411 protein-coding genes, 1 tRNA gene and 1 pseudogene (2 of these 413 only partly in view) are annotated in these 461,373 nt (G+C 70.4%); 205 read left to right on the top strand and 208 right to left on the bottom strand.

Annotated features, from left to right (window positions below; genetic code table 11):
- Positions 1-1,440: the 5' portion of an AMP-binding protein gene (locus MZC64_RS18655; RefSeq protein ID WP_247758001.1), read on the bottom strand. It extends 195 nt beyond the left edge of the window; only the first 1,440 of its 1,635 coding nucleotides appear in the window; it begins with the start codon at positions 1,438-1,440; its stop codon lies off the left edge, out of view.
- Positions 1,433-2,194, bottom strand: coding sequence for an enoyl-CoA hydratase/isomerase family protein (locus MZC64_RS18650; RefSeq protein WP_247758000.1), 762 nt, complete (start codon positions 2,192-2,194; stop codon positions 1,433-1,435). The genes MZC64_RS18655 and MZC64_RS18650 overlap by 8 nt, the downstream gene beginning before the upstream one ends.
- Before the next feature lie 95 nt (positions 2,195-2,289).
- Here MZC64_RS18650 and MZC64_RS18645 point away from each other — a divergent pair, with 95 nt between their 5' ends.
- On the top strand, positions 2,290-3,903 hold the full coding sequence (locus MZC64_RS18645; protein WP_247757999.1) for an amidohydrolase: 1,614 nt from the start codon (positions 2,290-2,292) through the stop codon (positions 3,901-3,903).
- Positions 3,903-4,352: a GNAT family N-acetyltransferase gene (locus MZC64_RS18640; RefSeq protein WP_247757998.1), complete on the top strand. Its 450-nt coding sequence runs from the start codon at positions 3,903-3,905 to the stop codon at positions 4,350-4,352. The genes MZC64_RS18645 and MZC64_RS18640 overlap by 1 nt, the downstream gene beginning before the upstream one ends.
- 360 nt (positions 4,353-4,712) lie before the next feature.
- Here the strand turns inward: MZC64_RS18640 and MZC64_RS18635 are convergent, their stop codons facing one another.
- On the bottom strand, positions 4,713-7,787 hold the full coding sequence (locus MZC64_RS18635) for a hypothetical protein (protein ID WP_247757997.1): 3,075 nt from the start codon (positions 7,785-7,787) through the stop codon (positions 4,713-4,715).
- A 298-nt stretch (positions 7,788-8,085) separates the two neighbouring features.
- On the opposite strand from MZC64_RS18635, the gene MZC64_RS18630 reads away from it, so the two are divergent.
- The 4 genes from MZC64_RS18630 to MZC64_RS18615 are packed head-to-tail and all read left to right on the top strand — an operon-like array spanning position 8,086 to position 13,716.
- Positions 8,086-9,459, top strand: coding sequence for a diaminobutyrate--2-oxoglutarate transaminase family protein (locus MZC64_RS18630; protein WP_247757996.1), 1,374 nt, complete (start codon positions 8,086-8,088; stop codon positions 9,457-9,459).
- Positions 9,456-11,084, top strand: coding sequence for a pyridoxal-dependent decarboxylase (locus tag MZC64_RS18625; protein ID WP_247757995.1), 1,629 nt, complete (start codon positions 9,456-9,458; stop codon positions 11,082-11,084). Before MZC64_RS18630 ends, MZC64_RS18625 begins: the two co-directional genes overlap by 4 nt.
- Positions 11,081-12,358, top strand: coding sequence for a lysine N(6)-hydroxylase/L-ornithine N(5)-oxygenase family protein (locus MZC64_RS18620; RefSeq protein ID WP_247757994.1), 1,278 nt, complete (start codon positions 11,081-11,083; stop codon positions 12,356-12,358). Before MZC64_RS18625 ends, MZC64_RS18620 begins: the two co-directional genes overlap by 4 nt.
- A complete protein-coding gene (locus tag MZC64_RS18615) occupies positions 12,355-13,716 on the top strand; it encodes a glutamine synthetase family protein (RefSeq protein ID WP_247757993.1) in 1,362 nt (453 codons plus the stop codon). The genes MZC64_RS18620 and MZC64_RS18615 overlap by 4 nt, the downstream gene beginning before the upstream one ends.
- Positions 13,717-13,720: 4 nt before the next feature.
- Here MZC64_RS18615 and MZC64_RS18610 read toward each other — a convergent pair whose 3' ends face one another.
- Complete coding sequence (locus MZC64_RS18610) at positions 13,721-14,158, bottom strand: GNAT family N-acetyltransferase (protein ID WP_247757992.1); 438 nt, start codon at positions 14,156-14,158, stop codon at positions 13,721-13,723.
- A 112-nt stretch (positions 14,159-14,270) separates the two neighbouring features.
- Between MZC64_RS18610 and MZC64_RS18605 the strand changes: the two genes are divergently transcribed.
- Entirely contained in the window at positions 14,271-14,999 is a 729-nt protein-coding gene (locus MZC64_RS18605; RefSeq protein ID WP_247757991.1) for a hypothetical protein, read from the top strand.
- On the opposite strand, the gene MZC64_RS18600 is transcribed toward MZC64_RS18605, so the two are convergent.
- Both MZC64_RS18600 and MZC64_RS18595 read right to left on the bottom strand, forming a co-directional pair.
- Positions 14,977-15,756 (bottom strand): isocitrate lyase/phosphoenolpyruvate mutase family protein, encoded by a 780-nt coding sequence (locus MZC64_RS18600; protein WP_247757990.1) that lies wholly within the window; start codon positions 15,754-15,756, stop codon positions 14,977-14,979. The two genes, MZC64_RS18605 and MZC64_RS18600, sit on opposite strands and share 23 nt — an antisense overlap.
- The gene (locus MZC64_RS18595) at positions 15,753-16,235 is read right to left on the bottom strand and encodes a hypothetical protein (RefSeq protein ID WP_247757989.1); all 483 of its coding nucleotides are present in this window, start codon (positions 16,233-16,235) and stop codon (positions 15,753-15,755) included. The genes MZC64_RS18600 and MZC64_RS18595 overlap by 4 nt, the downstream gene beginning before the upstream one ends.
- A 298-nt stretch (positions 16,236-16,533) precedes the next feature.
- Here MZC64_RS18595 and MZC64_RS18590 point away from each other — a divergent pair, with 298 nt between their 5' ends.
- Complete coding sequence (locus tag MZC64_RS18590) at positions 16,534-17,229, top strand: helix-turn-helix transcriptional regulator (RefSeq protein WP_247757988.1); 696 nt, start codon at positions 16,534-16,536, stop codon at positions 17,227-17,229.
- Here MZC64_RS18590 and MZC64_RS18585 read toward each other — a convergent pair.
- Positions 17,217-18,470, bottom strand: a complete 1,254-nt coding sequence (locus MZC64_RS18585) for an alanine racemase (RefSeq protein ID WP_247757987.1) — start codon at positions 18,468-18,470, stop codon at positions 17,217-17,219. The two genes, MZC64_RS18590 and MZC64_RS18585, sit on opposite strands and share 13 nt — an antisense overlap.
- 118 nt (positions 18,471-18,588) lie before the next feature.
- Between MZC64_RS18585 and MZC64_RS18580 the strand changes: the two genes are divergently transcribed.
- Entirely contained in the window at positions 18,589-19,095 is a 507-nt protein-coding gene (locus tag MZC64_RS18580; protein WP_247757986.1) for a VOC family protein, read from the top strand.
- Here the strand turns inward: MZC64_RS18580 and MZC64_RS18575 are convergent.
- From MZC64_RS18575 to pdhA, 7 genes are all read right to left on the bottom strand, one after another.
- A complete protein-coding gene (locus MZC64_RS18575) occupies positions 19,076-20,938 on the bottom strand; it encodes an IucA/IucC family siderophore biosynthesis protein (RefSeq protein WP_247757985.1) in 1,863 nt (620 codons plus the stop codon). The genes MZC64_RS18580 and MZC64_RS18575 overlap by 20 nt on opposite strands.
- Positions 20,935-22,701 (bottom strand): IucA/IucC family siderophore biosynthesis protein, encoded by a 1,767-nt coding sequence (locus MZC64_RS18570; protein ID WP_247757984.1) that lies wholly within the window; start codon positions 22,699-22,701, stop codon positions 20,935-20,937. The genes MZC64_RS18575 and MZC64_RS18570 overlap by 4 nt, the downstream gene beginning before the upstream one ends.
- Positions 22,702-22,756: 55 nt before the next feature.
- Positions 22,757-23,302, bottom strand: a complete 546-nt coding sequence (locus MZC64_RS18565; protein ID WP_247757983.1) for a GNAT family N-acetyltransferase — start codon at positions 23,300-23,302, stop codon at positions 22,757-22,759.
- Positions 23,303-23,304: 2 nt separating this feature from the next.
- The gene (locus MZC64_RS18560) at positions 23,305-23,682 is read right to left on the bottom strand and encodes a PLD nuclease N-terminal domain-containing protein (protein ID WP_247757982.1); all 378 of its coding nucleotides are present in this window, start codon (positions 23,680-23,682) and stop codon (positions 23,305-23,307) included.
- A 99-nt stretch (positions 23,683-23,781) separates the two neighbouring features.
- Positions 23,782-25,275: a dihydrolipoamide acetyltransferase family protein gene (locus MZC64_RS18555; RefSeq protein WP_247757981.1), complete on the bottom strand. Its 1,494-nt coding sequence runs from the start codon at positions 25,273-25,275 to the stop codon at positions 23,782-23,784.
- Between the two features lie 29 nt (positions 25,276-25,304).
- Positions 25,305-26,294 carry an alpha-ketoacid dehydrogenase subunit beta gene (locus tag MZC64_RS18550; protein ID WP_247757980.1) on the bottom strand — a complete coding sequence of 330 codons (990 nt, stop codon included), beginning with the start codon at positions 26,292-26,294 and terminating at the stop codon, positions 25,305-25,307.
- Between the two features lie 3 nt (positions 26,295-26,297).
- Positions 26,298-27,383, bottom strand: a complete 1,086-nt coding sequence (gene pdhA / locus MZC64_RS18545; protein ID WP_247757979.1) for a pyruvate dehydrogenase (acetyl-transferring) E1 component subunit alpha — start codon at positions 27,381-27,383, stop codon at positions 26,298-26,300.
- A 163-nt stretch (positions 27,384-27,546) separates the two neighbouring features.
- Here pdhA and MZC64_RS18540 point away from each other — a divergent pair, with 163 nt between their 5' ends.
- The 4 genes from MZC64_RS18540 (at position 27,547) to yidC (ending at position 30,239) form a co-directional block, all read left to right on the top strand.
- On the top strand, positions 27,547-28,053 hold the full coding sequence (locus MZC64_RS18540; RefSeq protein WP_308301033.1) for an Lrp/AsnC family transcriptional regulator: 507 nt from the start codon (positions 27,547-27,549) through the stop codon (positions 28,051-28,053).
- A 479-nt stretch (positions 28,054-28,532) separates the two neighbouring features.
- Complete coding sequence (locus MZC64_RS18535) at positions 28,533-29,213, top strand: NIPSNAP family protein (RefSeq protein WP_247757977.1); 681 nt, start codon at positions 28,533-28,535, stop codon at positions 29,211-29,213.
- A 56-nt stretch (positions 29,214-29,269) separates the two neighbouring features.
- The gene (locus MZC64_RS18530; RefSeq protein ID WP_247757976.1) at positions 29,270-29,530 is read left to right on the top strand and encodes a DUF6412 domain-containing protein; all 261 of its coding nucleotides are present in this window, start codon (positions 29,270-29,272) and stop codon (positions 29,528-29,530) included.
- Positions 29,531-29,564: 34 nt separating this feature from the next.
- Positions 29,565-30,239, top strand: coding sequence for a membrane protein insertase YidC (gene yidC / locus MZC64_RS18525; RefSeq protein WP_247757975.1), 675 nt, complete (start codon positions 29,565-29,567; stop codon positions 30,237-30,239).
- Here the strand turns inward: yidC and MZC64_RS18520 are convergent.
- Both MZC64_RS18520 and MZC64_RS18515 read right to left on the bottom strand, forming a co-directional pair.
- Entirely contained in the window at positions 30,191-31,855 is a 1,665-nt protein-coding gene (locus MZC64_RS18520; protein WP_247757974.1) for a cytosine permease, read from the bottom strand. The two genes, yidC and MZC64_RS18520, sit on opposite strands and share 49 nt — an antisense overlap.
- A gap of 122 nt (positions 31,856-31,977) precedes the next feature.
- Positions 31,978-32,772: an alpha/beta fold hydrolase gene (locus MZC64_RS18515; RefSeq protein ID WP_247757973.1), complete on the bottom strand. Its 795-nt coding sequence runs from the start codon at positions 32,770-32,772 to the stop codon at positions 31,978-31,980.
- Between the two features lie 329 nt (positions 32,773-33,101).
- Here MZC64_RS18515 and MZC64_RS18510 point away from each other — a divergent pair, with 329 nt between their 5' ends.
- From MZC64_RS18510 to MZC64_RS48715, 3 genes are all read left to right on the top strand, one after another.
- Positions 33,102-35,078: a S8 family serine peptidase gene (locus MZC64_RS18510; protein WP_247757972.1), complete on the top strand. Its 1,977-nt coding sequence runs from the start codon at positions 33,102-33,104 to the stop codon at positions 35,076-35,078.
- A 121-nt stretch (positions 35,079-35,199) separates the two neighbouring features.
- Positions 35,200-35,550, top strand: a complete 351-nt coding sequence (locus tag MZC64_RS48720) for a maleylpyruvate isomerase N-terminal domain-containing protein (RefSeq protein ID WP_308301032.1) — start codon at positions 35,200-35,202, stop codon at positions 35,548-35,550.
- Positions 35,551-35,561: 11 nt separating this feature from the next.
- Positions 35,562-35,777 carry a hypothetical protein gene (locus tag MZC64_RS48715; RefSeq protein WP_308301031.1) on the top strand — a complete coding sequence of 72 codons (216 nt, stop codon included), beginning with the start codon at positions 35,562-35,564 and terminating at the stop codon, positions 35,775-35,777.
- Between the two features lie 376 nt (positions 35,778-36,153).
- Here MZC64_RS48715 and MZC64_RS18500 read toward each other — a convergent pair whose 3' ends face one another.
- Positions 36,154-36,924: a pirin-like bicupin family protein gene (locus MZC64_RS18500; RefSeq protein WP_247757970.1), complete on the bottom strand. Its 771-nt coding sequence runs from the start codon at positions 36,922-36,924 to the stop codon at positions 36,154-36,156.
- 52 nt (positions 36,925-36,976) lie between these two features.
- Entirely contained in the window at positions 36,977-37,531 is a 555-nt protein-coding gene (locus MZC64_RS18495; RefSeq protein WP_247757969.1) for a YceI family protein, read from the bottom strand.
- A gap of 105 nt (positions 37,532-37,636) precedes the next feature.
- On the opposite strand from MZC64_RS18495, the gene MZC64_RS18490 reads away from it, so the two are divergent.
- Positions 37,637-38,110, top strand: a complete 474-nt coding sequence (locus tag MZC64_RS18490; protein WP_247757968.1) for a MarR family transcriptional regulator — start codon at positions 37,637-37,639, stop codon at positions 38,108-38,110.
- Positions 38,111-38,286: 176 nt separating this feature from the next.
- On the opposite strand, the gene MZC64_RS18485 is transcribed toward MZC64_RS18490, so the two are convergent.
- Together MZC64_RS18485 and MZC64_RS18480 are read right to left on the bottom strand one after the other, a co-directional pair.
- Complete coding sequence (locus tag MZC64_RS18485; RefSeq protein WP_247757967.1) at positions 38,287-41,199, bottom strand: BTAD domain-containing putative transcriptional regulator; 2,913 nt, start codon at positions 41,197-41,199, stop codon at positions 38,287-38,289.
- A gap of 2 nt (positions 41,200-41,201) precedes the next feature.
- On the bottom strand, positions 41,202-41,537 hold the full coding sequence (locus MZC64_RS18480) for a helix-turn-helix domain-containing protein (RefSeq protein ID WP_247757966.1): 336 nt from the start codon (positions 41,535-41,537) through the stop codon (positions 41,202-41,204).
- A 372-nt stretch (positions 41,538-41,909) separates the two neighbouring features.
- Between MZC64_RS18480 and MZC64_RS18475 the strand changes: the two genes are divergently transcribed.
- Positions 41,910-42,746, top strand: coding sequence for a LysR substrate-binding domain-containing protein (locus MZC64_RS18475; RefSeq protein ID WP_247757965.1), 837 nt, complete (start codon positions 41,910-41,912; stop codon positions 42,744-42,746).
- Between the two features lie 152 nt (positions 42,747-42,898).
- Here MZC64_RS18475 and MZC64_RS18470 read toward each other — a convergent pair whose 3' ends face one another.
- The 3 genes from MZC64_RS18470 to MZC64_RS18460 form a co-directional block, all read right to left on the bottom strand.
- Complete coding sequence (locus MZC64_RS18470) at positions 42,899-43,405, bottom strand: phosphoribosyltransferase (RefSeq protein ID WP_247757964.1); 507 nt, start codon at positions 43,403-43,405, stop codon at positions 42,899-42,901.
- Entirely contained in the window at positions 43,402-44,043 is a 642-nt protein-coding gene (locus tag MZC64_RS18465; protein WP_247757963.1) for a GGDEF domain-containing protein, read from the bottom strand. Before MZC64_RS18465 ends, MZC64_RS18470 begins: the two co-directional genes overlap by 4 nt.
- Positions 44,044-44,161: 118 nt before the next feature.
- On the bottom strand, positions 44,162-44,848 hold the full coding sequence (locus MZC64_RS18460) for a TetR/AcrR family transcriptional regulator (RefSeq protein WP_247757962.1): 687 nt from the start codon (positions 44,846-44,848) through the stop codon (positions 44,162-44,164).
- Between the two features lie 157 nt (positions 44,849-45,005).
- On the opposite strand from MZC64_RS18460, the gene MZC64_RS18455 reads away from it, so the two are divergent.
- The 14 genes from MZC64_RS18455 (at position 45,006) to MZC64_RS47870 (ending at position 61,093) form a co-directional block, all read left to right on the top strand.
- Positions 45,006-46,352, top strand: coding sequence for an NAD(P)/FAD-dependent oxidoreductase (locus MZC64_RS18455; RefSeq protein WP_247757961.1), 1,347 nt, complete (start codon positions 45,006-45,008; stop codon positions 46,350-46,352).
- Positions 46,349-47,710 (top strand): FAD-binding oxidoreductase, encoded by a 1,362-nt coding sequence (locus MZC64_RS18450; protein ID WP_247757960.1) that lies wholly within the window; start codon positions 46,349-46,351, stop codon positions 47,708-47,710. Before MZC64_RS18455 ends, MZC64_RS18450 begins: the two co-directional genes overlap by 4 nt.
- A 9-nt stretch (positions 47,711-47,719) precedes the next feature.
- A complete protein-coding gene (locus MZC64_RS18445) occupies positions 47,720-48,934 on the top strand; it encodes a cytochrome P450 (protein WP_247757959.1) in 1,215 nt (404 codons plus the stop codon).
- A 3-nt stretch (positions 48,935-48,937) separates the two neighbouring features.
- Positions 48,938-49,387, top strand: coding sequence for a hypothetical protein (locus MZC64_RS18440; RefSeq protein ID WP_247757958.1), 450 nt, complete (start codon positions 48,938-48,940; stop codon positions 49,385-49,387).
- A complete protein-coding gene (locus tag MZC64_RS18435) occupies positions 49,384-50,370 on the top strand; it encodes a DUF2156 domain-containing protein (protein ID WP_247757957.1) in 987 nt (328 codons plus the stop codon). The genes MZC64_RS18440 and MZC64_RS18435 overlap by 4 nt, the downstream gene beginning before the upstream one ends.
- Before the next feature lie 74 nt (positions 50,371-50,444).
- The gene (locus MZC64_RS18430) at positions 50,445-52,073 is read left to right on the top strand and encodes an aldehyde dehydrogenase (protein WP_247757956.1); all 1,629 of its coding nucleotides are present in this window, start codon (positions 50,445-50,447) and stop codon (positions 52,071-52,073) included.
- Positions 52,074-53,216 (top strand): acyl-CoA dehydrogenase family protein, encoded by a 1,143-nt coding sequence (locus tag MZC64_RS18425; RefSeq protein WP_247757955.1) that lies wholly within the window; start codon positions 52,074-52,076, stop codon positions 53,214-53,216.
- Positions 53,213-54,466 carry an aspartate aminotransferase family protein gene (locus MZC64_RS18420; protein WP_247757954.1) on the top strand — a complete coding sequence of 418 codons (1,254 nt, stop codon included), beginning with the start codon at positions 53,213-53,215 and terminating at the stop codon, positions 54,464-54,466. Before MZC64_RS18425 ends, MZC64_RS18420 begins: the two co-directional genes overlap by 4 nt.
- Complete coding sequence (locus MZC64_RS18415; protein WP_247757953.1) at positions 54,463-54,936, top strand: type II toxin-antitoxin system RatA family toxin; 474 nt, start codon at positions 54,463-54,465, stop codon at positions 54,934-54,936. The genes MZC64_RS18420 and MZC64_RS18415 overlap by 4 nt, the downstream gene beginning before the upstream one ends.
- Complete coding sequence (locus MZC64_RS18410) at positions 54,933-55,172, top strand: acyl carrier protein (protein ID WP_247757952.1); 240 nt, start codon at positions 54,933-54,935, stop codon at positions 55,170-55,172. Before MZC64_RS18415 ends, MZC64_RS18410 begins: the two co-directional genes overlap by 4 nt.
- Positions 55,172-56,389, top strand: a complete 1,218-nt coding sequence (locus MZC64_RS18405; protein ID WP_247757951.1) for a beta-ketoacyl synthase — start codon at positions 55,172-55,174, stop codon at positions 56,387-56,389. The genes MZC64_RS18410 and MZC64_RS18405 overlap by 1 nt, the downstream gene beginning before the upstream one ends.
- Positions 56,382-57,176 (top strand): enoyl-ACP reductase FabI, encoded by a 795-nt coding sequence (gene fabI, locus MZC64_RS18400; protein ID WP_247757950.1) that lies wholly within the window; start codon positions 56,382-56,384, stop codon positions 57,174-57,176. Before MZC64_RS18405 ends, fabI begins: the two co-directional genes overlap by 8 nt.
- A gap of 4 nt (positions 57,177-57,180) precedes the next feature.
- Positions 57,181-57,657, top strand: coding sequence for a MaoC family dehydratase (locus MZC64_RS18395; RefSeq protein WP_247757949.1), 477 nt, complete (start codon positions 57,181-57,183; stop codon positions 57,655-57,657).
- Positions 57,658-57,841: 184 nt separating this feature from the next.
- Positions 57,842-61,093 (top strand): tetratricopeptide repeat protein, encoded by a 3,252-nt coding sequence (locus MZC64_RS47870; protein ID WP_308301028.1) that lies wholly within the window; start codon positions 57,842-57,844, stop codon positions 61,091-61,093.
- Here MZC64_RS47870 and MZC64_RS18380 read toward each other — a convergent pair.
- Entirely contained in the window at positions 61,053-61,625 is a 573-nt protein-coding gene (locus tag MZC64_RS18380; protein WP_247757934.1) for an RNA polymerase sigma factor, read from the bottom strand. The genes MZC64_RS47870 and MZC64_RS18380 overlap by 41 nt on opposite strands.
- 250 nt (positions 61,626-61,875) lie before the next feature.
- Between MZC64_RS18380 and MZC64_RS18375 the strand changes: the two genes are divergently transcribed.
- The gene (locus MZC64_RS18375; RefSeq protein WP_247757933.1) at positions 61,876-62,049 is read left to right on the top strand and encodes a hypothetical protein; all 174 of its coding nucleotides are present in this window, start codon (positions 61,876-61,878) and stop codon (positions 62,047-62,049) included.
- Between the two features lie 278 nt (positions 62,050-62,327).
- On the top strand, positions 62,328-63,920 hold the full coding sequence (locus tag MZC64_RS18370; RefSeq protein ID WP_247757932.1) for a tannase/feruloyl esterase family alpha/beta hydrolase: 1,593 nt from the start codon (positions 62,328-62,330) through the stop codon (positions 63,918-63,920).
- A 76-nt stretch (positions 63,921-63,996) separates the two neighbouring features.
- On the opposite strand, the gene MZC64_RS18365 is transcribed toward MZC64_RS18370, so the two are convergent.
- The 5 genes from MZC64_RS18365 to MZC64_RS18345 form a co-directional block, all read right to left on the bottom strand.
- Complete coding sequence (locus MZC64_RS18365) at positions 63,997-65,049, bottom strand: class I SAM-dependent methyltransferase (protein ID WP_247757931.1); 1,053 nt, start codon at positions 65,047-65,049, stop codon at positions 63,997-63,999.
- 136 nt (positions 65,050-65,185) lie between these two features.
- Positions 65,186-65,404 (bottom strand): formate dehydrogenase subunit delta, encoded by a 219-nt coding sequence (locus MZC64_RS18360; protein ID WP_247757930.1) that lies wholly within the window; start codon positions 65,402-65,404, stop codon positions 65,186-65,188.
- A 3-nt stretch (positions 65,405-65,407) separates the two neighbouring features.
- A complete protein-coding gene (gene fdhF, locus MZC64_RS18355; RefSeq protein ID WP_247757929.1) occupies positions 65,408-68,215 on the bottom strand; it encodes a formate dehydrogenase subunit alpha in 2,808 nt (935 codons plus the stop codon).
- Positions 68,212-69,765 (bottom strand): NADH-quinone oxidoreductase subunit NuoF, encoded by a 1,554-nt coding sequence (locus MZC64_RS18350; RefSeq protein WP_247757928.1) that lies wholly within the window; start codon positions 69,763-69,765, stop codon positions 68,212-68,214. Before MZC64_RS18350 ends, fdhF begins: the two co-directional genes overlap by 4 nt.
- The gene (locus tag MZC64_RS18345) at positions 69,762-70,247 is read right to left on the bottom strand and encodes a formate dehydrogenase subunit gamma (protein WP_247757927.1); all 486 of its coding nucleotides are present in this window, start codon (positions 70,245-70,247) and stop codon (positions 69,762-69,764) included. Before MZC64_RS18345 ends, MZC64_RS18350 begins: the two co-directional genes overlap by 4 nt.
- 161 nt (positions 70,248-70,408) lie before the next feature.
- On the opposite strand from MZC64_RS18345, the gene MZC64_RS18340 reads away from it, so the two are divergent.
- Complete coding sequence (locus MZC64_RS18340) at positions 70,409-70,783, top strand: YciI family protein (RefSeq protein ID WP_247757926.1); 375 nt, start codon at positions 70,409-70,411, stop codon at positions 70,781-70,783.
- Positions 70,780-71,994 (top strand): sigma-70 family RNA polymerase sigma factor, encoded by a 1,215-nt coding sequence (locus MZC64_RS18335; RefSeq protein WP_247757925.1) that lies wholly within the window; start codon positions 70,780-70,782, stop codon positions 71,992-71,994. Before MZC64_RS18340 ends, MZC64_RS18335 begins: the two co-directional genes overlap by 4 nt.
- Here the strand turns inward: MZC64_RS18335 and MZC64_RS18330 are convergent.
- A complete protein-coding gene (locus MZC64_RS18330) occupies positions 71,991-72,365 on the bottom strand; it encodes a PH domain-containing protein (protein ID WP_247757924.1) in 375 nt (124 codons plus the stop codon). The genes MZC64_RS18335 and MZC64_RS18330 overlap by 4 nt on opposite strands.
- 227 nt (positions 72,366-72,592) lie before the next feature.
- On the opposite strand from MZC64_RS18330, the gene MZC64_RS18325 reads away from it, so the two are divergent.
- From MZC64_RS18325 to MZC64_RS18315, 3 genes are all read left to right on the top strand, one after another.
- Entirely contained in the window at positions 72,593-74,407 is a 1,815-nt protein-coding gene (locus MZC64_RS18325) for a DEAD/DEAH box helicase (RefSeq protein WP_247757923.1), read from the top strand.
- Entirely contained in the window at positions 74,404-74,934 is a 531-nt protein-coding gene (locus MZC64_RS18320) for a hypothetical protein (RefSeq protein ID WP_247757922.1), read from the top strand. Before MZC64_RS18325 ends, MZC64_RS18320 begins: the two co-directional genes overlap by 4 nt.
- Positions 74,935-75,009: 75 nt before the next feature.
- Complete coding sequence (locus MZC64_RS18315) at positions 75,010-76,638, top strand: carboxylesterase/lipase family protein (RefSeq protein WP_247757921.1); 1,629 nt, start codon at positions 75,010-75,012, stop codon at positions 76,636-76,638.
- A 4-nt stretch (positions 76,639-76,642) separates the two neighbouring features.
- Here the strand turns inward: MZC64_RS18315 and MZC64_RS18310 are convergent, their stop codons facing one another.
- From MZC64_RS18310 to MZC64_RS18300, 3 genes are all read right to left on the bottom strand, one after another.
- A complete protein-coding gene (locus MZC64_RS18310) occupies positions 76,643-77,053 on the bottom strand; it encodes a hypothetical protein (protein WP_247757920.1) in 411 nt (136 codons plus the stop codon).
- Between the two features lie 79 nt (positions 77,054-77,132).
- On the bottom strand, positions 77,133-78,752 hold the full coding sequence (locus tag MZC64_RS18305) for an alpha/beta hydrolase (protein ID WP_247757919.1): 1,620 nt from the start codon (positions 78,750-78,752) through the stop codon (positions 77,133-77,135).
- A complete protein-coding gene (locus tag MZC64_RS18300; RefSeq protein ID WP_247757918.1) occupies positions 78,749-79,051 on the bottom strand; it encodes a hypothetical protein in 303 nt (100 codons plus the stop codon). Before MZC64_RS18300 ends, MZC64_RS18305 begins: the two co-directional genes overlap by 4 nt.
- Before the next feature lie 163 nt (positions 79,052-79,214).
- Here MZC64_RS18300 and MZC64_RS18295 point away from each other — a divergent pair, with 163 nt between their 5' ends.
- The 3 genes from MZC64_RS18295 to MZC64_RS18285 are packed head-to-tail and all read left to right on the top strand — an operon-like array spanning position 79,215 to position 82,059.
- Entirely contained in the window at positions 79,215-81,428 is a 2,214-nt protein-coding gene (locus tag MZC64_RS18295; protein ID WP_247757917.1) for an MMPL family transporter, read from the top strand.
- A 28-nt stretch (positions 81,429-81,456) separates the two neighbouring features.
- The gene (locus MZC64_RS18290) at positions 81,457-81,786 is read left to right on the top strand and encodes a winged helix-turn-helix domain-containing protein (RefSeq protein WP_247757916.1); all 330 of its coding nucleotides are present in this window, start codon (positions 81,457-81,459) and stop codon (positions 81,784-81,786) included.
- Between the two features lie 3 nt (positions 81,787-81,789).
- Positions 81,790-82,059 (top strand): hypothetical protein, encoded by a 270-nt coding sequence (locus MZC64_RS18285; protein ID WP_247757915.1) that lies wholly within the window; start codon positions 81,790-81,792, stop codon positions 82,057-82,059.
- Positions 82,060-82,270: 211 nt separating this feature from the next.
- On the opposite strand, the gene MZC64_RS18280 is transcribed toward MZC64_RS18285, so the two are convergent.
- Positions 82,271-82,918: a response regulator transcription factor gene (locus MZC64_RS18280; RefSeq protein WP_247757914.1), complete on the bottom strand. Its 648-nt coding sequence runs from the start codon at positions 82,916-82,918 to the stop codon at positions 82,271-82,273.
- Positions 82,915-84,063: a histidine kinase gene (locus MZC64_RS18275; RefSeq protein ID WP_247757913.1), complete on the bottom strand. Its 1,149-nt coding sequence runs from the start codon at positions 84,061-84,063 to the stop codon at positions 82,915-82,917. Before MZC64_RS18275 ends, MZC64_RS18280 begins: the two co-directional genes overlap by 4 nt.
- A 119-nt stretch (positions 84,064-84,182) precedes the next feature.
- Here MZC64_RS18275 and MZC64_RS18270 point away from each other — a divergent pair, with 119 nt between their 5' ends.
- Together MZC64_RS18270 and MZC64_RS48710 are read left to right on the top strand one after the other, a co-directional pair.
- A complete protein-coding gene (locus tag MZC64_RS18270; protein WP_247757912.1) occupies positions 84,183-84,932 on the top strand; it encodes an ABC transporter ATP-binding protein in 750 nt (249 codons plus the stop codon).
- Positions 84,929-87,364: an ABC transporter permease gene (locus MZC64_RS48710; protein WP_247757911.1), complete on the top strand. Its 2,436-nt coding sequence runs from the start codon at positions 84,929-84,931 to the stop codon at positions 87,362-87,364. Before MZC64_RS18270 ends, MZC64_RS48710 begins: the two co-directional genes overlap by 4 nt.
- Positions 87,365-87,520: 156 nt before the next feature.
- Here MZC64_RS48710 and MZC64_RS18260 read toward each other — a convergent pair whose 3' ends face one another.
- Positions 87,521-87,994: a carboxymuconolactone decarboxylase family protein gene (locus MZC64_RS18260; RefSeq protein WP_247757910.1), complete on the bottom strand. Its 474-nt coding sequence runs from the start codon at positions 87,992-87,994 to the stop codon at positions 87,521-87,523.
- Between the two features lie 88 nt (positions 87,995-88,082).
- Positions 88,083-88,241: a hypothetical protein gene (locus MZC64_RS18255; RefSeq protein ID WP_247757909.1), complete on the bottom strand. Its 159-nt coding sequence runs from the start codon at positions 88,239-88,241 to the stop codon at positions 88,083-88,085.
- Between the two features lie 6 nt (positions 88,242-88,247).
- Here MZC64_RS18255 and MZC64_RS18250 point away from each other — a divergent pair, with 6 nt between their 5' ends.
- The 11 genes from MZC64_RS18250 to MZC64_RS47860 all read left to right on the top strand — a co-directional run bounded on the left by MZC64_RS18250 (position 88,248) and on the right by MZC64_RS47860 (position 96,673).
- A complete protein-coding gene (locus tag MZC64_RS18250; protein WP_247757908.1) occupies positions 88,248-88,493 on the top strand; it encodes a hypothetical protein in 246 nt (81 codons plus the stop codon).
- Positions 88,494-88,540: 47 nt separating this feature from the next.
- Entirely contained in the window at positions 88,541-89,542 is a 1,002-nt protein-coding gene (locus MZC64_RS18245; protein WP_247757907.1) for an ADP-ribosylglycohydrolase family protein, read from the top strand.
- Positions 89,539-90,471 (top strand): PfkB family carbohydrate kinase, encoded by a 933-nt coding sequence (locus MZC64_RS18240; RefSeq protein WP_247757906.1) that lies wholly within the window; start codon positions 89,539-89,541, stop codon positions 90,469-90,471. Before MZC64_RS18245 ends, MZC64_RS18240 begins: the two co-directional genes overlap by 4 nt.
- On the top strand, positions 90,468-91,880 hold the full coding sequence (locus MZC64_RS18235) for a cytosine permease (RefSeq protein WP_247757905.1): 1,413 nt from the start codon (positions 90,468-90,470) through the stop codon (positions 91,878-91,880). Before MZC64_RS18240 ends, MZC64_RS18235 begins: the two co-directional genes overlap by 4 nt.
- Positions 91,881-91,968: 88 nt before the next feature.
- The gene (locus MZC64_RS18230; RefSeq protein ID WP_247757904.1) at positions 91,969-93,192 is read left to right on the top strand and encodes an FAD-dependent monooxygenase; all 1,224 of its coding nucleotides are present in this window, start codon (positions 91,969-91,971) and stop codon (positions 93,190-93,192) included.
- 50 nt (positions 93,193-93,242) lie between these two features.
- The gene (locus MZC64_RS18225; protein WP_247757903.1) at positions 93,243-93,953 is read left to right on the top strand and encodes a TetR/AcrR family transcriptional regulator; all 711 of its coding nucleotides are present in this window, start codon (positions 93,243-93,245) and stop codon (positions 93,951-93,953) included.
- An 11-nt stretch (positions 93,954-93,964) separates the two neighbouring features.
- On the top strand, positions 93,965-94,915 hold the full coding sequence (locus MZC64_RS18220; RefSeq protein ID WP_247757902.1) for an alpha/beta fold hydrolase: 951 nt from the start codon (positions 93,965-93,967) through the stop codon (positions 94,913-94,915).
- Positions 94,916-95,021: 106 nt separating this feature from the next.
- Positions 95,022-95,951: a DMT family transporter gene (locus MZC64_RS18215; protein WP_247758291.1), complete on the top strand. Its 930-nt coding sequence runs from the start codon at positions 95,022-95,024 to the stop codon at positions 95,949-95,951.
- Positions 95,952-96,006: 55 nt separating this feature from the next.
- Positions 96,007-96,080: transfer RNA gene (locus MZC64_RS18210), tRNA-Leu, on the top strand.
- 59 nt (positions 96,081-96,139) lie between these two features.
- Positions 96,140-96,538: a hypothetical protein gene (locus MZC64_RS18205; RefSeq protein ID WP_247757901.1), complete on the top strand. Its 399-nt coding sequence runs from the start codon at positions 96,140-96,142 to the stop codon at positions 96,536-96,538.
- Positions 96,539-96,547: 9 nt separating this feature from the next.
- Positions 96,548-96,673, top strand: coding sequence for a hypothetical protein (locus MZC64_RS47860; RefSeq protein ID WP_282105459.1), 126 nt, complete (start codon positions 96,548-96,550; stop codon positions 96,671-96,673).
- A 30-nt stretch (positions 96,674-96,703) separates the two neighbouring features.
- Here the strand turns inward: MZC64_RS47860 and MZC64_RS49125 are convergent.
- The 6 genes and pseudogenes from MZC64_RS49125 to MZC64_RS18180 form a co-directional block, all read right to left on the bottom strand.
- A pseudogene (locus MZC64_RS49125) lies at positions 96,704-97,273 on the bottom strand (recombinase family protein); the annotation flags it as partial.
- A gap of 1,149 nt (positions 97,274-98,422) precedes the next feature.
- Positions 98,423-99,547 carry a site-specific DNA-methyltransferase gene (locus MZC64_RS18200; RefSeq protein WP_247757900.1) on the bottom strand — a complete coding sequence of 375 codons (1,125 nt, stop codon included), beginning with the start codon at positions 99,545-99,547 and terminating at the stop codon, positions 98,423-98,425.
- Positions 99,544-100,794: a site-specific DNA-methyltransferase gene (locus MZC64_RS18195; protein ID WP_247757899.1), complete on the bottom strand. Its 1,251-nt coding sequence runs from the start codon at positions 100,792-100,794 to the stop codon at positions 99,544-99,546. Before MZC64_RS18195 ends, MZC64_RS18200 begins: the two co-directional genes overlap by 4 nt.
- The gene (locus MZC64_RS18190) at positions 100,794-101,612 is read right to left on the bottom strand and encodes a recombinase family protein (RefSeq protein WP_247757898.1); all 819 of its coding nucleotides are present in this window, start codon (positions 101,610-101,612) and stop codon (positions 100,794-100,796) included. Before MZC64_RS18190 ends, MZC64_RS18195 begins: the two co-directional genes overlap by 1 nt.
- Positions 101,613-101,800: 188 nt before the next feature.
- Positions 101,801-102,760 (bottom strand): site-specific DNA-methyltransferase, encoded by a 960-nt coding sequence (locus MZC64_RS18185; RefSeq protein WP_247757897.1) that lies wholly within the window; start codon positions 102,758-102,760, stop codon positions 101,801-101,803.
- Complete coding sequence (locus MZC64_RS18180) at positions 102,753-103,520, bottom strand: hypothetical protein (protein ID WP_247797716.1); 768 nt, start codon at positions 103,518-103,520, stop codon at positions 102,753-102,755. Before MZC64_RS18180 ends, MZC64_RS18185 begins: the two co-directional genes overlap by 8 nt.
- A 735-nt stretch (positions 103,521-104,255) precedes the next feature.
- On the opposite strand from MZC64_RS18180, the gene MZC64_RS18175 reads away from it, so the two are divergent.
- The 8 genes from MZC64_RS18175 to MZC64_RS18140 all read left to right on the top strand — a co-directional run bounded on the left by MZC64_RS18175 (position 104,256) and on the right by MZC64_RS18140 (position 115,063).
- Positions 104,256-105,245 carry a hypothetical protein gene (locus MZC64_RS18175; RefSeq protein ID WP_247757895.1) on the top strand — a complete coding sequence of 330 codons (990 nt, stop codon included), beginning with the start codon at positions 104,256-104,258 and terminating at the stop codon, positions 105,243-105,245.
- Between the two features lie 161 nt (positions 105,246-105,406).
- Positions 105,407-105,736 (top strand): pilin, encoded by a 330-nt coding sequence (locus MZC64_RS18170; RefSeq protein WP_247757894.1) that lies wholly within the window; start codon positions 105,407-105,409, stop codon positions 105,734-105,736.
- Positions 105,737-106,029: 293 nt separating this feature from the next.
- The gene (locus MZC64_RS18165; protein ID WP_247757893.1) at positions 106,030-107,631 is read left to right on the top strand and encodes a hypothetical protein; all 1,602 of its coding nucleotides are present in this window, start codon (positions 106,030-106,032) and stop codon (positions 107,629-107,631) included.
- Entirely contained in the window at positions 107,628-108,704 is a 1,077-nt protein-coding gene (locus tag MZC64_RS18160; protein WP_247757892.1) for a PrgI family protein, read from the top strand. Before MZC64_RS18165 ends, MZC64_RS18160 begins: the two co-directional genes overlap by 4 nt.
- Positions 108,701-110,533, top strand: coding sequence for a VirB4 family type IV secretion system protein (locus MZC64_RS18155; RefSeq protein WP_247757891.1), 1,833 nt, complete (start codon positions 108,701-108,703; stop codon positions 110,531-110,533). Before MZC64_RS18160 ends, MZC64_RS18155 begins: the two co-directional genes overlap by 4 nt.
- The gene (locus MZC64_RS18150) at positions 110,523-113,036 is read left to right on the top strand and encodes a type IV secretory system conjugative DNA transfer family protein (RefSeq protein ID WP_247757890.1); all 2,514 of its coding nucleotides are present in this window, start codon (positions 110,523-110,525) and stop codon (positions 113,034-113,036) included. Before MZC64_RS18155 ends, MZC64_RS18150 begins: the two co-directional genes overlap by 11 nt.
- Before the next feature lie 22 nt (positions 113,037-113,058).
- Complete coding sequence (locus tag MZC64_RS18145) at positions 113,059-114,090, top strand: replication-relaxation family protein (protein WP_247757889.1); 1,032 nt, start codon at positions 113,059-113,061, stop codon at positions 114,088-114,090.
- Positions 114,091-114,097: 7 nt separating this feature from the next.
- A complete protein-coding gene (locus MZC64_RS18140) occupies positions 114,098-115,063 on the top strand; it encodes a C40 family peptidase (protein WP_247757888.1) in 966 nt (321 codons plus the stop codon).
- A 59-nt stretch (positions 115,064-115,122) separates the two neighbouring features.
- On the opposite strand, the gene MZC64_RS18135 is transcribed toward MZC64_RS18140, so the two are convergent.
- The 18 genes from MZC64_RS18135 to MZC64_RS18050 form a co-directional block, all read right to left on the bottom strand.
- Positions 115,123-115,776, bottom strand: a complete 654-nt coding sequence (locus MZC64_RS18135) for an N-6 DNA methylase (RefSeq protein ID WP_247757887.1) — start codon at positions 115,774-115,776, stop codon at positions 115,123-115,125.
- 893 nt (positions 115,777-116,669) lie between these two features.
- Positions 116,670-117,968, bottom strand: coding sequence for a DNA polymerase III subunit beta (locus MZC64_RS18130; RefSeq protein WP_247757886.1), 1,299 nt, complete (start codon positions 117,966-117,968; stop codon positions 116,670-116,672).
- A gap of 59 nt (positions 117,969-118,027) precedes the next feature.
- On the bottom strand, positions 118,028-118,555 hold the full coding sequence (locus tag MZC64_RS18125; protein ID WP_247757885.1) for a hypothetical protein: 528 nt from the start codon (positions 118,553-118,555) through the stop codon (positions 118,028-118,030).
- Positions 118,556-118,648: 93 nt separating this feature from the next.
- A complete protein-coding gene (locus MZC64_RS18120; RefSeq protein WP_247757884.1) occupies positions 118,649-119,449 on the bottom strand; it encodes a hypothetical protein in 801 nt (266 codons plus the stop codon).
- A gap of 767 nt (positions 119,450-120,216) precedes the next feature.
- Positions 120,217-120,855 (bottom strand): NUDIX domain-containing protein, encoded by a 639-nt coding sequence (locus MZC64_RS18115; RefSeq protein WP_308301037.1) that lies wholly within the window; start codon positions 120,853-120,855, stop codon positions 120,217-120,219.
- Between the two features lie 98 nt (positions 120,856-120,953).
- Entirely contained in the window at positions 120,954-123,848 is a 2,895-nt protein-coding gene (locus tag MZC64_RS18110) for a BTAD domain-containing putative transcriptional regulator (RefSeq protein WP_247757883.1), read from the bottom strand.
- 68 nt (positions 123,849-123,916) lie between these two features.
- Positions 123,917-124,384, bottom strand: a complete 468-nt coding sequence (locus MZC64_RS18105) for a hypothetical protein (RefSeq protein ID WP_247757882.1) — start codon at positions 124,382-124,384, stop codon at positions 123,917-123,919.
- A 57-nt stretch (positions 124,385-124,441) separates the two neighbouring features.
- Positions 124,442-124,825: a pilus assembly protein TadG-related protein gene (locus MZC64_RS18100; RefSeq protein ID WP_247757881.1), complete on the bottom strand. Its 384-nt coding sequence runs from the start codon at positions 124,823-124,825 to the stop codon at positions 124,442-124,444.
- Positions 124,826-124,884: 59 nt separating this feature from the next.
- Entirely contained in the window at positions 124,885-125,343 is a 459-nt protein-coding gene (locus MZC64_RS18095) for a TadE/TadG family type IV pilus assembly protein (RefSeq protein ID WP_247757880.1), read from the bottom strand.
- 35 nt (positions 125,344-125,378) lie between these two features.
- Positions 125,379-125,795, bottom strand: a complete 417-nt coding sequence (locus tag MZC64_RS18090; protein ID WP_247757879.1) for a TadE/TadG family type IV pilus assembly protein — start codon at positions 125,793-125,795, stop codon at positions 125,379-125,381.
- 76 nt (positions 125,796-125,871) lie between these two features.
- On the bottom strand, positions 125,872-126,057 hold the full coding sequence (locus MZC64_RS18085) for a hypothetical protein (RefSeq protein ID WP_247757878.1): 186 nt from the start codon (positions 126,055-126,057) through the stop codon (positions 125,872-125,874).
- Positions 126,058-126,106: 49 nt separating this feature from the next.
- Positions 126,107-127,000 carry a secretion system protein gene (locus MZC64_RS18080; RefSeq protein ID WP_247757877.1) on the bottom strand — a complete coding sequence of 298 codons (894 nt, stop codon included), beginning with the start codon at positions 126,998-127,000 and terminating at the stop codon, positions 126,107-126,109.
- A complete protein-coding gene (locus MZC64_RS18075; RefSeq protein WP_374205767.1) occupies positions 126,997-127,929 on the bottom strand; it encodes a type II secretion system F family protein in 933 nt (310 codons plus the stop codon). Before MZC64_RS18075 ends, MZC64_RS18080 begins: the two co-directional genes overlap by 4 nt.
- Positions 127,917-129,368: a CpaF family protein gene (locus MZC64_RS18070; protein ID WP_247757875.1), complete on the bottom strand. Its 1,452-nt coding sequence runs from the start codon at positions 129,366-129,368 to the stop codon at positions 127,917-127,919. The genes MZC64_RS18075 and MZC64_RS18070 overlap by 13 nt, the downstream gene beginning before the upstream one ends.
- Entirely contained in the window at positions 129,365-130,201 is an 837-nt protein-coding gene (locus MZC64_RS18065) for a chromosome partitioning protein (RefSeq protein WP_247757874.1), read from the bottom strand. Before MZC64_RS18065 ends, MZC64_RS18070 begins: the two co-directional genes overlap by 4 nt.
- A complete protein-coding gene (locus tag MZC64_RS18060; RefSeq protein ID WP_247757873.1) occupies positions 130,201-130,908 on the bottom strand; it encodes an SAF domain-containing protein in 708 nt (235 codons plus the stop codon). Before MZC64_RS18060 ends, MZC64_RS18065 begins: the two co-directional genes overlap by 1 nt.
- A gap of 133 nt (positions 130,909-131,041) precedes the next feature.
- Positions 131,042-131,905 (bottom strand): hypothetical protein, encoded by an 864-nt coding sequence (locus MZC64_RS18055; protein WP_247757872.1) that lies wholly within the window; start codon positions 131,903-131,905, stop codon positions 131,042-131,044.
- The gene (locus MZC64_RS18050; RefSeq protein WP_247757871.1) at positions 131,899-132,333 is read right to left on the bottom strand and encodes a hypothetical protein; all 435 of its coding nucleotides are present in this window, start codon (positions 132,331-132,333) and stop codon (positions 131,899-131,901) included. The genes MZC64_RS18055 and MZC64_RS18050 overlap by 7 nt, the downstream gene beginning before the upstream one ends.
- A gap of 401 nt (positions 132,334-132,734) precedes the next feature.
- Here MZC64_RS18050 and MZC64_RS18045 point away from each other — a divergent pair, with 401 nt between their 5' ends.
- Positions 132,735-133,373, top strand: coding sequence for a prepilin peptidase (locus MZC64_RS18045; protein WP_247757870.1), 639 nt, complete (start codon positions 132,735-132,737; stop codon positions 133,371-133,373).
- A gap of 76 nt (positions 133,374-133,449) precedes the next feature.
- Here MZC64_RS18045 and MZC64_RS18040 read toward each other — a convergent pair whose 3' ends face one another.
- Positions 133,450-133,812, bottom strand: coding sequence for a hypothetical protein (locus tag MZC64_RS18040; RefSeq protein ID WP_247757869.1), 363 nt, complete (start codon positions 133,810-133,812; stop codon positions 133,450-133,452).
- 217 nt (positions 133,813-134,029) lie between these two features.
- Here MZC64_RS18040 and MZC64_RS18035 point away from each other — a divergent pair, with 217 nt between their 5' ends.
- Complete coding sequence (locus tag MZC64_RS18035) at positions 134,030-134,635, top strand: hypothetical protein (RefSeq protein ID WP_247757868.1); 606 nt, start codon at positions 134,030-134,032, stop codon at positions 134,633-134,635.
- Between the two features lie 4 nt (positions 134,636-134,639).
- On the opposite strand, the gene MZC64_RS18030 is transcribed toward MZC64_RS18035, so the two are convergent.
- A complete protein-coding gene (locus MZC64_RS18030; RefSeq protein WP_247757867.1) occupies positions 134,640-134,972 on the bottom strand; it encodes a helix-turn-helix domain-containing protein in 333 nt (110 codons plus the stop codon).
- A 201-nt stretch (positions 134,973-135,173) separates the two neighbouring features.
- Positions 135,174-135,707, bottom strand: coding sequence for a GGDEF domain-containing protein (locus MZC64_RS18025; RefSeq protein ID WP_247757866.1), 534 nt, complete (start codon positions 135,705-135,707; stop codon positions 135,174-135,176).
- Between the two features lie 303 nt (positions 135,708-136,010).
- On the opposite strand from MZC64_RS18025, the gene MZC64_RS18020 reads away from it, so the two are divergent.
- Positions 136,011-138,305, top strand: a complete 2,295-nt coding sequence (locus MZC64_RS18020) for a tetratricopeptide repeat protein (RefSeq protein WP_247757865.1) — start codon at positions 136,011-136,013, stop codon at positions 138,303-138,305.
- Positions 138,302-139,573 carry an FAD-binding protein gene (locus tag MZC64_RS18015; protein WP_247757864.1) on the top strand — a complete coding sequence of 424 codons (1,272 nt, stop codon included), beginning with the start codon at positions 138,302-138,304 and terminating at the stop codon, positions 139,571-139,573. Before MZC64_RS18020 ends, MZC64_RS18015 begins: the two co-directional genes overlap by 4 nt.
- Before the next feature lie 204 nt (positions 139,574-139,777).
- Here the strand turns inward: MZC64_RS18015 and MZC64_RS18010 are convergent, their stop codons facing one another.
- The 15 genes from MZC64_RS18010 to MZC64_RS17940 form a co-directional block, all read right to left on the bottom strand.
- A complete protein-coding gene (locus MZC64_RS18010) occupies positions 139,778-140,392 on the bottom strand; it encodes a DUF3558 domain-containing protein (protein ID WP_247757863.1) in 615 nt (204 codons plus the stop codon).
- A gap of 20 nt (positions 140,393-140,412) precedes the next feature.
- The gene (locus MZC64_RS18005) at positions 140,413-140,682 is read right to left on the bottom strand and encodes a hypothetical protein (RefSeq protein WP_247757862.1); all 270 of its coding nucleotides are present in this window, start codon (positions 140,680-140,682) and stop codon (positions 140,413-140,415) included.
- A 23-nt stretch (positions 140,683-140,705) separates the two neighbouring features.
- Positions 140,706-141,719 (bottom strand): hypothetical protein, encoded by a 1,014-nt coding sequence (locus MZC64_RS18000; protein ID WP_247757861.1) that lies wholly within the window; start codon positions 141,717-141,719, stop codon positions 140,706-140,708.
- A 1-nt stretch (position 141,720) separates the two neighbouring features.
- Complete coding sequence (locus MZC64_RS17995) at positions 141,721-142,032, bottom strand: hypothetical protein (protein WP_247757860.1); 312 nt, start codon at positions 142,030-142,032, stop codon at positions 141,721-141,723.
- Between the two features lie 112 nt (positions 142,033-142,144).
- Positions 142,145-142,909 (bottom strand): ESX secretion-associated protein EspG, encoded by a 765-nt coding sequence (locus MZC64_RS17990; RefSeq protein ID WP_247757859.1) that lies wholly within the window; start codon positions 142,907-142,909, stop codon positions 142,145-142,147.
- Positions 142,906-144,012, bottom strand: a complete 1,107-nt coding sequence (locus MZC64_RS17985; RefSeq protein ID WP_247757858.1) for a hypothetical protein — start codon at positions 144,010-144,012, stop codon at positions 142,906-142,908. Before MZC64_RS17985 ends, MZC64_RS17990 begins: the two co-directional genes overlap by 4 nt.
- A 121-nt stretch (positions 144,013-144,133) precedes the next feature.
- The gene (locus MZC64_RS17980) at positions 144,134-144,700 is read right to left on the bottom strand and encodes a DUF3558 domain-containing protein (RefSeq protein ID WP_247757857.1); all 567 of its coding nucleotides are present in this window, start codon (positions 144,698-144,700) and stop codon (positions 144,134-144,136) included.
- Between the two features lie 22 nt (positions 144,701-144,722).
- Complete coding sequence (locus MZC64_RS17975) at positions 144,723-145,112, bottom strand: hypothetical protein (protein WP_247757856.1); 390 nt, start codon at positions 145,110-145,112, stop codon at positions 144,723-144,725.
- A gap of 101 nt (positions 145,113-145,213) precedes the next feature.
- Positions 145,214-145,501: a hypothetical protein gene (locus tag MZC64_RS17970; RefSeq protein ID WP_247757855.1), complete on the bottom strand. Its 288-nt coding sequence runs from the start codon at positions 145,499-145,501 to the stop codon at positions 145,214-145,216.
- Positions 145,502-145,547: 46 nt separating this feature from the next.
- On the bottom strand, positions 145,548-146,594 hold the full coding sequence (locus tag MZC64_RS17965) for a DegT/DnrJ/EryC1/StrS aminotransferase family protein (protein WP_247757854.1): 1,047 nt from the start codon (positions 146,592-146,594) through the stop codon (positions 145,548-145,550).
- A 41-nt stretch (positions 146,595-146,635) separates the two neighbouring features.
- Positions 146,636-147,175: a hypothetical protein gene (locus MZC64_RS17960; protein ID WP_247757853.1), complete on the bottom strand. Its 540-nt coding sequence runs from the start codon at positions 147,173-147,175 to the stop codon at positions 146,636-146,638.
- Positions 147,172-147,612, bottom strand: a complete 441-nt coding sequence (locus MZC64_RS48705) for an RNA polymerase-binding protein RbpA (protein ID WP_308301027.1) — start codon at positions 147,610-147,612, stop codon at positions 147,172-147,174. Before MZC64_RS48705 ends, MZC64_RS17960 begins: the two co-directional genes overlap by 4 nt.
- Positions 147,609-147,881: a hypothetical protein gene (locus MZC64_RS17950; RefSeq protein ID WP_247757852.1), complete on the bottom strand. Its 273-nt coding sequence runs from the start codon at positions 147,879-147,881 to the stop codon at positions 147,609-147,611. The genes MZC64_RS48705 and MZC64_RS17950 overlap by 4 nt, the downstream gene beginning before the upstream one ends.
- Complete coding sequence (locus tag MZC64_RS17945; protein ID WP_282105566.1) at positions 147,878-148,801, bottom strand: helix-turn-helix transcriptional regulator; 924 nt, start codon at positions 148,799-148,801, stop codon at positions 147,878-147,880. Before MZC64_RS17945 ends, MZC64_RS17950 begins: the two co-directional genes overlap by 4 nt.
- Before the next feature lie 400 nt (positions 148,802-149,201).
- Entirely contained in the window at positions 149,202-149,477 is a 276-nt protein-coding gene (locus MZC64_RS17940; RefSeq protein WP_247757850.1) for a hypothetical protein, read from the bottom strand.
- 2,212 nt (positions 149,478-151,689) lie between these two features.
- On the opposite strand from MZC64_RS17940, the gene MZC64_RS17935 reads away from it, so the two are divergent.
- Together MZC64_RS17935 and MZC64_RS17930 are read left to right on the top strand one after the other, a co-directional pair.
- Positions 151,690-152,598, top strand: coding sequence for a DUF5753 domain-containing protein (locus MZC64_RS17935; RefSeq protein ID WP_247757849.1), 909 nt, complete (start codon positions 151,690-151,692; stop codon positions 152,596-152,598).
- A gap of 19 nt (positions 152,599-152,617) precedes the next feature.
- Complete coding sequence (locus MZC64_RS17930) at positions 152,618-153,013, top strand: DUF397 domain-containing protein (RefSeq protein WP_247757848.1); 396 nt, start codon at positions 152,618-152,620, stop codon at positions 153,011-153,013.
- 617 nt (positions 153,014-153,630) lie between these two features.
- On the opposite strand, the gene MZC64_RS17925 is transcribed toward MZC64_RS17930, so the two are convergent.
- From MZC64_RS17925 to MZC64_RS17900, 6 genes are read right to left on the bottom strand one after another with little or no spacing between them, the layout of a single operon-like run.
- A complete protein-coding gene (locus MZC64_RS17925) occupies positions 153,631-156,633 on the bottom strand; it encodes an SMC family ATPase (protein ID WP_282105456.1) in 3,003 nt (1,000 codons plus the stop codon).
- On the bottom strand, positions 156,621-157,862 hold the full coding sequence (locus MZC64_RS17920; protein ID WP_247757846.1) for an exonuclease SbcCD subunit D: 1,242 nt from the start codon (positions 157,860-157,862) through the stop codon (positions 156,621-156,623). Before MZC64_RS17920 ends, MZC64_RS17925 begins: the two co-directional genes overlap by 13 nt.
- 16 nt (positions 157,863-157,878) lie before the next feature.
- Positions 157,879-159,198, bottom strand: a complete 1,320-nt coding sequence (locus MZC64_RS17915; RefSeq protein ID WP_247757845.1) for an AAA domain-containing protein — start codon at positions 159,196-159,198, stop codon at positions 157,879-157,881.
- Entirely contained in the window at positions 159,195-160,664 is a 1,470-nt protein-coding gene (locus MZC64_RS17910) for a hypothetical protein (protein ID WP_247757844.1), read from the bottom strand. Before MZC64_RS17910 ends, MZC64_RS17915 begins: the two co-directional genes overlap by 4 nt.
- On the bottom strand, positions 160,661-161,788 hold the full coding sequence (locus MZC64_RS17905) for a hypothetical protein (protein WP_247757843.1): 1,128 nt from the start codon (positions 161,786-161,788) through the stop codon (positions 160,661-160,663). Before MZC64_RS17905 ends, MZC64_RS17910 begins: the two co-directional genes overlap by 4 nt.
- A gap of 37 nt (positions 161,789-161,825) precedes the next feature.
- A complete protein-coding gene (locus tag MZC64_RS17900) occupies positions 161,826-162,623 on the bottom strand; it encodes a hypothetical protein (protein WP_247757842.1) in 798 nt (265 codons plus the stop codon).
- Positions 162,624-162,894: 271 nt separating this feature from the next.
- Between MZC64_RS17900 and MZC64_RS17895 the strand changes: the two genes are divergently transcribed.
- The 3 genes from MZC64_RS17895 to MZC64_RS17885 all read left to right on the top strand — a co-directional run bounded on the left by MZC64_RS17895 (position 162,895) and on the right by MZC64_RS17885 (position 168,896).
- Complete coding sequence (locus tag MZC64_RS17895; protein WP_247757841.1) at positions 162,895-163,485, top strand: hypothetical protein; 591 nt, start codon at positions 162,895-162,897, stop codon at positions 163,483-163,485.
- A 234-nt stretch (positions 163,486-163,719) separates the two neighbouring features.
- Complete coding sequence (locus MZC64_RS17890) at positions 163,720-166,653, top strand: tetratricopeptide repeat protein (RefSeq protein ID WP_247757840.1); 2,934 nt, start codon at positions 163,720-163,722, stop codon at positions 166,651-166,653.
- An 83-nt stretch (positions 166,654-166,736) separates the two neighbouring features.
- Positions 166,737-168,896 carry a tetratricopeptide repeat protein gene (locus MZC64_RS17885; protein WP_247757839.1) on the top strand — a complete coding sequence of 720 codons (2,160 nt, stop codon included), beginning with the start codon at positions 166,737-166,739 and terminating at the stop codon, positions 168,894-168,896.
- Positions 168,897-168,899: 3 nt separating this feature from the next.
- Here the strand turns inward: MZC64_RS17885 and MZC64_RS17880 are convergent, their stop codons facing one another.
- The 4 genes from MZC64_RS17880 to MZC64_RS17860 form a co-directional block, all read right to left on the bottom strand.
- The gene (locus MZC64_RS17880; protein WP_247757838.1) at positions 168,900-170,006 is read right to left on the bottom strand and encodes a ThiF family adenylyltransferase; all 1,107 of its coding nucleotides are present in this window, start codon (positions 170,004-170,006) and stop codon (positions 168,900-168,902) included.
- Between the two features lie 1,338 nt (positions 170,007-171,344).
- Positions 171,345-172,379 carry a hypothetical protein gene (locus MZC64_RS48700; protein WP_308301026.1) on the bottom strand — a complete coding sequence of 345 codons (1,035 nt, stop codon included), beginning with the start codon at positions 172,377-172,379 and terminating at the stop codon, positions 171,345-171,347.
- Between the two features lie 333 nt (positions 172,380-172,712).
- On the bottom strand, positions 172,713-173,594 hold the full coding sequence (locus tag MZC64_RS17865; protein ID WP_247757836.1) for a twin-arginine translocation pathway signal protein: 882 nt from the start codon (positions 173,592-173,594) through the stop codon (positions 172,713-172,715).
- Positions 173,595-173,619: 25 nt separating this feature from the next.
- Positions 173,620-174,270: an HD domain-containing protein gene (locus tag MZC64_RS17860; RefSeq protein WP_247757835.1), complete on the bottom strand. Its 651-nt coding sequence runs from the start codon at positions 174,268-174,270 to the stop codon at positions 173,620-173,622.
- Between the two features lie 63 nt (positions 174,271-174,333).
- On the opposite strand from MZC64_RS17860, the gene MZC64_RS17855 reads away from it, so the two are divergent.
- From MZC64_RS17855 to MZC64_RS17820, 8 genes are all read left to right on the top strand, one after another.
- Positions 174,334-174,795 (top strand): MarR family winged helix-turn-helix transcriptional regulator, encoded by a 462-nt coding sequence (locus tag MZC64_RS17855; protein ID WP_247757834.1) that lies wholly within the window; start codon positions 174,334-174,336, stop codon positions 174,793-174,795.
- A 69-nt stretch (positions 174,796-174,864) separates the two neighbouring features.
- Positions 174,865-175,746: a bile acid:sodium symporter family protein gene (locus MZC64_RS17850; protein ID WP_247757833.1), complete on the top strand. Its 882-nt coding sequence runs from the start codon at positions 174,865-174,867 to the stop codon at positions 175,744-175,746.
- Positions 175,747-175,922: 176 nt separating this feature from the next.
- Positions 175,923-176,534 carry an ANTAR domain-containing response regulator gene (locus tag MZC64_RS17845; RefSeq protein ID WP_185007690.1) on the top strand — a complete coding sequence of 204 codons (612 nt, stop codon included), beginning with the start codon at positions 175,923-175,925 and terminating at the stop codon, positions 176,532-176,534.
- Positions 176,535-176,804: 270 nt separating this feature from the next.
- Complete coding sequence (locus tag MZC64_RS17840; RefSeq protein WP_247757832.1) at positions 176,805-178,013, top strand: branched-chain amino acid ABC transporter substrate-binding protein; 1,209 nt, start codon at positions 176,805-176,807, stop codon at positions 178,011-178,013.
- A gap of 99 nt (positions 178,014-178,112) precedes the next feature.
- Positions 178,113-179,123, top strand: coding sequence for a branched-chain amino acid ABC transporter permease (locus tag MZC64_RS17835; RefSeq protein ID WP_247757831.1), 1,011 nt, complete (start codon positions 178,113-178,115; stop codon positions 179,121-179,123).
- Entirely contained in the window at positions 179,120-180,262 is a 1,143-nt protein-coding gene (locus MZC64_RS17830; RefSeq protein WP_247757830.1) for a branched-chain amino acid ABC transporter permease, read from the top strand. The genes MZC64_RS17835 and MZC64_RS17830 overlap by 4 nt, the downstream gene beginning before the upstream one ends.
- A 62-nt stretch (positions 180,263-180,324) precedes the next feature.
- Entirely contained in the window at positions 180,325-181,182 is an 858-nt protein-coding gene (locus MZC64_RS17825) for an ABC transporter ATP-binding protein (RefSeq protein ID WP_247758290.1), read from the top strand.
- On the top strand, positions 181,175-181,882 hold the full coding sequence (locus MZC64_RS17820; protein ID WP_374205774.1) for an ABC transporter ATP-binding protein: 708 nt from the start codon (positions 181,175-181,177) through the stop codon (positions 181,880-181,882). Before MZC64_RS17825 ends, MZC64_RS17820 begins: the two co-directional genes overlap by 8 nt.
- 153 nt (positions 181,883-182,035) lie before the next feature.
- Here MZC64_RS17820 and MZC64_RS17815 read toward each other — a convergent pair whose 3' ends face one another.
- Entirely contained in the window at positions 182,036-182,461 is a 426-nt protein-coding gene (locus MZC64_RS17815) for a PaaI family thioesterase (RefSeq protein ID WP_374205765.1), read from the bottom strand.
- Between the two features lie 124 nt (positions 182,462-182,585).
- Between MZC64_RS17815 and polA the strand changes: the two genes are divergently transcribed.
- Positions 182,586-185,228 carry a DNA polymerase I gene (gene polA / locus MZC64_RS17810; protein WP_247758289.1) on the top strand — a complete coding sequence of 881 codons (2,643 nt, stop codon included), beginning with the start codon at positions 182,586-182,588 and terminating at the stop codon, positions 185,226-185,228.
- A gap of 46 nt (positions 185,229-185,274) precedes the next feature.
- Here the strand turns inward: polA and MZC64_RS17805 are convergent, their stop codons facing one another.
- Complete coding sequence (locus tag MZC64_RS17805; protein WP_247757827.1) at positions 185,275-185,565, bottom strand: hypothetical protein; 291 nt, start codon at positions 185,563-185,565, stop codon at positions 185,275-185,277.
- A 65-nt stretch (positions 185,566-185,630) separates the two neighbouring features.
- On the opposite strand from MZC64_RS17805, the gene MZC64_RS17800 reads away from it, so the two are divergent.
- The 5 genes from MZC64_RS17800 to MZC64_RS17780 all read left to right on the top strand — a co-directional run bounded on the left by MZC64_RS17800 (position 185,631) and on the right by MZC64_RS17780 (position 189,696).
- The gene (locus tag MZC64_RS17800; protein WP_247757826.1) at positions 185,631-186,179 is read left to right on the top strand and encodes an AAA family ATPase; all 549 of its coding nucleotides are present in this window, start codon (positions 185,631-185,633) and stop codon (positions 186,177-186,179) included.
- Between the two features lie 78 nt (positions 186,180-186,257).
- Positions 186,258-187,151: a carbohydrate ABC transporter permease gene (locus tag MZC64_RS17795; protein WP_247757825.1), complete on the top strand. Its 894-nt coding sequence runs from the start codon at positions 186,258-186,260 to the stop codon at positions 187,149-187,151.
- Positions 187,148-187,990 carry a carbohydrate ABC transporter permease gene (locus tag MZC64_RS17790; RefSeq protein WP_247757824.1) on the top strand — a complete coding sequence of 281 codons (843 nt, stop codon included), beginning with the start codon at positions 187,148-187,150 and terminating at the stop codon, positions 187,988-187,990. Before MZC64_RS17795 ends, MZC64_RS17790 begins: the two co-directional genes overlap by 4 nt.
- A gap of 6 nt (positions 187,991-187,996) precedes the next feature.
- Positions 187,997-188,599, top strand: a complete 603-nt coding sequence (locus tag MZC64_RS17785) for a hypothetical protein (protein ID WP_247757823.1) — start codon at positions 187,997-187,999, stop codon at positions 188,597-188,599.
- Complete coding sequence (locus MZC64_RS17780; RefSeq protein ID WP_247757822.1) at positions 188,596-189,696, top strand: Gfo/Idh/MocA family oxidoreductase; 1,101 nt, start codon at positions 188,596-188,598, stop codon at positions 189,694-189,696. Before MZC64_RS17785 ends, MZC64_RS17780 begins: the two co-directional genes overlap by 4 nt.
- 7 nt (positions 189,697-189,703) lie before the next feature.
- Here the strand turns inward: MZC64_RS17780 and MZC64_RS17775 are convergent, their stop codons facing one another.
- Genes MZC64_RS17775 through MZC64_RS17745 form a run of 7 tightly spaced genes read right to left on the bottom strand, consistent with a single transcriptional unit; the run spans position 189,704 to position 196,884 of the window.
- Positions 189,704-190,798 carry a hypothetical protein gene (locus MZC64_RS17775; RefSeq protein WP_247757821.1) on the bottom strand — a complete coding sequence of 365 codons (1,095 nt, stop codon included), beginning with the start codon at positions 190,796-190,798 and terminating at the stop codon, positions 189,704-189,706.
- Between the two features lie 5 nt (positions 190,799-190,803).
- Positions 190,804-191,862 carry a hypothetical protein gene (locus MZC64_RS17770; protein ID WP_247757820.1) on the bottom strand — a complete coding sequence of 353 codons (1,059 nt, stop codon included), beginning with the start codon at positions 191,860-191,862 and terminating at the stop codon, positions 190,804-190,806.
- Between the two features lie 5 nt (positions 191,863-191,867).
- On the bottom strand, positions 191,868-192,953 hold the full coding sequence (locus MZC64_RS17765) for a sialidase family protein (protein ID WP_247757819.1): 1,086 nt from the start codon (positions 192,951-192,953) through the stop codon (positions 191,868-191,870).
- Positions 192,954-192,957: 4 nt separating this feature from the next.
- Positions 192,958-194,067 (bottom strand): hypothetical protein, encoded by a 1,110-nt coding sequence (locus MZC64_RS17760; protein WP_247757818.1) that lies wholly within the window; start codon positions 194,065-194,067, stop codon positions 192,958-192,960.
- Positions 194,068-194,112: 45 nt separating this feature from the next.
- The gene (locus MZC64_RS17755; RefSeq protein ID WP_247757817.1) at positions 194,113-195,174 is read right to left on the bottom strand and encodes a hypothetical protein; all 1,062 of its coding nucleotides are present in this window, start codon (positions 195,172-195,174) and stop codon (positions 194,113-194,115) included.
- Positions 195,174-196,400 carry a hypothetical protein gene (locus MZC64_RS17750; RefSeq protein WP_247757816.1) on the bottom strand — a complete coding sequence of 409 codons (1,227 nt, stop codon included), beginning with the start codon at positions 196,398-196,400 and terminating at the stop codon, positions 195,174-195,176. The genes MZC64_RS17755 and MZC64_RS17750 overlap by 1 nt, the downstream gene beginning before the upstream one ends.
- Complete coding sequence (locus tag MZC64_RS17745) at positions 196,393-196,884, bottom strand: SigE family RNA polymerase sigma factor (RefSeq protein ID WP_247757815.1); 492 nt, start codon at positions 196,882-196,884, stop codon at positions 196,393-196,395. Before MZC64_RS17745 ends, MZC64_RS17750 begins: the two co-directional genes overlap by 8 nt.
- Positions 196,885-196,952: 68 nt before the next feature.
- On the opposite strand from MZC64_RS17745, the gene MZC64_RS17740 reads away from it, so the two are divergent.
- Positions 196,953-199,181 (top strand): tetratricopeptide repeat protein, encoded by a 2,229-nt coding sequence (locus MZC64_RS17740; protein ID WP_247757814.1) that lies wholly within the window; start codon positions 196,953-196,955, stop codon positions 199,179-199,181.
- A 116-nt stretch (positions 199,182-199,297) separates the two neighbouring features.
- On the opposite strand, the gene MZC64_RS17735 is transcribed toward MZC64_RS17740, so the two are convergent.
- The 6 genes from MZC64_RS17735 to MZC64_RS17710 all read right to left on the bottom strand — a co-directional run bounded on the left by MZC64_RS17735 (position 199,298) and on the right by MZC64_RS17710 (position 206,254).
- Positions 199,298-200,953, bottom strand: a complete 1,656-nt coding sequence (locus MZC64_RS17735; protein WP_247757813.1) for a serine/threonine-protein kinase — start codon at positions 200,951-200,953, stop codon at positions 199,298-199,300.
- A gap of 102 nt (positions 200,954-201,055) precedes the next feature.
- Complete coding sequence (locus tag MZC64_RS17730; protein ID WP_247757812.1) at positions 201,056-201,658, bottom strand: TetR/AcrR family transcriptional regulator; 603 nt, start codon at positions 201,656-201,658, stop codon at positions 201,056-201,058.
- Positions 201,658-203,622: a YhgE/Pip domain-containing protein gene (locus MZC64_RS17725; protein ID WP_247757811.1), complete on the bottom strand. Its 1,965-nt coding sequence runs from the start codon at positions 203,620-203,622 to the stop codon at positions 201,658-201,660. Before MZC64_RS17725 ends, MZC64_RS17730 begins: the two co-directional genes overlap by 1 nt.
- Positions 203,619-204,281 carry an ATP-binding cassette domain-containing protein gene (locus tag MZC64_RS17720; RefSeq protein ID WP_247757810.1) on the bottom strand — a complete coding sequence of 221 codons (663 nt, stop codon included), beginning with the start codon at positions 204,279-204,281 and terminating at the stop codon, positions 203,619-203,621. Before MZC64_RS17720 ends, MZC64_RS17725 begins: the two co-directional genes overlap by 4 nt.
- Positions 204,282-204,479: 198 nt before the next feature.
- Complete coding sequence (locus MZC64_RS17715) at positions 204,480-205,409, bottom strand: GNAT family N-acetyltransferase (RefSeq protein WP_247757809.1); 930 nt, start codon at positions 205,407-205,409, stop codon at positions 204,480-204,482.
- The gene (locus tag MZC64_RS17710) at positions 205,406-206,254 is read right to left on the bottom strand and encodes a class I SAM-dependent methyltransferase (RefSeq protein ID WP_247757808.1); all 849 of its coding nucleotides are present in this window, start codon (positions 206,252-206,254) and stop codon (positions 205,406-205,408) included. The genes MZC64_RS17715 and MZC64_RS17710 overlap by 4 nt, the downstream gene beginning before the upstream one ends.
- A 218-nt stretch (positions 206,255-206,472) precedes the next feature.
- Between MZC64_RS17710 and rpsA the strand changes: the two genes are divergently transcribed.
- The 3 genes from rpsA to coaE all read left to right on the top strand — a co-directional run bounded on the left by rpsA (position 206,473) and on the right by coaE (position 210,012).
- Positions 206,473-207,957 (top strand): 30S ribosomal protein S1, encoded by a 1,485-nt coding sequence (rpsA, locus tag MZC64_RS17705; protein ID WP_247757807.1) that lies wholly within the window; start codon positions 206,473-206,475, stop codon positions 207,955-207,957.
- Between the two features lie 188 nt (positions 207,958-208,145).
- Positions 208,146-208,796 (top strand): hypothetical protein, encoded by a 651-nt coding sequence (locus MZC64_RS17700; protein WP_247757806.1) that lies wholly within the window; start codon positions 208,146-208,148, stop codon positions 208,794-208,796.
- Between the two features lie 19 nt (positions 208,797-208,815).
- On the top strand, positions 208,816-210,012 hold the full coding sequence (gene coaE / locus MZC64_RS17695; RefSeq protein ID WP_247757805.1) for a dephospho-CoA kinase: 1,197 nt from the start codon (positions 208,816-208,818) through the stop codon (positions 210,010-210,012).
- Position 210,013: 1 nt separating this feature from the next.
- On the opposite strand, the gene MZC64_RS17690 is transcribed toward coaE, so the two are convergent.
- Together MZC64_RS17690 and MZC64_RS17685 are read right to left on the bottom strand one after the other, a co-directional pair.
- Positions 210,014-210,274 (bottom strand): hypothetical protein, encoded by a 261-nt coding sequence (locus tag MZC64_RS17690; protein ID WP_246492678.1) that lies wholly within the window; start codon positions 210,272-210,274, stop codon positions 210,014-210,016.
- 410 nt (positions 210,275-210,684) lie between these two features.
- The gene (locus tag MZC64_RS17685; protein WP_308301024.1) at positions 210,685-211,176 is read right to left on the bottom strand and encodes a DUF402 domain-containing protein; all 492 of its coding nucleotides are present in this window, start codon (positions 211,174-211,176) and stop codon (positions 210,685-210,687) included.
- 161 nt (positions 211,177-211,337) lie between these two features.
- Here MZC64_RS17685 and MZC64_RS17680 point away from each other — a divergent pair, with 161 nt between their 5' ends.
- From MZC64_RS17680 to MZC64_RS17665, 4 genes are all read left to right on the top strand, one after another.
- Positions 211,338-212,591 (top strand): DUF5685 family protein, encoded by a 1,254-nt coding sequence (locus tag MZC64_RS17680; protein WP_374205764.1) that lies wholly within the window; start codon positions 211,338-211,340, stop codon positions 212,589-212,591.
- Positions 212,592-212,609: 18 nt separating this feature from the next.
- A complete protein-coding gene (locus MZC64_RS17675) occupies positions 212,610-213,740 on the top strand; it encodes a DUF5685 family protein (RefSeq protein ID WP_247757802.1) in 1,131 nt (376 codons plus the stop codon).
- Positions 213,741-213,837: 97 nt separating this feature from the next.
- Positions 213,838-215,979 carry an excinuclease ABC subunit UvrB gene (gene uvrB, locus MZC64_RS17670; RefSeq protein ID WP_308301023.1) on the top strand — a complete coding sequence of 714 codons (2,142 nt, stop codon included), beginning with the start codon at positions 213,838-213,840 and terminating at the stop codon, positions 215,977-215,979.
- Complete coding sequence (locus MZC64_RS17665) at positions 215,976-216,524, top strand: hypothetical protein (RefSeq protein ID WP_247757801.1); 549 nt, start codon at positions 215,976-215,978, stop codon at positions 216,522-216,524. The genes uvrB and MZC64_RS17665 overlap by 4 nt, the downstream gene beginning before the upstream one ends.
- Before the next feature lie 647 nt (positions 216,525-217,171).
- On the opposite strand, the gene MZC64_RS17660 is transcribed toward MZC64_RS17665, so the two are convergent.
- The 5 genes from MZC64_RS17660 to MZC64_RS17640 form a co-directional block, all read right to left on the bottom strand.
- On the bottom strand, positions 217,172-220,318 hold the full coding sequence (locus MZC64_RS17660; RefSeq protein WP_247757800.1) for a BTAD domain-containing putative transcriptional regulator: 3,147 nt from the start codon (positions 220,316-220,318) through the stop codon (positions 217,172-217,174).
- A 215-nt stretch (positions 220,319-220,533) separates the two neighbouring features.
- Positions 220,534-221,430, bottom strand: a complete 897-nt coding sequence (locus MZC64_RS17655; protein WP_247757799.1) for an ABC transporter permease — start codon at positions 221,428-221,430, stop codon at positions 220,534-220,536.
- A complete protein-coding gene (locus MZC64_RS17650; RefSeq protein WP_247757798.1) occupies positions 221,427-224,339 on the bottom strand; it encodes an alpha/beta fold hydrolase in 2,913 nt (970 codons plus the stop codon). Before MZC64_RS17650 ends, MZC64_RS17655 begins: the two co-directional genes overlap by 4 nt.
- Positions 224,340-224,455: 116 nt before the next feature.
- A complete protein-coding gene (locus MZC64_RS17645; protein WP_247757797.1) occupies positions 224,456-224,761 on the bottom strand; it encodes an antibiotic biosynthesis monooxygenase family protein in 306 nt (101 codons plus the stop codon).
- Positions 224,758-225,036, bottom strand: a complete 279-nt coding sequence (locus MZC64_RS17640; protein ID WP_185007617.1) for a putative quinol monooxygenase — start codon at positions 225,034-225,036, stop codon at positions 224,758-224,760. The genes MZC64_RS17645 and MZC64_RS17640 overlap by 4 nt, the downstream gene beginning before the upstream one ends.
- A 244-nt stretch (positions 225,037-225,280) precedes the next feature.
- On the opposite strand from MZC64_RS17640, the gene MZC64_RS17635 reads away from it, so the two are divergent.
- The 3 genes from MZC64_RS17635 to MZC64_RS17625 all read left to right on the top strand — a co-directional run bounded on the left by MZC64_RS17635 (position 225,281) and on the right by MZC64_RS17625 (position 228,872).
- Positions 225,281-226,279: a TerC family protein gene (locus MZC64_RS17635; protein ID WP_247757796.1), complete on the top strand. Its 999-nt coding sequence runs from the start codon at positions 225,281-225,283 to the stop codon at positions 226,277-226,279.
- Positions 226,280-226,328: 49 nt separating this feature from the next.
- Positions 226,329-228,275: a S9 family peptidase gene (locus MZC64_RS17630; RefSeq protein ID WP_247757795.1), complete on the top strand. Its 1,947-nt coding sequence runs from the start codon at positions 226,329-226,331 to the stop codon at positions 228,273-228,275.
- Positions 228,276-228,347: 72 nt separating this feature from the next.
- A complete protein-coding gene (locus MZC64_RS17625; RefSeq protein WP_247757794.1) occupies positions 228,348-228,872 on the top strand; it encodes a GNAT family N-acetyltransferase in 525 nt (174 codons plus the stop codon).
- A 687-nt stretch (positions 228,873-229,559) separates the two neighbouring features.
- Here MZC64_RS17625 and MZC64_RS17620 read toward each other — a convergent pair.
- Both MZC64_RS17620 and MZC64_RS17615 read right to left on the bottom strand, forming a co-directional pair.
- On the bottom strand, positions 229,560-230,216 hold the full coding sequence (locus MZC64_RS17620) for an RES family NAD+ phosphorylase (protein WP_185007609.1): 657 nt from the start codon (positions 230,214-230,216) through the stop codon (positions 229,560-229,562).
- A 62-nt stretch (positions 230,217-230,278) separates the two neighbouring features.
- Positions 230,279-230,863: a DNA-binding protein gene (locus tag MZC64_RS17615; protein ID WP_185007607.1), complete on the bottom strand. Its 585-nt coding sequence runs from the start codon at positions 230,861-230,863 to the stop codon at positions 230,279-230,281.
- Between the two features lie 285 nt (positions 230,864-231,148).
- On the opposite strand from MZC64_RS17615, the gene MZC64_RS17610 reads away from it, so the two are divergent.
- On the top strand, positions 231,149-232,381 hold the full coding sequence (locus MZC64_RS17610; protein ID WP_247757793.1) for a glycosyltransferase 87 family protein: 1,233 nt from the start codon (positions 231,149-231,151) through the stop codon (positions 232,379-232,381).
- 63 nt (positions 232,382-232,444) lie between these two features.
- On the opposite strand, the gene MZC64_RS17605 is transcribed toward MZC64_RS17610, so the two are convergent.
- The 5 genes from MZC64_RS17605 to MZC64_RS17585 form a co-directional block, all read right to left on the bottom strand.
- Positions 232,445-234,742: a glycosyl hydrolase family 18 protein gene (locus tag MZC64_RS17605; protein ID WP_374205762.1), complete on the bottom strand. Its 2,298-nt coding sequence runs from the start codon at positions 234,740-234,742 to the stop codon at positions 232,445-232,447.
- 152 nt (positions 234,743-234,894) lie between these two features.
- Positions 234,895-236,652 (bottom strand): sigma-70 family RNA polymerase sigma factor, encoded by a 1,758-nt coding sequence (locus MZC64_RS17600; protein ID WP_247757792.1) that lies wholly within the window; start codon positions 236,650-236,652, stop codon positions 234,895-234,897.
- Between the two features lie 136 nt (positions 236,653-236,788).
- Entirely contained in the window at positions 236,789-237,454 is a 666-nt protein-coding gene (locus tag MZC64_RS17595) for an NAD(P)H-binding protein (protein ID WP_247757791.1), read from the bottom strand.
- A gap of 283 nt (positions 237,455-237,737) precedes the next feature.
- Positions 237,738-239,006: an aminotransferase class I/II-fold pyridoxal phosphate-dependent enzyme gene (locus MZC64_RS17590; RefSeq protein ID WP_247757790.1), complete on the bottom strand. Its 1,269-nt coding sequence runs from the start codon at positions 239,004-239,006 to the stop codon at positions 237,738-237,740.
- Positions 239,007-239,023: 17 nt separating this feature from the next.
- The gene (locus MZC64_RS17585) at positions 239,024-239,521 is read right to left on the bottom strand and encodes an OsmC family protein (RefSeq protein ID WP_247757789.1); all 498 of its coding nucleotides are present in this window, start codon (positions 239,519-239,521) and stop codon (positions 239,024-239,026) included.
- Positions 239,522-239,915: 394 nt separating this feature from the next.
- On the opposite strand from MZC64_RS17585, the gene MZC64_RS17580 reads away from it, so the two are divergent.
- Together MZC64_RS17580 and MZC64_RS17575 are read left to right on the top strand one after the other, a co-directional pair.
- Entirely contained in the window at positions 239,916-241,232 is a 1,317-nt protein-coding gene (locus MZC64_RS17580; RefSeq protein ID WP_247757788.1) for a bifunctional o-acetylhomoserine/o-acetylserine sulfhydrylase, read from the top strand.
- Positions 241,233-241,246: 14 nt separating this feature from the next.
- A complete protein-coding gene (locus tag MZC64_RS17575) occupies positions 241,247-242,374 on the top strand; it encodes a homoserine O-acetyltransferase (protein ID WP_247757787.1) in 1,128 nt (375 codons plus the stop codon).
- Here MZC64_RS17575 and MZC64_RS17570 read toward each other — a convergent pair.
- The 4 genes from MZC64_RS17570 to MZC64_RS17555 are packed head-to-tail and all read right to left on the bottom strand — an operon-like array spanning position 242,364 to position 245,812.
- On the bottom strand, positions 242,364-242,750 hold the full coding sequence (locus tag MZC64_RS17570) for a VOC family protein (RefSeq protein ID WP_247757786.1): 387 nt from the start codon (positions 242,748-242,750) through the stop codon (positions 242,364-242,366). The two genes, MZC64_RS17575 and MZC64_RS17570, sit on opposite strands and share 11 nt — an antisense overlap.
- Before the next feature lie 11 nt (positions 242,751-242,761).
- A complete protein-coding gene (locus tag MZC64_RS17565; RefSeq protein ID WP_247757785.1) occupies positions 242,762-243,598 on the bottom strand; it encodes a carbohydrate ABC transporter permease in 837 nt (278 codons plus the stop codon).
- Positions 243,595-244,479 (bottom strand): carbohydrate ABC transporter permease, encoded by an 885-nt coding sequence (locus MZC64_RS17560; RefSeq protein ID WP_247757784.1) that lies wholly within the window; start codon positions 244,477-244,479, stop codon positions 243,595-243,597. Before MZC64_RS17560 ends, MZC64_RS17565 begins: the two co-directional genes overlap by 4 nt.
- Positions 244,480-244,513: 34 nt before the next feature.
- Positions 244,514-245,812, bottom strand: coding sequence for an extracellular solute-binding protein (locus MZC64_RS17555; protein WP_247757783.1), 1,299 nt, complete (start codon positions 245,810-245,812; stop codon positions 244,514-244,516).
- Positions 245,813-246,037: 225 nt separating this feature from the next.
- Here MZC64_RS17555 and MZC64_RS17550 point away from each other — a divergent pair, with 225 nt between their 5' ends.
- Positions 246,038-247,054, top strand: a complete 1,017-nt coding sequence (locus MZC64_RS17550) for a LacI family DNA-binding transcriptional regulator (RefSeq protein ID WP_247757782.1) — start codon at positions 246,038-246,040, stop codon at positions 247,052-247,054.
- 6 nt (positions 247,055-247,060) lie between these two features.
- Here MZC64_RS17550 and MZC64_RS17545 read toward each other — a convergent pair whose 3' ends face one another.
- Entirely contained in the window at positions 247,061-247,522 is a 462-nt protein-coding gene (locus MZC64_RS17545) for a PPOX class F420-dependent oxidoreductase (RefSeq protein WP_247757781.1), read from the bottom strand.
- Positions 247,523-247,568: 46 nt separating this feature from the next.
- Here MZC64_RS17545 and MZC64_RS17540 point away from each other — a divergent pair, with 46 nt between their 5' ends.
- From MZC64_RS17540 to MZC64_RS17525, 4 genes are all read left to right on the top strand, one after another.
- Positions 247,569-248,972, top strand: coding sequence for a cytosine permease (locus MZC64_RS17540; RefSeq protein WP_247757780.1), 1,404 nt, complete (start codon positions 247,569-247,571; stop codon positions 248,970-248,972).
- A 29-nt stretch (positions 248,973-249,001) separates the two neighbouring features.
- Positions 249,002-250,939, top strand: coding sequence for a beta-propeller domain-containing protein (locus MZC64_RS17535; RefSeq protein ID WP_247757779.1), 1,938 nt, complete (start codon positions 249,002-249,004; stop codon positions 250,937-250,939).
- 120 nt (positions 250,940-251,059) lie between these two features.
- Positions 251,060-251,404, top strand: a complete 345-nt coding sequence (locus tag MZC64_RS17530; protein ID WP_247757778.1) for a PadR family transcriptional regulator — start codon at positions 251,060-251,062, stop codon at positions 251,402-251,404.
- A complete protein-coding gene (locus MZC64_RS17525; protein ID WP_247757777.1) occupies positions 251,401-252,351 on the top strand; it encodes a hypothetical protein in 951 nt (316 codons plus the stop codon). The genes MZC64_RS17530 and MZC64_RS17525 overlap by 4 nt, the downstream gene beginning before the upstream one ends.
- On the opposite strand, the gene MZC64_RS17520 is transcribed toward MZC64_RS17525, so the two are convergent.
- On the bottom strand, positions 252,311-257,107 hold the full coding sequence (locus MZC64_RS17520; RefSeq protein ID WP_308301022.1) for a tetratricopeptide repeat protein: 4,797 nt from the start codon (positions 257,105-257,107) through the stop codon (positions 252,311-252,313). The genes MZC64_RS17525 and MZC64_RS17520 overlap by 41 nt on opposite strands.
- 107 nt (positions 257,108-257,214) lie before the next feature.
- On the opposite strand from MZC64_RS17520, the gene MZC64_RS17515 reads away from it, so the two are divergent.
- A complete protein-coding gene (locus MZC64_RS17515) occupies positions 257,215-258,162 on the top strand; it encodes an aminoglycoside phosphotransferase family protein (protein WP_247757776.1) in 948 nt (315 codons plus the stop codon).
- Positions 258,163-258,173: 11 nt separating this feature from the next.
- Here the strand turns inward: MZC64_RS17515 and MZC64_RS17510 are convergent, their stop codons facing one another.
- Positions 258,174-258,653 (bottom strand): hypothetical protein, encoded by a 480-nt coding sequence (locus MZC64_RS17510; RefSeq protein ID WP_247757775.1) that lies wholly within the window; start codon positions 258,651-258,653, stop codon positions 258,174-258,176.
- On the opposite strand from MZC64_RS17510, the gene MZC64_RS17505 reads away from it, so the two are divergent.
- Entirely contained in the window at positions 258,652-259,038 is a 387-nt protein-coding gene (locus MZC64_RS17505; protein WP_247757774.1) for a VOC family protein, read from the top strand. The genes MZC64_RS17510 and MZC64_RS17505 overlap by 2 nt on opposite strands.
- Here the strand turns inward: MZC64_RS17505 and MZC64_RS17500 are convergent.
- Genes MZC64_RS17500 through MZC64_RS17485 form a run of 4 tightly spaced genes read right to left on the bottom strand, consistent with a single transcriptional unit; the run spans position 259,035 to position 262,570 of the window.
- On the bottom strand, positions 259,035-260,237 hold the full coding sequence (locus tag MZC64_RS17500) for an ABC transporter permease (protein WP_247757773.1): 1,203 nt from the start codon (positions 260,235-260,237) through the stop codon (positions 259,035-259,037). The genes MZC64_RS17505 and MZC64_RS17500 overlap by 4 nt on opposite strands.
- Positions 260,234-260,917, bottom strand: coding sequence for an ABC transporter ATP-binding protein (locus tag MZC64_RS17495; RefSeq protein WP_247757772.1), 684 nt, complete (start codon positions 260,915-260,917; stop codon positions 260,234-260,236). Before MZC64_RS17495 ends, MZC64_RS17500 begins: the two co-directional genes overlap by 4 nt.
- Positions 260,914-262,020, bottom strand: coding sequence for a peptidoglycan-binding domain-containing protein (locus tag MZC64_RS17490; protein WP_247757771.1), 1,107 nt, complete (start codon positions 262,018-262,020; stop codon positions 260,914-260,916). The genes MZC64_RS17495 and MZC64_RS17490 overlap by 4 nt, the downstream gene beginning before the upstream one ends.
- Complete coding sequence (locus MZC64_RS17485) at positions 262,007-262,570, bottom strand: hypothetical protein (protein WP_247757770.1); 564 nt, start codon at positions 262,568-262,570, stop codon at positions 262,007-262,009. Before MZC64_RS17485 ends, MZC64_RS17490 begins: the two co-directional genes overlap by 14 nt.
- A gap of 124 nt (positions 262,571-262,694) precedes the next feature.
- On the opposite strand from MZC64_RS17485, the gene MZC64_RS17480 reads away from it, so the two are divergent.
- From MZC64_RS17480 to MZC64_RS17445, 8 genes are all read left to right on the top strand, one after another.
- The gene (locus MZC64_RS17480) at positions 262,695-263,402 is read left to right on the top strand and encodes a response regulator transcription factor (protein ID WP_247757769.1); all 708 of its coding nucleotides are present in this window, start codon (positions 262,695-262,697) and stop codon (positions 263,400-263,402) included.
- Positions 263,392-265,143 (top strand): ATP-binding protein, encoded by a 1,752-nt coding sequence (locus tag MZC64_RS17475; RefSeq protein ID WP_247757768.1) that lies wholly within the window; start codon positions 263,392-263,394, stop codon positions 265,141-265,143. The genes MZC64_RS17480 and MZC64_RS17475 overlap by 11 nt, the downstream gene beginning before the upstream one ends.
- Before the next feature lie 60 nt (positions 265,144-265,203).
- Positions 265,204-267,378: a M28 family peptidase gene (locus tag MZC64_RS17470; protein ID WP_247757767.1), complete on the top strand. Its 2,175-nt coding sequence runs from the start codon at positions 265,204-265,206 to the stop codon at positions 267,376-267,378.
- Positions 267,379-267,558: 180 nt separating this feature from the next.
- Positions 267,559-267,903, top strand: coding sequence for a YciI family protein (locus tag MZC64_RS17465; RefSeq protein ID WP_247757766.1), 345 nt, complete (start codon positions 267,559-267,561; stop codon positions 267,901-267,903).
- A gap of 71 nt (positions 267,904-267,974) precedes the next feature.
- Positions 267,975-269,324: an MFS transporter gene (locus MZC64_RS17460; RefSeq protein WP_247757765.1), complete on the top strand. Its 1,350-nt coding sequence runs from the start codon at positions 267,975-267,977 to the stop codon at positions 269,322-269,324.
- Between the two features lie 103 nt (positions 269,325-269,427).
- Positions 269,428-271,479, top strand: a complete 2,052-nt coding sequence (locus tag MZC64_RS17455) for a DNA topoisomerase IV subunit B (protein WP_247757764.1) — start codon at positions 269,428-269,430, stop codon at positions 271,477-271,479.
- A gap of 32 nt (positions 271,480-271,511) precedes the next feature.
- A complete protein-coding gene (locus MZC64_RS17450) occupies positions 271,512-275,306 on the top strand; it encodes a DNA topoisomerase (ATP-hydrolyzing) (protein WP_247757763.1) in 3,795 nt (1,264 codons plus the stop codon).
- 8 nt (positions 275,307-275,314) lie between these two features.
- A complete protein-coding gene (locus MZC64_RS17445; protein ID WP_247757762.1) occupies positions 275,315-275,962 on the top strand; it encodes a DUF6518 family protein in 648 nt (215 codons plus the stop codon).
- Here the strand turns inward: MZC64_RS17445 and MZC64_RS17440 are convergent.
- Entirely contained in the window at positions 275,935-276,762 is an 828-nt protein-coding gene (locus MZC64_RS17440) for an arylamine N-acetyltransferase (protein ID WP_247757761.1), read from the bottom strand. The two genes, MZC64_RS17445 and MZC64_RS17440, sit on opposite strands and share 28 nt — an antisense overlap.
- Before the next feature lie 40 nt (positions 276,763-276,802).
- Positions 276,803-277,105, bottom strand: a complete 303-nt coding sequence (locus MZC64_RS17435; RefSeq protein WP_247757760.1) for a cupin domain-containing protein — start codon at positions 277,103-277,105, stop codon at positions 276,803-276,805.
- A gap of 74 nt (positions 277,106-277,179) precedes the next feature.
- Here MZC64_RS17435 and MZC64_RS17430 point away from each other — a divergent pair, with 74 nt between their 5' ends.
- Positions 277,180-277,710 carry a MarR family winged helix-turn-helix transcriptional regulator gene (locus tag MZC64_RS17430; protein ID WP_247757759.1) on the top strand — a complete coding sequence of 177 codons (531 nt, stop codon included), beginning with the start codon at positions 277,180-277,182 and terminating at the stop codon, positions 277,708-277,710.
- A 4-nt stretch (positions 277,711-277,714) separates the two neighbouring features.
- Entirely contained in the window at positions 277,715-278,962 is a 1,248-nt protein-coding gene (locus MZC64_RS17425) for an RNA polymerase sigma factor (RefSeq protein ID WP_247757758.1), read from the top strand.
- Here MZC64_RS17425 and MZC64_RS17420 read toward each other — a convergent pair.
- Positions 278,920-279,870, bottom strand: coding sequence for an RluA family pseudouridine synthase (locus MZC64_RS17420; protein ID WP_247757757.1), 951 nt, complete (start codon positions 279,868-279,870; stop codon positions 278,920-278,922). The genes MZC64_RS17425 and MZC64_RS17420 overlap by 43 nt on opposite strands.
- Before the next feature lie 246 nt (positions 279,871-280,116).
- On the opposite strand from MZC64_RS17420, the gene MZC64_RS17415 reads away from it, so the two are divergent.
- Together MZC64_RS17415 and MZC64_RS17410 are read left to right on the top strand one after the other, a co-directional pair.
- On the top strand, positions 280,117-281,265 hold the full coding sequence (locus MZC64_RS17415) for a sensor histidine kinase (RefSeq protein ID WP_247757756.1): 1,149 nt from the start codon (positions 280,117-280,119) through the stop codon (positions 281,263-281,265).
- Positions 281,262-281,873 (top strand): response regulator transcription factor, encoded by a 612-nt coding sequence (locus MZC64_RS17410; protein ID WP_247757755.1) that lies wholly within the window; start codon positions 281,262-281,264, stop codon positions 281,871-281,873. Before MZC64_RS17415 ends, MZC64_RS17410 begins: the two co-directional genes overlap by 4 nt.
- A 25-nt stretch (positions 281,874-281,898) precedes the next feature.
- On the opposite strand, the gene MZC64_RS17405 is transcribed toward MZC64_RS17410, so the two are convergent.
- Genes MZC64_RS17405 through MZC64_RS17390 form a run of 4 tightly spaced genes read right to left on the bottom strand, consistent with a single transcriptional unit; the run spans position 281,899 to position 286,608 of the window.
- Positions 281,899-284,070, bottom strand: a complete 2,172-nt coding sequence (locus tag MZC64_RS17405) for a xanthine dehydrogenase family protein molybdopterin-binding subunit (protein WP_247757754.1) — start codon at positions 284,068-284,070, stop codon at positions 281,899-281,901.
- Complete coding sequence (locus MZC64_RS17400) at positions 284,067-285,047, bottom strand: xanthine dehydrogenase family protein subunit M (protein WP_247757753.1); 981 nt, start codon at positions 285,045-285,047, stop codon at positions 284,067-284,069. The genes MZC64_RS17405 and MZC64_RS17400 overlap by 4 nt, the downstream gene beginning before the upstream one ends.
- Complete coding sequence (locus tag MZC64_RS17395; protein ID WP_247757752.1) at positions 285,044-285,670, bottom strand: (2Fe-2S)-binding protein; 627 nt, start codon at positions 285,668-285,670, stop codon at positions 285,044-285,046. The genes MZC64_RS17400 and MZC64_RS17395 overlap by 4 nt, the downstream gene beginning before the upstream one ends.
- Before the next feature lie 47 nt (positions 285,671-285,717).
- Positions 285,718-286,608, bottom strand: coding sequence for an SDR family oxidoreductase (locus MZC64_RS17390; RefSeq protein WP_247757751.1), 891 nt, complete (start codon positions 286,606-286,608; stop codon positions 285,718-285,720).
- A gap of 438 nt (positions 286,609-287,046) precedes the next feature.
- Here MZC64_RS17390 and MZC64_RS17385 point away from each other — a divergent pair, with 438 nt between their 5' ends.
- On the top strand, positions 287,047-289,221 hold the full coding sequence (locus MZC64_RS17385; RefSeq protein WP_247758285.1) for an RICIN domain-containing protein: 2,175 nt from the start codon (positions 287,047-287,049) through the stop codon (positions 289,219-289,221).
- 166 nt (positions 289,222-289,387) lie between these two features.
- Positions 289,388-289,972: a hypothetical protein gene (locus MZC64_RS17380; RefSeq protein WP_247757750.1), complete on the top strand. Its 585-nt coding sequence runs from the start codon at positions 289,388-289,390 to the stop codon at positions 289,970-289,972.
- Between the two features lie 58 nt (positions 289,973-290,030).
- Here the strand turns inward: MZC64_RS17380 and MZC64_RS17375 are convergent, their stop codons facing one another.
- Positions 290,031-290,537 carry an ATP-binding protein gene (locus MZC64_RS17375; protein WP_247757749.1) on the bottom strand — a complete coding sequence of 169 codons (507 nt, stop codon included), beginning with the start codon at positions 290,535-290,537 and terminating at the stop codon, positions 290,031-290,033.
- A gap of 144 nt (positions 290,538-290,681) precedes the next feature.
- Here MZC64_RS17375 and MZC64_RS17370 point away from each other — a divergent pair, with 144 nt between their 5' ends.
- The gene (locus MZC64_RS17370) at positions 290,682-290,903 is read left to right on the top strand and encodes a hypothetical protein (RefSeq protein WP_247757748.1); all 222 of its coding nucleotides are present in this window, start codon (positions 290,682-290,684) and stop codon (positions 290,901-290,903) included.
- Between the two features lie 26 nt (positions 290,904-290,929).
- Here MZC64_RS17370 and MZC64_RS17365 read toward each other — a convergent pair whose 3' ends face one another.
- Positions 290,930-291,295, bottom strand: coding sequence for a DUF2203 domain-containing protein (locus tag MZC64_RS17365; protein ID WP_247757747.1), 366 nt, complete (start codon positions 291,293-291,295; stop codon positions 290,930-290,932).
- 184 nt (positions 291,296-291,479) lie between these two features.
- Between MZC64_RS17365 and MZC64_RS17360 the strand changes: the two genes are divergently transcribed.
- From MZC64_RS17360 to MZC64_RS17350, 3 genes are all read left to right on the top strand, one after another.
- Positions 291,480-293,360: an ABC transporter ATP-binding protein gene (locus tag MZC64_RS17360; RefSeq protein ID WP_247757746.1), complete on the top strand. Its 1,881-nt coding sequence runs from the start codon at positions 291,480-291,482 to the stop codon at positions 293,358-293,360.
- Positions 293,361-293,429: 69 nt separating this feature from the next.
- Entirely contained in the window at positions 293,430-294,263 is an 834-nt protein-coding gene (locus MZC64_RS17355) for an HAD-IB family hydrolase (protein WP_247757745.1), read from the top strand.
- A 355-nt stretch (positions 294,264-294,618) separates the two neighbouring features.
- Positions 294,619-294,924: a DUF3040 domain-containing protein gene (locus MZC64_RS17350; RefSeq protein WP_247757744.1), complete on the top strand. Its 306-nt coding sequence runs from the start codon at positions 294,619-294,621 to the stop codon at positions 294,922-294,924.
- A 72-nt stretch (positions 294,925-294,996) separates the two neighbouring features.
- Here the strand turns inward: MZC64_RS17350 and MZC64_RS17345 are convergent, their stop codons facing one another.
- Entirely contained in the window at positions 294,997-295,980 is a 984-nt protein-coding gene (locus MZC64_RS17345) for a YafY family protein (protein ID WP_247757743.1), read from the bottom strand.
- A 93-nt stretch (positions 295,981-296,073) separates the two neighbouring features.
- Here MZC64_RS17345 and MZC64_RS17340 point away from each other — a divergent pair, with 93 nt between their 5' ends.
- Both MZC64_RS17340 and MZC64_RS17335 read left to right on the top strand, forming a co-directional pair.
- Positions 296,074-297,141 carry an epoxyqueuosine reductase gene (locus MZC64_RS17340; protein ID WP_247757742.1) on the top strand — a complete coding sequence of 356 codons (1,068 nt, stop codon included), beginning with the start codon at positions 296,074-296,076 and terminating at the stop codon, positions 297,139-297,141.
- On the top strand, positions 297,141-298,361 hold the full coding sequence (locus MZC64_RS17335) for a beta-ketoacyl synthase (protein ID WP_247757741.1): 1,221 nt from the start codon (positions 297,141-297,143) through the stop codon (positions 298,359-298,361). The genes MZC64_RS17340 and MZC64_RS17335 overlap by 1 nt, the downstream gene beginning before the upstream one ends.
- Positions 298,362-298,538: 177 nt before the next feature.
- Here the strand turns inward: MZC64_RS17335 and MZC64_RS17330 are convergent, their stop codons facing one another.
- The 3 genes from MZC64_RS17330 to MZC64_RS17320 form a co-directional block, all read right to left on the bottom strand.
- Positions 298,539-298,994, bottom strand: coding sequence for a helix-turn-helix domain-containing protein (locus MZC64_RS17330; protein WP_247757740.1), 456 nt, complete (start codon positions 298,992-298,994; stop codon positions 298,539-298,541).
- Between the two features lie 230 nt (positions 298,995-299,224).
- Positions 299,225-299,620, bottom strand: coding sequence for an HNH endonuclease signature motif containing protein (locus tag MZC64_RS17325; RefSeq protein WP_247757739.1), 396 nt, complete (start codon positions 299,618-299,620; stop codon positions 299,225-299,227).
- 7 nt (positions 299,621-299,627) lie between these two features.
- A complete protein-coding gene (locus tag MZC64_RS17320) occupies positions 299,628-300,269 on the bottom strand; it encodes a DUF222 domain-containing protein (protein ID WP_247757738.1) in 642 nt (213 codons plus the stop codon).
- A 364-nt stretch (positions 300,270-300,633) separates the two neighbouring features.
- Here MZC64_RS17320 and MZC64_RS17315 point away from each other — a divergent pair, with 364 nt between their 5' ends.
- Positions 300,634-301,557: a PAC2 family protein gene (locus MZC64_RS17315; RefSeq protein WP_247758283.1), complete on the top strand. Its 924-nt coding sequence runs from the start codon at positions 300,634-300,636 to the stop codon at positions 301,555-301,557.
- 449 nt (positions 301,558-302,006) lie between these two features.
- On the opposite strand, the gene MZC64_RS17310 is transcribed toward MZC64_RS17315, so the two are convergent.
- The 3 genes from MZC64_RS17310 to MZC64_RS17300 form a co-directional block, all read right to left on the bottom strand.
- On the bottom strand, positions 302,007-303,113 hold the full coding sequence (locus tag MZC64_RS17310) for a phosphatidylinositol-specific phospholipase C domain-containing protein (RefSeq protein ID WP_247757737.1): 1,107 nt from the start codon (positions 303,111-303,113) through the stop codon (positions 302,007-302,009).
- A gap of 223 nt (positions 303,114-303,336) precedes the next feature.
- Positions 303,337-303,531 carry a ferredoxin gene (locus MZC64_RS17305; RefSeq protein ID WP_247757736.1) on the bottom strand — a complete coding sequence of 65 codons (195 nt, stop codon included), beginning with the start codon at positions 303,529-303,531 and terminating at the stop codon, positions 303,337-303,339.
- 44 nt (positions 303,532-303,575) lie between these two features.
- Entirely contained in the window at positions 303,576-304,808 is a 1,233-nt protein-coding gene (locus tag MZC64_RS17300) for a cytochrome P450 (RefSeq protein ID WP_247757735.1), read from the bottom strand.
- Positions 304,809-305,155: 347 nt separating this feature from the next.
- Between MZC64_RS17300 and MZC64_RS17295 the strand changes: the two genes are divergently transcribed.
- The 4 genes from MZC64_RS17295 (at position 305,156) to MZC64_RS17280 (ending at position 308,038) form a co-directional block, all read left to right on the top strand.
- Positions 305,156-305,755: a TetR/AcrR family transcriptional regulator gene (locus tag MZC64_RS17295; protein ID WP_247757734.1), complete on the top strand. Its 600-nt coding sequence runs from the start codon at positions 305,156-305,158 to the stop codon at positions 305,753-305,755.
- A 4-nt stretch (positions 305,756-305,759) separates the two neighbouring features.
- A complete protein-coding gene (locus tag MZC64_RS17290; RefSeq protein WP_247757733.1) occupies positions 305,760-306,434 on the top strand; it encodes a TetR/AcrR family transcriptional regulator in 675 nt (224 codons plus the stop codon).
- 192 nt (positions 306,435-306,626) lie between these two features.
- A complete protein-coding gene (locus MZC64_RS17285) occupies positions 306,627-307,229 on the top strand; it encodes a hypothetical protein (protein ID WP_247757732.1) in 603 nt (200 codons plus the stop codon).
- A gap of 92 nt (positions 307,230-307,321) precedes the next feature.
- Positions 307,322-308,038: a fibronectin type III domain-containing protein gene (locus MZC64_RS17280; RefSeq protein ID WP_247757731.1), complete on the top strand. Its 717-nt coding sequence runs from the start codon at positions 307,322-307,324 to the stop codon at positions 308,036-308,038.
- Here MZC64_RS17280 and MZC64_RS17275 read toward each other — a convergent pair.
- Positions 308,035-308,703, bottom strand: coding sequence for an endonuclease V (locus MZC64_RS17275; protein ID WP_247757730.1), 669 nt, complete (start codon positions 308,701-308,703; stop codon positions 308,035-308,037). The two genes, MZC64_RS17280 and MZC64_RS17275, sit on opposite strands and share 4 nt — an antisense overlap.
- Positions 308,691-309,227: a hypothetical protein gene (locus MZC64_RS17270; protein ID WP_247757729.1), complete on the bottom strand. Its 537-nt coding sequence runs from the start codon at positions 309,225-309,227 to the stop codon at positions 308,691-308,693. Before MZC64_RS17270 ends, MZC64_RS17275 begins: the two co-directional genes overlap by 13 nt.
- Before the next feature lie 110 nt (positions 309,228-309,337).
- Between MZC64_RS17270 and MZC64_RS17265 the strand changes: the two genes are divergently transcribed.
- The 6 genes from MZC64_RS17265 to MZC64_RS17240 all read left to right on the top strand — a co-directional run bounded on the left by MZC64_RS17265 (position 309,338) and on the right by MZC64_RS17240 (position 317,191).
- The gene (locus tag MZC64_RS17265) at positions 309,338-310,348 is read left to right on the top strand and encodes a LacI family DNA-binding transcriptional regulator (RefSeq protein WP_247757728.1); all 1,011 of its coding nucleotides are present in this window, start codon (positions 309,338-309,340) and stop codon (positions 310,346-310,348) included.
- A 144-nt stretch (positions 310,349-310,492) separates the two neighbouring features.
- A complete protein-coding gene (locus MZC64_RS17260) occupies positions 310,493-311,854 on the top strand; it encodes an ABC transporter substrate-binding protein (protein ID WP_247757727.1) in 1,362 nt (453 codons plus the stop codon).
- The gene (locus tag MZC64_RS17255; protein WP_247757726.1) at positions 311,832-312,755 is read left to right on the top strand and encodes a carbohydrate ABC transporter permease; all 924 of its coding nucleotides are present in this window, start codon (positions 311,832-311,834) and stop codon (positions 312,753-312,755) included. Before MZC64_RS17260 ends, MZC64_RS17255 begins: the two co-directional genes overlap by 23 nt.
- 2 nt (positions 312,756-312,757) lie before the next feature.
- The gene (locus MZC64_RS17250) at positions 312,758-313,633 is read left to right on the top strand and encodes a carbohydrate ABC transporter permease (RefSeq protein WP_247757725.1); all 876 of its coding nucleotides are present in this window, start codon (positions 312,758-312,760) and stop codon (positions 313,631-313,633) included.
- 25 nt (positions 313,634-313,658) lie between these two features.
- Entirely contained in the window at positions 313,659-315,317 is a 1,659-nt protein-coding gene (locus tag MZC64_RS17245) for a glycoside hydrolase family 13 protein (protein ID WP_247757724.1), read from the top strand.
- A gap of 131 nt (positions 315,318-315,448) precedes the next feature.
- Positions 315,449-317,191: a helix-turn-helix transcriptional regulator gene (locus tag MZC64_RS17240; RefSeq protein WP_247757723.1), complete on the top strand. Its 1,743-nt coding sequence runs from the start codon at positions 315,449-315,451 to the stop codon at positions 317,189-317,191.
- On the opposite strand, the gene MZC64_RS17235 is transcribed toward MZC64_RS17240, so the two are convergent.
- A complete protein-coding gene (locus MZC64_RS17235; protein WP_247757722.1) occupies positions 317,185-317,673 on the bottom strand; it encodes a hypothetical protein in 489 nt (162 codons plus the stop codon). The genes MZC64_RS17240 and MZC64_RS17235 overlap by 7 nt on opposite strands.
- A 303-nt stretch (positions 317,674-317,976) precedes the next feature.
- Between MZC64_RS17235 and MZC64_RS17230 the strand changes: the two genes are divergently transcribed.
- From MZC64_RS17230 to MZC64_RS17220, 3 genes are all read left to right on the top strand, one after another.
- Positions 317,977-320,214 (top strand): discoidin domain-containing protein, encoded by a 2,238-nt coding sequence (locus MZC64_RS17230; protein WP_247757721.1) that lies wholly within the window; start codon positions 317,977-317,979, stop codon positions 320,212-320,214.
- A 203-nt stretch (positions 320,215-320,417) separates the two neighbouring features.
- Entirely contained in the window at positions 320,418-321,554 is a 1,137-nt protein-coding gene (locus MZC64_RS17225; protein WP_247757720.1) for a S1 family peptidase, read from the top strand.
- A gap of 186 nt (positions 321,555-321,740) precedes the next feature.
- Positions 321,741-322,931 carry a glycoside hydrolase family 64 protein gene (locus tag MZC64_RS17220; protein WP_247757719.1) on the top strand — a complete coding sequence of 397 codons (1,191 nt, stop codon included), beginning with the start codon at positions 321,741-321,743 and terminating at the stop codon, positions 322,929-322,931.
- Positions 322,932-323,002: 71 nt separating this feature from the next.
- Here MZC64_RS17220 and MZC64_RS17215 read toward each other — a convergent pair whose 3' ends face one another.
- Positions 323,003-323,713, bottom strand: a complete 711-nt coding sequence (locus MZC64_RS17215) for a GntR family transcriptional regulator (protein ID WP_247757718.1) — start codon at positions 323,711-323,713, stop codon at positions 323,003-323,005.
- A gap of 196 nt (positions 323,714-323,909) precedes the next feature.
- Here MZC64_RS17215 and MZC64_RS17205 point away from each other — a divergent pair, with 196 nt between their 5' ends.
- Positions 323,910-325,298, top strand: coding sequence for a cellulose binding domain-containing protein (locus MZC64_RS17205; protein WP_308301021.1), 1,389 nt, complete (start codon positions 323,910-323,912; stop codon positions 325,296-325,298).
- Positions 325,299-325,864: 566 nt separating this feature from the next.
- Positions 325,865-326,005 (top strand): hypothetical protein, encoded by a 141-nt coding sequence (locus MZC64_RS17200; RefSeq protein WP_247757717.1) that lies wholly within the window; start codon positions 325,865-325,867, stop codon positions 326,003-326,005.
- 99 nt (positions 326,006-326,104) lie between these two features.
- On the opposite strand, the gene MZC64_RS17195 is transcribed toward MZC64_RS17200, so the two are convergent.
- Positions 326,105-326,494 (bottom strand): VOC family protein, encoded by a 390-nt coding sequence (locus MZC64_RS17195; RefSeq protein ID WP_247757716.1) that lies wholly within the window; start codon positions 326,492-326,494, stop codon positions 326,105-326,107.
- A 572-nt stretch (positions 326,495-327,066) separates the two neighbouring features.
- Here MZC64_RS17195 and MZC64_RS17190 point away from each other — a divergent pair.
- The 6 genes from MZC64_RS17190 (at position 327,067) to MZC64_RS17165 (ending at position 333,809) form a co-directional block, all read left to right on the top strand.
- Entirely contained in the window at positions 327,067-329,673 is a 2,607-nt protein-coding gene (locus MZC64_RS17190; RefSeq protein ID WP_247757715.1) for a nitrate- and nitrite sensing domain-containing protein, read from the top strand.
- A 52-nt stretch (positions 329,674-329,725) separates the two neighbouring features.
- A complete protein-coding gene (locus tag MZC64_RS17185) occupies positions 329,726-330,151 on the top strand; it encodes a roadblock/LC7 domain-containing protein (protein WP_185007446.1) in 426 nt (141 codons plus the stop codon).
- Between the two features lie 4 nt (positions 330,152-330,155).
- Positions 330,156-330,527 carry a DUF742 domain-containing protein gene (locus tag MZC64_RS17180; RefSeq protein WP_185007444.1) on the top strand — a complete coding sequence of 124 codons (372 nt, stop codon included), beginning with the start codon at positions 330,156-330,158 and terminating at the stop codon, positions 330,525-330,527.
- Positions 330,508-331,137 carry an ATP/GTP-binding protein gene (locus tag MZC64_RS17175; protein WP_247757714.1) on the top strand — a complete coding sequence of 210 codons (630 nt, stop codon included), beginning with the start codon at positions 330,508-330,510 and terminating at the stop codon, positions 331,135-331,137. Before MZC64_RS17180 ends, MZC64_RS17175 begins: the two co-directional genes overlap by 20 nt.
- Positions 331,138-331,324: 187 nt before the next feature.
- Complete coding sequence (locus MZC64_RS17170) at positions 331,325-332,422, top strand: tryptophan dimethylallyltransferase family protein (protein ID WP_308301020.1); 1,098 nt, start codon at positions 331,325-331,327, stop codon at positions 332,420-332,422.
- A 19-nt stretch (positions 332,423-332,441) separates the two neighbouring features.
- A complete protein-coding gene (locus MZC64_RS17165; protein ID WP_247757713.1) occupies positions 332,442-333,809 on the top strand; it encodes a tryptophanase in 1,368 nt (455 codons plus the stop codon).
- Here the strand turns inward: MZC64_RS17165 and MZC64_RS17160 are convergent.
- Positions 333,781-334,098 carry a hypothetical protein gene (locus MZC64_RS17160; RefSeq protein WP_247757712.1) on the bottom strand — a complete coding sequence of 106 codons (318 nt, stop codon included), beginning with the start codon at positions 334,096-334,098 and terminating at the stop codon, positions 333,781-333,783. The two genes, MZC64_RS17165 and MZC64_RS17160, sit on opposite strands and share 29 nt — an antisense overlap.
- 652 nt (positions 334,099-334,750) lie before the next feature.
- On the opposite strand from MZC64_RS17160, the gene MZC64_RS17155 reads away from it, so the two are divergent.
- Both MZC64_RS17155 and MZC64_RS17150 read left to right on the top strand, forming a co-directional pair.
- A complete protein-coding gene (locus MZC64_RS17155; RefSeq protein ID WP_247757711.1) occupies positions 334,751-335,119 on the top strand; it encodes a hypothetical protein in 369 nt (122 codons plus the stop codon).
- A 113-nt stretch (positions 335,120-335,232) separates the two neighbouring features.
- On the top strand, positions 335,233-336,147 hold the full coding sequence (locus MZC64_RS17150; RefSeq protein WP_247757710.1) for a hypothetical protein: 915 nt from the start codon (positions 335,233-335,235) through the stop codon (positions 336,145-336,147).
- Between the two features lie 13 nt (positions 336,148-336,160).
- Here MZC64_RS17150 and MZC64_RS17145 read toward each other — a convergent pair whose 3' ends face one another.
- Together MZC64_RS17145 and MZC64_RS47850 are read right to left on the bottom strand one after the other, a co-directional pair.
- A complete protein-coding gene (locus tag MZC64_RS17145) occupies positions 336,161-337,642 on the bottom strand; it encodes an SDR family NAD(P)-dependent oxidoreductase (RefSeq protein ID WP_247757709.1) in 1,482 nt (493 codons plus the stop codon).
- Positions 337,643-337,707: 65 nt separating this feature from the next.
- A complete protein-coding gene (locus MZC64_RS47850) occupies positions 337,708-338,670 on the bottom strand; it encodes a M28 family metallopeptidase (protein WP_282105440.1) in 963 nt (320 codons plus the stop codon).
- Between the two features lie 148 nt (positions 338,671-338,818).
- Between MZC64_RS47850 and MZC64_RS17130 the strand changes: the two genes are divergently transcribed.
- From MZC64_RS17130 to MZC64_RS17120, 3 genes are all read left to right on the top strand, one after another.
- Complete coding sequence (locus MZC64_RS17130; protein WP_247757708.1) at positions 338,819-339,775, top strand: M28 family peptidase; 957 nt, start codon at positions 338,819-338,821, stop codon at positions 339,773-339,775.
- An 84-nt stretch (positions 339,776-339,859) separates the two neighbouring features.
- A complete protein-coding gene (locus MZC64_RS17125) occupies positions 339,860-340,879 on the top strand; it encodes a helix-turn-helix transcriptional regulator (RefSeq protein ID WP_247757707.1) in 1,020 nt (339 codons plus the stop codon).
- Positions 340,876-341,709 (top strand): hypothetical protein, encoded by an 834-nt coding sequence (locus MZC64_RS17120; RefSeq protein WP_247757706.1) that lies wholly within the window; start codon positions 340,876-340,878, stop codon positions 341,707-341,709. The genes MZC64_RS17125 and MZC64_RS17120 overlap by 4 nt, the downstream gene beginning before the upstream one ends.
- On the opposite strand, the gene MZC64_RS17115 is transcribed toward MZC64_RS17120, so the two are convergent.
- Together MZC64_RS17115 and MZC64_RS48695 are read right to left on the bottom strand one after the other, a co-directional pair.
- Positions 341,706-342,029: a hypothetical protein gene (locus MZC64_RS17115; protein WP_247757705.1), complete on the bottom strand. Its 324-nt coding sequence runs from the start codon at positions 342,027-342,029 to the stop codon at positions 341,706-341,708. The two genes, MZC64_RS17120 and MZC64_RS17115, sit on opposite strands and share 4 nt — an antisense overlap.
- Before the next feature lie 33 nt (positions 342,030-342,062).
- The gene (locus MZC64_RS48695; RefSeq protein ID WP_247757704.1) at positions 342,063-342,896 is read right to left on the bottom strand and encodes a GNAT family N-acetyltransferase; all 834 of its coding nucleotides are present in this window, start codon (positions 342,894-342,896) and stop codon (positions 342,063-342,065) included.
- 42 nt (positions 342,897-342,938) lie between these two features.
- Between MZC64_RS48695 and MZC64_RS17105 the strand changes: the two genes are divergently transcribed.
- Complete coding sequence (locus MZC64_RS17105) at positions 342,939-344,711, top strand: HSP90 family protein (RefSeq protein ID WP_247757703.1); 1,773 nt, start codon at positions 342,939-342,941, stop codon at positions 344,709-344,711.
- Positions 344,708-347,503 (top strand): hypothetical protein, encoded by a 2,796-nt coding sequence (locus tag MZC64_RS17100; RefSeq protein WP_247757702.1) that lies wholly within the window; start codon positions 344,708-344,710, stop codon positions 347,501-347,503. Before MZC64_RS17105 ends, MZC64_RS17100 begins: the two co-directional genes overlap by 4 nt.
- 12 nt (positions 347,504-347,515) lie before the next feature.
- Here the strand turns inward: MZC64_RS17100 and MZC64_RS17095 are convergent, their stop codons facing one another.
- Positions 347,516-348,361, bottom strand: coding sequence for a helix-turn-helix domain-containing protein (locus MZC64_RS17095; protein ID WP_247757701.1), 846 nt, complete (start codon positions 348,359-348,361; stop codon positions 347,516-347,518).
- Positions 348,362-348,380: 19 nt separating this feature from the next.
- Here MZC64_RS17095 and MZC64_RS17090 point away from each other — a divergent pair, with 19 nt between their 5' ends.
- A complete protein-coding gene (locus tag MZC64_RS17090; RefSeq protein ID WP_247757700.1) occupies positions 348,381-348,854 on the top strand; it encodes a glyoxalase/bleomycin resistance/extradiol dioxygenase family protein in 474 nt (157 codons plus the stop codon).
- A gap of 45 nt (positions 348,855-348,899) precedes the next feature.
- On the opposite strand, the gene MZC64_RS17085 is transcribed toward MZC64_RS17090, so the two are convergent.
- Genes MZC64_RS17085 through MZC64_RS17070 form a run of 4 tightly spaced genes read right to left on the bottom strand, consistent with a single transcriptional unit; the run spans position 348,900 to position 355,840 of the window.
- Complete coding sequence (locus tag MZC64_RS17085) at positions 348,900-350,111, bottom strand: hypothetical protein (protein ID WP_247757699.1); 1,212 nt, start codon at positions 350,109-350,111, stop codon at positions 348,900-348,902.
- Positions 350,101-353,061: a DEAD/DEAH box helicase gene (locus MZC64_RS17080; RefSeq protein WP_247757698.1), complete on the bottom strand. Its 2,961-nt coding sequence runs from the start codon at positions 353,059-353,061 to the stop codon at positions 350,101-350,103. The genes MZC64_RS17085 and MZC64_RS17080 overlap by 11 nt, the downstream gene beginning before the upstream one ends.
- Positions 353,058-354,407, bottom strand: a complete 1,350-nt coding sequence (locus MZC64_RS17075) for a TIR domain-containing protein (protein WP_247757697.1) — start codon at positions 354,405-354,407, stop codon at positions 353,058-353,060. Before MZC64_RS17075 ends, MZC64_RS17080 begins: the two co-directional genes overlap by 4 nt.
- Positions 354,408-354,451: 44 nt before the next feature.
- Positions 354,452-355,840: a helix-turn-helix domain-containing protein gene (locus tag MZC64_RS17070; RefSeq protein WP_282105438.1), complete on the bottom strand. Its 1,389-nt coding sequence runs from the start codon at positions 355,838-355,840 to the stop codon at positions 354,452-354,454.
- A 49-nt stretch (positions 355,841-355,889) separates the two neighbouring features.
- Between MZC64_RS17070 and MZC64_RS17065 the strand changes: the two genes are divergently transcribed.
- From MZC64_RS17065 to MZC64_RS17050, 4 genes are all read left to right on the top strand, one after another.
- A complete protein-coding gene (locus tag MZC64_RS17065) occupies positions 355,890-356,120 on the top strand; it encodes a hypothetical protein (RefSeq protein ID WP_247757695.1) in 231 nt (76 codons plus the stop codon).
- Between the two features lie 817 nt (positions 356,121-356,937).
- A complete protein-coding gene (locus MZC64_RS17060; protein ID WP_374205757.1) occupies positions 356,938-360,531 on the top strand; it encodes a hypothetical protein in 3,594 nt (1,197 codons plus the stop codon).
- 302 nt (positions 360,532-360,833) lie between these two features.
- On the top strand, positions 360,834-362,921 hold the full coding sequence (locus tag MZC64_RS17055) for a glycoside hydrolase family 2 TIM barrel-domain containing protein (protein WP_247757693.1): 2,088 nt from the start codon (positions 360,834-360,836) through the stop codon (positions 362,919-362,921).
- Between the two features lie 207 nt (positions 362,922-363,128).
- A complete protein-coding gene (locus tag MZC64_RS17050; protein ID WP_247757692.1) occupies positions 363,129-366,971 on the top strand; it encodes a hypothetical protein in 3,843 nt (1,280 codons plus the stop codon).
- A gap of 111 nt (positions 366,972-367,082) precedes the next feature.
- On the opposite strand, the gene MZC64_RS17045 is transcribed toward MZC64_RS17050, so the two are convergent.
- From MZC64_RS17045 to MZC64_RS17035, 3 genes are all read right to left on the bottom strand, one after another.
- On the bottom strand, positions 367,083-367,910 hold the full coding sequence (locus MZC64_RS17045; RefSeq protein WP_247757691.1) for an aldo/keto reductase: 828 nt from the start codon (positions 367,908-367,910) through the stop codon (positions 367,083-367,085).
- 40 nt (positions 367,911-367,950) lie between these two features.
- On the bottom strand, positions 367,951-368,736 hold the full coding sequence (locus MZC64_RS17040) for an SDR family NAD(P)-dependent oxidoreductase (RefSeq protein WP_247757690.1): 786 nt from the start codon (positions 368,734-368,736) through the stop codon (positions 367,951-367,953).
- Positions 368,737-368,801: 65 nt separating this feature from the next.
- Positions 368,802-369,998 (bottom strand): MFS transporter, encoded by a 1,197-nt coding sequence (locus MZC64_RS17035; RefSeq protein WP_247757689.1) that lies wholly within the window; start codon positions 369,996-369,998, stop codon positions 368,802-368,804.
- A gap of 151 nt (positions 369,999-370,149) precedes the next feature.
- On the opposite strand from MZC64_RS17035, the gene MZC64_RS17030 reads away from it, so the two are divergent.
- A complete protein-coding gene (locus tag MZC64_RS17030) occupies positions 370,150-370,596 on the top strand; it encodes a MarR family winged helix-turn-helix transcriptional regulator (RefSeq protein WP_247757688.1) in 447 nt (148 codons plus the stop codon).
- A gap of 240 nt (positions 370,597-370,836) precedes the next feature.
- Positions 370,837-372,495, top strand: coding sequence for an FAD-binding dehydrogenase (locus MZC64_RS17025; RefSeq protein ID WP_247757687.1), 1,659 nt, complete (start codon positions 370,837-370,839; stop codon positions 372,493-372,495).
- Between the two features lies 1 nt (position 372,496).
- Here the strand turns inward: MZC64_RS17025 and MZC64_RS17020 are convergent, their stop codons facing one another.
- On the bottom strand, positions 372,497-372,928 hold the full coding sequence (locus MZC64_RS17020) for a glycine cleavage system protein H (protein WP_247757686.1): 432 nt from the start codon (positions 372,926-372,928) through the stop codon (positions 372,497-372,499).
- Between the two features lie 338 nt (positions 372,929-373,266).
- Here MZC64_RS17020 and MZC64_RS17015 point away from each other — a divergent pair, with 338 nt between their 5' ends.
- The 4 genes from MZC64_RS17015 (at position 373,267) to MZC64_RS17000 (ending at position 376,221) form a co-directional block, all read left to right on the top strand.
- Positions 373,267-373,992, top strand: coding sequence for a DUF998 domain-containing protein (locus tag MZC64_RS17015; RefSeq protein ID WP_247757685.1), 726 nt, complete (start codon positions 373,267-373,269; stop codon positions 373,990-373,992).
- A 108-nt stretch (positions 373,993-374,100) separates the two neighbouring features.
- On the top strand, positions 374,101-374,430 hold the full coding sequence (locus MZC64_RS17010) for a hypothetical protein (protein WP_247757684.1): 330 nt from the start codon (positions 374,101-374,103) through the stop codon (positions 374,428-374,430).
- Positions 374,427-375,023 carry a DUF3558 domain-containing protein gene (locus MZC64_RS17005; protein ID WP_247757683.1) on the top strand — a complete coding sequence of 199 codons (597 nt, stop codon included), beginning with the start codon at positions 374,427-374,429 and terminating at the stop codon, positions 375,021-375,023. The genes MZC64_RS17010 and MZC64_RS17005 overlap by 4 nt, the downstream gene beginning before the upstream one ends.
- A 16-nt stretch (positions 375,024-375,039) precedes the next feature.
- Positions 375,040-376,221 (top strand): hypothetical protein, encoded by a 1,182-nt coding sequence (locus MZC64_RS17000; protein WP_247757682.1) that lies wholly within the window; start codon positions 375,040-375,042, stop codon positions 376,219-376,221.
- On the opposite strand, the gene MZC64_RS16995 is transcribed toward MZC64_RS17000, so the two are convergent.
- The 7 genes from MZC64_RS16995 to MZC64_RS16965 form a co-directional block, all read right to left on the bottom strand.
- On the bottom strand, positions 376,155-376,937 hold the full coding sequence (locus MZC64_RS16995; protein ID WP_247757681.1) for a hypothetical protein: 783 nt from the start codon (positions 376,935-376,937) through the stop codon (positions 376,155-376,157). The genes MZC64_RS17000 and MZC64_RS16995 overlap by 67 nt on opposite strands.
- A 120-nt stretch (positions 376,938-377,057) precedes the next feature.
- A complete protein-coding gene (locus MZC64_RS16990; RefSeq protein WP_247757680.1) occupies positions 377,058-377,675 on the bottom strand; it encodes a hypothetical protein in 618 nt (205 codons plus the stop codon).
- 147 nt (positions 377,676-377,822) lie between these two features.
- Positions 377,823-379,010, bottom strand: coding sequence for a cytochrome P450 (locus MZC64_RS48690; RefSeq protein WP_247757679.1), 1,188 nt, complete (start codon positions 379,008-379,010; stop codon positions 377,823-377,825).
- The gene (locus MZC64_RS16980; RefSeq protein ID WP_247757678.1) at positions 379,007-380,230 is read right to left on the bottom strand and encodes an MAB_1171c family putative transporter; all 1,224 of its coding nucleotides are present in this window, start codon (positions 380,228-380,230) and stop codon (positions 379,007-379,009) included. The genes MZC64_RS48690 and MZC64_RS16980 overlap by 4 nt, the downstream gene beginning before the upstream one ends.
- Positions 380,211-380,693, bottom strand: coding sequence for an ImmA/IrrE family metallo-endopeptidase (locus MZC64_RS16975; RefSeq protein ID WP_247757677.1), 483 nt, complete (start codon positions 380,691-380,693; stop codon positions 380,211-380,213). The genes MZC64_RS16980 and MZC64_RS16975 overlap by 20 nt, the downstream gene beginning before the upstream one ends.
- Positions 380,694-380,776: 83 nt before the next feature.
- Positions 380,777-381,244: a helix-turn-helix transcriptional regulator gene (locus MZC64_RS16970; RefSeq protein WP_247757676.1), complete on the bottom strand. Its 468-nt coding sequence runs from the start codon at positions 381,242-381,244 to the stop codon at positions 380,777-380,779.
- A 701-nt stretch (positions 381,245-381,945) separates the two neighbouring features.
- Positions 381,946-382,980, bottom strand: a complete 1,035-nt coding sequence (locus MZC64_RS16965; RefSeq protein WP_247757675.1) for an LLM class F420-dependent oxidoreductase — start codon at positions 382,978-382,980, stop codon at positions 381,946-381,948.
- Positions 382,981-383,016: 36 nt separating this feature from the next.
- Here MZC64_RS16965 and MZC64_RS16960 point away from each other — a divergent pair, with 36 nt between their 5' ends.
- The 5 genes from MZC64_RS16960 to MZC64_RS16940 all read left to right on the top strand — a co-directional run bounded on the left by MZC64_RS16960 (position 383,017) and on the right by MZC64_RS16940 (position 387,627).
- Positions 383,017-383,841, top strand: a complete 825-nt coding sequence (locus tag MZC64_RS16960) for a helix-turn-helix domain-containing protein (protein WP_247757674.1) — start codon at positions 383,017-383,019, stop codon at positions 383,839-383,841.
- 4 nt (positions 383,842-383,845) lie between these two features.
- On the top strand, positions 383,846-384,232 hold the full coding sequence (locus tag MZC64_RS16955) for a VOC family protein (RefSeq protein ID WP_247757673.1): 387 nt from the start codon (positions 383,846-383,848) through the stop codon (positions 384,230-384,232).
- Between the two features lie 16 nt (positions 384,233-384,248).
- A complete protein-coding gene (locus tag MZC64_RS16950; RefSeq protein WP_247757672.1) occupies positions 384,249-385,589 on the top strand; it encodes an MFS transporter in 1,341 nt (446 codons plus the stop codon).
- Between the two features lie 120 nt (positions 385,590-385,709).
- Positions 385,710-386,504 carry an ion transporter gene (locus MZC64_RS16945; RefSeq protein ID WP_247757671.1) on the top strand — a complete coding sequence of 265 codons (795 nt, stop codon included), beginning with the start codon at positions 385,710-385,712 and terminating at the stop codon, positions 386,502-386,504.
- Positions 386,497-387,627, top strand: a complete 1,131-nt coding sequence (locus MZC64_RS16940) for an ABC transporter substrate-binding protein (RefSeq protein WP_247757670.1) — start codon at positions 386,497-386,499, stop codon at positions 387,625-387,627. The genes MZC64_RS16945 and MZC64_RS16940 overlap by 8 nt, the downstream gene beginning before the upstream one ends.
- Here the strand turns inward: MZC64_RS16940 and MZC64_RS16935 are convergent.
- The 5 genes from MZC64_RS16935 to MZC64_RS16915 form a co-directional block, all read right to left on the bottom strand.
- Positions 387,617-388,123 carry a hypothetical protein gene (locus MZC64_RS16935; RefSeq protein WP_247757669.1) on the bottom strand — a complete coding sequence of 169 codons (507 nt, stop codon included), beginning with the start codon at positions 388,121-388,123 and terminating at the stop codon, positions 387,617-387,619. The two genes, MZC64_RS16940 and MZC64_RS16935, sit on opposite strands and share 11 nt — an antisense overlap.
- A gap of 20 nt (positions 388,124-388,143) precedes the next feature.
- On the bottom strand, positions 388,144-388,905 hold the full coding sequence (locus MZC64_RS16930) for a DUF4239 domain-containing protein (RefSeq protein WP_247757668.1): 762 nt from the start codon (positions 388,903-388,905) through the stop codon (positions 388,144-388,146).
- Positions 388,906-389,028: 123 nt separating this feature from the next.
- A complete protein-coding gene (locus MZC64_RS16925; protein ID WP_247757667.1) occupies positions 389,029-389,442 on the bottom strand; it encodes an SsgA family sporulation/cell division regulator in 414 nt (137 codons plus the stop codon).
- Positions 389,443-389,562: 120 nt separating this feature from the next.
- Positions 389,563-391,008 (bottom strand): glycoside hydrolase family 28 protein, encoded by a 1,446-nt coding sequence (locus MZC64_RS16920; protein WP_247757666.1) that lies wholly within the window; start codon positions 391,006-391,008, stop codon positions 389,563-389,565.
- Between the two features lie 124 nt (positions 391,009-391,132).
- Positions 391,133-391,789 (bottom strand): TetR/AcrR family transcriptional regulator, encoded by a 657-nt coding sequence (locus MZC64_RS16915; protein ID WP_247757665.1) that lies wholly within the window; start codon positions 391,787-391,789, stop codon positions 391,133-391,135.
- Between the two features lie 82 nt (positions 391,790-391,871).
- On the opposite strand from MZC64_RS16915, the gene MZC64_RS16910 reads away from it, so the two are divergent.
- Both MZC64_RS16910 and MZC64_RS16905 read left to right on the top strand, forming a co-directional pair.
- Positions 391,872-393,197 (top strand): NAD(P)/FAD-dependent oxidoreductase, encoded by a 1,326-nt coding sequence (locus MZC64_RS16910; protein ID WP_247757664.1) that lies wholly within the window; start codon positions 391,872-391,874, stop codon positions 393,195-393,197.
- A 920-nt stretch (positions 393,198-394,117) separates the two neighbouring features.
- The gene (locus MZC64_RS16905; RefSeq protein ID WP_308301019.1) at positions 394,118-394,756 is read left to right on the top strand and encodes a dihydrofolate reductase family protein; all 639 of its coding nucleotides are present in this window, start codon (positions 394,118-394,120) and stop codon (positions 394,754-394,756) included.
- Positions 394,757-394,801: 45 nt separating this feature from the next.
- Here MZC64_RS16905 and MZC64_RS16900 read toward each other — a convergent pair whose 3' ends face one another.
- Both MZC64_RS16900 and kstR read right to left on the bottom strand, forming a co-directional pair.
- Positions 394,802-396,451 carry a discoidin domain-containing protein gene (locus MZC64_RS16900; RefSeq protein ID WP_247757662.1) on the bottom strand — a complete coding sequence of 550 codons (1,650 nt, stop codon included), beginning with the start codon at positions 396,449-396,451 and terminating at the stop codon, positions 394,802-394,804.
- 233 nt (positions 396,452-396,684) lie between these two features.
- A complete protein-coding gene (gene kstR / locus MZC64_RS16895) occupies positions 396,685-397,311 on the bottom strand; it encodes a cholesterol catabolism transcriptional regulator KstR (RefSeq protein ID WP_185007335.1) in 627 nt (208 codons plus the stop codon).
- Between the two features lie 200 nt (positions 397,312-397,511).
- On the opposite strand from kstR, the gene MZC64_RS16890 reads away from it, so the two are divergent.
- The 6 genes from MZC64_RS16890 (at position 397,512) to MZC64_RS16870 (ending at position 404,755) form a co-directional block, all read left to right on the top strand.
- On the top strand, positions 397,512-400,019 hold the full coding sequence (locus tag MZC64_RS16890; protein ID WP_247757661.1) for an acyl-CoA dehydrogenase: 2,508 nt from the start codon (positions 397,512-397,514) through the stop codon (positions 400,017-400,019).
- Between the two features lie 176 nt (positions 400,020-400,195).
- Positions 400,196-401,161, top strand: coding sequence for an acyl-CoA dehydrogenase family protein (locus tag MZC64_RS49120; RefSeq protein WP_374205773.1), 966 nt, complete (start codon positions 400,196-400,198; stop codon positions 401,159-401,161).
- Entirely contained in the window at positions 401,151-402,293 is a 1,143-nt protein-coding gene (locus MZC64_RS16885; RefSeq protein ID WP_247757660.1) for an acyl-CoA dehydrogenase family protein, read from the top strand. The genes MZC64_RS49120 and MZC64_RS16885 overlap by 11 nt, the downstream gene beginning before the upstream one ends.
- Before the next feature lie 10 nt (positions 402,294-402,303).
- Positions 402,304-403,197 carry a bifunctional MaoC family dehydratase N-terminal/OB-fold nucleic acid binding domain-containing protein gene (locus MZC64_RS16880; protein ID WP_247757659.1) on the top strand — a complete coding sequence of 298 codons (894 nt, stop codon included), beginning with the start codon at positions 402,304-402,306 and terminating at the stop codon, positions 403,195-403,197.
- Positions 403,194-403,589, top strand: a complete 396-nt coding sequence (locus MZC64_RS16875; protein WP_247757658.1) for a MaoC family dehydratase — start codon at positions 403,194-403,196, stop codon at positions 403,587-403,589. The genes MZC64_RS16880 and MZC64_RS16875 overlap by 4 nt, the downstream gene beginning before the upstream one ends.
- On the top strand, positions 403,586-404,755 hold the full coding sequence (locus MZC64_RS16870; RefSeq protein WP_247757657.1) for a lipid-transfer protein: 1,170 nt from the start codon (positions 403,586-403,588) through the stop codon (positions 404,753-404,755). The genes MZC64_RS16875 and MZC64_RS16870 overlap by 4 nt, the downstream gene beginning before the upstream one ends.
- On the opposite strand, the gene MZC64_RS16865 is transcribed toward MZC64_RS16870, so the two are convergent.
- The 6 genes from MZC64_RS16865 to kstD all read right to left on the bottom strand — a co-directional run bounded on the left by MZC64_RS16865 (position 404,745) and on the right by kstD (position 410,572).
- Positions 404,745-405,545: a nucleoside-diphosphate sugar epimerase gene (locus MZC64_RS16865; RefSeq protein ID WP_247757656.1), complete on the bottom strand. Its 801-nt coding sequence runs from the start codon at positions 405,543-405,545 to the stop codon at positions 404,745-404,747. The genes MZC64_RS16870 and MZC64_RS16865 overlap by 11 nt on opposite strands.
- A 141-nt stretch (positions 405,546-405,686) precedes the next feature.
- Positions 405,687-406,520: a MaoC/PaaZ C-terminal domain-containing protein gene (locus MZC64_RS16860; protein ID WP_247757655.1), complete on the bottom strand. Its 834-nt coding sequence runs from the start codon at positions 406,518-406,520 to the stop codon at positions 405,687-405,689.
- Between the two features lie 10 nt (positions 406,521-406,530).
- Positions 406,531-407,541 (bottom strand): ferredoxin--NADP reductase, encoded by a 1,011-nt coding sequence (locus MZC64_RS16855; protein ID WP_247757654.1) that lies wholly within the window; start codon positions 407,539-407,541, stop codon positions 406,531-406,533.
- Positions 407,534-407,785 (bottom strand): hypothetical protein, encoded by a 252-nt coding sequence (locus MZC64_RS16850; protein WP_247757653.1) that lies wholly within the window; start codon positions 407,783-407,785, stop codon positions 407,534-407,536. The genes MZC64_RS16855 and MZC64_RS16850 overlap by 8 nt, the downstream gene beginning before the upstream one ends.
- Positions 407,775-408,911, bottom strand: a complete 1,137-nt coding sequence (locus MZC64_RS16845; protein WP_247757652.1) for a Rieske 2Fe-2S domain-containing protein — start codon at positions 408,909-408,911, stop codon at positions 407,775-407,777. The genes MZC64_RS16850 and MZC64_RS16845 overlap by 11 nt, the downstream gene beginning before the upstream one ends.
- Positions 408,911-410,572: a 3-oxosteroid 1-dehydrogenase gene (gene kstD, locus MZC64_RS16840; RefSeq protein WP_247757651.1), complete on the bottom strand. Its 1,662-nt coding sequence runs from the start codon at positions 410,570-410,572 to the stop codon at positions 408,911-408,913. The genes MZC64_RS16845 and kstD overlap by 1 nt, the downstream gene beginning before the upstream one ends.
- A 125-nt stretch (positions 410,573-410,697) precedes the next feature.
- On the opposite strand from kstD, the gene MZC64_RS16835 reads away from it, so the two are divergent.
- The 8 genes from MZC64_RS16835 to hsaB are packed head-to-tail and all read left to right on the top strand — an operon-like array spanning position 410,698 to position 418,560.
- The gene (locus MZC64_RS16835; protein ID WP_247757650.1) at positions 410,698-412,332 is read left to right on the top strand and encodes an FAD-binding protein; all 1,635 of its coding nucleotides are present in this window, start codon (positions 410,698-410,700) and stop codon (positions 412,330-412,332) included.
- The gene (locus MZC64_RS16830) at positions 412,319-413,146 is read left to right on the top strand and encodes a 2-keto-4-pentenoate hydratase (protein WP_247757649.1); all 828 of its coding nucleotides are present in this window, start codon (positions 412,319-412,321) and stop codon (positions 413,144-413,146) included. The genes MZC64_RS16835 and MZC64_RS16830 overlap by 14 nt, the downstream gene beginning before the upstream one ends.
- Positions 413,143-414,033, top strand: coding sequence for an acetaldehyde dehydrogenase (acetylating) (locus tag MZC64_RS16825; protein WP_247757648.1), 891 nt, complete (start codon positions 413,143-413,145; stop codon positions 414,031-414,033). Before MZC64_RS16830 ends, MZC64_RS16825 begins: the two co-directional genes overlap by 4 nt.
- Complete coding sequence (dmpG, locus tag MZC64_RS16820) at positions 414,030-415,082, top strand: 4-hydroxy-2-oxovalerate aldolase (RefSeq protein WP_247757647.1); 1,053 nt, start codon at positions 414,030-414,032, stop codon at positions 415,080-415,082. Before MZC64_RS16825 ends, dmpG begins: the two co-directional genes overlap by 4 nt.
- Entirely contained in the window at positions 415,079-416,245 is a 1,167-nt protein-coding gene (hsaA, locus tag MZC64_RS16815; RefSeq protein ID WP_247757646.1) for a 3-hydroxy-9,10-secoandrosta-1,3,5(10)-triene-9,17-dione monooxygenase oxygenase subunit, read from the top strand. The genes dmpG and hsaA overlap by 4 nt, the downstream gene beginning before the upstream one ends.
- Positions 416,245-417,114, top strand: a complete 870-nt coding sequence (gene hsaD, locus MZC64_RS16810) for a 4,5:9,10-diseco-3-hydroxy-5,9,17-trioxoandrosta-1(10),2-diene-4-oate hydrolase (protein ID WP_247757645.1) — start codon at positions 416,245-416,247, stop codon at positions 417,112-417,114. Before hsaA ends, hsaD begins: the two co-directional genes overlap by 1 nt.
- Before the next feature lies 1 nt (position 417,115).
- Positions 417,116-418,021, top strand: a complete 906-nt coding sequence (gene hsaC, locus MZC64_RS16805; protein ID WP_247757644.1) for an iron-dependent extradiol dioxygenase HsaC — start codon at positions 417,116-417,118, stop codon at positions 418,019-418,021.
- Complete coding sequence (gene hsaB, locus MZC64_RS16800) at positions 418,018-418,560, top strand: 3-hydroxy-9,10-secoandrosta-1,3,5(10)-triene-9,17-dione monooxygenase reductase subunit (RefSeq protein ID WP_247757643.1); 543 nt, start codon at positions 418,018-418,020, stop codon at positions 418,558-418,560. Before hsaC ends, hsaB begins: the two co-directional genes overlap by 4 nt.
- Here hsaB and MZC64_RS16795 read toward each other — a convergent pair.
- Genes MZC64_RS16795 through MZC64_RS16775 form a run of 5 tightly spaced genes read right to left on the bottom strand, consistent with a single transcriptional unit; the run spans position 418,529 to position 423,920 of the window.
- Positions 418,529-419,524: an acyl-CoA dehydrogenase family protein gene (locus tag MZC64_RS16795; RefSeq protein ID WP_247757642.1), complete on the bottom strand. Its 996-nt coding sequence runs from the start codon at positions 419,522-419,524 to the stop codon at positions 418,529-418,531. The two genes, hsaB and MZC64_RS16795, sit on opposite strands and share 32 nt — an antisense overlap.
- Entirely contained in the window at positions 419,509-420,462 is a 954-nt protein-coding gene (locus tag MZC64_RS16790; RefSeq protein WP_247757641.1) for an acyl-CoA dehydrogenase, read from the bottom strand. Before MZC64_RS16790 ends, MZC64_RS16795 begins: the two co-directional genes overlap by 16 nt.
- A complete protein-coding gene (locus MZC64_RS16785; RefSeq protein ID WP_247757640.1) occupies positions 420,459-421,586 on the bottom strand; it encodes an acyl-CoA dehydrogenase family protein in 1,128 nt (375 codons plus the stop codon). Before MZC64_RS16785 ends, MZC64_RS16790 begins: the two co-directional genes overlap by 4 nt.
- Position 421,587: 1 nt before the next feature.
- A complete protein-coding gene (locus MZC64_RS16780; protein ID WP_247757639.1) occupies positions 421,588-422,415 on the bottom strand; it encodes an enoyl-CoA hydratase in 828 nt (275 codons plus the stop codon).
- Positions 422,415-423,920, bottom strand: a complete 1,506-nt coding sequence (locus MZC64_RS16775; protein ID WP_247757638.1) for a FadD3 family acyl-CoA ligase — start codon at positions 423,918-423,920, stop codon at positions 422,415-422,417. Before MZC64_RS16775 ends, MZC64_RS16780 begins: the two co-directional genes overlap by 1 nt.
- 74 nt (positions 423,921-423,994) lie before the next feature.
- On the opposite strand from MZC64_RS16775, the gene MZC64_RS16770 reads away from it, so the two are divergent.
- Genes MZC64_RS16770 through MZC64_RS16755 form a run of 4 tightly spaced genes read left to right on the top strand, consistent with a single transcriptional unit; the run spans position 423,995 to position 427,720 of the window.
- Positions 423,995-425,134 carry an acyl-CoA dehydrogenase family protein gene (locus tag MZC64_RS16770; protein WP_247757637.1) on the top strand — a complete coding sequence of 380 codons (1,140 nt, stop codon included), beginning with the start codon at positions 423,995-423,997 and terminating at the stop codon, positions 425,132-425,134.
- Positions 425,131-425,901, top strand: coding sequence for an SDR family oxidoreductase (locus tag MZC64_RS16765; protein WP_247757636.1), 771 nt, complete (start codon positions 425,131-425,133; stop codon positions 425,899-425,901). Before MZC64_RS16770 ends, MZC64_RS16765 begins: the two co-directional genes overlap by 4 nt.
- 14 nt (positions 425,902-425,915) lie before the next feature.
- Positions 425,916-426,542 (top strand): TetR/AcrR family transcriptional regulator, encoded by a 627-nt coding sequence (locus MZC64_RS16760; protein WP_247757635.1) that lies wholly within the window; start codon positions 425,916-425,918, stop codon positions 426,540-426,542.
- 23 nt (positions 426,543-426,565) lie between these two features.
- Positions 426,566-427,720: an acetyl-CoA C-acetyltransferase gene (locus MZC64_RS16755; RefSeq protein WP_247757634.1), complete on the top strand. Its 1,155-nt coding sequence runs from the start codon at positions 426,566-426,568 to the stop codon at positions 427,718-427,720.
- Positions 427,721-427,861: 141 nt separating this feature from the next.
- On the opposite strand, the gene MZC64_RS16750 is transcribed toward MZC64_RS16755, so the two are convergent.
- The 3 genes from MZC64_RS16750 to MZC64_RS16740 form a co-directional block, all read right to left on the bottom strand.
- Positions 427,862-429,145: a tetratricopeptide repeat protein gene (locus tag MZC64_RS16750; protein WP_247757633.1), complete on the bottom strand. Its 1,284-nt coding sequence runs from the start codon at positions 429,143-429,145 to the stop codon at positions 427,862-427,864.
- Entirely contained in the window at positions 429,142-429,762 is a 621-nt protein-coding gene (locus tag MZC64_RS16745) for a M15 family metallopeptidase (protein ID WP_247757632.1), read from the bottom strand. Before MZC64_RS16745 ends, MZC64_RS16750 begins: the two co-directional genes overlap by 4 nt.
- A 68-nt stretch (positions 429,763-429,830) precedes the next feature.
- Positions 429,831-430,799 (bottom strand): phosphotriesterase, encoded by a 969-nt coding sequence (locus tag MZC64_RS16740; RefSeq protein WP_247757631.1) that lies wholly within the window; start codon positions 430,797-430,799, stop codon positions 429,831-429,833.
- Between the two features lie 61 nt (positions 430,800-430,860).
- Here MZC64_RS16740 and MZC64_RS16735 point away from each other — a divergent pair, with 61 nt between their 5' ends.
- The 8 genes from MZC64_RS16735 (at position 430,861) to MZC64_RS16700 (ending at position 439,072) form a co-directional block, all read left to right on the top strand.
- Positions 430,861-431,415, top strand: a complete 555-nt coding sequence (locus tag MZC64_RS16735; protein WP_247757630.1) for a helix-turn-helix transcriptional regulator — start codon at positions 430,861-430,863, stop codon at positions 431,413-431,415.
- 72 nt (positions 431,416-431,487) lie between these two features.
- The gene (locus MZC64_RS16730; protein ID WP_247757629.1) at positions 431,488-432,753 is read left to right on the top strand and encodes an FAD-dependent oxidoreductase; all 1,266 of its coding nucleotides are present in this window, start codon (positions 431,488-431,490) and stop codon (positions 432,751-432,753) included.
- Positions 432,754-432,758: 5 nt separating this feature from the next.
- Positions 432,759-433,022, top strand: a complete 264-nt coding sequence (locus MZC64_RS16725; RefSeq protein WP_247758276.1) for a (2Fe-2S)-binding protein — start codon at positions 432,759-432,761, stop codon at positions 433,020-433,022.
- A complete protein-coding gene (locus tag MZC64_RS16720; protein WP_247757628.1) occupies positions 433,022-434,338 on the top strand; it encodes an FAD-dependent oxidoreductase in 1,317 nt (438 codons plus the stop codon). The genes MZC64_RS16725 and MZC64_RS16720 overlap by 1 nt, the downstream gene beginning before the upstream one ends.
- Before the next feature lies 1 nt (position 434,339).
- The gene (locus MZC64_RS16715; protein ID WP_247757627.1) at positions 434,340-435,251 is read left to right on the top strand and encodes a dihydrodipicolinate synthase family protein; all 912 of its coding nucleotides are present in this window, start codon (positions 434,340-434,342) and stop codon (positions 435,249-435,251) included.
- A gap of 1 nt (position 435,252) precedes the next feature.
- Positions 435,253-436,254 (top strand): proline racemase family protein, encoded by a 1,002-nt coding sequence (locus MZC64_RS16710; RefSeq protein WP_247757626.1) that lies wholly within the window; start codon positions 435,253-435,255, stop codon positions 436,252-436,254.
- Positions 436,251-437,612: an aldehyde dehydrogenase family protein gene (locus tag MZC64_RS16705; RefSeq protein WP_247757625.1), complete on the top strand. Its 1,362-nt coding sequence runs from the start codon at positions 436,251-436,253 to the stop codon at positions 437,610-437,612. Before MZC64_RS16710 ends, MZC64_RS16705 begins: the two co-directional genes overlap by 4 nt.
- A gap of 17 nt (positions 437,613-437,629) precedes the next feature.
- Positions 437,630-439,072: an aminopeptidase P family protein gene (locus MZC64_RS16700; RefSeq protein WP_247757624.1), complete on the top strand. Its 1,443-nt coding sequence runs from the start codon at positions 437,630-437,632 to the stop codon at positions 439,070-439,072.
- 43 nt (positions 439,073-439,115) lie between these two features.
- On the opposite strand, the gene MZC64_RS16695 is transcribed toward MZC64_RS16700, so the two are convergent.
- Positions 439,116-440,753, bottom strand: coding sequence for an ABC-F family ATP-binding cassette domain-containing protein (locus MZC64_RS16695; RefSeq protein WP_247757623.1), 1,638 nt, complete (start codon positions 440,751-440,753; stop codon positions 439,116-439,118).
- A gap of 86 nt (positions 440,754-440,839) precedes the next feature.
- Between MZC64_RS16695 and MZC64_RS16690 the strand changes: the two genes are divergently transcribed.
- Positions 440,840-441,673, top strand: a complete 834-nt coding sequence (locus MZC64_RS16690) for an NmrA family NAD(P)-binding protein (RefSeq protein WP_247757622.1) — start codon at positions 440,840-440,842, stop codon at positions 441,671-441,673.
- 2 nt (positions 441,674-441,675) lie between these two features.
- Here MZC64_RS16690 and MZC64_RS16685 read toward each other — a convergent pair whose 3' ends face one another.
- Complete coding sequence (locus tag MZC64_RS16685; protein WP_247757621.1) at positions 441,676-442,572, bottom strand: oxidoreductase; 897 nt, start codon at positions 442,570-442,572, stop codon at positions 441,676-441,678.
- Between the two features lie 45 nt (positions 442,573-442,617).
- Between MZC64_RS16685 and MZC64_RS16680 the strand changes: the two genes are divergently transcribed.
- Positions 442,618-443,040 carry a MerR family transcriptional regulator gene (locus MZC64_RS16680; protein WP_247757620.1) on the top strand — a complete coding sequence of 141 codons (423 nt, stop codon included), beginning with the start codon at positions 442,618-442,620 and terminating at the stop codon, positions 443,038-443,040.
- Here the strand turns inward: MZC64_RS16680 and MZC64_RS16675 are convergent.
- The 7 genes from MZC64_RS16675 to MZC64_RS16645 all read right to left on the bottom strand — a co-directional run bounded on the left by MZC64_RS16675 (position 443,022) and on the right by MZC64_RS16645 (position 452,517).
- Positions 443,022-444,731, bottom strand: coding sequence for an acyl-CoA dehydrogenase family protein (locus MZC64_RS16675; protein WP_247758274.1), 1,710 nt, complete (start codon positions 444,729-444,731; stop codon positions 443,022-443,024). The genes MZC64_RS16680 and MZC64_RS16675 overlap by 19 nt on opposite strands.
- Positions 444,732-444,797: 66 nt before the next feature.
- A complete protein-coding gene (locus MZC64_RS16670; protein WP_247758272.1) occupies positions 444,798-447,038 on the bottom strand; it encodes an AAA family ATPase in 2,241 nt (746 codons plus the stop codon).
- Between the two features lie 185 nt (positions 447,039-447,223).
- Positions 447,224-449,110 carry a M48 family metallopeptidase gene (locus MZC64_RS16665; RefSeq protein WP_247757619.1) on the bottom strand — a complete coding sequence of 629 codons (1,887 nt, stop codon included), beginning with the start codon at positions 449,108-449,110 and terminating at the stop codon, positions 447,224-447,226.
- Positions 449,107-449,751 (bottom strand): sigma-70 family RNA polymerase sigma factor, encoded by a 645-nt coding sequence (locus tag MZC64_RS16660; protein ID WP_247757618.1) that lies wholly within the window; start codon positions 449,749-449,751, stop codon positions 449,107-449,109. The genes MZC64_RS16665 and MZC64_RS16660 overlap by 4 nt, the downstream gene beginning before the upstream one ends.
- 67 nt (positions 449,752-449,818) lie before the next feature.
- Positions 449,819-450,112: a DUF1330 domain-containing protein gene (locus tag MZC64_RS16655; protein WP_247757617.1), complete on the bottom strand. Its 294-nt coding sequence runs from the start codon at positions 450,110-450,112 to the stop codon at positions 449,819-449,821.
- A 628-nt stretch (positions 450,113-450,740) separates the two neighbouring features.
- Entirely contained in the window at positions 450,741-451,481 is a 741-nt protein-coding gene (locus MZC64_RS16650; RefSeq protein WP_247757616.1) for an SDR family NAD(P)-dependent oxidoreductase, read from the bottom strand.
- A gap of 55 nt (positions 451,482-451,536) precedes the next feature.
- Positions 451,537-452,517, bottom strand: a complete 981-nt coding sequence (locus MZC64_RS16645; RefSeq protein ID WP_247757615.1) for a sigma-70 family RNA polymerase sigma factor — start codon at positions 452,515-452,517, stop codon at positions 451,537-451,539.
- Between the two features lie 181 nt (positions 452,518-452,698).
- On the opposite strand from MZC64_RS16645, the gene MZC64_RS16640 reads away from it, so the two are divergent.
- Both MZC64_RS16640 and MZC64_RS16635 read left to right on the top strand, forming a co-directional pair.
- Positions 452,699-453,097, top strand: a complete 399-nt coding sequence (locus tag MZC64_RS16640) for a DoxX family protein (RefSeq protein WP_247757614.1) — start codon at positions 452,699-452,701, stop codon at positions 453,095-453,097.
- A gap of 53 nt (positions 453,098-453,150) precedes the next feature.
- Positions 453,151-453,552, top strand: coding sequence for a VOC family protein (locus MZC64_RS16635; RefSeq protein WP_308301018.1), 402 nt, complete (start codon positions 453,151-453,153; stop codon positions 453,550-453,552).
- Between the two features lie 79 nt (positions 453,553-453,631).
- On the opposite strand, the gene MZC64_RS16630 is transcribed toward MZC64_RS16635, so the two are convergent.
- Together MZC64_RS16630 and MZC64_RS16625 are read right to left on the bottom strand one after the other, a co-directional pair.
- Complete coding sequence (locus tag MZC64_RS16630; RefSeq protein WP_247757613.1) at positions 453,632-454,105, bottom strand: hypothetical protein; 474 nt, start codon at positions 454,103-454,105, stop codon at positions 453,632-453,634.
- 186 nt (positions 454,106-454,291) lie between these two features.
- Positions 454,292-455,575 carry a nitric oxide synthase oxygenase gene (locus tag MZC64_RS16625; protein WP_247757612.1) on the bottom strand — a complete coding sequence of 428 codons (1,284 nt, stop codon included), beginning with the start codon at positions 455,573-455,575 and terminating at the stop codon, positions 454,292-454,294.
- A gap of 154 nt (positions 455,576-455,729) precedes the next feature.
- On the opposite strand from MZC64_RS16625, the gene MZC64_RS16620 reads away from it, so the two are divergent.
- The gene (locus MZC64_RS16620; protein ID WP_247757611.1) at positions 455,730-457,418 is read left to right on the top strand and encodes a hypothetical protein; all 1,689 of its coding nucleotides are present in this window, start codon (positions 455,730-455,732) and stop codon (positions 457,416-457,418) included.
- Here the strand turns inward: MZC64_RS16620 and MZC64_RS16615 are convergent.
- The 5 genes from MZC64_RS16615 to MZC64_RS16595 all read right to left on the bottom strand — a co-directional run.
- Positions 457,393-458,097, bottom strand: coding sequence for a hypothetical protein (locus tag MZC64_RS16615; RefSeq protein ID WP_247757610.1), 705 nt, complete (start codon positions 458,095-458,097; stop codon positions 457,393-457,395). The genes MZC64_RS16620 and MZC64_RS16615 overlap by 26 nt on opposite strands.
- A 180-nt stretch (positions 458,098-458,277) precedes the next feature.
- A complete protein-coding gene (locus MZC64_RS16610) occupies positions 458,278-459,591 on the bottom strand; it encodes an MFS transporter (RefSeq protein WP_247757609.1) in 1,314 nt (437 codons plus the stop codon).
- 42 nt (positions 459,592-459,633) lie between these two features.
- Positions 459,634-460,839, bottom strand: coding sequence for an alpha/beta fold hydrolase (locus MZC64_RS16605; protein ID WP_247757608.1), 1,206 nt, complete (start codon positions 460,837-460,839; stop codon positions 459,634-459,636).
- 44 nt (positions 460,840-460,883) lie between these two features.
- A complete protein-coding gene (locus tag MZC64_RS16600) occupies positions 460,884-461,273 on the bottom strand; it encodes a septal ring lytic transglycosylase RlpA family protein (RefSeq protein WP_247757607.1) in 390 nt (129 codons plus the stop codon).
- A 61-nt stretch (positions 461,274-461,334) separates the two neighbouring features.
- Positions 461,335-461,373, bottom strand: partial view of a LysR family transcriptional regulator gene (locus MZC64_RS16595; RefSeq protein WP_247757606.1) — the 3' end only. The gene runs 870 nt beyond the window's last position; the window shows 39 of its 909 coding nt (coding positions 871-909); the start codon falls outside the window, past its right edge; its stop codon occupies positions 461,335-461,337.

The raw sequence follows: 461,373 nt of genomic DNA, 5'->3' as shown, positions 1-461,373 counted from the left end.
GACCACGTAGGCGAGCACCTCTTCCCCGCGCAGTTCATCCGGCACCGCCACCACCGCAGCCAGCCGCACGTCCGGGTGCAGCAGCAACGCCTGCTCCACCTCGGCCGCCGCGATGTTCTCGCCACTGCGCCGGATCATGTCCTTGGTGCGCCCCACGTAGTAGATCCGGCCCTGCTCATCCATCCGGGCCAGATCACCGGTGTGGAACCAGCCACCGCGGAAGACCAGCGCGGTCGCCGCCGGATCCCGGTAGTACCCCTGCATCATCCCGCTGCCCCGCAACACCAGCTCGCCGGTGTGCCCGCGCGGCAACGGCTCGCCGGACTCATCGGCGATCATGGCTTCCCGCTCCGGCGTGGGCAGCCCGAGACACCCGGTGCCCACCCGGGTCTCGTGCCCCGCCACCGAGTCCCGGATGTCCCCACCCGTCTCGGTCATCCCGAACGCCTCGAACCAGGGTACTCCCCAGCGCCGCTCCAGTTCGGCGTGCAGCTCCAACGGAATCGCGGAGGCGTACACCGCCCGCACCCGGTGCGCGGTGTCCAGCGCCGAGGCAGGTTGCCGTAGTAGCAACGTCGGCATCAACCCGAGGCAGTAGAACCAGGTCACCTCATGGTGCCGGACCCGCTCGGCGAAGGAGGCCGGGTGGAACCGGTCCAGCACCACCAGCCGGGCCCCCGCGAGCAGCCCCAGCACTACGTTCCACTGCGGATCGATGTAGTGAAAAGGTTGCGCGGTAAGCAGAACATCCCGCTCGTCAATGGCGGGGAAGTCCCGCACCAGCCCCCCGGCCAGGGTCAGCCAATACCGATGCGGCAACACACAACCCTTGGGCCGCCCGGTGGTGCCCGAGGTGTACTGGATGTTGACCGCCTGCTCCGCCACCGGAGCCACCAGCGGTACGACGGGCGCGTCCCCCAGTTCCGCCGGGGTCAGCACCACTTCCAGCTCGGTCCGTTCCCGGATGGCATCGAGCAGCCGGACGAACTCCGCCGCCGCCACCACGATCCGCGCCCCGGAATGCGCGAGCACATGGGTCGCGTCCAGCTCCCGGTACTGCACGTTGACCGGCACCATGATCGCGCCAAGCTTGGCGATCGCCAACCAGCACAACGGAAACTCCGGCTGATTGCGCAACATCAGCGCCACCCGGTCACCTGGCCGCACCCCACGAGCGGCCAGCGCGAACGCGAGTTCATCGGACCGCCGATGCACCTCGGCGAAACTCAACTCAACCCCGGTCTGGTCGAAGGTCCAGGCAACCCGCTCCGGCCACCGTCGCGCCGCAACGGCAACCAGGGTCGCCAGCTCCTCAACCCGGAATTCCGCACCGGCCCCCGGTTCCCCGCCCTGCGCAGGCTCCCCAGCCCGGCCCGCAACCGTCGTCCGCCCGGCCTCGCCGACCCCTGCCCGCCCCTGCTCCCCGCCCCGCCTAGCCATCGGCCCGCCGCCGGAACCCGTCCGTCGCCGCGGTCACATCCGCCGACCCGTCGGTGATGAGCGCGTGCGCCACCTCCAACTCCAACGCCCCCTCCACGCTCGAGTCGATCCCGCGATCCAGCGCCCGCTTGGCCAAGGTCATCGCCTGCGCCGGCTGCGCGGCCAGCCGCCGCGCCCACTCCATCGCCGTGGGCAGCAACTCCCCGGCCCCGGTCACCGCGTTCACCAGCCCCAGTTCCAGGGCCGTGCGCGCGTCCACCCGTTCCCCGAGCAGCAGCAACTCCTTGGCCTTCAACGGCCCCACCAGCAACGGCAGCAACCGCGACGCCGCCCCCGTCACACTCAGTCCCAGGCTCACCTCGGGAAACCCGAAGATCGCGTCCGGCGCGGCCAGCACCAGGTCACAGCCCAGCGCGAACTCCGCCCCAGCGCCCAGCGCGTACCCGTGCACCGCCGCGATCACCGGCTGCGGCAGGCCCCTGATCAGCCGGGTGACCTCCTGGATCTGCTCCAGTCGCAGCCTGCTCGCCTGCCCGTCCCCGGACTCCACCGGCTCCTTGAGGTCGTGGCCCGCGCAGAAGGCGCGGCCGTTGCCGGTGAGCAGCACCGCGCGGGCGGGGGAGTCGGCGACCGCGCGCAGGGCCGCCACCAGGTCAGTGACCAGCGCTGGGGCCACCGCGTTGAGCCGGTGCGGCCGGTTGAGCGCGAGCACCGCCACCCCGTCGGCCTCGGTGTGCTGCACGGTGCGCTCCAACGGCCCGCCCTCTCCTCGGCGATCAGGGTCTCGACTCCCGATCGATCGATCGATAGAGTCCCGGACGCACGGCGGAAGGTCAAGGGAGGCAGCGAATGCGGGTGGACACGGTCTTCCACAACGCGCGGGTGCGCACCGGTGGCGCGGCAGGGGTCACCGACGCCCTCGCGGTGCTCGACGGCCGGATCGTGGCCCTGGGCCAGGACTGCGCGGACCTGTCCGCCCGGCAACGGATCGACCTGGGCGGCTCGACCGTGACCCCCGGTTTCCACGACGCGCACAACCATCTGTCCTGGTACGGCATGAGCCTGGACGAGGTCCCGCTCAACGACTGCCGCAGCACCCAGGAGGTCTACGCCGCCATCGCCCGCCGCGCGGCCGGGCAGCCCGCGGGCAGCTGGGTGATCGGCAGCGGCTACGACCAGACCAAACTCGCCGGCGGCCACCCGACCCGCACCGGCCTGGACCGTGCAGCCCCGGACCACCACGTGTGGCTCAAGCACACCTCCGGCCACATGTGCGTGGTCAACTCTCTGGTCCTGCGCAAGCTCGATCTGGCCACCGTGCCCGAAGGCGGTGACCTGGGCCGGGACGAACACGGCGAACCCACCGGCCTGCTCCGCGAACAGGCCCAGCTGCTGCTGCGACCGCTGGTCTACCCGACCCCCCTGGATGTGGTCGAGCGCTCGATCGACCGCGCCACCAGGCAGTACCTCACCGAGGGCATCACCAGCGTGCAGGAGGCCGGGGTCGGCGGCGGCTGGATCGGCCGCACCCCGCTGGAGATCGCCGCCTACCAGCGCGCCCGCGCCGCCGGGAAGCTGCACGTCCGCACCACCCTGATGGTCATCTCCGACGCCTTGCACGAGCTGGACCGGCACCCGTCCGACCAGGTCAGCCTCGGCCTGGACCTCGGGCTGCACAGCGGCTTCGGCGACGACCACCTGCGCATCGGCCCGGTGAAGATCTTCGCCGACGGTTCGCTGGTCGGCCGTACCGCCGCCATGCACGAGCCGTTCGCTGGCGACCCGGACAACCGCGGCTACTTCCAGCTGCCCGAGGCCGACCTGCGCGAGCTGATCGACCGCCTGCACGCCGCGGGCTGGCAGATCGCCACCCACGCCATCGGCGATCGCGCCATCGCCGAGGTCCTGGACGCCTATGCCGCCGCGCTGCAACGCAATCCGCGCCCCGACCACCGCCACCGGATCGAGCACTGCGCCATCGCGGGCCCGGCCGAGATCGCCCGGATCGCCGAACTCGGCGTCATCCCGGTCCCGCAGGGCAGGTTTCTCAGCGAACTCGGCGACGGCATGGCCTCGGCCCTGGGCGACCATCGGATCGACTGGTGCTATCGCCAGCGCAGTTTCCTGGACGCGGGCATTCCGCTGCCGGGCAGCTCGGACCGTCCGGTGGTGAACGGGAACCCGTTGCTGGGCATGGCCGACATGGTCCACCGGCACACCGCCACCGGCGTCCCCTTCGGCCCGGAATCCGAACGCCTCACCCCGGAACAGGCCCTGCGCGCCTACACCTGGGGCTCGGCCTACGCCGCCTTCCGCGAACACCGGGTGGGCACCCTGACCCCTGGCAAACTCGCCGACTTCGCCGTGCTGTCGGCCGACCCGGTGACCGAGGGTTTCGACGCGGCACAGGTCCGCGCCACCGCCCTGGACGGCACCCTGGCGCACAACCCCGAGGGCTTCTGATGCCGGTACGCGAGGCCACCCCCGCAGACCTGGACGACATCTGCGACCTGATCCAGGAACACGCCACCTACGAGGGCAACCAAACCCTCACCCTCAACCGCGCCGACATGGCCGAACACCTCTTCGGCCCCCAGCCCTGGGCCGCGGTCCTGATCGCCGAACCACCGGACCGCCCCGGCACCACAGCCGGCTTCGCCCTGTGGCACAACACCTTCTCCACCTGGGCCGCCCAACCCGGCATCTGGCTCGACGACCTGTTCGTCCGCGCCGGCTACCGCGGCTACGGCCTGGGCCGCGAACTGCTCGCCGAACTCCGCTGTCGCACCGACGGCCGAGTCGAATGGGAAGTCCGCTGGGGCAACACCTCCGCCGAAGGCTTCTACCGCAGTCTGGGCGCCCACCCGGTGGACGGCTGGACCCGGTACCGCTGGAACGTCCCGGCCGGCTGAGCCAAAGCAGGGCAGCCAGGGCCAAGGCGAGAGCGAGACCAGCCGCGCCCACGCCGCCTGTCGCGTCCACGACCGCCAGCCGCGCCCACACTGCCTGTCTCGCCCACGACCACCAGCCGCGCCCACGCCGCGCGCGCCCACGGCCGCCAGCCGCAATAGCACCGCAGCCGTACCTGCGATCGCCAGCCGCGCCCGCGGCCCGCGCCCAGCGCCAGCCGCCATCGGGCGCACCTCGGCCCGGTGCCCGCCGACTCGCGCGCGACCCGAGAGACAGCCCGCAGCCCGCCGGGGCTTGACCCCGACCCGGGCAACCAGCCCATGCCCGACACCCGTCACCGCAACGCGGTCACCGCGACACCCTCACCGCACGCCACGCAGCGACCGCGCCGCCGCCCGCACGTCCGGATCCGCATGCCCCAGCAACCGCGCCCGCCGCAGCACCCACGGCTCCGACCACCGCGCCAGCTTCCCGCCACGCCCGAGCAACCGCGCGGCCAGCAACCCCGGCACCACCCCGGGCAGCCCGCCCAGGTGATCCACCACGGCCAGCACCGTCTCGGCCGCCACGGCTCGGTCGTACGCGCCGCCGTACCCGAACTCCCGGGGCAGCCGGTGCGCCCGGTCGTCGACCACCTCGACCAGCTCGTCCCACAGCTCGGTCCGTACCCCGTCCACCAGGGAGGCCCGTGCCATCAGGTCAAGCAGTCCCGCTGCCTCGCGATGCAGCCCGGCTGCCCGGAATCCATCGACCAGCACCCGGTCCAGCCCGGCCTGTCCCGCCGGGTCGCTGTGCCGCAGCGACCGCCCGCCGTACAACCACTCCAGCCGCAGCCAGGCCGAGTCGTCGCCACCCCGGGCCACCGGCACCAGGTCGGCCAGCAGGGACCGCAACACCGGCAGTGCCTCGGCCACCGGCACCGAGCCCAGCAGGCAGTCGGCCACCCGCCGGTACATCCGCTCCGGCAGATCCTGGCGCAGCAACCCGGCCAGCGTGGCACCGCGGTCCGGCAGGTGGCGCCACCAGGTCCAGAACGCGAGGTCCGTCTCGGTCAGGTTGTCCTTGCCCACCGTGGACACCGCGCGGGCGACCAGGCTCGCGAACATCGGCTGCCGGGACGGCAACACCCGGTCCACCTCGGTCGCCAGCACCGCGCCACGCACCGCGGCCGTACCAGCCAGGGCCTCGGTCAACGCCTCGTGCACCCCGGGTTCGCCCAGGAACCCGGCCAGCGCGCCGGCCACCGCCGCTCGAACATCCTGGTGCAGTGCGGGTTTCGCCCACAACCGCAACAGCACCCGTGCCGACTCGCCGCCAGCGAGCCTACCAAGAATCCGGGCCGCCTCCTTCGCAGTGCCGACCGAGGGTGCCGCATCGAGCAGATTCCCCAGTGCCGCAACGGATTCGGCGTCCGGCAGGGTGTCCAGCGCCCGGTGCAGCGCCCGCACCGCGGCCCGCGCTCCCGGACCATTCGGACCCCCGGCCACCTGCAACAACACCGGCAAAACCACCGCGGTCGGCGCGGTCGCGCCCAGGGCTTCCACCGCTGCTGCCACGATCGGATGACTTTCGTTCGCGGTGAACGACATCAGCGTGGGGACCTCGCGCACACCGGCGATCGCGGCCACCCGTTGCCACAGCTCGGTCCGCTCGTCCACCGCGATCGCCCGTGCCCGCTCCGCGTACCGCGCGCGCTGCGCCGCGGTCCACCGGTGCAGCACCGAACGCGGCACCCGCGGCAGCGGATCCAGCACCGGCAGCACCAGATCCAGCAGATCCGTGCGCTGGGTGCTGATCTCCCGCCACACCGCGGGCTGCCCACCCCACTCCGGCCTGCTGTGCACCACCTGCGCCACCCGCTCCCCGCGTGACCCGGATCTGTTCAGCCACAACCGAATCGCGGTCTCGGCCTGGCGAGGATCGCTGGTGTGTCTGGCAACTGACCACAGCAGCCGGTCGAGTTCCGGCACCGCGTCAAGATCGGCCCCGAACATCTCCGCGGCCCGCAGCGCCGGTCCGTACCGCCCGGCCTCCGCCTCGCGCAGCACCGGTTCCCGCAGCTCCGCCCACAGCCGCGCCCACACCTCGGGCGCGAGCCGGACGGCGAGCCGCCGTGCGGGCGCCCGCCGATCCCGCTGCAACCGGGCGAACAACGGCACCAGCGCGAGCTGCCGGGCCGGATCCCTGGTGGCCGCGATGGTGCGGCGCAACCACTCCGCGAGCGGCTTGAACGTCCACTGCGAACTGTCCTTGGCCTGCACCGCGGTGCAGACCGCCTCGGCCAGCACCGCCACCGGCACCGCGGCCAGCAACCGGGCCGGCGCGTCCCGGAGGGCGCCGAGCACGTACGCGCGCACGCGGTCCTGATCGTGCAGCGCCCTGGTCGCGTCCTGGACCACGGCGGCGAACAACGCCGGATCACCGAGCCGGACAGCCCGCTGCAGGGTCACCCGCCAGCTATTCTCCCTGGTCAGCACCCGATGACTGCCGGTCATCTCGGCCAGTGCGGCCTCGGCCTCCGGCGCGGGCAGCAGCGCCTGGAACCTCAGCCGCCAGGACCGGCCCAGTTCCAGCGCGGTCCTGGCCAGTTCCACCCGGTCCGCTGCGGGCAATTCGGCCAGCAGGTCCGGGTCGGCCTGTTGCGCCACCTGCCCCGGGTACACCTGTTCGAGCAGCTCCCGCCGCCGGTCGAGTGGCAGTTCGCGCAGCAGCAACGGACCCATCCCGGCGTCGCCGAGCCTGCTGAAGACCGCTGGCAAGTCCGCTCCGGCCGCGCGCACGATCGCCGCGGCCAGCCTCGGCGTCCGGTCCGCGGCGTCGAGGGACACCCCCGAGTCCGGGGAGATCAGCAACCGGGCCACCGCGCCGGGGATCCGCCGGACCAGCAGCGACAGCAGCCCGCGATGGCGCCGCCGCCAGCGCCACTGGTTCGACTCGTCCAGACCGGGCAGTTCCGCGGCGAGCCGGTCCAGCACGACCTCCGGCACCAGCCGGGCAAGGCTGCGCAGCAGGCCGGGCGGGGCTCCGAGTTGCGGCAGCCACACCCCGATCACGGTGGGCGAACAGGCCGTCAGCAGGGTCCGCGCCTCGGTCAGGTCGAACCGCGCCGCCACTTCGGGCAGGAACTCATCGGCCAGGCCGTGCCGCCGGGACTGCCGCAGCATTCGGTACAGCAGTATCCGGTCCCGCCGAGGCGCGGTCCGCAACACCTCGGTCAGCGCCTCGGCCGGTATCGGCAACCGGGCCGAGGCGGCCAGCGCTCGTGCGCGCAACCGTGGGTCGGACAGTGCGCTGACCAGGGTTTCCAGGTCTCGGCGGACCACAGCGAGAAACAGGCCCAGCTCGCGCTGGTACTCATCGCCGATGTCCAGTTCTGCCTGTATCGCCCGGTATTCGGGCGCGCTCAAGTCCCGGGCAAGCGCCGCGATCGCGGGCATTCGTCCGGCATGGGGCTGGTCGAGAAGTACGGACAGCTGGTCGGCTCCGGAGCGCGGCTCACGGTCACCGTCACGGCCGCTCACCACACGCGGTGGGCGAGGCCCTTTCCGTTGATCATGTGCCGATCATCGCAAAACCGCGCAGTCCGGCGCAAGCCCCGCCCGCCGAGATTAGGATTTGGCTGATGCGGACGAAGGCCCTGCACACCGACCGGCGCCAGCTCCCCCACCACTTCAGTCGCGTGGCCGCCGACACCGAACGGCCTTCGCGCGAACACTCGACCCTGGGGGATGCCTGATGACAGCCTGGACCGACGCCGCGCACGCGCAGGTCGACCTCGCGGCGGTGCTGGGCAGGCAACGGGATCGCGAGTCCGCCGCGCGCACCTACGCCCGGAGTGTCCCGGTGGTGCCGGTGCACGCCGAGGGGTTGCGGGTCACCGGCGCCGACGGCCGCGAGTACCTGGACTGCCTCGCCGGGGCGGGCACCCTGGCCCTCGGCCACAACCACCCGGTGGTGCTCGGCGCGATCCGCCGGGTGCTCGACTCCGGCGCGCCACTGCACGCGCTGGACATCAGCACCCCGGAGAAGGACGACTTCACCACCGCGCTGCTGGACACCCTGCCGCCGGAACTGGCCGCGGACTGCCGGATCCACTTCTGCGGCCCGGCGGGCACCGACGCGGTGGAGGCCGGGCTCAAGCTGACCCGCACGGCCACCGGACGGCAGAACGTGCTCGCCTTCACCGGCGCCTACCACGGCATGACCGCGGGCGCGCTCGCCGCCAGCGGCAATATCGCGGTGCGAGAACCGTTGGCGGACAACGGGTTCAACGTGACCCGACTGCCGTACCCGTACGACTACCGGTGTCCGTTCGGGGTTGGCGGCCCGCGGGCGCACGAGATCGGCGCACGCCTGGTCGAGTCGCTGCTCACCGACAGCCACTCCGGCGTCCTGCCACCCGCGGCCATGATACTGGAAGCGGTGCAGGGTGAGGGTGGAGTTATCCCCAGCCCCGACAACTGGTTGCGGGAGATCCGCCGGATCACCACGGCGCAGGGCATTCCGCTGATCGTGGACGAGGTGCAGACCGGCGTCGGCCGCACCGGTGAGTTCTGGGCGGTGCAGCACAGCGGGATCACCCCGGATGTGCTGGTGCTGTCCAAGGCCATCGGCGGCAGCCTGCCGCTGGCGGTGATCGTCTATCGGTCCACTTTGGACAGTTGGCGGCCCGGTGCGCACACCGGCACCTTCCGCGGCAACCAACTGGCCATGGCCGCGGGCGCCGCCACCCTGCGTTTCGTCGCCGCCGAGCAGTTGTCCGCCCGCGCAGCGGCCCTCGGCGAGCGTCTGCTCACCGAACTCCGCGTACTGCAGGCACGCACCCGCTGCATTGGCGAGGTCCGAGGCCGCGGTCTCATGCTGGGCCTGGAAATCGTCGACCCGACGGCCGAACCGGACGCGCTGGGCACCCGCCCGGCCGCACCGGAACTGGCCGCCGCGATCCGCGCGGAATGCCTGCGCCGCGGCCTGATCCTGGAACTCGGCGGCCGGGCCGACGCGGTGATCCGGCTGCTGCCGCCCTTGACCATCACCGACGCGGAGGCCGACAGCGTGCTCAACCGACTGGGCGAGGCCGTCGCCGCAGCCGAACGGGGAGCGAACCGATGACCGCCAAGTGGAGCGCCCGAACCGGTGGCGTGCCCAGGACTTCCGACCGCCCGGAGCACACCGGCGAGCCCGTTCGCCGCCCGGCCGACACCGCCGGGCAGGCCAGCCCCGCCAGGGCGACCGGCGCCGAAGCAGCTGTCGCCACTGACCAGCCCGCAGCCCCACCCACCCGCCGCACGCCTGGCCCGCTCGACCCAGCCGCGCTCGCCGGTGGCGTCGCCGGCGCCACCGCGCTCGCCCCGCTCCTCGACCTCGTGCTGGAGTCCCTGGCCAAGGGCACCGTCGAGCGCGGCGGCCCGACCCCGGCCGGTTCCCCGGCCGCCATCGCCGCCGCCGCGGCCACCGCCGTCGAGCACAACCCGTTGCCGGACAAGGGCATCGGCGCCGAACCCGCGCTGGCCGAACTGAGCCGCCTGATCGCCGTCGGTTCCGCCGATCCGGCCGATCCGCGCTGTGCCGGGCACCTGCACTGCCCGCCGCTGGCCATCGCGGTCGCCGCCGAGGTCGCGGCCGGTGCGATGAACCAGTCCCTGGACTCCTGGGACCAGGCCCCGGTCGCCACCGAACTGGAACCCTGGGTGGTCCGGGCGCTGGCCGAACTCGTCGGCTTCCAGCCGGATCAGGCCGGGGGAGTGCTGACCTCCGGCGGCACCGAGTCGAACCTGATGGGTCTGCTGCTGGCCCGCGAGTTCGCGCCGACCCAGCGGCCCCGGGTCTACTGCAGTGCCGCCGCGCACTTCTCCGTGCAGCGCAACGCGGGCATCCTCGGCCTCGGCGAGGACGCCGTGGTCGCGGTGCCGGTCACCGCCGACCAGCGGATGGATCCGATCGCCCTGGTGGCCACCCTCATGGCCGACCGGGCGGGCGGCCACCGGCCGATCGCGGTGATCGCCACCGCGGGCACCACCGACTTCGGCGTGATCGACCCGCTGCCCGAACTCGCCGCCATCGCCAACGCGCACGACGCCTGGTTCCACGTGGACGCGGCCTACGGCGGCGGCGCGCTGTTCTCCGACCGGCTCGCCCCGCTGCTGCGCGGCCTCGACCTGGCCGACTCGATCGCGATCGACCTGCACAAGTTCGGCTGGCAACCCGTTGCGGCAGGCGGCTTCCTGACCCGCCGCGCGAGCGCGTTCGACCCGCTCACCCGCCGGGTCGCCTACCTCAACCCGACCGATGACGAGGACCTCGGCTACCGCAGCCTGCTCGGCTACTCGCTGCGCACCACCCGCCGCCTGGACGCGCTCAAGCTCGCGGTGACCTTCCGCGCCCTGGGCCGCACCGGACTCGGCGTGCTGGTGGACGCCTGCCACGACCTGGCCCGGCACGCCGCCACGGCCATCGACGCGCACCCGCGACTCGTGCTCGCCGCCCGGCCAGTGCTGAGCACCGTGGTGTTCCATTTCCAGGCTCGGCACGGCGATCCGGACCAGGTCAACGCCGCACTGCGGCGCAGGCTGCTGGCCGAGGGCAGCGCGGTGGTCGGCCGCACCGAGGTGGACGGCCGGATCCGGCTCAAGCTCACCCTGCTCAACCCGCACGCCACCACCGCCGACCTGGACGCCCTGCTGGCGCTCGTGGTCGAGGCGGGCGAGGCCGAGGACACGGCGGAGGCCACCGGATGAGCCCGGACGTGCACGACCTGGCCGGGATCGGGCTCGGCCCGTTCAACCTGGGCCTGGCCGCGCTCACCGACGCGGTGCCCGGTCTGGACGCGGTGTTCCTGGACCGGCGGGCCGAATTCAGCTGGCATCCCGGCCTGCTGCTCGACGGCGCCCGGCTGCAGGTCCCGTTCCTGGCCGACCTGGTCACCATGGTCGACCCGACCAGCCGCTGGTCCTTCCTGAACTACCTGCGCGAACACGACCGGATGTTCCCGTTCTTCTTCGCCGAGCGTTTCCACGTGCCGCGCCGGGAGTACGACCACTACTGCGCCTGGGTCGCCCGCTCGCTGCCCTCCTGCCGGTTTGGCGCCGAGGTCACCGCGGTGTCCTGGGACGCGGGCCGGGCCGCCTTCCGGGTCACCCACGACGGCGGGGAACTGCTGGCCCGCAACGTGGTGCTCGGCGTCGGCACCCAGCCACGGGTGCCCGCGGCGTTCCAGCCCTTGCTGGGCAAGGAGATCTGCCACGCCGCCGACTACCTGCCGAACCTGCCCGCGCTCACCGATGCCGCCGACATCACCGTGATCGGCTCCGGCCAGTCCGGCGCGGAGGTCTTCCTCGACCTGCTGCGCCGCCAGCCGGATACCGGCAGCCGGGTGCGCTGGCTGACCCGCGGCCAGTTCGCGCCCATGGAGTACTCCAAGATCGGCCTGGAGCACTTCACCCCGGACTACACCAGCTACTTCCGTGGCCTTGATCCGTCCACAAAGGACAGACTGGTGCCCGCGCAGTGGCAGCTCTACAAGGCGGTCAGCGCCGACACCCTCGCCGAGATCCAGGACCTGCTCTACGAACGCACCGTAGGGGGTGACCGGGTCGCCGCCGAACTGACCCCGCACACCGAGATCCGTGCGGTGGAACGGATCGATGGCCGCTATCGCCTGGGCTGCCACGAGATCCAGCAGGACCGGTCGTACACAGTGGACACCGACCGAGTAGTCCTCGCCACCGGCTACGCCGCGAGCGTACCACCGTTCCTGGACCCCCTGGGCCACCTCACGCACTGGGATGAGCACCGCCGCCAGCGCATCAACGCCGACCACCGGGTCGAGCTGGACCCGGCGGTCACCGGCGGTCTCTACGTGCAGAACGGCGAGCTGCACACGCACGGCGTCGGCGCGCCCGACCTCACCCTGGGCGCCTGGCGGGCGGCCACCATCCTCAACGCGGTCACCGGCCGCACCGTGCACCGCCTGCCCGAACGCACCGCCTTCACCAGCTTCGGAGCCCCGTGACCACCCGCCCGGCCGTCCCGCTATCCTCGGAGCAGTTGCGGGCCGCGGTGGCGGATGGCCTGGTGGACAACGTGATCGTGGCGCTGCCCGATCTCACCGGCAGGCTCCTTGGCAGCAGAGTGGACGCCGAGCACTACCTTGACACGGTAGGGGTCGGCGGTGCGGCCGCGTGCGCCTACCTGCTCGCCGTGGACGTCGACATGACCACCGGCCCTGGCTACGCCATCGACGCCGCCGCAACGGGTTTCGGCGATTTCACGCTGCTCCCCGATCCGGCCACGCTGCGCCTGCTGCCCTGGGACGAAGGCACCGCGCTGGTGCTCGCCGACGCGCACTGGCCCGGCGGCGACCCGGTCGGCGTGGCGCCCCGGCAGATCCTGCGCACCCAGCTGGACCGGCTGGCCGCCCGCGGCCTGACCGCGCGGGTCGGCGCGGAGCTGGAGTTCCTGGTGTTCCGGGAGGACTACCAGAGCGCCTGGGAACGCGGCTACCGCGACCTGCGCCCGGCCACCCGGCACAACGCGGACTACGCGGTGGCCGGACTGTCCGAAGTGGACCCACTGGTCAACCGCATCCGCCGGGACATGGTGCGGGCCGGGCTGCGCCTGGAATCCGCGCGCGGCGAATGCCACCCCGGCCAGTACGAGATCGTCTTCCGGCACCAGGACGCGCTCACCACCTGCGACAACACCGTGCTGTACAAGACCGGTGCCAAGCAGATCGCCGCCGCGCACGGCCGGGCGCTGACCTTCATGGCCAAGTTCGACGCCGGCGAGGGCAACTCCTGCCACCTGCACCTGTCCCTGCGCGACACCGAGGCGCGGCCGGTGTTCGCCGAGGGCGAGGGGATGTCGGAGCTGATGCGGCACTTCATCGCCGGCCAGCTCGCCTGCGCCCGCGAGCTGGTGCTGTTCCAGGCGCCGAACATCAACTCCTACAAGCGGTTCGCCCCCGGCGCGTTCGCGCCCACCACGCTGGGCTGGGGGCGGGACAACCGGACCTGCCCGATCCGGGTGGTCGGCCGGGGTGAGTCACTGCGCCTGGAACACCGGGTGCCCGGCGGCGACGCCAACCCCTACCTCGCGGTCGCCGCGGTCATCGCGGCCGGCCTGCACGGCATCGACCACCGGCTGGAACTCGAGGAACCCTTCCAGGGCAACGCCTTCGCCACCGACCGGTGCACCCTGCCGCCGGACCTCGCCACCGCCGTGGACCTGTGGCGGGTCAGCCCGGTCGCCGAGGCGGCCTTCGGCGTGGAGGTGGTCGGGCACTACGCCCGCGCCGCCCAGGCCGAGTTGGACGCCTTCGCCGCGACGGTCACCGACTGGGAGCTGCGCCGCGGCTTCGAGCGCCTCTGACCGGTCAGTCCAGCGGCACCTGGTACTGGATGAACCCCTTGTTCAGCGCCACCTGGTCGTAGAGTCGCCGCGCGGTCGCGTTCGTCTCCTGGGTGTGCCAGTAGACCCGCCCGCAGTCCTGCTGGCGGGCCCACGCCACCACAGCCTCGATCAGTGCCCTGGCCACGCCCCGGCCGCGAGCGGCGGGGGCGGTGAACAGGTCCTGGAGGTAGCAGACATCGGCTGACGAGGTGCTCGGGTGCACCAGGAAGTGCGTGATGCCCACCAGTTCGCCGTCCAGGCGGGCACCCAGCGCGTGCAGCCTGGTCCCGGCGCGGAACTCCCGCCAGGCCCGGTCGTAGCTCTCCTGCGGCATGACCCGATGGTAGAAGTCGGTGTAGCCGCGGAACAACGCCTCCCAGGTCGGCCGTTCGTGCTCGGCCAGTGGCCCGATCTCAACCATCCCCAGCTCCTTCGTTCGCGATCACCGCAGCCGATCACGCGAACAAGAACTTGAGCAATCGCTTAAAGCCTGCTTCCATATTGAGCGAACGCTCAAACTGAGGGGGAACACGATGAGACGAACGCTGCTGGCCTTGCTCCTGTGCTTGACCCTGACCGGCTGCGCCCAGCCCGCTGAGCCGTTACCCGCGGCGGCGCCCACGCCCACCACCACTCAGCCCACCACTCCGGCACCAGCCACGACCGCGAGGTCGGGGGCCGAGACGGTGAGCCTGTTCCGGGACTTGGCCGCCCAGGCGGTGCTGCCTGTCAACACGGTGCGGAGCAAGGACGTCCAGGTCGAGGACGGGCCGATGGAAACTGGGCCGATGATCAGCTGCTGGGCTTCGCTGCGCACCCTGCACCTGGTCGGCCACGGGCGGATCTGGCAAGCGCCGGGCAGCAGAACGGCCAGCACCGCACACCTCTACCCGAGCCGCCGGGCCGAAGAGCTGATCACCGAGCTGCGTGAGCAGACCATCCAGCACTGCCCGAAGTGGCAGGACGAGGAGCAGGGTTCCTACCGGGTGATCGGCGAAGAGCGGATCACGGTGACCGGGAAGATCGACGGTGTGTTCGCGTTCTGCGCGGACTACACGGTGCCGAAGGAACCGGACCTCGTGTTCTGCTCTGCTTACCTGGCCCGCAATGGCCCCGGCACGACCATGCTCAGCACGGTCGAGATCACCGCGCCGAAGCTGGCCGTACGGGGGAACAAGGACAACACCCGGCTCGCCAAGATCATGCTGCAGGGGTTGGCGCACAGCGCGGACACGCTGCTCACCCGGCTGCCGCTGCCGTGAGCCGGTCGATCTCGGCGTAGCCGGGCACGCCCGCGGCGGTCGCGCGACCATCCCGCACCGCGGCCGCCGTCTGCACCACCGCGTGCAACGCCGCCCGGAACAACAGCGATCCGGTGCTCACCCGGCGCACCCCGAGTTCACCCAGCTCAGCCACGCTGTGCCGCCCTGGCACAAACAACAGGTTCACCGGTGCGCCCGCCTCGCCGACCACCCGCCGGATGCCCTCGGTGTCGACGAGCCCTGGCACGAACACACCGTCCGCACCCGCCTCGACATACCGGCGCACCCGCCGCAGTGTCTCGCCGATATCGCCCTGGCCCAGCCAGAAGGTGTCGGTGCGGGCGTTGATGAACAACTCCGGGGCCGCCACCCGGATCGCGCTGATCAACTCGGCCTGCTGTCCGGGATCAGCGAGCCCAGCATAGCGCCCATCCTCGATGTTGACGCCCGCGACGCCGGCCGCGGCCAGTTCGGCGGCCAGCGCGCCGACCTCGGCCGGATCCGTGCTGAAGCCGCCCTCGATGTCCACCGTCACCGGGCAGGGCAGCCGGGTCAGCAGGCGGGCCAGGGCCAGGGTTTCGCCGCGGGCGGCGCCCTGGGCGTCCGGGAGTCCGGCGGCGACCGCGACGCCCAGGCTGGTGGTGCCGATGGCGGCGAACCCGGCGCGGGCCAGCATCGCGCCGGAGCCGAAGTCCCAGGCATTGGGCAGCAACAGCGGTTCCGGACCGGTGTGCAGGGCGTGGAAGGCGGTGGTCATGGGCTGTCCTCTCCGAGCTGGCCCGCCACCAGGGCGAGCGCGTGGGTGCGACCGGGGCAGGCGTGCGCCCCGGCGCCGAAGGCCAGGTCGCCGCCGAGTTCGAGCAGCAACTCGGCGCCGTCCGGGCTGATCCGCCGGGTGTGCCGGACCGGCGGGGCGAGCCGGAGCGCGGCCTCGACGGAGCCGTGTGCGCGGACCGCCGCGCGCAGGGCGGCGGTGGCGTCGGCGGACTGGACCAGCAGGCAGATCCGGGCCGCGGTGCGCTCGTCCGCGCGCCCGCCACAGCAGGTCACCAGCTCGGCCACCGCGCGATCGGCTTCCGCCTGATCAGTCCCCGGGCCGGTCGCGGTGTGCGGGTGGTAGGCCCTTGCCACGCTGGCAACGGTTTCGGCCCGGACTCCGGTCAGCCCCATCGCCTCAGCGAGCAGCAACACCGGCTCTACCTGCGGATTTGCCGCTGCCAGGCGGAACAACCCCATCGGGTGTACGTGTGCCAGCTCCGCACATGCTAAAGAGCGCCTCCGCTGATGCGCCGGTCCGCTGCTGAACCGGGCCACGGAAGCCCGCAACCAGGCCATATCCGCGGTCACCCCGGTTTCACCTGCTCGTGAGTGGCAGTGCCAAGTCGGCACCGCATAGCTTGATTTCACCAGCACAGCCCGCACCTGAGCGGGCTCACTGACCACAACGGACGCACGCTGACCAGGAGGCATGACACGAACGCTAGGCACGGGTCGTTTCGGTCGCGGCCGAAACATCCGGCCGCACAATGAGGCCATGACCTCGACCGAGCTGGCCGCCTTCGCCGGGCTGCTCGCCGACCCCACCCGGGCCGCGATCTGCCTCGCCCTGCTCGACGGCCGCGCCTGGACCGCCGGCGAACTGGCTGCGCACGCCAGGGTCGCCGCCTCCACCGCCACCGAACACCTCAACCGCCTCCTGTCCGGCGGCCTGCTGACCGAACGCCGACAGGGCCGCCACCGATACGTGCAACTCGCCGACGCGCGCACCGCCGAACTCCTGGAAGGTCTCGTTGCCCACCTCAACCCCGCTCCGCAGCGCCCATCCGGCCTGCGTGCCAGCACCGCCGCGGCCGCCCTGGCCCGTGGCCGCACCTGCTACGACCACCTGGCCGGACGGCTCGGCGTGGCGATTACCGACGCCATGACCACCGTCGGCCTGCTGACCCAGGCCGACGGCCTCGGCGTCACCCCGGCCGGCCGGACCTGGCTGACCGGGGAACTGGGCGCCGACCTGTCCTGCCCCACCGGGCGACCCCTGGTCCGGGCCTGTCTGGACTGGACCGAGCGCCGTACCCACCTGGCCGGCGCGGCCGGAGCCCAGCTCTGCCAACGGTTCCGCGACCACGGCTGGCTCAAGCCGGTTGGCAGCGGCCGCGCGGTCCGCCTCACCCCGGCAGGCGAACGCGCCGTGGCCGACCTGCTCGGCCTGGACCCGGCTCAGCTCGCCTGACCGGTCCCGTCCGCGGACACGGTCCGCCGGTCGGCGGGCGGATGACCGAGGAAGTTCGGCATCGCGAACTCGTAGCCGTACGACCCGGCCATCGGGAACACCACCAGATCACCCGCGCGCACCCGCGACACCTGGAAGTCCCGCGCCAGCGTGTCCTCCGGCGTGCACAACTCGCCCACCACCGTCACCGGCACGTCCACCGCTTCCGGCCGCGGCCAGTCCACCGGCCAGGTGTCCACCGGGAGCACGGCGAACGGATGCCGGATGTCCCAGGAGGTGGGTAGCTGGAAGTGGTTGATGCCACCGCGCAGCACGGCGAACCAGGTGCCGTAGGCGTGTTTGACGTCGACCACCTCGGCCGCGTACCACCCGGCGTCGGTGACGCACCACCGGCCGGGCTCGAAGACCACGTCCACGCCCGAAGGAGGTTCTATTTGGCCCAGTAGCTCACAAAACTTCATAGTGTCGAACTCGGGACCGCCCTCGAAGGGCACCCCGATCCCGCCACCCACCCCGACGGCGCGCAGCTGGACTCCGTGCTCGGCCGCCGTGGCCGCGCTCCACTCCAGGCACCACCGGACATAGGCGGCGTGGGCGACCGCGTCCATGTTCTGACAGACGGCATGCACGTGGAAACCCACGACGTCCAGGTTCGGCAGCGCGGCGGCCGTGACCAGGGCCGCGGGGACCTCATCCTCCGGGAGGCCGAAGACCGTGGCGGCGCCGCCCATGGTCAATGAACCGGCCACCTCGACCCACTTCGGGTTGACCCGGATGGTCACCGCGACCCGTCGCCCGGCCAGCCCGGCTGCCTGGTTCAGCCGGGCCAGCTCCAACCGGCTCTCCACGTTGACTACGCCGATGTTGTTGTGCAGCAGTCTGTTCAGCGTCGGCAAGGTCTTCCCGGGGCCGGCGGAGACCAGCAGCGCCGTCGGGGACACCGCCCGCGCCAGGTCGGCTTCGGCGGCCGAGGACACCTCGAAGCCGTCCAGGTGCGGGGCCATCGCCGCCAGCAGTGGGCGGTAGGTGTTGGCCTTGACCGCGTAACACACCTTGGCCCAACCGGGCAGCGCGGCGCGTAACCCGCGCACCCGCTCGGCGGCCACCGCCGGGTCGTAGACGTAGCCGCTCACCGGCGCCAGTGGATTCCCGGCGCGGGCGAGCAGCTCGGCCCGGATGTGCGGTGGCACGTCCGTCGCGGCGAGCGCGGGGCGGCCTTCGGCGGAGATCGGCAGGTCCACGGAAGAAAATCCTAGCCGCCCGGAAACTAGGACCGGATCATTCCTACTTGGCCGCTAACTTGGTTCTCAGTGGCGCGGACGAGCGCCCGGACCAGCAGCGCAGACCGAGGAGAGCACGATGACGGTTCCGTTCCCCGCCAAGAGCTTCATGCCCGAGGGCTACCACACGGTGACGCCGTGGATCATCGGCCCGCACACCGCGGAGCTGATCGACTGGCTGGGCGCGGTGTTCGGCGCGACCGAGCTGGGCCGGGTGCAGGACGAGCAGACCGGCGCGATCGGGCACGCCGAGGTGCGCATCGGCGATTCGGTCGTCATGCTCTTCGACTCCCGGCCGCACTGGCCGGCCACCCCTGCGCACCTGCGGCTCTACCTGGAGGACGCGGATGCCGTGCACGCCAAGGCGGTGGCCGCAGGCGCGGAGTCGGTCACCGAGATGACCTACCTGTTCTTCGGTGACCGGGTCGGCCGGGTGCGGGACCCGTTCGGCAACCTGTGGTGGCTGCACACCCGGATCGAGGACCTGCCCGAGGACGAGGTGTACCGGCGCATGCAGCTGCCGGAGTTCGTCGAGGCGATGCGGTACGTGTCCGGCTCGGACCTGGTCACGCCGACGGCGGGGTGACCACGGGCGCAGACGTGGTGGCGCACAGCGGGTTGCGCACCGTGCGGTGGATGACGTCGAAGTTCTCGTCCTTCTCCGCCCGGTCGTGGAAACCGCCGCCGGTGAGCTGCTCGCGGTTGAGGCTGACCCGGTCGAACTCCGGCGCGGTGAACCCGTACTCCTCGTGCTGGGCCGCCAGTTCGGGGAACCGGGCGCGGTAGGCGAGCAGTTCCGCGCGCACCAGGCCCCAGAACTCCTCCTCGCCGACGCCCAGGTGTTGTTCCAGGATCGGGGTGAGGAAACGGAAGTGGCCGGTGAACATGGCGGACAGGATGGAGTGCGCGAGCTGGTCCGGCCGCCACCGGAGCAGCACGGCCTTGGCGGGCTCGGCGAGGTCGGCGTAGCCGGGCAGCTCCTCGGTGCGCAGCTTCACGTCCTCGGCGAAGTCCTTCAGCATGATCCGCCGGGGCAGTTCGTCCGGACCGTAGACCACCAGGGTGTTCTCGCCGTGCGGGCAGAAGGCGATCCCGTTGCCGTGCAAGGCGTGCAGCAGGCCGGGCAGCACCGCGCGCAGGAACGCGGCCAGCCAGGTCCGAGCGTCCACAGTGGAGCGATCGACGAGTTCCACGATCAGGGCCCGGCCGTCGGAACCGGTCAGCAGCAGGGTGGCCAGGGAGCGGGCGCGTTCGCCCTCGGCCAGGTAGCCGGTCGCGGGTTCGCGCCAGATCGCGCCGAGCAGTTCGTGGTAGCGGTAGGGCGCGTCCGGGACCGCGGCGAAACCCGGGTGGTGCACGGCGACCGAGGCGACCTCGCCGAGCAGATCCATCCGCCCGGCCAGGTACGGGTCGCGGTGCGGCAGCAGGTGCAGCCAGCGGGTGACCTCGGGCGCCTGGGCCGCGGACCCGGCGGGCAGGCCGCGCCAGACCAGGGTGTTGCGGATCAGCAGGGCCAGCTTGACGTTGCGCTTGTGCGGGTGGTCGACGTTGACCAGGGTGCGCACCGAGGCGAGCGCGCGGTAGTGGTCCGGGGCCTCGCCCAGTTCGACGATCCGGCCCTCGGCGAGTTGCTGGGCGAACAGCGGGCGGACCGCGTTCTCCAGGTGGAACGGGTGCACCGGCAGCCAGACGTAGTCCGCCGGATTGTCCAGGCGGGCGGCGAAGCGTTGGCGGGTAGCGGGATCCAGCTCCTCGGCGAGCAGGGTGCCCACGCTCAGGCCGGGCACGGCGGCGAAGGCGGCCAGCTCCCGGTGCACGGCGAGCCAGGGCAGGCGGAAGCTCTGGCGGTGCTCGGGCGCGTAGCGGCGGGTGTCGGCGGCGGAGAAGCCCAGGCGGCCCTTGTTGAGCAGGATGCAGGGGTGGCCCTGTTGCCAGGACTCCAGTTCGGCGTAGGACAACTCGGCCAGGCCGGCGGCGGTGGGCCGGGTGGCCAGCAGGTGGGCGTCGGAGGTCCAGGTGGCGGTGAGGTCGCGCAGGGCCTCGGCCAGGGTCGGGCCGTCCAGGCCGAGGGCGGTGCGGGCTTCGGTGAGGAAGAGCAGCGGGTCCTCGGCCGGCAGGCTCGGCGGGTCACGGTGTGCGGTGGCCGCGACGCCGCGGGCCTGGCGACGGATCGAGTCCTCGGCCACCCGCCAGGCGCCAAACGCGCCGCGGGTGGCGGTGAAGGTGTAGGTGGCGGCGGGGAAAACGAGGCGGTGGTGGTCTGCCTCGGTGGCTGGGGTGAGCAGCTCCTCGTAGCAGAACTCGGCGATCGCCTTGGCCACCAACGTCTTCCCTGCGGCGCGCCAGGCGGCCCGGCCGAGGGCGGCCACGTCGCGGTCGGCACTGGCCCCGGCTGTCGTGCCATGCCCTGTCGTGCCAGGATCCGTCATGCCACGGCTCCCGGCACCGCCAGTGGATTGGGCACCGGCACGTACACCGACTGCGACTCCAGCGGGCCGACCAGTTCGTCCATACCGTGCGCCTGGGTGAGCAGGTTTCCCTTGCAGGGCAAGGTCGGGGCGTCCAGCAGCAGGGCGGCCAGCAGCAGGTCGTCGCCGTGTTCGGCGTAGAGGCGGCCGAGGGTGCGGCGGGCGGTGGCGAGCAGGTCGCGTTCGTCGGCCAGGCCGGCCGAACCCAGCGCGCCGATCATGCCCAGGACGTTGTTGATGCCGACGTAGTAACCCAGGCGTTCGTCGATTAGCTCGTCCGGGCAGTAGGTGCCCAGGTCCTTGCCGACGTCCGGGAACCACCGGTACAGCCGTTGGCTGCGGGTCTGCGAGTAGTAGTAGCCCTGGTTGTCCCGGTAGCGGCCGCCGACCGGCCAGCCGTGTTCGTCCAGCACCAGCAGGGTGTTCTGCTGGTGGGCCTCCAGGCCGAGGCCGTGCGTGGCGTAGAGCCAGAGCACCGGGACGATCAGGGCTTCCAGGTACCGGTCGAACCATTCGCCGGCGATCTCCTCGACCGGGCGGCCGGAGCGGGTGGCCAGGTCGTGGACGATGGTGGCGAGCTGGGAGCGGCCGGTGGGCTGGTCCGGGCGGTCGGCGATGAGGCCGGCGACCACGCCGACCCGGTCCGCGGTGCCGAACGGGCTGTCCCGGACCACCACCTCCAGGCCGGTTTCCGCGGTCGAACCGGGGGTGCTGACCGCCTGCCAGGCCGGGTCACCGACGATGCCGAAGCCGGGGTGCGCGGCGGCGATGGCCTCGGCCAGGCCGGCGTCGAGCAACCGGTGCACCTGGAGGCCGCGGGCCAGTTCCGGGCGCAGGTTCTCCCGTTTGGAGTTGGTGATCCGGATGCCCAGGGAGAACTTGAGCATCACCGGGGCGTCGTGGCGGAACAGGGTGCGCACCGAGGAGGTCGGCGTCCAGTGCGGACCGAGCGAGCCCAGGTCGTGCAGCAGGCCCTGGCCCAGCAGCGCGCGGATGCTCGGGCGGCTGCGGATTTCCCTTGCCTGCCAAGGGTGTGCGGGCACCGCGACGGTGCCGGGCGGCAAGCGCAGGTCCGGGCCGGCCAGTTCGGCGAACAGCTCGTGCGCCGGGCGGCCCAGCGCGGAGTCCTCGGCCACGATCGACGGATCGGCGGCGAAATAGTGCAGCGGGAAACCGCCGCGCAGCTCGGGGGAGTAGGCATCGGCCTCGGCCGGGCTCAGGCCCTCCCGGCTCTTCGGCGTCGGGTGCAGCGGGTGGCCGAGCACGGCGGCCTGTTCGGCGCGCAGGAACGGGTTCGGCTCGGCGTCCTCGGGCACTCCGGCGCGGACGGCGAGGTGGTGGGCGACCCGGTTGCGGGAGTCGACGACCCGGCCGACGAAGCCCGCGGTGTCCACCGCGGTGCCCTGGCGGCGGGCGGCCGCCTCGAAGGCGAGCAGGGCGGCCAGGGTGGTGGCGTCCAGTTCGGCGCCGGTGTGCAGGCTGACCGGGCCGAAGCGGTGCCAGCCGACCGCGGAGGTGTAGGCCAGCGGGACCCGCACGCTGACGCCGAGGCTGGGCAGTGCCAGCGTCAGCACGTCCCCGGCCGGGCATTCGGCCGGGAACTCCCGCAGCCAGCAGCGCACCAGGTTCTGCACCGCGGCCGCGTCGGCATCGCGTTCAGGCACCGCTGCGCGCTCCGGCGCAGCCACCCGCTCCGGCTCCAGCCTGCGCTCCGGCTCCGCCATGCGCGCCTCCTCCGTCGTGATCACCGATTCGGAGCTTAGACGGGGAAAGTCGCGTTCAGGTGGTGGCGCGGATCATGAAAGCGGCACGTTTGCCGGGCAGGTCCAGCTCGCCGTGACAGGCGAAACCGGCGCGCTCGAACACCCGGATCGAGGCCAGGTTGCGCACATCGGGCTCGGCCACGATCCGCCGGACCCGCTGGTCCTGGGCGAACTGCCAGTCGGTGACCGCGCGCAGCAGCGGGGCGCCCAGTCCACGTCCCCTGGCCGAGCCGGGGCCGATGAGCAGGTGCAGGCCGATGTCGCCTGGCTCGGCCGGGTAGTGCCCGGCCAGGCCCTCGAGCCACGGGTCGTACAGCTCCCAGTAGCTCATCGGGACCCCGTCCAGCAGGCCGAGGCTGGGCGCGCAATAGCCGTTGCCGGACTGGAAACGCAGGTAGTCGGCGATCTCCGGCCGGGGTCTGGCCAGTTCCCAGAACTCGGCCACGGCGGGATCGTTCATCCAGGCGTGCAGCAGGTCCAGGTCGAGGACCGGGTCCAGGCGGCGCAGGGTGAACCGGCCGCAGTCCAGCTCCCGGGCGCAGTCGGCCGGGTCCAGCAGCACGTCTACTTGTCGTCTTCCTTCTTGTCCTGCTGACGGGCGGCGCGGCGCTGCTCTTCGACCCGCTCGCGCAGGCTGCGCAGGAACGCCTCGTCGTCATCCGGGCTCTGCGCGACGTGCCTGCCCGGCCGGTCGTACTCCGGGAACCGGTTGGCCACCCTCGGGTTCGCGCCCCGGGCGCCGGGATCGTTGCTGAGCAGGCCCTGCGGACGGCCGAGCACCAGCCACACGATCGAACCGATGGTGGGGATGATGATCACGATCATCAGCCACAGCATCTTCGGCAGGTGGTTGGTCTCGCCGTCGGGCGTGCGGATCACGTCGATGATGCAGAAGATCCACAGGGCCAGTACCAACAGCCCGAACACGCCTACGAACGGCATTCCGCTCGTCCCTTCCCCTAGGACACCCGGTTGGAGCAGCGCCCAGTATCGCACGATCGGGGGCGGCGGTGATCCCGTTCCGCCACCCCCGATCGCGACTCAGCCGTAAGCGACGAAGTTGCGGGTGTCGGACAGGATCGCGGCCAGGTCGGCCAGGAACCGGGACCCCTGCTCCCCGTCGACCAGCCGGTGGTCGAAGGACAGCGCGAGCGTGGTGACCTGCCGGATCGCCAGCTCGTCGTTGTGCACCCAGGGCTGCTTGCGGATCGCGCCCAGGCACAGGATCGCGGCCTCGCCCGGGTTGATGATCGGCGTGCCGGTGTCCACTCCGAACACCCCGACGTTGGTGATGGTGATCGTGCCACCGCTCAGGTCGGCCGGCGGGGTCTTGCCGTCCTTGGCGGTCAGGGTCAGCTCGCCGAGGGCCTTGGCCAGATCGATCAGGCTGAGCCGGTCGGCGTCCTTGATGTTGGGCACCATCAGCCCGCGCGGGGTGGCCGCGGCGATGCCCAGGTTGACGTAGCGGGGGAGCACGATCTCCTGGTTCGCCTCGTCCCAGCGGGAGTTGACCGTCGGGTTGCGGCGCACCGCGAGCAGCAGCGCCTTGGCGATCAGCGCGAGCGGGGTGAGCTTGATCCCGGCGAAGGCGGGGCTCTCCCGCAGCTCGGCCAGCAACTCCATGGTCGGGGTCACGTCGATGGTGATGAACTCGGTGACGTGCGGCGCGGTGAACGCGCTGGCGACCATGGCCTCCGCGGTCAGCTTGCGCACCCCGCGCACCGGGATGCGGTCCTCCCTGGCGGCCGGGTCGAACGCGGGCGCGGCGGGCGCGACCGGCTCGGCGACCGGGGCCACAGCGGGGGCGGGAGTGCCGTTGCCGTTGGCGGACAACAGATCCTGGCGGGTGATCGTGCCCTGCGGGCCGGTGCCGACCACGGTGGCCAGATCGATGTCGAGGTCCTTGGCCAGCTTGCGCACCGGCGGCTTGGCCGCGGGCCGGGAGCTGCGCGCGGCGAGTGAGCCGGGCGCAGCCGAGGCCGCGGGGCCGACGGGTGCCGCCGGGGCGGTCCGGGTGGCGGGCTGGGTGGACGCCGCCGGGGCAGTCCGGGCGGGTGCCGCCTGGACGGCGACCGGAGGAGCAGCGGGCTGGGTCGCGACCTGTGCGGCGGGCTGGGTCGCGGGGGTGCTCGCCGGGCGGGCCGGGGTGTCCTTGCGCGGACGCCGCCGGTTACTCGTCGAGGTCTTCGCCCCGTAGCCGACCAGCACGCTCTCCCGCTCCGCGGGCGCCTCGGCGGCGGGCTCCGGAGCCGAGGGCGGGGCAGCGGCGGGTACGGGGGCCGAGCCCTCGCCACCGCAGTCGATGGTGATGAACGGCGAGCCCACCTCCATCGTGCTGCCCGGCTCGTGGTGCAGCGCCACCACGGTGCCCGCGTACGGCGAGGGCATCTCCACCGCGGCCTTGGCGGTCTCCACCTCGGCGATGATCTGGTTGAGCGCCACCGTCTCGCCGGGGCCCACGTGCCAGGTGATCAGCTCGGCCTCGGTGAGGCCCTCCCCCAGGTCGGGGAGGTTGAACTGCTTGAGGTCGGCCACTTCCGCTCCAGGAAACTCAGGTGAGGGGATCAGTACGCGAGCACGCGGTCGGTGGCGTGCAGCAGGCGGTCGAGGTCGGGCAGGTGGTGCTCCTCGAGCTTGCTGGCCGGGTAGGGCAGGTGGAACCCGCCGACCCGCAGCACCGGGGCCTCCAGGTGGTAGAAGCAGCGCTCGGTGATCCGCGCCGCGATCTCCGCGCCCATGCCCATGAACACCGCGGCCTCGTGCGTGACCACGAGCCTGCCGGTGCGCAGCACGGACTGCTCCAGCGTGTCGAAGTCCACCGGGGACAGCGTGCGCAGGTCGACGACCTCGATCGAGACGCCCTCCTCCGCCGCGGCCTCGGCGGCGGCCAGCGCGGTGCCGACCACCGGGCCGTAGGCGGCCACGGTGAGGTCGGTGCCGCTGCGCGCGATCCGGGCCTGGTGCAGCGGTTCCCGGCTGGTCAGCGCGCGGTCCAGGTCGACATCGCCCTTGTGCTGGTAGAGCCGCTTGGGCTCGAAGAACAGCACCGGGTCGTCACTGGCGATGGCCTGCTGCAGCATCCCGTAGGCGTCATCGGAGTCCGCGCAGGCCACCACGCGCAGACCGGCGGTGTGCGCGAAGTAGGCCTCCGGCGACTCGGAGTGGTGCTCGACCGCGCCGATCCCGCCGCCGAAGGGCACCCGGATGGTCAGCGGCATCTTCACGTTGCCCTGGGACCGGTAGTGCAGCTTGGCCACCTGGGAGACGATCTGGTCGAAGGCCGGGTAGATGAAGCCGTCGAACTGGATCTCGCAGACCGGCCGGTAGCCGCGGAAGGCCAGGCCGACCGCGGTGCCGATGATCCCGGACTCGGCCAGCGGGGTGTCCATCACCCGGTCCTCGCCGAAGTCCTTCTGCAGGCCGTCGGTGACCCGGAAGACACCGCCCAGCTTGCCGATGTCCTCACCCATCAGCACGACCCTGGGGTCCTGCTCCATCGCCTTGCGCAGCCCCGCGTTGAGGGCCTTGGCCATGGACATCCTGGTGGTCGCCATCGGTCAGTTGCTCCCTTCGAACCCGTCGAGGTAGGCCGCGTACTGGGCGCGCTCCTCCGCGACGAGGGGGTGCGCTTCGGCGTAGACGTTGTCGAACATGCTCAGCGGCGCCGGGTCGGGCAGGGCCAGGCAGCCCGCGCGCAGCTCGGCGGCGACCGCGTCGGCCTTGGCCTGCACGCCCTCCAGGTAGGCCTCATCGGCCAGGCCCTCGCGCTGCAGCAGGGCCAGCATCCGGGCCAGCGGGTCGCGTTCGCGCCACTCCTCCAGCTCGCCGGTGGGGCGGTAGCGGGTGGGGTCGTCGGCGGTGGTGTGCGGGCCCATCCGGTAGGTGACCGCCTCGATCAGCGCCGGTCCGCTGCCCTCGCGGGCGCGCTGCAGCGCCCAGCGGGTCACCGCGAGCACGGCGAGCACGTCGTTGCCGTCCACCTGGATGCCGGGCATGCCGTAGCCCGCCGCGCGCTGGTAGATCGGCACCTGGGCCTGCAGGCCGACCGGCTCGGAGATGGCCCAGTGGTTGTTCTGGCAGAAGAAGACCACCGGCGCCTGGTAGGTGGCGGAGAAGCCGAGCGCCTCGGCGATGTCGCCCTGGCTGGTGGCGCCGTCGCCGAAGTAGGCGACCGCGGCGGCCTCGACCCCGTCCCGCTTGAGCCCCAGCGCGTAGCCGGTGGCGTGCAGGCCCTGGGCGCCGATGATGATCGCCGGGATGGCCATGTTGATGTCGTAGGGGTCCCAGCAGCTCAGGCTGGTGCCGCGCCACATGCCGAACACGTCGGCCGGGTCGACGCCGCGGCAGTAGGCCACGCCGTGCTCGCGGTAGCTGGGGAAGACGAAGTCCTCGGTCTGCAGCGCGCGGCCGGAGCCGATCTGCGCGGCCTCCTGGCCGAGCATGGGCGCCCACAGCCCGAGCTGGCCCTGCCGCTGCAGGGCGGTGCCCTCGGCGTCGATCCGCCGCACGACCACCAGGTCCTCGTACAACCCGCGCAGGGCCGCGCCGTCCAGATCGGCGATCAGCCCCTCGTACACGGGGTGCGGCCGCCGCTCACCCGTCGGGGTGATCAGCTGGACCATCTGGTCCGTGGTGACGGTCACCGCGTGCTCCTCTCCTCGGCTCCGCTGCCAAGTAGTGTGGCCCATCTCAGCGAAACCTGGCCGTTGGCTCAATAGCTGGCGCAAATTCTTTACCAATGGCACAGTCGGGTGGCGCCGGTCACCCTTCCTGAACCGGTACTGAACCGTCCTCCGGAGGGGCCCAGTGACCACTTCGTCGTCTTCGACGTCCTTCGACAAACTCGACCTCGCGGTGCTCAGGCTGGTTATGGAGCAGCCTAGGGCGGGCGTGCGCGAGTATGCCCGCCTGCTCGGTGTGGCGCGGGCGACGGTGCAGTCGCGGCTGGACCGGCTGGTCAAGGACGGGGTGATCGACGGCTTCGCGCCGCGGCTGTCCCCGGCCGCGATGGGCTACCCGGTGCTGGCCTTCGTACACGTGGACGTCTCGCAGGAGCGCTTCGCCGAGGTCCCGCGCAGCCTGGCGGCCATTCCCGAGCTGATCGAGGCGCACTCGATCGCGGGGGAGGGCGACATCCTGTGCCGGGTGGTGGCCAGGGACAACCGGCACCTGGAAGCGGTGATCGAGCGGATGATCAACACACCGGGCGTGGTCCGGACCCGGACCGAGGTCGCGCTCAACGCCAGGGTCCCGCACCGGGTGCTGCCGCTGGTCGGCGTGCTGGAACGGGAGACGGGTGTGTTCTCTGGGTAACACGGGAGCCCGCCGCGTTCGGACGGGCCGATGCGACGGGCTCAGGTGGTGACGCGGGTGCTTGGTTCAGGTGTTGCCGGTGTGCCGCTCAGTCCAGATCGAGCGTGAACTCGGCGGCGCAGGCCGCGGTGCACGGCCAGACCTGGTTGCAGGCGCTGCACCGGTTGTCGGCGCAGAAATGGCAGCTCAGGGTCTGAACCGCCGCCTGTCGATAGGTGTCCAACAACGTTGACCAGGCATCTGCTTCGGTCGCCATTGACGATCACAGCCTTCCCCACTGTGGTGATCCCTGCGTCACAGGATCGCACGTTGTGACTTGGGTCTCAACGGAATGAGGCCAACAAACGGGTGATGCTCCATCAAGTTTCTTAACAGTATGTGACTGTGTGTGGGCGTGTGAGCGGTCACAGGCGCCAAACACTGTCAGAAGATGGCAGTGAAAGGGCCATACCGTGCGGCTCCCTGGACAGAGGAGCCCCATGTCGTACCCCTCCGTGATCGAACTGCGTCAATACACCCTCCATCCGGGTCGCCGGGACGACCTGATCGAGCTGTTCGACCGGGAGTTCGTGGCCACCCAGGAGGCGGTCGGCATCCGCCTGCTCGGCCAGTTCCGCACCCCGGTGGACCCGGACCGGTTCGTCTGGCTGCGCGGTTTCCCGGACATGGCCACCCGCCAGGCCGCGCTGACCGCCTTCTACGACGGCCCGGTATGGGCGGAGCACCGGGCCGCGGCCAACGCCACGATGATCGACTCGGACGACGTGCTGCTGCTCCGCCCCGAGTCCGGCGAGCTGTCCGCCGGCCTGCGCGCCTGGCCCGGGGTCTACCTGGCCACGCTGTGCTTCCTGGACCGCCCGGTGGACGCGGAGTTCCGCGCGCTCTTCCGGGACGAGGTCGAGCCGATGCTCGCCGAGACCGGCGCGCCCGCGCGGGCCGCGTTCAGCACCGAGTACGCGGCGAACACCTTCCCCCGGCTGCCGGTGCGCACCGGCGAGCATGCCTTCCTCTGGCTGACCCGGTTCAGCTCGACGGTGGCACTGGCCGCTCACGAGTCGGCCCGGGTGCGCACCGCGGCCTGGGTGCGGCTGCGCGACCGGTTGCGTGCCGAGCCGACCGGGCTGCCGCTGCTGCCCACCACGGGGTCGGCGCTGCAGTAGCGGAGCCGGGCGGGCGGCGGCGGGAACTCCGCCCGCCCGTCGCGCGTTGACCTGGCGTGCAGGGGCTTTGGCTGGCGCTGGTCGGGTCGCCCGACACACTGCTGCTGACCACGATCGCGGTCGTGGCGCTGCTGGCTGTCCTGCTCACCACCCAGCTCGCCGCCCAGGTCCGGCGCAGCCTGCCCGCCGCCGGGCAGCCCTGGACCCCGGACCTGCTCGGCCGCATCGCACACAACCGCTATCTCCGCCTCGGTGATCCGGACGCCCCCGGCCGTCCCCGTCCCCGAGCCCCCGGCGTGACCCGCGCCTTCGCCTGATCTCCTTACCTCACAAGCGAAAACTGGGTCACACATGTCCATCTTCGACGCGCCGGTGCACGGCGCGTACCTCGTGGTGTCCGCCCTCGGCGGCCCCCTGCACACCGTCGGCGCGATCATCGTCTTCACCCTGCTCGTGCGCACCCTGCTGCTGCCGCTGAGCCTGGCCGCCCTGCGCGGCGAACGGAAGCGCTCGGCCTGGCTGAGCACACTCCGCGACCTCCAGGAAACCCACAAGAACAGCCCGAAGCGGCTGGAACGCGAACTGGCCAAGGCGCAGGCCGGCAGCGGTTCCCTGTTCGCCGGGATGCTGCCCACCCTGGCCCAGGCGCCGTTCTTCTTCGTGATGTACCGGCTGTTCCTCTCCGACACAGTGGCCGGGCAGCCCAACGGCTTGCTCGCACACGACCTGTTCGGCGCGCCACTGGGCGAGCGGGTCTTCACCCTGCTCGGCACGCACCCACTGGTCGCAGCCGGCCTGCTCCTGCTGCTGGCCGGCACCGCCTACTGGTCAGGACAACTCGCCGCGCGGACGGGCACGACGAGCGTCCTGGTGCGCCTGCTGCCCTTCGTCCTGGTGGTGTTCAGCCTGTTCCTGCCGCTGGCCACCGCGATCTACCTGCTCACCACGACCACCTGGACCATCGCCCAGCGCGCGATCTACGACGCCGTGGTGCCCAAGGAGATCCCGGCGCCCGTGCGAGCCTGAGCGGGCAGGACGTGCACGCCGGTGCGGTCGGTGCTCAGACACAGCGAGCAGATCACGCCACCGGCCGCGCTGGCGAGCACGTCCGGCCGCTCGTATTCCTGGTGGCACACCACGCATTCGTACCGGGTGCCGCTCGGGTTGCCGTCGGCGTCCAGCAGTGGCTCGTCGATCCCGTCGTCGGTGCGCCGCAGGTAGAACCGGCCCTTGGTGAGCACCGCCAGCAGCGGCGTCAGCACCAGCGCGATCAGCACCGCGGCCGGCGGTGAGTAGGGCTGCAGGGCGTCGCCGAACAGGCCGAAGTAGATCGCGATCGAGATGCCCGAGGAGGCCAGGAAGGACACCACGCCAACGGGATTGACCGCGTACAGCATGCCGCGGCGGAACTCCGGGACGGTCGGTGAGAGTCCCAGCAGCCGCTTGTTGACCATGATGTCGGTGGCCACCGTGACCACCCAGGCGATGGCGCAGTTGGAGTAGAAGCTCAGCAGGCCGTTGAGGAAGCTGAACATGTCCGCCTCCATCAGGGCCAGCGCGATGCCCAGGTTGACCACCACGAACACCAGCCGCCCCGGGTACCGCCGGGTGACCCTGGTGCAGGAGTTGGTCCAGGCCAGCGAACCCGAGTACGCGTTGGTCACGTTGATCTTCACCTGGCTCAGCACCACCAGCAGCAAGGCCAGCGGCACCACCAGCCAGCCCGGCATGAGCTGCCGGAAGGCCGCGGTGAACTGCTCGATCGGCTCCACCGCCCGGGTCAGCCCCACGCTGTCGGCGATGTAGACGGCCAGGAACACCCCGATCGCCTGCTTCAGCGCGCCGAAAACCACCCAGCCCGGCCCGGCCAGCACCACCGCGGTCCACCAGGACCGCCGGTTCGCCGCCGTCCGCGGCGGCATGAACCGCAGGTAGTCGATCTGCTCACCGATCTGCGCCATCAACGACAGGCACACCCCGGCCCCGAGCATCACCGCAGCCGCCGTCACCTGCCCCGACCCCTTGCCAGGGTGGTCCAGGAACCGTTGCACCGAACCGGGATCGGCCAGCACCAGGTAGGCCAGCGGCAACACGATCAGCACCAGCCACAACGGGTTCGTCCAGGTCTGCAACCGGGCCAGCGTGCGCATCCCGTAGACCACCAGCGGAATGATCACCAACGTGGACACCAGATAACCCAGCCACAACGGCAACCCGAGCCCAAAACGCAGTCCCTGGGCCATGATCGAGCCCTCAAGGGCGAAGAAGATGAACGTGAAACTCGCGAAGATCACACTCGTGAGCACTGACCCGTAGTATCCGAAACCAGAGCCCCGGGTGATCAGGTCGAGGTCCAGGTTGTACCGCGCCGCGTAGTAGGCCAGCGGAAAACCCGTCACGAAGATGACCCCGGCCGCCACCAGGATCGACAACAACGCGTTGAGCGTACCGTGATTCAGCCCGATCCCGGCGCCGATCGAGAAGTCCGCCATGTACGCCATGCCACCCAGCGCCGACCCGCCCACCACCGCGGGCGTCCAGCGCCGGTAGCTCCGCGGCGCGAACCGCAGTGTGTAGTCCTCCAGCGTCTCCCGGGTACCCGCGTCCACCCGGCGAGCTGCCACCTGCTCGTCCACCGTCATGCCTGCGGACGCTAAGAACACCGTGTTTCGGCTGTGCGGCGCGGGCGTGACGAACACGTTCCGGCAACGCCGAGCGCCCGCTCTCCCTTGCGGGACAACGGGCGCCTCGGTCAGCGGAGAAGTCAGCGGGTGCCGCGCACCGCGCCCAGGATCGCCGCGTAGGTCGCGTCCGGCCGGGAGACCGAGACCGCGTGCGAGGCGTTGACCTCGGTGGTGTGCGACTTGGCGCGGGTGGCCATGGCGCGCTGGGAGTCGGCCGGGATGGCGTTGTCCTGCTTGGCGACCAGGTACCAGCTGGGGATGTCCTGCCAGGCGGCGGCGGTGGCCTGGAAGCCCAGGGCGCCGGCGTCGATCGGGCGCTGGCCGGCGGCCATCAGGGCGGTGGTGCGGCGGGGCAGGTCGGCGGCGAAGACCTCGTGGAAGTTCTCCGACTTGATGTAGAGGTCGTTGCCGACCAGGCGGGTGGTGTCCGGGCCGAGTTTGCCGCCCGCGGAGAGCTGGCCGGCGGACTCGCCGACGGCGGGGGCGAAGGCGGCGATGTAGACCAGGGCCTTGACGTCCTTGTCGCCCGCGGCGGCGTGGCTGATCACGGTGCCGCCGTAGGAGTGGCCGACCAGGATGACCGGGCCCTTGACGCTGTCCACGACCTGGCGGACGGCGGCGGAGTCGGTGGCCACGCCGCGCAGCGGGTTGGCCACCGCGAGCACCGGGAAGCCGTTGCGCTGCAGGCGCTGGGTGACCTCGTTCCAGCTGCCCGCGTCGGCGAAGGCGCCGTGCACCAGCACGATGGTGGGCTTGGGGCCGGCGAAGCCGCTGTCCTCGGCGCCGGCCGCGGCCGGGGCGAGCGTGGTGAACAACGCGGCGACGCCCAGGGCGGCGGCGAAGAGCTTGGTGCGCAGGGAGAAACGGCGGGACATGGCTTCCTCCGGTACTGGCGGGACTTCGAGAAAGAACGTTCGTTCTGTCTGGTGAGGACAGTAGGCACCCGCGGTCTGGCTGTCAACACCCCGGGTGCGGCCGATCGGGTGGGCGGGGTTGCGGCCAGGCGGGGCGGGTTTTTCCGTTTGTTGCCACAGAATGCTGCTATCGCCGCAGCTCAGGGCGTTGATGTCGATAAGGGTGGGTGGCGGGATCCGGCCAGTGTCGCCAAAGCGCCCTACCGGGTCCGGTGTGTTCCGGATTACGTTCCGAGCCGATCGCGTGCCCCGCGCCGTGGCGGCGGACACCCCTGCGAAAGGACCCTGACGTGAAACGGTTTCCCCTGCGGCGGACGGCATTAGCCCTCGCCCTTGGCGTCGGCGCCGCCGTCATCACCCCGGCGCTGGCCATCGGCGCCCCCGGACCCACGCCGGGCCCCGCCCCGGTGGAGATCGCCGGCAAGAAGCCGGCCCAGCCGGTGCCGGTGGACAAGCAGGCCGGGCTGCGCGCCTACTTCGTGATCACCGAACCGAGCCAGGTCGCGGCCGGTAAGACCGCCGTTACCAGCAACGGCGGCACCGTCTACGCCTCCTACGACGCCATCGGCGTCATCGTGGCGCACTCCACCGACGCCGAGTTCGCGGCCAAGGTCCGCCCGGCCCAGGGTGTGCAGAAGGTCGGCGCCACCCGCACCTCCGACGTGCCCGCGGCCGCCGCCAACCCGGCGATCCCGCCCTCGCCCAGCCAGACCACGCCCACCGCGGCCGAGACCAACCGCTCCGACATGACCCAGATCGGCGCGGACAAGGCCTGGGACATCAACCCCGGCTCCGCCTCGGTCACCGTCGGCGTCCTGGACACCGGCGTCGACGACCAGCACTACGACCTCAAGCCGAACTTCGACGCGGGCAAGTCGGCCTCCTGCGCCTACGGCAAGCTGGACACCCGCGAGGGTTCCTGGCGCCCGGTCGGCGACCACGGCACGCACGTGGCCGGCACCATCGCCGCGGCCCGCAACGGCAAGGGCATGGTCGGCGTCGCGCCGGGGGTGAAGATCTCCTCGGTGCGGGTGGCCGAGGCGGGCACCCAGCTGTTCTTCCCGGAGAACACCGTGTGCGCCTTCGTCTTCGCCGGTGACAAGGGCCTGCAGGTCACCAACAACAGCTACTACACCGACCCGTGGCTGTTCGCCTGCCCCACCGACAACGACCAGGCCGCGATCCTGGAAGGCGTCAAGCGCGCGGTCGGCTACGCCGAGGGCAAGAACGTGCTGAACGTGGCCGCGGCCGGCAACGAGAACTACAACCTGGCCAAGAAGACCACCGACAGCACCAGCCCCAACGACTCCACCCCGGTCAACCGGACCGTCACCGACGACTGCCAGAGCCTGCCCACCGAACTGCCCGGTGTGGTCGTGGTGTCCTCGGTCAACGGCAGCAACGTCAAGTCGTCCTTCTCCAACTACGGCACCGACAAGGTGCACGTGGCCGCGCCGGGCGACAACGTCTACTCCACCGTGCTCGGCGGCCAGTACGGCGCCAAGTCCGGCACCTCGATGGCCTCCCCGCACGTCGCGGGTGTGGCCGCGCTGCTGGCCAGCGTCAACCCCGGCATCACCACCACCGACCTGCGGGCCAAGCTGGCCGCCCAGGCCAACGACATCGCCTGCCCCGCCGGCGAGACCCGCTGCACCGGCAGCACCGCGAAGAACTCCTTCTACGGTGAGGGCCTGGTCGACGCCAAGGAGTCCGTGGAGGGCCCGGCCAGCCCGGTCTCGGTGACCGGCCCCGGTGACCAGAGCGGCAAGGTCGGCCAGGCCGCCTCGCTGCAGATCAAGGCCACCGACGCGGGCGGCAAGGCCCTGACCTACGCGGCCAGTGGCCTGCCGGCCGGGCTGACCATCAACTCTGCCAGCGGTCTGATCTCCGGCACGCCGACCGCCGCGGGCAGCAGCAGCGTCACGGTGACGGTGACCAACGCCGACGGCAAGACCGGCACCGCCAAGTTCGGCTGGACCGTCACCTCCGACGGTGGTGGCGGCACGGTCACCGTGACCAAGCCGAGCGACCAGTGGGGCTTCGTGAACTGGGCGGTCACCCCGCTGCAGCTCAGCGGCTCCAGCACCGCGGGCGGTGCGCTGACCTACACCGCGGCCGGCCTGCCGACCGGTCTGACCATCAGCCCGGCCGGTCGGGTCTCCGGCACGCCGACCAAGGCGGGCACCTACACGGTGACCGTCACCGGCACGGACGCGGGCGGGGCCAAGGGCACCACCAGCTTCGGCTGGCGGATCTACGGCTTCTGACCAGCCTGGATTGACTGACCCGGCCTGCCGCCCGCTCTCCGGAGCGGGCGGCAGGCCGCTGACAGCCCGGTGTCAGAGGGGTGTGGTTGAGTGGCCCGCACCACACCCTGGGGAGGACAAGATGACCATGATCGACCACGGTGCCGCCGCCGCCCGGATGACGGAGCTGCTCGCCCGCGTCACCGATGAGCAACTGACCGGGCCGACGCCGTGCGCGAACTACCGGCTGGGTGACCTGATCGAGCACATCGGCACGCTCGCGCTCGCCTTCACCCAGGCCGCGGGCAAAGCACCCAGCGACGACCTGGTGCCCGACGGCGATGCCGCCCGGCTCGAGCCCGACTGGCGCGGCACCATCGCGGCGCAACTCGGCGAACTGGCCGTGGCCTGGCGGGATCCGGCCGCCTGGACCGGCATGACCAAGGCCGGGGGCCTGGACATGCCCGGCGAGATGGCCGGGCAGGTCACCTGAACGAGCTGGTCGTGCACGGCTGGGACGTGGCCCGCGCCACCGGTCAGGACTACCTGGCCACGGACGCGGAGGTGGCCGCGGCGCTGGTCTTCGTGGAGCCGTTCTCCGGGCCGGAAGGCACCGAGGGGTTGTTCGGGCCCGCGGTGGAGGTGGCCGGGGAGGCGTCCCCGCTGGACCGGCTGCTCGGACTCAGCGGCCGGGATCCGCGGTGGGCGCCTGCGGGCTGAGTGCCAGGGGAGTGATGTCGCGCCCGGCGAAACCGGGCGCGGTGCGCACTGCCATCGAATCGTCCACTGTGGACGTCGTGGCCACCGGGCACGGCAGTGGGTTCCCGCTGGTGGTGACCTGGGGCGCGCGTTCGGCCAGGGTGGTCGCGGCAGGTGGTCGGCGCCCGGTGCGGCGCGGCGGACCGAACGTAGCCCGATCCCGGCTGGGCAACGGATTTCTTACGAGAATCTGTCCATTGTGTGCGGGCAATCCTTTGCATGGATTGTTGGGGTCGAAACGAGGCGCGCGGTTAATGTAAGGTGTGAAATAAGTCCGACGGACCAGAATGCAGCCGGTGAAACCGCCGTCTTCACCGGCTGCATTCGTATATGTGAACTATTGGCTCGCGAGTGTCGCGTGCATCTCCCAGAGGAGAATCTCGGCGTCCTCGGTGGCGGTGATTCGCTGGCCGCCGGTGGCGGTGAATCGCACCGCGTCACCGGTCGCCAGCGCACCGGAGTCTTCAAGTGTGGCTGCCCCACGCGGCACGAAGAGGTGCAGGAACGGGGCTTCCGGCAGGGTCACGGACTGCCCGGGACCGAGCCGGGCGGCATGCAGTGCGGCGTACTTGTTCTTGATCCGGATCGCCGACTCGCCCTGGTGCCGATCCATTCCGGAGGCAACCGGAACGAGGCCGCCGGCGAGCAACTGGTCGTCGATCTCCAGTTGCTCGTAGCCCGGCGTGATCCCCGATTCGTCCGGCACTACCCACATCTGCACGAAATGCACCGGATCGACATGTTCGACCCCGCCCCGCAGGCGCCAGGAGTCGTTCTTCTCCGAGTGCAGGATGCCGCTGCCCGCGCTCATCCGCTGGGCCAGGCCGGGGTAGATCACCCCGGAATGACCGGTGGAGTCCTGGTGCACGAGTGAGCCCCGCAGCACCCAGGTGACGATCTCCATGTCCTGGTGCGGGTGGGTGTCGAACCCGGTGCCCGGACTGACCACGTCGTCGTTGTTGACCAGCAGCAGCCCGTGGTGGGTGTTGGCCGGGTCGTAACCGCGCCCGAAGGAGAAGGAATGCTTCGAGTCCAGCCAGTCGATCTTCGTGGCCGACCGGTCGCGAGCGCGCCGGATATCGGTCCGGGGACTCAGCGTCCTCGTCATCCTTCTTTCCTTTCGGGTCAGTCGTCCGATGTGGACTGTCCGAAGCGGACGGTCAGGCGGCGCGGACCGCGGAGACCTCGAACTCGAGCACGATCTTGTCGCTGACCAGCACGCCGCCGGTCTCCAGCGCCGCGTTCCAGGTGATGCCGAAGTCCTTGCGGGAGATCGTGGTGGTGCCCTCGAAGCCGGCCCGGACGTTGCCGAACGGGTCCTTGGCGGTGCCCTCGAAGGTGAAGTCGATGGTCACCGGGCGGGTGACGTCCTTGATGGTCAGGTCGCCGGTGAGCGCGAAGTCGTTGCCGTCCTGGGCCACCGAGGTGGATACGAACTGGATCTGCGGGAACTTCTCCAGCTCCAGGAAGTCGCTGCCGCGCAGGTGCTCGTCGCGCTGGGCGTTGCGGGTGTCGATGCTGTCGGCCTTGATGGTCACCACGACCGAGGAGTTGGCCGGGTTGTCGCCGTCGATCTTGATCCGGCCGTCGAACTCGTTGAAGGCGCCGCGGACCTTGGTCACCATCGCGTGCCTGGCCACGAAACCGACCCGGCTGTGCGCGGCGTCGATCGCGTAGTCGCCGGTCAGCTCGCTGAGGGAGAGGGTGGAGGTCATGGTGTGCTCCTTGGTTCAGGTCTGGCCACGTCGGCTGGTTGACGTGTCATCTACATCCTGCACAACCGATGTTGATGTGTCAACTATTCCGCTAGACTGGGTGCCGTGACCGACACCCGATGGCTCGATGACTCCCAGCAGCAGGCCTGGCGCGCCTTCATCCGCGTGCACGCCGAGCTGACCGTGCGCATCGCCCGCCAGCTCCAGGCCGAATCGGACCTGTCCCTGGCCGAGTTCGAGGTGCTGGTGAACCTGAGCGAGCTGCCCGAGCCGCGGATCCGGGTGCTGGAGCTGGCCAAGCAGCTGAACTGGGAGAAGAGCCGGGTCTCGCACCAGCTGGGCCGGATGCAGAAACGCGGGCTGATCGCCAGGGCGGGCTGCGAGGAGGACCGGCGGGGCTCGTTCATCGAGCTGACCGAGCAGGGCAGGGCGGCGATCGAGGGCGCGGCGCCGGGTCACGTGGCGGTGGTGCGACGGCTGATGTTCGACGCCCTGGACGACGGCCAGGTGCGCGAGCTGACCGCGCTGTGCGAGCAGGTCCTGACCAACATCGAGACCGCGAACTGCCCCAAGGAGTAACCCCGCCCGCCCACACCTGCCGCCCCACAACGGCCAACACGCCGTCCACAACGGCAAACGCACCGTCCATAACGGCCAACACACCGTCCACAACGGCCAACACTCGGAGGGGGTGGGCGGTGTTGTCGCGAGTGTTTGCCGGAATGGGAGGGGGTGTTTGCCGTTGTGGGAGGGGGTCAGGCGAGGTGGTGGGTGGCGAGGGCCAAGGCGGTTGTGGCGGCCTCGGGGGTTGGGGCGGGGGTGTTGAGGGCGGTGGTGGCCTGGTGGAGTTCCGGGTCGCCGGTGAGGTCGGCCAGGATGGCCAGGACGGTGGCCAGCAGGGGGAGGTTGCCGCGTGCCGACGCTACCGCGAAGGCCTCTGTGAGCAGGCGTTTTGCAGTTTCGGGGTGACCTGTGGTTAGTTCGATGCGGGCCAGGGTGGTCTGGGATCGGCAGCGCAGTTCCTCGGTGGCGAACGCGCCGGGTGGGCTGGCGGCGAGGGCTTGTGCGCAGAGCGTGCGGGCCGTGTCGAGGTCGCCGGTCCGGCGGGCCAGTTCCGCCTGACCGAGTTGCGCGGTGGCCACCCAGTCCGGTGCGCCGGCCTGACGTCCCAGGATGGCGACCTGGGTGAGGTCGGTGTGGGCGGCGGTCAGGTCACCGTGGTCGAGGTGACCGGCGGCGCGGCGGTTGAGCAGGTCCGCGGCTTCCTCGGTGGCGCCCAGTTCCTGGGCCAGGGTGATGGCTTCGGCGTACAGCTCGTGCGCGTGCACCCGGTCGCCGCGGCGTTCGGCGAGCGGGGCGAGGTCGGCGAGGGCCTGGATGGTGGCCCAGCGTTCGCCCAGGGCGCGGAAGCTGGTCAGCGCGGTGCGCAGGTGGGTTTCGCCGGTGACGGTGTCGCCCCGGTAGACCGCGACCACGCCGTGGCTGAGGTCCCGCAGGGCCCGGCTCCACGGGTCGGCGGTGAACATCGCGTCGTACTGGCGGGCGGTGGCCTCCAGATCCGCGGGCGGGCCGGCGACCACGCCCCACAGCACCCAGAGCAGGGGCTGCCGGGGCGCGCTGGTGCGGGTCTCCAGGACTCGGCGGACCTCGTCCACCTGTGCGCGCAGGTGCGTCTGGTCCGGGGTGCCGAAGGCGGTGGTCAGCACGCAGATCGCGTACTCCTCGGCCAGCTCCGGCGGGGCGGTGGCACCCAACTGGCTGGTCAGCGGGCCGGTGAGGTGGGCGCCCTCGGCGCGGCGGCCGCGCAGCCACCAGTACGGGGCCAGCGCCGCGGTCAGGCGCAGCGCGGTGGGCTGGTCGGTGTCGATGCTCCAGCGCAGGGCGGCGACCAGGTTGTCGTGCTCGGCGTCCAGGCGGGCCAGCCAGTCGACCTGTTCGGCGCGCAGCAGGCTGGGCGATGCCTGCTGGGCCAGGGCCAGGAAGTGCTGGGCGTGGGCGTGCCGGAGGCGGGTGGTCTCGCCCGCGTCGGCGAGGCGTTCGGCGCAGAACGCGCGGATCGTCTCGGGCATCCGGTAGCGCTCGCCGTGCCTGGTGACCAGGGATTTGTCCACCAGGCCGGTCAGTGCGCCGAGCAGGTCGGGCACGGCGCAGACCTCGGTCAGCGCGGGCAGGGTGGCGCCATCGGCGAACACGGTGAGCCGTCCGGCGAGCACCCGCTCGGGGCCGTCGAGGAGGTCCCAGCTCCACTCGACCACGCCGCGCAGGCTGCGATGCCGGGCGGCGGCGGTGCGGTCACCCCTGGCCAGCAGGCCGAAGCGGTCGTCCAGGCGGGCGGCGATGTCGGCCATCGGCAGGGTGCGCACGCGGGCGGCGGCGAGTTCGATGGCCAGCGGCAGGCCGTCCAGGGCCTGGCAGATGCCCTCGACCAGGTCCGGGTGCGCGGCCGGGTCGTGGCCGGGGTCGGCGGTGCGGGCGCGGTCGGCGAACAGGGCGGCCGCGGCCCGCGGGTCGAGGCTGGGCACCGGGTGGCGGGCCTCGCCGGTGATGCCGAGTCCCTCCCGGCTGGTGGCCAGCACGCGCAGGGCCGGGTTGGCGCGCAGCAGGTCGGCGGTCAGTTCGGCGACGGGCTGGATGAGGTGTTCGCAGTTGTCCAGCACCAGCAGGGGTGGCCGATCGGCCAGCGCGGCGCGCAACCGGTCGAGTGGCTCCCGCGCGCCCTCGCGCGCGCCGAGCGCGGCGAGCAGGGCACGGGGCAGGTCGGCGCCCTCGGTGAGCGGGGCCAGGGCGAGGAAGCAGGCCGGGGTGTCCGCGGTGGCCTCGATGGCCAGCCGGGTCTTGCCGGCGCCGCCGGGGCCGGTGAGGGTGACCAGCCGGTGTTCGCGCAGCAGCGTGCGGACCCGGGTGAGTTCGTCCGCGCGGCCGATGAAGCTGGTGAGCTGGGCGGGCAGCGGGGTGACGCGCCGGTCGTCGCCGTGTAGCGCGAGCCGGTGCGCCTCGGCGAGTTCGGCGCAGGGGTCGGCGCCGAGGTCCTCGGCCAGCCGGGTGCGGGCCTGCTCGAAGGCCGCTAGGGCTTCGGCGGGGCGGCCGTCGGCGAGCTGGGCGCGGATCAGCAGCGCCCACAGGCGTTCCCGCAGCGGGTGCGCGCCCAGGTGTTCGCGCAGGGCCGGGACCAGGCCGGGGCGGCCGAGGGTGAGCGCGGCCCTGGCGTGGTCCTCGATCGCGGTCAGGTGCAGTTCGGGCCAGCGGCTGGGGCCGAGTTCGGCCGGTGGCTCGCCGCGCCAGAGGGTCAGCGCCGCGGTGAGGTGTTCCTCGGCGGCCAGGTGTTCGCCGCGGTCCAGTGCGGCGCGGCCCTCGGCGGCCAGTGCGGCGAACCGGTGGGCGTCCACTGTGGACGGATCGACGGCCAGCCGGTAGCCGGTCGGGTGGAACTCGACCAGGCCGGGGCCGAGCACCCGGCGCAGGCGGGAGACCTGGGACTGCAACGCGTTGGCCGCGCCCTCGGGCGGGGTGTCGGCGTAGAGGCCGTCGACGAGTGCCTCGGCCGGCACGATCCGTCCGGCCTCGGCGGCCAGCAGCGCGAGCAGGGTGCGGACCTTGGGGCCGCCCAGATCGACCGGGGTGCCGTCATCCTGGTGGGCCTGGACCGGGCCGAGGAAACCGAAGCGCATGCTCAGCAGTCGGCCGGCAGGTGTTCGGCGGCCCACTTGGCCAGCGCGTCCAGCGCGGGCAGCAGCGCGGCGCCCCGGGGGCTGAGCTGGTAGGAGACCGACAGCGGCGGGCCGTCCTTGACCTCGCGGCGCACCAGTCCGGTGGCGGCCAGTTCGGTGAGCCGGTCGGACAGCATCGAATCGCTGATCCCGCCGATGGCCCGGCGCAGTTCGGCGAATCCGGCCGAGCCGGTGGCCAGGGTGCCGATGATCACCCCGTTCCAGCGCTTCCCGAGCAGCCCGAACACCCGGACCAGCGCGCCATCGCAGCTCCGGTGGTCGGGACAGTCCTCGGCCATGCCCTCCAGGGTAGTGGGCCGCCCTCTTATCGGGCTTCGCGATAACAGTGATCATGATCGACTTGTTTCCGCCGGGCCGGTGCGGCGGCAGGATGACCCGTGCAGGTGAACCGCAGGGGTTGGCGCGAAGGGGGTCAGGAGTGATGTCTCAGTGCGGACGGTGTGACGCCCCGTGACGACCTCGGAGTCACCGGTGCGCTGAGCAGCATGCCCGCGCGTTCAGCCACCAGGAACCGGTGCTCTCCGTCATCCCGGAGGCCATCCAGCCGACGGCCCCCAGCCGCCGGCGGATGTGCGTGCCGGCGCACCGGCCTGCCACGTACCGCCCGTCGTGGTAGGCCGGTGTTGTGCGGAACGTGACAGGACCAGCCCGTGCTTGACCCGGTGTGGTTGCGGAGTTTCCTCACCGTCGCCGAGACCGGCGGGTTCACCGAGGCGGCCCGGCGGCTGTGCATCGGCCAGTCCACGGTGAGCCAGCACGTGCGCAGGCTGGAGCAGGTCACCGGCAGGCAGCTGTTCGTGCGGGACACCCATTCGGTGACCCTGACCGGTGACGGCGAGGCGCTGATCGGCTTCGCCCGCAACATCCTGGACCAGGAACGCCTGGCCATGTCCTATTTCGCCCGCCCGGAACTGCGCGGCAAGGTGCGCCTTGGCGTCTGCGAGGACCTGGTGCTGGGCCACCTCCCGGCCACCCTGCAGCGTTTCCGGGAGACCTATCCGCTGGTGGACCTGGAACTGACCGTCGAGTTGAGCAGTGTGCTGCACGACCGGCTGGCCGCGGGCGGTCTGGACCTGGTGCTGGCCAAACGCCGCACCGAGGCCGACGGCCACCTGCTGTGGCGGGAACCCCTGCTGTGGGTGGGCAGGCCGGGGCTGCGGCTGACCAAGGACGAGCCGATCCCGCTGGTGCTGTACCCGGAACCCAGCCTGACCAGGGCACGGGCCTTGGAGGCGTTGCGGGCCTGGGGGTTGCAGTGGCGGATCGGGTGCTGGAGCGACCGGTTGAACGGGTTGCGGGCGGCGGCGCTGGCCGGACTGGGGGTGGCGGTGTTCGCGCGGTCGGTGGTGCCGGAGGGGCTGGTGCCGGTGGAGGCGGAGCTGCCGCCGCTGGCGGAGGTGGATTTCGCGGTGCTGGGTGGGCGGCGGGCCGGGTACGGGCCGGCGGCGGCGTTGACGCAGCTGATCACGACGGCGCGCTGGCCGTAGAGCGGGGCGCTGGTCGCGGGGCGAGGCGAGGCAGTGCTGGGCGGGGCTGGGATCGCGGTGGCGGCGGGTCGCGGCCACCGCGACCGCTGGTGCCGGGGCGGAGACGGGTGCGGGGCTAAGACTGGTGCGGGACTGGAGCCGCGCTGATCGGCTCAGGCGTCCAGGACCTGGCCTGCCCGGCTGACCACCGGGGGCAGCACCGACCACGGGAAGTTGATCCACTTGTCCGTGTGCCGCCACACGTACTCGCATTTCACCAGCGAGTGCGGCTTCTCGTAGATCACCGCGCAGCGCACGTCGGCCACGTGGTCGGCGCAGAAGTCGTGCACCAGTTTGAGCGTTTTGCCGGTGTCCGCGACGTCGTCGGTGACCAGCACCTTCGCCCCGGACAGGTCGATGACGTTGGGTACCGGCGGCAGCATGACCGGCATGTCCAGGGTGGTGCCGACGCCGGTGTAGAACTCGACGTTCATCACATGGAGGTTCTTCACCGCCAGCGCGTAGCCCAGGCCGCCTGCCACGAACAGGCCGCCGCGGGCCACGGACAGGATGATGTCCGGGGCGTAGCCGTCGTCGGCGATGGTCTGCGCGAGGTCGCGGATCGAGTCCCCGAACAGGCTGTAGGTCAGGTTCTCCCGGTCCTCCGGTGCTGCCGTCATGCCGGCAATCCTCGCTCATCCCAGGCGAGTCGGCGCAGGGTGGGCTCCGCGCCGCGCACCCGGTCCCGGCCCGCGCGTTTGGCGGCCAGCAGGCCCGCGTCGGCGGCCAGCACCAGGTCGGCCAGCCGGGTGCGGGTGCCGGGGCGGTGTTCGGCCAGGCCGATGGACACGGTCAGGTCGGTGATGGTGCGCGGGCCGCGCACGGTGCGGGCCGGGACCTGGAGTGCGCGCACCTCGGTGCGCAGCGCGCCGGCCAGGCCGGCCGCGGCGGCCAGGTCGCCAGCGGGCAGGAAGGCCAGGAACTCGTCGCCGCCGTGGCCGCCGTAGCGGCCGAGCACCGCGCCCGCGCCGACCGGGTCGGCCTCGGTGACCTGGCGCAGCACCGAGGCCACCGCGCGCAGCACCCGGTCCCCTGCCGGGTGGCCCAGGGTGTCGTTGACCCGTTTGAAGTGGTCCAGGTCCAGCAGCACCAGTGCGGCGGGTTCGTCCCGGCGGCGGGCCGCGGCCAGTGCGCGACCGGCCTCGGCGTCCCAGCCCCAGCGGTCCAGCAGTCCGGTGAGCTTGTCGGTGGCCCAGGCTCGTGGCTCGTGTCCACAGGAGCGGCAGCGGGCCGAGGGCCTGCTCTGTCGGTGGTTCATCCCGGTGGCACCCATGTTCGTTGGGACCAGGCGGCGAGGGACCTCGCGGGTCGGTGGGATTTCACGGTCCCTCGCCGCCTGGGGTGGACAGACGTCGGTCTGGGGGACTGCCGGACGTCTATCCGGTCTGCGGGCTGGGCAGGTCGACGGGGACCGACTCCAGCGGGGCTGACTCCACTGTGGCCAGCGCGGACATGCCTGCCACGGTGTGCTCGATCATCCGGCTGAGCTGGGCCAGCAGCTGGGCCCGGCCCGGTCGCCGGTGCTCCAGCCACCAGTGGCAGACCGCCTGCACCATCCCGGCCAGCGCGTAGCGCACCGGGTCTGGTGGCGGGGACGGGCGCAGGCCGGGGATCTCGCCGAGCACGTCGGCCAGCGCGGCGATGATCGGATCCGGCGCGGCGTGCTTGCCGATGGCCGCGTTGCTCACGGTGAAGCGGTACAGCCACTGGTGTTCGGTGATCACCGCCAGGTAGGCCTCCACCGCACCGTGGATCCAGCGTTCCCGGACGCCGACCCCGCGCAGCTCGGCCAGCGCGGGCCGTAACCGGGCCAGCATCAGCTCGGTTGCCCGTTCGCCCGCGGCCTTGAGCAGGCCGGCCTTGTCGTAGAAGTAGTGGTACAGCAGGGGTTTGCTCACCCCGGCCGCGGCGGCGAGCTGATCCATGCTGATCCCGGCCCCGTGCGTGGTGATCACCCTGATAGCGGTTTCCACCAGCTCCGCCCGCCGTGCGGCCGGGGCCATCCGCCTGCGCCGTGGCCCGCACGGGCGGCGGACCGTGCTGTGCTCCAGGGGAGTGTCCATCGTTCCTCCGCGCTCGGCTGCCTGTCTGCCCCAACAGAGCTGGTCGGCGGCCCGGTGGATACCGGGTAGCGCCAACTTTTTCGCGCTGTGCGATCACGTGTATCCGCTCCGCCACTGACCGGTCTCTGTTCCGGTGAGACGAAGGGGTGTGATCGCGATGGCTGGATCCGGGAGAACAACGTCCACTGTGGACGTCGCGGTGGTCGGTGGCCGGGTCGCGGGCGCCGCGCTGGCGGCCAGACTGGCCAGGGCCGGGCTGCGGGTGGCGGTGTACGAGCGGGCCGTGGAGATCGGGCCGACGCTGTCCACGCACATCCTGCACGGCACCGCGGACCTGCGGGCCGAGGGCGTCTACGACGACCTGGTCGCCGCCGGGGTGCCGCCGCTGCCCGAGGTCCAGGTGCGCCTGGACGAGCTGCGGCTGACCTTCCGGCATCCGCACGATCCCGGGCTGTGCCCGCCGCGGGAACTGCTGGACAACCTGCTGCTGGAGCGCGCGCGGGCGGCGGGCGCACTGGTGCATCTGGGACAACCGGTGGTCGGACTGCTGCGGGTGGCCGGCCGGGTGGCCGGGGTGGAGGTCGCGGACCGGGACGGCCGGGTGCGGCCGGTGCACGCCCGCCTGGTCGTCGGCGCGGACGGGCGCAGCTCGCCGGTGGCCCGCTGGGTGCACGCCGCGCAGTACCTGACCTTCCGCAGCGGACGCGGCCAGGTGTGGCGGTACTACCGCGGTAAACGGCTGCCGAGAGTGCTGCTGTGGCACCGGGTCGGCGCCCGGCTGGCGCACATCCTGCCCACCGGCGCGGAGGAGTACTACCTGTGCGCGCAACCGCCGGTGGGCGATCCGGTGGACTTCCGGCGCAGCGGACCGGACGCGTTGCTGCCCTGGGTGGCGCAGGTCAGCCCGGAGATCGCCGAGCTGGCGGGCGGCGGCGAGCCGGTGGGCGGACTGCGCCGGATGAGCGGCTATCCGTGCTTCTTCCGCCAGCCCTACGGACCGGGCTGGGCCCTGGCCGGGGACGCCGGGCACGCCAAGGACGCCACCATCGGCCACGGCATCACCGACGCGCTGCGCAACTCCGCTGCCCTGGCCGAGGCACTGCTGTCCACTTGGGACGATCAGCGGGCCCAGCCGGATCGGTTGCGACACTGGGCACAGCAGCGGGACGCGGCCGAGCTGGCCAACTTCTGGTACAGCCAGGAACTCGGCGATGCGGCCCCGGTGGGCCCGTTGCGCAAGGCGGTCTTCCGCGGTCTGGGCGCCACGGGCGTCCGCAGGCTGGACGAGGTGATGGCGGACAAACGGGCCGCGGATACCCTGCTCACCGCGACCCGGCTGGCCCGCGGTGCGCTCAGTCAGGTCCTCGCCGGCGCCCCGGTGCCCTCGGTGGCACGGGAGGCCGGCGATCTGGTGCGGCTGTCCTTGTTGCGGCGCAAGGCGTTCCGGGAACGCGCGACCGAGGCGCCCAGCCTGTCCAGGGAACTCGCCGGGGCGCTCCGATGAGCCTCGCGCACACCTCGCCCTGGGGCGCCGGACTGCCGGCGGCGCCCGCGTTGCCGCCGTTGACCGGTAAGCACCGCGCGGACATCGTGGTGGTGGGCGGTGGGATCGCCGGACTGTCCCTGGCGCACCGGCTGCGCGCGGAACTGCCCTCGGCGCGGATCGTGCTGCTGGAGGCCGTGGTGGCCGGCGGCGGCGCGACCGGGCACAGCACCGGACTGGCCCGGCCCGGCGTGTGGGGCTCGATGCGGTTGCTGCGCAAGCGGGTCGGACCCGCCGCGGCCGATTCGCTCACCCGCGCCTCCCTGGAGGGCATGGCAGCCTTGCGGGAACTGGTCACCAGCGAGGGCATCGACTGCGATCTGGTGCGGGGCCGGATGTATCAGCTGCCGGTCACCGCCCAGCACGTCCAGCGGTACACCGGCGACCTCCCGGACATGAACCGCCTGGGTATGCGGGCCGACTGGCTTTCGCCGGGCGAAGCTGCGGAAACCCTTGGCCTGCAAGGGGGATTCGGGGCGCTGCGAGTCGCGCCGCTGTACCAGCTCGACCCGCTGCGGCTGTGCCGGGGACTGCGCGAGGTGCTGCTGGCCCGCGGGGTCGAGGTGTACGAGGGCTCGCCGGTGCGCTCGGTCGAACCGGGGGAGCGGGTGCGGGTGCGCACCGACCGGGGCGAGGTGGACGCGGCCCAGGTGGTGCTCGCCATCGACGGCTACACCCGCGTGGCCGGACTGGTGCGGTTGCCCATCGTCCCGTTCCGTTCCCAGGCGCTGTGCACCGAACCGCTCTCCGCCACCCAGCTCGCCGGACTCGCGTTGCGGCCGGGTGATCTGGTGCTGGACTCGCGGGCCTTCTTCAACTACGTGCGGCTCAGTCCGGATGGCCGCCTCATCCTCGGCGGCGGCCGCGCCGCCAACCCGCGCACCACCCCCGGCGCGCAACCCCGGGTCGACGGCGGCACCTGGCGACGGCTGGAACGTGAGTTGCGCCAACTGTTCCCGAGTCTGGACGGGGTGCGGATCGCCCGGTCCTGGGCCGGGGTCAGCGGCGCCACCCCGGACTGGATGCCGATCGTCGGGCAGGTCGGGCCGGGGGTGTGGTTCGCCGGTGGCTGGAACGGCCGCGGCATCGCGCCCGCCCTGCATTCCGCGGGCTGGCTCAGCGGCCAGCTCGCCGCCGCCCTGCACGGCAAACCCCTGCCCCCGCCCACCGTGCCCTGGCATCGCGGTGGGGCCACCCCCGCGCCGGTGTTCGACCGGTTGCGCTACCCGCTGCGCCAGACCTTCCTCCAGCTGACCGACCGACGTTCGCTGCACACCGGACGTTGCGCGCCGCTTCGCTTCGGCCGCAACGGGAAATGAGTGTCCACAATGGAGAGATGTCCCGTCCGGCCGGATCCGGCCGACGCCGCGTTGTTCGACGCGGACTACCAGCGCGACCCCTACCCGTCCTACGCGCGGCTGCGCGCGGTGTCCCCGGTGCGCTACGTGACGCTGCCGACCGGGCTGACCGCCTGGCTGGTCACCGGGTACGAGGAGGTCCGGCAGGCGCTGACCGATCCGTTGCTGAGCAAGGAAAGCCGCTACGACGCCGAGTCCACCGACGGGCTCTCGCCGAGCATGGGCGCCAGCATGCTCAACCTGGATCCGCCCGACCACGACCGGTTGCGCAGACTGGTGGGCAGCGCGTTCACCCGCCGCCGCATCGACGCCCTGCACGACAAGCTGTCCGACAGCGCGGACCGGCTGATCGACGAGTTCGCCGCGCGCGGACAGGCCGATCTGATGCGGGACTTCGCGTTGCGGCTGCCGGTGGGCATGATCGGCGAACTGCTCGGCGTGCCCGAGGAAGATCGGGACGCCTTCTTCGAGCTGGCGCACGACTACGTCGGCTTCACCCCGGAGACCAGGGACCGGGCCGCCGCCGCGCTGGCCGGGCTGAACGAGTACATGGCCAAGCTGATCGCGGCCAAGAAGAACGAACCCGGCGACGACCTGATCAGCGCCATGGTCGCGGCCAGGGACCAGGAGCAGCGGCTCACCGATGAGGAGCTGCTGGCCAACGCGCTGCTGCTGTTCTTGGCCGGGCACGTCACCACCGCCGGGCTGATCGCCAACGCCACCCTCGCCCTGCTGCGGCACCCCGACCAGCTCGCCGCCTTCCGGGCGAACCCGGAACTGGTCAGCAACCTGGTCGAGGAGGCACTGCGGTTCGAGGGGCCCGCCGAGCTGTCCACCATGCGCTGGGCCAAGCAGGACACCGTGATCGGCGGAGTCGCGGTGGGCAAGGGCGAGCGGGTGCTGGTGTCGCTGGGCGCGGCCAACCGGGATCCGCGCCGGTTCACCGACCCGGACGCCTTCGACCTGTCCCGCGCCGACGCCAACCAGCACCTCGGGCTGGGGCACGGCAGTCACTACTGCCTGGGCGCGCAACTGGCCAGGGCCGAGGTGCGCACCGCGCTGGGCCGGCTGTTCGCCCGGCTGCCCGATCTGCGGCTGGCCGCGCGTTATGCGGACCTGGAGTGGATGCCCGGCATCGGCCGCGCCCCGCTGTCCCTGCCCATCGTGTTCACCCCGGAAGGCTGAGGCGTGGATCCGCGCAACCTGTTCGAGACCCGCACCACCTACCGACTGCTCCGGCTGGAATACCTGGCCGCGCTTGGCTTGTGCAGCGCGCTGTTCATCACGCACTGGGCCGAGGTGCGGCTGATTCCGGCGCTGATCCTGTTCGCCTACATCGACGTCATCGGCTACCTGCCTGGCCTGATCGCCTTCCGCCGCAGCAAATCCGGCAAGATCCACCGCGGTTTCTACGTGGCCTACAACCTGGCGCACAGCTTCGTCACCGCCGGACTCGTCGCGTTCCTGTGGGCCTGGCTGGTCCGCCCGGAGTGGGCGCTGCTGGCCATCCCGATCCACCTGTGCGGGGACCGCGGCCTGCTCGGCAACTTCCTCAAGCCGTTCGCCGTGTCCTTCGAACCCGTCCCGCACCCGGCCTACATCCGGCTCGCCGCCGCGGTGTCCGGGCGGGCCACGTGACCACCAGGGCTCTCGACCTGCTGCGCGCGCACGGCCGCAGCTCCAGCGCGTTCCTGGCCTACAACCAGGACACCGAACACTTCCAGCCCCCGGACCTGCACGGCCTGGTCGCCTACCGGCCCGCCGGCCGCAAACATCTGGTGCAGCTCACCGGACCGTGCGCGGCCGAGGCCGACCACCCCAAGTTGACCGCGGCCTTCCGCGAGTTCGCCGCCCGGCAAGGCCGCCGGATCACCGCGGTGCAACTGCTGCGCGAGGAAGCCGCGGCCTGTGCCGAACTCGGCTACGCGGTCAACCAGCTCGGCGCCTCCTTCAGCATCGACCTGGCCCAGTTCACCCTGCGCGGCGGCAAACTCGCCGAAACCCGCAACCGGCTGTCCCAGGCTCGCCGCGCCGGAGTTGCGGTCACCGAGGAGTCCACAATGGACTCTGAGTTGGCCGTGCTGCTGGCCGCGATCGACCAGGTGTGGTTGCGGGCCAAGGGCCGCGTGGTCAAACAACTCGGTTTCATGGTCGGCGAACGCGGCGGCCGGGGTGCGGAGCATCGCAGACTGTTCGTGGCCAGGGCGGCCGGGCGGATCGTCGCCTACATCTCCTTCTCCCCGGTGTACGGCCCGCGACCCGGCTGGCTCTACGACCTGACCCGCCGCCATCCGGAAGCACCCACCGGCGCGATCGAGTCGATCATCGCGGCGGCGGCCGAGGTGTTCCGGGAGGAGGGCGCGGGCTGGCTGCACCTGGGTTTCACGCCGTTCGTGCAGTTGCACCCGGAACACCAGATTCCGGGCGCTGGCAACGGAATCCTGCGTCGGCTCATGCGACAGGTGGCCGGGCGGGAACGATGGCTGTACTCCGCGCGCACCCAGGAACGCTTCAAGACCAAGTGGGCCCCGCACCACATCGAACCGGAGTACCTGGCCTTCGAGCACGGGTTGAGCCTGGGCGCGACCTGGCAGCTGCTCCGGCTGATCGGTGCGCTGTGATCGGCACCGGCGGTATCCAGACGGCTCCGCAGCGCCACTGTGAAGGTGACAACGCCAGTGGAGAGGGATATCCGATGAGGCCTGCGGTTCCGGTGCCCACTTATCTGTCCTATGTGGCCGGAGAGGAGGTCGACTCCGACCGCTACGTCTACACCGTGGGCGCGCGGCCGATCCTCACCGACCTGTTCGGCAGCCTCACCCTCAAGCGGCGCCTCGAACAAGGACAGCTCGACCCGGCCACCGTCGCGGACCGGGTGGTCGGGCGGTGTGCGCTCGCCGATGAGGACACCATGGCCGCCGCCGTGGCCGCCGCGGCGGCGGCCGCACCCGCCTGGGGTGCGACGCCGTTGGCCATCAGGGTGGAGTTGGCGCTCGCGTTGCGGGAGCGGATTCTGGTGGGGCACAAGGAACTGGTGGATGTGCTCATCGCCGAGGGCAATCCGCGGCCGCTGGCCGAGTGGCAGGTGGCCGGGATGTTGTCGGTGGCCAGCGAGGAGACCGTGGGCTGGCTGGCCGGGCAGCTGGAACAGGAGTTCCGGCACGGGGACCGGCGATTGTTGTTGCGGCGCAGGCCCGATGGCGTGGTGTGCGTGAACCCGCCGCAGAACGCGCCGGCCACCAGCGCGTTGTTCGGGGCGACCGCGTTGATGGCCGGCAACACCGTGGTGGTGCGGGCGCCGCGCAGTGCGCCGTTCGGGGTCATGTACGTGCTGCGCGAGTACGTGGTGCCCGCGCTGGCCGATGTCGGGGCCCCGCCCGGGGTGCTCAACGTGTTCTGCGGCCGGCCGGGACCCGCGTTGCGCGGCTGGCTGGCCGATCCCCTGGTAGACGACATCTTCTACACCGGTGGGGTGGAACGCGGTCTGGAACTGGAACGGGACTGCATCGCGGCGGGGAAGAAGCCGATCCTGGAGCTGGCCGGCAACGACTGTGTGGTCATCTGGAAGGACGCCGACCTGGACCTGGCGGTGGAAGCCCTCACCGAATGCTTCTACGGCTCCGGGCAGATCTGCATGGTGCCCAACCAGGCCGTGGTGCACCCCGACATCGCGGACGAGCTGATCGCCAAGCTGCACACCGCGGTCACCGCGCTGCGCCCCGGCTACCCCGACGAACCCGATGTGCTGCTCTCCCCGGTACTGCGGGCCGAACGCTTCGGCACCGTGGTCGAGGACGCCCTCGCCCGGGGCGCCCAACTGATCTGCGGTGGCGGGCGGCTGGAAGTCGACGGCGAACTCTCCGAGACCGGGCCGTTCCTCGCGCCCACCGTGCTGCGGGTGGACGGACTGGACACCTCCCGGGAACTGACCGCGGTGCGGGAGGAGACGTTCTTCCCGCTGCTACCCGTGGTCGTGCCCGCACCGGCGCCTGACGAGGACCTGCTGGACCAGATCCTCACCTTCGTCGACAGCAACCGGTATGGCCTGCGCAACTCGTTGTGGGCCAAGGACAAGGACGTCATCGAGCAGTTCCTGGCCCGGGTCGGCAACGGCGGGCTGCTCAAGGTCAACGACTCGCACATCGGGTTCCTGCCCTACCTGCCCACCCACGGCGGCACCGGACTCACCGGCGGCGCCTTCGGCGAGGCCAACTACCTGGTGCTGCGCACCACCCACCTGCAGGGCGTGTCCGTCGCGGAGAACGTGCGGCCCAGTGCCGCGGTGTTCGAGGCGTACACCCGCATCACCCAACCAGGAGCGTGAATGGATCTACAGTTCATGGCCGCCGACCGGGACGTCTGCGACGAACTGGCCCCCGGCCTGCGCGCGGAACTGGCCGGGCTCAGCCTGGCCGAACGGGAGGCCGACGACGGCAAGGCCATCCAGCTCTTCCGCGCCTGCAACGGCTCCAACCTCGTGGTACCCAAGGAATACGGCGGCAGCGGCGGCACCGCGGTGCAGGCCATGCACGTCATGCGGGCCCTGGGCGCGCTGGCCCCGTCCATGGCGGTGGCCACCATGATGCACCACTTCTCCGTCGGCACCCTGTACTCGATGACCGCCGCCATCGGCGATCAGGTCAACCTCGATTCCGCGCTGCTGCACCGGATCGCGGCCGATCGGCTGCTGCTGGCCTCCGGGTTCGCCGAGGGCAACACCGACCAAGACATCCTGCGCCCCACCCTGCGCGCCGAACGCGTGGACGGCGGCTACCTGGTCAACGGCGTCAAAAAGCCGTGCAGCCTGTCCCGGTCGATGGACCTGCTCTCGGCCAGCGTGGCCGTGCCCACCGGTGACGGCGAGTCCGACTTCGGGCTGATCCTGATGCCCGCCTTGACCACCGGCCTGTCCGTGCACCCGTTCTGGTCCACCTTCGCGCTGGCCGGCGCGGAAAGCCACGAGGTGCGGCTCACCGACGTCTTCCTCACCGAGGAACAGCTCGTGCGCACCACCCCGGAACTGGCCGGGCGGATGCTGGAACTCCAGATCCTCGGCCTGATCTGGTTCCAGCTCAGCGTCTGCTCCGTCTACAGTGGACTCGCCGGGGCACTCGTGCACCGGGTGCTGCACCGGAGCCGGGGCAGTGCCGCGGACCGGGCCGCACTGCTCATCCGGCACCAGTCCGCCGCCCTGCTCACCGAGGGCCTGGCCCGGCGGATCGACGCCGGCGACACCGGGGTGGACACCCTGGGCGCGGCCCTGGTCACCCGGCACACCGTGCAGCACCTGGTCACCAGCACCGCCTCCCTGGCCGCGGAACTGCTGGGCGGCATGGCCTTCATCTCCGCCAGCGAGGTGGCCTACCTGGTCGCCGCCGCGCACGCGGTCGCCTTCCACCCGCCCTCGCGGGCCAGCACCCTGGACACCATCCTCGGCCACCTCACCTCGGCCAGGGACGCGGCATGACCCTGGACACCGCCGACTGCGACGCCGAATTCGAACGCACCGTGGCCGTCTACCGCAGTCACCTCAGCCGCGGCCGCGCCGCCCTGGGCGAAATGTTCGGCCGCGAACTGGAACAGTCCGCCACCGGGGCCTGGGTGCGCACCAGCCGCGGCCGGGAACTGCTCAACTGCGGCGGCTACGGCGTGCTGCTCATGGGCGCCCGGCACCCCAGGGTGGTGGCCGCGGTGCGCACCCAGCTGCACACCCTGCCGGTCTCCGCCAAACTCCTGCTCGAACCCAGTGCCGCCAAGGCCGCCGCCGCGCTCACCGCGGTCGCACCGTCCACAATGGACAAGGTGCACTTCGCCTGCTCCGGGGCGGAGGCGGTGGAGACCGCGATCAAACTCGCCCGCACGCACGGCCGCACCCACCTCATCTCGGCCACCAACGGCTACCACGGCAAAACCCTCGGCGCGCTCAGCGTCACCGCCCGCGGCGTGTTCCAGGACCCGTTCCGGCCACTGCTGTCCGGGGTCTGCCACGTGCCCTACGGCGATCCGGCCGCCCTGCGCAAGGAACTCGCCGCGCACGAGGGCCGGGCCGCGCTGATCCTGGAACCCGTGCAGGGCGAGGCGGGCGTGATCCTGCCGCCGGCCGGCTACCTCACCGAGGCGCAACGGCTGTGCCGGGAGTTCGGCGCCTTCCTCATCCTGGACGAGGTGCAGACCGGCCTCGGCCGGCTCGGCCACTGGTGGGGCGCGGACCGCGAACAGATCGTGCCCGATGTGCTGGTGGTCGGCAAAGCCCTGGGCGGCGGCGTGATGCCGGTCTCGGCGGTGCTGGCCACCGAATCCGCCTTCCGCGCCTTCGACCGCGACCCCTACCTGCACACCTCCACCTTCTCCGCCAGCCCACTGGGCATGGCCGCGGTCTGCGGCGCGCTCACCGCCATCCAGGAGGGCGGCCTGGTCGAGGCCGCGCGCAAGCTCGGCGAACGCATCCGCGGTGAACTCTCCTTGATCTGCAAGGACATTCTCGGCACCCGGGTGCGCGAGGTACGCGGCGCCGGACTGCTCATCGGGGTCGAGTTCAGCGAACCCGGACTGGCCGCCGACCTGCTCGCCGAACTGATGGCCGCCGGGGTCATCGCCAACCACTCGCTCAACTCCGGCCACGTGCTGCGCCTCACCCCGCCCGCCATCCTGGACGAGGCCGAGGTCGACTTCCTGCGCGGCGCCTTCGCCACCGCGGCCAAGGCGGTGGCGGCATGAGACGTGTGCACCTGCTGGCCGAGGTCCCCGGCGCCACCCCGGCCGAAGCCTTCGCCCTGCTCACCGACTTCGGCCGGTTCCCGGCCATCGCCGAGGAGGTCCGCTCGGTCGAGGTCTTTCCAGGCGACCCCCGGCACTCCGCCTGGGAGGTCACCTTCCGCCGCGGCCGATTGCGCTGGCGGGAATGGGAAAAACTCGACCCGGCCACCACCAGCGTCGAATTCGGCCAGACCGACGGCGACTTCGAGCACTTCCGCGGCGCCTGGCGGATCACCGAGCTGGACGCCGGCTGCGCGGTGGACTTCCAGGTGGACTTCGACTTCGGCATCGACAGCCTCGCCGAGGCCATGGACCCGGTGGCCGAACGGCTGCTCCGCCGGGTCATGCGCTCCGTCCTGAGTGGACTCTTCGGCGCCGGCGCCCAACTGCACGACCTGCCCGCACACCCTGGTGAAAGGAACCACCCATGACCGCCCTGCTCGACCAGCTCACCGCGCTGCTCACCACCCGCTTCGGCGTGCCGCCCGAGGAGGTCCGGGCCGAGGCCACCTTCGCCGACCTCGACCTGGACTCGCTCGCCCTGGTCGAGCTGGGACTGGTGACCGAGAAGGAGTTCGGCGTCCGGGTCAAGGACGACGAAGTGTCCACTTCGGACACCCTGGCCACCATCGCCAAGCTGATCGAGTCCAAGCGCGAGGCCGCCTGATGAGCGGCATCGCCATCACCGGCCTCGGGCTGGTCACCTCCGCCGGGATCGGCGTCGAGGCCAGCTGGGCGCGCATCCTGCGCGGCGAGTCCACCGCCAGTCCGGATGCCAACCTGGCCGGCCAGGTCACCGATTTCAGTTGCCGGGTGCCGGATTTCGACGCCGACGCGCAGCTGGGCCGCCGCACCGCGTGGCGGCAGGAACGCTGCGCGCACCTGGCCAGGGTCGCCGCCCGCGAGGCCATCGCGGACAGCGGCCTGGACCCGGCGAGCTGGAACGGGGCCAGGGTCGGCGTGGTGGTCGGCAATTCCCTCGGCGGCACCATGACCTTCGAGCAGCAGTACGAGATCCTGCGCCTGCAAGGGGAATCCCAGGTCACCCCGATGCTGATCCCGATGGCCGGGGTCGGCTCGCCCACCGCCTGGCTCACCCTGGACCTGGGCGCCCGCGGCCCCAACCTCGCGCCGGCCACCGCGTGCGCCTCCGGGGCCACCGCGCTCGGCGTGGCCAGGGACTGGCTGCGCTCGGGCATCTGCGACGTGGTCATCGCCGGCGGTGCCGAGTCCGCGCTGTCCCCGCTGATCATGGCCGGGTTCGGGCAACTCGGCGCGCTGTCCACCCGCAGTGACGACCCTGCCACCGCCTCCCGGCCCTTCGACGCCGACCGGGACGGCTTCGTCGCCGCCGAGGGCGCGGGCATCCTGGTCCTCGAACGCGCCGAGGACGCCCAGGCCCGCGGCGCGCGGGTGCACGCCCGGCTGGCCGGGTACGGCGGATCCTCTGACGCACACCACATCACCGCCCCGCACCCGCAGGGCGACGGCGTGGAACGGGCCACCCTGGCCGCACTCGCCGAGGCCGGACTCACCCCCGGCGACATCGACCACGTCAACGCGCACGGCACCTCCACCCCGATGAACGACGTCATCGAGGGTGGTCTGATCAACCGGCTCTACGGCGACCAGACCCCGGTCACCTCGGTCAAGGGCACCCTCGGGCACGCCCTCGGCGCGGCCGGCGCGATCGAGGCGGTGTGCACGGTGCTGTCCGTACGCGACGGCATCATCCCGCCCACCGCCAACCTGGACCGGCAGGACCCGCGGATCGAACTGGACATCGTGCACAAGGTGCCCCGGCAGCTGGACCTGCGGGCCGCGGTCAGCAACTCCTTCGGTTTCGGCGGCGCCAACGGCGTGATCGTGGTGACCCGTGTCTGAGAAACTCCTGTCTGGCAAGAAGATCCTCGTCACCGGTGTGCTCACGGAAAGCTCCATCGCCTACGGGGTGGCGAAACTGGCCCAGGAACACGGGGCCGAGGTGGTGCTCACCGGCTTCGGCCGCGGCTTCGGCATCACCGCCGCCATGGCCGCCAAACTCCCGGTCGCCTGCGATGTGCTGGAACTGGACGTCACCAAACCCGAGCACCTCGACGCGGTGGCCGACGCCCTGGACCAGCGCTGGGGCCGCCTGGACGGCGTGCTGCACTCGGTCGCCTTCGCCCCGCCCAGCGCGCTCGGCGGCGGTTTCCTCACCGCGGACTGGGCCGAGGTGGCCACCGCACTGCACATCTCCACCTACTCCTTCGCCGCCTTCGGCCGGGTCTTCGGCCCGCTGCTGGCCAAAGCCGAACACGGCAGTCTGGTCGGCCTGGACTTCGACGCCAGCCTGGCCTGGCCCGGCTACGACTGGATGGGCGTGGCCAAGGCCGGCCTGGAAAGCTGCTGCCGCTACCTCGCTCAGGCGCTGGGGCAGCAGGGAACCCGGGTCAACCTGGTCGCCTGCGGTCCACTTCGGACACTCGCCGCCCGGGGCATCGGCGGATTCGACCAGCTCGACCAGGTGTGGTCCAACCGGGCCCCGCTGGGCTGGGACCACACCGACACCGAACCGGTGGCCAGGGTCGTCTGCGCGCTGCTCTCGGCCTGGATGCCCGCGGTCACCGGGGAGATCCTGCACGTCGACGGCGGGGCGCACGCGGTCGGCGCCGCCCCCGAGAGGAGCTGAGCGGATGCGCATCTTCAGCAGTGCCACCGAGTTACGCGAGGCGGTCGGCCAGCGGCTCGGCGTGAGCGCCTGGCACACGGTGTCCGCGCAACGCATCGCCGACTTCGCCGAGGTCACCGAGGACCGGCAGTGGATCCACCTGCATCCCGAACGGGCCAGCGCCGGCATGTTCGGCGGACCCATCGCACACGGCTTCCTCACCGTGTCCCTGCTGCCCGCCCAGCTCATGGAGACCATCCACGTCGACGGCGTCGACCTGGTGATCAACAAGGGCATGGACCGGCTGCGCTTCCACCAGCCGGTGCCGGTCGGCGCCCGGGTGCGCGCGGTGTTCGAGCTGCTGGTGGCCACCGAACGCCCGCTCGGGTTCACCGATCTGCAGCTCGGCGTCACCGGGGAGATCGACGGCAAACCAGAGGCCGCCTTCACCGCCCGGATGCGGATGCTGCTGCACGTGCCCGAGCCGGCCCTGGCCGGGTGACCGCGGCGCCGATTCCGGTCCGGAATGTCCGCTTGACCGGTCCAGCGAATCACCAATTCCTGAACGAGGCATTTCAGCAATGATGTCTGGGGTAATTCGGTGTTTCGCACTTTCGGAGTAACCATTCACTGAGCCTCCGCGACAGGGAGGACATAGCCGCTGGTGAAGTGTGTGGGGACGGGCAGTGGAGTTTCGGGTACTCGGGCCGCTGGAAGCCGTGCTCGACGGGCAGGCGCTGCCGCTGGGGACGCCGAGGGCGCGGACCGTGCTCGGCATCCTGCTCGCCAACGCGGGCGCCATCGTCAGCATCGACCGGATCGCCGAGGAGCTGTGGCCGCACGGCACCACGGTGGACACCAAGGCGGAGATCTACGCCTACATCTCCCGGCTGCGCTGCGCGCTGGGCCAACGCAAGGGCGGTCCCGCCTGGCTACTACGCCGCTCACCGGGCTACCAGCTGAGTCTGCAGCCCGGTGAGCTGGACCTGCACCGATTCGAGGCCCTGGTCGAACAGGCCAGGGTGGCCCGCCGCCTCGGCGACCTGGAGACCTGCGCCGGCCGCTACCGGGAGGCGCTCGCGCTGTGGCGGGGCAACCCGTTCGCCGGGGTGGCGGCCACCCCGATCCTGGACGCGGAGATCGCCCGGCTGACCGAGTACCGGCTGGCCACCCAGGAGGAACTCGCCGACTGCGTGCTGGCCTGCGGCGCGGCCTGCGGCGGCGACCTGGTCGCCGAGCTGAGCGCGCTGGTGGCGGCCAATCCGCTGCGCGAGCGGCTGCACGCCCTGCTCATGCGCGCGCTCTGCCAGTCCGGCCGCCCGGCCGAGGCGCTGCGGGTGCACCAGGAGCTGCGCACCGCCCTGGCCGAGGAACTCGGGGTCAGCCCCGGCCCGGAGATCGGGGAGCTGTACGAGCGGATCCTGCACGGCGAGGCCGACAGCGCCGCCCGCCCGGCCGAGCGGCCGCGTACCAGCACCCGCCGCAACGACCTCCAAGCCGACATCGTCGACTTCACCGGCCGCCAGGAGGAGATGCGCCGCCTGCTGGCCACCCTGCCCGATACCGACCGGCCCGGCGGCACCGCGCTGGTGATCACCGCCATCGACGGGATGGCCGGGGTCGGCAAGACCACCCTGGCCGTGCACGCCGCGCACCAGCTCGCCGCGCACTTCCCGGACGGCTCGCTGTTCATCGACCTGCACGCGCACACCGCGGGCCACGAGCCCACCGACCCGGCCGCCGCGCTGGACACCCTGCTGCGCGCGATCGGCGTGGCCGGGGAGAAGATCCCGGAACGCCTGGACGCCCGCTCCGCGCTGTGGCGGGCCGAACTCGCCGACAAACGCGCGCTGCTGGTGCTGGACAACGCCGCCAGCGCCGCCCAGGTCCGGCCGCTGCTGCCCGGCACCGCGGGGTGCCTGACCCTGGTCACCAGCAGGAGGCGGCTGACCGATCTGGACACGGCGCAAACGCTGTCCCTGGACGTGCTGCCGCACACCGCCGCCGCCGACCTGTTCACCCGCACCGTGGACCACCCGCCCGCCACCACCGAGGCCACCGCCGTGGCCGAGGTGGTCGAACTCTGCGGCCGCCAGCCCCTGGCGCTGCGTATCGCCGCGGCCCGGCTGCGCGCCCGGCCGGCCTGGACCGCCGCGCACCTGGCCACCCGGCTGCGCGACCAGCGGCGCAGGCTGACCGAACTGGCGGCGGGGGATCGGTGTGTGGGCACCGCGTTCACCCTGTCCTACCGGCAACTCGCCCCCGCCCAGGCCCGGCTGTTCCGGCTGCTGGGCCTCATTCCCGGCCCCGACTTCGACGTGCACGTGGCCGCCGCCCTGGCCGAGCTGCCGGTGGCCGAGACCGAGGACCTCCTGGAGGAACTCGTCGACGTGCACCTGGTCCAGCAACCCACCCCGGGGCGCTACCAGTTCCACGACCTGCTCCGGCACTACGCCCGCCGCGCCGCACACGACGAGGAGGCCGAACCCGGCCGCCGCACCGCGCTGCAACGGATGTTCGAGCACTACGTCGCCACCAGCGGCGCGGCCGCGATCATGCTGGACCCCAACCTGGTCTGGCTGCCCGAGGCGCCGGCGCCCCGGACCTGGCTGAGCACCCCGGAACAGGCCCTGGCCTGGCAGGACGCCGAATATCCCAACCTGGCCGCGGCCGCCACCCAGGCCCAGGAGGACGGCTGGCACGAGCCCGCCTGGCAGCTGCCGCACACCCTGGACGCCTACTTCGACATGCGCGGGCACTCCCCGCTGCGCCTGATGCACGGCGCGGTCGAGGCCAGCCGGGAACTCGGCGACCGGCACGCCCAAGCCTGCAGCCGGCTCGGCCTGGCCTCGGCCTGCCTGCGGCTGGGCCGCTACCGGGAGGCCGTGGACAACCTCAAACAGGCCCTGGACCTGTTCCGCGCGGCCGGTTTCCGCCGCGGCGAGGCCACCGCGCTGCGCCGCTTCGGCGGCATCTACGAACCCACCGGCCGCTACCCGGAGGCCATCGCCAGCCTCACCCAGGCCCTGGAGATCTACCGCGAGATCGAGGACCTGATCGGCCAGGGCGAGGCCGAGAACGACCTGGCCAACGTGTTTCTGCACACCAGCCGCTACGACAAGGCCGAACGGCGCCTGGAATCCGCGCTGCGGCTCTACCGGCGCGGCGGCTACCGGGTCGGCGAGGGCATCTCGCTGATCAACCTCGGCTACCTGTTCCTGCGCACCAGCCGCTACCCGCAGGCCATCGAGCACTTCTCCGCCGCGCTGGATGTCAACCGCGCCACCGGATCCCGCCTCGGCATCGGCGGCGCGCTGAACAACCTCGGACACACCTACCTGCGCGTCGGCCGCTACCCCGAGGCCCTGGACCACCTGCGCCGGGCACTGGCCGTGCACCGGGAAACCGGGTACCGGCGGCACCAGGCCAACGCGCTGAGCAACCTCGGCCAGGCCCTGCTCCGGGTCGGCCAGCCCGGCGAGGCCACCGAACTCCTGGAACAGGCGCTCGGCGTGTACCGGGAAATCGGCTGCCCCTCCGGCGAGGGCGCCGCGCTGGGCTATCTCGGCGAGGTGCTGCTGTGGACCGGCCAGCTGCCCGAGGCCGCGCAGAACCTGTTGCAGGGCCTGGAATTGCAGCGCGACACCGGCAACCTGTTCAGCGAGTGCATGACCCTCAACCACCTCGGCGACCTGCACTGGCTGCTCGGCGACGCGCCCAACGCGCGGATCTGGTTCGAGCAGGCCCTGCACCGCAGCGGCGAGGCCCGCAACCGGCACGAACTCGCGCACGCCCACCACGGGCTCGGCGCGGTGCACGAGATCCCGGACACCGCCGCCGAACACCGGCGGCGGGCCGAGGAGACCTATCAGGAACTGGGCTTGCCGGCCCCCGAACTCATGACCGCCAGCCGTCGAGGGCGTACTGGAGCTGCCTGAGCAGCCGCGCTCTGGTCGGCCCGATCGACCCGCGCGGAATGCCCAGCCGGGCGCTGATCTCGTCGTAGCTGACTGCCTGCGCGCCGAAGAGCAGGATCAGCAGCCTGCGCTGGGCCTCCGGCAGTTTCGCCACCACCGCCAGCGCCGCGTCCAGCTCCGCCCCCAGCAGCACGTGCCGCTCCGGGCTGGCCTGCTCGTCGGCCACGTCGAAGTACTGCTGGTCGCCGATCGGCAGCTCGCCGTTGGTCCGCCGGTTGAGGTGCCGCAACGCCTCCCGCCGGGTCACCGTGACGATCCAGGCGCGCACCCGGTCCGGCTCGCGCACCGAACGGATGCCCTCATAGACCCGGATCCAGGTCTGCTGGGCGATGTCCTCCACATCAGCCCGGCGCAGGCCGAAGGAGGAGGCGATCATGCGGACCAACGGGCCGTACCGCTGAACCAGTTCGGTCCAGGCGTCCTCCTCGCGGTTCTGGCAACGGCTGACCAGGGTGTCGGATTGCGCGGGTGGTGCGTGCAGGGTGTGCGACATGGTTTCGACCGATCGGTTCGCGCGACGTGGGTGCGGCGGGAGAATCCTGCGCGGCCGGGATTGGCGAAACCTGGATGGAAACCTGACGCGACTAGTTAACTGTTCAACTTGGCTGACGTCCGGTAAACATCCCTACCGGTTTGCCGGAACCCTTTTCTTTCCGCGTTTCGTGGTTTAGGTTCAGCGTCCGTCACGTCAGGATGGAACGCTTGCGAGGGCGGGCGTTCCCTGATTGATCAGGGGCTGATTCATGAAACGACTGATGATGGCCGTCGTCGCTCTTGCCGCGCTGGGTGGGCTCGGCACTGGGCTTGCCTCGGCACTGAGTGCGCAGGTGAGCATGAGTGTGGACGGTGGCTCGACGTCCGATGGCTGCGAGGGCGGCTGCGGGGCGACGGTGCTCGCGGAGTGCGGCGCCTGCTGAATTGCGGACCCTGCGGTAAATAACGGATTCATGTTTCGGAGAGTGATTTTCATGAAGCGCGTGCTACTAGTTTCGCTGGCGTTGTCGGGTGCGTTGGCGGCCGGTCTGGTCACCACTGTGTCCGCATCGCCGGCTGAGCCGGTGACCGTCGTGGCCGGTGCTTGCGGCCACTGCGGATCCTGATTGATCGGAGCCGCCGGACGGCGCCCTGCGGGCCGTCCGGCGGCTCCGGCCCCAACTCGGTCGTGATTGTCGGGGCCTGCCGCTAGGTTCGGCCCATGTCCACCCGTCCAGTCCGTCGCGGACTCCGGCGACTCGCCGTGCCGCTGCTCGCCTCCGTCGCACTACTCCTGCCCACCGTCCCCGCCTCCGCCGCGCCCGCCGCCACCTCGGCGGAGTGCGCCCCACCCGCTGCCCCGCACGTGCCTGGCGCCCGAGTGCTGTCGGTGACCGCCCAGGCCAAACCGGCCGGCGTGATCGAAAGTCCGTGGTTCCCGCCGATCGCCTACCCGGCGCTGTGCGAGATCAAGGTGACGCTCACCCATCCCGGGGTGAACGACAAGGTGCTCGTGGCGGCCTGGCTGCCGCGCGCGGGCTGGAACGGCCGCTTCCAGGGTGTCGGCGGCGGTGGCTACTCGATGGGCAACTTCGACTTCGGGCTGGCCATGGCGCTGCGGGACGGCTACGCCGCGGCCACCACCGACGGTGGCGTCGGCGCGGACGGCCTGGACCCGGCCTCCTGGGCGCTCGGCCCGGACGGCAAGGTCAACGAGGAGCTGCTGACCAACTTCTCCTCCCGCTCGCTGCACGATATGGCCGTGGTCGGCAAGGCGGTCACCGCCGCGCACTACGGCCGTCCGGCCGATTACGCCTACTGGAACGGCTGCTCCACCGGTGGCCGCCAGGGGCTGATGAACGCGCAGCGTTATCCGGGGGACTACGACGGCATCCTGGCCGCGGCGCCCGCGATCAGCATGCCCCGGTTCCTGGTCGCCGACCTGTGGGGGCAGGTGGTGATGCGGCAGGAGAAGGTGCTGCCGACCAACTGCGAGTTCGAGGCGTTCCAGCAGGCCGCGATCAAGGCCTGCGACACCCTGGACGGCGTGGCCGACGGGGTGCTGGAGCAGCCGCTGCGCTGTCGGTACGACCCGGCTTCGCTGATCGGGCAGAAGATCCTGTGCGAGGGCAAGGAGATCACCATCAGCCGGGCCGTCGCCGAGGTGGTGCGCAAGATCTGGGCCGGGCACCCGTCCTGGTCCGCGCTGCCCAAGAGCGCCCCGTTCAGCGTGGTGGCCGACACCCAGCCCGGCCCGGACGGCAAGCTGGTCGGCGTGCCGAACCCGATCGCGGACAACTGGGTGCGCTACTTCGTCGAGGAGAACCCCAAGTTCACCCTGGACTCGGTGTCCTACCGCGACTTCAACCGGATCGCGGCCAAGTCCCCGGCCAAGCTGGACCGCTTCATCGGCAGTGACAACCCGGACCTGTCCGGCTTCCGCCGGGCCGGCGGCAAGATGATCACCTGGCACGGCTGGACCGACCCGATCATCTTCGCCCAGGGCACCACCGACTATCGCGACCGGGTGGAGCGCCGGATGGGTGGTGCGGCCAAGGTCGACGAGTTCTACCGGGTCTTCCTGGCTCCCGGTGTCGACCACTGCGGCGGCGGCGCCGGCCCGGCCCCGGTGGACCCGCTGGGCGCCGTGGTCAAATGGGTCGAACAGGGCAAGGCCCCCGACACCCTGCCCGCCGCCACCAAGGACGCCACCGGCGCCCAGGTCACCCGCAACCTGTGCCGCTACCCCCAGATCTCGCACTACGACGGCAAGAACGACCCCAAGCAGGCCGCCAGCTACCACTGCGCCCGCTGACGCCGAGTTTGCCCAAGTGGTACGCCCGCTTGGCCCAACTGGTACGCCTGGTTGGGCCAAGTGGGCGGGGGTGGGGCTAGCGCACGCCCAGCCGCCACAAGGTGATCACCTCGGTCGCGCGGGCCGCGCGTAGTGGGTCCGCCGTGGCCCGTGTTGCCCGTGGGTGCCGGGGGCGGGTGGAGGTGGCGCCCAGCACTCGGAGTCCGTTGGCCTCGATTGCCGCTGCCAGGGCTCCGGGTTCCCGCAATCCCAGTGTTTCCGCCAGGTCCGACAGCACCAGCCAGCCCTGGCCGCCTGGGGTCAGGTGGCGGGCCAGCCGGTCCAGGAACGCGCTGAGCATCCGCCCGCCCGGATCGAACACGCCCCGATCCAGCCCGCCGCGGACCCGGCCCGGCAGCCAGGGCGGATTGCACACGACCAGGTCCGCTCGCCCGGCCGGGAACAGATCCGCCTGGGTCACCTCGACCTGCCCGCCTAGGCCGAGCCGCTGCATGTTGTCCCGCGCACAGGCCACCGCCCGCGGGTCGATATCCGTGGCCAGCACTCGCAGTCCCCGCCGCGCGAGCACCGCCGCCAGCACGCCGGTCCCGGTGCCCACGTCGAAGGCCGGCCCGTCCGGCGGCTCCGCCTCGGCCACCAGGTCCACGTACTCATGCCGGGTCGGCGGGAAGACCCCGTAGTGCGGGTGGATTCGCGCGCCCAACCCAGGTACGAAGATCCCCTGCCGTCGCCACTCGTACGCGCCGAGCACACCGAGCAGTTCACGCGCGGACACCAGCGCGGGCCCGGTGATCTCGCCGTACACCTGCGCGCACGCCTCCCGGACCGCCGGCGCCAGCCTGTCGTCCAGGGTCACCAGCACCCGCCCGAGCACGGCCGAGCGCCACGCCTGGTGCTGCCGCCAGCGGGCAAAATCCCCGCCGCGCCAGGGCATCCGCCGGTCCATCGCGCGCAGCAGTTGCCGCAGTCCTGGCCAGTCTCCTTGCCAGTGCGGGGAAATCCCGTCCCGGCACAGGCGTAGCGCCTCGGCGGCGGAGATCCGGTTGTCGATGTCGCGAATATTCTGTGGTCGCGGTTGATCCCGCGTGGACAGCCAGTTCCGGCCGTCGCTGAAGAAACCCGTGTTCATGGTCCTGTTCCGCTGGTTCGACTGAGGGCTCCGGGAACGGAGCGGAGTCAGCGAACGACGGCGGCGAACACAGGACAGGTCACGCGGCCAGCCTAACCCATCGCGCCCGCCCGGTTCATGGAGCGGGCGCGATGGTTCAGTGGCGCAACAGCTTGGCCGCCGACAGCGCCAGCGGGGACAGTGCCCCGGGGTTGTCGAGGAGCTGCCGGTTCAGGTCCGCGCGCATGCGCGGGTCCCAGAAGGAGCGGATGTGTTCGGCGATCGCGGTCGCGGCCCGGCTGACCGGCTGGCCCTCGAACTGCAGCGCGATCTCGTTGATCAGTCGCACCTGGGGTGACTGGGACGTGGTCGACATGCGTTACTCCACCAGTGCTTCGGCCGGTTCCGCGGCCTGGGACGGGGCAGCCGTGCGGCGCAGTCCGACCTGGACCGCGGTGACCTTGTACTCGGGGCAGTTGGTGGCCCAGTCGGAGTTCTCCGTGGTGACCACGTTCGCCCCGGTGACCGGGTGGTGGAAGGTGGTGTAGACGACGCCGACCGGCATCCGGTCCGACAGCACCGCGCGCAGCTCGGTCTCGCCGACCCGGCTGGACAGCGACACCAGATCGCCGTCGGAGATACCGCGCACCTCGGCGTCGTGCGGGTGGATTTCCAGGAGGTCCTCCGGGTGCCAGACCACGTTCTTGGTGCGCCGGGTCTGCGCGCCCACGTTGTACTGGCTCAGGATCCGGCCGGTGGTGAGGATCAGCGGGAACTTGCGGGTGCTGCGTTCCTCGGTGGGCACGAACGTGGTCGGCACGAAGTGGCCCTTGCCGCGGACGAACCCGTCCACGTGCATGATCGGCGTGCCTTCGGGCGCGTTGTCGTTGCAGGGCCACTGGATGCTGCCCAGCTTGTCCAGCCGCTCGAAGGAGACCCCGGCGAAGGTGGGCGTGACCGAGGCGATCTCGTCCATGATCTCGCTGGTGTTGTGCCAGGACATCGGATATCCCATGGCCTGGGCGATCTCGGCGACGATCTGCCATTCGTGCTTGCCGGTCTTGGGCGCCATCACCGGGCGGACCCGGTTGATCCGGCGTTCGGCGTTGGTGAACGTGCCGTCCTTCTCCAGGAAGGAGGTGCCGGGCAGGAACACGTGCGCGAACTTGGCGGTCTCGTTGAGGAACAGGTCCTGCACCACCACCAGGTCCATCGCCCGCAACGCGCTGAAGACGTGGTTGGTGTTGGGGTCGGACTGGGCGATGTCCTCGCCGTGCACGAACAGCGCGCGGAAGGTGCCGTCGATGGCGGCGTCGAACATGTTGGGGATGCGCAGGCCCGGTTCGGCCAGGATCGGCCGCTGCCACAGGGTTTCGAACACCTCGCGCACCGCGTCGTCGGAGACGTGCCGGTAGCCGGGCAGTTCGTGCGGGAAGGAGCCCATATCGCAGGAGCCCTGCACGTTGTTCTGCCCGCGCAACGGGTTCACGCCCACGCCGTCGCGGCCGATGTTGCCGGTGGCCATGGCCAGGTTCGCCATGCCCATCACCATGGTGGAGCCCTGGCTGTGCTCGGTGACGCCGAGGCCGTAGTAGATCGCGGCGTTGCCGCCGGTGGCGTACAACCGGGCCGCGGCGCGGAGATCGGCCGCCGGGACCCCGCTGACCGCCTCGGCCGCTTCGGGGCTGTTCTCCGGGCGCTGGATGAAGGTCGCCCACTCGTCGAAGCCCTCACAGCGTTCGTCCACAAAGGACTGATCAACCAGGCCCTCGGTGACGATCACGTGCGCCATCGCGTTCACCACGGCCACGTTCGCGCCGGGCTTGAGCTGAAGGTGGTGCTGGGCCTCGATGTGCGGGGAGCGGACCAGGTCGATCCGGCGCGGGTCGATCACCACCAGCTTGGCGCCCTCGCGCAGCCGCTTCTTCATCCGGGAGGCGAACACCGGGTGACCGTCGGTCGGGTTGGCCCCGATCACCACGATCACATCGGCCTGCGCCACCGACTTGAAGTCCTGGGTGCCCGCGCTGGTGCCGAAGGTCTGCTTGAGCCCGTAGCCGGTGGGGGAGTGGCAGACCCGGGCGCAGGTGTCCACGTTGTTGTTGCCGAAGGCGGCGCGGACCATCTTCTGGACCGCGTAGACCTCCTCGTTGGTGCACCGGGAGGAGGTGATGCCGCCGATGGCGCCCGGCCCGTGCACGGCCTGGATCTCCCGCATCCGGGTGGCCACGGTGGTGATCGCGGTTTCCCAGTCGACCACCCGCCACGGCTCGTCGATGCTGTCCCGCACCATCGGACTCATTTGCCGGTCAGGGTGGGTGGCGTAGCCGAAGGCGAAGCGCCCCTTGACACAGGAGTGGCCCTCGTTCGCGCCGCCGTCCTTGTACGGCACCATCCGCACCAGTTCGGTGCCGCGCAGCTCGGCCTTGAACGAGCAGCCGACCCCGCAGTAGGCGCAGGTGGTGAGCACGCTGCGGGTGGGCATGCCCAGTTCGATGACCGACTTCTCCTGCAGCGTGGCGGTCGGGCAGGCCTGCACGCAGGCGCCGCAGGAGACGCATTCGGAGTCCATGAACAACTCGCCCGCGCCCGCGGAGACCTTGGAGTCGAAACCGCGGCCCTCGATGGTCAGCGCGAAGGTGCCCTGCACCTCGCCGCAGGCCCGCACGCAACGGGAGCAGGCAATGCATTTGGACGGGGTGAAGTCGAAGTACGGGTTGGAATCGTCCTTGAGCAGGCCGAGGTGGTTCTCGCCCTCGTAGCCGTACCGCACCTGGCGCAGGCCGACCACACCGGACATGTCCTGCAGCTCGCAGTCGCCGTTGGCCGAACAGGTCAGGCAGTCCAGGGGATGGTCGGAGATGTACAGCTCCATCACGCCCTGGCGCAGCTTCTCCAGTTTCGGCGACTGGGTGCTGACCTTCATGCCCTCGGCGACCGGGGTGGTGCAGGAGGCCGGGGTGCCGCGGCGGCCGTCGATCTCGACCAGGCACAGCCGGCAGGAACCGAATGCCTCCACGGAGTCGGTGGCGCACAGCTTGGGGATGTCGATGCCGGTCTCGGCCGCGGCGCGCATCACCGAGGTGCCTTCGGGCACCCGCACCGGCATGCCGTCCACCTCGATGGACACGGTGGCCTCGCCGGGCTTGGCCGGAGTGCCGAGATCGTGTTCCTTGAACAGGGTCATGGTGCCGTCCCCTCGTGACGGGCGGTGAAGTCGTCCGGGAAGTGCCGCAGTGCGGACAGGACCGGGTTCGGCGTCAACCCGCCCATCGCGCACAACGAGCCGTCGGTCATCAGCTCGCACAGATCGCCCAGCAATACGAGGTTGGCCTCGGGTTCGACCCCGGCGACGATGCGGTCGATCGTCTCCACCCCGCGTACCGAGCCCACCCGGCACGGGGTGCATTTACCGCAGGACTCCTCGGCGCAGAACTCCATGGCGAAGCGCGCCATGGCCGCCATGTCCACGGTGTCGTCGAAGACCACGATGCCGCCGTGACCGAGCATCGCCTGTGCCGCGGCGAACGCCTCGTAGTCCAACGGAATGTCCATTGTGGACGCCGGCAGGTAGGCGCCGAGCGGTCCGCCGACCTGGACCGCGCGCACCGGCCGCCCGGACCGGGTGCCGCCGCCGTAGTCGTTGACCAGGGTGGCCAGGGACATGCCGAAGGCGGTCTCGAACACCCCGCCGTGCTTGATGTTCCCGGCCAGCTGGAAGACCTGGGTACCGAGGGACCGGCCCACGCCCAGCGCCGCGTAGGCCGCCGCGCCCCCGGCCAGGATGCTGGGCACCGAGGCCAGGGTGAGCACGTTGTTCACCACGGTCGGTTTGCCGAACAGCCCAGTGATCGCCGGGATGGGCGGTTTCGCCCGCACCATCCCGCGTTTGCCCTCCAGACTCTCCAGCATCGAAGTCTCTTCGCCGCAGATGTAGGCGCCCGCGCCGACCCGGACGAACAGGTCGAAGCGCTGCCCGGAGCCGAGGTAGTCCTGGCCCAGCCAGCCGCGCGCGTAGGCCACCTCGATGGCCTGGCGCAGGGTGGCCACCGCGTCCGGGTACTCCGAACGCAGATACACGTATCCCTCGCTGGCGCCGGTGGCGTAGGCCGCGATGGACATGCCCTCGATCAGGCAGAACGGGTCGCCCTCGATCAGCATCCGGTCCGCGAAGGTGCCGGAGTCGCCCTCATCGGCGTTGCAGCACACGAACTTCAGCTCGCCGTCGGCCTTGAGCACGGTGTTCCACTTGATGCCCGCAGGGAAACCCGCGCCGCCACGGCCGCGCAGGCCGGAGTCGGTGACCTCCTTGACCACCTCGGCCGGATCCATGGTCAGCGCCCGGCGCAGTCCGGCCATACCGCCGTGCGCCAGGTAGTCATCGGCCGAGACCGGGTCGGTGACGCCGACCCTGGCGAAGCAGAGCCGCTGCTGATCGGCCATCCAGGGCAGTTCCTCGACCAGGCCGAGACGTTTCTCGTGCGCGCCACCGGCGAACAGGCCCGCCTCGATCAGCGCGGGGATCTCGCTCGCGGACACCGGGCCGTAGCCGATCCGGCCCGCCTCGGTGGCCACCTCGACCAGGGGCTCCAGCCACAGCATGCCGCGGGATCCGTTGCGCACCACGCGCACATCGGCGCCACTGGCCGCGGCTTCGCGCATGATCGCGCTCGCTACCGCGTCCGCGCCCACCGAACAGGCGGCGGAGTCACGAGGCACATAGATGGTGGTCGTCATGCGCGTTCCGCCTCCGCATCGAGGATGCCATCGAGTCTCGCCGCGTCCAGCCGTCCGTACAAGCGGCCATTGACCTGACCCGCCGGCCCCAGCGCGCAGTTGCCGAGGCAGAACACCTGCTCCAGGGTCACCTGGCCGTCCGCGGTGGTGGAGCCGATCTTGCTGCCCAGCCTGGCTTCGGCGTGCGCGACCAGGTCCTCCGCGCCGACGGACTGGCAGGCCTCGGCCCGGCACAGTTTCAGCACGGTGCGACCGGCCGGTTCGGCGCGGAAGTCGTGGTAGAAGGTCACCACCCCGTGCACCTCGGCCCTGGACAGGTTCAGTTCGGCGGCCAGCACCGGGATCATCGCCTGATCCACGTACCCGAACTCGGCCTGCAGGCTGTGCAGGATCGGCAGCAGCGCGCCGCGATCACCGCGATGCCGGTCCACCACTGAGCGCACCCGGTCGGCCATCGAAGGCTCGCTCGTGTCTATCGGCATGCCCCGTCTCCCATCGTGCATACGGTATACACAACGTTAGTCCGATCCTAACCCGAAAAAAAGAGTGACTTGGTTTCGGGGGCGTGTCGAGACCGTCCTGCCCGTTCCGACCAGGGTGTGTACGGTGCCGACGAGGCGCCGCGGACATCGAGGAGCAGGCCGTGAAGTTCTTGCTGATCATGAACGTCAACCCGGCGATCCTGGACGCGCTGACCGAAGAGGAGCGCACCGCGATCGGGGCCGGCCATGGCGAGTTCATCCGCACCATCCAGGCCTCCGGTGAGCTGATCCTGACCCAGGCCCTGGCCGAACCGGCCGCCAGCGCGGTGGTGCGGGCCAAGGACGGTCAGCAGGTGGTCACCGACGGGCCGTTCCTGGAGGCCAAGGAGTTCATGGGTGGCTTCTACCTGGTCGAATGCGAGAACCGGGAGCGCGCCCTGGAGCTGGCGAAGCTGATCCCGGACACCCGGGTCGAGGGCCTGGGCGTGGAGGTCCGCACGGTGATGTTCTCCGGGGGCATGGAGTTGGAGATGTGAGCGGCTCGGCCGTCGAGGACCTGATCCGCGAACTCGCGCCGCAGGTCCTCGGCGTGCTCGTCCGGCGTCACGGGCAGTTCGACGCCTGCGAGGACGCCGTGCAGGAAGCGTTGCTGGAGGCCAGTCAGCAGTGGCGGAGCGGGCTGCCGGAGCAGCCGCGCGGCTGGCTGCTGACCGTGGCCACCCGGCGGCTCACCGACGCCTGGCGCAGCGAGTCGGCCCGCCGCCGTCGTGAACAGGCCTTCGCCCTGGACCCGGAGGAGGTCGCGCCGGACCTGCCGCCCGCGCGGGACGATTCGCTGACCCTGCTGTTCCTGTGCTGCCATCCGGAGTTGAGCCCGCCGTCCCAGCTCGCGCTGACCCTGCGCGCGGTCGGCGGCCTCACCACCGCGCAGATCGCCAGCGCCTTCCTGGTGCCGGAGGCGACCATGGCGCAGCGGATCAGCCGGGCCAAGGCGAAAATCAAGGCCGCCGGGTCGAGCTTCGGTCCGCCGCCGGCCCAGGAACGGGACGAGCGGCTGCAGGTGGTGCTGCAGGTGCTGTACCTGATCTTCAACGAGGGCTACACCGCCTCCAGCGGAGAGGAGTTGCAGCGGGCCGAACTGGCCGGGGAGGCGATCCGGCTGACCCGCCTGGTGCACCGGCTGGCCCCGGCCGACAGCGAGGTCACCGCACTGCTCGCGCTGATGCTGCTCACCGACGCCCGCCGGGAGACCCGCACCGGCCCGGACGGCGCGCTCGTCCCGCTCACCGAACAGGACCGCACCCGCTGGGACCGGGCCGCGCTCACCGAGGGCGTCGACCTGGTCCGGCGGACCCTGCACACCGGCGAACTGGGCCCGTACCTGATCCAGGCCACCATCGCGGCCACCCACGCCGAGGCCGCGGGCGCCGCGGACACCGACTGGCCGCAGATCCTGGTGCTGTACCGGATCCTGGACCGGATCGCGCCGAACCCGGTGGTCACGCTGAACCGGGCGATCGCGCTGGCCATGGTCGAAGGCCCCAAGGCGGGCCTGGATCTGCTGGACGAGCTGGCCGCCGACGAGCGGATGCGGGCCAACCACCGCCTGGACGCGGTGCGCGCGCACCTGCTGGAGCTGAACGAGGAGCCCGCGGCGGCGGCACAGGCGTATCACCTGGCCGCCCGCCGCACGAACAGCCTGCCCGAACAGCGTTATCTGCTCGCTCGGGCGGCCCGGCTCGGTTAGAGGGTGTGCTGCGCGATCAGCTGGCCGATCTTGCGCACATCGGAGTCACCGCGGAACTCCAGCCGCACCTTGCCGAGTCCGCTGAACCACAGCTCCAGTTCGGCGTCCAGGTCGAAGGTGCCCGCGGTCTCGATGGAGAACGCCTGCACCTTGTTGTAGGGCAGCGAGGTGAAGTCCTTCTTCTTGCCCAGCATGCCCTGCACGTTCACCGCGATGAGCCGCTTGTTGGTGAACACCACGTAGTCCCGCACGGTCTTGAACGCGGCGACGAGCTGTTCACCAGGGATGATGATCGGCGCGACGGATCCGGCGATGTCCTCGGGGCGACACGGGGAGAGCTTGAATACTGATGCCTTCTCGAAGTCGATCACGTTTTCCACCGTACCAACGCGCGCTCGCCGGTGCCGTCAGCTTCAAGAACCTGACCAGGTCAGACCTGCGGATGACAACCCTGGGATTTGTCAAGCATTGATTCCGGGGACACCCTGATTCGGATTTGTCAAACGCTGAATCCATTAGCGCGCGACGAATCCGCGCGGTAGTCTCGATTGCCCCGGAGATTCCGCACCCGGCTACCCCCATGCCCGAAAGGGAGGTCATGCCGACCACGCACGTCCCGTTGCAGGCCACCTTCATCCCCGCCGAGGGCGCGCTGGCCTGGTGGGGTCCGCCCGACCCGGCCGCCGCGCTGCTCGCGGCCGGTTTGCCGGTGGGCCGATCGGCGCAGTGCCGCCTGGCCCGGCCGGTGGACGGCAGGCTCACCGTGTCGCCGACCCCGGTTCAGCTGGTTGACCTGGATGTGGCGTTGCCCGCACTGCTGGGCGCGAAGGCCAGGCTGAGCCCGTCCGCACGGGCCTGGCAGCGGGCGGCCAAGGACCTCGGCGACACCGAGTTGCCGCTGCCGCCGGCCGCGCACGCGGTGCCCAACGCCGAGGGCACCGCGATCAGTTCGGCCGCCGCGCTGCTGCGCCAGTTCCGGCAGGCCGCCCGGACCCGCGGCGAGCTGCGCGCGGCGGCGGTGCGGGCCGAGTTGCGCCCGTACCAGGTCGCCGGGGTGGCCTGGCTGCGCTCGGTGCCCGGCGGCGGCATCCTGGCCGACGAGATGGGCCTGGGCAAAACCTTGCAAGCCATCAGCCTGCTGGCCACCCGCCCCGGTCCGCACCTGGTGGTCTGCCCCACCTCCCTGGTCGGCAACTGGCGCCGCGAACTGGCCAGATTCGCCCCCGACCTGCCGGTGCGGCCCTACCACGGCCCGCAGCGCACCCTCGGTGATCTCGTGACGGGCCCGGTCGTGGTAACCAGCTACGGCGCGTTGCGCGCGGACGTCGAGCAGCTGGCCGGGATCGGCTGGGACACGGTGATCTTCGACGAGGCCCAGCAGGTGAAGAACCCGGACGCGCTGGCCAGCAAGGCCGCCGCCCGGCTCACCGCGGACCTGCGGATCGCGCTGACCGGCACCCCGGTGGAGAACCGCCTGGATGAGCTGTGGTCGATCCTCAACCTCACCCGGCCGGGCCTGCTGGGCACCAGGGGCCGGTTCCGGCAGCGGTTCACCGTGCCCATCCAGCAGCGCCGCTCGGCCGCCGCCGCGGACCGGTTGCAGACGCTGATCGGCCCGCATATGTTGCGCCGCACCAAGTCCGAGGTCGCCACCGACCTGCCGCCCAAGCTGTACGCCACGGTGGCCTGCACGCTCACCGCGGAACAGATCCGGCTCTACCGCGACGCGCTGGACCGGGCGTTCAGCGACGGCCTCGGGTCCGGCATCGAACGCCGCGGCCGGATCCTGGCCCTGCTCACCGCGCTCAAACAGATCTGCAACCACCCGGCCCAGCTGCTCGGCCAGGACGGCCCGCTGCCCGGCCGCTCCGGCAAGTTCGACCGCGCCACCGAAATGCTCGCCGAGATCGTCGAGGACCAGGACCGGGCCCTGGTGTTCACCCAGTACCGCGCCATGGGCGAACTGCTCTCCCACCACCTCACCGAAACCCTGGGCGGCCCACGGATCCCGTTCCTGCACGGCGGCCTCAGCGCCGACAAGCGGGACCGGCTCGTGCACGCCTTCCAAAACGAGGACAACGCCCCGCCGATCCTGCTGCTGAGCCTGCGCGCCGCCGGCTTCGGCCTCAACCTGACCCGCGCCGGTCACGTGCTGCACTACGACCGCTGGTGGAACCCCGCGGTGGAGGAACAGGCCACCGACCGGGCGCACCGCATCGGCCAGCACCGGGTGCTCACCGTGCACACCCTGGTCACCGGCGGCACGGTGGAGGAACACATCGCGCGTATGCACGACCGCAAGCGCGCCCTGGCCGACGTGGTCTCCGGCGACACCGAGACCGCCCTGGCCAACCTGCCCGACGACGACCTGCACGCCGTGCTGGCCCTGAACCTGGAAGGAACCGGCCCATGATCGCCGAATTCGGCGCCACCGCCTGGGGCCACGCCTGGCTGCGCACGGCCGAACCCACCCGGGTGACCCGGCCGAACCCGTTGCTGCCCAGGGCCCGCAAGCTCTCCCGCGACTACAGCATCACCGGCCTGACCATCGTCCCCGGCCAACTCACCGCCACCATGGGCGCACACCAGGTCCAGATCACCGTCCCCCAATGGCCCGCCGAAACCCTGACCCTGGTCACCACCCTGCTCGCCGACCACCCACCCGCGGCCCCCGGCGACCTCCCGGACACCCTGGCCACCACCCTGCACCGAGCGGGCGTCGAGATCGCGCCACCGTCGGATTCCCTGCTGGCACAGTGCGATTGCCGGGACCGCCGCGCACACTGCGTGCACGTGCTGGTCACGCTGTACCTGCTGGTGCAAGCGGTGGACGAACGCCCGGCGCTGGCGGTGGAACTGCGCGGCGCGGTGATCACCGGTCCGGCGGACCCGGACTGGGTGCCGCTCGGGGAGGTCTCGGTGGCGGGGTTCTACGGCTGAGTACGCCGATCCACGTAGCCCGGATACGGTCCCGCGGTGACGCCCTGGCAGCCCGCGCGCTGCCAGGGTCGCCCCATGCGACAAGCAACCCTCCTGACCACCCTGGTTTTCTCCCTGCTGGCCGCACCAGCACCAGGCATCGCGAATCCCAGCGGCCCTGCCGCCGCCGCCAATCCGGCCGCCGCAGCCCTCAGCAGCCCAGCTGTCCTCCTCGATCCGCCCGCCGCCGCGGCGTCCAACGGCCCAGCCGCCGCCACCGATCCGGCCCCGGCCACCGCGGCTCCCGGCAACCTAGTCCTCGCCTCCGCCGCCCCCGCCGGTGATCTGGACCGCACCACCAGCGGCTGGGTCCGCGGCCGAAGCACTCCCGATCTCCGCGTCTACCAAGGCATCCCCTACGCCCAGGCCACCCGCTGGTCACCCCCGACCCCGCCCACCCCCTGGCCCGGCATCCGCGAGGCCACCCAGCCCGGCCCCGTCTGCGCCCAACCCGGCCCCGGCGGCACGGTCCAGGGCGCCGAAGACTGCCTCTCCCTAGACGTCCACCGTCCACAAGGGACAGACAAGCTCCCGGTCCTGGTCTTCGTCCCCGGCGGCGGGTTCACCACCGGCGCGGGCAGCCAGTACAACCCGGCCCGCCTGGCCACTCGCGGCAACCTCCTGGTGGTCACCCTCAACTATCGCCTGGGCGCCCTGGGCTTCCTGGCCCACCCCGGTCTGGGCCCCGACACCGGAAACCTCGGCCTCCAGGACCAGCAGGCCGCGCTGCGCTGGGTCCGCGCCAACATCGGCGCCTTCGGTGGCGACCCGGCCCGGGTGACCCTGTGGGGCCAGTCCGCCGGCGGCTACAGCGTGTGCGCCCACCTGTCCGCCCCCGCCTCCCAGGGCCTGTTCCACCAGGCCGCCATCCACAGCGCCCCCTGCGCCAACCCCATGATCACCCGCCCCGAAGCCCAGCGCCGCGCCCAGGCCACCGCGACCACCCTCGGCTGCCCCGACGCCACCTGCCTGCGCGACCTCCCGCTGTCCGCCCTGGTCGGCCTGCACCAGGACCAGCTCTCCTTACTGCGCCGCGATTTCAACGGCCGCCCCTGGCTCCCGGTCACCGGAACCCCAACCCTGCCAACCCCATCCCACACCGCCAGGGTCCCGCTCCTGCTCGGCGGCACCGCGGACGAGATGGCCCCGTTCGTCGCCGCCCAGCACCGCACCCTCGCCGCGGCCGACTACCCCACCGTCGTCACCGGCCTCTTCGGCGAGGACGCCCCCGCCGTCCTCCGCCGCTACCCACCCCAGTCCCAGCCCACCCCGGCCCTGACCCTGTCCCGGCTGCTGACCGACCACGGCGGCGTGCTGGGCGCCTGCACCCAGCTCCCGGTGGCCGAGGCCGCCCGCAAACCGGTGTACACCTTCGAGTTCGCCGAACCCACCGGCCACGTGGTCGGCGATTTCCCTTACGGCGCAGCCCATGGCGCCGAACTCCGCTACCTGCTGGACCTGTCCTGGCCGCAGCCGCCACTCACCCCGGCCCAGCAGGAGCTGGCCAACCGCATGATCGACCATTGGTCGGCCTTCGTGCGCACCGGCGATCCCGGCTGGCCGCAACACGGTCCGGGTCGCACGATGTCCTTCAGCGCCGCTCACACCGGGCCGATCGACCTGGCTGCCCGGCATGACTGCGGGTTCTGGTCGTGGCTCGGCTGATCCGCTACTTCGGTTGTCCATCCGGCCAGATGCACGGCGACGTCGCACCGAGATACAACTCGCCAAGGTGATTGCCCTGGAGGGTGATCCGGAAGGCGTCGCCGTTGTGCTGCACCCAGAGGAACCAGTCCTTGGGCCGGTCGTCGTTGAGCACGGTGTGGTTGTTGCCGGTCCAGTAGTTCTTGAGGGTGTCGAAGTAGCGGGTGAACTGCGCGGGGTCGAGCCCGTGCAGCTGGTAGCTGTTGGACACCTGCACCCGGCCCGGCGGCCCGTTGTCCGAAGGCACATCGCAGGGGCTGTTCGACTTCAGCGAGATCCGCTCCGTCCGCGTCTCCGGCGGGAGCTGGGTGAGGGCCTGGCGGACGTGCTCCTCGACCCGCTCGGCCGCCTGCTGCGCGGTGATGGTGGGCTGCATCCCTCTCCCCGTCCGTAGGTAGCCGAACACACCCACCGCGATCAACACGGCGACCGCGCTGAGGATGACGACCAGTCGCCTAGTCGGTCGGCCGACCCGCAATGATCTTCCCCATGTTCTTCAGCGACCTGCTGTTCTCGGCCCAGTACTCGTTGTGCGCGGCCTCGCTGAGCCCGCCGGGCAGCCAGCCCTCAGTGCCGGGATCGGAGGTGAAGGTGTTGCCGCCGAACCGTTTGTCCGTGGGATCGGGGCCGAGCGGGTCCAGCGGCAGGACGTCGCGGTCCAGGCCCAGGTTGATGTTCGTGTACTTGATGACGTCGTGCTGGGCGGTGCTGGAATGCACCCGCTCAGGCGGGAGGTTCAGCTCGCTAGCCTGATGGACGCCGACCCCGGGACTGCCGATGAACACCACCTCGTCGGCCTGGATCGTCAGGTCGCGCGCGGTGTGCCCCACCACGGTGGAGCCGTAACTGTGTCCGACGACGGTGTTGTGCGAAGGCTGACCCTCGTGGGTGGCGCGCAGGCCCTCCTGGAACCTGGCCAGGTCCTGCTTGGCGTTGGTCGCGTAGTCCTCGTTGGCGGCCGCGGCCACGCTTTGCGGCGCGTCATAACCCACCCAGCTGATCACCGCGGTCGAGGGCGAGCCTTGCTTCCGGGCGGCCTCGGCCATGGCGTCGGCGTGCTCCAGGTAGCTGGTGCCACCGCTCAGGCTGGACTTGGTGCCGGGCACCAGGGTGGCCACGTTGGTGGCGGTGTCGGGGTTGCCCATTGCCACGATGGCGCGGCCATTGCCATCGGCGTTGAGGCCCAGCAGGAACGCCTGTTGCCGTTCCCGGCTGGGCGGGAGGTTCAGTCGCTCCGCGATCGCGTGCACACCCTTCAGCTTGCCGTCCAGGTCGGTCAGGCGCTGGTCGTCCTCCGGGGTGCGGCCGGATTTCGCCTGCAGCCGGGTGTGTTCCTCGGCCAGGGCGGCCTGGACTCCGGCCAGGACCACGCGGTTCGCCCGGTCCCGGACCGCCGCGGGAATGCCGTCCAGGGCGCCGATGCGGGCGCCGTCGGTGGCCAGCAGGGTTTCCCGGTCGGCGATGGACAGGCTGTCCCACCACTGTTTCACCTGGGCGGGGGCGGTGCCGTGGGCCGGGACGGCGGCGGTGAGCGTGGTGCAGACCGCGAAGTCCTGGCCCGGGGTGACGCCGGTGGCGTCCTGAGTGAGGCGGCGCAGGGCCGCGGCGGCTTCGGCGTCGACCGAGCCCGCGGTGCGCAGGGTGTCGCGCAGGGCGGTGGTCAGGGTCGCGCAGAGCTGGGCCTTGGTGGCGGCGCCGGGTGGTGGGGGTTTGGCGATGGCCACCGCGTCGTCGGTCACCTGGCCGTCGCTGGCCACCCGGAGGTTGTGCTGGTGGGCGGTGCCCAGGGCCGTGCGCAGGCTGGTTTGCAGGCGGGTCAGGTGCTCGCCCGCCTCGCGGAGCACCGGCGGGATGCGGGTCAGGGCTTCGGACAGGGTGCTGAGCCTGGCGTGGTGGCCGGTGATCTGGGTCCGGGCGGCTTCGGCCGCGGCGCCGCGCCAGGCAGACAGCGCGCGCAGGTGCCGGGTCACCTCGGTGGCCCGGGTGGTCAGGTCGGCGGCCAGGTCCTGCCAGCGCTGGGCGGCCCTGGTGAAGACCGTGGGTTCGGCGTCGCGCAGTTCCTCCACCGTGGTCATCTCGGGGTCACCGCGCTCCGGGCGGCCTCCTCGGCCTCGGCGTAGGTCTTGGCGTTCAACTCCAGGGTGTCGCCGGCCACGGCGAGCTTGGTGGCCAGGCCGGTGAGCGTGCGGGTCCAGGTGTTCTCGCACTGGGACAGCGCCTGGGCCAGTGCGAAGGAGGTGTTGGCCGCCTCGTCGCCGTCCTGGGCGCCGCTGTGACCGCGGATCCGGCGATGCGCGGCGTCGGCGGTGTCGACCAGTGCCCGGCCCGTCCTGGCCAGGGTGTCCGCGCTCGCGGCGATGCGATTGTCCGTCACTGCCAAGGCCCCCCTCGGATGTGCTCGCTGCCACCACGGTAGGTCTGGCCAGCCGGAAACCGGTCCGGAGGTCGCCCAATGAGATGACCGGGTTCTCTGGGTGACAACCCGACATGGCACCTGCTAACTTTTGCTTGCAGGTATCGAACTGGGGAGTTGTGGCATGACGCTGACCGATCGGATCGCGGCCTGGTCCGCACGGCATCGCCGGACGGCGATCCTGGGCTGGCTGGGGCTGGTGCTGCTCGCGTTTCTGGCGAGTGTGCTGGTCACCGGACCGGACGCGCGTAATGAGGATCCGGGGGACACCGGCCGGGCGCAGTCCATTCTGGACAATCAGCGCGAGTACCTGCCGGTGGAGGAGAAGGTCCTGGTGCAGGCCCGCGCACCGGGCAGGCACTTCGGGAACAGCCCGGAGCTGCTCGCCGCCGCCGAGGACCTGATCGCCGAGCTGAAACGGCGGCCGGACGCGGTCACCGGCATCGGCTCGCCGCTGGAACCCGGTTCGCGGCCGGAACTCGGTTCGCCGCACGTCTCCGCCGACGGTCGGTCCGGTCTGGTGACCTTCCGGCTGGCCTGGCCGGTGGAAAAACTCAATGAGCACTTCAGTTTTGCCACCAACGCGGTCGCCACCGTCGCGGCCCGGCATCCCGAGGTGCGGCTGGCCCAGGCCGGGGACCGCAGCCTGTCCGGCGCGGTGGACGAGGCGATCAAGGCCGACCTGGCCCGGTCGCACCTGTTGTCGTTGCCGCTGGTGCTGATCATCCTGCTGATCGTGTTCGGCGCGGTGGTCGCTGCCGGCATCCCGGTGCTGCTCACCGCGACCACGCTGATCGCCACCTTCACCCTGCTGTCGGTGATCGGCAAGGTGGTCGCCATCAACAGCGCGGGCTCGGCGCTGATCCTGCTGATCGGGGTGGCCGTCGGTATCGACTACTCGCTGTTCTACCTGCGCCGCTACCGCGAGGAACGACAGTCCGGAGTGGACGATGAGACCGCGTTGCGCACCACCGCCCGCACCTCCGGGCACGTGGTGCTGTTCTCCGGCCTCACCGTGATGCTGTCCCTGGTCGGGCTGGTGCTGACCGGACTCGGCGTGTTCACCGGCGGCGCGATCGGCATGACCGTGGTGGTCGGCCTGGCCATGATCGCCTCGGTGACCGTGCTGCCCGCGATCCTGGCCGTCCTGCGGCACCGGGTGGACAAGGGCCGGATCCCCTGGCTGGGCAAGGGCCGGACCGCGGCGCGAGAGTCTCGGATCTGGTCCGGGGTCGCCCGCCGGGTGGCCCGGCGGCCACTGGTGTGGGGCGGGGCGGCGGTGCTGGCGTTGCTGGCACTGGCGGTGCCCGCGCTGGACATGAAACTCCAGGACGCCGCGGCGGTGAACAGCCTGCCGCGCAGCGTCGCCCAGGTGGACGCGGCGATCCGCATGCAGGAGGCGTTTCCCGGTGCGCCCACCCCGGCCAGGGTGGTGATCTGGCAGCGCGATCAGTCCAGAGTGGACGGAATGCTGAGCAGCGCGGTGGTGGACCGGCTGCGTACGCAGGTCAGGGAGAGCGGCGGGCTGCTGGCCGAACCGGTCACCAGCGACCGGGTGGGCACCGCGCTGGTGGTCCGGATGCCACTGGCCGGCTCCGGCACCGACGACACCTCGGTGCGCGCGCTGGAACACCTGCGGCACAAGGCGATCCCCGCGGCCTTTGGCGGTTTCGCCCAGCTGGACGCGGCCGTGTCCGGCAAGACCGCGCAGACCTACGACTTCACCAACCAGCTGCGGGACCGCACGCCATTGGTGTTCGCCTTCGTGCTGCTGTTGTCCTTCGTGGTGCTGATCTTCGTGTTCCGCTCGATCACCGTGCCACTGGTGTCGATCGCGCTGAACCTGCTCTCCATCGGCGCGGCCTACGGCGTGATCACCTGGATCTTCCAGTACGGCAACCTCAGCGGCCTGCTGGGTTTCACCCCCTACGGCGGGGTGATGGGCTGGTTGCCGTTGTTCATGTTCGTGGTCCTGTTCGGACTGAGCATGGACTACCACATCTTCATCCTCAGCCGGATCCGCGAACGCTGGACCGACGGCCTGCCCGCCCGCGAAGCCGTGGTCAGCGGCCTCGGCGCGAGCGCGGGCGTGGTCACCAGCGCCGCGGTCATCATGACCCTGGTGTTCGCCGTGTTCGTCACTCTCACCTCCATTGAGAACAAGATGCTCGGGGTGGGCCTCGCCGTGGCGGTGCTGCTGGACGCGACCCTGGTCCGTGGTGTGCTGGTGCCCGCCGCGCTGTCGTTGCTCGGCGAACGTGCCTGGCGGCTGCCGGGTTTCCGTGCCAGCCGGGCCGGGACCGACCGTCGCGTGCGGGGCCCGCGGGTCACCGCCTAACCTTGCTGACCATGTGCCGGGTGCCGCGATGACCAGGAAGACGCCCACGGGGGACGACCTCGTGCGGGTGCTGGCGACGCTGGCCAATCCGCACCGGCTGCGGGTGGTCGCGGCGCTGTCCGGACAGCGCCAGTACGTCAGCGCGCTGGCCCGTGAACTCGGCCTCAGCCGGGCGTTGCTCCAGGTGCACCTGCGCAAGCTGGAGGCGGCCGGCCTGGTGACCGCTCAGTTGGAGTTGTCGGAGGACGGCAAGGCGATGAAGTTCTACGAGGTGACCCCGTTCGCCTACGAGCTGACCCCGGCCACGGTCGTGGCGGCCGCGCGCACCCTCAGCACACCGGAAGAACAGGAAGACTGACCCATGGGCGTCCGTGCCTGGCAGGAACTCGTCGGCGTGTTCGGTGTCTTCACGCTGATCACCGTGGTACTGACCGTGATCATCTGGCAGAGCTTCATCTCGGTGCGGGCCAAGGCCAGCGCCGCCCGCGAACAGGCGTACCAGGAACTGGCCGCCCGCGCGGTGGCCGCGCAGGAGGACACCGCCCGCGAACTGACCGAGGCCAGGGCCCAGCTCGCCGAGCTGCAGACCCGGCTCGCCTCGGTGGAGCGGATCCTGCGCGAGGTGGAGTGAGCACTGCCTTCGTACGACTTGGGCCAACTGGTACGTCCGCTTGGGCAAAACTGGCGTACCAGTTGGCCCAACTCGCCGGACAAGGAGTGGATACCAGGGCGGGGCAGCGGGACACGGGGAGCCTCCACAGTGGACGGTTGGGGTGTGTCCACTTCAGGCTGCCGGGTGGGTGGGGGTGGGGAATCCGACTTTGGGTCGGTTCGGGGTACGACTAATGGCCGACTAGGTGTGACGACCAGGCCCAGGCGGCGATTTCCACCCGGTTCCGGGCGGGCAGTTTGTGCTGGATGCTGGTGAGGTGGGTTTTCACCGTGCCTACCGCGATGTGCAGGGCGGCCGCGATTTCCGCGTTGGTCGCGCCCCTGGCCACCTCGCGCACCACGTCCAGTTCCCGTTCGGACAGCTCGCCGCCGGAGACCGGACGCGGGCCCGGTCCGGTCAGCTTGCGCAGTAGTTTCACCGTGATCGACGGGCTGACCAGCGCCTCACCCGAGGCCGCCGCCCGGATCGCCTCCACCAGCAACGCGGAACTGGCCGTCTTCACCAGGAATCCGCACGCGCCGTCCTGAAGTGCCTGGCGCACATAGGCATCCTCCTCGAACGTGGTCACCACCACGACCTTCGGCGGATCCGCCACCCCGGGCGCGGTCACCCGCCGCAACGCCTCCAGGCCGTCCAGCCGGGGCATCCGGATGTCCATCAGCACCACGTCCGGGCGCAGCTCGCGGCACAGTTCCACCGCGCGCACGCCGTCCTCGGCCTCGCCGACCACCTCGATGTCGTCCTCGGCGGCCAGGATCATGCCGAACCCGGTGCGCACCATCGCCTGGTCGTCGGCCAGCAGCACCCGGATCGTCATCGGCCCGTCCCCACCGGCAGTCTCGCCTCCACCACCCAGCCGCCCGCGGCGCCCGGCCCGGAGCGCAGTGTGCCACCGATCGACTCGGCTCGTTCGCCCAGGCCGCGCAGCCCAAATCCGTTGCGGCCACTGGAACGTGGCGGCCGGCCGTCGTCGGCGATCCGCACCACCACCCAGTTTCCGTTGCGCTGCACCAGCACGTCCACCGCGCCGACCTCCTGGCCGTGCTTGCGCACGTTGGTCAGCGCCTCCAGCACCACCCGGTGCGCGGTGGAGGCGACCTCGGCGGGCAGTTCGTCCAGTGCGCCGGACTCGCTCAGCGTGGCCCGAACCCCGTCCGCCGCGCCGAACCGCGCCACCAGCGCCCGCAGCTCGCCCATGCCGATCGGGGTGGTGCGCGCCGGATCGTCCTCGCCACGCAGCAGTCCGACCATGCGGTGCAAGGATTCCATCGCCTCCGTCCCGGTGTCCGCGATCCGCTCCAGTGCGGGCGCGACCAGCTCGGGCTTCTTGTCCGCGATCGCCAGCGCGCCCCTGGCCTGCACCACCATCGCGGTCACGTGGTGGGCGACGAAATCGTGCAGGTCCCTGGCGAACTCGGTGCGCTGGGTCAGCCGGGCGTGGTCGAGTTGCCGCGCCTTGGCCTGGGCCGTCAGTCGTGCGGTCACCCCGGCGCCGAGCGCGATCGCGGCGGCCAGCACCAGCACGATCGCGCCGACCACGGCGGCCAGTCCGCGATCGGCGACCAGGGGCTGGGTCAGCAGGGCGGCGAGCAGTAGCAGCGAGGCGGTCGCCGACCACCACACCGCACCCCGCCAGGCCAGCACGCCCAGCAGCACCAGCACGGCCGCGCTGTAGGCGAAGCTGAACGGCGCGTCCGGCAGCCGCAGCCGCTCCCCGGTGTAGCGCAGCACGACCGAGCCGACCGCCAGCACGCCCGCGGCGATCGCCAGGGTGCGCGGGCCGAGCCAGCAGCACACCAGCGCGAGCGCGCAGGCCGTCATCGCGGTGCCCAGGTCCAGGCCGAAGCCCGCGCCGGAGCGGAAGGCGCGCCCGGCCAGGTCGATCAGGCCCAGCGCACCCAGCGCCGCCGCTCCCGCCAGCCACAGCAGCACCTGCAGCGGCAGCCAGCGGTTCCCGATCACGCCCGGCAGCCTATCCGCCGGTCGGAGCGGGCAGATCGGCCAAAAGTCAGAGCCACCCGACCGGGAACCGGCCCCGGGACAGATCCGCGCCCGCCCGGCCCGGGGAGATCGTGACCGGCATGACGAACTCCGCTCTCGCGACGGCCGCGGTCGCCGCCGTGGACCTGGTCAAGGTCTACGGCAGCGGCCCCGGCGCGGTGCGCGCGCTGGACGGGGTGACGGTCGGCTTCGACCGCGCCGCGTTCACCGCCATCATGGGGCCCTCCGGCTCCGGCAAGTCCACGCTCATGCACTGCCTGGCCGGCCTGGACACCGCGACCGCCGGGGCCGCCCTGCTCGGCGGCACCGACCTGACCCGGCTCCCGGACAAGGCGCTCACCAAGACCCGGCTGGACCGGATCGGCTTCGTCTTCCAGTCCTTCAACCTGCTGCCCCAGCTCACCGCGCGGGAGAACATCCTGCTGCCACTGAGCCTCGCCGGTCGGGTATATGATCGTGCACTGTATATGCGTCTTGCCGAGATATTGGGTATCGCGGACCGTCTCCAGCACCGGCCAGCCGAACTCTCCGGCGGCCAGCAACAGCGGGTCGCGCTGGCCAGGGCCCTGCTGACCCGGCCGGAGGTGGTCTTCGCCGACGAGCCCACCGGCAACCTGGACTCCCGCTCCGGCGCCGAGGTGCTGCGTTTCCTGCGCCACTGCGTGCGTGAGTTCGGCCAGACCGTCGTCATGGTCACCCACGACCCCGTGGCCGCCGCGCACGCCGACCGGGTGGTGCTGCTGGCCGACGGCCGCCTCGCCGGCGAACTGCGCGACCCGGACCTGCCTGCCGTGATCGAGGCCCTGCGCACCGCCGGAGCGGGCCGGTGAACTTCACCCGCACCTACCTGCGCGGCGTGCTGCGCTCCCCGCTGCGCCTGCTGCTGACCGGCCTGGCCATCGCCGTCGCCGCGCTGTTCGCCACCGGCGCGATCATGGCCAGGGACATCGCGCTGCGCACCGCGATCGAGAACCTCACCGCCATCCCGGCCAGCGCGGACGCCGTGGTCGCCAGCCCGGCGGGCGACGGCGTCACCGCCCTGGACCGGCTCGCCCGCACCCCGGGCGCGACCAGCGCGGTCGGCCGCGCCCACGGCCGGATCCTGGTGGGGGACAACACCGTCCAGCTGCACGCCGACCCTGGCGCCGGACCGCTCAGCCGGGTCCGCCTGACCACCGGCGCCTACCCGGCCGCGGCCGGGGAGATCGCGCTGTCCGAGCGGGCAGCGCACCGGCTCGGCGTCACCACCGGCGGCACGATCGAGGCCAGGATCGGCGCGAAACCCGTGCGGCTCAAGGTGACCGGCCTGGTCTCCGGCCCACCCGCGGACGGCATCGCCGCCTACGCCCCGGATCGCCAGGTGCTCACCCTGACCGGCGCCCCCCTCGCCCGGGTCGAGCTGACCGGCGATCAGACCCGGATCGTCGAATCTCTGCGCACCAGCGCCGAAACCGCCGTGCCCGCGGCCCAGGCCCGCGCCGCCGAACTCGGCCGGGCCCAGGACTCGGTCGACCAGCTCACCGCAGCGCTCACCGCGTTCGTGCTGGTCGCGCTGCTGGCCGGGGTCATGGTGGCCACCTCGGCGTTCCGGATCGTCTTCGCCCACCGCGGCCGCCAGCTCGCCCTGCTGCGCGCGGTCGGCGGCTCCCGGACCAGGCTCGCCATGGCGCTGATCGCCGAGGGCGCGCTCACCGGCCTGGTCTGCGGCGCACTCGGCGCGGCCCTGGGCTACGGCCTCGGCTGGCTGGCCCCGCTGGTCGCCCCGGTGAGTCAGCCGAGCCTGTCACCCTTGCTGCTACTGGTGATCGCCGCCGGCGCCATGCTCGTCACGATCGGCGCGGTGCTCGCCCCGGCACTCGGCGCGGCCGGAGTCTCCCCGCTGGAAGCCTTGCGCCGCACCAGCAAACCCGCGGAGAGCAAGCGCACCGGACGGCTGCGGATCGCGATCGGCGTGCTGGCCGCGGCCGGTGCGGGCGGACTGGTGTACCTGATGATCCAGGAAGGTCTGCTGGAAACCGCCCGGCCCGGCGGCCGCACCGCGGACCTGCTGCTGCTCACCGTGGCCGGCGGGGCCCTGGCCCTGGGCGCGGTGGTCGCGCTCGGCCCGCTCTACGTCGGCCCGCTGCTGCGCCTGCTGGAACGCCCGGCCAAGCTGTTCGGCCCCACCGCCGTGCTCGCCGTGCGCGGCGTCGGCGGTGCGCCAAGACGGGCGGCGGCGGTGGCCGCCGTGGTCACCCTGGGCTCGGCGCTGCTGACCGGAGCCCTGGTCGGCGGCACCACCCTGCGCGAGTACACCGCCGCCGAATCCGCCGCCAGCTACCCCAGCGACCTCCTGGTCAGCGTGCCCGAGGGTGAGTCGCTGCCCGCCGGACTGGTGGACAAACTCCGTGCCCGCCCCGAATTCCGCCAGGTGCTGGCCTACCGCGAGGTGCGCCTGGACGTGCGGAGCGTGCGGGAGCAGGTGAGCGTGCAGGTGTCCGATGTGGACATTCGGGCCACCCCGGGCTTCGCCGGACTCCGGCTGTCCGAGGGCAGCTGGGAGCCCGGCGGGTTGTTCCTCAGCGACAACTTCGCCCGCAGACTGCGGGTGGGAGCCGGGGACCTGATCCAGGTCGGCGGCCGGGAGCTGATGGTGCAAGGAGTGGTGCTGGGTGAACGGATCGCCGTGTCCGCCGTGGTGCTGGACCGGGCCGACCTGGACCGGCTGAACGTGCCGCCGACCCCGAGCGGGGCGCTGCTCGCCGCCGCCGGTCCGGGCAACGCCGAGCAGTTGACTGCCCAGTCCGCGGCCAGGAATGTGGTGGGACAGCAGGCCGAACTGTCCTCGCTGACCGACCGGCGCGCCGACCAGTCCGGGCTGCTGGACCTGCTGACCCTGCTCGCGCTGTGCCTGATCGGACTCACCGTGCTGATCGCGATCGTCGGCGTCGGCACCACCGCGGCACTGTCCGTTGTGGAGCGTGGCCCGGAGGCGGGACTGTTGCGGGCACTGGGACTCGGCCGGGGCGCCCTGGCCGGGGCCACCCTCGGCGAGTCGGTGGTGCAGGGCCTGCTCGGCGGATTGCTGGGGGTGCTGCTCGGCGTGCCCTACGGCTGGCTGGGCGTGCAGAGCCTGGGCACCTCGGCGCCATTCGTGTTGCCGGTACTGGCTTTGTCGCTCGCGGTGCTGGCACTGGTCGGGCTCACCGCGGTGGCCGGGCTGATCCCGGCGGTGCGGACCGCGCGGGTCAGCCCGGTCACCGCGATGCGCGCCAACGACTAGGAATCCGGTCCCTACCTCGCGGCGTGTTGGCCGTTCTCGTACCCGGTGTTGGCCGAACTGGTACGCCATTCGGCCAACTCACCGCCCACAACGGCCAACACGCCGTCCGTAACGGCCAACTCGCCGTACGACAACGGCCAACACGGCGGCGGGGGGTCAGCCGAACTGGCCGGGCTGGTAGTCGCCTGCGGGCTGCTGGACGATCACGTTCAGCCGGTTGTACGCGTTGATGATCGCGATCAGCGACATCAGCGCGATCAGCTGCTCCTCGTCGTAGTGCTTGGCGGCGTTGGCCCACACCTCATCCGGCACCCCGCCCGCCGCGTCCGCGATCCGGGTGCCCTGCTCGGTCAGCTCCAGCGCCGCGCGCTCGGCCTCGGTGAACAGGGTGGCCTCGCGCCAGCCCGCGATCATGTGCAGCCGCTGCGCGGTCTCGCCGGCGAGCGCGGCCTCCTTGGTGTGCATGTCCAGGCAGAACCCACAGCCGTTGATCTGGCTGGCCCGGATCTTCACCAGCTCCTGGGTCGCGGCGGGCAGTGTCGAGTCCGACACCACCTTGCCCGCCGAGTTGAAGTGCTTGATCAGCTTGGCGGCCATCGGGCTGGCGAACATGTTCAAACGGGCGTTCACGGTGAACTCCTCTGCCGTTGTCGTTGCCTACACAGCTATGACGACCCGGCCCGGCAGAGTGTGACCGGTCTGGATGTGACCTGCGTCGCTAGTCCTCCGCGCTGCTCCGGTGCAGCCGGGCGATCCGGGTCAGGCACCGCTTGAACGCCGCGTACGCCGCCTCGCCCACCTCCGCCGCGTGCCGGGCCTCGATCCCGGCCATGATCAGATCCCCGCGGCGCAGCTCGTCGACCAGGGTGCCGATCACCTGCTTGTGCTGCCCGGACTGGCGGGCACCGTCTACCGCGAGTTCTTCACCGCCGACGGCGATCGCATCCGGCGCGCGGTCGACCGGTGGATCCGGGAGTCCCCGCTGTTCACCGGGGTGGTCGACTTCGACGCGGCGGTGCGCGACCCCGAGCATGACGTGGCGTACCGGGTGGAGCTGGACAGCGGCGACCACCTGCACCCCAACGACGCGGGCGCGGCCGCGGTGCCGCTGGTGGCGTTCGAGCGCTGACCAGCGGGGAATTGCCGGGGGCGGTGGCCGGGTGTACAGGTATGCACATGCACTCACGGGCCGGCCGGGCGCGCGGGGCCCTGCTGGGGCTCGCCCTCGGTGACGCGCTCGGCATGCCCACCCAGGCGATGTCCCCGGCGGAGGTCGCCACGCACTACGGCGAGATCACCGGACTGGTCGATGCCGTTGCCGCCCAACCGATCGCGCCCGGCCTGCCCGCCGGAACGGTCACCGATGACACCGAACAGGCACTGCTGCTGGCCCGGTTGCTGATCGAGGGCGACGGTCGGGTGGACCCCGGGGAGTACGGCCAGGCGCTGCTCGGCTGGGAGGCCGGGATGATCAGCCGCGGCTCGGCGGATCTGCTTGGCCCGTCGACAAAACTGGCCCTGACCCGGCTCGCGGCCGGGGTGTCACCGGCGGAGACCGGGCGGGACGGGGTCACCAACGGGGCGGCCATGCGGGTCGCCCCGGTCGGCATCGCCACCCCGCCGGACGATCTTGACCGGCTCGCCGACGCGGTCGCCGAGACCGCCAGGGTCACCCACAACACCAGCCTCGGACTCGGCGCGGCGGTCGCGGTCGCCACCGCGGTGTCCGCCGGGATCGCCGGAGCCGGGCCGGTCGAGGCCCTTGACCTGGGCGAACAAGCCGCCGTGGTGGGGGCCCGGCGTGGGCGCTGGGTGGCCGGCGCCGAGATCGGGCCGCGGATCCGGTGGGCGCGGCAGTGGGTGCGCGGGATCCCGCCGGAGCGGCTGGGCCCCGCGATCGGGCAGGTGATCGGCACCTCGGTGGCGGCGCAGGAATCCGTGGTGGCCGCCTTCGCGCTGGCCGAGGCCCTCGGCGAGCGGCCACTGGACGCGTTGCTGCTGGCCGCGAACCTGGGCGGGGACACCGACACCATCGCCGCGATCTGCGGGGCGATGCTCGGCGCCTGTCACGGAAGTGCCGCGCTGCCAACGGATCTGACCACTAGGGTGCTCCGTGTGAACGCTCTCACGCTGGATCCGCTGGTGGCCGGGCTGCTCGCGCTCCGAGGCCGGGCGTGAGCGGGCAGCTCGTGCACACCGGCCAGGTCGTGGTCGACCTGGTGCTGAGTGTGTCCGGGCTGCCACCCCTGGGCGGTGATGTGCTTGCCTCCGCGGTGAAACTGACCCCAGGCGGCGGATTCAACGTGATGGCCGCGGCCTGCCGCTCCGGCGCCGAGGTGCTCTACGCGGGCAGTCACGGCACCGGCAGCTTCGGCGACCTGGCCAGGGCCGCGATGGCCGCCGAGGGCGTGCTCGTGGCCAACCCGCCCACGCCCGGCGCGGACACCGGCATCGTGGTCGCCCTGGTCGACGAGGAGACCGGCGAGCGGACCTTCGTCACCGGCGTCGGCGCCGAGGGCCGGCTGGAACCGGGGCAGCTGGACCGGGTGCACCCCAGTGCCGCGGACATGGTCTACATCAGCGGGTACAGCCTGCTGCAGCGGGCCAATCGGGAGGCGCTGCTCGGCTGGCTGGCCCGGCTGCCCGGCCCCACCGTGCTGTTCGACCCCGGCCCGCTGGTCGAGCAGATCGTCTGGTCCGACCTCACCGCGGTGCTGTCCAGAGTGGACATTCTCAGCTGCAATGCCCGTGAGGCCAAACAGCTCTCCCGTACCAACACCACCCGCGCCGCCGCGGCCGCGCTGGCCACCCTGGTGCCCAGCTTCGCCACCGTGATCGTGCGCGACGGGCCTGCGGGCTGCCTGCTGCAACGGGACGGTCGGATCACCACGGTCGCCGGGTTCAACGTGGACGCGGTGGACACCAACGGGGCCGGGGACGCGCACTGCGGCGCGCTGCTCGCGGAGTTGTTGCGCGGCAGCGGAATGCTGGAGGCGACCCGGTACGCCAACGCCGCGGCCGCGATCGCGGTCACCCGGCACGGACCGGCCACCGCGCCGGTGCGCGCGGACATCGAAGAGCTTGTCGGAACGGGGTTCCCGCCATGAACGAAGCGCTCAAGGTCGAAACGCACGGCATCAACGTGATCGGTGACGCCGACCGGCACGGCAGGCCCCGGCAACTGTTCTGGCCCTGGTTCGGCGCGAACGTCTCCGTGCTGGGCCTCAGCTACGGCTCCTTCGTGCTCGGCTTCGGCCTCTCCTTCGGCCAGGCCGTGTTCGCCGCGGTCATCGGCATCGTGTTCTCCTTCCTGCTCTGCGGCTTCATCGCGGTGGCCGGCAAACGCGGGTCCGCGCCGACGATGGTGTTGAGCCGCGTGGCCTTCGGCGTCCGCGGCAACCGGCTGCCCTCGGCTATCTCCTGGCTGCTCACCGTCGGCTGGGAAACCGTGCTGGCCACCCTGGCGACGCTGGCCACCGCGACCGTGTTCGAGCGCCTGGGCTGGGGTGGCGGCGCGACCACGAAGGTGCTGGCGCTGCTGGTGGTCACGGTGCTGGTGGTCGGCGCGGGCGTGCTCGGCTTCGCCACCATCATGCGGCTGCAGACCGTGATCACCGTGATCACCGGCCTGCTCACCCTGGTGTACCTGGGCCTGGTCGCCGGGCACATCCACCTGGACGCGGTGACCGCCATCCCGGCCGGGTCGGCCCAGCAGCTCGTCGGCGCGCTGGTGTTCCTGATGACCGGTTTCGGCCTGGGCTGGGTCAACGCCGCCGCCGACTACTCCCGTTACCTGCCAAGGGAAACCCCCAGCCGCGCGGTGATCGGCTGGACCACCTTCGGCGCCAGCCTCGCCCCGGTGGTGCTGCTGCTGGCCGGCCTGCTGCTCGCCGGCTCCTCCCCGCAACTCAACACCGCCATCGCCGCCGACCCGATCGGCGCCCTGACCACCCTGCTCCCGGTCTGGTTCCTGGTGCCCTTCGCCCTGGTCGCGGTGCTCGGCCTGGTCGGCGGCGCGGTACTGGACATCTACTCCTCCGGCCTGGCCCTGCTCGCCGCCGGCGTCCGGGTCTCCCGCCCGGTGGCCGCGCTCATCGACGGCGTGCTGATGGTGCTCGGCACGGTGTACCTGGTGTTCCTCGGCGGCGAGTTCCTCGGCCAGTTCCAGGGTTTCCTGACCACGCTGGGCGTGCCGGTGGCGGCCTGGTGCGGGATCATGCTCGCCGATCTGGCCCGGCGGCGGGAGTACGTCGAGGCGGACCTGTCCGACCCGGCCGGGCGGTACGGCGACATCCGGTGGGGACCGGTCGCGTTGATCGTGCTGGCCACCGGGCTGGGCTGGGGGCTGGTGACCAACTCGGCGGCCGGCTGGCTGGGCTGGCAGGGGTACCTGCTGGGGCCGCTGGGGCTGGCGGCGAACTGGTCCGGCGCCAACCTCGGCGTGCTGCTCGCCCTGGTCCTGGGCTTCGCGGTCACCCTGCTGACCGGCCGCCGCGCCCGCGCCGCGCGGGCCTGATCTTCCTGTTCACCCACCCTTCCGGAGGTGACGCAGGCCACGAACTGACCAAATGACGAATCTGGTCAGTTGGGTCTAACCTGGGTTCATGGACACCACGAACACCCGCGACCGCCGCGCTCTGGTGGTCGGACTGGGCATCAGCGGAATTGCCACGGCACTGCGGTTGCGGCGGGCGGGCTGGGAACCGGTGCTGATCGAGAAAGCCCCGGCCAGGCGCTCCGGCGGGTACTTCGTCGGCCTGTTCGGCACCGGTAGGGCGGCGGCGCAACGGCTGGGCATCCTGGACGGGATGGCCGACCGGACCGCCTCCGACGGGGTCAACTTCGACATCGACCGCGCGGGCAACCGGCGGCGCGGGCTGGGCTTCAAGGACCTGCCAGGGCTGCCCAGGCTGATGCTGCGCGGCGACGTCGAACGGGCCGCCTTCGCCGCGCTGCCCGGGGACGTGGAGATCCGCTACTCGACCGTGCCCACCGCCATCGCCCAGGACGCCGACGGCGTGGACGTGACGTTGCGGAACACCGTGCACGGGCACACCAGCACCGAGCGGTTCGACCTGGTCGTCGGCGCGGACGGGCTGCGGTCCACGGTGCGCTCGCTGGTCTTCGGGCCGCACGAGCGGTACCTGAAACGGCTCAACTTCATGATCGCCGCCTTCTCGCTGCCCGACCGGCTCACCGACGTGGCCCAGGAGGACGGCGTCACCCTGCTCGAACCCGGCCGGTCAATGTGGATCTTCCCCTTCGCCGACCACCCGCCCACCGTGCTGCTGTCCTATCGCACCGAGGACGTGGACGCCGAGTTCACCGAACCGCCCGTCCAGCGGGTGCGCACGGTCTTCGGCGACAAGCCGACCGGGCGGGCCCTCGGCGAGGCGCTGCGGGCCATGGAGGAGGCGGACGAGCTGCTGTTCGACTCGGTCGAGCAGGTCAAGATGGATCGCTGGCACGACGGCCGGGTGGTGCTGCTCGGCGACTCGGCCTGGTGCGTGACGCTGTACGCGGGCATGGGTGTCTCGGCCGGGCTGGCCGGCGCGGACCTGCTCGGCACGATGCTGGAGCGCCACCCCGGCGACCTGGACCGGGCGCTGACCGAGTGGGAGGCGAAACTGCGGCCCAGCATCGAGTACTACCAGCAGAACGGGCTGGACCAGCAGGCGTTCTTCACCCCGACCAGCCGGTTCCAGATCGGGCTGCGCAAGGTGCTCATGCGCGGGCAGAAGTGGCCGCTGATCGGCCGGCTGCTGCAGGCCATGCGGGAGGGCGGGAAGGCCAGTCGCATGAAGGAGCTGGACATCGCGCGGGCATGATGGAGTGGACCCGCGACCGCGGGTGGTCTGGTTGGGGAAAGGGATCGGTGATGGCTCAACTGGTCGAACACGACTCGGTGAAGGCCGCCCGCATTCTCAGCGTGGCCAGGGAGTTGTTGCTGCGGCGCGGGGTCAAGGGCGTCACCATCGCCGAGATCGCGGAGAAGGCGCACGTCGGCAAGGGCACGGTGTACCTGTACTGGGGCACCAAGGAGGACCTGTTCGTCGGGCTGTTCGCCAGGGATTTCCTGGAGGTCGTCGACGACTTCATCCAGCGCTTCACCGACGATCCGGACACCGCCCGCCCGCACCGGCTGGTCCCGCTGCTGGTCCGGGTCGCCCTGGAACGCCCGATCGTGCGCGCGCTGCAGACCGGCGACGTGGAGATGCTCGGCATCCTGGCCGAACACCCGCGCAGCACCGAACTGGTCGGCGCGCTCGGGCCTGGCGCGCTGATGTACGCGGTACTGCCGGTGTGGCGGGAACACCACCTTGCCCGCGCCGACTGGCCGCTGGACGAGCAGGCATACGCGCTGCGGTCGATGACCGCCGGCTTCTTCCAGGTGGCCGCGCACCCGCACATGCTGACCGAGGTCGAGGTCGCCGATCCCGAGGCGGTCATGGCTGGCGCGGTGACCGCGTTGCTGGGCCCGGAGACCGCCACCGCCGCGGAGGTCCGGGCCACCGCCGAGGCCGGCCTGACCCTGCTGCACGAACGACGAGCGGCCGTGCTGGCCACCATCGTCACGACCACGGAATGAGGGGAATCTCGTTGCCACAGCACCGTGAAGTGTCCGTCAACGGCATCACCATGCACATCGCCGAGCAGGGCGAGGGCCCGCTCGTGCTGCTGCTGCACGGCTTCCCGGAGAGCTGGTACTCCTGGCGGCACCAGTTCGAACCGCTGGCCGCGGCCGGCTACCACGTGGTCGCGCCGGACCAGCGCGGCTACGGCGGCACCGACCAGCCCTCCGAGGTGGACGCTTACTCGATCTTCCACCTGGTCGGCGACGTGGTTGGCCTGATCGAGGCACTGGGCCACCAGCAGGCCGTGGTGGTCGGCCACGACTGGGGCGCCCCGGTCGCCTGGCACACCGCGATGCTGCGGCCGGACCTGGTCCGCGGCGTGGCCGGACTCAGCGTGGCGCCCGGCCCGCGCGGCCCGGTGCCGCCGCTGGTCGCCGCCCGCGAGCGCTTCGGCGACGGCTTCTACCAGATCTACTTCCAGGAACCGGGTGTCGCCGACGCCGAGCTGAACGCCGATGTCCGCGGCGCCTTCCGCAAGACCCTGGCCGCCACCTCCGGCGAGGGCGCGAACCCGGCCGCGGCCCCGCTCGCCCAGGGCGGCGGGTTCCTGGCCGCGATGCCCGACCCGGAGACGCTGCCGGGCTGGGTCACCGAGGCCGATATCGACGCCTACACCGAGCAGTACCAGCGCAACGGCTTCACCGGCGGCCTGAACTGGTACCGCAACATCGACCGCAACTGGGAACTGACCGCGCCCTGGCAGAACGCCCGGATCACCGCGCCCGCCCTGTACATCAGCGGCGACCGGGACCTGGTGCGCGCCTTCTACCCGCCGGAGTTCATGGACCACGTGCTGCCGAAGATCCTGCCGGACCTGCGCGGCGTCGTCGATCTGCCGGGCTGCGGGCACTGGACCCAGCAGGAACGCCCGGACGAGGTCAACAAGGCGCTGCTGGAGTTCCTGGGCGGGCTGTGAGCCCCCAGCTCGCGGTCTGATTCCCGCCGGACAGGCCGCCGCACGGCGAGTTGACTCCCTCCCGGCCCCGGTGTGCGCCGGTCGCCGCGGAGGGAGCAGCGTGCCGATGATCCGAGCCCGGCTGGGCACCCCGGTCCAGTTCGGCCTGCTGGCCCTGGCCTGGGGCGCCAGTTTCCTGTTCATCAAGGTCGCGCTCACCGAGCTGAGCCCGGCGCAGATCGTCTGCGGGCGGCTGCTGCTGGGCGCGCTCACCCTCGGCGTGCTGATGCTGGCCACCCGCCAGACGATCCCGCGCGAGCTGCGGCTGTGGGCGCACCTGGCGGTGGTCTCGGTGCTGCTCTGCGTGCTGCCGTTCCTGCTCTTCGCCTGGGCCGAGACCCGGCTGTCCTCCGGCCTGGCCAGCATCTACAACGCCACCACCCCACTCGCCACCACCGCTTTCGCCGCCGCCCTGCTGCGCACCGAACGCCTCACCCGGGACCGCCTCACCGGCCTGCTGCTGGGTTTCACCGGGGTGCTGGTGATCATCGGCCCGTTCACCGCCGACCTGACCGGCGACCTGCCCGCCCAGCTCGCCTGCCTGGGTGCCACCACCAGCTACGGCCTGGCCTTCGTCTACCTGCGCCGCTTCCTCGGCGACCGGGACGTGCCCGCGGTGACGATGGCCTTCATCCAGGTCACCATCGGCGCCGTGCTCATGCTGCTGACCACGCCTTTCCTTGACACACCGGGAGATCTGTCCGCACCCGTGCTGCTGAGCATGATCGCGCTGGGCGCCTTCGGCACCGGCCTGGCCTACGTGTGGAACACCGCGGTGGTCCGGGACTGGGGCGCCACCAACGCGGCCGCGGTGACCTACGTGACGCCCGTGGTCGGCGTGCTGCTGGGCGTGCTGGTCCTGGCCGAACCCGTTGCCTGGCACCAGCCCGTGGGCGCCGCCCTGGTGCTGCTGGGCATCCTGGCCGCACACGGGCGGCTCAGCGGGCGGGGCGCGCAGGCCAGTCCGCCGAACACCTCGCCAACCCGATCCGGGTGACCCCGTCAGCGGCGTGGGGCGGTGATCGCGTATGGTGCTTGTGCCCAGAAAGAAGGCCCCGGTAGCCCAACCGGCAGAGGCAGCGGACTCAAAATCCGTCCAGTGTGGGTTCGACTCCCACCCGGGGCACGTACAGCATCCTCACGGGTGCCTGCTCGATGAGCAGGCACCCGTGAGGATGGCATGGTGTGGCCGGTCCGTTCTGCCTGGTTGGAGACCTGTGGTATGTCGTCCGCAGGGAGCCTGATTTCGACCTTCACCTCATCGGTATCCTCGATCAGCCGCACGGCGAGCCGGATGGTCTCGAACAGGCGCCTGAGGTGCTCTTCGGGTGCATCGGTGAGGTTGAGCTTGAGATAGGGCAGAGCGTCAAGGAGAGCGATGTCGTCCACACTGGGTGTGTCGGCTTCGCGCTCATCGGCAGCGTCGAGGTCGGCCACCGCCGTCAGCGCTGTCTTCTTCTGGGCTGCCAGTTCGTTGTAGGTGGTGCGCAGGCCCTGAGCGAAGGGGTCGTCGGGGTCGCCTTCCTGCGCCTGACGCAGGACGGTGGTCTGGCGGCGGGTGAGATCGGAGAGGATCCGCTGTAGCCGTTCGCGTTGGGCCTGGCGTTGTTGAGCGGCACGGTCGTCGAGCCCGTCCAGATCCGCAGCGAGGATCTCGCGGCGTCGAGGCCCGAAGACCCGGTCGGCGAGAAATTGGAAGACCGCGTCGAGGATGGATGACTCGCGAAGGTAGGCCGCCTTGGGGTGGTCTGTATACGTATCGGGGCGGCCACGATTGTTGCTTTTGGGCCAGCACAAATAGTACGCATTGTTGTGCCGGTGGCTACCGTACATCCGCCGTCCGCAGCCGCAGAAGACCATGCCGCGCAATACGTAGGTGCGGCGAGTCTGAGGATGCACGTTGGGTTTGTTGTCGGCGCGTGAGCCTCGGCGTTCTTGGCGCCGGGCGTTGAGTTCGTCGTACATCCACTTCGGAATCAACGGCTCATGTACTGGTTTGGGCGACCACACCCACTTGATCGGGTCGTTGACCTTGCCTCGCTTCGAGCGGGACGCGCGTCGATTGAACACCTGGTATCCGGTGTACTTCGGGTTGCGCAGGATCTCGTAGACGCTGGTCTTGCCCCAGGCCCCTCGTGCCCGTTTGCCGCCGGCTGGCTCGGGTGGCGGGTATCGCGCCGGGTCGGAGTTGAGCCGGTCCGCGATGGTGCCGTAGCCATGCCCTTCGTGGTAACGCCAGTTGGCGATCTGTGTGACCGTTTCGGCGTGGACACCGTCAGGTTCAAGCCGGCTCTTGGTGTGCCCCTTGTCCGCTTTCATCGGGTTGGGATGTGGGATGACCTTCGCCTTGTATCCGTACGGAGGCTTACCGATGTTGTAGCCCTCGCGCACGTGGGTGCACAAACCGCCCCAGGACTGTTCGAGAGTATTCAAGACTTCGTACTCGGCGATGGACTGGTTGATCCGGCGTTGCAGCACGCGTTGCGCGCGACTGCCAGTGAGGGTGATGGGCTCGTTGGAGGCGAACAGGGGCACGTCGGCGTGCTCCAACGCCCGCTCAACCGATAGACCCTCGTATAGGCGACGCGCGACACGGGCGATGCTTTCGCAGATCACCACGTCGAACCGTCGGCCGGGGTGCGTGGCTTCGGCCAGCAGGTCCGCGATTCCACCGTCACGGGCGATCGGGATGTCGAACCGCTCATAGTCCTTCCGCTGGCCACGCTGATCCAGCTCCATGCGGCCTGACTCGACGTCGTAGAAGTGGGCGACGATCACCCACGATGCCGGAAGCGCGGTCTTGCAGTTGCCGACCTGCCGCAGCATTGACTGCCGAGGGTCTTGTTGGTCCTCGGTCGAAGTCCGACCGAGCACTGCGACACGGATTTCATCGCGCATCAGGGCCGCGGTTGACGTGCCCAGCGGCGACACCGCGTAGTCGGAGAGGCCGGATGGCCCCGACTCGGGGACTTCGGCTGTGCTGCGTTGTTCGATCGTCCGCAAGAGCGGATTGACCACGAGGTCGTCTTCGATACTCATGATCTACGGTCACCTTCTCCTTCTTCTTGCGAACCGAGTCGCGGCTGTCGTGTTCTCGCGGGCGTATGTCACGTCACGCGGCGCGGTCGTCTTCTTCTAGTCCGCGCTGCTCTGGCAGGGATTGCTGTTGCCCTGCCCAGCGCAGGAGAACCGCGATGACCGCGGCAAGCTCGCCACGTAGCCGCTGGCCTTCGGCCCCCCTGACGTAGGCCACTTCGCCAACGAAGTGGCGGCTTCCACCGCGGACCGGTTGCTCGTAGCGCCAAGTCGTAGCGGCGTCGGCGCTGCCCGTGTCCGCGGATCGGTCCGGGAATGGAAACGCCGCCGCGACATCTGTTCGATTCCTATGGGCCCGAAAGCCTAACGCTGGAGACGGCGATACGGAGGCCCCGAACGAGTGGGCCTGCTCGTCACGGATTCCACCCACTGTCACCACCTTCCGTCGACTTGCTCGGCGTCGCCGTGCTGCCGGGTCTTGGCCACCGCCCGGTCGTCAGGGCGCAGGCGGCCGAGGGCGATGTCGTGGAAGGCAGGATTGAGATCGATGCCGATGTAGCGGCGGTGAAGGTGGCGGGCAGCCAGGCCGGTGGTGCCGGTACCGCTGAACGGATCGAGCACCATGCCGGCAGGCGGGCAGCTGGCCGCGATGCAGCGCAGGGGCAGCTCGATCGGGAACGCGGCGGGGTGGGCGTGCCGCTGTGGCCGGGTCGGGATCGACCAGACATCTCCGGGGTTCTTACCCCGTGCCAGGGCAGCCTGCGCGATGTCGCACGGCGGCCCACCGCTGACGACCGGTTGGCGGATGGGGTCGAGGTCGAGGTGGTACCGGGCTTGCCGGGTCAGCAGGAACAGCAGTTCGTGGCGGCAGGCCAGGCGGTCACGGACCGGAGTGGGGGTGGAGTTGGGCTTGTGCCAGATGATCGCGTTGCGCAGGATCCAACCGTCATCCTGCAACGCGAACGCGACCCGCCAGGGCATCCCGACCAGGTTCTTCACCGGCACGTCCGCCGCGGGCCGGAACCGGGGTTGCCGGTCCTGACCGGGCTGGGCGCACCAGTAGCCGTCGGAGTTCGCGGAGTAGCTGTCGCCGAGGTTGAGCCACAGCGTCCCCGCGGGTGTGAGGACACGTCGCACTTCGGCGAAGACCTGGCGCAGGGTGTCGATGTAGGCGGCGGGGGTGGCCTCCAGCCCGTACTGGCCGTCTACGCTCGTGGCGCCGCATCGCCGGCAGCGGCGGGACTGACTCGCCGAGGTGAGCAGATGCTCGTCATCGCTGGGGTGTGGGCAGTCCGGGGTGCCGCCGGTCCAGATGGCGGTGGCGTAGTCGCGCAGGCGCCAGTACGGCGGGGAGGTCACCGCACAGTCAGCGGTGCTGTCATCCAACCCGCGCAGGATTCGCAGGGCGTCTCCGGCGTAGAGGGTGAAGTCGCGGTCATGGTGGTAGGCGGCCGGGGTATGCCGGGCATGGTCGCCGGATGCGGTGGGCGCGATGGTGGTGGAGGGGAATGGTCGCCGCGTCGGCTCTGCGGCGTCGCGGACCCCGGGGGTGTTCATGACGCCCTCCGGTCCAGGGGGGCGGGGTGGTCGCTGCGCACGATCCCGAGCCGGTCCAGGCCGATGTCGTGGAATGCCGGGTTGAGGTCGATGCCGAGGTAGGTGCGGTCCAGGCTGCGGGCGGCCAGTCCGGTGGTGGCCGCGCCGCTGAACGGATCGAGCACGACGCCGCCCGGTGGGCAGCCCGCCGCGATGCAGCGTTGCGGCAGGTCGAGGGGAAAGGCCGCGAAGTGCGCGGCCCGCAGTGGCCGGGTGGTGATGGACCACACGTCACCGGGGTTCTTGCCACGGGGATGACCGGCGGTGTGCTGCCTGCCGGTAGGGCGCATCGCGTGGCCGGGCGGGTTGCCGGTGAACGCGGCCGTGTCGTGGTACTTGCCGGACGTGCCGTAGACGGCGTGGCCGCGTCGCCGCGCGGTGGCGTCGATTCCGGCGTGCTGGCCTTTCCCGCCGCCAATGACGATTCCTTCGGTGAGCGCCTCCGGACGGCTCAGGGGCTCACGGACCGGGTCGAGGTCGAACCAGTAGGTGGGTTGTCTGACGAGCAGGAACAGCAACTCGTAGCGATTGGACAGCCGGTCGCGAACGGACTCGGGCATGGCGTTGGGCTTGTGCCAGACGATCGCGTTGCGCAGGATCCAGCCGTCGCGTTGGAGAGCGAACGCGACCCGCCACGGCATGCCGATGAGGTTCTTGCGGGGAACACCGCGCGTGCGGTGCACGTCAGCGTGACGGACCGATTCCCGCAAGTGCGCCGCCGCCGACCGGCCCGACAGCGTGCTGTTGCGCATCGGGTCGCGGGTCCGGCCGGGTGGCTCGGCGCTGTAGGAATCGCCGAGGTTGAGCCACACAGTGCCGGTGTCGACCAGCACCCGTGACAGCTGGGCGAACACCGCGCGCAGCGTGTCCACGTACGCCTCGGGTGTGGGCTCCAATCCGTATTGCCGGTCCTGGCGGACCGCCCCGCACCGCGGGCACGCCGGCGGATTCCCTCCGCGGTTCGCTGGCGAGGCGGGAGCGCCAACTTCCGTACCGCGAGCCGGGAGTGAGTTGGCGCAGGGGCCGGTGGAGTGCGCACAGTCGGCTCGCCCGCCGATCCAGGTGCCGGTGCCGTAGTCGCGCAGGCCCCAGTAGGGCGGCGAGGTGACCACGCAGTGCACCGAGGAGTCGGCTAGCTCGGACAAGACCTCGATCGCATCGCCGGTGTAGAGGGTGACCTGCGAATCGGTGAAGTACGGAGCGCGCATCACACGGCCCTCCCCGGCCCGATGCCATCCCGCTCCGCGGTGTCCTGGCCGACGGCCTTACGGCGGGGCGCGCGGTGTTGCGCGCGGGCGAAGGTGGCCTCCTCTACCAGCGGCTCGTGCGCGTCGGGCGCTGAGCGCACCCACGCCTGGGGCGGGACAGCTCTGCCCGCGACGCGGCGTCCGTGGACCTGGCATCCGGTGTAGCGCGGATTGGCCAGGATGTGCCGGATTGTGGAGGCGGCCCAGGTTCCGGGCTGTCCAGTGGCAGGGGAGGTGGGGGCCGGGTACCGATGGGGGTCGGCGGTCAGCCGGGCCAGGATGGCCGTGTGGCCGAGCCGCTCGTGGACTCGCCAGCGGAAGATCGCACTCACCACCCGACCCGTGACGGGGTCCGCGACGAGTCGGACCCGACGGCCTGCCCGACTGGACCGAGCCGGGCCGCGCACCGGGACAGCGCGGTAGCCGTAGGGCGTCGGCCCGAGGTGGAAGCCGGCGCGGATCAACTCGGCTACGGCGTCACGTGCGCGCCGGATGTTCTCGGCGTGGTAGTCGGCCAGCACCGCGTCGCGTACCCGCTGCGGCAGTGCGTCGGCGGTGCGGGACGTGGCGGTCCCAGCGGTGCCGATGGGCTCGGGCGTGGCCGGTGGGACGGACGGTTCCCCGCACCGGTCGTCGGAGGCCGAGCGTCGCCGGAAGGGGCACCGGGTGATCATGGCAAGGAGCCAGGCCGACCTCCGCCGGACTCCCCGGGCGGTGACCGTGGCATCCGGTGCCGTGCCGGTCACCGAGACCGGTGTGGGCTGGGTGTGCTCGATCATGTGAGGGTCCTGTTCGTCGCGTGGCGGCAGGGCACCGGAGACGGACTCCGTGCCAGGGCGGTGGGTGATCTGGCTGCGGGGGTGCGGTGTGCCGGGTGGGCACCGGTGTCGGCGCGCGGCGCGCACGGCGGCCCGCTGGCGGCGGTAGTGGGGGTGCCAGCCGCATTCACGGCAATACGGGCGCCGGCTCATGCGGCTCGCCCCCGGCAGCCGTGGTGGGCTTCGGCTGCGGGCCTCCGCACCGGCGTGGAGAGCATCGGCGGCAGGTGGCCTCTGGCGGCGGCGAGGGCAACAGGTTCGGCCAGGGCGGGGACGCGGAACACCAAGACGTCGTGATGGACCGGCAGCAGCGTCGGCGCACCGGCGGCGCGGTCGCGGGCGGCGGCCCGGCGTTGCGCGAGCGACGCGCACGTGACCAAGCGGCTGTCGCGCAGTTCCGCCAGCAGGGCCACGCAGCGCGCGGCCGGGATGAGCCCCGCTGTTTGTCCGGCAGCCAGCACCGGGCTCGGCAGGTCCAGCAGCGCCCCGGCGTGCCGCCTCGGCCGGAGGATAACGATGACGTGCCCGCCGGGGCGCACCAGCGGCCGACAGTGCCGCAGGGTCCGGGTCAGCCTCGTCAGGGCGTTGTCCGGATCGCCGCCACCAAGGTCACAGCCGCCGTGGAGGCGCAGGGTGGTGAGCACCAGTCCTACGCGACCGGCCAGTCCGGCCGCTCGCACAGTGGCCAGCAGTTGCGGCTTACCGTCCAGGACGGAGCCGTCTCGCCAGGCGCCGTGGCGTTTGGCGGCCGTGACGTTGGCGCGCGCGGTGTTCCACCAGCGGGCGTTCGGAGTGAGTCCGACGGCGTGCCGACCCGCGCGCAGCGCTTCCACCAGAACGGTGCCCGCCCCACAGTCCGGGTCCAGCACTACCTCACCTGGCTGGCTGTAGGTCGTGATGGCGTAGACGGCGATTGCGGGCACGACCCCCTCAGCGTCAGCCGCGGTGTCAGCCACGTAGCCGCCGTCCCGCAGCTGGCCGATCTCATCGTGCTGCCCGGTCGGCCACACCGACAGCGCCGCCGACCGCACCGCCGCCGAAGCTGCTTTGTTGAACTTCTCCGCCGCCGCGAGGGGGCGGGGGCCAGGACTGACCACCCCATCAGACATCAGAGGTCTCCCTGTCGCCGGTGGCCGTGGCAGGGCTCGGGAGCCTGGTGAAGATGAGCAGATCGGAGTGGACCTGTGCGGGTGCCTGCGGTGCGCCGACCACGCTCGCCGGGACGAGGTGATGGTCGGTCGCGGAGTCCGCGCCGGTGTCCAGCGCACCGCGCCGGACGGGAACCCACAGCAGCGCCGCGTGATCGCGAAAGGTCAGCCCGGCAGCCCGGACAATGCGCACGAGCATTCCCGTGGGATCGGTTAGCCGCCCCGCGTGACGGTCACTGTGTGTGATGACTGCAAGGGTGCCGTGAACGGTCAGCAGGCGATCCCAGTCCCGTGTGCGCACCCAACGCGGAGCCTGGGGGTTGACAGTGGTGATGATCAGGTCGAAGCGGTCCGGAGGATTGGCCGCCCGCCGTCCGGTCGGCTCGACCGGAGTGCGTGAGTCGGATCGGCCGGTGTCGCCGGGATCCGGACTGGTGTCGCCAAGGTGTCGGTCCGAGTCCGATGCCCGGACCGGCGGCTCGGACCGCTCGGCGATGCCAGCATCGGTCGGACTGTCGGTCGGACCGGCCGTGTAGGTCTGGATGCCGCGACCGAGCCGGACCACGGTCCAGGCCGCCTCGTGCAGTCCGGCGTACGGACCGTGACCCCGGCCGCCGCCGACCGCCGACGAACCGGAGGCGGTCCGTCGGGAGCCGCTCGGTGGGGCCAGCAGGAGGACCCGGTGGCCCGGTTCGGTGTAGGTGGTGACGATCCTGACCACGGCGGTCAGCAACCAGTCGGCGAGCAGTCCGGTGTCTTCGCGTTGCTCGCCCTGGGCGCAGGGCCAGACTGTGGACGGGAGCCGGTGCGACAACGGCAGCCGGGGTGTTCGTCGCCGTGGCGGAGAGGCCGAGGCACGAGTCCGTTCGAGACGTCGTGTGTGGCGGGAACCGGAGTTGCCGCTGTCATGGTCGCTGCCGTTGCCGTGGATCATGGGTGGCTCCCGGACGGGTCTGGGGCGTTTTTGCTGTCACTCCTTAAAGCCCCTTTTTGGTCCCGTTTTGGACACGCCATGAGAATTTTCTTCCGTGCCCGCGGATGACACTCAACAGTCCGAGCAGTTGCCGGGGTGTCGACCGCCTTTCAGTAGTGACGACGCGCCGACTGCATCGTCAAGCATGTCCGTCGCGGATGTGAGAACAAAACGACTTTCAAGATTTTTCCGCGACCGGAGATGATCGCTTAAGTGATCTTGAGAAGCTTTGGGTGCAGTCCCCGCAGGGCGGCAGGATGGTTACTAGGTCAAAACTAAAGGCCAGTTCAGGGTCGCTTACGTGGATAGCTTGAGATCGTCGCCGACTCTTCGAAGGCGATCTCCGCAAGTCGGTGTTCGATAGTGAATTAGTAAAACAATAGTAGTCGCATAGATCATTTATTCATGATCTTTAGTATTTAAGTAGTAGTGGCCATGGCTTCCTGGTGGCGTTGTTGACCTCGATGCCGCAGGAGTCACGTCATGGCAGCAAAGTTGTGGGCTCGCGATCCCGAAGTCGCGACCGCGGTGAACTCCCTGGATGTCGCACGCGACGCCTTTACCTGGTTGGTGACGGGGCCGGAACCGATTTCCGTGGACGGCCGGTTGTTTCCACGCCTGCCGCCTCGCCGACTGCCGCTGGACGAGGTGCGTGACCACCTGCTGGCCCGACGGTGCACGCAGGCCACCCGGGACGCGGTGTGGGCGCACCTGGTACTGCGCTCGCGGATCTCGGGGTCGCGCTGGACAGTCGCCGCGGTCGGCGTGGCGCTGCCGGCGCTGACCTCGGTCGCCGCGTCGCTGTCCGCCCGGTTCCCCGGTGACCCGGCGGACCTGGCTGCCGAGGTGTTGCGCGGTTTCCTGGCCGCGTTGTCGACCGTCGATGTGCGCCGACCGCGGATCATGCTCCGGTTGCGGTGGGACGCCTACCGGTCCGGCCACGACGCGCTTACCGAAGCGTTGGCGGGTCCGATTCCGGTTGCTCCGGGCTTCCGTTCGACCCCGCCGCACCCGCCGTGGGGGCATCCGGATCTGGTGCTGGCGCGCGCGGTCGCGGAGGAAGTCCTGACCCCGGCCGAAGCCGAGCTGATCGGTACGACCCGGCTGGAGAACGTGGTCCTGTCGGACTGGGCGGCCCGCCACCAGACACCGCTGTGGGCGGCGTACAAGACCCGCAAACGCGCCGAGAACCGACTGCTCGCCTACCTGCGTGACGACGCTGTCGACGACGAGCCGACCGACTCTCTGACCAACCGCGTGGCCGTCGCGATCGCCCTGTCGCGACCAGTCACCACCTGCCAGTGCACCGGCCACGACACCGACGAGCCATCACTGTCCGTGTCGGCTCGGCTGGGAACTCGTCCGCGCAAAGTTTGCCGCCACATGTCCAAAACGGACCCGAAATCCGGTGTTCAGGGGTGCGGGACCACTCCGGCCTCGCCGCGCTGTTCGGAGGTGCCCCCATGTGCCTGACCCCGCCCTCGCGCACCGTCGCGCCGCCCGCGACCCCGGACTCGGACGGTCGACGGTGCACTCGTCCCTGGCTCGGCAACACCGCCATCGGCCCGGTTGACCCGGCTGCCCCTGCCCAGGGTCCTCGGATGACTACGCCTCGGACGCCACGAAGTCGGACCGTGCGCACCTGGCTGCTGGTCCTTTCGGCGATTGCCCTGGGTTTGCTGGGGATGGCCTCGTCGGCGCAGGCCGACCCGGTCGGCGTGCTGGCGCTGGCCAAGTCGCTGGAGGAGGTGCTGAGCAGAATTCAGCTCTGGCTGCTGGGCATCTTCGCCGCGGTCGCGACTCTGTTCCTCAGCATCGGCGGCGCCCGCTACAGCATGTCCGGCGGGGACCCGGGCGAGGCCGCCAAAGGCAAGTTGGCGATGAAGTGCGCCGGCCTGGGCTACCTGGTGGCGCTGCTGGCGCCACTGGTGGTGGAGATCCTCAAGAAGATCGTCGGGGCCTGACCGTGAACACCGGCAGGCTCCCCCACACGCAGGGCCGGCACCGCCGCGGTGTGCTGCGAGGGTGGGCCAGGTGGGCGCTGGCGGGGAGTCTGGGCCTGCTACTGGCCGCCGCCGTGGCGGTCACCGCCGCCGCCCAGCCCACCACACCGCCGCCCACCCCGGCGCCGAGCACCACCACCACTACGAACAGCCCGAGGCCGGTCCCGTCCACGCCGCCGTGCACGGGACCAGGCTGTCTGCCCCAGCCCACCACACCGGGGCGACCTCCTGGCCAGCCTGGTGGATCGGGAAAGGTGGTCTGCTCCCTGTGGGACTCCGAGACCTGGTCGGTCTGCCTGGACACGATGCTGACCGAGCTGTTCCGGGACATGGCTTTCGCAGTGCTCAACCCGCTGCTGGAACTGCTCGGCAACACCCTGCTCACCACCCCGACCCCGGAGACGCTGCCCCGCCTCGGTGAGCTGTGGCAGACCTCCTGGGAGATCGTACTGGCCTGCTACGGGCTGCTCATCGTCTTCGCCGGGATGCAGCTGATGGCCTATCAGAGCGTGCAGACCCGCTCCTCAGCCCAGGAGATCCTGCCCAGGCTCATCACCGGGTTCCTGGCCAGTGCGCTGTCACTGTTCGTCTCGGTCAAGGCCATCGAGCTCGCCAATGCCCTGTCCGCCGCGTTGATGGGCCAGGGGGTCAACCCCACGGCGGCCGCGGACGCGCTGAAGAGCTTGTTGCTGGGTCCCTCGTTCGTGATGACCCTCGTGCAGGCCCTGTTGACGGTCGCGGTGGCCATCGGGGTCATCGCGGTGCTGCTGACCTACATCGTTCGGGTCACGGTGACCGTGCTGCTCATCGCGGCCGCCCCGCTGCTGTTGATGGGCCACGCCCTGTCGATCTCCGACGGGATTGCCCGCTGGTGGTGGAAAGCCTTCGGCGGGTGCCTGGCGGTGCAACTGGCCCAGTCCCTGACCTTGATCACCGCGCTGCGGGTGATCCTGGCCCCGGGGTTCACCCCGCTAGGCCCGACTGGCGGGGGACTGGTCAACCTGCTGGTCGGGCTCGCACTGCTCTACATCCTGGTCAAGATCCCGTTCTGGATCCTCGCGCCGCTGCGCCTGAGCCAGGGCCGCTCGCTCATCGGCGGGCTGGCGCGCGCCTATGTCATGGGCAAGGCGTTCGGCCTGCTCGGCACCCGCCGACCCAGCGCTGCGGCATCTGGTGCCCGCTCAGCCACCCCACACCCACTCGCGAACGCGGGGCAGGCGGCCAACACCGGGCCGCCGTGGCCGATGGCGATCCGGGAATGGGGCGGACTGGCCGGCGTCGGAGGCCCGGAGGCCGTCGCCCGCCGCCTCCGCGACCACCACGCCACCACCCTCACGCGCCCCCAGACGCCCAGCCGGGTCGCGGCGGTGCGGTTCCAGCAACACACCCCGCAGACCCCCACCCACGACCTGGCAACCCGCCACGCCTCGGAGGCCCCGGCCATGACCACCTTCCACAGCCCCATCCCGGACCGCCCAACGCCCAAGGTGCCCTTCCCGCGCCCGACGGTCACGCCCAGCGCGCCCAGGTTCCAGGCCCCGGCCAGCGCGGCGAGCCCACCGACTCGGGTGCCGCTCGCGCAGGTGCCCACACACCTTCAGTTCCGGCCCGCCAGCACCGAACCGCCACAGCCACCCCGCACCGCCAGCTCCGCGCCCGCGGCCCCGGTGTTCGGGCATCCGGCAGCCTCACCCGTCGGACGCCGCGCCCGCTCCCACACCCCTGCCCCCACACAGTTCCAGTCCCCACCAGCCCCCAGTGCCACGTCGGCGAGCGGTCCGGACTTCACCGTGACGACGTTGATGTTCCAGCCGCCGCAGCCTGCCCCACCGACTCGATCTGGAGGTGCGAAGTGACCGCGCCGATCCGCATCTCGGCCGATGTCGATCGGCCGGACCGCATCCTCGGCCCGTTCACCGGTCGGCAGGTGCTCATCCTGGCCACCGTCGGCGCTCTGCTCTATGCCGGCTACCTGCTGACCCGGGCTTTCCTGCCGCTGCTGGTCTTCGCGCTGGCCGCCCTGCCGATCGCCGCGCTGGCGGTGGCGTTGGCGCTGGGGCAGCGGGACGGGATCAGCCTGGACCGCCTCGCCCTCGCCGCACTGCGGCAGGCATTGCGCCCGCGGCACCGGGTCGCCGCTCCGGAGGGCATCCCGGCCGTCCCAGCGTGGCTGGCCCAGCACGCCACCCACTCCACCAGCACCCAGGGCGTGTCACCAGCACCCCTGGAGCTGCCGGTGCAGGCGGTCACCGACACCGGTGTCATCGACCTGGGCGCCGACGGCCTGGCCGTGCTGGCGGTGTGCTCCACGGTCAACTTCGCCTTGCGCACCGCCGCCGAACAACAAGCCCTCGTCGCCGTCTTCGCCCGCTTCCTCAACAGCCTCACCGCCCCGGTACAACTGCTGGTGCGCGCCCAACGCCTGGACCTGTCCACCCAGATCGCCGAACTCCAGACCGCCGCGCCGCGGCTACCGCATCCCGCGCTGGAACAGGCCGCCTGCGAACACGCCGACTACCTCACCCAACTCGCCCGAACCACAGACCTGCTGCGGCGTCAGGTCCTGCTCGTCCTGCGCGAGCCCCTCCACCGCGGCACCACCCCCGGTAGGTCTCTGCTGGCCAGGTTCGGCCGCGCACAGGGTGGGCAGGACGAGGGGGCACGCAGGGCCGCGGAAATGCGGCTGGTGCAGCGGATACAGGAAGCCGCCGCGCTGCTGGCCCCAGCCGGGATCACTGTGGCGCCCCTGGAGCCCGGAGCCACGGCCAGCGTGCTCGCCGGGGTCTGCGACCCCGACTCGCTCATCCCGCCGGGCACCGTGCTGGCCGCCGCGGACGAGGTGATCATCACCGCACCGGCCGACGGCTGGAACCCCGCCGCCTTCGGCACCCCACCCCACACCGAGGACACCGGAGGTGATCGGCGATGAGCCGCACCAACCTCACCGGCAGTGGGGCGTTCACCCCGGATGCGATCACCATCGGCGCCCGCCACCTGGAAGTCGGCGGCGAACAGGTGGCCTCCTTCGCCATCACCGGCTACCCGCGCGAGGTCCACCCCGGCTGGCTCCAACCGCTGCTGACCTACCCCGGGCGCCTGGACGTCAGCCTGCACATCGAGCCCATCGACCCGGTCACCGCCGCAGACCGGCTGAAGAAGCAAGTCGGCCGGCTCGGCTCCACTCCCGCGCAGAGTTCTGACCGGTACGCCGCGATCGCCCTGGCCGATGCCGAAGACCTCGCCGACCGGCTGGCCCGCGGCCAGGACAAGCTGTTCCGCTTCGGCCTCTACCTCACCGTGCACGCCCACACCGCGCCAGAGCTGGCCACCGAGGTCGCCGCGGTGCGCTCGCTGGCCGCCTCGCTGCTACTGGATGCCAAACCGGCCAGCTACCGCAGCCTGCAAGGCTGGGTCACCACCCTGCCCCTCGGCTTGGACCAGCTCAGGTTGCGCCGCACCTTCGACACCACCGCCCTCGCAGCCAGCTTTCCGTTCACCAGCCCCGACCTGCCCGCCCCCGACCCGGCCTCCGCGGCCGTGCCGACCGGGGTGCTCTACGGGTTCAACCTCGGCTCCCAAGGACTGGTCCACCACGACCGCTTCGCCTGCGCCAACCACAACTCGGTGATCCTGGGCTGCTCCGGCGCCGGCAAGTCCTATCTGGTCAAGCTCGAAGCCTTGCGCTCGCTCTACCGCGGCGTGCAGGTGCTCATCGTCGACCCCGAAGACGAATACGCCCGCCTGGCCGCAGCCATCGGCGGCACCCACCTACGGCTGGGCGCCGACGGCATCCACCTCAACCCCCTCGACCTGCCGGTGCACACCCGCCCCGACGGACGGCGCACCGCACCGCGGGACGCCCTGGTACGGCGGTCACTGTTCCTGCACACCGTCATCGCGGTTCTGCTCGCCGCCGAACTCGACGCCACCGAGCGGGTCTGCCTGGACCGGGCGATCACCGCGACCTACACCGCGGCCGGGATCACCGGCGACCCCCGCACCTGGCTACGCCCCGCACCCCTGCTGAGCGACCTGGCAACCACCCTCACCCACTCCACAGACCCAGCCGGGCAAGCCCTGGCAGCGCGGTTGCAGCCCTACACCACCGGCGCGTTCTCGGGGCTGTTCGCCGGGCCGACCACGCTGCGTCCGGAAGGCCACTTCGTGGTCTTTTCTCTGCGAGAGCTGGCCGAGGAACTCAAACCCCTCGGCACACTGCTCGCGCTGGATGCGGTCTGGCGACAGGTCTCCAATACCGCGATCCGCCGCCCCCGGCTGGTCGTGGTCGACGAAGCCTGGATGCTGATGCGCCAACCGGCCGGCGCGGAATTCCTCTTCCGCATGGCCAAAGCCGGCCGCAAACACTGGGCCGGACTCACCGTGGCCACCCAGGACGCCGCCGACGTGCTCGGCTCGGAGATCGGCAAAGCCGTCATCGCCAACGCCAACACCCAGATCCTGCTGCGCCAGGCCCCGCAGGCCATTGAGGAGATCGGCCACGCCTTCACCCTCTCCGCAGGGGAACGCCAGTTCCTGCTTGCCGCCGCCCAAGGCCAAGGGCTGCTGGCCACCGACACTCACCGGGTCGCCTTCCAAGCTCTGGCCTCTCCGACCGAACACACCCTGATCACAACATCCCCGGAGTTCCTGGCTTCTCTACCGGATTCGGAAAAGAACTCCGGGTGGCTGGACATGGAGTCCGTGGCCGTCGACGCGGCAGGCAAGCCGCCGGAGGAGGTCGAACTCGATGCGGCCTGACCACATCCCGTCCAACCCAACCGCCGGAATCCCCTTGGCGGACAGCGGAACCGTGCAGGCATCACCGTTGACCGACTACCTGCGCGACCCGTGGAGTGCCCTGGCCACCGCCGCAAACACGATCTGGGAGTGGCTATTGGCTTGGGGCCCGCTCGGTGGCGGCGTGCTCGCTCCGCTCATCGGCGTGATGGTCGTGACCCGGGTCCTATGGCGGCGTCGTAACCAGGCCCGGCTCTCCGACCGGGCGCGGCTGGTCACAGTGCTGGCCCCGCCCACCGCCGAGCCCGCCGGGGCGATCGCCTTGTGGTCCAACCTCATCGGCTTGCTCCGTCCCGCCTGGAAACGTCTGCTGCACGGCCAGCCGCACCTGAGTTTCGAGTACGACTTCACCATCGAGGGCCTGCAGATCCGACTGTGGGTACCCGGCGTCGTGCCGCCGGGACTGATCGAACGCGCGGTCGAAGCCGCCTGGCCCGGCGCCCACACCCACCCCGCTCCCACCCCGCTCCCACAAGACCAACCGGGCGAAACGCTGGGCGGCGAACTGCGTTTGGCCCGCACCGAAGCCCTGCCCATCCGCACCGACTTCGCCGCAGATCCACTTCGAGCCCTGCTCGGTGTCGCCGTCGGCCTCGGCCCATACGAACGTGTCCAGGTGCAGATCCTGGCCCGCCCGGTCACCGGACGCCGACTGGCCAAAGCCCGCCGCGCCGCGAGACGCCTGCACACCGGCCGCTCGACCAACCTGACCGGCCGCCTGCTCGACCTCATCACCCCAGGCGGCAACACCCAGCGGCCGAGGCGCACTTCCTCATCGGTGCCACGGGTGGATCGGCAGACCAGCCTGGACTACAACGCCCAGGACCGGGCAATCGTGGCCAAGCAACGGGAACCGCAGTATGAAACCCGCATCCGCTACCTGGTGTCCACCACCTTGGACAACGAGCCCACCCGGGACGAGCGCGCCGCCATCCTCGCCGTTCTCCGCGGCCGGGGCCACGCCCTGGCCGCAGCGTTCGCCCTCTTCGCCGAACACAACCACTACCGCCGCGCCCGCCTGCGCCAGCCCAGGGACAAGGTGGCATCCCGGCGCCTGGACAGCGGCGATCTGCTGTCAGTGCCCGAACTCGCCGCCCTGGCCCACCTGCCCCTGGACGAAGCCGCCCCCGGCCTGCGCCGCGCCGGCGCCCGCGCACTCCCGCCGCCGCCGGGTGTCGTCGCCACCGGTCCGCAGGTCAAACCGATTGGTGTCAGCGACACCAGCCACGTCCGCCCGATCGGTCTGCACACAGCGGATGCCCGCCAGCATCTGCACATCCTCGGCAAGACCGGCTCCGGCAAGTCCGAGCTGATCGCCAACATGGTCCTGGCCGACGCGCACGCCGGCCGCGGCGTGGTAGTCATCGACCCCAAAGGTGACCTGGTCAACGACCTGCTCATGCGGTTGCCGGAGGAACTGGGGGAGAAGGTGGTGCTCTTCGACGCTGACAGCGCAACGCGGCCACCGGTGCTGAACCCGTTGGAGGGCAAGGACGTCGCCCGCACAGTCGACAACCTGGTGTCGATTTTCGCCCGGATCTACGCCAACTCCTGGGGACCGCGCACCGAGGACATCCTGCGCGCCAGCCTGCTCACCCTCACAACCCAGCCCGGCACCCCGACCCTGCTGGAGTTGCCGAAGCTGTTGACCGTTCCCGCCTTCCGGGATCGCGCCACCGAGCACATCCGCGACGAAGTCCTACTCGGCTTCTGGGCGGGGTTCAACAGCTTGTCCGACCCGGCACGCGCCCAGGTGATCGCGCCCCTGATGAACAAGCTCCGCGGCCTGTTACTGCGCCCGTTCGTCCGCAACGCCTTCGCCGGTGGAGCATCCACAGTGGACATGACCAAGGTCCTCGACGGCGGGATCTGCCTGGTGCGTATCGCCGAGGACGCACTCGGCGAGGACACCACCAGCATGGTTGGCTCCCTCATCGTCGCGGCCACCTGGCACGCGGCCACCAGCCGAGGCCGCCTTCCCCAACACCAGCGCCGGGATGCCGCGGTCTACATCGACGAGTGCCACAACTTCCTCAACCTGCCCTACTCCCTGGAATCCCTGCTTGCCAAAGCGCGTGCATACCGCCTGTCGATGGTGCTGGCCCACCAGAATCTGGATCAGCTCCCCAACGACCTGCACGCCGGAATCTCAGCCAACGCCCGATCCAAGCTGTTCTTCGCCGCCAGCCCCGAAGACGCCCGGCAACTGGCCCGCCACACCACCCCACGCCTGACCGAACACGACCTCGCCCACCTGGGCGCCTTCCACCTCGCCGCCCGTCTGGTCCTCGACGGTGAAGACACCCACCCCTTCACCGCCCGCACCCGCAAACTCCCACCCGCCATCCCCGGCCGCGCCCATGCCATCCGCACGGCAGCCTTGATCAACACCCGCCCGCAGGGAGAGAACCTCCCGATCCGGCCCGCCACCCGGCGACCGGCCGACCCACGCCGCGCCGCCTGAACTACTGGAGGTGTTTGACGCCATGATCTCCAATCCCACACCACAACGCGCCCTGCGTGGCCACAACCCCGACCGCGGGGTGGCACGGGTACGCAAGACGGCCGAGCACCTGGCCTGGCTTGCCGGACACCTCACGGCGCGAGACCGGTGGCTCGCGCGAATGCTCTTCGAGCACAAGGTGTTCACCACCCACCAGTTCGTCGACCTTGCCTTTCCCACCCGGCGCGCGGCCAACCTCCGGCTGCTCAACCTGCGCAAGTGGGGAGTGCTGCACCGATTCCAACCGCACCGCGACAGCGGCTCACACCCCATGCACTACGTCCTGGACACCGTCGGCGCCACACTGCTCGCCCACGAGGACGGGATCAAACCGGCGGAGCTGAACTACAACCGAGACGAGGAAGCCGGCCGCGCATACTCCCTCCAACTCGCCCACACCGTGGGCTGCAACAGCCTGTTCACCACGCTGATCCGCCGCGGCCGCCAGCCTGGTGCCGCCGGAAGGCTTACCGCGTGGTGGTCGGCGGCCCGCTGCGGCCGGCACTGGGGTGACATCATCACCCCCGACGGCTACGGCCGGTGGCATCAGGCTGGTCGTGAGATCGAGTGGTTCATCGAGTTCGACTTCGGCACCGAGCCCCTGTCTCGCCTGGCCGCCAAGCTCGCCCGTTACGAACGGCTGGCCACCATCACCGGCATCATCACCCCGGTCCTGATCTGGCTGCCCACCCCCGAACGAGAAGCGGCAGTTCGCCGTGCGCTGGCCGAGGCCCTGCGTGCGTTTGACTACCCGAACCGGGCACTGGTCGCGACCACCAGTGCACTGGCGGGCGCTGATCCCCTGGACATGACCGAGCCGCGGTGGCGGCGCGTCGGGGACACCGCGGCCAGCGGGCGGGTCCAGCTGGCTGATCTGCCTGCGTTGTGGCCGGGCCTTGCCGCCGCAATGCCTCACGCCGCAGGAACCAACCGAGGCGGTCAGCCTGTCGGGGAGCGGCTTGAGCTGGCCCCGCCTCCTCCGATGCCCCCACAACCCGCCTGCCGCCGAAGGTAGGTGCCTCATGGGCAAGCTCGCCGCCCTCGGCGTGGCGTTCGTCCTCGTGCCCGTCCTGCTTCTCGGAGCTGGCGCTATCACGGTCCTGCACGCGGTCTTCGGCACCGGAACCGGCGGCGGCCTCAACTGCTCCGCACCCGGTGTCACCGCAAGCGGGGCGGCCGGCTATGGATCCGAGCAGATGGCCAATGCCGCCACGATCGTCGCGGTCGGCAAGCAGATGCAGATCCCCCAACACGGCTGGGTCGTGGCCATCGCCACCGCGATGACCGAATCCGGGCTCCGCAACCTCAACTACGGCGACCGGGACAGCCTCGGCCTATTCCAGCAACGCCCCTCCCAAGGATGGGGCAGCCCCGCCCAGATCATGGATCCCATCTACAGCGCCACGAAGTTCTACCAACACCTGATCGCCGTCGACGGCTGGCAGCGGATGAGCGTCACCACCGCCGCACAAACCGTGCAGCGTTCCGGATTCCCCGACCGCTACGCGAACTTCGAGCAGGCGGCGCGCGAGGTAGTCGGAGCGGTTCACGGCATCCCCTGCACCACCACCGGAACCGGTGAGTGCGCCACGATCCAGGCACCCAGTGCCGCAGCTGTCGCCGCCCTCAATTTTGTCTGTAGCCAAAGGGGATTGCCCTACCTTTGGGGCGGTGACGGAGCCGCTGCAGGTGGGTTCGACTGCTCAGGGCTGACGAAGGCGGCCTACGCCGCGGCTGGGATTCGGCTACCGCGCACCGCGCAGACGCAGTATCAAGCAGGGCCGAGGGTGCCTACGGGGCAGGCGATATTGCCCGGTGATCTGGTGTTCTTCGGTTCCGGGCCGAGCGCGGTCACGCACGTGGGGATCGCACTCTCCGCCGACTCCATGGTCAACGCGCCGCACCGGGGCGCGGTGGTGCGCATCGAACGGATCTGGCGCTCGACCTTCCTCGGCGTGACGCGTCCCGCCGCACTGGGAGCCGCGTGACGCGTCCCGCCGCACTGGGAGCCGCGTGATGCGCGCTCCGCATCGACGGCAGGCTGGGTTCACATCGAGGTGAGCGCAGCGATCAGGCGTTGGTCGCGTTCAATACCGCTTGCCAGGCGCCGTAGTTCGTCTCGTTGCGCCCGTGCGTGAGTCTCCCAGTCCGGGGTCAGCGCGTCGCCGGCATGGAAGACGATGTCGCGTCCGAGTCCCCAGATCATGCTGTTCACCGTGGCGCAGGCTACGGCGGTCTCGTCGATGTCGCAGCCAACCCAGGACACGGTGTGCGGGTCGCGGCCCTGTTCGCGCATGACCGCCGCGGCGGCGCGGAACATACCGCCGGTGCCCATCATCGGATCCAGCACCGTGCAGTGTTCCTCCACAGTGGACATTCCTGCGAGCAGCGCCGCTATATCGGAGGGGGTGTAGAACTGCCCGCGGGCTTGCAGCGCGGACTTCGGTCGTAGCAGCACCAGCACCTGGCCGAGTAGGTCGGTGTCGAACCGCCGATCGGTGCCGGTCAGGTCCGGTTGACCGGCGTCCAGTGCAGCGCGGGCAACGGCATGGGCGTGGGGATGCACGGATGCCTGGCTGTCGTCGAAGATCCACGATATCACCGGGTACACCAGGTGCGTGACCTCCGGACGTGAACGGATGACCGAACGCCACGTATGCCGGAAATAGGCTACGAGTTCAGGCACGGTCCATTCGCTCACCAACTCGACGACGTCGTTTCCCCGCGAGTCGGCCTGCGGAAGCGCGGCCAGTGTGGCTACGACGGAAATAGGGACGTCGAGTCGCCCACTGTCGTCCGCGCCGTGCCAGGCGGATACGACTACCTCGGCTATCTTGCGTGCATGAAGTTCCGCATTAGCCGGTGGCATCGGCCGTGTGCGTGGACGTGTCGTGGCGTGGCGCGAACTCGTCTTCCTGGATGGCGTGGACATGGCGTTGCGCTCCGAGAGTTCTGTACGTCTGGCTCCAGACGGGTAGCTGGCCTTCTCCGGGCTCGCGCTGTCGATGGCGGTCCTGCTGGGTGCTGGTGGTGCGCTAGACTGGCCGTCCGCGCGCGGTTTCGTTGGTGCGCGGTGCTGGATGCCTGGCGGGTGGGTGTGCCGCACCTCTTCGGAGGTGCTCCCGCTCGCCGGGTCCTGACAACGGGTCAGTGCCTGGACACTCGCGTCAGGTCCGTAGCCGCGGTGACCAAGCAGTCAATGACGAGCAGAGATTCGTCTGGCAGCAGGTCACTGTGTTGTTGATGGAGTTTTCCTAGTCGCATGACACAATCGAGTCGTTCCGCGTCGGAGACGAGCGGGATTTTCTTCACTCCAAAATAGTGGAGCGCGACGGCGGCGGTGTGGAACCACAGGAACGATAGGGTCGTTTCATCAACGAGTCGGTATCCATCGGGTATCTTATGATCGTTGCCGTGGTTGTCAGACATAGTGCCCTCTCTTGCGTGGTGCGTGGCTGAGCCGACCGAAGTTGGTCGCCGCGACGGTGCGCGCGGACGGTTGACGAAGGCGCGGGCCGCGCGGGTCGACTGCGACGTGTCGAGATGCCTCGCCCCGGCCCGCACGCCGTCTGTCCTTTATGGCCGGAGGTCGGGTCAGGCCCCGACGGGTACCCGGTTGCCGGCTTCTCGCGTGTGGATGTGGTTCTCTCCCTGTGGGATACGCACCCCCATGACCAGGTGCAGGAACGCGGCAGGGTCGGTCAGTCCGTCAGCGGCATTGGTGAACACCACGGGGCGAGAAGCAGTGGATTGGGTGTGCACGGTGATCGTGTCGCCAGTGAAGGTGTTCAGCGCATCGAGCAGGTAGGCGGGGTTGAACCGCAACCGGTGACCGTCACTGATCCCCTCGATGGTGGCCGGTTGCGTCGGCGCGGTCACGGCATCGGTGTTCTCAGCGAGTACCGGTGTTACCGAAACCGACGCGCCGGACATGATCACATCGACCTGCCCGTTCTTGTGCCGTTTGGCATCGAGCACGGCGGCGGCCCGACGTGTCGCGGTCAGCAACGCGTCACGCCCGGTCCGTACGATGCCGGCCGCACCGTCGGGGAGAAGTTGCTTGTACGGCGGAGCCTGGGCATCCACGGTGTGTACCGACACCGTGACGGGACCACAGGTCAACGACACCATCGACGGGGCGGTGACGTCGTCGAGTCCGATGCGTACGCGGTCGCCGGTGAACCGCTTGACCACCCGTGCCACCACATGTCCCAACACCAAGGCACGCGCGTTCTGCGCGTCGCGGACGGCGGTGACGGCCGGAAGCGGCGCGACGGCCAGCCGGTACCGGTCGGTTGCCGCCATCGTGACGGCACCAGGGGTGATCTCCAGACCGAGCGCGGTCAGCACGGGTAGCGTGTCATCCTTGCCCGCCGTGACCATCACTCGCGCCATGTCCCGGGCGAAGGCATCCCGGTCGACTTCGGCCAGTGTCGGCACGGCCTCTGGGATAGGCGGATAGTCCTCAAGGGGGTAGGCCGTGACGGGCATCGTGTACCCGGCAAGATCCACTATGGGGGTGCCGTCATCGAGGGTGCGCACGGTGGCCGGCAGTGCGTCGGCTTCCCGTTTGCCGGTGCCCTTGACCAGCGCGCCCAACAGCTTGCTGATCTCGCCATGATCAACCAGCAGGATGCCCGCAACCTGCACGGTACCCGGTATGCGCACGGTCACGGTGGTCTCGTAGTCGGTGGCGCTGATCGTGAGGTGACCCTCGCTGGCCTCCAGGCGCGCCCCGCCCAGAGTGGGTAGGACGGGCCGCGTGGGCACGCCCAGACCTACCGTGGTCAAGGCATCGGCGAGGGTGGCGCGGTCTGTGGTGAAGCTCAGCCGGGCAGCCAACGCGGGACGCGGAAGGCTTGCGGCGGTGGGGGTTTCGGCGGTGGCGGTCATCGTGAGTACCTCCGTGGATCAGTCATGGCCAGTGGGCGGTGGCGGGTCTGCGACGCGGGTTAGGCCGCGGGTGGAACGGAGTGCGTGCGCTGCGTCGGGGTGTAGGGGCCGACGACGTAGGTTCCGTCATGCAACGGCGTGAGTTCCATATGCGGCAACGGTTGCCCCGCGTAGGGGGTGTGCATGATCAGGTGGCCGGCAAGGCCACAGTCGACGTCATCGGGCATCCGGCGAATGGTGAGGGTGAACGCGCCGCGGGGGTCACCGACCGAAATGGACACCGTGACCGAGTCCTGCGACTCGTCGGTGTGCACCGCGGCACTGTTGCACCAGGACACTGGGATGTGTTCCGGATCGTGCGGCCCTTCGCCGGACTCGGGGCCGGTGTCGGTGTGCGGCTCGAAGTCGGGACACCCGGTCTCGCCCAAGTCGGTTTCGTAGCCGGACACGGTTTTGTGCAGCTCTTCACCGCATGCGCGGCACCGATGGGTGGCGGCCGTGTCGGTGGCGAACTCCAGAGTCACGGCGCCAGGGGTGTCCTCGCAGGGTTCGGCGGGGGTGCCGTCGACCAAGAGCGCAGCAAACATCACAAACCTCACAAGGGCGCGAGACGAACAGGATTCGATGACCAGAGGCCCGTGGGCGCGTCGGTATGAGCCGGCCGCGGACGCGGGGACCGTTCAGGAGATGGCGAAGCCGACTCGACCGGCTCGGCATGCCGGGCACGCGATTGTGCCTGTGGTGTCGTCGATACCGGCAGCGTCGTCGAAGTACCACGCGTCGGTGGGGCAGTCCTCAGCCCGGAAGTGCCAGGAGCCGCACTCAGCTCGCCACTGGGCGCCGCAGGCGTCGCAGTCCGCGTCGCAGGTGCTGGCCCCAAATCCCTCAAGGTCGAACAAGTGCGACACCAGGTCGGTGCGGTTCGCCTCGACACCGGCGACGCCGGTCAACCTCGGCACGTGGTCGCCGGTTTCGCCGATCAGGTACAAGCCGGCGGGCACGATGTGGGAACGGTGGCTGATCTCCCACCGACGGGCGTAGGCGTAGCCGTACTGGCTTGTAGGACGGTTGGCATCCCGGCGCAACCAGTAGTCGACCTCGACCAGCGCGAACGGCCGGTGCACTGCCACGCTCGTCACGGTGCGCCCGTCGGAGAGATAACTTTCCGATGAGGACTCGCGGAGTTCGGTGCGTGCGGTGAGGTATCTTGCGGCCGCAAGTTTGCCGAGCACCCCGGAGACGTGACAGTCGGCCACGTCGGGCCGGTCCGGCCGTTGCGGGGCATCGGGTCGGAAGTCGTCCAGGCCGACGCTCACATACGGGGTGACCGCGTAGGCGGTGTCGGCGGAGGTCGCCAACGCCAACGCCTCGTGCAGCCGTCGGCCCCACGGGGTGTCTGCGTTATCGATCATGACGGCGACTGTGTCGGATACATCCACCGTGAGCGAAAAGCGCGACACGGACGTTTCAAGAATAGTCATGGCAGACTACCTTTTCGTTGATCTATGCCGGATTGCCGAATCGGATTTCGAGGTGTGCCGCCCCGTTGTCCGACAACTCTGATTCTACTCTCTTGTGGTCCTGAATCAAGAGGTCTTGTCGAATTTATGGCCCATTTCTGTATTGATCGACAGATGCGCCGGCTGGTGAAATCGATCTTCAGTAGGTCTCGTTTTCGGTGATGAATCAAGATCAAGATAGGGAATAGTTCGCAATGGGGGATCAAGGGTGAAATGGAAAGAATTCAATGAGCATGGGTCTTCGTGTGGCGATTGTTTGCGAAAAGTGGAGAGCGATAGTGGTGAGTGGCCCAGATCTCCTGGCGCGCCCGGCCCGTCTGTTCATTTGCCTGCCGGCATCCAAGTCGGGGGGTGCATGGGTAGGGCGTGGAAGCTCTTGGCCTGCGCGAATAGGCTCGATCGCTCCTGCTGCTCTAGTGGGTAGGCGGATCGGTAATCGGATGGGAAGGGGCATTGGTAGGCAGGCTGAGTTGTAGGTTCTCGCGGCTGGTGTTGATATTGTGCCGTTCGTGTGGTGTTGGCGACATGTCAGCTCTGCCTGGCGCTTGAACCCGTTCGAAGATGGGACTGCAGCTTCCTGCTGGGCGCTGCCGGACTGACCGTGGCGGAGAATGCTCATGGTGATTGGACCAAACGTGATTCAGTGCCCGTCGGTTTCCGTTTTTCGGATAGCGCCGAGGGTTGTCGGGTCATGGTACACGGTTGATGAAAATGTCTTGGCGACGGCATCACCGTGGCGAGTTTCGTTGACACAAAGGGGCTCTTCGAACTTGGCCGGGGTTTTCTGCTCGTGATGTTGCGGGGCAGACGGTGTGAGGGCCAGGCTCTACCCGGACTCGGTTTCCGCCCTGGCGGCAGACGTCAGCGGGCACTGAACGGGTACTCCGTCGCCAGTCGGCGCACGTACGCGCTGATGCGGTGGCGGTCCTCGGGGAAGGCACTGCTCCAGTCCTCCTCCAGGTTGAACCACTTCGGAGGCTGGCCGCTTTCCCCACCGAGCGGCACCTCGCGGCTGATGATGGCGACGTAGGACAGGCCCAGCGTCGGCGACCAGTGGCGCGGTAGGAGCAGACGGTGACGGCGGCCGGGACGGGCAGCAGTTCACCTGGCACGCCGGTCTCCTCCGCGAGTTCACGGGCCGCGGCTGCCCGCGGCGTCTCGCCCGGCTCGACCGTGCCTCCAGGCGGTACCCATCCGCGCACGCGGTGCCGCACGAGCAGGATGTGGCGGTATGACGGTTCGGTGACCCAGACCTCGGCCGCGAGCGGCTCCAGCGGCTTCTGCCGGGCACGTTCCAGCCATGCCCGAGCGTCGTCGAACTCCAAGACGGCAAGGCGAGCGTCGGCGACCGCCGCTTCCACGGTCATCTGGTCAATCACCAGGCTCACCCTATGCCGACACGTGACCGACCGTGATCTGTGTCGGTCGAGGTCATGCACGACGTCCCGCCCGAGAGCATGGATGGTCAGCTGGCGGCGGTGCCGCGCCGTCGCAGGAACTCGGCCAGGTTGACCGTGTCCTGGCCCGGTTGCTGGCCGAGTTCGTCGAAGGTGGTGACCAGCAGCGTCAGCGTTCGCCCGATCGCTTCGTGCCGGCCCAGCCGAGCTTGAGTGCGGATGATGTCGCGATAGACACCTTCGTTGTACGGGTCGAGGGTGCGCAGCTTCTCCAACAGGTCGAGCATCGTGTCCGGCTTGGTCTCGGCGTGGGCGCGAATGAGGATGCCGAGGGCGTCGAGCACATCGCGGCGGGCGGCTTCGCGGTAGGGCTCGATCCAGCATGAGGAGACGTCCTCGGCCAGATGACCGTGGTAGAGGGCGACAGCCTGGTGGAGTGCGTCGATGCAGTCGCTGTCCCTCGGGCTGCCACGGGCGCTGAGCGCCGCCTGGAATCGTCCGCAGTCGGTCGTCACGATGCTCGTGTCGAGCCGGTACCGGCCATCGTCATGGACGATGATCTCGCTTGTGCCGCCGCGGGTTGCCTGGTGCAGGGCTCGCCGCAACATCGACAGTGCGTTGTGGAAGCTGTTGAAGGGGCGAGAAATCGGGCTGTCGGGCCAGACGGCGTCGCTGACCGCATCCCGGCGCGCACCATCGGGGTGCAACGCGAGGTAGACGAGCACCTCGCGTTGCTTGCGGGTCAGTGCCGCGGTGAGGTCCCGGCCAACTCCGTCTTCAAGCAGGACCAGCTGGACGCATCCGAGCACGCGCAGAGCCAGAGGTGGCGTCACAGCGGGCTCGGACACCAGCTCGTCATCCTGGGGCGTCCCGCGGTGAACGCCGTTCCGGTCGGTGTCGACTGCACCAGGCGGGACTACTGAGTCGGGCGGTGTCCCGACCGGCGGGGGCTGTGCGCGGAGTGCCCTCAGCCGCGGTGTCGGGTTCGCATCGGTGAGCCCGGTGGTGTTGGGCGGTTCGGTCAGTTCGAGCCGCGTGCGTTTCTCGAACGTGTCGTCCTGGCCAGGGAGGTGAGGCTCGTTGACATCGACTCGGGTGGGCGCGGCACTGGCGGTCGGCGATGGCTCACCGTGACGGTCAACCGGTTTCCCCGTGGGGTCGGCGGGTCCTTCGGCCTCGCCAAGGACCGTGAGCAGCTCGGTGGCGTCGGTGGCTGGCAGGGTGAAAAGACGAGTTTCGGCCAGGCTGGCGTCGAGGCCGGTGCTGGCCGCGCTGACGGTGCCGTCCGGACGGACGCGGACGGTCGCGCCGGGAGGCCATTGGCCGAGGAGGACGCCCGCCATGCCCAGGGAGGAGCCGTTGTCGAGGACGGCTTGCAGCCGGCGCTCGGCATGTGCGGCCGGGCTGCCGAGCAGGACGAGCGTGCCCGGCGGGCGCGGCGGAGTGGTCCCGTCGATCACGGTTCGGGTCCGGGTGAGGAGTTCGGTCTCCAGCTCGTCCAGGGCGGTGTCGAGGGAATCGACCACGCTGACTGTGGATGGCAGGTGTGCGGGGTCGGCGCTGTCGAAGATGGTGAGCAGGTCGGAGGCGGGCAGCAGGACTCGGACATGCTCGCCGTCCTGGATGTGCTGGGCCAGCAGGTGCAGCAGGAGTGCGCGGGCAGCGGCGGGCGCTCCCGGCCCGAGCAGGCCGAGCCCACGGGTGCTCGCGAGGTTGAGCGCGAGTTCGCATCCGGCGCGCACGCCGACCCGTGCTGGCACGGCAGCGGGCTCGTCGTCCAGTTCGGCAGCGCCCGTCCCGGTGATAGAGATTCGTGCCGGCGGCGGTGGCGCCGCCTCGATGACCTCGACCTCGTCCAGGCCGGTTGGGCCACGGTGATCGTGGGCGGTGCGCAGGGCACGGACCACGGGCGCGATCGGACGGTACAGGTCGGAGCGGTCGCCGCTGCCGATGCGGTAGCGGCGGCGGCGCCACATCCGTACGGACACCGCGGCGGCGCTGGTCACTCCGGCCAGCAGGATGCTGACGAAGGCGCCGGTCAGCAGGTCCAGGCCGGGCTGCCGGGCGGTGTCCTGCTCGTCCGTGTGATCGGCGGAGTCGGCATCGCCGACTGGCGCCTGTGTGCTGGCCGGTGGGGGCGTGGTCTTCGGCGGCTCGGTAGGCGGGGCCGCTGGCTGCCGCCCGTCGGGTGGCCGCGCGACGGGCGGTGCGGGCGAGGGGATGTAGCCGGTGATCTTCCAACCAGGGCGGACGAGGTGGGGCTTGGTCAGGACTCGCTCATCGGGTTGGAGCACCCCGTGGTTCAGTTTGTAGAGTTCGGGCCAGCGGTTCCCGTTGCCGAACATCCGATCGGCGATCCGCCAGAGGCTGTCGTAGACCACGGTCGCGCCCTGGATGTGCGGGAGGCGGACCTCCTCGGTGGCCTTCACCGTCCCCGGCGGCGCGGGCGCCGACCAGTCGAGGGTCATCGTGTCCCGCTGCTGGACGGTGGCCGAAGGCTGGGGCGGGCCGGGATGAAGCGGGGCCGTGACCGCGACCGGTGTCAGGTCGCCGGTGAGCACGGCCGCGGTGGCCGGCGGCGCGGCCGAGGTTCGGTTGCTGAGCAAGGTGAGCACGATGGTCCCGACCAGCGCGGCGGCGAGCCCGCGCAGGGGTCCGGTCGGCCGGACTGCCGGCCAGGTGATGCCGCGGGCCGCGTCGACGGCGCAGCGGGTGATGTCGATGGTGAAGAGGAACCACACGATCCAGCACAGGCATGCCAGGGTGTTGAGCAGGAACCGCGCGCTCATCGGGCCGAGCAGGGTGGCCTCGGCTTCGTCCCAGGTTGGGACGTGGTCAGGCAGTGGCCAGCCCACGAGGTGCACCAGTGCCCAGGGGAGGCCGGCTAGAAGAGCCAACAACACGGCGGCGGCGAGTAGTCCACGCAGCATCCGGCCGACGAACCGGAGCGCGACGACCAGCACCCACCCAGCGTGGTGACGCCTTGTCCCCCGTTCGGCATCGGAGGCTCGCGGGCCGGAGGCGGCCGGACTCACTGCCGCAGCCCAGGCAGAACGACCGAGTCGGATCGCGCCGCCGCCATCCGCACCGGCGTGTGCACGGTGTCTGCGCGAGGTTCAGCGGACGCGGGCAGTGTGGATGCCTGACCTGCCGCCGAGGTCCCTGCCGCGGCAGGGCCTCGGCTCGGGTCCTTCTTCGTGGCGGGTGCGCCAGCGTTGGACCGCTTGCGTTTGACGCGGCCCGTCTTGCGGCAGTCCAGCCATCGTGTGAGATCCGCGACCGGTACCTCGGTGAACCGGGCCAGTTCGTCGATCTCGATGATGTCACTGGACTCAGCGAGCACCTCGCCGAGGTCCCGCTCGATGTCGGCCAGTCGCTCGGCGACGGCGGCGCGCTGGTGGGCTAGCTCGCCGACCCGTTTCGCTGCGGCGGTTCTCCTCGCGCTACGAGCGGCGTCGGCTTCCTCGATGCGCCGTTCGATCTCCTCAATCGTCCCCATCATGCTCTCCTTCTCCACTGCCGCGCCTGGTTCGAGCGGTGGCGCGGGGTCAAGGGATTACGGTCCGGATCTTCCGCGTAGTGGCTCGGCTTGGCCTGTGCCGGTGACGGTTATCGAGTCGATGCCGACCAGGCCGAGTAGCTGCGTGGCTTGACTGACGAGGACGGTCACGTTGACCGTGTTGCCTGCGACGGACACAGTGCCGCTGTGGCCAGCGGCGGCGAGGTAGGCATGCGCGGCAGCGCTCGCCTGGCGGGGTGCCAGTCGCAGGGTGCCGTTGGCGCGGTAGGCGGCCAGATCGATCTCCTGGGCACCGGCCCGTGCGGCTTCCTGTGCTTCGCCCAACGCGCGGACCTTGGCTGCCAGGGCAAGGCCGCCGTCAAGAGTGAGGCCGGCGAACAGCAGGACCGCGGTGACCATGACGATGACGAACGCGGTCACCCGGCCGTCCTCGTCGTGGCGCAGCCATCGCGCTCGGTGGCGCGTCGATACTGTCACCGTCATTCCGCACCTCCTGCTTGGGCCCGCGAGGACGTGCCGCGCCACACGTCGACCGGTGAGGAGAAACTCGACTGGAAGGTGCGCGAGCCGGGAACACCGAGCATGATCAGGTCGCCGAGTCCGACGCTGCACGAGACGGTCACGGTTACCGTGGAACCGGGCTTGAGTCCCTGGGTGTCGGTGGAGACCGACAGCGATTGGCAGGTGATCCCGGCCGATGCCAAGGCCGCGCTGGCGGTGGCCTGGGCGTCGGCGGTGGCTTGCGACGGGGTGCGAGCCAGGGTGGCGGCGCGAGCGGCTTGGTGGGCAACGTCGTTGATCCGCAGTTTGGTGCTCGCCACGCGTCCACACAGGACAACGAACAACAACAGCAGGACCAGCAGTGGAGTGAGCAGAGTGAGTTCGGCCGCGGCCGAACCCCGTTCCTCGCGACGCAGCGCACGAAACCGGGTTCGCACCGATACCGCCCGGGGGCGGGGTTCGCAGGCTGCGGTCATGGCCCCGCTCCGGTGCTGGTCGGTGAGGTGAGTTTCTCAACGGGCCCAACGGCTTCGGTATGAATCGTGAAGGCAACGAACGGGATGAGGTTGATCACGGACCCAGTGATCGTCACCGAGGCTTGGGCGCTGCTCCGCTGGACATCGATCGAGGTCGCGCGCAGCGGGCCGCTTCCCAGCCGCGCGAGGACACGTCGCCCCGCTGAACTGCCCGCGGCTGCGCTGCCACCGGATACCCGTGCCGCGGACAGGGCTTCTGCTGCGGCGGCCTGGGCGATGTGGGTGGCGTGCAGGTAGAGCGCGAACTGCGCGATCATCAGGATCAGCAGTAACAGCAGTGGCGTGGCGATGACGAGTTCGACCGTTCCGGCGCCACGTTGATCCGTCCGCAGTCGGCGCAGTGCGGTCCGCACACGTGTCCGGTGTGGACGATCGCGCGTGTTCGGCGTGACTGGTTGGCTAGGGCGTCGAGGCATCGTGGTCACCGGCCTACAGGTTGATTCCTTTGGCCTTCTGGGTGACCTTGATGACGATGATCGCGATGACCGCGATGGCCAGGGCCGCGAGCAAAGCGGTGACCACGACCGCCTCGGTCGAGTAACCCGCCTCGTCGCGGCGCAGCCGCTCCAGCTCGGCCCGGATGCGGGCGCTGAGGATGTGAACTTCGGTGAACATCGACTTCTCCCTGCGGTTCGCAGTCCGGTGTGGACTGTTCTGGTGGAACTCACAACCCTCCCAGCACGCTCATGAGTGCGGGAAATCCAATGAATACAAGGAATCCGCCGAACAGCATCACCACGGGAAGGCTCATGCGTTCGGTAGCTGACAGAGCTTCGGCTTCGGCGTTGGTGAGTTCGCGGGTGCGCAACGCGGCGGCCTTCGCGGCGAGACTGGCCCGCACCCGGGAGCCTTCAGCGCTGGCAAGGCTGACTGAGGCCGCGAGTTCGGACAGCTGGTGCACATCGAGTTCGGCTCCGAGCCGCCCCAGGGTGACCCAGGGGGTGACGCGGGTGATGCGGGCAGTGATCAGAGCTTGGCGCAGTTGCTGGAATGCCCAGCCGCGACCGACGACGACCGCGTCGGACAGGGCGCCGTCGACCCCGGCGCCGCCGGCCAGCAGGACCCGGATCAGGTTGAGGTAGGCCGACAGGGCAAGCCGGAACGTTGCGCGCCGTCGCTCGGCTTCCTGCCGGACCGTGATATCCGGCAGGAGGAATCCGCCCAGGGCGAGGAGGAGACTCGCGACCGCCGGGATTGTCCAGCCCGGACTGACCTCGGCGAGGATGAGCGTCAGTTGTGTCAACAGTGGCAGCAACAACCCGGTCAACGCCAAGACTGCCTTCTCCGCCAAGTGGCGCTCGACACTCCTTCCGGTGACCGCGAGGTCATTGCGCAGCTTGCGGTTCGGCAGCCCAAGAGCAGCCAGTGACTTGATGAACGGTTTGCCGACCCGCAGTGCCCAGCTGTTGGAGTCCGCGGTGAGGATCGGTGGCGGCGTGGACGTCGCGTGGAGACTCGCGACCAGGGTGCGCAGGGGTGGCCGCGGTGGGAACAGATAGACCACCAGTGCCCACAGCCCAACCCCAAGCCCAGCGCCCCACAGCAACGCGGAGATCACGACCACACCCCCTTCCCCGCGAGCAGCCCGCCGACGTCAGCGTCATGGGTGCGGATCGTGGACAGTTCAGTCAGGAACCGCTCAGGATCACGTGGCCGGGCGATCCTTGCCAGCCAAGCGAACGCGGCAGCGAAGAGGACGCCGACGAGCGCGAGCATGATCTGGCCGAACGCCGAGTCGTAGGGGGCGAGGTAGCCGCGGTTGAACAGCACCAGGCCGACGGCGAAGCTCAGCGTGGTGATCACGATGACCCGCGCGCTGGTCCGGGTGCGGGCCCGACCGGCTTCGACTCGCATCCGCATGGATGCCTGCTCGCGGGCTTCTCCAGCCAGCTCGCCGAGCAGGTCCGCCAACTGGCGGGCCTGGTGTTCGGCGGCCAGCACGAGCGCGGCGATCACCAGATCGGCGGTCGGATCGTGGAGTTGGTCGGCGAGGTGGCGCAACGACGGGGCGAGGCGTTCACCGCGTTCCAGGCGGAGGGCCAGCTCGGTGATCTCCTCGCGGATCGCTGCCGGGCAGGCCGGGGCGGTGGCGAGGATGGCCTGTTCCAGGCCGGCGGCTGCGACCAGGGTGTCGCGCAGCATCTCAGTCCAGGACGCGATCGCTTCGATGCGTGCGAGGTCGCGTTTGTGGTCGGTGTTGGAGCCGAGGATCCTTGGCAGGCTGGCGACCGCGAGCGCGGCGAGAACGGCGCCAACCACCCAGCCGGTCACCGCGCCGACAGCCAGGCCGGCGATCGCCACTGCCACCAGCCAGCCCACCAGTTTGCGGTCTTGGTGCGCGACCCACCACGTGCGCCACCACGGCGATGCCCCACGGTCGCGGGCGGGTCGGCCGCGGTGCAGGCCGGTCCGGATGAACAGGATGCCAACGGCCAGGCCGGCGCCGAGTAGCCCGAACAACGCCACGGTTGGGGTCACAGCCGCCACCACCCGTCGCGGCGAGCGGCCAGCTCAGGGTCGTAACCGGCGGCGACGAGCAGGTCGAGGGTCTCAGTCCGCAACGGGGCGCCCGGCACGGCACGCAGGTCCGGACCCGGCCGCCACACCTCGTTGCTGATGATCTGGCGGTCGTCGGCGTCGACGACCTCGCGAATCGAGGAGACCACCCGCTTGCCCGGATCATCGCGTGGTTTGTCCAGGTGCACCACGAAGTTCAGGGCGCTGGCCACCAGGAGATTGGTCGCCTCCACCGGCAGCCGCTCCGGTCCCTGCACCGCATAGGCGGCCAACTTGGTGAACGCCCCTCGGCTGCTGGAGGAGTGCAGGGTGCCCATGGAGCCGTCGTTACCCATCGACATCGCGTTGCACATCGGGATCACTTCAGGGCCTCGCACCTCGCCGACGATGACCCGATCCGGCGACATGCGCAGCGACTGCCACACCAGATACGACAGCGAGACCTCGCCGACCCCTTCCAGGTTCGGTTCGCGGGCCTGCATCGCGACCACATCCGGATGTGCCTCGGTGTCCTCGCCCAAACCGAGTTCGAATACATCCTCGATGGTGACCAAACGTTCCCACCTCGGGATCGCCGAGGCCAAGGCGCGCAACAGTGTGGTCTTGCCGACCGCGGTACCGCCGGTGGCCAACACGTTCAGCCTCGCCCGGACCAACGCGGCCAGGAACGACTCCAACGCCAGGTCGATCGTGCCAGTCTCCCGCAACCGCGCCAGGGTGATTTTCTGGAAGCGGTGCCGCCGGATGGACACTGACGGACGCGGGGTCACGGCCATGACCGCCGAAACGCGCTCTCCCGTGGGAAGCTGGAAGTGAACCAAGGGCGACCCGCGATCGAAGCGCCGCTCCTCCACTCCGCTGCGGGTGGCCAGGTCGCGGATAAGCTCGACCAGTGCGGTGTCCGAGCTGGCCACCGGTGCCCGGCGAGCCCGGTGGCCATCGGCGTAGCGGACGAAAACGCGGTCGCAGCCGTTGATGTTGATGTTCTCGATCTCCGGGTCGGCCAGCAGAGGTTCCAGACCAGCAAGGCCGAACACCTCGTCGAGCACCGCCTGGATCACGCGCTGCTCGACCTCTGGCGCCACCAGCATCCCGCCGCCCGCTGAGTTCGTCAGCTCCGCTTGGGCGTGGGCCTCGACGGAACTCTCCAGGATCAACTGGGCGAGTTGGCGTCGCTGCTGAGCGCCCATTGGGGCGCGTCCCGCACTCTCGTCGGCGTGGATGCGTTCGCTCAGCCGCTCCGAGAGGTCCTGGCGCAGCCGCCGCCGCAATCGTTCCATCGCCTCGGTTTCCCTGTTGGGCCGGTGCGGCAGCTCTGCCGGGCCGGGCAGGTGCGGCCGGGCCGAATTCGGATCGGCCCCGTTCGACGTGTGCGACCTCTGTGGGTCGTCGAAGGCGTGTGTGCTCATGTGTCCGCGCCGTTTCGTGTCCGGGAACAAAGGGGCTGCAGCGTCGCACCGGAGACTGGGGTGCCGGGAACCGTCTTCCGCCGCGCCGACGGCGGCCCGGTGCCGTCGCGGTTGCCGGCATGCCGGTGCGCCAAGGCCAATATCGCGATTCGGGCCGCGGCCTCGCCGAGCCTGGACTTCACTGGGCTGTGCCGGCTGTTGCTGTGTCCACACAGCACGGCGGCGCCCTTGTCGTCGCGAGGCACGCGCCCCAGCACCGGGATCCTCAGCGCCTGGGACACCGCACGAGTCGGGTAGCCGTCGCCGATCAGCACGAAACAGGGCCTCCGGGACCAGCGCTGGACCTCGCGTAGTTTGAGGGCGACGTGTGCGAGTTCGTCATCGTGTGGACGGGCTACCAGCAACATGGCGTCGGAATTGCGGATGATCGGCAACGCGGGCGAGTCCGGGTCGACCCGGCCGCAGTCAGCGATGACGGTCGTGTCCGGCTGGTCGGCGGCACGCCGCAGTGTCGAGAGCCCGCCGAAGGCCAGCACGGACAACGCTGAGCGGGACTGCTCGGCGCCGACCGGTCCGATCACCGCTCGCAGACCTCCGGGAAGCCGCTGCGTGTGCCGGGCGAGCAGCCCCAGATCGGTGCTGCGGCGGGCTGCGACGGCGAGGGTGACCAGGCTCGGCGCGTCGGCCAGGCGGAACCGGGCCATCAGATCGCCCCCTGCCGGGTCGGCCTCGACCAGGATCGGATTCTGCCCGGCGGGCCATCGGGCGCCCAGAGCGGCGGCCAACGTGGTGGCTCCGGGGGACCCCTTGAGCGAACAGATCGCGAGAAGCATCAGCGAGCACCTCCCGATGTCGCCACCAGGCTGAGCTGCCCGGCCGGTGCCGAGGCCAACGACCGAGCGTCCAATTCGGACAGTTGCAGGGACACGACCGTGGTCTGCTCGGTCTCGCGGGAGGCGATCCCGGTCACCACGGCGGTCCAGCCCGAGGTCTGTGCGTTCTGTGTTCCGGTCGTGGCGCCCTGCGGTGATGTCGTGAGAACCAGCACCGTCGTTCCGGGTGTCAAGTCGGGCGGAAACTGTCCGGACTTTAGACCCAACGCGGCAATCACTTTGCCCTGCAAGGGAATCTGCGGCGAACCTAACGCCGAACGCGTCAGCAACGACCCGGCTGGCAGGCTGAACGCGACTGGCTGTCCCGCCACCGTGGACGCGGCGGATGCCGGGATGGCATCCATTCCGGAGTCCGCCGCCAGGTTCACCTGCTTGAGATCCTGCGCCGCCAGGACCTGTCCCACCGCGACCGGACGGGCCAGGGCAAGCACGCTCTCTCGGTCGCCCAACCGCATCCCGGCCAGCACTCCGCCGACCGAACACGCCACCACCAGCAGCACACCCAGCAGGAGGTGGGGGATGCTCCGGCGCCGGTTCGCGCCGCTCATGCGAGACGACGCTTTGCCGGTGCCGTCACGGCCACCCCACGTACTCGCCAACGCGTCCGGCGTCGGCACGCCCTGCATGGTCGAAACCGAAGTAGCCATCACCAACCTCCTCCAGGCAAAAAGCCATCGCGACGCGTCGACATGTGTTCTTCGACGAGCCTTTCGTGACAAGGTGTTTCGTTGTGACTGCCTGCTTCTTGCTGCGTGATCCGGTGAGCGCGGGTCGGCTCAGTCAACGGACGGACAGGGAGTGGGCCTCCTCAACCCGCACGGTCACGGTCGCGGTGGTGGTCAGATCAGAAAGGCCGCCGCTTTCCCCGCTGCCAGCCCAGGTGATCCGCCATCGGATGGTCGCGGTCACCGGGAACTCGCCGCGGGCGCTGTTACCAGTGACCACGCGGTAGGTGTGGCCACAATCCGGTGAAGCGGCAGCCGGATTGTCCTTGCCGGAGAACGGGGTGCCCGGTCCGCCACAGTGGACGGTGGCACCGTCGCCCATGGTGAAGGAGAGCGTGACTGGAGTGGCGATCGCGGTCACTGACAACGCCGGAACCCCCGCGGTCGCCGAAACCGGTCGCCAGCGCACCGGGTCGATCCACAGCCAGGTCGGCAGGTTGACCAGTTGGGCTTTGCTCGGGCTGAACGAGATGACCGGGATTGGTGGGCGTAGCCGCGATCTCGCCTGCACGGCGAGTTCACGCGGCGACGGTGGGGGCGGGACCGCTCCCGGGGACAGTACGACCCAGCCTGGGGCCTCGCCCTCGCACTGCTTGAGGTAGTAGCGCGACCCGGGAGCCAAGGGCGGGCCGGACGGCTCGTTAGGGCGGAAGGCCAAGGAGTTCAGGGTCGCCGGATCGTCCACCGGCGTGTAGACGCAGACCGGCTTCGCGTTGCCCGCCGGGGCCGCCGGGCCGGGGCGTGATCCGGCACCCGCGACCGAGTTCTGCCCGGCGAACACCTCGCACTCGGGGCTGTCGCCCTGGCCGCAGCCGATGTGCGACCAGACTCCGCCTCGGGGTGGGCCCGCCTGCGCGGTCGCGGGCAGCAGCGCCGCCAAGCAAACCACCGTCGCGGAGAGGAACATCGCGGTCAGCATGACCCCACCTCCAGCATCGCGAAGTCGGTGACCACCCACCGGCCGGCAACGACTTTGAGCCGGGCCTGGATCTTGCGACGCCCTCCGCTGGAATCCGGCACCCGCACACCGGCACGCGTGTACTTCGCGGTCTCCCCGTCGTCCCCGCAGTCGGCGACCCGGGCCTCCCGGGGATCCCGCGGCGGGGTCAACTCGGTGACTGTGGGGGCGGTCTTGACCCGGCCCTTGGTCACCACGCCGTTGTCGCTGTCGATGCGTAAGCTTCGGATGATCTTGTCCAGGGCGAAATCCGCGGCGTGCTGGGACAGCTCCGGCGCGGTGGGGTCGGAGCGTTCCGCGGCCGTGCTCATCGCGGCCCACATGCCGTCGTAGGCCGCCAGTACCTGGTCCTGGACCGACCGCGTCGGTGGTTCTGTGCTAGTGGCCACGTTCGCCGCCGGACCGCTGGTCGAGGGGCGCGCGACCGTCTGCTGTTCGCACCCGCTTGTGGCGATGCCCATCACGACAACGAGCAGGGGTATCGCGTACCTCCTGGCGAGATGACAGTGGTGGATATGCACGACAACCTCCGGGGTGAACTTCGAGATTCATTTCAAACTGGTTGTACAGGGCCGGGTCCAGGCTCGCGCAAACGCGAGTGTGGACCCGCGACACCTTGTTCACACTATTGGGCTAATCATTGCGTCCAAGGTAATGATCCAGATCGATTGTGCGAGTAGCGTGGTTTTCGGGCGCGGTCCCGCGCTCTGGCGTTGCGGCGGAATTCGAGCGTTGCGGCACAGAAACGAAGTCCGGCACCGGTCGATGGCGCTTGCCTCTCGGAGGAGCTGTGGACAGTGCGCTGGTCGCGGGCTGGACCGCGTTGGGCGGTGCGGCAGGTGTAGCGCTCGCCTGGCGGTTACCGGTGCCGGTCAGGGCAATGGTCGGGATATGCGCCGCCCTGGCGTGGCTGGCCCTGGCCGGGCGATTCGGTGGGCGCCCCGTACTGCTCGCGTTCGGCTGGTTCGCGGTGGTCGGGGTTGTGCTGGCAGCGACCGACCTGGTCGAGAGGCGCCTGCCGAACCGCCTGACCCTGCCGAGCTACCCGGCCCTGCTGGCGCTGTTCACGCTGGCCGCAGCCGCGGAGAAGGATCATCGGGCGCTCGTCCGAGCCGTGCTCGTCACCGCGGTCGCGCTGGTCGTGCATCTGGTGATCTACCTCGGCGCCCCTGGCCAACTCGGGGCCGGCGACGTCAAGGCGTCCGGATTGTGCGGGCTGGTTGTCGGTTGGCTGGGCTGGTCAGCGGCTGGCTCGGCGCTCCTGCTCTGCTACCTGACCGCCGCGATCACGCTGGCTGTGGCGCGGGTGGCCGCGCGGCTTCGACGGCGTGGCCGGGTCGGCGAAGTCCCTCTCGGTCCGTTTCTGATCGGTGCCAGCCTGTTGGTGTTGCTCCTCGGCCACACTTGGCCTTGGCCGCCCACACTCTGATCAGCTACTTCACCCACCATCGGGCGGGCCGACCACCCACCTGGGGGGAGGGAGGGTGGCCGGCCCGATGCACGAGCTACTGCTCGTGCGGCGAGGGTGCCTGAGGCAGATCGCAGTGTTTCGTGGTGCGTTTGAGGAAGTCCGCGATCACCCAGCCACCACCCACGAGTTCACGAACGAAGATGTGCTGTTCGCTTGGATGCGGGTAGGAATTCTGCTCGGCCCACACGATGTCGTCCCGGCGCAGTATCTTGAAGCTGGGCTTGGAGTAAATTTCCGACGGTGTACGGTGCACCCCTGCCGTGTTGAGTACCCGGTACTCGCAGGTGACGCCCGGTCGGCTGGAGTCGATCTCGCTGAGGGTGGCGGGGTCTCCAGCTGTCCCGCCAATAAAGCCTGCTATCGCAATTGCGGCAACATTTTTCGCACCTGCGTGCATAGTCACTCCCGGTCAGGTCGATGAACGTGCTCAACTCGTGCGCACTCTGCCTACCGGACGCTTCCCGACTTGCGTCAACGCGAGCATGGACTCGCATTGGTGCAAGCATGGGCACTTCTCTTCTCTGAGTGCAACCAGAAGTGTGAAGGTTTCTGAACTTGCGTCAGTGCGAGTCGCACTTGCGGTTCCGCGAGCAAGGGAACAGCGAGTAGACCTGATGAAGAACCTGCTTTGGGAGAACTCGATGTCGATGCGATCTTGTATGTACACGCCAATTCTGCTGTGCTCGGCCGCGATGCTCACAGGCTGCGGGACACACGAGCTGCACCAGGCCACGCCGTTGCCGTCCGCAACCTCGACCAGCGCCGTGTCGCCCGCATCGTCGGGTTCAGCAGTCGCGGACGTGCCCGGGGTCGGCAGCAACGCCGCGCGGCTGGCGATTGATGCCTACCGGGGCATGTGGCACGAGTTTACCGTTGCCGCGGCCACGTCGAACCATTATTCGAACGGGCTCGCGCTGTATACCTCAGCTCCGGCCCTTACCGATATCCGCGGACTTCTCTACGCCGACTCCATCGCCGGACTGATCACGCTGGGTTTGCCGGTCACCGCGCCGCGAGTGAAGGCTGTGCGGGTTCCAGAGTTTCCTGTCGAGGTAGACATTGTCGACTGTGTCGATGTCTCACGCTGGCGAAAATATAAGGCACGTGGAGGAGTTGCGGATTCTTCGCCTGATCGTCGGATTGTCGATGTCACTGTCCGCAACAACGATGACAGGTGGAAGGTCACGGCGATCTTGATACGTGAGGCCCGGTCGTGCTGAGCCCTTAATTGGGCTGCCGGCAGCGACTGGCCTCGCGCAACACCCGGACGACATCCTCCCCGAACGGAGTCAGTCGATATTCCGCGCCGGGCTGAAACCCTCCAGGCAGTTCTCGCCGGCTGAGCACTTCCTGCTGAACGAGATTGTGCAGGTTCCGGGCAAGTGTGCTGTCGTGCAGCACATATCCTGGCATGAGCTGCTCGCGTTCTATGACCATCTTCAGTTCGGAGAACAGCAATGGCCGCTCCCGCAATGCTCGAACTATTGCGAGAGCCCAGTCTCCACGAATGACGTGGGTGACCCGTTGGACCGCTGTCCAGTCGATATCGTTGGTCATGACTGCTTCTCCCCTTGTTCGGCCGCGGCAACTCCCCGCCGACTGCCTGCCGTATCCCTGCGTTCCGGTCAATCGCTCGACAATCTCCTCACCGCTGGGTTGCGGATAAAGGCTCCGTCGAGCGGGAAAGTCGCACCGCGTACCCAAACACTTCCCGAACATCAGTTCTCGGCCGGCTCGTCGCGGCGAAGTTCATCAATCTCATCTGTGGCCACCTCCTACACCCGCACCGAGGTACACGAAGCACTCGCGCACCGCGGTCATCGTCTTCGCCTCCAGCAGTGCCGCGTCGGCATGCTTCAGCGCTTCCTCTATCCCTATGGCGCGCCCGTAGCTCGCCGACAGGAACGCCGCCCCGACCGCAGCGGTTACCGCAATCGGCACCGTGCCGCTCCCGTGCACGGATGGGGCCAGGACTTCCAACTCCCGCACGACCCGGGTGATCCGGCGGGCCATGGTGATCACCTCACCGGCCTCTGCCACCGAGCACAGCGCAACGAACTCGTCGCCGCCATACCGGGCGAGCACATCCTGCTGCCGGACAGCGGTTCGCAGGGCCGCGGCGACCGCGCGGAGCACCGCGTCGCCGGCAAGGTGACCGTGCCTGTCGTTGACAGTCTTGAACTCGTCGATGTCGAGGATGAGCAAGGCAACGGCGGCATCACGGGCCGCGGCATGTTCGATCGCGCGTGGAGCCTCGATATCCCAGTCCCATCGGTCCAGGAGCCCAGTCACACGATCGAACCTCGGCGAGTCGACAGCGTGCCCGCACGCGGGGCAGGACCGCGCCTGCGCCTCGGCCCGGCCAGCACTAGACGTGGTGGTAGCTGCCAGCTGGTCGGGTTCCGCCGCGCGGGTGCCGCGCTGTCCATCGTCCGGGTGAGATTGGGCGGGTGGCGGCCCGGAACCTGGGGCAGGGCACCTGGTGGCGGACATATCCTCGTCTCCTCTGACCGGCTCGCTCGCTGTTCGTAGCGGACTGTCACGTTCAGTGTCGGCGAGGGCGGCTAGAGAAGACCAGGGGAGAGGGGTCTTCAGATGAACGGAAGACGCGAGACGACGCCGGAAGCCACCGAACTTGCTGACTTCGGCGCCCGTATGCGCGAGTTCCGGGAAGAGCGTGGACTGTCCCTCGCTGATCTACACCTGTGCACTCATATCAGCAAGGGCCACCTGGGCAACCTGGAGCAAGGCAAGCGCCAGCCGAGCCCCGAGATCGCGTTGACCATCGACCGAGCGCTGTATGCCCAAGGCGAGTTGGCCGCCCTGGCCGGAGCGGCGCGGCGAACCAGAGCCCACCACCGCGCCCGGCCTGCTGAACTGCCCGCGGCCCGTCACTTCGTCGGCCGGGTCCGCCAGCTCGACCTGTTGCAGCAGGCACGGCAACGCGCCAGCCTGATCACCATCGACGGCCCAGCTGGGGTAGGTAAGACCGCGCTGGCCGTCCGGTGGGCGCACGACATCGCGAAGCACTACCCAGACGGGATCCTCTACACCGACCTACGCGGGTACGCCATCGACCAGCCAATCGAGCCAGTGGTCGCTCTTGGCCGGATGCTCAACTCCGTCGGCATCGGCCCCTCGGCCATGCCCAACACCCTCGATGAGCGGACCGCCCTGCTCCGGACCCAGTTGGAAGGCACCCGGACCTTGATGGTCCTGGACAACGCTGCGACCGCTGAGCAAGTCCGCCCATTGCTGCCCGGCTCATCCACCTGTCTGGTTGTGGTGACCAGCCGCAGTCGTCTGTCCGGGCTGTCCGTCCGTGACGGTGCCGTCCGCGTGACGCTACGGCCGATGTCCCTGGACGACGCCCTGGTGCTATTGCGGGGCATGGTCGGCGCCCGGGTCGACGACGAGCCCGACGCCGCGAGCACGCTTGCCCGCCAGTGCGGCCTGCTGCCTCTGACGCTGCGCATCGCAGCCGAACGGGTGGCGCTCCTGGAGAACATGACTCTGGCCGAGTTGTCCGAACAGTTGTCCCCGGCGCGCCGCCGCCTTGACCTGCTCGCCACGGAGGACGAGTCCTCCGCCGCACGGGACGTCTTGTCCTGGTCCTACAAGGCGCTCGCGCCCAAGACCGCGCGGCTGTTCAGGCTCATCGGCCTGCATCCGACCGACGGCGTCACCACCGAAGCCGCCGCTGCCCTGGTCGGCACGAGCCGGGACGAAGCACAGCAGCAGATGGACGCGCTGGCCGCGATCCACCTGATCGAACCGGTCACGACCAACCGCTATTCGGTTCACGATCTTGTCCGCGATTACGCCACCGACCTTGCCCTCGCACACGAGCCTGAGCCAGAACGCCACGCGGCCATACACCGTGCTGTCAGTTTCTACTTGCACAGCGCGCACGCCGCGGCTCACTTGCTCTGGCCCCATCGCGCGTTGCCGGCTGTGCATGCGGCCGAGGACGCGGCCGAGCCGCTTGCCTTCACCACCAAGCACGAAGCCATGCAGTGGTGCGAGACCGAACTGCTCACGTTGGCCGCGGCGACCGCCGCGGGCACGAAGCGGAAACTCGACGAGGCGGTGTTCCTGCCCGTGGCCCTCAACGACTTTCTGTACCACCGGCACCCCTGGCAGTTGTGGAAGCCGGTGGTGCAGGACGCGAAGGACCTCGCCCAGCAGCTAGGACACGGGCATGCTCACGCCACCCTGACCCACATCCTCGGCAACGCCTACCTCGATCTACAGCAGAACGAGGAGGCCCTGGCCAGCTACCAGCAGGCGCTCTCCACCCGGGAGGACCTCGGCGACCATGCTGGACAGGCGTGGAGCCATCTGGGGCTCGGCAGGACTCACGACGTACTCGGCGACCATCCATCGGCCCGTCTGCACCTGGAAGAGGCCAGACGGTTGTTCTCCAGCGTCGGCGACCAGTGGGGTTATGCGATCACCACCTCGTACTTCTCTGAAGCTTGCCGGGACAGGGGCCAGATCGAGGAGGCGCTGGAACACGTAACCGCGGCACTGGAAGTGTTCGAGCAGATCGGCGAGCGCCAGTCGGCGGGATGCGCACTGAAAAAGATCGCTTCCTACCAACGCGACCAAGGCAACGTCGATCAGGCGATGCAGGCCCTGAACCGTGCCCTTGCCGCGTTCGCTGACTCCGACGACCTGTGGGGACAGGCCGACACCCTGCGCACGCTCGGACAGCTCCACCTTGACCGCGGTGACCTGGAGGATGCGCACGCGTCGTGGAACGCCGCGGCGGATTTGCTCAGCGACGTGAACGAGCCCAGCGCGGCCGAGATGCGTCACCGGTTGCTGGACACCCTGCGGGCCAACGAAACCGTCCCGCCCCGCCCAACGCCGAGGGAGACCCCGTGACCTACCTCGCCTTCGACCCGGCCGCCCGAGCCTGGACGAGCGCGTCCAGGCTCGGCGCTGTGCCCGTGCCGGAACTCCTCGGACGACTCGACATCGACGAGGACAGCCTCGACTGGGCAGCACGCGACTACGGCGGGCTGGTGCACCACCAGCCTCTCGCAGTCGCGCGCCCGACCCGTGCCAGCGACATCAGTGCGATCCTGCGCTTCGCCGCGGACCATTCCCTGCCGGTCGTCCCCCGTGGACAGGGCCACTCGCTGGCCGGCCAGGCCCAGGCATCCGGCGGGATCGTCGTGGACATGCGGGGCCTCCACCAGGTTCACGAGGTCACGCCCGAGCACATCGTGGTCGACGCCGGTGCGCAGTGGAGCCGGGTGCTCCAGGCAACCCTGCCTCTCGGGCTCACCCCACCAGTGCTCACCGACTACATCGGACTGTCCGTTGGCGGCACACTGTCAGTCGGCGGCCTCGGCGGAACCAGCCATCAACACGGCGCCCAGACCGACAACGTCCTCGCGCTGCAGGTGATGACCGCTGACGGCACACTGCTGCACTGCTCGCCCCAGGAACAGCGCGACCTTTTCGACTCCGTCCGAGCCAACTACGGTCGCAGCGGCATCATCACCCGCGCGACCCTGCGCCTCGTGCCGGCACCGGACATCGTGCGCTGCCGCAAGCTGAAATGCCCATCCCTCACCAGCTTCCTCAACGCACAACGCCATCTGGTCCGCGACGGCCGCATCGACCACATCGAGGGCCACATCAAGCTCGGAGACACCGGGGCGCTTTCCTTCGAGGTTGAAACAGCCGCGTTCACCGACGCCGCAGACGAGGCCACGGCGCTGGAAGGCTTCGAACGCGAGGCCCCGACTCGACTTCCGTACTGGAACTTCGCCAACCGCCTGGAAGAGGGCGAACTCGTCATCGGTGAGGCAGGCATCGACCAGTCCCCGCACCCTTGGTGCAACGTGCTCCTGCCCGATGAAGCCGCGGAGAGCTTCCTCACCTCGGCCGGCGCCGACCTCCAGGACCAGCTGTACGGGGCGGTCGGGTTGCTGCTGGCCTACCCGCTGCTGACCTCCAGGATCACTACTCCTCACCTGAAATTGCCAGCGGGCGAACTGATCCACCTTGCCGCGGCACTCCGCCACGCCGACAGCGACTTCCCCGAGGCGATCATCTCGATGACCGCGTCGAACAACCGGTGGTTCCACGACGTCACTGCTGCGAACGGCACCCTCTACGCGCACCCGTTCGTCCGCGGGTGAGCTGACGAGCGATTCGCACGAGGCGCCGCTAATGACGGGTGCTGGCCCGCCAGGGGGGAGGGGCAGACCAGCACCCAACTCGTGGAGCCGCCAAAGGGGGGAGGTAGGCGACCCCACGTCATCACAGCGTAACCATGCTCGATCCCCGGTGGGGCGGATGCCCGCAGCATCGCTCACCCGGGTGACACCGTCGCGCGCTGCTTCTCAACGAGCTTCCGGGATGTTGCGCAGCACGGCCCTTGCGATCGCCTCCGCATACTCGCATGCGTTGGGATACAACGGCTTGGTCAGGTCGGCCGCGAGTAGGTTCACCTCGAAGCTCTGCTCGTCACCGACCCCGACATGCAGATTGCACGACTTCTTGTCATCCTCGGTCCGCACCGCCGGATAGCCGTCCACAGTGGCCGATGTGAAGGCGGGGAACTCCGACCTGCGCCGGTATAGCTGTTCCAGACCGGCGTCCTTGTACCTCTTGGTCACTCGGAGGTTGGCGATCGCGGACTTCCCTTTGTCGAAGTCAAGCCACGAGCACCGCCCGTAATTCTCCAGCGAGTAGTTCGACTCGAACTCATCGGTGTCGATGCCCAACTCGGTCTGCTGTGCCTTGGTCAGCAGACTGCACGGTGGCACTTCCCGCAGCTGTTTGGGCTGGCTTACCGGCGGTGGGGTGGCGGGCGCCGGCGGCGCGGAAGTGGTGCTGGAGACGGAGGTGGTGGTCGGGGTCGGGTACCAGACGGTGATGCCGCACCCGGACAGGGCCACAGCCATGCCGACCGCGATCCCGCTGCGCAGCAATGCCATCCCTGCACGGCCGCGCATCGCCCCGAACGTAGTGCCGCTCATCCGTTCATCCAGCTGATGTCGGCGAAGTCCACGTCGTCATCACCCGCGGGCCGCCGGGGTTTCACCGGGGCAGGCTGGGGCTGGTCGCCTTCCTGTTTCTGCTCGACCTCGTGCAACAGATCGAACACCGCGGTGGCACTAGCCTGGGCCAGCGCTCGGTAGTGGGCCTCTTCCTCGCGGGACTCGGCGGCCACCCGCTCGGCGCGCGCGTCCATCTCGGCGCTGAGGTGCTCCAGCCGGTACAGGTAGGCCGTCAGCTGATCCATGTGCTTCGGTCTCCTTTCCTGTCTCAGTTGCCGGTAGGACGGGGCACGATGAGGGGGACACCGGCGAAGGCGTCCCGCGGGACTTCCTTGGCCACTTCGGCAAAGTCGGTCCACATCTTGTTGAGGGGGTCCTCCGATGCCGTGCAGATGTCCTTGACGAACCTGTCGTACTTGTTCTTGAACGCGGGCTGGAACTGATCTGTCAGGCACTTCCGGAAATGGGTGATCAGCCCCAGCCCCAGATCGATGGCCGAGCCGGCCGCAGCCCCGGCATTCGGGATCGCCCCGGTGGCCGACTTGAGTCCGCCGCCGGTGACATCCAGTCCGGTCGCGAGGAAGTTGAGCAACGGGCTGTCCGACTTGCCCCGCACCACTTTGATCATCTTCTCGACCGTGCCAGGAGAATGACCGCCACAGTCGACGCTGTACAACCCCGCGGTCATCTCGGCCACCTTCCGCGCGGCCTTCTCCATGAGGCCGGTGTTCTTGCCGATAGCCCGGCCGAACTCCACGGTCCGCATGGTCACCATGTCGGAGGCCCGGACGAACTTGTCGACGTGCTCACCTGCGGCCCGGGAGGCATCCCCGCTCCAGTGCGTGATCAGCCCGGTGAAGGACTGTTTCATCCGCCCATGACTGTCCGCCAGGGCCGTCCCGGCCTTCGCGAGGTGGTCCGTGTCGGCACGGAACGCGGCGAAGTTCATGCCGCGGAACTTGTTGTAGCGCTGGAGAATGTCAGTCTCAAAGCTGTACTGCTCGTACGTCCACTCGTTGTAGAGCGGGAGGTATCGCTGGAAGAACCGCAACCCCGGCTCGCCCGCGACCAGGATCTCATCGGAGGTGGCGAAGCTGCCTTCAGGTCGCGCGAGCAGGTCCCGGCCCGCGGCGAGATCCTTCGCGTCCTGCGCAACCTGCGGTATCAGCGTCTGAACTTCACGCCCGAAACGGTTGATCTCGTCTTGGGCATCACTGCGGCCAAAGGTGAAAAGACTCTCGCAGAACTTGCTGATGTCGCTCCACGTACCGGCAGAGGCCATCTCAGCGCCCCCGGAACGACTGGGTGTTGCCACCTTCGGTCCGCCCGTAGTCCCCGGCGGACTCCAGCAACACCGAACCGATGGTCTCCGACTGCAGGCCGAAGGCATCCACCGAAGCGGCCAGCCGCTCCATGAGCTGCCGGTAGCCCTCGCCATGCCTGGTGAATCCCTGCCCCATGGACTGGGCGGAGACATCGCTAGTCCGCACCAGCGCATGCTGTTCCCTGATCAGCCGAGCCTCCCCGGCGAAGACCTCAGCCACCTGCTTCACATGCGAGGTGGCCACACCCACGTGACCCCTGTTGCTGTTCATCCCGAACTACTCCCTCCCTGTTCCGGCCGGGTCGTCCCACCCGACCGTCCTTGTCCACCCGCCACCACCTCCGGGCCACCCCTGTCCCCGGTGTGACACGCGGCGGTGTACTTCACCCGCGCTGCTCGTCCACCAACGCCCGCACCTGCGCCAGGAGCTGGCGGCTCCCACCCGGAGTGATCGTGGCCCAACCGTCCCGGCGCACGTGCACATACCGACCCTGGTCGGTGTCGTGAAAGGCCACCACCCTCGGTGCGCGACGCAGACCAAGTCCTCGATCCCGGACCGTCACGCCGAACTGCCCGCCCCGCCGCACCGTCCCGAGCATGTGCGCCACCTTGCGCGCCACCACCGCGGGCTCTCCGCTCTCGGTGAGCGCGTCGGCGAAACCCGGCGCCGTCGTGGTCTGCCTGGCCGCATCCAGCGCCGTGGCACGGACGCTGACCGACTCGCCTGGTCCGGCATCGCTCTCGCCGACCAACTCGACCAAGGTGGCCGCGACGGCGTAGTCGGGCAGAACGCCCAGCCGCACCTCCTCGCCGTAGCGCACCGCCACCGTCCCTTGCGGACCTGCCACCGCTCCCACCGCACGCACCAGCCCATCGGTGGCCCACAGCCGCGCGTCCACCGCCCAGTCGAACCTCGCCAGTCCCACCAAAGCCTCACGCAGCGCAGGATCCAGTCCACTGTGGACGATCAGACCTCGGGTGGCGAGGCCGGTCAGCAGAGCATGCCGATGGTGAGCGCGTTCCTCCCAATCGGCGCCGCTGCTGATGATCTCCAGGTTCAACGGGGTCTCGCCGAGTTCGGCGAGTTCCCAGAGCAGATCGAACTCGGCGACCGTCAACGCGGTCACCGGCACGGGGTGGACGGTCATAGGTTGTGGTGTTCTCCGATCACCGGCGGCGGGATCCGCGGCAGATCGTCCAGACCGTAGATGTCATCGGAGAGGGTCTTGAACTTGTTCTCATGCTCGGCGTCCTCCTCCTGCTGACCTGCCGCACCGGTCGGGGACTGCAGGAAGGACTGCCCGCCCACGCCAGCACGCCCAGCACCTGCCACCGGCGTAGCGGCGCGAGCGCCCGGCTGGCCGGGAGCGACTCCCGCCTGACCGCCTGGCCCGCGCGGCCCCGCACCGTGACCGCCGGCACCGCTTCCCACACCACCACCGGCGGACCCACCGCCGTAGAAGCCGCCCATGAACCCACCGCCAGCGCCGCCCGGTTGGCCTGGACCGCCGACCGGTGACGGTTCGACCCGGGGCAGCACAGGGTTGTTGCTGCCTCCGGTGCCGCTGGGGACCACGCCCTGCAACGTCGGATCCGGGGTGTTCTCCACCGGCCGCACCGGATCGGTCCCGGTGACCGGCTGGCCACGGCCCGGATCCTGGCCTTGCCGACCGGGATCGGCACCGGTGCCACCCGGGCGCGGGAGATCCCGCTGCCGCGGGTCACGCGGGTTCCGCCCACCCGGCGGGACCGGCGGCGGCTGCGGCGGAGGCGGGGTGCCCCCGCTGTCCAGGGCGATCTTCGGCGCCTCCGGCAACACCGGCAACGCGCCAACCCGGTCCCGCGCGGTGGACTCGTAGCCATAGAGCGCCCGGTTGGCCGCATCATCCCGGGCCCGGTTGGCCGCCAACTGCTGCTGCATGTCGTGCTGCATCGCCACCACCACGGCCGGACTGAACGCACCCAGGACCAGCGCGCCGACTCCGGGCTCCTGAACCGGTTGGCTCGCCTCGACTTTCGGCTTGGTCTCAGCGAAGTTCATCCCATGCGAGGACGCCGAGGTCCCGCCCGACACCGCGGCATCCTGCGCCCCCTGAGCCCAGGCCACCGCCGGCCGCGCGGCCGCGGTCATGGCCTCCGCGGCCTGTCCAGCCCAGCCGACTCCGATGGCCTCCAAGCCCTTGCGGACCGCGTGCTCGGCGTCGGCGGCGATGCGCTGCATCCCCCGCATGGCATCGATCGCGTCGTTCACCGCGCTCGTGCCTTGGCCCTGCTGCATCCAGGCGTGTTTCTGGTCCAGCGCAACGCCTTCGAACCGGTTCCGCCGAATCTGCGGTCCCTCACCCATGACAGCCCCCCCGTTCCCGTTCTGTCTAACCGTGTAGCTTGATCAAGCCCTGCGTCGCAAGCTCAGCCATCTCCAACGCCTTGGCACACAACTGCTCCGGCGTCTGCGTGACAGGCTGGCTGTTGTAGGAATACTGGATCCCAAGCCGCTGACCCTCGGCCACGCTGACATCGACGAAACAACCCCGGTCGTCACCCGGTCGCCGGTTCTCCACCGCCGGGTAGCCAGCCACGGTCAGGATCCTGGCTGACACGGTGCTCCCCGGCTTCAGCCACACATCCGCGCCTTCTTGGGTCGTCGGTACGATCTGGTAGCCGTAGAAGGGCTTGGTTACGGAATTTAGAAATCCGCACCCCTTGTCCTTGAACCTGCCGACATCGCCAATAGGGCGAATAGTGTTGACGCCAAGCTTCTTTCCCTGCTCTTCGGTCAACAAAGAGCAGATCTGTTCCGAAGCGAGATCGTCAAGGCGGATGTCCTTGGGCCTTCCGGGCAAGGTCGGAGCCTGCGTGGACGAACTCTCGGTGGCGTTCGACGTAGTCGGGGTACCCGGGGCCGGGGTGCACCCCGAGACGAGCACTACCAAGGCCATGACTGACAGCGTGCGGGCAGCTCTAGTCAACGCGCTTGTACCCCTTCAAAGCATTAGCGACATCGTCATCGGTGAAGCCGTAGTCCCTCGCTGATGCGCGCAGTTGCGAGGCAGTCTCCAAGAAGCTCTCGGCCAGCCCTAGATACCTCTTGTAGTAGGAATCTGGCGCGTCAACGAACTTCCAGGTCATAGCCTTGGCGGTGTCTTCGCTGACCGGGTCGCCCCCACAAGGCGGAAGCCGGAGCTTGTGCTCGATCTTCATCAGCTCTTGCTGAAGGTCCTCGCCCTCGCGTTGAAAGATCGCAAGCGCTCGAAGAACCTGGTCACGCTCGACCTTGATCTTCAGACTGCCGCCGCTCGGCGGCGGCGTTGCGTCTTCCCACCGGCCGTAGTAGCCAGCCAGCTCACTCATCCCCACCCCCTGCTCGCACTGCACTCCCCGCGGGCCACAGTAACGCAGACCGTCGACTGTGGCTGAACGGTTCCCGTTCGAGCACGAATGAGGGGTTGCTCTCACCCGATTGGCGGCATCGGTCCCGGATCTGGCAGTTCGCCCCGTGCGGATAGATAGCGGAACCCTCGGTCGTAGAGAACCTGCATGGCGCGACGAAGTTCCTCGACGGCAAGCAGATCAGCAGGAGTGAATCGAGCAGGGTTCGCAGGGTAAATGATCACCCGTCGCATTGTGGTGACCACCGTTGTCCATGGCACCTGACCTGTTTGTTCTCCTGGTTCGGCGTGAACGAAGTCGCCGAGAGAAAGGAGAATGGTCTCTGCTGGCAGACCGGCTGACTCGTTCATGATGACTCCCGAATTGTCCGTGGACCGGAACAGGCTTCTGGTTGAGCTACCGATTCCAGTGGAGTGCCGCGCGGTGGACTGTGGCGGCGAGTTCATGCAACTCCTCCTCGGTGGAGCGCATTGAGAGGCTGAGGGCCAGCGTGGTGTCCACGACCGCCCGTGCCCGCAGGCACGGTTGCCGGACGTACTCGGCGAAGGCCGGGGCTTGGTCGGCCGCGGTCAGCCGGTGGCTGCCGACGCTGGTGGCCACACCGTGCATCGTGGACAGGTAGGCACTGAATTCCCGAGGCTGTCCCAGATCGATCCGCAGCAGCGGGCTGTGCTGATTCCACAGCTCCGGCCCCTCCTCATGGATAATCGTCAGTCCAGGAACGTCCCGCAGCAAGCCGGACAGCAACTGGCTGGCGCGCCGGTGTTCACGGAGCGCCGGGGTCAGGCGAGCCAGGTTGGTGCGGGCGATCGCGGCCAGTGGTTCCGCCAGCCGATAGCTATAACCCACCGCGGTCAGCGACTGGCCCTGCGCCGTCGCACCGAGGCCATGCTCCCGCAACATGCGGCACTGCTCGGCGAACTCCTCGTTGTGGGTGAGCAGGAAGCCGCCCTCGCCGGACCACAACAGGTTCCCGTCCCGGGTGGAGAAGCAGCCAAGGTCACCGAGGGCACCTGCGTATAGGTCGTCGATCCGGGTGCCCACCGCGTGGGTGGCGTCCTCGATCACCCGAAGCCCGTGGCTGCCAGCGAGTTCGACGGCGCGGTAGAGATCACCGGTGCGACCCCAGTGGTGGACCAGCAGCACAGCACGGGTCTTCACAGTGATCTTGGCGCGGAGGTCTTCCAAGTCCAGGCCCGCACCGCTGGGGCCGCAGTCGACGAAGACCGGCACCGCACCGACGTAGCAGACTGGCGCGATCGAACTCACCGGAGCGAGGGCAGGCACCAGTACCTCATCGCCGGGGCCAATGCCCAGGGCGAGCAGTCCGCAGTGCAGAGCGGCGGTTCCGCTGGCCACCGCCACCGCGTGTGGCATGCCGAAGAAGCCGGCCAGTTCGGCCTCGTACCAAGCAGTCTGTTGCGCGGGTGCGCTGCGAGGCATCGCCTCCACGGCGTGGCGGAGATACTCCCATGGCGTCGAGTTCACGACGGCCCCGCCTGCCACAGCGTTACTCGCGGCTGGTCGGCCACGGGAAGTTCAGCCACCACAACGAAACTCCTGACGGTCCGGCCGTGCCGTCCGAGAGGCAGGTCGTCGGCAAGGTTGGCCAGTAGCAGATCCTTGAACTCCCAACGGCTGTGGGCTGCGCTCGGCGGTGTGGCCAGCTTCCAGGCCAGATCAACGTACTCGGCGATCCGCCGGTAGACAGAACGTTGCGCCTCGCCATCCAGCTGGATGATGGTCTTGACAGGCATCCCCAGTGCGAACAAGCCGACCGACCGCAAGGTGAGTGACACCCGCAGCGGGGCCTCGAAGGGCCGCGTGGATTCCAACCGTTCCGTAGTGACCGCCTGCCAGAGTGGATGCTGCCGTAGGGTCTCGACGATCTTCGGTCGGTGAAACAGGTGCGCGAGTAGTTCCCACTGGCACAACGGCTTCAGGTCGACCAGTGACGGGTACAGGTCAAGGACTCGCCCGGTCTCCCTGCTCAGCGGAAGGTCAGGGGTGTGTGTGCTTGTCATCGTCGATCTCCATGGTTTCCGGTAGGTCTTTGTCCTCCCGTGGGCAGGATTCCCAGTGTTTGCAAGAACTTCTCGGTCTCGTTGGCCTGGTCGAGAAGCAGGCTGCCGCGGTGGTTGTCAAGCCAGTCAAGCCGTTCGGTCAGCAATTGCTCCAGCTCGGCGCTACTGCGGCGTTCGCACAACACGTCCCAGTGTGTCCGTGGTGGTTTCCTTCGCGGTTCTTCGCTCGGCGAGGTTCCTGCCCGAGTCGATGTTGTGCTGTGCGAACGGCATCCCCATGTGGACGGTGCATCCGCTTCGTGGGCGAAGGGCATCTCAAACTGATGGCCACGCGGACAGTCGTACAGGACGACGCGCCGAGGATGGACTTCGTCATGCCGGGGGACAGTCGCCGGCCTTTTTCTAGCACCGATACGGCGGAGTGACTTGCCTGTCACGATGATTCACCCCTCGGCGGCTTCGGGGCCAGCAACTGGGTGATCTCGATGAAGGCTGTGTGCGCCAGGTTGATGCCGTGCGCAGCGCGGCCGAGCCGGATCTGGATCTCCTCGGGCAGGTCGGGCAAGCCCGCCATCAGGAGCAGCTGCGTCTGCTCGTGCAGACCCTCGGAGTCGAACAGCTCGCCGACCTGCTCAGTCCGGCCCTGCTGCCGATGAAGCGCGAACACTGCCGCGAGGTGTGGCTGTTGCGTGTGATCGTCGCTCATGAATCTGGTTCCCGTCGCTGCTGCGTATCGAGCGCCTGATCCCTTCGTACGCCAGCACGGGGCCGCTTCTTGTACCTGCTGGCTGTGGTGGTGCTCAGCAGTACGCGTGCTCGGCGGTTGAGCATGTTCACGGTGGCGTTCTCCGAACTGGCCTGCTCCTTGATCGCCTCCCATGCATTCTGGGCCTTGCCCACGACCGGCTTGGTATCGCGGAAGACCACCGACTCGGGTGTTCTGGCCATCAGCGGCGCGCTGTCAAACTCCAGCAGCGTCAAGGAACCCTCCACGCCTGGATGGGTGCCAGCGCTAAACGGCACCAGCTGCACCGTCACGTTCGGCAGCCCAACTGCTGCGGCCACAGCCTGGAGTTGCTGGCCCTGGATTTCTGGGCTACCTACTGGGCGCCGCAGGACGCTTTCATCGAGCAGGCAGTGAATCCGTGGCTGGGGAGTGCGGGCGAGGATGAGCTGGCGGGTTGCTTGGACGCCGACCAGGCGATCCAGGACCGGGCCGGTCAGATCCGGGTGCAGGATGGGAAGCAGCGCTCGGGTATAGGCGGCGATCTGGAGCAGTGGGGGAATGAACCCGAGGTTGTACATGCGGATGACGGTGGCCTCGTCCTCCAACGGGATCTCCTCACGCCAGGCTCCCGGTAGCCAGGCGTTGAACGCCTGCCACCAAGGCTGAACATCGGCTTGGGCTGTCAGCTTGACCAGGTACTCACGCCTGCCCTTGGGCGCCTGGTAGAGGGTGAGCAAGGTGTCCACGTCATCCGGGATCAGGCCGCGTCCGCCGGTCTCCATGCGCTGGAGCTTTGTCACGGAGTAGCCGGTCTTGGCAGCGACCGCGGTCAAGGTCATGTTCTCGGCTCTGCGTCGGGCGCGTAGTTCCGCCCGTACCCGGTGCCCCGCAGGCAACATTGATCCCATGACGTGTGCTCCACTCGTTTCGGTCGCCACTCGGACGTGCCCTGACCGCTAGAATCATCCGGGCTCGAACAGTAGGAAATTGGAAGTTTCCTTTGCACATAAGGATTCAATAATGTCCATAGTGGACGAACGACACCCGTGCGATAGTTCCTGGGCCTGACCGGGGTAGGTGTTCTCATACCGCTTGCCCCGCCTCGGGTAGCGGTCCCCAAGGGGCTACGGCTATGCCGACAGCACCGTCACCCGGGCCCGTCGTGAGGCGATCGCGGTCGGCGAGACAGTGGCGGCGGCAGCTGGTAACGGCTGGGCCAATCGAACTGCCAGTGGCAACCCGGGAGTTCGCAGGAGGCAACGCAATCCCGGTGCGAGTAGGTGGAAGAATCACCACCGGTCACCCCGCCTTCCGGCTGTGCTGCCCGTCTATAGGTTTCCCTCGGGGCAGGATGTCGTCTTGGGTCGCGAACTTGGGCACCGGGCGCGCGAGCCCCACGGTGGACAGATAGGCCACCTGCCGCTGGCGTCTGGTCCGATGCGGACAGCTTTCGTCCGGGCACACGATGCGGTCGTAGGTAGCCCGGCCGTCCTTGGCGCGGCCGATGAGCGTCTTGCTCCCGGTGTTCTGGCAGTGTTCGCAGGCAGCGAAGTGCGGTTCAGCCACCACGTCCACCCCGCTTCCACAGAATCGGGAGAACAGCCAACACGATCCTGCTGGCGAGAATCACGAGCCCGCCGATCGCGCGGGCGAGTAGCGCTTCGTGCGCGAGTGTGGTCAGTGCCCGGGTGCCAATCTGTTGACGGGCAAAGGCTTCCGGGGTTGGGGACTGGTGACACCTACGTCGGAGAGTCGATTGATCCGATGTTGGGGAAGTCGAGCAGCTGGAGCAATCTCCAGGGCAAGACCCACGTGACGATGAGCACGAGGCCGATCGAGAACCACGATCCGACGACGAATGGGATGGCGACTCCCTAGAGCCACCGTGTGCTGCCGATTCGAAACGGGTTGGAGCGCCACGGCCCGGCTCCGATGGGACGTCGGAGCCGGGCCGGGCCGGGGGCGCTGGCCGGTTGTGGTAATGGCCTGTCCGGCCAGCGGCCGCACCCGCTTGGGGGTTGGTCATGCTGAGTGCTGAAGGAAAGTGCCCCGGACGCACGGGCGGTAGGCTGAGGAGCTGTTCCGCGACGATGGTGAATCCGCCGATAGCACGCCACCGCTGTAGTTCGGCAGGCACGGTGAAGGGCTTGGTGTCGTCGTACGGCGATGCCGCGATGACGCGGTAGGCCAGCGCGCCGTCAGCGGAGGCGATGACGACCTCAGAGTGCCCAGCCCACCAGCGCGCCCACCGCATTGCCGGGCGGCCGGTGCTGGGGTCAGTGACCTTGTCCTGCAGAAAACCCTTGCGCCGCAATCGCTCGGACATTTCGCGGATGGCGCGAGCCTCGTCATCGATTGGGAGAGGGCCAGCAGGGAAGGCGGGCGGTGTCATGCGTCCTTCCCCTCGTTGCTGTGGGGAGGCAGTTCGTACCCGGGGCCACGTGCCCATTGGAGTGCGTTGTCCAGGGACACAGCGAGACGGACCACAGTGGTGCCCGGGTCGCGGGGAAAGTCCGCAGTGGGTCCGCCTTGAAGCCGGATGACCTGGGCGTCGCCGAGTTCTGGGAGCGTGATGACATCGGTGGCGTCGGCGCCGTGCCGGACGAGCGCGTTCTCGGCGACTCCGACGCCGGCCTGCGGTATGAGAGACCATCCGGCCTGGAGTGCTTGGGCGATTGGTACGGCGTAGGGGTCAGAGTCCTCGGTACGTAGGTGGCGGTCCATTGGTTCACCCCGCTACGGGGAGGGCCGGGCCTGCTGATGCTGCCTGCATAAGTCGGACCGGACGGGCTGAGGAGATGTCGATCGCGGTTGCGATCGTGCCGCGAAGGCGCCCAACTTCCAGGGGATGTAGGAGCGCGTGCTCGCCTGGTGGCGATACGAGCTTGATGGGTTCGCCCAACTGGGAGGTGACCGTGATCGTGCGCTCGCGCCCAACGGTGTCAGCGCACTTCACGGTGGAGTGGACCACAACGTTGGAGCCGGTGATGGCGTAGCTGGCCGGGCACGGGAGTTCGTCAATGGGCTGGCCGAGACTCCGGAGGACAGCCCGACGGAGCCGGGTGCGGAGCTGGTGTGCTTGAAGGACGTTGAGAAGGGCGATCTCGCCGGGCGGAACAACGAGGAGGGTGTCGCCGTTGACGAGCGGCGTGACTGCGATCGATCGGCCGCGCCCGCACACGTCGCGGCAGGGAACCTTGATGGTCTCGGGCGTGGCCGGGACAGTAGCCCAGGTCATGGTCAGCTCCTCTCGAACGGGGCGGATGCGGACTCGCACGCACGACGGAGAGGGAGCTTCGGCGGCGGGGACGTGGGTGTGCTCATCGCCTGCTCCAGTGCCGTCCACGGTGTGGAACCCCAGCGGCACGAAGGTCGGGGGACTCCGTGCCGCTGGGGAGCTGAATATCAAGTGGGGCGTTGGCCAGCCGGTACAGGACGCGGGTAGCCGCGTCCGCGTGGCGACGTTCAGCGCGCCGGTCCGAAGCAGCGAAGAACTTTGCGGCTACGGCGCCGATGAGGACCAGCACAGCAAGCAAGATCAGGAGTGCAACAGCAAGACCTCCTGCGATCTGCGTCATGGCACACCTCCTTGATCTTGCTCCCACCCCGGTCGGGTAACCTTCCGACGAACATCGCGGCTCGATAATTTGAGTGTGATACCACTTTGCTTGATAATCAAGCTAACTCGAGGCATCCAAACGGGTACAGTCGAGCGGCACGCTGAGTGACTGAGGGATGATGATCCGGATGCTCAACGCTCGGAGCCGATAGAGGAAGTGAGTCTGCGGTGAGTGGTGGACGCCCTGCTATCCGCACGGGCAAGAAGCTTGTGCTGGGCGCTGAAATCGCCCACATGATCCAGGCCGCCGACGTCACTCAGGCGGTCGCGGCCAGCTACATTGACACCGGGCAAGGCCGGATTGCTGGTTTGCTCAAGGGAGCTGGCTCCATCACAGTCGGTGACCTGGAGCGACTGGCGAACAAACTCGGCTTCACCGATCCCGAGTACCACGCTGTGCTCAGGGATCTTCGACGCGACAACCACAAGCGTGGTCACTGGGACAGTGGCTATCGTCGCGCCTATCACGAAGACATGCGCCTACTCGTCGACGTGGAGTCGATGGCCGAAGAGATCCGGGCTGCGGTAGTCGAAGTACTGCCCGGACTGGCGCAGACCCGCGCCTACATCGAGGCGCAACTGGAAGGCGCTGGCGAAGACGGCGGGGCAGAGGCTACTGAAGGCCCTACCTTCGAGGACTACGTAACGGCACGATTGGCACGTCAGGAGATCCTGGACGGGCCCAACCCTCCCATGGTGCGCTGGGTGATGTCGGAGAGCTGTTTGCGTCGCGTGTGGGGCAGCCGTGCCGTCATGGCGGAAGCGATTCGGCACGTGGTGAAGCTTTCGCGGCGGCGCAACGTCTTCGCACAGGTCCTCCCGTTCGATGCCCCGGCAGAGCGGCGCTCATCGATCGGCAACCGATTCACGCTGATGCGCGTGCCGAGTCCTGGCGTGGCCGGCCCCGTTGACCTGGCGTACGTCGAAGGTGAAGGCCGGATCAGCTACCTCGACGACAAGAAGGCGTTGAAGGCACACGACGCCGCGTGGTCACGGCTGACTGCGGCCGCGCTGAGCTACTCGGAGTCACGAGAGTTCATGGAGCACGTCGCCGAGGAGTTCGAGCGGAGTGCTTGAGCACGAAAGGAGTTGGCGCATGACCACAGGTCCTGCGGCGTTCGCCGAGGACGAGTTCATGAAGGCGAAGCGGAGTGATCCGAAGAAAGAGTGCGTAGAGGTGGCCCGGCGGGACGGCTGGGTTGAGGTACGAAACTCTCGGATGACATGGCGTGCGAAGGACGACCATCGGTTGAGGTTCACGGCGACGGAGTTCGACGCGTTCCTCGAAGGTGTCCGATGTGGACAGTTTGATGGTCACTGCATCGAGATCGTGCTGACAGGTCATGGTCTGTACCTGTTCCGCAGCACGGTCGGTGAGCAGGGCACGCCAGAACTGGAGTTCACCGCGGGTGAGATCGAGGCGTTCCTCGGTGACGTGCGGGACGGCGAGTTCACCGAGAGCGCGATGCTCGCGCGACGGATGGCTGCCTGATCCACTCGCGTGGGACTGAAGGGCTGTGACCGCCTGGCGGTCACAGCCCTTCGTCATGTAACCAGCATGAGTGCTTATCCGAGAAGTCGGAGTGACTCTTGGTGAGTTCGGGTGCGATAGCGCTTGACCTGACGAGGCCCCGCGCCAGGTCGGTCTGTTGTTCGTGGGCCGTACCAGCAACTTCGCTGCGGCCCATTTCCGGCAACTTAATCTGCTTCGCTGCGCCTCCCACTCTCCTCCTCACTCATCTGGGACACCTCATCTGGTCTGGACGCGCCGTCCAGACCCCACACGACCACCAGCCGCATCTCGCCGAGCAGAAACCGACTTGGAGTCGCCTCCCGCGTGGCCTTCTGCTGTCGCGCGTCGAGCCTGGATCACCGGTGCAGCATGGCCGACATGATCTCCGCAGCGCTGCTGCCCAACTGGGCGGCCGTAGCTGGTGCGGCCTGCTGGCCGTCTCGGGCGCGGGCCGGTCCAGGTCGGGCTACTGCGCGGTCAGGTCCAGCAGCGTCTGCACCGACAGTGTCACCAACGTGGGCAGTTCTTCGCCCCAGGACTATCGGGCGATCAACTTGGTCAGGCGGTCGGACAGCTGCACCATCAGGGTGGCGAGACTACTCAAGTAGGCCGGTCACCAACTCGTCCGTGATGGCCTGGTTTCGCTCGGCGGATGTTAGCCAGCGGGCCTGACTGCCGCCAAGGGCCTTCGTCACCAACAGCACGTCGTCCACGTTCTCAGCGACCGCGCGCATGTGGCTGATCACGGCCACCAGACGCCCGCCGCTGGCCTGGTGAGCGAGCGCGTCCAGCGCCTCGGAGAGGACGTTGGTGTCCAGGGAACCAAAGCCCTCGTCGAGGAACAGAGCCTCGACCCGGCCACCGCCGCGTGCGGTGAGTTCTACGAGCGCCAGAGCAAGGGCCAAGCTGGCCAGGAAGGTCTCGCCGCCGGAGAGCGTCTTGACCTCACGGGGTTGACCTGTCTGGTTGTCGACGACGCGGAAGTCGTCGAAGAACGCGAAGCGGGACCGCGTCATCGACTGGAACAACTCCGAGGCGATGCCCAGCAGCGCGCGCTGACGGCGTTTAACCACGGTGGCGACGAACTTGCCGTCCGCCAGCAGTGCGGCGAGTTCGTGGAGGCTGTCGACTGCGGGCGCGGCGCTGGAGATTCGGTGGTCGAGTTCAACGCAGAGCGGTTGCTCGGTCACTGCCTTGCTGCGATCCCGTTCGGCAATGCGCACGTCGGTGGCTGCCTCCACCATGAGACCGCGCAGCGTCTCCTGATTCGCAACGTCGGCGTCCTCGAGTTTCCGGGTCGCGTCAGCTGCGGCGGACTCAGCGAGTCCGTCCTGCGCCCCCGCGGCATCCGCACACCAGTTGACGATGGCCTTGGCCGAGGCCAGCACGCTCGTGGCCCATCGTGCATCGCCGGCAAGGGTGCTCGGGACTGGGCGCTCGGGTGCTGGCGGGAACTCGGCCAGCATGACCGTGTCGAGGATGTGCTCCGCCACGATCTCGAAGCGCCGACCCAGCTGATCGGCAGGCTCGTCGATGGTGCTCCGATGATCGTCGTCAAGCCGCTGTTTCTCGATACCTGCCTGCTTGAGCTGCTCCTGGACAGTATCCAGTTCCTGTGCGAGGGCCCGCAGTTCGTCCCTGCGCAGGCGGGCACGCTGGAGGCTCTGGTCAAGCTCAGGAAAGTGCAGGTCTCCGTCAATCCGATAGGCAGCCGGGACGGTGCGCTGTGTGTCGGCAACCTTCTCCCGTCGCTGGTCCAGGTCCTGCTGCGCCACGACCAAGCCGGTCTCGCGGTCGGTGAGCGCGCGTTGCAAGTGGACCGACTCGATGTCGTGTTCGTCCAAGGCGCGCTGGGCTACCGTGGCTGCTTGGACGGCCTTCTGTAGTTCGTCGTCGGCCCGATTCACCGCTGTCTGAACCGCGGTGAGGACCGTCGCGTCATTCTGGTCAAGGTCAAGCTCTGGCAGCACTTCTCTTGCCGCGGCGTACTTCTCTCGATGGGCGGTGCGTGCCGTCTCCAGCGCCATTGCCGCTGTCTCTACCGTTGCCTGGCCGGTCTTGAGCGCCGCAGCCGCCACGGCATGTTTGGCGTCCATTGCCTTGGCACGCCTCTGTGCGGTGGTTCGAGCGCTACTCGCTTGCTTCGTCTCGGTCGTGCTCGGCGCAACGAAGTCGGTGGGCAGCGGCCGGATGCAGATCGGGCAGGGATCCCCGGGGCCGCTCGCGGATGCGGCATGAGCCGCGGCGTCCGCGCGCTGCACCGTGGCGAGATGCTGTTCTGCGGTCTCGAACTCGATTCTGGCCTGTTCTGCGGTCTGTTCTGCCTCGCCCGCTTCCAGCGTGCGCCGACGTAGCTCCGCACGCGCTGACACGCCCTTCTGTTCCGCGGCGGATACTGCATCGAGTGTCAGTCGGGCGTTGTTGAGCAGCGTGGCGCACCGGCCGTGTTCCTGCTCCGCGGAGTCACGTGTCTCCTGTGCGCTGGCGGTTCGATTCTGTGCCAGTTGAGCTTGCTCGGCGAGTTGCTCACGGTCGTGAGCACGGCGATCGAACTTGGCGCGGTCTTCGGCAATGGCCGCGCGTTGTCCACTGAGATGGTGCTCGGCGCCCGCGATGCCGGGCAGTTGACCAAGCACCGAGGCCAGTGTCGCGGCTGCCTCAGTGGCTTGCGTCATTCCGGTGCCTTCGGCGTCGGCGCGAGCCAGGATTCGCTTGAGGTCACCCTCCTTGTCCTCAAGCAGATCGAGTTCTGTCTCGACTTCAGCAAGGTCGCTTGCCAAGCCGGTAGCGAGATCGATCAGACGGTCGTACTTCTGTGCGGTGTCAGCCGGGATCCGCGTGCTCAGGTTGCGCGCCGCGGCGCGGTACTCCGCAGCCTTGTCCGTCGCTGCTTGCACCGCCTGGGTGGCGTTTTCGACCGCACGTTGGACCTGTTCGAGTTGTCTGCCGCGTTTCGTCGCGGCGTCCAGGCGCTGGGTGGCGTCGTTGATGGTCCCTGCCGGGTCTGGCAGCAGGCGGGCGCGGTGCAGTCGTGTCTTCTCCAGCAGCGGTTGCAGCCGCTCGTGCAGTCGGGTGGCCTCCTTGCGTACCTCGGTGATCTGGTCGAGTCCGAGGATGTCCTTGAGGATGGCGGTGCGGTCGGCTTCGCGGGTGTGGAGCAGCTCTTGGAAGCGACCCTGTGGAAGCACGACTGCCTTCAGGAAGGCGGAGTGTTTCAGGCCGACGAGGTTCTCGATGGCTTTGTTGACCGGGGCCGCGTTGTCGAATCGGGAGTTGTCGTCGAGTCCCTCGAGCTGGTGGATCGCCGGGGGATAGGTGCCGACAGAGTTGGTTCGAGTGACGCGCCAGGTCTTGCCCTTCGCCTGGAAGGTCAGTTCAACCCGGAGGGTGCCATCGCCACCGTCAGCAACCAGCGCCTTGCCGCTCCCGGCGTTCCAGGTGCATGCGCCGTAGAGGGCGAAGCACAGCGCTTCCAGTAGCGACGACTTGCCCGCGCCGGTGTCGCCGACGATCGCCATCAGGTTCACGTCGGTGAAGTCGATCTCCACCTCAGAGAGGTAGGAACGAAGCCCTGCGAGTTTGAGTTTCAGTGGCCGCATGGCGACTCCAGCGGTTGGGTGAGCAGGGATTCCTCTGGCAACGGTGTTTGCTGTTCTTCCTCGATGCGTGTCAGCACGGTCGTGAACGCAGCCATGAGCCGGTCCGCGGCAACGGTGTTGCTGCCCTGGTCGGCGAGGAAGTCGCGGAAGTACTCGTTGAGGTCCGGTTCGGCGTCCGCGGAAACGCTCTGCTTGTTGAGCACTTCCAGCTTCTGGTCCGCACAGATCCCTTTGACGTCGAGCACGACCGCGTCGGGGAGCAACCCGAGGACTTGCTCGGTCAGGTTCGGCAGGTGGGTCGGCGTGTGGACGGTGACCAGGCACAGTTCACGGCCGACCGCCGGCGCAAGTGCGCGCAACTCGTCGAGGGTGCCGTCCAACCGTCGCAGTGGACGCCCGCCGCCCAGCTCGGCGAGTTCGATGTCGGCTTGCTGACCGGGTCGCAGATCGACGAGGACGACGCTTTTCTGTTCACCGGCCTCACCGAAGTCGAGCTGGATCGGCGACCCCGCGTATCGGCCAGGCACTCGGGTACTCGGCAACCGCTGGGGTTTGTGGATGTGGCCGAATGCGGCGTAACCGACTGCAGGCACATGCTTTGGGTTGGTGGCATAGAAGTCGGCTACGTGTGCCGACCGCTCGCTTCCGTTGATGTGTGCGCCGCTGACGTACTGATGCGCGGCGAACATCGCGATGTCGCGGCGCGGGTCGAAGTCGCGCAGCAGTTCGGCGGCCAGTTCCTGCTCCATCCGGCCGATCCGCTCGGCATACGCGGCGCGCCAGTGGTTGACGTCGTCGAAGGCATCGACAACGCGGTTGGCGTGTACGAACGGGAGCACCGCCAGTCGCAACCCGGTGCCATCGCCGCAGGGGAACCTCAGCACACCGCCTGCGTCGGGGTTCCGCGGCTCGTCAACGAAATGGATTCCGTGGTCGATACCGAAGGCGTGGCTGAAGAACTGGAACATGGCCGCCGAGTCGTGGTTCCCTCGAACGACGACAACCGGGGCGATCGCGGCCACTTCCTTGAGCACGGTCACGACCTTGCCCATGTCCTCAATGGACGGTCGGGCGTGGTCGAACAGATCGCCGGAGTGCACGATCAGGTCCGGTCGTTCGCTCCGGGCCAGGGTTATGATCTCCTGTAGTACGGAGTCGTGGTCAACGGACCGGGACTGCCCGTAGGTCGTCCGACCGACATGCCAGTCGGAAGTATGCAGAATTTTCACTGTCCCACTCCTGGGGTCAGGGCGCGGCTACTCGGTGAGCGCGCAGATGCGCGAGCATGGCCTGGTTCGCTTCCCAGCCGTCCGGAAACTTCGCCGGCACGTCAATGTGCATTGGTTCAGAGGAAGGGTGGGCATCAAGCAGCTCCTGGATTCCGGCCCGTGCCACCACGATGCAGGCGTGCCGGTGCCGGGAGGTGAGCACACAGAGCCGCCCGGACTCCAGGTGGAACGCCGTGGCGTCCCTGCGTCCGGACAACGGATGCAGCACGAGCGTCAGGTCGTATTCGCTGCCTTGCAAGCGATTCGCAGTGTCGACTGTGATCGCGGGAATACCGCGGTCCCGCAGCGCCAACCGGATCGCAGCGGCCTGGTCCCGGTGCGCGGCACCGATCGCGATCCGGTCAAGGGTAACCGGGGATCCAGCCGGATCCAGCTCCGACCGCGCGACAGCCCCACGTTGGAGCACCCGTTCGGCCAGATCGACAACGGCGTGTACCGCCTCGGTGTCCGTACGCAGCGTGTGCCGCGCGGGCAGTTCGTACAGCGCCCAGCCGGTGCGGGCGGCGGTATCCAGCGTTTCGTCGTCCGGGCGACCGAACCCTCGGGTCTGGTAACTGAGCTGCCGCACCCCCGCGGCCGTGGCCGCGCGGAATCCGGTGAACGGGTAGAACGCTTTGGATACAGGTGCCGCTGCCGAGGTGTCCAGCCGCCAGGACAGTGGTAGCTGATGGACGGGCAGTCCGGGGTTGTTGCGGAGCACTGCCGCGACCGCACTTTGCATCGGATCCCAGCGCAGGCCGGTCCACCGGTCGATGTCCACGGTCGAGAATGGGTCCAGCTGGCCGGGGTCGCCGACGAACAATGCCCGGTCGAAGCGGGGGGCGATGCGCAGCAGCATGTCCGAGCGCATCTGGTACGCCTCGTCGAGGATCGCCCACGGCCATCGGTGGTCGGTGATGTGCACCCATTTCGCCGCCGTGCCAACGGTTATCTGAGGTTGGCCGAGGTCAGTAACGTTGGTGGCGACAGTGACGTTGCTGTGATTGACCCGGGGTGTGGGCACGTAGTCCTGGGCGGACAATCGGCCGATCAGCACCGCGGGGGCCGCACGCGCCATCCGGTCGACGAGGTCGTCGACCTGTTCGTTGGTTTGGGCGACGACCATTACTGGCTCGTGGTTTTCCGCGAGCCGGGTGGCGGCTTCGACCACAAGGGTGGACTTGCCCGCACCCGGCGGGGAATCCACCACGACACCAGGAGATCCGCCCGTGGTGAATTCGGTCAGCACCGCGGTGATGGCGGTCCGCGCCTCGGTGGCAGCGTCCTCCCCGATCATGACCACTCCTCCGCCGCGTCAGTGTCATTGACCGGACCCGGCTGGACCGGTGGTCCGCCGTGTGTCCACGGCGTGTCCTCTCTGGCCGGGAAAGTTCCGCGGGGCTGGAAACTGTCGGTGAGGTTGCTGAAGCAGACCCGGTCGCCCACGGCGGGCACGCTGCGCGGTGCGGGCGTTCTACCGCGGCCCATGCCGCCGGCGAGCTGCACCGTGATCTCCAGCTCGTCAGCCGTCGTGGCGGTCATGGAAATGATCTCGGCGCGCTGCTTCGGGCGCGCCTGGTCGTGCAAGTTCGCTTCACCCGGTTGAAGCCGGACGCGATCGCTGGTGGCGACCGTGATCAATGGCCGCAAGACAGCACCTCGTCCCGCACCAATTCGTCGTTCCGAGAGCACGGTGGTGACCGTGCCGACGAACGCGTCACCGCTGAGGCGGTGCTCAGCCATGACCAGCGGATCGTCGAAGGCGCGCTGTGCGTCGTAGGCGGCCTGACGTCGTTCGAGATCATTGAGCCCGATCGCGGCGGCAACGGCGCTGTCCCGTTTCGGCTGCGGGAGGCCGCCGGTAGCGACACGGTCGTGGAACCTCAGATAGTCCTCCCTGTCTCTCGTCCAACGAGCCGCCACGTGCTCTCCCGCCGGCAGCTGTCGAAGCCGGTCGATGACACGCCACAGCAGGTGCCAGGTGGGGTCAAGCTGGCCAAGCAGCACGCCCTCCAAGCGGGTGATGGCTCGCGCCTGTCCGGACCTATTGGCCGCGGCGTCGTACTCGGCAATGGCTGGCGCCAGGACCTCGCGATCGAAAGTGGGGTCAGTGGCGGGGCCGGCCGGAGGACAGCGGATCGGATCCTCGGCCACGCGCGCGGCTTGCGGACCGGTCATCCCCGGCGGCGGTTCAACCCAGCCGAACTGGGCGGCCAGTTGACTGTCCTCGTAGGCGCTCTGCCCAGTCGCCCAGTGCTGCGCCAGCACGTCAGTAGCGGCCAGCAACATCGATGATCCTGGGTATCCCGCGCGTTCGGCGAGGAAGCTCAGCCAGGTGCCGAGTCTGGGCACGGAAACAGACACGGCGTAGGGACCGGTGGTGCGACGAAGCCGGGTGGACCTCCCGAACAACCGGAGGAAGTCGATGCCTGCGCGGCTGGGCACCCACACCTGTGGGGCCTCCACCACGTGCCCGGTGGAGGTGAGGAAGGTGGAAAGGTAGTTCAGGACAACGAGGGCGAGCGAGTCGGCGAACTCGAAACGCCGTGTCCGGTTCCGTGGCTGCGGAACAACTATGAGTTTCGGGTTTGTCCGGTCCTGGCCCACCAGGATGGCCAGCGGTGCGTTGGCCTCGCCGGCCATTGCCAGTGGCACGCAGACCAGCGGGCGGTCGGCGATGTGGACGTGCCGCACGGTGGTTATCGGCTGGGCGCGGCCGAGGTGAGCCGCGTGGGCGCGAGCCAGCGCGGTGAGCGTGCTCATGCGACCCCGCCAAGGCATTCCTGGCGTAGCGCGTCAGCGAGCCGCAGCAGTTGCGCCGCCTCGAGTTGGTGAGCACCCGGCATCAGCGTGCCGTCGGCCAGCCCGAGGGCGACGGAGAACGTGTCGATCCCAGCCAGATCCTCCTGGACGGACCGGCCGAGCGCGGCAGACTGTCCCTGTGCGCCTGCTCGGCAGAAGCGACCCATCTCGCAGGTGGCGAGGCATTCCGGTGCGTAGCGGGCTTCGAGCTGTCCAAGCGCGTCGACCAGTTCGGCGACCGGCCGCGTCGCCTTGCCCGTCTCATCGGGCCGCAGGTCGAGGGTCAGGCCGACTGGCAAGGTGGACATGATCGTATCGATGCTGGTGAGCCGGGCAAGCTGGCGTCGCACGACCGTCAGTTGCTTGCGCACGTCGAGCAGGGCGGCGGTCGGCCAGTTCGAGAAGTCCTCGGGGCACACCAGGATCACCTGGTGCGAGACGAGTTCCGGGTCGGCGCCCCACTGTGTGAGGAGGTCGCGTAGTGCCAGGACGTAGACGGAGGACTGGATCGCCGCCGCGGCGACCTTGCTTCCGTCCGCCTGCCGGTCGATGATCGGGAAGGACTTGATCTCCACAACGTGGAAGCGATCCCGGAGCTGGAACGCGATGAGGTCCGGCTCGAGGTACACGTTGCGGCCGCCGATGCCGATCCTCAACAGCGGGTGGTCAAACAGGGTCCCGGCGTCGTGGTTGGAGTCCGCCGCATGCGCCAGCAGCTGGCGCGAACGGAGGTGCCGCGCCTCCAACGTCTCGTGCCCGGCAACGCTGTTGAGGTCGTCGTAGGACACCTCCGGCAGCGGTAGCCCAAGCTGTTCACGCAGAAGGCGCAACAATTGAGCACAGCCGTTCGCCTTGACGTGCGCCTCAAACGCGTTGCCGCGCGCGAGGGCGAAGTTCGACATGCCGAACGGAATGGCGAATCCGAGGTGTTCGGCGAGCGCCTGCTTGTCAACGGCCGCCCCGTCCAGGACGGCCCTGCGTGCGCAGCCTGGGTTGCTGGTCAGCGCGGCGATGGTCCGCGCGTTGTGTTTGAGTGGCTCGGCCGATCCGCGGATGCGGTCGAGCCGGGCGTTGATGTCCTTCACTGTCTTCCTTCGCGGGGGAGCGCGGGAGAGAGTTCGTTCAAGCGTCGTTCTTGGTGCGGTGCACGAGCTTGAGTGCCGAGCCGAACAGCTGATGGATCTCATCGAGCTGCGTCCGGCCTCGGGATGCCGCCGCCGCACGGTGTGCGTGGTCGGCTTCGTGGTGGATGGTCAGTTCTGATTTCGCCGCGTCGGCAACATTGGCCGGCACCATGGCCTCGAAGGTTGTGGTGGCGCCGGGGATGTTCGCGGCGAACTGCCACAGCAGCCGCTGCGCGGGCAGAGTCGGTTCCGCGATCCGGCTGACCTGATCGGCCAGCCGGATGGCCGCGGTGAGGAAGTCCACGCGTGGACTGAGCGGTCCTATGACGCGCTGCGTCAGCGGCCAGGTGGAGACCGCCAGTAGGCCGCGGGCAGGCACGAGCCGGTCCGCAGTCAGAGCACTGCACAGGTAGTACGGGCGGGCGTGAGGCGAGGACCGAAAGGAACGTTCCTCGTCGCGGCGCAGACTGGTCAGCTGGGTCCCGACCAGTTCGCCCGCGAAGAAGGCGCCATGTACGGCGACGATCAACTTGGGTGAGGCCGGAATGCCGAGAACAGTGAGGGCCTGGTGAACCTGGTCCCGGATCGACACCATCGGCCCTGAGGTGCTGGACGGTGCCGGCTCCTTCGCCGGCTCGGTCAGCGCCGTGATGGCCTCGCCCCAGGCGTCCTCCGCCTTGCGTAGATCAGCGCGCAATTCGCCTGCTCGGACTCGGTCGCCGGACATGGCCGCCCGTCGCACCGCGTTCCGGAGATCGCCGATGCGGCGCTCCAGGTCCTCCAGTGACTCCGCCATGGCCGGAACCGTAGCAGAGTTCCAAGGTATTCCAGTAATTGCCACTCTTTTGAGTATTTGTGCAGGTAGATGCTCTCTTGATCAAGAGTGTCTGATGTGCAGGAGCGTCACGACTACTCGGCAGATCACGACCTAGACCAGGATCAGTCGTCCGAGGAGGACTACGGCGCACGCGAGGGGCAGGTCCCGACGAGATGTTCGTCAAGAAGGTCCGGACCGAGGCAGCCGGATGACCTTCAGTCAGCTACTCGGGAACGGCAGACTGATCACCATGAGCGTTCCCGACCACTCCCGTAACCACACCGCCAGGCCTGGCTATCAACTGCACGATGCCGTCGACCTGCCTGGCTGGGAACAGCAAAGCATCTGGGGCTGGGACGAGGGCAGCAGCAGCTTCTACGCCCAGCTCTGGCGCAACGACTCGACCTCCGACGCGCCGGAGATCTGGCTGACCGGCGCACGCAAGCCCTACCCCTGGCCCGGCTGCATCGCCCTGGAGATCGTCGAGCGCACCCAAGCGGACGCACTGGCCGTCGTTCAGGCGATGGGCATCGCGCACCCAGAGCCGACGTTGCGCACCGAGAATGAGATCATGCAGCGGGCTGGCGAGCTGAACCCGCTTCGCGATCGAGGCGACTTCGTCAAAGGTCAGATCCACGCTCTGGCATGGACGCAAGGACTGGCCGAGTTCACTTCCGGCACTCGCACCGAATGGGGCAAGGATCGCCGCCCGACCCCGGCGCAGGCCGACGCCGAACACCACATGATCACCGGCCGCGTCTATCTCGGCGGCACCGAGTTCGACGGCCAAGACTTCTTCAACGGTGCCGACGAAGCGCTCTGGTGGGCGCTGGGCCGGTAACCAGCCACGAACCTGGAGCAGCCCCGATTGCTCATGGCGGCCGTCCACGAACTCGTTCCCGGGGCGAGGACTGTCACCGCGGACGGCCAGGCCCTCGGTGTCAACGCCGAGGGCCTGCCGCTCCGGCGTCCCACGGGGACATTCGCCCGAAAGCGGTAGATCCTGGCGACATCAGCCCAACCGCCAGGCAGTGCGGCTACCCTGGCCGGATCTATCGCGGGTGAGGGGACGCTGATGGATTTTCTGCTGTTGGGACCGGTGGAGATCCTCGACGACCACGGCAAGGGTGTTCCGCTCCGCGCCCAGCAGGACCGGGCGCTCCTGGCCTTGCTGCTGTTGGCGGAGACGAGGCAGATTCCCAGAAGACGGCTGTGTGCCCAGATGTGGGGCGACAAGCCGAGCAAGACCGGCCTGACCGATCTTGCCAAGCGGCTGCGTCACCTCTTGCAGCGCACCTTCGGGGACAGGGCCGACCTGCCGCAGCTGCCGGACGCCTACAAGCTCACCGTGGACCGGCGGCACGTGGACTACTGCCGTTTCCTCGACCAGCTCAGCGCCGCCCGCGCGCACACCGACCCCGCCAAGATCGCCGAAGCAGCCCAGACGGCGCTCAATGAGTGGCAGCCGGGTGCGGGTACAGCGTTGCAGAACCTCAGCGAGGACCAATCCTGGTTGAGCACCGAACGCCAGCGCCTCCAACTCCGACGCGGGGAAGCATGGCATCTGCTGCTGGCCGCCCGGCTGTCCCTGGGACAGCACCGCCAGGTGTTGTCCGAGATCGACGAACCACGATCCCTGTTCCCAGATGATCAGGATCTGGTCGGCTACCAGCTCCTGGCCCTGTATCGGGCTGGGCGACCGACCGAGGCCGAGCAGGTCTACGACACCTTCCGGACCTACCTGGCGCGCGAGCACGACACCGAGCCGAGGAGGGAGTTGCGCAACCGGATCGAGCAGATCCGGCGTGCCGCTCCGGAGCTGGATGCGCCCGAGCCGGCGCCTGCCACCACGGACTTCACGACGGGTCCGCCGATGGCCCTGGGCCCCCGGCCACGGTTGGTTGGGCGGGAGGTGCAGGTCGACTGGCTGCTTGAGCGCCTCCAGTCCTCGCCCGAGCAGCGAGTGTTGCTGATCGGCACGAGGGTCAGCGGTCGGGCCGGGGTCGGCAAGACCACCCTGGCCGTCTACGCCGCGCACGAGGCGCTGGATCGGGGGTGGTTCGGCGGTGGGGTGTTGTTTGTCGACCTGCGTGGCCACTCGCTCCAGCCAGAGCTACGCCCAGAGGATGCGCTGTTCACGCTGTTGATGCAGCTGGGTGTGACCGCGGACCGGAGTCAGGAGGGTGACCGCGCAGCGTTGTACCGTTCGGTGCTGGCCGCCCGTGCCCGCGCGGGCCAGCGGGTGCTGATCATCGCCGACAACGCCGCGAGCAGCGATCAGGTGCGCCCGCTGTTGCCGGGCAGTGCGGCCCATCGCGTGATCGTCACCTCCCGCTGGACCCTGTCCGGCCTCGACTGCTTGGAGCAGCTGGACCTGCAGATCCTTACCCCAGACAAGGCGGTGCAGCTACTGGACGATCACCTGCGCGGCTCCCGGCGCGGGGATCAGCGGATTGTCACCGAGTCGGGCGCCGCGGCTGAGGCGGCCCGCTGGTGCGGATATCTGCCGCTGGCGTTGAAGATCGTCGCGTCGTTGCTGGCCGATGCGCCGGAACGGCCGGTGGCCGAGTTGGCTGAACTGCTGGCAGACAGTGCCCGCCGGTTGCAAGAACTTCAGCACGACGACCACCTGGGGGTCCGGGTTGCCTTCTCCCTGTCCTACCAAGTTCTCAAACCCGAGCAAGCGCGACTGTTCCGGTTGCTGGCGCTCAACCCCGGCGCGCAGACCAGTGTGGAGGCGGCTGCCGCGTTGATCGACCGGCCGCTGCGCACCACCAGCCGGTTGCTGGCTGAGCTTCGCCGGGCCAACCTGCTGGAGCCGGGTATCCCGCCAGGAGGGTGGTGGCGGTTCTATGACCTCATTGGTCTGTATGCCTACGAGCGGGTTCGGGAGGAGGAATCCGCCGAGGTTCAAGACCAGGCCATCACCCGGTTGATGGAGCACTATCTGGAAACCACCGGGGCTGCTGACGCCTGGCTGAACCCGACTGCCGGTACGGATGCGCGATCGGGGCGATTCGGCGGGCGTGACTCCGCACTGGCGTGGTTGGACATCGAATACCCCACCCTGGTCGCGGCCACGACTCGGGCCGCTCACTCCGGAGACGGTCGCCATGCCCATCAGCTTGCGGCCCGGCTCCAGCGCTTCTTTGTGCTCCGAAAGCACGCAGCGGACTGGATCGCGGTACAACGGGATGCACGCGCTGCAGCCGAGCACACCCATAATCCCCAGGCACTGGGCCAAGCGCTGAATGACTTGGGGGAGGCACTTGAGTTTGCGCGATGTTTCGACGAGGCGATGGGCTGCTATCAGCAAGCGTTGGCGATACGCCGTGAGGTGCACGATCGTCACGGCGAAGGCCGGACCCTGAACAACCTCGGCAACCTCTGCGAGGACCTGCGGCGTTTCGACGAAGCGCTCGACCACTACCAGCAAGCGCTGGCGATTCGTCGTGAGGTGCGCGATCGTCACGGCGAAGGCGCGACCCTGAACAACCTCGGCGTCGCCTGCTGGCAACTGCGGCGTTTCGACGAAGCGCTCGACCACTACCAGCAAGCGCTGGCGATACATCGTGAGGTGCGCGATCGTCACAGCGAAGGCCAGACCCTGAACAACCTCGGCGTCGCCTACCGGCAACTGCGGCGTTTCGACGAAGCGCTCGACCACTACCAGCAGGACTTGCTCATTTGCCGTGAGGTGCGCGATCGTCACGGCGAAGGCAAGATCCTGAACAACCTCGGCATCGTCTACCGGCAACTGCGGCGTTTCGACGAAGCGCTCGACCACTACCAGCAAGCCCTCCCGTTGCTGCATGACGCAGCCGATCGGGTACTGGAAGGCGAGGTGTGTCTGGGGTTGGCGCGGGTATTGCAAGACCAGGGTGATCATGTGGAGGCGCGATGGTGGTATCGGCAGGCCATCTCCGTTGTGGCGGAGTTCTCCGACCCCAGAGCCCAGCAGCTTGCTCAGCAGGCCCAGGAGTTGCTTGACCAGCTCCACGAGTCCTGACTCCGGCCTAGGGTGCTGGTCCGACCGGGTGGCCTCCGCCAGATCCCGCATAGCGTGCTCAGTGACCAGGCGAGACTGGACAGGTGACCGAGCGGATCGACGTGCACAACCAGATCAGTGGCAGCGTCACCGGACATGTAGTGCAGGCCGGCACCATCAACCAGCTCGTCCTGTCCCCGCCCGCCCCGCTGCCCGCCGCGTCAGCGCCCCGACAGCTTCCCCCGGCGCTGCGGGACTTCGCCGGGCGCGCCGACCAGCTCGCCGCCCTGGACACCCTGCTGAGCACCCACCCCCGCACCAGCCCCGCAACCATGGCGCTGGCGGTGCTGGACGGGACCGCCGGAGTCGGCAAGACCACACTGGCCGTGCACTGGGCGCACCGCGCGCAGCACCACTTCCCCGACGGCACGTTGTACGCCGATCTACGCGGCTACGGTCCCAGCGCCCCGGTAGCCCCGGCACTGGTGCTGGCCGCGTTCCTCCGCGATCTCGGGGTCGCCGAGGACCGCGTCCCCGCCGAGCTGGATGCCCAGACCGCGCTGTACCGGTCGCTGCTGGCCGAGCGGCAGACGCTGATCCTGCTGGACAACGCGGGCAGCGCCGACCAGGTCCGGCCGCTACTGCCCGGCGCCCCGGAATGTCTGGTGCTGGTCACCAGCCGGGCAAACCTGACCGGGCTGGCCGTGGCCGAGGCGGCGACCCCGCTGACCGTGGACCTGTTCACCTCCGCCGAAGCCGAGGATCTGGTGCGCGGGATCATCGGCCCGGAGCGAGCCGACACCGAAGCCGCCGCGGTGGCCGAACTCATCCGCCTCTGTGCGCGATTGCCGCTGGCCTTGCGGGTCGCTGCCACCCGCATCGCGGTGCGCCCGCACACCACCGTCGCCGATGTGGTGGAGGACATCACCAGCGAGGAGAGCCACCTGGACACCCTCAGCAGCAGCGGCGACGACCGCAGCGCCGTACGCACCGTCTTCGACTGGTCCTACACCCAGCTGCCCGCCGACCAGGCCCTGCTGTTCCGGCGACTGGGCTTGCATCCCGGCCCGGAGTTCGGCGTCGAGGCCGCCGCCGTGCTCGCCGGCATCGAGCCTGCCCGTGCCTACCGGCTGCTGGAGGCTCTCACCGCGACCCATCTCGTGGAGCCAGTCGGGCGCAGGCGCTACCGCTGCCACGACCTGCTGCACGCCTACGCCGCCCACCGAGCCGACAACGACGACACCGCCGAGGATCGACGGTCGGCAACGGTCTCCGTGATCACCTGGTATGCCCGCATTGCCCAGTTCGCCGACCGGCTCGTCTTCCCCGGCCTGTGGTTCCTCGACAGCACGCTGGCGCAAGTGGGTGCCGACGTGCCGTTGGCTGATCGGGCGCAGGCGCTGGCCTGGTTGGATGCCGAACTGGACAACCTGGGCACCGCCCTACGCGCTGCGGTCCGTCACCAGCTCCACGAGCCCGCTCTCTGTCTCGCTGAAGCCGCGCGGTTTCTCACCTTCCGTCAACGCGCGCTGTGGGCGGTGCGGGTGGACATGCACACCCACGGTGTCGACCTCGCCCAGCGGATCGGAAACCGGGCCGCGGCGGCATGGTTGTTCACCCTGCGGGCCAACACCTACTCGGATCTGGGGCGGCTTGCCGAGGCGGAGGCCGACTACCGCAGTGAACTCGCCCTGGCCGAGGAGCTGGATAACCCCAGGCGGCACTACGGCGCGCTCGTTGGTCTCGGGCAGGTGCGGCAGAGCCAGCACCGCTTCGAGGAGGCGCTGGCCTACTTCCGGCGAGCGCTGCCGACGGCCCGGCGGGTCGGTGGTGGGCGTCCGGAGGCGATCGTGGAGGCCAACCTCGGCGAGATCAGCCTGGAACTGGGCCAGTTCCGGCAAGCCTTGACCCATGCCGAACGGGAACTCCAGCTACGCCGTCAGGCCGGAGACCAGGTCGGGGAAGCCGATGTGATGCACCGCACCGCGGTGGCCCGGCAGGCGCTGGGCGAGCACGAGCGGTCGATCGACATCGCCGGTCGCGCCGCCGCGCTGTTCCGGCAGTTGGCCGGGGCCGAGCAGTACCTCGCGACCGCGCTGGTGACGGCGGCGACCTCCTGGGAGCACCTCGGTGATCTGGCGCGAGCACACCAGCTTCTCCAGGAGGCCGCCGCGCTGCTTGACGGCTTCGACGAGGCCCAAGCCGAGGCCCTGGCCACCCGGGCCGCCGACATCCAGCACAGGGTCGGCGGCGGGCAGCGATGAAGGTCAGGCGCCGGCCGGGCCACAGGTCGGGCAATCCCACCGTGGTTCCGCTGGACCGACCGTGGAACTTTCGCGCAGCGTGGCCAGATTGACGCCGATCTCGCAGTTGGTTGGCAACGCTGGAGCGCCGGTGATCAGGCTCATCACCGCGTGCGCGGCCATCAAGCCTGCCGTCCCCGCCGACGAGATGTTCGCGGCCTGCACCGGGGTGGCCAGATCCGCGCCGGGCCACAAGGTCACTGGCGGCTGCTCCGCTCGCCGTTGCCGTTGCGCGGCCAGAGCGCAGTCATAACAGGGTCCGGGGCCCGGACGGTACAGGCCGATGTTGACCTGCGGTCCGTGGTAGCCCGCGTGCACCCAGGCGGTGCCGGTCTCCTGGCAGGCCCGGTTGGCCCAGGACCGGATTTCTGGCGGGTCGTCAGCCGTGACCAGCAGGACATGACAGCCGATGGCCAGCCGGCGCAGTACGTCGGGGCCGTCGATGGTGGTGCGTTCCCCGGTGATCTCGATGGTGGAGTTGTGCGCCCGCAGGCGTTCTACAGCCACCTCGACCTTGGGACGTCCCAGGTCGGCTTCAGTGAACAGAATCTGGCGGTTGAGGTTGGACAGTTCCACCATGTCGGGATCCAGGCAGTGCACGTGGCCGACCCCGGAGACGGCCAGGGCCAGCGCGGCTATGCCACCCGCGCCGCCGGTCCCGGCGACCGTCACGTGCGCCTGCCGCAACAACTTCTGGGCTGCCCAGCTCGTCGATCGCGGGAGGCGGTCGACCCACCGGAAGTACGCCTGGCCGCGGCCATACCGTTCCCGCTCTGCCGCGGACAGCTCGACGGGGTCTGGTTCGGCGGCGTCTTCGAGACGCCCGTCCTGACGAAGGCAGTCGAGGTCCTCCAGCACGTCACCTCGGGTCTTGCCGGGGAAACGGTGGACCAGGTCGGCGACCACCTGGTCCACCGTGCGTGTCCCGTCGAGGGTGCCGGCCAGCGCCCACACCCAGCCATCCGGATCCCGGACATCGCCGGCGATGCTCGGGATGTTGCCGCCGAAGCGGACGCGATCAACGCCGTACCGCACGGGCTGGTGCTCGAACTTGATTCGTGGCCGCTGCATGGAAACTCCTCAACCTGGTTAGCCCTCTTGCGTGGCGCCGCTGAAGCTCAGCTCCCGCTCAATCTCGATGAACTCGATCAATGTCATGCACCCCCTTCCCAGCGATCGCACAGCGGAGGAAGGCGGCCATGGCCAGACAACCCCGGTGGGGCGGGCCGGCCTCGGCTGACGGTGTGTGGAACTCCGGCGGATTCATGGCGTTTCCTCCACCTCCGGTACTGGACGTCCATGAGCATCGCCGGTCGCGCCGGGCGGAATCGGGGACGAAGACCGGGGCGAGAACAGGGACACCGCCATGCCCGAAGCGACAGCGAGAAGGGAGGAGACCTCCATGCTCGGCCCCGGTCGCTTCCCCGTGTTTTTGGTGTGCCGGTGGTGCCGCAGAACAGGATCGGCCCACGTCAGAGCCGTCGACTCACCCGCTCGCACCTGACGAATGCTCAGGACCAGTTGCTCATCGCCCTCTTCCCGTCAGAGCGGTCAGTTGGTAGATGTCACTACGTGCAAAGTCAGGGCGACATAGGCGCACGTTCCCTCCGCGGCCGCCTGGAACTGCGCCAGCGCACCCTGCGAGCGCTGGTCGACACCGGCCTCGACGCCGCTGTGCGAAGCGCCAGGCAGCGGATGTGGCGCCACGGATCGCACCGGGTCCGCCTGCGTCACGGCTTGCTCGCTCGCGCAGGTCCTGGCGAGCCGCTGCCGCCGCTGCGTCGGATCAGCGCGCCCCGCAGCCTGGCGGTGCAACTGCAGCTAATGGCGCTGTTCGAGGCCCAATGCCCCGGGGCGCGTGCCGGGGAGCCGAGTAGGCGGCCGCTGGTGGACCCCCGGACAATGGGTGAGCCGTCCTGGGTCGAGTTGGTGTGCTCGCTCGCCAGCAACTCCTCCGGCCTGGTGCGCGGGGCGACGGCAAAGCAGAACCGGGTCCGCCAGCTCAAGCACGCCCTCGCCCGGCTGGCCGACCACGGCATGATCGAAGCGGGCGTCGGCTACCACCGCTTCGCCGGGTTCCGCCTGCTCGACGAGACCAGCGCCGAGGTGCCCTACTCGGTGCCGGAGATCAATCGCTCGGTCACGGTGCCTGCCGAGTTCTTCCTCAACGGCTGGGTCCACGCGCTGACCGACAACGAGATCAGCCTCTACCTCGCCCTACGGCTCCTCGCCCGCTCCCCGGGGCCCGTAGAACCCGGCTCCAACCTGTTCCTGGCCCAGCGGATGAGAACGGAGACCTTCGGGTTCGACCGTGCCACCTATGAGGCCCACCGCATGCTCATGCGCTGCGGGCTGGTCACGGTCACGATGGACCCACTCCGCAACCCTGGTGACGGCACACTCTCCGGATCACGTAAAGGCACCACCAGCCAATACCACCGATTCACCCTCAACGACGACACTCTCCGGCAGCAGGGAGCGAGCACCGTCATCGACGCGCTGACCCGCCAACTCGCCGGCCAGACCCTCTGGGACGTCCTGCCCGCCTGACGCCGAATCGTCGTTCGTAACGCGACCACCATCGGGCGGCGCACAGTCGCGGTCACTCTCCGGCCTGGTCGCAGAACTCGAAGACGCCGAGCGCGCCAGCCTCGCCAAGCGACGAACCCGCGTCGCTCCGATCGGGATGCCGTCTTGCCGCAGGAGGTGCCGCAATGTTTCGGATGCGATCTCACGGCCGTACTCTCGAATGTGCTCAGCGTTAGCCTTCACGGCACGGTCTACCAACTCCGGCGTGAACTCAGCTATTAGGTGATTTCTGTTTCTGTCGGCTTGCTTCTGCGGACCTCGCGCGGAATCCTCAACTGCGGATTCCTGCCTGTTGGACTCCCGTCGATCGCCACGCTTTGAACTCCGGCTCGTCGGCGGGAAGTGGGGCGCTTCTCTGCCCAACTCCGCCACCGCGGCGGTTCCGCGTACGTCTATATCATTCGTATGCTCGCGCTCTCGGCACGCATGGATCGCCTGCAGGAACCCGGGGCCGACCTCGGCCCAGCCGATCAAGAGAAGCGGTCCAACGGCGTCAAACGCCGCCTTTCCGTAGGCGCCGGCAACGAGGGGGTCCGCCACGTTCAACGCCAACGTGACCACGCTCGCGAAGATCAGTAGTCGGCGGGCCGGACGTAGCACGTCCGCGGACGCGCCGGTGAGCGCGAGGTGCCGCGTACCCAGTAGGAGCCCCAGGATCGAAAGATCGATCGCGGGCGCGACGAGCGGCGCCACCCAAACCGGCACTCCCAGCCGAAGGGCCAGGTTGAGGACGTTGCCGAAGCCGAACAGGAACGTGAGCCCAACAACCGTCCCCATGATCACAGTGACTGCCCGGACAATGACTGCTGACTCCGTCGAGGATTGGCTTGACGAGTCGTGCCCCAAGGTGGCCATCAGGCATCGCCTCCAGGGCTGTCGACCTGGGAACTGCCCTTGATCACCAGCATCCCACCGGAGAACCGCTGGTCAGAAGCGGGTCCGTCTGCGTGTGGCCCCGTACAGGGCAAGGGCCTGCGCCACCACGAGGTCGTCATGGGGCACCAACGCCCTGACCCCGACGGGGCCGATCAATCCTGACGGTGGCGGAAAGCCGCAGCTCACGGCGGGTGCGGTTTCGTGTGGATGCTGTACGAGCCTCGCCCGGGGCACCTAGTGAAGTGCAGCGCAGCCCCTGACCAGGCAGAACCCGGTCAGGGGCTGATCTTGTCGCAAGGCGTTCTGCCGCCCCTAGTCGGGCCGGCCGACCTGGGTGTTGGACAGGTCGAGGCCGATCGCGAAGTCCGCGGTGTAGGCGGTGCCGGCCTGCTGTGGCCGCAGCAGCATCTGGGCGCCGCCGTTGCGGTAGATCGAGTCCCGGCTGTTGGTGGTGTTCGCGGGTCCCCGCCGCCGGTACGGTTCGGTCCGCAGATAGGCCGCGCCGAACTCGGGCGTGAAGTACAGCTGCGAGGTGAATTCGTACGGCCGGCCGTTGGTTCCGACGGTGCGAATTTTGATATGGATGTGCAGCGTGCGACCCGTGTACCAGCCCGGCAGAATGGTGATGAACCGCGCCGCACCCGCCTGGTCGGTGTTCTGGTAACCGCGCAGGAATCGGCGGCCGGAGCTGCCTTGGGACGGGATATCGGAGTACAGCCCGAACGCGTCGCACTGCCAGAGGTCGACCATCGCGCCCGGCAGCGGAGTGCACTGCTGCTGACGAATCTGCTGGACGGTGAAGTTGATCGTCAGCGCGGTGCCGGGCACCAGCTGGCCGGTGGCCGGCTCGCTGCGGATATCGGAGCGGTTGAGCCGCTCGTCAACGAAGTAGGGGCCCTCCATCTGCTCTGGCTTGACCACACAGTCCAGCGTGCAGACCTCGGGCGCACTCGGGGCGGAGGTGGTGGCACTGGCCATGGCGGATCCCGCGACCGTGAGTGTGGCACCCGCGGCACCGAGCAGAATCAACGCCTGCCGTCTGCCGAGTACCCGGCCAACTGGCTCATCGTCGTCATGCATAGGATTTCCTCTTGGGTGGGAGCAGGGAAAATGGGCGCGACAGGGGTCTGGCTGCAGGGATGTCGCGCTCATCCAATTTTCCGGCATGACCCGCATGCTGTCGAGAAATGTCACCCCCATGCATCATACGACGACGTCATCATATCGGTGGTGGGCTGGGAGAATTATCCACCACAATTCGGAAGGGAACCCGCGCGATGGCCTCGCCGATGACGGGGCGCGCCTTCAGCCAATACTCGTGCACCGGGTCGCCTGGTGCGTACCGGGTAAGGATCTCGTCGATCCGATCGTCGTATGAGATGTGCTGGCCGTCTGGGCTTGTCGTCAGATCTGCGGCCGTCAGTGCGTCGGAGAACTCGTCATCCTCGAACGGATAGGGCTCCATCAGGTTGCCGAGCCCGCGTTCGACAGCTTCGAACCGCGCGCCTGAGTGGTGAGCCACCAGGTTCACCAGCTTCAGTGGAAAGCCCCGCCTTGCCAGGTATTCCGCGCCGTCTACGGCGTGCAGGCGGGAGGTGACCAGGCTCGGCGAATACCCAACGTCATGAAGCCAGGCGGAAGCAACGAGCAGCCTCTCCGCCGCCTGATTGTGCGCGTCGGAGTCCGCATCCCGATGAACCGCGCCACCGATTTCTGTTGCTCGGGCAGCTACCCCTCGCACGTGCTGCCAGCGACGCTCAAGTGAGGTCAGGAGTTGGGCTGCCGTCTCGCGAGCGACTTCGACCAGGTCCGCGGCGTTGGTCTTCTCCCATTCGGTGACCGTGTCCAGTGCGACTGCTCGACTGGTCATCGCACCTCCCGTGGATTCCCGGTGTTGACCTCCAGCGTGCTGGAACTCCTAGCGTCTCCCACCATGGACTACAGCGACGCGGAACTCGCGCGGCAGCCGGTCGGCTATTGGACCGGTCTCGCGCACGAAACGGTCATCCGCCACATCCACCAGACCCACGGCACCCTGGGCGTGACCCAGCGGCACTGGATGACGCTCAATGCCCTGGTCAGGCACGAGGGTGGGCTGACCAGGGCCGAGGTCACCGACTACCTGCGGCAGTACCTGACGCCGCAGATCGGCGAGGTCGCCACCTACCCGGCGGTCCTGGACGATCTGCTCGACAAGGGGTGGATCGCGGTGGGGGCGGGCGGGCGGCTCACCCTCACCGAGGCGGGGGTGGACGGGCGGGCGCGGCTGGCCGATCTCACGGCGGGGATCCGGGGCCGGTTGCACGACGGGGTCAGCGAGGCGGACTACGCCACCGCGGTGCGGGTGTTGCGCCGGATCATCGGCAACGCGGGTGGTCCGGTGACCCTGCCGTGAGCGGGGCGGGGCTGACGTACGGTCTGGGCGGGTGATCTTGGCTTTTCTGGGGTTGGGCGAGGAGTTTCCGTGTCGTTCTCGATGTTCCTGCCGGTGGCGCTGGCCCTGGTGATGTTCGGGCTGGGCCTGACCCTGACCGGGGTGGATCTGCGGCGGGTAGCGCGGTCGCCGCGGGCCGCGGTGATCACGCTGGCCTGCCAGATGCTGGTGTTGCCGGTGGTGGGGTTCGGGTTGGTGCTGGGGTTTGGGTTGCCCGCTGAACTGGCGGTGGGGGCGATGTTGCTGGCGGCTTCGCCGGGTGGGAGTTCGGCGAGTTTGTTCAGCCATCTCGCGGGTGGGGATGTGGCGTTGAACATCGCGGTGACGGCGTTGAACTCGGTGCTGGCGCTGGCCACGCTGCCGATCGTGGTCGATCTGTCGATGACCTACTTCCTGGGTGCGGGCAAGGAGATCGGGTTCCAGGCGGACAAGCTGGTGCAGGTGTTCGCGACCGTGCTGGTGCCGGTCGCGCTGGGGATGTGGGTGCGGCACCGGTTCAGCGCGTTCGCGGTGCGGATGGCGGGGCGGGTGAAGATCGCGGCGGTGCTGGTGCTGGCGATCGTGGTCACGACCGCGGTGGTGACGCAGTGGACGGTGTTCCTGACCCGTCTCGGCGGGGTTGGGTTGTGGGCGCTGGCTTTCTGCGTGTGCTGCCTGGTGATCGGGTACCTGGTGCCGAGGGTGTTCCGGGTGCCGAGGGAGCAGGCGATCGCCTCCGCGATGGAGATCGGGATCCACAACGGGGTGCTGGCCATCGCGGTGGCCACGGTGGTGCTGGGCAGTCCGGTGCTGGCGATTCCGGCCGCGGTCTACGGGATCGTGATGAACTTCCCGACCGCGGTGGCCGCGTTCGGGTTCGCGCGAGGCAAGGGGCGGCGGGTCGGGCAGGTGGAGCCGGCCGGGCAGGGATGAGCGGGGGCGCCGGGGGTGTCCGGGGGCGGACGGTCCGGAAGTGGCCAGTGCCGCGGCGGGGCTCGCGGCGGGGAATGTCACACCGATCACCTGCCGCGTTCACAAAGTCGTCTCGGGGGCACAGGTAAGCTGCGGTTTCGCGTTCAGTGCAGTGCCGAGACCGCAGGAGGACCCCGGTGACCCAGCCGGCTGCCGAGGCCCAGGAACAGGCCGCCCCCGTCCAGCGCCGCGTGCTCGTCGCCGAGGACGAGGCGCTCATCCGCCTCGACCTGGTGGAGATGCTCCGCGAGGAGGGCTACGAGGTCGTCGGCGAGGCCGGGGACGGCGAACGGGCCGTCGAGCTGGCCGGTGAGCTGCGGCCGGACCTGGTCATCATGGACGTCAAGATGCCCAAGAAGGACGGCATCGAGGCCGCGGGCGAGATCGCCAGGGAGCGGATCGCGCCGGTGGTCATCCTGACCGCCTTCAGCCAGCGTGAGCTGGTCGAACGGGCGCGGGACGCCGGGGCGATGGCGTACCTGGTCAAGCCGTTCGCCAAGCGCGATCTGGTGCCGGCCATCGAGCTGGCCGTCTCCCGCTTCGCCGAGCTGAGCGCGCTGGAGAACGAGGTCGCCGGGCTCACCGAGCGCCTGGAGACGCGCAAGGCCATCGAGCGGGCCAAGGGGCTGCTGATGACCAAACAGGGGCTCTCCGAGCCGGAGGCGTTCCGCTGGATCCAGCGCACCGCCATGGACCGCCGGACCACCATGAAGGCGGTCGCGGACGCCGTGCTGGACAACCTGAACTGACGACGCGGTGAGCCCGCTGGGTCACCCTCTGTTGGCCTGCAACGGAGTGTGATGTAAACGGTGGGTTACCACCCGTTTGGATCTTGTTTCTTCTTGGCTGGGTCTGCTTCGTGTTCGGTGCGTCACCACCGTCACGATGTGGACACGCTCCTGTAGCGACCCTGGGCTTAGACGAAACGGACAGCTACTTTCCGGTCCAACCACGTCCCGGAGTGGTACGGGACACCGCCGCCGTTCAGCCGGTGGCGGATTGGGCAAGTGGAGGTACGGGTGTCTGGAGCACGACTCGTGCGGACCCTGGCGGTTGCGAGCGTTATCGCGCTCACCGTCGCAGGGTGCGGAGGCGGTAGCGGTTCATCGGGTAACGGGGGGCAGACCTCGGGCGGTCAGGCGGCGCCGGGCAAGCCGGGCGACGCGGCCGACCCGCGCGGTGACGGCAACGCCAAGTGCAGCAATGTCTCGCTCGCCTACATCGGCACCATCAACGGCGGCAACGCCGCGCTGGGCCAAGCCATCCTCAACGGCGCGCAGCTGGCGATCAACCAGCACAACAGCGCGAACGCCGGCTGCCAGGTGAATCTGAAGAAGTACGACTCCGAGGGCAGCCCGGACAAGGCCCCGGGTGTGGTCACCCAGGCGATCACCGACACCACCATCGTCGGGGTGATCGGCATGCCGTTCTCGGGTGAGTCCAAGGCCGTCGGCGGCACCTTCAACGAAGCCGGTCTGGTCACCATCACGCCGTCGGCGACCAACCCCGGCCTGACCAAGAACGGCTGGAAGACCTTCTTCCGCGGACTGGGCAACGACGCGGTGCAGGGTCCGGCCGCGGCCAAGTTCCTCACCGAGGAGCTGAAGGCGCAGAAGGTCTGCGTGATCAGGGACGACTCGGAGTACGGCACCGGCCTGGCCGACGCGATCAAGGGCGCGCTGGGGTCGAAGGTCACCTGCGAGGACCAGATCAAGACCAACCAGCGCGAGTTCTCCGCCACCGCGAGCAAGCTGAAGTCCGCCAACGTGGACGCCATCTTCTTCGCCGGCTACTACGCCGAGGGCGGCCCGCTGGCCTCCAAGCTGTTCGACGAGGGCATCAAGGCGAAGTTCGTGGCGCCGGACGGCACCAAGGACGATGAGTTCATCAAGGGCGGCGCGGACGGCGCCGAGGGCGCCTACCTGACCTGCCCGTGTGTGCCGGCGGACGCCTTCACCGAGTTCTCCACCGCCTACAAGCAGCTCTCCGGCAAGGAGCCGTCGACCTACTCGGCCGAGGGCTACGACGCCGCGACGATCCTGCTCAAGGGCATCGACAAGGGCCTCAAGGACCGGGCCGGTCTGCTGGACTTCGTGAAGAACTACGAGGGCCAGGGCCTGACCAAGAAGTTCAAGTGGGACGCCACCGGCGAACTCACCGACACGCCCGTCTGGTCGTACAAGGTCGAGGGCGGCAAGATCGTCAAGTTCAAGCCGATCACCAAGTAATCCCGACCTGAGACATCACCGCACTGGGGCACGGATGCACGCATTCGCCTGCGTACGTCCGTGCCCCAGGCGTGTGCACCGCAAGAAACGGGCGGATCTGTGATTCAGCAACTAGGCACAGTTCTCGCGCAGGACTCGGGAAGCGGAATCGGCTTCAACGTTGACCTGCTGCTGGAGAACTTCTGGGCCAACACCGTGGACGGTTTGTCCTACGGCAGCATCTACGCGCTGATGGCGTTGGGCTACACCCTCGTCTACGGCGTGCTGCGGCTCATCAACTTCGCGCACTCCGAGGTGTTCATCGCGGGCGCCTTCGGTATCTGGTTCACCTTCGACGCACTCGGCTTCAAGCCGGGGCCGACTCCCACGCTGGACACGGGGGAGATCATCGCCACCCTGGTGCTGGCCATCGGGGTCGGCATGATCGTCTCCGGTGCGGTGGCGGTGATCGTGGAACGCGTCGCGTATCGCCCGCTGCGTAAACGGAACGCGCCCTCGCTGGTCTTCCTGATCACCGCGATCGGCGCGTCCTTCGTGCTGCAGCAGATCTTCTTCGTCTGGCGGGGCGGCAACGCCGAGGGTGCGATCCGCATCATCCGGCCGACCACCCAGTTCGAGATCTTCGGCGCGCGGGTCACCAACGTGCAGATCATCGTCTTCCTCGCCGCGCTGGTGCTGATGTTCGCCGCGGACACCTTCATCAAACGCAGCAGGCTCGGCCGCGGTATCCGCGCGGTGGCCCAGGACCCGACCACCGCGACGCTGATGGGCGTCAACCGGGAGCGGGTCATCATGGTGACCTTCCTCATCGGTGGTCTGCTGGCCGGCGCCGCCGCGTTGTTCTACGTCATGCAGATCCCCTCCGGTGTCATCTACACCGGCGGCTTCCTGCTGGGGCTCAAGGCGTTCACCGCCGCGGTGCTCGGCGGGATCGGTAACCTGCGGGGGGCGGTGCTCGGCGGATTGCTGCTGGGTGTGGTGGAGAACTACGGACAGTCCCTCTTCGGCGGGCAGTGGCGCGATGTGGTCGCCTTCGTCCTGCTGATCGTCGTCCTGATGTTCCGGCCCACCGGCATCCTCGGCGAGTCCCTCGGGAAGGCACGGGTATGAACGCACAACACGAGAAGACCGCGGCCGTGCCCTTCGGCCAGCGGGTGCGTGACTGGTGGAATGGCCTGAACCGGTTCCAGCAGTGGGGTGTGCTCATCCCGCTGGTGGCCCTGCTCTACCTGCTGCCGCTGATCAACCCGCCGCTGCTGACCACCGAGCCGGGCACCGACTTCCAGATCGCGCTGTTCAACGCGGCCCGCTTCGCGCTGATCGCGATCGGGCTCAACGTGGTGGTCGGCCAGGCCGGTCTGCTCGACCTGGGCTACGTCGGCTTCTTCGCCGTCGGCGCCTACGTCGCGGCGCTGCTGACCTCGCCGGAATCCCCGCTGCGCTGGGACTACCCGTGGATCGCGGTGATCCCGGTGGCGATGCTGGTGACCATGGTCTCCGGCGTGCTGCTGGGGACACCGACCCTGCGATTGCGCGGGGACTACCTGGCGATCGTGACCCTGGGCTTCGGCGAGATCGTGCGCCTGCTGGCCGACAACGTCCCGGCGCTGCGCGGCAACCGCGGTTTCCAGGACGTCGGCCGCCCGGAGCTGGAGAACGCCGCGGGCGCGCCGATCTTCAACTCCACCAACGGAACCCCGTGGTACTGGCTGACCATCACGATCATCATCATCGTGCTGGTCCTGGTCGGGAACCTGGAGCGCAGCCGGGTCGGCCGGGCCTGGATCGCCATCCGGGAGGACGAGGACGCGGCCGAGATCATGGGCGTGCCCACGTTCAAGTTCAAGCTGTGGGCCTTCGCCATCGGCGCCGCGATCGGCGGTCTGTCCGGGGTGTTGTACGCGGGCCAGATCGGGTTCGTGAACAACCAGAAGTTCGACGTGGTCACCTCGGTGCTGTTCCTGGCCGCGGTGGTGCTCGGCGGCTCGGGGAACAAGGTCGGGGTGATCCTGGGCGCGTTCGTGATCTCCTATCTGCCAGACCGGTTCCAGGAGATCGCCGAGTACAAGTACCTGATCTTCGGTATCGCGCTGATCGTGCTGATGCTGTTCCGCCCGCAGGGTCTGCTGGGCGCGCGGCAGCGGCTGCTCGCCAGGGGCAGGCAGGCTTATCAGAAGCTGCTGGGCAAACCGGAGCAGATCGCCACGGAGAGCTCGATGCTCGACTCGAAGAAGGGGGTGCAGGGGTGAGCGCGGACAAGCGCGACGACGAACCGGTCGTCGAGGGCGGTCTGGTCGCCGAGCTGGAGCGGATGACCCCGGAGGAGCGGGCCGCGCACGAGGCGGAGGTGGCCGAGGCGGTCGCCGCCGACCGGGAGATCGCGGTCGAGGTCGGGGACACCCTGCTCAAGCTGGACGAGGTCACCATGCGCTTCGGCGGGCTGGTGGCGCTGGACGGGGTGAACTTCGAGATCCGCCGTGGCGAGATCCTCGGGCTCATCGGCCCCAACGGCGCAGGCAAGACCACCTGCTTCAACGCGATGACCGGCGTCTACCGGCCCACCAGCGGCCAGGTGCTGCTGGAAGGCAAGCCGATCGGCAAGCGCAAGCGCTTCCAGATCACCCGGCTGGGCATCGCCCGCACCTTCCAGAACATCCGCCTGTTCGGCGAGATGACCGCGCTGGAGAACGTGGTTGTCGGCACCGACGCCCGGCACAAGACCAGCGTGATCGGCGCCCTGCTCCGCCTGCCCCGGCACCACGCCGAGGAGAAGTCCGCGGTGGAGAAGGCCATGGCGCTGCTGGAGTTCGTGGGCATCGCCGACCGCGCCGCGGAGAAGGCGAAGAACCTGCCCTACGGCTACCAGCGCAGGCTGGAGATCGCCAGGGCGCTGGCCACCGAGCCGAAGCTGCTGTGCCTGGACGAGCCGGCGGCCGGGTTCAACCCCGCGGAGAAGGAAGAGCTGATGGGGCTCATCCGCAAGATCCGCGACGACGGGTACACCGTGCTGCTCATCGAGCACGACATGAAGCTGGTCATGGGCGTGACGGACCGGATCGTGGTGCTGGAGTTCGGCAAGAAGATCGCCGAGGGCCTGCCAGCCGAGATCCGGGACAACCCGGCCGTGATCGCCGCCTACCTGGGGGTGCCCGACGATGGCGCTGCTTGAGCTGAACAACGTGTCCGTGCACTACGGCCGGATCCAGGCCCTGACGGGTATCTCCCTGCACGTGGAGCAGGGTGAGATCGTCAGCCTGATCGGCGCCAACGGCGCGGGCAAGTCCACCACCATGCGCGGCATCAGCGGTGTGCGCCCGCTCTCCGGCGGCACCATCCGCTTCGACGGCGAGGACATCACCAAGCTGCGCGCCGACCTCCGGGTCGTCCGCGGCATCTGCCAGTCCCCGGAAGGCCGGGGTGTCTTCCCCGGCATGACGGTGCTGGAAAACCTGGAGATGGGCTGCTACACCCGCAAGGACAAGGCGGCCATCGCCCAGGACTTCGAGCGCGTCTTCGAGCTGTTCCCCCGGCTCGCCGAGCGCAAGAACCAGGTCGGCGGCACCATGTCCGGCGGCGAACAGCAAATGGTCGCCATCGGCCGCGCCCTGATGGCCCGTCCCCGGGTGCTGCTGCTCGACGAGCCCTCGATGGGCCTGGCCCCCCAGTTCATCCAGCAGATCTTCCGCATCATCCGGGAGATCAACGAACAGGGCACCACGGTCCTGCTGGTGGAACAGAACGCGCAACAGGCCCTCAGCCGGGCCCACCGCGGCTACGTCCTGGAGACCGGCCGCATCGTGAAGGAGGGCACGGGCGCGGAGCTACTGGCCGACCCGTCCATCAAGGAGGCCTACCTGGGCGTCGCCTGACGCCCACAACAGCCAACACCCCGTACAAGAACGGCCAACACTCCGGCAGGGGGTCCCACCCTGCCGGAGTGTTGGCCGTTGTGGACGCCTGGTTGGCCCAAGTCGTACGCCTGGTTTGCCCAAGTGGGCGTGCGACTTGGGCCAAGTGGACGGTTACTTGGGGTCGCCGGGTGGGCGCTCGCGGAGGATGCAGGTCAGCTTGGCCGTGCACAGGCGGTGGCCGTCCTCGTCGCTGATGACGATCTCGAAGGTGGCCGTGGTCTTGCCCCGGTGCAGCGGCATGCACACGCCGGTCACCAGGCCGTCGCGGCCGGCCCGGTGGTGTGTGCAAGCAAGTTCCAGCCCGAGCGCGATCCGCTCCGGCGCCGCGTGCATCGCCGCCGCCACCGACCCCAGCGTCTCCGCCAGCACCGCGCTCGCGCCCCCGTGCAGCAGGCCGTAGGGCTGACGATTGCCCTCCACCGGCATCGTGCCGACCAGCTTCTCCGGGTCCCACGAGGTGATCTCGATGCCCAACTTCTCCGTGAGCTGTCCTGCGGGGGAGCTGCTCAGGTCGACCGTGCTCACCAGGCTCACCATCACCTTTCCGGGGGTCCGCGCGCGGGTGGCGCGGGAATCGTCGTACCGTCACCTTAGACTCGCCGCCGTGACCCAACCCGACCGCCTTGACGCGCGCCGACTGTTGCTCATCGATGGGCACTCGATGGCCTACCGGGCCTTCTTCGCCCTGCCCAAGGAGAACTTCCAGACCGCGACGGGGCAGACCACCAACGCGGTGTACGGGTTCACCTCGATGCTGATCAACCTGCTCCGGGATGAGCAGCCGTCGCACCTCGCGGTCGCCTTCGACGTCTCCAGGGTCACCTTCCGCACCGAGGCCTACGCCGAGTACAAGGCCACCCGCAGCGCCACGCCGGATGAGTTCCGCGGGCAGGTCAGCCTCATCCAGGAAGTGCTCACCGCACTGTCCATTCCGTTCCTGAGCAAGGAGAACTACGAGGCCGACGACCTCATCGCCACGCTGACCACCCAGGCGGAGGCGGACGGGTTCGACGTGCTCATCTGTACCGGCGACCGGGACGCGCTCCAGCTGGTGACGCCGAAGACGACCGTGCTGTACCCGGTCAAGGGCGTCTCCGAGCTGACCCGGTTCACCCCGGAGGCGGTGCAGGCCAAGTACGGCCTCTCGCCCAACCAGTACCCCGACTTCGCCGCGCTGCGCGGCGACCCCTCGGACAACCTGCCCAAGATCCCCGGCGTCGGCGAGAAGACCGTCACCAAGTGGATCCAGGAGTTCGGCTCCCTCGCGGCGCTGGTCGACCGGGTGGACGAGGTCAAGGGCAAGGCGGGGGAGAACCTGCGGGCCAACCTGGACGCGGTGCTGCTCAACCGGCGGCTCACCGAACTGGTCCGGGACGTCGAACTGCCAGCCACCATCGCCGACCTGGCCGCCCAGTCCTGGGACCGGGACGCGGTGCACCGGCTGTTCGACGAGCTGGAGTTCCGGGTGCTGCGGGACCGGCTCTTCGCCACCCTGTCCACTGCCGAACCCGAGGCCGAGGAAGGCTTCGAGGTCAACGGCGAGACCCTGGCCGCGGGCGCGGTGGCGGACTGGCTGGGCGAACACGGGCGCGGCGGACGGCTCGGACTCTCCTTCGTCGGGGACTGGGCCCGCGGCGCGGGCGACCTCACCGGCATTGCACTGTCCACTGTGGACGGTCAGGGCGCGTTCGTGGACGTGACCGCGCTGACCCCCGAGGACGACGCCGCGCTGGCCGCCTGGCTGGCCGACCCGGCCGCACCCAAGGCCGCGCACGACGTCAAGGGACCGCTCTACGCCCTGCGCGCCCGCGGCTGGACCCTGGCCGGACTCACCTCCGACACCGCCCTCTCCGCCTACCTGGTCCGCCCAGGACAGCGCTCCTTCGACCTCGGCGACCTGGTGCTGCGCTACCTCCAGCGCGAACTGCGCGCCGAGGACGCAGGCGACAACGGTCAGCTCTCCCTCCTGGAAGACGAGACCGAGACCGTCGCCAAGGCCGCCACCAAGGAACTCCTCCGGGCCCGCGCCGTCGCCGAACTGGCCGGCGCGCTGGATGAGGAACTGGCCCGGATCAGCGCCACGCAGCTGCTCGCCGAGCTGGAACTGCCGCTGCTCGGTGTGCTGGCCGAGCTGGAGATCACCGGCATCGCGGTGGACGACGACAAGCTCACCGAGCTGGAGGCGCACTTCGCCGGGCGGGTCAAGCAGGCCGCCCAGGACGCCTACGGGGTGATCGGCAAGGAGATCAACCTGGGCTCGCCCAAACAGCTCCAGGTGGTGCTCTTCGACGAGCTGAACATGCCCAAGACCAAGCGCACCAAGACCGGCTACACCACCGACGCCGAGGCGCTGCAGAAGCTCTACGAGGACACCCAGCACCCGTTCATGGCGCACCTGCTCGAACACCGGGACGCCACCCGGCTCAAGACCACGGTGGACGGGCTGCTCAAATCGGTCTCCGACGACGGCCGCATCCACACCACGTTCAACCAGATGATCGCCGCCACCGGCCGGCTCTCCTCCACCGAACCGAACCTGCAGAACATCCCGATCCGCACCGAGGAAGGCCGCACCATCCGGCGGGCCTTCGTGGTCGGCGGCGGCTACGCGGAGCTGATGACCGCGGACTACAGCCAGATCGAGATGCGCATCATGGCCCACCTGTCCAAGGACGAGGGCCTGATCGCGGCGTTCAACTCCGGCGAGGACCTGCACACCTACGTCGCCGCCCAGGCCTTCGACGTGCCCACCGGCGAGGTCACCGGCGAACTGCGCCGCCGGGTCAAGGCCATGTCCTACGGCCTGGCCTACGGCCTGTCGGTGTACGGCCTGGCCCAGCAGCTGCGGATCTCCGCCGAGGACGCCCGCGCCCAGATGGACGCCTACTTCGCCCGCTTCGGCGGCGTCCGCGACTACCTGCACGAAGTGGTGGAGAAGGCCCGCAGGGACGGCTACACCGAGACCATCCTCGGCCGCCGCCGCTACCTGCCCGACCTCAACAGCGACAACCGCCAGCGCCGCGAGATGGCCGAGCGGATGGCCCTCAACGCCCCCATCCAGGGCAGCGCGGCCGACATCATCAAGGTCGCCATGCTGGGCGTGCACCAGGCCATCTCCACCTCCGACCTGCGCTCCCGGATGCTGCTGCAGGTGCACGACGAACTCGTGCTGGAGATCGCCGACGGCGAGCGGGAGGCCGTGGAAGCCCTGGTACGCGAGCACATGGGCAACGCCTACCGGCTCGACGTGCCCCTGGATGTCTCGGTCGGCGTCGGCCAGTCCTGGGACGAGGCCGCGCACTGACTCACCGCGTGGGCGTGCCCGGACACCGGTCGCGCCCACGCCGGGCTCAGCGGCGCGGATCCTCCGGACGGCCCAGGTTCACCGGACCGGAGATGTCCCTGGCCTGCACCACCGAACCGGTCACCGTGCCGCTGACCGAGTTCGTGACCGCGCCGCCGCTCTCGACCTCGGCCGAGCCGGACTGCACCCACAGCGCCACCCCCGCCGCGGCCAGTGTCGCCACCCCCACCGCGACCCAGGCCCACACGTTCGTGCCCAGTTCGGTGGCCACGTTGACCGACACCCCGACACCGGAGGCCACCACCGCGGTGGCCAGCGCGAACATCCAACGGCGCATCCGAGCGACCCCTCCCCGAGTTAAAGACGTTCGGACACGCAGCGTACGCCAGTAAGCTACTTGCCGTGTTGCTCCACTGGGCCGATCCGTTGCCGCAGAAACCCCAGCGCATCCTCGTCGCGGGCGCCTCCGGGGCCGGGAAGACGACCATGGTCCGGGAGCTGGCACGGATCTTCGCGGTGCCCGCGATCGAACTGGACGCGCTCTATCACGGTCCACAGTGGATTCCCCGGCCCACCTTCCTGGCCGAGGTCACCGAGTTCGCCGGCAGCGAGGGCTGGGTGTGCGAGTGGCAGTACGACTCGGTGCGCCCGCTGCTGGCCGAACGGGCCCAGCTTGTGGTCTGGCTGGACCACCCCCGGCACACCGTGATCCGCCGGGTGACCTGGCGGACCTACCAGCGCCGCCGCCGGGGCGAGCTGCTGTGGAACGGCGAGCAGGAACCGCCGCTGCACACCATCTTCACCGACCCCGAGCACGTGATCCGCTGGGCCTGGTCCACCTACCCCAAGGTGCGGGCCAGGGTGCGCGAACTGCTGCCCACCCCGCTGCCCGTGGTGCGCTTGTGCGGGCAGCGCCAGACCGATGCCTGGCTGCGTTCCATCACCGGCTGAAGTTGTTGACACCCGCCCGATCCGCCGCTTACGGTCCGCCTTGGTAAACGCTTTCATTTCCGGCGGGCGGGGGTGTGCATGCGGCAGCGCGCGTGGCCGGCCTACGTGTTCCTGCTGCCCTGGCTGCTCGGCGCGGTCACCCTGACCCTGCTGCCGATGGCCGCCTCGCTCTACCTCTCCTTCACCGACTACAACCTGTTCGAGACCCCGCGCTGGGTTGGCCTGGACAACTATGTGGAGCTGTTCACCCAGGACGACCGCTACCGCACCGCGGTCGGCGTGACGCTGAAATACGTGCTGGTCTCGGTGCCGCTGAAACTGCTGCTCGCCTTCGCCGCCGCGCTGCTGCTGAACTCCCTGCGCGGCCGGGGAAAAGCCTTCTACCGCTCCGCCTTCTACGCGCCCTCGCTGCTGGGCGCCAGCGTCGGCCTCGCGCTGGCCTGGCGTTCGCTGTTCGACCGCGGCGGCGCGGTGCCCTCGGTGCTCGGCCAGCTCGGCATCAGCACGCCGAGCTGGGTGGACGATCCGGACTGGGCGCTGTGGGCGGTGGTGCTGCTCTCCGCCTGGCAGTTCGGCGCGCCCATGGTGATCTTCCTGGCCGGGTTGCAGCAGATCCCGCCGGACCTCCTGGACGCGGCCGCGGTGGACGGCGCGGGCTGGTGGCGGCGGCTGGTCAGCGTGGTCTTCCCGGTGCTCTCGCCGGTGATCTTCTTCAACCTGGTGCTGGAGGCCATCCACGCCTTCCAGGCGTTCACCTCGGCCTTCATCATCAGCTCCGGCCGCGGCGGCCCGGCCGACGCGACCCTGTTCTACACCCTCTACCTCTACGAACGCGGGTTCGGTGACTTCCGCATGGGCTATGCCGCCGCGATGGCCTGGATCCTGCTGCTGGTGATCGCCCTGGTCACCGCGCTGCTGTTCCGCTCGGCCCGCCGCTGGGTGTTCTACGGCGACGACCTGGCCGCCCGATGACCGCCCGCAGGCTGCGTCTGCTGGCCACCCACCTGGCCGCGCTCGCCGCGCTGCTGCTGGTGCTCTACCCGCTGTTCTGGCTGCTCACCGCCTCGGTCCGCCCGGTGCAGGAACTGCTGAGCAGGCTGGACACGGTGTGGCCCAAGGTCATTGATCTCAGCGGCTACCAGCAGGCCCTGGAGGGTGCGGGCGGCGTCGGCTTCGGCACCTTCCTGGGCAACTCGCTGATCGTGGCCACCGGCACCGCGCTGGGCAACGTGATCTCCTGCACGCTGGCCGGATTCGCCTTCGCCCGGCTGCGGTTCCGGCTGCGCGCGCCGCTGTTCGCCTTCGCCCTGCTCACCATCATGCTGCCCGCGCACGTCACGCTGATCCCGCAGTACGTGCTGTTCCAGCGCACCGGCCTGATCGACACCTTCCTGCCGCTGGTGCTGCCGAAAGTGCTGGCCACCGACGCGTTCTTCGTGTTCCTGATGGTGCAGTTCATGCGCGGCATCCCGCGTGAGCTGGACGAGGCGGCCACCATCGACGGTTGCGGCCCGTTCACCACCTTCCGGCACATCGTGCTGCCGCTGGCCAGGCCCGCGATCGTGACCACCGCGCTGTTCAGCTTCATCTGGGCCTGGAACGACTTCTTCAGCCAGCTCGTCTACCTCAACTCCGCCGACAACTACACGATCCCGGTGGGGCTGCGGCTGTTCATCGACCAGACCTCCACCTCGGCCTACGGCGCGATGTTCGCCATGTCGGTGCTGTCTTTGGTGCCAATCCTGCTCTTCTTCCTTGCCTTCCAACGCTTCCTGGTCCAAGGTGTAGCGACCTCGGGCTTGAAGGGGTGAACGCCGATGGCGGATCGGACGCCGGCCGGGCACCTACGGGGCCCCACCCTGTGGTGGGACCGCCTGTCCGCCCTGTCCGACACCGTGCTGCTCGGCTTGCTGGTCGCGCTGTGCGCGGTGCCGGTGCTGACCCTGCCCGCCGGGTTCGCCGCCGCCTGCGCGGTCATCGCCCGCTGGCACAAGGGTGACTCGCCCGCGTTGCTGCCGGTCTTCCGGGACACCCTCGCCAACGGCCTGCGCCGGCACCTGCTCGCCGGGGTGGCCTTCGTCGCCGCGAGCACGCTGCTCACGTTGAACCTGAGTCTGTTGCTGGGCCTGGACCTGCCCGGCGGCCTGGTGCTGCGCTGGCTGGTCGCCGGGGTCAGCCTGTGCGCGTTCACGCTGCTCACGCTGACCGCGGCGGTCGCCGGGGTGACCGGCCGCGGCTGGCTGTCCGCGGTGCGCGCCGCCTACGGCAAAGCCGTGCTGGGACCCGGTTCCTTCCTGTTGCTGGCCGCCGCGCACGTGGTGGCCGCGATCCTGGTGTGGACGCTGCCGCCGCTCGCGCTGGTGGTGGCCGGACCGCTCGCGCTGGCCGCCACCGCGGCGAGCCTGCGGGAGGAACCGTGAGCGTTGCGCCCCGGCTGGCACTGGCCGGGGTGCACGGCCACGGCCGGCACCATCTGCGGCACGCACAACAGTTGCATGAGCAGGGCCGGATCGACCTGGTCGCCGTGTGCGATCCGCGCGATCCCGGCCCGCTGCCGCCCGGAGTGCGGCACCACCCGAACCTGACCGCGCTGCTCGCCGCCGAAGCGCCCGCGGTCACCGTCATCGCCACCCCGCCGCACACCCACCGCGCGCTGACCGTGGCCGCCCTGCGCGCGGGCAGCGATGTGCTGCTGGAGAAACCCCCGGTGCTCGATCTGTCCACAATGGACGAACTGCTCGCGCTGGAGCGGGAGACCGGGCGGCGCTGCCAGGTGGGCTTCCAGACCATGGGGTCACCGGCCCTGCACCGGCTGGCCGAGCTGGTGTCCGGGGGCAGTCTGGGCGAGGTCCGCGGTATCGGCGGCCAGGGCGCCTGGACCCGGACCGACGCCTACTACCGGCGCGCCCCCTGGGCAGGTCGCCGAAGGTTGCACGGCGAACCGGTCCTGGACGGCGCGCTGAGCAACCCCTTCGCACACGCCGTGCACGCCGCCCTGGTCGCCGCAGGCGCTCAGCAGGCCATCCCGGTCAGCCTGGATCTGGAGTTGTTCCGCGCCAGGGACGTCGAGGCCGACGACACCGGCTGCGTGCGACTGCGTTTCGCCGGGCGCCCCACGGTCACCGTCGCGGTCACCCTGGCCGCCGAACACTCCGTCCCGCCCCGGCTGATCGCGCACGGCAGCACGCACCGGGCGGAACTGGTCTACGGGCAGGACCTGCTCACCGTCGACGGCGACCCGGTCGCCACCCCACCCCGGACGGATCTGCTGGCGAACCTCCTGGAGTTCCGCGCGAACGGCACGCCGCTGCGCTCACCCCTGGCCGAGTGCCGCACCTTCACCGAGGTGGTGGCCGCCATCGGCGCCGCCCCTGACCCGGTGCGGATCCCGGACCATCATCTGTCCGAAGTGGACAGTGGTGAGCAGCGTCGGGTGATCGTGTCCGGGGTGGACGCGCTGGTGGCCGCGGCGGCTGAGCGGCTGGCCACCTTCACCGAACTGGGCGCGCCGTGGTGAGCCAGGTTCAGGCGACCCACAGCTTGGTCCAGGTGCTGCCGTCGGCGGAAACCAGGTGCTCGTAGGCGGTTTCGGCCAGGTAGCCGCCGCGGGTCCAGGTCACCGTGCCCTTGGGCAGCCGCTGATCCGCCGCCACCGCCCGGAATTCGCGGCCGCCACCGGTCCCGGCCACGGTCTGCCCGGACCGGTCCAGCAGCCGCGGTTCGCCGTCCGCGCCGAGCACCAGGGCCGCGGTCAGCGAGGGGCTGGCCACCCCGGCCTGCACCCTGGTCCAGCTCGTCCCGCCGTCCCCGCTGCGGTACAGCGTCAGCAGCGACCCCGCCGCCTCCGCTCCCGGCCCGGTCACCCCGACGTACACCGCGCTGCCCGCCACCGCCACGCCGGCCTGCCACCAGCCGGCATAGGGCGCCGCGGGCAGTTCCCGCACCGGCCAGTCCCGCCCGTCCGCACTGCTCGCCACCGCCGGCGCGCGTCCGTCGGCGGCCCGGCCGACCACCCACCAGCGCCCGTCCCGCGCGGGCACCGGCAGCGGCCGTGGATCGGTCAGCGCGGGCGGGTTCCGCAACGCCGCCGACTGGCCGGACCCGGGCAGCACCACCCGCAGCACGCATCCGGTCGCCGGGCACTGCCGTTCCAGCCGCGCGCCCGTCGGGATCCCGTCCACCGGCGGCGCCTCGCCCGCGACCAGGGTCCAGCTCCGCCCGCCGTCCCCGCTGTAGTGCTGCTCCAGGCCCGCGCCGACCCGCAGCCGTTGTGGCCCCAGCACCACGAACCCGGCGAGCCCGCCCAGGTAGCCGCCGACCCCTGGCGGCAGGTCGCGGTGCTCGGCGGACTGGAACCCGTCGGTGGTGGCCAGCAGATGCGCCTGGCAGACATCGGCCGGGCCGTCCCGGCAGACCCGGCGGACCGCGTAACCGTGCCGGTTGTCGGCGAAGTCCAGGGCCACGATCCCGGTCGGTGGCCGATCCGGTTCCAGCTCGGCGCTGGACTCGGGCGCGGCGGTGGGTTCCGGCGGCGGCCCGGCCTGTTCGCGCAGCGCCACCACGGCCGTGACCGCCACCGCGAGGGCCAGGGCGGCGAGCAGGATCCGGTTGCGGCGCATGCGGTTCAGCCCTTCGGCAGGGGAGTCCAGGTTACGCCGTCGGGGGAGTGGCTGATATCGGTTTCGGCGGCGAGCAGGTGCCCGGACCGGGTGGGGTAGGCCCGCCAGCCGTTGAGCGCCTCCTCGGGCCGCGCGGGGCGGAAGGACCGGCCGCCGTCCTCGCTCACCCAGGTCTGACCCGCCTGGTCGAGCGCGGTCAGCCGGCCGTCCGGCCGGGGGATGAGCGCGAGCAGGACGTGCGGGGCACTGGTCCCGGCGGCCTGCCAGACCAGGTCCCATCGCTCGCCGTCGCCGCGGTACAGGCCCTGCGGCTGCGCCTCGCCGTTGACCAGCAGGTACCCGGTCTGCCCCGCGAAGACCAGTCGCACGCTTTTCGGCCTGGCCACCGGGCCGGCCGGCAGCTCCCGAACCTGCCAGCTGCGCCCCTCGTCCACGGTGCTGGCCACGGTCAGCCGATCGCGGTGCGTCCCGACCACCCGCCAGCGGCCCGCGGTGTCCGGGTAGGGCACCGGGCGCAGCTCGTCCAGCGGCGGCAGCCCGCGCAGTTCGGCCCGGCGCCCGGATTCCGGCAGCACGACCAGCACCCGCGAGGTGCAGCCCGTGGGCGTGCAGTCCGGTTCGAGCACCGCGCCCGCCGGGATCCGGTCCACCGGCGCGGCGTCCTCCTCGACCCTGCTCCAGCTCTGCCCGGCGTCGGCGGTGAACCAGCGGCGCTGCCCGTCCCGCACCACCAGCCGGGACGGCCCCAGCGCCACCAGGTCGATCGCCAGGTGCTGCTGGTCGCCGCGCAGTTCCAGCGGCAGCTCCCGTAGCTGCACCTGACCGTCCTGGCCGGCCAGCAACTCGTGCGCGCACCAGTCCTGCCCGTCGTCGCGGCACTGGGCGCGCACCCCGAACCAGTGCCGCTCGTCGGCGAAGTCCACGCCACGCAGCGCGGTCCGCGGGGGCGGCTCGGCGGCGGTGTCCGGCGCGGGCGGCGGTCCGGCCTGCTCCCGCAGCACCACTACGGCCGTGGCGGCCAGTGCGAGGGCCAGGGCGGCGAGCAGGATCCGGTTGCGGCGCATGGGGTTCAGCCCGTCGGCAACGGCGTCCAGCGCACGCCGTCGACGGAGTGGCGGACCTCGGTGACCAAGCCGAGCAGGTGGCCGATCCTGGTGCGCTCGACAAAAACGCCGGGCAGCTCCTCCTCGGGCCGCGCGCGCCGGAACGTGCGGCCGCCGTCCTCGCTCACCCGGGTGAGGCGTTGCTGGTCGAGCGCGGTGAGCCGGTCACCGGGACCAGGCACCACGGCGTGCAGGGAACGCAGCGGCTGATCGACGGAGAGGTTCCGCCAGACCAGCTCCCAGCCCTCGCCCTGGGCGCGGTACAGGGCCGACGCGATATCGCCCGCGGGTGACGCCGTACTGCTGTCGACCTTGAGGTACATGCCGTTCTCGGCCGGGACCGCCTGCGCCCGGCTGATCGCGGGCACCCCTGGCGGCAGCTCCCGCACCTGCCAGGTGCGCCCGTGATCCGCGCTGGTGAGGACCACCTGCTTCCCGTCGAGCAGGCCGACCACCCGCCACCGGCCCTGCCGGTCCGGCAACGACACGGGGTGCACTTCGGTCAGCGGTGGCAGTCCGCGCAGTTCGGCCCGGCGCCCGGAGTCCGGCAGCACCACCATGACCCGGTGCTCGCAGCCCGCGAGCGTGCAGTCCCGCTCCAGCACCGCGCCCGCCGGGATCCGGTCCACCGGCTCGGCCCGCTCGCGCACCTCGGTCCAGCTCTGCCCGGCGTCCGCGGAGTACCAGCTCCGGAAGTACCGGTTGTACGCCAGGACCTGGCTCGGCCCCAGTGCGAGCAGGCTGATCCCCTGCCCCTCCTGGTAGCCGCGCAGTTCCTCGGGCAGCTCCCGCAGCCGCGGCACCCCGTCCGCGGTGGCCACCAGCGTGCGCGCGCACCGGTACGGCTGCGCTTTCCAGCACTGGGCCCGCAGCCCGAACCAGTGCCGCTCGTCGGCGAAGTCCGCGGCCACCAGCGCGGTCTCCCGCGACGGCACAGGGATCATGGTCGGACCCGCCTCGGGCGGTGGTCCGGCCTGTTCCCGCAGCACCACGAGCACCGCGGCGACCAGCGCCACCGCGAGCAGCGCGAGCAGGATCCTCTTGCGGGTCATCGGCTCATCCGTTCGGCAGCGGCGTCCAGCGCACGCCGTCGGGGGAGTGGCTCAGCGTGTTGCCCGCCTCGGCCAGGTAGCCGGTGCGGGCCCGTCGCGGCCAGCCACGCGGGATCTGGTCCTCGGGCCGGGCGGGCTGGAAGGTGCGGCCACCGTCGGCACTCACCCAGCCGTCGCCCTGCTCGTCGGTGGCGGCCAGCTGTCCGCCCGGCCGGGGCAGCACCCCGGTCAGCGACCGCGGTTCCGGCCCGGCCGGATCGGACCGCCAGACCAGCTGCCAGCGGGCGCCGTCCTCGCGGTACAAGGCCGTCGCGGGTTTGGCCTCCCGCTCCGGGGTCCGGCTGGTCAGCCGCAGGTAGGTGCTGCGACCGGACAGCGCCACCTCGGCGTCGAGCAACTGTCCCGGCGGCCCCGGCGGCAGTTCGCTGACCTGCCAGCTGCGCCCGCGGTCCGCGCTGCCTGCCAGCACCGGCTTGTCCGCGCGCCTGCCGACCAGCCGCCACCGGCCGTCCGCATCGGCGAACCGGGTGTGCGGCACGACCTCGGTTAGCGGCGGCACCCCGCGCAGCTCGGCCCGGCGACCGGAGTCCGGCAACGTCACCATGATCTTCGGCGTGCAGCCGGGCGCCGGCTCGCAATAGCGTTCCAGGAACCCGTTCGCCGGGATCTCGCCCACCGGCGGCGCGTCCGGGCCGACCTCGGCCCAGTGCTGCCCGCGATCAGCGGAGTACCAGCGCCGCCCGGGATCGCTCTGCACCAGCAGCCGCTCCGGCCCGAGCACGGTCACCCCGACCGCCGTGCCACCGCGCTGGCCACGCAGTTCGGCGGGCAGCTCGCGGAACCGCAGCCGGCCCTGCTCGGACTCCAGCAACGTGTGCGAGCACCGCCGGGCATCGGTCTCCTGGCACAGTCCCTGCACGCCGAACCAGTGCCGTTCGTCCACGAAGTCCACCGCGCGCAGCACCAGCACCATCGGCTGATCGGTGACCGTGCCGGCCGGCGCGGCAGGCGGCGGCACCGAGTCCTCCCGCAACACGATCACGATCGCCGCGAGCACCGCGCAGACCGTCGCCCCGGCCAACGGCATCCGCCACCGGGCAGGCAGCTCGGTCACCGGTGACCACCCCCTTGTCCCGCTCCCCTTCCGGGCAGATTACCGCTAGCCGACGGGCAACGGCGTCCACCGCCTGCCGTCCACCGAGTGGCTGGCCCCGCTCTCTGAGGTGCTGAGCAGCCCGCCGCGGACCGAACGCAGGGTGTTGCCGGGCACCAGTTGTTCGGCGATCTGCCCGGCGTGGAAGGTGTGTCCGCCGTCCGCGCTGAACCAGCTGCCGCCCGCCTGCAGGGCCAGCAGCGTGCCGTCCGGCGCGGCGGCCAGCCCGGTGATCTCCGACAGTGCCGCACCCGGCCGGGACTGCCACACCTGTTCCCACTTCCCGCCGCCACCGCGGTAGAGCGTGCTCGCCGACGGCTGATGGTCGGTGCTGATCAGCACGTAGGCGGCCGCGCCCGCCACGACCACCTCGGCCCAGCGGAAGGAACCCGGCGGGGTGGACGGCAGGTCCTGGGTCTGCCAGCTGCGACCGCCATCGGCGCTGCTGGACACGGCCGCCCGCCCGTCCCGTTTGCCCACCACCCACCAGCGTCCGGCGAGCTGACGCGGGAACGGGAACGGCTCGGTCAGCGGCGGCCGGAACTCAGGCGTCAGCGGAACCTGCTGCCCGGTGTGGGACAGCACCACGTCGACCCCTGGCACGCACGGGTTCTCGCCGTGGCAGGACCGCTGGAGCAGCATGTCGGGCAGCAGACCGTCCACCGGCCAGTCGACCGCGATCAGCCCCTCCCGCCAGGTCCCGCCCCGGTCCTCGGAGTGCCAGGTCCGCTCCGCCGCGACCACGGCCAGCTTGCCGCCCAGCACGTGCAACCGCAGCGGCTGGCCGGATCGGGGACCGCGCAAGGGTTCTGGCAGTTCGCGGACCTGGACCACGCCGTTGTCCACGTCCAGGAGTTGATGTGAGCAGTCCCCTGGCTGGGCGCAGCGGGCCCGCAGCGCGAACCAGTGCCGCTCGGTGGCGAAGTCGATGTCCAGCAGCCGGAGATCGGTCGGCGGTGCCGGCGTGGGCGCGGGTTCGGTGTCCTGGCGCAGCACCAGCACGGCCGAGGTCACCAGGACGATCAACGCGGCCACGATCAGCGGCAGCCGCAGGCGAGAGGTGATCATCACGGCACCGGCCGCCAGGTGCGGCCGTCGCCGGACTGGTGGTAGATCCGGCCCGCGTGGTTCTGGGTCCAGGAGTAGGCGAGGAAACCGTTGCGGCTCCAGGACACCTCGGTGCCCGGGATCTGCTGCTCGGCCTTGGCGAAGGTCTGTCCACCGTCGTCGCTGCGCCAGGTCACGCCGTCCTTGTCGATCAGCCGCAGCTGGCCGTCCGCACTGGGCACCAGGTCGCCGCGCAGGCTGCGCGGCCCGGCGAGCTGGGCGGCGGTGGTCAGCTCGCGGGGCGTCCAGGTCTCGGTCCAGGTCTGCCCGCCGTCGTTACTGCCCAGGATCGCGATCAGGTTCTCCTCGCCGGTCGTCACCGGCAGGTAGTAGCCACCGCCGGGGGCGGCGACCGGGGTGCCGAGGTGGCGGCCGGTGGCCACCGCGGGCAGTTCCCGCACCTGCCAGCTCCGCCCGCTGTCCCGGCTGCTGGCCAGCGCGGGCCGGTCCGTGCCGGGGATCTTCCCGGCGACCCACCAGGCGCCGTCCGCGGCCGGGGCCGGGAACACCGCGCTGATGGTCAGCTCCGGCTGGACTGCCAAGGTGCGCCGCTGACCGGTGGCCGGGTCGTGAACCGTCACAACCTCCTTGACACACGACGCCGCCAGCTCACCCGCGCAGTTCTCCAGGAACCCGCCCTGCGGGATCTCCGCGGCGTCCGGCCCGTTGATCTCCCGCCGCAACCAGGTGACCCCGCCGTCGGTGCTGTGCCAGTAGCCGCCGCTGCCGTTGATCACCAGGTTGCCGGGGCCGAGCACCTTGACCGCGGGCAGCCGCCCGGACCCGGCCACCTCCGCCGGCACCGCCCGCTCGGTCCAGTCCTTGCCGTCGACGGCGGACAGCAGCGAGTTGACGCAGGTCTCCCGGCCGCCGGGACACCGCACCCGCACCGCGTAACCGTGCCGGGCGTCGGCGAAGTCCAGCATCGTCACCGAAGGGTCGGCCGAGCCGCCGGCGTGCTCGGTCGGCTTGGCGAGCTGGCCTACCCCGAGCAGGCCGTAGAGCAGCCCCAGCAAGGCCGCCACGCCCGCACTCACCGTGCTCACCCCGAACACCGTGCGCCGCCGCTGGGTCCGTCGGCGCACTCGTTCGAGCACCGGGCCCTGCCCCGGATCGCGCACCGCGGCGTGCAGTTCCGCGCGCAGACCCGCCAGTCGTTCGTCCAGTCGGTCATCCAGCTCAGTCATGCCCCACCTCCATCGTCAGCCGCTGGGCGAGCGCGGCCCTGGCCCGGGACAGCCGGGACTTCACCGTGCCCACCGGCACCCGCAGCACCGCGGCCACCTCCTCGACCGGCAGGTCGGCCAGGTAGTGCAGCACCACCACCGCCCGCCGCTGTTCTTCCAGGGCGCCGATCGCGGCGTGCAGTTCCGCGTGCTCGGCGCCGATGTCCGCGGGCGGACTCGGTTCCGCCCGCGGGATCAGCAGCCGGTGCAGCAGACTGCGCCGGCGCCAGCGTTTCCGGGCCAGGTTGACCACCACCGTGCGCAGCCAGGCCACCGGGTTCTCTGTCTCGGCGACCTGGCCGCGCTTGCGGTAGGCCACCGCGAACGCCTCCTGGGCCAGGTCCTCGGCATCCCCCAGGTCATTGGTCATGGCGTAGGCCACCAGCACCAGCGACCGGTAGTTGCCCTGGTAGAGCTGGGCGAACCACTGCGAGTCGATCCCCACACCTCTCACCCCTCCTTCACCCAGCATGAGCCGCGAACACCGAACCAGGTTCCCGCTAGGTTGGGCGAATGTTGTGGTGGCGGCGGAACCGCGGCTGGGCGCTGATCGTGCTGGCCGCGCTGGCGGTCGCCGCGGTGGCGGGCACGGCCTGGCTGCTGCTCGCGGACAAGGTGGCCGCCGCGGTGATCGGACTGGTCACCGCGGTCTTCGGCATCCTCGCCGCGCGCGGCCGGATGTTGCTGGAACGGGGTCACGAGCAGCAGGCGGCGCTGGCCGGGGACGTGCTCGGCGCCGACGGCGGGCGGCTGCCCAGGGTGCGCGAGATGGACGACCCGATCGCGCTGGGCGTGCACCGCGCGGCCGAACTCGGCGCGGACCGGGTGCCCGGCTACGTGCCACGGGACATCCAGGACCGCCTCGACGCCGCGGTGGCCGGCGGTGGATTCGTGCTGATCATCGGCGAGTCCACCGCGGGCAAGACCAGGGCCGCCTACGAGGCCAGCCGCCGGCTGTGCCCGGACCACTATTTCCTCGCCCCCTCCGGCAACCGGCCATTTCAGTCCATTGTGGACACTGTGCTGGAGCTGCGCCGGGTGGTGGTGTGGCTCAACGACATCGAGCGCTACCTGCGGCCGGACGGGCTGACCGTGGCCGGGGTGAGCCGGATGCTGGCCGGCTCCGGGCGGGAGGTGCTGCTGCTGGGCACCATTCGCACCCCCGCGCTGGAAGCCTTCGGCGCGCGCCGGGAGGCCGAGCTGGACGGGGACAAACTCGGCGCCTGGCGCACCGGCCGCGAGGTGCTCACCCTGGCCACCGAGATCCCGCTGTCCCGCCGGTGGAGTCCGGCCGAGGTGGCCAGGGCCGGCGCGCACACCGACCCCAGACTCCGTGCGGCGGCGGCGAAATCCGGTGACTTCGGGGTGGCCGAGCTGCTCGCCGACGGACCCGAATTGGCCAATGACTGGCGCAATGCCTGGCGGGTCGGCGGGCATCCGAGGGGCGCCGCCCTGGTCACCGCCGCGGTCGACTGCCGCCGCGCCGGACTGCCCGACCCGATGCCCCGGCACGTGCTCACCGCGCTGGCCGAGCACTACCTCACTGAACGCGGGGGAGCGGCGCTGCGGCCCGAACCGGTCGAGGAAGCCTTTGCCTGGGCGGTGAAACCGGCCCGCGCCACCAGCAGCCTGCTGCTCCCCGGCGCCGACCCCGAGCACTACCGGGCCTTCGACTACCTCCTGGACCTGCCGGACAACCCGCCGGTGCCCACCGCGGTGTGGCGGGCGCTGATCGAGTGGGCCACCCCGGTCGCCGCGGTGGAGATCGGCCACGCCGCCCGCCGCTTCGCCCAGTTCGACCGGGTGCGTGAGGCCTTCGGCAAGGGCGCCGAACACGGCGTGCCGGGCGCGGATGTGTTGCTGGCGGACGAGATCGGCGCGGCCGGCGACCCGGAGCAGGCCCTCCGGCTGCTGCGCGCCGGACTGGCCCAGCGCGAGGCGGTGCTCGGCCCGGACCACCCGGAAACCCTGCGCAACCGGATCACCCTGCTGCGCTGGGCGGGATCGGAGGCGGAGTTCGCCGCGCTGCTGGCCGACTGCGAGCGGGTGCTCGGCCCCCGCCACCGGGACACGCTGCGAGTGCGGCGGGTCTTCGCCGCGCACCTGGCCGAGTCCGGCCGGATCGCCGAGGCCATCGCCCTGTTCGAGGCGCTGCTGGCCGAGGTCGCCCAGGTGTGGGGACCAGACCACGTGGACACCTTCGCGGTCCGGCACCAGCACGCCACCTGGCTCGGCGAGTCCGGCGACCACGCCGCCGCACTGGCCCGCTGCCGCGAGTTGCTGGCCGACCGCACCCGGGTCTTCGGCCCGGACCACCCCAACGTGCTCAGCTCCCGGTTCCAGATCGGCGTCTGGACCGGCCGCGGCGGCCAGGAGACCGAGGCCGCCGCCCTGTTCACCGAACTGGTCGCCGACTCCACCCGCATCCTCGGCCCGGAGCACCCGCACACCGTCTCCGCCCGCTACCGCCTGGCCATCAACAGCGGCAACTCCGGCGATCCGAGCCGGGCCGCCGACCTGCTCACCGAGGTGGTGCGGTCCCGCTCGGCGAGCCTGGGCCCCGACCACACCGGCACCCTCAACGCCCGCCTGCAACTGGCCAACTACCAGCACCAGGCCGGATTCCTCGACGCGGCCAGGGAAACCGCGGAATCCCTCGCCCTGTCCTGCGTCCAGGTCCTCGGCCCGGACGCCCCCTTCACCCGCCGCGCCCGCACCCTCCGCGACCGCCTCCGCGACTAAGCCCGCACCGGCGTCGTCCGCACCACTTGGCCCAACTGGTACGCCCACTTGGGCCAAACCAGCGTACCAGTTGGGCCAACTCGCCGTCCACAACGGCCAACACGGTGCGGGTGGGCTTACTGCGGTCCGGCCAGTGCCGAGGTTTTCTGGGCGGCCGCCTCCACCCAGGGCTTCTCGACCGTGCCCGAACTCAGGTTCACGTACAGCGCCCTGGCGTGGATCAGGTACCGGTGGCTGTGCCGGATGTAGCCGGACTGGGTGGCCTTGTTGTAGTCCCCGCGGCACACCGTGGACCCATGCCCCGTGGTCGGGCACCAGATGCCCCAGTCCGCGGTGTTGCTGCCCTTGAGGTCCTCGTAGGCGGTGGTCGCGGTCGCCGCGTTGGCCAGCGGGATCACCACCACCGACACCATGATCTGGTTGGAGTTGTCCACGAAAGTCGCCGTGAGCATGTTGGAGCAGCCGGCCCGGCGCAGCCCCGCGCGCACGGTGTCCCGTTCGGCGTTGCCCAGGCAGCTGTGCACCCCGCTGGAACGCAGCGAGTACTCCACGTTCTTGCTGTCCCGGAAGGACTTCGGCAGCAACCCGGCCGCGGTCAGCGGGGTCCGGTCGGTCTCCTGCCGGTCCCGGCTGCGCGGATCAAAGGCCGCGCTGCTCGGCGCGGCCGTGCTCGGCCGGGTGGTGCTGGTGGCCGGGGTGGTGCGCCGGGTGGTGTTCTCCCCGCTGACCCCGGCCCGGAAGGTCGAGGGCGTGCTGGCCGCGGTGGTCGGCGTGGTCGTCCCGGACCAGCCCAGCTGGGTGTCGACGTAGCTGGTGAACGGCGGATGTCCGTTGTACAGCAACACCAATCCCACCGTGACCAGCGCGGAGACCACCAGCGCGGCGCCACCGCGATTCGGCGTCGGCCGGTCCGGCGGCCGGATCTCGTCCCTGGTCGCGGTCAGCGTCTCCGACGGCGGATCGAGCAGCGCCCGCGCCTCGGCGACCGTGGGCCGCCGGTCCGGATCCTTGGTCAGCAGCCGGGAGATCAGCGGTTCCAGGCCACCGGCCCGTTTCATCGGCGGCGCCTTGGCGAACTTGATCGCGTCCAGGGCCCCGATCGGCGGCTCCCGCCGGAACGGCGAGACCCCTTCCACCGCCCGGTACAGCGTCACACCCAGCGAGAACAGATCACTCGGCGCCGCCCCGTCCTCCCCGCGGGCCCGCTCCGGCGACAGGTACTCCAGCGAGCCGATGATCATCCCGGATTCGGTGACCCGCCGGTCCGCCCGGTGCACCGCGATCCCGAAGTCGGTGAGCAACACCTCGCCGCCCTCGGCCAGCATCACGTTGGCCGGCTTGACATCCCGGTGCACGATCCCGGCCGTGTGCACCGCGCCCAGCGCGGCCAGCAGCGCGGTGGCGACCTCCCGGGTCTCCGCCTCGGACAGCCTGCGCTGCTGCAACCGCTCGGCCAGCGACTGGCCCTCGATCAGCCGCATCACCATCCACGGCACCCCGTCGTCGATCACGATGTCGTAGACCGGCACGATGTTGGGGTGCGCCCGCAACGCCGCCGCGTTACGCGCCTCCCGCTCGGCCCGTTCCAGCCGCTCGGCCCGTTCGGTGGCGGACAGGGTGGGCGGCAGCCACACCTCTTTGACCGCCACCTCCACCCGCAGCGATTCGTCGTAGGCCCGCCACACCCGCCCGAACCCGCCCGCGGCCAGCCGCTCGACCAGCCGGTACCGGCCGCCGATCACCCGGCCCGTCCGGGTCTCCTCCGGCGCCATGAACCCCCCAGCACGAATCGGGCATGTGAACAGCTCACTATGACCGTCAGTGCGGGCAAAGTCGTCGGTAGTTATACGGATCGTGACCGGGCGCTGACCGGATCAGCGTGTGCCCTGCCCCCGCCCCATCCCGCGCACCAGCAGCATCACCGATTCGCGGACCTCCTCCCGGCTGCGCTGCCGCTGGAAGGTCTGCCAGTCCAGGGCCACCACCAGCAACGTGCCGAACAACGCGGCCGAGGCGGTGCCCACCTCGACCCCGCACAACCGGCCAGCGTCGGCATGCCGCTGCAGCACCCGCTTGACGATGGCCACGATGTCATCGCGCAGCAGCGACAACGTGCCATGGAACTGGCCCGGCGTCCGCCACATCTCGCTCACCAGCAGCTGGGCGAACTCCGGGTACTCGCCGAAGAACAGCAGCGCCCCGTCCACCAGGGTCTCCACCGAGGACTCGGTGTCCGGCACCGCCTCGGCCCGCCGCAGCTGCTCGGCGAGCAGGTCGACCCCGTGCCGCAGCAGGGCTTCGACCAGGCCGTCCTTGCTGCCGAAGTTGTAGTAGACGGTGCCCTTGGCCACGCCCGCGGTGGCCGCGATCTGGTCCACGGTGACCCCGGCCGCGCCGCGTTCGCCGATCAGCCGCAGCGCGGCGTCGAACAGCTTCTGCTTGCTGCTGGGTTTGCGGGTCGCCTTCGCCGTGGTCATCACAGCACCAGCTCGGGCTTGAGCTTCGTCGGGGTCCACACCCGTTGTTTGTAGGCGGCCAGGGTCGAGAGCGCCAGCCCCAGCACCAGGTAGATCGAGAGCACCGTGACGTCCTTCCACACCGTGTTCAGCCCGCCGCCGTAGAGCAGGTGCCGCATGCCGTCGACCACGTAGGACAGCGGCAGGATCAGGTGCAGTGGCTTGAGCGGATCGGGCACGGTCTGCCAGGGGAAGGTGCCGCCCGCGGTGGTCAGCTGCAGCACCAGCAGCACCAGGCCGACGAACTTGCCCGCCGGGCCGAGCAGCGCGTTGAGGCCGTGCAGCACCGCGGTGAAGGCCAGTGAGGTCAACAGCATGAAGCCGAGCACGCCCCAGGGCCGGGCCGGTTCGATGCCCAGCGCCAGGGTCACCACGCCGAAGAGCAGCGCGGTCTGCACCGCGCCGAGCAGGGCGGCGGGCAGCCAGCCGCCCAGCGCGACCCGCAGCGGGCTGGCGCCGGAGGCCAGTGCGCGCTTGGACAGCGGGCGCAGCAACAGGAACAGCACGAACGCGCCGATCCACAACGCCAGGCCGAGGAAGAACGGGGCCAGGCCGGAACCGTAGTTGGATGCCTGGTTCTCGCCGACCGCGCGGATGGCGACCGGATCGCCGATGGTGCGCGCGGTGGCCTTGCGGGTCTCGTCGTCCGGGTTCGGGATCTGACCGGCGCCCTCGGCGAGTTTGCCGTGCAGTTCACCGCTGCCGTCGGCGACCTTCTTCGCGCCGTCCTGCAGTTCGGCGGTGCCGGTGTAGAGCTTGCCGGAGCCGTCGTCGGCCTTGTGCACGCCGTCCCGCAACGTCTTCGCGCCGTCGGCCAGCTTCTTCGCCCCGTCCGCGGCCTCGCCGATCTTGCCGGTCAGCTCGGCACTGCTGGTGGCCAGGGTCCTGGCCCCGTCGGCGACCTGCTTCGAGCCGTCCGCGAGCTGTTTGACCTGGCCGACCGCGCCCTGGATCTTGTCGTTGGCCTCCCGCACCGGTTTCCCGGCCTCGGTGACCGCGGCCAGCACCCGCTGCACCTGCTCCTCCGGCAGGCCGATCTCGCGCAGCCGCTTGGCCAGGTCCTCCTTCTTGCCGCCCAGGAAGTCCACCAGATGCTGGGCGCCCTCGGCCACCGTGCCGGCCTTCTGCGCGAGCTGGGCATTGCCGTCGGCGACCTTGGCCGCGCCGTCGGCGAGCTGCTGCGTTTTGCCGGGCAGCGGCGCGGTCTTCTCCTTCATCGTGCCCAGACCCGTTGCCAGCTCACCGTTCTTGGCCGCCAGGGTGTCCGCGCCATCGGCCAGTTTGCCCAGCCCGGTGTGCAGCTCGTTGATCTTCTCCCGGGCGGTGCCCACCCCGTCGGAGACCTTCCTGGACCCGTCGGCGAGCTTGCCCGCGCCGTCGGCGGCCTCCAAGGTCTTGTCCCGCAACGTGGAGAAGCCCATCAGCAGCCGGTCCGCCGCCTCGGTGCCCGCGTCCGCGGCGACCGCCCGCCGCACCTCGCTGACCACCTTGTCCGCGATGGTCCGCACGATGTAGTTGTTGGCGTCGTTGGTGGTCAGGATCAGCGTGCCCTGCTTCGGCTCGAACTTGCCGGGCGAGGCCAGCGCGGCGGAGAAGTCGGCCGGCAGGGTCAGCGAGAAGGTGTACTTGCCGTCCCGCACCCCGGTCTCGGCCTCGGCGGCGCTGACCCGGTGCCAGTCGAATGCCTCGGAGTTGGCCAGCTTGTCCGCGACCTTCTCCCCGGCGCGCAGGTCCCCGCTGCCGGTGTCGGCGACCACCAGCGCGGCAGGCACGTCCTTGAGCTTGCCGTAGGGATCCCAGTTGGCGTACAGGTACAGCGCGCCGTAGAGCAGCGGCACCAGCGCCAGCGCGACCACGGCCAGCTTGGGCAGCCTGCCCGCGGTGATCCGTTGGAACTCGCCCTTGGCCAGGCGGAAGGCAGTCATCGGGTCTCGTCCTCAGTGTTGCTCACGGTGAAGGGCGGCGGCTGGATCTGGCGGCCCAGGCGGGCGGCGGGCAGGTCGAGCAGCCGCGCGGAGGTCTCGGTGCACAGCACCACCACCGCTCGATCGCGGGTGGCGTGCTGGCGGGCCACGGTCCACCAGGTGTGCGGGTCGTCGCAGTGCCGGTCCGGGCAGTCCAGGACCAGCAGCCGCACGTCCGGGCGTTCGGCGGCGAGTTCGGTCAGCAGCCGGGTGCGCACGGTCGGCGGGATCCGGTCGAAGCGGGTGGCGGCGTGCTGTTCGGCGTCGTGCCGGGTGAGCCAGTCCCGCACCGCGGCCCGGCCGGCCGGTTTGCCCGCGAAGGACAGCTCCTCGCCGACCACGGTCTTGAGCGGCAGCGCGTCCTCGGGTTCGGTCACCCCCGGCGCGTCCACCACGGCCACCAGCTTGCGCAGCACCGCTGGGCTGGCCTGCCCGTCCACGGTGACCTCACCCGCCGACGGCGCCATCCGCCCGGCCAGCATCAGCGCGAGGGGGGTGTGCCCGGTGCCGGGTTCTCCGGCGACCAGTGCGACCTGTCCGGCCCGCACCCGCAGGGTCGTCGGTCGCAGCAACGGCCCGTGCGCGCCGTTCACGCCGACTTCCCTGGCCAGGATCTCCACCGCGTTCTCCTCGCTGGTTCTTTACCAATTCTTTGAACTGACCGGTCAGTTCAAATTTTGCCCGCCAAACGCGCCCAACGCAACCCGGACACACCGCCCAGAACACCGAGTTGGCCAAAGTCGTACGCCGGATTGGCCCAAGTGGTACGCCCAGTTGGCCCAACTCGCACGCCGGGAGGGTCCGAGTCGGCGCGGGCGTCAGCGCAGCGCGCCCGCCGGCCGGATCTCCCACATAGTCCACAGTGGCCGGTAGCCCTGTCGGGCCCAGAACACCGAGGACAGCGGGTTCGGCGGGTTGAAGTAGAGGTAGCTCCCGGCCACCCCGGCCCGCTCGAACTCCGCGTGCGCGGTGGCCATCAGCAGTTGCCCCACGCCCGAACCGCGGGCCCCGGGCAGCACCGACACGCAGTTCACGTAGCCCCACCGCCCGCGCGGCAGCCGGGCCGCCGCCGCGGTGTGCGGTCCCGAATCGGTCCACCCGCACTCGGCCAGGCCCAGCACCACGCCGTCGTGCTCGGCCAGCCACACCGGATCGCCCGAACGCAGCCGGGTCGCCAGGGCCTCCCGTTTGAGCGCCGGCGCGTCCGGGCGGATCGTGGCTGAGCCGACCAGCGCCGAGTACTCCAGTTCCAGCATGGACAGTTCGACGGCGGCGTCCAGGTCCGCGGTGCGGGCCCGGCGCACGGTCAGCGGACCGGGGCGGCGCGGAGTGGCGCCGAGGCGTTCGCGCACGGCCAGCACGGACAGTGGGACCAGGCCGTGGTCGAGCAGCGCGCGGGTGGCGGTGACATCGCGGCTGGGCCAGTTGAGCACGCAGGCCGAGTCCGGGTCGAAGTCGGCCTGCCCGGCCATCCGGTGCTGCCAGGCCCGCAGCAGCGCGTCCATGCCGGCCCCGCCGGCGCCGCCGAGCACCGGCACCAGCTCCCAGACCCGGGCCGCCGACCACAGCCGGTTGGCCGAGCCGGGCGGGTACTCGGTAAAGGTGATCATCCCGGCCACCCGGCCGCCGTCGGGCAGCGCGGCGCTGACCGCGTCCCCCCTGGCGAGTCCGGCGGCGACGGGCAGCAGTGGGTCCAGACCGGCGAAATGCGCGGTCTGGGCGGCGAGCAGGTCGCCGACCAGCGTCATTGCCCGGCCTTGTGGCAGCAGAAGATCGCCGTGCCGGGGAAGAGTTCACCGCGCAACGGGCTCCACTGGCCCCATTCGCGGGTGTGCCCCTCGGGCCATTCCGGTTCGAGCAGCTCTTCCAGGACCAGTCCGGCCAGGTTCAGCTCGCGGATGTAGTCGCCCAGGGTGCGGTGGTGCTCGACGTAGGTCGGGTTGCCGTCCTCGTCGACCTCCAGGTACGGGGTGCGGTCGAAGTAGGACTGCATCGCGGTCAGCCCGGCCTCGCCCGGGTCGTCCGGGAAGATCCAGCGCATCGGGTGGGTGACCGCGAAAACCCACCGACCGCCCGGCTTGAGCACTCGGTGCACCTCGCGCAGCAGCAGACCGAGATCGGCGACGAACGGGACCGCGCCGAACGCGCTGCACACCGTGTCGAAGGCGTTGTCGGCGAAGGGCAACTGGTCCCCGCTGGCCTGCACCAGCGGCACTGGTGTGCCGCAGTCCAGGCCGGCCTGCCGGGCGTGCCGCAGCATGCCAGCGGAGACGTCCAGGCCGACCGCGAGCGCGCCCTGGGCGGCCAGCCAGCGGGCGCAGGCGGCCATCCCGCAGCCCATCTCCAGGATGCGCTGACCCTTGACCTCGCCGAGCAGTCCGAGGTCGCGTTCGAGGAGCCCTTCCGGGCACCAGACGAACTCCGCGGCGCCCAGGAAATCCGCGTGTTCTGCCTGGTAGTCGTCGGCGTCGGCATCCCACCAGACCCGGCTGGCCACCCGCGACTCGGCGGCGTCCACCCGGCGTTTGACCACCTTCGAGGTGCCGAGCACCCGTTCGGCGGTGGCGTGGCGGTCCTCCGCTGGCGCGGCCACGGCTGCTCCTTCTGGCTAGAGACACCCCACCGGGTTTGCCCGGCGATCGAGAGGGTGCGTACGATACTGAACGCGCTATAGGTGCGCTCTGCCCGGAACCGGCATTGTTGTGGATCTCCTCGTCGGCTGCGTTGGCTGGAGCCGCGCCGCCCGGCGCGAGCTTCACCCACAACTTCAGTCCGTATCGACACCCAATCCGTACCGGAGCAACCCACCTAATGTCCACCGACACCACCACCGTTCCCGCCGCGGCCGCGCAGGTCGCCATCAACGACATCGGGACGGCGGAGGACTTCCTCGCCGCCATCGATCTCACCATCAAGTACTTCAACGATGGCGACATCGTCGAAGGCACCATCGTCAAGGTCGACCGTGACGAGGTGCTTCTCGATATCGGCTACAAGACCGAGGGCGTCATCCCCTCGCGCGAGTTGTCGATCAAGCACGACGTCGACCCCGCCGAGGTTGTCACTGTCGGCGATCACGTCGAGGCCCTCGTTCTCCAGAAGGAGGACAAGGAAGGCCGGCTGATCCTCTCCAAGAAGCGCGCCCAGTACGAGCGCGCGTGGGGCACCATCGAGGCGCTCAAGGAGAAGGACGAGCCGGTCAAGGGCACCGTCATCGAGGTGGTCAAGGGTGGGCTCATCCTCGACATCGGGCTGCGTGGCTTCCTGCCCGCCTCCCTGGTCGAGATGCGCCGCGTGCGCGACCTCCAGCCCTACGTCGGCCGCGAGCTCGAAGCCAAGATCATCGAGCTGGACAAGAACCGCAACAACGTGGTCCTGTCCCGTCGCGCCTGGCTGGAGCAGACCCAGTCCGAGGTCCGCAGCGAGTTCCTCAACCAGCTGCAGAAGGGCCAGGTCCGCAAGGGCGTCGTGTCCTCGATCGTCAACTTCGGTGCCTTCGTGGACCTGGGTGGCGTCGACGGCCTGGTGCACGTCTCCGAGCTGTCCTGGAAGCACATCGACCACCCGTCCGAGGTTGTCGAGGTCGGCCAGGAAGTCACCGTCGAGGTCCTCGACGTCGACATGGAGCGCGAGCGCGTCTCCCTGTCGCTGAAGGCGACCCAGGAAGACCCGTGGCGCCAGTTCGCCCGGACCCACGCGATCGGCCAGATCGTGCCGGGCAAGGTCACCAAGCTGGTTCCGTTCGGCGCGTTCGTCCGGGTGGACGAGGGCATCGAGGGCCTGGTCCACATCTCCGAGCTGGCCGAGCGCCACGTGGAGATCCCGGAGCAGGTCGTCCAGGTCGGCGACGACGTCATGGTCAAGGTCATCGACATCGACCTGGACCGCCGCCGGATCTCGCTGTCGCTGAAGCAGGCGAACGAGGGCTTCACCGCGGAGTCCGAGTTCGACCCGACCCAGTACGGCATGGCCGCCGAGTACGACGCCGAGGGCAACTACATCTACCCCGAAGGCTTCGACCCGGAGACCCAGGACTGGCTCGAGGGCTTCGACAAGCAGCGCGAGGAGTGGGAGAAGCAGTACGCCGAGGCGCGTACCCGCTTCGACGCCCACATCAAGCAGGTCGTCAAGGCCTCCGAGGCCGACGCCGAAGCCGCGGCCGCGGGCCCGGCCGAGGGCGGCGCCCCCGCAGCCAGCGGCGGCGGCAACTACAGCTCGGGCGGCGAGTCCAGCGGCACCCTGGCCAGCGACGAACAGCTCGCTGCCCTCCGCGAGAAGCTCTCCGGCGGCGCCTGACCCGCACCCCGGCTAGCTAGCTAAACCCCTCGGCCCCGCACCCCCACCAGGGTGCGGGGCCGAGCCACGTCCCCCCGGCGTGTTGGCCGTTATGGACACCACGTTGGCCCAAGTCGTACGCCGAGTTGGCCCAAGTTGTACGCCATGTTGGCCCAAGTCGTACCGTGCCCAACCACTACCGTGACCCCATGACCAGGGCTCTCGTCCTCCCCGCCACCCTCCTCCCCGCCACCCTCCTCCTCGCCGCCCTGACCGCCTGCTCCAGCAGCGACCCCGCCAAGGAAAACCCCGCCCCACCCCTGCCCACCTCAACCACCACCCCCACCCCCAGCACCCTCGCCGCACCCAAGCCCCTCGCCAAGGACTGCGCCGAAGTCCTCCCCGCCGCCGAAGTCGACCGCGCCCTCGGCAAACCCCCAGGCGCCACCGGCGTCCGCTCCATCGTCGGCGTCCCCGAGCCCAAGATCGGCCGCACCGGGCGCCTCGGCTGCTACTACGCCCCGCCCTCCGACGTCCCGCCCCGCGACGCCCCGCCCGGCCAGACCCCCGGCACCCAGCTCGAACTGGGCCTGGCCGCCTACGCCGATGAGGCCGCCGCCCAGAAGCGGGTCCGGGCCACCGTCGAGACCGAGCGCGCCAAGGGCGCCGCCGTCAACGACCTCCAGGTCGGCTCCGACAAGGCGGTGTTGATCGTGGGGGAGAAGCAGCGGGTGCTGGTGTTCGCACTCGGCCGCAGCACCATCGCGTTGACCTTGGCCGCCGGTGTCGTGGCCGATGACCGGGCCGGGCCCGCGTTGGCCGAGTTGGCCGCCAAAACCGCCTCGGCCGCGCCGCGGTGACCTGGCAGACTGCCTTCTCGTGTTGCGTATTGGGCTGACTGGTGGCATGGGGTCCGGCAAGTCGACGGTGGCGGCTCGGCTCGCCGAGCATGGGGCGGTGGTCATCGACGCGGACCGGATCGCCCGGGAGGTGGTCGAGCCGGGGACCGACGGGCTCGCCGAGGTGGTCGCCGAGTTCGGGGAGGGCGTGCTCGCTGCGGATGGTTCGCTGGATCGGGCGGCACTGGCCGGGATCGTGTTCCAGGACGAGTCAGCGCGGTTGCGGCTCAACGCGATCGTGCATCCCCGGGTCGGCGCCCGCACCGCCGAACTGATCGAGGCCGCCCCGGCCGACGCGATCGTCGTCTACGACGTGCCGCTGCTGGTGGAGAACGGCCTGGCGCCCGGCTTCCACCTGGTGATCGTGGTGGACGCCCCGGTCGAGGAGCGGGTCCGCCGACTGGTCGGCTCCCGCGGGGTGCCGGAGCAGGACGCGCGCGCCCGGATCGCGGCCCAGGCCACCGACGAGCAGCGGCGGGCGGTGGCCGATGTGTGGCTGGATAACAGCGGCCCGCCCGACCTGCTCCTGCCGGTGATCGACGCGCTCTGGACCGACCGCCTGGTCCCGTTCGAGGCCAACGTCCGGCTGCACCGCCGCGCCGACCGCGGCCCGGCCCGCATCGCCGACCACCAGCCCGACTGGCCCGCGGACGCCGAGCGCCTGATCAACCGGGTCCGGCTGGCCGCGGCCGGGCGGGCGCTGCGGGTGGACCACATCGGCTCCACCTCGGTGCCCGGACTGGCCGCCAAGGACGTGATCGACCTGCAGCTGACCGTCGGCTCCCTGGAGGACGCCGACGCGCTGGCCACCCCGCTGGCCGAGGCCGGATTCGCCCCGCTGTCCTGGATCGACCGGGACAACCCCAAGCCCAGCGACCCGGACATGACCCGCTGGCTCAAGCGCTTGCACGCCGGCTCGGACCCGGGCCGCGCGGCCAACCTGCACATCCGGGTCGCCGGGATGCCCAACCAGCGTTTCGCCCTGCTGTTCCGGGACTGGCTGCGTGCCCTGCCCGACGAACTCGCGGGCTACGAGGCGATGAAGCGGGAGCTGGCCGAGCGCTTCACGGACGACCCGACTGCCGCCGAGTACGCGGAGACCAAGGAACCCTGGTTCGACGCCGCCTTCGAGCGGGCCAACCTCTGGGCCGAGGACACCGGCTGGTCCCCGGTCTGAGCTACAGCGGCGGCCAGATCTCGTAGACCCCGCGGGAGGTCAGCCAGGCGCCCAGGTCGTGCCGGTGCCTGCTGATCTCCTCCAGGGTGCGGTGCACCACGCGCAGAGCCAGGTCGGCATCGGCCGAGCGCAGCACCTGACCGGCGACCGCGGCGGCGAACTCCTCCGAGCGCACGATGCGCGCGGTGGTCCCGCCCGGCACCGCCAGCCCGAGCAGCAGATCCGTCGTGCGCCACGCCCGGGTGTCCCGCTGCACGCGCACGGCGGTCAGCACACTCGGGGCGGTCCGCGCATGGCGGGACCGCGGCCGGTAATGAGTCAACCGGAGACTGAGATCTGGCAGCAACCAGGTCACCTCGGCCTCAGCGAATGGATCTTCCGGAGTCCAGCACTCCGTTCGAAGACCCCACGGTTCCACCCGGCACTCGGAGAGTTCCCGGGTTGTTCCCGATGAATAACTGCGCACCGCGGTGAACGTATCGACCACGTCGACCAGCTGCGGAGTGATGACCGCGCCCACAACCCCAGACAGTAGTGGGAGGGGTGCGAGCGGTGACAAGCCGGGTCGTTTCGTTACATCACAGCTGGTGAGCGATCCGGTATCGATCGAGTGAGACTGCCCAACACGCGACCAACGTCGGTTGACCGCGCTGACGCACGGCGACTAATGGGCTATTCAGTTCGCCAGGTCAGGGAAATGCCTTCGGTTGCCAGCCACTTCTCGGTCAAATAATCATATCGGGTGATGCCTTCGACCGCATGATGCACTGTCTGCAATGCCCGTTCGGCCGTTGGAGTGTTTATCAGACCGGCGTTGACCGCCGCCAGCAGTTCGTCGGTGTCCAGCACCTCCAGCCGCCGGCCCGGGTAGACCACGATGTCCAGGTAGTGGTCCACGCTGCGCCACACCCCGGGGCCGCGTTCGACGTCGACGACGTCGAGGTAGAGGTAGTGCTCCCGGCACTGCTCCGGCCGGAAGCTCCAGTTCGACACCCGCAGCCCCAGTTCGGGCAGCAACCAGCTCTGCAGGTAGGTCATCTTCGGGTGGTCCACCACCGGCCGGGCCAGATACAGGCCGAACGGCTCGATCCGGTACTCCTCGACCCGCCGCACGAACCCCTTGGGGTCGGTGTTGGTCATCGCGGCGACGTCGAACAGCTCCACCTTCGGCGGATGGATGTGCGGGCTCTCGGCGGCTGCGCTCATCATGCCGCCATCCTGCCTAGAGCAGGTTGCGGATGATTCCGCTGACGGAACCAAACCTGTTACCCGATTCGGTGAACTTGACTGGGCAACCGCTCTTAGGATCCCGCCATGCCACCGGTGTGGGCCGGTGGCATGGCACTGGGGGCACACGCTTGTTCGGGATCATCAGACCTTGCCGGCACCGGCTGCCGGAACCCTTGCGCACCGCCTGGTGGGCGCACCTGTGCGGCCTCTGCCTGGCCCTGCGGGACGCGCACGGGCAGCTCGCGCGCGCCGCCACCAACTACGACGGCCTGGTCATCTCCGCGCTGGTGGAGGCCCAGCAGACCGGCTCCCGGGCTCGCCGGGACGCCGGGCCGTGCCCGCTGCGCGGCATGCGCGGAGCCGAGGTCGCGGTGGGGGAGGGCGCCCGGCTGGCCGCCGCGGTGTCCCTGCTGCTGGCCTCGGCCAAGATCGCCGACCACGTCACCGACCGGGACGGCCCGTTCGCCAGCCGCCCCGGCGCGCACGCAGGCCGCAGACTGGCCGCGCGCTGGCACCGGCAGAGCACCGCCAGCGCCGAGGTGGTCGGCTTCGACAGCACACTGGTGCTGGCCGCGATCGACCGCCAGCCCGCCCTGGAGGCCGCCGCCGGACCAGGCAGCTCGGTGCTGACCGTCACCGAACCCACCGAGACCGCCACCGCGGCCGCCTTCGCGCACACCGCGGTGCTGTCCGGCCGGCCGCACAACGCCGCCCCGCTGAGCGAGGCCGGCCGCCTGTTCGGGCGCGTCGTGCACCTGCTCGACGCGGTGGAGGACCTCCGCACGGACGCGGACAGCGGCGCCTGGAACCCGCTGACCGCCACCGGCACCGGCCTGTCCGAGGCCCGGCGGCTCTGCGACAACGCCGTGCTGGGCGTCCGGCTCGCGCTCACCGAGGCCGATTTCGCCGACCAGCGGCTGGTGCACGCGCTGCTCGCGCACGAGTTGGATCACGCCGTCGAACGGATCTTCGCCCAGCAGCCGGAGGATCCGCCGACCGAGCCGTTCCCGATCCCGCCCATGCCGCCCGCCGAGGTCCCGCCGGAACAGGGCAAACGCCGCCGCTGGCCGTGGATCACCGGCTGCTCCGGCCTGGCCCTGGCCGCCTGCGGTGGCTGTGTGGCCTGCCTGCGGTCCAGCTGCGACGGCGGGCTCCGGTGCAAGACCGACGGTTGTCAGCAGTGCTGGGACGGCTGCCAGTGCAAGGACCTCTGCAACTGCGACAAGTGGACCTGCGGGTGCACCGGCAAGTCGTGTTCGAGCTGCTGCGACGGCACTCAGTGCGCGGACTGCGGGAACTGCGGCGATAGCTGTGGCAACTGTGGCGGGGGTTGTCAGTGTCAGTGTTGAAAAAGGGGGACTGACCACATGTTCGGGATCATCCGGCCCTGCCGGCATCGATTGGACGAATCACTGCGCGCGGCCTGGTGGGCGCACCTGTGCGGGCTGTGCCTGGCGCTGCGCGACGACCACGGGCAGGTGGCGCGCACGGCCACCAACTACGACGGCCTGGTCATCTCCGCGCTGGTGGAGGCCCAGCAGGAGAGCGGGTCCAAGGCGCGGCGCAAGGCAGGCCCGTGCCCGCTGCGCGGCATGCGCGGCGCCGAGATCGCCAACGGGGAGGGCGCCCGGCTGGCCGCGGTGGTCTCCCTGGTGCTGGCCTCGGCCAAGATCTCCGACCACGTGGCCGACCGGGACGGGATCTTCGCCGCCCGCCCGGTGGCAGGGGTGGCCCGCACCCTCACCGCACGCTGGGCCCAGCGCGCCGGACGTACCGGCACTGACCTGGGCTTCGACACCGCGGTGCTGCTCGACGCGGTGCACCGCCAGCCTGAGCTGGAGGCCGCGGCCGGGCTGGGCAGCTCGGTGCTCGCGGTGACCGAGCCGACCGAGACCGCCACCGGCGCCGCCTTCGCGCACACCGCGGTGATCGCGGGCCGGCCGCACAACATGCGGCCGCTGGGCGAGGCCGGCCGTCTGTTCGGGCGCATCGTGCACCTGCTGGACGCGGTGGAGGACCTGGAGGCGGACCGGGCCAACGGGGCCTGGAACCCGCTGCTGGCCACCGGCGTCGACCTGGCCGAGGCGCGGCGGCTCTGCGACGACGCCGTGCTGGGCGTCCGGCTCGCGCTCAAGGAGGCCGACCTCACCGACCAGCGGCTGGTGCACGCACTGCTCGCGCACGAGCTGGAGCAGGCGGTGCGGCGGATCTTCGCCCAGGCCGATCCGCAGGCCCCGGAGCGGCCCGACTCGCCGAACAAGCACGAGGCGCCGGAGACCAAGGGCAAGCAGCGCGGACTGATCCTGGGCTGCGGGGTGGCCGCACTGGCCTTCTTCACCTGCCAGACCTGCTGTGCCTCGGAGTACCACGACCCGTGGACCGGGGAGCGCAAGGAAGGCTGGTGCCACCGCAACGACTGCTGCGGGGACTGCGGCTGCAACGGTTGCGAGCAATGCTGCTGCCAGAGCTGCTGCGATGGTTGCAGCTGCGACTGCTGACCCGGTTATCCACAGGGCGACCCCCGGCCGCGAGTTATCCACAGCCCCGCGCGGCCGGGATCGCAGACTGTCGGTCCCTGCGCCTACAGTCGCAGACGTGGCTGAAGCACCCGTGATCGCGCACTCGCAGTTCCGTCCCGTCGGCGACATCGCCCGCGCCGACGGCCGATTCCGCATGGCCGCCGACTACCAGCCCGCAGGCGACCAGCCCGCGGCCATCGAGGAGCTGGAACGGCGGATCAGGGCTGGCGAGGAGCATGTGGTGCTGCTCGGCGCCACCGGCACCGGCAAGTCGGCCACCACCGGCTGGCTGGTCGAACGGTTGCAGCGGCCCACCTTGGTGCTCGCGCCGAACAAGACCCTGGCCGCCCAGCTGGCCAACGAGCTGCGCGAGTTCTTCCCGGACAACGCGGTCGAGTACTTCGTCAGCTACTACGACTACTACCAGCCCGAGGCATACGTCCCGCAGACCGACACCTACATTGAGAAGGACTCCTCGACCAACGACGAGGTCGAGCGGCTCCGGCACTCGGCCACGATGAGCCTGCTGACCCGGCGGGACGTCATCGTGGTCGCCTCGGTGTCCTGCATCTACGGCCTCGGCACACCGCAGGAGTACCTGGACCGCTCCGTCCAGCTCAAGGTCGGCGACGAGGTGGTCCGGGACCAGCTGCTGCGCGCGCTGGTGGACGTGCAGTACACCCGCAACGACGTCGCCTTCGCCCGCGGCACCTTCCGGGTGCGCGGGGACACCGTCGAGGTGATCCCGGCCTATGAGGAACTGGCCATCCGGATCGAGTTCTTCGGCGACGAGATCGACAAGCTGTACTACCTGCACCCGCTCACCGGCCAGATCGTGCGCGAGGTCGACGAGCTGCGGGTCTTCCCGGCCACCCACTACACCGCCGGACCGGAGCGGATGGAGCGGGCGATCCGGGACATCGAGGCCGAACTTGCCGGCCAGCTGGCGAGCATGGACAAGCAGGGCAAGCTGCTGGAGGCGCAGCGGCTGCGGATGCGCACCGCCTACGACATCGAGATGATGCGCCAGGTCGGCTTCTGCTCCGGCATCGAGAACTACTCCCGGCACATCGACGACCGGCCCGCCGGATCCGCGCCGGCCACCCTGATCGACTACTTCCCGGAGGACTTCCTCCTGGTCATCGACGAGTCGCACGTGACGGTGCCGCAGGTCGGCGGCATGTTCGAGGGCGACGCCTCGCGCAAGCGGACCCTGGTGGAGCACGGCTTCCGGCTGCCCAGCGCACTGGACAACCGGCCGCTGAACTGGGAGGAGTTCTGCGACCGGATCGGCCAGACGGTGTACCTCTCGGCCACCCCGGGCCCGTATGAGATGGGACAGGCGCAGGGCGAGTTCGTCGAGCAGGTCATCCGGCCCACCGGCCTGATCGACCCGGAGGTCATCGTCAAGCCCACCGAGGGCCAGATCGACGACCTGGTGCACGAGATCCGGCTGCGCGCCGAACGCAACGAGCGGGTGCTGGTCACCACGCTGACCAAGAAGATGTCCGAGGACCTCACCGACTACCTGCTCGAACTGGGCATCCGGGTGCGCTACCTGCACTCCGAGGTGGACACCCTGCGCCGGGTCGAACTGCTCCGGCAGTTGCGGCTGGGCGAGTTCGACGTGCTGATCGGCATCAACCTGCTGCGCGAGGGCCTGGACCTGCCCGAGGTGTCCCTGGTCGCCATCCTGGACGCGGACAAGGAAGGCTTCCTGCGCAGCGGCACCAGCCTGATCCAGACCATCGGCCGCGCGGCGCGCAACGTCTCCGGCCAGGTGCACATGTACGCGGACCGGATCACCGACTCGATGCGGCACGCCATCGACGAGACCAACCGCCGCCGGGAGAAGCAGACCGCCTACAACACCGCGGCAGGCATCGACCCACAGCCACTGCGCAAGAAGATCGCCGACATCCTGGACGTGGTCTACGCCGAGGCCGAGGACACCGAGACGGTGGAGATCGGCGGCTCCGGCCGCAACGCCAGCCGCGGCAAGAGGTCCACCGGCGGACGCGGCACCAGCGGCGTGCTGGTGGACCGGGACGTCAAGGGCATGCCCAGGGCCGAGCTGGCCGACCTGATCCAGCAGCTGACCGACCAGATGATGAACGCGGCAAGGGAACTCCAGTTCGAGCTGGCCGGCCGCCTCCGTGACGAGATCGCCGACCTGAAGAAGGAGCTGCGCGGCATGGACGCCGCCGGAGTCCAGTGACCGGGCGCCGCGTGGTGGTCGTCCCGGGCAGTTCCTTCGGCCCGTACGCCCCGCTGCTCAAGTTCACCGGTGACGCGGCGGAAGCACGAGGTGCCCAGCTCACTGTGGTCGAGTGGGCCCCGGACGACTCGATCACGCTCGGCTCGGCCGCCAGAGCGGAGTTCGTGCTCGGCCGGACCCGGCAGGTGCTCGCGGACGCGGCGGCCCACGCCGGCAGCGTGCTGGTCACCGGCAAATCCCTGGGCACCCACACCGCGAGCCTGGTCGCCGACCGCGGCTGGCCCGCGATCTGGCATACACCGCTGCTCACCGATCCCGAGGTGCGCACCGCGCTGACCCGCGCCCCCGCCCCGTTCCTGCTCATCGGGGGCACCAGGGACCGCTGGTGGGACGGTGAACTGGCCCGGCGGCTCACCCCGCACGTGCTGGAGGTCGAGGGCGCCGACCACGGCATGTACCTGCCGGGCCCGCTGGCTGGCACGGCCGCGGTACTGGGCCAGGTGGCCACCACGGTGGAGGCATTCCTGGACACCATCGACTGGTAGCACAGGGAAATCGGGCCGCCACGGCCGACGAGCCCACGGGCTGGTCACCAGAGCGCCCACCCGGGGCAGTCGGCGCGCCGAGGTGCGGTTGGCTCGCGTGCCATGCCGTGGGGCGATCGGCTCACACGCCACGCCGCGCCACGGGCCGGTCGGCTCGCGCATCGCGCTGCGGCTCGGGCGGCGCGGGGTGGTCGGTTCGCACATCGCGCTGCGGCTCGGGTGGCGCGAGTCGGGAGACTCGGGAGGCGTGCGGCGAGTCGCTCGGCCCAGGGCGTGCCACGCCGCGCGGGCGGCCACCCTCTGGGCGGGGACCACCCCGCGTGGTCGGCCGCCGTCCCGCCCGACGCGCCTGACCGTCCGGCCTGCCCAACCGGCGCGCCCCGCAAGCCCGCCCGACCAGCGGGCTCAGTCGACCTACCGACCAGCGGGCCGCCCCGACCGACCCGACCGACCCGACTGGTCGACCCGATCGACCGACCCGCCTGCCCGACTGGCGAGCCCGCCCGACCCGACCGGCAAGCCAACCCGACCGGCAAGCCTGCCCGACCAGCGGGCCCGACCGGCCCGACCATTGCGCCCGACCGGCAGCCCGCCCCGCCCCGCCCCGCCCCGCCCCGCCAGGCCCGGCCCGGCCCGACCGGCGGGCGCTACCCCAGCTCCGCGATCAACTCCGTGGCCTCCCGGATCCCCAGCGGATGCCCACGCTCCTCGAACACCGCCAGCGCCGCCCCCGCAGCCTCCCGCGCCCCCGCCACCGCACCCCGTGCCCGCCGCACCAGCGCCACCGCCTGCCCCGCCCACCCCTCCAACAGCCCGAACCCGTGCTGCCGGGCCAGCAGCAGCGCGTGCTCGGCGAGTTCCTCCGCCCGGGAGTGCTCACCCAGGGCGAGGTGGGTGAGGGCCAGGTCGGTGCTGACGGTGACCTCGCCGAAGCGGAAGTGGGCGGCGCGGAGCATGGTCAGGGCGCGTTCGCCCTGGTCGGCGGCTTCCTGGTGGCGGTGGAGCAGGCGGAGGGCCTGGGCGGCGGAGTTGAGCAGTTCCATCGCGATCACGCCCAGGCCGGCCTCGCCTGCCACCTGGTGGCCCAGCCGGCTCAGCCGCAGGGCGCCCTGGTAGTCCTGGTGGGCGCAGCATTGCTGGGCCAGGCCGCGCAGGGCCATGGACTCCACGTAGGCCATCTGGAACCGGGCCCCGAAGTCGCGGGCCTCAGTGTTGGCGGCCTGCGCCTCCTCGTACCGGCCGAGTTCGTGCAGGGCGCAGCCGAGTTCGATCATGCCGAAGGACTCGGCCAGCGGGGACCTGGCCGCGCGGCCCAGTTCCACCGTGCGGGTGGCCAGCTCCAGGCAGGTTTCCAGGTCGCCGCGGGCGTAGGCGACGCCGGTGAGGCCGGAGAGGACCAGGGCCTGGTTGGCCAGGTCGTCGATCTCCTCGAACACCCGCAGCGCCCTGGTGTGGTGCTCTTCGGCCTCGTCCAGTTCGCCGCGGTCCCAGCGCAGCAGGCCCAGCACATGCCGCACGCTGGCCTCGGAGGCGACCATGCCCAGCGCCCGGTAGCCGGTGAGCGCGGCCTGGGCGTGTTCCTCGGCTCGCGCGGCTTCGCCCACGCTCCAACAGGTTTCGCCGAAGATGTCGTGCAGCACGGCCTCGGCGAGGGGGTTGCGTTCGGCGGTCGCGGCGGCCAGGGCGGCGGTGATCGCGCCGATCCAGCCGGGCAGCAGGCCGCGGAAGGTCATGGCGCAGCCGCGCAGGGCGTCGGCGAGCAGCCAGGCGCCGTCGTGCGGGCCGTGTTCGGCGGCGTGGTGGATGGCGGCGATCAGGTTGGCGCGTTCGTCGTCCAGCCAGGCCATCGCCTCCTCGGTGCTGGCGATGGCGGGCGGCTCGCCGCTCTCCTCCACCCAGCGCGCGGTGCCCACCAGCTGGGCCAGGCCCGGTCCGAGCAGGTCGACCGCGGTGCCTGCATGCCGCAGGTACCAGCCGATCAGGTCGCGCACTGCCCGGTCCCGCTGCTCCTGGTCCAGTTCGGCCTCGATCCGCTCCCGCGCGTACTGCCGCAGCAGGTCGTGACACCGGTACCGGCCGGGCCCGGACTGCTCGACCAGGCTGGCCGTGCGCAACTCGGCCAGCCGTTGCCGGGCTTGCGACTCGCTGATCCCGGCGAGCGCGGCCAGCGCGGGCGTGGTCAGGTCGTCGCCGGTCATCAGGCCGAAGCAGGCGAACACGTGCGCGGTCTCCGGTTTGAGCGCGCGGTAGGACAGTCCGAAGGTGGTGCGCACCGCGGCCTGTTCGTCGCCGTGCACGGTCAGCCTGCCCATCAGCCCGTCCGCGCCCAGTTCGGCCACGAACTCGGCCACCTGCTGTTCCGGGTGCACCGCCAGGTCGGCCGCGGCGATCCGCAGCGCCAGGGGCAGGTGCGCGCAGCGCTGGGCCAGTTCGGCGGTGGCCGCCGGATCGGCCGCGACGCGGTCCGGGCCGATGATCCGGGACAGCAGCCGCACCGATTCGGCGGCGGGCAGCACGCTCAGCGTCAGGGTGTGCGCGTCGTCGAAGGCGGCCAGCCCGCGCAGCGCGTCCCGGCTGGTCACCACCACCGCGCAGCCCGGTGTGGCCGGTAGCAGCGGGCGGACCTGGGCCACGCTGCTGGCGTTGTCCAGGATGACCAGCACCCGGCGTTCGGCCAGCAGCGAGCGGAACAGCCCGGCCTGCTCGTCCAGGTCGGCGGGCACCCGTTCGGCCCGCACGCCCAGTGCGCGCAGGAACCTCGCGAGGGCCTCGGTCGGGCCCAGCGGCGGGCCTTCGGCGTAGCCGCGCAGGTTGACGTAGAGCTGCCCGTCCGGGAACCGGTCCCGCACCTGGTGTGCCCAGTTCACCACCAGCGTGGTCTTGCCGACGCCGGCGCTGCCGGTGACCGTGCCCAGCACGGTGGCCTGTTCCGGGTCGGCCAGTAGCTGGTCCAGCCAGGCCAGCGCGGTCTCCCGCCCGGTGAAACTCCCGGTGGCCGGTGGGAGTTGCCGTGGCACCACCAGTTCCGGGCCGGGCGGTTCGGTCTCGCGCAGCAGCAGGCCGGGGTCGCCGGTGAGGATGCGCTGGTGCAGTTCGCGCAGCTCCAGGCCGGGTTCGATGCCCAGTTCGGCCCGCACCACGGTCCGGGCCTGCCGGTAGGCGGACAGCGCTTCGGCCTGCCGCCCGGAGCGGTACAACGCGAGCAGCAGCCGCGCCCACAGCTTCTCCCGCAGCGGGTCCTCGCCGATCAGCCCGCGCAGCACCGCGGTGGCGCTCTCGTGCTGCCCGGTGGCCAGCAACGCCTCCACTCGCACGTCCTGCACCTGCCACCGGGTTTCCAGTCCGGCGGTGGCGGCGGCGCGGGCGAGGTCGGTGTCGAGTTCCTCGAACGGCTGACCGCGCCACAGTTCCAGGGCCTCGCCGGTCAGTCGCAGCGCGATCTCCGGGTTTCCCGAGTTCAGCGCGGTGCTGGCGGCGTCCAGCCGCTGGCCGAGCACGTCCAGGTCGAGCGCGTCGGCAGGCAGGTCCAGCCGGTAGCCGCCGGGCTGGCTGGAGATGCGCAGGTCGGGGTGCAGCTGGCGGCGCAGCTCCCACACGTAGGTCTTGAGGTTGCCCGGCGCGGACCGCGGTGGCGTCTCGCCCCAGACCGCGTGCACCAGTTTCTCCACCGACACGGTGGTCCCGGCGTGCAGGGCGAGGGTGGCCAGCACCAGCCGCTGCTTGCGCGCGGGCAGGTTGACCAGCTCCTGATCCGGTCCGCGCGCCGCCAGTGGACCGAGCACGAGCAGCAGCATCCAGCCCCCCGGTGGACTCCGCTGGACCGGCGCTGGACCGGTCGCGGACATCCTGTTCTTGGTTCGGCACGGCGTTCACCCGGCCGCGGGTCAGCGCCTCAGCCGAACCAGCCTAGGCGTGCGGGCGTCGCGACCGGGGGTGTTGCACAAGATCTCCGATGCCGGGCAGCGGCGAATCGGCGGGCGGAGGGGCCTCCTCCCGCCGATTCCGCTTGTCAGCTGGTGATGTCCTTGGTGGCGAACCGGCGGGCGGCCAGCAGCAGGAACACCGTGCCGTAGACCAGCGCGGAGAGCACCCCGCTGGCCATGCCGGTCCAGTCGATGTCGGTGCTGAGCAGGTCGGACCAGGCGAAGGAGTAGTGCGTGGGCAGGTAGTTGCGCAGGCTGCCCAGGTCGGTGATCTGGTCCAGGATCTGGGAGACGATGGAGACCAGCGCGGCCCCGCCGACCGCGGACAGCGGGGCGTCAGTGGACACCGACAGGTACAGCGCGAGTCCGGCCACCCAGAACAGGTGGATCATCAGGTACACCATGGCCAGCGCGAGCGCGGTGAGCCCGTCGGACAGCGCAACGGACTCGCCGGTGGGCGTGACCATGTCGCCGCCGCCGTAGAAGATCAGCCCGACGATCAGGGCCATGCCGGGCAGCACGATCAGCCCGGCCACGGCCAGCAGTCCGGACACGATCGCCTTTTGCCGCAACAACCTGCCGCGCGGCACCGGGATCGCGAGCAGGTATTTCAGGCTGGACCAGGATGCCTCGCTGGCCACGGTGTCGCCGAAGAACAGCGCGACCACGACCACCAGCAGGAAGCTGGCGGAGGCGAACAGCGCGAACATGACGAAGTTCTGCCCGCTGGCGGTGGCCAGGTCGACCAGGCCGCCGGAGCGGCGCGCGTTCTGGCTGGCGCCCAGCTCGAAGGCGATCAGCAGCACGATCGGCAGCACCGCGAGCAGTCCCAGGGTGACCTGGGTGCGCTTGCGCCGCAGCTGCCGGGCCAGTTCCACCCGGATCGGCAGCGTGCGGGAGGCGCGGTAGCCCTCGATGGAGCCGTCCGCGGCGATCTTGCGGTCGGTCAGCGGGTGCGTCACGGCCGTGGTTTCCTCGCTCACTGCACGGTTTCCTCTCCCACGAGCTGGAGGAACGCGTCCTCCAGCCGTCGCCGCGGCCCGACCTGTTCGACCGCGACCCCGGCGTACACCAGCGCGTTCACCGCGACCGACCGCGGCAGCGCGCCGAGGTCGGCGTGCACGGTGGCGCCGTCGGCGCTGACCTCGCCGATGCCGTCCACCGCCTTGAGCGCGACCACGGCTTCCTCCGGGTTGTCCACCCGGAAGCTGACCTCGCCGCCACCGGCCACGATCTCGGCCACCTCACCTTCGGCGACCAGCCTGCCGCGGTGCATGACGACCACGTGCGAGCAGGTCTGTTCGACCTCGGCGAGCAGGTGGCTGGAGACGACCACGGTGCGGCCGGTCTCGGCGTAGCGGCGCAGCACATCGCGCATGTGGTGGATCTGCGGCGGATCGAGGCCGTTGGCGGGTTCGTCGAGCACCAGCAGGTCGGGCAGGCCGAGCATGGCCTGGGCGATGGCCAGCCGTTGCCGCATGCCCTGGCTGTAGGTGCCGACCTTGCGCCGCACCGCGGTGCCCAGGCCGGCGATCTGCAGCGCGTCCTCGAACCTGGCCTCGTCCAGGGGGCGGCCGGTGGCGGCCCAGTAGAGGTGCAGGTTGGCGGTGCCGGACAGGTGTGGCAGGAAGCCGGAGCCTTCCACGAACGACCCGGTGCGGGAGAGCACCGGCGCGCCGGAGTGCACCAGGTGCCCGAACACCCTGATCTCGCCTTCGGTGGGCTGCACCAGGCCCATCAGCATCCGCAGCGTGGTGGTCTTGCCGGCGCCGTTGGGCCCGAGCAGGCCGAGCACCTGGCCGCGTTTGACCTGGAAGGACAGTCCGTCCACCGCGGTCAGTTTGCCGGGGTAGGACTTGGTGAGGTCGCGGATGTCCAGCGGGGTGTCCAGGAGGTCAGGGTCGATGTCGTCGGCCCGGCGGCGGCGGATCGCGCCGATCACGGTGGCGATCAGCGCGACCAGCAGCACGCCGCCGATCCCGGCCAGGGTGCCCCAGGGGACCACGCTGGCCGAGGGCTGACCGGGCACCACCGGCACGGCGAGGGCGTTGTCCCCGGCCAGCCCGATCCGGTACACGGCGGGTTCGACGCTGGGCGCGTACGCCTGGTCGGTGGTCGCGGCGACGACCATCAGCTTGTTGCCCTCGGCGATCGGCCGGACCACGCCGGGCAGGGTCACGGTGACCTCCACCGGGCTGCCGTCCTGCGGCAGGTCCTTGACCCGGATCGGGGCGACCGCGCCACCGGCCAGGGTCCGCTGGCCTTCCTTGGCGACCTCGTAGAGCTTGACGAACAGCACCGCCTCGCCCGGGTTGGGCTGTCCTGGCAGGCCGCTGACCTTGAGCCGCACCTGTGGCGCGCCCGCGATCAGCACCTGTTCGGTCATGGCCGTGGTGCCGAAGGCGGCGAACTGGCCGGGGATGTCCACCGCGAGGCCGGTGGCCAGTGCGGAGGAGCCGCTGCCGCCGCCGACCCGGCCGCTGAGCCCTGGCACCGCGCTCAGCGCCGCCGGGTTGCCGCCTGCCGGGTTGAGCACGGGCTGGTCCGGGCCGTTCAGGCCGAGTTTGCGCTGCTCGGTGGGGGTGTTGCGCTCTCCGGCGAGACCGGGGTAGTTCGAGGCGGACACGGTGCGCACCGCCGGGGCGCCGGTGCGCCGGAAGGAGCCCTGCACCGCGTACTCGAACTCGGTGCCGGGGTCGCTGCCGCGGTTGGCCAGGTGGAAGTCGAACCACTGCCCGATCTCGGCGCGCAGGGCCGGTCCGGGCGCGCCGCCGTCGTGGCCTCCGGCGTACCAGACCGTCTTGACCTTGCCGCCGGCCGCGGCGATCTGGCGGGCGTTGGCGTCGGCCTGGTCCAGGCCGAACAGGGTGTCCGCCTCGCCCTGGACGATCATCGACGGCACGGTGATCCGGTTGGTGACGCTGGCAGGGGAGGAGCGTTGCAGCAGGTCCACGGTGGCCTGGGAGGCGCGGCCGGTGGTGGCCGCCTCGCGGTAGGCCGCGCACACCTCTGGCCGGAACCGGCCGCAGGTCAGTTCCGGTCCGCCCGCCGTGCGCCCGCCCGGACCGCCCGCACCCTGCTGGCCGCCGCCCTGGCCGCCGGGCTCGGTCGCGCCGCCGGGCAGGGGTTCGGGCTGGCTGGAGGTGCTGGAGCCGGGTTCGGGGGCCTCGCCGCGGGGTTCGCCACCGGCCACCGAGGCCGGGCCGAGTCCGGCGGAGAAGAACAGGCCGGCCCAGGTGCGCTTGAACACCCCGTCGGCGCCGAAGGCGCCCGCGGCGGGCGTGGTCGCGCTCAGCGGCGAGGTCGAGGCGGCGTTGGGCAGCAGGGCCTGGGTGAGGTCGTTCCAGGTGATCACCGGCGCGATCGCGTCCACCCTGCGGTCGTACCCGGCCAGCATCAGCGCCAGCGCGCCGCCGTAGGAACCGCCGGTGACCCCGACCTTGGGGTCGTTGTCGGCGTCCTTGAGCACCTCGGGCTGCCGGGAGAGCCAGTCGACGAGCTGTTTGGCGTCCTCGACCTCGTACTCCGGCGCGTTCAGCGCGATCTGGCCGGTGGAGGCGCCGAAGCCGCGCGCGGAGTAGGCCAGCACCACGAACCCGCGCTCGGCCAGCTCCCGCGACTCCTGCGCGACGCTGTTCTTGTTGCCGCCGAAGCCATGCGCGACGATCACCGACGGCGCCGGGGTGCGCTCGGGCAGGTAGAGCGTGGCGTCGAGCTGGACTGGCTCGTCCTTGCGCGGACCGTCCACCACGTCGAGCTTCAGCTCGCGTTGGCTGACAACGGGTTTGACCTCGTCACGCTGCGACCACCAGAAGCCACCCGCGGCGATCAGCAGCAGGGCGACGACGGCGAGCAGGGACCATTTCCTGCGGGCACGGGAGGGCCGGGACACTTCGCCAAGTTATGCCAACGATGGTGACGGGAGTGTGTGGCCGAGCCGAATCGGTATAGATCCGGTGTCCAGCGGGAAGCCGCGGAACTGTGGGTTTCACGCAGGGCAGAAGTGGATCACCGGGTGATCAGTCCGGTGAGGTCCTCGGCGTGCTCGACCCGGGGTGGTTCGCACAGGTGCTCGCTGACCGCGTCCCGCCACCGCAGGAACGCCTCGGAGCGGTAGAAGTCCTCGGTGTGGGACTCCAGCGTGGCCCATTCGCTCAGCAGCACGAACCGCTGCGGCGCCGAGGTGCACCGGACCAGTCGCGCGGAGTGGCAGCCGGCCGCGGCGAGCAGTTCGGGCAGCGCCTTGTCCACCGCGATCAGGAACTCGGCCTCGGCGCCGGGCACGACCAGCAGTTCGGTGATGGTCAGGATCACGGCGCACCGGCCGGATCGAAGAGTTCGATCACCGGCGGCTCGGCCAGCAACGCGGCCAGTTCCCCTGGCCAGTGCCGGTCAGGCGGAGCCGAACGGGTGATCGTCTCCCATTCCACCAGCAGCACGAACCGGCTCGGGTTCTCCACCCCGCGGGTCAGCCGGGCCGAGACGCACCCCGGCTCGGAGAGCAGCCCACGTACCGTGACCTCGGCGAACGCGGTGAACCGCTCCGCTGTCTCCGGTCGGAGCAGGAGCTCGGTGATCTCCAGCACCATGCAGGGGATCTTTTCACCCCAAGGGGGTCTGAGACAGTGCCTCGGATCACCCCTACTGGTGGACTTCAGGGTGCACATGAGAACGTTACACCGCTTGGAGGGGAGTATTCCTTCGCGGCGACATCGTCATCACGGCCGTCCCCAGTGACGTCCCGGTGCCGTCGACCGGCCTTGTGTCCGGTGGAAGAGACCTCCGGTCAGTGGCGTGTGTCTGTGGCGTGTGCCCATGAACCGGAGGTGAACTGTGCTCGTCCCCGCTTGGCTGTGGATCGCGACTGTGGTCGGACTGCTGGCCCTGATCGCTATCGACCTCGTGATCGTCGACCGTAAACCGCACGAGGTGACGGTCGGCGAGGCTTCCCGCTGGGTCATCTTCTACGTGGCCGCCGCGGTGCTCTTCGGACTAGGGCTCTGGTATTTCTCCGGATCCCAGTACGCCGGGGAGTTCTTTGCCGGCTACATCACCGAATACTCGTTGAGTATCGACAACCTGTTCGTGTTCGTGATCATCATGAGCACGTTCGCGGTGCCCTCGATCCACCAGCACAAGGTGCTGCTCATCGGCATCCTGCTGGCGCTGATCATGCGCGGCGCGTTCATCGCGGCCGGCGCGGCGCTCATCGAGCAGTTCAGCTGGATCTTCTACATCTTCGGCGGCTTCCTGCTCTTCGTGGCCTACAAGCAGGCCCGACAGGGTGAGGGCAACGAGGAGGAGTTCAAGGAGCCCAAGCTCGTCGGCTTCGCCCGCAAGGTGCTGCCGGTGACCAAGGACTACGTGGGCGCCAAGTCGTTCGTGAAGATCGACGGCAAGCGCTGGGTCACCCCGATGTTCATCGTGATGCTCGCGATCGGCCTGACCGACCTGCTCTTCGCGGTCGACTCGATCCCGGCGATCTTCGCGCTGACCAAGGAGCCCTACCTGGTCTTCACCGCCAACGCCTTCGCGCTGATGGGCCTGCGGCAGCTGTACTTCCTCATCGGCGGCCTGCTCAACCGGCTCGTCTACCTGCACATCGGCCTGGCGGTCATCCTCGGCTTCATCGGCATCAAGCTGGTCTTCGAGGCGCTGGCCGGCAACAACCTGCCGTTCCTCAACGACGGCCAGCCGATCTCCTGGGCCCCGCACATCGGCATCGAGATCTCGCTGCCGTTCATCATCGGCGTGCTGATCATCACCACCGTGACCAGCCTGCTCAAGACCCGCAAGGACGCCCGTAAGGACGAGGCGACCGCGGCCAAGTAGTTCCGGCAAGGCTCGAGGGAAGGTCCTCCGGGCGGGTAGCTTGGCCCGCATGCGCCCGGAGGATCTTCCTTTTCTGCGAGTTCCCGGAATCCCGGCCCTGCACGGCGACACGCTCGTGGTGGCCGTGTCCAGTCCGGACCTGCAGGCCGACGCCTATCGCGGCGGCCTGTGGCGGGTGCCGCTGACCCCGGGTGGCACGCCCCGGCGGATCACCGGCGGCCGCGCCGACACCCAGCCCCGGATCTCCCCGGACGGCCAGTGGGTGGCCTTCCTGCGGGTGGCCGGTGACTCCGGCACCGCAGCCAAACCCCAGCTCTACCTGCTGCCCACCGCAGGCGGTGAGGCCGTCCGGCTCACCGACCTGCCGCTGGGGGCCGGAGTGCCCGCCTGGGCGCCGGACTCGCGGTCGCTGACCTGGACCGCCCGGGTGCCCGAACCGGGCCGCTACGGGACCACCGCGGGCGTCGGCCCGGAGGCCGAGGTGCCGCGCCGGATCACCCGGTTCAGCTATCGCTTCGACGGCATCGGCTTCATCGGCGACCGCCCGGCCCAGGTGCACGTGGCCGAGTTGCCCGGCCCCGATGGCGTGCCCAGCCCGCCGCGGCGGCTCACCGAGCTGTCCGTGGACGCCGCCGACCCCAGCTTCACCCCGGACGGGCGGCACGTGCTCTTCACCGCCCAGCGCGCACTGGGCACCGACGGCGACTCGCTGCACACCGACGTCTACGCGGTGCCGGTTTCCGGCGGTGAGCCGGTGCTGGTGGTGCGCAGCGCGGGCACCGCGGAGTACCCGACCGCCGACGGCGACACGGTCTACTACAACGGCGAGCACTTCACCGGCCGCGCGGTCGCGCTCAACCCCGGCCTGTGGTCGGCCCCGCTGCGCCTGTCCGGCGAGCCGGGGGAGCCGTTGCGGCTGACCGACACCGAGACGGTCGCGGTGGAACGCGCGCCCGGCCCGCCGGTGCCGGTCGAGGGCGGCGTGCTGGTGCCGGTCGCGCACCGGGGCGCGGTGCAGATCCGGCTGGTGCCCACCGGTGCCAAGGAAGCCCTCCTGGACGAGCTGCCGCTGCTGGCGGGGGAGGACGCCGCGGTGCTCGGCTTCACCGCGCACGGCGGTCGCACGGTCGCCGTGGTGTCCACTGTGGACGATCCAGGCGAACTGGTCCGGCTTGGCGAGAAACCGGTCACGCTGACCGAGTTCAACGCCGAGTTCCGCGCCAAGGGCCTGCTCGGCTGGCGGGAGATCAGCACCAGCGCCCCCGACGGCTACCCGGTGCACGGCTGGGTGATGCTGCCCGAGGGCCCCGGCCCGCACCCGGTGCTGCTCAACATCCACGGTGGCCCGTTCCGCTTCTACAGCAGGGGATTCTTCGACGAGGCCCAGGTCTACGCGGCGGCCGGGTACGCGGTGGTGCTGGGCAACCCGCGCGGCTCGGCCAGCTATGGCCAGGCGCACGGCGCGGTGCTGGCCGGCCCCGGCTTCGGCACCGTCGAGGACACCGGCGACCTGCTCGCCCTGCTGGACGCGGCCCTGGAACTGCCCGAGCTGGACGCGGCCAGGGTGGGCGTGATGGGTGGCTCCTACGGCGGCCTGATGACCGGCATCCTGGCCGCCAAGCACGGCGAGCGGTTCGTGGCGGCCTGGAGCGAACGCGCGCTCAACGCCTGGGACTCCTTCGTCGGCTCTTCCGACATCGGCTGGTCCTTCGCCAACGACTACTGCGCGGACGAGGAAACCCAGCGCCGCAGCAGCCCGCTGACCTATGCCGACCAGATCACCATCCCGTTCCTGATCGCGCACTCCGAACAGGACTGGCGGTGTCCCCTGGAGCAGGCGCAGCGGATGTTCGTGGCCCTGCGCCGCAACGGCACCCCGACCGAGATGCTGCTCTTCCCCGGCGAGGGCCACGAACTCACCCGGGGCGGGCGGCCGAAACACCGGGTGCAGCGTTTCGAGGCGGTCCTGGAGTGGTGGTCCCGCCATTTGGGCTGATCGGGGCCTCGCACCGGGGCCGAACGGGAAATTCCCTGGCCCGGACCCGGTGCCGTCCCGCAGGCTCTTGTCATGACATGGACGGTGCGCCAGGCAGAACCGGCGGATGCGGCGGAGATCGCCCGTATCAACGTGTTGAGCTGGCAGTACGCCTATCGAGGCATCGTCGCTGACGAGCTGCTCGACCAGATGAGCCCGCAGCGCCGAGCCCCAGGCTGGGAGACCTGGCTGAGCAGGCCGGGAGCGGACACGGTGTTTGTCGCCGAGGACCGCACCGGCCGGATCGGCGCGTACTGCGCGGTCCGGGAGACCGAGGAGTCAACCGGAGAACTGATCGCCCTCTACGGCGACCCGAGAATGTGGGGCACCGGCGCCGGCCGCGCGGTCCACCACGCCGGCCTGCGCCACCTGGCCGCCCTCGGCCACACCCACGCCGAACTGTGGGTCTTCCAGGCCAACATGCTCGCCCGCAACTTCTACCGGGCCCACGGCTGGCGCCCCGACGGCACCACCGGCACCGACTGCCTGCAGGACCAGGAAATCCCCACCTGCCGCTACCGCCGCCGCCTCCCCGCCCACCTCCCCCGCACCGCCTGACCCACAACAGCCAAACCGAAGTACAACAACGGCCAACACGCCGAGTGCGGGTTTCAACCCTCCACGCGTGTTGGCCGTTGTCGTACGGGGCTTTGGCGGTTGTTGTACGCCACGTTGGCCGTTGTCGTACGCCGTAGGCCGCTGCGGTCGGGCGAAGCCCGGGACAGGCAGCCGGGGTGGCTTTCAAACTCCAACCGCACACGAGCACTGGCTCTTGATCTTCGCTCTTGCCTCTCAGTAACAGAGGCGAAGATCAGAAAAGGGTGGCCTCGCCGGCCGGGCAGACCACCGGAGGGGTGGGGCAGATCAAAACCCGGGATGAGCGGGTTGCGGGGCTGAGCAGGCTGCCGGGGCCGGTTCCAGCGTGGCTCCGAGGGCTCGCGTGTTCTCCGTACGGCCTTCCGCCAGCCAACCACACCTCACCGAGCGGCCCCGGTCGTGTTGGGCGGTGTTGGCGGCGGCAGGTTGCTGGGGCCACTCGGTGAGGTGTGGTCTGCATGCTCCAGGCCGTACGGAGAACACGCGAGAGCCCTCGTCATGGGGGTTTCACCCCCTGCCCCGCCCCGTCCCGTCCCACAACGGCCAACGTGCCGTACGACAACGGCCAACACACCGTCCACAACGGCCAACACACCGTCCACAACGGCCAACTCGCCGTCCACAACGGCCAACACTCCGGGGAGGGGCTTAGCCGAGCAGGGTGTAGTTGAGTTCTTCGCAGATTCGGGCCAGGGGCAGGTCCAGGCCCGGGTGGTCCAGTGGCAGCAGCACGTCCGGGGCGATCGGCAGCGCGCTCATGCCTGGTGGGTCCCACAGGCAGATGGCCGGATTGCCGGTGTCCATCGAGGACCGGTACCAGAGCCCGTCCAGCTCCGGGTAGGCAGCGCGGATCGCGCGGGCCCAGGCCTGGGTGCGGTCCTTGGGGCCGGTGCTGATCGACTGGGAGGCGCCGGCCCGGGTGGGCCACAGGCCGGAGAGGTCCAGCAGGCGCAGGGTGCGGCGGGGGCGCAGCACCACCAGGTGCGGGCTGCGGGTGCGCCGGTCCACCGTCGAGGTCGCCTGGTAGACCTCGGCGACGCTGGTGCGCACGGACAGGCCGAAGTACAGCACGCCGTGTTCGTGGGTCTCGATCGGCCGGCCGTCCAGGGTGGCCGGGTGCGGGTCGAACCGGGCGTGGGGCAACGGTCCGGCGTACCGGAAGGAGTTCCACCGCTGAGGGTGGGTGCCGCCCGCGGCGAAGATGCGCACCAGACGGGTCGCGCGATGTACGGCGACGACGTCCTCGGTTCGGCGCAGCAACGCTTGCAGCGCAGCCGGAGTCGGCGGCGGAGGAAGCCGGGCCAAGTCGTGTGTCCTGTTCGCTGGTCTCGCGTGAAGTCGCTTACCTGGGTGGTCTCAGTGGACCGTCAGGCCGGCGTCCCCAGCGTCGAGGCCAGCGTCGCGACCCGGCGCGGGTCACCACCGGCAAGCAGCCAGTCGCGGGGGGAGGTCGGCCGGTCGCCGAGCAGCAGGTCCTCCTGGGGGGTCGTCATGAACGCCGCGACCACCATCTGGGGCTGGTCGGCAGGCACCTTCGCCAGCACCATACCCAGACCGGGCAGCACCCCGCTGTCGGTGAACTGCCAGGCGGGCAGTCGCCAGCCGCCGCGGTCCTTCCAACCGGTGAGCCTGCCCGCGCTGACCCGGTGCCGGATCCGGCTGGTGTCCACGCCCACCCGTTCGGCCGCTTCGGCCACGGTCATCGCCGAGTCGCGCAGCACCGCCTGGGAGGCCACCGCCTTCGCCCTCGGGTCGCGCTCGCCGTCGGCCCGCGGACTCAGGTCGACCCCGACCGCGGCCAGCGCGGCGCGCTGATCTGCGGAGAAGTAGGCCCCGGGGTCCGGGTGCGGCGGCGCCAGCTTGCGTGCGGCGTCCTCCACCAGGGACAGGAACTCGGTGGCGGTGACCCGCAATCCGGCTCTGGCCAAGACATCCTCCAACGCAATGCTCATGCGCACAGAGTAGCTCATCTGTGCGCAAACGTGCGCTTTCGTAGCTGAGGAGAACTAGTTTCCTAGGCCAACCGTGTGTGGGTAGATCACAGTCCGTACACGGATCCTCGTGGGAAAGTCACACATCTTGTCAGGGTCCCATGACCTGCGGTGATCCCGCGGTCACAACTACGTGACGGCGCACCCGACCGCCCATGACGCGGGTGTGAGAACGCTGTTGGGTACCCTCGCCCGGAGTAGCAGCGCCGCCAGAAGTTCGGGGTGAGGGACATCTCCAAGGTCAACATGTCAGCATCGACTGCCGCGCCCGCCTGGCGACTGCCAGCCGTGGTCGCCCTGATGCTGGCCGCGGGATTCGGTGTCATCACGCTGTTCAACATCGGCAAGGCGTTCTACTACCTCGACCTGCAGGTCTACCGCGCGGGCGGCTTGACCTGGCTGAACGGGCTGAGCCTGTACGAGCCGAGCTTCCCGCGCCCGTTCACCCTGGACTTCCCGCTGCCCTTCACCTACCCCCCGCTGGCCGCGGTGCTGTTCGCGCCGGTGGGGCTGCTGCCGTTCTGGGTCAGCGCGGTGCTGTTCGTGGTGGTCAGCCTGCTCGCGCTGTTCGGCACCGGCGCCATGGTCGGCCAGCGCCTCGGCCTGGACCGCCGCAAGGCCTGGTACATCGCCTCGGCGGTCGGCCTGGTCTGCGTGGTGCTGGAGCCGATCCGCGAAACGCTGATGTTCGGCCAGGTCAACCTGATCCTGATGGTCATGATCGCCGCCGACTGCCTGCTGAAGAAGACCCCGTGGCCGCGCGGCATGATGATCGGCCTGGCCGCCGCGATCAAGCTCACGCCGCTGGCCTTCCTGCTGTTCTTCCTGGTGAAGGTGCAGTGGAAGCCGATGTTCGTCGCGGTCGGCTCCTTCTTCGGCTTCGGCGCCCTTGGCTTCCTGCTCTCCCCTGGCAACTCCATGCAGTACTGGTTCCAGACCCTGACCGACCCGGGCCGCATCGGCTCCCCGGTCTACGCCACCAACCAGTCCGTCCGCGGCGTCATCTCCCGCCTCGGCCTGGACTCCACCGTGCTGTGGGTGGCCCTGGTCGCGGTGATCGTGGCGGTGACCGCGCTGGCGGTGTACCGGCTGCGCGCGGCCGACCAGGACCTGCTGGCGCTGCTGCTGGTGGCCACCGCGGGCCTGCTGGCCTCCCCGGTGTCCTGGTCGCACCACTGGGTGTGGATCGGCCCCGCGGTGGTGTTCCTGGTGGTGAAGTTCACCCAGAACGCGGACGCCAGGGGCCGGTTGCTGGCGATCGGGCTGCCGGTGGCGGTGATCTTCGGCATCGGCGGGCACCAGCTGGTGCCGAAGGAAGCCGATCGCGAGCTGAAGTGGACGCTGGGCGAGCAGCTGCTCGGCAACAGCTATGTGCTGGTGGCGCTGGTGTTCATCGTGGCGGGCTGCGTGTACGCGCTGCGGCAGGGCACGCCCGCCGCGCCCGCGCCGGTGCAGGCGGACCCGGCCCGCGCCGCCTAGCGCGCCGCCGAACTTCTCCGCTGACGGCGGGGCGAGCCTGCCCAGGCCCGCCCCGCCGTTGCGTCAGCGCAGTCCGTTGTCCAGCGCCGTGGTGAGGCTGCCGGTGTCCCCGGACATCTCCCACACCATCGCGCCCAACAGGTTCTTGCTCTTCAGCCAGGCGGTCTTCTTGCCGATCGACCAGGCGTCGTCGAAGCTCCACCACTGGCCGTTGTTGCCGGTGTAGCCGTAGGTGGCCACCGACTGCTCGTCGTGGTAGATCGTCATGCCCGGCACGCTGGCGATCAGGTTGCTGTAGCCCCTGGTGCCCGCCTCCTCGGCGAACTGGCCCGGCGCGGCCCCGTTCGCGGCCTGCCACTCGCCCTTCTTACCGCCGTCGGTCACCTGTTGCCAGCCACGGCCGTAGTAGGCGAAGCCGATGGTGAGTTTGCGGGGGTTCACCCCGGCGTTGAGGTAGTGGTTGACCGCGTTCTCCACGCTGAAGTGGAAGTTGTACGGGTCCTCGGTGTCGGTGTACAGGTTGCCCTGGTGCCCGGCTCGCTTGGGCTCCCAGGAGTTGTCGCTGCCCGCGCCGTGGAAGTCATAGCCCTGGACGTTGGCCATGTCGAGGTATTTGAAGACGTGGTCCGGGCCGGAGATCTCCCAGCCGGCGTCGACCTTGGCCGGGTCGGCCGGGGTGAACGCGGTGAGCTGGTACTGCTTCTTGTTCTGCTGGCCCAGCGCGTCCAGCTGCCTGCGGAACTCCGCGACCAGCAGGGTGTTGTTGCGCTTGTCGTTCGGGCTGATGTGGTTGCCCGCGTGGCCTTCCGCGCCCGGCCACTCCCAGTCCAGGTCGATGCCGTCGAAGATGCCCGCGGCCGAACCCGCGCCGCCCGCGCCGTTGTAGGTCGGCAGATTGCCCTTGATGTAGATGTCCAGGCAGCTGGTGACGAACTTCTTGCGGGCCGCGTCGGTCGCGGCGACGTCGGAGAAGTACTTCGAGTAGGTCCAGCCGCCCAGCGAGATCAGGATCTTCAGGTGCGGGTGCTTGGCCTTGAGCTTGCGCAGCTGGTTGTAGTTGCCGCGCAACGACTCCCAGCCGGTGTCGGCCACCCCGTCCACCGACTGCCCGGCCGCGAACGGCCTGCTGTAGTCGGCCTCGGCGTCGCCCGCCCCGTCACCTTGGTTGGGGTCCTGCGGGTTGGCGCTGGTGCCCTTGGTGACGCCCTGCAGACAGGTCAGGTTGACCGGGTCGATGTTGGCGAAGGCGTAGTTGATGTGGGTCAGCTTGGCCGCGGCGCCGGTGGTGTCCAGGTTGCGCACGAAGTACTGGCGGCCGTAGATGCCCCACTGCACGAAATACCCGACCCTGGCGTAGTTGCCGCCACCGACCAGGTCGTCGGTGGTCACCGCCACCTCGGCGCTGGCCGCGGACAGGTTGTCGTAGTTGTCCCGCGCCCGCACGGTGAACCGGTACGCGGTGCTCGGCGACAGACCGTCCACAGTGGACGAAGTGCCGCTCACGGTCGCGGCATATACACCGTCGCGATATATGTCGTAGTTCGCGATACCCGAGTTGTCGGTGGAGGCGTTCCAGGCCAGCGCGACACTGGTCGAGGTCTTGCCGGTGCTGCGCGGGTTGCCGGGCACGGTCGGCGGCTGGGTGTCGTCGCCGGGGTTGTTGGTGCGCACGGTCACCGCGGCGCTGGCGGGGGAGAGGTTGCCCCTGGTGTCGCGGGCCTTGACGGTGAAGCTGTAGTCGGTGTTCGGCGTCAGTCCGGCCACCGTGCCCGAGGTCCCGGTCACCGACACCAGGGCCGGTCCGCCGGCGATCTCGTAGCCCGCCACCGGGAAGTCCCCGGCCACTGCCGCGGTCCAGGCCAGCGTCGCGGTCTTGGTGGTCTTGCCGGTGCCGCGCGGATCCGTCGGCGCCGCCGGCCCGCGATCGGCCGCGCCGTCGCACTTGTTGCCGTTGATCCGGCAGTTCGCGGGCGCCCCGGATCCGTTGAGCTGGAACATCGGGCTGTACGGCTCGGTGTTCGCGCCGCCGTTGACCCTGGCGTTGTAGTGCTCGTTGTCGATGGTGACGTGGTTGCCGGACACGGTGGACTTGCCGTACCAGGTGTTGCTCAGCGTGGTGCCGGCGGGCAGGTCGAACTCGATCTTCCACCCGGTGATCGCCGCGGTGGTCGGATTGCCGACGATGTACTTGCCCTGTTTCCAGGACCCCATGTCAGCACTGGAGAAGGTCGCGGTCAGTCCGGGCGCGGCGCTGGCGACCGGGGCGAGGGCGGTGAGTCCGAGCAGGGGCAGGAGCAGCAGGGTCGCGCCGGCGGCCAGGACACGGCGGCCCCGGGACAGCGCGGAGTTGATCCTGGGCATGGTTCTCCCTCACAGGGATTCGGGGCGCTCGGCGGAGCACTCCGGCAGAACTGAAGAACCAGCGGCGGATCGGAATTTTCCCGACGTTGCACCGAAGTTAGGGCGATTGGCCGCACCACGTCAATGGGTCTAGACCATTCGGGGAACGTGGCTCAGAACCAGCGCCGGGCCTCGATCCGCACCGGCCCGACCGGAGCGCTCAGCGGCCCCGAGTACACCGTCCCGGAGACCGGCCCACCCGTGCTGAACACGCTGACGTGCAAGGAGATCCGCACCGTCGACTGGGCGCCCGCCGCGAGTGAATCGGTCAGGAAACAGTCCGCCACCCGCCCGTCCTGGGTGCACCGGCTGCCGCCGCCACCGCGGGCGAACACGCCCTCCGGCAACGACAACCGCACCCGCACCGGGCCGGTGGCAGTCCCGCCGCCGTTGCGCACCGTCAGCGCGAGTCCAGTCGTGCCACCGGGATGCGTCCGTCCGGCCGTGGCACTCGCGGTCAGTCGCGCCGGGGCGGGTGGCGGTGGAGTGGTGGTCGGAGGTGGGGTGGTGCCTGGGGTGCTGGTCGGGGTTCGCGGTGGGGTGGAGCTGGGTGGCCGGGATGTCGTGGTCGCCGGGGGAGTGGTGCCCGGCTGGGTCGGGGCGGGTGGGGTGGTCGGCGGGGTGGTGGTCGGTTGGCTCGTGGCCGGGGGCTGTGCCGAGGAGGAGGCGGCCGGGGCGAGGGCGGGCAGCTGGATCCGCGGCTGCGCGGCCTCGGTGGGCTGGGCGGCCAGCGCCATGCTCACCGCACCGACTCCGGCCGCCACCGCGACCAGCGCCGACCACGACTGCCCCAGCACGCCACCCGCACCGGCTCCGCCCGCGCCACTCGACCCCGCACCGCCCGCTCCGCCACTGCCGCCCGCACTGGCTCCGCCTGTACCCGCGCCTCCGGCACTGCCCGCGCCCCCGGTTCCGCCCGCTCCGGTCGCGCCCCCAGCGCCCGCCGAACCGCCGCCCACGGAACCGCCGCCCGCCGTCGAACCCGCGCCGCCAGTCCCGCCAACGCTTCCCGCACCGCCGGTTCCCCCGGTCCCCGCCGCGCCACCGAGTCCGGCCCCCGCCGCCCCGATCCCGCCGTCGCTCACCGCGCTCGCCAGATACCCGGCCGCCCCGACTCCCAGCACCAACGGTCCCGCCGCCGCCCGCAGCGCGCCGTTGAGGTCCACCAGTTCCGCCGCCAGGGCCCGGCACTGTTCGCAGGTGTCCAGGTGCGCCTCGACCTGGGTCGCCTCGCGCTTGGACAACCGGCTGCGGGTCCAGGCGCCCAGGCGTTCCACCGTGGCGCGGCAGCGGCCGTTCTCGGTGTCGGCCAGGTGCACCTGGAGGTAGGCCTGGCGCAGGCCCTCGCGGGCGCGGTAGGCCAGGGCGGAGACGCCGTTGGGGTTGAGGCCGAGCAAGGGGGCGACCTCGGCCGGGGCGTGTCCCTCGATCTCGGTATACCAAAGCACCGCCTGCCAGCGTTCCGGCAGGCGCTGGAAGGCCTTGGCGGCCAGTGAGCGCTCGATGTCCTCGAACACGCTGGCCTGGGTCTCCACCTGGTCCGGGACCTCGCCCAGATCATTGCTCAGGGTGACCGGCTTGGCCCGGCGGTGGCGTTCGTAGGCCACGTTGCGCAGGGTGGTCAACAGGTAGGAGCGGAACGCCAGTTCCGGGCCCTTGCCCGCCCGCAACGCGTCCAGGACCTTGGTGAACGCCTCCGCGACCAGGTCGTCGGCCTCGGCGGTGGCGTTGGCCAGCTGACGGGCGAAGGCGGTGGCCGAACCGACGTGCCGCCGGTACAACTCGCCGTAACTCTCGGTGACACCGGCGCGCACCTTGGTGATCAGCTCAGCGTCGCTGGGCACCTCGGTTCCTGGGGGTGTCTCCGACATGCTCGTCCTCCGAATGGGGCAGGGTCCGGCTGAGTGGGTGACCCTGGTCCCTCGGGTTCATGACGCGAACATGCGGGACTGCGAGCGAAGTCATGCCCGTCATATATCGGAGCGCGATATATGACGGGCAGGCGGACTACTGGGCGATCTTGGCCACGGCCTCGGCGACCGGGGTCTGGCCACCGGTCAGCTCGATGGTCTGCCGGGCGGTGCCAGGGGTGTCGAGCAGCGCGAGCAGCACCGTGGCCACGTCGGCGCGCGGGATCGTGGTCGGCTCGACCTTCGCCGCCAGGGTCACCAGCCCGGCCGGGTCGTCGTTGGTCAGCGTGACCGGCCGCAGGATGGTCCAGTCCAGGTCCCGGCGGCTCAGGTCGGCGTCCGCCTCGCCCTTGGCCCGCAGGTAGGCGGCGAAGCTCTCACCGTACCCGTCCCTCGGCGCCACGTCCGCGCCGTAGGAGGAGATCATCAGGTACCGGCGCACCCCGGCCCGCTCGGCCGCGTCGGCCAGCAGCGCGGCCGCCCCGCGATCCACGTTGTCCTTGCGGTCACTGCCATCCGAGGCCGCCTTGCCGCCCGCGCCCGCCGCGAACACCACCGCGTCCGCCCCGGCCAGCGCGGCCACCACCTGCTCCACGGTGGCCGATTCCAGGTCCAGCTCGACCGGTTCGGCGCCGATGGCCCGCAGGTCGGCGGCGTGCTCGGGATTGCGGATGAGGCCCGCCGCGCTGTCCCCGCGAGCGGCGAGCAGTGCTTCGAGTTTGAGGGCGATCTGGCCGTGACCTCCGGCGATGACGACTCGCATGCGCCCCAGGCTAATGCGCCCCGCCCACCCCCGCCGCGCGGCCAACAGCCGCCCGAGTGTTGGCCGATCTCGTACGCCGAGTTGGCCGTTACGGACACCGAGTTGGCCCAAGTCGTACGGGTAGTTGGCCCAACTCGGCGTACCGGTTGGGCCAAGTCGACCGCCGTGTGTCCATAACGGCCAACGTGGTGTCCGTAACGGCCAACGTGGCGTACGACAACGGCCAACACGCGGGGGTGGGTGGGCCCGGCCGAGGGGTGTCGGCCGGGCCGGGCCCGGCGGGTCAGTTGCCGCTGAGCTTTTCCACCGCGGCCAGTAGCACGCAGGTCACCACGCCCTCGGTGGCCAGGGCGACCTCGCGGATGTCCGGGAAGGTCGGCGCCAGCCGGATGTTGCGGTCGCGGGGGTCCTCGCCGTGCGGGAAGGTCGCGCCCGCCGGGGTCAGCACGATGCCGGCCTCCTTGGCCAGCGCCACCACGCGCTTGGCCGTGCCGTCGAGCACGTCCAGGCTGATGAAGTAGCCGCCCTTGGGCTTGCTCCACTGCGCCACGCCGGTGCCGCCCAGACGCTTCTCCAGCATGTACAGAACCATCTCGAACTTCGGGGCGATCACCGCGCGCTGCTTGTCCATGTGCGCGAGCAGACCCTCGGTGTCCTTCAGGAAGGCCACGTGCCGGAGGTGGTTGACCTTGTCCGGGCCGATGGTGCCGAAGCTCTGGTTCTTGGTCAGCCAGGCCACGTTCTCCGGCGAACCGCCGAAGAAGGCCACCCCCGAACCGGCGTGGGTGATCTTGGAGGAGGAGGCGAAGATGAAGGGGCGGTTGGGGTTGCCCGCCGCGGTCGCCAGCTCCAGCACGTTGGCGATCTGCACCGCGTCCTCGGTGAGGTGGTGCAGCGCGTAGGCGTTGTCCCAGAACAGCCGGAAGTCCTTGGCCGCGGCCGGCATCGAGGCCAGCCGCCGCACCGTGTCCTCGGTGTAGACCGTGCCGGTGGGGTTGGCGTACTTGGGCACGCACCAGATGCCCTTGATCGAGGCGTCCTCGGCGACCAGCCGCTCCACCACGTCCATGTCCGGACCGTTGTCGGTCAGCGGCACCGGCACCGCCTCGATGCCGAACTGCTTCAACAGCGAGAAGTGCCGGTCATAACCGGGCACCGGACACAGGAACTTGATCTGCTGCCCCACCCACGGCTCGCCGTCGACCGGGCCCTTGAGCAGTGCGAAGACAATGGTCTCGTGCATCACCGCGAGGCTGGAGTTGCCCAGCGCCAGCAACTGCGGCACCGGCACGCCCAGCGGGCCGCTGAAGATCTCCCGCAGTTCCGGCAGACCAGCCAGGCCACCGTAGTTGCGGGTGTCCGTGCCGCCTGCCTTGAACACGTCCTTGCCCGGCAGGCACAACAGCTCGTTGGCCAGGTCGAGCTGTTCGGCCGCGGGCTTGCCCCTGGTGAGGTCGAGGGACAGGTTCTGCGCCTTCAGCTCGTCGTAGGCCTTGCGCAGGTCGGCCAGGGGGGCGGGCAGCTCGTCGGCGTCCAGCTTGGTCAGTTCCATACGGGCATTTTCCGGGCTCAGCGCAGCTCGGTGCCCACCGGGGTCTCCGCCCGGAACAGGTCGAGCACCGGACAGTGCCGGTCGACCTCGCGCCGCAGCTCCTCGTAGCGCTCCCTGGTCTCCGGTCCGTCCAGCCGCACCCGCACCGTGATGCCGGTGTAGCCGGGCCTGGCGTGCTCGGTGAGCCCGAAGAACCCGCGCCGGTCCAGCTCGCCGGTCACCTCCACCGACACCGAACTCAGCCGCAGCCGCAGTTTCGCCGCCCAGAACTGGTAGGTGACCACCTGACAGGAGCCCAGCGCGGCCAGCGCGTACTCCACCGGGTTCGGTCCGGTGTCCGCGCCGCCGCGGGCCACCGTCTCGTCCGCGGTCTGCTCGTGCCCGCGGATGCGCACCCGCACCCTGGTGTCGGTGCCCGCCACCACCGCGCAGTGCGCGTCGAAGACCGCGCCCGCGTGGTACGGATCCTCGGCGACCGCGCTGCGGGTGGCCTCGATGACATCGGTCAACGACATGGCGGCACTCCTGAAGGGAATTGAGGGAATACCGAATCGTGCTGAGCCAAACCGGGTGCGGTCAAGGGTGAAAACAATAATCTTCGACCAGAAGGCGGAATTACTCTCACATGGTGGGCGGTTTCTGCGGAAACCTCCGGGCCGCTGCTAGTCTCCGGACTGTGAGCACCCTGGTGTCCCGTATCCACGTCGATCTGCGGCGTGTGACGGCCATGGCGTGTTGCTGCACTCCTGCTGCCTGACGACCAGGCACAACCCCGCCCCGCGCACCTGAAGGCCGATGCTCTCGGCCGGTCGGCCGCTGCCCGGGGTCAATTCACCGGCGGTCGCTAATCGGCCGTTCGGGCCCATTTCGCGCGCCCGCATTTCGCAATTCTCACCCGGGAGTATCCGCATGTCCGCAGCAGCCAGTGCCGCCTGGTCCTTCGAGACCCGCCAGATCCACGCCGGCGCCCAGCCCGACCCGGTCACCGGGGCCAGGGCCACCCCGATCTACCAGACCACCTCGTTCGTCTTCCGGGACACCGAGCACGCCGCGAACCTGTTCAACCTGGCCGAGCCCGGCAACATCTACACCCGGATCAACAACCCCACCCAGGACGTCCTGGAGCAGCGGGTGGCCGCCCTGGAAGGCGGGGTGGCCGCGGTCGCGCTCGCCTCCGGCCAGGCCGCCGAGACCCTCACCGTGCTCACTCTCGCGAGCGCGGGCGATCACCTGGTCTCCAGCGCCTCGCTCTACGGCGGCACCTACAACCTGTTCCACTACACCCTGCCCAGACTGGGCATCGAGGTCAGCTTCGTCGAGGACCCGGACGACCTGGACGCCTGGCGGGCCGCGGTGCGCCCCAACACCAAGCTGTTCTTCGCCGAGACCCTGGCCAACCCGCGCAGCAACGTCCTGGACGTGGCCGCGGTCGCCCAGGTCGCGCACCAGGCCGGGGTGCCGCTGGTGGTGGACAACACCGTGCCCACCCCGTACCTGCTGCGCCCGATCGAGCAAGGCGCGGACATCGTGGTGCACTCGGCCACGAAATACCTCGGCGGCCATGGCACCGCGATCGGCGGCATAGTCGTGGACGCGGGCACCTTCGACTTCGGCGCCGACCCGGCCCGCTTCCCTGGCTTCACCGAACCCGACCCCAGCTACAACGGCCTCCAGTACTGGCCGGCGCTGGGCCCCGGCGCCTTCGCCGCGAAACTGCGCGTGCAGGGCCTGCGCGACCTCGGCCCGGCGCTGTCGCCGTTCAACGCCTTCCTGGTGCTGCAAGGGCTGGAGACGCTGTCGCTGCGGATCGAACGGCACGTGGCCAACGCCAGGGCCCTGGCCGAATGGCTGGAAGCCAGGGACGAGGTGGCGGCCGTCTACTACGCCGGACTGCCGTCCAGCCGCTGGCACGAACTGGCCCGGAAGTACCTGCCCCAGGGCGCGGGCGCGGTGGTCTCCTTCGACCTGCGCGGCGGGGTCGAGGCGGGCAAGGCGTTCGTGGACGCGGTCGAGCTGTTCAGCCACCTGGTCAACATCGGCGATGTGCGCAGCCTGATCGTGCACCCGGCCAGCACCACGCACAGCCAGCTCTCCGCCGCCGAACAGGCCGCCACCGGCGTCACCCCCGGCCTGGTCCGGCTCTCCGTCGGCATCGAGGGCCTGGAAGACCTCAAGGCCGATCTGGAGGCCGGTTTCCGGGCCGCCAAGGCCGCGCTCGGCGGCTGAGGATGCTCACCGACATGGTCGCTCCGCCCGCCACCGCCGCCTGGCGGGCGGGCGACCCACCCGGCCGCCGCCGCTGGCTGGACCTGCGCGGCCCATTGCCGTTGCAGGCCGGTGGCGCGCTGCCGGGGGCCCGGCTCGCCTACGAGACCTGGGGCAGTCTCAACCCCCAGCGGGACAACGCGATCCTGGTGCTGCACGCGCTCACCGGGGACAGCCACGTCAGCGGGGCGGGCGGGCCGGGCCATCCCACCGCGGGCTGGTGGGACGGCCTGGTCGGCGCCGGCCGCGCGGTGGACACCAACCACTGGTTCGTGGTCGCGCCCAACGCCCTCGGCGGCTGCCAGGGCAGCACCGGTCCGGCTTCCGTTGCCCCGGACGGGAAACCGTGGGGCAGCCGGTTCCCGTTCCTCACCCTCAACGACCTAGCGCGGGCCGAGAACGACCTGGCCGATCATCTCGGCGTGGACGCCTGGGCCGCGGTGATCGGCGGTTCGCTGGGCGGCATGCGGGCACTGGAATGGGCTTTGTGCCAACCGGATCGGGTGCGTTCGCTGCTGTTGCTGGCCTGCACCGCGGCCAGCAGTGCCGAGCAGATCGGCTGGTGCTCGGCGCAGGTGCGGGCGATCGAGGCGGACCCGAACTGGCGCGGCGGTGACTACCACCACGCGCTGCCTGGCCACGGCCCGCACGCCGGACTCGGCCTGGCCCGGCGGATCGCGCACCTCACCTACCGCAGCCCGGCGGAGCTGAACGGCCGCTTCAGCCGGATCCCGCAACCCGGCGAGAACCCTTGGCAGGGCGGCAGATACTCGATCGAGTCCTATTTGGACCATCAGGCGGCCAAGCTGGTGCGTCGCTTCGACGCGGGCAGCTACGTCGCGCTCACCAAGGCCATGGCCGACTACGACGCGGGCCGTGGCCGCGGTGGCGTGGCGGCGGCACTGGCCTCGGTGCGGGCCCGCACGCTGGTCGCCGGGGTCGCCGGTGATCGGCTGTTTCCCCTTGCCCAGCAACAGGAACTGGCCGACTGCATCCCGGACGCCGGACCGCTGCGGGTGCTCGGCTCGCCGTACGGGCACGACGGATTCCTGATCGAGACCGGTCAGCTGGGGCCGATCGTGGGTGAGCTGCTCAGTCGTTAGGAGTCCGGGAATCCTTGCGGATGGGGTGTTCCGGGGGCACTTCGACGATCACGATGCGCACCCCGTCCGGATCGCTGATCCACATCTCGTGCAGGCCCCACGGCTCGCATTTCGGCTCCCGCAGCACGGTCACCCCGCGGTCCAGGAGTTCCCGGTGGGTGGCCGTGAGATCCCTTACCTGCAACCACAACGCGATGTTGCCTGCGCCACCGTCACCGCTGTGCCCGGAGACCTCCAGATAGCCCTGGCCGAGGAAGAACACCGTGCCACCGCGGAATTCCCGGCTGATGGCCAGGCCGAGGGTGTCCCGGTAGAACGCGGTGGCGCGGGCCGGATCGCCTGGACGCAGGATGATCCGGCTGTTGATCGGGTGCATGCGTTGTCCCCTCAGCCCTTGACGCCTGTGGTGGTGATTCCCCGTACCACCTGGCGCTGAAACACCAGGAAGAACACCAGCAGCGGCAGTCCGCCGAGCAGGCTGGAGGCCATCACCTGGGCGTAGCGCAGACCGTAGCTGCTCTGCACCGAGGCCAGGCCGACCGGGATGGTCATCATGTCCGGGTCGGTGGCCACGATGAACGGCCACAGGAAGTTGTTCCAGGTGGTGACGAAGGTGAAGATGGCCACCGCGGCCAGCGCCGGGCGGGCCAGCGGAAGCATGATGCTCCAGTAGATCCGCCACCGGCTCGCGCCGTCCACCCGCGCCGCCTCCTCCAGCTCGCGCGGCACGCCGTCGAAGAACTTCTTCAGCACGTACACCATGGCGGGCAACACGATCTGCGGCAGCACCAGGCCCCAGTAGGTGTCCACCAAGCCCAGCCCCACCAGCTGGCTGAACAGCGGCACGATCAGCACCTGCGGCGGCACCACGATCCCGGCCACCACCACCCACAGCAGCACCCGGCGGCCGCGGAACTCGGTGCGGGAGAAGCCGTAGGCGGCCATGCTGGCCAGCAACACGGTCAGCACCGTCACCAGCACGCCGACCAGCACGCTGTTGCCGAACCAGGTGGGCAGGCCGGTCTCGCCGAGCACCTTGCCGAAGGCGTCCAGGGTCGGCCGTTCGGGCAGCCAGCGCACCGGGATCTTCGTGGTGTCCGCCTCCGGCCGCAGCGCGGTGGACAGCGCCCAGCCCAACGGCAGCAACCACATCAGCGCCAGCGCCAGTGCCACGGACAGCCGGGTGGCGCGGGCCGCGGGACGTTCCCGGTCGAAGGCGCTCACGAGGTCCGCTCCCCTCGGGCGCGCAGGATCCGGAACTGGAGCACGGCCAGGGCCACGATCAGCGCGAAGAACAGGTAGGAGATCGCCGAGGCGTAACCCACCCGGAAGTTGGTGAAGCCGCTCTCATAGATGTACTGCACGATGCTGCGCACCTCCGGGTTGGTGCCGCCGGTGAGCAGATAGACCTGGTCGAAAACCTTGAGCGAGGCCAGGATCTGCAACACCAGCACCAGCACGTGCGTGCGGCGCAACAGCGGCAGCGTCAGCCAGCGCAGCCGGGACCAGCCGGTGGTGCCATCGAGTGCGCCCGCCTCGTACAGCTCGCGCGGGATCTCGCCCAGCCCGGCCAGGTAGAGCAGGTAGTTGAAGCCCACCGTCCACCAGACCGTGGTGAGCACCACCGAGACCATCAGCACGTCGTTGTCGCTGAGCCAGCCCACCTCGCCGAGGCCCAGCCAGCTCAGGGTGTCGTTGATCAGGCCGAAACCCGGTTGGTAGAGCCACATCCAGATCAGCACCACCACCGAGACCGGCAGCACGTACGGGGCGAAGAAGGCCAGCCGGAACAGCCAGGCCGCCGGTAGCTTCCGATGCGTCAGCAGGGCCAGGCCCAGGCCGATGGCCACCAGCGGCGGGGTGCTGAGCGCGGTGAACACCAGCGTGTTCCACAGCGAGCGCCACACCGCCGGATCGCCGAACAGCTCGGCGTAGTTGTCCAGGCCCACCCAGGCGTCCGAGCCCGCACCGGTGATGCTCTGGTTGGTGAAGCTCATCTTCACCCCGAGCAGCAGCGGCGCCACCAGGAAAGCCAGGTACAGCACCAGGAACGGGGCCACGAACCAGAACCCGGACCATTCGCGCCCCCGCACGGCCCTGCTCATCGGCGCTCCCTCCCCGGTCGTCCTCGCGCGTCGGTCATAGCTGTGGGCGTGGCGTGGCCAGCAGGGTGCGCATGGCCGCGGTGAACTCCGGGATGGCCGCCTCCGGGGTCAGCCCGCCCGCGCAGACCTGGCTGAACACCGCGCCCGCCCGGTTCTGCAACTCCGAGGCCGCGCCGCCGAACCAGCACGGCGGGTCCAGCTCCAGGCTGTCCGCGGCCGCGGCGTACCGCGATGCCGGACCCAGTTGGGCGTACTCCGTACTGGCGGCCACCGGGCGGTAGGCCGGGATGTGCCCGCCCTTGGCCCAGGTCAGGCTGTGCTGGAGCAGGAAGCGCACGAACTCCACCGCGGCCCTGGTCCGCGCCGGATCGCGGTCGGCCCGGTGCGGCAGCACCAGCGCGTGCGCGTCACCATGCACTCCGGCCGTGTCATATATCGCCGGGAAGGGTATGACGTCGAACGGAGTGTTCTGTTCGACGAAGGTGGGCATCTCCCACTCGCCGTTCCAGAAGAACCCGGCCTGCCCGCTGCCGAACATGGCCACCGCGGCGTTGTTGTTGAGATCGCCGCGGGCCACCCCGGACTCCACGGTGATCGCCCGCAGGAACCGCAGCGCGCGCAGGGCCTTGGCCTCGTCCAGCACCAGCCTGGTGGCGGCCGGATCGAACAGCTCGCCGCCCTGCTGCCGGTACAGCGTCCAGAACAGCCGCCACGGGTTGATGTCCGCGGACACCGCCATGACCGCGCCCTGCTGCGCCCCGGCCTGCTTGGCCCGCCGGAAGGCGTCCAGCAACGCGGCCTCGCCGCGCAGCGGCAGCAGTCGCCCGTCCGGTCCGAGCAGACCGGCTTTCCCGCAGATCTCGGTGTTGTAGAAGAGCACCAGCGGGTGGGTGTCCAGGGGCAGCGCGTAGACCCGGCCCTGGTGCTGGGCGCGTTGCCAGGCCGCGGCCGGGAAGGCCGGGGCGGTCAGCCCGAACTCTTCCAGCAGGGCGGGGTCGTAGGGGTCGAGCAGCCCGGCGGGGGCGTACCCGGCCAGCCGGGACAGGTGCAGCACCGCGACGTCGGGGGAGCGGCCACCGGCGGCGGCCATGGCCAGCTTGGTGTAGTACGGCGTGCCCCAGGCCAGCGTGGTGGCCTGCACCGGCACCTCGGGCCGGGCCCGCTGGAACGCGGTGACCAGCTCCATCATCCGGGCCCCGTCACCACCGGTGAACAGGTTCCAGAACTTCAGCGGCGTCCCGTCAGCCGGACCCGGTGGACCGCATGCGCTCGCGCCTGCCCCCATACCCAGCGCGAGCGCCGCGGTCCCCTGGAGGAACCGCCGCCTGTCCAAGTGACCGGCCACCCTGGTCTCGCCCGGTTGTCCGGCCCTCCGACTGCGTCTCCACACGGCGCCTCCAGAACCCCCAGCACGACCAATCCCCCTCGGTCGCGTCCTGGTTTCTACAGCGTTGTAAACAACGTTGTAAAGGTGCGAGCGGGCGACTTCATCCGATAAGGCGTGAATTGTGACAGTCCCGCGATCGAGGTGGTTTACAACGATGTAAAGTGCTTCTCCATGGGCGTGAGCCTGAAAGACGTCGCCGCGCTCGCGGGGGTGTCGGTGAAGACGGTGTCCAACGTCGTCAACGACTACGCCCACGTCAGCGAACAGACCAGGGCCAAGGTGCGGCAGGCCATCACCGAGCTGGGATACCAGCCCAACCTCACCGCGCGCCATCTACGGTACGGCCGGTCCGGCATCATCGCGCTGGCCCTGCCCGAGCTGGACATACCCTACTTCAGCGAGCTGGCCAGATCCGTCATCGGCTGCGCCGAGGCCCAGTCCTGGGCGGTGCTGATCGAACAGACCGAGGGCCTGCGCGAACGCGAGCTGCTGATCGCCTCCGGCCTGCGCTCGCGCACCGTGGACGGCGTCATCCTCAGCCCGCTGGCCCTCGACAGCGCGGACCTGGCCCAGCTGAGCACCGAAATGCCCGTGGTGCTGCTGGGCGAGCGGATCGGCCCGGGCGCCGCGGACCACGTGGTGATCGACAACATCGCCGCCGCCCGCGCCGCCACCGAACACCTGATCGGCCTGGGCCGCCGCCGGATCGCCGCCATCGGGGCCAGGGTGGTGGTCGGCCAGGACACCTCCAACCTGCGGCTGGCCGGGTACGCCCAGGCACTCAACGCCGCCCGCATCCAGCTGAACCCGGACCTGGTCGTGCCGGTGCCCAGCTACCACCGCACCCCCGGCGCGGACGCCATGGCCGCGCTGCTCGCGCTGCCCGAACCGCCGGACGCGGTGTTCTGCTTCAACGACCTGCTCGCCCTCGGCGCGCTGCGCACCCTGCTGGCCAGGGGGTTGCGGGTGCCCGAGGACGTGGCCCTGGTCGGCGTGGACGACATCGAGGACGGCCGGTTCAGCACCCCCACGCTGACCACGATCCGCCCGGACAAGACCCAGATCGCCTCGGTCGCGGTCAACATGCTCCTCGAACGGATCAACGGCGCGGACATGCCCGCCCGGGAGTTCCAGGCCGATTTCACCCTGCAGATCAGGGAGAGCACCATCGGGCGGGCGGCGGACTGAGCGGGCTCAGGCCAGGTGCGCCGGGAAACCGCCGGTGGCCACCGGGCCCCAGCGTTCCGGGGTCAGCCGCAACAGGGATTTGCCCTGTTTGCGCATGGCTTCGCGGTACTCGTCCCAGTCCGGGTGCTCGCCGGAGATGCTTCGGAAGTACTCGACCAGGGGTTCGATCGCCTCGGGCTGGTCGATGACCTCGATCGTGCCGTCCACCTGCACCCACGGGCCGTTCCAGTCATCGGACAACACCACGATGCTGCCGCGCGGATCACGGCGGGCGTTGTTGGCCTTGGCGCGGTCCGGGTAGGTCGAGACCACGATCCGGCCCTCGCTGTCCACCCCGCAGGAGACCGGGCTGGCCTGCGGGCCGCCGCCGGCCCTGGTGGTGATCAGCAGGCCGTGGTGGCGCGGGCGGAGGAACTCCAGCAGGGCGTCGCGGTCCACCTGGGTGTTGGTGGCGATGGGTCGAGGCACGCATCCGAGCATAGGCTCTTCCCGGGTTCAGACGTCGGAGGTGTGAATGGCGGAGAGTGTGCGGGCCGCGGCCACGATCGAGGCGCGGTCCATCGACCCGGTGCCCGAGTCGGAACGGCACGGCAGGCCGCGCAGCCTGTTCACGCTGTGGTTCGCGGCCAACATGCAGGTCACCGCGGCGGTCACCGGCGCGCTCACCCTGCTCAGCGGGCTGCACCCGGTGTGGGGGCTGGTCGCGATCGCGCTGGGCAACGTGCTGGGCGGGGTGCCGATGGCGCTGCACGCGGCCCAGGGGCCCACACTCGGCGTGCCGCAGATGATCCAGAGCCGGGCGCAGTTCGGCGTGTACGGCGCGGTGCTGCCGCTGGTGCTCGTGGTGATCATGTACCTCGGGTTCTTCGCCAGCGGCAATGTCCTTGGCGGACAAGCGATCTCGGGGATCAGCGGGCTGCCGATCGATGTCAGCATCGTGCTGTACGCGGTGCTCTCCGGGGTGTTCGCGGTGATCGGCTACCGGCTGATCCACCGTTTCGGCTGGGTGGCCTCCGCGCTGTCGGTGGTGGTCTTCGTCTACCTCTCGATCCGGCTGATCAGCACCCAGGACCTGGGCGCGGTGCTCGCCGCCCCGCAGTTGGACTTCCCCAAGTTCCTGCTCGCGCTCTCCCTCACCGCGTCCTGGCAGCTCACCTTCGGGCCCTATGTCGCCGACACCTCCCGCTATCTGCCTTCCCGCACCTCGGTGCGGGCCACCTTCTGGTGGACCTACGGCGGCACCGTGCTCGGCGCGGTGTGGGCGATGTCCTTCGGCGCGCTGGCCTACGCGGTAGCCGGGAACGCCTTCAAAGGCAAGGAGGTCGCTTACCTGGTCGGGCTCGGGCACGCCGGGCTGGTGGTGCCGCTGCTGCTGTCCATCGCGCTGGGCAAGTTCACCGTGAACGTGCTCAACATCTACGGCGGGTACATGTCGGTGGCCACCACCTTCACCGCCTTCACCCGCCGCGCCGCGCTCTCCCCGGCGGTGCGGATCGGTTACGTGGCCGCGATCGCGGTGCTCGGCGCGGTCATCGCCATCCTCGGCCGCGGCGAGTTCCTGAAGAACTTCGTGCTGTTCCTGGAGTTCCTGCTCTACTTCCTCACCCCGTGGAGCGCGATCAACCTGATCGACTTCTACGCGGTGCGCAAGGAGCGCTACGACCTGGCCGCGATCTACGACCCCGACGGTATATACGGCCGGTGGGGTATCTCGGCGCTCATGGCATACGCGGCCGGGGTGCTGGTGCAGATCCCGTTCGCCAACGTGCCCGGCGTGTTCACCGGGTTCCTGGCCCCGCTGCTGGGTGGCGCGGACATCGCCTGGCTGCTCGGGCTGGCCGTGCCCGCGGCGTTGTACCTGGTTTTCTTTCGCCGCCAGGCAACGCGAAGCGGGGTGTCCTCCGTCCAGAGGACATGAGGCAGTCAGGCGGAGCGGGAACGGGTTGGGTGCGCGCGGGTGTGACCGCGGTGGTGGCCGGGCTGGTGGCCGGTGGCGCGGTCTCCGCGGCGGGCCCACTGGCCGAGTCCGGACCGCCACCGGTCTCCGACACGGCGGTCCGCCTGGTCGCCTACGACTCCTGCCCCGCCGCGCTGGCCGGTTTCCGGCAGGCCGCGGCCCCCGTGGTCAGCGCCTACGGCTTCGCCCAGCAGGGCAGACCGTCCACCGACGCGCGCACCGGCGCCGAGCTGAACTCGCCCGGCTCGATGGGGGACCGCAGCATCGAGAGCAAGGCCCCCGACCAGGGCCACTCCACCACCAACCGGCACGAGGCGGGCGCCGACGAGCCGGACCTGGTCAAGAGCGACGGCAAACGCCTGGTCTCCATCGTCGACGGCAAACTCCGGGTGATCGACCTGGCGAGCAACAAGGCCACCGGGGTACTGGAGTTGCCGGGCGGGCCGGCCACCCAGCTGCTCACCCACGGCGACCGCGCCCTGGTGCTGACCTCCGGCGTCAGCCACGCCGAACCCCGGTCCTACCCCAAGGGCGACTGGCCATCCGGCTCGGCCAAGCTGGTGCTGGTCGACCTGTCCGGCACGCCGAAGACCGTGGGCAGCCTGGACGTTGACGGGTCCTATGTGGACTCCCGGCAGGTCGGCGGCGTGGCCAGGGTGGTCATCCGGTCGATGCCGAAGCTGAAGTTCGCCTACCCCGACGGCACACTCAACGCCGAAGCGGCGTTGCGCCGCAACCAGGACATCGTGCGCGACTCCGCCATCGGCGACTGGCTGCCCCGCTACCGCCTGGACGGCGAGGCAGGGAAGGCCGAGGGCCAGCTGGTCGACTGCGCGCGGGTGAACCACCCGGCCAAGTTCAGCGGCGCCTCGATGCTCACCGTGCTGACCCTGCCCCTGGACAAACCCCTCGGCAACGGCGACCCGGTGACCGTGGCCGCCGACGGGAACACGGTGTACGGCAACGAGAAAAGCCTCTACGTCGCCGACGACCAGTGGCCCCGCGCGGTCCCGTTGCGCGGCGGCGCAGAGGTGGCCCCGGAACCACAGCCCCGCACCCAGGTGCACCAGTTCAGCGTGGACGGCTCCGCCCCGCCGAAGTACCTGGCCTCCGGCTCGGTGCCCGGCGCGCTGCTCAACCAGTACTCGCTCTCCGAACACAACGGCAACCTGCGCATCGCCACCACCACGAACCGCGGCGGCGCCCAGCCCCGCCAGGTCCCCGACTCGCAGAGCGCCGTGACCGTGCTCGCGCGCCAGGGCGACAAACTCACCGAGATCGGCAAACTCGACGGCCTGGGCAAGGGCGAACGGATCTACGCCGTCCGCTTCTACGGCGACACCGCCTACGTGGTCACCTTCCGCCAAACCGACCCGCTGTACACAGTGGACCTGCGCGACCCCCGTCGTCCCCGCGCCGTCGGCGAACTCAAGATCACCGGATATTCCGCGTACCTGCATATGGCGGGCCCCGGCAAACTCATCGGCGTAGGCCAGGAGGCCAGTGATCAAGGCCGGGTCCTGGGCACCCAGGTGTCCCTGTTCGACGTGTCCGACCAGTCCAACCCCCGCCGCCTGGCCCAGCACCACCTCCCCGGCGCCTTCTCCGAAGCCGAGTTCGACCCGCACGCTTTCCTGTACTGGCAACAAACCGGCCTGCTGGTCCTGCCCGTGAGCCGAGGCTGGGCAGCCCCCCGCGGCGACCGCGCCATGCCCCCCGCGGGCGGCGCGCTGGTCCTGCGCATCGGCGACGGCAACGTCACCCAACTCGGCCAGGTAGCCCACCCCCAGGACCGCTCAGCAGGCTCCGACGCCACAGTCCGCCGCTCCCTGGTGGCAGCAGGCTCCCTCTGGACACTCTCCTCCGCCGGCATCAAGCGCCAGGACCTCACCACCCTCACCGACCAGTCCTGGCTCCCCTTCACCTGACCCACCCCTCCAGTACCACTTGGGCCAACTGGTACGCCCGCTTGGGCAAAACCGGCGTACCAGTTGGCCCAACTCGCCGGGAGGGTGGCGTATATATCGTGGCACTGTATATTCAGCACCATGGAGAGTCTTTCCGAGCAGGCGTTTCTGGTGCTCACCGCGTTGGCCGATGAGCCGCGGCATGGTTACGGCCTGATCCAGGAGGTCAAGGAACTCTCCGGGGATCGGGTGCAGTTGGCCGCGGGCACCCTGTACGGGTTGCTGGACCGGCTGGCCAAGCAGGGGCTGGTCGCGCTGGATCGGGAAGAGGTCGAGAACTCCCGGTTGCGGCGGTACTACCGGCTCACCGACGAGGGGGCGGACGTGGTGCGGGCCGCGGCCGAGCGGATGGCCGAGGGGGCGAAGCTGGCCAAGCAGCGGCTGGTGCGGCGGCGGTTGTTCCGGGCGACGGGGAGGTTGGCGTGAACATCGGGGAATCGGTCGAGGACAGCTGCCGTCGGCTGATCCGGGTGCTGCCCGCGGACTACCGGGCGGCGCATGGCGAGGACCTGGTCAGCACCCTGGCCGACACCGTGGACGAGCGTGGGGTGTTGCCGTTGCGGGAGCGGCTGGCGGTGCTCGCGCTGGCGGTGCGGCTGCGGGTGGTGACCCCGGTGACGGGGCCGGCCGCGGCGGCGCTGGTGGCGATGCTGGTGCTGGTGCAGGCGGGGCTGGCGCTGCTCGGGGTGCTGATGGGCACGGTGTCCGCGCTGCTGTACCTGGGACAGGCCTGGCTGCCGGTGCCGCGGAGTGATCTGCCGCTGGCCTTCGATCTGGGTAGTGAGCTGGCCAGCCAGATCGGGCAGGACCTGGTGTTCGCGGCGGGGTGGCTGGCCGTGTTGTACGGCCTGCTGCACGGGCGCCGGTTCGCCGCGCCCGTGGCGGTGGCCCTTGCCGGGGTGCCGCTGGTGTTCCAGGTGATCAACAACCCGTACGGGCTGGCCTGGGCGAGCCGGGTGCTCACGCTGTGCACGCTGGTCGCGGCGCTGTACGTGTGGCGGCGGGGACCGCTGTCGGTGCCGGGCAGGCCGGGCCGCTGGCTGCTCGCGCTGCTGGTGTCCACGGCCTGGTTGCTGGCGCAGGCGCAGCTCCTGGCGTGGCTGCCGCTTGGCTTCGCCGCGCCCGTGATCTGGGCGCTGGGCGCCGTGGCGGTCGTGGTCGTGGTGCTGGTGGCCAAGGGCAGGCCGTGGTTGCTGCTCGCGGGGAGCTGGCTGGCCCTGCTGGTGGCCCTCTCACACGGCGCGACCTCACTGATCTTCGACTTCAGCCCGCCCGTGCCGCAGCTGAGCGTGGCGCTGGCGGTCGCGGTCGTGCTGGCCGGGCTGGCCTGGCTCAGCCCAGCCGGGGCAGTTCGCCGCGTGGCCCGGCGTTGAGCGAGCGGTCCGGGCGGCCCTCGGTGCGGTGCCCGACCAGGCGGCCCGGCCCGTAGCTCAACTCGCCGGTGGGACCCGCGGAGAGCTGGTTCATGCTGGCGGCCAGGTCCGCCTCCACCCCTCCTGGGAGTTTCAGCTTCACCAGCAGCGGCAGCACAAAACCGAGGGCGACCAGGCCGGTGAGCACCGGGGTGAGCGTGGCGAGCACGACCGTGTTCACCTTGTCGGTGAAGAAGAATCCGACCCACAGCGCCACCAGCAGACTGGTCGCCACCGACACCAGCGCGGCGCTGCCGACCAGGCTGCGGCGGGCCACCGCGAGGCTGTGCGTGGCCAACTCGACCAGCCTGCGCGCCTCCACGTGCCCGGGTTCGCGTTCCAGGCAGCGGCGCAGGAACCGGACCGCGCGGCGCCGGTGCGCCGGACGGGCCTGCACCTCGGTGCCGTTCTCGCCGATCTTGAACGCGGCCACGCCCGCCACGAAGTAGGGCTCGGCTTCGGTGGCGGCGGCGCCAATCGCCTGCTGGGCCAGGGCGAGGGCTTCCAGGTGGAACTCGCGGCGCTGGGTGGCGTCGCCGCGTTCGACCAGCAGCCGGGCCAGGGTCAGCCGCAGCTGCCAGGCCGGTGAGTCGCAGTCGGTGCGTTCCAGGGCGTCCCGCAGCACGCGTTCAGCGGCCACCAGATCGCCGGGGGAGCGGGCCAGCGCGAGGGCCAGGCCGATGGCGGCCGCGCCGCTGCGGGGTTCGCACAGCAGGGCCTGCCGGAAGTGCTGGGCGGCGGCCCTGGCGTCCGCGCCCGGCTCGGCGCCGTCCTGATCCCGTTGCAGCAGCAGGCTGCCCAGCTCCACGTGCGCCTGCGCGTCGTAGAAATCCCGGGCCAGGGCCTTGTCGAACAGCTCCTCGGCCTCGCCGAAACGTTCCAGCTGGGCCAGCAACGCGCCCAGGTCGACGTAGCTGCCGTTGAACGGGTCCAGGGTGATGGTGCGGCGCAGGTGGTGCTCGGCCAGGGGATAGTCGCGCTGGCGGGCGTAGAGCACCCCGGCGCAGGTGTGCGCGAGCAGGTTCACCGGATCGCGGTTGAGCACGTCCAGGCAGAGCCGCTCGGCCTCCTCCTCGTGTTCGGGTTCGCCGCCGCGCACCAGCGTCCAGGCCAGTCCGCACTTGACCGCGGCGTCGTCGGGATCCAGCAGCGCGGCCGCGCGGAAGCGGGCGGCGGCCTCGGCGAAATCGCCGTCGGCGAAGGCCACCCAGCCCAGTCCGCGCAACGCGTCGAGTTTCTCGTCCGGGTCCTCGGCCAGTTCCAGCAACGCGCTGAAGTCCTTGCGCGCCAGGCTTGATCGGCCCTGGTCGCGGTGCACCCAGCCGCGTTCGGCGAGCAGTTCCGGCTGGGTGGGCCGATCGGCGAGCGCGGTCTCCATGAGCTGGCGGGCCTCGCGGAAACGACCGAGTGAGCGCAGGGTGGCGGATTTGGCGGTGATCGTGCCGACCGAGAGCGGGTCCTGGGCCAGGATCCGGTCGAAGCAGTCCAGTGCGTCGGCGTACCGGTTCTGGCCGTCCAGGATGTTGCCCTGCAACAACATCAGTCCGGTGTCGGCCGGGAACAGCGCCAGTCCGGCCTCGACCTCGGCGGTGGCCTCGGTGAAAAGCTTGCGCACGAACAACAACCGCACCTTGTCCTGGATGATCTCCGCGGTGGGCTCGAACTGCCCGGTGATCCGGTCCAGTTCGGCGCGGGCCTCGGCGAGCCGGCCCAGGTGCAGTTCCAGCCACACCACCCGCAGCCGCAACGAGATCCGGTCCGGATGGGCCCTGGCCCCGGCCCGCAGTTCGCGGACGGCCTGCTCCTGGCGGCCCAGCCAGCCCAGGCAGTCCAGCCGTCCGGCCAGGCCCTGCGGGCCGACCGGGTCGACCTCCGCGATCGCGGTGTACTCGGCCAGCGCGGCCTCGATCCGCCCTTCCCGCACCAGGATCCGCGCGTGCTGCGTCCGCAGGTCGGTGGACCACGGGAACAGCGCGAGCGCCGCGTCGGCGGCCAGGCGGGCCTCGGCGAAGCGGCAGGCCGAGCGCAACGTCCGGATCCGGTGCAAGTGCACCCGCTGGTTGCCGGGATCGCGCTCGCCCAGCCCGGCCAGCACGGCGAGGGCCTCCTCATGCCGGTGCCGCCCGCGCAGGTGGTTGACCAGGTCGTGGCCGACCGAGGTGACCTCGGGCAGCTCGGCCACGCTCGCCCGCAGCAGGGCTTCGGCCTCCGCCTCGCGGCCCTGCGCCAGGGCCACCCTGGACTGGCGGTGCCGCAGCGGCGGGTTGCGCGGGTGCAGCGCCACGGCTTCGGCGGCGACCTGGGCGGCTTCGGCCACCCGGCCGGACTCCAGCAGCGTCTCGGTCAGCAGCAGCCACAGGGTGGCGTCGCCGGGCGCCCGGTCGACCGCGTTCCTGGCCGCCGTCACCGCCTCGGCCAGCCTGCGCGCGCTCAGCCGGGCGGAGCTGATCTCCTGCCACAGCCCGGAATCCCACGGCCTGCGACTCACCTCGGCCGCGACCAGCCGGTCCGCTTCCTCGGCCCGGCCGACCTGGTAGCGCAACCGGATCGCGGCGCCGAATGCCTCGTTGTGCTCGGCGTCGAGCACCAGGGCCTGCTCGCAGGCGCCGATGGCGTCGTCGAACCGGAAAAGCTGCTCCAGCGTCCAGGCGAGTTCGACCCACAGGTCCACCGCGTCCGGCTCCTTGGCCAGCGCGGTCCGCAGCAGCGGTTCGGTCTCGGCGACACGGCTGAGCCTGCGCAGACAGCGGACCAGGCCACGCAGGATCACCCGGTCGGCCGGGTGCGCGGTGTGCGCGGCGGCCAGCGCGGCCTCGGCGGCGACCTCCTGGTCGATCTCGATCAGGCTCCAGGCGTTCAGGAAGCTCAGCCGCGCGGACTCCGGCAGGTTCCGGTGCGCGGCCACGGCGGCGGCCCTGGCCTCGGTGCGCCGGTTCAGGCTGAACAGCAACTGGATCCGCCAGTACAGCAGGTCCTCATCGGCCGGGTCCGCAGCCAGCCGACTGTCCACTTCAGACAGTGCGGTGCTGAAGCGGCGGCCCCAGTTGAGGTGGCGCACCAGATCCAGGGGCAGGTTCGCCGAGTCCGGGAACCGGGCGATGGCCGCGCGCAGGGCGGCCTCGACGACCTCGTCGCCCGCGGTGTCCTGGAGCAGCGCGATGCGCCTGCGGTGCAACGACTCGGCGTCCGGACAGCGGTCCAGCGCGGTGTCCAGCAGGGTGTCCGCCTCGGCCAGCCTGCCCCTGGTCATCAGGTGGCCGATCCGGGCGTACCAGCCGTCGGCTTCGGCGGGGGCCAGTTCGGTGGCGGTGCGGTACGCGCTCTCGGCGGCCTCGTGATCGCGCTGGATCGCCAGTGACCGTCCCAGGTCCTCCCATAGTTCGGCGTGCCGCGGCCGGTGGGTCAGGCACTGGCGCAGCACGGTGACCGCCTCGCCCGCGCGGTCCAGGGTGCGCAGCAGCGAGCCGAGGGCGAGGCCGACCTCCACGTTGGCCGGGATGCGGTCGAGTTCGGTGCGGTACAACGTCACCGCGTCCTCGACCCGGTCTTCCTGGCGCAGGTGCCAGCCCAGCTCGCGCACGTTTTCGTTGTCGTAGGGTCGATTCGCGACCAGCCCGCGCAGCAGCGTCTCGGCCTCGGCCGGCGCGCCGGACTCGCGGCGCAGCCGGGCCACCAGCCGCGGTGTCCACAGGTCGGCCGGGTCCAGGTTCAGCGCGCTCTCCGCGATCGGCAGCGCGGCCGCGGCGTCCTGTTCGGCCTCGATCAGTTCGGCCTGTTCGGTGCGGATGTCGGCTTCGTGTGGCAGTCGGCTGGCGGCCTCGGCGAGCACCGCGGTGGCCTCGGGCAGCCGGTCGGCCAGGCGCAGCGCGCTCGCCCACAGCCACCAGCCGGACCCCTGCCCAGGGTTGAGCCGGACCGCGACCGCGAACTCCGCGGCCGCCCCGGCGTAGTCGCGGACCTGGGTGTGCGCCTTACCGAGGGCGTGTCGCAGCGCGTGCAGGTGCGGCCGGGCGCGCACCGCCGCGGTGAGCAGCCGGACCACCGCGGCCCGCTCGCCCGCGGCCTGCAGGGTGTCGGCGTGGGTGAGGATGGCGGTGATCCGGCGCGGGAACCGTTCGTGCAGCGCACTGGCGGCGGCCACCGCCTCGGCGTGCCTGCCCTGGCCGCGCAGGCTGCGCACCAGTTCGTCACGCACGTCCACCTCATCCGGCGACTCGGCGAGGAACTCCCTGGCCAGCTGCTCGGACTCGGGGTGCCGGTGCAGGCGGCGCAGGGCGGCCAGCCGCCATTCCACCGCGTCCTCTGCCTTGGCCGCGGTGAACGGGACGTCCTCGGTGACCGCGAGCGCGGCCGGGTATTCGCCGAGCCCGTAGTGCAGCCGGGCCTGGGCGGCGCGTAGTCCGGCGTCCGCTGGCCAGCGGAGGCGGGCGGCGGCCACGGTGGCCAGGCCCCGCTGGTACTGGTTGCGCCAGTGCAGCACCGCGACCAGCCAGCCGTGCGGGCGCGGCTGGTCGGGGTCCAGGTCGGCGGCCCGGGTGAAGTGCGCCTCGGCCTGGTCGAGCTGGCCGCGGTCCAGGGCGATCCGGCCGAGCTGGATGTGCAGTTCGGGGTCCTCGGGGCTGTGCCGCAGCTCCCGGCGGACCAGCCGGGCGAGCCGGGTGACCGCGCCCTCGCCGAGCAGTCCGCGTGCCTCGTCCTGGATCCGGTCCCAGCCCACTGCCACCTCCGTGCCGCCTCGCCCGGGTGATCATCGCTGCTCGGGCGGCCGTCATGGGGCGGAATGGCGGAATGAAACCTGTTTGGCGGTACCCGCATCATGGAGGCATGACCGAACTCGCCCCCGCCGCCACCGGTAGCCGCCGCCCCTGGACCGAGGTCGCCGCGCCGGTGCGCGCCGCGGTCGAGGAGTTCCTGGGCGCGCCGGTGACCGAGGCGGTCAGCCAGTCCGGCGGGTTCTCCCCTGGCGTGGCAGCCCGGTTGCGGCTGGCGGACGGGCGGCGGGTGTTCGTCAAGGCGGTGGACTGGCACACGAACAAGCACTCCGCGCCCATGCACCGGGCCGAGTCGATCGTCTCCAAAGGACTGTCCACTGTGGCCCCGGTGCCGGAGCTGCTGGCCAGTTTCGACCAGGACGGCTGGGTGCTGCTGCTCTTCGCCGATGTCGACGGCAGGCAACCGGAGATCCCGTGGCGCGCCGAGGAACTGGACCGGGTGCTGGTGGCCCTGGCCGACCTGGCCGAGGCGCTGACGCCCGCTCCGGTGCAGGTGCCGGACACCCAGGCCAAGTACGAGCGGATCTTCAGCGGCTGGCGCAAGCTCGCCGCCAAGCCCGACGACCGCCTGGACCCGTGGGCGCTGCGTAACCTGGACCGGCTGGCCGAACTGGAGTCCGGCTGGCCCGCGGCCGCGGCCGGGAACACCTTGCTGCACGGCGATCTGCGCGCGGACAACCTGCTGCTGACCGCGGACCGGGTGGTGCTGGTCGACTGGCCGCACGCCTGCCGCGGCGCGGCCTGGATCGACCTGCTCGCGCTGCTGCCGAGCGTGCGCATGCAGGGCGGACCGGAGCCCGAGCCGCTGTTCCGGGCGCATCCCGTTGCCGCGCAAGCAGATCCGGACGCGGTGAACGCGGTGCTGGCCGGGCTCGCCGGGTACTTCACGCACGGTGCGTTGCAGCCCGCCCCACCCGGCCTGCCCACCCTGCGCGCGTTCCAGGGCGCGCAGGGCGTGACCGCGGTGGACTGGCTGCGCGGCCGGCTCGGCTGGCCCTGAACCGCCGCCGGTCAGGTGGTACGGCGGGTGGGCCAGAGCAGCGCGAGCAGGCCCAGCGCGGCCGCGGCCCAGGTGGTGGTCGCGATCAGCACCTGGTCGGTGAGCTGCGGATAGGCGTGCAGGTGCAGGGAATGGTAGAGCGCGTGCGGCAGGTTGAAGGCCAGGATCGCCGCCCCGGCCCAGCGGCCGGCGGCCGGGGTGGCCATCAGCAGCGCGCCGATCGCGGTGATGGCCAGGGCCAGGTTGAGGCCGCCGAAATCGCGCAGGAGGTGCTCGTTGAACGGGCCGTCGGCGGCCACCCAACCGGTGCGCAGGCCAGGGAAATCGGTGTAGAAGCCGGCGGGGCCGAGCAGGGCCCACAGGCCGACCGCGGCGTTGGGCAGGGCGGACAGGACCAGGGCGAGGCGGGTCGGTAGTGGTTGCATGCCCGGTGGACGAGACAGCCCGGCCGGGTGTGACAGACTCGCGCGGCGATCAAGGAGGACAGCCATGCCGCACCTGGGTCTGCTGACCGTGCTGGTCCGCGACTACGACGAGGCGATCCGTTTCTACACCGGGGCGCTGGGCTTCACCCTGGCCGAGGACGTCGCGCTGCCCACCGGCGCACGCTGGGTCGTGGTGCGGCCCGACGGCGCGAGCCCGACCGGGTTCCTGCTGGCCCTGGCCGCGGATCCGGTGGAACTCGGCCGGGTCGGCGCGCAGACCGGGCAGCGGGTGTTCGCCTTCCTGCACACCGAGGACTTCGCCCGCGACCACGCCCGGATGGTCGCGGCCGGGGTCAAGTTCCTGGAGCAGCCGCGGGCCGAGGTCTACGGCACGGTGGCGGTGTTCGAGGACCTGTACGGCAACCGGTTCGACCTGATCCAGCCCGTTTAGGCGGCGGCGAGGGCCTGGGTCGGGGACAGCCGGGCGGCGCGGGCGGCGGGGTGGATCCCGGCCGCCATGCCGACGATCACCGCGCCCAGCACACCGCCGGCCACCGACAGCGGCGGGATCACCGGCGGCCAGTCCTGGTAGGCCACGTAACCCAGGGTGCCCAGCACCCCGATCAGCGCGCCGGCCAGGCCGCCGAGGCCGGACAGGGCGACCGCCTCGGTGAGGAACTGGCCGCGGATCTGCCCCCTGGTGGCGCCCAGCGCGCGGCGCAGGCCGATCTCGCGGCGGCGTTCCAGCACCGAGATGAACATGGTGTTGGCCACGCCGATCCCGCCGACCAGCAACGCGATCCCGGCCAGGCCGAGGAAGAGTCCGGCGAAGTTGTTCTGGGTGGCCCGTTTCGCGGCCAGCGCGTCCGAGGGCTTGCCGACCCGGACCAGGCCGGGCAACCGCGGGTACAGCGTGGCGGGCAGCACCGCGCGCACGTCCTCCATGGCGTCCTCGCGGGCGGTGACATAGACGACGGTGGGGTGACCGTCGAAGCCGAGGTGCTCGCGTGCGGCCTGAGTGCCGACGAAGACCGAGCGTTCCAGGTCCGGGTGCAGTGGCAGGTCGGCGAGCACACCGGTGACGCTGAACCAGGTCTGGCCGAGGTAGAGCTGCGGTGCGGGTTCGCCGGGGTGGACCTCGGTGATGCCGAGCCGGGCGGCGGCCCGGTTGCCCAGCACCACGGTGGGGAACTTCGCGCCGACCGCGTCCAGAAACCGTCCGGAGTGGACAGATCCGTGCACTGTGGACAGTAGGTCCGGGGTGGTGGCGAGCACGGTGATGCCCGCGCCGTCACTGGGATCGGCGCGGTCGGAGCGGCGGATCACCGCGTGGGTGTTGGCGACCGCGGCGCTGCCGGTGACCGGGCCGATCCGGGCGGCCAGTGCGGCGGCGTTGTCCGGCAACAACACCGGCGGGTCCTGGTTTGACGCGGGTTCGGCCCGCAGCAGGTTGGTGCCCAGTGCCGAGAGTTCGTCCAGGAGAGCCTGGTGGCTGGAGGCGGGGACGCCGGTGACGATGACCGTGGTGGCGATGCCGATCGCGATGCCCAGCGCGGACAGCGCGGCCCGCAGCCGGCGGGTGCGGATGCCGAGCAGGCCAAGGCGGAGGGTGTCGGTCAGGCTCAGGCGCACCGGCCCCGCGCCGCTCATGCCGGGCGCCGGCGGTCGGCGATGATCCGGCCGTCGCGCAGTTCCACCTGACGCGGCAGTCCGGCGGCGATGTCCCGGTCGTGGGTGATGATCGCGATGGTGGTGCCCTCCTGGTTCAACGCGCGCAACAACTCCAGCACCGCCCGGCCGTTGGCGGTGTCCAGTGCGCCGGTGGGTTCGTCGGCCAGTACCAGGGCCGGTTGGTTGACCACGGCCCTGGCGATGGCCACCCGCTGGCGTTCCCCGCCGGAGAGCTGGTGCGGCTGGTGGTCCACCCGGTGCGCCAGCCCGACCCGCTCCAGCGCGGCCAGCGCCAGGGCGCGTCGTCGCCGCCGCGGGACACCGGCGTAGAGCAGCCCAGTGGCCACGTTCTCCGCCGCGGACAGGCCGTCGATGAGGTGGAACTGTTGGAACACAAAGCCGAGCCGCCGCCCGCGCAACGCGGACAGGCGCCGGTCGGACAGGGCGGTGACGTCCTGGCCATCGATCTCCACCCGGCCGTGCGTTGGCGTGTCCAGGGTGCCGATGATGGTGAGCAGAGTGGATTTCCCGGACCCGGACGGGCCGACAATGCCGAGCAGCTCACCGGATTCCACGGTCAGCGACACCTCGGCCAGAGCGACCACACCACCCGGGTGGATCTTGCCGGCGGCGTGCACGGCCAGCACCGGGGTGCTCACGAGACCGTCACCACGGCCTGGCCCTCGGCGATGCCGGGGCCGCTGATCTCCACCAGTTCCTTGGCGAACAGCCCGGTCTGCACGGGTTTCAGCTCGCCGCCGGGCAACTGCACCGCGTACCCGCCCTCGCGCAGCGCGAGCAGCGCACCCACCGGTACCGCCAGGACATTCGGCCGCGCCTCGGCGACCACCCGCACCTGCACACTGGCAGCGTCCAAATCGGACAGTGCGGCCGGGTCCTTCGGCATTGCCGTCACGGTGATCTTGGGCTGACTGTTCTGGCCGCCCGACTCGCCACCGCCCTGCACTACGGTGCCGACCTGCCTGATCACCGCGGGCACCTCCTTGGTGTCCGGTCGCTGGATCACCACCTCGGCGCCCTGCTTCACCTTGTCCGCCTCGGTGGCGGCGATCTCCATGCTGACCGCCTTGGTGGTGCCGGTGACCTTGAGCAGCGGTCCGGTCGCGGGATCGCCGAGTTGCGCGGTGACCGTGCCGACCCGGGACGGCCCTGGCAGCACCAGCAACTGTCCGATGTCGACGGTGCCGGTGGCGGGCAGTCCGGCTTTCTGTTGCCACTTCTTCACCGCGGTGCTCAGCGCGGGGGTGAACACGGCGGGTGTGCCGGACTCCCCGGGGCGGCTGCTGGTCTTGGGCTGCGTGCCGATCGAGTAGCCCAGGGCGCGCAGGTTCTCCGCGATCACGGTGACATCGTTGCCGCGCAACGGATCTCCGGTGGCAGGGGCCTCCAGCTTGCGGAACAGCGGGGTGGCGCCGTAGAAGACCGGCACCGGCTGGTCGTTGACCCAGAACAGCGGCTTGCCCCGCTCGGTGCCGTCACCGCCCTTCGGCAGCCGGGTCACCAGACCGGCGCCCGCGCCCTTGACCACCTGGTCCGCGCCGAAGCCGAGGGCGCCGGGGAAGTTCTGGCTGGTGCTCAGTTCGGTGCGCTGCACCTTGACCGTGCGCACCGGCGGGCCGGACGGCTGCGCGGCGGGTGTCCCTTGTGGACTGAGCACGAACCAGGCGATCCCGCCCGCGGCCACCAGGGACACGGCCACCGCGGTCACCGGGAACCAGCGACGGGTCTCACCTCTTGGCACTGAACGCCTCGATCTTGCAGTCCCGTTCGACCTGGTGCCGCTGCTGTTCGGTGAGGCTGCTCGGGGTGTCGGCGTAGTTCCAGCCGCTGCCGAAGGGCTCGATCGGCACCACCTTGAGCCCCTTGCCGTCCATGCACTTCAGGTAGGCGCGGTAGTTGTCGGTGTACTCCGGGTTCTTCTGGTCCAGCTCCGGCGGCTGCACCGGGATCTTCCCGGCACACGCGGTCTTCGCGGCCTGCGAGGCCGGACTGGTGTCCCGCTGATCGGGCGAGTCCCCGCCCCGGCCCTCGTACATCTTGTGCCCGTTCTGTTTCAGGCAGGCGAAGTAGGCCGCCCAGTACCGCTTCACCTCCTCCTCGGAACTGTCCAGCCGCAACTGCGGCCGCTCGGCGGCACCGGTCGCGGCGGTGGTGCTCGGCGCGGTGGTGGTGGCGCTGCCGCTGGTGGTCAGGGCGGCCACCTGGGCCGGGGGTGGGGCCTCGGGGCCGCAGGCGGTCAGCAGGGCCAGCGCGGCCGAGGCGACCAGCGCGGCGCGGATCAGTCGGGTCATGGCGGACACCGTCGCCGACGATTGTCAGGAACCTGTCAGGAACCATTCGTCATCCGATGGCCTCACCCTGAAGTGCGGCCCGCGCGGGCCGCCAGGGGCCGGGGACCAGCCTAGGATCGCCGGTATGTGCGCCCACATCGTGCTCGCCGAGGACGACGAGCACCAGGCCGAACTCATCCGCCGCTACCTGGAACGCGAGCGGCATTCGGTCGTGGTGGTCGGCGACGGCCGCAGCGCCCTGGAGGAGGTCCGGCGGCGGCAGCCCGATCTGCTGGTGCTGGACGTGATGCTGCCACTGGTCGACGGCCTGGACGTGTGCCGGATCCTGCGCGCCGAATCCGCGCTGCCGGTGCTGATGCTCACCGCCCGCTCCACCGAGGACGACCTGCTGCTCGGCCTCGACCTCGGCGCGGACGACTACATGACCAAACCGTTCAGCCCGCGTGAACTCATGGCCAGGGTGCGCACCCTGTTGCGCCGCACCGGATCCGGCCGGCCCGAAGCCGACCCGGTGCTGCGGGTGGGCGCCATCGAGATCGACCCGCAACGCCACCAGGTGCGCTGCGCGGGCGAGGCGGTGGAGTGCACGCCGGGGGAGTTCCGACTGCTGGAAGCCCTTGCCGCGCAACCGGAACGCGTCTTCACCAGGGAACAGCTCCTGGAACGGCTGCACGGGTTCGACCGCTACATCACCAGCCGCACCATCGACGTGCACGTGATGAACCTGCGCCGCAAACTCGAACCCGACCCACGCCGCCCGGTCCGCCTGGTCACCGTGTACGGCGTGGGCTACAAGCTCTCCGACGACAGCGAGCGCCGCGGTGCGCCGTAGCCTGTTCGCGCGGCTGCTGGCCGCCTCCATCCTGATCGCGGTGTGCGCGGTCGGCGCCACCGCGTGGCTGGCCGTGCGCACCACCACCGTGGCCATCCAGCAGGAACAGGGCCGCGCGCTGGCCGACGACGCCCGCATCTACGACCAGCTCGTCGGCTTCGCCGCCACCCACCCAGACTGGTCCCAGGTGGACGGTCTGCTCCGCGAACTGGCCGCGAGCACCGGCCGCCGGATCGCGCTCACCACCCCGGAACAGAAGTCCATTGTGGACACCGATCCGGGAAAGGAGCTGCCGGTCAAGGCATCCGCGACCATCGACCCACTGAACCTGGACCGCTCGCTCGCCCCTGGCGCGCCAGGAGACCGGATCGACCCGCGCGCGGTCGGCCCGTTCCAGCTCACCCCGGCCGAACGGGACGCGTTGCGCCGCTCCGCCGAAGCCGCGCTGCCCTGCGTGCAAACCCGCACCGGCGGCCTGGCCCAGCTGACCACCAAACCCAACGGGCGCACCCAGATCGAGACGGTGAACCCGCTCAGCGTCAACGGCTGCTCCCAGCTCGCGCTGGACCGGCCCCAGCCCACCGAACTGGCCGCGATCGGCAAACTCAACGAGCTGTTCAACGACTGCCTGACCCGCCGCGGCCTGTCCAGGGCCACCCTCAAACTCGACCTGACCTGGGTCTTCGACCGGCCCGCGGTCAGCGCGCCCAACGGCGGCGAACTGGTGGACAACTGCCTCACCTCCGCCCGCAAGGAACAACTCGACCCGTTCGTGGCCGCCCCCGCCGTGCTCTACGTGACCGCCCCCGGCAACACCCCCTCGGCCTCGCTCGACCTGTCCCCGGCCAACCAGACCCGGATCCTCTGGGTGGCCGCGCTGGTGCTGCTGTTCACCGTGGTGATCACCGTGCTGGCCGGCCGGCGCCTGGTCCGCCCGCTGCGCGCGCTCACCGGCGCCGCGCAACGGATGAAGGACGGCGACGCCGCAGCCAGGGTCCAGGTCACCGGCCGGGACGAGATCGCCCGGCTGGCCGCGGCCTTCAACGAGATGGCGGAGAGCCGGGCCCGGGTGGAGGAACTGCGCAAGGCCATGGTCGGCGATATCGCGCACGAGCTGCGCACCCCGCTGTCCAACATCCGCGGCTGGCTGGAGGCCGCCGAGGACGGCGTCACCCAGCCCGACCAGGCGCTGATCACCTTCCTGCTGGCCGAATCCCGGCAACTGCAACGCATCATCGACGACCTGCAGGACCTGGCCATGGCCGATGCCGGGAAACTGCGCGTGCACCCCGAACAGCTCCGGGTGGCCGACCTGGTGGACACCCTGGTCTCCGCGCACCGCGCCGCCGCCGACGCCGCCGGCGTGCACCTGGAGTCCACAGTGGACGGTGACCCTGACCTGTGGGCGGATCCGGTGCGGCTGCGCCAGGCCCTGGGCAACCTGGTGGCCAACGCGGTCCGGCACACCCCGGCCGGGGGCCGGGTCACCGTCACCGCGCGGGCCGAACCCGAGGCGGTGCTCTTCGAGGTCGCCGACACCGGCAGCGGGATCAGCCCCGAGCACCTGCCGCAGGTCTTCGACCGCTTCTGGCGCGCGGAGAAATCCCGCAGCCGTCAGTCCGGCGGCAGCGGCCTCGGCCTGGCCATCGTCCGCCAGCTCGCCCAGGCCCACAGCGGCACCGTCACCGCCACCAGCGCACCCGGCGCCGGCTCCACCTTCACCCTCCGGCTGCCCCGCTAGAACGGGCTCCTCACCGCGGCACAACAACTCCCTGACATTTCCCGCTTACGCTCCCCGAGCATGCGATCACCCCTCAGACGGCTGCTGCCGGTGCTGCTCAGCGCCGCCGTCGTGCTCACCGGCGTCGCACCCGCCACCGCCCAGCCCGGCGCCACCGCGGCCGCGGGCGTGCCCGCCGTGTCCTATGCGGACGTGCTGCCGCACCTCCAGGCGTTCCAGCAGATCGCCGACCGCAACGGCGGCAACCGCGCGCACGGCACCCGCGGGTTCCAGGAATCCCTGGACTACGTCAAAGCCCGCCTGGACCTCGCCGGATTCCGCACCACCGTGCAGAAATTCCGGCACGACGGCAAGGACGGCTTCAACCTGATCGCCGACTGGCCCGGCGGCGAGGAGTCCCGCACCGTGTTCCTGGGCGCACACCTGGACAGCGTGCCCGAGGGCCCCGGCCTCAACGACAACGGCTCCGGCTCAGCCGCCCTGCTCACCACCGCGCTCACCGTGGCCAAGACCAAGCTGCCCACCGACCGGCACCTGCGCTTCGCCTGGTGGGGCGCTGAGGAGAGCGGACTGGTCGGGTCCCGGCACTACGTCGGCGGACTGACCCCGGCACAGCGGGAGAAGATCGAGGTCTACCTCAACTTCGACATGGTCGCCACGCCCAAACCACAGTTCTTCATCGTGATCGACACCGGCACCCCGGCCACCCCGCTGTTCCAGAAGTACTTCAAGGACCGCGGCAAGGACACCTTCGAGGTCGGCGCGGGCGGCGGCTCGGACCACACCGCCTTCCACGAGAAGGGCGTGCCCACCGGCGGCTTCATGACGCCCCTGGACGACTGCTACCACAAGGCCTGCGACACCCTGGCCAACCTCGACCCCGAGGTCCAGACCATGAGCACCAACGCGATGATCACCGCCGTCTGGGGCCTGGCCCAGGACCCGGCCGGGGTCGGCGACCCGTACTACCCCAAGGACGGCAACTCCGGCTACCAGGTCGAGCACTACGACGTGAACATCGACTACAACCCGGCCAAGCCGGACGAACTCACCGGCGACACCACCGTCACCGCCATCGCCCAGCGCGACCTGGACCTGTTCCACCTAGACCTCAACGGATTCACCGTCGATTCGACCACAGTGGACGGTGTCCAGGCCGCCAACCGGCGCGAGGCCGAGCATGAACTGGTGATCACCCCGAAACAGCGGATCCGCAAGGGCAGCAAGTTCAAGGTCCGCGTCCGCTACTCCGGCAAACACGGCACCGAAGGCTGGAAACCGATCCAGGGCGGCGGCTTCAGCGCCAGCGGCGAACCGCATTCGGCCGCCAGCTGGTACCCGGCCAACGACCACCCCTCGGACAAGGCCACCTTCGCGCTGACCGCCACCGTCCCGGACGGCTGGACCGCGGTCGGCAACGGCAAACCCGGCCAGACCACCAAGGCCGGCGGCCGCAGCACCTTCCGCTGGCGCGAGGACTCGCCCATGGCGACCTATCTGTCCACGGTCGCGGTGGACAAGTTCACCCTGCGCACCAGCACCCTCAAGGACGGCAAGCCCGCGATCTACGCCTGGGGCAGCGGCACCACCCCGGAACCGGCCTCCGAGGCCCTCATGCAGCCGATGCTGGACCACTTCAGCTCGCTGTTCGGCCCCTACCCGTTCAGCAGCACCGGCGGCATCATCGTCAACGCCAGCGGCCTCGGCGCCCTGGAAACCCAGAGCCGCCCCACCTACTCCGGCGGCATGTGGGACGCCTCCATGGCCCACGAGCTGACCCACCAATGGTTCGGCAACGCCGTCTCGGTCGCCGACTGGCGCAACGCCTGCCTCAACGAGTGCGTGGCCCAGTACGCCAACCAGCTCTGGGAGGAACGCAACGGCGCCGACCTGGACAAGGGCTTCTACCGCGGCATGATCGAGGACAACCGGAACAAGCCCGAGTTCTGGAAGGTCCCGCTGTATGACCCGGGCCCCGGCAAGGAACTGGACCCGGCGCTGTACAGCAAGGGCTCGGTGATGATGCACGCCCTCCGCCGCACCGTCGGCGACCAGGCATTCTTCGGCCTGCTCAAGCGCTGGATCCGCGAACACAACGGCGGCAACGCCACCTGGCCGCAGTTCGAGGCACTGGCCCAGCAGGTCAGCGGCAAGGACCTGCGCGGCTTCTTCGACGCCTGGGCCCGCGGCACGGTCATCCCGGCGGAGAAGTACCTGTACCCGAACGGCAAGTAGTCCTCCGGGAACTCTGCCCGGCCGCGGCCGGGCAGAGTTCCCGGAGCTGTATATATCGGAAGCCGTCATATACCGCGTAGATGGTCGTATCGTGGACACAGCTCGTCGCCGGACCTGTCGATTGACCGCGGGCCCGTTCGTCGTGGGGGAGTACCGGGTTCGCGAGAAAGGACAACGACCATGCAGTACCTGTTGCTGATCTGCCAGGACGAGAGCCGCGCCGAGGAGAACACCGAGGGCTGCGGCACCTGGGGCCAGGACCTGGCCGAACGCGGCATCACCAAGGGCGGCGGCATCCTCCAGCCCAGCACCGACGCCACCACACTGCGCCTGGGCGCCCAGGGCGAGGTGCTGCTCTCCGACGGGCCCTTCGCCGAGACCAAGGAGCAGATCGCCGGCTTCGTGCTGATCGAGTGCGCCGACCTGGACGAGGCGGTCGAGATCGCCAAGGGCCACCCCGGCGCGATCGCGGGTGGCTCGGTGGAGATCCGGCCGCTGTGGACCGGCGGCATGCACCAAGGCTGACCTGGAGATTCCCCGCACCTGGAGATCCTCCGACGGCAGAGGAGCCGAGCCACGGAACGTAGGGTGGCCGGGTGACCACACTGCGCGAGCCCGCCACCCGCACCGGGTTGCTGACCACGGTCCTCGCGTTCACCGCGCTGGTCACCCTGCTCACCCACACCATGCTCATCCCGGTCCTGCCCGGCCTGCCCGAACGGCTCGGCACCTCCCCGGCCACCACCAGCTGGCTGGTCACCGTCACCGTGGTGGTCGGGGCGGTGGCCAACCCGCTGCTCGGCCGGCTGGCCGATCTCTTTGGCCGCAAACGGGTTCTGCTGCTCGCCGTGCTCGCCTTCCTGCTCGGCTCGCTGCTCTGTGCGCTCACCGCCGACCTCACCCTGCTGATCGTCGGCCGGGCGATCCAGGGACTGTCCACAGTGGCCATTCCACTGGGCATCAGCCTGATCGCCGCACTGGTCCCGCCGGAACGCCGGGCGGGCGGGATCGCACTGGTCAGCGCCATGCTCGGGATCGGCGGCGCGGTCGCCCTGCCGCTGGCCGGACTGGTCGCCGACGTCTGGGGCTTCCACGGACTCTTCTGGGTCTGCTTCCTGGCCGGCCTGCCCGCGCTGGCCGCGGTCTGGTGGCTGGTGCCCGAGGTCCCCACCAACGGCGAACGCGCCCCGGTCGACCTGGTCGGCGCCACCCTGCTGGTCCTCGCGCTCACCGCGCTGCTGCTGCCGCTGAGCCGCGGCGCCGAATGGGGCTGGGACTCCCCGCTGACCCTGGGCCTGCTCGGCGCCGCCGCCCTCGGCCTGGCCGTCTTCGGCCTGGTCGAGTTACGCCGCCGGGCGCCCATCGTCGACCTCCGGCTGGCCGCCAGAGCCTCCGTGCTGCTGACCAACCTGTCCGCGTTCCTCACCGGGTTCGCGCTGTTCGTCAACTTCCTCGGCACCGTCACCGTATTACAGACCCGGTACGAACTCTCCGTGGTCCTCTCCGGCCTGTGCATGCTGCCCGGCGGCCTGCTGATGGCCGCCCTGTCCCCGGTCGCCGCCCGGCTCATCACCCGCCGCGGGGGCAGGTTCACCCTGCTCATCGGCACCGCCGGGGTCGTGCTCGGCTTCGCCCTGCGCCTGGCCATGGACAGCTCGCTCTGGCACGTGGTGCTGGCCACCACGGTCATCTCCGGCGGCGCCGGCCTGGCCTATTCGGCGATGCCCGCGCTCATCCTGGACGCCACCCCACCGGCGCAGGCCGCCGCCGCCAACGGGCTCAACTCGCTCGCCCGGACGCTGGGCAGCTCGGTCGCCAGCGCCGTCTTCGGCGCCCTCGCCGCCGCAGGTGGCCTACCTCTCTTCTTCGTCTTGGGCACGATCACCGCGGTCCTGGCTACCCTGGTCGTCGCCATGCCGGTCAGGCCAAGGCCCGACATTTCCTGATGTCCGCACAGGGCCGCACAGGACTGTCGGAGCACCCGGCTAGGCTCAAGTACGGTGTCATGCTGGCGAATCACCTCGTGCCACGATCCGGGAGAACGACCCTGTGACTGCTGAGACCCTTTACGGGGCCGACGACCTGACCCATCTGGAGGGTCTGGAAGCCGTGCGCAAACGGCCCGGCATGTACATCGGGTCCACCGACAGCCGGGGTATCAACCACCTCTTCACCGAGGTCGTGGACAACTCCACCGACGAGGGCATCGCCGGGCACGCGGCCAGGATCGTGGTGACCCTGCACGCCGACGGCAGCGTCCAGGTCGACGACGACGGCCGCGGCATCCCCACCGGGGTGCACGCCAAGTCCGGCCTCTCCGGCGTCGAACTGGTGCTCACCCGGCTGCACGCCGGCGGCAAGTTCGGCGGCTCCGGCTACAAGACCTCCGGCGGCCTGCACGGCGTCGGCGCCTCCGCGGTCAACGCGCTCTCGCACCGCTTCGACGTCACCGTCAAGCGCGAGGGCAAAGTGCACCAGATGTCCTTCGCGCACGGGGTGCCCGGCGAGTTCGACGGACCCGGCCCCAAGGCCAAGTTCACCCGCGTCTCCGGGCTCAACGTCACCGGCAAGATGAAGCGCAACGAGTCCACCGGCACCTCCATCCGGTACTGGCACGACGCCCGCTACTTCGAGAACGGCGCCGCGCTGGACCGCGAGGCCGTCCGCGGCAAACTGCGCAACACCGCCTTCCTCGTCCCCGGCGTCACCTACGTGCTGCGCGATGTCACCGAGGGCGGCATCACCGAGGAGACCTTCCACTTCCCCAACGGCCTGGCCGACATGGTGGAGTTCCTCACGCCTTCGGGTGACAAGCCGGTCTCGGCGATCATCCACGCCAACGGCGAGGGCACCTACACCGAGAACGCCGCCGACGAGAACGGCGTCATGCGGTCCAAAGTGGAACGCACCGCCCAGGTCGAGGTGTCGCTGCGCTGGGGCACCGGCTACGAGCGCACCGTGGAGTGCTTCACCAACACCATCCGCAACATGCACGGCGGCACGCACCGCCGCGGCTTCGACCGGGCGGCGCTGAAAGCCTTGCAGGAGGCCATCTCCAAGAGCCGCGGCCTGCTCAAGCCCAAGGAAGACCTGCCCCAGCTCGACGATGTGCTCGAAGGCATGACCGCGGTCATCCACGTGCGCATCCCCGAGCCGCAGTTCACCTCCCAGACCAAGGACGAACTCTCCACCGCCGGGATCACCAAGGTCATCCAGAACGTGGTGGAACGGCACATCAAAGCCTGGACCGAGGACAAGCGCAGCAAGGTCGAGGCCAAGACCGTGCTGCAGAAGGTGGTCGACGCCGCCCGCGTCCGGCTCACCCAGAAGCAGCAGAAGGACGCCGCCCGCCGCAAGACCGCGCTCGAAGGCGCGGCCATGCCGCCCAAGCTGGTCGACTGCCGCACCACCGGCGTGGCCCGCAGCGAACTGTTCCTGGTCGAGGGAGACAGCGCGCTCGGCTCGGCCCGGATGGCCAGGGTCTCGGAGTACCAGGCGCTGCTGCCGTTGCGCGGCAAGATCCTCAACGTGCAGAAGGCCAGCCTGGCCGACACCCTGCGCAACGCCGAGATCTCCAGCATCGTCCAGGTCCTGGGCGCGGGCAGCGGCCGCACCTTCGACCTGACCACCATGCGTTACGGCCGGGTGATCCTGATGGCCGACGCCGACGTGGACGGCTCGCACATCCGCACCCTGCTGATCACCCTGTTCGCCAAGTACATGCGCCCGGTGATCGAGGACGGCAGGCTCTACGCCGCCATGCCGCCCCTGCACAAGATCACCACCAAGGGCCGCAACAGCGAGACCATCTTCACCTTCACCCAGCGCGAGATGGAGAACACCGTCACCAAGCTGGAGAAGGCGGGCAAGCAGATCGTCACCCCGGTGCCCCGGTTCAAGGGCCTCGGCGAGATGGACGCCGAGGAACTCTGGGACACCACCATGAACCCGGCCACCCGCTCGGTCCGCCGCATCACCCTGGACGACGCCGAAGCCGCCGAAGCCGCGCTGGAGCTGCTGATGGGGGAGAAGGTCGAGCCCCGGCGCAACTGGCTGGTCGACTCGGCGGCCAGGGTCGACCGGGCCGCGATCGACGCCTGAGGCGCACGTTTTCCTAGAGGAGCCAGAGAGCTATGGCACGCCGCAAGGGCACCAGCACCACCAAGGTCGACCCGGCCGCTTTCGACCGGGCGGGCGCCCAGGTCTTCGACAACTCCCTCAAGACCGAGATCGAGGACTCCTACCTCGAATACGCCTACTCGGTCATCCACGCCCGCGCCCTGCCGGACGCCAGGGACGGGTTGAAACCGGTGCACCGGCGGATCCTGTTCTCGATGAACGAGCAGGGGTACCGGCCCACGCACGCCTACGTGAAGTCCTCGCGCGTCGTCGGCGACTGCTTCGTCCGGGGCGCGCTGGTGTCCACCCCGGATGGCCTGCGCCCCATCGAAGACATCGAGGTCGGCGAGCAGGTCCTGGATGGCCACGGGCAGGCCGTCCCGGTCACCGCGGTCTATGAGAACCCGCGGTCCGAGCTGGTCCGGGTGCGATGGTCCAACGGCCACACCATGCTGGTGACCCCCGGCCAGCGGTTCCGCACCGTCGGCGCGGACTACACCATCGGCTGGACCGAGGCCAGGGACCTCACCGGGCAGCAGACCATCGGCTACGGCCGGGCCCGGCGCGCCACCCTGCCCGGTGGCCACGACGTGTACCCGTACGTCCTGGGCCTCGTGGTCGCCGAAGGCTTCGCCGTGGACCGGGCCAGGGCCGCCGACGGCCGGGTCCGCATCCACATGTGCGACACCGAGCCGATCGACACCCTGCACGGCTGGGCCATCATGAACGGGCTCACCGTCTCCCGCGGCAAGCGGGAGGCCAAGAACCCGAAGCACCGCGACCAGCACGTGCTGACCTTCGCCCGGCACGCCGGCCTGCTGGAGGCCGGAACGCCGCGCAGCGACCAGAAGTTCGTGCCCGCGAGCGTGCTCGGCGACCGCTCCGCCTGGCTGCCGTTCCTGGCCGGTTTCTTCGACGGCGACGGCTACGTGCGCAAGCGGAACCGGGAGATCGTCCTGGTCAGCACCGGCGAGCAGCTGCTGCGACAGGTGTACTCGATGCTGGCCGACCTCGGCCTGCACGGGCACTGGTGGTCGCGGGCGAGCAAGACCGGTCACAAGACGCTGCACGGCCTGTCCCTCGCCGGAGCGGACGCGGCCCAGCTCGCCAAGGCGCTGCTGCCCTGGTCCACCATCGGCTACAAGCAGGACGGGCTCCGGCAGCTGGCCGAGCTGGACTACGCCTACGGCGGCAAACAGGGCAACGACCGGCTGCCCTGCGGTCCGGTGATCGCCGAGTTTACCGCGGCCCACCAGGGCGGCGGCTGGTTCCGGGACACCGAGGGCGTGGCATTCCGGGCCTCGCTGTCCGCGGTCTCCGGCGCCCAGGTGCGCTACGGCAAGGACCGGCACGGCAACCCGCTCGCCGAACGCTCATTCCCGTTGTGGCGTGCGGAAACAGACGGCTGGGTGGACAAGCTGCGCCGGATCGGCTCCCCGCTGGCCGACCGGCTGGCGGCGCTGTCCGGGTTCTCCTTCCTGACCGTGGAATCGGTGCAGCCGGTCGAGGCCGACACCACCTACGACATCCAGGTCGGCACCGAGGAACACGCCTTCGTCGTCGAAGGCTTCGTCACGCACAACTGCATGGGCAAGTACCACCCGCACGGCGACGTCGCGATCTACGACGCCATGGTGCGGATGGCGCAGGACTTCTCCCTGAACGCCCCGCTCGTCGATGGGCACGGCAACTTCGGTAGCCCAGACGATGGACCGGCCGCCTCGCGTTACACCGAGGCACGCATGTCGCCAGAAGCGATGCTGCTGGTCAGCGAGCTGCACGAGGACACCGTCGACTTCCGCCCCAACTACGACGGCTCCCTCCTGGAACCCACCGTCCTGCCGGCCGCCTTCCCGAACCTGCTGGTCAACGGCACCTCCGGGATCGCCGTCGGCATGGCCACCAACATGATCCCGCACAACCTCGGCGAGGTCGTGGCCGCCGCGCGCTGGCTGATCAACCACCCGGACGCCACCCTGGACCGGCTGATGGAGTTCGTGCCCGGCCCCGACCTGCCCACCGGCGGCCTGCTGCTCGGCCTGGACGAGGTCCGCAAGGCGTATGAGACCGGCCGCGGCGTGGTCCGGATGCGGGCCAAGGTCGAGACCGGCCCCCTGGAGGGCAGCCGTGGGCGGCAGGCCATCACGGTCACCGAACTGCCCTACGGCGTCGGGCCGGAGAAGATCATCGAGAAGATCACCGACGAGGTGAACAAGTCCAAGCGGCTCACCGGCATCGCCGACGTCAAGGACCTCACCGACCGGGAGAACGGCACCCGCCTGGTGGTCGAGTGCAAGGTGGGCGTCAACCCGCAGGCGCTGCTCGCCGACCTCTACCGGCTCACCCCGCTCGAACAGTCCTTCGGCATCAACAACCTGGTCCTGGTCGACGGCCAGCCGCAGACCCTCGGGCTCAAGCAACTCCTCGAAGTGTTCCTGGCGCATCGGTACGAGGTGGTCACCCGGCGCACCTCGCACCGCCGCCGCAAACGGCAGGAACGGCTGCACCTGGTCGAGGGCCTGCTCAGGGCGCTGCTGGACATCGACAAGGTCATCAAGCTGATCCGCAACAGCGACAACGCCCAGGCCGCCAAGGACGGCCTGATGAAGCAGTTCAAGCTCTCGGAGATCCAGGCCGCCTACATCCTGGACACGCCGCTGCGCCGCCTCACCAAGTTCGACAAGATCGAGCTGGAGGCCGAGCAGGAGAAGCTGGAAGCCGAGATCGCCGAACTGTCCAAGATCCTCGACGACGAGTCGGTGCTGAAGAAGGTCGTCTCCACCGAACTCGCCAAGGTCGCCAAGGACCTGGGCTTCGAGCGCCGTACCGCGCTCATCGACGGCGACCTCAAGGAGGTCCTGGCCGCCTCCAAGCCCGCCGGGCCCCTGGAAGTCGCCGACGACCCGTGCCAGGTGATCCTGTCGGCTACCGGCCTGGTCGCCCGCACCGCCGCCGAATCCGAGGAGTCCTCCGAGGCCCGGCGGCGCAACGGGCGCACCAAGCACGACGCGGTCGCCGCGGTGGTGCACTCCACCGCCCGCGGCCAGGTGCTGCTGATCACCACCCTCGGCCGCGCGTTCAAGACCGACGTGCTGCCACTGCCGGTGCTGCCCGAGCAGTCCGGCACCGTCTCCCTCTCCGGCGGCATGGCCGCCAGCGAACTCGTGCCCCTGGAGAAGGGGGAGAAGGTCGTCGGCATCGCGCCACTCGGCGAACAGGCCGGGGACTCGCCGGGGCTGGCCATCGGCACCAGGCAGGGCGTGATCAAGGTGTGCTCGCCGGAATGGCCGGTCCGCTCGGACGAGTTCGAGGTCATCTCGCTCAAGGACGGCGACGAGATCGCCGGGCTCACCTGGCTCGTGGACGGCAGCGAGACGGTTGCCTTCGTCACCAGCGACTCCTCCCTGCTGCGCTATCCGGCGAACCTGGTCCGGCCGCAGGGCCTCAAGGGCGGCGGCATGGCCGGGATCAACCTGGGCAAGGACGCCAAGGTGGTCTTCTTCGGCGCCATCCGCACCGACGACGACGAGCACGGCGAGCCGATGGTGGTCACCTCCACCGGGCAGAGCGTCAAGGTCACCCCGTTCGCCGAGTACCCGCCCAAGGGCCGGGCCACCGGCGGGGTCCGCTCGCAACGCTTCCTCAAGGGCGAGACGCATCTGCACATGGCCTGGATCGGACCGCGTCCGGCCGGCGCGAACGGCAGCGGGTCGCCGGTGGAGTTGCCGGAGGTGGACCCCCGGCGGGACGGCTCCGGCCACGCCCACCCCGGTCCGGATGTGGTGGGACACCTCATCGAACGCGACTGAGGCCCGCGATGCTCCCCCCGGCCGAGATCCAGGGCGACACCCGGACCGGCCGTGACTGGCTGATCGTCACCCTCGCCGGGCTGCTGCTCGGCGGGGTGACGTTCCTGTTCCAGGCCACCGGCCTGACCTGGCTGGCCAACTCCACCGCCACCTGGGCGGCCACCGCCTACCTGGTCGGCACGCTCACCAGGTGGAGCCTGTGGCGCTCCCCGCTCTACGGCGTCACCACGCTGTGGATCGGCCTGACCGTCTGGTACGTCGGCGCGGAGATCCTGCCGGGGCATTTCGGCTGGGCCACCCTCGGCGAGGCCGGGATCTGGCTCGGCGCGGCGGTGATGGCGGGTTCGGTGTTCGGCTATGCCGGGGCCTGCCGCCGCTATTGCGTGCGCCCCTGGTCCTTCCTGGGCATCGGGGTGATCGGCGGGGTGCTGCTGTGGGAGGGCCTGTACCGGCTGTTCGTGCTCGCACCTGACCAGCCCGGCAACACGCAGGAGATCGCCGGCGGCACCATGCTCGGCTGCGGGGTGCTGGCCGCGTTACTGCTGCCCCGCACCCTGCAGGACCGGTGGTACGCGCTGGGGGTCACCGCCGCGGTCACCGCGCTCGGCGCCCCCGCCGCGCCGCTGTTTCAGCTGATCCTGGAAAGCAACGCCTGAGCCTCGGCCGCGGTCAGCTCCACCCCGAACTCCGGCAGCAGATCGATGGCCTCGGCCGGGGTGATCGGCCGGGTCTGGGTCGGCCCGTCGGCGCGTTCCACGATCAGTTCGCCGCCGACCAGGCGGTGACTCACGCCCGGTTCCAGGCGCATCACCACCAGCTGCTGGGCGAACGGGGACCGCGGGTGGGTGGAGACGAAGTGGTGCGCGACCGCGTAGTCGACCGGGTGCTGCACCTGCTCGTCGAAACCGTGCAGGGATCGCCAGTTGCCGTCTTCCAGCTTCTGCAGCACCCAGTCCGGCCCGTCCTGCACCAGGCGGTGCGGCCACCCGGCCTGCTCGGTGACGAGGCCGTCGACCAGAGGCATCGGCGCGAACATGCCGGCGCCGAAACCGATGTCCACCAGGAAGTCCTGGCCTTCGGCGGTGATCACCAGGGTCATGTGCGTGCGGAAGCTGGGCTTGTACGGGTCGATCCGGGACAGCCGCCGCCGGACCTGGTAGCCGAGCTGGGTGGCCACCGCGGCGAAGAGCAGGCCGTGCTCGTAGCAGTAGCCGCCGCGTTTGCGGGTGATGAGTTTGTCCGCGATCAGTTTCAGGTCCACGCCCGGGTGCTGGTGGAGCAGCACGTCGATGTTCTCGAACGGGATCGCGGTGCTGTGCGCGGCATGGAGGGTGCGCAGGGCCTCGACGGTCGGCGCCTGCACCGGTGGGTGGGCGATCCGGTCCAGGTAGGCGCGCACGTCGACGGCGTCAACGGTCCACTCGTCGTTGGTGGTCTGCTGGGTCGGCGTTGTCATGCCCGCAGTCTCTTACCTCCAGTGCGCTGGAGGTCAAGGTTCAGCTCGCGGTGATCACGACCATCTCCACGCCGCTGTCCGCCGGGGTCCGCCAGCTGTGCCGGGCGCCTGCCGGGAGGTAGAGCTGATCGCCGGTGGCCAGGTACTCCATCCGGTCGTCCACGGCCACGTCCAGCGCGCCGTAGACCACGAAGATCAGCACCGGCGTCTCGGCCGGACGCGATGGCGGCGGGCAGTCCGACCCTGGCGGCAGGGTGGTGCGCACCGCGTTGAGCATGGTCGAGTTGGGCAGGGTCGCGTTCGGCACGGTCGCGTTCGGCACGGTCGCGTTGAGCGTGGTCATGGTGCCCCCTCGCAGTAGTTCTACAACGTAATAGTACGGAGCCTAACTATCTCGCGGCAAACTAGAGTGCCCCTATGGGTATCGACGGGCTGGCCGACGCGGACGGGATCCTCGCGGCCTGGCGGCAGGAGCGGCCGGACCTGGAGGTGTCCTCGCTGGGGCCGTTCATCCGGATGTTGCAGGTCACCCAGCTGGTGTCGGCCGCGGTGGAACGGGTCTTCCTGGAACACGGGCTGCGCCGCGGCGAGTTCGACGTGCTCACCTCGCTGCGCCGTTCTGGCGCGCCGTTCACCCTGACCCCCTCCGAACTGGCCGGGCTGCTGATGCTCTCCCGCGCCGGCATGACCAACCGCCTGGACCGCCTGGAGGCCGCCGGGTATGTGGAGCGGCGCCTGGATCCGGCGGACCGGCGGAGTTTCCTCATCGCGCTCACCCCGCGCGGCCGCGAGGTCATCGACGAGGCGTTCTCCGCGCACGTCGCCAACCTGCACCGGCTCACCGCGAGCGTCAGCCCCGAGCAGCGCGGGCAGCTGGACGCGATGATGCGCACCCTGCTCGCCGACCTGCGCACCGAAGGTGGTTGTCAGCCCCCCGGGCTACCGTGAGGCCATGACGGTCCAGACGGCGGTCGCCGAGGCCTTCCGCACCGAATGGGGCCAGGTGGTGGCCACCCTGATCCGGGTCACCGGCGACTGGGACCTGGCCGAGGAATGCGCCCAGGAGGCCTTCGCGCTGGCCCTGGAGACCTGGCCGCGGGACGGTGTGCCGCAGCGGCCGGGGGCCTGGCTGACCACCGCGGGCCGCAACCGGGCGATGGACCGGTTGCGCCGGGAGGCGGTCGGCAACGCCAAACTCCGTGAACTCGCCACCACCCCGGCCGCCGACCTGGGACCCGAACCCGAGCCCGACGACGACAGCGGCGTGCGCGACGACCAGCTCCGGCTGATCTTCACCTGCTGCCACCCGGCGCTGCCCCTGGAGGGCCGGGTCGCGCTGACCCTGCGCACCCTGTGCGGCCTGACCACCCCGGAGATCGCGCGCGCCTTCCTGGTGCCCGAACCCACCATGGCGCAACGCCTGGTACGGGCCAAACGCAAGATCCGCAACGCCGGCATCCCGTACCGGGTGCCGCCGGCGCACCTGCTGCCGGAGCGGATGACCGCCGTGCTCGGCGTGCTCTACCTGCTGTTCAACGAGGGCTATTCGGCCACCGCGGGCGAGGACCTGCTGCGCGGCGGCCTCAGCGGCGAGGCCATCCGGCTGGGCAGAGTCCTGTGTGGACTGATGCCGGAGGAGCCGGAGACCCAGGGGCTGCTGGCCTTGCTGCTGTTGCAGAACGCTCGCCGCTCGGCCCGCCTGGACGACCACGGCGACCTGGTCACCCTGGAGCAGCAGGACCGGAGTCGCTGGGACCAGGACGAGATCGCCGAGGGCACCGCGTTGCTGGACGCCGCGCTGCGCCAGGGCCGTCCCGGCGTGTACCAGCTCCAGGCGGCCATCGCGGCCTGCCACGCCAACGCCAAGCTCGCCGAGGACACCGACTGGCCGCAGATCGCCGGTCTCTACGGCGAACTGGCCCGCCGGGTGCCCTCCCCGGTGGTGCGGCTCAACCGAGCGGTGGCCGTCGCCATGGCCGAGGGCCCGGACCGGGGCCTGGAACTGGTGCGGGAACTGGACGAGTCAGGTCAGCTGGACGGCTACCACCTGCTCCCGGCCACCCGCGCCGACCTGCTCCGCCGCCTGGGCCGGGACGTCGAGGCGGCCGAGGCGTACCGGGCGGCGCTCAAGCTGGTCACCGCCGAGGCGGAACGCCGCTACCTGGACCGTCGGCTGGCATCACTGGCCCAGGACGGGTAGTCGGTCCACGCGGTCAGCGCCAGCCGGCTGCTGAACTTCCGCTCCTCCCCGGTGATCGGGTCGGTGAAGCCCAGCGTCCTGGCCAGCAGTTGCAGTGGCCGGGAGAAGTCGTCCAGGGGGCGTTCGGTGAGCACCGGGTAGAAGTCGTCGCCCAGGATCGGGATGCCCAGCCGGGTCAGGTGCAGCCGGAGCTGATGGGTGCGCCCGGTCTTGGGCCGCAGCCGGTACCGCCCGAGCCCGTCCCGCTGTTCCAGGAGTTCCACTTCGGTCTCGGCGTTTGGCGGCCCGTCCACCTCCTGCGCGGTGATCACGCCGCGTTCCTTGAGGATCCGGCTGCGCACCGTGGTGGGCAGCACCAGCCCCGGATTCACCGGCGCCACCGCCTCGTACTCCTTGTGCACCAGTCGGTCCCGGAACAGCGTCTGGTAACTGCCGCGATCAGATCGGTTGATCACGAACATCATCAGTCCCGCGGTGACCCGGTCCAATCGGTGCGCGGCACTCAAATCGGGCAGGTCGTACTGGCGGCGCAACTTCACCAGCGCGGTTTCCTGGATGTGTTTCCCGCGCGGAATCGTGGCCAGGAAATGCGGTTTGTCCACTACGAGGAGGTGTTCATCACGATGGACGACCCCGATCGGGAACGGCACCGGCACCTCCACCGGCAACTCCCGGTGAAACCACACCACCCCACCCGGCACATAGGGCGCGTCCAGTTCGAGCGGTCCGCTGAGGTCGGCGATCCGCCGCTCGGTGAACATCGAGTCGATGACATCCTGGGTGACCAGCGGCAACCGGTCGGCCAGGTGCGCGCGCACAGTGGGCCAGCTCCCGGTCTCCGGCAGCCGCATCCGGGCCGGGTCGAGCCCGAAGCGCTGCGGCAACGGGGCGGGAGTTTTCCGTCTCACCGCCTGAGCCTAGTGGCTCCCGCGGATCCAAGGTCGAGGGCACGGATCCGCGGGAGCCACCGTCTCCCCCTGCGGTTGTCCAGCCTGCCCGGCTCCCCGGTGAAAAGAAAGCGTGGAAAACCGAACAAATGCACCGTGAGAAAGTCATGGTTCATGAGCCAGGTCTCATTTCCGGGGGTGGTCGTCATCATTCGCCGCGCACGAAGTCCCGACAGCGACTATTTTCCGGGCGGGGAGGTTCGCCGAATGCCGTTCGTGGAACGACGACTGCCGCTGACCGGTGTCGCGGTCGCGGTGCTGCCGGTCTGCCTGGCGGTGCCCTGGCTGTCGCACCTGGGCATGCCGGATCGGGGCCCCTCGATCTGGCGGTCGGCGCCGTTCCTGGCGCTCAGCGCCGCGCTGCTGGCGCTGGCCGCCTCGATCCGGTTGCGGCACGGCCTGCCCTCGCCATGGCAGCGGGCCGCGGTGCTCGTGCCCCAGCTCCTGCTCGCGCTCGCCGCGCTGATCGTGCTCGGCCCCAGCACCTTCGCCCCGGTCTTCGCCGCCTGCACCCTGCTGGTCCTGCTGCCCGACCCCTGGTCCGGGCGTGGTTTTGTCGCGGTGCTGGCGGTCGAGGTGTTCCTGCTGGCCCTGGTCTCCGACTCGCTGGTGCCGGTGATCATCCGGATCGGGCACAGCCTGGCCGTCGGCCTGGCCGTCTACGCCTCGGTCCGGGTCGCCGAACTCGCTCTGGAGCTGAACCGCACCAGGGCCAGCCTGGCCAGTCTGGCCGTGGCCAGGGAACGCACCAGGGTCTCCCGCGACCTGCACGACAGCCTCGGCCAGGAGATCACCGCGATCGGTCTGCGCGCCGAGCTGGCCGCCCGGCTCGCGGTCGAGGACCCGGACGGCGCGGCCGAGCACCTGGGCGTCATCCAGCGGATCACCGAACACACCATGAGCACCGTGCGCCGGGTCGCCAACGGCGACTGGCAGCCCGACCTCGGCGAGGAGATCAGCAGTGGCATCGCCCTGCTCACCGCGGCGGGCATCCGCTACCAGCTCCGCTTCGGCGCGGTGGTCCCCGGCCACGCGGCGGAGGCGGTGAGCTGGGTGGTGCGTGAGGCGGTGACCAACGTGCTCAAGCACAGCACCGCCCGCCGTTTCCTGCTGACCACCGAGGACCTGGACGGCTGGTGCCGCCTGACCGTGGAGAACGACGGCGTCCGCCCGGCCACCGCTCCGCCCGGCAGCGGCCAGGCCGGTCTCACCGCCCGGATCACCGCCCTGGGCGGCCGCCTGCGCGCGGGCCGGGTGGGCCGGACCCGCTACCGCCTGGTCGTCGAGATCCCCACCATGCCATCCAGCGATGCCGCCACCGCGGCCGCGGCCACCGCGAGCGAGGTCCCCCGATGATCCGTGTCGCCGTGGTCGAGGACATGACCGTGCTGCGCGAAGCCCTGGTCGCCGTGCTCAACTCCGTCCCCGACATCCAGGTCACCGCCGCCCTCTCCAGGGGTGACCAGGTCGCCGCGCTGGTCCAGCACGCCCCGCCCGAGGTGTTGCTGCTCGACGTCGAACTCCCCGGCCGGGACGGCCTCACCGTGGCCGCCGACCTGCGCACCACCGCCCCGCACACCCGGATCCTCATGCTCAGCGTGCTGGACCGACCTGGCGTCGTGCACCAGGCTCTGGCCGCGGGCGTGGCCGGGTTCCTGCCCAAGGGCGTGTCCATGGACCGCCTGCTGGACTCGATCCACCGGGTGCACGCCGGCGAGTCGGTGTTCCCGCCCGGACTGCTCAGCACCGCGCTGCGCCGCGGCCAGAACCCGTTGACATCAAGGGAAACCCTGGTGCTGCGGTTGATGGCCGACGGCGACAGCGCCAAGGAGGTCAGCCGCAGGCTCGGCCTGGTGGCGGGCACCGTGCAGAACCACATGACCCGGGTGCTGCACAAACTCGGCGCCCGCAACAAGGTCGAGGCGATCCGCATCGCTACCGACAACGGCTGGCTGACCGGCTGACCTCCCTGTCCGGCAAAGCCTTGCGCTACAACAGTTTGTCCTGGGTGATCGGCAGGTCCCGGATCCGGCGGCCGGTGGCGTGGAAGACCGCGTTGCCGATCGCCGCGGGCACCCCGGTCATCGGCGTCTCCCCGAATCCCCTGGCGCCCAGTGCCGCGCTGGTGGGATCCGGCTCGTCCACGAAGTGCGTCTCGATCTCCGGCACGTCCGCGTTCACCGGCATCAGGTAGGTGGACAGCGTGGCGTTCATGATCCGGGCGTGCGCCGGGTCCACCACCGCGTGCTCCATCAACGCGAACCCGATGCCCCAGATCGCGCCGCCGATGGCCTGGCTGTGCGCGGTGCGCCGGTTGAGCACCCGGCCCGGGTCGTAGGCGCCGACCACCCGGCTCACCGTCACCTTGCCGTAGCGCGGATCCACCCGGACTTCCACGAACACCGCGCCGGTGGTGTAGTTCGGCGTGTTCGCGCTGCTGCCGGTCGATTCCACCGCTTTTCCGTGCCGGGTGAGGACATCGCGGTAGCTGTCCCGGCGGCGGCGGTCCTTGGCGAACAGATATCCGTGTTCGGTGACTATGTCCTCCGGTCGCATGCCATGCAGTGGTGAACGGGGATCGGTCACGGCCAGCCGGATCACCTCGGCGCGCACGGCGCCGGCGGCCTGGTCGACCGCGCCGGTCACGCTGTTCACCGTGCCGGAACCGAAGGAGCCCATGGCCACCGGGTAGTCGGTGTGGCCGAGCCGGGTGGTCACCTCGCTCAGCGGCAGGCCCAGCACCTGCGCGGCCACCTGGGTGAGCACGGTGTAGGTGCCGGTGCCGATGTCCTGCGCCCCGGTGCTCAGCGTGGCCCGGCCGTCGACCCCCACGCTCAGGTGCGCGCCGGAGGGCATCGCGCCGCAGGTGTGCGCCTCGGTGGCCATGCCCCAGCCGATCCGGATGTCCCCGTCCCGCATCGACCCGATCCGCGGATCCCGCTGGGACCAGCCGAAGGCACGCGCGCCGATCCGGTAGCACTCGTCCAGGTGCTTGCTGCCCCAGCGTGCCCCGGTCTCCGGGTTGGTCGCGGCGTAGTTGCGCAGCCGCAGTTCCACCGGGTCGATGCCGAGCCGGTGGCTCAACTCGTCCAGGGCGGTTTCCAGGCCGTGGTGCGCGGCGAGTTCGGGGGAGCGGATGAACGAGCCGTTCTGCAGGTCCAGCCGCACGGCCTGCTGCCGCACGTGCAGGTTGGGCACCGCGTAGAGCAGCCGGGAGGAGTGGCTGCTGTTGTACACCCGGTCCTCGGTGGCCGAGACCTGCTGGGTGGAGACGTGCACCAGCGCGGTCAGCCGCCCGTCCCGTTTCGCGCCCAGGGTGATCCGCTGGCTCAGCTCGCTGCGGTGGCCGTGCGCGGTGTAGAGCTGCGCCCTGGACAGCACCAGTTTCACCGGCCGGTCCAGTTCCCTGGCCGCGGCGGCGGTGAGCAGGGTGTGCGGCCAGGTCGCGCCCTTGGCGCCGAACCCGCCGCCGAGGTAGGGCGAGACCACCTTGACGTCGGCCAGCGGCACCCGCAACGCCTGGGAGACCGCGCTGCGGGCGAAGGTCACCGACTGGGTCGACTCGTACACGGTGACCTGCCCGCCGGTCCAGTGCGCGATGGTCGCGGACGGCTCCATCGGGTTGTGCAGATGTATCGGCGAACTGTATATGCCCTCGATCCGGATATCCGCTTCGGCGAGTCCGGCGGCGGGGTTGCCGCGGATCGTCTCGTTGGGTGTGCCGCTCTGCACCGGCGGCACGAACTCCTCGCCCTCGGCCTCGTGCAGCGCGGAGCGGTGTTTCTCGGTCTGGTACTGGGCGCTCACCAGGCTGGCGGCGTGCTGGGCCTGTTCCAGGGTGTGCGCCACGACCAGGGCGATCGGCTGGCCGTTGTGGTGGATCCGGTCGTCCTGCACCGGGAGGTAGCCCTTGCGGTACGGGCCGACCGGCATGGTCAGTCGCGGCATGGTGTGGTGGGTGAACACCCGCAGCACGCCCGGCGCGCGTTCGGCGGCGGTCACCTCGATGCCGGTGATCCGGCCTCTGGCGATGGTGCTGAGCACCAGGAATCCGTGCAGCAGCCCGGGAATCCGCTGGTCTGCGGCGTAGGTGGCGGCGCCGGTGACCTTGTCGTGGCCGTCCACCCGGTCCACGGGGCGCCCGATCAGTCCGCCGGTCATCGTTGCCTCCCGAGTTCGGTGAGCACGCCGGTGAGTGCCCTGCGCATCAGCTCCACCTTGAAACCGTTGTGCGCCAGTGGTTGTGCGCCGCGGACCGCGGCTTCGGCGGCCGCGGCCAGGCTCGCGGCATCCAGGTGCCTGCCGCGCAGGGCGGCCTCGGCCTCGGGGGTGCGCCAGGGCCGGGGCGCGACCCCGCCGAAGGCCAGCCGGACCTCCTGCACCCGGCCGCCGCGCTGGGTGAGGCAGGCGGCCACCGACACCACGGCGAACTCGAAACTCTCCCGGTCCCGCAGCTTCAGGTAGCGCGACCGCGCGGACAGCGGCCCGGTCGGCACCTCCACCGCGGTGATCAGCTCACCCGGCCGCAACCCGGTCTCCAGCTGCGGGGTGTCCCCGGGCAGCCGGTAGAACTCGGCGAACGGGATCCGCCGCGCGCCCTCGGCGCCCAGGGTCAGCACGGTCGCCTCCAGGGCCTGCAGGGCGACCGCGAGGTCGGAGGCGTGCACGGCCACGCAGTGCTCGCTGGCCCCGAACAACGCGTGCATCCGGTTGTGGCCCTGCCGGGCCGGGCAGCCACTGCCGGGCTGGCGTTTGTTGCACGGGAAGCCGTTGTCCCGGAAGTAGCCGCACCGGTTGCGCTGCAACAGGTTCCCGCCGATCGCGGCCATGTTGCGCACCTGCGGCGAGGCCGAGTTCAGCAGTGCCGAGGACAGCACCGGGGCCTGGGTGCGCACCGCCGGATGCGCGGCCACCTCGGCCATCCGGGCCAGCGCGCCGATCCGGATCCGCCCGGCCGACACCTCGATCCCGTTGAGCGGCAACGCGTTGATGTCGACAACCAGGTCGTGCGCCTGCACGCCGTCCTTCATCAGGTTCAGCAACTCGGTGCCCCCGGCCAGGTAGGCCGCACCCGGCGCGGACCCCGCCCGCACCGCCTCCGCGCTGACCCGCGGCCGCTGGTAGCCAAACGCTCTCATCCCCGCACCTCCCGCGCGGCATCGCGCACCGCGGCCACGATGTTGGGATAGCAGCTGCACCGGCACAGGTTCCCGCTCATCCACTCCCGGATCTCCGCGTCCGAGCTGGTGTGCCCTTCCTCGATCGCGGCCACCGCGGACATGAGCTGGCCGGGGGTGCAGAATCCGCACTGGAAGGCGTCCCGGCGGATGAACGCCTCCTGCACCGGGTGCAGTTCGCCGTCGGCGGCCAGGCCCTCCACGGTGCTGATCCGCTGGCCCTGCCGCATCACCGCCAGGGTCAGGCAGGACTTGATCCGCTGCCCGTCGGCCAGCACCGTGCAGGCCCCGCATTCGCCGCGGTCGCAGCCCTTCTTCGTCCCGGTCAGCCCCAGCCGCTCGCGCAACGCGTCCAGCAGGGTGACCCTGGGCTCGACCGCGACCCGGTGCCGCTGCCCGTTGACGGTGAGCGTGATGTCCACAGTGGACCCGGGCTCAATACTGTCCACTGTGGACTCTTCGGCGGCCGGTGCGGCGACCGCGGGCAGGCCGCCCGCGGCGAGCACTCCCGCGGTGGCGCCACCGGCCTTCAACACTGTCCTTCTGCTGGGCCGGACCTCGGTCGGATCGGATTGCTCGGACATCAGACCTCCTCGAACCTGCTCAAGACACTGGCCATCCTGCCTGGAGGTCAGTGCGCCGGGTGGAGCAACTCGGACAGCTCGATCCGGCGGTAGAAGTCGCCGCGGATCTTGTCCGCGACCGCGCTGACCACCTCGGAGCCGTCGTCGGCCGGGTCGACGTGGGTGCGGAACGGGCGGGTGCCGTGCGGGCGGTCCACCACGTCCACGATCGCCTCGGCCACCAGGGCCACGTCGGCGTCCGGGGGGATGAGCGCGCCGAGCCGGTCCGGGATCTCCCGCTGGAGCTGCCCATACTTCTCTTCGTAGGCATCGACCCGGTCGGTGTCGGCGGGGTGCCCGGCGTTGGGGAAGTGGTTGGTGCCGTTGGTGAACGCGCCCGGCACGATGATCGCGGTCTCGATGCCGAAGCGGGAGATCTCGGCGGCGTAGCCGACCGCCAGGGAGTCCAGCGCGGCCTTGGCGGCGAAGTACCCGGTCAGGAACGGCGGGGTGCCGCCGCGCACGCTGCTGCTGGAGGTCCACAGCAGCAGGCCCTGGCCCTGGGCGCGTAGGTGGGGGAGCGCGGCCCGGTTGACCCGTTGCGCGCCCAGCACATTGGTGTTGTAGACCGCGGCCAGTTCCTCGGTGCTGAACGCCTCGGTCGGCCCGACCACCAGGTGGCCGGCGTTGTGCAGCACCACGTCGAGGCGGCCCTGCTCGGCCACGATCCGCGCGATCGCGGCGTCCACCGAGTCCTGGTCCAGCACGTCCAGCTCCACCGAGTGCAGCTTGACCTTGTTGTCGGTGGCGAACTCCCGGAGTTCGGCGACCCGCGGCGCGTTGCGGCCCTGCGTGTTCCGCATGCCGGCGTAGACGGTGTGCCCGGCGCGGCTCAGTGCCCGCGCGCTGAGCGCCCCGATGCCGCTGGACGCCCCGGTGACCACGATGACCTTGCTCATGACCCGCTCCTTGTTATCGCTGTTCCGCTGTCTGCGTGAGCAACGATAACACTCAGCCGTTAGCGACGCTAGCCCCTGAGTGTTATCAGCGATATGACCGAGTTTCCGCAGGTCAACTTAGTGCCCGGGGACCTTCTGTGCGTGCGCGATCTCCCACTCCGCCGAGTTGGGCCAACTGGTGCGCCCGGTTGGGCCAACCTGGCGTACGAGTTGGCCCAACTCGTACGGGCTGGGGGGCGACCGGAGTGGTGTCCGAGATCCGCGTTCAAGACTTATTTTTAGCCATGTATTGACTTGCCGCTGTGACCGTCATTACGTTCGGGCCGCCAACAAATTCGCCGCCGCCACCCCCTGCGCGACACCTGGGAAACCGCTTCCCGGCCCCTGGTGCCGCGTCCCTGCATCGTGGCAGAGGAGCGCCCTGTGACGTGGAGACGGATGGCGACGGCGGCGGCAGCCGCGGTGGTCGCCGCGAGTTCGCTGACCCTGGTGTCCGCACCAGCCGCCCAGGCGGCCATCACCCCGGACGCCTGGTACAAGGTGGTGAGCAAGACCAGCGGCAAATGCGTTGACGCCCGGGGCGCGGCCGCGGCCAACGGCACCGCCGTGCAGCAGTACACCTGCAACGACAGCACCGCCCAGCAATGGCAGTTCCAGGAGAGCGGCGGCGGATTCTTCCGGCTCAACAGCCGGATCGACGCCGCCCAGGCCATCGACGTGGCGGAGAACTCCACCGCCGACGGCGGCCAGGTGCACCTGTGGACCTACGGCGGCGGCGCGAACCAGCAGTGGCAGCCGGTGGAACAGGCCGACGGCTCCTACCGGCTGGTCAACCGCAACAGCGGCAAGTGCTTCGACCTGACCGAGGGCTCCCAGGCCGACAGCGTGCAGTTCCAGCAGTGGAGCTGTTTCGCGGGTTCGCCCAACCAGTCCTTCAACCTGGTCCCGGTCGACGGCGGCGGCCCCGGCCCCGGTGACCCGGACTTCGGCCCCAACGTCTTCGTCTTCGACCAGTCCACCCCGCAGGCCACCATCCAGAGCCGGGCGAACACGATCTTCCAGCGGCAGGAGCGGGCCCAGTTCGGCGCGGACCGCTACGCCATGCTGTTCAAACCCGGCGCCTACAACGTCGATGTCAACGTCGGCTACTACACCCAGGTCCTCGGCCTGGGCCGCAATCCCGACGACGTGCACATCCGCGGCGCGGTGCACGTGGAGGCGGACTGGTTCCAGGGCAACGCCACGCACAACTTCTGGCGGGCCGCGGAGAACCTGTCGGTGACCCCGGCCGGCGGCACCGACCGGTGGGCGGTCTCCCAGGCCGCGCCGTACCGGCGGATGCACGTGCGCGGCAACCTGCAGCTCGACGACAACGGCTGGTCCAGCGGCGGCTTCATGGCCGACAGCAAGATCGACGGCCAGGTGCGCTCGGGCAGCCAGCAACAGTGGTTGTCCCGCAACACCAACTGGGGCAGCTGGACCGGCTCCAACTGGAACATGGTCTTCGTCGGCGCGAACAACGCCCCGGCCGGCAACTTCCCCAGCCCGCCCTACACCAGGGTTGACCAGACCCCGCAGATCCGGGAGAAGCCGTTCCTGCAGGTCAACAGCTCCGGCGGCTATGAGGTCTTCGTTCCCGCGCTGCGCAACAACTCCCGCGGCACCACCTGGGAGGGCGGCAACGCGGCCGGCCAGGCCCTGCCGATCAGCTCCTTCTTCATCGCCAAGCCCGGCACCAGCGCCGCCGCGATGAACCAGGCCCTGGCCGAGGGCAAGAACCTGATCGTCACCCCCGGCATCTACCGCCTGGACCAGACCCTGCGGGTCACCCGGCCGGACACGGTGGTGCTGGGCCTGGGCCTGGCTACGTTGATGCCCAACAACGGGATCACCGCGATGACGGTGGCCGACGTGCCAGGGGTGAAGATCGCCGGCCTGCTCATCGACGCCAACACCACCAACTCCAACCTGCTGATGGAGGTCGGCCCGGCGGGCTCGGCGGGCAACCACGGCGCCAACCCCACCTCGCTGCACGACCTGTTCATCCGCATCGGCGGCATGGTCGCCGGCAAGGCCACCACCAGCCTGGTGGTCAACAGCCGCAATGTGATCGGCGATCACCTGTGGCTGTGGCGCGGCGACCACGGCGACGGCATCGGCTGGAACACCAACACGGCTGATGTGGGCCTGGTGGTCAACGGCGACAACGTCAGCATGTACGGCCTGTTCGTCGAGCATTACCAGAAGTACCAGACCATCTGGAACGGCCAGGGCGGCAAAACGTTCTTCTACCAGAACGAAATGCCCTACGACCCACCCAACCAGGCGGCCTGGATGAACGGCTCCACCCGCGGCTACGCGGCCTACAAGGTCGCCAACCACGTCACCAGTCACGAGGCCTACGGCCTGGGCAGCTACTGCTTCTTCAACGTCAACCGGAGCGTGGTCGCCGACCGGGCCTTCGAGGTCCCGAACAACCCGAACGTCCGCTTCCGCAACATGGTCACGGTGTCCCTGGGCGGCGGCGCGGGCACGATCAACCGCATCATCAACAACTCGGGCGGCACCGCGGGCGCGGGGCAGACCGTGCAGTACCTGGTGAACTACCCATAGTGCCTGGGTGACACCAGCGGACGGTCCGGGTCGAGTCGGTCCCAGCGACCCGGACCGTCCACTATGGACAGCGCATCTACTCGATCACGCTCTAATCACGGAAGGTCATGGGTGATAACGCTCCGCGTGGCCGCTGCGACAACCGGCTGATCGGAGGTTCGCCCACATGACCCGTCGTTTCCTGCTGCTGGCCCCAGCACTGTGCGCACTCGCCGCTTGCGCGAGCCCGGCGTCGACTGCTGGGCAGCCGTCGCCGACCACGAGCGCCACCACCGCGTTCTCAACGCCTGCCCCGACCACCTCTGTGCCGCCACAACCCGTTTCCCGGCGCATCGGTGACACCGCGGAGATCGGCTGTACTGGCAGCAGCGCCCAGCGCAGCTGCACCATGCAGTTCACAATCACCAAGGTGACCAAATGCGTCGGCCGGGGCTACCCAGGCGAGGCACCGCCTGAGGGCACGCAGCGCAGGCTGCTGTGGGTCGAGGTGCGTACCGGCGGCGACTACCGCGTCAATGAACTGTCCTCGGGTCTGTTCACCCAGTTCCAGTCGATCAGCCGCCGCGACGTCACCTCTGGCGACATCAACCCGTCGTCGTCCTGGGAGTGCTCACCGAAGAAGGATCGGATCGGCTTCGGTGACGAGGATTGGTTGCCGCACAAGACCTACGCCGGAGCGATTGAGGTCTACCTGCCCGATGACGCGGCCAAGGTGGTCAACGCCGAGGGCTTGTGGGAGTGGGAGCTGTAGACGCGTTCAGTCGCCGTGCGCGCCCGCCCCGCCAGACGAGCGCCCCGGCCGCGCGCGGTCAGTTCCCGTGCGCGCTCGCGCGCCCCAGCCCCATGAGCAACCGCTCCATCACCTCGGGGTCGACCTCGTGCGGGTCATTGGCCAGCCGCTCCGCCTCGGGCGAGCGCCGCCGTTCCCGCCGCGGCAGTGGCACCGCCTCCGCGGTCACCCCGGACGGCAGTGGCAGCGTGCACCACAGCATCCGGCCGCGGCCCTCCAGGGGCACCACGCCCAGGTTCGGGCCCTCCATATCGGGGGTCGCCTCGGCCGGGCGGCCGTCGGCCACCTCGATCACCAGGCTGTCCCCGCTGACCCGCAGGCGCACGGTCAGCATGCCGGGCCGGTCGGGATCAGCGCTTTCCACCACCGCGGCCACGAGCTGACCGGCCGCGGTGGAGGCCTCGTCGAGCATCGGCCGCAGGTGCCACTCGCGCAGTGTGAACTGGGCGAACAGATCGGCGCAGTTCACCGCGGTGGGGAGCGCGACCAACTGGATGTCGTCGACCTGTGCAGTGTGTGGGGTCACCGGGTTCCTTCTTCCGCCATTTCGGGAGCCTCGGGTGTCACTCGAATAGGGGATCCTGCCACACGCCGTGAACGTTCGCTGATTCCGCGTCTACTTCGTTGCCGGTTGTCAACCTAGGATGACCAGGTGGAGATGGATCGGCTCATGACGTTGACCAGGGCGACCGGAGTGGACGACCCGATCGTGGGGCTCGCCGCCACCGCGGAACTACGCAGCGAACTCGAACGCCTGGAGGCCGTGCTGGTCCGCCGGGCCCGCGTGCGCGGCCGCACCTGGACCGAGATCGCCACCGTGCTCGGCGTCAGCAAGCAGGCCGTGCACAAGAAGCACGGCCGCTCCGCCCTGTTCGGCCGGCGCAACGCCTGACCGGCCCGCGTTCCGCCGGACCATGCCTACTCCGGCAGCGGCCGCCGCCCGGCGAAACCGAGGTCGCGCCGGTGGTACCAGCGCAGCTCGGTGTCGCCCTCCAGCCAGCACAGCAGCACCGGCACCCGGTCCAGCTCGGCCGGGAAGTCCACCAGCAGCGGCGCGAAGCCCTTCAGCTCGGCCCCGGTCTGCTGCACCTGCGTCATCAGCTCGTCCAGCCGCGCCTGCGCCGCCTTGAACTCCGGCAGCCCGCCCAGCGGACTCGGCTGCCCGCCAGGGGCCACCGCGACGGCCAGTTCGGCGGCGTCGGCGCGCAGTGTCACCAGTTCGGTCAGCACCGGCAGCAGCGCGGCCAGTTCGGCCCTGGCCTCCGGCACGGTGAACAGTCCCATGCGCACAGCCTGCCATCCCGCCCGCCCGGACCGCTTGACCTCTAGTTAGGTCGAGCTTCCACACTCTTCTCATCAGCGACTTCGGTCCACGAAGGACCACGGCGGGAAATTCACGCCGATTTTGTCGGGGGTGTGCGGAACCATCATCTTCCACACCGCCCCGGCCCGGACACTGTGGGGAGCCATGGACATCGACATGAACGCCTGGATGGCGCTGGAAAGCGCGATGCAGGACAAGTCGGGACGCACGGTCACCCGTGCCACCCTGCGCCGCATCGCCCGCTTCGCCAAGCCGCAGTACCGCGCGGTGGCCATCCTGCTGGTGCTCAGCGCGCTGGCCGCGGTGCTCGCGGTGGCCACCCCGGTGCTGGCGGGCTGGGTGGTCGAGGCGATCGTCAACAAGCAGCCGGTGGACACCGTGCTGTGGCTGGCCGGACTCATCGCGGCGATCGCGGTGGTCGAGGCGGGACTGAGCCTGGCCGAGCGCTGGCAGTCCTCCCGGGTCGGCGAGGACCTGATCCTGCGGCTGCGCGAGTCGGTGTTCGCGCACGTGCAGCGGATGCCGATCGCCTTTTTCACCCGCACCCGCACCGGCGCGCTGGTCAGCAGGCTCAACAACGACGTGATCGCCGCCCAGCGCGCCTTCTCCTCCACGCTGTCCGGGGTGGTCACCAACATCATCGCGCTGGTGCTGGCCGTGGTGGTCATGCTCAGCCTGTCCTGGCAGGTCACCCTGCTCGCGCTGATCCTGCTGCCGGTCTTCGTCATCCCGGCCCGCCGGGTCGGGCGGCGGCTGGCCGGGATGGAACGCGAGTCGGCCAACCTCAACTCGGCGATGACCACCACGATGACCGAGCGGTTCTCCGCGCCCGGCGCCACGCTGATCAAGCTGTTCGGCCGGCCCAGCCAGGAGAACGCCGAGTTCGCCGCGCGGGCCCAGCGGGTGCGTGACATCGGCGTGCGCACCGCGGTCAAGCAGTGGGTGTTCATGGTGGCCCTCGGTCTGGTCTCCGCGCTGGCGCTGGCCCTGGTCTACGGCCTGGGCGGCTACTTCGCGCTCACCGGCCAGCTCGAAGCGGGCACCGTGGTCACCCTGGCACTGCTGATCACCCGGCTGTACTCGCCGCTGACCGCGCTGGCCGGGGCCCGGCTGGACGTGATGACCGCGCTGGTCAGCTTCGACCGGGTGTTCGAGGTGCTCGACCTCAAGCCGCTGATCGAGGAGAAGCCAGATGCCCGCGCGGTGCCCGCGGGTCCGGTCGCGGTGGAGTTCGACAACGTGCGCTTCAGCTACCCGGCCGCGGACAAGGTCTCGCTGGCTTCGCTGGAGGAAGTGGCCACTTTGGACAGTCGCGGCGGCGAGGAAGTGCTGCGCGGGGTGTCCTTCCGGGCCGAACCGGGTCAGCTGATCGCCCTGGTCGGCTCCTCCGGCGCGGGCAAGTCCACCCTGGCCTCGCTGACGCCGCGGTTGTACGACGCGGACTCCGGCAGCATCCGGCTGGCCGGCGTGGACGTGCGCGACCTGTCCTTCGACGCGATCAGGGACACCGTCGGCATGGTCACCCAGGACGGCCACCTCTTCCACGAGAGCATCGGCGCGAACCTGCGCCTGGCCCAGCCCGGCGCGAGTGACGAGGACCTGTGGGACGCGCTGCGCCGCGCCCGCCTGGAGGACCTGGTCGCCTCCCTGCCCGACGGCCTGGACACGGTGGTGGGGGAGCGCGGCTACCGCCTCTCCGGCGGTGAGCGGCAACGACTGACCATCGCCCGCCTGCTGCTGGCCCAGCCCAGGGTGGTCATCCTGGACGAGGCCACCGCGCACCTGGACTCCAGCTCGGAGGCCGCGGTGCAGGAGGCACTGGTCGAGGCCCTGGCGGGCCGGACCTCGCTGGTCATCGCGCACCGGTTGTCCACCATCCGCGCCGCGAACCTGATCCTGGTGGTGGAGCACGGCGAGGTGGTGGAGCGCGGCACGCACGAGGTGCTGCTGGCCAAGGGCGGCCGGTACGCCGAGCTGTACAACACGCAGTTCGCGGACAGCAAGGAATCGGTGGTCGCTGGATAACCTGTACGCCTCGCGGCGCCCGCATCCCTGCGCGGCGCCGCGAGCGGACGCGGGGACAAAGGAGTTCAGGTGTCGGTGCAACGGGATGTCGGCAGCGTGGCCGGGACGGTGGTCGAGCGGGCCCCCGCCCCCGACCCCACCGCGGCCGCCTTCTTCGACGTGGACAACACCATGATCATGGGAGCGTCCATCTTCCACCTGGCCCGCGGCCTGGTGGAACGCAAGTACTTCCGCACCGCCGACCTGGTCGGCTTCGCCTGGCAACAGGTCAAATTCCGGGTCCTGGGCCGCGAAGACCACCAAGGCATCGAATCCAGCCGCGAACAACTCCTCTCCTTCGTGGCGGGCCGCCGCACCGACGAGCTGGCTGCCCTCTGCGAGGAGATCTTCGACGCCCGCATCGCCTCCCGGGTCTGGCCCGGCACCCGCTCCCTGGCCGAACTGCACCTGGCCGCGGGCCAACGAGTCTGGCTGGTCACCGCGGCCCCGGTGGAACTCGCCGAGATCATCGCCCGCCGCCTCGGCCTCACCGGCGCCCTGGGCACCGTCGGCGAACGCGAGAACGGCGTCTACACCGGCAAACTCACCGGCGGCCTCATGCACGGCCAGGCCAAAGCCGACGCCATCCAAGCCCTGGCCGACCGGGAAGGCCTCACCCTGGCCAACTGCACGGCCTACTCCGACTCCCACAACGACCTGCCGATGCTGTCCACGGTGGGAACGGCCATCGCGGTCAACCCCGACTCCGGCCTGCGCGACATAGCCCGCACCCGAGGCTGGGAGATCCGCGACTTCCGAACCGGCCGCAAAGCAATAAAAATCGGCCTCCCCTCCCTGCTCGGCGCCACCGCCCTGACCGGCGCGGTACTCACCGCCCTCGCCAACCGCCGCCGCCCCCGCTAACCCCAATCGCCGCCTCTGCCGCCAGCCTCTGCCGCCAGCCCGGCTGCCAGCCTCCGCCGCCAACCCGGCCGCCGCTGCTCCCACTGACCCCCCATCGCCGCCCCCTGCCGCCATGCGCGGCCCTCCGCCGCCGCCCCAGCCCTCGCAGTCGGCGCCGTCCCCCGGCCGCGGCCGTCCCCGCCGAACCCTCTCGTCCCCGCCGAACCCTGCCGCTGTCACGCCGGCCGCCGCGCCCCGCCGCGCCAGCCGCGCCGCCAGGTTTGCCCCCGCCCGAGCCGGGCACCCGATACCTGCGCTGGCGTCCCAGCGCCCGCCCCGCACGGCGGAAACCGGATGCATTCGCGGGAGGACCGCCATGCTGAGCCAAGGTGATCGCCGCCTCCTGGCGGAACTGGCCGACCACTTGCAGGCCAACGACCCCGAGTTCGCCGAGGGCCTGCGCACCGGCCGCCCGACCCCGCCCCGCGACGACCGCCGCTGGCCAGTCGTGGCCGCGGGCCTGCTCGCCGCCACCACCTTCCTGATCGCCCTGGCCACCCTGTCCCTGCCACTGACTTTCGTCGCCCTGTTCGGCCTGGGCTGGGCGATCCTCGCCTACCGCGAACGCGTCCGCCGCGCCCACCACTGGACCACCCGCCCCCAGTGGCACCGCCTGGGTTAGCCAATCCCCGCCTTGGCCGACCTTCCCGGCTCGGCCCCTCCGCCGGCCAGGCCACCCTCGTGGACCCCGGACCTACTCCGCCGACCGCACCTTGCCCCGCGCGGCTTCCGGCACCGCCCGCTGCAACCGCTCGGCCATCGCCACCAGATTCGCCGCCAGCTCCGGCGCGTCCACCACCTCGAACTCGATCTCCATCGACCCCAGCATCCAGGCCAGCGACCGCACATCGGACGCGCCCACGTGCAGCAGGCAACTCGCCGGCCCCTCCGGCTCAACCCGCCCGATCCCGGCGAAGTTCTGCGCCTCCGGCGCGTCCGCCGGCACCGGCAGCCGGACCTTCGACTGGTACTGCCACAGCCGGGCCACCCGCTCGGCCACGAACGCGCCCGCGTCATCCGTCGGCAGCTCCCGCGGACTGAACCGGGGACCGGTCGGCGTCCTGGGCCGCAGCCGGTCCACCCGGAAGGTCCGCCAGTCCGACCTGGCCACGTCCCAGGCCACCAGGTACCAACGGCGACCCCAGGTCACCAGGCGGTGCGGTTCGGCCTCGCGCAGGCTCTCGGTGCCGTCGTGGTTGCGGTAGTCGAACCGCAGCCGCTGGTGGTCGCGGCAGGCCGCGGCGATCGCGGTCAGCGTGTCGGCGGCGACCGTGGGCATGGACGAGCGGCTCGGCACGGTCGAGATCTGCAACGCCGCCACCCGGTGCCGCAACCGCGAGGGCAGCACCTGCTCCAGTTTCACCAGCGCCCGCAACGACGCCTCGCCGATGCCCTCGACACTGCCGTTGGTCGCGGTGCGCAGCCCGATCGCCACCGCCACCGCCTCCTCGTCGTCGAGCAGCAACGGCGGCAGGTCCGCGCCCGCGCCCAGCCGGTAACCACCGGTGACGCCCTTGGTCGACTCGACCGGGTAGTCCAGGTCCCGCAGCTTGTCGATATCCCGCCGCACCGTGCGGCCGGTGACGCCCAGCCGGTCGGCCAGTTCGGCGCCGGACCACTCGCGGCGCATCTGAAGCAGGGTCAGCAGCCGGAGCAGCCGCGCCGAGGTCTCCTTCACCGCCTCATTCTGCCGCGAACCGGTAGGTCTTGATTTCAAACTCACCCGATGACATGGTGAGTTTGATTTTCCAGCTGACCTCGGGAGCGTGTCATGGCAAGACTTCCGGCCCGCCTCGCGAACCATCCCTCGGTGCGCGCGGTCCGTGCCCGGCAGGCCGCGACCGGTCCCCGCGCGCCCCGGGTGATCGACGCGGACTGGCTGCGCGAACTGTGTCTGGCGGCGGGCGCCGACGATATGGGCGTGGTGCCGCTGGACCACCCGGACCTGGCCGGTGAACGCGAGCCCGCGCTGCACGCCCTGCCCGGCACCCGCAGCCTGATCTCGCTGGTGGCGCGGATGAACCGGGACAACGTCCGCTCACCCGCGCGCAGTGTCGCCAACCAGGAGTTCCACCGCACCGGCGAGATCATCAACGAGGCCGCGCGCAGCATCGTCCGCGCGCTGGAGGACGCCGGCCACCGCGCGCTGAACCCCTCCGCCACCTTCCCGATGGAGATGGAGAACTACCCCGGCCGGATCTGGGTGATCGCGCACAAACCGGTCGCGGTGGCCGCGGGCCTGGGTGCGATGGGCATCCACCGCAACGTCATCCACCCCAGGTTCGGCAACTTCGTGCTGCTGGCCACCCTGCTCCTCGACGCCGAGGTCAGCGCCTGCGGCGCGAAGCTGGACTACAACCCCTGCCTGGAGTGCAAGCTCTGCGTCGCGGCTTGCCCGGTCGGGGCAATCGGCAAGAACGGGGAGTTCGACTTCCGCGTCTGCGCCACCCACAACTACCGCGAGTTCATGGGCGGCTTCACCGACTGGGTGGAGACGATCGCGGAGAGTGCGGACGCGGCGGAGTACCGCGAGCGGGTCACCACCGCCGAGAGCGCCTCCATGTGGCAGAGCCTGGCCTTCAAACCCAACTACAAGGCGGCCTACTGCCTGGCTGTTTGCCCAGCAGGGGAGGATGTACTCGAGCCCTACCTCCGCGACCGGAAGGACTTCATGGACACCGTGCTGAAGCCCTTGCGGGACAAGGTGGAGACGCTCTACGTCACCCCCGGCTCGCCGGCCGGGGACTATGCCCGACGTCGGTTCCCGCACAAGCCGGTGAAGGAAGTCCGCGACGGACTGCCCGTCACCCGGCCGCGGCAGGAGAAGAAGGACGGTTGATGACCGAGGTTGTGATCACCGGGCTCGGCGCGTTGAGCCCCCTGGGCGGCACCACGGCCGACACCTGGTCCGCGCTGCTGGCCGGCCGGTCCGGGGTCGAGACGCTCACTGAGGACTGGGCGCAGGAACTCCCCGCCCGGCTCGCCGCCCGGATGGCGGTCGACCCGGCCGGTCAGCTCGATCGCGTGCAGGCCCGCCGACTGGACCGGTCCGCCCAGGCAGCGCTGGTCGCCGCCCGCGAGGCATGGGCCGACGCCGGCCTGGAGAAGGGCGCGGTCGACCCGAACCGCGTCGCGGTCGTGCTGGGCACCGGCATCGGCGGGGTCGGCACCCTGCTGGACAACTACGACGCCCTCCTCGGCCGCGGCTACCGCCGGGTGTCCCCGCGCATGGTCCAGATGATCATGCCCAACAGCGCGGCCGCCACGGTCAGCATCGACCTGGACGCCCGCGCCGGCGCCATCTGCCCCGCCAGCGCCTGCGCCACCGGAGCCGAGGCCCTCGCCCACGCGCTGGACCTGATCCGGCTCGGCCGCGCCGACATCGTGATCACCGGCGGCACCGAGGCATGCGTCCGCTCGGTGACCATGGCCGGCTTCGCTCAGGCCCAGGCCATGTCCACCCGCAACGACGAACCACACCGCGCCTCCCGTCCGTACGACAAGGGCCGCGACGGCTTCGTCCTCGGCGAAGGCGCCGCCGTCCTGATCATCGAACGCGCCGACCTGGCCGCCGCCCGCGGCCGCACGCCGTACGCGACCTTCGCCGGCGCCAGCATCACCTCCGACGCCTACGACATGGTCGGCCTGCACCCCCAGGGCGATGGCCAGATCAGGGCCATGACCACGGCGCTGAAGGAAGCGGGCCTGTCCGCCGCCGACATCCAGCACGTCAACGCCCACTCCACCGGAACCCCGGGCGGCGACATGCTGGAGGCCAAGGCCATCTACGACGTCTTCGGCCACCAGCCGCTGGTCTCGGCGACCAAGTCCATGACCGGCCACCTCCTGGGCGCCGCCGGCGCGCTGGAAGCGGTCTTCACGGTCCTGGCCATCCACCACGACGTGGTCCCACCGACCCGCAACCTGGAGAACCCGGAGGACGACCTCCAGATCCAGGTCACCAGGGACACCCCGGTCAACCTGCCCATCAACGCCGCCCTGTCGAACTCCTTCGGCTTCGGCGGCCACAACACCGCGCTGGTCTTCAAGAAGGCCTGACCGACCACCTGGCCAGGGCCAGGGCAGGAGTCGGGGAGCGGACCTTCGTCAGGGTGTGCCAGCCAGTCCAGTCCGGGCTGGCTGGCCACGTCTGAGGCGAACCAGGCCGGGCGCGAGCCTCGGTCCAGCAACTGTCGATGGCCAGGCGCCCCGAACCCGCTGGGACCGGGAGGGCGGTCAGTCGGCCACCCGGCCCTGCGGCGTCCATTCCGGACTGGCGAACCGCGCGCGTAGTTCGCCGACAGCCGGTTCGGCGCCGCAGGCCCGGCAGGCCGGGACCGTCTCCAGGTCCTTGCCGCAGCTGTGCTCGAACATCACGGGCGGTGTGTCCACGAGATGCCGATCACCCCACTGCCGCAACAGGTGCAGGACTCCGCGTAGCTCCAGTCCCGCCTCCGTGGCGTGATACTCGAACCGCGGAGGCCGCTCGCTGTACTGAACGCGTTCCAACACACCCGCATCGACCAGCTTCCGCAGCCGGGCGGCGAGAATATCGCGCGGTGCCCCGATGTTCCGGACCATGCCATCGAACCGGCACACCCCGTAGAACACCTCACGCAGCACCAGCAACGAGTACTTCTCCCCGACCACGGCCAGCGTGGCGGCGATGGAACACGGGCGCGGCTGGCTCATGCCACCCACGGTAGACGAGACCGTTTGAATACCCAATGCTCTCGGGTCGAAGGGATCTCCTGTCCTCGTAATTCCTTTGTGGACGATGCCGGGCAGTGCCTCAGGCCGGCCTGAGGCACCCGGCGACCCGCACGTGCCGAGCGGAGCACGCGGTGGTCGGTCCGCCTGTCCGGCGACCGGCGCCGAGGGTCGCGGCGCGGCAGCGGGCGGGGCGGGGCTTGCGGTTCAGGTCATCGCGGCTCCGGGGAGGTGTGATAGACGCGGTTGGTGGGCGAGGTCCAGGTGAAGCGGCCACCTGGATGCTGGTGCAGCCGCCTGGGCCAGGCGGCGGTCTGCTTGAGCCGGTGGTGGTGACGGCACAGCGGACCGAGGTTGTGCGGGCTGGTGGGACCTCCGTTCTCGTGCGGGATGGTGTGGTCCAGATCCGAACCGTGGGCCTTGCGACGACAACCGGGGAAGGTGCGGCGCGGGTTGCGCGCCTTGACCAGTTCGGTCATCCACGTCGGCGGCTTGTAGCGCCGGGCGTCGTAGCCGACCACCGAGCCGTCCGGGCCGGTGAGCAGTCGTTTGATGTTGGCGTCCATGGCCGGTTCGCGGGCCATCTCGGCGGTGATCGGTACGGTCACCCGGAGTTCACTGCTGGCCGAACTGCCGTTCGCCTTGCCGGACAACAGATCCAGCGCCACGTTGGTATCGGTCTGGTCGAGCGTCCGATCCTCGTCCTTGACCGTGCGGGCGAGCTTGTCGACGTAGCAGACGGCGGCCTGGGTGAGTGGGCCGGCGCGGATGACCGCGCGGCGCAGCACCGAACGAACGCTGCCCGACGCTGCGGGCCGCCGCGTCGGGCAGCACCCGTTGTTCGACCGCGGCCGCCTGGGCGTCGGTGAGCAGGGTGACGGCCTCGGCGATCGCCTTGGCCTTCGGGTAGTCGATCCGGCCTTCCCCCAACGCTTCCAGGGTTCTGGGCAGGCGGCGGAGGTCGAGGGCGGTGGCCAGCCGGACCGCCGCCGCACGTGGGCTCCAGCCCAGCGCCGCGGCGATCTCGTCCCCGACGAACTCGTGGATTCCGTACTTGTCATGGGTTCGGTGCTCGACGAACCTGGCCAGGGTCTGCATCTCCACCGACTCGACGTATGCCTTGATCCGTTGGCAGTTCCGCAACCGATCGAGCAGCGCGTTGTCGTCCACAGTGGACATATCAGCGGAGAGGGCGCCCATCGTGGCGTCAACAGACCGGGGCTGAGGTGCGTCGAGCACAGCGAGCTGCTCGAACACGGCATCAGCCTAAGAGTGGGGAGGGAGGGGAAAAACGGTGCCGCCAGCGGCGGGACCCGTGACCTGCTTGTCAGGGAATTGTGTTGGTGGGTAACGAAAAAACGCTGTCAGGTGGCGACTTCTCGTGGTGTGTTCGAAGACGCGCGCGGTGCGGCAGCGGCGGGTGCGCGCGGAGCGGAGTGGGGCGCGGCCGGCGCTGTGCGGGGGTTGATCTGGCGCTGACGATGGGATCGAAGACGGGGGTGGGTGCCATGTATGGCATATAACCGTGCGATCATCTGGCTCGTCAAATTGATCAGGCGGGAATGGTGTCACCCAGTCGGGCGTTCTTGATACGGACGCGTGGAAAGACAAGTTGGAGGCTGTGGTGCTGGATCCGGAGAACCTGTACGAGGTGGACTCCGATGTCCCGGACCTGACCGGAGCGGTACTGCTGCACCACTTCGACGGGTTCATGGACGCGGGGGCGGCCGGCCGGGTGCTGGTCGAGCACCTGCTGGAGACCTACGAGCACCGCGTGATCGCGCGGTTCGACGTGGACGGCCTGCTCGACTACCGGTCGCGGCGGCCGCTGATGACCTACTCGACCGACCGGTGGGCCGATTTTGCGGCTCCCGAGCTGGTGGTGTATCTGTTGCAGGACGCCATCGGCACCCCCTTCATCTTGCTCACAGGGTCTGAGCCGGATCTGCGGTGGGAAGCCTTCACTCAGGCAGTTCGTGGCCTGATCGAACGGTGGGGCGTCCGGTTGACGGTCGGTTTCCACGGGATTCCCATGGGTGTTCCGCACACGCGACCGCTGGGTGTGGTGGCCCACGCGACGCGCCGGGAACTGATCTCCGACCACCAGTCGTTCTTCAACCGGGTGCAGGTGCCCGGCAACGTGAGCGCGTTGCTGGAACTGCGTCTGGGCGAGAGCGGTCACGACGCCGTCGGGTTCGCCGCGCAGGTGCCGCACTACCTCGCGCAGTCGACCTATCCGGCGGTCGCCATGACCCTGCTCGACCACGTCGTGCGGGCGACCGGGCTGGTGCTTCCCGCGGACTCGTTGCGGGAGACCGCGCGCCGGGCCGACGCCGAGGTGCAGCGGCAGGTCGTGGAGTCGGAGGAGATCTCGCAGGTGGTGGGCGCGCTGGAGCGGCAGTACGACGCGTTCGCCGAGGCCGCGGGCAAGGAGAGTCTGCTGCTGGAGACGGCCGAGGACATGCCGAGCGCCGAGGAGCTGGGCGCGGAGGTCGAGCGGTTCCTGGCCGAGCAGCAGGGTTTCGGCGACCCGCGCGAGAGCTGACGTAGGAGAACGCGCGGACGATCCAGCCGACTGGATTGGGCGTTGCCGGGTTGCGGCGTGGACTGGCTGAACCTGGCCAGGATTGACGTGCCGGCGCTTGGGCCGGGTGGCCGTCCGGTTGGCGGCCAGTGGTGCTGGGCTGTCCGAGCCGGCCCCGCGTGGCGAGGGCCATGCGGGGTGAGAACGCTGTGCACGGTGCCTCGCCATGATCCGCACGCGGCGATGGGTCGTGCGGGCCAGGGCGGCGGGCCGGCCCGCACAACGTCCACGGCCGCTGAGTGCGGAGGTCAATCATCCTACGATTGGGCCGATGCGGTGACAACGTCCGATCCCGGACGGGGTGACCGTTCGCGACGGGATGACCGGTCCGAAAGGGAAGCGGCCCCACCGAGGACCGGGTCGTCCTGGTGGAGCCGCTGGGTGGTGCTGGTCAGTCTGGGTGCTGCTGGTCAGCCGGTGGTGTAAGAGGCGATGGCGGGGTTGCGCCAGTCGCTGGAGACGATGGTCGCGCCCTTGGCGGCCAGGTCGCGGACGCGGGCCTGGGCGTCGGGGACCGGCGGGTTCACGCCGTCGATCGCCGGGGCGACCCGGTGGGCGTCGGTCATGACGACCAGGTACTTGCCGCCGAGGTAGCTGCCCGGGTAGCCGGCGTAGGCGCTGGCGTCGCCGTCGAAGGCGACCAGCCAGGACGCGCGGTCGGCGCCGCGGTCGCCGGTGCGCGGGTCGGACTGGCTGGCGCCGTTGATCGCGGGAAAGGCCATGGTGGACGGCAGCGCGCCCGCGCTGTTGGCGTTGATCAGGCGGTCGGCGTACTCCACATCGGTGTGATAGCGGTCGAAGGGGTTGGCTGCCTCGAATGTGCCGCGTTCGACGAGGATCAGGAACTTGCCGGTCAGCGCGGCGCGGGTGGGCCACGCGCCGGCCTGGGCGGCGGCGTCCAGGGTGGGGTGGCTGCCCTTGAGCTGGGCGGGGCCGAAGACGTTGGCGGCGCCCAGGTTGTCGGCGATGACGCGGTCCAGTTGCTGGGCGCCGAAGCCGCCGCGGCCGTCGAAGCCGTTCTTCAGTTCGAGCTTGAGCACGACCAGCGGGTGGTTCGGCTTGTTCTCGTGCCACAGGCGGATGTTGCGCAGGCAGGTGGCCAGGTTCTGGTTGCGGGCGCCGGTGCGCAGCTCCGGGTAGGTGTTCGCGGCCGCGCAGTTGTTGCTGTTGCCGGGGTCGTGGCTGACCTTGAAGTCCCTGGTGCCGAAGAAGTTCGTCCAGATGTCGATTTCGAGCATGCCCGCGCCGGTGTCCAGGGCGTCGGCCAGGTACGGGAAGGTCGCCTGGATGTAGGCGTTGTGCAGGCCGACCGAGGTGGCGCCGGTGGCGGTCGTGGCCTGGGCGGCGGTGCCGGCGGCGGCCTGGGCGGAGGTTGCGGCGGCGGGCGCTGTCGCGGCGGGTGTTTCGGCAGCCGGGGTCGCGGCGGCGGTGGCTCCGGTGGTGGCGCCTGCGGCGGCGGCCAGGACCAGCAGGCCCGCGCCGACTGCGGTGGCCGCGCGAGCGAGTGGGCGATGCATCGTTGCGCTCCTCAAACCGTTACCCGGTGGTGGCGGATGAGGAGAAACTAGCCTGGGTAGGTGTGCGCGGGATGTCCGCTGGATGGCGCATTGATCCGTCTGAGCATGGGTATTTCCCATTTGGGCGAGCGGAGGGGTTATTGCGCCAGCCCCATTGGTCGCCGACCGGCGCACGATTGGCGCGCGCCGGCCGGGAGTTCAGATATGTGATTGTCCGGAGAATTCAGTCCTGGACGTGGATCGCCATCGCGGGGCACAGCACGGCCGCCTCGCGGACCGCGTCACCCAGTTCGGCTGGCGGCTCCTCCTGGAGCAGCACCACCACGCCGTCCTCGTCCCGCTGGTCGAACACCTCGGCGGCGGCCAGCACACACTGACCGGCGCCTACGCAGGCTTCTTCGTCGATGTTGACGCGCATTTCCAACTCCTGTTGTGCGGTGGTGGGTCGCGGTCGGCGGCCGGTCAGGCCTGAGCGTCCCAGGTGACCGGCAGCGACCGCACGCCGTACACGAGTGCGTCGTGCTTGAACTCAATGTTCTCGAACGGGATCGCCAGGCGCAGCGTCGGGATCCTGGTGTACAGCCTGGCGAAGACCTCCTGCAGCTCCACCCGGGCGAGCTGCTGGCCAAGGCACTGGTGGGCGCCGTAACCGAAGGTCAGGTGCGCGCTGGCGTTGCGGCTGAAGTCGATCTCGTCGGGGTCGCCGAAGACCGACTCCTGCCGGTTGCCCGAGGACAGGGCGGCGATGACGAACTCGCCTTCCTTGAACACCTGCTCGCCGATCGGCAGGTCCTCGACCACCCGGCGGAACACGCCGAACTGCACCACCGAGAGGTACCGCAGCATCTCCTCGACCGCGGCGGGCGCGATCGAGGCGTCCGCGCGCAGTTCGGCCAGGCGGTCCGGGTGCTGCAGCAGCGCGGCGGCGCTGAGCGCGATCATGTTCGCGGTGGTCTCGTGCCCGGCGATGAGCAGCGAGATACCGAGGGTGACCAGCTCCTCGATGGTCAGCGGGGTGCCGGTGGCGGTGGCGCGCTGGATGAGCCTGCCGAGCAGGTCCTCGTCGGTCGGGTTGGCCATCTTGGCCATGACCAGCTGGGCCATGTAGCCCTGGACCTGCCCGCTGGCCGCCAGCCGCTGCTCCTGGGTGATGTCGACCTTGAGCAGCACCCCGCTGGCCGCCTGGAACATCTCCCGGTCGGCGTAGGGCACGCCGAGCAGCTCGCAGATGACCAGTGACGGGATCGGCAGGCCGAAGTCGTGGTACAGGTCAGCCTCGGCGCCTTCGAGCATCTTGTCGATGTGCTGATCCACCAGGTCGGCGATGTAGGGCCGCATCGCCTGGATGCGCTTGACGGTGAACTCCGGGGTCAGCAGCCTGCGCAGCCGGGAGTGCTCGGGGCCGTCGTGGTGCAGGATCGAGCCGGGGGCGGCCGGGGCGTCCAGATCGGCCTCGGTGTTGACGTGGTTGGACGGCGAGGCGGCGCGGGAGGACAGGCGCGGGTCGGCCAGCACGCTGCGCACGTCCTCGTACCGGGTGACCAGCCACGCGTCCACGCCGACCGGGCAGCTCACCTGGCTCACCGGCGCGGTTTCGCGCAGCTCCTGGTACTCGGCGGCGGGGTCGAACGGGCAGCCCGTGGGCCGGGTGTCGGGGAAGGCGGCCTTGGCGGGTGCGTTCGCGGTCTCGGTCATGACCTCGGGTCCTTTCGGTGGTGGGGCGACAGCTGGGAACGGGCGCGGCGGCTGGTGTTGGGGCGCTGGGTGGCGGGTTCGGCGGCTGGTGGTGCGGGAGTTGGGGGGATGGGTCCGGCGGCTGGTGGTGCGAGCGCTGCGGTGGGGCGGTCTGGGCGGGTTGTGCGTGGTCGCCGGGGTGGTCAGGCGGCGGGCGTGACCGGGTTCCGGTGGAGCTGTCGGGCAGAAACTGGCAGTTACTGCCATTCTGCCAACACTGCCACTATGCCACGTGTGTCGAATGCGCGTCGAACACGGTCCGTGCTGTTAGCCTCCGGGCGAAGAGGGGCTGGTCAGGAGGTGTGCCGATGGGGCTGCGTGAGCTGAAGATGCAGCGCACCCGGTTACTGATCGCCAACAAGGCGCTGGAGCTGTTCGCGGCGCAGGGCTTCGAGGCGACCACCATCGAGCAGGTCGCGATCGCGGCCGAGGTCGGCACGCGCACGCTCTACCGCTACTTCCCGACCAAGGAATCGCTGATCGCCGGCTTCGTGGAGGAGCACCTCAGCGACTCCCTGGAGGTCATGCGCGCCCAGCCCGCCGACCGGCCGCTGCCCGAGGCGCTGCACACGGTGCTGGACCGGCTGATGCGGGTGGTCGCCGAGGACGCCCAGCGGGTGCGCGCGGTCTACGCCCTGGCCAGGCACACCGACTCGCTGCAGGCCCGGCTGGCCGAGCAGACCTGGCGCTGGCGCAATGAGCTGGCCGCGGAGATCGCGACCAGGGTCGGCGGGCCCTCGGCCGGGTTGAAGGCCGCGTTGTCCGCGGCCGCGACCATGGGGCTGATCGAGGTCGTGCTGCGGGAATGGGTGGACGGCGACGGGGTCCGGCCGTTGCGGGAGATCACCCAGGACGCGCTGAAACTCCTGCACACCGGCGATATCCCACTACCGGAACACCGGGGCTGAACCGGTGCGGGCGAACTCCGGTGAACCTGGGGCGTCCCGCCGGGTGCGCAACCCGTGGGGGCACGGCGACCGGCTGCGGCAGGAGATCATGGCCGCCACCGAGCGGCTGCTGGGCGCGCTGGACACCGACGACGCGCTGACCATCCGCGGCGTGGCCAGGGCCGCAGGGATCGCCCCGGCCAGCATCTACCCGCACTTCGGCGACCTGACCGAACTGGTCGGCGCGTTGATGCAGGACCAGTTGCGGCGGATGGCCGACGCGATGGCCGCCGGCCGCGACTCCGTGTCCGGCCGCGATCCGCTCGGCAGGCTGTGCTCGATCCTGCGCGCCTACCTGGACTTCGCCCTCAACAACCCCGCGCACCAGCGGATCCTGCTGGCCTTCCCCAAGGGCGTCGGCGTGTCCTGGGCCGACACCGGCACCATGCGGCCCAGCGCGGAGATCGGGGTCATCCTGGTCGAGGCCCTGGAAGCGTGTGTGGCGGCCGGGCACCGGTTGCGGGTCGCGCCCGAGATCGCCAGCCAGATCATCATGGTCGGCGCGTTCGGCCGGGTGGTGCTGTCGCAGGCCAGCCGGGGGCTCTACGGCGGGGTGAGCGTGCCGGAGTTCCTGTGCGAGCTGATCAAGCTGGTCTTCGAGCCAGGGGTGGAACTGGCCGCCTCCGACACCGGCGGCTGACCGGCCGGAGGTGGCGGCGGGGCGCTTTTCCGGCCGCCCTTCCGGTCGCATATATGAAAGTCTTGTCGGACCCCCGATCGTGTCCTAATGTGGCTTCACCCCGCCAACCTGTAAGCGCTTTCGAGTAACCGCTGCCGGCCCCTGCAAACGTCGGCATTGTGTTTCTCGCTGCGCCTTTTTCTGGAGGTTGGAATGCCGAGAAAACACCGCGTCCTCACTGGCATCGCGCTGCTGGGTGGGCTTGTGCTCACCGCCCCTGCCGCGCAGGCCCAGGTCGAGGGCGGCGGCTGGACGTCGCGTTCCCCTGGTTTCAACGTGCAGCAACGCGGCTGCGGCCAGGTCAGCAACCTGACCTTCACCCTGACCTGTTCCACCGCCAGCGGCGACCAGCGCGCGGAACGGAGGTATGACACCTACGGCGGCGGCACCTACCAGTTCGAGGGGTCGTTCCGGATCCAGAGCATGGGCGGCACCCGCATCTCGCTGAAGCAGACCTTCCAGGACGGGCCCTCCGCCGGACCGTTCTTCATGCTGGCCGTCGAACGCGGCGGCCGGCTCTACGCGGTGCACGGCGGCGCGACCATCGCCACCGGCGCCACCGTCGGCGCGACCGTGCGGGTCAACACCGTGCACCAGGTCGGCAGCCAGCACCGCACCTACATCAACGGCTCGCAGAAGCACAGTTACAGCAGCCCCAGCGGCAGCTTCTACGACAAGTTCGGCGCCTACCGCACCAGCAGCGGCCAGGGGCCGGCCACCGTGGTGTGGAGCGGAATCCGCTTCTGGCGCAAGTGATCCCGCGCCGCTGACCCTGCCCTGACCAACGCGGTCGTCCCGGTCTCGCGCGCCGGGACGACCGCGTGCCCCGCCCTGTCTCGAGGTCCCCCGTGCTCAAGTCCCTCGCCGTGCTCCCTGTCCTGGCCCTGCTGTTATCCGCCTGTGCCGCAACGGAATCCGCGCCCCCGGCCGGCGCGCTGTCCGGGACACTGGACACCCCGGTGGACGTCACGCTGCGCTGGGAGAACACCGGACAGCCCCTGGCCGGGCGAGTGCTGGAGTACGCCAACGACCCCAATGGCGAGTACACGGTGCTGAAGTTCCTCGCCCCGGAGGAGACCAGCTACCGGCACCCCGACCTGATCCCGGAAACCCGCTTCTTCTACCGGCTCCGGCCCTACTACGGCACGGCATCGCCCGAGCAGTCGGTGACCCTGCCCGAGCCCAAACCGGGGGACAAGCCGGAGGAGGACCCGCACGAATGGGCGGTGCCGCAGACCCTGCCCGGCGCGCCCGCGGGCACCCAGTCCTTGCGCGCCAACGCTTCCGCCGCCACCCCCACCGAGGTGAAGGCGACCGTGATGACCACCCAGGGCATCCGGTTCACCTGGCGGGACAACGCCGCCGACGAGGAGCACTACGCCCTGGAAGTGAAGGCAGGCGCGGCGCCGACCTGGTCGACCGCGGCCCTGCTGGACCCCAACATCAACTCCTTCGGACTGGTGACCCTGCCGGAGGAACGGACGGCGGCCTACCGGGTGCGCGCGTTCTACTACGGGCCTGCCTCGAACGTGGTGGAGCTGAAAACCGGGCGCGGCAAGCCTTAACCCGCGGCCAGCGCGCGGCGACAGGCCTGGTCGGCGGCGCGGGTGGTCTCCGGCAGCCGGTAGCGCGGCGTCAGCGCCAGGGTGTGCGCGCAGGCCGTGTCCAGGTCGATCCGGTGGCCCACCGAGACGTACACCGGTTTCACCCCCGGCCGCGTGCGCAGCACCCGCCCCACCACCTCGCCCTCGTCCACCAGATCGGTGTACGCGCCGCGCTCCGGACCAGGTTCGGCCGCCGTGCCGATCAGCCGCGTCTTGCCGACGCCGAACACCGGCAGCCCGGTCAGCACACCCAGGTGGCAGGCCAGGCCGAAGCGGTGCGGGTGGGCCAGGCCGTGGCCGTCGACGACCAGCAGGTCCGGGGTGGCCGGGAGCCGGGACAGGGCGGTGAGCAAGGCGGGCAGCTCGCGGAAGGCGAACAGGCCGGGGATGTAGTCGAAGGCAGGGACGCCGGTGGCGGTGGACTCGGCGAGCACCTCCTGGGTGGCGAAGTCGAGCAGCACCACCGCGGCGGCCAGGGTGCGGTCGTCCTTGGCGTAGGCGACGTCCAGGCCCGCGACGGTGACCGGGCGCTGGGGGCCGGGGCCGGTGCTGTCGACCTGGGGGCGCAGGGCCTGCTGGATGGCGCGGGCCTCGGCCGCCGTCGCGGGCGGGGTCAGGACTCCCACAGGACCACGTCGGCGCCCTGCCCGTCGCCCTTGGGGCCGGTGATCGTCAGCAGGGCGAGCCGTTTGAGTTCGGACCGGGCGCAGTAGACGTGACCCTGGGCGATGGCCGCCTTATGCACCGACGCGGTGGCCAGCAACCTGCCGCAGTCTTCGGCGGTGGGCGGCTGCTTCCCGGTCCAGCGGGCCAGGTTCTTCGAGCTGGCTTTGAAGGTGATCAGCTGCGGCGTCCCGTAGTAGAAGTCCCAGGCGCTGGACTGGGGAGCGCGGGTCGGCGGGGTGGTGTCCAGGTCGAGACCGCTGCTGTCGAGTGTCAGCGAGCCCTCCCAGGCCACCTTCTTCGGCCCGGCCGAGCTGGGCGGCGGGGCACTGCCGCCGGGCTGACCCGTCGGCGTGGCGCCGGGATTCGCCGAGGGCGCCGGATCGTCCTTGAGCAGGCCGAACAGATCCGTGGAAGCGGAGATGACCGCGGCGACCACGCCGATGGCGGCCAGTGCGATTGCCAGGCGGCTGTTGTTGTCGGACATCGCCGGGGATTTTCGCACGCGACCGCGACCCAGTGGAGCGGATTCAACACGCTGCAAGCCCGCTGCAAGAAATGTATGCATCTTGCGCTCGCTTGCGTCATCATTGCCTCATGACTCGACGACTCGCCGAGGTGGCGCGCAAGGTCGGGGTGAGTGAGGCGACGGTCAGCCGGGTGCTCAACGGCAAACCCGGCGTCTCCGAGTCCACCCGCAACGCCGTGCTCACCGCACTCGACGTGCTGGGCTACGAGCGCCCCACCCAGCTCCGCGGCGAACGCGCCCGGCTGGTCGGCCTGGTGCTGCCCGAGCTGCAGAACCCGATCTTCCCCGCCTTCGCCGAGATCATGGGCAACGCCCTGGCTCAGCAGGGCTTCACGCCCGTGCTGTGCACCCGCACCGCGGGCGGGGTCTCCGAGGCCGACTACGTCGAACTGCTGCTCGCCCAGCACGTCTCCGGAGTGCTCTTCGCCGGCGGCTCCTACGCCCAGGCCGACGCCTCGCACGAGCACTACCGCCGCCTGGTCGAACGCCAGCTGCCCACCGTGCTGGTCAACGCGGGCATCGACGAACTCGGCTTCCCCCGGGTCTCCTGCGACGACGCGGTCGCCGCCGAACAGGCGCTGACCCACCTGCTCTCCCTCGGGCACACCAAGGTCGGCATGGTGCTCGGCCCGCCGGACCACCTGCCCTCGCGGCGCAAACTCGCCGCCTTCACCGCCGCGGCAGGCAAAGCCGGGCTCACCGTGCCAGCCGAATGGGTCGGGCACGCCATGTTCTCCCTGGAAGGCGGGCAGGCCGCGGCCGCCCGGCTGATCGAACGCGGCGTCACCGGCATCGTCTGCGCCTCCGACCCCCTGGCCCTGGGCACCGTCCGGGCGGTGCGGCGGCGCGGAATGGCGGTACCGTCGGACGTCTCGGTCATCGGCTACGACGACTCCGCGTTCATGAACTGCACCGACCCGCCGCTGACCACCATCCGCCAGCCCATCGAGGCGATGGGCCGGGCCGCGGTGGACCTCCTGGCCGCGCAGATCAACGGCGCCGAGGTCACCGCGGAGGAGCTGCTCTTCGAGCCGGAACTGGTGGTCCGCGGCTCCACCGCGCCCGCGCCAGAGAAGTGACGGAGCGCGCGGGTAGATAACGAGAATCAGTCAACTTCTTGCTGAATCTCATCGGGATATTGCACTCCGGCGGGCTGGGCTCCTATCGTGAGCCGCGCCACAGGTCCCGCCGGAGCGACCTCCCACCGAGAAGAGGCACGAGCGATGCTGAGACCTCGTACCCGCAGCGCCATCGGAGTACTGCTCGTCGCCGGACTGGGCCTGGCCGTGGCCGGGTGCGGCGGCGACACCCAGCCCGCGGCCGGCGGCAAGGTCAAGATCTCCGTCAACGGCCAGCCGCCGGGCACCCAGGCATTCCAGCGCAAGATCTTCGACGAGGACGTGGCCGCGTTCGAGGCGGCCAACCCGAACATCGACATCGAGCCGCGCGAAGGCTTCATGGACCCGAAGACCTTCGCCACCAAGCTCTCCGGCGGCCAGCTGGAGGACGTCTTCTACGTCTACCTCACCGACCCGGCGCAGATCATCGCCCGCCGCCAGGCCGCCGACATCACCGACCACCTCAAGGACGTGCCCCTGGCTGGTGAGCTGAACCCGCAGCTCACCCAGGTGTTCAAGGACAGCAAGGGTCGCCAGTACGGCCTGCCCACCGCCAACTACTCGATGGGCCTGCTCTACAACCGCACCCTGTTCAGCAAGGCCGGCCTGGACCCGGCCAAGCCGCCTGCCACCTGGGCCGAGGTGCGCGAGGCCGCCAAGAAGATCAGCGCGCTGGGCAACGGCGTGGTCGGCTTCGGCGAGCTGAGCAAGAACAACCAGGGCGGCTGGCACCTGACCAGCTGGCTCAACTCCCTGGGCGTCAGCGTGGCCCGCCAGGAGGGCGAGACCTGGAAGGCCGACTTCAACAACGACAAGGGCAAGGCCGCCCTGCAGCACCTCCACGACATGCGCTGGACCGATGACTCCATGGGCAGCAAGCAACTCCTGGAGATCCCCGACCTGCAGCGGCTGATGGGCGCCGGGCAGCTCGGCATGTACATCGCCGCCCCGGACAACGTGCCGGTGCTGGTCAACCAGTTCAACGGCAAGTACGAGGACTATGGCCTCGCCCCGCTGCCCGGCGGCCAGGGCACGCTGATCGGCGGCGAGGGCTACATGATCAACCCCAAGGCCACCCCGGAGAAGATCAAGGCCGGCCTCAGCTGGCTGCGCTGGAAGTTCCTCGACCCGTCCCGGATCGAGAGCAACCTCAAGCGCTACGCCGAGCAGAAGCAGCCGATCGGCCTGCCCGTCCCGCCGGCCGCCGACGTCTGGGTCGGCCCGGTGCGCGAGCAGCAGGAGCGGTTCAAGGCCGCCAACGCGACCATCCCGGTGGCCAACTACCAGCCCTACATCACCGCCGCGCCCAGCCTGAAGGGCAACCTGGAACCGCCGAGCGCCCAGCAGGTCTACGCCGCGCTGGACACGGTGATGCAGGCGGTGCTGACCAACAAGGACGTGAACATCGGCCAGGTGCTCGCCGAGGCGGAAACCAAGGTCAACGGTGTTCTCGCGCAGCTCAGGTGAGCTGAGTGCGGCGGCGCCGCCGGTGCGGGGCCGGTGGCGCCGCAAGCTCGGGGACAACCTCACCGCTTACGGCCTGCTCGCCGCCGCGCTGGTGGTCTTCGCGCTGTTCTCCTGGTGGCCGCTGATCCGCGGCGTGCTGCTCAGCTTCCAGCAGGTGGACTTCGTGAACCCGCCCAGCTGGGTCGGTTTCGAGAACTTCGAGCGGCTGTTCAACGACCCGCTCTTCGGCGCGGCCTGGCGCAACACCCTGCTGTTCACCGGTCTGGCGCTGCTGCTCGGTTTCGCGGTGCCGTTCCTGACCGCGGTGGTGCTCAACGAGTTGCGGCACGCGCGGTCGTTCTTCCGGGTCGCGGTGTACCTGCCGGTGATGTTGCCGCCGGTGGTGACCGCGTTGCTGTGGAAGTGGTTCTACAACCCGGGACCCGGTCTGTTCAACGAGGGCCTGCGCGCGGTCGGCCTGCCCGGGCTGAGCTGGCTGGACTCCGGCAGCACCGCGATGATCTCGCTGGTGCTGGTCTCCACCTGGGCCAACATGGGCAGCACCACGCTGATCTACCTGGCCGCGCTGCAGACCATCCCCGGCGAGTTGTACGAGGCGGCCGAACTCGACGGCGCGAACCTGTGGCGGCGACTGGTGCACGTCACCATCCCGCAAACCCGGTTCGTGCTGCTGGTGCTGCTGCTGTTGCAGGTGGTGGCCACCATGCAGGTCTTCACCGAACCGTATGTGATGACCGGCGGCGGCCCCGAGGACGCCACCGTCACGCTGCTGCTCCTGCTCTACCGCTATGCCTTCTACTACAACGACTTCGGCACGGCCAGCGCGCTGAGCCTGCTGCTGTTCGTGGTGCTCGGCATCTTCTCCGCCACCTATGTGCGGCTGACCAGGACCAGGAGCTGACCATGTCCACGCGCACCCTGGTCTCCCCGGCCGCACTGCGGTCCCCGCGTGGGAAAGCCTTGTACTGGCTCGTGTTCGGCCTTGTGCTGGTGCTGTTCCTGCTGGCCTTCGTCTTCCCGTTGTACTGGGCGGTGACCGGCGCGATGAAGTCGCCGGTGGAACTGGCCAGGACCCCGCCGTCGGTGGTCCCCGAGACCTGGTTCCCGGAGACCTTCTGGCAGGCCTGGCGGGAACTGGACCTGGGCCGGTACTTCCTCAACACGATGATCGTGGCAGGCGGCGCGGTGCTGGTGCAGCTCGCGGTGTGCGTGCCGGCCGCGTACGCGCTGTCCAAGCTGCGACCGGTGCTGGGCAACGTGATCCTCGGCCTGATGCTGGCCACGCTGATGCTGCCCGCCTCGGCGCTGCTGGTGCCGACCTACCTGACCATCGCCGACGTGCCGCTGTTCGGGGTGAACCTGCTCAACAACCCGGCGGGCATCTGGCTGCCCGCGGCGGCCAGCGCGTTCAACATCTACCTGCTCAAGCGGTTCTTCGACGAGATCCCCGGCGAACTCCTGGAAGCGGCCAGGATGGACGGCGCGGGACCGGTGCGGGTGCTGATCAGCATCGTGCTGCCGATCTCCCGGCCGATCCTGGCCGTGGTGTCCATCCTCGCGCTGGTCACCGCGTGGAAGGACTTCATCTGGCCGCTGCTGGTCTTCTCCGACCCGAACGAGCAGACGCTCAGCGTCGCGCTGGAACGGGTCGCGCCGGACACCGCGCTCAACGTGCTCACCGCGGGACTGGTTCTGGCCAGCATCCCGATGATCCTGCTGTTCCTCGTGTTCCAACGCCAGATCCTGGCCGGCCTGACCGCCGGCAGCCTCAAAGGCTAAGCACACCTCTCCGGAAGGCGGCATCGTGATCTCCTCCGAGCGCACCTCTGCAACTCAGTCCACTGTGGACGGACAAGGGACGTCCTGGTGGCGCGGGGCGGCGATCTACCAGGTCTACCTGCGCAGCTTCGCCGACGGCGACGGGGATGGCATCGGCGATCTCGCCGGGGCCCTGGCCAAGCTGCCCTACCTGGCCGAGCTGGGCATCGACGCGATCTGGTTCAGCCCCTGGTACCCCTCGCCGATGGCCGACGGCGGCTACGACGTGGCCGACTACCGGGACATCGAACCGGTTTTCGGCACCCTGGCCCAGGCCGAGGAGTTCATCGAGCAGGCGCACCGGCTGGGCATCCGGATCATCATCGACATCGTGCCCAACCACTGCTCGGACCGGCACCCCTGGTTCGCCGAGGCACTCGCCGCCGAACCGGGATCGCCCGCGCGGCAACGGTTCTGGTTCCGGCCGGGGCGCGGTGCGGACGGGTCCGAGCCGCCGAATGACTGGCAGTCCCGCTTCGGCGGACCGGCCTGGACCCGGGTCACCGAGGCCGACGGTACGCCGGGGGAGTGGTACCTGCACCTCTACGCCGCCGAGCAGCCCGACCTCAACTGGACCAACCCCGAGGTGCACGCGGAGTTCGCCGACATCCTCCGGTTCTGGTTCGACCGCGGCGTGGACGGCCTGCGCATCGACGTGGCCGACGGCCTGGTCAAGGCGCCCGGACTGCCCGATGTGGCCGGGGCCAACGGGCAACTGCCCTTCTCCGACCTCGACGGCGTGCACGAGATCTACCGGGCCTGGCGGCGGATCGCCCAGGAGTACGGTGAGGACCGGATCTTCGTCGGCGAGATGTGGCTGCCCGACCCGGTGCGCTTCGCCCGCTACCTGCGTCCGGACGAGCTGCACTCGGCGTTCAACTTCGATTTCCTGTCCTGTCCCTGGGAAGCCGGTCCGCTCAGGGCGGTCATCCAGTCCACTGTGGACAGTCATGCGCCGGTGGGCGCGCCGCCCACCTGGGTGCTGTCCAACCACGACGTGACCCGGCACGTCACCCGTTACGGTCGGCCCGGCGACACCGGCTTCACCTTCGCCGACCGCCGCCACGGCACCCCGGTGGACCGTGCGCTCGGCACCCGCCGGGCCCGCGCGGCCGCGCTGCTCAGCCTGTCCCTGCCCGGCGGAGCCTATGTGTACCAAGGGGAAGAGCTGGGACTGTGGGAGATCGAGGACGTGCCGGACGAGCTGCGCGAGGACCCGGTGTTCGCCCGCACCCAGGGCGCGGACCCGGGCCGGGACGGCTGCCGGGTGCCGCTGCCCTGGTCCGGCCAGGCCGCGCCGTTCGGCTTCGGACCCGAGGACTCGGTGCCCTGGCTGCCCCAGCCCGCCGAGTGGGCCGGGCACACCGCGCAGGCACAGCAGCAGGATCCGGCCTCGATGCACGCGCTCTACCGGGCGGCGCTGCGGTTGCGCCGGGAACTGCCCGCGCTCGGTGACGGGCCGATGCGCTGGCTGGACCTCGGCGCCGAGGTGCTGGCCTTCCATCGCCCGCCCGGCTTCACCTGTGTGGTCAACCTCGCCGCCGAACCGGTCGCGCTGCCCGCGCACGAGCGGGTGCTGCTGGCCAGCGGCGAGCTGACCGAAGCTGGCGAGCTGCCGCCGGACACCGCGATCTGGCTGGCCTGACCAGGGTGTGGCGCCCGGTCGATCGTGGGCCAAAACACCTGCTCAGGGCCGATCGGACAGGTTCGATCGGCTGATCTCGACTTGCCGGGCAGGTTCAGGTAATCCATTACCTGAACCTGCCTGGAGGTCCCATGAACGCCACCACACCGGGGATTCCCCGGCCGCTGCCCGCTCGGGCAGTCGGCATCCTCGGCCGAACCGCCGAGCTGAGCCGGATTCGCGCGCTGCTGCCGGACCGGCGGATCGACGGCGTCGCCGTGTCCGGGGTGGGGCGCAGCCGGGTGCTGGCCGAGATCGCGGACTGGGCTCAGGGACAGGGGTTCCGGGTCGAACCGATCACCGGCGGGCGCGGGCTGTCCGCGCTGGTGTGCACGGTGCTGCTGGGCCCGGCCGGCCGGGTGCTCGCGGTCGTCGACGACGCGCACCTCCTTTCCGAGGCTGACACCGAACTGCTGCTGGAGCTGGTGCGGCAGGGCCTGGTGCGGCTGCTCGCCGCCGGGCCGGACGGGTTGTGGCCGGGGGAGAACCTCGGCCGGGTCGACCTCCCGCCGTTGGGCGCCACCGACATGGCCGAGCTGGCCAGGGCGATCACCGGCGACCACCCGGCCGCCCGGCGACTGGCCCAGCTGGCCAAGGGCAGCCCGCGCTTGCTGCGCGAACTGGTGCACCTGGCCGCGGATCACCCCGCGGACCAAGGAGGTTCGCTGTCCGAGGTGATCGAGCTGCGCCTGGCCGGACTGGAAACCGGGCAACGCCAGGCCCTGGACCTGATCGCGGCGGCCGGGTTCGCGCCGCTGCCGGTGTTCGAGCGCCTGGTCGACCGGCACGACCTGATCATCCTGGCCGAGCAGGAGCTGATCACCGCGGTGGAGACCCCGACCGGCTGGCGGGTCGAGCTGGCGCACAACGGGATCGGCGCGGCACTGGGCGCCACCCCTGCCCCCGAACCCTCCACTGAGGACGATCAGGACCACGCGACCGGACTGATGTGCGCCGGGCGGATCGAGGAGGCGCTGGGCGCGGCCACGGACCGGTTCGCCGAGGCCGACGCCGCGCACCGGTCCCGGCACGGCCTGATCCTGGCCGCGATGCTGTTGGCGCACGGGCAGATCCGCCGCGCCTACGACCTGCTGTGCCTGTTGCCGGACGGCGATCCGCGCTGGGCCATCCTGCGCCTGGCCGCCGCCGCACAACTCGGCGACCCGGACGCCGTCGCCGTCAGCGCGCTGCCCGACGCCCCGACCGCGCACCTGGCCGCCGCGGCCGCGGTGGCCCGCGCCTGGGCCGCGGCCGTCCGCGGCGACCTCGACGAAGCCCGCGACCTGTTGTGCGCCAAGGCCGAGGACACCACCTGGGACCGGGCCGCCCGCGCGCACACCCTGGGCCGCCTCGGCCTGGCCCGCTCCGCCGCCCCGTTCTGGCACAGCATCGGCCAGCACGGCTACCTCCGGGCCCGGCTGGACTACAGCCGCGCCATCGCCACCGCGGACGCCGACCTGCTGGCCGCGGTCGCCGAACAGTTCCTCACCGCGGGCGCCCTGCTCTACGGCGCGGAGGCCCTGGCCGAACTCGCCGCATTACACCAGCGCGCCGGGCAGCCCCGCAAGGCCGCCGCCGCGATCCGCCGGGCCCGGATGCTGCCGGTGCGGCACAGCGGCGCCCGCACGCCGGGACTCGCGTTGCTGGCCCAGAACGAACCGCTGTCCACCAGGGAGAGCGAAGTGGTGCGGCTGGCCGTGTCCGGGCTGACCGACCCGCAGATCGCGCTGCGCCTGGGCGTGTCGGTGCGCACCATCAACAACCACCTGCACCGCGCCTACCGGAAACTCGGCTGCGCCGGCCGCGCGGACCTGCCGCCCGGCGCCGGTCAGTGAGCCGCCGCGACCACCCGTAGCCCGGGGTTCATCGCCCGCTCCACCGCCAGGTGCACCAGGCACCAGCGTCGCCGCTCGCCGGTTGCCGGGTGCTGCACCACCGCGGCCATCGGCGCCGCGCAGTGCCGCCGCCAGCCCTCCCCGCGCCACGGACAGCTCGCCCTGCTACCGGGGCAGCGCAGGCCGCGACCGCGGAACATCTTGCGCACCAACGGATCGTGCACCGGGCAGACCGCGGCGAAGGACTCGCACACCGACTCGTCCGCGGCCAGCGCGGCGTCCTGCTCGCGGTCGGCCTGATAGCCCAGCGCGGTGCGCACCTGCCGCTCGGGGGGTAGCAGCAGGTGCACATCCGCGCGGGCCACCCCGTGTGCGACCAGCAGTTCGCTGATCCGCCACAGCACATCTCGCGCCGGATCGGCCGGTCCCTCCGGGCTCGGGGGATAGGGGGTCCAGACCGAGGCGGCGCGGTGCTGCTCCACGAGGTGGTCCATGTCCGGGCAACGGCCGCCGGACCCGGTCCGGTTCACCCCCACCGCCGGATTCGGCCGAACGGGTCTGCCGGTGCCGCAAGCCGTTTGCGCTGCTGTCGGCAAGCCCCTTGCGGCGCGGCACCCGTTCTCCGCGAGCCACCCACTGGATTGTGCAAGTTTTGCGCAATCCAGTTGAAGTATTGCGGTCATCTGTCGGAAACATCTACCTTCGGCGGCACGACACGCACCGATCCGCCGGGGATCGCCGCCGCCAACGGCCATACCCAGATCGACGCAAAGGTGCGCCCTGCCATGACAGACCTGCCCGTACGGCGGCTGGCTCCACTGGCCGCAGCCTTGGCCGCGGTGGTCCTGACCGCGGCCACGATCACCGTCCTCAGCACCCCGCCCAGCGCGCTGGCCGCCCCCAGCGCGGACATACCCGCCGGGTTTGGCGCGAGCGTCCCGTTCACCACCTACGAAGCGGAAGCCGCGGCCACCAACGGCGGCGCGGTCGGCCCCGACTACACCCAGGGCACCGTCGCCTCGGAGGCATCCGGCCGCCGCGCGGTGCGGCTGGATCCCGGTCAGCACGTGGAATTCACCCTGGCCGGGCAGGCGAACGCGGTGGTGGTCGCGCATAACGTGCCGCGCGGCCAGTCCGGTTCGCTCTCGGTCTACCTCAACGGGCAGAAGCTGCCCGGCAAACTCGCGCTCACCGCCCGCTTCGGCTACCTGGAGACCGCCTGGATTCCCGGAGCCAAGACGCACCAACTGTTCCAGCACGCCCGGCTGCTGCTGGGCCGCCAGGCCGGCGCCGGGGACCGGGTGCGGCTCCAGGTCGACGGCGGCGACATTCCCGCGGTGATCGACCTCGCCGACTTCGAACAGGTCGCCGGACCCGCCGGCCAGCCCGCCAATTCCGTCTCGATCACCGCCACCGGCGCGGATCCCAGTGGTGGCGGCGATTCCACCGCCGCGATCAACCGGGCCATCGCCGAGGCCCGGGCCCAGGGCCGCTCAGTGTGGATCCCGCCGGGTGACTTCCGGGTCACGAACAAGCTGGAGATCGACAACGTCACCGTGCGCGGCGCCGGGCCCTGGCACGCCACCCTGCGCGGCACCCACCTGATCGACAACGCCAGCACCTCGGGCACGCTGCGGTTGCACGATTTCGCGGTGATCGGCGAGGTGGCCCAGCGGGTCGACGACCGGCCGGACAACTTCGTCAACGGCAGCCTGGGCAACGGATCGGTGGTGTCCGGCATCTGGATCCAGCACCAGAAGGTCGGGCTGTGGCTGGTCGGCCCGAACAACAACAACCTCACCATCGAGAACAGCCGCTTCCTCGACCTCAAGGCCGACGGCCTCAACTTCAACGGCACCGTGACCAACTCGGTGGTGCGCAACAACTTCCTGCGCAACACCGGTGACGACGCGCTGGCCATGTGGTCGATCCACTCGGCCAACCGCGGCAACACCTTCAGCCACAACACCATCGTGCAGCCCAACCTGGCCAACGGCATCGCGATCTACGGCGGCACGGACACCACTGTCTCCCGCAACGCCGTCGTGGACACCAACGCCCTCGGCAGCGGCATCGCCATCTCCAACCAGGAATTCCTGGCGGGTAAGGGATTCACCCCACTGGCGGGCACGATCGCGGTGCGGGACAACGTGACCGTGCGGGCGGGTGCGAACAATCCCAACTGGGGTCACCCGATGAGCGCGCTGCGCATCGACTCCTACGACCACCCGGTGGAGGGCGGGGTGCGGGTCGAGCTGACCGGGAACCAGTTCCTGGACAGCCCGTACAGTGCGATCCAGGTGGTCAGCGGCGGTGGCAAGGGGCTGCCGGTGAGCAGCGTGCACCTCAACGGCGCCACCGTGCGCAACGCGCGGACCGTGGTGCTGCAGGCCGAAACCCGCGGCTCGATCACCGCAGCCAACGTCACCGCCAGCGGCACCGGCCGGGCCGGGGTCTACAACTGCCCCTACCCCAACGGCACCTTCAGCCTGCAGGCCGGCGGCGGCAACAATGGCTGGCAGGACAATGTCTGGGCGGGCTGTACCTGGCCCGAGCCCGGTGGCGGCGGCAACCCGACCAGCACCAGCACCCCGCCGCCCGGAGGCGTGAACGTGGCCCAGGGCAAGCCGATCAGCGCCAGTAGCCACGTGCACGACCTGGCCGCGGCCCGCGCGGTGGACGGAAACGCCGACAGCTACTGGGAAAGCGCCAACAACGCCTTCCCGCAGGAGATCACCGTCGACCTGGGCTCGACCCACCAGGTCAACCGGGTCGGCCTCGCCCTGCCGCCCAGCCCGGCCTGGGGTGCGCGCACCCAGACCGCCACCATCCTGGGCAGTGCCAACGGATCCGGCTACACCGAACTCGTGGGCGCGCGCGGATACACCTTCGATCCCGCCACCGGCAACACCGTCGCGGTGGGTTTTGCCACCACCGGGGTGCGCTACCTGCGGGTGCGGATCACCGGCAACACCGGCTGGCCCGCCGGTCAACTCGCCGAACTCCGCGTCCACATCGCCTGAACCGGCGGCGCACAGCCTGTTTCCCCTGCACCACCGGCCCCCCTGTCCGATCGGGCGGGGGGTCTGTGGTGTCCCCGCCCGGATCTGTCCGGATGCGGTCAGCGTTGGCCGAGTCCTTGACCGGTCTGGACCACCGTGTCACGTTGGGCGTCCGCACTGAACCTCCGCCGCCAGGTTCCTCCTTTCGCCACAAGGAGATTCAGATGCCACGCAGTGCCACGGCCCGGTTGGGCCTCGTCGTGTCCCTCGCCCTGTCGGCCGCCGCTGGTCTCGCACCGGCGGCCATGGCCGATCCCGTCCTCTCACCCGGGTTGCTGCCCGCCATGCGGCAGGACCTCGGGCTCACCGAACGTCAGGCGGTGGTCCGGGTGCGGCAGGAGGCTGATGCCTCCCGCCTCGTCCCGGCCGCCGAGTCCGCCGCGGGGGAGTCCCTCGGCGGATCCTGGTTCGACCCCGGCCGCGGCAAGCTCGTCGTCGCGGTCACCGATCCGGCCAAGGCCGCCGCGGTCCGGGCCACCGGCGCGGAAGCCGTGCCGGTCACCCACTCGGCGCAAGTCCTGGACCGCGCCAAAACCGCCCTCGACCAGCTGGCCACGGCGAAGCAGGCCCCGGCCGAGGTCGCCGGCTGGCACGTCGACCCGCGCGGCAACACCGTGGTGGTCAACGTGGTCGAGGGCGCCGATTCGCCCGCCCTGCGAGGATTCCTGGACCGGGCCCGCGCGGCCGGACCGGTGACCGTGCACCGCCAGGGAGTGCGCACCCCGCGCACCTACGCGGCCGGGGTGGTCGGCGGCGACCCGTACTACACCGGGAACGTCCGCTGCTCCATCGGTTTCTCCGTGCACGGCGGTTTCGTCACCGCCGGGCACTGCGCCGGGACGGGCGCCCAGGTCAACGGCTGGGACCGGTCCTGGATGGGCACCTTCGCCGGATCCTCCTTCCCCGGCAACGACTACGCCTTCGTCCGCACCGGCGGCGGCTGGTGGACGGTGCCGGTGGTACTCGGCTGGGGCACCGTGCCGGACGCGCTGGTCCGCGGTTCCTGGGTGGCGCCGGTGGGCACCTCGGTGTGCCGCTCCGGCTCGACCACCCGCTGGCACTGCGGACAGGTGCTCTCGCACAACGAGACCATCAACTACGCCCAGGGCGCGGTGCACCAGATGACCGGCACCAGCGTGTGCGCCGAGGGTGGTGACTCCGGTGGCTCGTTCATCACCGGTGACCAGGCCCAGGGCGTCACCTCGGGTGGCTACGGCGACTGCCGCGGCGGTGGCCGGACCTGGTTCCAGCCGATCAACGAAATCCTGTCCACATATGGACTGGCATTGCATACCGCGTGACGGTATATACCGCGATCCTGAACATATCCCCGATCTGAACACCTTGACTTTCCTTGGGGATCAGGGTCACCGTAGGGGGTGTGTGAGAGCGCTCTCGCGCACCCCCTGTGTCCCAACTGCCGGAGCTTTTCCCAGCCGCAGCCGCCAGTGGCAAGGAGTCAGCTTCCTCGACGTGGAGGAAAGTTCATGATCTCTCGTCGCCTCTTCCTCGGCGCGACCGCGACCGCACTGGCCACCCCTGTCATCGGCCAGCTCGCCGCGGGCTCCGCCTCCGCCGCGACGCCACAGAGATTCACCCTGAACCTGGTCAACAACTCCGGATCGGCCACCGCCTACGCCTATGTCGTCGGCCTGTCCGGAAACCGCCCGCTGTTCGTCCGCAGGGACGGCAGCTCGTACTACCCGCCCTCGCCCGGCGCGCCGGTCACCCCGCTCGGTGAGGATCCCTCGATCCCGTTGGGCGGCCCCGGTTCCTCGACCACGGTGTCCATCCCGCGGATGTACGGCGCGCGGATCTACGTGGTGACCGGGCAGAAGCTGAACTTCTTCGTCAACCCGGGCCCGCACATCGTGCACCCCAGCTTCCTCAACCCGGGCGACCCCAACATCAACAAGAACTGGACCTTCGCCGAGTTCACCTTCAACGAGGCCGAACTCTTCGCCAACATCAGCTACGTGGACTTCGTGGCCGCGCCGCTGGGGCTCTCGCTGCGCTCGCTCTCCGGCCGGGTGGAGACCGTGCCCGGGTTGCCTGCGGGTGCGCTGGACGGGATCTGCGCGGCCTTGCAGGCCCAGGCGGCCAAGGAGGGTTCGGCCTGGAACCAGCTGATCCAGAAGGGTCCGGACGGCCGCAACCTGCGGGCGATGAGCGCGCACTACAAGGCGAGCGCGTTCGCCAACTACCTGGGCGGCTACATCGACCAGTGCTGGGCCAAGTACGCCGGCACGAACCTGGTGGTGGACACCCAAAGCGGACCGGGCAGGCTGACCGGCCGGGTCAGCGGCGGCGTGCTGCGCTTCGGCAACGGCGAGGCGTTCACCAAGCCCAGCACCGCGGACGTGTTCAGCTGCGACTCGGGTCCGTTCAGCCTGGCCGGGGCCAGTGACGTGCGCAAGGCGATCATCCCGCGCCTGGCCGCGGCGCTGAACCGCACCACGTTGCTGACCAACCCGAACCAGCCGCACGGCGAGGTCGCGAGCAATTTCTACAAGAACGCGGCCACCAACCACTACGCCCGGATCGTGCACGAACGCCTGCCCGACAACCGCGGCTACGCCTTCCCCTACGACGACGTGTCACCCGGCCCGGACTTCAGCGGCGCCACCCGCTCCGGCGACCCGGGAACACTGACCGTGGACGTGAAGCGCCTGCGCTGATCTTCCTTACCCCGCAACACCAACGTGTGCCCGGCCGCCCACCGCCTCCCCTGCTGTGGTGGGCGGCCGGGTCACGCCAGCGACAGCCGCGAGACGATCCGGTACCGGTCCCCGCGGTAGATCGAGCGCGCGTACTCCACCACTCGCCCCTCGGCATCGGTGGTGCGCCGCTCGAACAGCAACGCCGGGGTGAGCAGTGGCACGCCTAGCAGTCCCGACTCGGTCTCATCGGTGACCGTCGGCTCGATTGACTGGGTGGCCTCATGCGCCACCACCCCACGCGCCCGCAACGCCGCGTACAGCCCAGCGCCCTCGAAGTCCACAGTGGACAGATCGGCGGCCACCGCGACCGGAATGTGCAAGTGCTCCACCGCGATCGGCACCCCGTCGACCAGTCGCAACCGGGTCACCCAGGTCACCTCCGCGGCGGGCGAGACGCCCAGCTTGCGTCCAACCCGAGCCCCGGCCGGAGTCCGCGTCAGCCCCAGCACCCGGCTCCGCCAGTCCCCATCGGCCCTGGGCGCGCCCAACGCGGTGTCCACGCCGACCAGCTCCTGCGTGATCTTCGCCGCCGCCACGAACATGCCGCGCCCATGCTCGCGCACCAGCAATCCGTTGTGCACCAACTCATCCACGGCGGCGCGCAGGGTGGGACGGGACACCGACAGCAACGCGCAGAGCGTGCGCTCGGACGGGATCGAGGTGCCCGGCGGCCGCGTCTCGACCAGCTCCAGCAGGTAGTCACGCACCCGCTCGCGCTTGTGCGCCACCGCCCTCGTCACCGCCCCAGTATGTCGGCGAAGTCCGAACCCGGCCACTGGTCAAGCCCAAGACTTACCAGTGTCGGCCAGACCCGTTGACTACGACGGAACTCTGTGCCACCGTCGTTCACGTCCCTGAACTTACCAATTGGTCAAGTCAGGACGCCCGACACCGCCGCCACCCTTCGCAGCTCCCTGCGGTGTTGAGGAGAAAGCCGTGTACCAGCAACACATCCCGGCCCGCCGAAGGCGCCTGGCCGGTGGTCTGGCCGTGGCCCTGACCAGCCTGGCCACCCTCGCCCTGACCACCGCCCCCGCCAGTGCCGAGCCGGAACCCCCGCTCCTGCAGTACGGCACCACCGCCACCCAGCCAACCCACCACCAGTCCGAACCCTGGTTCCGCCTGACCAACCAGGGCAGTGCCGCGATCCCGTTGGCGGAGTACACCATCCGCTACTACTTCCGCGCCGAGGACGGCGAAACCGACTACCGCTACGCCTGTTCCTGGGCGACTCCCGGCTGCGACAACCTCACCGGCGCCATCCACCGCCTCCCCACCCCAACCCCCGACGCCGACCACTACCTGGAAGTCGGCTTCCGCCCCGGCGCGGGCTCCCTGGCCCCCGGCCACCACACCGGCGACCTGCAACTCCGCTTCAACCGAGCCAACTGGGGCCAACTCACCCAGTCCAACGACTACTCCTTCAACCCCGCCCAGGCTCCCTACGGCCCCGCCCCCAAAACCACCCTCCACCGAGCAGGCCAACTCCTCTCCGGCGCGGCCCCCGGCGGCCAGTCCCCAGCCCCCGCCCAGATCTTCTTCGACGACTTCCACTACGACACCAGCGCCGACCCCCGCCTCAACCAACGAGGCTGGACCGTCCGCACCGGCTCCGGCGGCCCCGGCGTAGGCGGCGCGACGTGGGACCCAGCCCTGGTCACCTTCCCCACCGTCGCCGGCCAGAAGGTCGCCCAGCTGAGCGCGCAGACCAACGGAACCCCAAGCGGCACAAGGCAATCCCAGATCAACACCGGCCGCAAGTTCTACGAGGGCACCTACGCCACCAGATTCCACATGACCGACGCCCCTGCCTACGGCCCCGACGGCGACCACGTGGTGCAAACCTTCTACACGATCACCCCGCTGCGCCACGACCGCGACCCCGACTACGGCGAACAGGACTTCGAGTACCTGCCCAACGGCGGCTGGGGCGAGTCCACGAACACCATGTTCCTCACCTCCTGGGAGACCTACCAACCGGACCCCTGGTGGGCCGACAACAACTCCACCCGAGTCCGCCGCAGCTTCGCCGGCTGGCACGACCTGGTGCTCCAGGTGTCCGGCGGCCGGATGAAGTACTACCTCGACGGCCAGCTGGTAGCCGACCACGGCGACCGCTTCTACCCGGAAACCCCCATGCTGATCAACTTCAACCACTGGTTCATCGACCTCAACGCCGCGGGCCCAGACCGCCGCTACCACCAGCAGGCCGACTGGATCTACTTCGCCCGCAACCAGGTCCTGTCCCCAGCCCAGGTCCAGCAACAGATCAACACCCACCGAGCCGCCGGCACCCACTTCCTCGACACCGTCCCGGCCACCTGACCTCACCCTGACTCCACCGCCCGGTCCGCAGCCCGGTCCGCCGCGACTCCACCGCCCGGTCCGCCGCGCGGGCTCTGCCTCAGGTCGGCCGAGCCCGCGCGGGCTCCGGTTCCCCGCTTGGGCTCCGGTCCGGCCGGGGCCGGCCGTGCTGCCGAGCTGTCGGCCGGCACTGCTCACCTGTCACCTGGCGCTGCTCACCCGGCGCTGCTCACCTGGCCGACCGAGGCTGCCTACCTGGCCGGGGGTGTGGCGCGTGCTCCGGTCCTGCCCGCCGCCGCCACCGTTCCTCTGCGGAACGCAGAAACCCCGGTTTTGGTTGCCTTCATGTTTCGATCCCTCATCCGAATGGGTGAGATGACGATGATCGAGCACCTGCCGAGTCCGCCGAACCCACCGCGATTCCCTGGCCATTCTACGAGATCAGAGCCATCCCCGTGCTCGCGATCGAGCCCCCGAGCTGACCACCCGGGCCGGAACCCAGTTCGCGAACCGCTGCACCGACCTTGACAACCGGCCTTGACTGCTGCCGAGCCCTCACCCGGCCCTCCGCCCGGCAGGTCGTCCTGTTGAAGCACCGCGGGAACCCGACTCCGGGTGTCCAGTTGCACGGCGATCTGGCCAAGGACCAGGACGAGCAGTGGGCGGAGACGGTGGCGTTCCTGGGGGTGCCGGGGGTAGAGGTGACCTGGCGGAACGCGGTCGACTGACCGTCGTCGGCGCGGGGTCGGCTTCCAGCGAAGCTTGGCGTGCTGGCCCGAGGTTTGTCAGCCGGGCCAGGGGAGTGGCGAGTGCGGGTGGGGCGGTGATCAGGGGGACTGGCGTTCCGCCGCGCTGCGCTCCACGCAGAACTCGTTGCCCGCTGGGTCTGCCAGCACCACCCAGCCCCGGCCGTCCGCCGTGCGCTGGTCGTCGACGAAGGTCGCGCCCAGGTCCAGCAGTCGCGGTACCTCCTCATCCCGGGGGAGTTCGGGCTGGAGGTCCAGGTGGAGGCGGTTGCGGGTGGCTGGTTTGGGGTCGGGGACCCGGATGAAGAGCAGGCCGGGGGCGGTGGGGAAGTCGATCAGGATCTCGTCGTCGCCGGGCTGGTCGTCAGGGTGGATGGGGTGACCCAGGGTGGCGCTCCAGAACTGGGCCAGGGCGTAGGGCTCCAGGGGGTGGGGGCAGTTGACGGTGATGTGGCGGATCGCGGACTTCATGGGCGGATCCTCGCAAAGAGAGTTGAAAACTGCTCACGTTTTATTCGGAAAGGCCGTGGGGAACACCCGTGCGTGATTCTCTCTTGGTTCGTGACCGCGATCACGCTCGCCCGCTGGGCATTGTGCTACTGCCCGGTCGGGCGTTGACGGGCGGAGCAGGGCTACTGGGGCGGATGCCTGGGGCGCGACCGCCGTCCGGGGGACCTAGGGCATGATCGACACGTGCCGACGTCGTCCGGTGACCGGGAGTGATCCAGGTTACGTGTGGAAAAAGCGCAGGTGACGGACCTGGGGGTGCAATACCCGCCAATCGGGTCTGGGCTCCGGGCGGGGCTCGCTGGTATGGTTTCGCGTCTTCTGCGTTAATGCGCATTTGTTGGGGCTGGTAACGAAGCCAGCGTTTGTGTTAATCTCCCCGCGCTCGGGCGGGAGAACTCCTCGGTATGGAAGGTGTCGTATTCAACCAGGAACTTGTTACCGTCCCCTCCGGTCCAACTTCCCCTGGTGGATAGCGGCGTGGTGAATTACCACCGCGGTTTCCCGGGGTGGTCTTTCACAAGCAGTGGAGCGTCGTGAGCTCGGAAGAAATCGGTTCTCAGAAGAGCCACCGGTCGATCAGGACACGGCTGACCGGCGCCGTGCTGATCCCGAGTGTGGCCCTGCTCGTCATGTGGGTGTCCGGCTCGTCCTACCTGATCTTCGACGGGTACTACCTGCGTGAGGTCGCCTCGAGCGTCCGCTCGGTGTCCATCCCCGCGGTCAACGCGCTCGCCTCGGCCCAGAAAGAACGTCAGCTCGGCATGGTCTACCTGGGCAAACCCGCCACGGGACTGACCGAGTTGCGACTGGTCCAGCAGCAGACCGACGAGGCCCTCGGCGTCATGAAGACGGCCCTGCCGCCGGTGGTGAGCAACGCCCCGCCCGCGGTGGTCGACCGCATCAACCAGCTCAACTCGTTGCTGGAGGAACTGCCCCGGATTCGCACCAGGATCGAGTCCTCCGGTATCGACAAGGTGCAGGTCTACGCCTTCTACAACCGGCTGCTGGATTCCGCTGCCCGGTTGTTCGACACCCAGGCCCGTATCGTGCCCGATGTCGCCTCCACCCAGGGCGCTATCGGTGCGACGGCAATTTTCCGGGCAGCCGACCGCATGTCCCGGTCCGGTTCGCTGATGGCCGGCGCGATCGCCTCCAGCGCTCTCCCGGCGACCGACCACCTCGAGTTCACCAACCTGGTCAGCGCATACCACTCCGAGCTGGAGAGCACAATCCCCTTTGCGCGCCAGGAAGTGCAGGACAGTTATCGCAGGCTGCGTGACAGCGATTCCTGGAAAAGGCTCACCGAGGTCGAGAACGCGCTGATCAGCAATGGTCCGTGGGTGGCCCGCAACGGCCGCGGCAGCCTCGGCGCGGTCGGCATCAGCGAGGACGAGTGGCAGCGGCTGACCGTGGCCATCGCCGACCAGCTGTCCAAGCTCACCGTCCAGCAGGCCGACCTGGTCTCCGGCCAGGCCCTGGAGGACGGCGGCGACTCGCTGACCAACGCCCTGCTCGGCTCGCTGGTCGCCCTGGTGCTGGCCATCGTGGCGATCATGGTCGCGCTCAAGGTGTCCCGCAAACTCGTCGACCGGGCCCTGGTGGTCCGCCTGGACAGTCTGCGCAAGGACGCCCTGCAACTCGCGCACGAACGACTGCCCGACATCGTCCGCCGCCTCCGTCAGGGCGAGCCGGTGGACGTCTCGGCCGAGGTGCCCGACCTCGACTACGGCCGGGACGAGATCGGCCAGGTGGCCCGCGCCTTCAACGCCGCCCAGCTCACCGCGGTGGCCGCGGCCGTGCAGGAGGCGCAGGCCCGCGAGGGCGTCAACAACGTCTTCCTCGGCATCGCCCACCGCAACCAGGCGCTGGTGCACCGCCAGCTCAAGATCCTGGACCGGATGGAGCGGCACGAGGAGGACCCCGAGCAGATCGAGGGCCTCTTCCAGCTCGACCACCTCGCCACCCGGGCCCGCCGCAACGCGGAGAACCTGATCATCCTCGGCGGCGAGCAGCCCGGCCGCCGCTGGCGCAAGCCGATCCGCCTGGTCGACGTGCTGCGCGCGGCCATCTCCGAGACCGAGCACTACGCCCGCGTCCGGCTGCAGCGGATCCCGGACGCCGCGGTGATCGGCTCCGCGGTGGCCGACACCATCCACCTGGTCGCCGAACTGGTGGACAACGCCACCTCCTTCTCCCCACCCCGCTCGCAGGTGCAGGTGCACGGCTCGATCGCGGCCAAGGGCGTCGTGGTCGAGGTCGAGGACCACGGCCTGGGCATGAGCGAGGAGGACCGGGACCGCGCCAACGCGATGCTGGCCGACCCGCCCGAGTTCGACGCGATGGCGCTCAAGGGCGACTCCCGGCTCGGCCTGTTCGTGGTCGCCCGGCTCGCGCTGCGGCTGGGCGTCCGGGTCGAACTGCGCGACTCGCCCTACGGCGGCACCAGGGCGGTCATCCTGGTGCCGAACGAGGTCCTCGCCTCGGACGTGCGCACCCAGCTCTCCGAGGACACCCTGCGCGAACTCACCAAACGGGAGCGGGCGACCGGCTCGGGAAAACCCGTGCGCACGCCGCTCGGACCGGTCCACCAGCAGCGCGCGGCCGAAGCAGACCAGGTGGACGACGACGAGCGGGGCGAGGCTGACCAGGACCGGGCGGCCAGCCCCGGCCGGGAGTTGCACAGCTTCTGGGCCGATCCGCTCAACGACGGCGAGGACACCCCCGGCCGTTCGATCAACCTGCTCGGCGGCGCCACCTTCGCTGCCATCCAGGAGGAGCGGCCCTCCGCGCCCGAGGACCGCTTCGAGCACGAGGACCTGACCCCGGAACCCAAGCCGGAGCCCGAACAGCCCGCCGAACGCACCGGGGGCCTGTCCCTGGAGCAGACCGGACCCGGCGCGCTGCTCACGCACGCCCCGTTGCTCACCCACAACACCCCCACCGGGGAGCGCCCGGAGCTGCCGGTCCGCCGGCCGCAGCAGAACCTGGCGCCGCAGTTGCTCGACTCCGGTACCGAGGACACCGGCGAGAACGAGGCCCCGGCCACCACCGGGCGCACCGCCGAGCAGGTCCGCGACACCATGGCCGCCTTCCAGCGCGGGACCCGCGAGGGACGCGACGCAGACCCATTCCCAGGATGATCAACGGCCGCCGCCCGCCCGAGGCGGCCTCGACGAAGAAGGTCAGCCCAGCATGAGCGACAAGGCTTCTCGGAACACCGATCTGAACTGGCTGCTGGACGAGCTGGTGCAGCGGACCGTCGGCGTCCGGCACGCGGTCGTGCTCTCCTCCGACGGCCTGCTCATCGGCCGTTCACAGGACCTGTCCAAGGACGACTCCGAGCACCTGTCCGCGATGGCCTCGGCCTTCCAGAGCCTGGCTCGCGGCACCGGCAGGCACTTCGGCGGTGGCGCGGTGCGCCAGACCATCGTCGAGATGGAGCACGCCTACCTCTTCGTCACCGCGGCCGGACGCGGCGCCTGCCTGGCGCTGCTGGCCGAGGAGACCGCCGACGTCGGCATGATCGCCTACGAAATGAACCTCCTGGTCAAACAGGTGGGTGTCTACCTGAGTTCGGCACCACGGGAGACCGCCGCCGCCAACCTCCCGAGGAGCTGAGCGCATGCCGGTGGACGAGGAAATTCACTGGTTCGACGAGGCGGCCGGTCCGCTGGTGCGGCCGTACGCGATGACCAGGGGACGGACCAGGCCCGGCAACACCGAGCTGGACCTGGCCACCCAGATCGTCAGCGTGCTGACCGACAACGACCTGCAGACCCTGACCCCGGAGCAGTTCTCCATCATCGACCTGTGCAGGCATCCCCTGTCGGTCGCCGAGGTCGCCGCCTATATCGATGTGCCGCTCATCGTGGTCAAGGTCCTGGTCAGCGACCTGATCGAACGCGGCGACGTGGTCACCCGGTATGCCGGGGCCGTGGAAAGACCGAGTAGGAATCTACTGGAGGCGGTGCTCGATGGTGTCCGCAGGATCTGACCCGCAAACCGAGTTGGTGATCCCCACCTCGGTCAAGTTGCTGGTCGCCGGCGGCTTCGGCGCGGGGAAGACCACGCTGGTCGGCTCGGTCAGCGAGATCCCCCCGCTGAGCACCGAGGAGTTGCTCACCGAAGCCGGTGAGGACGTCGACGACCTCGCCGGGGTCGAGGGCAAGACCACCACCACGGTCGCCCTGGATTTCGGCCGGATCAGCATCAGCACCGAAATCGTGCTGTATCTTTTCGGCACGCCAGGACAAAATCGGTTCTGGTTCATGTGGGACGAATTAGCCAATGGCGCGATCGGCGCGATCGTGCTGGTGGACACCCGTCGGCTGGACAGTTCTTTTCCGTCCGTTGATTTCTTCGAGCGGCGGAAAATTCCGTTCGTGGTCGCGGTCAACTGTTTCGACGGGGCGCACAGTTATGAGCCGGACGAGGTCCGCAAGGCCCTGGTGCTCAACCCCGAGGTGCCGGTGCTCATGGTCGACGCGCGGCAGCGCGAGTCGAGCAAGCGGGCCCTGGTGACCCTGGTCGAGCACGTGCTCGCTCGGATGGCCGAGTCGGCGGGTGAAGACACCGCGCTGGTCAGCCCGGGTAACAGTGTGTAACCCTGTGATCTCGTACCTGTGCACGAACGGCGGGCGCGGTGCGTCCGCCGATCATGCCCGATCGCATGAAAAACGCGTTCCGTAACTTGCAGCTGGTTGTCATGGTCACCGGGAGAGCGGTGTCGTCGTGATCTCCGTTCGGCTAAGTTGATCAGCCGTCGGTCCAATAACGACGATACGGAGTCAGATGGGCATGGCTGCGCTCTCGCTGGCTGACGACATTTCCGCAAGAACGAACGAACTGTGCCGAGCGGTCGGTTTTTCGGAATTCACCGATGAATACGCCGACCTCGTGCGGGAAATGCTGGGACCCGGCGGGAACCGCCCGCTGGGACAACCACCGGCCTTTCCCTCCGACGTGGCTGACGACCACACCCCGGTCGAGTTCTCCCTCGCCGTCGACCACGCGGGCCGTCCCGCGGTGCGCCTCCTCCTGGAAACCCAGGGGGACCGCGCGTCCGTCCGAGCAAACGTTTGCGCAGCTCGGGAGCTGTTGCCCCGGCTGGCCGAGCGCTACGGCTTCTCCCTCGCCCCCTTCGAGGCGGTCGCCGACCTGTTCCTGCCCGCCGACCCGCGAGGCTCCTTCGCCTGGTGGTGGTCGATCGTGCTGCGACCGGCCGCGCCACCGGCGTTCAAGATCTACTTCAACCCGGAGGTCCGCGGCAGGCAGGCCGCCGCCGGCCTGGTCGCGGCCGGGCTGGACCGGCTCGGCTTCGGCGGCGCCTTCGGCACGCTCAAGCGGCGCGCCCTGCGCCCCGGCGGCGACCTTGACCGGTACTCCTTCTTCTCCATCGACCTGCACACCCAGCCCGACCCCAGGGTCAAGGTCTACCTGTCCCACCACGACGGCGACCTGACCCAGCTGCTGCGCGCGGCCGGCGCGGCCCGGGAGGTCGACGAGGAGCAGGTCCGCGAGTTCACCGCGATCGCGGGCGGCAACCAGGGCCGCTTCACCGGCAGGCCGCTGATCTCCAGCCTGTCCTTCCTGGCCGGGGACACCGACCGGGCCAGCGGGTTCTCCGTCTACCTGCCGGTGCGCGACTACGTCGAGGACGACGAGGTCGCGCTGGACCGGGCGCACGCGCTGCTCGCCCGGCACGGCCTGGACCCCGCGCTGCTGGACCGGGCGCTGGCCGCGCTGGCCCGCCGCCCGCTTAACGAGGGCGTCGGCCTGATCCCGCACCTGTCGCTGCGCACGGGCCGCCCACACGCCGGGCTCACCGTGTACCTGTCGGCCGAGACCTACGCGGTCACCCCGCCGCGGCCCGAATCGCTCGCATCCTAGAAGAGACGGAGCACCCCGCATGCCGTTGATGGAGCCGTACCGGATCAAGGTTGTCGAGCCGATCCCGATCACCACTCCGGAACAGCGCGAGGCCGCGCTGGTCGAGGCCGGGTACAACCAGTTCAACCTGCCCGCCGACGTGGTCACCATCGATTTGCTCAGCGATTCCGGCACCGGCGCGCTGTCCGCGGCCCAGCAGGCCGCCTCGGCGCTGGGCGATGAGTCCTACGCCGGCGCGCGCTCCTTCTTCCGGTTCCGCGAGGTGGCCGAGGAGCTGACCGGTTACCCACACCTGATGCCGGTGCACCAGGGCCGGGCAGCCGAGCGGATCCTGTTCACCGCGTTGCTGAAGCCGGGGCAGTTCAGCGTCAGCAACACCCACTTCGACACCACCAGGGCCAACGTCGAACTGCTCGGCTGCACCGCGCTCGACCTCCCCGGCCCCGCCGCCAAGAACCTGGACGAACCGTCCCCGTTCAAGGGCGACATCGACCTGGAAGCCCTGCGCCGGGTGCTCACCGACGGCACCCCCGTCGGCCTGGTGATCATGACCATCACCAACAACGGCGGCGGCGGCCAACCGGTCTCCATGGCCAACCTGGAAGCGGTCGCCCAGCTGTGCCGCACCCACGAGGTGCCGTTCTTCCTGGACGCCGCCCGCTTCGCCGAGAACGCCTGGCTGGTCACCCAACGCGAACCCGGATACGAGAACCACACCCCGCGCGAAGTCGCCCGCCTGGCCTTCGACCTCGCCGACGGCTGCGTGGCCAGCCTGAAGAAGGACGGCATCGTCAACATGGGCGGCCTGCTCGCCCTGCGTGACGCGGACCTGGCCGGCCGCTGCGAACTCCTGCTGATCGCCACCGAGGGCTTCCGCACCTACGGCGGCCTGGCCGGCCGCGACCTGGACATGCTCGCCCAGGGCCTGCGCGAGGTCACCGACCCCGCCTACCTGGCCACCCGCGCCGACCAATCCCGCTACCTGGGCGACCTCGCCGTGGCCGCCGGCGTCTCGATCGTCCAGCCGGCCGGCATCCACGCCATCTACCTCAACGCCGGCCGCCTGCTCACCCACCTCCCGCCCAGCGCCTTCCCCGGCCATGCCCTCGCCCTGGAGCTGTACCGCCGCGGCGGCATCCGCTGCGCCGAACTGGGCTCGCTGTACCTGGGCGAGTTCGACGAGGAGTCCGAGCTGACCAAGCCCGCGCCCCACGAGCTGGTCCGGCTGGCCATTCCCCGCCGGGTGTACACGCAGAGCCACCTCGAGTACGTCGGGGAGATCCTGGCGGAGATCGCGAAGGATCCGGAGCGGGTGCCGGGGTACCGGCTCACGCACAACCCGCCGCTGCTGCGGCACTTCAACTGCCGGCTGGCGCCTCGCGCCTGATCCGCTCGGCTGGGTCGGCGCCGGCGTCCCGCTCACCGGCGTCCCGCCCGCCGCCGTCCTGCTCGCCGCCGTTCTGCTCGGTGCCGCGCTCGCCGCAGGCACCGGACTGGCTGCCTGGAGCCTGGCCGTCCCCGCTCGGCTCCGGTGGTGGTTGCTGCTCGACTCTGATGGTCGCTGCTTGGTTGCCGCGCGCGTGGCCGGTGCTCGTCCTGCTTGTCCGGGGAGCCCGGTCCGCCGCCGCCACCGTTCCTCTGCGGAACGCGGAAACCCCGGTTTTGGTTGCCTTCATGTTTGGATCTTGTCGCTCGGACGGGTGAAAAGTGGCGGGTCGCTACGCCTGAGGCGGGTGCGAAGTGGGGGCGAAGTGGTGCTGGTTCGGACCGCTGGTCTGTTGCGTGGTGAGGTGGGGCGCCAGCCATTTTACGGCGGTGTCCGAGGAGTGCCGGACCAGTTTCCACAGGGCCGGGGGTGGTGTCTCGGCGCTGGGTGGGGGTCTGGGTGGGGAGTGGCTATTTTCTTGCGCTCACTGCAACGGGGTGGCTCCGGTGCCGTGTTGCCGGGTGGGGTGTTGAGCTGATCCGTCGTCGTCAGCACGTCGGTCGACTGATCCGCGGTTGTGCGCACCTTGGGTGTTGCCTGGCGTTCTCGCTGGAACGGCCCAGAGGACGGCGGCCCCTTGCCGTCCCCCTGTGGCCTCGGCGCCGTAGGTGCGCCGGTCCCGGTCAGTGTGTGCCGGAGTTGCCGGTGTCGAGCACTTCCTGCTTTTTCGGGTTCACAGCGTGACCTCCCCACTCTCCTCGTACCTGCTTTCGTGGGATCGCACTCACTCCCACGGGTGTTAGCCATACCTCATCACTGTCCCCCTGTGCCCGGCAAACCCGCCACAAAGTCACGCATCCGGAACCTGCCTTGACCTCGGGTCACCGCCCAGGGTTGGGGAAATGGGGAGGAACCTGAATCCGCCGAGTCCGGTTGGCGACCGGCACCAGCTCACCCGGCCGTGGCTGCGCCTGGTCCAGCCTGGGGTGCCGTTGCCGGCCCCGGAGCCGCCGGCGCTGCGGCCCTGGCCCGCCACCGCCCACCCGCCGAGCCAGGCCCCTGCACCTGCCCCGGCGCCGCGGGCGCGCAAGCCCACCGACCAGAACGACGTTCGTCTGGCCATGGAGTGTCCGTTCGGTTGTGGGGTCACTGTGCGTGGGCATGTCGCCGAGATCGTCGGGGAGGTGATGGGTGTGCACGTCTGGCTGTGGCACGAGTGGCAGTTCTCCGATCGGCATCATGGGACGCCGCCGATCGTGACGTTCCGGTAGTCCGTGCGCCGCCGACCGGGTTGAGTTGGCCGCCCCACCGGGTGGTTCCGCAGGTCAGCGGGCCCGCTCGCCAGTACCTTCGCGCCAGGCCCAGGTACGGCGAACGGGGAGACATGAGCACCGGGACCACTGACGCCACCGCGCTGACCGTCGAGCTGAGGCGGGACGAGCACGTCGACCTGCGGCTGGTGCACGAGATGTTCCAGACCCTCGGTGAGTCGCAACCTGAACTGGACGAGGAGGACCGTGGGGTCCTGGGCGCGGTGGTCGCGCGCCGGGGCGAGGTCCTCGTCGGCTGGGTGGAGTTGTTCTGGCCGGAGCTGCCGGAGACCGATGCCGGGTTGCAGTGGGTGTTGGTCGAGCGGGAGGCGCGGCGGGTCGCCGGGGCGGTGGGCGAGGGCTCGGCCAGTGAGGTCGAGGTGTTGTCCGTGCTGGTCACGGCCGCGGTGGAGCTGGCGCGCGAGGCCGGCTGCACCGGGGTCCGGTGGTGTGACACCGAGGGTGGGCTGGATCGGCGGGTGGCGGCCGCGGTACAGGCCGTCACCGCGGCCGAGCTGGGCCGGGTCTGGCGGCTGGAGCTGGCCGGCTGGCAACCGCCGGCCGGGCTGCCGGAGGTCGTGGTGCGCGAGTTGCCGGTGGAGCCGACCGACGCCGAACTCACCGAGTACGTGGAACTGTGCTCGGCGGTGCTCGGCGGGGAATGGACCGTGGACGACGTGGCGGACGCGGTCGGCGCCGACCTGGCCGGCTACCTGACCGTGGACCTGCGCGACGTCGACGGGCGGCCCAAGGCGTTCACCACCGCGGTGCTCGTCGACGACGAGACCGCCGAGGTCGAACTCGTCGTGCACCGGGACACCAGCGCGGCCGAGTTGCTGGTGCTGCTGGTCGCGGTGATCGAGCAGGCGCGGGCCGAGGTCTCCGGGCTGGTGGTGCGCGAGCTGGAGGACCCGGTGCTGGCCGAGGCACTGGCCGGGGCCGGGCTGGTGGTCGCCGACGAGTGGCTGGCCTACCGGCTGGCCTGCTGAGCCACCGGTCGGGTCACCACGGCGAGGGCGCGTAGTCCTTCAGGAAGCAGCCGAACAGGTCCTCGCCCGCCTCGCCGCGCACGATCGGGTCGTACACCCGGGCCGCGCCGTCGACCAGGTCGAGGGGGGCGTGGAAGCCCTCCTCGGCCAGGCGCATCTTGGTCGGGTGCGGGCGTTCGTCGGTGATCCAGCCGGTGTCCACCGCGGTCATCAGGATCCGGTCGGTGGTCAGCATCTCGCCCGCGCTGGTGCGGGTGAGCATGTTCAGCGCGGCCTTGGCCATGTTCGTGTGCGGGTGGCCTGGGCCCTTGTACTTGCGGCTGAACTGGCCTTCCATCGCCGAGACGTTGACCACGTACTTGCGCCGCGCCGCCGCGGCCGCCATCGACGGGCGCAGGCGGCTGATCAGGATGAACGGCGCGGTCTGGTTGCAGAGCTGGACCTCGAGCATCTCCAGCGCGTCCACCTCGTGCACCCGCTGGGTCCAGCTGTTGACATCGTGCAGGTCGGGCACCAGGCCGCCGGCGTCGATGGCGATCTCGGCGGCCACCCGCTCCGGCGAGGCGGATCCGGCGGTGAGCGCGAGCGCGGTCAGGTTGTGCGCCTGGGCGCTGGCCTCGCTCGGCGACACCGAGGACAGTGAACCGGCCAGCGCGGCGGGGTGCGCGTCGCTGGTGTGGCCGAAGGTGATCAGCTCCGGCAGCGGGCCCGCGGGCAGCGGCGCGGCCTCGGCGGATTCCAGCAGCGCGTAGGAGCCGGGGGAGCGGCGCACGGTCTGCGCGGCGTTGTTGATCAGGATGTCCAGCGGGCCCTGTTCGGCGACCGAGTCGGCCAGCGCGACCACCTGGGCCGGGTCGCGCAGGTCGATGCCGACCACGCGCAGCCGGTGCAGCCAGTCGCCGCTGTCCTCCATGGCGGCGAAGCGGCGCACCGCGTCGTTGGGGAAACGGGTGGTGATGGTGGTGTGCGCGCCGTCGCGGAGCAGCCGCAGCGCGATGTACATGCCGATCTTGGCCCGGCCGCCGGTGAGCAGCGCGCGCCGACCGGTCAGGTCGGTGCGCGCGTCCCGGCGGGCGCGGTTGAGCGCGGCGCATTCGGGGCAGAGCTGGTGGTAGAAGGCGTCGACCAGGTTGTAGCGCTGTTTGCAGTGGTAGCAGGCGCGGGCGCGGATCAGGGTGCCCGCGGTGGCGCCCGCGGCGTTGGAGACCAGCGGGATGCCCCTGGTCTCGTCGTCGATGCGCTCGGGTGAGCCGGTGGCGGTGGCCGCGGTCACCGCGCGGTCGGCGTCCATCTCGGCCAGCCGCTTGGCCTGGCGGCGGCGCTTGCGCACGTCCTTGAAGATCCCGGCGGTGGCGCGGCGGATGGCCACCGCGTCCGGGTGTTCGGTGTCGAGTTCGCCGACCTCGGCCAGCACCTGGAGGCAGATCGCCATCCGGTCCCGGTCGATCCCGGGGCCGTCCGCCTGCTCGATCTCCTCGTCGACACTTGCCGTCATCGCTGCTCAATCCGTTCCGCTACGCCGCTACCGCCCTGAACACTGTACGTGGCGGCCGGCCGCGGTCAGCCGGACAGGGACCAGACCGCGTGCGCGACCGCGTCGGTGTTGCGGTCCAGCGCGGTGACGTCGATGTTGCGCACGGTGTCGCAGGCCCGGTGGTAGCAGGGGTCATACGGCGCGCCCGCGGTGCCGCCCCACTTGCGGGCCTGGGCGGCGGTCTTGCGGCCCTCGGCGCCGGTGAACGGGCCGCCGACCGGGATGTTGTACCGGGTGAAGGAGGCGTGGTCGCCGCGACCGCCCATGTCCAGGTCCTCCACCGGCACGCCGATCCGGGCGTAGTACTCCTTCAGCGCGCGCTCGATGGCCAGCGAGCCCGCCGGGTAGCGGTCGCCGTCGAGCACGAAGTAGGCGGTGTTCACCGAGCCGATCATGTCCACGTTGAGATAGGACTTGATCTTGGCGCGTTCGGCGGCCGGCAGGGTGTTGACGTAGTGCGCGGAGCCGATCATCCACAGCTCCTCCGCGCCCCACCAGGCGAACCGCAGGTGCCGCTTGACCGCGGGCTTCTCCCTGGCCACGGCGAGCGCGACCTCCAGGATCGCGGCCGAGCCGGAGCCGTTGTCGTTGACGCCGGGGGCGGTGGTGACGCTGTCCAGGTGCGCGCCGGTGAGCAGCACGTTCGACTCGTCGCCGCCGGGCCAGTCGGCGATCAGGTTCCAGCCGGTGGCGCCGCGATAGGTGAAGGACTGGAGGGTGGTGCGGAAGCCCGCGCTGTCCACAATGGACTTGAGATAGTCGATGGAGGCGCGGTAGCCGGGGCGGCCGTGGGCGCGGTTGCCGCCGTTGGCGGCGGCGATGGCGTCGAAGCGGGTGAGGTGGCGTTGCACGGCGGCGACCGGGATGTCGGGTGCGGCGAGGGTGGAGGTGTTGTGGGCGGCGGTGGCGGGGATCCCGGGGGTGGCGGTCGCGGGGGTGGCGGGGAGGAGCAGGGCGGTGGCCGTGACGGCGAGGAGAAGTCTTCGCATGGGCGGAAGTCTGTTGCGGCGCAACGCCTCGGGTGGGCCCGCGACGTAATTGCGCCAGTGCCGCACCGCATCTGTGCCAGCCCGCCCGGGACCGTCGGCCGGACACCTAGCGTGCGGCCGTAGGTTCCCGGACTCTAGGAGCGTGCTCATGCCTGTGACAAGGACGGTCTCGCGAGCCCTCACCGCGCTGACAACCGTTGCCCTGCTTGGCTTTTCCTTCGTGTCCCCGGCTGTCGCGGCCTCCAGCACCGGCCAGGCCCGCGCCACCGGCATACTCAGCGCGCCGATATATGCCGCGCCGCCGAATATCCCGGACGCGAACGTGATGGCGCATATGCAGCAGTTCCAGGCCATCGCCGATCGCAACGGCGGCAACCGGGCGCACGGCAGGCCCGGCTACAAGGCCTCCATCGACTACGTCAAGGGCAAGCTGGACGCCGCCGGGTTCCGCACCACCCTGCAGTCCTTCACCCACAACGGCGCCACCGGCTGGAACCTCACCGCGGACTGGACCAGCGGCGACGCCAACCAGGTGGTGTTCCTGGGCGCCCACCTGGACTCGGTGACCGCCGGGCCCGGCATGAACGACAACGCCTCCGGCTCGGCCGCCGCCCTGGAAACCGCCCTGGCCGTGTCCAGGGAGAAGCTGGTGACGCAGAAGAAACTGCGCTTCGGCTGGTGGGGCGCGGAGGAACTCGGGCTGATCGGCTCCCGCTACTACGTCAACGCGCTGCCCGCCGCCGAACGCGCGAAGATCAAGAGCTACCTCAACTTCGACATGGTCGGCGCCCGCGCCACCACCACCTGGGGTGTCTACAACGACAACGCGAGCATCCAGCAGATGTTCCAGGCCTACTTCCGCGGCAAGGGCATCCCGACCCGGACGATGAACATCGGCGGCCGCTCCGACCACGCCAGCTTCTCCCGGGTCGGCATCCCGGTCGGCGGCATCGGCAGCGGCAGCGATCCCTGCTACCACCAGCGCTGCGACACCATCACCAACGTCGCGGCGAACGTCATGGGCGTGGCCACCAACGCCGCCGCTCACGGCGCATGGACGCTGGCCGGTGCGACGGTCACGGCCAGGCAACCCGCCGCGGCGTAGGTGGGTGACCCTCCGGGCGGCGGGTAGTGTCCCGCCGCCCGGGGCGGTAGATGTCGAGTACCCCTGCTGCTCGGAGTGTGTGGCATGTTGGAGGTGCTCGGCCTCACCGCTGATCAACAGCGCGTCTACGAGATCGTGCTGACCCGCCCGTCCTGGACCACCGACGAACTGGCCGTCACGGCCGGTCTCGACCCCGCGCACACCGCGGACCTGCTTGCCTTCCTCGACCAGGCCGGCCTGGTGGTCGCCGCGGACGGGCGCTGGACGCGGGTGCCGCCGGACTCGGCGATCGAGTCCTACATCGTCTCCCACCACCAACGACTGCACCGGGTGCGCGCGCTCATCCCGGCGCTGATGACCATCTACGACCGGGCCACCGGCGACTCGGAGAACCACGGGCCGGTCGAACTGCTGCGCGGGCACGCCGCGATCGCGCGGCGCTGGGCCGGGTTGCAACGGGCCGCGCGGTTCGAGGTGTGCCAGTTCGAGCGGCCGCCCTACGTCGCGGGCTCGGCCAACGAGGAGGCCCGCAGCGCACTGGCCGCCGGCGTGGTCTACCGGACCGTCTACGACGCGTCCTATGTGGACTGCGCGCACGTGCTGGACGCCTTGCACCGCAGGCGGGCCCGCGGCGAACGCATCCGGGTGCTGCCCGGACTGCCGACCAAACTGGGCCTGGTCGACCGACGGTGGGCGATCCTGCCGGTGGCCATCGGGCACGAGACCGACAGCGCGCTGCTGGTCTCCGCCTCGGCCCTGCTGACCGGGTTGCGCTCGCTGTTCGAGCACAGCTGGCAGCGCGCCGCCCCACTGCCCGGCCAGCACGCCACCCCCGGCGTGGACTGGCGGGTCCTGGAACTGCTCGCCGCCGGGCTCACCGACAAGACCATCGCGCTCCGCCTGGGCGTCAGCCTGCGCACCGCGCAACGCCACGTCCGCGCGCTGATGGACACCCTCGGCGCCACCAGCCGGTTCCAGGCCGGGTTGCGCGCGGCCGCATTGGGACTACTCGACCGCGGAATGCTCGACCGCGGCCAGCGCGGCCGGGTAGGGTCCGAACCGGCTCCGCCGCGCCATCCGTCCGTCCCCCAGGAGCGAGCATGACCCGCAGGAACGCCCTGCGCAGCGCCGCCACCGCCATCCTCGTCTCGACCGCCCTGATCCTGGGCGCCCTGCCAGCCTCGGCCGACGTCGGTCCCTGGCGGACCCTCGGCTCCGACCACGCCCGCGCACTGGACGAGAGCCAGGGCCTGGCCACGATCATCCGTGACGGCAACGGATCCATCCGCTACACCGGCATCGGCACCATCCCCCTGGACGTGCGCACCAGGGGCTGGGACCACGTCGGCGACCCCGGCTCCCGCGCGGGCGTCTACGTCGAGCCGTACCAGAGCAGCACCTTGCGCGCCAAGATGTTCCGGGTGCAGACCGCGGACGGCCGGTGGGCGGAGTACGTGCACCAGCTGGAATCCTGGGAGGCCATCAACAACTCCTTCGCCGCCGTGTCCCCCGACGCCCGGTGGCTGGTGTCGGGGGAGTGGGGTGAGATGAACCGGCTGCTGGTCTTCCCCAACCCGGGGGTGGCCGTCACCGATCCGGGCAAGAACCTGCCGTACGCCTTCGCGATCCGGCTGGACCGCACCGTCAGCAACCTCCAGGGCTGCGAGTTCACCTCGGCCACGCAGCTGCTCTGCCCCTCCGACGGTCCCGGCAAACAGTTGCTCCAGGTCGATCTGGACGCCGCGCTGGGCGGCACGGACGTCCGCGGGGTGGTCCGGGAGCTGGGGCAGTTGCCGTTGCAGAGCGGGTGTTCCGGCAGTTTCGAGGTCGAGGGCATCGACTACGACTTCCGGGACGGCACGCTGCGGGTGGTCGTGCTCTCGCCGAGCATCTGCGTGGCCTTCGACAGCAAGACCTGGCGGTTCCGCCGCTAACCGCGGCGCAACCTCGGGTAGTAGGCAAGGTGATCGGCGTCCTCGCGGGCGCGGATCTCGGCCACCGAATGCATGGTGGGCAACGGCGCGTACCGCGGCACCCGGCTGCGGTGCGCGCCGATCCGCACTGTCGGCGCGGGTTGCGGACGTCGGGGCGGGGCCAGCTTGTCGAGGGCCTGCTTGGCCTTGGCGAGCAGTTCCCGGGGCTGGGGCAGGGGTTTGGGCTCGGTCAGGCCCGGTCCGCTCCACCGCCACAGGATGGCGATCCCCACCAGCGCGGGCAGCATGACCAGGATTCCGGCGATCGATGCGGTGCTCATGCTCCGGCCAACGTCCGCCGAAGCGGGAATGGTTCAGCGGGTTCGGGTGAAGACCACCGTTCGGCCGATCGGCGACAGGCCCAGCCCGGCGTAGAGCCGCGCGGGCACTGGGTAGGCGGCATCGCCCCTGGGCAGCACGGTGGCGGTGTTCGCGCCCAGCGTCCGCATCCGGTGCAGTACCGCCAGGCACACCGCCCTGGCCAGGCCCAGCCCGCGGAACTCCGGATCGGCGCCCACCGGCTCGAACGTGCCGACCCGGGACCGCGAGTCCAGCCAGCCCAGGCAGAACGCGGCCAGGCGGCCGTCCGGGGCGTGCACCACCAGGTCCAGTTCCCGCCGGTACAGCCAGGCCCTGGTGACGTTGGTGTAGCTGTCCACGGTGACCCGCGACGGGTGGAACGCGGTCCGGTGAATCCTCACCCTGGCAACGAGATCGGTGGCCTCGGCGAGCGAAAACCCGTCCGGTAGCACGACTTCCGGCAGCTCGTCGAGGCCGCCGACCATCCGCTGGAAGAACGGGCCGTCCACAGTGGACTCGGTGTACCCGTTGGCATGCAAGGAGTCCACCAGGTGGCGTTCCCGGTCCAGCACGTGCACCGACAGCCCTCCGGCAGTCACCGACTCAGCCCAGTCCAGCACCTCGCTCACGAGGTCCGCCGACTCCGGCCGGGTCTGCAGGTACAGCGAGCCGGGCAGGTCCACCCAGCCCCAGGCCAGCACCGTCGATCCCCGCCGCCACAACCGGGTCGGCCAGTCCGGCGCGCGGCCGAGGTGCTGCAACCGGGACCAGGTCAGCTCACCTGGATGCCAGCGGGCGCCCGGCGTCCACACCGCGTCCGTCAGTTCCTGCATGTCGCGCTCGTCCACCGGCCTAGGATGGCCCGAGCACATCAGGGGGGACGAACTAATTTGGATCGCACATTCCAGGTGGACCTGCGTGGCGTGGTCGACCTGCTCAGCCACCACCTCTACTCCAGCCCGCGGGTCTACCTGCGCGAGCTGCTGCAGAACGCCGTCGACGCGGTGACCGCCCGCAGGGCCGTCGAACCCGGGGCGCCCGCCGCCATCGCGATCGACACCACCGGCACCACACTGACCATCACCGACACCGGCATCGGGCTGTCCGAGGACCAGGTGCACGAACTGCTGGCCACCATCGGCCGCAGCTCCAAACGCGATGAACTGGGCTTCGCCCGGCACGAGTTCCTCGGCCAGTTCGGCATCGGCCTACTCTCGGCGTTCCTGGTCGCCGACGAGGTCACCGTGCTCACCCGCTCACACACCGGCGCGCCCGCGGTCGAATGGGTCGGCCGGGCCGACGGCACCTACCGGATCGGCACCGCCGAACGCGCCGAAGCAGGCACCACCGTCACCCTGTCCGCCCGGCCCGGCGCGGAAACCTGGTTCGCCGGACCCACCGTGGTCGAACTCGCCACCCTCTACGGCTCGATGCTGCCCGTCCCGATCACCGTCGGGGGAGCGCGGGTCGCAGGGGACGGGCCGCCCTGGCGCGCCGACGACCGGCCGGCGGGACAGCGGCTGGCCGATCTGGTCGGCTACGCCCAGGACACCGTCGGCTTCACCCCCTTCGACGCGGTCGAACTCGACGTGCCCCAGGCCGGGCTCACCGGCGTGGCCTACGTGCTGCCGTTCCAGGCCAACCCGGCCGAACGCGCCGGACACCGCGTCTACCTCAAAGGCATGCTGCTCACCGAGAGCGCCGACGGCCTGCTGCCCGGCTGGGCCTTCTTCGCCCGCTGCGTCGTCGACGCCACCGAACTGCGCCCCACCGCCAGCCGCGAAGCCCTCTACGACGACGGCCTCCTCGACGAGGTGCGCGAAGCCCTCGGCGCCCAGCTCCGCGGCTGGCTGGTCGGCCTGGCCGCCACCGACCCCGGACGGCTGGCCCGGTTCCTGGGCATCCACCACCTCGGCGTCAAAGCCCTCGCCCTGCACGACGACGAGATGCTCGCGCTGGTCGACGAATGGCTGCCGGTGGAAACCAACATGGGGCGGATGACGCTCGGCGAATTCCGCGCCCGGCACGGCCGGATCCGCTACACCAGCACCGCCGAGGACTTCCGCCAGCTCGCCGCGGTCGCCTCCGCCCAGGGCCTGGCCGTGGTCAACGGCGGCTACACCTACGACAGCGAGATCATCACCAGACTGCCCGCCCTGGACCCCGACCTGGTCGTACAGCGCCTGGAACCCGGCGAGGTGATGACCCGGCTCGCCCCACTCGACCCCGCCGTCGAACTCGGCCTGCGCCCCTTCCTGGCCAGTGCCCAGCGCGCCCTGGACCGGCTCGGCTGCGAGGTCGCGCTGCGCGCCTTCGACCCGCCCGCGCTGTCCGTGCTCTACCTCATCGACCGCGACGCCGCCTTCCAGAGCGAGCTGAAAGCCACCAGGGCCAAGGCCGACCAGCTCTGGGCCGGAGTGCTCGCCGCGTTCGAGAAACCCGCCGAGGACCGGCCGCAACTCGTGCTCAACCACCGCAACCCCCTGGTGCGCCGCATCTGCGCGCTCACCGACCCGGCCATGGTCGCCCTCGCCGTGGAAGCCCTCTACGGCCAGGCCCTGCTGCTCGGCTACCACCCGATCCGGCCCGCCGACGCCGCCCTGCTCAACCGCTCGTTCCTCGGCCTGCTCGACGCGGCCGTGCCCCAGGAGGACACCCAGTGAGCCCCGAGGAACTCCAGGACAAGCTGCGGGCCAGCCACGACCTGCCCTACGGCCCGGCCCGCACCGCCGCGGTCGAGGAGGTCATCCGGCACGCCGACGCGCTCGGCCTGGCCGAACTCCAGTACGCCGCCCGGATCTTCAGCCTGCAGGCCTACCGCTACGGCGCCGAACCGGCCAAGACCTTCGTGCCCTTCGCCTGGTGCCTGGCCGCCTACGACCGCGGCGAGGGCGACCAGCGCTTCGACCACCACCTGTTCTGGAACTTCAAGGGCATCGTCAGCGCCCTCGCCGACTTCCCCGAAGTCCCCCTGGCGCAGACCCAGGCCGTGCTCGACGACATGGAACGCCGCTACCGGCTCGCCGGACACGGCCTGAATCCCGTGCACCAGTACCGGGAAATGCTCGCCCGGCACATCGGCGACCGGGACACCGCGGCCGAACAGTTCCGGCTCTGGGACGCCAGCCCGCGCGGCGAACTCTCCGACTGTGTCGGCTGCGAACCCAACGGCAAGATCAACCACCTGGTCTGGCTCGGCCGGGACGAGGACGCGGTGGCCGCCGCGCTGCCAGTGCTCACCGGGCAGCTCAACTGCCGGGAACAACCGCACAGCATCCGCACCGACCTGCTGCTGCCCTACCTGCGCACCGGCAGGCTCACCGAAGCCGCGCAAGCCCACCGCGGCGCCTACCGGGCGATCCAGCACGACCGCGCCGAACTCGGCCTGATCGCCGAACACCTCGTCTTCTGCGCCTGCACCGGCAACCACCCGCGCGGCCTGGACATCCTGACCCGCCACCTCGGCTGGCTCGACGAACCCAGCAACCCCAACGCCGCCATGCGTTTCGCCGCCGCCGGCGCGCTGGTGCTCACCCAGGTGATCGAGGCCGGCCACCCGGACACCCCGGTCCGCCGACCCGCGCACCGCGACCGGGCCGCCGTGGACTGGCCGGCCACCGCGCTGCGCGACGAACTCGCCGAACAGGCCCTGGACCTGGCCGCCCGCTTCGACGCCCGCAACGGCAGCAGTGAACAGGGCGACCGGATCCGCGCCACCCTGTCCGCCGAACCACTGGTCGAGCACCTGCCGCTGTCCGGCCCGGCCCGCGCCGCCACCAGCCTGCCCGTGGCCGCACCGCCGCCGGTCAGCTACCCGGACACCCCGGAGGACCTCGCCGACGCGGCCGAAGCCGCCACCCACCGGGAGGACGACGAGGTCGCCGCGGCGGTGTGGGCCCGCTTCGACCAGGTGTGCCCGCAACCGCCGCCGCCGCTGCGCGCCCGGCGCCTGGCCGCCCGCGCGCAGGCCACCTTCGACACCGACCCGGACGGGGCCAAACACTGCCTGCGCGAGTCCCTCGGGCTCTTCGCCGAGCACGGCGAACCGGTGCGTGCCGAGACCACCCGCAGCCGCCTCGGCCTGGTGCACTGCTACGACGGCGACGGTGAGGCGGGACTGGCCCTGCTGCGCGCGGCCATCGAGGCGCTGCGCACGGCGGGGGACGAGGAGGCGCTGATCCGCGCCCAGTCCCGGCTCGTCGACGGCCACAGCTGCCTCGACGAGGACGAGACCGCGGCCCGGCTCGCCCGCGACCTGGTTGAGCGCACCGACGGGCACCTGGACCGGCAACTCGCCGCCGACATGCTCGTGCTGGCCACCCACAGGGAACTGGCCCTCGGCGAGGAAGGGGTCCCCGCAGCCCTCGCCTACGCGCGGCGCGGTCTCGCCGTGCTCCGCGAACTGCCGCCCGGCGGCGCGCTGTGGCAGCACCTGTGCACCACGGGCAACCTGACCGCCGCCACCGGCGAACTGGAAGCCGGCTACACCCTGCTCACCGAGGCGTTCCAGGCCGTCGACCCGGTCGTGCGCAGCTACGCCCGGCACGAGGCCGGGCGGGTGGCCATGGCCATGGAGCGCGAGGCCGACGGCTACCGGCACCTCACCGACGCGGTCGCCGACGCCCTGCGGCACCAGGTCGAATCCCTGCCCCGGATCAGGATCGACCTGGCCATCGCGGCCATGGCCGTCGACCTGCCGGAGGAGGCCGCCGACGCCCTGGAGGAGGCCATCGCCGCGATCGAGGACCCAGACCTGCTCGCCAGGGCCAGGTTCCTGCTGCACAAGGCCTACCGCGAACTCGGCCAGCCCGATTCGGCGCTGGCCCTGATCGACCAGGTCGCCGCGCACTGCACCGCGACGGACAACACCTACGGCCTGGCCCAGATGCACGACCTGGCCGCCGACATCCTGGACGGACTCGACCGCGACGCCCTGGCCGCCCAGCGCCACCTCGCCGCAGCCGAGGTGCTGCGCCAGGTCGAGGAAACCCTGCGCGAACTCGGCCACCGCCGCCGCGCCGCCCTGTCCTGGCACTGGGCCCGCGAACCCGAACAGGCCCGCGCCGCCCTGGCCGCCGCCGACCAGCTCGCCACCAGGCTGGGCCAGGACCCCGAGGAGGTCTTCAACCTCGCCATCCTGGACTACGACGCGGCCCGGATCCTCTCCGCCGACGAGGACCTCAACCCGGCCCTGGACAGGGCGAACGCCGCCGCCGAGAAGTTCCGGAGCCTGGACGGGGCGGTGGAGCCCACACTGACCGCTGACGTGCTGCGCGGCCGGCTGCTGGTCCAGCTGGGCCGGGGCGCGCAGGCCCACCCGCTGCTCACCGCGGCACTGGCCCAGCTCGCCGAGGACGCGCCGCAACGGGCGCAGATCGAGCAGCTGCTCACCGAGATCGGCCCCGTGGCCGAAGACCCACCGCCATCCCGCTGGCCCTGGCGCAACCGCGGCTGAGACCAGGGGAGTTCAGGCGCTGACCGGGGCCTGCCGCACTCGGCAGGCCTCGGCGTAGGCCACCGGGGTCAGCCCGATCGCCCTGGTGAAATCGCGGATGAAGTGCGACTGGTCGAAGTAGCCCAGTTCCACCGCCACCTCGGTCCAGGTCCCCGAAGTGCCCTCGGCCAGCCTGGCCGCGGCCTCGTGCAACCGGTACCGGCGCAGCACCCACTTCGGACTCACCCCGACATGCCGGTGGAACAGCCGCTGCAGCGACCGCGGCGAGATGCCGAACCGCTCGCACACATCGCTCACCCTGGTGATGTCCCGGTCGTGCAGCAACGCTCGCACGATCCGGCCCACCTCGGCCGTCTCCGGCGCCACCCCCGGCCAGTGCGCCCGCAGCTGCCGCTCCGCCACCGCCACCAGGTCATCCAGGTCCCGCGCCGCCCCCAGCTCGGCCGCCAGCACCTCGGCGCCGGCGCCCCACAACGCCGACAACGGCCGCACCTGATCGGTCAGCTCCGCCACCGGCGCACCCAGGAACGGCAGGAACCCGCCCGGCCGGAACTTGACCCCGAACACCCGCCCCACCCCCTCGTAGGTGTAGGTGAACCGCGCACTGCCCACCCCGCTCACGGCCAGCCGCCCCCGGTCGAACACCAGGTTCACGCACGGATGCGGCAACAACGTCACCGAAGCCCGCCGACCCGGCGGCAACGCCCAGGACACCAGCCAATGCCGCTCCACCAGCGGCGCCAGGTCCGGCGAGGCCGGCACCCGGGTCAAGGTGAAGTCGACGTTGCGCACCCCGAGCACGCCGTACTCGCTCGTCGTGGCGAGCTGTCGCGTTTGTCCAAGCCGGTCGGTCGGCACGGCAGCCAGGATGCCGCACATGACCGACAACCTCGCCGCCACCGGCCCCGCCCCCACCGGCTACCAGCGCCTGAACACCTTCTTCGCCGCCCCCGACTGCGCCAAAGCCATCGACTTCTACCAGCAGGCCCTGGGCGCCGAGGTGGTCAAACGCCTGGACGCCCCCGACGGCCAGGTCATGCACGCCGAACTCCGCCTCGGCGACTCGATGTTCCAACTCAGCGAACCCATGCCCGACTACGGCATCCTGCCCAGCCCAGCCGAGGGCAACGCCTTCACCATGACCTTCTGGACCGCCGAGGTGGACGCGGTTTACGACCGCGCGATCGAATTGGGCGCGACCCCGGTCAACCCGGTCAGCGACGCTTTCTCCGGTGACCGGATGGGTGTTTTCCGCTGTCCGGCGGGAATCCGCTGGTGTATCGCCCGGCACGACCGCGACGTCCCGGATGAGGAAATCGCCGCCGCGGCCCTGGAATGGACCAACGGCTGACCGGGCCGATCGCCGGGACCACGCGTGAGCCGACACCGAGCGGACTCAGCTCAGCGAGTCGATCCGCAACGTCTCCTTGACCTTGCCGGTGGCCACCGCGTGGTCCTTGAGATCGGACACGGTCAGCCTGTCGATCTCCAGCTGTTCGGTCAGCCGGTCCAGCCCCGCCTGGAGATCATCGAGGCGTTTGAGCCGAGACTGGATCAGCCACAGCCCGCGCTCCAGCGCGGCCAGTCTGCGCTGGGCGAGTTTGTCGCACCAGATCTGCATGAACCGGCCCTTGGTCTGCTGGAACCTTCCGATGCGGGTCGGCCTGAGGCTGTTCGAGTTGAACATGTCCTCGGGCAGAGTCGCCCGCCACACGCCGTTGGGCAGCTGGGTCAGCACGTCGGTCGTGGGCAGCCCCTGGCGGTCCAGCCAGCTCACCAGGACATCCTCCGGATCGGCCTCGGGTTCGCTGTTGAACAGGTTGCGGACCTCGGTCTGGGAGTCGCACAACCGGCTCAGCAGGTCGTCCGGCCCGCCGGGGAGCTGGCTGATGGCCAGCAGCCTGGTGTCGCCGCGGTCGGTGACCGTCTCCACCAGATGCAGCGGCAGGTAGACCTCCCACGCCTTGACCAGCCGCAGGTTCCGCAGTGTGCGCGGCAGGTTGTGCTCGTCCCGCTCCGGCAGGTTCTCCAACGCCCGCAGTGCGGCCGGGTCGAAGGCCACGCGTCCGTTGAGCACTCCCGCGGTCAGCAGCTGGAAGTACCTGAGGTCCTCATTCTCCGCGAGCACCGCGCGCCGGTCGAAGGTGCGGATCTCCCCGGCCTGGTGCTCGCGGGTGAGCGGGGTGAGACTCAAGGCGTCGAAGAGCAGGTTCTGCCTGGTCTCCTTCACCGTGTAGCGGATCGCCTCCCGCTGGGAGCGGGCGCCCAGCTCGGTGAGCCGGTAGTGCCCGTCCATCAGCACGACATGTCCGATGGCCTGCAGGAACCGCAGCACCCGGAGCACCAGCGGCGGCTCGATCCGGAAGAAGGCGGAAATGCCCTCGGCCGTGGTCACCCCCGCCTCACTGATCGCCCGTTCCACGTACTGGTCGAAGACCTCGTACTCCTCCTTCGACTCCACCTCGGCGAGCACCTCGACCTCCCACAGCGGGTACAGCATCGACAGACACCGAGTGGGCTGGATCCCAGGAATGGCCAGGCACAGGTCCAGCGCGCGGCCGATCGAGTGTGGCTTCCGGGACCGGAAACCGTTGGGGTCACTGTTCATCGTGCCCATCCTGTTCCAGCATGCGCAGCAGCTCCGCCGAAGGCAGGATCTGGCCGTGCCGGTGGACGTGCTCGGCCATCCGGATCATCAGCTGCCGGAACTCCTCATCCTTGGCCTGCAGCAGTCCGATCAGGTCGCCGACGACCACCAGCTGCTCCTTGGCACGGGTGATCGCCACGTTGAACCGGCGCAGCTCACGGAGGAAGCCGACCGCGCCGTCCGGGTTGCTCCGGGTGCAGCCGTAGACGACCAGATCCCGTTCCCCGCCCTGGAACGAGTCGACGGTGCCGACGTGATCCCGCACGGCCCGCTGACTGCCCAGTTCGGCGACCAGCGAGTCGCGGATGAGCTGGACCTGGCCGTTGTAGGGCACGATGACCGCCCACTCCTCGCCGCGCCGGGCCGCGTGCGCGATGAGCCGGGTGATGATCCTGGCCTCGAGGTGGTTCAGGTAGCCGGCCATGGTGCTGCCCTTGCCCCTGCTGAGGTCGGTCTCGGCCCGCTCCGGCTCCGGCTGGTCGCTGGTGTCGACGATGGCGAACGGGTGGCTGAACAGCGGGTCGTGGTGCACCCGGCGCACCGCGGAGCTCAGCCGCCCGTCGTAGAACTGGGTGGAGACGAACTCGGCGATGCTTTCCGGCATCCGCCGCTGCTCCCGCAACATGATCCGGTTCTCCGCCGGTGTGGTGTCGAACAGCGACTCGAACGCGCTGGCCAGCACCGTCCGGAGGCTGTGCGGATCCAGCCTGTCCCCGTCGGCCGGATCGGACAGCAGTTTCCTCAGTTCGGGCTCCACCAGCGGTGGTAGCTGCTGGTGGTCTCCGACAAGTACCGCGCGACGGGCCCGGACCAGCGGAACGAGCACCGTGGGCAGCGAGATCTGACCAGCCTCGTCGACGATCGCCACGTCGATCTCCAGCTCCTGCAGCAGCGACGCGTTGAGGCCGAGGCAGGTCGCGGCGACCACATCGGCGTAGCGGACCAGCTCGGTATGCAGTCGTCCGGCGGGTTCGTGCAGCTCGGCGCGCCACTCGTTGAGCAGACGCGATCTGGTCCCCAGCAAGGGCAGTTCCCGTTCCCACCATGCCAGGTGCCGCTGCCACGACGACAGATCGGCCCACGACACCTGCGGCGGCTGGGACAGTCCCGCGGTGGCCTGACGCAGCCGGGCCAGTCCGCTGTCGGCCTCGGTGAGGAAGCTGGTGAACCGGGCGGTGGCCGTGGCGAGCTCCGCGGCGATCTGGCAGGCCACCGGGTCGGCCGCGCCGACATCGGCCAGTCGCGCGTGCAACCGGGCCAGCTCGGCCTGGGTCAGGGCGAGCTGCTGTGCTGCCTCCCGCTCCTGCTGCCCGGCCACATCCAGCCGGCGTTCCCGGCGAGCCAGCTGCCAGCGGCGCCATGGCCGGAACAGGCTGTGCGCCAGTCGTTCGGCGGCCCGGTCCCGGCGCGCGGTCGCCTCCGCCAGCAACGGTCGCAGTTCGTTGAGGATCTGGGCCTGGGCGGTGGCCCGGTGGTCCAGTTCCCGCTGCTGCCCAAGCAGGGGCGCGCGAAGCTGGTCCGCATGCCGCTGGGCCCACCCGGAGAGCCGGTCCACCTCCCGCGCCGCGACCTCCGCGAGGCTGACCTGCTCGCCGGCCTGCCGCAGCCAGCTCTGCAACCCAGGCACCTGCTCACCGATGGCCAGCAGCCGGCCGGAGTCGCGGTCGATGCGCTCGATCATCGAGGTCTGCAGCGTGTCCGCCTGGGCGTCGACCGTTCGCCCGCGCGCGAACGTGGAGAGTTTGTCCTCATCGCCGACCCGCACCGACCGCAGCTGCCCGGGCAGCGCGGCCAGCGCGTTGTCCACCGCCTTGTTGGTGAAGGAGGTGAGCAGCACCCGCTCACCGCGGGCGGCGCAGGCGGCGGCGATCTCGGCGATCGTGCGGGTCTTGCCGGTGCCGGGCGGTCCCTGGATGAGCAGCAGGTCCGGCACCGAGCAGGCGCGGCTGAACGCCTCCCGCTGCGCGTCGTCCAGCCGGATCCCCGGTACCGGCCGCGGATCCGGCTGGTACGGGGTGAATCGGTGGTCCACCAGCAGCGGCAACAGATCCGGATTGGCGGTTTTCCCGTCCCGCAGGGCCGCGAGCGCCCGCTTCTGCGTGAAGTAGGTGTTCTCCACCGGCGCCACCTCCAGCCGGCCGGTCTGCGGGATCAGGCGAAAGTCCACCACGCCGTCGAACCGAAGGGTCAGCCACAGTCCGTCCACCCGGAAGATTCGGCCGCGCAGCTGGTCCCGGTCCTGGATTCGCACCTGTTCGCCGACCTGCACCGGGCACGGCCGGAGCAGGTTGAACTCGTACACACCCTTGGCGGAGTGCCGTTCCTCGGTGGTCGTGCGGACAGCCCGGTAGAGCATGGGTTCTCCCTGCCGGGCCTTGGCGATCTCCACCGTGCGCGACGCCTCCACCAGTTTGTCCACAGTGGACAGGTAGTGCTGTTCGTCGCCCACGGTCCGCCGCTCGGCCTGGTCAGCCTGATCCAGCAGGTGCGGCAGCCGCGTCCAGGCCGCGTTCAGCGCCTCCCAGTGGGTGTCCGAGTCGTCTGCCTGCGCCTGTCGCCGGTCGCTGTGGAACCGCCAGTCCGGCGCGTGCAACAACAACGCGCCGCGGGCGACGTTGCGGTGATCCCGGCCGGTCAGCCTGCCGATGTGGCCGACCTGGTAGTAGCCGGTCCTGGGGTAGAGGCTGATCGCGTAGTTCGCGCCGTAGAGGGTGAGCCGGGGGTTGCCGCTCAGTTCCAGCCGGGCCGGGACGCCCAGGTCGCCGCTCCGCGCCCGGAGATCGGCCTGGACCTCCATCAACTGCGGCAGCCCCGGCCTGCTCATCCGGTCCTGCTCGACCGTCGTCTGCACCTTGTGTGAGAACAACAGGACGATCGCCCTCGGCAGGTGCACCCGCTCCAGCGCGGTCATGCCAGCCGGCCGAGCCGTGCGGCGGCCGTGGCCAGTTGCCGGCCAAGCCCGGCCGCTGAGGGCTGACGCTTGGCGGGCTCGCCGCTCAGGGCCTGCCCCAGCGGCTGGTCGACAGCCGAGGTCAGCCCAGTGGCCAGGTGACTCGCCGGTGGCGGCTCGGGATAGACCGACGGTGGATGACCGGTGAGCACGTGATAGGCCAGCGCGGCGAGCTGATAGACGTCCACCCGTGGCTGGTCCGCGGCCTGCTCGGCCAGGTAGTGCTGTTCCGGGGCGCGGTAGTGCGGATGCCCCTCGTTCGCGGACCAGGGCACGGTCGCCAGGCCGGGATCCCGCAGTGCCACCCGCTGTCCGTTGTCGGAGAGCAGGAACTTCTCGGGGGCGAGCGCGCGATGCGCGTAACCCAGCTCGTGCAGCTCCCGCACCGCCGCGCAGCACCTGGCCAGTGTGGTGAGGAAACCGGTTGTTCGCCACGGATCCAGCGGTCTGCCCGGTGGGTAGGAGTCCAGCAATGTTCGCTGGTGCGGGCGAGCCAGCACCAGCGTGGTGGCACTGGGCTCGCGCAGCACGGAGAGCAGGCGAGGCGCGGTGACGCGGCGATCCCCGAGCAGACGAGCCTCCTGGTCCAGCGCCGCCAGCCGGTGCTGGACCTCCGGGCCGGCGCGGCGGAGCCGGACCTGACGGAGCACCACCGGGGCCAGTCCGGGTTCGAACTGGTCGGCGTCGGCGTCCCGCCACACCCAGGATCCGTCCCGCCCGGTGATCTCCTGGACGGCCGTGTGCACGACGAAGGCATGGCCGCCGGCGGTGACCTCGACGCCCGGCGCCCAGGGCTGATCAAGTTCGGGCAGGGCCGGTCGCGGAGCCGGTGACGGCGAGGACCGGCGGAGGGCGGGAGCGTGCCGTTCGATGGCCTCGAACAACAGCCTCTTGTCGATGTCCCACGAGGCCGAGCGGATGCGCACCGACTGCAGATCGGCCAGCCAGTGCAACACCTCGGGCAGTTCGGCGGCGCTGAGCCGGTTGTCCCGGTCCAGCACTGGGATGACCGGGATCCGGTGGGTGCGAGCCTCCAGCAGCTCCCGCCGCACCCAGTCCGCGGGGTCGTCAAGCCTGCGCCCGTTGGAGTCGGTGGCGGTGCTCCAGTCGCGGCCGATCATCGCCAGCACGACCTGGGCGTGCCGCAGGTTCGCCATGATCGCCGGGTCGAATTCCTCGCCCGGCGCGATCGAGCGGGTGGCACGGAAGATCTTCGTCCGGCCGAATCGCCCGGACAGCACCTCATCGATGAGCTTGTCCGCCCAGGGCATGTCGGTCTTGCGGTAGTTGATGAAGATCGCGTTCACGTGCTCACCGGTTCCGGGGTTCGTGCGCCGTGCTGGGCGGGTGATCAGTGCGGTGCGGCGTGGATGACATGGCTGATGTCCGTGGCCAGCCGCAGGCCGCGCTGGTGGCTGGTCCGCCGGTGCAGGGCCTGCCGGAGGTTGCCCAGATCGGCGGCGACCGTCGCCGAGGCGAGCAGGTCCGCCCCGTCCAGCAGCTGTTCGGTCAGCTCGCAGGCATGATCCAACTCGCCGGCCCTGGCGTGCGCCAGCGCCAGCCGTACCCCGAAGCGGACCCGGGTCCGCAGTGCGTCCGGGGCGACCTTGCCCAGCTCACGGTCCAGGATCTCGGCGGCCTCGGTGTGCTTGCCGAGGTCGGTCAGGCACCAGCCGGTGACCATGCCGACCGGATTGGTCACGCTCTGGGTGCCGATCACCGGTCCGGGCAACGGCCGGGTGGCGTCCTCGGCGAAGGACTGCTCGGCCCGCTCCAGCGCTCGGCGGCAGCTGTCGTAGTCGCCGAGCAGGGCATGGCCCTGTGCCTCCCGTTGCGCGGCGAGGGCGAGGATGCGCGGGGGTGTCTGTGCACGCCGCTGGGCCTGGCGGGCCAGCGCGACGGTCTGGCGGGCGCGGCCGGCGTACAGTTCGACCAGCGCCTGCCGTACCAGCGCGTAATCGGCCATGTCATGGTCTCCCGCGCTGGCCGCCGTGCTGGCCGCCGCCGCGGTCCACTCCCTGGCCTCCTTGTCGGCGCCGGCCTCCTGGGCCATCCAGCCCGCGAACTCGCTGTAGCGCGCGTCCAGCAGGATCAGCTCGCGTGGGACGGCCCGCATCGCACCGGTCCGCTCCCGTAGCAGTTTCAGGTGCGTTCCCACACTCCGGAGCACCTCGGGCGCGGCAGCCCGTTGGCCGTACTTCCGATCGTGGTCGAGCAGCCCGGTGAAGTAGTCCAGCGTCACGTCCGGCTCGGCTGGATCTCGGCGTCCACCGCCAAGCAACGGGCTGATGGCGAGCAGTAGCAGCGCCTCGCGGCGGTTTACCTCAGGGGAGGGGGCTTCGCCGCGGACAAGGCTCATTTCCGTCGGATACTCGCTATTCGAACTCGTGTTCGGTTGCGCGGTGCTCTGTGGCGAGATCAATCGGGTCAGTGTGCCGCCGGTCTTCAATAGACCGTCACAGGTGCGCGCGAGTTCGGCGCCCAGCCGCTTGCTGCCGGTCTCGATCTTGCTGAGGTACCCCTTCGAGAAGTGGGTGTGCATGGCCAGCTGCGTCAATGACAGCCCCGCCGCCGTGCGCAGCCGTCGCAACTCGGCACCGGCCGCTCTGTCCCCCTGTGTCACCACAACCCCCGGTTTCCGGTTGCCCACCAGAAGCGACCACGGGAAACCCCTCCCCAGGGGGCTGGTCGACAAGCACGCTGGTGTGCGGCAACGAAAAGTAGGCACGAGTTTCCCCATCCTAACCAGCCCGGTCCGAAGTGGACGCAAATTCATAGGGACGGACGACATGAGCGCCCAGGAGAGTTCCGGCAAGCACGAGATCCCGCCGGTGTCTGTGCGAAACCGCACACAAGCTGTTCCGACATTCCTTTTCATTACGGTGCAGGTGGCGGCTGTCGTTCACCTGCTGACCATGCCGCTGGCTCCCGTGTTCGCCCGCTTGGCGCTCGCGGTGGTCCTGGCTGGAGCCCTGGTCGCCGTGCACGACGCCTGGCGGGCGCATCGGCGTCGAGCCTGAGATCCGGCCAACCCGGACTGGTCAGCCCGTGGCCGGAGAGCCGGCCGCGGTCGAGCAGCTCGGCCTCGAAGAGAGTGACCGGATCATGCTCCGTGACGCTCGGTGTGCCCGCGGCTCGCCGGCAGGCGGCCTGCTCCAGCCGCCAGGCGAGGCCACGGAGCGCGGGATCGACCGTCAACACGGCCGAGATGACACCGAGTACCAGCTCCGACTCGACCTCGGTCCGCTCGTGCCGGCCCCAGCGGATGATGCGAGCGGCGGCTCGCTCCAGTCGCGGGATCATCATCCCGACCGGGCCAAGCAGCCACCTCGGCCCCTGCCACTGCGCGTTGGCCACCAGCTCCGACCACACCCGGTCCGCCAGCCGCCGGTTTCGCTGAGGCCGCCACACCAGGGGGCGTAGTTCGAGTAGGGGCACAGTTCTTCCGGAAAGCTCGTCACTGAGCCGAGCGCCGGTCAACCCCAACGCGTCAGGGCCGCGGCAGGCGGCCCGGAACTGCTTCTCCAGCACAGCGAGCGGCCGTGCTTCATCACCATTCCGCATGTACGCCTCTCGTGAGCTCGATCGACATCCTGAAGCAGTCTGATGTTGCGCTGGTGCTGGCGGAAGAGGTTTCCCGTTTCCCGTCTTTTAGGGAAGAGGAAACGGGAAACCCCTGTTCATCTACTGTTCCTCGTGGGATGTTGTGCCCGGGGCATCGCCGCTGAAAGGAACATCCGCGTGTCGGGAATTTTTATCAACTATCAGACAGCTGATAGCGCGCTGGTTGCCGCTCATATGGACAAAATACTGTCCGATGTATTCGGTGCTGATCAGGTGTTCTACGCTTCACGCTCAATTCCACTGGCCAAGTCCTTCGACCCTGAGATCCTTGCCCGGCTGCGGGATTCGGACGTGCTGCTCGTGCTGATCGGCCAGCGCTGGTTCGGCGAGGAGCAGAACGGCTCCCGACAGCGGATCGACAACCCGGAGTACTGGCCACGCAGGGAGATCATCGAGGCGTTCGCGCACGGTGTCCTGGTGGTCCCGGTAATGCTGGAACGAATGCCCCGGCTTGCCCCGGAGACACTCCCGGCCGAGCTCGCCGAGCTGGCCGACCTCCAGTCCGTCCGGCTGGACCACCAGGATCTCGACACCGGGTACGCGAAGCTCGTGGCCAGACTCGGTGAGCTGGTACCCATGCTCGGCATCATCGCCTCCGCCGAGGTCAGCCTGGCCGTGGACTGGTGGACGGACTGGGCAGCCGCCACCACCCCGTCATTGCCGTCCGAACTCCTGATCGCCGGCCGCGACGCCGAAGCGGCGGAACTGCGGCTCCGCCTGGACGGGCCGCCCGCGGTGACGGTCGTCTCCGCACCGGCCAGGGCGGAGGCGCTGGCCTTCGCGGTGGCAGTGCTCCGGACCGGGGACCACCTGGTGAGCCCTGGCCCGATGGTAGTGACCGGCGGGGACGGCTGGTCGCTGTGCCTGCGCGGTCCCGCGTCGCTGGTGCTCATCGCCGACCACGAGGAGCCCGCGACGCACCAGGCACTCGCCGCCGGGCACCACGTGATCATCCCCGCGGGGCCTGGACAGCGACCGGCCAGGAATGGCATCAGGCTGCCGAGGTTGAGCCGGGAAGCCGCGGCAGCGGCACTGCACACGGCTGGCCTGCCCCTGGAACAGGCTGACACCTTGGCCGCGGTGGCCCGGCGAAACCTGATGTCGTTGCGCCGCAGACTCGCGGTCAACCAGGCGCCCGCCCGGCCGGGCTGGGCGAGTGAGCTGGATGCCGGGCTCGCCGCCACGTTGCTGCTCGCCGGTTCGTGGGAGGCCACCGACGCGCACGACCAGGTGGCTGTCGCCGAGCTGACCGGGCGCGGGTACGCCGAGGTGGAGCGCGCGCTGCGGCGCTGGGAGGGCACTGACGACCCGCCACTGCGCAGGGCGGGCAGGCGGTGGCGGGTCGCTGATCCGGTGGACAACTGGCTGCTGTCACACCCGATGCTGGCTGACCAGGATCTGACCCGCTGGTTCGAGCTGGCGGTCCGGGTGCTGACCGAGCCGGACCCGAGGGTGGACCTCGGTGCCGCGGACCAGGCGACCTCCCAGCTCGTCGGCCCACAGCAGAGGTGCTCGAACACCTTGCGACTGGGCCTGGCTGGAGCCGCGGCCCTGCTCGGTGCCGAAGGAGAGACCGAGCTGGCCGGCGGTCACACCGCGGCAGCGCATGCGGAACGGTTGACCGCAGCGGTCCTCGACGCCGCCCTCACCGATCGGACCGGCCTGTTGTGGCGGTCGCTCTCGGAGTTGCTGCCGCAGCTGGCCGAGGCCGCCCCGCGGCGTTTCCTGGCGGCGGTCGACCGCGGGCTGACCGACCGGGATCCGTTGCTGGCCAGCCTGTTCCAGGACTCCGGCCCGGCCGCCTCGTGGGGGCGTGCGGCCACCCATGTCGGGTTGCTCTGGGCACTGGAGTGCCTGTGCTGGTCGCCGGAACACCTCCCGGACGCGGCCGACGCGCTGGCCAGGCTCGCCGTCATCGACCCTGGCGGGCGGGTCGCCAACCGGCCGCATGACTCCCTGCGACGGATCTTCCTACCGCTGCGCCCGTGCACCGCGGCCACTGCCCCGGACCGGCTCGCTGTGCTGAACGGCCTCCGGATCCGGCATCCGGAGGTGGGCTGGCGGCTCCTGCTCGACCTGCTGCCCAGCCGGGAGGTGCACACCATGCGCACGGCGACCCCGATGTACCGGGACTGGCTGCCCACCACCGCCCCGGTGACTGAACCGGAGTGGGCCCCGACCATCGAACAGCTGGTGGATTGGGCGGTGACCGGGGCGGGCGTCGATCCACGCCGCTGGTGCGAACTTCTCCGACTGCTCGACCACCTCGCACCCGCCCACCGAGAGCCGGTGCTGGCCGCTGTGACCGCTCTGGCCCCGGATTCTCTCGACCCGGCGGACCGGCTCGACCTCTGGCGCGCGCTCACCGCTCATCTCGACCATCACCGGAATTTCCCGGAGGACGCCTGGACGTACAGCGCGGCGGACCTCGCCAGGCTGACCGGGTACGCGGACACACTGGAGCCGCCGGACTCGGTCGAGCCGTGGGCTCGCCTGTTCGCCTGGACGGACCTGGACGACGGGACGGAGCTGCGCCCGGGGCGAGTGGACGCGATCCGCCAGGTGTTCGCGCGTTCGGGTGTGCCCGGCCTGGCCCGGCTTGCCGCGGCCAGCACACGCCCTGAACTGGTTGGCGTGCTGACGCCGGCAGCGGTGCCGGAGGAGCTGGACGCGGAGCTGTGGCCGTTGCTGGGCGAAGCCGGCACGCGGCTGTTCGCCATGGGCTGGGCGGCCGGCGTCAGGGGCGATCGTGGCTGGTCGTGGGTTGAGGAGACCTGGTCCAGGCACACCGGGGCAACGGTGGCAGCCAAGATCGCCTTTCTGCAGGCGATGCCTGGTGATGAGCAGACCTGGCAGCTGGTGGCTGACGGCGGACCGGAGGTCGAGGAGGGGTATTGGCGGACGATCGGGGCCAACCCGCGGCCGGAACACGCCGAGCGGTACATCATCGAACTGCTGCGCTGGCAACGTCCGTGGCTGGCCATTTCCTACCTGTCGCTGCGCACCCGCCCGTACCCCGGACAGGACTGGGTCGCGCCGGTCGAGCTGGTCGAGCGGGTGCTGGAGGCCGCGGCCACGAGCGACCTGCGGCAGGAACCGATCGCCACTCCCGGCTACCACCTCGCCCGCCTGCTGGACCACCTCATGGCCGCCGGCGCGCCGGCCGCGACGGTCGTGCGCTTCGAGTGCTTGCACGACCCGCTGCTGACCAATTTCCGGCCACCCCGGGCGACGCACAACGAGATCACCGCCAATCCTCGGTTCTTCGTGGACCTGGCCGCGATCGCCCAGCCGGTCACCGGTGGGCGTCAGTCAGAGCAGCCCGTGGACGAGGGCTTCAGAGGGTTCGCCATCAGGGTGTTGTCGATCTCCCCGGTGCTGCCGGGCAGAACGAGCGACGGCGGTCTTGATCGCAAGTACCTGATCGAGTGGGTGCGTGCCGCCCGGACACTGGCGGCCGAACGAGGCTGCCTTGAATTTGTCGACAACTGCATCGGCACGCTGCTCGCCGGGGCGCCACTGGGAGACGACGGGGCCTGGCCGGACGAGGCGGTCAGGGACATCGTGGAAAGCATCGCGGACAACCACTTGGCTGAAGGGTTGAGTATCGGGTTCATGAACCGTCGGAGAGACATCGTTCGTGAAAACAATGAAGGTGACCGACAGGAAAAAATGCTGTCCGGGAAACTTCGTGAATGGTCGACCATTATCGCGCCGACGTGGATCCGATCCGCGCGGCTGCTCCGTGAAATGGCCGACTGGCTTGATGGGATTAGTCGCGCGCTGGACCAACGCGGTGACGCCTGATGTGGCGGGGTCGCAGTGGGAGTGGCGGCCCCGCCACGTGCGGTCGAGGGAGACCGCCTGCGGACACCGTCGCGACCCCCAGTCACGACGGTGCCTTCTGCGGTCAGTTCTAACTGATCTCGCGTTGTCTGGCTTCGAGGACGACGACGTACAACCAACCGCCGCACAACGCAGGCAGCTTGACCTGCGCGGATGGCTGTGACGACTAATGGGTCTTGCTGTCCGGACCGGACGCTGGCTACCTTTCTGGATCGTTCAACCAGCAGAACACCGTTCACACACATGAACAATGAGGTGGTGTTGTGTCCCGGTTCCGCCTGTTCGTCCTGGTTCTCGCCCTCGCAATGGTCACGACCGGCCTAGTCGTCCCGGCGCCGGTCGCCGTCGCTTATGCGGCGCCTTCGCTACGCCAGCATTCCGGACTGGATTCCGGCTGGCGATTCACCCGCGCCGATGTGCCCGGCGCCCAGGCGCCCGGATTCAACGACTCGTCCTGGTCGGCGGTGTCCGTTCCGCACACCTGGAATTCCCGGGACGGGCAGGACGGTGGCAGCAATTACCACCGTGGCATCGGCTGGTACCGGCGGACCGTGACGCCGTCGGCCGGCTGGACCGGGAAACGGGTCTGGTTGCAGTTCGACGGGGTCAATTCGGTGGCCGAGGTGTGGCTCAACGGGACCCGGCTCGGCGAACACCGCGGCGGCTACGCGGCATTCCGGTTCGACGCCACCGCCGCCCTGCGCATCGGGCAGGACAACATCCTCGCGGTGCGGGTCAACAACGCGGCCAACCCGGATATCGCGCCCATCTCCGCCGACTACACCTTCTTCGGCGGCATCTACCGCTCCGTCCGGCTCACCGCCGTCGACCCCCTGGCCATCCGGCTCGGCGACTACGGCGGTCCCGGCGTCTACCTGCGGCAACGGTCCGTCACCGCCGCCTCCGCCACCGTCGAGGTGACCAGCAAAGCCTGGAACAACCACCCCGCCGCCCGGCAGGTGCGGGTGCGGACCGTGCTGACCGACGCGGCAGGCTCGATCGTCGCCGAGACCACCTCGGCCACCAGGACCGTGGCCGCGGCCGGCGAGTTCACCACCGTGCAGAGCCTGACCGTGCGCAACCCGCGCCGCTGGCAGGGCAAAACCGACCCTTACCTGCACCAGGCGCACGTGGAGATCATCGACGCGGCCACCGGGCGGGTCACCGACGTGCTCACCCAGCCGCTCGGGCTGCGCGCGGCCACCGTGGACGCCGGCACCGGGTTCTCGCTCAACGGGCAACGCCTCCAGCTGCGCGGGGTCAACGCGCACCAGGACCGCCTGGATCACGGCTGGGCGGTCAGCCCGGCCCAGCAGACCCAGGACTTCGACCTCATGGACGAGATGGGCGTCAACGCCTACCGGACCGCGCACTACCAGCAGTCCCAGCACGTCCTGGACCTGGCCGACCGGCGCGGCTACGTGGTGTGGACCGAGATCCCGCTGGTCAACCAGGTCACCGACTCCGCGGGCTTCCGGGCCAACCTGCAACAGCAGCTCCACGAGCTGATCCGGCAGAACTTCAACCACCCCTCGGTCTTCTTCTGGGGCATCGGCAACGAGCAGGCCAGCGACAACGCCGTCACCAACGGGATTCTGGACACCCTCGCCGCCCAGGTCGAGGCCGAGGACTCCGGGCGGCTGTCCACCTACGCCACGCACAAGGGCGACACCGACGGACTCGCCGGGCACACCGACGTGATCGGCTACAACAAGTACTACGGCTGGTACGGGCTCAGCGACACCGGCCCCGGCAAATGGGCCGACCAGCTGCACGCCAAGGACCCCGGCCGCCGGATCAGCATCAGCGAATACGGTGCCGGCGCCAGCGTGCACCAGCACGAGGAAAACCCGAAACCGCCGGTCACCACCGGAAAATGGCATCCGGAGGAATACCAGAACCTGCTGCACGAGAACCACTGGAAACAGCTGGACACCCGGCGCTACCTGTGGGGCAGCTTCGTCTGGAACATGTTCGACTTCGCCGTGGACAGCCGCTCCGAGGGCGACACCGACGGCCGCAACGACAAGGGCCTGGTCACCTACGACCGGCAAACCCGCAAGGACGCCTTCCACTACTACAAGGCCAACTGGACCGACACGCCCACCGTGTACCTGGCCAGCCGCCGCTGGACCCAGCGCACCACCGCGGCCACCACGGTCAAGGTCTACGCCAACCTGGACTCGGTCACCCTCACCGTCAACGGCGTCTCCCACGGCGCCAGAACCGCGGCCGACCGCATCCACACCTGGCCGGTGACCCTGCGACCCGGCGCCAACACGGTCACCGTGACCGGCCTCAAAAACGGCCGCACCCACACCGACACCGTGACCTGGAATCTGGCCGGCTGAACCGAGCCGGGAAAGAGGGAAGGCCCGCACAATCCTCCGGTTGTGCGGGCCTCCGGTGCGCGATCCCCAGTGCTCGCGCTCTGCGTGACCCCAGTACCCCCCAGTACTCGTGTCAGCCCCTCACGAACAGTTTTAGCCGTTCCGTTGTTGTGTGGCTTCGCGCCACCCACTACACAATCAACCCGCACACAATCCGGGGTGGGGGTTATGCCACGTCCAGAACGTCCGCTGGATCCGGCTGCCGGACCGATCCAGCGATTCGCCGGGGAGCTGCGCGCGCTGCGCCAGCAGGCCGGAAACCCGAGCTACCGCGAACTCGCCCGCCAGGCGCACTTCTCCATGGCCACCCTCGCCCAGGCCGCCCGCGGCGACCGGCTGCCCAGCCTGGCCGTCACCCGCGCCTACGTCCGGGCCTGCGGCGGCGCGGAGGACGAGTGGGAACAGCGGTGGCGGGACACGGTCGCCGAACTCGAACCGGACGGCCCGCGCGAGACCGACACCGGCCAGCCGCCCTACCCGGGACTGGCCGCCTTCCAGGCCGAGGACGCCGACCGGTTCTTCGGCCGCGCCGACCTGGTGCGCAAACTCCTCGACCTGCTCACCGTCCGGCGCTTCGTCGCGGTGGTCGGCGCCTCCGGCTCCGGCAAGTCCTCGGTGCTGCGCGCCGGCGTGCTGCCCAAAGCCGGGCCCGCGCTGGTGATCACCCCCGGCGCCCGGCCCCTGGAGGAATGCGCGGTGGCCCTGGCCGCCCGGCTGCGCACCCCCGCCGGCGGACTGGCCGCCGACCTGCGGGACCAGCCGCGCAACCTCGGGCTCGCGCTGCGCCAACTCCTCGAGCGCGAACCGGCCGGAGCCGAGTTCCTGCTGGTCGTGGACCAGTTCGAGGAACTGTTCACCCTCTGCGCCGACCCCGCCGAACGCTCCGCCTTCCTGGCCGCCCTGCGCGCGGCCACCGACGACGACATCACCGGCCGGGCCCGCGTGGTCATCGGCGTGCGCTCGGACTTCTACACGCACTGCCTGCAACGCCCCGAACTCGCCGGGATCCTGCAGGACGCGCAGATCGTCGTCGGCAGGCTCAGCACCGACGAACTGCGCGCGGCCATCGTCGAACCCGCCGTCCGATCCGGCTGCACGGTGGAGACCGCGCTGGTCACCCGCCTGGTCGCGGACGCCTCCGGCCGGCCGGGCGTGCTGCCGCTGGTCTCGCACGCGCTGCTGGAAACCTGGCGCCGCCGTCGCGGCACCACCCTCACCCTGACCGGCTACGACGCCGTCGGCGGCATCGAACACGCCGTCGCCCGCACCGCCGAAGAAGTCCACAGTGGACTCACCGCGGACCAGCGCACCCTGCTGCGGCAGATCCTGCTGCGCCTGACCGCGCTCGGCGAGGGCACCGAGGACACCAAACGCCGCATCCACCGCGGCGAACTCGACACCGCCGACCCGGACACCGCGCTGGTGCTCGACCGGCTCACCGCGGCCCGCCTGCTCACCCGCGACGGCGACACCGTGGAGATCACCCACGAGGCGCTCATCCGGTCCTGGCCCCGGCTGCGCGGCTGGCTCACCGAGGACCGGGAAAGCCTGCGGGTGCACCGCCAGCTCACCGAGGCCGCCGCGGGCTGGGAGGCCGACCAGCGCGACCCCGGCGCGCTCTACCGCGGCTCCCGGCTGGCCGTGGCCAAGGACTGGGCCGGCCGCAACGACTCCACGCTCTCCGCAGGGGAACGGCGGTTCCTCGACGCCAGCCTGGCCGAACAGGCCCGGCAGGACCAGGTGGACCGGCGGCGCACCCGGCGGCTGTGGCAGGCCGTCGCACTGCTCACCGTGATGCTCGTGCTCAGCGTGGTGGCCACCGGCTTCGCCGTGGACTCCCAGCGAATGGCCGACGAGGAACGCACCACCACCCTCGCCCAGCAGGTCTCCGACCGGTCGATCTCCTTGCGCGGCACCAATCCCGCCCTGGCCGCCCGGCTCAGCCTGGCCGCCTACCGGCTCGCGCCGATCCCGGAGACCCGCGGCAACCTGTTGAGCACCAACGCCATCCACTACGCCAGCCCGCTCACCGAACAGGGCAACACCATCGGCGCGGCCATGTACAGCCCGGACGGCAGGCACCTGGTGGTGGCCAACCAGAACAGCACGCTGAGCCTGTGGGATGTCAGCGATCGCAGGCACCCGTACCGGCTGCGCACCCTGCACGGGCACAGCGGCCCGGTGGCCGCGCTCGCCTACCGGCCCGGCGGCGGCCTGGTCGCCTCCGGCGGCGCCGGCGTGATCTTCTGGGATGTCAGCGATCCGCGGCAGAGCAAGGAGATCGGCCGGTTGCCGTGGCAGGGCGCCCCGGTCAGCGCACTGGCCTTCGACCGCGCCGGCGGACTGCTCGCGGTGGCCGGAGTGGACGGCGTGGTCGAACTCTGGGACGTGCGCGATCCGGCCGCGGCCAAGCCACGGGCCAAGTTCAAGGAGGCCAGGACCGTGCACGGCATCGCCTTCAGCCCGGACGGCCGCACCTTCGCCATCGCAGGCTCCGGCGACCAGCCGGTGCGGTTCTGGGACATCCGCGACCCGGCCGCCCCGCGCCCGACGGGCAGCCTGCAGGTGGCCCGCTCGGGCAACCTGCCGGTGGACCGGCAGACCGCCTTCGGCGCGGCCTTCAACCGCGACGGAACCCTGTTCGCCACCGGCGCGGTCGACCGCAGCGTGCGGGTGTGGGACCTGCGCGACCCGGCCAACCCCGTCGCGCTGCCCCGCCTGGAAGGCCACCGGGACACCGTCTTCGACCTCGCCTTCAGCCCGACCGGGGACACCCTGGTTTCCGCCGCGCTGGACAACGACCTCCGGGTCTGGCACCTGCGCGACCGCGCCCGGCCGAGGGCGGGCGCGGTGCTGAGCAAGCACACCGACATCGTGCGTTCGGTGGTCTTCCACCCCGACGGCGCCACCCTGGCCTCCGGCAGCCTGGACCAGAGCGTGCGACTGTGGGACTTCGCCAACCCGGAACGCCCGGTGGAGCTGCCCGAGCTGAGCGCGCACACCGGGCCGGTGCGCACCGCGGTGCTGCACCCCAACCAGAAACTGCTCGTCACCGGCGGCGCCGACCACACCGTGCGGCTGTGGGACGTGCGCGACCAGCGGCACCCGAGACTGGTCAAGGTGCTGGAAAGCCACCACGACATGGTCTACGACGTCCGGTTCAGCCCCGACGGCTCGCTGCTGGCCACCGCCACCCTGGACGGCAAGGTCCGCCTGTGGTCGGTGACCAACCTGACCGAGGTCACCCTGCGCGGCACCCTGGACGGCCACGAGGACGGGGTGCTGTCGGTGGCCTTCGCCGACGGCGGCGCCACCCTGATCACCGGCAGCATCGACAGCACGGTGCTGATGTGGGACATCCGCGATCCGGCCAACCCCCGCCGCGGCGCCCAGCTGACCAGCCCCACCGACGCCATCATGGGCGTGTCCTACAACGAGAAAACCCGCATCCTGGCCGCCGCGGCCGCCGACCGCACCATCCGGCTGTGGCGGATCGAGAACTACCGGCAAGCCACCGCGCTGGCCACCGCCACCGGACACCTGGACCTGCCCTACTCGGTCGCGATCAACCCCGAGGGCACCCTGGTCGCCTCCACCGGCGCGGACCACTCGGTGCGGATGTGGGACATCCGCAATCCGGCCGACCCCAGACTGGTGGACGCCAGGACCGAACACGGCAACACCACCTACTCGGTGGCCTTCAGCCCCGACGGCCGCACGGTGGCCAGCACCGGCGCCGACCAGACGCTGCGGCTGTGGGAGGTCTCCGCCGAGGGCAGGTTGACCGAGTCCGCGGTGCTGGCCCTGCACAAGGACCGGGTGTACAGCGCGCAGTTCAGCCCGGACGGCAAGACGGTGGTCAGTGGCGGGCATGACGGGGTGGTGCTGTTGTGGGACGCCGATCCGGAACAGGCGGCCGCGGCGGTGTGCGGGCTGCCCGGGGCGGAGCTGACCGAGCAGGAGTGGAACCAGTACTTCCCCGGCGTCCCCCAACGCCCGCAGTGCCCCTGACCCACCACGGCCACCGTGCCGATCTTCCAGCGAGTTGGGCCAACTGGTACGCCGGGTTGGCACAAGTGGGCGTGCCAGTTGGCCCAAGTGGTACGGGTGCGCGGCTGTGGGTCAGCCGTTGAAGGTGTCGGGGTGCGGGCCGGTGCGGTGGCCGTCGTGCAGGGCGGTGATCGCGGTGAGGTCGTCCTGGGTCAGGTCGAAGTCGAAGACGTTCAGGTTTTCCTTGATGCGGGACGGGGTCACCGACTTCGGGATGACGATGTTGCCGAGCTGGAGGTGCCAGCGCAGCACGACCTGGGCGGGGGTGCGGTCGTACTTGGTGGCCAGGCTGGTCAGCAGGTCGTGGTCGAGCAGGCCGCCCTTGGCCAGGGGGCTCCAGGCCTCGGTGGCGATGCCCAGGTCCTGGTGGGCGGCGCGCACCTCGGACTGGACCAGGCGCGGGTGCAGCTCGACCTGATTCACCGCGGGGACCACGCCGGTGGCGTCGACGATGTCGGAGAGGTGGCCGGGCTGGAAGTTGGACACGCCGATCGCGCGGACCCGGCCGTCAGCCTGCAGCTTGGTCAGCGCTTTCCAGGAGTCCACGTAACGGCCGTTCGCCGGCGCGGGCCAGTGGATCAGGTACAGGTCCAGGTAGTCCAGCTTCAGCTTGTCCAGGCTGACGTCGAAGGCGCGCAGCGCGCTGTCGTAGCCCTGGTCGCTGTTCCACAGCTTCGTGGTGATGAACAGCTCCTCGCGGGGGAGGTCCGCGGCGGCCAGGGCGGCGCCGACGCCTGCCTCGTTGCCGTAGATGGCCGCGGTGTCGATGCTGCGGTACCCGGCCGCCAGGGCGTGCGTGACGGCGGCCTCGGTCTCGGCGTCCGGCACCTGGAACACGCCGAAGCCCAGCTGCGGCATGGCCACCCCGTTGTTGAGGGTGAGGGACGGAACGGTGCTCATCGATCTTCCTTTCGTGGCGTGCGAGAAATCAGGGAGCGGGTCAGATGGTGGGGATCAGGCCGCCGTCGACCCGCAGCGCGGCGCCGGTGGTGGCCGAGGCGCCCTCGCTGGCGGTGTAGACGATCAGGTTGGCGATCTCTTCCGGCCGGATCAGCCGCTTGAGCAGCGAGGTCGGCCGGTCGGTGGCCATGAACTCGCGCTCTGCCTGCTCGAAGGGCAGGTCCGGGTACAGCTCGCCGATGAAGGTGCGCACACCCTCGGTCAGGGTCGAGCCGGGCAGCACGCTGTTCACCGTGACCCCGGTGTCGGCCACCTCCAGGGCCAGGCCGCGGGCCACCGAGAGCTGGGCGGTCTTGGTCATCCCGTAATGCACCATCTCGCGCGGGATCATCACCGCGGACTCGCTGCTGACGAAGATCACCCGGCCCCAGCCGCGCGCGGCCATCCGCGGCGCGTAGTGCCGGGACAGCCGCACCCCGGAGAGCACGTTGACCTCGAAGAAGCGCAACCAGTCCGCGTCGGTGATCTCGAAGACCGGCTTCGGCTCGAAGATCCCGGTGTTGTTGATCAGGATGTCCACGTCCGGGAGCCGATCGAACAGGCCCTCGGCGCCCTCGGCGGTGGCGATGTCGGCCGCGACGCCGGTGATGGTGTCCGAGCCGGTCTCCGCCTTGAGCTTGGCCACGGCCTGCTCCACCCGGTCCGCGCTGCGGCCGTTGACCACGACCGCGGCGCCCGCCTGGGCGAACCCGGCGGCCACGGCGTAGCCGATCCCGCTGGTCGAGCCGGTGACGAGGGCGGTGCGTCCGGTCAGGTCGATCTTCATCGCTGCTTGCTGCCTTTCGGGGCGAGGATATTCAGTACGGCGATATATGCGGTGGAGACTGGTATTCAGCGGGCGAGGGCGGGGGCCGGTTCGATCGACGCGGTGTCGATCGTCGCGCGCCGCCGCCGGTCCAGCCAGCCGGAGAACAACGCGACCGCCAGCCCGGCCACGGTCAGCGTGCCGCCGATCCAGTTCGGCGCGGTGTAGCCCAGCCCGTGCTCGATGGCCAGTCCGCCCAGCCAGGCGCCACCGGCGTTGCCCAGGTTGAACGCGGCCACGTTGGCCGCCGAGGCCAGCGCGGGCGCGCCCGCCGCCTTGGTCAGCACCCGCATCTGCAGCGGGGCAACCGTGGCGAACCCGGCGATGCCGAACACCGCGATGGTCAGCACCGAGCCGAGCTGGGAGTGCGCGGTGAAGGTGAAGGTGAACAGCACCGCGGCCAGCACGGCCAGGATCACGTACAGGCTGGGCATCAGCGCGCGGTCCGCGGCCTTGCCGCCGAGCAGGTTGCCCACGAACAGCCCGGCGCCGAAGAGCACCAGCAGCCAGGTCACGGTGCCGCCGGCGAACCCGGCGACCTGGGTCATCATCGGCGCGATGTAGGTGAAGGAGGCGAACACCCCGCCGAAGCCGAGCGCGGTCATCGCCAGCGCCAGCCACACCTGCGGGATCCGGAACACGGCCAGCTCCTGGCGCAGCCCGCCGCCGGGCGCGGCCTGGGTGCGCGGGACCAGGGCGAGGATGCCGATCAGGCCGAGCACCCCGAGCACGGTCACCGCCCAGAAGGTGGACCGCCAGCCGAGCTGCTGACCCAGCGCGGTGCCCAGGGGCACGCCGAGCACGTTGGCCATGGTCAGCCCGGTGAACATCAGCGCGATCGCGCTGGCCCGCCGTTCCGGCGCGACCAGGTCCGCGGCCACCACCGAGCCGACGCCGAAGAACGCGCCGTGCGCGAGCGCGGCGACCACCCGGCCGGTCATCAGCAGCCCGTAGGTCTCGGCCAGCGCGGAGAACAGGTTCCCGGCGATGAACAGCACCATCAGGCTGACCAGGATCGTCTTGCGCGGCAGCCTGGAACCCACCGCGGTGAGCACCGGGCCACCGACCACGACGCCGAGCGCGTACCCGGAGATCAGCAGCCCCGCGGCCGGGATGGACACCCCGAAATCGGCCGCCACCTCGGGCAACAGCCCCATGATGACGAACTCGGTGGTGCCGATGGCGAACGCGCTGATCGCCAGGGCGAGCAGTGCAACGGGCATGTCCAGCTCCCAGGTAGGTAGCGTTCTCAACTAGCGGCGTTCACAATAACCCGCGTCTGCGATAGTTGCACACGCTGGTTATTGCACGAGCTGTATGATGCACCGGTAGACCGGACGGCGCAAGCCGAGCAGCTCAGACGGGGTGAAGGCGATGGGACTGGCCGACGACGCGGTGCAAGCGCGGGCTCAGGGGTGGCGCACCCTGGCGGCCCTGCACGGCCGGATCGAGGACAAACTGGAGCGCGCGCTGCAGAAAGAGCACGAGTTGTCGGTGCGCGAGTTCAGCGTGCTCTCGATCCTGTCCCGCCAGGACGGCTGGCACATGCGGATGAACCAGCTGGCCAACGCGGTGGTGCTCAGCCAGTCCGCGACCACCCGCCTGGTCACCAGGCTGGAGGAGCGCGGCCTGCTGGAGCGCTACCTGTGCGCCGACGACCGGCGCGGCATCTACACCGAGGTCACCGCGGCCGGCCAGCGCCTGCTCGACCAGGCCCGCCCCATCCACGACGACGCCCTGGCCGAAGCCCTCACCGAAGCCCAGGCCCTCCCCGAACTGGCCCCCCTGGTAGCCGTCCTGGCCACCGCCTGGACCCCCTGACCAAGTGTTGGCCGTTCCCGTACGCCGAGTTGGCCGTTACGGACACCGAGTTGGCCCAAGTCGTACGCCGGTTTGGCCCAACTGGGACGCCGGGTTGGCCCAAGTCGGCGGGCGCGGGACCCGGCAAGGCGGCCAATCCGCTACCCGCGAGTAGAAATCCGCGCGCGTCTCTAGGACCAGCCCCCGCCGACGCGGCATGATCGGCGCATCGCGTCACCTGCTCCGGGAGAAGGGTCGTCAATGGCTGCCGATGCCGATGTCATCGTGGTGGGCGCCGGGCTGGCCGGTCTGGTCGCCACCGCCGAACTCGCCGACGCGGGCCGGCGGGTGCTGCTGCTCGACCAGGAACCCGAGACGAGCATGGGCGGGCAGGCGTTCTGGTCCTTCGGCGGCCTGTTCCTGGTCGACTCGCCCGAGCAGCGGCGGCTGCGCATCCGCGACTCCTACGACCTGGCCTGGCAGGACTGGCTGGGCACCGCGGGCTTCGACCGCGACGAGGACCACTGGCCGCGGAAATGGGCCGAGGCGTACGTGCAGTTCGCCGCGGGGGAGAAGCGGTCCTGGCTCAAACAGCAGGGCATCGGCATCTTCCCGGTGGTCGGCTGGGCCGAACGCGGCGGCTACGACGCCAACGGCCACGGCAACTCGGTGCCGCGCTTCCACATCACCTGGGGCACCGGGCCCGGCGTGATCGCCCCGTTCGTCAAACGGGTGCGCGCCGCGGTGGACCGTGGCCTGGTCACGCTGAAGTTCCGGCACCGGGTGGACGAGCTGACCGTCACCGGCGGCGTGGTCGACGGCGTGCGCGGCCAGGTCCTGGAACCCAGCTCGGTGGCCCGCGGCGAAGGCAGTTCACGCACCCCGATCGCCGACTTCGCACTGCGCGCCCAGGCCGTGATCGTCACCTCCGGGGGCATCGGCGGCAACCACGACCTGGTCCGCCGCAACTGGCCGGAACGCCTGGGCACCCCGCCGGCCAAGCTGCTCTCCGGCGTGCCAGCGCACGTGGACGGCCGGATGCTCGGCATCACCGAGGCCGCCGGCGGGCGGATCATCAACCCGGACCGGATGTGGCACTACACCGAGGGCATCCAGAACTGGAACCCGATCTGGGTCAAGCACGGCATCCGGATCCTGCCCGGCCCGTCCTCACTCTGGCTGGACGCGCGCGGGCAACGGCTGCCGGTGCCGCTGTTCCCCGGCTTCGACACCTTGGGCACCCTGGAGCACATCATGCGCTCCGGGCACGAGCACACCTGGTTCATCCTCACCCAGAAGATCATCGAGAAGGAGTTCGCGCTCTCCGGTTCCGAGCAGAACCCCGACCTCACCGGCAAGAGCGTGCGCCAGGTGCTGGGCCGGGCCCGCGCGGGCGCGCCGGCGCCGGTGGAGGCGTTCAAGCGCAACGGGATCGACTTCATCGTCGAGCAGACTCTGCCCGCGCTGGTGCGCCGGATGAACGAACTCACCGGCGGCGACCCGCTGATCGAACTGTCCGATGTGGAGCGTCAGGTTTTGGCGCGGGACCGCGAGATCGCCAACCCGTTCACCAAGGACCTCCAGGTGACCGCGTTGCGTGGCGCCCGGAACTACCTGGGAGACAAGCTGATCCGGGTGGCCAGCCCGCACCGGCTGCTCGATCCCAAGGCGGGGCCGCTGATCGCGGTGCGGCTGAACATCCTGACCCGCAAGACCCTGGGCGGCCTGGAAACCGACCTCGACGGCCGGGTGCTCCAGGCCGGTGGCGAAGTGCTGCCCGGCGTGTACGCCGCAGGCGAAGTGGCGGGCTTCGGCGGCGGCGGCATGCACGGCTATCGGTCGCTTGAAGGCACGTTCCTGGGTGGCTGCCTGTTCTCCGGCCGCACGGCGGGCCGGGCCGCGGCGGCCGCGGTCGGCTGAGTCAGTCCTTGCGGTGGCTGGGGTAGGCCGCGTCCACGCACTCCCGGTACTCCTCCGGGGTCAGCACGTGCTCCGGCCACGCCGTCAGCCGCACCTTCACCAGCCACGAGACATCGGAATCGTTGCTGCACAACAGCAAGGAGGGGTCGTCGAGCACCTCGGTGTTGACCTCGACGACCTCTCCGCTGACCGGCGCGAACAAATCGCTGCACAGCCGGATCGAGGCGATCAGGCCACAGCGCTCACCCGCCTCCAGCCGCGCGCCGCGCGGGGGCAGGCTGAGGTAGCGCACCGTGCCGAGGCATCGGGAGGCCGGCGCGGTCAGGCCGAGCTTGACCGTGTCCTCGCCGAACTCGATCCACGCGTGGTCCGCGGTGTAGTCGAATTTGTCCGGTACATCCGCTAGCTCCTGGTACAGGTCTTTTACCGCCATGCCGAGTGACGCTAGGACATCTGACTGTGCGTGGCCAACCCGTCGACGTTGCGTCGCGAGATCGATTAACCCGCATTTCGAAACCCTTATGTATAGGTAATCGGTTGCTCAGGCGAAAGCCCTGGTCGCGGCATTGCTCCGGTCGGGTGGTGGGGTTGCTCACCCTCAAGGCGGCAGAACCGAAGCTGTCTTCAGGATGTCGACAGCCGCGGGTGGGAACGTGCGCCGCCCGGCCCCGCGTTGACCGGAGGACAGATCGCAACGACCTGGCGCCGGCGGAGTGCAGACCCCGGCGCCCTGCCGCGGAGGTGCCCGTGCTGGTTCCCGAGGTTCCCCCAGTGCCGACGGAACCGGCCCGCACCGCCGTCGCGGCGGCGCCCAGACCCCTCCCCGAACGGGTCCTGGGCGCCGCCGCCCCGCTCGGCACCGTGCTGGTGCTGGCCGGCATCGCGCTGGTCGGCCTGCTGGACCTGCTGCCCAGTTCCGCCCCGCTGCGCCGCACCATCAGCCACTACGCGCTCACCGACGCGCGCTGGGTCTTCGACCTGGCCCTGCTGATCCTCGCCGCCGGCTCCGCGGTGATCCTGGTCGGGCTGGTGCGCAAGGGCGTGACCCGGCCGGCCGCGCCCGCCACCGTGTTCCTCGGACTGTGGGTGGTCGGCCTGGTCATGGTGGTGCTCTTCCCCAAGCACAACTGGGCGGTGGGACCGAGCATGAGCGGCGACATCCACCGGATCGGCAGCGCGCTGGCCTTCCTCGGCCTGCCGATCGCGGCCTTGCTGCTGGCCCGGCCCTGGCTGCGGGACGCGGCCGCGCGCGGTTTCGCCAGGGTGGTGTGGTGGCTGGGCCTGGTGTCGCTGCTGTGGTTCCCGCCGCTGATCGCGGTGATCGCCTATTACGGGCCGCTGGGCGTGGCCTGGTGGGAGATCTTCCCGCTCGGCCTGTGGGAACGCCTGCTCGCCTTCACCGAGGTAATGGCAGTGGTGGTACTAGGCTGGTGGGCGCATAGAATTCCGGCCAACGGTGGCAAATTGCAGGCGGACACAAGCATTTTTTCCGCCTGATTCAAACATCCGGGTGAAAGCCCGGAGCTGTGTGCGAATAGTCACGGTGGCACCCGCTTTCCTCATTCACGGTTACTGATCGTTATGGGCGGAAATCGGGGGGTAGTCGTGGGGCTGGACGATCGGGTACGGGTCACCAGGGAACAGGTGCTGGCCGCCTACGCGGTGCTGCGCCGCGAGGGCGAGTGGCTGCGGGACCGGCTGGAGGCGTTGCAGGACGACCTCCGGCTGCGACCCTGTGGTGGTGATCCGGTCAGCCGGGACACCGCCGAGGTGTACAGCTGGAAGTTCGTCGAGGCGCCGGACTCGATCTATCGGCAGTACCTGAAGTACAGCCAGACCCTGCTGGACGCGGCGGTGGAACTCCGGGTCGCCGCCGAGACCTATGGATTCACCGAATCCGATATCACCGAATCGCTGGCGCGGTATCGGCCATGAACCGGACACCCGCACTGGGAATGGCGGCGGTGCTCTTCCTCGCCGGGTGCGCGGTGCCCGGTTCGCCGGTGGCCATGGACGAGGCGGCGGCGAACGCGGCGGCCAAGGCGCAGGTGTCCGCGCGGCCCAGTGAGATCCGCCTCGACGGGTTCGCCGGGGAACAGGTCTGCTCCCTGCTCACCGCGGCGCAGCAGAAGGACCTCGGGGTCGACTACGTGATGCCCGCGGCGGCGGGGGACCGCTTCGACAACCGGGGCTGCCGGTTCTCCCGGTCGCTGGAAACGCCGCGCTATGCCTACCGGGTGACACCGGTGACCCAGGAGGGCGCGGACGTCTGGTTGCGGCCGGGGGAGACCAACCTGGAGGTCCAGGTGGTGCGGGTGGCCGGATTCCCCGCGGTGCAGAACCGGCGGCGAACCGACGACCGCGGCTGCTTCGTCGACGTCAGCGTGGCCGACGGGCAACGGCTGGGAATCCAGTACTCCTACGACACCCACCCGGTGCCGCTGACCGCGGCCGAGCTGTGCGGACGCGCGCTGGCCATGGCCGAGCTGGCCGTCCGGAACCTGGTGGAGCTGCGCGGCAGGCGATGACAACAAGGGGGCGGGGATGAGCGAGGGGCCACGGATACGGCACAACCGGTTCGAGGGTTATCCGCTGGAGGTGAAGTACGACTGGATGCAGCAGGGCGCGGGCAGCGGCGCGGTGCACCCGCCGGCGGACGCGCTGCGCGCCGTGCACGAGGCCGCGGAGCAGTGCCGGGACCGGGTGGCCAGAGCGCTGGCCGACCTCGGCCTGGACTGGTACGGCGCGGCGGCCAGCGCGCTGTTCGACGCGGCCCGGCCGTCCCTGGAGTGGGCGATGGGCGCGATGACCGCGGCCCAGACCAATCTGGCCGGGGTGGCCGCGCACGGGGTCGACTTCGCCGAGACCAAACCGAAGATCGAGTCGGCCCAGCCGGTGCGTCAGCCCGGCCTCGCCGACGGGGCCGCCGCCGCGTTCAACCCCCTGGCGCTGCTCCAGATCCAGCAGGACATGCACGAGCAGCTCGCGGCCAACAAGGCCCGCGACGACGCGGCCAACCGCGCGCTCTACGCCTTCGAGACCGCGGCCAGGGCCCAGGCCGAGTCGGCGCCCGCACTGCCCGACCCACCGCGGATCGCGGTCGAGGCGGTTCATACCGGCCCGCCCCCGACACCACCCGGCGGCCGCGACCGCGACCGCGGCCGCCGGGAACCACCCGTCGTCGGCCCACCCGCCCGCGGCACCGAGGACCCCGCCCGCACCCAGCCACCCACCGCCGCGGACCCCGGCCCCGTCGACCCCGGAACCTCCGCTGTCCCAGGCAATCCCGCGGACCCGGCTGATCCCACCAGACCGGCGGACGCCACCCGCCCGCAGGCCGCCGCCCCGCCCGCACTCCGCCCGGAACCGCCGATCCCGGGCGTCGCGGCAGTCGGCGGCGGCGCCGGATTCGGCGGCTCCAGTGTCGGATTCGGCGCCACCGCAGGACTTCCCGGCGCACTGGGCGGCCCGACCCACCGTGGATCAACGCCCCGAACCCCAGGCCCGGCCACCACCCCAACCCCGCGCGTGACCCCCAGCGCGCCCGGAAAGCCAGGCGCCCCAGGGGCTTCGCTGCTCCAGCCGCCACTGACCCCCGGCACCCGGCGGGAGGACGACGTCGAGCACAACACCAGGTATCGCACACTCAGCGACGAGATCTACGGACTGGACGACCTGCCCACGGTCCCGCCGCCGGTGATCGGCGAGGGACCGGAACCGTCCTGAGACCGCGGGCCCGGAAGCTGGTGGCGGGGCTCGAACTCGCGGTAGAGCGGGTGGATCTCGGTCTGGTGCACGGCGGACACCAGCCGGGCCAGCGGGCCCACCAACCGGACGGCTTCCTCGATCTCGTCCGGGTGGCGGGCCAGCCACCACGCGACCGCCGAACCGGGGTCGCGAAGCACACTGTCGGTCAGATACTGCCGCTGATCACATTCCCATTCCCGCTCCGCCGCCCAGGCCAACCGCTTGCGGCGTAAGCGTTGCAACTGGGTGACCAGGGTCAGGTCCTCGGCGTCGGCGGACAGCCCGATGTCCTCCGCCCAGCCCTGCACCCAGCCGCCCGGATCGGCCTTGGGCGTGCCGAGTTCGGCGGCGAGTTCGGCGTTGACCCGTTCCCCGTCGGTCAGCTCGGCGACCCCGGTGATGGCCATCGCCCGGTGCAGCACCGCGTTCACCGCCACCCCGGCCGGATTCGGATGCCGTGGCCCGTCCGAGGTGACCAAACGCCAGCGCACGACGCAGGAGAAGCTGAAGGAGAACTCCGCGGTCGAACTGGGCACCCGGCAGGCGGCGACCTCGTACCGCGACACCGCGGCGGGACTGACCGCCGGGGCCACCACGGCAGCGCCGATCTCCTTCTGCAGCTGGCGGGAACGCCACCAGGTGCCCACCCCGGCGAACGGTCCGACCGTCCGCCGCACCGGTGTGGATCCGGTCATGTACGACCCTCCTTGGCAATGGACCCGCCGGAGCAGTGTGAGGGCTCGCACGCCTGGCGAGCGTGACATGAGTCACGCACGGGCCTGGCTAACCCGGATGCCAGCGGCCGAGCAGGGGGTTCACTCGGAGGTTCGCCCGGCGCCGGAGTACGGCAGATGGAGGTACGCGGTGCCGTGGTACTGCTTCACCCGCACCTCGGTCCTGGTGAACTCCGCCGGCGTCAGCCGGGTGTAGCCGGCCCGGACCACGTCGGTGAACACCCGGTCGGACAGGATCGCGGCGACGAAGCCGACGCCGGGTTCGGTGCGGCACAGCAGGTTGCGCACGGACTGGGCGCTGACCAGGTTGTGCGCCTCGCCCCTGGCGGTGGCCTGGGGGGACTCGGCGAGTGGGCCGACGCTGAGGCTGATCCGTAAGCGCAGTGGGTGGCGCAGGGCGGGGCCGTGCGCGCGGCGGTGCCGGGAGGCGAGTTCCTGGTGCAGGCCCTGGAGGTAGGGGTCGATCAGCAGCGGCAGGTACTGGGTGTCCAGGGCCAGGGTGTGGCCGTCGGCGGTGCTGTCCTGGAAGGTCAGCTCCTGCCACAGGCCGGGGTGGCCGATGCGGGCGAAGGTCGCGCACAGCACCTCGGGCACCGCCTCATCCGGTGGCCGCGGCGGTCCCTGGCCGCCGTGGTCCCGGCTGTCCGCGACCAGCACAGCCCGGTAGGGCGGCAACGGTGGCGGCTGGTGCTGGCTCATCCTGGTGCTCCGGGAACTTCGGCGGCGGAGTCGGGCGGGCAACAGACTGCTCCTGATGATCACGACAGTCTGTCCAGAACCGCACATCCGGAGCGTGACCGTGCTCACAGTGATGGTGGATCGTGACCGAGCCGGTGCGCGGAGACCTTAGATCTCCACGGGTAGCGCGCACAGGGAGTGGCTGCGCCAGGACGGCCGCCAGCGCAGTTCATCCTCGCTGACCGCCAGTCGCAGCTTGGGGAAACGCCGCACCAGCGCCGTGATCGTCTCCTCGGCCTCGATCCGGGCCAGCGGCGCGGCCGGGCAGTGGTGCGGGCCGTGGCCGAAGGCCAGGTGCGGGTTGTGGCCGCGGCGCAGGTCCAGGCGATCCGGCTGGGCGAAGCAGGTCTGGTCCCGGTTGGCCGAGTTGATGGCCAGCAGCACGGTGTCGCCCGCCGGGATGGTCGTGTCGCCTAACTCGATGTCCTCTATGGGAAAGCGGCGGATGGCGAACTGGTAGGGCTGGTCGTAGCGCAGCAGTTCCTCCACGGCCTGAGCCGGGTCCACCTCGCCCTCGCGCAGCAACGCCAGCTGCTCGGGATGCCGCAGCAGTGCCAGCACCCCGTTGCCGATCAGGTGCACCGGGTTCTCGTAACCGGTCCACAGCAACAGGAACGCCAGCGACACCAGCTCGTCCTCGCTGACCCGATCACCACTGTCCTTTGTGGACACTAGTGCGGACAGCAGGTCCTCGGCCGGCCGTTTCCGCTTCTCCGCCACCAGATGCACCAGGAACGCCTGCATGTTCCCGATCGCCTTCACCGCCGCGCCGGGGTCGTCCAGGTCGGGCGCGATCAGCGTGGTGGTCCAGCCGTCGAAGTCGTGCCGTCCCGCCTCGGGCACGCCGAGCAGGTCGCCGATCACCTTCAGTGGCAACGGGAACGCCAGGTCGGCGAGCACATCTCCTCCGCCCTGCACGGCGATCCGGTCCAGCAGTCCCGCGGTCTCGGCCTGGATCATCGGGCGCATCGCGGCCATCCGGCGCGGGGTGAACGCGGCGGTGACCAGCCTGCGCAGCCGGGTGTGGTCGGGGGCGTCCAGGTTGAGCAGGTTGGCATCCAGCGCGGGCGGCAACGCGAACCCGCGGTAGCCGGTGCCGCTGGAGTTGCGCTTGCTCACCGACAACCGCGGATCGGCCAGCGCCGCCCGCACGTCGTATTCCCGGCTGACCAGCCACACCGGCGCGCCGTCCGGGGTGCGCGCGGGCACCGCGGCGGCCTCGGCCCGCCAGGCCGTGTAGACCGGGTACGGGTCGGCGAAGAACGCCTGGTCGAACGGGCAGGCCGGGACGGTCACGCGTGCTCCCTGCTGGTCTCGGCGAGCACGGCGGCCACCACCGGCGACCCGGAGAACGCCCTGGACACCTGACGCAGCCAGGACAGTTCCTCGGCGAGGTCGCCAACGCCGTCCCCGGCCACCGATCCCGCGTGCTCGGGCCGGTACCCCTCGGCCTGATCCCGCAACGCGACCCGCAACCGAGCCGCCTCCACCACCACATCCAACTCAGACCCGCTCAGCCCGGCCTCGGCCCCGATCCGCCGTGCGGTCCCCGCCACCTCGGGATCCAGGTACGGCCGCAACGCGAGCTGCCCGTCCCGGATCTCGATCACCTTGCGGTACAACCGGAAGTCCAGCTTCTGCCGCTGCCCGCCAGCCAGCGGGTCGATCAACGCGATGTCCGGCGCGGACCGGTACAGCGCCTGCCACAACGGAGTCAGCTCGCGCAGGGCCCGCCGCCGGTCCAGCGCGCCCAGCGCCACCGACAGCCGCGGCCCCCAGCCGGGAATGGTCCAGCCCACCACCTTCAACAGCGCGGCCAGCCCGATGCACACCTGCACCACCGGCTCCCACCACTGTCCGGTGTAGTCGAACAAGGCGGCCACCAGATCGCCGATCCGCCCAGCCGAGTACACCAGCCCCAAGGCAGAGGAGGCCGCCGCCAGCCGCAGCCCCCGACGCAACCAAGGCCGCCCCGCGACCTTCGCGTACCGCCAGCACAGCCGCATCACATCGGCCTGCCCCAACGTGTAAGCACCCAGATACAGCACCAGATACACCTGGTAGTACGGCGACCGCACCAGCGCCAGCACGTACTCGTGATCCTGCGGCTCAGTAGCCAGCGCCAGCGCGTACAACACCGCCATCGCACCCAGCACCAAGCTGTACAGCCACAACCGATACCGGATCCGCGGCCAGGCCACCTCAGCCGGCGCAGACCATCGCAGCACCACACTCAACTGCGCCATGGTCAGCAGAATCACCATGCCCTGATTGATGATCCCGCCAATGTTGGGCACCCCCAACACCGCATCGACCCAGGCCCACACCACCGGAATGAACAACGTGTAGGTAACCGTCAGCACCGCGAAAGTCGCGCACAACGCGAGCAGCCCCGGCTCCCGCCGATCACGCCGCAGATCGCGCAGCTTGTACAGCAGCGCGATGAAGGAGACCAGCGCGCACAGTGGCGGCAGGATCAGGCTGACGGCGTCCAGGTCAGGGCACCGTTCGCTCAAGCGCGCGTTCGATCCGGCGCACCAGTTCCGCGGCTTCCGGTGGCACCGGCCGCACTGGTTCGGCCACCCACGAACTGGTCCGCTGGATGATCATTGACGCGATGATCTCGGCCTGCTGCTCCTCCACCGCCGAGTAGCAGCCCCGCCCGAGCACCCGGCGCACCATGGCCGGGTCAAGCGAGGGCATCAGCAGCCGGGAGGCGTCCGGCGTGAGCACCGGCGCGGCGTGGTGGTCGCAGAGCAGATGACCCAGCTCGTGCAACACGATGTGCCGCTGATGCAGCGGCGAGGTGTCAGCCTCGAAAAAGATGTAGTCGGCGGGCTCGGTGTTGATCCACAACCCACACGGTCCGCCGGTCGGCAGGCTGATCGGCGCCAGGAAGATCGGCCGCCCCCGGTCGCCGCCGATCCGGTCGCACAGCACCTGCACGTCAAAGGGCTGGGGCAGATCCAGCCCGTTCACGATCGCCGTGCATTCCCGGTATGTGCGCCGCAACCCCGAGTCGCCTTCCCGCCTGACGTCCCCACGACGCCACCTGGCGACCTTCATTCTGTCGGGGACTCATCCGGCCGTCGAGGGCCGTCCGTCTCCTTCAACCGCCGAGCCTGCTCAACAGCAGCCCCGATCAGATCAAGCAGCTCAGGCAGTGACGCGGACTCCATCGGCGCCGTAGACCGCAACGCCACCTTCTGCGCCCCAGCATCCTTCAACCGACTCAACAACCCCAGCTCAGCCCGCGTCCGCTCGGCGATCTGCTCATCCACGAAGTACCCCAACGGCACCCCGAAGAACGAGGCCAACGTAGCCATCGTCTCCACCGTCGGATTGGCCCGAGGCGACAACAACGCATAGATCCCCGACTGCGACAACCCAGTCCCCGCCGCCACCTCGGCCGGCGTATGCGGCCCCGCCGGATGATGTTCCAGCAGATACCGCAACCGCTCCACGAAGGCGGACCGCGCAGCCGTGACCCCATCGGACGCCCGCTGCCCCGGCACTTCCCGCTCTTCCACGACCCACCTCCCTTAGAACACTGAAGTGGAAACTAGCACCATCCCGTTCCACTGTGTTGCAAAAGTACTCGTTTTGACCCTAAGCTGCGACACGTGAGTCCCGCAGCACCGGGCCTCGCCAGACGGGGCGACTCCCCGCACCAAGCGACTGGGGGTCGCTTGTGTGCCCGGAGTCGCCCCGCCTGCTGTCGCAAGAGCAAGAAAACCATTACCCAGCAAGGCAATCCGACGGCGAAGCCAAGGGACCGCAGAGGCTGACGGATCGAGGTCCCGAACACGTGGGCGCAGATCGAGGTCCCAGACACGGGGACGCGGATCGAGGTCCCGGACACGGGGACGGGGGTCCGGGGGCGGCAGCCCTCCGGGTGGGGCCTGGGGGCTTCGCTCCCAGAAGATCATCGAGCGCATCCCGGCGAAGCGCAAAGCGCGAGCAGAGGCGCGGAATGCGCGAGGTCGCCGGCCGGGACCTAGGGGGGAGGAAGTCGCGGCCGGCGACCTGGGCGCAGGAAGACGGATAGAACGCCTTCCCCGCATCGACTTGACGCGTTCCGTCCGCCCGGGGGGATGGAACGGACGATCGCGCAGTCAGGGGCAGGATGGCAAAACTCGGGCCGAAGCACAACTGAGGGCACCCATCAGAGCTAGTGGGGTCGGCATGTTGGACCCGCCCGAGTGGCCTTACAGCGTTGGAAAAAGTCCCATCACCCGAGGACGAACTCGGCGAGCTGCGGGATGTGCTGGGTTTGCATGGTGTTGATCGAGAACGTAGTGATCACCGTCTCTTTCCAGCGCTGGATCTCCTCGCGCACCTTCGACATCGGTCCGATGATGGCGAAGTCCTCGACCATGGCGGTGGGCACCGCGGCGATGGCGGCCTGTTTGTCCCCGGCCAGATAGAGATCTTGGATGCGCTCGCACTCGTCGTGCCAGCCCGCCTTGGCGATCACGTTGTGGTGGTAGTTGAGCCCCTTGGCCCCCATCCCACCCGCATAAAGAGCCAGCACCGGCCGCAACCAGTCCGCCGCGGCCTCCACATCGTCGTGCACGATGATCGAGTAAGGCCCCCCAACCACCTCGAATGTCTCCGCCGTATGCCGGGCTCCCTCCCGCGCCCACCCCGCTTCCAGGGACACCCGGAACTCATCACTCGTCTTGGGCGACAACCACAACGGCAGCCACCCGTCGGCGATCTCCGCCGCCAGCGCGACGTTCTTCGGCCCCTCCGCCGCCAGGAAAATCGGGATATCGGTCCGCAAAGGGTGCAAAGTCGACTTCAACGCCTTGCCCAGCCCACTGCCCCCGGCCATCGGCAGCTGGAAGTGCTTGCCCTCATAGGTCACCGGCCCCTCCCGGGCGATGACCTTGCGCATGACCTCGATGTACTCCCTGGTCCGCTCCAGTGGCCGCGGATACGGCACCCCGTACCAGCCCTCCACGACCTGCGGGTTGCTCGCGCCGATGCCGATGATCGCCCGACCGTTGGACAGGTGGTCCAGGGTCATCGCCGCCATGGCCAGGGTGGTCGGCGGCCGGGCGGCCATCTGCGCGATCCCGGTGCCCAGCTTGACCCGGCTGGTGCTCGCGCCCCACCAGGCCAGCGGGGTCAGCACATCGCTGCCGTAGGCCTCGGCGGTCCACACCGACTCGAAGCCCAGCTCGTCGGCGATCTGGATGATCTTCGCGGCGTCGGCGGGCGGGCCGGCGCTCCAGTAACCCACTGTGGCTGCAACCTTCATGGGGTCACGTTAGGGGTTTGCGCTTAGGCTGACCGGGTGGAGCAGGCCACCCAGGTGATCGGACTGCCGCCGCCCCGGCTGCGCCCGCTGGTCAACCGCTACATCGGCTACCACTACCGGTCCGCGCCGGGAGTGCATCGCGGCCTGCCCTCCAGCAAGCTCACCTTCATCGCCACCGTCACCGGCACGATCGACCTGCGTGCGCCGGACGGCCCGCCGCGCCGCTACGCCGCGCTGGTCGGCGGTCTGCACGAGACCCCGGTGACCATCGAGCACGACGGCCGCCAGCACGGCATCGAGGCCGATCTGACCCCACTGGGCGCCAGGGCCCTGTTCGGCCTGCCCGCGGGCGAACTGGCCGGGCTGGACGTGCACCTGGGCGACCTGCTGGGCGCTCCCGCCGCGGAACTCCTGGATCGACTGCGCGCGGCGGGCACCTGGACCGACCGGTTCGCCTGCTTCACCGACATCCTGGACCGGGTCGCCCGCCCGGCCGCGATCCCCGCGCCCGAGCTGGGCTGGGCCTGGCGGCGGCTCACCGCCGCGCCGGCCGCGGTCGCGGTGGCCGAGCTGGCCGCCGAGGTCGGCTGGAGCCGCCAGCACCTGCGCACCCGGTTCCAGCGCGAGTTCGGCGTCAGCCCCAAGGTGCTGGCCAGGGTGGTGCGCTTCCAGCACGCCCGCGACCTGCTGGTCCGCCCGGACCGCCCCGCGCTGGCCGAGATCGCCGCCCGCGCCGGGTACGCCGACCAGGCCCACTTCACCAGGGACTGGCGGGCCTTCAGCGGCCTGTCGCCGACGGTCTGGCTGGCCGAGGAGCTTCCATTCGCTCAAGACCCGGACCCGGACCGGCCGCCAGCCTGAGCGCATGACGACTCCAGCTCCCACCGTGTGGCCCGGCCTCGCCTACACCGACGCCCCGGCCGCGATCCGCTTCCTCACCACCGCCTTCGGCTTCACCGAGACCCTCGTGGTGCCCGGCGAGGCCGACGGCGAGGTGGCGCACGCCGAACTCGGCTGGCCCGAGGGCGGCGGCGTCATGCTCGGCACCCAGCGCGACAGCGAGGTCTGCTGGAGCGCCCACGGCTCGGTCTACGTGGTCACCGCGACACCGGACGAAGTGCTCGCCCGCGCCACCGCGGCCGGCGCCGAACTGGTGCGCGACATCGCCGACACCGACTACGGCTCCCGCGGGTTCACCGTGCGCGACCCCGAGGGCCACCTGTGGAGCTTCGGCAGCTATCCGGGGGCCTGATGACAGACTGCTCGGCGTGAAAACAGGCGATCAGGTGGTGCAGGAACTGCCGTGGCGGTGGGGCACCCAGGGCACGATCTTCCTCATCGGCGGCCTCGGGTTCATGTTCGACGCCTGGGATGTGGCCCTCAACGGCTACCTGATCCCCCTGGTCGGCGCCGAGTGGAACCTGTCCACCGCCGAACGCGGCTGGGTCGGCACCGCCAACCTGATCGGCATGGCCGTGGGCGCCTTCGCCTGGGGCGGCATCGCGGACATCGTGGGCCGCAAGAAAGCCTTCAGTCTCACGCTGTTGATGTTCTCGATCTTCACCGTGGCGGGCGCGGCCTCCCCGGACTACGTGACCTTCTGCGTGTTCCGGTTCCTGGCCGGGATCGGCCTGGGCGGCTGCATCCCGGTGGACTACGCCCTGGTCGGCGAGTTCACCCCGGCAAAGGTCCGCGGCCGGGTGCTGACCGCGCTGGACATCTGGTGGCCGCTGGGCGCCACCCTGTGCGGACTGGTGTCCACCGCGTTGCTGCCGCTGCAGAACTGGCGGTTGCTGCTGCTGGTCATGGTGCTGCCCGCGCTGCTGGTGTTCTGGGTGCGGCGCTCGGTGCCGGAATCGCCGATGTACCTGGTGCGCCGGGGCCGCGAACAGGAAGCCCGCGCGGTGATCGACGACCTCGTCCGGCGCACCGGGGCCACACCGGAACCCTGGACGCTGCCGGACAAACAGGACGTGCCGACGCTGTCGGTGCGCAGCATGCTGAGCCAGTTCCGGGCACTGTGGACCTTCAGCGCCCGGATCACCTCGGCCATGTGGGCGGTCTTCCTCACCGTGTTCGTGCTCTACTACGGCGCGCTGACCTGGCTGCCCAGCATCCTGCGCGCCCAGGGCTATGGCGACTACGCGGCCTTCATGGTCACCACGCTGATGACCGCGGTCGGCACCCTCGGCGTGGTGATCTCGGCCTGGCTGGTGGAAGCGGTGGGGCGCAAGTGGGTCATCGGCCTCAGCGCCCCACTGGCCGCGCTCGCCCTGGTGCTTTTCGCCCACCACCTGGACCTGCCCTCCAGCGCCTACACCTGGATCGCCGCCTACGGCCTGGTGATCCAGGTGACCATCCCGGCGCTGTACGCCTACGTCTCCGAGGTGTACCCGACCACGTTGCGCGCCAGCGGTTTCGGCTGGGCCTCCACGATCAGCCGGATCGGCGCCGGCTTCGTGCCGGTGATCTTCGGCTCGGTGCTGTGGCCGCTGCTCGGACTCACCACCACCTTCCTGGTCGTCGGCGGTCTGGTCGGGCTCGCCGTGCTGTGGCTGGCCTTCGCCGCCCCGGAGACCCGCTCCCGCGAACTGGACCGCATCGCCTGACTTGAGCCCCTGGTCGCCGGATTCACCGGAAAGTGCGGCAGCGTCAGGGAATGGCACGCCTGGACCGGGTGAGGGGTTACGCTCCCGCCGCACAGCACACCCGTCCGGGAAGGGAACGGCTTGCGCAGCCAGGTTCGGAGCCTCGTCGACTCAGCCCGCTTCCAGCAGCTCATCGTCGCCGTCATCGTGCTCAACGCGATCGTCCTCGGCCTGGAGACCGCGCCCGCGATGGCGCGCGAGTACGGGTCCATCATGGACACCATCGACCGGTGGGCGCTGGTGATTTTCGTGGTGGAACTGGTGTTGCGGCTCTACGCGCACGGCCGCGACTTCTTCCGCGACCCGTGGAACTGCTTCGACCTGCTCGTCGTCACCGTCTCCCTCGCGCCGTTCGCGCACGGCTCCTCGGCGTTGCGCGCGCTGCGCATCGTGCGGGTGCTGCGGCTGCTCTCGGTGCTGCCCAACCTGCGCCGGGTGGTGGCCGCGCTGCTCAGCGCGATCCCCGCGGTGCTCTCCATCGTCGCGGTGCTGAGCCTGCTGCTCTACGTGGCCGGGGTGATGGCCACCAACCTGTACAGCACCGCGCCCGGCGGCTATTTCACCGATCTGGGCTCCTCCATGCTGACCCTGTTCCAGATCATCACCGGCGACGCCTGGTCCGACGTCATGCGCGAGGTGATGACCGACGATCCACTGGCCTGGATCTTCTTCGTCGGCTTCGTGCTGGTGGGCACCTTCACCGTGCTGAACCTGTTCATCGCCACCATGGTCAGCGCGATGGAGTCCCAGATCGCCTCGGAAAAGGAAGCGGTCATCCCGGAACCGAGATCGGCCGAATCGGCGGATCAGGCGGTGCTGCTGGAACTCCGGGCGTTGCGGGCGGAGATCCGCGAGCTGCGCAGCGCCCGTGACTGAGCCACTGCGGATCGGGGTCGCGCTGCCCCGCACCGGTCGCCTGACCCCGCTGGGCGACCCGCTGCACTATGTGGCCCAACACTTCCGCGCACTGCGACTGACCGCGCACGGCCGCCCGATCGAGTTCCGCACCGCCGACCATCAGTCCACAGTGGATGGTGCGCGGACGGCGGTCTGCGAGCTGGCCCGCGACGGCGCGCGACTCGTCGTGGCACTGGGCGGCACCACCGTGCTGCCCGCGCTCGCCGCCGCCACCGCGGAACTGGGCCTGACCTTCCTGTCCACCGCACTGCCCTGGCAGGTGCACCGCGCCAGCTGCCCGCCGACGGCCTTCCACTTCTGCTGGGGCCTGGACGACATCGCCCGCACCTTCGCCGACCTGTGGTCCCGGATCCCCGGCGCCGATCCGGTCGGCCTGCTGTGGAACAACGGCCCGCAGGGCGCCGCACTGCGCGATCCCGGCATGGGCTTCCTGCCCGCCGCCCTGCGCGACCGGGCCCTGGTCGACCCCGGCGGCTACCCCGAACCCGCCGCCGAGCACCGCGTGGCGATCTCCGCCTTCCGGGTGGCCGGGGTGCGCCTGGTCAGCAGCGCGGCCACCACCGCGGACCTGGCCAGGTTCAGCGCCGCCGCCGGATCCCTGCGCCTGCGGCTGATCACCTGTTCCCGTTGGCTGGCCTACCCCTTCGGCCTGGGCGACCCCGCGCTGGACCGGGTCGCCACCGTGGTCGCCTGGTCACCCCGGCACCGCTGCGTGTCCAGTGTGGACGGACGCGCCGCGGCCGAACTGGCCGTGGCCTACCAGCGTGACACCGGCCGATCCTGGTTGCCGCCCTTGGGTTTGGCGCACGCCCTCCTGGAAGTCGCCACGCACGCGCTGACCACCGCGGCCGACCCGGCGGATGCCCGCTCGATCGCGGAAGCCCTCTCCCACACCGACATCGGCACCATCACCGGCCGGCTCGACTGGACCGCAGGCCCCGTCCCCACCGTCGCCGCGCTACCCCTGGCCGGTGGCCAGTGGCGGCATGCGGACGGGCGGCCGGAACTGCGGATCGTGGCCGCCGAACGGGTCGCCGCCGTGACTGCCGACGGCGACCTCGTCGAAGCGCTCAGGCGCTGAGCTTGATGGTGAACTTGTAGGAGACCTTGGTCGGGTCCACCGGATCCGCGGCCTGCTTGACCGTACTCGCCTCACCACGGGCGGTCAGATAGGCGCCGGTGCCACCGATCACCGCCATCGGCCCGTCCTGGAAACCGGGCGTGGGCAGCAGCGCGTAGGTCCGCAGGCTGGACAGGTGGATCTCGCCGGTGGCCAGCCGGAACGCCGAAGTGCAGTAGGCGGTGAGTTCCGCGGGCAACGCGATCTTGGCGATCAGGCAGCTGGAATAGCCCTCGCCGACCTTCTTGCCCGCCGCGTCGAGCAGTTCGCCGCCACCGATGAACGGCAGTCCGACCGCGGGCGCCGCGGGCAGGCTCAGCACCCCGCGCTGCGCGGTCAGCTCGATCGTCTGGTCCTGCTGAGCCGGTGCGGCGCTCGCGGCGGCCAGCGGCAGCAGCGCGGCCACCGCGGCGACCACGGTCAGGCGCAACCAGTGGCGGGAAGGATTGGCGGGCATGACTTCTCCTCGGTTACTCGTCACGGCGGCGTCTGTCCCATCTGGATCAGCGCGGTGCGGAAAGCGTCCGGGGTCACCGCGATCTGCCCGCGGAAGGGGTGATCCATCAGGTAGGTGAAGTACAACGAGGCCGACACCAGCGCCGCCAGCACCGCGATCATCAACGCGTGCGGCAGGAAACCCGGTGGGCCGAAGAACAATGCGAACCCGATCACCAGGATGCCGCCGATGACCAGACCCACCCAGAAGAACCGCGGCACCGAGGGTCTCGCCTCGTTCAACCGCTCACGCCGGGTGGTGTTGATCGTGTTGACCCGCTCGATCATCGCCGAGTACAGGCCCTCCTGGCGCGGGGTCTCCACCTCGATGGACACGATGGCCCGGCGCATCCGCTTGGCCGCGTCCTCCACCTGCGGACTGGCCTGCCCGGTGGCCAGCAACGGCCACTCCTCGGTGATCACCGCACGCGCGTAGGCCACGCTGATCTCCTGGAAGACCCGCTTGTCCTTGTCCGAGAAGTCGGTGGCCGCGAAGTACAGGCCGGGCAACGCGTTCGCCTCGATGTAGGTGTTGCGGCGGGCGGACTCCATGTCCTCCCACACCGCGACCACCACGAAGGCCACCAGGATCGCGTAGAAAGCGCCGACCGCGGCGAAAAAATGGCCGGACACGTCGTGGTACTGCGCCCGTGACTCCCGGCTGACCGCCCGGTCCACCAGATAGGCGGCCAGCACGCTGACGCCGATGGCGCCGCCCACCACGAGCAGGCTGTCCCACAGCACCAGCGGCCTCCCCGGTTCGGCTCTCGCCTGCCGAACCTAGGCGGCCGGATGCCGGACCGGGTGTCCGCGCGTCGTCATTCGCCCGACAGGCGGACCTGCTTCACCCGGAGGTGAGAGCGCCCCTCAGTTCACGTTGCCCAGGTGGGTGAGTTCGTGCTCGAAGTCGAACCACTCGTGCTCGCTGCCCGGGGCGACCAGCTCGTAGCTGCGGTTGAGGAAGTCGGCCAGCTCCTCGGCGTCGGCGGTGAACCGCGCGTGCCCGGCCGGCGTGGTGAACTCGATGACGACCTGGTCCACCTGGTCCAGGATCGGCCACATCCGCACATCGCCCTCACCGCTGTCGCTGATCAGCCCGTCGGCCAGCAGGTCGCGGGCGAGGATCCACTCCACGCTCGCGCTGCCGCCGGGGTTGAACACGGCGCGCACCGCGTACGGGTCGGTGGTCGAGTACCCCAACTCGACCTCGACCGGCACCGGAGGCGCCACCAGCAGGTTGAACATCGTGGTGGTCTCGATCTCCGCGTGGTCCTCGCGCATGGCTGCTGCCCTTCCGTCTCGCCCGTCGCGTGCGGTGGGGGGACGTCTGAGGCTTCCCAGCTTTACGCGGTTCGGCGCGCATCACACCCATTCGTGCGAACGTTCGGGCAGAATGCCACGTCAGGACACCGGTTTGCCATTCACCTTCACATTGCTGAACACCGTCCGGTCCGCGTTCTTGATCGAGATGTTGGTGTCCTTGACCTCGGTGAACGTGCTGTTGGAGATCCGCACGTCCTGGATGTGGCTCTCCGCCAGGCCGTCCAGGCGCACTGCCCAGGGCGTGCCGCGCACGGTGAGCTGGTCCAACGTGACGTTGCGCACGGACGGGTTGGCGATCGGCCCGAACCCGGGCCCGGTGAGGCTGTAGTTCATGGTGATGAACACCGCACCCCGGTCGATCTTGTCCGCGGTGAGCCTGCGCACGTGCACGCCGTCCACGGTGCCGCCGCGGCGCTTGTTGGTCTTGATGTAGACCGCGTGGAAGGTCTTGTAGTTCGGCCCCGGCCGGATGGTGATGTCCTGGGCGAAGACGTTGCGCACCCCGCCGGACATCTCACTGCCCACCGCGATCGCGCCCCACCGCCCCAGGAAGGTGCACTTCTCCACCACGATGTTCTCGCTGGGCACCCCGACCCGCCGCCCGTCGATGTCCCGCCCGGACTTGATCACCACGCCGTCGTCGCCGGTGTCGAAGGTGCACCCGGTGACGTGCACGTCGGCACTGGCCTCCGGATCGACCCCGTCCACCATCCCGCCCCGGCTGTAGATGGTGACCCCGCGCACGGTGACGTTGCGGCACAACACCGGGTGCACCGTCCACATCGCCGGATTGCGGATGTCCAGGCCCTCCACCAGGACGTTGCGGCAGCGGTAGAACTGGATCATGTTCGGCTTGAGGAAGTGCCCGCCGCCGAAGACCCGCTTGTCCGGCGGCACGTTGTCCACGGCCTGCTTTTGTAGCTTCTCCCAGTCGGGCTGGCGCTTGGGGTCGAAGTCGAACCAGGGCCCGTTGGCGGCCTGCCCGTCGATGCGCCCCGACCCGGTGAGCGCCACGTTGGTGGCCTCGTAGGCGTAGATGAAGGGGGAGTAGTTCATGCACTCGATCCCCTGCCACCGGGTGCGCACCACCGGCAGGAACTTGGCGGGATCAGTGCTGAACCTGATTATACCGCCGGACTGTATATGCAGGTTCACGTTACTTGCCAGATGGATGGCCCCGGTCAGGAACGTCCCCGGGGGCACGACCACCCGGCCACCCCCGGCCTGCACACAGGCCGCGATGGCGGCGCGGAACGCGGCGGTGTTGTCCGCCTTCCCGTCGCCCTTGCCGCCGTAACCGGTGACGGGGAAGTCGCGGGCGGGGAAGGTCGGCGGCACGATCCGGGCCAGGATCCCCGGCACCGCGTCCCACGGATCAGCCGCGCCCGGCAGGCCGCTCGTGGCGTGCGGCCCGACCGCGTCCCCCGCGGCGCCTCGCTCGCCCGCGAACGCCGCACCGGGGAGCAACAGGCCGCCGGCGGCCAGCCCGGTCACCTTCAGGAAGTCCCGCCGAGACGGCCCCATCGCCCACTCTCCCTCCCGGGCTGGCGGCGACCCCGGCGTGGTGAATACGTTTTCATCCATCTTCGAGAGGTGGCCCCGCCCGGTCAATCCGCCGATAGTCGCCACCCAGGGCGTCACCACCGGGTCAGCCGGACAGTCCCGCCACCCCGAATCCCGCGAGCACCGGCCGGATCAACCGCGCCGCCTCCGCCCGCAACTCCGCCACCGGTCGTCCGTGCAATCCCAGCGCCCCGTCGATCCCCGGTTCGAACGGTGCCAGCGCCAAGTGCGGCAACAACAACAGGAACAACGCCAGCAACGCGTCCAGATCCGCCCCCCGGTGCAACGTCCCGTGCTCCCTGGCCCGGACGAAGTGCGGCAGCAACGCCTCCCGGTACCGCTGGTGCACCGGCCCGAGCACCACCGCGCGGATCGCCGGGTCCAGTTCCAGGTTGATCGCGGCGATCATGCCGCGGTCGGCCGGGTGCGCGGCGAAGTAGGCCATCCACGCCTGCGCCGCGTCCAGGACCGTCTCGGCGAACCCGCCGCCAGGGTCGAGGCGGTCCAGCCACGGGTCCAGCGCCGCCCGCACCCGCAGCGCGGTGTGCTCGGTGACGTGCCGGAAGAAGTCGAACTTGTCCGGGAAGTACTGGAACAGCGAGCCCTTGGCGACCCCGGCCGCCTGCGCGATCACGTTGAGGCTGCCGCCGGAGTAGCCGTGCCGCCCGAACTCCGCGATCGCGGCCGCCAGCACCCGCTCCCGCCGTGGCGCGGGCAGGTTGGTCCAGGTCTGTGTGGGCATGGCGATCTCCGTTGGCGCGGTCTTGCCCTGGCCCCCCGACACAGAGCATGCTGCCATGACCACCCGGTCACAATCACAGGGGATGATCATGCAGCGGGTCTGTGTCATCGGCGCGGGATCATCCGGGATCGCCGCCGCCCAGGTGCTCCAGGCGCGGGGCATCGAGTTCACCTGCTTCGAGACCGGTTCGCAGGTGGGCGGGAACTGGCGCTACGACAACGACAACGGCATGTCCTCGGCCTACCGCTCGCTGCACATCAACACCTCCCGGCAACAGATGGAGTTCGCCAGCTTCCCGATGCCCGCCGAGCTGCCCGACTACCCCAACCACGCCCAGATCGCGGCCTACTTCGACTCGTTCGCGGACCACTTCGGCCTGCGCGCGCACATCCGGTTCCAGACCGAGGTCACCAGCGTCCGCCCGCTGCCCGACGGCGGCTACCAGGTCGACACCCGGTCCACAGTGGACGGAACCGAACACAGCGAGACCTTCCGCGCCGTCCTGGTCGCCAACGGCCACCACTGGGACCCGCGCTGGCCCGAACCGGCCTTCCCCGGCGCCGAGACCTTCACCGGCACCCAGCTGCACGCCCACCACTACCGCACCCCGGACATCCTGACCGGCAAACGCGTGCTGGTACTCGGCTTCGGCAACTCGGCCTGCGACATCGCGGTGGAAAGCTCCCGCATCGCCGACCGCACCCTGCTGGCCTTCCGCCGCGGCGAGTACGTGCTGCCCAAGTACTTCTTCGGCCGCCCCACCGACACGTTGAGCAGCCCGTTCGTCACCAGAACCCTGCCGATGTTCGCCCGCCGGTGGTTACTGGGCTCCTTCCTGCGGCTGAAGCTGGGCAAGATGTCCGACTACGGCCTGCCCGAACCCGAGCACAAACTCTTCGCCGCCCACCCCACGGTCTCCGAGGACCTGCTCAGCCGCCTGGGCCACGGCGACATCCAGATCCGCCCCACCATCGCCAGGTTCGACGGCGACACGGTCCACTTCACCGACGGCGCCAGCGAACCCGTGGACGTGGTCGTCTACTGCACCGGCTACCGGATCACCTTCCCCTTCCTGGGCGAGGACATCGTCACACCCGTCGACAACCACATCGACCTGTACCGCCGGATCGCCTCGGTAGACCACCCCGGCCTCTACTTCATCGGCCTGGTCCAACCCCTGGGCGCCATCATGCCCCTGGCCGAAGCCCAGTCCGCCTGGGTGGCCGACCTCCTGGACGGCACCACCACCCTGCCCGCACCGGAGTCCATGCGCCGCAGCATCACCGCCTACAACCACGCCCAGCGCAAGCGCTACGTCGCCTCGAAACGCCACACCATCCAGGTCGACTTCCACCCGTACATGCACGAGCTGAAACAGGACCGCCGAGCTGCTGCCCGACACCGCTAGACCGGCTTGCGGCGCGGCCCGCCGGGCGCGGATGGTCGGGTTCGGGATCGAGCCGGCTTCGGGTTCGGCCCGCCGAGTGTGGATCGAGCCTGGCGTTCGGGTGCCCCGCCGAGTGCGGATCGTCCGGCCTGCGCGGCCTGCCCGGCCTGCCCGGTGGCCCGCGCGGTCAGCCCGCGCCACCGGGCCGGTTCGCTGCGCCGGTTTGCTGCGTCAGCCCGCGCCGGTAGCCTGATGCGAGGCTGGTTCCTGCTGGTCACCACGTTGCGGTCGGTGACCTGGGGGCTGTTCGCTCAGAGCTGAATGGCTCGTGGAACTTCGGTCGCTGATCGTTTCGTTCCGCAGAAAGAAGCGGTGCGCGGGGCGGGGGAGAGGCGAGCGCCGAGCCGGGTCCGGGCCGGCGAGACGGACCGGCGAGGGGGGCTGGCGAGGCGGGCCGGCGAGATGGATCGGTCGGGCGCTGCCGAGAGGGAATGGAAAGGTCAGGCGCTGCGCTGGGGATGTGGGCACGCGGCTGGGAGTGTGGGCATGCGCCGGGCGGGGCGTGGGCAGGCCACCGAATGCGGCGTGGCGACCGGCCGCGCGATCCGCGCCCGGCCCGGTGGCGCGGGCTGACCCGGTGGTGCGGGCCGACCGCACAAGCCACGGAGTGACGCGGGGCCCACGGAGTGACGCGGCGCAGGCGGGCGACTGCGGGCTGGGTGCGGTCTTGCGTAGGCCCGCGAGTTGTGGCCGTTGAGCAGGCGTCGTCCCGCGTGGTGGTTTCACTGGTGAGTAGTGGCCCCCCACTGGCGTTGCGGTTGCTCCCCGGGTGAGTTGCGGGCTGCCCCTGGGTGAGCTGCGGGGGGCTCGTGGGCCGGGTGGAGGTGTGCCTGGCTGGGTGGTGGGGACAAGGCGTTTGCAACCACTATGGGTGGAGTACTATGGTTGCAGTGGTTGGGGGTGAGGGGTGCTCCCGCGGATATTCTGGGAGGCGATATATGCGTAAGTTGACTTATTTCGTGGCGACGACTCTTGATGGTTTCATCGCGGAGTCCGGTGGGGCCGATCCGACGCAGTCCGGTCACTTCCTCATGGAGGGTGACCACATGGGGCATCTGTTCCAGCACTACGGGGACACCTTGCCGTTCATGGCGCGGGAGGCGTTGGGGATCGCGGGGGAGCTGACCCGGTTCGACACCGTGCTGGAGGGGCGCAAGTCCTACGAAAGTGGTGTGGTGCAGGGGATTCCGGATGCCTACACGCATCTCAAGCACTACGTGTTCTCCTCGACGTTGACCGAGGCCGCGCCGACCGTGGAGCTGGTCGCCGGGGACGCCTTGGCCAAGGTCAAGGAGATCAAGCAGCAGGAGGGGCTGGGGATCTTCCTGGTTGGTGGGGGCGGGCTGGCCGCCACGTTGCTGCCGGAGATCGACGAGGTCTTCGTGAAGCAGCATCCGACCGTGATGGGCAAGGGGATCCCGATGTTCAACGGTGGGTTCAGCCCGGATCGGTTCGAGCTGGCCGATCTGACCCGGTTCGACAGCGGGGTGCTTTTCCTCAAGTACCAGCGTCGTGCGTGACCACCCGGGGGTGGGGAGCCGCCACTCCCCACCCCCGGTGCCCGGTCACCCAACCGGTTCCCACAGGGAGGCCGCGTTCGGCGGCTCCCAGCTCACGATCGAGGTGTGCGCCTGGCGGCACCGGTACCGCCGGCCGCCGTAGGTCACCTCCTGGCCGACCGCGTAGGCCGTGTTCGGCGCCCAGGTTCCGCCGGGTGGGGGTTCGGTGGTGGTCGTGGTGACGCCGGTGGTGGTGCTGGTGGGGCGGCTGGTCGGGGTGGTCGTGCCGGGGCAGGCGCCGAACGCCTCCAGTTCCCACAGGGAGAAGCCGTATGGCGTTGCGCGGCGAATACCCTGCATCCTGATATATCTCGCGTTGCCGGATATGGGGATGTCCTCGATACCTCCGGCGCCGGAGTATGTCTCGAACGCGGTGGTCCAGGTGGAACCGTTGCCGGACAACTGGATCTGGTACTCCGTGGCGTAGGCGGCCTCCCAGTTCAGGCGCACCCTGGTGATCGGCTGCACCGAGCCCAGGTCGACCTGCAGCCAGTTCGGTTCGTGGTGGCCGCTGGACCAGCGGGTGCCGGGGTTGCCGTCCACCGCGAAGGCCGCGGCCTGGTTCGGGCTCTCCACCGACGAGGCCGACACCGGACGTCCTTGTGACACAAGCCTTCCGCACGTCGGCGGCGGGGTGGTGCCGGTCGTGGACGTGGTGCTGGTCGGGTCGCTGCCGCCGGTGGTGCGCGTCCACACCGCGACGTAGTCCACCACCATCGGCCTGCCCGGCACAGTGGAGCCGACCGGAGTGGTGATGCCCGAGACGTTGTTCGGGAACTCGCCGCCGATGGCGACGTTCAGGATGATGAAGTAGCCGGCGTGGCTGGTCATGTTCGCCCACGTGCCCGCGTCCACCCGGTCCTGCCGCACGCTGTGGAACTGCTGGCCGTCGACGTACCAGCGCAATTGGTTCGGGGTGACCGAGCGGTCCCACTCGAAGCGGTAGGTGTGGAAGCCCGCCTGGCAGCTCGTCCCAGGGCAGGCCCGGTTCGCGGCGATGCCGTTCTTCTCGTTGCAGGGCCCGCCGGGACTCGTGCCGCAGTGCAGCACGCCCCAGACCGAGTTGATCCCGTTGACGTTCTCCATGATGTCGAACTCGCCGATACCCGGCCAGTTCCAGTAGTTCCCGCGATAGGGCGAGCCGAGGGCCCAGAACGCGGGCCAATAGCCGAGCGCGGCGGCGCCGGTGACGTTGGGCATCTGGATGCGGCCCTCGATGCGCAGCATGCCGCCCGCCGGGGCCTTGAAGTCGCCGCGCCGGGTCTCGATCCGGGCCGAGGTCCAGTTGCCGCTACCGTCGCGCAGCGGGGTGATACGCAGGTTGCCGCCGCCGTCGACGCTCACGTTGGCCGGGTTGCCGGTGTGTGCCGCGATCTCGCCGGTGCCCCAGTTCGCGGGACCGCCGGGGTAGCTGTGGCCGAGGTCGAAGATCCAGTTGTTGCCCGACGGCAGCGATCCGGCGGGACCGGTGAAGTCGTCGGCCCAGATCTGGGTCCAGCCGGGTGGCGGTGGTGGGACGACCGCGTCGGCCCGGTCGGAGACGACGATCAGGTAGGCGCAGAGCAGGGACACCGCGGCCGCCAGCGCCGCGGCGATCCGGGTGCGGGCAGGGCGGGTGAGCGCTTGGTGACGGGGGATGAGGTCGTGTGTCGTCATGGCTGCCTTCCAGGGAAGAGGACGACAGAAGCCGGCAGGGTTCCGGCTGCTACATGAGAGCGCTCTCATCATCAGGTTGGACCTGAATGTAACCGTTGTCAATGCGCTGTTCGCCCGAGTGTGGCTGGGGCTGGCGGCGAAGATGGGGGTGTGATCGGCGCGCTGAATCCCGGCCCGGACCGGCTGCCGGCGGTGGCGCCCCGGCGGGTGTCGCCGGTGCGCCACCGCGGTGGTCAGTCCTTGAGCAGCAGGCGAACGGTGAGTTCCAGGCGGGTTGCCACGTCGGTGGCCGAGGCCCGGCGGGTCACCCAGGCCACCAGGTTGGACAGCCAGACGTCGCCGATGACGCGGGCGATCGCCTTGCGTTCGGTGTCCGGCTCGCCGCCCATCGCGGTGACGAACATGCGCTCCATCAGCAGGCCCACCGAGTCGACCTCGGCGGCGGCGCTGGCGTCGGCGAACATGAACGCGCGGGTCATCGCCTCGGTGAACAGCGGGTCGCGTTGCAGGCTGCGGGTGGTGCGGCGCAACACGAACAGCACCCGGTCGTAGGCGGTGTCGCCGGGGATGGCCGCGCGCTCGATCTTCTGGTTGGCCCGTTCCAGTTCCCTGGCCAGCGCGGTGACCAGCAGGTGCACCTTGGACGGGAAGTAGCGGTACAGGGTGCCCAGCGCGACCTCGGCGCGGTCGGCCACCGCCCGCATCTGCACCGCGTCGTAGCCGCCCTTGGAGGCCAGCGCGATGGTCGCGTCGATGATCCGCCTGCGCCGGTCGCGCTGGGCTGCCGAGCCCAGCTCCTCCTCGGCGAGACCGGTCAGTGCCTCGGCCCCGCCCGCGCGGGCCTTGGGCGTAGTGGTCATGAAGTTAGGCTAACATCACGACAAAGGCGAAACTTGTTTCAGTTCTGCCTGTCGAACCTACCCGCTATCTCGGTGAGATCCCGTCCTGTGCTGGCCCGTTCGGGTCTGGTTGTTGGTGCGTCCGAGTGGAGGGTGGCATCCTGCTCCTCGGTCCGGCAAAGTGAAACACGTTCTACATCTTCGGTTCGCCTGGAGGTGTTGTGCCGATCGCGGTCACCGCGGAGCAACAGGCGTTGCACGAGTCCGTGCTCGCCTACGGACAGGGCGCGGGCGCCATCGCCGCGGTGCGCGCGCAGGAACGGGGCGACCCGGCGTGGCGACGCCTGTGGCCGGGCCTGGTCGACCTGGGACTGACCGGGATCGCGGTGCCCGAGGAGCTGGGCGGGGCCGGTGGCACCGTGGTGGACCTCGCGGTGGCCCTGGAAGCCGCAGCCGAGGCCCTGATACCCGGGCCGATCCTGCCGACCGCGCTGGCCGGACTGGTGCTCGCCGATCAGCCGGGTGTCCGCGAGCTGCTGCCCGCCGTGGTCGGTGGCCTGCCCGCCGCGGTCGCGCTGTCGCCGGGAACCCTGACCGCGCAACGGGATTCCGCCGGACGGCTGCTGGTCACCGGGGTGACCGGGCCGGTGCTGGGGGCGAGTGCGGACGCCGTGCTGCTGGTGCCGGTGGGCGGGGAGACCGGATGGATCCTGCTGACGCCGGGTGAGGCCGGGGTGCGGCTGTTGCCCGCGACGGACTTCTCCCGCGACCTGGCCGAGGTCGAGGTGGTGGCGGTGGTCCCGACCGACCGGGTGCTGCCGGACCTGAGCAGGGAAGCGGTGCTGGACCGGGCGGTGGTGCTGGCCGCGGCGGAGGCGGCCGGGATAGCTCGGTGGTGCGTATATATCGCGAGCCGATATGCCAGGGAACGCGAGCAGTTCGGGCGGCCGATCGGGTCGTTCCAGGCGGTCAAGCACCTGTGCGCGGAGATGTTGTGCCGATCTGAGCGGGCCGCCGCGGTGGCGTGGGACGCGGCTCGGGCGGTGGAGGAGGCATCGCCGGCGATGTCGTTGTCGGCGGCGGCCGCGGGGGCAGTCGCGCTGGACGCGGCGGTGGCCAACGCGAAGGACTGCGTGCAGGTGCTGGGCGGGATCGGGTTCACCTGGGAGCACGACGCGCATTTGTACCTGCGGCGGGCGTTTGTGTTGCGGCAGTGGGTGAGTGGGGTGCGGTGGCGTGGGCGGGCCGCGGTGCTGGCGGGGCGGGGGGTTCGGCGGCGGTTGCGGGTTGAGGTGGGGGATGGCGGGGGGCAGGGGGAGGTCGCCGATGGGGGTCTGGGTGGGGTGGGCCGTGCGCGGGTGGCGGGCGGAAGTGCGGGCCAGGGCGGTGCGGGCCGGGTTGGTGCGGGCCAGGTTGGTGACGGCGGTGCGGATCGGGTTGACAGCGGGAGGGGGGATCGGGGGGAAGCGGGCGGGGCGAACGCGGATGGGGTCGGGCTTGGGACGGCCGGTGGCGGGGTGGCCGGCTTCGGTGTTGGTGGGGCGGCTGGTGCCGGCGTAGCTCGCGTGGGGAGTGGGGTTGGCGGGGGCGGAGGCGAGTCGGGGTTTGCGGCTGGCGGGGATGAAGGCGAGCTGGGGGTTGGAGAGCTTCGGGGGAGGGTGCGGGCGGCGGCGGAGCGGATTGCCGCGCTGGCTGAGGGGGAGCGGCGGGGGGCGTTGGTGGCGGCTGGGTTGTTCGCGCCGCAGTGGCCAGCGCCGTATGGGCTGGGGTTGGGGGCTGTGGGGCAGTTGGTGGTGGAGGAGGAATTGGCTCGGGTGGGGGTTGGCCGGGCTGATCTGGTGATCGGGGGGTGGGCGGCGCCGACGGTGTTGCGGCATGGCACTGACGAGCAGCGGCGGCGGTTTGTGGCGGCGACGTTGCGTGGGGAGGTGCGGTGGTGCCAGCTGTTCAGCGAGCCGGGGGCTGGGTCGGATCTCGCCTCGTTGCGGACCAGGGCGGTGCGGACCGACGGCGGGTGGCTGCTCAGTGGGCAGAAGGTGTGGACCTCGCTGGCGGATCGGGCGGATCGGGGGATCTGCTTGGCGCGGACGGATTCCGAGGTGCCGCGGCATCGGGGGTTGACGTACTTCCTGGTGGATATGCGGTCGGACGGTATATCCGTGCGGCCGTTACGTGAGATCACCGGGGATACCCGGTTCGCCGAGGTGTTCCTGGACGAGGTGTTCGTGGCGGACGCGGATGTGGTGGGGCAGCCGGGGGACGGGTGGCGGCTGGCGCGGGGGACGTTGGCCGATGAGCGGGTGGCGATGAGCCGGGGGTCGGCGTTGGGGGAGCCGGTGGAGGAGGTGCTGGCGTTCGCGGAGCGGGCGGGGTTACTGGCGGATCCGGTGCTGGCGGAGCGGGTCGGGGGGCTGGTGGTGGACGGGTTGGCGTTGTCGTTGCTGGATCTTCGGGCTACCCAGCGGGCGGTGGCCGGCGGCGAGGCGGGGGCGGAGTCCGGGGTGCGGAAGCTGGTGGGGGTGCGGCATCGGCAGGACGTGGCCGAGGTGGCGGCGGAGTTGCTGGGGGATGGGGCCGCGGTGGGGGATGCGGCTGAGGTGCACCGGTTCTTGTTGAGCCGGTGTTTGAGCATTGCCGGGGGGACGACGCAGGTGTTGTTGACGATGGTGGGGGAGCGGGTTCTGGGGTTGCCTCGGGATGGGGCTGTGGGAGAGGGGAAGGGGCGGTGAATTTCGAGTTTGACGAGACTCAGGTCGCAGTTCGGGAATTGACGAGAAGCCTGGTGCGGCAGGGAGATCAGGGGGAGGGGGCGCGGGTCTCGCCGGGGGCGAGGGCCGCTGCGGTGGAGCCGTCCGGAGTGGACTCGGGGGCGGCTGGGGCGAGGCAGTGGGGAGTGGGCTCGGCAATGGATGGGGCGGTTGCGGCGGTTGAGCGGACGGATGAGGTGGGGGCTGGGGAGTCGTGGGCTGGGTTGTGGGATCGGTTGGGGGCGGCGGACTTGCTGTCGTTGGCTGTTCCTGAGCGGTTGGGTGGGTCTGGGCTTGGGGTGGTTGAGGTTGCGGTTCTGCTGACGGAACTGGGGCGGGGTGGGCTGGTGTCGCCGGGGGTGGCGCATCTGGCGTTGGGGGTACTGCCGGTGGCGCGGTTGGGGACGGTGGCGCAGCAGGAGTTGTTGTTGGGGGGTGGGGGTTTGACCGGGGCTGTGGGGCGTGGGGAGGTGGTGTGGGGGGAACGGGGGTTGGTGGGGACGAAGGTGGGGGTTCCGTTTGGGGCGTGGGCTCGGTGGGGACTTATTGGGGTGCGGCTGGGGGATGGGGGGCTTGGGGTGGCTTTGGTTGATCTTCGGGGGGCCGGGGTTGAGGTGGTGGGGACGCCTACTTCCGCTGGGGGGTCGGAGTGCACGTTGCGGTTCTCCGGGGCGGAGCCGGTGGGGTTGCTGGGGGAGGATCGGAGTGGGCGGGTTTTGGCGGAGGTGCGGTGGCTTGGGGTGGTGGGGGGATGTGCCTTTGGGGAGGGGTTGCTGGGTGGGGCGCTGGAACTGACTGTGGCGCATGTGGGGTCGCGGCGGCAGTTTGGGCGAGTTCTGGCTGAGTTTCAGGCGGTGGCTATGCAGGTGGCGGATGTTCGGGTGGTGGCTCGGACGGTTGAGGTGGTTACCCGGGCCGCTTGCTGGGGCGTGGGGGCGGGGGTGGGGGATCGGGGGGATGTGGATGTCGCGGGGTATTGGGTGGGGGAGAAGTTGTTGGGGGCGTTGGAGGTTTGTCATCACCTGCATGGGGGGCTGGGTTTGGACGTGGGGTATCCGTTGCATCGGTACTCGGCGCTGGGGCGGGACCTGACGCGGTTTTTGGGGGGCTTGCGTGCTTATTGAGTTGAGTGCGGGGCAGGTGGCATTGCGGGAGGAGTTGCGGGAGTACTTCTCGGGGCTGGTTTCCGTTGCGGAGCGGGAGGTTTTGCGGACTGAGCGGCATGGGCCGACCTACCGGGCGATTGTGCGGCGATTGGGGCGGGATGGGTGGTTGGGGGTGGGGTGGCCGGTTTCGTATGGGGGGCGGGGGTTTGGGGAGGTTGAGCAGCAGATTTTTGTGAATGAGGCTGCTCGGGCGGATGTGCCGTTGCCTGGGGTGACGTTGCAGACGGTGGGGCCTACGTTGCAGGCGTTGGGGACTGATGAGCAGAAGGAGTTCTTTCTGCCGCGGATCCTGGCCGGGGAGCTGCATTTCGCCATTGGGTACACCGAGGCGGAGGCGGGGACCGATCTGGCCGCGTTGCGGACCAGTGCGGTGCGGGTGGGGGATGAGTATGTGGTCAACGGGCAGAAGGTGTTCACGACCGGGGCCCATGACGCGGACTACATCTGGTTGGCCTGTCGGACTGATGTGGGGGCGGCCAAGCATCGGGGGATATCGATTGTGATTGTGGACACCAGGGATCCGGGGTTTGGGTGGACGCCGATCATCACCTGTGACGGTGCGCATCATGTGAATGCCACCTACTACAACGATGTGCGGGTGCCGGTGAGCCGGCTGGTGGGGGCGGAGAACGCGGGGTGGCGGCTGATCACCATGCAGCTCAACCATGAGCGGGTGATGTTGGGGCCTGCGGGGCGGGTGGCCGCGTTGCTGGATCGCTTTGATGCGTGGGCCGCGGCGCATGGGGTGGCTGGGGAGGTTGAGCGGGAGCTGACTTTCGCTCGGGTGGGGTTGCGGGTCAATGAGTTGTTGAACTGGCAGGTGGCGGCGGCCTCGGGGGCAGTGGATGTCGCGGATGCCTCTATCACCAAGGTGTTCTCCTCCGAGTTGGTGCTGCGGGTGGGGCGGGTGGTGCTGGATCTGGTGGGGCGGTATGGAGATCCGGCCGATGCCGATACCGCTGAGTTGATGCGGTGGCTGGACTTGCAGGCCAAGCGGAATCTGGTGCTGACCTTTGGTGGTGGGGTCAATGAGATTCAGCGTGAGCTGATCGTGACCGCTGGGCTCGGGTTGCCCAGGCCGCCCCGGTGAAGGGAGTGGAATGACGTCCACTGTGGACAGTGACGAGCTGGTGCGGGCCGCGGCGGCGCGGATCATGGCCACCGGGGTCGGCGGGGTGCGGTTCGGGCGGGATCCGGTCAACGAGCCGATGATCCGGAGCTGGACCGAGGCGATCGGGGACACCGATCCGCGCTACCCGGAGGTGGCGCCGCCGGCGATGGCCCAGGTGTGGACCATGATGGGACTGCACGGGGAACGGGATCCGGACGATCCGTTCGGGCAGATCCTGGAGACCCTGGACGAGGCGGGCTATCCGTCCATTGTGGCCACCAACTGCGAGCAGACCTACCACCGCTACCTGCGGCCGGGGGAGAACCTGACCATCAGCACCCGGCTGGACCAGGTCGCCGGGCCCAAACGGACGGCGCTGGGCGAAGGCTGGTTCGTCACGGTGCACAACATCTGGTACTCCGGCGCCGAGGCGGTGGCGGAGATGTCGTTCCGGGTGTTCAAGTACCGGCCGAAACCGCCACCGCCGCCGGCCGGGATTCCGCCGTTGGTGAGCCGGGACACCGAGTTCTTCTGGGCCGGCACGGCAGTGGGTGAACTGCGGGTGCAGAAGTGCGGGGCGTGTGGACAGTTGCGGCATCCGCCGGGGCCGATGTGTCCGCGGTGTCACGAGTTGCGGCCGGAGTTCGTGGTAGTGAGCGGGCGGGGCACGGTGTACAGCTTCGTGGTGCACCACCATCCGCCGGTGCCGGGGCATTCGGGGCCGTTCGTGATCGGGCTGGTGGAACTGGCGGAGGGGCCGCGGATGGTGGGCGAACTGGTGGGTGTGGAACCGGATGAGGTCCTCATTGGACAGTCGGTGGTGGTGGAGTTCCAGCAGCAGGGGGAGTTCGTTATTCCGGCCTGGCGGGTGGTGCCGTCATGATCGCTACCGGGGTTGAGCTGCCCCCGCTGGCCATCGAGGTCACGCCGACGTTCATCATCAGCACCGCCATCGCCACCCGGGACTACCAGGACGTGCACCACGACCGGGACGCGGCGATCCGGCGGGGCTCGCCGGACATCTTCCTCAACATCCTGACCACCACCGGACTGGTGCAGCGGTTCGTCACCGACTGGGGCGGGCCCCGGGTGCTGGTGCGGGGCATCGCGATCCGGCTCGGGGTGCCGTGCTACGCCTACGACACCTTGACCTTCCGCGGCCGGGTCGAGGAGACCTTCGGGGACAACGGGTTTGTGGTGTCGGTGGTGGGGAGTTGCCGGCTGGGTGATCACGTGACCGGGACCGTTCGGTTCGAGCTGGGAGGCAGCGCATGAGTCCGTTGTCCGGGGCGGCGGCCATCGCCGGGATCGGGGCCACCGAGTTCTCCAAGGACTCCGGCCGCAGCGAGTTGCGCCTTGCCGTGGAGGCGATCCGGGCCGCACTCGGAGACGCCGGGCTCGATGTGTCCGATGTGGACGGTCTGGTGACCTTCACCATGGACGGGAACGCCGAGATCGCGGTGGCCAGGGAACTGGGGCTGCCGGAGCTGAAGTTCTTCAGCCGGATCAACTACGGCGGCGGCGCGGCCTGTGCCACCGTGCAGCAGGCGGCGATGGCGGTGGCCACCGGGATCGCCGAGGTCGTGGTGGTGTACCGGGCGTTCAACGAACGCTCCGGCACCCGGTTCGGCCTGGCGCACGCCGCCGCCGCGCAACAGCCGAACACCAACGGGGTCGACAACAGCTGGCACTACCCGATGGGACTGGCCACCCCGGCGGCCATGGTGGCCATGTTCGCCCGGCGTTACCTGCACGACTACGGGGCCGGCACCGAGGATTTCGGGCGGGTCGCGGTCGCCATGCGCAGGCATGCCGCGACCAATCCGAACGCCTGGTTCCACAATCGGCCGATCAGCCTGGCCGAGCACCAGTCCTCGCGGTGGATCGCGGAACCGTTGCGGCTACTGGACTGCTGCCAGGAAAGCGATGGCGGGGTGGCGCTGGTGGTGGTGAGCGTGCAACGGGCCCGCGACCTGCGGCAGCCGCCCGCGGTGATCAGCGCGGCCGCGCAGGGCAGTGGACCGGACCAGTTCGTGATGACCAGCTACTACCGGGACGGACTGGCCGGGCTGCCGGAGATGCGGGTGGTCGGCGAACAGCTGTGGCGGCAGGCCGGGATCGGGCCCGCGGACGTCCAGGTCGCCGTGCTCTACGACCATTTCACGCCGTTCGTGCTGGTGCAGCTGGAGGAACTGGGATTCTGCGGACCCGGTGAGGCCCGGCACTTCCTGGCCGACGGCGGCATCGAGATCGACGGCCGGTTGCCGGTGAACCCGCACGGCGGCCAGCTGGGCGAGGCCTACCTGCACGGCATGAACGGGATCACCGAGGGCGTGCGCCAACTGCGCGGCACCGCGGTGAATCAGGTGTCCACAGTGGACAATGTGCTGGTCACCGCGGGGACGGGGGTGCCGACCAGCGCGCTGGTGCTCACCCGGTGAACGCGGCGGCGTGCGCGCGGGCCCACTCGGCCAGCGACCGCGCCGGATGACCGGTGATCCGCTCGATGACGTCGGTCGGGCGTTCCGGGTTGTCCACCTGCTCGGCCATGTGGTCCAGGATGCCGTCGGCGTGCTCGGCCGACCAGGTGGTCAGGAGCTGCTCACGGAACTCCGCGCGCGGAACCTCCTGGTACCGCCAGGATTCGCCGAAGGTCTCGCCGAGGATGCGGGCCCGGTCGGCGTGGGTCAGCGCGGCCGGGCCGGTGACGTAGTAGGCCCGGCCCGCGTGCCCGCCGTCGAGCAGGACCCGGGCCGCCACCTCGGCGACATCCCGTTCGTCGACCAGGGTGCGCGCCGCCTGGGCATAAGGGCCGCGCACCACACCGGTGGCGCGCAGCTGCTCGATCCAGCTCAGCGTGATCGAGGCCGGCATGCTGATCCGCAACGCGGTCCAGTCCTCGGTGGCGGCCCGCACCAGCAACTCCAGGGTGCCGTGGAAGGAGGCGGGCGGCTCGTGGTCGCGGACGGCGTGGGTGGACAGCAGCACGAACCGGCGGCCCTCCCCGGCCAGCGCGCCCACCACGTCCACGGCGGAGTCAGCGGCCGCGTACTCCGCGCTCGCCCGGTCGTAGGGCCAGTCCAGGAACACCGCGAAGCAGCCGATCGCGGCCGCCCGCAGTTCCTCGGCCGAACCCAGGCCGCGGCGGGTGACCGGAACACCCGCTTCGGTCAGTAATCGCTCGACCTCGTCACTGATCGGACCGGGCTCGCCGACCACCAGAAAGCTCATGCCGTTGACGCTAGAAGCTACAGCGTGGTGGAGGTCAAGTGAATTTTTCTGCACCTGCCCGAGCGGGCGGGGTAGCCTGCCCGCTCTTGCCTGGTCCGGTGCCCCGCAACAGGATCGTGACCTTGGCTGGATACGGGGCGGCTAGAGTGCGATCAGCGACCCGGTCAGCACCGGCGATTCCGCACGCTCCGGCGCGGTGGTGACGAAGGTCCAGGACTCCGGGGACCGCCAGACCCGGGTGCGCACCGGCTCGCCAGGGTAGAGCACACCGGTGAACCGGGCGCCGAAACTGGCCAGTCGATCTGTCCGACCGGACAGCATGCCGTCCACAATGGATTTGGCCACCATGCCGTAGGTGCACAGGCCGTGCAGGATCGGCTGCGGGAAACCAGCCCTCGCGGCGAAGTCCGGGTCGATGTGCAGTGGGTTCCGGTCGCCGCAGAGCCGGTACAGCATGGCCTGCTGGGGCAGGGTCGGGGTGTCCAGGACCGCGTCCGGCTCGCGTTGCGGCGCGGCGAAGCGGGTGGACGGGCCGCGGTCGCCGCCGAACCCGCCGGCACCGCGGGCGAAGATGCTGGAGCGGGTGCTGAACAGCGGGTCGTCGTCGATGTCCACTGTGGACTCCTGCACGAGCACCGCGGACTCGCCCTTGTCGTAGACCGCGACGATCCTGGTCACCAGCCGCGCGGTGCCGGCCACCGGGATGGGGCGGCGCAGGCTGATCGACTGTTCGCCGTGCAGCACCTTGGTCAGATCCAGCTCGACCCCGGGGTAGGACACCGTGGGTGGGGCGGTGACGTGCAGGGTCGGCGCGACCACGCCGAAGGTGGCCAGCACCTGGAGTCCAGGTTCGTAGGTGTAGGGGAGTTCGGTCGCGCCCAGGGCCAGGTGGTACAGCAGCACGTCGGTGGGCGACCAGGAGAACTCCACCGGCGGCAGCTCGGCGCCGATCGCGCGGTCGGGGTCGATGGGCATGGCGCTCCCGTCACTCGTAGCTGATCCGGACCGAATCGGCGGCGGGCAGGGCCTGGCAGGCCAGGATGATCCCCTCGGCGAGGTCCTCCTCGTCCAGGACCTCGTTGTTGGCCAGGGTGACTTTGCCGTCGAGCAGGCGGCAGGCGCACGCGCTGCACGCGCCCGCGCGGCAGGAGTACGGGGCAGCCAGGCCGTGGTCGAGCAGCACGTCCAGGAGTTTGCGTTCCCGCGGCCAGGGCAGGGTGTGCGTGTCGCCGTCCAGGTCGACCTCGACCACGGCGGCGTCCGCGTCCGCCTCGGGTGCGGCGGCGAACGGATTGTCGGACAGGGACAGGAAAATCTCCCGATGGATCCGGTCGTCAGGAATATCCACAGTGGACAATGCGTCGAGCACCGCGGTCATGAACGGGCCCGGCCCGCACAGGAACACCCGGTGACCAGTCAGTGGAGCGGCGAAGGCGCGGAGGGCGGGGACGGTGGGCAGGCCCTGCACCGACTCCAGCCAGTGGAGCACCCGCAGCCGGTCCGGGTGGGCCGCGCCGAGCGCCCGCAGTCGCGCCGCGAATATCACCGAGTGCTCGTCCCGGTTGGCATAGAACAAGGTCAGCCGACCGGAGCCGTGCGCCAGCACGGCCTTGATGATCGAGATGACCGGGGTGATGCCGCTGCCGCCCGCGAACAGCGCCAGGTCCTCGTCGAGCGAGGGCGGGGTGAACACCCCGGCCGGGGGCAGCACGTCGAGTTCGGCGCCCGCGGTGATCCGGTCGCAGAGCCAGTTCGAGCCGTAGCCCTGCGCCACCCGTTTCACCGTGACCGCGGGTGGTTCGCCGGGGCCGTTGCACAGCGAGTAGGAGCGGGCGATCTCCCCGCGCTCGCCGGGGATGCGCAGGGTCAGGAACTGGCCGGGCCGGTGCCGGAACACCTCGGCGAGTTCCGGTGGCACCTCGAACACCAGGGTGCGAGCGTCCGCGGTCTCACTGACCACAGTGGACACCCGGAGCCGGTGGCCCCGGTCAGCCATCGGACACCGCCAGCCCGCCCTGGGCCACCGCCGCCTCGATCCCGGCCCGCAGCCGCGGACATCCGGGCACCTGCGCGCTCGGCCGGTCCGCGCCGCTGAGCACCGGACAGGCCGTGGTGCCGGTGGTCCACTGCACGCTGGTGTGCTCGGGGCTGTTCTTCTTCACCAGCACCTCGACGGCGCAGCCGGGACAGGTCAGCGGGCGCAGACCGCCGGTGAGGTAGTCCGCGCGGTCACTGCCCATCGCCGTCCCGCCGGGCCAGGTTCTCGGCCACCTCGCGCTCCCACGCGGCCACCGCGCGGCTGGTGTCCACCTCGAACTCGAAGCGCCGCACCATGTCCTCGGTGACCTCCTCGGTGTCCACATAGAACTGGTCGTACCAGCGGCGCAACTGGTAGACCGGCCCGTCCTCCTCGCACAGCAGCGGATTGTCGATGCGGGCCTTGTTCTTCCAGATCTCCACGTCCTGCAGGAAACCCACGCCGATACCGCGGGCGAACTTGCCGGCGATCTTGTCCGCGTGCTCGTCGGTCAGACCGGGCAGCTTCTTCACGATCGCGCCCCACTGCAGCACGAAGGAGTTGGCGCTGACCGGGTAGTGGCAGTTGATCAGCACCGTTTCGATCACGGTGCCCTTGTAGTCGTTGGCCAGGTGGTTGATCATGTAGGACGGGCCGTAGTAGGAGGCTTCGGAGCGCACCTGCACATCGCCGGTGTAGTTGGAGGCCACCGCCACGTCCGGACGGCCGCGGGTGGTCAGGTACTGGCTGGCGATGTGGCCCTCGAAGACGTTCTTGAAGTAGGTGGGGAAGGCGAAGTGCACGTAGAAGAAGTGCGCCATGTCCACCACGTTGTCCATGATCTCCCGGCAGTTCGAGCCGTCGATGCGCACCGAGTCCCAGGTCCAGTTGCTCCACTCGGAGCTGTACGCGCCCTCGATCCGCGGGATCACCACGTGCTCCGGCGGCGGTTTGCCCTGCGGGTCGTGGTAGACGAAGAGCTGCTTGTTCTGCTCCAGGGTGAGCCAGGACCGGGTGCGGGCCCGCAGCGGAACCCGTTTGGCGTAAGGGATTTCCACACACCGGCCGGCGCCGGACCAGCGCCAGTCGTGGAACGGGCAGGCGATGGCGGCGCCCTTCACCGTGCCCTGGCTCAGATCCCCGCCCATGTGCCGGCAGTACGCGTCGAGCACGTGCAGCTGGTCGTCCTCGCCGCGGAAGACCACCAGCTTGGTGCCAAAGGCTTCCACCGGATGGGGTTTGCCGTCGCGGAAGGTCGCGGCCAGCCCGAGACAGTGCCAGCCGCGGGCGAACCTGGCCGGCGGCGTGCCGGACTCGATCAACCGCACCTCGTCGGCTGTTGCGGTCATCAGCTTCCTCCTGCCTTGGTCCGTGCCGCGTCCAGCGCGGCCAGGTAGCCGAAGGTCATCGCCGGGCCGATGGTCGCGCCCGCCCCGGCGTAGGTGCGGCCCATCACCGCGGCGCTGGTGTTCCCGGCCGCGTACAGGCCGGGGATCACCGAGTCGTCGGCGCGCCGCACCCTGGCGTGCTCGTCGGTGCGCAACCCGCCCTTGGTGCCCAGATCCCCTGGCACCACCCGGATCGCGTAGAACGGTCCCTGGGTCACCGCGCCCAGGCACGGGTTGGGGCGTTGCCGCGGATCGCCGTAGTAGCGGTCGTAGGCGGACTCGCCGCGGTGGAAGTCCTCGTCCCGGCCGGTGCGGGCGAACCCGTTGAATCTGTCCACAGTGGACTTCAACGCGTCGGCGGGCACTTCGATCTGCCCGGCCAGGGCTTCGACGCTGTCCGCCTTGCGGACCACGCCGAGTTTCAGCCAGCGCTCCGGGAACGGTTGGCGGGGCGGCAGTCCGGCGAACAGGTAGCGGTTGCGGTAGCGCTGGTCGCAGATCAGCCAGGTGGGCAGGTTCACCGCCGTGTCGCCGGGCGGGCCGTACATGGCGTGCACCGCGTCCACGTACGGCGCGGCCTCGTTGACAAACCGTTGCCCGGCACCGTTGACCAGCAGGCAGCCGGGCAGGGTGCGTTCGGCCAGGCAGAAGTACGGGCCGCCGCTGAGTGGGATGGACGGTCCCCACCACGCCTCGTCCATCAGCTCCACCGCCGCGCCGAGTCGTTGTGCCGCCTCGATCCCGTCGCCGGTGTTGCCCGCCGCGCCCACGGTCCACTCGGCGGAACTCGGCGCCCGGTGGTGCAGCTTGCGCAGCTCCTCGTCCCGCTCGAAACCACCGCAGGCCAGCAGCACCCCGTGCCGCGCGGTGATGATCCGTTCGCCGTCCTCGCCGCCGACCTGGACGCCGGTGACCCGGTCCTCCTCGACGACCAGCGAGAGCAGCGGGGTGTTCAGCCACACCGGCACCCCGGCCTGGACCAGCCCGGAGCGCAGGCAGGCGGCCAGGGCCTGGCCCATGGTCAGCACGGGTTCCCGGCGCAGCAGCACATCGCGCAGTTTGCGCGCGCCCACCCGCACCGCCCGCCAGAGCCCGCGTGGATGCCGTAGCACCAGGTTGAGCCAGCGGTAGTCGGCCGCGGTCACGGTCAGCCCGTACTGCGCGCTCAGGTAAGGGGGTTCGAGGTCCTCGACCTCGCCGCCGAGGGAGTTCGCGCTGACCGGCCGTGGTTCGACCGTTCGGCCGCCTGGGGCTCCGCCGGGCGCCTCGGGGTAGTAGTCGGCGTAGCCGGGCACCCAGGCCAGTCGCAGCGGGGTGTGCGCGAGGACCAGGTCCAGCATATCGGGGCCGTGGGTGAGCAGCGCGCGCCAGCGGGCCTCGGTCACCGAGTCGCCGAGCAGGTGCGCCAGGTAGGTCGCGGCGGCGCCTGCCGGTTCGGTCACCCCGGCCGCGCGCAGCACCGAGTTGCCCGGCACCCAGATCGCGCCGCCGGAACGGGCGGTGGATCCGCCGTAGCGGGCGGCCTTCTCCACCACCAACGCGGTCAGGCCGTGCTGGGCGGCGGTCAGTGCGGCGGTGAGCCCGGCGGCCCCGCTGCCGACCACCACGAGGTCGACCTCCATGCCACCTCCCTCGAACATCAGACTGGAACAGGTTATAGTTTTTTCGGGCTAAGACGCTATGGTTGGCTTAGATTGCTGCGATCGAGCGAAGAGAACGTGTTGCACACACGCTTCGGGAGGCTGCTGTGTCGACCGATGACCTGCTTGCAGGGTCGAGCATTGGCACCGCCTGGGACGACCGTGCCGAGGTAGTGGTTCTCGGGTTCGGTGCGGCGGGCGCGTGTGCGGCGATCGAGGCCGCGGCCGGTGGCGCGGACGTCCTGGTGGTGGACCGGTTCAGTGGCGGCGGCACCACCGCGATCTCCGGTGGCGTGGTCTACGCCGGTGGCGGCACGAAGATCCAAGCCGCGGCGGGGGTCGGCGATTCGGTCGAGGCGATGCACGCCTACCTGCGCGAAGAGGTCGGCGACGCGGTCTCCCCGGAGACCCTGCGCCGCTTCTGCGCCACCAGCGCCGAACACCTGGAGTGGCTGCGCCGCCAGGGCGTGCCGTTCGAGGGCAGCCTGTGCCCGTACAAGACCTCCTACCCGGACAACCGCTACTACCTGTACTTCTCCGGCAGCGAGAACTCCGGGGCCTTCCGCCGCTACGCCGTGCCCGCACCGCGTGGCCACCGCGCCAAGGGACCCGGTACCTCGGGGGCCACGCTGTTCACCGCATTGGCCGAATCCGTGCGCTGCCAGGGCGCGCGCGTGCGCACCCAGACCACCGCGCGCCGACTGATCGTCGAACGCGGGCGGGTCACCGGGGTGGAATGCCGGACCCTGGACCGCGCGCCGGGCTGGGTGCGGTTCGCACACCGGGTGCTGAGCCGGTACGCGGCCAAACCCGGGGTGTACCTGCCGTGGCTGCGGCGGGTGCTGCACGCGCAGGCGGCCGGGCTGGAACGGCGGCACGGCAGGCGAATCCGGATCGGCGCCACCGCCGGAGTGATCATCGCGGCCGGGGGGTTCGCGGAGAACCGGGAGATGCTGCGCGAGCACGCGCCGGACCACCGCGGTGGACTTGCCCTTGGCACGCCTGGGGATGACGGCTCCGGCATCCGGCTCGGCGTCGAGGCCGGGGCGGCTACCGGATTGCTGGACCGAGTCTCCGCCTGGCGTTTCCTCAGTCCGCCCAGCGCGTTGCTGTCCGGGCTGCTGGTGGATCGGGACGGGGCCAGGGTGATCGACGAGTCCCGCTATGGCGCGGCCGTCGGCGAGGCGTTGATCAGCAGGCACCGCGGGCGCGGCTGGCTGTTGGTGGACGCGGCGATCCTGGCCGAGGCCCGCCGTCAGGTGCCGCGGCAAGCACTGTGGTTCCAACGACTTCAGGCCTACGCCCAGCTCGCCGCGCGGGTCACCGGGCCGACCCTGGAATCGGTGGCCGCGCGCGCCGGGGTCGACTCGGCCGGACTGCGCGCCACCGTGCAAGCCCACCAGGACCGGGTGCGCTGCCGGGCCGCCGATCCGACCGGACGGCCCGCCGAGCTGTCCAGGGAACTTCGCCCGCCGTTCTCCTTGCTGGACATGTCGATCCGCAACCGGCTCAACCCGTGCCCGATGCTGCCACTGGGCGGACTGGTCGTGGATGAGCGGACTGGGGCGGTGCGCAGGCCGGACGGCTCGGCCATCACCGGCCTGTACGCGGCCGGGCGTTCCGCGGTCGGCCTCTGCTCGCGTTCCTACGTCAGCGGCCTGTCCCTGGCCGACTGCGTGTTCTCCGGCCGCCGCGCCGGAGCCCACCTCGCCGCCACCAGGAGGTCCGGTGCTCACCGCTGACCAGCGCGTCGACGCCGCGGAGTTGTTGCGCGCGGCCGAAACCAGGCGCAGTCCGATCAGCCCGCTGATCCGCAGTCACCGCGGCATCGACGTGGTGGACGCCTACCAGATCCAGCTGCTCAACATCCGGCGGCGCCTGGACGCGGGACGGCGGGTGCTCGGGCACAAGGTCGGGCTGTCCTCCGCGGCCATGCAGCAGATGATGGGTGTCACCGAACCGGACTACGGGCACCTCCTGGACGACATGGCGCTGGCCGAGGACGTGCCGGTGGACCCGCGACGGTTCTGCCAGCCGCGGGTGGAGGTCGAGGTGGCCTTCATCCTCGGCGAGGACCTGCCGCCCGGCTGCACCGAGGCGGAGGTGCTGGCCAGGACCGCGGCACTCGCGCCGGCCATCGAGCTGATCGACAGCCGGATCACCGACTGGCGGATCAGCCTGCCGGACACGGTGGCGGACAACGCCTCCTCGGCCGCGTTCGTGCTCGGCGCGGCCAGAGTGCCACCGTCCCATGTGGACATCAAAGGGATCTGGGCCAGCCTGTCCCGCAACGGCGAGGTCCTCGCGAAGGGCCGTAGTGACGCGGTGCTGGGCAATCCGGCCACCGCGGTGGCCTGGCTGGCCGGGAAGGTGGCGGGCTTCGGTGTGCGGCTGCGCGCCGGGGACGTGGTGCTGCCCGGCTCCTGCACCCGGGCCTACGACGCCAGTCCCGGCGACACCTTCCACGCCGACTTCACCGGACTCGGCACCGTGTCCCTGACAATGCTCGACTCTGCAAGCAAGTCTTCGGCGACGTTCCAGGAGGGCCAGGCATGACCAAGGCCGCCGCCGCCATCGTCGGCTCCGGCAACATCGGCACCGACCTGCTGTACAAGCTGCTCCGGTCGCCGATGATCAGTCCACAGTGGATGGTCGGGGTAGACCCGGACAGTCCAGGGCTCAAACGGGCCGCCGACCTGGGCCTGGCCACCTCCGCCGACGGCGCGGACTGGCTGCTGGCCCAGCCCGAACTGCCCGAGCTGGTGTTCGAGGCCACCTCCGCCGCCGTGCACCGGGCCAACGCGCCGCGGTACGCCGAGGCCGGGATCACCGCGATCGACCTGACCCCGGCCGCACTCGGCCCCGCCGTGGTGCCGCCGGTGAACCTGGGCGAGCACCGGGATGCGGGCAACGTCAACCTCACCACCTGCGGCGGGCAGGCCACCATTCCGATGGTGCACGCGGTGTCCAGGATCGTGCCGGTGCGCTACGCCGAGATCGTGGCCAGTGTCGCCTCGGTCTCCGCCGGACCCGGCACCAGGGCCAACATCGACGAGTTCACCCGCACCACCGCGCGTGGCATCGAGCGGATCGGCGGTGCGGAACGGGGCAAGGCGATCATCGTGCTCAACCCGGCCGATCCGCCGATGGTCATGCGGGACACCGTGTTCTGCGCCATCCCGGAGTACGCCGACCGGGCCGCGATCACCGCCTCGGTGCTGGCCATGGCCGCGGAGATCGCCGGCTACGTGCCCGGCTACCGGCTGCTCAACGAACCCCAGTACGACGATCCCAGTCCGGCTACCGGTGGCATGGCGCGGGTGACGGTGTTCCTGGAGGTCGAAGGCGCGGGTGACTTCCTGCCGCCCTACGCCGGAAATCTGGACATCATGACCGCCGCGGCGACCAGGGTCGGCGAGCAGCTCGCGGAGGTGCGGGGATGATTTCCGAAGACTCGCTTGCGGAGTCGAGCATCGTCACAGTTCGGGTCACGGACACCTCGCTGCGGGACGGGTCGCACCACAAGCGGCACCAGTTCACCCCCGAGGAGGTGCGCGCGATCGTGGCCGCGCTGGACGGGGCCGGGGTGCCGGTGATCGAGGTGACCCACGGCGACGGCCTCGGCGGCTCCTCCTTCGCCTACGGCTTCAGCCACACCCCCGAACAGCACCTCATCCGGGTCGCCGCCGAGACCGCGACCCAGGCCAAGATCGCCTTTCTGATGCTGCCGGGCGTCGGCGTCACCGACGACATTCTCGCGGCCAGGGACAACGGCGCCGGTATCTGCCGGATCGCGACCCATTGCACGGAGGCGGATATCTCGGTCCAGCACTTCGGGCTGGCCCGCGACTGGGGTCTGGAGACCGTCGGATTCCTGATGATGGCCCACTCCCAGCCACCGGAAGTCCTGGCCAAACAGGCGCGGATCATGGCCGATGCCGGCTGCCAGTGCGTGTACGTGGTCGACTCGGCGGGCGCGCTGGTCCTGGAACAGGTCAGCGACCGGGTGGCCGCGCTGGTCGCCGAACTCGGTGATGACGCCCAGGTCGGGTTCCACGGGCACGAGAACCTGGGGCTCGCGGTGGCCAACTCGGTGGCCGCGGTCCGGGCCGGCGCCCGGCAGATCGACGGTAGTGCCCGCCGGTTCGGCGCCGGGGCCGGGAACACCCCCACCGAGGCGTTCGTGGGGGTGGCCGACAAGCTCGGATTCCACACCGGCATCGACTTCTTCGCCATCACCGACGCCGCCGAGGACGTGGTCCGCCCGGCCATGCCCGAGGAATGCCTGCTCTCCCGGCTCGCCCTGGTGATGGGCTACACCGGCGTCTACTCCAGTTTCCTCAAGCACGCCGACGACCTGGCCCGCCGCCATCAGGTCTCGGGCGCGCAGATCCTGGTCAGGGCCGGCGCGCGCAAGCTGGTCGGCGGCCAGGAGGACCAGCTCATCGACATCGCCCTGGAACTCCAGCGAGAGAACGGGATCGTCTCATGACCGAGCAGGTGACCGCCGCCGTCCGCGAGCTGCTGCCCGCGCTGCGGGACCGGGCGCAGGAGGCCGAGGACCTGCGCCGCATTCCCGCCGAGTCCATCAAAGCGTTGCAGGAGAACGGCTTCTTCAAACTGCTGCAACCCACCCGCTACGGCGGGGCGGCCGCGAACCCGGTGGTGTTCTACGAAGCGGTCACCCAGCTCGCCTCGGCCTGCGGCTCGACCGGGTGGGTGGCCTCGGTGCTCGGCGTGCACCCATGGCACATCGGCCTGTTCGACGACCGGGCCCAGCAGGAGGTGTGGGGCGAGAGCGAGGACACCCTGGCCTCCTCCTCCTACGCCCCGGCCGGCCGGGCCACCCCGGTGGACGGCGGGTTCCGGTTCAGCGGCCGGTGGAGCTTCTCCTCCGGCTGCGACCACGCCACCTGGGTGCTGCTCGGCGGCCTGGTGATCGGCCCGGAGGGCAAACCGGTGGACTTCCGGACCTTCCTGTTGCCAATCGCCGATTACTCCATTGTGGACGTCTGGGACACGGTCGGCCTGCGCGGCACCGGGTCCAACGACATCCTGGTGGAGGACGTGTTCGTGCCCGAGCACCGCACGCTCAGCTTCAGCCACACCGCCAAATGCGTGTGCCCCGGCCAGGAGGTCAACCCGGAGCCAATCTTCCGGCTGCCCTACGGCACCGTGCACCCGTTCGCGATCACCGCGCCGATCATCGGCATGGCCCGCGGCGCGTATGAGGCGCACGTCGGGCACACCCGGGCCCGGATCCGGGCCGCCTACCTCGGGGAGAAGGCCGCCGAGGACGGATTCGCCCAGGTGCGCATTGCCGAGGCGGCGGGCGAGATCGACGCGGCCTGGCTGCAACTACGGTCCACTGTGGACGAAGAGCTGGCGTTGATCGCCGCGAACGAGCGGATCCCGGTGACGCTGCGGCTGCGGGCCCGGCGGGACCAGGTGATGGGCACCGGGCGGGCGATCGCCGCGATCGACCGGCTGTTCGAGTCCGCGGGTGGCAAGGCGATCAACAACGGGCTGCCGATCCCGCGGTTCTGGCGGGACGCGCACGCCGCGCGGGCGCACGCGGCCAACGATCTGGAACGCGCGCTGGTGATGTTCGGCAAGCACGAGCTGGGCATCCCGGTGCGAGACGGGATGTTCTGATGACCGCCTCGGTGCTCAGTTTCGAGTCCACCAGCCGCTACGCCGAGGTCGGCGGGCTGCGGCTGCACTACCACGAGGCCGGACCCGCGGACGGCCCGCCGCTGGTGCTGCTGCACGGCGGCGGACCAGGGGCGAGTTCGTGGAGCAACTTCGGCCGCAACCTGCCGGTGTTCGCCCACCGGCATCGCACGATCATGCTGGACCAGCCCGGTTTCGGGCACTCGGCCAAGCCGGAGATCACCGGGCACTACTTCACCTTCAGCGCCGATGCCCTGCTGGCACTGCTGGATCACCTGGAGATCGGCAAGGCGGACCTGCTCGGCAACTCCCTCGGCGGCGGTACCGCGGTCCGGTTCGCGCTGCGGCATCCGGCGCGGGCCGGGCGACTGGTGCTGATGGCGCCGGGTGGGCTGGGGCTCAACGTGTTCGCGCCCGACCCGACCGAAGGCGTCAAGAAGCTGGCCCGCTTCGGCGCGCCGCCGGGGCCGAGCCGGGAGAAGCTCGCCGAGTTCCTGCGCACCCTGGTCTTCGACCCGGCGATGGTCACCGATGAACTGGTGGAGGAGCGGTTCGCGGTGGCGAGCACGCCGGAGTCGTTGCGCGCCATGGCCTCGATGGGCAAGTCCTTCGGCAGGCCGGACAGCTATGAGGACGGCATGCTGTGGCGGGAGGCGCATCGGCTGCGGCAGCGGGTGCTGCTGGTGTGGGGCCGGGAGGACCGGGTCAACCCACTGGACGGCGCGCTGTTGCCGCTCAAGCTGATCCAGCGGGCCCAACTGCACGTGTTCGGGCGGTGCGGGCACTGGGCGCAGCTGGAGAAGTTCGCCGAGTTCAACCGGCTGGCACTGGACTTCCTCGGGGAGGACTGAGATGGGCATCCGATCGTTGGCATACCTGCGCATCGAGGCCACCGACCTGCCGAAGTGGCGCGAGTTCGGCCTCAAGGTGCTCGGCATGGTCGAGGGCAAGGGCGCCGACCCGGCCGCGCTGTACCTGCGCATGGACGACTTCCCGGCCCGCCTGGTCATCCTGCCCGGTGAGCGCGACCGGCTGGCCGCCGCGGGCTGGGAGGTCGCCAACGAGGCCGAGCTGACCGAGGTCGCGGACCGGCTGGACGCGGCCGGGGTGCCGGTGAAGGCGGCGGCGAAGGCGGAACTGGCGGACCGGCGGGTCACCGGGATGATCAGCTTCGAGGACCCGTCCGGGAACACTCTGGAGGTCTTCCACGGCGCGGCGCTGGAACACCGGCGAGTGGTCAGCCCGTACGGCCACCGGTTCGTCACCGGCGAACAGGGACTTGGGCACGTGGTGCTCTCCACCCACGATGACGCGGCGGCGCTGGCCTTCTACCGGGATGTGCTGGGTTTCCGGCTGCGGGACTCGATGCGGCTGCCTCCGCAACTCGTCGGGCGGCCGGCCGATGGCGAGCCGGCCTGGCTGCGGTTCTTCGGCTGCAACCCGCGGCACCACAGCCTGGCGTTCCTGCCGATGCCCACTCCGTCCGGGATCGTGCACCTGATGGTCGAGGTGGAGGAACCCGACGACGTGGGTCTGTGCCTGGACCGGGCGTTGCGGCGCAAGGTGCCGATGTCGGCGACCCTGGGCAGGCACGTCAACGACCTCATGCTGTCCTTCTACATGAAGACCCCAGGCGGGTTCGACGTCGAGTACGGCTGCGAGGGCAGGCAGGTCGAGGACGAGAACTGGATCGCCAGGGAGAGCACGGCGGTGAGCCTGTGGGGTCACGACTTCAGCATCGGCCAGCCACCGTCGTGACCGTCCACAGCGGACTGACCGCGGACCGGTTCCGCGCGGTGCTCGGCCACTTCTGCACCGGGGTGGCGGTGGTGACCGCGCCGGGACCGGTCGGGTTCGCCTGCCAGTCCTTCGCCGCGTTGTCCCTGGACCCGCCGCTGGTGCTGTTCTGCGCCGGGCGGTCCGCACGGTCGCTGCCGCTGATCCGGCAGGCCGGGGTGTTCGCCGTGAATATGCTTGCGGAAGATCAGCAGGGACTGTCCACTGTGTTCGGTCGCAGTGGACCGGACAAGTTCGCCGGGGTGGCCTGGAATCCGGCCGGGAGCGGATCGCCGTTGCTGGCCGGGGTGCTGACCTGGGTGGACTGCGAGGTGCGGGCCGAGCACGATGCCGGCGATCACGTGATCGTGGTCGGCGAGGTGCGCGAGCTGGGACCGGTCAGCGACGGGCGGCCACTGCTGTTCTACCGCGGGCGGTACGCGGCCACCGACGGCGGCGGCGAGTCGCCAGGGCACCTGGACTCGGTGTTCACCTGGTCGCGGCCGACCGACTGGATGTGAGATCCAGGAGTCCGGCGAGCCGGTCCAGGTGCTGAGCCGGAGTGCCGAACAGGTGGGCGCTGCCGTGCGCGCGTTTGAAGAACAGGTGCGCGTCGTGTTCCCAGGTGATCGCGATGCCGCCGTGCAGCTGGATCATCTCACCGGCCACTGTGGACAGTGCTTCCGAGCAGTGCACCTTGGCGAGTGCGGCGTAACGCGGGAGTTCGGTGGGGCTGGCCAGGGCGTGCAGGGCGGACGCGGCGGCCGAACGGGCGGTCTCCACGGTGAGGTGCAGGTCGGCGAGGCGGTGTTTGATCGCCTGGAAGGAGCCGATCGGGCGGCCGAACTGGATTCGGGACTTGGCGTAGTCGACCGTGCGGGCCAGGGCCTCGGCGGCGATCTCGGCCTGTTCGTAGGCGAGCAGCACACAAGCCTGGTCGCGGAGCCGGTCGAGGTCGACTGGGCCGAGGCAGTCGGCTGGGACGCTGGCGCAGTGGATGGTGCCGAGTGGGCGGGTGGGGTCCAGGGCGTTGGCGTCGACCCGGGAGCAGGTTCGTGGCAGGAACAGCGCGGGGCCGGCGGCTGTCCGGGCCAGAACCAGGGTGAGGTCGCCGTCGAGGACGTAGTGCGCGGCGCCGGTCAGGGCGCCATCGTAGCTGCAGGCCGGGGCTGTCCAGTGTCCTTTGTGGTCGGTCCAGGCGAGGGTGGCCGGTTCGCCGCCCGCGATGCGGGGGAGCAGACGGGCCTGGGCCTCGGGGTTGCCGGTGGCCAGGATCGCCTGGGCGGCCAGGGTCGAGCTGAGCAGCGGGTTGGGGGTGAGGCGGAGTTCGCCGAGGGCGATGGCGACCTCGGCGAGACCGCCGCCCTGACCACCGTGGCTGTCCGGAATGGACAGTCCGAGGTCGATGTCCCGGTGACCTCGGGAGAGTGCCGTGCGGATGGTGGCACGCAGGGCCAGCTGATCCTCGGTCAGTCCCAGGTCCATGAGTCCTCCGTGAGCGCGGCCAGCACCCGGCCGCGGTGGTGGTCCTGGGTGCCCCAGCTGGTGTGCAGGGCGCGGACCAGGGTGAGCCAGCGGCTCAACGGATATTCCTGGGTGTAGCCGATCGCGCCGTGCAGTTGCAGCGCGGTGCGGGCGGCGCGCTGGGCGGCATCGGCGGCGGCCACCCTGGCGGCAGAGACATCGCGGGCGGTGCCGGTGAGGGCGGCGGCGTGGGTCAGCGGGCGGGCCAGTTCCAGGGCGACGTGGGTGTCGGCGAGGCGGTGCTGCACAGCCTGGAAAGCGCCGACGGGGTGGCCGAACTGGGTGCGGGCCTTGGCGTGCGCGACGGTGAGATCGAGCATGGCCCTGGCCGCGCCGAGCAGTTGGGCGGCGGTGGCCAGGGTGGCGAGGTTGAACGCGCGAGCGGCGGCGGTGCGGACCGCAGGGCCCTGGGTGAGGGGAGTGGTCGGGGTGAGCTGGTGTAGATGGCGGTGCGGGTCCACAGAGGACAGTGGGGAGCGGGGCGCGACGGAGTTGGGGCTGGGGCGGGGTGTCGGTGTCGCGGTGGCGAGGGTGTCCTGGTCGAGGTGGAAGTAGCGCGTGGCGGTCAGCGCGAGGGGAGCGTGCGGCGGCATCGCCAGCGACGCCTGGGTTCCGGCGGCCAGTTCGGCCAGCAGCTCCGGTTGGCCGAGGTCGGTGAGCAGGGCCGGGAGCGCGGCCAGGGTGTCGGTGAGCGGTCCGGGCACGGCGTGGTGGCCCAGCTCTTCCATGGCGACCACCAGGTCGATCGGGTCCGCGCCCAGACCGCCGTGTTCGACGGGAATGAGCAGGGCGGGGACGCCGAGGGTGATGAGCGTGGGCCAGGGGTCCTTTGTGGACTCCAGGGCGGCATGCAGGGTTTTGGCGAACTGGCTTTGTTCCGGGGTGAGGGCGAATCTCATCGAGGGCTCCGGGGGAGGCCGAGCAGGCGTTCCGCGACCACGGTGCGCTGGATCTCGTTGGTGCCCGCGTAAATCGGTCCGGCCAGCGCGAACAGCCAGCCGCGCAGCCAGTCACCGTCCAGTTCCGCTTCGCTGCCAAGGAGATCCAGGGCGGTCTCGTGCAGGGACAGGTCCAGGTCGGACCAGAACAGTTTGCCCACACTGGATTCCGCGCCCAGTTCGCCGCCTTCGGACAGGCGGGTGACGGTGGCCAGGGTGTGCAGGCGGTAGGACTGGGCGCCGATCCAGGCGTCCACCACCCGGTCGCGGTGCACGGGGTTCTTGGTCTGCTGCCACAGCGCGACGAGTTTGCGGGCGGTGGCCTGGAAGCGGCCGGGGCTGCGCAGGGACAGTCCGCGTTCGTTGGCCGAGGTGCTCATCGCGACCCGCCAGCCGTCGCCCGGTTGACCCAGCACGTCGGCGTCCGGGACGAAGACCTCGTCCAGGAAGACCTCGGCGAAGCCGGGTTCGCCGTCGAGCTGGGCGATGGGGCGGACGGCGACGCCGGGCGCGCGCAGGTCGAACAGGAAGTAGGTGAGACCGCGGTGGCGTTGTGCGTCCGGGTCGGTGCGGAACAGGCCGAAGGCCCGGTCGGCGAAGGCGGCCCGGGAACTCCAGGTCTTCTGACCGGAAAGCAGCCAGCCGCCGGTCGTTCTCGTTGCGCGACTGCGGATCGCGGCCAGGTCGCTGCCCGCCTCGGGTTCGGACCAGGCCTGGGCCCAGACCTGCTCAGCGCGGGCCATCGGGGGCAGCAGGCGGTCGCGTTGTTCATCGGTGCCGTGGGTGAACAGGGTGGGGGCCAACAGGAAGATGCCGTTCTGGCTGACCCGGGCCGGGGCGCCGGCGGCGTAGTACGCCTCCTCGAACAGCAGCCAGTGCAGCAGACTCGCTTCCCTGCCGCCGAACTCCCGCGGCCAGCTGACCACCGACCAGTGGGCCTCGGCCAGGGTGTGTTCCCACTCGCGGTGTGCGGCGAAACCCTCGGCGGTGTCAAGGGAAGGCAGCCGAGACGGAGTGTGTTCGGCGAGCCATTCCGTTGCCTCGGCGCGGAAAGCGCGGGCTTCGGCGTCCAGGGTCAGGTCCACCTCAGCTGTCCGCTCGCATCGACTTGGCGTCCAGTCCGGCCAGCGCGTCGGGGCTGGTCTCGGCGTTGTGCGCGTGTGCCAGGTGGTGCAGGCCGAACACCGAGTCCATACCGGCCCGCTGACCCATCAGGTCCTCGCACTGGTTGACCGCGCGTTTGGTCAGGGCCAGGCCGAACTGCGGCATCCTGGCGATTCGCTCGGCGAGTGCGAAGGTGGCCTCGGTCAGTTCGGCGCGTGGCACCACCCGGCTCACCATGCCCCATTCGTAGGCGCGGGCCGCGCTGAACCGGTCACCGGTGAACAGCACCTCCTTCGCTGCCCGCGGACCCAGCACCCACGGGTGCGCGAAGTACTCCACCCCGGGAATGCCCATCCGCACCACCGGATCCGCGAAGAACGCGTCCTCCGAGGCCACGATCAGATCGCACACCCAGGCCAGCATCAGCCCGCCCGCGATGCACGCCCCCTGCACCATCGCGATCACCGGCTTGGGGATCTCCCGCCAGCGGCGGCACATGCCGAGGTAGACCTCCATCTCCCTGGCATAGCGCCGATCCCCGCCTTCGCGGTCGGTGTGATCCCACCACAGCACGGCTTTCCGGTCGAAGGCGGTGTCCGCGTCCCGGCCGGGGCTGCCGATGTCGTGCCCGGCGGAGAAATGCTCGCCGGACCCGGCCAGCACGATCACCTTGACCTCGGGATCGTCCACCGCGCGGGCGAACGCCTCGTCCAGGGCGTAGGTCATCGCCGAGTTCTGCGCGTTGCGGTACTCCGGGCGGTTCATCGTCACGACCGCCACCGCGTCCTTGCGGACGTACTCGACCACCATCAGCTCTCCTCGCGCAACCGCTGTTTGAGCACCTTGCCGGAAGCGTTCCTGGGTAAGGAATCCCGGAACTCCACCGATCGCGGCACCTTGAAGTTGGCCAGCCTTTCCTTGCAGAACTCCAGAACGTCCGAAGTGGACAGTGCGACGCCGGGACCAGGCACCACGAAGGCGCGGCCTACCTCGCCGAGCCGTTCGTCCGGCACCCCGATCACCGCGGCGGCGGACACCCCGGCCAGTTCGGCCAGGGCCTGCTCGATCTCCGCCGGGTACACGTTGAACCCGCCGCTGATGTACATGTCCTTGAGCCGGTCGGTGATGGTGAGACAGCCGCGCTCGTCCAGGCGGCCGATATCGCCGGTGTGCAGCCAGCCGTCGCCGTCGATCGCGGCCGCCGTCGCGACCGGGTCGTCCAGGTAGCCGAGCATCAGATTGGGGCCACGCAACAGGACCTCGCCATTCGTGGCCAGTCGCAGCTCGAATCCGGCGGCGGGGCGACCGCAGGTGGTGGCCACGGTGACCGGGTCGTCGCCGGGCCGGCACATGGTGGCCACCACCGCCTCGGTCAGCCCGTACGCGGTGAGCACGGTGTCGAAACCCAGTTCGGTGCGCATCCGCTCGACCAGGCGCACCGGCACCACGGCCGCGCCGGTGACCGCCAGCCGCAGCGTGGACAGGTCCGCGGTGTGCTCGTGGTCCAGCAACGACTGGTAGATCGTGGGCGCCCCGGGCAGCACGGTGATCCGTTCCCGCTCGATCAGCCGGACCGTGCCGGCCGGGTCGAACACGGCCTGGGGCACCAGGGTCGCGCCGGTGAGCAGGCCGGCCAGGATGCCGATCTTGTAGCCGAAACTGTGGAAGAACGGGTTCACCACCAGGTAGCGGTCGCCCGTGCGCAACCCGGCCAGTCGCGCCCAGGCCACGGCCACGCCGAGGGACTGGTGGTGCGCGCTCATCGCGCCCTTGCTGCGGCCGGTGGTGCCCGAGGTGTAGAGGATGTCGCTGACATCGTTGTCCCGCACCGATTCCGCCCGCGCCGCCACCGCGTGCGGCGGAACCGGCGAGCGGGCCAGGTCAGGGGCCGGGGCGGCGGAGTCGACCGGGATGCGCAGCACGGTGCGCAGTTCCCCTGGAAGTCCGGCGCGGCGCAGTTCGGCCAGGCGGTCGACGCCGAGGAATTCCTCGGTGGCCACCAGGGCTTTCGCGCCGCTGCGGGTGAGCACGTCCAGGGCTTCCGCTGCGGTGAACCGGGTGTTGAGCGGGACCAGGGTGCCCCCTGCGTACAACGCGCCGAGCGCGGCCACTATCCAGTGCGCGGTGTTCGGCCCCAGCACAGCCACCCGGTCGCCCGGCTGCAGGCCCGCGCCGAGGAACACCCCGGCCGCCGCGCGCACCCGGTCCAGGAGGCCGGTGAAGTTCCAGCGGGTCGCGCCGTCCACCACGGCCTCGGCCGCGCCGAAGTGCTGCGCCGCCGAGTGCAACGCCGCGGGGATGGTGCTGGGATTCACCGAACACCTCCAAGCAAGTGCTTGGTAGGCTAGCCTACGCAGGTCGGTGCGCCTTGAGAAGCCTGGAGGCCGACATGGATACGTTCCGTTGTGCGGTCAGGGAATGGCTCGCGACCAACCTGACCGGCGAGTTCGCCGCGTTACGCGGTCTTGGCGGGCCGGGTCGCGAACACGAGGCTTTTGAGGAGCGGCTGGTCTGGGACCGGCACCTCGCCGCGGCCGGCTGGACCTGCCTGGGCTGGCCGGTGGAACACGGTGGCCGCGGACTGTCCCTGGCCGAGCAGGTCATCTTCCACGAGGAGTACGCGCGCGCCGAGGCCCCGGCCCGGGTGAGCCATGTGGGTGAGGAGTTGCTGGGGCCCACGCTGATCGCCTTCGGTTCACCCGAACAGCGGCAACGGTTCCTGCCCGGCATCGCCGCGGTGCGGGAGCTGTGGTGCCAGGGCTATTCCGAACCGGAGGCCGGGTCGGACCTGGCCGCGGTGCGCACCACCGCGCGCCGGGACGGCGACGAGTGGGTGGTCAACGGGCAGAAGGTGTGGACCTCGCTGGCCCATCTGGCCCAGTGGTGTTTCGCGCTGGTGCGCACCGAACCAGGCTCCCGGCGGCAGGCCGGACTGTCCTATCTGCTGATCCCGATGGACCAGCCGGGGGTGCGGGTGCGGCCGATCCGGCAGCTCACCGGGACCGCCGAGTTCAACGAGGTCTTCTTCGACGAAGCCCGCACAGCCGCGGAACTCGTTGTGGGCCAACCGGGTGACGGCTGGCGGGTGGCGATGGGCACGCTGACCGTGGAACGCGGCGCGGCCACCCTGGGTCAGCAGGTCGGGTTCCGGCGGGAGCTGACCGCGCTGGTGGAACTGGCCAGGGACTGCGGTGCGCTGGCGGATCCGGCGATCCGGGAACGGGTGACCAGGGCGTGGATCGGCCTGGAGGTCATGCGGGCGCAGGCGGTGCGCACGATGTCCGGGCCACGCACCGGATTCGAGGCGTCGGTGGCCAAACTGTGCTGGTCCCGCTGGCATCGCGGACTCGGCGAGCTGGCCATGGCGGTGCGCGGCGCGGCCGGGCTGACCGCGCCGGCGGACCTGGACCGGTGGCAGCGGCTGTACCTGTTCAGCCGCGCCGACACCATCTACGGCGGCTCGGACGAGATCCAGCGCAACATCATCGCGGAGCGGATTCTGGGGCTGCCCAAGGAGGTTCGGCCGTGAAACCACCCGAGGGACACGGGCTGCTGACCGGGAAGGTCGCGGTGGTCACCGCGGCCGCGGGCACCGGGATCGGCGCGGCCGCCGCGGAACGCTGCCTCCTGGAGGGCGCGGCGGTGGTGGTCAGCGACTGGCACGAGCGGCGACTCGCCGAGACGGTCGAGCGGCTGGCCGCCGACCACGGTGACCGGGTGACCGGGATTCCCTGCGATGTCACCGAAGAATCCCAGGTGCAGAACCTGTTCACCGGTGCGGCTGTCCATTTTGGACGACTCGACGTGGTGATCAACAACGCCGGGCTCGGCGGCACCGCGTCGATCCTGGAGATGAGCGACGAGCAGTGGCAGCGGGTCCTGGACGTCACGCTGAACGGGACCTTCCGGTGCACCAGGGCGGCGTTGCGGCTGCTGGTCGAGCAGGGCGAGGGCGGTGCCATCGTCAACAACGCCTCGGTGATCGGGTGGCGCGCCCAGGCCGGGCAGGCCCACTACGCTGCGGCGAAGGCGGGCGTGATGGCGTTCACCCGGTGCACCGCGCTGGACGTGGCCCAGCACGGCATCCGGGTCAACGCGGTCGCGCCCAGCCTGGCCACGCATCCCTTCCTGGCCAAGGTGACCAGCGAGGAGCTGCTCGCCGAACTGGCCGGGCGGGAGGCGTTCGGCCGGGCGGCGCAGCCCTGGGAGGTGGCCACCGTCATGATCTTCCTCGCCAGCGACTACGCCACCTACCTCACCGGCGAGGTGCTGTCGGTGAGCAGCCAGCACCCGTGACCAAGGAGAACCGCGTGACCCCACGACGTGCCCCCGACACCGGCGGATCGCAGCGCCGGGCCGAACTGCTCGCGCTGGCCGCGACGCTGTTCGCCGAACGCGGGTTCCGGGCGACCACGGTCCGCGACATCGCCGACGCCGCCGGGATCCTCTCCGGCAGCCTGTACCACCACTTCGACTCGAAGGAGTCGATGGCCGACGAGATCCTCACCGGGTTCCTGAACGAGCTGTTCGGGCGCTACCGGGAGATCACCGCCACCGACCTCGGCCCGCGGCAACGCCTGGAACAGGTCGTGATCAGCTCCTTCGAGTGCATCGATGCGCACCACGCCGAGGTGGCGATCTACCAGAACGAGGCCAAATACCTGGCCCAGCAGGAACGGTTCGGCTACCTCGGCGACCACAACGTGGAATTCCGCAAACTGTGGGTCGGCATCCTGGAGGACGGGGTGCGCGCCGGAGTGTTCCGGCCGGACCTGGATGTCGAGCTGGTGTTCCGGTTCGTCCGGGACACCGTGTGGGTGGCGGTGCACTGGTACCGGCCGGACGGCCCGCTGTCCGCGCAGGACGTGGCCCGGCAGTACCTCGGCATCCTGCTCGACGGCATCGCCACCCGGCGACGTCCCGTCCGCAAGGCGTAGGTGAGCAGAAGGAGGAGAGTTCCGTGCCCGAGGCGTACCTCATCGACGCAGTACGCACTCCGGTCGGCCGCCGCGGCGGCGGACTCAGCACCATCCACCCGGCGGACCTGGGCGCGCACGTGATCACCGCGCTGTTCGAGCGCACCGGCGCCGATCCGTCCGAAGTGGACGATGTGATGTTCGGTTGCGTGGACACCATCGGCGCCCAGGCCGGGGACATCGCGCGCACCGCGTGGCTGGTCGCCGGCTACCCCGAGCAGGTGCCAGGGGTGACCGTGGACCGGCAGTGCGGATCAAGCCAGCAGGCCCTGCACTTCGCCGCCCAGGCGGTGATGAGCGGGACCGCGGACCTGGTGGTGGCCGGCGGGGTGCAGAACATGAGCCGCATCCCGATCGGCTCGGCGATGACCGTGGGCGAGCAGTTCGGCGATCCGACCCCGACCGCCATGTCACCGGGCTGGGCGCACCGCTACGGCGATGAGGAGCTGTCCCAGTTCCGGGCCGCCGACCACATCGCGCTGCGCTGGGAGATCAGCCGGGTCGAGATGGAGGAGTACGCCCTCGCCAGCCACCAGCGGGCCATCGCGGCCAGGGCCGAGGGCCGCTTCGACTGCGAGATCGTGGCCTGCAACGGGATTTCCGACGACGAGGGCCCCCGCGCGGACACCACCCTGGACCGGATGGCCGGCCTGAAACCCCTGCGCGAGAACGGCCGCATCACCGCCGCCCTGTCCAGCCAGCTCGCCGACGGCGCCAGCGCCATCCTGGTCGCCTCGGCAGAAGCCGTCCGCCGCTACAAACTCCAGCCCCGCGCCCGGGTACACCACCTGTCCGCGCGCGGAGCGGACCCGGTGGCGATGCTGACCGCCCCGATCCGGGCCACCCGGCACGCGCTGCGCCGAGCCGGGATGACCGTGGACGACATCGACCTGTTCGAGGTCAACGAGGCATTCGCGAGCGTGGTGCTGGCCTGGATGCGCGAGGTCAAGGCCCCGTGGGAGAAGGTCAACGTCAACGGCGGCGGCATCGCCCTGGGCCACCCCATCGGCGCCACCGGCACCAAGTTGATGGGGACGTTGCTGAACGAACTGGAACGCACCAACGGCCGCTTCGGCCTGCAAACCATGTGCGAAGGCGGCGGCCAAGCCAACGTCACCATCATCGAACGCCTCCCCTAACCAAGCGCCACACCAACCCTCCGCCGAGTTGGCCCAACTGGTACGCCGATTTTGCCCAAGCGGGCGTACCAGTTGGCCCAACTCGTACGAGAGCGGCCAAAACCCCGTACGACAACGGCCAACACGCGGGTGGGGTGGGGGCTAGGTGGCGGGGCCTCGGGCTATGTGGATGGTCATGGCGGTGAAGTCGAGGGTGATGTTGTAGGGCTTGTAGAAGGAGTGGGAGAAGTGGACCAGGACGTCGAAGCCTTCGCGGCCGAGGGCGGGCTGGTCGTTCGCGTAGCAGTAGCTGTCCCGGGCTACGGCGTTGCCGAGGCGGACTTCCTTCGGGTAGCAGGGGTAGGTGGTGAGGAATTGGCCGCCGGCCGAGGTTTCCAGCGGGCGGTCGTGGTCGGTGCGGACCCGCAGCTGCTTGGCTGTTTCCTGGGTCATGCCCGCGAGCATCTCGCCGGTTCCGCCGATGTTCAGGCCCGCCACCCGCGCTCCGGAGTCGGTGACGCTGCCCTTGCTGAACAGCAGGTGCTCGCGGGCCAGCCACAGCGGCAGGGGCTCGGCGCCCGCTCGTTCGGCGGCGGCGCGGGCCTGCCTGGCCGTGTCGGGGGTTCGGCGGCGCAGGATCAGGGACCGGCCCGCGTAGTCGATGGTGGTCAGGAAGTGGTACAGGATCCAGGTGCCGATCAATCCGTCCGCGCCGGTGCGGGCCTCGCCGTCGGACCAGCGGACGGGGATGTTGCGCAGTTCGAGGTCGCCCAGCCTGAAGGAGTCCAGGACCCCGTAGTAGCTCCACACGAGCTTGCCCTCGAACTCGAGCTGTTCCTTGGCCACGGCCTGCAGTCCGGCTTCGCCGGCGGCTTTCTCCGACAGGTTCAGCGGCCCGACGCGAGTGTAGAACGAGAGCTTCTTGGGCGGGCCGCCGTTGATTGATGCCTCCACCAGCGGCACCGGGTCCAGCTGCCGCCATGGCACCCGCGCGCTGTCGCCGTGGATCTGGTACGGCTGACCGCGGAATGCCGCGAACAACTTGGCGGTGGTTTCGTGGCCTGCCGCCTGCCAGCGGGGTGCGGCCAGGGCGAATTTGTCCTGCCGGATATAGCAGTCGGCCAGCAGCCGGTTGGCGTCTTTGTCCTGCGGTGCCAGTGCGATCGCCGCGGTGAGGTATTTCTCGGCGTCGGGGAAGTTGTTGGACAGCAGTCCCACATAGCCGCGCTGGCGGGCGGCGCGCACATTGCCGGGATCGGTTTTCAGGATTTCCTCGTAGGCGCGGCCGGCCTGGTCGAACTTCCCGGCCTTGAACAGGGCGTCCGCGTCACCGCCAGGGCCGGTCTGGGCCAGGGCCGACTCGCCCAGCAGCGGTGCGGCCGCGGCGGTACCGGCCAGCACGGCCATCGCGCGCAATGCCGAACGTCTGTCGAACTCACTGGTCATCGCTGCAACCTCGGATCTTTGGTGGGGTCGGGATACTGGGGTGGGCAGCCGTTCCTGATGGCTTTGGGGCGCAGTTCGTAGTGCCAGGGCTCATTGCCGTAGATCTGGCACAGCCCGTACTCGGCGCCGTGCTTGGCCAGCCACGTGGTGGCTTTGGCGGGTCCGAGGTCGACCGCGTCGCCGGAGACGTGCAGCGAGGTTTCCGCGGTGGCCACCCAGCGGGCGGCCTCCTTTTTCGAGCCGTACTTCGAGATCGCGTCGCGGAGTAGTCGTTCCTGGTGTTCCGGGGAACGCCAGCCGCTGTTGACGACGAACTGGATCCCTTTCTCCTCAGCGTCCTTCGCGGCTTTCCGCACGGCGTCGAGCAGCGCGGGATTGAGTTTGGTCACGGCCGGAACGTCGTTGGCGAAGACCGTCACGCCGTCCGGGACCGAACCGTCGGCCATGGTGAGGCCAGGTGGACCATGTTTGTCCCCATGGGGAACGTCGATGGTCGATGCGGACGGCCACAGCTGGATGAGGAAAACAAGAAGCGCCGCGCCGCCGATCGCGAGGCTGACCAGGATTGCCGTTCGGGTCCGGCGGGGTGCCGTTCGTGCTGATTCGCCGAGGGTCATACGGCCAGTGAAGGCAGCGCGGTGTTGTCAGCCCGTATGCGGTTTTTGATATGCCGACGATATGCGTATCAGGCGGGGGTGAAGTAGTCGCGGGGGTTGGTGATCAGCATCTGGTCGATGGCCGACTGGGCAACGCCCTGGGCCAGCAGGGCGGGGATGACGGTGTCGCTGAGGTAGTCGTAGCGCCAGTTGGGCAGCATGTGTTCCTTGACGCCGGGCGGGAACCAGTCGATGTGGCTGCAACTGTCCTGGGACAGCACCATCCGCTCCGCGTAGCCCGCTTCGCACAGCGCCCGCACGGTCTCGATCCGCTGCTCGGCGGTGATCGCCAGGTCCAGGCCGAAACGGTCCATGCCGAGGTAGGAACCGTTGTCCGCCAGGCGTTTCAGCAGATCCAGGTCGGTGCTGTCGCCGACGTGGCCGAGCACCACCCTGGACAGGTCCACGCCCTCGGCCTTGAGCAGGGCCTGGACTTCCAGTGGCGTGTCGTTGGTGACGCTGGTGTGCACGGTGATCGGCGCGCCGGTCCGGTGGTGGACGGCGATGACCGCGTGCAGCACCCGGGTGACCTCCGGGGTCAGGCCGTGGATGTCGGCGGCGCACTTGAGGAACGCCGCGCGCACGCCGGTGCCGGCGATGCCCTCGGTGAGGTCGTGCAGGAACAGCGGGATCAGCGGGTCCTCGCCGCCCAAAGTGGTGCCAGGGCCGCGGTGGTGCAGGGTCAGCGGCACGTCGCGGTAGGTGTAGAGGCCGGTGGCGACGATGATCGTCAGGTCCGGCACCCGCGCCGCCACCCGGAGCAGGCGCGGGATGTCCCGGCCCAGGCCCAGCACGGTGGGATCGGCGATCGTGGTGATGCCCGTGTCGCGCAGGGCCTGCAGCCGGGTGACCGCGTTGTCGATCTCGGCCGGCTCGTCCCACAGGTGCGGATAGTTGGCCATGATCTCGGGGTTCTGGACGAACACGTGCTCGTGCATCAGGGTGCGACCGAGCTGGTCCGGGTCCTTCGCGCCGCCGACGGTGTGCACGGTTGGCATGTCCTCCTGCATACCAGGCGGGCAGGTGTGGTGCGATGGGCCGCACGGTGGAGGAGGCGGTATGACGAGTCAGCGGGCCGGTCAGGTGCTGGGCGCGAACCTGCGGGAACGGCGGGAGGCCCTGGGCATCTCACTGTCCGAACTGGCCAGGCGATCCGGCATCGCCAAGGGCACGCTCTCCCAGCTGGAGTCCGGTTCGGGCAACCCCACCATCGAGACGGTGTTCAGTTTGTCGAACGCTCTTGATGTCCCGGTTTCCAGTTTGCTGACTGAACAGGCCGACCCGGACGTGGTGGTGGTGCGCTCGGCCGACCTGGAGGTGCTCAGCGGCGAGGCAGTTGATCTGCGCCTGCTGCGGCGGATCGAGCACGGCGGCGCGGTGGTGGAGGTCTACGACCAGCGGGTGCGAGCGGGCGTGGTGCAGGAATCCGCTGGTCACCCTGGGTTTGAACATACCGCCGTGGTGACCGGGACGCTCCGGGTGACAGTGCACGGGCGGGTGCACGAGATCGGCCCGGGGGACTACGTGCGGTTCCGCGCGGGCACCCCGCACCAGTACGCGGCGGTGGACGGCGAGGTGCGGTCGGTGCTGCTCCTGGAACATCCGCCGGAGTAGCCGCCGTTGACGGCGACCGGTCCGGGACCTAGCCTCGGATTCGTTCATTTTACTGAACGATGGGAGGTGGGTGTGGCGGCGGACGTCGTGGTGGTCGGGGCCGGGGTGATCGGGGCGGCGTGCGCGTACGCGCTGCGGCGGGCCGGGTTGCGGGTACTGGTGCTGGAGCGGGGCGCGCCCGCTTCGGGGACGACCGCGGCGGGGGAAGGGAACGTGCTGGTCTCGGACAAGGCGCCGGGGCCGGAGCTGGAGCTGGCGGTGGAGTCCCGGCGGTTGTGGCCGGGGGTGCTGGCGGAGCTGGGGGCGGCGGAGCGGGCCCGGCGGGCGGACGCGGCCGGCGGCGGCCCAGTGGGTGGGGCGGGATCGGCCGGTGGGCCGGACGTCGCTGGGGCGGTGGCAGGGGCAGCTCGGGTGGGCCTGGCGGCTGCGCCGGGCTCCGCGGCTGACGCGGTGTCGCTGGCCGAGTTGGCCGGGGTCGAGTGGGAGGCCAAAGGCGGGCTGACCGTCGCCACCCGGGACCCTGGGCCGTTGTTCGAGTTCGCGGCGGCGCAGCGAGCGGCCGGCGTGGATGCCCGGGTGGTCGAAGACCCCTGGGAGTTGGAGCCGCACCTGACGCGGCGGGCCACCGGCGCCGTGCACTACCCGGAGGACGCCCAGGTACAGCCCGTGCTGGTGGCGACCGCCTTGCTGCGCGGGATTCCGGTGCGCTCCGGGGTCACCGCGCTCGGACTGGCGCCGGGCGGGGTGCTGACTTCCGAAGGCGTGATCCGGTGCGAGGCCGTGGTCAACGCGTGCGGGCCGTGGGCCGGGGAGTTCGCGACGGCGGTGGGTGCGCCGATCCGGGTGTTGCCGCGGCGGGGCATGGTCCTGGTGACGGGGCCGTTGCCGGAAGTGGTGCGGCACAAGGTTTACGACGGGGACTACGTGGGCGCGGTGGCCAGTGGCGACGCGGCCTTGCAGACCTCGGCGGTGGTGGAGTCGACCCGGGGCGGGACCGTGTTGATCGGGTCCAGCCGGGAGCGGGTCGGGTTCGACGAATCGTTGCGGGTGCGGGTGTTGCGGGAGTTGGCGATCAAGGCAATGGCGTTGTTCCCGGTACTCGGCGAGGTGCCGGTGATGCGGGCTTATGGCGGGTTCCGGCCCTACGCGCCGGACCATCTGCCGATCATCGGGGCGGATCCGCGGGTGCCGGGGTTGTGGCACGCCACCGGGCATGAGGGAGCGGGGATCGGGTTGGCCCCGGCGACCGGGGAACTGTTGGCGGACTTGGTGTTGGGCCGCGCACCCCGGGTGGATCCGCGGCCGTTCCGGGTGGATCGGGCGGCGGTGCTCGGGTGAGCGGGATCTGGGTTGAGGTGGACGGGGTTCGCGTGGCGGCGGCGCCTGGGCAGACCGTGGCCGGGGTGTTGCTGGGGCTGGGGCGGACTTCCTGGCGGAGCACGCGGCGGGATGGGCGGCCACGTGGGGTGTTCTGCGGGATCGGGGTCTGTTTTGACTGCCTGGTCGTGGTGAACGGGGTGCCTGATGTGCGGGCCTGTCAGCGGCGGGTCGCGGACGGGGATGTGGTTCGGGTGCAGTGCGGGGCCGAGCTTCCGGAGGACTGTTGATGTCGCGGGTGGTGGTGGTCGGGGCCGGACCCGCCGGGTTGGCGGCGGCTTGGGCGGCGGCTTCCGTTGGGGCGTCGGTGTTGCTGGTGGACTCCGGGGCCGCGGTGGGTGGGCAGTACCGGCGGCAGTCGGGGTTGCGGGCGGCGCGGGTGCCGGCGCATCCGTTGATCGAGTGGCTGCCGGAGACCTCGGTGTGGGCCGTGGAAACCGTGGCGGGTGGGCATCGGGTCCGGTTGCAGACCGGGGCCGCTGACGCGCCGGGCCGAGCTATGTCCACTGTGGACACTGCGGCGCTGGTGATCGCGACCGGGGCATACGACCGGGTGTTGCCGTTCCCTGGCTGGGATTTGCCGGGGGTGTACACGGCGGGGGCCGCGCAGGCCCTGGCCAAGGGGCAGGGAATTGCGGTGGGACGGCGAGTGATGGTTGGCGGGACCGGGCCGTTCCTGTTGCCGGTGGCGCGGTCTTTGGTTGAGGTGGGGGCTCGGGTCGCGGAGGTGGCGGAGGCGAATTCCGTTGGCAGCTCTTGGGGGTGGCGGCGGGATCCGGTGGGGGCGCTGGGGAAGGTGGGGGAACTGGCGGGGTATGGAGCGATGTTGGCCCGGCGGCGGGTGCCGGTGCGGTTCGGGTCCGCTGTTGTTGCGGCACACGGGGAATCGCGGGTTGAGGCGGTCACGGTGGCCCGGCTGGACCGGGAGTGGCGAGTGGTCGCCGGGAGCGAGCGGGTTGTTGAGGTTGACGCGGTGTGTCTGGGATTCGGGTTCACCGCGCAGCTTGAACTGGCCGTCTCGGCCGGGTGCCGGATCGAGGACGGGGCCGTGGTCGTCGACCCGGCGCAGCGGACCTCCGTCGCCGGGGTGTTCGCGGCCGGAGAGGTGACCGGGATCGCCGGGGCCGGGCCCGCCGCAGCCGAAGGGACCGTGGCGGGATACGCGGCCGCCGCGCGAGTCGGGCGGGCGGTTGCCGTGCCCCGGGACGCGCTGCGGCGGGTGCGGGCCGGGCGGCGGTTCGGGCGGGCTTTGGCGACCGCTTATCCGGTGCGATCCGGTTGGCGGGACTGGGTTTCCGCGGACACCGTGGTGTGCCGGTGCGAAGAGGTCCGGATGTCCGACTTGTGTGCCGCCGTGGCACAGGGTGCGCTGGGGATGCGGGCCGTGAAGCTCGTCAGCCGAGCCGGACTCGGACTGTGTCAGGGACGGATCTGCGGGCGGATCGTCGGTGACCTCACCGGCGCCCCGTTCAGCCAGAACCGGCCGATCGCTGTTCCGGTGCGCCTGCGGGATCTGGCGGCCGTCGAAGACGAGGAGGAGAGCTGAGTTGAGCACCGAGAAACTGGACGGCGTGATCGTGGCGACCGCGCTGCCCTACACCGAGGACGCCGCAGCGCCAGCGGGACTGCGACCCGACCTGGACCGCTACGCCGAACACTGCCGCTGGCTCGTGGACAACGGCTGCCGCGGCGTCGGACCCAACGGCTCGCTCGGCGAGTACTCCTCGCTGACCGACGCCGAACGCCGCGTGGTCGCCCGTACCGCGGTGGACGCCGTGCGGGGCAAGGGAATCGTCGTGGTCGGTGTGCACGGCGTCGGCGCGCACCAGGCCCGCTACTGGGCCGAACTGGCCGCCGAGGACGGGGCGCACGGGGTGCTGTGCCTACCGCCCACGATGTACCGGGCCAACCCGGCCGAGGTGCTGCACCACTTCCGCGAGGTGGCCAAGGCCGGACTGCCGGTGATGGTCTACAACAACCCCATCGACACCAAGGTCGACCTCACCCCCGAACTGCTCGCCGAGATCGGGCAGATCGAGAACATCGTGGCGGTCAAGGAATTCTCCGGCGATGTGCGGCGGGTGCTGGAAATCCGCGAGCAGGCCCCCGAGCTGGCCGTGGTCGCCGGGGCCGACGACGTCGTGCTGGAAAGCCTGCTGATGGGCGCCACCGGCTGGTTCGCCGGGTTCCCCAACGTCTTCCCCGCCGAGTCGGTCCGGCTGTATGAGCTTGCCACCCAAGGAAAACTCGCCGAGGCGCGGGCGCTGTACGAACCACTGGTGGCCGCGTTCCGCTGGGACTCACGGGTGGAGTTCGTGCAGGCCATCAAGTACGGCATGGACCACGTCGGCCGCTACGGCGGACCCTGCCGCCCGCCCCGCGGCCCGCTCTCACCCGCCCAGCTGGACCGGTTGCGCGCGGACATGATCCGGGCCGTCGACTCGCTGCGGGCGGCCTGACATGCGCGCGGCCCGGTACTTCAGCGCGGTCGACTCGCACACCGAGGGCATGCCCACCCGGGTGATCACCGGCGGCGTCGGGGTCATCCCCGGCGACACCATGGCCGCGCGCCGCGAACACTTCATCACCCACCTCGACCACCTCCGGGAACTGCTGGTCAACGAACCACGCGGACACGCCGCGATGAGCGGCGCGATCCTGCAACCGCCCACCATTCCCGAGGCCGACTGGGGTGTGCTCTACATCGAGGCATCCGGCTGCCTGCCCATGTGCGGACACGGCACCATCGGCGTGGCCACCGTGCTGGTGGAGACCGGCATGGTCGAGGTCAGCGAACCGATGACCCGGGTCCGCCTGGACACCCCGGTCGGCCTGGTGGTGGCCGAGGTCGAGGTCCGGGACGGGCGGGCCTTGCACGTCACCATCCAGAACGTGCCCGCCTACACCGACCGCCTGGACGCCACCGTCGACGTGCCCGGCTACGGCAAGGTTCGCTACGACCTCGGCTACGGCGGCAACTTCTACGCCATCCTGCCCCTGGCCCAGCTCGGCATCCCGTTCGAGCGCAGTGAAAAAGACCGCATCCTGGCCGCGGGACTGTCCATCATGGACGCCATCAACGCCGCCGACCGCCCGGTGCACCTGCTGGAGCCCGGCATCAACGGCTGCAAGCACGTCCAGTTCACCGCCCCCGGCCGGCACGGCGGGCAGGCCCGCAACGCGATGGCCATCCACCCCGGCTGGTTCGACCGATCCCCCTGCGGCACGGGAACATGCGCGCGGATGGCGGTGTTGCACAGTCGGGGCGAGCTTGAGGTCGGCGCCGACTTCGTCAACGAGTCCTTCATCGGCACCCGCTTCACCGGGCGGATCACCGGGGAGACCACCGTGGCCGACCGGCCCGCGATCATCCCCGCCGTCACCGGACGAGCGTGGATCACCGGGATGGGCCAGTACCTGCTCGACCCGACCGATCCGTTCCCGAGGGGGTTCGTGCTGTGAGCACCATCGTGTCCACCAGTCCGCAGCGGCCCGGCGACATCGTCGTGGAGACCGCGGCCGCCGACCGGGCCGCCGTCGAAGCCACCGTGGCCCGCGCCCGCGCCGCCGGCCGGGACTGGGAGGACGCCGGACCCGCCGTGCGCTCGGCCGCGCTGACCGCCGCGGTCGCCGAGTTCGAGCGCGACGCCGGCACTCTCACCGACCTCATCGTGCGCGAGGTCGGCAAACCACGGCAGGAAGCCGCCGCCGAGGTCGCCCGAGCCGTCGCCATCCTGCGCTACTACGCCCAGCAGGCCTACGACCCGGCCGGGGAGAACTACCCCACCGGCGGCGGCCTGGCCTTCACCACCCGGCGTGCCCGCGGTGTCGCCGGACTCGTCACCCCGTGGAACTTCCCCCTGGCCATCCCGGTCTGGAAGCTCGCCCCCGCGCTGGCCGCCGGCAACGGGGTGGTGATCAAGCCCGCGCCGGAGGCCACCGCGGTCGCCCAGCGGTTCGCCGCCTTGCTCGACCGGGTGCTGCCCGCCGGACTCCTGGCCGTCACCCCCGGTGGCGCGGAAACCGGCTCGGCCCTCCTGGACGCCGTGGACGTGGTGTCCTTCACCGGCTCCACCACGGTCGGCCGGATCATCTCGGTGGCCGCCGCCCAGCGCGGCATCCCGGTGCAGGCCGAGATGGGCGGACTCTCCGCCACCATCGTGCTGCCCGACGCCGACCTGGACCGGGCCGCGCAGGATGTGGCCCGCGCCGCCATGGGCTACGCCGGGCAGAAATGCACCGCCACCAAACGGATCTTCGTCGTCGGCGACCCCGGCCCGTTCACCGAACGCCTGGAAGCCGCGATCACCGGACTGCGGGTGGCCGACCCGGCCGAGAGCCCCGACCTCGGCCCGGTGATCACCGAAGGCGCCCGCAAACAGGTCCTCACCGCCGCCGCCCAGGCCGAGGCCGCCGGTGGCCGGCTGCTCACCACGCCCTACACCGAGGCCGCCGACGGCTGGTATCTCAACCCGGTGATCGTCGACCGGATCGGCCCGGACGCCCCGCTGTTCCACGAGGAGGTCTTCGGCCCCATCGCCGCCCTCGCCGGGGTGGCGACCGTGGCGGAGGCGTTCGAGCGGGCCAACGGCACCCAGTTCGGGCTGGTCACCTCGGTGTACACGGCCGATCTGGGCGCGGCGCTGACCGCGGTGCGACGCAGCGAGTCCGGCATGGTCAAGGTCAACCTGCCCACCAACGGCGTGGACTTCCACCTGCCCTTCGGTGGCGAGAAGCACTCCGGGTACGGCGAGAAGGAGCAGGGCAAGGCCGCCGTCCGGTTCTACACCAGGGAACGTACTGTGCAGGTACAGGCGTGAACACGGCAGGAGGAGCAGTGACTACCCAGAACGAGGCGGAGGAACCCGCCCGGCGCGACCCGATCCGGCCGATCGATGCCGAGGGCTTCCGCGCCCTCATCGGCACCGGCTGGGGCCCCGCGGACCGCGCGGTCCGGGTGCCCGACGGCCTGGCCAAGGCCTCGGCGGCGCACCGCGCCCGGCTCTCCGCCGCCCTGCCGGGCAAGCGCATCGCGGTCGCCGCGGGCCGCGCCCCGGTTCGCGCCAACGACACCGACTACGACTTCCGCGCCGACAGCGACTTCGTGTGGCTGACCGGCTGCCAGGCCGAGGGCGCGGTGCTGGTGATGACCCCCTCCGGCGGCGGCCACGACGCGGTGCTGCACCTGCGGCAGCCCGCCCGCGCCGACGAGCCGGACTTCTTCGCCAACGCCCGCGACGGCGAACTGTGGATCGGCCCGGTGCCCGGCCTGCCCGACTGGTCGGCAGCCCTGGAGATCCCGGTGCGGCCGATCGAGGAACTGCCTTCCGCGCTGCGCGGGGCGATCCCGGCGGTGCTGGTCACCAGCGGCGTCGAACCACTCCTGGACGCACTCGCCCCCGGCACGGTGAGTGAGACGTTGCAGCTGCGGCGCACCCTGTCCGAACTGCGCCGGATCAAGGACGACTGGGAGATCGGCCAGCTCCAGCAGGCCATCGACGCCACCGTGCTCGGCTTCCAGGACGTGGCCCGCGAACTCCCGTACGCGATCAGCCGTGGCGGCGAGCGCTGGCTGCAGGGCACCTTCGACCGGCGCGGCCGCACCGAGGGCAACGGCGTCGGCTACGCCTCCATCCTGGCCGCCGGACCGCACGCCCCGGTGCTGCACTGGGTGCGCTGCGACGGTCCGGTGCCCGAGGACTGCGCACTGCTCATGGACGCCGGCGTCGAGGTCCGCACCCTCTACACCGCCGACGTGACCAGGACCTTCCCGGTCTCCGGCACGTTCAGCGAACCGCAGCGGCGGATCTACGACCTGGTGCACCAGGCGCACACCGCGGCGATGGCCGAGGTCAAGCCGGGCGCGGAGTACCGGGCCTTCCACAACAAGGCGATGGAGGTCATCGCGACCGGGCTGCACGAGTGGGGCCTGCTCAAGGTCTCGGTGGCCGAGGCCCTGGACCAGAACGGCCAGCAGCACCGGCGGTACATGGTGCACGGCACCGGCCACTACCTGGGCCTGGACGTGCACGACTGCGCCTCCTCCAGCGCCAAGGCCTACCACGCGGGCACCCTGGAGGCCGGGATGACGCTGACCGTGGAGCCGGGCCTGTACTTCCACCCCAACGACGAGACCGTGCCCCCGGAGTTGCGCGGTATCGGCGTCCGGATCGAGGACGACCTCCTGGTCACCGACACCGGCAACGAGGTGCTGTCCCAGGCGCTGCCGATCACCGCCGACGGCATCGAGCAGTGGGTGCAGTCGCACCTGCCGCGCTGAGCTGACCCGGGCCGCGCCGGGAATCTCCGGTGCGGCCCGGGTGTCAGCGGTCGGTGACCTTGCCGTCGTCCACGTGCAGGTGCCGGGTGGTGGCGACCGTGTCCAGCATCCGCCGGTCGTGCGTGACCAGCAGCAACGTGCCCGGGTAGTGGGCCAGGGCCTGTTCGAGCTGTTCGATCGCGGGCAGGTCCAGGTGGTTGGTCGGCTCGTCCAGGACCAGGAGGTTGACGCCGCGGGCCTGGAGCAGGGCGAGGGCGGCGCGGGTGCGTTCGCCGGGGGAGAGGGTCGCGGCCGGGCGGGTCACGTGCACCGCGTTCAGCCCGAACTTGGCCAGCAGCGTGCGCACCTCGGCCGGGGCCTGTTCGGGCACGGCCGCGTTGAAGGCGTCCACCAGTGGTTCGCCGCCGAGGAACAGGCCGCGGGCCTGGTCGACCTCGCCGACCACCACCCCCGGACCCAGTGACGCCTGCCCCGAGTCGAGTTGTGCGCGGCCCAGCAACGCGGCCAGGAGGGTGGATTTCCCGGCTCCGTTGGCGCCGGTGATGGCGACCTTGTCCGCCCAGTCGATCTGCAGGTCCACCGGTCCGAGGGTGAAGCCGCCGCGCCGCAGCACCGCCGCGCGCAGCGTCGCCACCACCGCGCCCGCGCGGGGTGCGGCGGCGATCTCCATGCGCAGTTCCCACTCCTTGCGTGGTTCCTCCACCACGTCCAGGCGTTCGATCAGCCGCTCGGTCTGCCGGGCCTTGGATGCCTGTTTCTCGGTGGACTCGCTGCGGAACTTGCGGCCCTGCTTGTCGTTGTCCCCGGCCTTGCGGCGGGCGTTCTTCACGCCCTTCTCCATCCAGGACCGCTGGGTGCGGGCCCGCGCTTCCAGGGCGGAGACGGTGTCGGCGTAGTCGTCGTACTGGTCGCGGGCGTGCCGCCGGGCCACCTCGCGTTCGGTGAGGTAGGCGGTGTAGCCGCCGCCGTAACTGCGGATCTGCTGCTGGATCAGGTCGAGTTCGACCACCCGGTTGACCGTGCGGGTGAGGCACTCGCGGTCGTGGCTGACCAGGACCGTCCCGGCGCGCAGCCCGGTGACGAAGGCTTCGAGGCGGTCCAGGCCGTCCAGGTCGAGGTCGTTGGTGGGCTCGTCGAGCAGGAAGATGTCGTACCGGCTCAGCAGCAGCGAGGCCAGCCCGGCCCGCGCGGCCTGCCCACCGGAGAGCCCGGTCATCGGCGCGTCCAGGCCGACGGTGAGTCCGAGGTCGGCGACCACCTCGCCCATCCGCTCGTCCAGGTCCGCGCCGCCGAGGGCCAGCCATCGTTCCAGGCTGTCGGAGTAGGCGTCGTCGGAGCCGGGCGCGCCCGCGGTCAGCGCCTCCAGGTCGGTGTCCATCCGCGTTTGCGCGGCGGCGACCCCGGTGCGGCGGGCCAGGAAGTCCCGCACCGATTCTCCGGCCCGGCGTTCCGGTTCCTGGGGGAGGTGGCCGACGACGGCGCTGGGCGGGTTGAGCCGGATCGAGCCCTCCTCGGCGGTGAGCAGCCCGCCGAGGGTGCGCAGCAGGGTGGATTTGCCCGCCCCGTTCACCCCGACCAGGCCGATCACATCGCCGGGGGCGACGACCAGGTCCAAACCGGAGAACAGAACACGGTCCCCATGCCCTGCGGCGAGACCCTTGGCGACGAGTGTGGCGCTCATATCGAGGTGAATCGTAGGCGGCCGTCCGCAGCCCCCGCGATTCGGCCGTTGACCTCCAGTTAAATGGAGGAAATAGCCTCCGGATCATGATCGATGACAACGGAATCACCGTGGTCGCCGGAGCGACCGGAAACATTGGCGGCCGGGTGCTGGCCGAACTGCGGCGCCGGGGCCACCGGGTCCGGGCACTGACCCGGAGTCCGGAACGAGCCGCGTTCCCGGACGGGGTGGAGGTGGCCGTGGGCGACCTGGCCGACCCCGGCAGCCTCCGCCCCGCGCTGGCCGGGGCGAGCGCGGTGTTCCTGCTCACCTACGACGCGGCCACCGGCGCCCCGCTGCGCACCGGCCCCGAGCTGGCCAAGGAGATCGCCGCGGCCGGGGTGCGGCGGGTGAGCACGCTGTGGGGCGGTGAGCCGGGGCCGGTGGAGCAGGCGATCGCCGCGGCGGGGCTGGCCCAGGCCGTGTTGCGGCCGGTGGAGTTCATGTCCAACACGCTGTCCTGGGTCGGGTCGATCCGGGACGAGGGCGTGGTGCGGGAGGCTTTCCCGGAGCTGCGCAGCGCCATGGTGCACGAGGACGATATCGCCGAGGTGGCGGTGCGCACGCTCACCGAGGACGGGCACGCCGGCCGCGACTACGTGCTCACCGGACCCGAGGTGCTGACCTTCGCCGACCGGGTCCGGCAGCTGGGCGCCGCGCTGGGCCGGGACCTCCGGTTCGTCGAGCTGACCGAGGAACAGGCCAAGGAGCGGATGCGCGGCTGGGGGTACTCGGCCGAGGCGGTCGAGCACGTCATCGGCTGGTACGCCGATCCGCCGCGGGAGGGCTACACCGTGCACCCGGACGTTGAGCAGCTGCTCGGGCGGCCCGCGCGTACCTTCGCCGACTGGGTGGCCGAGCATGCCGGGGCCTTCCGCTGACCTCAGCCCACCCCGGTCAGCTCGGCGGAGAGGTCCCACAGCCGGGCCGCGGCCGCCGGGTCCCTGGCCCACGGTTTGACGCCGCCGATCAGCATGTCCTCGGTGTCCGCGGGCCGGGCCAGGGCGTTGTCCTGGCAGTACGCCCCGCCGTGCCCGTCCAGTTCGGGCGCGGTCGCCGCCCACACGGCGGTGGCCGCGCCCTGCGCCGGGGTTTTGAACCCGGGCGCGGGGGTGCCGTCGGCGGCGAACCAGCCCAGGGCGAGCTGTTCGGCGCGCGGGATGTGGCGTTGCAGCGGGGTGAGGATGCTGCCGGGGTGCACGGCGAAGGCGCGCACGCCCAGGGTGTCCAGGTGCAGGGCGAACAGGGCGTTCGCGGTTTTGCTTTGCGCGTAGGCCAGCCAGCGGTCGTAGCCGGTGGTCCAGTGCGGGTCGGCCCAGCGGATGTCGGCGAGGAAGTGGCCGGAGGAGCTGACCGACACCACCCGCGCGGTGCCGGACAGGGCCGGGCGGAGCTGGTTGACCAGGGCGAAGTGGCCGAGGTGGTTGACCGCGAAGTGCGCTTCCCATCCGGGGCCGACCCGGGTTTCCGGGCAGGCCATGATGCCCGCGTTGGCGATCACCAGGTCCAGGCTGCGGCCGGAGTCCAGGAACCGGGCGGCGAAATCCCGGATGTCGTGCTGGTCGGCCAGGTCCAGGGCCTCGATCTCGGTGTCCGGGAGGTGGGTGCGGGCGGTCTCGGGGCGGCGGGCCGGGACCAGGACCTGCGCGCCCGCGGCGGTCAGCGCGCGGGTGATCTCCAGGCCCAGCCCGGAATAGCCACCGGTGACCAGGGCGGTGCGCCCAGTGAGATCGATGCCGCTGAGGACCTCGGCGGCGGTGTGCTGCGCGGTGAAAGACATACCGCGACGCTAAAATCTAGAGTGTTCTCTAGGTCAAGGAGTGCCGTGGCTACGAGTGGCGGCGGGCTGCCGATCGGACGGGTCGCCGAGACGACCGGGTTGAGCGTGCACGCGCTGCGCTTCTTCGAGCGCGAAGGGCTGTTCCTGCGCGAGATCCCGCGCACCAGCGGCGGACAGCGGCTCTACGAGCAGTCCGATGTGGACTGGCTGGTGCTGTGCAACCGGCTGCGTGCCTCGGGCATGCCGATCACGGTGATCAAGGAGTTCGCCCGCCTGGTCCGGCTCGGCCCCGGCAACGAGCCGGAACGCCTTGCCCTGCTGGAAGAACACGAGCGGGCGGTGCGGGAGAAGATCACCGAACTGGAGGCGAATCTGGCGGTGATCCAAGGCAAGGTCCAGGCGTACCGGCGGCACGTCCACGAGGGGACGGCCGCCGGCGTCTGGGCGCCTCAGGGGCGCATCTCGTAGCGGCCGGACAGCTCCGCCACCTCGCCCCACAGCCGCTCGAACCGCTCCCGGTCCACCACCGGTCCGCGCACGTGCGCCAGGGCCCAGGACCGCTGCGCGTCGGTGGCGGAAGCCTTGCCGTGCAAGGCGACCGCGTAGCCGGAGAAGTCGCGGACCAGCACGTCGAAGACCTGGTCCAGGAGGTCCGGCGACGATCCGGTCAGCTCGGCCTGTTCCAGGATCAGCTGGCCGTAGACGACCAGGGTGAACAGCTGGCCCAGGTTGAGCAGGAAGTCCAGATCCTTCTGCTGCGCCTCATCGGGGGCGGCCGTGGTGAGCAACGTCTTGAGGCCGTCGGCCTGCTCCAGGAAGCGGGCCACGTTGGGGATCTTGGCGAAGCGCTCGTACACCGCGCGCCAGTCCTGGAAACGGATCTTGCCCAGGCCGCGGGCCGGGCCCTGCTGGAAGAAGAACTCGTCGTCGGCGGCGTCGTGCCGGGTGGGCACGGCGTCGTACTCGGCCGGGTTGAACAGGTAGTTGGGCATGAACTTGAGCACCAGGGCCAGGTTGACGTGCACCGTGCCCTCCAGCTTGGGCAGCGCCCTGATGTGCGCGGTGGCCTGGTTGAAGTAGGTGTTCTTCTCAAAACCCTTGGCCGCGATGACATCCCACAGCAGGTCGATCACCTGCTCGCCCTCGGAGGTCACCTTCATCTTGGTGATCGGGTTGAACAGCAGGTAGCGCCGGTCCTCGGCGGTGGCGGAGCGGAAGTAGTCCACCGACCGGTCGGCGAACAGCTTCATCGCGGCCAGCCGGGCGTAGGCGTCCACGAAGTTCTGCCGCACGTGCGGGAACTCGGTGACCCGCTTGCCGTAGAGGATCCGGTTGTGCGCGTGCGTGATCGCCTCATAGAACGAGTGCTCAGAGATGCCGATCGAGGCCGTGCACAGGTTGAACTTGCCGACGTTGACCGTGTTCAGCGCCGCGCTGAAGGCGTCCGGGCCGGTGTGCAGGATGTCCTGCTCCCGCACTGGATAACCGTCCAGGCGGAACTCGGAGACGTACATCTGCGAGTCGACCACGTTCTGCACCAACGAGAACTTCTCGTGCTGGGAGTCTGCCGCGAAGAACACGTAGCCCTCTGGACCGTCCACATCGGACCGTCGGCCGAACACCGAGACGATCCCGGCCACGTTGCCGTTGCCGATGTAGTACTTGTCCCCGGTCGCGGTGAACCCGCCGTCCGCGCTGGGGGTGAGGATCATGTCGGTGGAGTAGACGTCCGCGCCGTGTTCCTTCTCCGACAAGCCGAAGGCGAACACCGCGCCACTGTCCAGGAGTTCGGCCGCCCGGTCGCGGGCTTCCTTGTTCTCGCTCATCCAGATCGGGCCGAGGCCGAGCACGCTGACCTGCCAGGTGTACCAGTACGGCAGGCCGTAGAAGCCGAGGATCTCGCTCAGCGCGGCGTTGCGCGTGGCGTCCCAGCGCTTGTGCTCGTCCCCGGCGGCGTCGGCGGCGGGGGTGTTGAAGGTGGCGAACAGCTTCTCCCGCCGCACGAAGTCCAGGAACTCCGTGTACCAGACCCGGTCCAGGGCATCGGAGAGCAGCCGGCGCTTGCCGCGGGCCTCGAACCAGTCGATCGTGGCCCGCAGCAAGCGCCGGGACTCGGAGTCCAGGTGCGTCGGGTCGTAGCTGTCGGGGTTGAACAGCACCTCGTTGCCCACGGTCGGGTCCCTTCGTCCTGGAAGAAGATCCCCGGTAGGCTACCAGTCGGTAACTTAGCTGGCGTCGACCTGTGTCAGGCCCCTCAGCGCGGGCGGCAGCGGCGCGGTGTGCAGCACGCCGAGCCGCTGGGTCGCCCTGGTCAGCGCCACGTAGAGGTCGTTGGCGCCGCGCGGGGACTCGGCCAGGATCTCGGCCGGGTCGACCACCAGTACCCCGTCGAATTCCAGGCCCTTGGCCTGCCGGGTGCTCATCAGCACCACCTGGTTCTCCAGTTCGGGGCTCTCGCCGAGCGCGGCGCCCGGCACGACCTCCAGGACCGCCTCGCCCAATTCGGCCAGCTCGGCGGCCGGGACGATCACGCCGAGGCGGCCTTCGCCGATCTCGGCCAGTTCCCGCAGCACCGTGTCGGCGAGCTGTTTGGCCAGCTCGCCGCGGTCGACCCGGCGGCTCCACGGGGCCTGTCCGCTGTCCCGGACCGAGCTGGGCGGGGTGAGTCCGGCGGGCAGTTCAGCGAGGACCTCGGCGGCGATGTCCATGATCTCGCGCGGGGTGCGGTAGTTGACCGTGAGCTGGGTCAGCTTCCACCGCTCGGCCACGTAGGGCCCGAGCACGTCCTGCCAGGAGTTGGCCCCGGCCAGATCGCCGGTCTGCGCGATGTCGCCGACCAGGGTCATCGACCGGCTGGGGCTGCGCCGCATGAGCAGCCGCCAGGCCATCGGGGACAGTTCCTGGGCCTCGTCCACGATGACGTGCCCGAAGGTCCAGGTGCGGTCGGTGGCGGCGCGTTCGGCGGCGGTGCGGGTGTCCACCTCGTCGTAGCGGTCGGCGAGCTGTTCGGCGCTGATCAGGTTGTAGGCCATCAGCATCTCGGGGTCGGCGTCGTCGTCGAGGTCGAGGATGTCGAGGACGCCCTGGGCGTAGGCGCGGCGTTGTTCCTGACGTTTGCGCTCGCGGGCCTTCTCCGCCCGGTCGTCCACGCCGAGCAGTTCCATCGCCTCGTCCAGCAGCGGCACGTCCGCGGGGGTCCACGGCGCGCCGGGTTCGCGCAGCAGCAGTTTGCGTTCGGCTTCGGACAGGTGCGGGGTGGCGCGTTCCAGGCGGTCGGGGTCGCTGAACAGGTCGCGCAGCAGTTGTTCGGGGGTGAGCACCGGCCAGAGCTGGTCCATCGCGGCCCGGACCTCGTCCTCGGCGCGCAGTTCGGCCCTGATGTCGGCCAGGTCGCCGCGGTCGAGGAATTCCCGGCCCAGTTTGCCGGCGACCTTGCTGGTCAGCCGTTCCAGGAGTTCGCGTTCGACCAGCGGGCGGGCCAGGTTGTGCAGGCGCCGGGAGCGGCGGCCGCGGCTGACGATGCCCCGGCAGTCGGCGGGTTTGAGCACCAGGCGCTGCCGCTCGAAGAGGATCTCGACGGACTCCTCGGGCGGTTGCTGCCGGTCCTTGACCGCGGCCTTGAGCACACCGAGGAAGTCCAGGCTGCCCTTGATCGCGGCGGCCTCGGGGGATTCCTGACCGGTGGCCGTGACCCCGGGGTACAGCTCGCCCATGGTGGCCATCAGCACGCTGGTCTCGCCGAGGGAGGGCAGCACCTCGCCGATGTAGTGCAGGAAGGTCTGGTTGGGGCCGACGATGAGCACGCCGCGGCGGGTGAGCATGTCGCGGTGGGTGTAGAGCAGGTAGGCGGCGCGGTGCAGGGCGACCGCGGTCTTGCCGGTGCCGGGCCCGCCTTGGACGACCAGCACGCCGGAGAGGTCGGCCCGGATGATCCGGTCCTGTTCGCCCTGGATGGTCTGGACGATGTCCTTCATCCGGCCGGTGCGGCTGGCGTTGAGCGCGGCCAGCAGCACGGTCTCGCCGGTGAGGCCGTCGCCGTGTCTGGACTGGCGGCCCTTGTTGTCGGCGGTGATGTCCAGGACCTCGTCGTCGATGTCGACGACCTTGCGCATCCGGGTCTTGATGTGCCGCCGCCGGTGCACGTCCAGGGGGTTGGCGCCGGTGGCGAGGTAGAACGGGCGGGCGGCGGGCGCGCGCCAGTCCATCAGCAGCGGTTCGTACTCGTTGTCCTCGTCGAAGATGCCGATCAGGCCGATGTGCCTGGCCTCGCCGTTGTCGTAGTCGAGCCTGCCGAAGCACAGGCCGGCCTCGACCGCGCTGTACTGGGCGAGCTGGCGGTTGAAGTGCGCGGCGGAGACATCGCGTTCGGTGCCCGCGGACAGGCTGCCGCCGGCGGATTCACGCAGGGTTTTGGCCAGCCCGGTCTTCGCGCGGGCGCGCAACCCGTCGAGCCTGCCGTAGAGCATGGAGACGTGCTCCTGCTCCCGAGCCAGCTCCGCCGTCCGCAGGTCCTCGTCGGTTGACAAGCGGGCTTCCCCTCTACTAAGCTCGTGCCAGACACATTTTCAGTGTCCGTTTCCCATGCGCACAGTCTGATGCGCTCAGGAATGGCAAATATAGCCGTTTCTCTTCTTTCACGCCAACGCCCAGTTCAGGGCTGGCCCGCTGTGCGCCGTGGGGTCACCGGTCGCAGGTCGCCGGGGTTGATCCGCACCGTGGGCAGCACGAGACTCGGCAGCCGCAGGCTGGGCAGCACCGGGTACACCGGCTGCTGATACACCGGGGTGCGGAACGGGTTGTGGGTGTTCAGCGGCGGGCGGTAGGGGCGGTATTCCTCGCGGAAGACGAACAGCGCGAGCAGCACGCCGACCGCGACGATGCAGGCGGTCCACAGACTCAGTTTCTGACTGCGTCTGCTGTCCGCGCGGATCTCCGGGTCGGCGATGCCCAGGCGCAGGTCGGTCTTGCCTGTTTTGGCGGCGGGGGCGGGGCGGGGTTTGTGGCTGTCCACGCCGAGCGCGGCCAGGTGTAATCGCAGCCGGGGGACCTCGCGGGGGTTGTCCAGGGCGCGTTGCACCAGGTCGCCGAGTTCGATGGCCGGATCGCGCACGATGAGTTTCGGGGTGCCTGCCCAGGGCGCGGTCCAGCTGGCCGAGCCGGCCCGGACCAGAGCCGCGCCGAGCAGGCTGAGCAGGGCGGCGCGCAGCAGGTCCGGGCCGCGGTCGGTGGTGGTGCCGGCGTGTTTGGCGACCTGGTCGGCGAGTTCCTCGGCGCGGCGGGCGTCCAGGAGTTCGAGTACCGCGTTGATGGTGAGTTCGGTGGTTTTCCCGCCGCGCAGGGTGTGCACGGCCGGGCGTAGCCAGGCGAGCTGGCGTTCGACGTGGCTGCCCGCGGCCAGGGCCACCCATTCCCGCCACGGCATGGTCTTGCGCTGCTGGGGATACATGGCTTCGCGGACCCGGTGCGCGGCCTCGGCCGGGTCGGCGCCGAGCAGGTTCAGCGCGGGCCGCAGTTCGCGGGGCAGGTCGCGGGGCGGCAGGGTGGCCAGGTAGGCGAGCCGGTCGGCCAGGCTGGGGTGGGTGTCCAGGGCGGCGCGGGCGGATTCGGGTGGCGCGGCGCGGTGCTGGGCGAGCACGTCGCGGTAGTCGGGGTCGGCGAGCATGGCCTCGAAGGCGCTGAACGGGTCATCGGGGACGGCCCCGGCGGCGGCCAGTGGGGTGAGGAAGCGGTCCCGGAAGTCGGTCCAGGCGGCCATCAGCACCAGGGCGGAGCGCAGTGCCTCGCCGGTGACCGCGGGTCCGGCGACCGCGGCGGCGGCGCGGTCGGCCTCGATCTCCTGGCGGCGCAGCACGGCGAAGGCGATCCGCACGTAGCACCAGCCGTAGAGCCGGATGACGCCGAAGATCAGTCCGGAGTACATCCTGGCCAGGGCGTTGGTGTTGATCGCGCTGCGCATTTCCTCGGTGGCGGTGTCCAGGGCCAGGGCGCCGCGGTAGACCACCGCGCCGAATCGGTTGTGCCGTCCGGCGAAGTGGCCCAGTTCGTGGCTGAGGATGGCTTTCAGTTCGTCCAGGGGGAGGCCGGTGAGCAGCGGCAGGCCGAGGTAGAGGCGGCGTTCGCCGACGACCAGGCCGAGCATCCGGGTGTCCTCGGTGACCGCGGCGTTGGCCTCGGCGGTCAGCCGGATCTCGTCCGGCATGGGCGCGCCGGCGCGTTCGGCGAGGTCCTCGACGGTTTTCCAGAGCAGCGGGGCCTGGGCGCGGGTGAGGATGACCGAGTCGAGATCGAGGTGGCCGGGGGAGTTGGTGGCCAGCACGCCGCGGACCACGCCGAGCAGCACCGGGATGCTGCTGCCCGCGATGAGCACGGGCAGGTGGAAGTTGGTGGGGAAGGTGTTGGTGGGCAGGGTGAGGGTGTGCAGGGCGAGCACGACGAAGGCGAGGTAGCCCAGGACCAGGCAGGCGGCGAGCACGTAGAAGCCGGCGAGCAGCCCGACGGCGAGCAGCCCGCGCACGGTCGCCAGCACCCGGGAGATCACGACAGGCCCAGCCTCCCGGAGATCCGGGCCAGGGCCTCGGCGTCCTCCGCGGCGCCGGCCCGCAGCTGGTTCTCGGTGCGCCGCAAGGCTTCCGCGACCGCGTCGGCCGGTTCGCCGGGCTGACCGGGCAGGGTGACCCGGCGGACCTTGCCGGTGAGCGCTTCCCGGTCCCGCACCCCGGTGAGTCCGAGCAGGCTGTCCAGCGCCACCCTGGCTTTGCCGAGCATGGCGGTCACCGCGCTTTCACTGGTGTCGAGTTCGGCCGCGATCTGGCGGGCGCTGAGCCCTTCGGCCCAGTGCAGGTAGGCGACGACGCGATGCTTGCGCGGCAACCGGGACAGCGCGTCCAGGACGAGGCGGACTTCGGCGGCCTGTTCGGTGGAGCACCGGGCGGGCAGCGACACCACGAGTTCCAGGGGCCGGTGCATCCGCCACCGCCGCGCCGCCGCCCACAGTCGCCGCTTCACCGCCTGGTAAACCCACTCCTCGGGCGCCCGGTCGGCGAGTTCGGCCCAGCGCCGCATGGCCTCGGCATAGGCCTCCTGGACGGCGTCCTCGGCGTCCTGGCGGTTGTGGGTGAGCATGAGGGCGCGCGCGAGCATGCCGGGGCAGGTCTGGGCGAAGAAGACCGGGAAGTCCACCGATCAATGGGATCACGCCCGCCTGACAAAAGCCCTCCGCCAGATGACGTAGGCGGGGCTGGGCAGGTCACGGTCCGATGCCGTCGAGGAGCACGACGACCCCGTCGGTCCCGGCCTGGCGATCCCGGGAGATCTCCTGGTACGCCGGGGATTGGGACCATTCGCGGAAGGCGTCCTGGTCGGGGAAGGAGATCAGCACCGCCTTCTGGTGCGGGTACTCGCCCTCGACGGCGGCAGGGGAGTCGTCCGCGGCGAGCAGAGTGCCCCGGTGACCGGCGAAGACCTCCAGGAAGCGCGCCTGGTAACGCCCGTACGCGGCGAGGTCGGTGATGGTGAACTGAGCCAGCACATAAACAGTCATACCGATCCCCTACCAGAACACCCACCCCACCCGGAGTGTTGGCCGTTGTCGTACGCCGAGTTGGCCGTTATGGACGCTGGGTTGGCCGTTATGGACGTCGGGTTGGCTGTTGTGGGCGGGGGTGGGGGTGAAAACCCCAAGACACGAGCCCTCGGAGCCACGCTGGTTCCGGCCCCGGCAGCCCAGACCCCGCCCCGCAACCTGCTGGACCCGGGGTTTGATCTGCCCCACCCCTCCGGTGGTCTGCCCGGCCGGCGAGGCCATCCTTTTTTGGATCTTCGCTTTCGTTGTGAAGGGGCATGGGCGAAGAGCAAGAGCCAGTGCTCGTGTGCGGTTCCCCATCCCCGTCAGCCCTCCGATACCAAACCACATCCCGGGCAGCGGCCCGGTCGCGTTGCGTTGGACCGGCGGCGGTTTGTGTTGTGGGGCCGCTGCCCGGGATGCGGTGTGTCCTCTCCAGGCTGACGGGGATGGGGAACCGCTCGGATTAGGTTTTCGAAAGGCCACCCCCGCTGCCTGTCCCGGGCTTCGCCCGACCGCGACGGCCTACGGCGTACAACAACGGCCAACGTGGCGTCCCACAACGGCCAACGTGGTGTACGACAACGGCCAACACGCGCGGGTGGGGTTAGGCGGTGAAGCCGCCGTCGGCGTTGATGGTGGCTCCGGTTACGTATTGGGCGGACGGGGTGGCGAGGAAAGCGACTACTGCGGCGATCTCTTCTGGGGTGGCGAAGCGGCCCAGGGCGGTGAAGGCGTTGATGGCTTCGACGAAGGCTGGGTCGGTGGGGGCGGCATCGGTGTGAGTGGGGCCGGGGCTGACCAGGTTGGCGGTGATGCCGCGGGGGCCGAGTTCCCTGGCCAGGGCCTTGGTGAGGCCGGTGAGGGCGCTTTTGCTCATCGAGTACAGGGCGAAGCCGGGGAAGACGGCGCGGTCGGCGACGTTGCTGCCGATGGTGATGATGCGGCCGCCTTCGCGCAGGTGGGGGAGGGCGGCCTGGGCGGCGAGCAAGGGCGCGCGGACGTTGACGGCGAGGGTGCGGTTCACTGCTTCCGCGGTGAGCTGGTCCAGCGGGGCGAAGTCGAACGCGGCCGCGTTGTTGACCAGGATGTCCAGTGCGCCAAGGGTTTCCACCGTCGTTGCCACGGCGGTGGTGATCGCCACGGGGTCGGCGCTGTCCGCCTGGATGGCCAGGCCACGTCCGCCGCGATCTTTGATCTCCTCGACGATCCGGGCGGCGGCGTCGGCGCTGGTGTTGTAGGTGATGGCCACGTCGGCGCCCTTGGCGGCCAGGGCCAGCGCGATGGCGGCGCCGATGCCCCGGCTGCCGCCGGTGACCAGGGCGGTCCGGCTTGCGAGTTCGTTCATGACGCAAAGCCTGGTTGAGCGGACCGTCCTGGTCTGGCGGAGTTCGGACGCGGAGTTACACCGGGATTTCGGCGGGCAGGCCGAATTTCTCGAACAGGGACAGGTCGAAGAAGCTGGAGACGTGGGTGATTCCGTTGGGGCCCAAGGTGAGCACCGGGAGGTTGAAGGGCTTGTACACGTCGCCGTCGCGCATGTAGAGGCCGAAGCCGGGCTGGCCGTTGGCGTTGATGGGGAGCAGTTTCATGTCGCCGGGGCCTTCGGCGGGGCAGGCGGTGTCGATGAGCCTGCCGATGTTGGCCGCGCCCTGGTACCAGCCGATGAACGGCGGCATCTCCCACACCGCGTCGGCGGTGAACAGGGCCACGATCGCGTTGATGTCCTTGTCCTCGAAGGCTTTCACGTAGCGTTCGAGCAACTCGCGCTGATCGGCGTCCAGGGGCGCGGCGACCGTGTCCTGGCGGGGCTGGACCGTGTCGAGCTGGGCGCGGGCGCGTTGCAGGGTGCTGTTCACCGCGGCCACCGAGATGTCCACCGCCTCAGCCACCTCCGCGGCCTTCCACTGCAGCACATCGCGCAGGATCAGCACCGCGCGCTGCCGCGGCGGCAGGTGTTGCAGGGCGGCCACGAAGGCCAGCCGGATGGTCTCCCGGTCGGTGACGATGGTGGCCGGGTCCGCGCTGTCCAGACCGATCGCGCTGTCCGGGATCGGTTCCAGCCACGGCACTTCCGGCTGCTGCACCAAGGGATCCTCGGCCTGCGAGCCGGGCTGGCCCAGGCCGGTGGGCAGCGGGCGCTTGGCCCGGTTCTCCAGCGCGGTCAGGCAGGTGTTGGTGGCGATCCGGTGCAGCCAGGTGCGCAGCGAGGACTGGCCCTCGAACTTGTCGTAGGCCCGCCAGGCGCGCAGGTAGGTCTCCTGCACCAGGTCCTCGGCGTCGTGCGCCGAGCCGAGCATGCGGTAGCAGTGCGCGAGCAGCTCCCGCCGGTACTGGCCGGCCTGACCGAGGAACTCGTCCTCGACCGGCTTCTCCGTGGACACCACGACCGTTCTTCCTCTCCCCAGACAGCTCGTCAGCAAGCCGCCCCAGTCTGCTTCATGGCCCCTGACCTGTACAGACGGGCCCGCCGGAAAAAAGTTCGGCGGGGTGCGATGAGTTTGCCGCGGGGCCGTGGTCAGTACGGGTGACAGCACAACGAGGACAGCATCTGGGGAGCCAGCCATGACCACCATCGCCACCGCCGCCAGCACCGCCAAGCCCGCCTCCCGCGCCGGGAACATCGCGCTCTGGACCCTGCAGGGCCTGCTCGGCGCGTTCTTCCTGGTCGCCGCGGCGATCCCGAAGCTGGTCGGCGAGGCCACCGCGGTCGGGATCTTCGAGACCATCGGCGGCGACTGGTTCCGCCTGTTCATCGGCGTGCTCGAACTGGCCGGCGCGATCGGCCTGGTCATCCCGCGACTGGCGGCGGCGGCCGGGCTGGGCCTGACCCTGCTGATGGTCGGCGCGACCTACTATCAGGTGGTCGTCTTCGGCACCCCGATGCTGGCCATCACCACGGTCACCCTCGGCGTGCTCGCCGGGATCGTCGCCTGGGCCCGCCGCCCGCGCCGATCCGCTTGATCTTTTTGCCTGAATCCCCCACGAACAAGCCGACAAATCAGGAGAATCCCGTCATGCGCATGATCTTCGTCAACCTGCCGGTCAAGGACGTCGCCGCCGCCCGCGACTTCTACACCAAGCTCGGTTTCACCGCCAACGAGCAGTTCAGCGATGAGAACACGGCCAGCATGGTGGTCGAGCAGAACATCACCGTGATGCTGCTGGGCGAGGCCAAGTTCAAGGAGTTCATTAACGGGGAGATCAGCGACCCGAACACCACCGAGGTGCTCAACGCGCTGTCCGCGGACAGCCGCGAGGAGGTCGACCAGCTGGTTGCCGCCGCGCTGGCCGCCGGTGGCGCCGAGTGGAAGCCGTTCCAGGACCACGGTTTCATGTACGGCGGCAGCTTCCGCGACCTGGACGGCCACGTCTGGGAGGTCATGTGGATGGACCTGGCCGCGCTGGCCGAGGGCTGAGCTGCCCGCACCAGAGACCGAGTACACCGGAAACGACGGCCGCCCGCGCACCCCAGGTGTGCGGGCGGCCGTCGCGGTATCACGGGTTCGCGATGGTCACCGCGACCGCGGCCGGGGTCAGCTTGTCCTTGCCGACGCCGCCGGCCTCGTAGTAGACGTAGCCGTCGAAGGTGGAGTAGCCGGTGCTGCCCGCCTTGGCCTTGTAGGTGGCCTGGATCGAGCGGCTTTCCCCTGGCAGCACGGGGGTGCTGTCCGCGGCGACCGCGTTGTTGACACCCGAGGGCGTGCAGCCGACGCACGATTCCAGGGTCCACGCACCCCCGTTGACCGCCGGGTGGATGCCCTGCCACAGGAAGATCACCGGCGTGCTCTCGGGGTTGATGAAGGTCGCGGTGAGCACGAAGGTCTCTTCTGGGGCGACCGTGGTCTTGCTGGCGGTGTACACGGCGGGATCGGCCGCGGCGAAAGCGGTTCCGGTGGGCAACAGCAGGCCGAGGACCCCGGCCAGGGCGAGAAGGACTCCGGACAGCACCGCGCGGGCACGAGCGGACACAGCTCACCTCACATGACGTTGGCGCACAAGGGAAACAGCGGGGCGATCGCCGCAGCGGACACTATCCGGCGCCCCGTCCGAAGACAACGCATGGTGATTGGGGGACCACTGTCCGTATCAGTGGATCTTCCGCGTTCGGCCGCGGGAACCAGGGCTGACCGGGGTAGTCGCCGCCGCCGGACGGGCTCAGCCGCCGACCGGGACCGGCCTGCGCAGCCAACTCCACACGTCCGGCGCAATGCCCGCGGTATGCGGCCTGGTCGCGAAGTGTTCGGGGGTGCCGAGCTGACCCCGCCGGGCCGCCTCGTCGTCCAGGGTGAACTCCGGGCGCAGGTGCTGGGTCTCGTAGTAGCGGTGGAAGACCGGGGTGAGCGAGCCGGACATGGGCGGCACGATCCAGCTCCAGTCAGCGGGGCAGCTGCGCCCCGCCTTCTCCTCCTTGGCGATGTGGGTCAGGAACCGCTGCGATTCGGTGTGGTGGTCGCTGATGGCGACCCCGGCGACCTGGTAGGAGTGCAGCACCGCGCGGTTGATCTCGACCAGGGCCCGGTCCCGCCACAGGGTGGCCTCCGAGCTGGTGTCCAGGCGCATCCGCTCGGCGATCTCGGGCAGCGCGTCGTAGCGGCCGGTGTCGCCGAGGTTGCGGGCGCCGATCTCGGTGCCCATGTACCAGCCGTTGAACGGGGCCGCCGGGTAGTTGACGCCGCCGATGGACAGGGTCATGTTGCTGATCGCCGGGACCGCGTGCCAGCGCAGGCCCAGTTCACCGAACCAGGGCAGGTCCGGGTGGGTCAGCGGCACCTCCACCCGCACATCGGCAGGCAGGTCGAACAGCCGGGGGCCGTCCGCGGCGGTCTCCACCACCAGGGGCAGCAGGTCGAACGGGCCGCGTGGCAGCGGCCGTTCCCAGCCCATCCGCAGCACCTGGGCGGTGAACCCGGTGTAGCGCGGGTCGCCGAGCACGGTGCCGTCGCCGACCGGGTAGCCGGCGTAGCGCAGCAGCTGCTCGTTCCAGATCCGCGGCGCCGGCCTGCCGGGCAGGTCGGGGGCGAACACGGTGATGGTCGGCCGCACCCGGCCGTCGTTGTGCGCCACCCGCAGGTGCTCGAAGCACTGCGCGGCGATCTCCGCGGCGCTGTGCACCGCGCGCAGGTCGCGGACCTTCATGCTGCGCCAGTACAACCGGCCGATACAGCGCGCGCTGTTGCGCCAGGCCACCCGCGCGCCGAAGGCCAGCTCCGCGCTGGAGTGCTGGTAGCCGCCGGTCAGTTCGATCTCCGCGCGCACCCAGCGGACCCGGGTCTCCACGTCGCCGGCGTCGGGGTGCTCGGCGTGGAACAGGCGCAGGAACTCCTCGGCCTCGTCCGGATCCACGCTCGGCGCCACGGGTGTCTCGGGCGGCTCGACGGCCAGGTGTGCCGGGCGCGCCCAGGGCTCGCCGGGACCGGTGGAACTGGCGGAGGAGAACATTGTGCTCAACCTAGTCGTGCTCGATCACCCGTTCGAGGGGCGGGGTGGCGTTGTCGGGCAGCGGCAGTTCTGCGGCGATGAGCGGCTTGAGTGTTGCGTTCGCCACTCTCGTGTGACATGCAGAGGGTGAGCGCACGAGTGGGGAGAGCTGCGGGTGACCGAGGACAAGGCCGCCGGGGACAGCAACAACGAGCTGAGCGGCACGGTGGGCGGGAACGCCTGGCAGATCAGGGATGTGCACGGCGACCTCCACGTCGGGCCGGGCGCGCCACCGCCGCGGGTGCCCAGGCAACTGCCCGGGATCGCCGGTCACCTGGTCGGCCGGGCACGGGAACTGGCCGCGCTGACCGGAGTGCGTGCGGCGGGGGCGCGGGTGGCGGTGGTGTCGGGGGTCCAGGACGCGCCGGGGGTGGGGCGCTCCGCGCTGGCGCTGCACTGGGCGCACCAGGTCGCCGCGGAGTTCCCGGACGGCTGCCTGTACGCGGACCTGCGCGGTTCGGCGGACGCGCCACCGGTGCGGGCCGACCACGTGCTGCACCGGTTCCTGGAAGCGTTCGGCGTCGAGCGGATTCCCCCGGATCACGACTCCCGGCTGGGCCTGTACCGCGAACTGGTCGCCGACCGGCGGATCCTGGTGGTGCTGGACGACGCCCGCGACGCCGACCAGGTCCGCCCGCTGCTACCCACTGGCCCGGCCGCGTTCGCGGTGGTCACCGCCCGCCGGTCGCTGCCCGATCTCTACGCCACCCACGGCGCCCGGCCCCTGGTCCTGGACACCCTCGACGCCCCCGCCGCCCGCGAACTGCTCGCCCCCTACCTGGGCGCGGACCGCCTGGCCGCCGAACCCGTCGACGAGCTGGCCCTGCTGTGCGGCCGGCTGCCCGCCGCGCTGCACATCCTCGGCCCCTACGCCGCCACCATGCCCCTGGCCACCCTCACCGCGGGCCTGGAGGAACGCCTCGGCCTGTCCCGCATCCCGGACCTGGCGGGCAAACTCGCCGCCGTCCAGGAGTGGCGCCGCCAAGTGTCCACATCGGACAGTCAGCCGCGGATTTCCCTGGCCGCAGCGCACAACCCGGCGCTGCTGCCGATCGCCGCGGTCGCCATGTCCGCCACCACCGTCGCGGTCTGGACCGAGACCCTCGGCATCGCCACCCTGCTGGCCGTGGTCTACCTGGCCGCCCGGTTCACCCTGCTCGGCCTGGGCCTGACCTGGTTCCGCCGCGACGGCGACCGGGCGCGACTCGGCCTGGGCCTGGCCGCGGGCAGCGCCCTGGGCTCGGTGGCCGACGCGCTGACCTCCATCCACGCCCGCGGCGACATCCTCGGCTGGCTCCAGTTCCTGGCGGTGGCCGCCTTTATCGCCCTGCTGATCCTGCGCCTGGCCCCGCTGCCCCGCCCGCACCGCCCACCGCTTCTGCCACCCAGCCGGCGCCCCTTGGCCTACGGCGTGATCATCGCCTTGGCCGCCCAGTTCATCCTGCTGTTCGTGGCCATCCCCAGCGGGTACAGCACCGCCAGCCTCATCACCCGCGCCGGCGCACTCGGCGCGCTGCTCCCGTACGCCGCGCTCGGCGGACTCTGCCTGCTGGTCGCGCTCACCACGGTCACCGGCCCGCGCCTGCGCGCCTTCATCCCGGCCGCGCTGCTCGCCTTCGCCGTGCCGGAACTGTTCCTGTTCCTGGGATCCCTGCTGCTGGGCGACAACTTCACCTACGTGGGCAGCTCGGTGGCGGTGCTCGGCGGCGGCGCGACCCTGTTCGCCCTGTTCCAGTCCGCCGCCCTGGCCACCCTGACCGGCTGCACGCTGCTGCTGTTCAGAACGGCCAGTCCGCGCCGCTGAACCCGGCCAGTCCGGCGAGCTGCTCGGCCCCCGGCCAGCCCGAGTCGATCACCAGCTGGCGCACCGAGCGCGGTGGATCCGCCCGCAGGTGCAGGCTGCGGTTGAGCCGGATCTCGAAGGTGTCCAGGTCCAGCACCGGCGTCCGCCGCCCGGCGCCGGGCCGTCCCAGGGGTTCGGTGACGATCCCGAACACCGGTGAGCCGCCCAGCAACCACAGTTCGGGCGCGAGGTCGGTGGCCGGTGCGGAGAAGGCGAAACTGCCGTGCCAGGGCCCGGTGCAGGTGATGTCCAGGCGCAGCCAGGGCGTGATCACCTCGCCGGTGTCCGGGTCCAGGTGCACGCCGTCCTCGGTGACCGCGCCGACCGGGGCGGCGCACCAGCGCACCCGGCCGTCCAGGTTCTCGGCCAGCCAGAAGCCGCCCTCGCGATGCAGCAGGGAGATCAGCCGGGACAGCGGTTCGCCGGTGGTGGCCCGCCGCCAGTCCTGCTCGTCGACGACCAGGAACGGCACCATCACCGCGGATTCGTCGTCCGGCTCGGCCCGCCCGGCCGGGCAGTGACCGGCGAGCCTGCCGAGCACCGGGGAGATCCCCCGGATCGCGGCGGTGCCCGCGCGCAGCCCGGCGATGTAGGCGAGGCGTTCGTCCGCGGTGCACAACCGGGGTGGCTCGCTGGTCATCGGCCCTCCGGACTCCCGCGATCACGGACAGTATCCGTCGGGAGCCGGTGGGTGGCCATCCCCCAATCGCGGTGGGTCGGGAGACGACCGGCCGCCCGCGCCGCCGTCGAGTTGGCCCAACCGGTACGCCCGGTTTGGCCAACCAGGCGTACGACTTGGGCCAACTCGACGTTGGGTGGGTTATGGGCTGGCGCCGGGGGTGGTCGCGGCCTGGCGGCGGGCGGCTTCGCGGAGGACGTGTTCGTCTGTGCGGGCGTCGTAGCGGCGGAACTTGGGCAGGGCCGCGGCCAGTGCCGCGACGCCGGCCGTGCAGAGCAGGCCGCCGCTGATGATGGCGGTGGGCACGCCGGTCCACTGGGCCATCAGCCCGGCGCGGGCGTTGCCGAGCATCGGGCCAGCCGAGTACGACAGCAGTTCGATCCCGGCCAGCCGCCCGCGTAGCTCGTCCGGGATGGACTGGTTCCAGATGACCGACCGGAACAGGCCGCTGATCATGTCGAACACCCCGGCCAGGACCAGGCAGACCAGCACCAGCCACAGACTGGTGGTCAGCCCGGCAACCGCCATCACCGCGCCCCAGGCCGCGGCGGCCAGGATGACGGCCAGGCCGTGCCGGTGCACCTTGCTGGTCCAGCCCGAGGTCAGCGCCGCGAGCAGCGCGCCCACCGCGCCCGCGGAGTACATCAGGCCCAGCGCCCAGGGGGCTTGCAGGCGGTCCACCAGGAACGGGAACAGCGCCTGGGGCATGGCCATGGCCATCGCGACGATGTCGACCAGGTAGGTGCCCGCCAGGTCGGGGCGGGTGGCGGCGTAGCGGATGCCGGTGGCGATGCTGCGCAGACCGGCCGCCTCGGCCTTCTCGGTGGGCGGGGAGGCCCGCATGCGCAGGAGCAGCAACAGGGACAGGCCGAAGGTGAGCATGTCCAGGAAGTAGGCCCACTGGAATCCGGCGAACTGGACCAGCAGCCCGCCCAGGGCCGGTCCGGCGATGGCGCCGAAGTTCCAGCGCAGCGAGTTGAGCGCGCCCGCGGAGGCCATCATCGAATGCGGCAGGTACCGCGGGACGAGGCCGTCCAGGCTGGGGCGTTGCAACGCGTCGAAGGAGGCCACGCCCGCCGCGACCACGTAAAGCACCCAGACCTGCGGAGTGGGCAGCATCGCGTTGAGCAGCAGGCCCCCGGTGCAGACCATCAGGCCGACCTCGCACCAGACCACGATTTTCCGCCGGTCCAGGGCGTCGGCCAGCGCGCCGCCGTAGAGGCCGCACAGCACCATCGGGATGAACTCGGCCAGCGCGACCAGGCCGACCGCGGCGGGGGAACCGGTGAGTTCCTTCATCTGGATCGGCACCGCGACGAAGGTGACATAGCTGCCGAACATGGTGATCGCGCCCGAGAACGTCAGATACCGGTAGTCCCTGGACACGCGAAGCGGACTGAAGTCCATGCGCAGCGCGGCGATGCGGGCTCGCCAGCCGGATCGTTGGTCGGACACGAGCGGTCATGGTCGGCCGCGCACCCGGATCGCGCCACCCAATTACCAGGGCAGGGTGAGGCGGGCGTGCAACATCAGTTCCAGCGCGCGGCTGCGGGCCGGGCGGGGGATCGAGCCGAGCCGGCCGGCCATCGTGGGCAGCCGCCGGTGCGCGCCGGTGGCGACCGCGGCGGCGGCGATGAGCGCGGCCGAGGGGTGCGAGTCCAGGATGCTGTGGCCGATCCCGGTGAACGGCACCAGGATTCCGTCCGGGACCAGGTCGGCGATCTGGGCCGCGATGACCCTGGGCGTGCGCACATCGCGTTCGCCGGAGAGCACCGCGACCGGCCAGTCGAAGCCGGGCAGTTCGGCCGGCAGGTCGAAGGGTTCGCCGGTGAAGGGCGGGAAGTCCTTGGCGCGCTTGGCGAAGGACAGGTTGACATCCAGGGGCAGGCCGTCGGGTTCGGGGGCGTAGCCGAGTTCGCGGAAGGCGATCGCACCGGCGAGGTCGAACTCCATCACACCCGGCTTGTTCTCGGTGATCTCCCGGTTGCCGAGCCCGTGCAGCCACCGCCACAGCCGGTCCCCGTGCCCGGCGGCGATCCGTTCCAGGAGCCGCCGGACCAGCCGCGGGCCGCCGTACTCGTGCACCAGCTGGATGACATCGCCGGTCTGCGCGGGATCCAGGCGGCCGGCGGCCACCAGTTCGCGCAGGATCCGCGCGGCGGGCGCGGTGTCCGGGTCCGCGCCGTCGAGGTAGCGGCGGCGCAGTTCGGCGCGTTGCACCCGGCCGTCGTGCGCGGTGAGCATCGGCGAGTCCAGCACCATCCCGGCGACCCGGTGCGGATGCCGGACGCCGAAGCCCTGGGCCAGGTAGGTGCCGTAGGAACAGCCGTAGACCACCACCCGATCGAGGTCAAGATCGTCGAGCACGGCGGCGAGGTCGTCGACCACCTGGGTGACGGTCATGGCTGCCAGGGGCAGGTCCTGGCCGCTGTCGTCGGTGCGGGACAGGCCGACACCGCGGTGTTCGACCATCACCACGTCCAGGCATCGCGCGGTGGCCACGGCGCGATGCCCGACGTAGGGCAGCACCGAGGCCAGGCCGGGGCCGCCGGGCAGGATCAGGATCGGTGGCGGGGCAGCGGGCAGTGGGTCCGCCCGGACGTGGCTGAGCGCGAATCCGGCCAGGCTGCCGGGTGTCACCGGCCTGCGCGTCGAGCGCACTCCCGGCATGATCCGCAGGCTTTCCGCGAGTTCCGTGGTCACCACCCCCTGCCCCCGACCATACCGAGTAGCGAGGCAGTGATGTGTCAGTTGAGCCGTTCGACGCGCACCGGCAACACTCCCGCCGACTGCGGGGCGAGGGCGCCGAAGGCGGCCCAGGTGAGGTTCACGCAGCGGTCCGGGTGGGCCTCGGCGTTGGGGCTGAAATCGTTGACCCGCACCTGCACCGACTTCTCGGCGCCGGTCCAGGTGACCCGCAGCAGCGTGTTGTGGCCCCAGTCGCGGGCCCCGGTGGTCAGGGCCAGCCGGTCGAATTTCTCCCCGTAGGCGGTCATCCGATCGGGTTGACCTTCCACGCCGTACCAGGACGCCTTGCAGTCCAGGACCGGTGGCCCGGACGGGTCGGCGGCGGCCACTCCCGGGCTGATCATCAGCAGGGCGGTGGCGGCGAGGAACGGGAACAGGCGGCGTGGCATGGGTTTTCCTCCGAGCTGACCGTCCACCGTGGACGGTCGCCCCAGAGTAGTCGATCTTGATTCAGCCGAGTCCCTCGGCGGTGCGGCGCAGTTCGGCCAG

The organism is Crossiella sp. S99.2, from assembly GCF_023094165.1.
Taxonomy (GTDB): domain Bacteria; phylum Actinomycetota; class Actinomycetes; order Mycobacteriales; family Pseudonocardiaceae; genus Crossiella.
Note: the sequence above shows the minus strand (reverse complement) of the source record. Positions and strands in the feature narration are given on the sequence as shown.

Coding starts and splice junctions, on each gene's coding strand:
- MZC64_RS17830 (WP_247757830.1), top strand. CDS start 179,120: ATGAACGCACAACACGAGAAGACCGCGGCCGTGCCCTTCGGCCAGCGG.
- MZC64_RS18140 (WP_247757888.1), top strand. CDS start 114,098: ATGGGCAAGCTCGCCGCCCTCGGCGTGGCGTTCGTCCTCGTGCCCGTC.
- MZC64_RS17195 (WP_247757716.1), bottom strand. CDS start 326,494: ATGAAGTCCGCGATCCGCCACATCACCGTCAACTGCCCCCACCCCCTG.
- MZC64_RS18570 (WP_247757984.1), bottom strand. CDS start 22,701: ATGGCGGAGCCGGAGCGCAGGCTGGAGCCGGAGCGGGTGGCTGCGCCG.
- MZC64_RS16615 (WP_247757610.1), bottom strand. CDS start 458,097: ATGACCAGCGAGCCACCCCGGTTGTGCACCGCGGACGAACGCCTCGCC.
- MZC64_RS17725 (WP_247757811.1), bottom strand. CDS start 203,622: ATGACTGCCTTCCGCCTGGCCAAGGGCGAGTTCCAACGGATCACCGCG.
- MZC64_RS17550 (WP_247757782.1), top strand. CDS start 246,038: ATGGGCGTGAGCCTGAAAGACGTCGCCGCGCTCGCGGGGGTGTCGGTG.
- MZC64_RS17085 (WP_247757699.1), bottom strand. CDS start 350,111: ATGAACAGTGACCCCAACGGTTTCCGGTCCCGGAAGCCACACTCGATC.
- MZC64_RS17125 (WP_247757707.1), top strand. CDS start 339,860: ATGTTGGAGGTGCTCGGCCTCACCGCTGATCAACAGCGCGTCTACGAG.
- kstR (WP_185007335.1), bottom strand. CDS start 397,311: ATGACCACTACGCCCAAGGCCCGCGCGGGCGGGGCCGAGGCACTGACC.
- MZC64_RS17770 (WP_247757820.1), bottom strand. CDS start 191,862: ATGCGCCGCAACCGGATCCTGCTCGCCGCCCTGGCCCTCGCACTGGCC.
- MZC64_RS17285 (WP_247757732.1), top strand. CDS start 306,627: ATGCCGAGAAAACACCGCGTCCTCACTGGCATCGCGCTGCTGGGTGGG.
- MZC64_RS16695 (WP_247757623.1), bottom strand. CDS start 440,753: ATGAGCGCCACACTCGTCGCCAAGGGTCTCGCCGCAGGGCATGGGGAC.
- MZC64_RS18460 (WP_247757962.1), bottom strand. CDS start 44,848: ATGGACACTCCCCTGGAGCACAGCACGGTCCGCCGCCCGTGCGGGCCA.
- MZC64_RS17115 (WP_247757705.1), bottom strand. CDS start 342,029: ATGAGCACCGCATCGATCGCCGGAATCCTGGTCATGCTGCCCGCGCTG.
- MZC64_RS17890 (WP_247757840.1), top strand. CDS start 163,720: ATGGATTTTCTGCTGTTGGGACCGGTGGAGATCCTCGACGACCACGGC.
- MZC64_RS16670 (WP_247758272.1), bottom strand. CDS start 447,038: ATGCTCTACGGCAGGCTCGACGGGTTGCGCGCCCGCGCGAAGACCGGG.
- MZC64_RS16865 (WP_247757656.1), bottom strand. CDS start 405,545: ATGAGCTTTCTGGTGGTCGGCGAGCCCGGTCCGATCAGTGACGAGGTC.
- MZC64_RS17165 (WP_247757713.1), top strand. CDS start 332,442: ATGCCGTTGATGGAGCCGTACCGGATCAAGGTTGTCGAGCCGATCCCG.
- MZC64_RS17260 (WP_247757727.1), top strand. CDS start 310,493: ATGCTGAGACCTCGTACCCGCAGCGCCATCGGAGTACTGCTCGTCGCC.
- kstD (WP_247757651.1), bottom strand. CDS start 410,572: ATGGAGGTCGACCTCGTGGTGGTCGGCAGCGGGGCCGCCGGGCTCACC.
- MZC64_RS18145 (WP_247757889.1), top strand. CDS start 113,059: ATGATCTCCAATCCCACACCACAACGCGCCCTGCGTGGCCACAACCCC.
- MZC64_RS18395 (WP_247757949.1), top strand. CDS start 57,181: ATGCGCATCTTCAGCAGTGCCACCGAGTTACGCGAGGCGGTCGGCCAG.
- MZC64_RS18495 (WP_247757969.1), bottom strand. CDS start 37,531: ATGACCTCCACCCTCTCCCTCAGCGAGCTGACCGGCGACTACGCGATC.
- MZC64_RS18200 (WP_247757900.1), bottom strand. CDS start 99,547: ATGAACACCCCCGGGGTCCGCGACGCCGCAGAGCCGACGCGGCGACCA.
- MZC64_RS18000 (WP_247757861.1), bottom strand. CDS start 141,719: ATGGCCTCTGCCGGTACGTGGAGCGACATCAGCAAGTTCTGCGAGAGT.
- MZC64_RS18420 (WP_247757954.1), top strand. CDS start 53,213: ATGACCCTGGACACCGCCGACTGCGACGCCGAATTCGAACGCACCGTG.
- MZC64_RS17795 (WP_247757825.1), top strand. CDS start 186,258: ATGCGGCAGCGCGCGTGGCCGGCCTACGTGTTCCTGCTGCCCTGGCTG.
- MZC64_RS18030 (WP_247757867.1), bottom strand. CDS start 134,972: ATGACCAACGATATCGACTGGACAGCGGTCCAACGGGTCACCCACGTC.
- MZC64_RS17515 (WP_247757776.1), top strand. CDS start 257,215: ATGACCGAACTCGCCCCCGCCGCCACCGGTAGCCGCCGCCCCTGGACC.
- MZC64_RS18345 (WP_247757927.1), bottom strand. CDS start 70,247: ATGCCGATAGACACGAGCGAGCCTTCGATGGCCGACCGGGTGCGCTCA.
- MZC64_RS17625 (WP_247757794.1), top strand. CDS start 228,348: ATGACATGGACGGTGCGCCAGGCAGAACCGGCGGATGCGGCGGAGATC.
- MZC64_RS17880 (WP_247757838.1), bottom strand. CDS start 170,006: ATGCAGCGGCCACGAATCAAGTTCGAGCACCAGCCCGTGCGGTACGGC.
- MZC64_RS17980 (WP_247757857.1), bottom strand. CDS start 144,700: ATGGCCTTGGTAGTGCTCGTCTCGGGGTGCACCCCGGCCCCGGGTACC.
- MZC64_RS17080 (WP_247757698.1), bottom strand. CDS start 353,061: ATGACCGCGCTGGAGCGGGTGCACCTGCCGAGGGCGATCGTCCTGTTG.
- MZC64_RS17560 (WP_247757784.1), bottom strand. CDS start 244,479: ATGAGCAGGGCCGTGCGGGGGCGCGAATGGTCCGGGTTCTGGTTCGTG.
- MZC64_RS17590 (WP_247757790.1), bottom strand. CDS start 239,006: ATGGAACTGACCAAGCTGGACGCCGACGAGCTGCCCGCCCCCCTGGCC.
- MZC64_RS17480 (WP_247757769.1), top strand. CDS start 262,695: ATGTGCGCCCACATCGTGCTCGCCGAGGACGACGAGCACCAGGCCGAA.
- MZC64_RS18225 (WP_247757903.1), top strand. CDS start 93,243: ATGGCTCAACTGGTCGAACACGACTCGGTGAAGGCCGCCCGCATTCTC.
- MZC64_RS17910 (WP_247757844.1), bottom strand. CDS start 160,664: ATGAGCACGCTCACCGCGCTGGCTCGCGCCCACGCGGCTCACCTCGGC.
- MZC64_RS17895 (WP_247757841.1), top strand. CDS start 162,895: ATGAGCGTTCCCGACCACTCCCGTAACCACACCGCCAGGCCTGGCTAT.
- MZC64_RS18130 (WP_247757886.1), bottom strand. CDS start 117,968: ATGACCGCCACCGCCGAAACCCCCACCGCCGCAAGCCTTCCGCGTCCC.
- MZC64_RS18285 (WP_247757915.1), top strand. CDS start 81,790: ATGGGCGTCCGTGCCTGGCAGGAACTCGTCGGCGTGTTCGGTGTCTTC.
- MZC64_RS18500 (WP_247757970.1), bottom strand. CDS start 36,924: ATGACGAGGACGCTGAGTCCCCGGACCGATATCCGGCGCGCTCGCGAC.
- MZC64_RS16770 (WP_247757637.1), top strand. CDS start 423,995: ATGGATACGTTCCGTTGTGCGGTCAGGGAATGGCTCGCGACCAACCTG.
- MZC64_RS17860 (WP_247757835.1), bottom strand. CDS start 174,270: ATGACCAGTCGAGCAGTCGCACTGGACACGGTCACCGAATGGGAGAAG.
- MZC64_RS18055 (WP_247757872.1), bottom strand. CDS start 131,905: ATGCTGACCGCGATGTTCCTCTCCGCGACGGTGGTTTGCTTGGCGGCG.
- MZC64_RS17465 (WP_247757766.1), top strand. CDS start 267,559: ATGCAGTACCTGTTGCTGATCTGCCAGGACGAGAGCCGCGCCGAGGAG.
- MZC64_RS17380 (WP_247757750.1), top strand. CDS start 289,388: ATGACCCGTCGTTTCCTGCTGCTGGCCCCAGCACTGTGCGCACTCGCC.
- yidC (WP_247757975.1), top strand. CDS start 29,565: ATGTCCATCTTCGACGCGCCGGTGCACGGCGCGTACCTCGTGGTGTCC.
- MZC64_RS18580 (WP_247757986.1), top strand. CDS start 18,589: ATGACGGTTCCGTTCCCCGCCAAGAGCTTCATGCCCGAGGGCTACCAC.
- MZC64_RS17145 (WP_247757709.1), bottom strand. CDS start 337,642: ATGACGGCAAGTGTCGACGAGGAGATCGAGCAGGCGGACGGCCCCGGG.
- MZC64_RS17500 (WP_247757773.1), bottom strand. CDS start 260,237: ATGAGCGGCGCGGGGCCGGTGCGCCTGAGCCTGACCGACACCCTCCGC.
- MZC64_RS16780 (WP_247757639.1), bottom strand. CDS start 422,415: ATGGTGGTCGAGTACGTCCGCAAGGACGCGGTGGCGGTCGTGACGATG.
- MZC64_RS18485 (WP_247757967.1), bottom strand. CDS start 41,199: ATGCGCTTCGGTTTCCTCGGCCCGGTCCAGGCCCACCAGGATGACGGC.
- MZC64_RS17675 (WP_247757802.1), top strand. CDS start 212,610: ATGTTCGGGATCATCCGGCCCTGCCGGCATCGATTGGACGAATCACTG.
- MZC64_RS17950 (WP_247757852.1), bottom strand. CDS start 147,881: ATGAGCGACGATCACACGCAACAGCCACACCTCGCGGCAGTGTTCGCG.
- MZC64_RS18635 (WP_247757997.1), bottom strand. CDS start 7,787: ATGCCCGCGATCGCGGCGCTTGCCCGGGACTTGAGCGCGCCCGAATAC.
- MZC64_RS18455 (WP_247757961.1), top strand. CDS start 45,006: ATGGCTGGATCCGGGAGAACAACGTCCACTGTGGACGTCGCGGTGGTC.
- MZC64_RS17915 (WP_247757845.1), bottom strand. CDS start 159,198: ATGATCGGGGAGGACGCTGCCACCGAGGCGCGGACCGCCATCACCGCG.
- MZC64_RS17340 (WP_247757742.1), top strand. CDS start 296,074: ATGGCAAGACTTCCGGCCCGCCTCGCGAACCATCCCTCGGTGCGCGCG.
- MZC64_RS18230 (WP_247757904.1), top strand. CDS start 91,969: ATGGACACCACGAACACCCGCGACCGCCGCGCTCTGGTGGTCGGACTG.
- MZC64_RS16870 (WP_247757657.1), top strand. CDS start 403,586: ATGAGTCCGTTGTCCGGGGCGGCGGCCATCGCCGGGATCGGGGCCACC.
- MZC64_RS18155 (WP_247757891.1), top strand. CDS start 108,701: ATGAGCCGCACCAACCTCACCGGCAGTGGGGCGTTCACCCCGGATGCG.
- MZC64_RS17185 (WP_185007446.1), top strand. CDS start 329,726: ATGAGCGACAAGGCTTCTCGGAACACCGATCTGAACTGGCTGCTGGAC.
- MZC64_RS17265 (WP_247757728.1), top strand. CDS start 309,338: ATGACTCGACGACTCGCCGAGGTGGCGCGCAAGGTCGGGGTGAGTGAG.
- MZC64_RS17540 (WP_247757780.1), top strand. CDS start 247,569: ATGGCGGAGAGTGTGCGGGCCGCGGCCACGATCGAGGCGCGGTCCATC.
- MZC64_RS17395 (WP_247757752.1), bottom strand. CDS start 285,670: ATGTCCGAGCAATCCGATCCGACCGAGGTCCGGCCCAGCAGAAGGACA.
- MZC64_RS18645 (WP_247757999.1), top strand. CDS start 2,290: ATGCGGGTGGACACGGTCTTCCACAACGCGCGGGTGCGCACCGGTGGC.
- MZC64_RS18150 (WP_247757890.1), top strand. CDS start 110,523: ATGCGGCCTGACCACATCCCGTCCAACCCAACCGCCGGAATCCCCTTG.
- MZC64_RS18235 (WP_247757905.1), top strand. CDS start 90,468: ATGAACGAAGCGCTCAAGGTCGAAACGCACGGCATCAACGTGATCGGT.
- MZC64_RS16650 (WP_247757616.1), bottom strand. CDS start 451,481: ATGAACGAACTCGCAAGCCGGACCGCCCTGGTCACCGGCGGCAGCCGG.
- MZC64_RS17005 (WP_247757683.1), top strand. CDS start 374,427: ATGAACCGGACACCCGCACTGGGAATGGCGGCGGTGCTCTTCCTCGCC.
- MZC64_RS17170 (WP_308301020.1), top strand. CDS start 331,325: ATGGGCATGGCTGCGCTCTCGCTGGCTGACGACATTTCCGCAAGAACG.
- MZC64_RS16655 (WP_247757617.1), bottom strand. CDS start 450,112: ATGACTGTTTATGTGCTGGCTCAGTTCACCATCACCGACCTCGCCGCG.
- MZC64_RS16920 (WP_247757666.1), bottom strand. CDS start 391,008: ATGGGGCCGTCTCGGCGGGACTTCCTGAAGGTGACCGGGCTGGCCGCC.
- MZC64_RS17180 (WP_185007444.1), top strand. CDS start 330,156: ATGCCGGTGGACGAGGAAATTCACTGGTTCGACGAGGCGGCCGGTCCG.
- MZC64_RS17225 (WP_247757720.1), top strand. CDS start 320,418: ATGCCACGCAGTGCCACGGCCCGGTTGGGCCTCGTCGTGTCCCTCGCC.
- MZC64_RS17350 (WP_247757744.1), top strand. CDS start 294,619: ATGCTGAGCCAAGGTGATCGCCGCCTCCTGGCGGAACTGGCCGACCAC.
- MZC64_RS17175 (WP_247757714.1), top strand. CDS start 330,508: ATGGTGTCCGCAGGATCTGACCCGCAAACCGAGTTGGTGATCCCCACC.
- MZC64_RS18560 (WP_247757982.1), bottom strand. CDS start 23,682: ATGCCGTTCGTAGGCGTGTTCGGGCTGTTGGTACTGGCCCTGTGGATC.
- MZC64_RS18600 (WP_247757990.1), bottom strand. CDS start 15,756: ATGACCACCGCCTTCCACGCCCTGCACACCGGTCCGGAACCGCTGTTG.
- MZC64_RS17415 (WP_247757756.1), top strand. CDS start 280,117: ATGCCGTTCGTGGAACGACGACTGCCGCTGACCGGTGTCGCGGTCGCG.
- MZC64_RS18290 (WP_247757916.1), top strand. CDS start 81,457: ATGACCAGGAAGACGCCCACGGGGGACGACCTCGTGCGGGTGCTGGCG.
- MZC64_RS17000 (WP_247757682.1), top strand. CDS start 375,040: ATGAGCGAGGGGCCACGGATACGGCACAACCGGTTCGAGGGTTATCCG.
- MZC64_RS16740 (WP_247757631.1), bottom strand. CDS start 430,799: ATGCCAACCGTGCACACCGTCGGCGGCGCGAAGGACCCGGACCAGCTC.
- MZC64_RS18215 (WP_247758291.1), top strand. CDS start 95,022: ATGATCCGAGCCCGGCTGGGCACCCCGGTCCAGTTCGGCCTGCTGGCC.
- hsaC (WP_247757644.1), top strand. CDS start 417,116: ATGGGCATCCGATCGTTGGCATACCTGCGCATCGAGGCCACCGACCTG.
- MZC64_RS16845 (WP_247757652.1), bottom strand. CDS start 408,911: ATGACCGCAACAGCCGACGAGGTGCGGTTGATCGAGTCCGGCACGCCG.
- MZC64_RS16750 (WP_247757633.1), bottom strand. CDS start 429,145: ATGACCAGTGAGTTCGACAGACGTTCGGCATTGCGCGCGATGGCCGTG.
- MZC64_RS18020 (WP_247757865.1), top strand. CDS start 136,011: ATGAACGGAAGACGCGAGACGACGCCGGAAGCCACCGAACTTGCTGAC.
- MZC64_RS16915 (WP_247757665.1), bottom strand. CDS start 391,789: ATGCCCACACAGACCTGGACCAACCTGCCCGCGCCACGGCGGGAGCGG.
- MZC64_RS18195 (WP_247757899.1), bottom strand. CDS start 100,794: ATGCGCGCTCCGTACTTCACCGATTCGCAGGTCACCCTCTACACCGGC.
- MZC64_RS18365 (WP_247757931.1), bottom strand. CDS start 65,049: ATGAACACGGGTTTCTTCAGCGACGGCCGGAACTGGCTGTCCACGCGG.
- MZC64_RS17730 (WP_247757812.1), bottom strand. CDS start 201,658: ATGACCACGGCGAAGGCGACCCGCAAACCCAGCAGCAAGCAGAAGCTG.
- MZC64_RS17220 (WP_247757719.1), top strand. CDS start 321,741: ATGATCTCTCGTCGCCTCTTCCTCGGCGCGACCGCGACCGCACTGGCC.
- MZC64_RS18480 (WP_247757966.1), bottom strand. CDS start 41,537: ATGGCCGAGGACTGTCCCGACCACCGGAGCTGCGATGGCGCGCTGGTC.
- MZC64_RS17430 (WP_247757759.1), top strand. CDS start 277,180: ATGGGTATCGACGGGCTGGCCGACGCGGACGGGATCCTCGCGGCCTGG.
- MZC64_RS18060 (WP_247757873.1), bottom strand. CDS start 130,908: ATGGCTACTTCGGTTTCGACCATGCAGGGCGTGCCGACGCCGGACGCG.
- MZC64_RS18120 (WP_247757884.1), bottom strand. CDS start 119,449: ATGACTATTCTTGAAACGTCCGTGTCGCGCTTTTCGCTCACGGTGGAT.
- MZC64_RS17370 (WP_247757748.1), top strand. CDS start 290,682: ATGACGTTGACCAGGGCGACCGGAGTGGACGACCCGATCGTGGGGCTC.
- MZC64_RS16685 (WP_247757621.1), bottom strand. CDS start 442,572: ATGTCTTTCACCGCGCAGCACACCGCCGCCGAGGTCCTCAGCGGCATC.
- MZC64_RS18190 (WP_247757898.1), bottom strand. CDS start 101,612: ATGATCGAGCACACCCAGCCCACACCGGTCTCGGTGACCGGCACGGCA.
- MZC64_RS18640 (WP_247757998.1), top strand. CDS start 3,903: ATGCCGGTACGCGAGGCCACCCCCGCAGACCTGGACGACATCTGCGAC.
- MZC64_RS17120 (WP_247757706.1), top strand. CDS start 340,876: ATGACCCGCAGGAACGCCCTGCGCAGCGCCGCCACCGCCATCCTCGTC.
- MZC64_RS17405 (WP_247757754.1), bottom strand. CDS start 284,070: ATGACCGGCGGACTGATCGGGCGCCCCGTGGACCGGGTGGACGGCCAC.
- MZC64_RS17660 (WP_247757800.1), bottom strand. CDS start 220,318: ATGCTGCTGCTCGTGCTCGGTCCACTGGCGGCGCGCGGACCGGATCAG.
- MZC64_RS17295 (WP_247757734.1), top strand. CDS start 305,156: ATGGGGCTGCGTGAGCTGAAGATGCAGCGCACCCGGTTACTGATCGCC.
- MZC64_RS16935 (WP_247757669.1), bottom strand. CDS start 388,123: ATGCCCGCCAATCCTTCCCGCCACTGGTTGCGCCTGACCGTGGTCGCC.
- MZC64_RS18605 (WP_247757991.1), top strand. CDS start 14,271: ATGAGACGAACGCTGCTGGCCTTGCTCCTGTGCTTGACCCTGACCGGC.
- MZC64_RS17570 (WP_247757786.1), bottom strand. CDS start 242,750: ATGCACCCGATCAACAGCCGGATCATCCTGCGTCCAGGCGATCCGGCC.
- MZC64_RS18610 (WP_247757992.1), bottom strand. CDS start 14,158: ATGGTTGAGATCGGGCCACTGGCCGAGCACGAACGGCCGACCTGGGAG.
- MZC64_RS18005 (WP_247757862.1), bottom strand. CDS start 140,682: ATGGATCAGCTGACGGCCTACCTGTACCGGCTGGAGCACCTCAGCGCC.
- MZC64_RS16635 (WP_308301018.1), top strand. CDS start 453,151: ATGCGCATGATCTTCGTCAACCTGCCGGTCAAGGACGTCGCCGCCGCC.
- MZC64_RS17155 (WP_247757711.1), top strand. CDS start 334,751: ATGGGGAGGAACCTGAATCCGCCGAGTCCGGTTGGCGACCGGCACCAG.
- MZC64_RS17805 (WP_247757827.1), bottom strand. CDS start 185,565: ATGCGCCGTTGGATGTTCGCGCTGGCCACCGCGGTGGTGGCCTCCGGT.
- MZC64_RS16900 (WP_247757662.1), bottom strand. CDS start 396,451: ATGACGACACACGACCTCATCCCCCGTCACCAAGCGCTCACCCGCCCT.
- MZC64_RS18295 (WP_247757917.1), top strand. CDS start 79,215: ATGACGCTGACCGATCGGATCGCGGCCTGGTCCGCACGGCATCGCCGG.
- MZC64_RS18280 (WP_247757914.1), bottom strand. CDS start 82,918: ATGACGATCCGGGTGCTGCTGGCCGACGACCAGGCGATGGTGCGCACC.
- MZC64_RS18405 (WP_247757951.1), top strand. CDS start 55,172: ATGAGCGGCATCGCCATCACCGGCCTCGGGCTGGTCACCTCCGCCGGG.
- MZC64_RS16790 (WP_247757641.1), bottom strand. CDS start 420,462: ATGAGATTCGCCCTCACCCCGGAACAAAGCCAGTTCGCCAAAACCCTG.
- MZC64_RS17150 (WP_247757710.1), top strand. CDS start 335,233: ATGAGCACCGGGACCACTGACGCCACCGCGCTGACCGTCGAGCTGAGG.
- MZC64_RS16880 (WP_247757659.1), top strand. CDS start 402,304: ATGACGTCCACTGTGGACAGTGACGAGCTGGTGCGGGCCGCGGCGGCG.
- MZC64_RS17025 (WP_247757687.1), top strand. CDS start 370,837: ATGGCTGCCGATGCCGATGTCATCGTGGTGGGCGCCGGGCTGGCCGGT.
- MZC64_RS17390 (WP_247757751.1), bottom strand. CDS start 286,608: ATGAGCAAGGTCATCGTGGTCACCGGGGCGTCCAGCGGCATCGGGGCG.
- MZC64_RS17425 (WP_247757758.1), top strand. CDS start 277,715: ATGACGGTCCAGACGGCGGTCGCCGAGGCCTTCCGCACCGAATGGGGC.
- MZC64_RS49120 (WP_374205773.1), top strand. CDS start 400,196: ATGGATGGGGCGGTTGCGGCGGTTGAGCGGACGGATGAGGTGGGGGCT.
- MZC64_RS18445 (WP_247757959.1), top strand. CDS start 47,720: ATGGAGAGATGTCCCGTCCGGCCGGATCCGGCCGACGCCGCGTTGTTC.
- MZC64_RS17755 (WP_247757817.1), bottom strand. CDS start 195,174: ATGATCACCTCTCGCCTGCGGCTGCCGCTGATCGTGGCCGCGTTGATC.
- MZC64_RS18175 (WP_247757895.1), top strand. CDS start 104,256: ATGGCAGCAAAGTTGTGGGCTCGCGATCCCGAAGTCGCGACCGCGGTG.
- dmpG (WP_247757647.1), top strand. CDS start 414,030: ATGATTTCCGAAGACTCGCTTGCGGAGTCGAGCATCGTCACAGTTCGG.
- MZC64_RS18305 (WP_247757919.1), bottom strand. CDS start 78,752: ATGACCACGGTGGAGGAACTGCGCGACGCCGAACCCACGGTCTTCACC.
- MZC64_RS16640 (WP_247757614.1), top strand. CDS start 452,699: ATGACCACCATCGCCACCGCCGCCAGCACCGCCAAGCCCGCCTCCCGC.
- MZC64_RS18590 (WP_247757988.1), top strand. CDS start 16,534: ATGACCTCGACCGAGCTGGCCGCCTTCGCCGGGCTGCTCGCCGACCCC.
- MZC64_RS17630 (WP_247757795.1), top strand. CDS start 226,329: ATGCGCCCGGAGGATCTTCCTTTTCTGCGAGTTCCCGGAATCCCGGCC.
- MZC64_RS16855 (WP_247757654.1), bottom strand. CDS start 407,541: ATGGCTGACCGGGGCCACCGGCTCCGGGTGTCCACTGTGGTCAGTGAG.
- MZC64_RS17070 (WP_282105438.1), bottom strand. CDS start 355,840: ATGGGGAAACTCGTGCCTACTTTTCGTTGCCGCACACCAGCGTGCTTG.
- MZC64_RS17700 (WP_247757806.1), top strand. CDS start 208,146: ATGACCAGGGCTCTCGTCCTCCCCGCCACCCTCCTCCCCGCCACCCTC.
- MZC64_RS16720 (WP_247757628.1), top strand. CDS start 433,022: ATGTCGCGGGTGGTGGTGGTCGGGGCCGGACCCGCCGGGTTGGCGGCG.
- MZC64_RS17440 (WP_247757761.1), bottom strand. CDS start 276,762: ATGACAACGCCGACCCAGCAGACCACCAACGACGAGTGGACCGTTGAC.
- MZC64_RS18470 (WP_247757964.1), bottom strand. CDS start 43,405: ATGACGGCAGCACCGGAGGACCGGGAGAACCTGACCTACAGCCTGTTC.
- MZC64_RS16955 (WP_247757673.1), top strand. CDS start 383,846: ATGACGACTCCAGCTCCCACCGTGTGGCCCGGCCTCGCCTACACCGAC.
- MZC64_RS18315 (WP_247757921.1), top strand. CDS start 75,010: ATGCGACAAGCAACCCTCCTGACCACCCTGGTTTTCTCCCTGCTGGCC.
- MZC64_RS18125 (WP_247757885.1), bottom strand. CDS start 118,555: ATGTTTGCTGCGCTCTTGGTCGACGGCACCCCCGCCGAACCCTGCGAG.
- MZC64_RS18425 (WP_247757955.1), top strand. CDS start 52,074: ATGGATCTACAGTTCATGGCCGCCGACCGGGACGTCTGCGACGAACTG.
- MZC64_RS17035 (WP_247757689.1), bottom strand. CDS start 369,998: ATGCCCGTTGCACTGCTCGCCCTGGCGATCAGCGCGTTCGCCATCGGC.
- MZC64_RS18380 (WP_247757934.1), bottom strand. CDS start 61,625: ATGTCGCACACCCTGCACGCACCACCCGCGCAATCCGACACCCTGGTC.
- MZC64_RS18010 (WP_247757863.1), bottom strand. CDS start 140,392: ATGCGCGGCCGTGCAGGGATGGCATTGCTGCGCAGCGGGATCGCGGTC.
- MZC64_RS17090 (WP_247757700.1), top strand. CDS start 348,381: ATGACCGACAACCTCGCCGCCACCGGCCCCGCCCCCACCGGCTACCAG.
- MZC64_RS17605 (WP_374205762.1), bottom strand. CDS start 234,742: ATGCCCAGGATCAACTCCGCGCTGTCCCGGGGCCGCCGTGTCCTGGCC.
- MZC64_RS17990 (WP_247757859.1), bottom strand. CDS start 142,909: ATGACCGTCCACCCCGTGCCGGTGACCGCGTTGACGGTCGCCGAGTTC.
- MZC64_RS18310 (WP_247757920.1), bottom strand. CDS start 77,053: ATGCAGCCCACCATCACCGCGCAGCAGGCGGCCGAGCGGGTCGAGGAG.
- MZC64_RS17240 (WP_247757723.1), top strand. CDS start 315,449: ATGAACGCCACCACACCGGGGATTCCCCGGCCGCTGCCCGCTCGGGCA.
- MZC64_RS18465 (WP_247757963.1), bottom strand. CDS start 44,043: ATGAACCACCGACAGAGCAGGCCCTCGGCCCGCTGCCGCTCCTGTGGA.
- MZC64_RS16825 (WP_247757648.1), top strand. CDS start 413,143: ATGACCAAGGCCGCCGCCGCCATCGTCGGCTCCGGCAACATCGGCACC.
- MZC64_RS17505 (WP_247757774.1), top strand. CDS start 258,652: ATGCCGCACCTGGGTCTGCTGACCGTGCTGGTCCGCGACTACGACGAG.
- MZC64_RS18270 (WP_247757912.1), top strand. CDS start 84,183: ATGACGAACTCCGCTCTCGCGACGGCCGCGGTCGCCGCCGTGGACCTG.
- MZC64_RS16860 (WP_247757655.1), bottom strand. CDS start 406,520: ATGCCCATCGACCCCGACCGCGCGATCGGCGCCGAGCTGCCGCCGGTG.
- MZC64_RS18070 (WP_247757875.1), bottom strand. CDS start 129,368: ATGAGCACACACGCCTTCGACGACCCACAGAGGTCGCACACGTCGAAC.
- MZC64_RS17765 (WP_247757819.1), bottom strand. CDS start 192,953: ATGACCCGCAAGAGGATCCTGCTCGCGCTGCTCGCGGTGGCGCTGGTC.
- MZC64_RS18085 (WP_247757878.1), bottom strand. CDS start 126,057: ATGTTCACCGAAGTTCACATCCTCAGCGCCCGCATCCGGGCCGAGCTG.
- MZC64_RS17585 (WP_247757789.1), bottom strand. CDS start 239,521: ATGTCGTTGACCGATGTCATCGAGGCCACCCGCAGCGCGGTCGCCGAG.
- MZC64_RS18550 (WP_247757980.1), bottom strand. CDS start 26,294: ATGGCGACCACCAGGATGTCCATGGCCAAGGCCCTCAACGCGGGGCTG.
- MZC64_RS17360 (WP_247757746.1), top strand. CDS start 291,480: ATGGACATCGACATGAACGCCTGGATGGCGCTGGAAAGCGCGATGCAG.
- MZC64_RS48720 (WP_308301032.1), top strand. CDS start 35,200: ATGACCATGATCGACCACGGTGCCGCCGCCGCCCGGATGACGGAGCTG.
- MZC64_RS17610 (WP_247757793.1), top strand. CDS start 231,149: ATGTCAGCATCGACTGCCGCGCCCGCCTGGCGACTGCCAGCCGTGGTC.
- MZC64_RS47850 (WP_282105440.1), bottom strand. CDS start 338,670: ATGCGAAGACTTCTCCTCGCCGTCACGGCCACCGCCCTGCTCCTCCCC.
- MZC64_RS17600 (WP_247757792.1), bottom strand. CDS start 236,652: ATGTCGGAGACACCCCCAGGAACCGAGGTGCCCAGCGACGCTGAGCTG.
- MZC64_RS17640 (WP_185007617.1), bottom strand. CDS start 225,036: ATGGTGCTGGAGATCACCGAGCTCCTGCTCCGACCGGAGACAGCGGAG.
- MZC64_RS17385 (WP_247758285.1), top strand. CDS start 287,047: ATGGCGACGGCGGCGGCAGCCGCGGTGGTCGCCGCGAGTTCGCTGACC.
- MZC64_RS18325 (WP_247757923.1), top strand. CDS start 72,593: ATGCCGACCACGCACGTCCCGTTGCAGGCCACCTTCATCCCCGCCGAG.
- MZC64_RS17160 (WP_247757712.1), bottom strand. CDS start 334,098: ATGAAGGCAACCAAAACCGGGGTTTCCGCGTTCCGCAGAGGAACGGTG.
- MZC64_RS17065 (WP_247757695.1), top strand. CDS start 355,890: ATGAGCGCCCAGGAGAGTTCCGGCAAGCACGAGATCCCGCCGGTGTCT.
- MZC64_RS18415 (WP_247757953.1), top strand. CDS start 54,463: ATGAGACGTGTGCACCTGCTGGCCGAGGTCCCCGGCGCCACCCCGGCC.
- fdhF (WP_247757929.1), bottom strand. CDS start 68,215: ATGACCCTGTTCAAGGAACACGATCTCGGCACTCCGGCCAAGCCCGGC.
- MZC64_RS16710 (WP_247757626.1), top strand. CDS start 435,253: ATGCGCGCGGCCCGGTACTTCAGCGCGGTCGACTCGCACACCGAGGGC.
- MZC64_RS17250 (WP_247757725.1), top strand. CDS start 312,758: ATGTCCACGCGCACCCTGGTCTCCCCGGCCGCACTGCGGTCCCCGCGT.
- MZC64_RS17785 (WP_247757823.1), top strand. CDS start 187,997: ATGGCGGATCGGACGCCGGCCGGGCACCTACGGGGCCCCACCCTGTGG.
- MZC64_RS17310 (WP_247757737.1), bottom strand. CDS start 303,113: ATGCATCGCCCACTCGCTCGCGCGGCCACCGCAGTCGGCGCGGGCCTG.
- MZC64_RS18410 (WP_247757952.1), top strand. CDS start 54,933: ATGACCGCCCTGCTCGACCAGCTCACCGCGCTGCTCACCACCCGCTTC.
- MZC64_RS16735 (WP_247757630.1), top strand. CDS start 430,861: ATGACGAGTCAGCGGGCCGGTCAGGTGCTGGGCGCGAACCTGCGGGAA.
- MZC64_RS16925 (WP_247757667.1), bottom strand. CDS start 389,442: ATGCGCGAGGACCACGCGGAGATCGAGACCACCACGATGTTCAACCTG.
- MZC64_RS18515 (WP_247757973.1), bottom strand. CDS start 32,772: ATGTCCCGCCGTTTCTCCCTGCGCACCAAGCTCTTCGCCGCCGCCCTG.
- MZC64_RS18245 (WP_247757907.1), top strand. CDS start 88,541: ATGCACTCACGGGCCGGCCGGGCGCGCGGGGCCCTGCTGGGGCTCGCC.
- MZC64_RS17230 (WP_247757721.1), top strand. CDS start 317,977: ATGACAGACCTGCCCGTACGGCGGCTGGCTCCACTGGCCGCAGCCTTG.
- MZC64_RS16990 (WP_247757680.1), bottom strand. CDS start 377,675: ATGAGCCAGCACCAGCCGCCACCGTTGCCGCCCTACCGGGCTGTGCTG.
- MZC64_RS17965 (WP_247757854.1), bottom strand. CDS start 146,594: ATGCCTCGCAGCGCACCCGCGCAACAGACTGCTTGGTACGAGGCCGAA.
- MZC64_RS18350 (WP_247757928.1), bottom strand. CDS start 69,765: ATGACGACCACCATCTATGTGCCTCGTGACTCCGCCGCCTGTTCGGTG.
- MZC64_RS17530 (WP_247757778.1), top strand. CDS start 251,060: ATGGAGAGTCTTTCCGAGCAGGCGTTTCTGGTGCTCACCGCGTTGGCC.
- MZC64_RS16795 (WP_247757642.1), bottom strand. CDS start 419,524: ATGGACCTGGGACTGACCGAGGATCAGCTGGCCCTGCGTGCCACCATC.
- rpsA (WP_247757807.1), top strand. CDS start 206,473: ATGTCCACCGACACCACCACCGTTCCCGCCGCGGCCGCGCAGGTCGCC.
- hsaD (WP_247757645.1), top strand. CDS start 416,245: ATGACCGCCTCGGTGCTCAGTTTCGAGTCCACCAGCCGCTACGCCGAG.
- MZC64_RS17410 (WP_247757755.1), top strand. CDS start 281,262: ATGATCCGTGTCGCCGTGGTCGAGGACATGACCGTGCTGCGCGAAGCC.
- MZC64_RS18520 (WP_247757974.1), bottom strand. CDS start 31,855: ATGACGGTGGACGAGCAGGTGGCAGCTCGCCGGGTGGACGCGGGTACC.
- MZC64_RS17510 (WP_247757775.1), bottom strand. CDS start 258,653: ATGGCTGTCCTCCTTGATCGCCGCGCGAGTCTGTCACACCCGGCCGGG.
- MZC64_RS17020 (WP_247757686.1), bottom strand. CDS start 372,928: ATGGCGGTAAAAGACCTGTACCAGGAGCTAGCGGATGTACCGGACAAA.
- MZC64_RS18320 (WP_247757922.1), top strand. CDS start 74,404: ATGATCGCCGAATTCGGCGCCACCGCCTGGGGCCACGCCTGGCTGCGC.
- MZC64_RS17130 (WP_247757708.1), top strand. CDS start 338,819: ATGCCTGTGACAAGGACGGTCTCGCGAGCCCTCACCGCGCTGACAACC.
- MZC64_RS17750 (WP_247757816.1), bottom strand. CDS start 196,400: ATGACTGAGCTGGATGACCGACTGGACGAACGACTGGCGGGTCTGCGC.
- MZC64_RS17270 (WP_247757729.1), bottom strand. CDS start 309,227: ATGTCCGACAACAACAGCCGCCTGGCAATCGCACTGGCCGCCATCGGC.
- MZC64_RS48700 (WP_308301026.1), bottom strand. CDS start 172,379: ATGGCCACCTTGGGGCACGACTCGTCAAGCCAATCCTCGACGGAGTCA.
- MZC64_RS17580 (WP_247757788.1), top strand. CDS start 239,916: ATGTCCGCAGCAGCCAGTGCCGCCTGGTCCTTCGAGACCCGCCAGATC.
- MZC64_RS18450 (WP_247757960.1), top strand. CDS start 46,349: ATGAGCCTCGCGCACACCTCGCCCTGGGGCGCCGGACTGCCGGCGGCG.
- MZC64_RS16850 (WP_247757653.1), bottom strand. CDS start 407,785: ATGGGCAGTGACCGCGCGGACTACCTCACCGGCGGTCTGCGCCCGCTG.
- MZC64_RS17445 (WP_247757762.1), top strand. CDS start 275,315: ATGCTCCCCCCGGCCGAGATCCAGGGCGACACCCGGACCGGCCGTGAC.
- MZC64_RS17970 (WP_247757855.1), bottom strand. CDS start 145,501: ATGAACGAGTCAGCCGGTCTGCCAGCAGAGACCATTCTCCTTTCTCTC.
- hsaA (WP_247757646.1), top strand. CDS start 415,079: ATGACCGAGCAGGTGACCGCCGCCGTCCGCGAGCTGCTGCCCGCGCTG.
- MZC64_RS17715 (WP_247757809.1), bottom strand. CDS start 205,409: ATGACGCTGGTCGGCGACCTGCTCGCCGCCCAGACCGCGCATTTCGCC.
- MZC64_RS18630 (WP_247757996.1), top strand. CDS start 8,086: ATGACAGCCTGGACCGACGCCGCGCACGCGCAGGTCGACCTCGCGGCG.
- MZC64_RS17740 (WP_247757814.1), top strand. CDS start 196,953: ATGTTGTGGTGGCGGCGGAACCGCGGCTGGGCGCTGATCGTGCTGGCC.
- MZC64_RS17030 (WP_247757688.1), top strand. CDS start 370,150: ATGGGACTGGCCGACGACGCGGTGCAAGCGCGGGCTCAGGGGTGGCGC.
- MZC64_RS18040 (WP_247757869.1), bottom strand. CDS start 133,812: ATGCACGCAGGTGCGAAAAATGTTGCCGCAATTGCGATAGCAGGCTTT.
- polA (WP_247758289.1), top strand. CDS start 182,586: ATGGCCTACCGGGCCTTCTTCGCCCTGCCCAAGGAGAACTTCCAGACC.
- MZC64_RS17305 (WP_247757736.1), bottom strand. CDS start 303,531: ATGCGCGTCAACATCGACGAAGAAGCCTGCGTAGGCGCCGGTCAGTGT.
- MZC64_RS17900 (WP_247757842.1), bottom strand. CDS start 162,623: ATGGCGGAGTCACTGGAGGACCTGGAGCGCCGCATCGGCGATCTCCGG.
- MZC64_RS18535 (WP_247757977.1), top strand. CDS start 28,533: ATGTCGTACCCCTCCGTGATCGAACTGCGTCAATACACCCTCCATCCG.
- MZC64_RS16910 (WP_247757664.1), top strand. CDS start 391,872: ATGATCATGCAGCGGGTCTGTGTCATCGGCGCGGGATCATCCGGGATC.
- MZC64_RS16600 (WP_247757607.1), bottom strand. CDS start 461,273: ATGCCACGCCGCCTGTTCCCGTTCCTCGCCGCCACCGCCCTGCTGATG.
- MZC64_RS16965 (WP_247757675.1), bottom strand. CDS start 382,980: ATGAAGGTTGCAGCCACAGTGGGTTACTGGAGCGCCGGCCCGCCCGCC.
- MZC64_RS18430 (WP_247757956.1), top strand. CDS start 50,445: ATGAGGCCTGCGGTTCCGGTGCCCACTTATCTGTCCTATGTGGCCGGA.
- MZC64_RS16995 (WP_247757681.1), bottom strand. CDS start 376,937: ATGACCGGATCCACACCGGTGCGGCGGACGGTCGGACCGTTCGCCGGG.
- MZC64_RS17945 (WP_282105566.1), bottom strand. CDS start 148,801: ATGTTGCCTGCGGGGCACCGGGTACGGGCGGAACTACGCGCCCGACGC.
- MZC64_RS18035 (WP_247757868.1), top strand. CDS start 134,030: ATGAAGAACCTGCTTTGGGAGAACTCGATGTCGATGCGATCTTGTATG.
- MZC64_RS17735 (WP_247757813.1), bottom strand. CDS start 200,953: ATGGCGCCGGAGGAGACCCGGACGGGCCGGGTGATCGGCGGCCGGTAC.
- MZC64_RS17995 (WP_247757860.1), bottom strand. CDS start 142,032: ATGAACAGCAACAGGGGTCACGTGGGTGTGGCCACCTCGCATGTGAAG.
- MZC64_RS18375 (WP_247757933.1), top strand. CDS start 61,876: ATGAAACGACTGATGATGGCCGTCGTCGCTCTTGCCGCGCTGGGTGGG.
- MZC64_RS17815 (WP_374205765.1), bottom strand. CDS start 182,461: ATGGTGAGCCTGGTGAGCACGGTCGACCTGAGCAGCTCCCCCGCAGGA.
- MZC64_RS17615 (WP_185007607.1), bottom strand. CDS start 230,863: ATGAGCATTGCGTTGGAGGATGTCTTGGCCAGAGCCGGATTGCGGGTC.
- MZC64_RS16875 (WP_247757658.1), top strand. CDS start 403,194: ATGATCGCTACCGGGGTTGAGCTGCCCCCGCTGGCCATCGAGGTCACG.
- MZC64_RS16905 (WP_308301019.1), top strand. CDS start 394,118: ATGGTTGCAGTGGTTGGGGGTGAGGGGTGCTCCCGCGGATATTCTGGG.
- MZC64_RS17575 (WP_247757787.1), top strand. CDS start 241,247: ATGGTCGCTCCGCCCGCCACCGCCGCCTGGCGGGCGGGCGACCCACCC.
- MZC64_RS17930 (WP_247757848.1), top strand. CDS start 152,618: ATGACCACAGGTCCTGCGGCGTTCGCCGAGGACGAGTTCATGAAGGCG.
- MZC64_RS17365 (WP_247757747.1), bottom strand. CDS start 291,295: ATGGGACTGTTCACCGTGCCGGAGGCCAGGGCCGAACTGGCCGCGCTG.
- MZC64_RS18370 (WP_247757932.1), top strand. CDS start 62,328: ATGTCCACCCGTCCAGTCCGTCGCGGACTCCGGCGACTCGCCGTGCCG.
- MZC64_RS17960 (WP_247757853.1), bottom strand. CDS start 147,175: ATGACAAGCACACACACCCCTGACCTTCCGCTGAGCAGGGAGACCGGG.
- MZC64_RS17775 (WP_247757821.1), bottom strand. CDS start 190,798: ATGCGCCGCAACCGGATCCTGCTCGCCGCCCTGGCCCTCGCGGTGGCG.
- MZC64_RS17855 (WP_247757834.1), top strand. CDS start 174,334: ATGGACTACAGCGACGCGGAACTCGCGCGGCAGCCGGTCGGCTATTGG.
- MZC64_RS17975 (WP_247757856.1), bottom strand. CDS start 145,112: ATGAGTGAGCTGGCTGGCTACTACGGCCGGTGGGAAGACGCAACGCCG.
- MZC64_RS18620 (WP_247757994.1), top strand. CDS start 11,081: ATGAGCCCGGACGTGCACGACCTGGCCGGGATCGGGCTCGGCCCGTTC.
- MZC64_RS17330 (WP_247757740.1), bottom strand. CDS start 298,994: ATGAGCCAGCCGCGCCCGTGTTCCATCGCCGCCACGCTGGCCGTGGTC.
- MZC64_RS18625 (WP_247757995.1), top strand. CDS start 9,456: ATGACCGCCAAGTGGAGCGCCCGAACCGGTGGCGTGCCCAGGACTTCC.
- MZC64_RS18360 (WP_247757930.1), bottom strand. CDS start 65,404: ATGTCGACCACGTCCCAGTCACCCCAGGTGCGACTGATCAACGAGATC.
- MZC64_RS16625 (WP_247757612.1), bottom strand. CDS start 455,575: ATGTTCTCCTCCGCCAGTTCCACCGGTCCCGGCGAGCCCTGGGCGCGC.
- MZC64_RS18575 (WP_247757985.1), bottom strand. CDS start 20,938: ATGACGGATCCTGGCACGACAGGGCATGGCACGACAGCCGGGGCCAGT.
- MZC64_RS17485 (WP_247757770.1), bottom strand. CDS start 262,570: ATGACCCGACTGATCCGCGCCGCGCTGGTCGCCTCGGCCGCGCTGGCC.
- MZC64_RS17050 (WP_247757692.1), top strand. CDS start 363,129: ATGCCACGTCCAGAACGTCCGCTGGATCCGGCTGCCGGACCGATCCAG.
- MZC64_RS18065 (WP_247757874.1), bottom strand. CDS start 130,201: ATGCTTCTCGCGATCTGTTCGCTCAAGGGGTCCCCCGGAGCCACCACG.
- MZC64_RS17925 (WP_282105456.1), bottom strand. CDS start 156,633: ATGCGGCCACTGAAACTCAAACTCGCAGGGCTTCGTTCCTACCTCTCT.
- MZC64_RS17335 (WP_247757741.1), top strand. CDS start 297,141: ATGACCGAGGTTGTGATCACCGGGCTCGGCGCGTTGAGCCCCCTGGGC.
- MZC64_RS16690 (WP_247757622.1), top strand. CDS start 440,840: ATGATCGATGACAACGGAATCACCGTGGTCGCCGGAGCGACCGGAAAC.
- MZC64_RS17400 (WP_247757753.1), bottom strand. CDS start 285,047: ATGAGAGCGTTTGGCTACCAGCGGCCGCGGGTCAGCGCGGAGGCGGTG.
- MZC64_RS17435 (WP_247757760.1), bottom strand. CDS start 277,105: ATGACCACGCTCAACGCGACCGTGCCGAACGCGACCGTGCCGAACGCG.
- MZC64_RS17045 (WP_247757691.1), bottom strand. CDS start 367,910: ATGAGCACCGTTCCGTCCCTCACCCTCAACAACGGGGTGGCCATGCCG.
- MZC64_RS17450 (WP_247757763.1), top strand. CDS start 271,512: ATGGCACGCCGCAAGGGCACCAGCACCACCAAGGTCGACCCGGCCGCT.
- MZC64_RS17595 (WP_247757791.1), bottom strand. CDS start 237,454: ATGCGAGTCGTCATCGCCGGAGGTCACGGCCAGATCGCCCTCAAACTC.
- MZC64_RS18185 (WP_247757897.1), bottom strand. CDS start 102,760: ATGTCTGATGGGGTGGTCAGTCCTGGCCCCCGCCCCCTCGCGGCGGCG.
- MZC64_RS18105 (WP_247757882.1), bottom strand. CDS start 124,384: ATGGGGACGATTGAGGAGATCGAACGGCGCATCGAGGAAGCCGACGCC.
- MZC64_RS16745 (WP_247757632.1), bottom strand. CDS start 429,762: ATGACCCTCGGCGAATCAGCACGAACGGCACCCCGCCGGACCCGAACG.
- MZC64_RS17040 (WP_247757690.1), bottom strand. CDS start 368,736: ATGAAGATCGACCTGACCGGACGCACCGCCCTCGTCACCGGCTCGACC.
- MZC64_RS18595 (WP_247757989.1), bottom strand. CDS start 16,235: ATGGGGTTGTTCCGCCTGGCAGCGGCAAATCCGCAGGTAGAGCCGGTG.
- MZC64_RS17825 (WP_247758290.1), top strand. CDS start 180,325: ATGACCCCGGAGGAGCGGGCCGCGCACGAGGCGGAGGTGGCCGAGGCG.
- MZC64_RS18115 (WP_308301037.1), bottom strand. CDS start 120,855: ATGACCGTGGAAGCGGCGGTCGCCGACGCTCGCCTTGCCGTCTTGGAG.
- MZC64_RS17470 (WP_247757767.1), top strand. CDS start 265,204: ATGCGATCACCCCTCAGACGGCTGCTGCCGGTGCTGCTCAGCGCCGCC.
- MZC64_RS17300 (WP_247757735.1), bottom strand. CDS start 304,808: ATGACCGAGACCGCGAACGCACCCGCCAAGGCCGCCTTCCCCGACACC.
- MZC64_RS17790 (WP_247757824.1), top strand. CDS start 187,148: ATGACCGCCCGCAGGCTGCGTCTGCTGGCCACCCACCTGGCCGCGCTC.